The sequence below is a fragment of the Nocardia acididurans genome, assembly GCF_016741815.1.
Taxonomy (GTDB): Bacteria; Actinomycetota; Actinomycetes; order Mycobacteriales; family Mycobacteriaceae; genus Nocardia; species Nocardia acididurans.
On record NZ_JAERRJ010000012.1, the window covers coordinates 1 to 358,192 of the forward strand.

Annotated in this window: 333 protein-coding genes and 8 tRNA genes; 161 read left to right on the forward strand and 180 right to left on the reverse strand. The window is 68.2% G+C overall.

All coding sequences use genetic code 11. The features are described 5' to 3' along the window. The coding region (locus JK358_RS28610) for a cbb3-type cytochrome c oxidase subunit I (RefSeq protein ID WP_201953654.1) at window positions 1–960 on the reverse strand (960 nt) is incomplete at its 3' end. Window positions 961–1,147: 187 nt separating this feature from the next. Here JK358_RS28610 and JK358_RS28615 point away from each other — a divergent pair. Further along, window positions 1,148–2,245 (forward strand): ABC transporter substrate-binding protein, encoded by a 1,098-nt coding sequence (locus JK358_RS28615; RefSeq protein ID WP_201953657.1) that lies wholly within the window; start codon window positions 1,148–1,150, stop codon window positions 2,243–2,245. A 78-nt stretch (window positions 2,246–2,323) separates the two neighbouring features. Here JK358_RS28615 and nrdF read toward each other — a convergent pair whose 3' ends face one another. Continuing rightward, the gene (nrdF, locus tag JK358_RS28620) at window positions 2,324–3,295 is read right to left on the reverse strand and encodes a class 1b ribonucleoside-diphosphate reductase subunit beta (RefSeq protein ID WP_201953660.1); all 972 of its coding nucleotides are present in this window, start codon (window positions 3,293–3,295) and stop codon (window positions 2,324–2,326) included. A gap of 238 nt (window positions 3,296–3,533) precedes the next feature. Further along, window positions 3,534–4,970, reverse strand: a complete 1,437-nt coding sequence (gene mgtE, locus JK358_RS28625) for a magnesium transporter (RefSeq protein ID WP_201953662.1) — start codon at window positions 4,968–4,970, stop codon at window positions 3,534–3,536. 467 nt (window positions 4,971–5,437) lie between these two features. Between mgtE and JK358_RS28630 the strand changes: the two genes are divergently transcribed. The 4 genes from JK358_RS28630 (at window position 5,438) to JK358_RS28645 (ending at window position 8,578) form a co-directional block, all read left to right on the forward strand. Next, complete coding sequence (locus JK358_RS28630) at window positions 5,438–6,103, forward strand: response regulator transcription factor (protein WP_201953665.1); 666 nt, start codon at window positions 5,438–5,440, stop codon at window positions 6,101–6,103. Beyond that, window positions 6,100–7,404: a sensor histidine kinase gene (locus JK358_RS40460; RefSeq protein WP_201953669.1), complete on the forward strand. Its 1,305-nt coding sequence runs from the start codon at window positions 6,100–6,102 to the stop codon at window positions 7,402–7,404. Before JK358_RS28630 ends, JK358_RS40460 begins: the two co-directional genes overlap by 4 nt. Before the next feature lie 104 nt (window positions 7,405–7,508). Next, window positions 7,509–8,213: a histidine phosphatase family protein gene (locus JK358_RS28640; RefSeq protein WP_201953671.1), complete on the forward strand. Its 705-nt coding sequence runs from the start codon at window positions 7,509–7,511 to the stop codon at window positions 8,211–8,213. A 131-nt stretch (window positions 8,214–8,344) separates the two neighbouring features. Next, window positions 8,345–8,578, forward strand: a complete 234-nt coding sequence (locus JK358_RS28645) for a hypothetical protein (protein WP_201953672.1) — start codon at window positions 8,345–8,347, stop codon at window positions 8,576–8,578. 122 nt (window positions 8,579–8,700) lie between these two features. On the opposite strand, the gene JK358_RS28650 is transcribed toward JK358_RS28645, so the two are convergent. The 7 genes from JK358_RS28650 to JK358_RS28680 all read right to left on the reverse strand — a co-directional run bounded on the left by JK358_RS28650 (window position 8,701) and on the right by JK358_RS28680 (window position 16,131). Continuing rightward, window positions 8,701–9,339: a DJ-1/PfpI family protein gene (locus JK358_RS28650; protein ID WP_201953674.1), complete on the reverse strand. Its 639-nt coding sequence runs from the start codon at window positions 9,337–9,339 to the stop codon at window positions 8,701–8,703. A gap of 53 nt (window positions 9,340–9,392) precedes the next feature. Further along, on the reverse strand, window positions 9,393–10,934 hold the full coding sequence (locus tag JK358_RS28655) for a serine hydrolase domain-containing protein (RefSeq protein ID WP_201953676.1): 1,542 nt from the start codon (window positions 10,932–10,934) through the stop codon (window positions 9,393–9,395). 247 nt (window positions 10,935–11,181) lie between these two features. Further along, window positions 11,182–13,263 (reverse strand): class 1b ribonucleoside-diphosphate reductase subunit alpha, encoded by a 2,082-nt coding sequence (gene nrdE, locus JK358_RS28660; protein WP_232852122.1) that lies wholly within the window; start codon window positions 13,261–13,263, stop codon window positions 11,182–11,184. Window positions 13,264–13,322: 59 nt separating this feature from the next. Then, on the reverse strand, window positions 13,323–13,784 hold the full coding sequence (gene nrdI, locus JK358_RS28665; RefSeq protein WP_372440754.1) for a class Ib ribonucleoside-diphosphate reductase assembly flavoprotein NrdI: 462 nt from the start codon (window positions 13,782–13,784) through the stop codon (window positions 13,323–13,325). A 42-nt stretch (window positions 13,785–13,826) separates the two neighbouring features. Next, the gene (locus JK358_RS28670; protein ID WP_201953684.1) at window positions 13,827–14,066 is read right to left on the reverse strand and encodes a redoxin NrdH; all 240 of its coding nucleotides are present in this window, start codon (window positions 14,064–14,066) and stop codon (window positions 13,827–13,829) included. A gap of 491 nt (window positions 14,067–14,557) precedes the next feature. Continuing rightward, the gene (locus tag JK358_RS28675) at window positions 14,558–15,454 is read right to left on the reverse strand and encodes a G1 family glutamic endopeptidase (protein WP_201953686.1); all 897 of its coding nucleotides are present in this window, start codon (window positions 15,452–15,454) and stop codon (window positions 14,558–14,560) included. Between the two features lie 110 nt (window positions 15,455–15,564). Next, window positions 15,565–16,131, reverse strand: coding sequence for an NAD(P)H-dependent oxidoreductase (locus JK358_RS28680; protein ID WP_201953690.1), 567 nt, complete (start codon window positions 16,129–16,131; stop codon window positions 15,565–15,567). Between the two features lie 156 nt (window positions 16,132–16,287). Here JK358_RS28680 and JK358_RS28685 point away from each other — a divergent pair, with 156 nt between their 5' ends. From JK358_RS28685 to JK358_RS28695, 3 genes are all read left to right on the forward strand, one after another. Beyond that, entirely contained in the window at window positions 16,288–16,893 is a 606-nt protein-coding gene (locus tag JK358_RS28685; protein ID WP_201954377.1) for a TetR/AcrR family transcriptional regulator, read from the forward strand. A 10-nt stretch (window positions 16,894–16,903) separates the two neighbouring features. Further along, window positions 16,904–17,743, forward strand: coding sequence for an NAD(+) synthase (nadE, locus tag JK358_RS28690; protein WP_201953701.1), 840 nt, complete (start codon window positions 16,904–16,906; stop codon window positions 17,741–17,743). A gap of 273 nt (window positions 17,744–18,016) precedes the next feature. Beyond that, on the forward strand, window positions 18,017–18,310 hold the full coding sequence (locus tag JK358_RS28695; RefSeq protein WP_201953704.1) for a DUF732 domain-containing protein: 294 nt from the start codon (window positions 18,017–18,019) through the stop codon (window positions 18,308–18,310). 1 nt (window position 18,311) lies between these two features. Here JK358_RS28695 and JK358_RS28700 read toward each other — a convergent pair whose 3' ends face one another. The 3 genes from JK358_RS28700 to moaA are packed head-to-tail and all read right to left on the reverse strand — an operon-like array spanning window position 18,312 to window position 19,971. Continuing rightward, a complete protein-coding gene (locus JK358_RS28700; protein ID WP_201953708.1) occupies window positions 18,312–18,674 on the reverse strand; it encodes an iron chaperone in 363 nt (120 codons plus the stop codon). Between the two features lie 3 nt (window positions 18,675–18,677). Beyond that, the gene (locus JK358_RS28705) at window positions 18,678–18,920 is read right to left on the reverse strand and encodes a MoaD/ThiS family protein (RefSeq protein ID WP_201953711.1); all 243 of its coding nucleotides are present in this window, start codon (window positions 18,918–18,920) and stop codon (window positions 18,678–18,680) included. Continuing rightward, a complete protein-coding gene (gene moaA / locus JK358_RS28710) occupies window positions 18,913–19,971 on the reverse strand; it encodes a GTP 3',8-cyclase MoaA (RefSeq protein ID WP_201953713.1) in 1,059 nt (352 codons plus the stop codon). The genes JK358_RS28705 and moaA overlap by 8 nt, the downstream gene beginning before the upstream one ends. A gap of 86 nt (window positions 19,972–20,057) precedes the next feature. Between moaA and JK358_RS28715 the strand changes: the two genes are divergently transcribed. The 3 genes from JK358_RS28715 (at window position 20,058) to JK358_RS28725 (ending at window position 22,915) form a co-directional block, all read left to right on the forward strand. After that, window positions 20,058–21,263, forward strand: a complete 1,206-nt coding sequence (locus JK358_RS28715) for a molybdopterin molybdotransferase MoeA (RefSeq protein WP_201953715.1) — start codon at window positions 20,058–20,060, stop codon at window positions 21,261–21,263. A gap of 175 nt (window positions 21,264–21,438) precedes the next feature. Continuing rightward, window positions 21,439–22,497: a bifunctional molybdenum cofactor biosynthesis protein MoaC/MoaB gene (gene moaCB, locus JK358_RS28720; RefSeq protein ID WP_201953717.1), complete on the forward strand. Its 1,059-nt coding sequence runs from the start codon at window positions 21,439–21,441 to the stop codon at window positions 22,495–22,497. After that, complete coding sequence (locus JK358_RS28725) at window positions 22,490–22,915, forward strand: molybdenum cofactor biosynthesis protein MoaE (protein ID WP_201953720.1); 426 nt, start codon at window positions 22,490–22,492, stop codon at window positions 22,913–22,915. The genes moaCB and JK358_RS28725 overlap by 8 nt, the downstream gene beginning before the upstream one ends. Before the next feature lie 16 nt (window positions 22,916–22,931). Here the strand turns inward: JK358_RS28725 and JK358_RS28730 are convergent, their stop codons facing one another. Further along, window positions 22,932–24,296: a uracil-xanthine permease family protein gene (locus JK358_RS28730; RefSeq protein WP_201953723.1), complete on the reverse strand. Its 1,365-nt coding sequence runs from the start codon at window positions 24,294–24,296 to the stop codon at window positions 22,932–22,934. Between the two features lie 182 nt (window positions 24,297–24,478). Between JK358_RS28730 and pucL the strand changes: the two genes are divergently transcribed. Further along, window positions 24,479–25,399 carry a factor-independent urate hydroxylase gene (gene pucL, locus JK358_RS28735; RefSeq protein ID WP_201953726.1) on the forward strand — a complete coding sequence of 307 codons (921 nt, stop codon included), beginning with the start codon at window positions 24,479–24,481 and terminating at the stop codon, window positions 25,397–25,399. Here pucL and JK358_RS40465 read toward each other — a convergent pair. Continuing rightward, window positions 25,381–27,213 (reverse strand): PucR family transcriptional regulator, encoded by a 1,833-nt coding sequence (locus JK358_RS40465; protein WP_201953729.1) that lies wholly within the window; start codon window positions 27,211–27,213, stop codon window positions 25,381–25,383. The genes pucL and JK358_RS40465 overlap by 19 nt on opposite strands. A gap of 128 nt (window positions 27,214–27,341) precedes the next feature. Between JK358_RS40465 and JK358_RS28745 the strand changes: the two genes are divergently transcribed. Beyond that, the gene (locus JK358_RS28745) at window positions 27,342–28,478 is read left to right on the forward strand and encodes a CobW family GTP-binding protein (protein ID WP_201953732.1); all 1,137 of its coding nucleotides are present in this window, start codon (window positions 27,342–27,344) and stop codon (window positions 28,476–28,478) included. Between the two features lie 66 nt (window positions 28,479–28,544). Here the strand turns inward: JK358_RS28745 and JK358_RS28750 are convergent, their stop codons facing one another. After that, entirely contained in the window at window positions 28,545–29,135 is a 591-nt protein-coding gene (locus JK358_RS28750) for a TetR/AcrR family transcriptional regulator (RefSeq protein WP_201953736.1), read from the reverse strand. Window positions 29,136–29,782: 647 nt separating this feature from the next. Between JK358_RS28750 and JK358_RS28755 the strand changes: the two genes are divergently transcribed. After that, window positions 29,783–30,595, forward strand: a complete 813-nt coding sequence (locus JK358_RS28755) for a class I SAM-dependent methyltransferase (RefSeq protein WP_201953739.1) — start codon at window positions 29,783–29,785, stop codon at window positions 30,593–30,595. 76 nt (window positions 30,596–30,671) lie between these two features. Here the strand turns inward: JK358_RS28755 and JK358_RS28760 are convergent, their stop codons facing one another. From JK358_RS28760 to JK358_RS40690, 5 genes are all read right to left on the reverse strand, one after another. Then, window positions 30,672–31,667 carry a sulfate/molybdate ABC transporter ATP-binding protein gene (locus tag JK358_RS28760; protein ID WP_201953742.1) on the reverse strand — a complete coding sequence of 332 codons (996 nt, stop codon included), beginning with the start codon at window positions 31,665–31,667 and terminating at the stop codon, window positions 30,672–30,674. Next, a complete protein-coding gene (cysW, locus tag JK358_RS28765; protein WP_201953745.1) occupies window positions 31,664–32,473 on the reverse strand; it encodes a sulfate ABC transporter permease subunit CysW in 810 nt (269 codons plus the stop codon). The genes JK358_RS28760 and cysW overlap by 4 nt, the downstream gene beginning before the upstream one ends. Further along, entirely contained in the window at window positions 32,470–33,285 is an 816-nt protein-coding gene (gene cysT / locus JK358_RS28770) for a sulfate ABC transporter permease subunit CysT (RefSeq protein WP_201954379.1), read from the reverse strand. The genes cysW and cysT overlap by 4 nt, the downstream gene beginning before the upstream one ends. Before the next feature lie 109 nt (window positions 33,286–33,394). Beyond that, on the reverse strand, window positions 33,395–34,438 hold the full coding sequence (locus tag JK358_RS28775) for a sulfate ABC transporter substrate-binding protein (RefSeq protein WP_201953748.1): 1,044 nt from the start codon (window positions 34,436–34,438) through the stop codon (window positions 33,395–33,397). A 206-nt stretch (window positions 34,439–34,644) separates the two neighbouring features. Then, on the reverse strand, window positions 34,645–34,734 hold the full coding sequence (locus JK358_RS40690) for an Ms4533A family Cys-rich leader peptide (protein WP_328601465.1): 90 nt from the start codon (window positions 34,732–34,734) through the stop codon (window positions 34,645–34,647). An 81-nt stretch (window positions 34,735–34,815) separates the two neighbouring features. Here JK358_RS40690 and JK358_RS28780 point away from each other — a divergent pair, with 81 nt between their 5' ends. After that, complete coding sequence (locus JK358_RS28780; RefSeq protein ID WP_201953751.1) at window positions 34,816–35,871, forward strand: M48 family metallopeptidase; 1,056 nt, start codon at window positions 34,816–34,818, stop codon at window positions 35,869–35,871. 72 nt (window positions 35,872–35,943) lie between these two features. On the opposite strand, the gene JK358_RS28785 is transcribed toward JK358_RS28780, so the two are convergent. Together JK358_RS28785 and JK358_RS28790 are read right to left on the reverse strand one after the other, a co-directional pair. Beyond that, window positions 35,944–36,192 carry a hypothetical protein gene (locus JK358_RS28785; protein ID WP_201953754.1) on the reverse strand — a complete coding sequence of 83 codons (249 nt, stop codon included), beginning with the start codon at window positions 36,190–36,192 and terminating at the stop codon, window positions 35,944–35,946. A gap of 126 nt (window positions 36,193–36,318) precedes the next feature. Continuing rightward, window positions 36,319–36,555 (reverse strand): hypothetical protein, encoded by a 237-nt coding sequence (locus tag JK358_RS28790; RefSeq protein WP_307817785.1) that lies wholly within the window; start codon window positions 36,553–36,555, stop codon window positions 36,319–36,321. Window positions 36,556–36,620: 65 nt separating this feature from the next. On the opposite strand from JK358_RS28790, the gene JK358_RS28795 reads away from it, so the two are divergent. Beyond that, on the forward strand, window positions 36,621–38,669 hold the full coding sequence (locus JK358_RS28795) for a glycoside hydrolase family 15 protein (RefSeq protein WP_201953757.1): 2,049 nt from the start codon (window positions 36,621–36,623) through the stop codon (window positions 38,667–38,669). Between the two features lie 78 nt (window positions 38,670–38,747). On the opposite strand, the gene JK358_RS28800 is transcribed toward JK358_RS28795, so the two are convergent. From JK358_RS28800 to lepA, 3 genes are all read right to left on the reverse strand, one after another. Further along, window positions 38,748–40,562: a dynamin family protein gene (locus tag JK358_RS28800; RefSeq protein WP_307817786.1), complete on the reverse strand. Its 1,815-nt coding sequence runs from the start codon at window positions 40,560–40,562 to the stop codon at window positions 38,748–38,750. Then, on the reverse strand, window positions 40,559–42,916 hold the full coding sequence (locus JK358_RS28805; protein WP_201953760.1) for a hypothetical protein: 2,358 nt from the start codon (window positions 42,914–42,916) through the stop codon (window positions 40,559–40,561). Before JK358_RS28805 ends, JK358_RS28800 begins: the two co-directional genes overlap by 4 nt. A 260-nt stretch (window positions 42,917–43,176) precedes the next feature. Further along, a complete protein-coding gene (gene lepA / locus JK358_RS28810) occupies window positions 43,177–45,027 on the reverse strand; it encodes a translation elongation factor 4 (protein ID WP_307817787.1) in 1,851 nt (616 codons plus the stop codon). A 157-nt stretch (window positions 45,028–45,184) separates the two neighbouring features. On the opposite strand from lepA, the gene JK358_RS28815 reads away from it, so the two are divergent. After that, on the forward strand, window positions 45,185–45,766 hold the full coding sequence (locus JK358_RS28815) for a type II toxin-antitoxin system PemK/MazF family toxin (protein WP_201953763.1): 582 nt from the start codon (window positions 45,185–45,187) through the stop codon (window positions 45,764–45,766). Window positions 45,767–45,903: 137 nt separating this feature from the next. On the opposite strand, the gene JK358_RS28820 is transcribed toward JK358_RS28815, so the two are convergent. From JK358_RS28820 to JK358_RS28835, 4 genes are all read right to left on the reverse strand, one after another. After that, window positions 45,904–46,683 carry an aquaporin gene (locus JK358_RS28820; RefSeq protein WP_201953766.1) on the reverse strand — a complete coding sequence of 260 codons (780 nt, stop codon included), beginning with the start codon at window positions 46,681–46,683 and terminating at the stop codon, window positions 45,904–45,906. Between the two features lie 57 nt (window positions 46,684–46,740). After that, complete coding sequence (locus tag JK358_RS28825; RefSeq protein ID WP_201953770.1) at window positions 46,741–47,583, reverse strand: transglutaminase family protein; 843 nt, start codon at window positions 47,581–47,583, stop codon at window positions 46,741–46,743. After that, a complete protein-coding gene (locus tag JK358_RS28830) occupies window positions 47,580–48,548 on the reverse strand; it encodes an alpha-E domain-containing protein (RefSeq protein WP_201953773.1) in 969 nt (322 codons plus the stop codon). The genes JK358_RS28825 and JK358_RS28830 overlap by 4 nt, the downstream gene beginning before the upstream one ends. A gap of 67 nt (window positions 48,549–48,615) precedes the next feature. After that, window positions 48,616–50,295 (reverse strand): circularly permuted type 2 ATP-grasp protein, encoded by a 1,680-nt coding sequence (locus JK358_RS28835; RefSeq protein WP_201953776.1) that lies wholly within the window; start codon window positions 50,293–50,295, stop codon window positions 48,616–48,618. Between the two features lie 215 nt (window positions 50,296–50,510). On the opposite strand from JK358_RS28835, the gene rpsT reads away from it, so the two are divergent. Beyond that, window positions 50,511–50,774 (forward strand): 30S ribosomal protein S20, encoded by a 264-nt coding sequence (gene rpsT, locus JK358_RS28840; RefSeq protein ID WP_201953779.1) that lies wholly within the window; start codon window positions 50,511–50,513, stop codon window positions 50,772–50,774. A gap of 354 nt (window positions 50,775–51,128) precedes the next feature. Continuing rightward, window positions 51,129–51,827 (forward strand): LGFP repeat-containing protein, encoded by a 699-nt coding sequence (locus tag JK358_RS28845; protein WP_201953782.1) that lies wholly within the window; start codon window positions 51,129–51,131, stop codon window positions 51,825–51,827. 84 nt (window positions 51,828–51,911) lie between these two features. Here JK358_RS28845 and holA read toward each other — a convergent pair whose 3' ends face one another. The 9 genes from holA to JK358_RS28890 all read right to left on the reverse strand — a co-directional run bounded on the left by holA (window position 51,912) and on the right by JK358_RS28890 (window position 60,609). Further along, window positions 51,912–52,883, reverse strand: coding sequence for a DNA polymerase III subunit delta (gene holA / locus JK358_RS28850; RefSeq protein ID WP_201953786.1), 972 nt, complete (start codon window positions 52,881–52,883; stop codon window positions 51,912–51,914). Between the two features lie 123 nt (window positions 52,884–53,006). Continuing rightward, complete coding sequence (locus JK358_RS40470) at window positions 53,007–54,725, reverse strand: ComEC/Rec2 family competence protein (protein WP_201953789.1); 1,719 nt, start codon at window positions 54,723–54,725, stop codon at window positions 53,007–53,009. Between the two features lie 408 nt (window positions 54,726–55,133). Further along, the gene (locus tag JK358_RS40145; protein WP_201953792.1) at window positions 55,134–56,063 is read right to left on the reverse strand and encodes a ComEA family DNA-binding protein; all 930 of its coding nucleotides are present in this window, start codon (window positions 56,061–56,063) and stop codon (window positions 55,134–55,136) included. A gap of 117 nt (window positions 56,064–56,180) precedes the next feature. After that, window positions 56,181–57,023, reverse strand: a complete 843-nt coding sequence (locus JK358_RS28865) for a DegV family protein (RefSeq protein WP_201953796.1) — start codon at window positions 57,021–57,023, stop codon at window positions 56,181–56,183. Between the two features lie 17 nt (window positions 57,024–57,040). Continuing rightward, window positions 57,041–57,757 carry a diglucosylglycerate octanoyltransferase gene (octT, locus tag JK358_RS28870; RefSeq protein WP_201954392.1) on the reverse strand — a complete coding sequence of 239 codons (717 nt, stop codon included), beginning with the start codon at window positions 57,755–57,757 and terminating at the stop codon, window positions 57,041–57,043. A gap of 370 nt (window positions 57,758–58,127) precedes the next feature. Beyond that, on the reverse strand, window positions 58,128–58,778 hold the full coding sequence (locus tag JK358_RS28875; protein ID WP_201954391.1) for a histidine phosphatase family protein: 651 nt from the start codon (window positions 58,776–58,778) through the stop codon (window positions 58,128–58,130). A gap of 11 nt (window positions 58,779–58,789) precedes the next feature. Continuing rightward, window positions 58,790–59,197: a ribosome silencing factor gene (gene rsfS, locus JK358_RS28880; RefSeq protein ID WP_201953799.1), complete on the reverse strand. Its 408-nt coding sequence runs from the start codon at window positions 59,195–59,197 to the stop codon at window positions 58,790–58,792. A 4-nt stretch (window positions 59,198–59,201) separates the two neighbouring features. Continuing rightward, window positions 59,202–59,852 (reverse strand): nicotinate-nucleotide adenylyltransferase, encoded by a 651-nt coding sequence (gene nadD, locus JK358_RS28885; protein WP_201953802.1) that lies wholly within the window; start codon window positions 59,850–59,852, stop codon window positions 59,202–59,204. Between the two features lie 52 nt (window positions 59,853–59,904). Continuing rightward, window positions 59,905–60,609, reverse strand: a complete 705-nt coding sequence (locus JK358_RS28890; RefSeq protein ID WP_201953805.1) for an RsiV family protein — start codon at window positions 60,607–60,609, stop codon at window positions 59,905–59,907. A gap of 195 nt (window positions 60,610–60,804) precedes the next feature. On the opposite strand from JK358_RS28890, the gene JK358_RS28895 reads away from it, so the two are divergent. The 4 genes from JK358_RS28895 to JK358_RS28910 all read left to right on the forward strand — a co-directional run bounded on the left by JK358_RS28895 (window position 60,805) and on the right by JK358_RS28910 (window position 64,626). Further along, entirely contained in the window at window positions 60,805–61,773 is a 969-nt protein-coding gene (locus JK358_RS28895; RefSeq protein ID WP_201953808.1) for a hypothetical protein, read from the forward strand. Continuing rightward, window positions 61,770–62,807, forward strand: a complete 1,038-nt coding sequence (locus JK358_RS28900; RefSeq protein ID WP_201953810.1) for a hypothetical protein — start codon at window positions 61,770–61,772, stop codon at window positions 62,805–62,807. The genes JK358_RS28895 and JK358_RS28900 overlap by 4 nt, the downstream gene beginning before the upstream one ends. Next, on the forward strand, window positions 62,804–63,640 hold the full coding sequence (locus JK358_RS28905) for a hypothetical protein (protein ID WP_201953812.1): 837 nt from the start codon (window positions 62,804–62,806) through the stop codon (window positions 63,638–63,640). Before JK358_RS28900 ends, JK358_RS28905 begins: the two co-directional genes overlap by 4 nt. Before the next feature lie 86 nt (window positions 63,641–63,726). Further along, the gene (locus JK358_RS28910; RefSeq protein ID WP_201953814.1) at window positions 63,727–64,626 is read left to right on the forward strand and encodes a hypothetical protein; all 900 of its coding nucleotides are present in this window, start codon (window positions 63,727–63,729) and stop codon (window positions 64,624–64,626) included. Between the two features lie 3 nt (window positions 64,627–64,629). Here the strand turns inward: JK358_RS28910 and JK358_RS28915 are convergent, their stop codons facing one another. From JK358_RS28915 to JK358_RS28930, 4 genes are all read right to left on the reverse strand, one after another. Beyond that, the gene (locus tag JK358_RS28915; RefSeq protein WP_232852092.1) at window positions 64,630–64,971 is read right to left on the reverse strand and encodes an MmcQ/YjbR family DNA-binding protein; all 342 of its coding nucleotides are present in this window, start codon (window positions 64,969–64,971) and stop codon (window positions 64,630–64,632) included. Window positions 64,972–64,982: 11 nt separating this feature from the next. Beyond that, complete coding sequence (locus JK358_RS28920) at window positions 64,983–66,431, reverse strand: vWA domain-containing protein (RefSeq protein WP_201954394.1); 1,449 nt, start codon at window positions 66,429–66,431, stop codon at window positions 64,983–64,985. Window positions 66,432–66,480: 49 nt separating this feature from the next. Next, window positions 66,481–67,365, reverse strand: a complete 885-nt coding sequence (locus tag JK358_RS28925) for an AAA family ATPase (protein ID WP_201953816.1) — start codon at window positions 67,363–67,365, stop codon at window positions 66,481–66,483. A 66-nt stretch (window positions 67,366–67,431) separates the two neighbouring features. Beyond that, window positions 67,432–68,700 (reverse strand): glutamate-5-semialdehyde dehydrogenase, encoded by a 1,269-nt coding sequence (locus tag JK358_RS28930; RefSeq protein WP_201953818.1) that lies wholly within the window; start codon window positions 68,698–68,700, stop codon window positions 67,432–67,434. Window positions 68,701–68,772: 72 nt separating this feature from the next. Here JK358_RS28930 and JK358_RS28935 point away from each other — a divergent pair, with 72 nt between their 5' ends. The 6 genes from JK358_RS28935 to JK358_RS28960 all read left to right on the forward strand — a co-directional run bounded on the left by JK358_RS28935 (window position 68,773) and on the right by JK358_RS28960 (window position 73,221). After that, entirely contained in the window at window positions 68,773–69,081 is a 309-nt protein-coding gene (locus JK358_RS28935; RefSeq protein ID WP_201953821.1) for a DUF6191 domain-containing protein, read from the forward strand. Between the two features lie 75 nt (window positions 69,082–69,156). Further along, entirely contained in the window at window positions 69,157–70,671 is a 1,515-nt protein-coding gene (locus tag JK358_RS28940) for an MFS transporter (RefSeq protein ID WP_201953824.1), read from the forward strand. 85 nt (window positions 70,672–70,756) lie between these two features. Then, complete coding sequence (locus JK358_RS28945; protein ID WP_307817788.1) at window positions 70,757–71,215, forward strand: MarR family winged helix-turn-helix transcriptional regulator; 459 nt, start codon at window positions 70,757–70,759, stop codon at window positions 71,213–71,215. A 105-nt stretch (window positions 71,216–71,320) separates the two neighbouring features. Then, window positions 71,321–71,872 carry a YceI family protein gene (locus JK358_RS28950; RefSeq protein WP_201953830.1) on the forward strand — a complete coding sequence of 184 codons (552 nt, stop codon included), beginning with the start codon at window positions 71,321–71,323 and terminating at the stop codon, window positions 71,870–71,872. 40 nt (window positions 71,873–71,912) lie between these two features. Next, window positions 71,913–72,263 (forward strand): GNAT family N-acetyltransferase, encoded by a 351-nt coding sequence (locus tag JK358_RS28955; protein WP_201953833.1) that lies wholly within the window; start codon window positions 71,913–71,915, stop codon window positions 72,261–72,263. A 97-nt stretch (window positions 72,264–72,360) separates the two neighbouring features. Continuing rightward, window positions 72,361–73,221 (forward strand): ribokinase, encoded by an 861-nt coding sequence (locus JK358_RS28960; RefSeq protein WP_201953837.1) that lies wholly within the window; start codon window positions 72,361–72,363, stop codon window positions 73,219–73,221. A 1-nt stretch (window position 73,222) separates the two neighbouring features. Here JK358_RS28960 and JK358_RS28965 read toward each other — a convergent pair whose 3' ends face one another. Beyond that, on the reverse strand, window positions 73,223–73,804 hold the full coding sequence (locus JK358_RS28965; protein WP_201953840.1) for a TetR/AcrR family transcriptional regulator: 582 nt from the start codon (window positions 73,802–73,804) through the stop codon (window positions 73,223–73,225). A 118-nt stretch (window positions 73,805–73,922) separates the two neighbouring features. Between JK358_RS28965 and JK358_RS28970 the strand changes: the two genes are divergently transcribed. Beyond that, window positions 73,923–75,629, forward strand: coding sequence for a nitroreductase family deazaflavin-dependent oxidoreductase (locus JK358_RS28970; RefSeq protein ID WP_201953843.1), 1,707 nt, complete (start codon window positions 73,923–73,925; stop codon window positions 75,627–75,629). A gap of 223 nt (window positions 75,630–75,852) precedes the next feature. On the opposite strand, the gene JK358_RS28975 is transcribed toward JK358_RS28970, so the two are convergent. The 7 genes from JK358_RS28975 to JK358_RS29005 all read right to left on the reverse strand — a co-directional run bounded on the left by JK358_RS28975 (window position 75,853) and on the right by JK358_RS29005 (window position 82,200). Then, window positions 75,853–76,884 carry a zinc-binding dehydrogenase gene (locus JK358_RS28975; RefSeq protein ID WP_201953846.1) on the reverse strand — a complete coding sequence of 344 codons (1,032 nt, stop codon included), beginning with the start codon at window positions 76,882–76,884 and terminating at the stop codon, window positions 75,853–75,855. Between the two features lies 1 nt (window position 76,885). Continuing rightward, window positions 76,886–78,088 (reverse strand): LLM class flavin-dependent oxidoreductase, encoded by a 1,203-nt coding sequence (locus JK358_RS28980; RefSeq protein WP_201953850.1) that lies wholly within the window; start codon window positions 78,086–78,088, stop codon window positions 76,886–76,888. Window positions 78,089–78,216: 128 nt separating this feature from the next. Beyond that, the gene (locus JK358_RS28985; RefSeq protein WP_201953852.1) at window positions 78,217–79,095 is read right to left on the reverse strand and encodes a VOC family protein; all 879 of its coding nucleotides are present in this window, start codon (window positions 79,093–79,095) and stop codon (window positions 78,217–78,219) included. Between the two features lie 18 nt (window positions 79,096–79,113). Further along, window positions 79,114–80,184, reverse strand: coding sequence for a ferredoxin--NADP reductase (locus tag JK358_RS28990; RefSeq protein ID WP_201953856.1), 1,071 nt, complete (start codon window positions 80,182–80,184; stop codon window positions 79,114–79,116). An 18-nt stretch (window positions 80,185–80,202) separates the two neighbouring features. Beyond that, on the reverse strand, window positions 80,203–80,448 hold the full coding sequence (locus JK358_RS28995) for a hypothetical protein (protein WP_201953860.1): 246 nt from the start codon (window positions 80,446–80,448) through the stop codon (window positions 80,203–80,205). A gap of 11 nt (window positions 80,449–80,459) precedes the next feature. Then, on the reverse strand, window positions 80,460–81,611 hold the full coding sequence (locus JK358_RS29000) for a 3-ketosteroid-9-alpha-monooxygenase, oxygenase component (protein ID WP_201953863.1): 1,152 nt from the start codon (window positions 81,609–81,611) through the stop codon (window positions 80,460–80,462). Between the two features lie 85 nt (window positions 81,612–81,696). Beyond that, entirely contained in the window at window positions 81,697–82,200 is a 504-nt protein-coding gene (locus tag JK358_RS29005) for a flavin reductase family protein (RefSeq protein ID WP_307817790.1), read from the reverse strand. A 243-nt stretch (window positions 82,201–82,443) separates the two neighbouring features. Here JK358_RS29005 and JK358_RS29010 point away from each other — a divergent pair, with 243 nt between their 5' ends. From JK358_RS29010 to JK358_RS29025, 4 genes are all read left to right on the forward strand, one after another. Next, window positions 82,444–83,283 carry an IclR family transcriptional regulator gene (locus JK358_RS29010; protein WP_307817791.1) on the forward strand — a complete coding sequence of 280 codons (840 nt, stop codon included), beginning with the start codon at window positions 82,444–82,446 and terminating at the stop codon, window positions 83,281–83,283. A gap of 37 nt (window positions 83,284–83,320) precedes the next feature. Further along, window positions 83,321–83,956 carry a PadR family transcriptional regulator gene (locus JK358_RS29015; protein WP_201953867.1) on the forward strand — a complete coding sequence of 212 codons (636 nt, stop codon included), beginning with the start codon at window positions 83,321–83,323 and terminating at the stop codon, window positions 83,954–83,956. Between the two features lie 81 nt (window positions 83,957–84,037). Then, complete coding sequence (locus tag JK358_RS29020; protein WP_201953870.1) at window positions 84,038–85,756, forward strand: MFS transporter; 1,719 nt, start codon at window positions 84,038–84,040, stop codon at window positions 85,754–85,756. A gap of 161 nt (window positions 85,757–85,917) precedes the next feature. Further along, window positions 85,918–87,144 carry a bifunctional 3,4-dihydroxy-2-butanone-4-phosphate synthase/GTP cyclohydrolase II gene (locus JK358_RS29025; RefSeq protein ID WP_201953873.1) on the forward strand — a complete coding sequence of 409 codons (1,227 nt, stop codon included), beginning with the start codon at window positions 85,918–85,920 and terminating at the stop codon, window positions 87,142–87,144. 67 nt (window positions 87,145–87,211) lie between these two features. Here the strand turns inward: JK358_RS29025 and JK358_RS29030 are convergent, their stop codons facing one another. Then, entirely contained in the window at window positions 87,212–87,829 is a 618-nt protein-coding gene (locus JK358_RS29030) for a TetR/AcrR family transcriptional regulator (protein ID WP_201953875.1), read from the reverse strand. A 52-nt stretch (window positions 87,830–87,881) separates the two neighbouring features. Here JK358_RS29030 and JK358_RS29035 point away from each other — a divergent pair, with 52 nt between their 5' ends. Beyond that, a complete protein-coding gene (locus JK358_RS29035) occupies window positions 87,882–88,736 on the forward strand; it encodes an alpha/beta fold hydrolase (protein WP_201953878.1) in 855 nt (284 codons plus the stop codon). Window positions 88,737–88,824: 88 nt separating this feature from the next. After that, window positions 88,825–89,739 carry an alpha/beta hydrolase fold domain-containing protein gene (locus JK358_RS29040; protein WP_307817792.1) on the forward strand — a complete coding sequence of 305 codons (915 nt, stop codon included), beginning with the start codon at window positions 88,825–88,827 and terminating at the stop codon, window positions 89,737–89,739. Between the two features lie 6 nt (window positions 89,740–89,745). On the opposite strand, the gene JK358_RS29045 is transcribed toward JK358_RS29040, so the two are convergent. Then, entirely contained in the window at window positions 89,746–90,108 is a 363-nt protein-coding gene (locus JK358_RS29045) for an MmcQ/YjbR family DNA-binding protein (protein ID WP_201954400.1), read from the reverse strand. Window positions 90,109–90,389: 281 nt separating this feature from the next. On the opposite strand from JK358_RS29045, the gene JK358_RS29050 reads away from it, so the two are divergent. Beyond that, window positions 90,390–92,687, forward strand: a complete 2,298-nt coding sequence (locus tag JK358_RS29050; protein WP_201953881.1) for a LuxR C-terminal-related transcriptional regulator — start codon at window positions 90,390–90,392, stop codon at window positions 92,685–92,687. On the opposite strand, the gene JK358_RS29055 is transcribed toward JK358_RS29050, so the two are convergent. From JK358_RS29055 to mraY (JK358_RS29080), 6 genes are all read right to left on the reverse strand, one after another. Continuing rightward, window positions 92,688–93,338 (reverse strand): putative DNA-mimic protein, encoded by a 651-nt coding sequence (locus tag JK358_RS29055; protein WP_201953884.1) that lies wholly within the window; start codon window positions 93,336–93,338, stop codon window positions 92,688–92,690. Between the two features lie 57 nt (window positions 93,339–93,395). Continuing rightward, window positions 93,396–94,640, reverse strand: coding sequence for an RNA polymerase sigma factor (locus JK358_RS29060; protein WP_201953887.1), 1,245 nt, complete (start codon window positions 94,638–94,640; stop codon window positions 93,396–93,398). Next, window positions 94,637–95,029 carry a YciI family protein gene (locus JK358_RS29065; RefSeq protein WP_201953890.1) on the reverse strand — a complete coding sequence of 131 codons (393 nt, stop codon included), beginning with the start codon at window positions 95,027–95,029 and terminating at the stop codon, window positions 94,637–94,639. The genes JK358_RS29060 and JK358_RS29065 overlap by 4 nt, the downstream gene beginning before the upstream one ends. Window positions 95,030–95,197: 168 nt before the next feature. After that, window positions 95,198–96,730 carry a carboxylesterase/lipase family protein gene (locus JK358_RS29070; RefSeq protein ID WP_201953892.1) on the reverse strand — a complete coding sequence of 511 codons (1,533 nt, stop codon included), beginning with the start codon at window positions 96,728–96,730 and terminating at the stop codon, window positions 95,198–95,200. A 185-nt stretch (window positions 96,731–96,915) separates the two neighbouring features. Then, on the reverse strand, window positions 96,916–97,464 hold the full coding sequence (locus tag JK358_RS29075; RefSeq protein ID WP_201953895.1) for a dihydrofolate reductase family protein: 549 nt from the start codon (window positions 97,462–97,464) through the stop codon (window positions 96,916–96,918). A 115-nt stretch (window positions 97,465–97,579) separates the two neighbouring features. Further along, window positions 97,580–98,659 carry a phospho-N-acetylmuramoyl-pentapeptide-transferase gene (gene mraY / locus JK358_RS29080; RefSeq protein ID WP_201953898.1) on the reverse strand — a complete coding sequence of 360 codons (1,080 nt, stop codon included), beginning with the start codon at window positions 98,657–98,659 and terminating at the stop codon, window positions 97,580–97,582. Window positions 98,660–98,984: 325 nt separating this feature from the next. On the opposite strand from mraY (JK358_RS29080), the gene JK358_RS29085 reads away from it, so the two are divergent. The 5 genes from JK358_RS29085 (at window position 98,985) to JK358_RS29105 (ending at window position 103,040) form a co-directional block, all read left to right on the forward strand. After that, window positions 98,985–99,485 carry a GNAT family N-acetyltransferase gene (locus JK358_RS29085; RefSeq protein ID WP_201953901.1) on the forward strand — a complete coding sequence of 167 codons (501 nt, stop codon included), beginning with the start codon at window positions 98,985–98,987 and terminating at the stop codon, window positions 99,483–99,485. A 33-nt stretch (window positions 99,486–99,518) separates the two neighbouring features. Next, window positions 99,519–100,676, forward strand: a complete 1,158-nt coding sequence (locus tag JK358_RS40475) for a cytochrome P450 (protein ID WP_201953904.1) — start codon at window positions 99,519–99,521, stop codon at window positions 100,674–100,676. 176 nt (window positions 100,677–100,852) lie between these two features. Beyond that, window positions 100,853–101,308 (forward strand): hypothetical protein, encoded by a 456-nt coding sequence (locus JK358_RS29095; protein WP_201953907.1) that lies wholly within the window; start codon window positions 100,853–100,855, stop codon window positions 101,306–101,308. A gap of 44 nt (window positions 101,309–101,352) precedes the next feature. Then, the gene (locus tag JK358_RS29100; RefSeq protein ID WP_201953910.1) at window positions 101,353–101,865 is read left to right on the forward strand and encodes a hypothetical protein; all 513 of its coding nucleotides are present in this window, start codon (window positions 101,353–101,355) and stop codon (window positions 101,863–101,865) included. 5 nt (window positions 101,866–101,870) lie between these two features. Then, window positions 101,871–103,040 (forward strand): MAB_1171c family putative transporter, encoded by a 1,170-nt coding sequence (locus JK358_RS29105; protein WP_201953913.1) that lies wholly within the window; start codon window positions 101,871–101,873, stop codon window positions 103,038–103,040. A 148-nt stretch (window positions 103,041–103,188) separates the two neighbouring features. Here JK358_RS29105 and JK358_RS29110 read toward each other — a convergent pair whose 3' ends face one another. From JK358_RS29110 to JK358_RS29125, 4 genes are all read right to left on the reverse strand, one after another. Further along, window positions 103,189–103,737, reverse strand: a complete 549-nt coding sequence (locus tag JK358_RS29110; protein ID WP_201953916.1) for a DinB family protein — start codon at window positions 103,735–103,737, stop codon at window positions 103,189–103,191. A gap of 25 nt (window positions 103,738–103,762) precedes the next feature. Continuing rightward, the gene (locus tag JK358_RS29115; protein ID WP_201953918.1) at window positions 103,763–104,617 is read right to left on the reverse strand and encodes an alpha/beta fold hydrolase; all 855 of its coding nucleotides are present in this window, start codon (window positions 104,615–104,617) and stop codon (window positions 103,763–103,765) included. Beyond that, window positions 104,618–105,778 carry a 3-hydroxy-9,10-secoandrosta-1,3,5(10)-triene-9,17-dione monooxygenase oxygenase subunit gene (gene hsaA, locus JK358_RS29120; protein ID WP_201953920.1) on the reverse strand — a complete coding sequence of 387 codons (1,161 nt, stop codon included), beginning with the start codon at window positions 105,776–105,778 and terminating at the stop codon, window positions 104,618–104,620. A gap of 100 nt (window positions 105,779–105,878) precedes the next feature. Further along, window positions 105,879–107,387 carry an FAD-dependent oxidoreductase gene (locus JK358_RS29125; RefSeq protein WP_201953922.1) on the reverse strand — a complete coding sequence of 503 codons (1,509 nt, stop codon included), beginning with the start codon at window positions 107,385–107,387 and terminating at the stop codon, window positions 105,879–105,881. A 168-nt stretch (window positions 107,388–107,555) separates the two neighbouring features. Here JK358_RS29125 and JK358_RS29130 point away from each other — a divergent pair, with 168 nt between their 5' ends. The 3 genes from JK358_RS29130 to JK358_RS29140 all read left to right on the forward strand — a co-directional run bounded on the left by JK358_RS29130 (window position 107,556) and on the right by JK358_RS29140 (window position 112,223). Further along, the gene (locus JK358_RS29130; RefSeq protein WP_201953924.1) at window positions 107,556–109,949 is read left to right on the forward strand and encodes a PEP-utilizing enzyme; all 2,394 of its coding nucleotides are present in this window, start codon (window positions 107,556–107,558) and stop codon (window positions 109,947–109,949) included. A gap of 127 nt (window positions 109,950–110,076) precedes the next feature. Next, window positions 110,077–111,051 (forward strand): tyrosine-protein phosphatase, encoded by a 975-nt coding sequence (locus JK358_RS29135; protein ID WP_201953926.1) that lies wholly within the window; start codon window positions 110,077–110,079, stop codon window positions 111,049–111,051. A gap of 164 nt (window positions 111,052–111,215) precedes the next feature. Next, a complete protein-coding gene (locus tag JK358_RS29140) occupies window positions 111,216–112,223 on the forward strand; it encodes a glycoside hydrolase family 172 protein (RefSeq protein WP_232852094.1) in 1,008 nt (335 codons plus the stop codon). A 76-nt stretch (window positions 112,224–112,299) separates the two neighbouring features. Here JK358_RS29140 and JK358_RS29145 read toward each other — a convergent pair whose 3' ends face one another. Further along, window positions 112,300–113,016 (reverse strand): DUF8020 domain-containing protein, encoded by a 717-nt coding sequence (locus JK358_RS29145; RefSeq protein WP_201953928.1) that lies wholly within the window; start codon window positions 113,014–113,016, stop codon window positions 112,300–112,302. Between the two features lie 334 nt (window positions 113,017–113,350). Here JK358_RS29145 and JK358_RS29150 point away from each other — a divergent pair, with 334 nt between their 5' ends. Together JK358_RS29150 and xylB are read left to right on the forward strand one after the other, a co-directional pair. Continuing rightward, a complete protein-coding gene (locus JK358_RS29150; RefSeq protein WP_201953931.1) occupies window positions 113,351–114,343 on the forward strand; it encodes a zinc-dependent alcohol dehydrogenase family protein in 993 nt (330 codons plus the stop codon). A 30-nt stretch (window positions 114,344–114,373) separates the two neighbouring features. Further along, complete coding sequence (gene xylB / locus JK358_RS29155; RefSeq protein ID WP_201953934.1) at window positions 114,374–115,762, forward strand: xylulokinase; 1,389 nt, start codon at window positions 114,374–114,376, stop codon at window positions 115,760–115,762. A 245-nt stretch (window positions 115,763–116,007) separates the two neighbouring features. Here xylB and JK358_RS29160 read toward each other — a convergent pair whose 3' ends face one another. The 5 genes from JK358_RS29160 to JK358_RS29180 all read right to left on the reverse strand — a co-directional run bounded on the left by JK358_RS29160 (window position 116,008) and on the right by JK358_RS29180 (window position 120,927). Continuing rightward, window positions 116,008–116,211 (reverse strand): YlcI/YnfO family protein, encoded by a 204-nt coding sequence (locus JK358_RS29160; protein WP_201953938.1) that lies wholly within the window; start codon window positions 116,209–116,211, stop codon window positions 116,008–116,010. 256 nt (window positions 116,212–116,467) lie between these two features. Further along, complete coding sequence (locus JK358_RS29165) at window positions 116,468–117,946, reverse strand: FGGY-family carbohydrate kinase (RefSeq protein WP_201953941.1); 1,479 nt, start codon at window positions 117,944–117,946, stop codon at window positions 116,468–116,470. Window position 117,947: 1 nt separating this feature from the next. Next, entirely contained in the window at window positions 117,948–119,366 is a 1,419-nt protein-coding gene (locus tag JK358_RS29170; protein WP_201953945.1) for an L-fucose/L-arabinose isomerase family protein, read from the reverse strand. Window positions 119,367–119,460: 94 nt separating this feature from the next. Further along, window positions 119,461–120,312 carry a glycoside hydrolase family 32 protein gene (locus JK358_RS29175; RefSeq protein ID WP_201953948.1) on the reverse strand — a complete coding sequence of 284 codons (852 nt, stop codon included), beginning with the start codon at window positions 120,310–120,312 and terminating at the stop codon, window positions 119,461–119,463. Window positions 120,313–120,345: 33 nt separating this feature from the next. Beyond that, complete coding sequence (locus JK358_RS29180; protein WP_201953952.1) at window positions 120,346–120,927, reverse strand: hypothetical protein; 582 nt, start codon at window positions 120,925–120,927, stop codon at window positions 120,346–120,348. A gap of 181 nt (window positions 120,928–121,108) precedes the next feature. On the opposite strand from JK358_RS29180, the gene JK358_RS29185 reads away from it, so the two are divergent. Beyond that, window positions 121,109–122,200: a winged helix DNA-binding domain-containing protein gene (locus tag JK358_RS29185; RefSeq protein ID WP_201953953.1), complete on the forward strand. Its 1,092-nt coding sequence runs from the start codon at window positions 121,109–121,111 to the stop codon at window positions 122,198–122,200. A 40-nt stretch (window positions 122,201–122,240) separates the two neighbouring features. Here the strand turns inward: JK358_RS29185 and JK358_RS29190 are convergent, their stop codons facing one another. Together JK358_RS29190 and JK358_RS29195 are read right to left on the reverse strand one after the other, a co-directional pair. Beyond that, the gene (locus tag JK358_RS29190) at window positions 122,241–122,975 is read right to left on the reverse strand and encodes a tyrosine-protein phosphatase (protein WP_201953956.1); all 735 of its coding nucleotides are present in this window, start codon (window positions 122,973–122,975) and stop codon (window positions 122,241–122,243) included. Between the two features lie 70 nt (window positions 122,976–123,045). Further along, a complete protein-coding gene (locus JK358_RS29195) occupies window positions 123,046–125,190 on the reverse strand; it encodes a pyruvate, phosphate dikinase (RefSeq protein ID WP_201953959.1) in 2,145 nt (714 codons plus the stop codon). A gap of 224 nt (window positions 125,191–125,414) precedes the next feature. Between JK358_RS29195 and JK358_RS29200 the strand changes: the two genes are divergently transcribed. From JK358_RS29200 to JK358_RS29215, 4 genes are all read left to right on the forward strand, one after another. Beyond that, the gene (locus JK358_RS29200) at window positions 125,415–127,034 is read left to right on the forward strand and encodes a FadD3 family acyl-CoA ligase (protein ID WP_201953962.1); all 1,620 of its coding nucleotides are present in this window, start codon (window positions 125,415–125,417) and stop codon (window positions 127,032–127,034) included. 178 nt (window positions 127,035–127,212) lie between these two features. After that, window positions 127,213–127,286, forward strand: a tRNA-Val gene (locus JK358_RS29205). Window positions 127,287–127,293: 7 nt separating this feature from the next. Beyond that, window positions 127,294–127,370: transfer RNA gene (locus tag JK358_RS29210), tRNA-His, on the forward strand. Between the two features lies 1 nt (window position 127,371). Next, window positions 127,372–127,454 (forward strand) — tRNA-Tyr (locus tag JK358_RS29215). Here JK358_RS29215 and JK358_RS29220 read toward each other — a convergent pair. Continuing rightward, a complete protein-coding gene (locus JK358_RS29220; RefSeq protein ID WP_201953965.1) occupies window positions 127,417–127,893 on the reverse strand; it encodes a DUF488 domain-containing protein in 477 nt (158 codons plus the stop codon). The two genes, JK358_RS29215 and JK358_RS29220, sit on opposite strands and share 38 nt — an antisense overlap. 46 nt (window positions 127,894–127,939) lie before the next feature. Continuing rightward, on the reverse strand, window positions 127,940–128,293 hold the full coding sequence (locus JK358_RS29225) for a YybH family protein (RefSeq protein WP_201953970.1): 354 nt from the start codon (window positions 128,291–128,293) through the stop codon (window positions 127,940–127,942). Window positions 128,294–128,355: 62 nt separating this feature from the next. On the opposite strand from JK358_RS29225, the gene JK358_RS29230 reads away from it, so the two are divergent. Then, window positions 128,356–129,330 (forward strand): helix-turn-helix transcriptional regulator, encoded by a 975-nt coding sequence (locus JK358_RS29230; protein WP_201953974.1) that lies wholly within the window; start codon window positions 128,356–128,358, stop codon window positions 129,328–129,330. Window positions 129,331–129,374: 44 nt separating this feature from the next. Then, on the forward strand, window positions 129,375–129,758 hold the full coding sequence (locus JK358_RS29235) for a DUF4870 domain-containing protein (protein WP_201953976.1): 384 nt from the start codon (window positions 129,375–129,377) through the stop codon (window positions 129,756–129,758). Between the two features lie 209 nt (window positions 129,759–129,967). On the opposite strand, the gene JK358_RS29240 is transcribed toward JK358_RS29235, so the two are convergent. Then, window positions 129,968–130,201, reverse strand: a complete 234-nt coding sequence (locus tag JK358_RS29240; RefSeq protein WP_201953978.1) for a hypothetical protein — start codon at window positions 130,199–130,201, stop codon at window positions 129,968–129,970. A gap of 273 nt (window positions 130,202–130,474) precedes the next feature. Here JK358_RS29240 and mraY (JK358_RS29245) point away from each other — a divergent pair, with 273 nt between their 5' ends. Continuing rightward, entirely contained in the window at window positions 130,475–131,548 is a 1,074-nt protein-coding gene (gene mraY / locus JK358_RS29245; protein ID WP_201953980.1) for a phospho-N-acetylmuramoyl-pentapeptide-transferase, read from the forward strand. 204 nt (window positions 131,549–131,752) lie between these two features. On the opposite strand, the gene JK358_RS29250 is transcribed toward mraY (JK358_RS29245), so the two are convergent. Together JK358_RS29250 and JK358_RS29255 are read right to left on the reverse strand one after the other, a co-directional pair. Beyond that, window positions 131,753–132,190: a hypothetical protein gene (locus JK358_RS29250; RefSeq protein WP_201953981.1), complete on the reverse strand. Its 438-nt coding sequence runs from the start codon at window positions 132,188–132,190 to the stop codon at window positions 131,753–131,755. A gap of 21 nt (window positions 132,191–132,211) precedes the next feature. Further along, complete coding sequence (locus tag JK358_RS29255) at window positions 132,212–133,345, reverse strand: FAD-dependent monooxygenase (protein WP_201953985.1); 1,134 nt, start codon at window positions 133,343–133,345, stop codon at window positions 132,212–132,214. Between the two features lie 113 nt (window positions 133,346–133,458). Between JK358_RS29255 and JK358_RS29260 the strand changes: the two genes are divergently transcribed. Continuing rightward, entirely contained in the window at window positions 133,459–134,043 is a 585-nt protein-coding gene (locus tag JK358_RS29260) for a hypothetical protein (protein WP_232852095.1), read from the forward strand. Window positions 134,044–134,046: 3 nt separating this feature from the next. On the opposite strand, the gene JK358_RS29265 is transcribed toward JK358_RS29260, so the two are convergent. From JK358_RS29265 to JK358_RS29275, 3 genes are all read right to left on the reverse strand, one after another. After that, the gene (locus JK358_RS29265) at window positions 134,047–134,205 is read right to left on the reverse strand and encodes a hypothetical protein (RefSeq protein WP_201953988.1); all 159 of its coding nucleotides are present in this window, start codon (window positions 134,203–134,205) and stop codon (window positions 134,047–134,049) included. A gap of 126 nt (window positions 134,206–134,331) precedes the next feature. Next, window positions 134,332–134,721 carry a hypothetical protein gene (locus JK358_RS29270; RefSeq protein ID WP_201953991.1) on the reverse strand — a complete coding sequence of 130 codons (390 nt, stop codon included), beginning with the start codon at window positions 134,719–134,721 and terminating at the stop codon, window positions 134,332–134,334. 141 nt (window positions 134,722–134,862) lie between these two features. Continuing rightward, the gene (locus JK358_RS29275; protein ID WP_201953994.1) at window positions 134,863–135,708 is read right to left on the reverse strand and encodes a patatin-like phospholipase family protein; all 846 of its coding nucleotides are present in this window, start codon (window positions 135,706–135,708) and stop codon (window positions 134,863–134,865) included. A 187-nt stretch (window positions 135,709–135,895) separates the two neighbouring features. On the opposite strand from JK358_RS29275, the gene JK358_RS29280 reads away from it, so the two are divergent. Beyond that, entirely contained in the window at window positions 135,896–137,113 is a 1,218-nt protein-coding gene (locus JK358_RS29280; protein WP_201953997.1) for an MFS transporter, read from the forward strand. On the opposite strand, the gene JK358_RS39520 is transcribed toward JK358_RS29280, so the two are convergent. The 7 genes from JK358_RS39520 to JK358_RS29315 all read right to left on the reverse strand — a co-directional run bounded on the left by JK358_RS39520 (window position 137,110) and on the right by JK358_RS29315 (window position 143,259). Beyond that, window positions 137,110–137,787, reverse strand: coding sequence for a Dabb family protein (locus tag JK358_RS39520; RefSeq protein ID WP_232852097.1), 678 nt, complete (start codon window positions 137,785–137,787; stop codon window positions 137,110–137,112). The two genes, JK358_RS29280 and JK358_RS39520, sit on opposite strands and share 4 nt — an antisense overlap. Beyond that, window positions 137,784–138,113, reverse strand: coding sequence for a hypothetical protein (locus JK358_RS29290; protein WP_201954000.1), 330 nt, complete (start codon window positions 138,111–138,113; stop codon window positions 137,784–137,786). The genes JK358_RS39520 and JK358_RS29290 overlap by 4 nt, the downstream gene beginning before the upstream one ends. Then, window positions 138,110–139,012, reverse strand: coding sequence for an LLM class F420-dependent oxidoreductase (locus JK358_RS29295; RefSeq protein WP_201954003.1), 903 nt, complete (start codon window positions 139,010–139,012; stop codon window positions 138,110–138,112). The genes JK358_RS29290 and JK358_RS29295 overlap by 4 nt, the downstream gene beginning before the upstream one ends. Window positions 139,013–139,208: 196 nt before the next feature. Next, complete coding sequence (locus tag JK358_RS29300) at window positions 139,209–140,024, reverse strand: SDR family NAD(P)-dependent oxidoreductase (RefSeq protein ID WP_201954007.1); 816 nt, start codon at window positions 140,022–140,024, stop codon at window positions 139,209–139,211. A 72-nt stretch (window positions 140,025–140,096) separates the two neighbouring features. Next, on the reverse strand, window positions 140,097–140,828 hold the full coding sequence (locus JK358_RS29305; protein ID WP_201954010.1) for an SDR family NAD(P)-dependent oxidoreductase: 732 nt from the start codon (window positions 140,826–140,828) through the stop codon (window positions 140,097–140,099). A 1-nt stretch (window position 140,829) separates the two neighbouring features. After that, the gene (gene kstD, locus JK358_RS29310; protein ID WP_201954013.1) at window positions 140,830–142,494 is read right to left on the reverse strand and encodes a 3-oxosteroid 1-dehydrogenase; all 1,665 of its coding nucleotides are present in this window, start codon (window positions 142,492–142,494) and stop codon (window positions 140,830–140,832) included. A gap of 9 nt (window positions 142,495–142,503) precedes the next feature. Then, on the reverse strand, window positions 142,504–143,259 hold the full coding sequence (locus JK358_RS29315) for a glucose 1-dehydrogenase (protein ID WP_201954014.1): 756 nt from the start codon (window positions 143,257–143,259) through the stop codon (window positions 142,504–142,506). Window positions 143,260–143,472: 213 nt separating this feature from the next. On the opposite strand from JK358_RS29315, the gene JK358_RS29320 reads away from it, so the two are divergent. From JK358_RS29320 to JK358_RS29340, 5 genes are all read left to right on the forward strand, one after another. Continuing rightward, window positions 143,473–144,600 (forward strand): LLM class flavin-dependent oxidoreductase, encoded by a 1,128-nt coding sequence (locus JK358_RS29320; protein WP_201954016.1) that lies wholly within the window; start codon window positions 143,473–143,475, stop codon window positions 144,598–144,600. A 12-nt stretch (window positions 144,601–144,612) separates the two neighbouring features. Further along, complete coding sequence (locus tag JK358_RS29325) at window positions 144,613–145,368, forward strand: SDR family NAD(P)-dependent oxidoreductase (protein ID WP_201954018.1); 756 nt, start codon at window positions 144,613–144,615, stop codon at window positions 145,366–145,368. 63 nt (window positions 145,369–145,431) lie between these two features. Further along, window positions 145,432–146,391, forward strand: a complete 960-nt coding sequence (lipP1, locus tag JK358_RS29330; RefSeq protein WP_201954020.1) for a LipP1 family hormone-sensitive lipase — start codon at window positions 145,432–145,434, stop codon at window positions 146,389–146,391. Window positions 146,392–146,504: 113 nt separating this feature from the next. Next, the gene (locus JK358_RS29335; protein WP_201954022.1) at window positions 146,505–147,383 is read left to right on the forward strand and encodes a DUF5995 family protein; all 879 of its coding nucleotides are present in this window, start codon (window positions 146,505–146,507) and stop codon (window positions 147,381–147,383) included. A 75-nt stretch (window positions 147,384–147,458) separates the two neighbouring features. Beyond that, entirely contained in the window at window positions 147,459–147,875 is a 417-nt protein-coding gene (locus JK358_RS29340) for a DUF4189 domain-containing protein (protein ID WP_232852098.1), read from the forward strand. Here the strand turns inward: JK358_RS29340 and JK358_RS29345 are convergent. The 4 genes from JK358_RS29345 to JK358_RS29360 form a co-directional block, all read right to left on the reverse strand. Continuing rightward, complete coding sequence (locus JK358_RS29345) at window positions 147,872–148,240, reverse strand: DUF5313 family protein (RefSeq protein WP_201954028.1); 369 nt, start codon at window positions 148,238–148,240, stop codon at window positions 147,872–147,874. The two genes, JK358_RS29340 and JK358_RS29345, sit on opposite strands and share 4 nt — an antisense overlap. Then, complete coding sequence (locus tag JK358_RS29350) at window positions 148,237–148,707, reverse strand: MarR family winged helix-turn-helix transcriptional regulator (protein ID WP_201954031.1); 471 nt, start codon at window positions 148,705–148,707, stop codon at window positions 148,237–148,239. Before JK358_RS29350 ends, JK358_RS29345 begins: the two co-directional genes overlap by 4 nt. A 127-nt stretch (window positions 148,708–148,834) precedes the next feature. After that, window positions 148,835–149,227: a roadblock/LC7 domain-containing protein gene (locus JK358_RS29355; RefSeq protein ID WP_201954034.1), complete on the reverse strand. Its 393-nt coding sequence runs from the start codon at window positions 149,225–149,227 to the stop codon at window positions 148,835–148,837. A 39-nt stretch (window positions 149,228–149,266) separates the two neighbouring features. After that, a complete protein-coding gene (locus JK358_RS29360; RefSeq protein WP_201954037.1) occupies window positions 149,267–151,657 on the reverse strand; it encodes a sensor histidine kinase in 2,391 nt (796 codons plus the stop codon). A 340-nt stretch (window positions 151,658–151,997) separates the two neighbouring features. Between JK358_RS29360 and JK358_RS29365 the strand changes: the two genes are divergently transcribed. The 9 genes from JK358_RS29365 (at window position 151,998) to JK358_RS29405 (ending at window position 164,700) form a co-directional block, all read left to right on the forward strand. Beyond that, on the forward strand, window positions 151,998–153,221 hold the full coding sequence (locus JK358_RS29365) for a glutamate ABC transporter substrate-binding protein (protein WP_201954041.1): 1,224 nt from the start codon (window positions 151,998–152,000) through the stop codon (window positions 153,219–153,221). A gap of 44 nt (window positions 153,222–153,265) precedes the next feature. Beyond that, the gene (locus JK358_RS40150; RefSeq protein ID WP_201954047.1) at window positions 153,266–154,489 is read left to right on the forward strand and encodes a glutamate ABC transporter substrate-binding protein; all 1,224 of its coding nucleotides are present in this window, start codon (window positions 153,266–153,268) and stop codon (window positions 154,487–154,489) included. Between the two features lie 77 nt (window positions 154,490–154,566). After that, window positions 154,567–155,358, forward strand: coding sequence for a hypothetical protein (locus JK358_RS29375; protein ID WP_201954050.1), 792 nt, complete (start codon window positions 154,567–154,569; stop codon window positions 155,356–155,358). 45 nt (window positions 155,359–155,403) lie between these two features. Next, window positions 155,404–156,627 (forward strand): RtcB family protein, encoded by a 1,224-nt coding sequence (locus JK358_RS29380; RefSeq protein WP_201954053.1) that lies wholly within the window; start codon window positions 155,404–155,406, stop codon window positions 156,625–156,627. Between the two features lie 98 nt (window positions 156,628–156,725). Continuing rightward, window positions 156,726–158,846, forward strand: a complete 2,121-nt coding sequence (locus tag JK358_RS29385; RefSeq protein WP_201954056.1) for a RecQ family ATP-dependent DNA helicase — start codon at window positions 156,726–156,728, stop codon at window positions 158,844–158,846. 84 nt (window positions 158,847–158,930) lie between these two features. Beyond that, window positions 158,931–159,224, forward strand: coding sequence for a hypothetical protein (locus JK358_RS29390; protein ID WP_201954059.1), 294 nt, complete (start codon window positions 158,931–158,933; stop codon window positions 159,222–159,224). After that, window positions 159,221–159,394, forward strand: coding sequence for a hypothetical protein (locus JK358_RS29395; protein WP_201954062.1), 174 nt, complete (start codon window positions 159,221–159,223; stop codon window positions 159,392–159,394). Before JK358_RS29390 ends, JK358_RS29395 begins: the two co-directional genes overlap by 4 nt. Window positions 159,395–159,477: 83 nt before the next feature. After that, complete coding sequence (locus tag JK358_RS29400; protein WP_201954065.1) at window positions 159,478–160,575, forward strand: methyltransferase; 1,098 nt, start codon at window positions 159,478–159,480, stop codon at window positions 160,573–160,575. A 48-nt stretch (window positions 160,576–160,623) separates the two neighbouring features. Then, on the forward strand, window positions 160,624–164,700 hold the full coding sequence (locus JK358_RS29405) for an nSTAND1 domain-containing NTPase (protein ID WP_201954068.1): 4,077 nt from the start codon (window positions 160,624–160,626) through the stop codon (window positions 164,698–164,700). A 73-nt stretch (window positions 164,701–164,773) separates the two neighbouring features. Here JK358_RS29405 and JK358_RS29410 read toward each other — a convergent pair whose 3' ends face one another. The 5 genes from JK358_RS29410 to rplU all read right to left on the reverse strand — a co-directional run bounded on the left by JK358_RS29410 (window position 164,774) and on the right by rplU (window position 169,060). After that, window positions 164,774–165,301: a DUF4254 domain-containing protein gene (locus tag JK358_RS29410; RefSeq protein WP_201954071.1), complete on the reverse strand. Its 528-nt coding sequence runs from the start codon at window positions 165,299–165,301 to the stop codon at window positions 164,774–164,776. Window positions 165,302–165,648: 347 nt separating this feature from the next. Further along, window positions 165,649–166,770: a glutamate 5-kinase gene (gene proB, locus JK358_RS29415; RefSeq protein WP_307817805.1), complete on the reverse strand. Its 1,122-nt coding sequence runs from the start codon at window positions 166,768–166,770 to the stop codon at window positions 165,649–165,651. 73 nt (window positions 166,771–166,843) lie between these two features. After that, window positions 166,844–168,298: a GTPase ObgE gene (obgE, locus tag JK358_RS29420; protein ID WP_201954075.1), complete on the reverse strand. Its 1,455-nt coding sequence runs from the start codon at window positions 168,296–168,298 to the stop codon at window positions 166,844–166,846. Between the two features lie 137 nt (window positions 168,299–168,435). After that, a complete protein-coding gene (rpmA, locus tag JK358_RS29425) occupies window positions 168,436–168,702 on the reverse strand; it encodes a 50S ribosomal protein L27 (RefSeq protein WP_201954078.1) in 267 nt (88 codons plus the stop codon). Window positions 168,703–168,748: 46 nt separating this feature from the next. After that, window positions 168,749–169,060, reverse strand: coding sequence for a 50S ribosomal protein L21 (rplU, locus tag JK358_RS29430; protein WP_181581435.1), 312 nt, complete (start codon window positions 169,058–169,060; stop codon window positions 168,749–168,751). 336 nt (window positions 169,061–169,396) lie between these two features. Between rplU and JK358_RS29435 the strand changes: the two genes are divergently transcribed. Then, on the forward strand, window positions 169,397–169,801 hold the full coding sequence (locus tag JK358_RS29435; RefSeq protein WP_201954079.1) for a DUF3224 domain-containing protein: 405 nt from the start codon (window positions 169,397–169,399) through the stop codon (window positions 169,799–169,801). 53 nt (window positions 169,802–169,854) lie between these two features. Here the strand turns inward: JK358_RS29435 and JK358_RS29440 are convergent, their stop codons facing one another. From JK358_RS29440 to JK358_RS29460, 5 genes are all read right to left on the reverse strand, one after another. Continuing rightward, window positions 169,855–173,274, reverse strand: a complete 3,420-nt coding sequence (locus JK358_RS29440; RefSeq protein ID WP_372440746.1) for a translation initiation factor IF-2 N-terminal domain-containing protein — start codon at window positions 173,272–173,274, stop codon at window positions 169,855–169,857. Window positions 173,275–173,734: 460 nt separating this feature from the next. Beyond that, entirely contained in the window at window positions 173,735–174,151 is a 417-nt protein-coding gene (ndk, locus tag JK358_RS29445; protein ID WP_201954082.1) for a nucleoside-diphosphate kinase, read from the reverse strand. Window positions 174,152–174,239: 88 nt separating this feature from the next. Beyond that, window positions 174,240–174,578, reverse strand: coding sequence for a DUF4233 domain-containing protein (locus JK358_RS29450; protein WP_201954412.1), 339 nt, complete (start codon window positions 174,576–174,578; stop codon window positions 174,240–174,242). A 95-nt stretch (window positions 174,579–174,673) separates the two neighbouring features. Continuing rightward, complete coding sequence (gene folC / locus JK358_RS29455) at window positions 174,674–176,119, reverse strand: bifunctional tetrahydrofolate synthase/dihydrofolate synthase (RefSeq protein WP_443677913.1); 1,446 nt, start codon at window positions 176,117–176,119, stop codon at window positions 174,674–174,676. Continuing rightward, entirely contained in the window at window positions 176,116–178,818 is a 2,703-nt protein-coding gene (locus JK358_RS29460; RefSeq protein ID WP_201954090.1) for a valine--tRNA ligase, read from the reverse strand. The genes folC and JK358_RS29460 overlap by 4 nt, the downstream gene beginning before the upstream one ends. A gap of 474 nt (window positions 178,819–179,292) precedes the next feature. On the opposite strand from JK358_RS29460, the gene JK358_RS29465 reads away from it, so the two are divergent. Further along, the gene (locus JK358_RS29465; protein ID WP_307817793.1) at window positions 179,293–179,961 is read left to right on the forward strand and encodes an AAA family ATPase; all 669 of its coding nucleotides are present in this window, start codon (window positions 179,293–179,295) and stop codon (window positions 179,959–179,961) included. Window positions 179,962–180,102: 141 nt separating this feature from the next. After that, complete coding sequence (locus JK358_RS29470; RefSeq protein WP_201954093.1) at window positions 180,103–180,468, forward strand: hypothetical protein; 366 nt, start codon at window positions 180,103–180,105, stop codon at window positions 180,466–180,468. Between the two features lie 105 nt (window positions 180,469–180,573). Here the strand turns inward: JK358_RS29470 and JK358_RS29475 are convergent, their stop codons facing one another. Continuing rightward, entirely contained in the window at window positions 180,574–181,509 is a 936-nt protein-coding gene (locus JK358_RS29475) for a diacylglycerol/lipid kinase family protein (RefSeq protein WP_201954095.1), read from the reverse strand. After that, window positions 181,506–183,149 carry an FAD-binding oxidoreductase gene (locus JK358_RS29480; RefSeq protein WP_372440747.1) on the reverse strand — a complete coding sequence of 548 codons (1,644 nt, stop codon included), beginning with the start codon at window positions 183,147–183,149 and terminating at the stop codon, window positions 181,506–181,508. Before JK358_RS29480 ends, JK358_RS29475 begins: the two co-directional genes overlap by 4 nt. 62 nt (window positions 183,150–183,211) lie before the next feature. Here JK358_RS29480 and JK358_RS29485 point away from each other — a divergent pair, with 62 nt between their 5' ends. Together JK358_RS29485 and JK358_RS29490 are read left to right on the forward strand one after the other, a co-directional pair. Further along, window positions 183,212–183,844, forward strand: coding sequence for a TetR/AcrR family transcriptional regulator (locus tag JK358_RS29485; protein ID WP_232852099.1), 633 nt, complete (start codon window positions 183,212–183,214; stop codon window positions 183,842–183,844). Next, window positions 183,841–185,385, forward strand: a complete 1,545-nt coding sequence (locus JK358_RS29490; RefSeq protein WP_201954099.1) for a glycerol-3-phosphate dehydrogenase/oxidase — start codon at window positions 183,841–183,843, stop codon at window positions 185,383–185,385. The genes JK358_RS29485 and JK358_RS29490 overlap by 4 nt, the downstream gene beginning before the upstream one ends. Window positions 185,386–185,387: 2 nt before the next feature. On the opposite strand, the gene JK358_RS29495 is transcribed toward JK358_RS29490, so the two are convergent. Next, a complete protein-coding gene (locus tag JK358_RS29495) occupies window positions 185,388–185,888 on the reverse strand; it encodes a hypothetical protein (protein WP_201954101.1) in 501 nt (166 codons plus the stop codon). 199 nt (window positions 185,889–186,087) lie between these two features. Here JK358_RS29495 and JK358_RS29500 point away from each other — a divergent pair, with 199 nt between their 5' ends. Further along, complete coding sequence (locus JK358_RS29500; RefSeq protein WP_201954103.1) at window positions 186,088–187,926, forward strand: FHA domain-containing protein; 1,839 nt, start codon at window positions 186,088–186,090, stop codon at window positions 187,924–187,926. A gap of 32 nt (window positions 187,927–187,958) precedes the next feature. Here JK358_RS29500 and JK358_RS29505 read toward each other — a convergent pair whose 3' ends face one another. The 4 genes from JK358_RS29505 to JK358_RS29520 form a co-directional block, all read right to left on the reverse strand. Further along, entirely contained in the window at window positions 187,959–191,159 is a 3,201-nt protein-coding gene (locus JK358_RS29505; protein WP_201954105.1) for an FAD-dependent oxidoreductase, read from the reverse strand. Window positions 191,160–191,278: 119 nt separating this feature from the next. Beyond that, window positions 191,279–193,651, reverse strand: coding sequence for a serine/threonine-protein kinase (locus JK358_RS29510; protein ID WP_201954107.1), 2,373 nt, complete (start codon window positions 193,649–193,651; stop codon window positions 191,279–191,281). Beyond that, the gene (locus JK358_RS29515) at window positions 193,648–194,733 is read right to left on the reverse strand and encodes a hypothetical protein (RefSeq protein WP_201954110.1); all 1,086 of its coding nucleotides are present in this window, start codon (window positions 194,731–194,733) and stop codon (window positions 193,648–193,650) included. Before JK358_RS29515 ends, JK358_RS29510 begins: the two co-directional genes overlap by 4 nt. Then, a complete protein-coding gene (locus tag JK358_RS29520) occupies window positions 194,730–195,161 on the reverse strand; it encodes a hypothetical protein (protein WP_201954112.1) in 432 nt (143 codons plus the stop codon). The genes JK358_RS29515 and JK358_RS29520 overlap by 4 nt, the downstream gene beginning before the upstream one ends. 154 nt (window positions 195,162–195,315) lie before the next feature. Between JK358_RS29520 and JK358_RS29525 the strand changes: the two genes are divergently transcribed. The 6 genes from JK358_RS29525 to JK358_RS29550 all read left to right on the forward strand — a co-directional run bounded on the left by JK358_RS29525 (window position 195,316) and on the right by JK358_RS29550 (window position 201,571). Beyond that, entirely contained in the window at window positions 195,316–195,873 is a 558-nt protein-coding gene (locus JK358_RS29525) for a hypothetical protein (protein WP_201954114.1), read from the forward strand. Between the two features lie 652 nt (window positions 195,874–196,525). Further along, window positions 196,526–198,826: an FdhF/YdeP family oxidoreductase gene (locus JK358_RS29530; protein ID WP_201954121.1), complete on the forward strand. Its 2,301-nt coding sequence runs from the start codon at window positions 196,526–196,528 to the stop codon at window positions 198,824–198,826. Further along, entirely contained in the window at window positions 198,823–199,668 is an 846-nt protein-coding gene (gene fdhD / locus JK358_RS29535; RefSeq protein WP_201954123.1) for a formate dehydrogenase accessory sulfurtransferase FdhD, read from the forward strand. The genes JK358_RS29530 and fdhD overlap by 4 nt, the downstream gene beginning before the upstream one ends. A 62-nt stretch (window positions 199,669–199,730) precedes the next feature. Further along, window positions 199,731–200,105: a nuclear transport factor 2 family protein gene (locus JK358_RS29540; protein WP_201954126.1), complete on the forward strand. Its 375-nt coding sequence runs from the start codon at window positions 199,731–199,733 to the stop codon at window positions 200,103–200,105. 70 nt (window positions 200,106–200,175) lie between these two features. After that, the gene (locus JK358_RS29545) at window positions 200,176–200,718 is read left to right on the forward strand and encodes a hypothetical protein (RefSeq protein WP_307817794.1); all 543 of its coding nucleotides are present in this window, start codon (window positions 200,176–200,178) and stop codon (window positions 200,716–200,718) included. A gap of 280 nt (window positions 200,719–200,998) precedes the next feature. Next, the gene (locus JK358_RS29550; RefSeq protein WP_201954128.1) at window positions 200,999–201,571 is read left to right on the forward strand and encodes a carboxymuconolactone decarboxylase family protein; all 573 of its coding nucleotides are present in this window, start codon (window positions 200,999–201,001) and stop codon (window positions 201,569–201,571) included. A 106-nt stretch (window positions 201,572–201,677) separates the two neighbouring features. Here the strand turns inward: JK358_RS29550 and clpX are convergent, their stop codons facing one another. The 5 genes from clpX to JK358_RS29575 form a co-directional block, all read right to left on the reverse strand. Beyond that, window positions 201,678–202,961, reverse strand: coding sequence for an ATP-dependent Clp protease ATP-binding subunit ClpX (clpX, locus tag JK358_RS29555; RefSeq protein WP_201954130.1), 1,284 nt, complete (start codon window positions 202,959–202,961; stop codon window positions 201,678–201,680). Between the two features lie 319 nt (window positions 202,962–203,280). Beyond that, window positions 203,281–203,946, reverse strand: coding sequence for an ATP-dependent Clp protease proteolytic subunit (locus JK358_RS29560; RefSeq protein WP_201954133.1), 666 nt, complete (start codon window positions 203,944–203,946; stop codon window positions 203,281–203,283). A 49-nt stretch (window positions 203,947–203,995) separates the two neighbouring features. Beyond that, window positions 203,996–204,580, reverse strand: a complete 585-nt coding sequence (locus JK358_RS29565) for an ATP-dependent Clp protease proteolytic subunit (RefSeq protein WP_201954135.1) — start codon at window positions 204,578–204,580, stop codon at window positions 203,996–203,998. A gap of 232 nt (window positions 204,581–204,812) precedes the next feature. After that, window positions 204,813–206,207 (reverse strand): trigger factor, encoded by a 1,395-nt coding sequence (gene tig, locus JK358_RS29570; RefSeq protein ID WP_201954137.1) that lies wholly within the window; start codon window positions 206,205–206,207, stop codon window positions 204,813–204,815. Between the two features lie 112 nt (window positions 206,208–206,319). Beyond that, the gene (locus tag JK358_RS29575) at window positions 206,320–206,880 is read right to left on the reverse strand and encodes an FKBP-type peptidyl-prolyl cis-trans isomerase (protein ID WP_201954139.1); all 561 of its coding nucleotides are present in this window, start codon (window positions 206,878–206,880) and stop codon (window positions 206,320–206,322) included. 190 nt (window positions 206,881–207,070) lie between these two features. On the opposite strand from JK358_RS29575, the gene JK358_RS29580 reads away from it, so the two are divergent. Together JK358_RS29580 and JK358_RS29585 are read left to right on the forward strand one after the other, a co-directional pair. Beyond that, entirely contained in the window at window positions 207,071–208,570 is a 1,500-nt protein-coding gene (locus tag JK358_RS29580; RefSeq protein WP_201954140.1) for a 3' terminal RNA ribose 2'-O-methyltransferase Hen1, read from the forward strand. Further along, window positions 208,570–211,146 carry a polynucleotide kinase-phosphatase gene (locus JK358_RS29585; RefSeq protein WP_201954141.1) on the forward strand — a complete coding sequence of 859 codons (2,577 nt, stop codon included), beginning with the start codon at window positions 208,570–208,572 and terminating at the stop codon, window positions 211,144–211,146. Before JK358_RS29580 ends, JK358_RS29585 begins: the two co-directional genes overlap by 1 nt. A gap of 27 nt (window positions 211,147–211,173) precedes the next feature. Here JK358_RS29585 and JK358_RS29590 read toward each other — a convergent pair whose 3' ends face one another. Next, window positions 211,174–211,890, reverse strand: a complete 717-nt coding sequence (locus JK358_RS29590) for a TetR/AcrR family transcriptional regulator (RefSeq protein ID WP_307817795.1) — start codon at window positions 211,888–211,890, stop codon at window positions 211,174–211,176. 99 nt (window positions 211,891–211,989) lie between these two features. Here JK358_RS29590 and JK358_RS29595 point away from each other — a divergent pair, with 99 nt between their 5' ends. Then, complete coding sequence (locus tag JK358_RS29595; protein WP_201954142.1) at window positions 211,990–212,688, forward strand: NAD(P)-dependent oxidoreductase; 699 nt, start codon at window positions 211,990–211,992, stop codon at window positions 212,686–212,688. Window positions 212,689–212,703: 15 nt separating this feature from the next. On the opposite strand, the gene JK358_RS29600 is transcribed toward JK358_RS29595, so the two are convergent. After that, the gene (locus JK358_RS29600; protein ID WP_201954143.1) at window positions 212,704–213,183 is read right to left on the reverse strand and encodes an NUDIX hydrolase; all 480 of its coding nucleotides are present in this window, start codon (window positions 213,181–213,183) and stop codon (window positions 212,704–212,706) included. A gap of 214 nt (window positions 213,184–213,397) precedes the next feature. Between JK358_RS29600 and JK358_RS29605 the strand changes: the two genes are divergently transcribed. Continuing rightward, window positions 213,398–214,108, forward strand: a complete 711-nt coding sequence (locus JK358_RS29605; RefSeq protein ID WP_232852101.1) for a DUF8020 domain-containing protein — start codon at window positions 213,398–213,400, stop codon at window positions 214,106–214,108. On the opposite strand, the gene JK358_RS29610 is transcribed toward JK358_RS29605, so the two are convergent. Then, window positions 214,105–215,331 (reverse strand): GAF domain-containing sensor histidine kinase, encoded by a 1,227-nt coding sequence (locus JK358_RS29610; protein WP_201954145.1) that lies wholly within the window; start codon window positions 215,329–215,331, stop codon window positions 214,105–214,107. The genes JK358_RS29605 and JK358_RS29610 overlap by 4 nt on opposite strands. A gap of 111 nt (window positions 215,332–215,442) precedes the next feature. Here JK358_RS29610 and pflB point away from each other — a divergent pair, with 111 nt between their 5' ends. The 4 genes from pflB (at window position 215,443) to JK358_RS29630 (ending at window position 220,589) form a co-directional block, all read left to right on the forward strand. Further along, complete coding sequence (gene pflB, locus JK358_RS29615) at window positions 215,443–217,692, forward strand: formate C-acetyltransferase (RefSeq protein ID WP_201954146.1); 2,250 nt, start codon at window positions 215,443–215,445, stop codon at window positions 217,690–217,692. Continuing rightward, entirely contained in the window at window positions 217,692–218,441 is a 750-nt protein-coding gene (gene pflA / locus JK358_RS29620) for a pyruvate formate-lyase-activating protein (RefSeq protein ID WP_201954149.1), read from the forward strand. The genes pflB and pflA overlap by 1 nt, the downstream gene beginning before the upstream one ends. Before the next feature lie 112 nt (window positions 218,442–218,553). Continuing rightward, window positions 218,554–219,216: a response regulator gene (locus JK358_RS29625; RefSeq protein WP_307817796.1), complete on the forward strand. Its 663-nt coding sequence runs from the start codon at window positions 218,554–218,556 to the stop codon at window positions 219,214–219,216. A 122-nt stretch (window positions 219,217–219,338) separates the two neighbouring features. After that, window positions 219,339–220,589, forward strand: coding sequence for a serine hydrolase domain-containing protein (locus tag JK358_RS29630; protein ID WP_232852102.1), 1,251 nt, complete (start codon window positions 219,339–219,341; stop codon window positions 220,587–220,589). Between the two features lie 89 nt (window positions 220,590–220,678). Here JK358_RS29630 and JK358_RS29635 read toward each other — a convergent pair. Beyond that, a tRNA-Pro gene (locus tag JK358_RS29635) sits at window positions 220,679–220,755 on the reverse strand. Between the two features lie 47 nt (window positions 220,756–220,802). Continuing rightward, a tRNA-Gly gene (locus JK358_RS29640) sits at window positions 220,803–220,873 on the reverse strand. A 421-nt stretch (window positions 220,874–221,294) separates the two neighbouring features. On the opposite strand from JK358_RS29640, the gene JK358_RS29645 reads away from it, so the two are divergent. Next, the gene (locus JK358_RS29645; RefSeq protein WP_201954151.1) at window positions 221,295–222,302 is read left to right on the forward strand and encodes a GGDEF domain-containing protein; all 1,008 of its coding nucleotides are present in this window, start codon (window positions 221,295–221,297) and stop codon (window positions 222,300–222,302) included. Between the two features lie 183 nt (window positions 222,303–222,485). Next, window positions 222,486–223,286, forward strand: coding sequence for a DUF1542 domain-containing protein (locus JK358_RS29650; RefSeq protein ID WP_201954429.1), 801 nt, complete (start codon window positions 222,486–222,488; stop codon window positions 223,284–223,286). Between the two features lie 24 nt (window positions 223,287–223,310). Here JK358_RS29650 and JK358_RS29655 read toward each other — a convergent pair whose 3' ends face one another. The 7 genes from JK358_RS29655 to JK358_RS29685 all read right to left on the reverse strand — a co-directional run bounded on the left by JK358_RS29655 (window position 223,311) and on the right by JK358_RS29685 (window position 229,953). Beyond that, the gene (locus JK358_RS29655) at window positions 223,311–223,889 is read right to left on the reverse strand and encodes a GrpB family protein (protein ID WP_232852153.1); all 579 of its coding nucleotides are present in this window, start codon (window positions 223,887–223,889) and stop codon (window positions 223,311–223,313) included. A 66-nt stretch (window positions 223,890–223,955) separates the two neighbouring features. Next, window positions 223,956–224,834: a MerR family transcriptional regulator gene (locus tag JK358_RS29660; protein ID WP_232852103.1), complete on the reverse strand. Its 879-nt coding sequence runs from the start codon at window positions 224,832–224,834 to the stop codon at window positions 223,956–223,958. Beyond that, window positions 224,834–226,357 (reverse strand): flavin-containing monooxygenase, encoded by a 1,524-nt coding sequence (locus JK358_RS29665; RefSeq protein WP_201954157.1) that lies wholly within the window; start codon window positions 226,355–226,357, stop codon window positions 224,834–224,836. Before JK358_RS29665 ends, JK358_RS29660 begins: the two co-directional genes overlap by 1 nt. Beyond that, a complete protein-coding gene (locus JK358_RS29670; protein ID WP_201954159.1) occupies window positions 226,354–227,274 on the reverse strand; it encodes a ferritin family protein in 921 nt (306 codons plus the stop codon). The genes JK358_RS29665 and JK358_RS29670 overlap by 4 nt, the downstream gene beginning before the upstream one ends. Before the next feature lies 1 nt (window position 227,275). Continuing rightward, window positions 227,276–228,157 carry an SDR family NAD(P)-dependent oxidoreductase gene (locus JK358_RS29675; RefSeq protein WP_372440749.1) on the reverse strand — a complete coding sequence of 294 codons (882 nt, stop codon included), beginning with the start codon at window positions 228,155–228,157 and terminating at the stop codon, window positions 227,276–227,278. Between the two features lie 11 nt (window positions 228,158–228,168). Beyond that, complete coding sequence (locus tag JK358_RS29680) at window positions 228,169–229,326, reverse strand: alpha/beta hydrolase (RefSeq protein ID WP_201954161.1); 1,158 nt, start codon at window positions 229,324–229,326, stop codon at window positions 228,169–228,171. A 48-nt stretch (window positions 229,327–229,374) separates the two neighbouring features. Beyond that, the gene (locus tag JK358_RS29685) at window positions 229,375–229,953 is read right to left on the reverse strand and encodes a TetR/AcrR family transcriptional regulator (RefSeq protein ID WP_201954162.1); all 579 of its coding nucleotides are present in this window, start codon (window positions 229,951–229,953) and stop codon (window positions 229,375–229,377) included. A gap of 149 nt (window positions 229,954–230,102) precedes the next feature. Here JK358_RS29685 and JK358_RS29690 point away from each other — a divergent pair, with 149 nt between their 5' ends. Then, a complete protein-coding gene (locus JK358_RS29690) occupies window positions 230,103–230,711 on the forward strand; it encodes an SRPBCC family protein (RefSeq protein WP_201954164.1) in 609 nt (202 codons plus the stop codon). 20 nt (window positions 230,712–230,731) lie between these two features. Here the strand turns inward: JK358_RS29690 and JK358_RS29695 are convergent, their stop codons facing one another. Continuing rightward, window positions 230,732–232,141: a flavin monoamine oxidase family protein gene (locus JK358_RS29695; protein ID WP_232852104.1), complete on the reverse strand. Its 1,410-nt coding sequence runs from the start codon at window positions 232,139–232,141 to the stop codon at window positions 230,732–230,734. Window positions 232,142–232,247: 106 nt separating this feature from the next. On the opposite strand from JK358_RS29695, the gene JK358_RS29700 reads away from it, so the two are divergent. Next, the gene (locus JK358_RS29700) at window positions 232,248–232,859 is read left to right on the forward strand and encodes a TetR/AcrR family transcriptional regulator (RefSeq protein WP_201954168.1); all 612 of its coding nucleotides are present in this window, start codon (window positions 232,248–232,250) and stop codon (window positions 232,857–232,859) included. A 7-nt stretch (window positions 232,860–232,866) separates the two neighbouring features. Here the strand turns inward: JK358_RS29700 and JK358_RS29705 are convergent, their stop codons facing one another. Further along, window positions 232,867–233,490, reverse strand: a complete 624-nt coding sequence (locus JK358_RS29705; RefSeq protein ID WP_201954170.1) for a TetR/AcrR family transcriptional regulator — start codon at window positions 233,488–233,490, stop codon at window positions 232,867–232,869. A 73-nt stretch (window positions 233,491–233,563) separates the two neighbouring features. Here JK358_RS29705 and JK358_RS29710 point away from each other — a divergent pair, with 73 nt between their 5' ends. Further along, window positions 233,564–234,649 (forward strand): alpha/beta hydrolase family protein, encoded by a 1,086-nt coding sequence (locus tag JK358_RS29710; protein ID WP_201954172.1) that lies wholly within the window; start codon window positions 233,564–233,566, stop codon window positions 234,647–234,649. A 76-nt stretch (window positions 234,650–234,725) separates the two neighbouring features. Continuing rightward, entirely contained in the window at window positions 234,726–235,586 is an 861-nt protein-coding gene (locus tag JK358_RS29715) for a hypothetical protein (RefSeq protein ID WP_201954174.1), read from the forward strand. Here JK358_RS29715 and JK358_RS29720 read toward each other — a convergent pair. Both JK358_RS29720 and JK358_RS29725 read right to left on the reverse strand, forming a co-directional pair. Beyond that, on the reverse strand, window positions 235,574–236,386 hold the full coding sequence (locus JK358_RS29720) for an Fpg/Nei family DNA glycosylase (protein ID WP_201954175.1): 813 nt from the start codon (window positions 236,384–236,386) through the stop codon (window positions 235,574–235,576). The genes JK358_RS29715 and JK358_RS29720 overlap by 13 nt on opposite strands. A 3-nt stretch (window positions 236,387–236,389) precedes the next feature. After that, window positions 236,390–236,863 carry a ribose-5-phosphate isomerase gene (locus JK358_RS29725; RefSeq protein WP_201954178.1) on the reverse strand — a complete coding sequence of 158 codons (474 nt, stop codon included), beginning with the start codon at window positions 236,861–236,863 and terminating at the stop codon, window positions 236,390–236,392. Between the two features lie 462 nt (window positions 236,864–237,325). Here JK358_RS29725 and JK358_RS29730 point away from each other — a divergent pair, with 462 nt between their 5' ends. Further along, window positions 237,326–238,264: a M48 family metallopeptidase gene (locus tag JK358_RS29730; RefSeq protein WP_504739727.1), complete on the forward strand. Its 939-nt coding sequence runs from the start codon at window positions 237,326–237,328 to the stop codon at window positions 238,262–238,264. 51 nt (window positions 238,265–238,315) lie between these two features. On the opposite strand, the gene JK358_RS29735 is transcribed toward JK358_RS29730, so the two are convergent. Continuing rightward, window positions 238,316–238,957 carry a mycothiol-dependent nitroreductase Rv2466c family protein gene (locus JK358_RS29735; RefSeq protein ID WP_307817807.1) on the reverse strand — a complete coding sequence of 214 codons (642 nt, stop codon included), beginning with the start codon at window positions 238,955–238,957 and terminating at the stop codon, window positions 238,316–238,318. A 250-nt stretch (window positions 238,958–239,207) separates the two neighbouring features. On the opposite strand from JK358_RS29735, the gene JK358_RS29740 reads away from it, so the two are divergent. From JK358_RS29740 to JK358_RS29750, 3 genes are all read left to right on the forward strand, one after another. Further along, complete coding sequence (locus JK358_RS29740; protein ID WP_201954182.1) at window positions 239,208–240,428, forward strand: NAD(P)/FAD-dependent oxidoreductase; 1,221 nt, start codon at window positions 239,208–239,210, stop codon at window positions 240,426–240,428. A gap of 105 nt (window positions 240,429–240,533) precedes the next feature. Beyond that, window positions 240,534–240,935: a YciI family protein gene (locus JK358_RS29745; protein ID WP_201954184.1), complete on the forward strand. Its 402-nt coding sequence runs from the start codon at window positions 240,534–240,536 to the stop codon at window positions 240,933–240,935. A 53-nt stretch (window positions 240,936–240,988) separates the two neighbouring features. Continuing rightward, window positions 240,989–242,398, forward strand: coding sequence for an RNA polymerase sigma factor (locus JK358_RS29750; protein ID WP_201954186.1), 1,410 nt, complete (start codon window positions 240,989–240,991; stop codon window positions 242,396–242,398). A gap of 141 nt (window positions 242,399–242,539) precedes the next feature. On the opposite strand, the gene JK358_RS29755 is transcribed toward JK358_RS29750, so the two are convergent. After that, window positions 242,540–243,466: an AraC family transcriptional regulator gene (locus tag JK358_RS29755; RefSeq protein WP_201954188.1), complete on the reverse strand. Its 927-nt coding sequence runs from the start codon at window positions 243,464–243,466 to the stop codon at window positions 242,540–242,542. A 119-nt stretch (window positions 243,467–243,585) separates the two neighbouring features. Here JK358_RS29755 and JK358_RS29760 point away from each other — a divergent pair, with 119 nt between their 5' ends. Beyond that, complete coding sequence (locus tag JK358_RS29760; RefSeq protein WP_201954190.1) at window positions 243,586–244,275, forward strand: NAD(P)H oxidoreductase; 690 nt, start codon at window positions 243,586–243,588, stop codon at window positions 244,273–244,275. On the opposite strand, the gene JK358_RS29765 is transcribed toward JK358_RS29760, so the two are convergent. After that, entirely contained in the window at window positions 244,272–245,096 is an 825-nt protein-coding gene (locus JK358_RS29765) for a phosphoribosylaminoimidazolesuccinocarboxamide synthase (protein ID WP_232852106.1), read from the reverse strand. The genes JK358_RS29760 and JK358_RS29765 overlap by 4 nt on opposite strands. Before the next feature lie 141 nt (window positions 245,097–245,237). Between JK358_RS29765 and pepN the strand changes: the two genes are divergently transcribed. The 3 genes from pepN (at window position 245,238) to JK358_RS29780 (ending at window position 249,169) form a co-directional block, all read left to right on the forward strand. Then, complete coding sequence (gene pepN / locus JK358_RS29770) at window positions 245,238–247,826, forward strand: aminopeptidase N (RefSeq protein ID WP_201954194.1); 2,589 nt, start codon at window positions 245,238–245,240, stop codon at window positions 247,824–247,826. 147 nt (window positions 247,827–247,973) lie between these two features. Next, window positions 247,974–248,579 carry a ClpP family protease gene (locus JK358_RS29775; protein WP_201954196.1) on the forward strand — a complete coding sequence of 202 codons (606 nt, stop codon included), beginning with the start codon at window positions 247,974–247,976 and terminating at the stop codon, window positions 248,577–248,579. Further along, complete coding sequence (locus JK358_RS29780; protein ID WP_201954198.1) at window positions 248,576–249,169, forward strand: ClpP family protease; 594 nt, start codon at window positions 248,576–248,578, stop codon at window positions 249,167–249,169. Before JK358_RS29775 ends, JK358_RS29780 begins: the two co-directional genes overlap by 4 nt. A 90-nt stretch (window positions 249,170–249,259) precedes the next feature. Here the strand turns inward: JK358_RS29780 and JK358_RS29785 are convergent, their stop codons facing one another. The 5 genes from JK358_RS29785 to JK358_RS29805 form a co-directional block, all read right to left on the reverse strand. Further along, window positions 249,260–249,646, reverse strand: a complete 387-nt coding sequence (locus JK358_RS29785) for a helix-turn-helix domain-containing protein (protein WP_201954200.1) — start codon at window positions 249,644–249,646, stop codon at window positions 249,260–249,262. Between the two features lie 329 nt (window positions 249,647–249,975). Next, complete coding sequence (locus tag JK358_RS29790; RefSeq protein ID WP_307817797.1) at window positions 249,976–250,443, reverse strand: DUF5130 domain-containing protein; 468 nt, start codon at window positions 250,441–250,443, stop codon at window positions 249,976–249,978. Beyond that, the gene (gene ctaJ / locus JK358_RS29795; protein WP_201954202.1) at window positions 250,430–250,711 is read right to left on the reverse strand and encodes an aa3-type cytochrome oxidase subunit CtaJ; all 282 of its coding nucleotides are present in this window, start codon (window positions 250,709–250,711) and stop codon (window positions 250,430–250,432) included. Before ctaJ ends, JK358_RS29790 begins: the two co-directional genes overlap by 14 nt. A gap of 77 nt (window positions 250,712–250,788) precedes the next feature. Beyond that, complete coding sequence (locus JK358_RS29800) at window positions 250,789–252,390, reverse strand: glycoside hydrolase family 13 protein (RefSeq protein WP_201954204.1); 1,602 nt, start codon at window positions 252,388–252,390, stop codon at window positions 250,789–250,791. 133 nt (window positions 252,391–252,523) lie between these two features. Beyond that, entirely contained in the window at window positions 252,524–252,940 is a 417-nt protein-coding gene (locus JK358_RS29805; protein ID WP_201954206.1) for a globin, read from the reverse strand. Window positions 252,941–253,145: 205 nt separating this feature from the next. On the opposite strand from JK358_RS29805, the gene JK358_RS29810 reads away from it, so the two are divergent. Then, window positions 253,146–253,859 (forward strand): HNH endonuclease, encoded by a 714-nt coding sequence (locus JK358_RS29810; protein WP_201954439.1) that lies wholly within the window; start codon window positions 253,146–253,148, stop codon window positions 253,857–253,859. A 69-nt stretch (window positions 253,860–253,928) separates the two neighbouring features. Here JK358_RS29810 and JK358_RS29815 read toward each other — a convergent pair whose 3' ends face one another. Continuing rightward, entirely contained in the window at window positions 253,929–254,507 is a 579-nt protein-coding gene (locus JK358_RS29815) for a helix-turn-helix domain-containing protein (protein WP_201954208.1), read from the reverse strand. Between the two features lie 455 nt (window positions 254,508–254,962). Here JK358_RS29815 and JK358_RS29820 point away from each other — a divergent pair, with 455 nt between their 5' ends. Together JK358_RS29820 and JK358_RS29825 are read left to right on the forward strand one after the other, a co-directional pair. After that, window positions 254,963–255,700 (forward strand): AzlC family ABC transporter permease, encoded by a 738-nt coding sequence (locus JK358_RS29820; protein WP_201954210.1) that lies wholly within the window; start codon window positions 254,963–254,965, stop codon window positions 255,698–255,700. After that, window positions 255,697–256,014, forward strand: a complete 318-nt coding sequence (locus JK358_RS29825) for an AzlD domain-containing protein (protein WP_201954213.1) — start codon at window positions 255,697–255,699, stop codon at window positions 256,012–256,014. The genes JK358_RS29820 and JK358_RS29825 overlap by 4 nt, the downstream gene beginning before the upstream one ends. A 12-nt stretch (window positions 256,015–256,026) precedes the next feature. Here the strand turns inward: JK358_RS29825 and JK358_RS29830 are convergent, their stop codons facing one another. From JK358_RS29830 to JK358_RS29865, 8 genes are all read right to left on the reverse strand, one after another. Then, entirely contained in the window at window positions 256,027–256,407 is a 381-nt protein-coding gene (locus tag JK358_RS29830) for a DUF1304 domain-containing protein (RefSeq protein ID WP_201954216.1), read from the reverse strand. Window positions 256,408–256,525: 118 nt separating this feature from the next. Then, a complete protein-coding gene (locus JK358_RS29835) occupies window positions 256,526–257,203 on the reverse strand; it encodes a DUF8185 domain-containing protein (RefSeq protein ID WP_201954218.1) in 678 nt (225 codons plus the stop codon). Window positions 257,204–257,219: 16 nt separating this feature from the next. Further along, window positions 257,220–257,663, reverse strand: coding sequence for an acyl-CoA thioesterase (locus JK358_RS29840; protein ID WP_269811938.1), 444 nt, complete (start codon window positions 257,661–257,663; stop codon window positions 257,220–257,222). Between the two features lie 41 nt (window positions 257,664–257,704). Next, entirely contained in the window at window positions 257,705–262,606 is a 4,902-nt protein-coding gene (locus tag JK358_RS29845; RefSeq protein WP_201954219.1) for an NAD-glutamate dehydrogenase, read from the reverse strand. Between the two features lie 403 nt (window positions 262,607–263,009). Then, entirely contained in the window at window positions 263,010–264,686 is a 1,677-nt protein-coding gene (gene ettA / locus JK358_RS29850) for an energy-dependent translational throttle protein EttA (RefSeq protein WP_201954221.1), read from the reverse strand. Between the two features lie 10 nt (window positions 264,687–264,696). Further along, window positions 264,697–265,143 carry a single-stranded DNA-binding protein gene (ssb, locus tag JK358_RS29855; protein ID WP_201954224.1) on the reverse strand — a complete coding sequence of 149 codons (447 nt, stop codon included), beginning with the start codon at window positions 265,141–265,143 and terminating at the stop codon, window positions 264,697–264,699. A gap of 112 nt (window positions 265,144–265,255) precedes the next feature. Next, window positions 265,256–266,215 (reverse strand): threonine/serine dehydratase, encoded by a 960-nt coding sequence (locus JK358_RS29860; RefSeq protein ID WP_307817798.1) that lies wholly within the window; start codon window positions 266,213–266,215, stop codon window positions 265,256–265,258. Then, window positions 266,212–268,251: a bifunctional copper resistance protein CopD/cytochrome c oxidase assembly protein gene (locus JK358_RS29865; RefSeq protein WP_201954226.1), complete on the reverse strand. Its 2,040-nt coding sequence runs from the start codon at window positions 268,249–268,251 to the stop codon at window positions 266,212–266,214. Before JK358_RS29865 ends, JK358_RS29860 begins: the two co-directional genes overlap by 4 nt. Before the next feature lie 201 nt (window positions 268,252–268,452). On the opposite strand from JK358_RS29865, the gene JK358_RS29870 reads away from it, so the two are divergent. The 3 genes from JK358_RS29870 to JK358_RS29880 all read left to right on the forward strand — a co-directional run bounded on the left by JK358_RS29870 (window position 268,453) and on the right by JK358_RS29880 (window position 269,930). Beyond that, window positions 268,453–268,526 (forward strand) — tRNA-Arg (locus JK358_RS29870). 293 nt (window positions 268,527–268,819) lie between these two features. Further along, the gene (locus JK358_RS40695; protein ID WP_372440756.1) at window positions 268,820–269,290 is read left to right on the forward strand and encodes an ATP-binding protein; all 471 of its coding nucleotides are present in this window, start codon (window positions 268,820–268,822) and stop codon (window positions 269,288–269,290) included. After that, window positions 269,223–269,930: an ATP-binding protein gene (locus JK358_RS29880; RefSeq protein ID WP_201954230.1), complete on the forward strand. Its 708-nt coding sequence runs from the start codon at window positions 269,223–269,225 to the stop codon at window positions 269,928–269,930. Before JK358_RS40695 ends, JK358_RS29880 begins: the two co-directional genes overlap by 68 nt. A gap of 297 nt (window positions 269,931–270,227) precedes the next feature. Here the strand turns inward: JK358_RS29880 and JK358_RS29885 are convergent, their stop codons facing one another. Next, window positions 270,228–271,343, reverse strand: a complete 1,116-nt coding sequence (locus JK358_RS29885) for a sensor histidine kinase (RefSeq protein WP_232852109.1) — start codon at window positions 271,341–271,343, stop codon at window positions 270,228–270,230. Continuing rightward, window positions 271,340–271,987, reverse strand: coding sequence for a response regulator (locus tag JK358_RS29890; RefSeq protein ID WP_201954232.1), 648 nt, complete (start codon window positions 271,985–271,987; stop codon window positions 271,340–271,342). The genes JK358_RS29885 and JK358_RS29890 overlap by 4 nt, the downstream gene beginning before the upstream one ends. A 260-nt stretch (window positions 271,988–272,247) precedes the next feature. Here JK358_RS29890 and JK358_RS29895 point away from each other — a divergent pair, with 260 nt between their 5' ends. Continuing rightward, window positions 272,248–273,435, forward strand: a complete 1,188-nt coding sequence (locus tag JK358_RS29895; protein WP_232852110.1) for a DUF418 domain-containing protein — start codon at window positions 272,248–272,250, stop codon at window positions 273,433–273,435. 24 nt (window positions 273,436–273,459) lie between these two features. Here the strand turns inward: JK358_RS29895 and JK358_RS29900 are convergent, their stop codons facing one another. Further along, entirely contained in the window at window positions 273,460–273,795 is a 336-nt protein-coding gene (locus tag JK358_RS29900; protein ID WP_201954236.1) for a winged helix-turn-helix transcriptional regulator, read from the reverse strand. Between the two features lie 88 nt (window positions 273,796–273,883). Here JK358_RS29900 and JK358_RS29905 point away from each other — a divergent pair, with 88 nt between their 5' ends. After that, a complete protein-coding gene (locus JK358_RS29905) occupies window positions 273,884–274,471 on the forward strand; it encodes a carboxymuconolactone decarboxylase family protein (RefSeq protein WP_201954238.1) in 588 nt (195 codons plus the stop codon). Between the two features lie 59 nt (window positions 274,472–274,530). Next, window positions 274,531–274,881 (forward strand): hypothetical protein, encoded by a 351-nt coding sequence (locus tag JK358_RS29910; RefSeq protein WP_201954240.1) that lies wholly within the window; start codon window positions 274,531–274,533, stop codon window positions 274,879–274,881. 7 nt (window positions 274,882–274,888) lie between these two features. Here the strand turns inward: JK358_RS29910 and JK358_RS29915 are convergent, their stop codons facing one another. After that, a complete protein-coding gene (locus JK358_RS29915) occupies window positions 274,889–275,431 on the reverse strand; it encodes a hypothetical protein (protein WP_201954242.1) in 543 nt (180 codons plus the stop codon). A 98-nt stretch (window positions 275,432–275,529) separates the two neighbouring features. Between JK358_RS29915 and JK358_RS29920 the strand changes: the two genes are divergently transcribed. From JK358_RS29920 to JK358_RS29930, 3 genes are all read left to right on the forward strand, one after another. Beyond that, a complete protein-coding gene (locus tag JK358_RS29920; RefSeq protein ID WP_307817799.1) occupies window positions 275,530–276,507 on the forward strand; it encodes a GlxA family transcriptional regulator in 978 nt (325 codons plus the stop codon). A 108-nt stretch (window positions 276,508–276,615) separates the two neighbouring features. Further along, window positions 276,616–277,719, forward strand: coding sequence for a terpene synthase family protein (locus JK358_RS29925; protein WP_201954246.1), 1,104 nt, complete (start codon window positions 276,616–276,618; stop codon window positions 277,717–277,719). Between the two features lie 118 nt (window positions 277,720–277,837). After that, on the forward strand, window positions 277,838–279,163 hold the full coding sequence (locus JK358_RS29930) for a sensor domain-containing diguanylate cyclase (RefSeq protein ID WP_201954248.1): 1,326 nt from the start codon (window positions 277,838–277,840) through the stop codon (window positions 279,161–279,163). 49 nt (window positions 279,164–279,212) lie between these two features. Here JK358_RS29930 and JK358_RS29935 read toward each other — a convergent pair whose 3' ends face one another. From JK358_RS29935 to JK358_RS29960, 6 genes are all read right to left on the reverse strand, one after another. After that, window positions 279,213–282,056, reverse strand: coding sequence for an ATP-dependent RNA helicase (locus tag JK358_RS29935; RefSeq protein ID WP_201954250.1), 2,844 nt, complete (start codon window positions 282,054–282,056; stop codon window positions 279,213–279,215). Window positions 282,057–282,207: 151 nt separating this feature from the next. Further along, a complete protein-coding gene (locus JK358_RS29940) occupies window positions 282,208–283,086 on the reverse strand; it encodes an STM4011 family radical SAM protein (RefSeq protein ID WP_201954252.1) in 879 nt (292 codons plus the stop codon). A gap of 6 nt (window positions 283,087–283,092) precedes the next feature. Beyond that, window positions 283,093–284,433 carry an STM4012 family radical SAM protein gene (locus JK358_RS29945; RefSeq protein ID WP_201954254.1) on the reverse strand — a complete coding sequence of 447 codons (1,341 nt, stop codon included), beginning with the start codon at window positions 284,431–284,433 and terminating at the stop codon, window positions 283,093–283,095. Beyond that, a complete protein-coding gene (locus JK358_RS29950; RefSeq protein ID WP_232852111.1) occupies window positions 284,430–285,290 on the reverse strand; it encodes an STM4013/SEN3800 family hydrolase in 861 nt (286 codons plus the stop codon). Before JK358_RS29950 ends, JK358_RS29945 begins: the two co-directional genes overlap by 4 nt. Beyond that, window positions 285,277–286,404, reverse strand: coding sequence for an STM4014 family protein (locus JK358_RS29955; protein WP_201954256.1), 1,128 nt, complete (start codon window positions 286,402–286,404; stop codon window positions 285,277–285,279). Before JK358_RS29955 ends, JK358_RS29950 begins: the two co-directional genes overlap by 14 nt. After that, window positions 286,401–287,363 (reverse strand): STM4015 family protein, encoded by a 963-nt coding sequence (locus JK358_RS29960; protein WP_201954258.1) that lies wholly within the window; start codon window positions 287,361–287,363, stop codon window positions 286,401–286,403. The genes JK358_RS29955 and JK358_RS29960 overlap by 4 nt, the downstream gene beginning before the upstream one ends. A 229-nt stretch (window positions 287,364–287,592) precedes the next feature. Between JK358_RS29960 and JK358_RS29965 the strand changes: the two genes are divergently transcribed. The 4 genes from JK358_RS29965 to JK358_RS29980 all read left to right on the forward strand — a co-directional run bounded on the left by JK358_RS29965 (window position 287,593) and on the right by JK358_RS29980 (window position 290,739). Then, window positions 287,593–287,910, forward strand: a complete 318-nt coding sequence (locus JK358_RS29965) for a DUF8820 family protein (RefSeq protein WP_201954261.1) — start codon at window positions 287,593–287,595, stop codon at window positions 287,908–287,910. Window positions 287,911–287,958: 48 nt separating this feature from the next. Further along, window positions 287,959–289,035 (forward strand): DUF6745 domain-containing protein, encoded by a 1,077-nt coding sequence (locus JK358_RS29970; protein WP_201954262.1) that lies wholly within the window; start codon window positions 287,959–287,961, stop codon window positions 289,033–289,035. Between the two features lie 40 nt (window positions 289,036–289,075). After that, the gene (locus JK358_RS29975; RefSeq protein ID WP_201954264.1) at window positions 289,076–289,420 is read left to right on the forward strand and encodes a hypothetical protein; all 345 of its coding nucleotides are present in this window, start codon (window positions 289,076–289,078) and stop codon (window positions 289,418–289,420) included. Between the two features lie 62 nt (window positions 289,421–289,482). Continuing rightward, a complete protein-coding gene (locus JK358_RS29980) occupies window positions 289,483–290,739 on the forward strand; it encodes an erythromycin esterase family protein (RefSeq protein ID WP_201954266.1) in 1,257 nt (418 codons plus the stop codon). An 11-nt stretch (window positions 290,740–290,750) separates the two neighbouring features. Here JK358_RS29980 and JK358_RS29985 read toward each other — a convergent pair whose 3' ends face one another. Next, window positions 290,751–291,293, reverse strand: a complete 543-nt coding sequence (locus JK358_RS29985) for an HD domain-containing protein (RefSeq protein WP_201954268.1) — start codon at window positions 291,291–291,293, stop codon at window positions 290,751–290,753. Window positions 291,294–291,452: 159 nt separating this feature from the next. Between JK358_RS29985 and JK358_RS29990 the strand changes: the two genes are divergently transcribed. After that, on the forward strand, window positions 291,453–292,331 hold the full coding sequence (locus JK358_RS29990) for an oxygenase MpaB family protein (protein WP_232852112.1): 879 nt from the start codon (window positions 291,453–291,455) through the stop codon (window positions 292,329–292,331). A 99-nt stretch (window positions 292,332–292,430) separates the two neighbouring features. Beyond that, window positions 292,431–293,111 (forward strand): GAP family protein, encoded by a 681-nt coding sequence (locus JK358_RS29995; RefSeq protein WP_232852113.1) that lies wholly within the window; start codon window positions 292,431–292,433, stop codon window positions 293,109–293,111. Window positions 293,112–293,177: 66 nt separating this feature from the next. Here the strand turns inward: JK358_RS29995 and JK358_RS30000 are convergent, their stop codons facing one another. From JK358_RS30000 to JK358_RS30015, 4 genes are all read right to left on the reverse strand, one after another. Beyond that, complete coding sequence (locus tag JK358_RS30000) at window positions 293,178–295,079, reverse strand: alkyl/aryl-sulfatase (RefSeq protein WP_201954274.1); 1,902 nt, start codon at window positions 295,077–295,079, stop codon at window positions 293,178–293,180. A gap of 150 nt (window positions 295,080–295,229) precedes the next feature. Further along, window positions 295,230–295,502, reverse strand: a complete 273-nt coding sequence (locus JK358_RS30005; RefSeq protein WP_201954279.1) for a hypothetical protein — start codon at window positions 295,500–295,502, stop codon at window positions 295,230–295,232. Window positions 295,503–295,616: 114 nt separating this feature from the next. Then, the gene (locus JK358_RS30010) at window positions 295,617–296,525 is read right to left on the reverse strand and encodes a LysR family transcriptional regulator (protein ID WP_201954281.1); all 909 of its coding nucleotides are present in this window, start codon (window positions 296,523–296,525) and stop codon (window positions 295,617–295,619) included. A 19-nt stretch (window positions 296,526–296,544) separates the two neighbouring features. Next, the gene (locus tag JK358_RS30015) at window positions 296,545–297,822 is read right to left on the reverse strand and encodes an oxygenase MpaB family protein (protein WP_201954283.1); all 1,278 of its coding nucleotides are present in this window, start codon (window positions 297,820–297,822) and stop codon (window positions 296,545–296,547) included. Window positions 297,823–297,934: 112 nt separating this feature from the next. Here JK358_RS30015 and JK358_RS30020 point away from each other — a divergent pair, with 112 nt between their 5' ends. Genes JK358_RS30020 through JK358_RS30040 form a run of 5 tightly spaced genes read left to right on the forward strand, consistent with a single transcriptional unit; the run spans window position 297,935 to window position 301,701 of the window. Next, on the forward strand, window positions 297,935–298,936 hold the full coding sequence (locus tag JK358_RS30020; protein ID WP_307817800.1) for an ATP-binding cassette domain-containing protein: 1,002 nt from the start codon (window positions 297,935–297,937) through the stop codon (window positions 298,934–298,936). Window positions 298,937–298,966: 30 nt separating this feature from the next. Continuing rightward, complete coding sequence (locus JK358_RS30025) at window positions 298,967–299,668, forward strand: ABC transporter permease (RefSeq protein WP_201954285.1); 702 nt, start codon at window positions 298,967–298,969, stop codon at window positions 299,666–299,668. Between the two features lie 28 nt (window positions 299,669–299,696). Then, window positions 299,697–300,800 carry a sensor histidine kinase gene (locus JK358_RS40480; protein WP_201954288.1) on the forward strand — a complete coding sequence of 368 codons (1,104 nt, stop codon included), beginning with the start codon at window positions 299,697–299,699 and terminating at the stop codon, window positions 300,798–300,800. Window positions 300,801–300,820: 20 nt separating this feature from the next. Continuing rightward, the gene (locus JK358_RS30035) at window positions 300,821–301,063 is read left to right on the forward strand and encodes a hypothetical protein (RefSeq protein ID WP_201954291.1); all 243 of its coding nucleotides are present in this window, start codon (window positions 300,821–300,823) and stop codon (window positions 301,061–301,063) included. Next, on the forward strand, window positions 301,060–301,701 hold the full coding sequence (locus tag JK358_RS30040; RefSeq protein WP_201954293.1) for a response regulator: 642 nt from the start codon (window positions 301,060–301,062) through the stop codon (window positions 301,699–301,701). Before JK358_RS30035 ends, JK358_RS30040 begins: the two co-directional genes overlap by 4 nt. 58 nt (window positions 301,702–301,759) lie before the next feature. Here JK358_RS30040 and JK358_RS30045 read toward each other — a convergent pair whose 3' ends face one another. Next, window positions 301,760–302,908, reverse strand: coding sequence for an LLM class flavin-dependent oxidoreductase (locus JK358_RS30045; protein ID WP_201954451.1), 1,149 nt, complete (start codon window positions 302,906–302,908; stop codon window positions 301,760–301,762). A gap of 116 nt (window positions 302,909–303,024) precedes the next feature. Here JK358_RS30045 and JK358_RS30050 point away from each other — a divergent pair, with 116 nt between their 5' ends. After that, window positions 303,025–305,094 (forward strand): serine/threonine-protein kinase, encoded by a 2,070-nt coding sequence (locus JK358_RS30050; protein ID WP_201954295.1) that lies wholly within the window; start codon window positions 303,025–303,027, stop codon window positions 305,092–305,094. A 99-nt stretch (window positions 305,095–305,193) separates the two neighbouring features. Then, window positions 305,194–307,212 (forward strand): serine/threonine-protein kinase, encoded by a 2,019-nt coding sequence (locus tag JK358_RS40155; protein ID WP_201954297.1) that lies wholly within the window; start codon window positions 305,194–305,196, stop codon window positions 307,210–307,212. Window positions 307,213–307,298: 86 nt separating this feature from the next. Here the strand turns inward: JK358_RS40155 and ectB are convergent, their stop codons facing one another. Then, a complete protein-coding gene (ectB, locus tag JK358_RS30060) occupies window positions 307,299–308,576 on the reverse strand; it encodes a diaminobutyrate--2-oxoglutarate transaminase (RefSeq protein WP_201954299.1) in 1,278 nt (425 codons plus the stop codon). 248 nt (window positions 308,577–308,824) lie between these two features. On the opposite strand from ectB, the gene JK358_RS30065 reads away from it, so the two are divergent. From JK358_RS30065 to JK358_RS30095, 7 genes are all read left to right on the forward strand, one after another. After that, entirely contained in the window at window positions 308,825–309,628 is an 804-nt protein-coding gene (locus tag JK358_RS30065; protein ID WP_307817801.1) for an ABC transporter permease, read from the forward strand. After that, window positions 309,621–310,436 (forward strand): ABC transporter permease, encoded by an 816-nt coding sequence (locus tag JK358_RS30070; protein WP_201954301.1) that lies wholly within the window; start codon window positions 309,621–309,623, stop codon window positions 310,434–310,436. The genes JK358_RS30065 and JK358_RS30070 overlap by 8 nt, the downstream gene beginning before the upstream one ends. Next, window positions 310,433–311,422, forward strand: a complete 990-nt coding sequence (locus tag JK358_RS30075) for an ABC transporter ATP-binding protein (RefSeq protein WP_201954303.1) — start codon at window positions 310,433–310,435, stop codon at window positions 311,420–311,422. The genes JK358_RS30070 and JK358_RS30075 overlap by 4 nt, the downstream gene beginning before the upstream one ends. Window positions 311,423–311,664: 242 nt before the next feature. After that, on the forward strand, window positions 311,665–314,253 hold the full coding sequence (locus JK358_RS30080; protein WP_307817802.1) for a sensor histidine kinase: 2,589 nt from the start codon (window positions 311,665–311,667) through the stop codon (window positions 314,251–314,253). 11 nt (window positions 314,254–314,264) lie between these two features. Further along, complete coding sequence (locus JK358_RS30085; protein ID WP_201954307.1) at window positions 314,265–314,693, forward strand: roadblock/LC7 domain-containing protein; 429 nt, start codon at window positions 314,265–314,267, stop codon at window positions 314,691–314,693. A 29-nt stretch (window positions 314,694–314,722) separates the two neighbouring features. Continuing rightward, window positions 314,723–315,163 (forward strand): DUF742 domain-containing protein, encoded by a 441-nt coding sequence (locus JK358_RS30090; protein ID WP_232852114.1) that lies wholly within the window; start codon window positions 314,723–314,725, stop codon window positions 315,161–315,163. After that, window positions 315,147–315,746 (forward strand): GTP-binding protein, encoded by a 600-nt coding sequence (locus tag JK358_RS30095; RefSeq protein ID WP_232852115.1) that lies wholly within the window; start codon window positions 315,147–315,149, stop codon window positions 315,744–315,746. The genes JK358_RS30090 and JK358_RS30095 overlap by 17 nt, the downstream gene beginning before the upstream one ends. A 70-nt stretch (window positions 315,747–315,816) precedes the next feature. On the opposite strand, the gene JK358_RS40160 is transcribed toward JK358_RS30095, so the two are convergent. Both JK358_RS40160 and JK358_RS30100 read right to left on the reverse strand, forming a co-directional pair. After that, the gene (locus JK358_RS40160; protein WP_269811930.1) at window positions 315,817–315,951 is read right to left on the reverse strand and encodes a hypothetical protein; all 135 of its coding nucleotides are present in this window, start codon (window positions 315,949–315,951) and stop codon (window positions 315,817–315,819) included. Window positions 315,952–316,107: 156 nt separating this feature from the next. Further along, window positions 316,108–316,401: a hypothetical protein gene (locus JK358_RS30100; protein ID WP_232852116.1), complete on the reverse strand. Its 294-nt coding sequence runs from the start codon at window positions 316,399–316,401 to the stop codon at window positions 316,108–316,110. A gap of 479 nt (window positions 316,402–316,880) precedes the next feature. Here JK358_RS30100 and JK358_RS30105 point away from each other — a divergent pair, with 479 nt between their 5' ends. After that, a complete protein-coding gene (locus tag JK358_RS30105) occupies window positions 316,881–317,468 on the forward strand; it encodes a DUF4254 domain-containing protein (RefSeq protein WP_201954315.1) in 588 nt (195 codons plus the stop codon). A 1-nt stretch (window position 317,469) separates the two neighbouring features. Here JK358_RS30105 and JK358_RS30110 read toward each other — a convergent pair whose 3' ends face one another. From JK358_RS30110 to JK358_RS30120, 3 genes are read right to left on the reverse strand one after another with little or no spacing between them, the layout of a single operon-like run. Next, on the reverse strand, window positions 317,470–317,811 hold the full coding sequence (locus JK358_RS30110) for a hypothetical protein (protein ID WP_201954317.1): 342 nt from the start codon (window positions 317,809–317,811) through the stop codon (window positions 317,470–317,472). Next, entirely contained in the window at window positions 317,812–318,960 is a 1,149-nt protein-coding gene (locus tag JK358_RS30115; RefSeq protein ID WP_201954319.1) for a fatty acid desaturase family protein, read from the reverse strand. A 35-nt stretch (window positions 318,961–318,995) separates the two neighbouring features. Continuing rightward, entirely contained in the window at window positions 318,996–320,063 is a 1,068-nt protein-coding gene (locus JK358_RS30120) for a ferredoxin reductase (RefSeq protein WP_201954321.1), read from the reverse strand. 212 nt (window positions 320,064–320,275) lie between these two features. Between JK358_RS30120 and JK358_RS30125 the strand changes: the two genes are divergently transcribed. Continuing rightward, on the forward strand, window positions 320,276–320,884 hold the full coding sequence (locus JK358_RS30125; RefSeq protein WP_201954323.1) for a TetR family transcriptional regulator: 609 nt from the start codon (window positions 320,276–320,278) through the stop codon (window positions 320,882–320,884). Window positions 320,885–321,353: 469 nt separating this feature from the next. On the opposite strand, the gene JK358_RS30130 is transcribed toward JK358_RS30125, so the two are convergent. Together JK358_RS30130 and JK358_RS30135 are read right to left on the reverse strand one after the other, a co-directional pair. Beyond that, the gene (locus tag JK358_RS30130) at window positions 321,354–321,611 is read right to left on the reverse strand and encodes an Rpn family recombination-promoting nuclease/putative transposase (protein WP_269811931.1); all 258 of its coding nucleotides are present in this window, start codon (window positions 321,609–321,611) and stop codon (window positions 321,354–321,356) included. A 6-nt stretch (window positions 321,612–321,617) separates the two neighbouring features. Next, window positions 321,618–322,988 carry an MFS transporter gene (locus JK358_RS30135; RefSeq protein ID WP_201954325.1) on the reverse strand — a complete coding sequence of 457 codons (1,371 nt, stop codon included), beginning with the start codon at window positions 322,986–322,988 and terminating at the stop codon, window positions 321,618–321,620. Window positions 322,989–323,304: 316 nt separating this feature from the next. On the opposite strand from JK358_RS30135, the gene JK358_RS30140 reads away from it, so the two are divergent. The 7 genes from JK358_RS30140 to lysA all read left to right on the forward strand — a co-directional run bounded on the left by JK358_RS30140 (window position 323,305) and on the right by lysA (window position 331,100). Continuing rightward, complete coding sequence (locus JK358_RS30140) at window positions 323,305–324,633, forward strand: MFS transporter (RefSeq protein WP_307817803.1); 1,329 nt, start codon at window positions 323,305–323,307, stop codon at window positions 324,631–324,633. Between the two features lie 54 nt (window positions 324,634–324,687). Continuing rightward, window positions 324,688–325,266, forward strand: a complete 579-nt coding sequence (locus JK358_RS30145) for a PadR family transcriptional regulator (protein ID WP_201954326.1) — start codon at window positions 324,688–324,690, stop codon at window positions 325,264–325,266. Next, window positions 325,263–327,290 (forward strand): NADPH-dependent 2,4-dienoyl-CoA reductase, encoded by a 2,028-nt coding sequence (locus JK358_RS30150; protein ID WP_201954327.1) that lies wholly within the window; start codon window positions 325,263–325,265, stop codon window positions 327,288–327,290. The genes JK358_RS30145 and JK358_RS30150 overlap by 4 nt, the downstream gene beginning before the upstream one ends. Then, on the forward strand, window positions 327,290–327,946 hold the full coding sequence (locus JK358_RS30155; RefSeq protein ID WP_201954328.1) for a VOC family protein: 657 nt from the start codon (window positions 327,290–327,292) through the stop codon (window positions 327,944–327,946). The genes JK358_RS30150 and JK358_RS30155 overlap by 1 nt, the downstream gene beginning before the upstream one ends. Window positions 327,947–328,068: 122 nt before the next feature. Then, the gene (locus JK358_RS30160; protein ID WP_201954329.1) at window positions 328,069–328,491 is read left to right on the forward strand and encodes a DUF4189 domain-containing protein; all 423 of its coding nucleotides are present in this window, start codon (window positions 328,069–328,071) and stop codon (window positions 328,489–328,491) included. Between the two features lie 330 nt (window positions 328,492–328,821). Next, complete coding sequence (gene cmrA / locus JK358_RS30165) at window positions 328,822–329,619, forward strand: mycolate reductase (protein WP_201954330.1); 798 nt, start codon at window positions 328,822–328,824, stop codon at window positions 329,617–329,619. A 137-nt stretch (window positions 329,620–329,756) separates the two neighbouring features. After that, window positions 329,757–331,100, forward strand: a complete 1,344-nt coding sequence (gene lysA / locus JK358_RS30170; protein WP_201954332.1) for a diaminopimelate decarboxylase — start codon at window positions 329,757–329,759, stop codon at window positions 331,098–331,100. A gap of 131 nt (window positions 331,101–331,231) precedes the next feature. On the opposite strand, the gene JK358_RS30175 is transcribed toward lysA, so the two are convergent. Continuing rightward, window positions 331,232–332,965: a helicase HerA-like domain-containing protein gene (locus JK358_RS30175; RefSeq protein ID WP_201954334.1), complete on the reverse strand. Its 1,734-nt coding sequence runs from the start codon at window positions 332,963–332,965 to the stop codon at window positions 331,232–331,234. A 213-nt stretch (window positions 332,966–333,178) separates the two neighbouring features. Between JK358_RS30175 and orn the strand changes: the two genes are divergently transcribed. Then, window positions 333,179–333,829, forward strand: coding sequence for an oligoribonuclease (gene orn / locus JK358_RS30180; RefSeq protein WP_201954336.1), 651 nt, complete (start codon window positions 333,179–333,181; stop codon window positions 333,827–333,829). Between the two features lie 54 nt (window positions 333,830–333,883). Continuing rightward, a tRNA-His gene (locus JK358_RS30185) sits at window positions 333,884–333,956 on the forward strand. Window positions 333,957–334,006: 50 nt separating this feature from the next. On the opposite strand, the gene JK358_RS30190 is transcribed toward JK358_RS30185, so the two are convergent. Then, window positions 334,007–334,594, reverse strand: a complete 588-nt coding sequence (locus JK358_RS30190; protein WP_201954338.1) for a TetR/AcrR family transcriptional regulator — start codon at window positions 334,592–334,594, stop codon at window positions 334,007–334,009. A gap of 116 nt (window positions 334,595–334,710) precedes the next feature. Between JK358_RS30190 and JK358_RS30195 the strand changes: the two genes are divergently transcribed. Next, on the forward strand, window positions 334,711–335,556 hold the full coding sequence (locus JK358_RS30195; RefSeq protein WP_201954340.1) for an SDR family NAD(P)-dependent oxidoreductase: 846 nt from the start codon (window positions 334,711–334,713) through the stop codon (window positions 335,554–335,556). 51 nt (window positions 335,557–335,607) lie between these two features. On the opposite strand, the gene fdxA is transcribed toward JK358_RS30195, so the two are convergent. Beyond that, complete coding sequence (gene fdxA, locus JK358_RS30200) at window positions 335,608–335,943, reverse strand: ferredoxin (RefSeq protein WP_201954342.1); 336 nt, start codon at window positions 335,941–335,943, stop codon at window positions 335,608–335,610. A 345-nt stretch (window positions 335,944–336,288) separates the two neighbouring features. On the opposite strand from fdxA, the gene JK358_RS30205 reads away from it, so the two are divergent. Further along, window positions 336,289–337,197 (forward strand): LysR family transcriptional regulator, encoded by a 909-nt coding sequence (locus tag JK358_RS30205; RefSeq protein ID WP_201954344.1) that lies wholly within the window; start codon window positions 336,289–336,291, stop codon window positions 337,195–337,197. Between the two features lie 23 nt (window positions 337,198–337,220). On the opposite strand, the gene JK358_RS30210 is transcribed toward JK358_RS30205, so the two are convergent. Then, entirely contained in the window at window positions 337,221–337,931 is a 711-nt protein-coding gene (locus JK358_RS30210; RefSeq protein WP_201954346.1) for a GNAT family N-acetyltransferase, read from the reverse strand. 255 nt (window positions 337,932–338,186) lie between these two features. Between JK358_RS30210 and JK358_RS30215 the strand changes: the two genes are divergently transcribed. The 4 genes from JK358_RS30215 to JK358_RS30230 all read left to right on the forward strand — a co-directional run bounded on the left by JK358_RS30215 (window position 338,187) and on the right by JK358_RS30230 (window position 345,167). Beyond that, window positions 338,187–338,672: an Lrp/AsnC family transcriptional regulator gene (locus tag JK358_RS30215; protein WP_201954348.1), complete on the forward strand. Its 486-nt coding sequence runs from the start codon at window positions 338,187–338,189 to the stop codon at window positions 338,670–338,672. 196 nt (window positions 338,673–338,868) lie between these two features. Continuing rightward, window positions 338,869–342,345 (forward strand): indolepyruvate ferredoxin oxidoreductase family protein, encoded by a 3,477-nt coding sequence (locus JK358_RS30220; RefSeq protein WP_201954350.1) that lies wholly within the window; start codon window positions 338,869–338,871, stop codon window positions 342,343–342,345. A 228-nt stretch (window positions 342,346–342,573) separates the two neighbouring features. After that, window positions 342,574–343,644, forward strand: coding sequence for a Glu/Leu/Phe/Val dehydrogenase dimerization domain-containing protein (locus tag JK358_RS30225; protein WP_201954458.1), 1,071 nt, complete (start codon window positions 342,574–342,576; stop codon window positions 343,642–343,644). A 53-nt stretch (window positions 343,645–343,697) separates the two neighbouring features. After that, entirely contained in the window at window positions 343,698–345,167 is a 1,470-nt protein-coding gene (locus tag JK358_RS30230) for an APC family permease (protein ID WP_201954460.1), read from the forward strand. Window positions 345,168–345,223: 56 nt separating this feature from the next. On the opposite strand, the gene JK358_RS30235 is transcribed toward JK358_RS30230, so the two are convergent. The 4 genes from JK358_RS30235 to JK358_RS30250 form a co-directional block, all read right to left on the reverse strand. After that, window positions 345,224–346,168 (reverse strand): alpha/beta hydrolase, encoded by a 945-nt coding sequence (locus JK358_RS30235; RefSeq protein WP_372440753.1) that lies wholly within the window; start codon window positions 346,166–346,168, stop codon window positions 345,224–345,226. Window positions 346,169–346,254: 86 nt separating this feature from the next. Continuing rightward, on the reverse strand, window positions 346,255–346,956 hold the full coding sequence (locus JK358_RS30240) for a hypothetical protein (protein ID WP_201954353.1): 702 nt from the start codon (window positions 346,954–346,956) through the stop codon (window positions 346,255–346,257). Window positions 346,957–347,160: 204 nt separating this feature from the next. Beyond that, complete coding sequence (locus JK358_RS30245) at window positions 347,161–348,588, reverse strand: DUF1254 domain-containing protein (protein ID WP_201954355.1); 1,428 nt, start codon at window positions 348,586–348,588, stop codon at window positions 347,161–347,163. Between the two features lie 25 nt (window positions 348,589–348,613). Then, window positions 348,614–350,020, reverse strand: a complete 1,407-nt coding sequence (locus tag JK358_RS30250) for a DUF1254 domain-containing protein (protein ID WP_201954357.1) — start codon at window positions 350,018–350,020, stop codon at window positions 348,614–348,616. A 140-nt stretch (window positions 350,021–350,160) separates the two neighbouring features. Here JK358_RS30250 and JK358_RS30255 point away from each other — a divergent pair, with 140 nt between their 5' ends. After that, a complete protein-coding gene (locus JK358_RS30255; RefSeq protein WP_201954359.1) occupies window positions 350,161–350,808 on the forward strand; it encodes a cyclase family protein in 648 nt (215 codons plus the stop codon). A 113-nt stretch (window positions 350,809–350,921) separates the two neighbouring features. Further along, window positions 350,922–351,212 (forward strand): hypothetical protein, encoded by a 291-nt coding sequence (locus JK358_RS30260; RefSeq protein WP_201954361.1) that lies wholly within the window; start codon window positions 350,922–350,924, stop codon window positions 351,210–351,212. Window positions 351,213–351,299: 87 nt separating this feature from the next. On the opposite strand, the gene JK358_RS30265 is transcribed toward JK358_RS30260, so the two are convergent. Beyond that, entirely contained in the window at window positions 351,300–352,514 is a 1,215-nt protein-coding gene (locus JK358_RS30265) for a L,D-transpeptidase (protein WP_201954363.1), read from the reverse strand. 342 nt (window positions 352,515–352,856) lie between these two features. Here JK358_RS30265 and JK358_RS30270 point away from each other — a divergent pair. The 4 genes from JK358_RS30270 (at window position 352,857) to JK358_RS30285 (ending at window position 355,424) form a co-directional block, all read left to right on the forward strand. After that, a tRNA-Lys gene (locus tag JK358_RS30270) sits at window positions 352,857–352,929 on the forward strand. A 112-nt stretch (window positions 352,930–353,041) separates the two neighbouring features. Next, window positions 353,042–353,458: a hypothetical protein gene (locus JK358_RS30275; RefSeq protein WP_201954365.1), complete on the forward strand. Its 417-nt coding sequence runs from the start codon at window positions 353,042–353,044 to the stop codon at window positions 353,456–353,458. A 24-nt stretch (window positions 353,459–353,482) separates the two neighbouring features. Further along, window positions 353,483–354,505: a tyrosine-type recombinase/integrase gene (locus JK358_RS30280; protein ID WP_201954367.1), complete on the forward strand. Its 1,023-nt coding sequence runs from the start codon at window positions 353,483–353,485 to the stop codon at window positions 354,503–354,505. Window positions 354,506–354,728: 223 nt separating this feature from the next. Beyond that, on the forward strand, window positions 354,729–355,424 hold the full coding sequence (locus JK358_RS30285; protein WP_307817804.1) for a DUF2637 domain-containing protein: 696 nt from the start codon (window positions 354,729–354,731) through the stop codon (window positions 355,422–355,424). Window positions 355,425–355,615: 191 nt separating this feature from the next. Here JK358_RS30285 and JK358_RS30290 read toward each other — a convergent pair whose 3' ends face one another. Next, window positions 355,616–356,008 carry a hypothetical protein gene (locus tag JK358_RS30290; protein WP_201954371.1) on the reverse strand — a complete coding sequence of 131 codons (393 nt, stop codon included), beginning with the start codon at window positions 356,006–356,008 and terminating at the stop codon, window positions 355,616–355,618. A 142-nt stretch (window positions 356,009–356,150) separates the two neighbouring features. Then, the gene (locus JK358_RS30295; RefSeq protein ID WP_372440757.1) at window positions 356,151–357,392 is read right to left on the reverse strand and encodes an AlbA family DNA-binding domain-containing protein; all 1,242 of its coding nucleotides are present in this window, start codon (window positions 357,390–357,392) and stop codon (window positions 356,151–356,153) included. Between the two features lie 130 nt (window positions 357,393–357,522). Here JK358_RS30295 and JK358_RS30300 point away from each other — a divergent pair, with 130 nt between their 5' ends. Then, window positions 357,523–358,092: a hypothetical protein gene (locus JK358_RS30300; protein ID WP_201954375.1), complete on the forward strand. Its 570-nt coding sequence runs from the start codon at window positions 357,523–357,525 to the stop codon at window positions 358,090–358,092. Window positions 358,093–358,192 lie beyond the last annotated feature (100 nt).

Here is a 358,192-nt window from a genome sequence, read left to right on the forward strand (position 1 = left end):
GCCGGTCGCGTACATGTGGTGCGCCCACACGGCGATCGAGAGGGCCGCGATACCGAGCGTCGCGTAGACCAGGGTGGTGTAGCCGAAGATCGGCTTGCGCGAGAACACCGGGTAGATCTCGGAGACGATGCCGAAGAACGGCAGCGCGATGATGTACACCTCGGGATGCCCGAAGAACCAGAACAAATGCTGGTAGAGCATCACACCACCGGATGCCGGGTCATAGATGTGACCACCGAGATGCCGGTCGTACGCGAGAGCCATCAACGCGGCGGTGAGCAGCGGGAAGGCAAGCAGCACAAGCACGCTCGTCACCAGGATGTTCCAGGTGAAGATCGGCATGCGGAACAGCGTCATACCCGGGCAGCGCAGGCAGACCACGGTGGTGATCATGTTGACGCCACCGAGGATGGTGCCCAGACCCGAAACCGCGAGGCCCAGGATCCACAGGTCCGCGCCGACGCCCGGCGAGTGCACGATGTCGGACAGCGGGGTGTAGGCGGTCCAGCCGAAGTCGGCCGCGCCGCCGGGGGTGATGAAGCCCGCGGTCGCCATGGTGCCGCCGAACAGGTACAGCCAGTAGCTGAACGCGTTCAGACGCGGGAACGCTACGTCGGGCGCGCCGATCTGCAGCGGCAGAATGATATTCGCGAAGCCGAACACGATGGCCGTCGCGTAGAAGAGCAGCATGATCGTGCCGTGCATGGTGAACAGCTGGTTGAACTGTTCGGGCGACAGGAACTGCATGCCCGGGCGCGCCAGCTCGGCACGCATGAGCAGGGCCATCAGGCCGCCGACCATGAAGAAGGACATGGCCGTCACCAGGTACATGACGCCGAGAACCTTCGGGTCCGTCGTCGTGACCATCTTGTAGATAAACGAACCCTTGGGACCCACGCGCTGTGGGTAAGGCCGAGCCGCCTCCACTTGACGGACTGGCTGTGGCTCTACGGCAGTCACAAATCCTCCTGATCAGGCCTTCTGGTCGTTCGTACGCGGGGCTTCCGGCGTCCGGTTCGGCAGGCGCACGAACGACGGCGGGCTTAGCGCTTCATGGATCGTAAACCGTGCGCCCGACCGGGTCGCGGGCTGGTCCTACTCTGTGTCGTAATTGGGCGGTGGGACAGACGGCTGTACGCTGCCAGCCATGCCGGTGCGCGAGTCCGCTTCTACCCGAATCACGTTCGCCTCCACCCGCACCCCCGCGCGACGTTTGCGCACCTGGGGGGTGGTCCTGGCGGCGCTACCGGCGCTGCTGGTGACCGCCTGCGGCGGCGGTGATGACGCCGAGAGCTCGATTGTGAAGACCACCACCAATATCGCCGGTGCGGGCGTGGTGGGGCTGGAACGTGATACGCGCCAGGCGTGCGCGCTGCCGAGCACGGCCGATCCGGGCTCCGGTGCGACACGGTCGATCACACATGCGGCGGGTACCTCGGAGGTGCCGAGCGATCCGAAACGGATTGTGGTGCTGTCCACTCCGGCGCTGGACGCCGCCTGCACGCTGGGCCTGTGGGAGCGAGTCGTCGGCGCGGCGACCATCTCCGGGCCGACCGCGCAGCCGTCCTATCTGGGCTTCGGCATCTCGGAAATTCCGGGCGTCGGCGCGGTCGCCGCACCCGATCCCGCCAAGATCGCCGAACTGAAGCCGGACGTGATCATCGGCTCCGGCGCGGACGGCAACCTCTACGACCAGTTGCGCGGCATCGCCCCCACCGTGCTGGTGGGCAGCGAGAACGGCTGGCAGGCCGAATTCACCGCCATCGCAACGGCGCTGGGCCGCAAGAACGCCGCCACCCAGGCCCTCGAGGACTACCGCACCCTGGCCCGCGATATCGGCAACCAGGTCGCCGCCAACCTCACCCAGGCCTCGGTCCTGCGCTTCGACGCCGACGCCATCCAGGTGCAGGGCGGCAACACCTTCGCCGGACTGGTCCTCGGCGACGCCGGCGTCCAGCGCCCGCAGCCGCAGCGCGCCGACTCCTACGACGTGACGAGCCTGAGCACCCAGGCCGACCGCGACAAGGTCGACGGCGACATCATCTTCGTCATGTTCAACGGCCCCGACGGCCGGGAGTACGGCGAATCCACCCTGCGCGGAGACGATTTCAAGGAACTCGGCGCCTCCGTGGACAAGCGCGTGTTCGCCGTCGAGGACACCATCTGGCACGGCTCCGGCGTCACCGCCGCCCGCGCCCTGCTCACCGACATCCGCGGCACCCTCAACGGCTATGTGACGGACTAGTTTTCACTGGCCTGCCTGTAGAACACCAACGGCCCGCTCCGGATTCGGAGCGGGCCGTTCGCATGTCGTTCCAGGAACTCAGAACTCCCAGTCCTCGTCCTCGGTGTTGACGGCCTTGCCGATGACGTAGCTCGAGCCCGAGCCGGAGAAGAAGTCGTGGTTCTCGTCGGCGTTCGGGGACAGGGCCGACAGGATCGCCGGGTTCACGTCGCACTCGTCCTTGGGGAACAGACCCTCGTAGCCGAGGTTCATCAGCGCCTTGTTGGCGTTGTAGCGCAGGAACTTCTTGACGTCCTCGGTGAGGCCGACCTCGTCGTAGAGGTCCTGGGTGTACTCGACCTCGTTCTCGTACAGCTCGAACAGCAGCTCGAAGGTGTAGGACTTGAGCTCTTCGCGCTCGGCCTCGGAGACGAGCTCGAGGCCCTTCTGGTACTTGTAGCCGATGTAGTAGCCGTGCACGGCCTCGTCGCGGATGATCAGGCGGATCATGTCGGCGGTGTTGGTGAGCTTGGCCCGCGAGGACCAGTGCATCGGCAGGTAGAAGCCGGAGTAGAAGAGGAACGACTCCAGCAGGGTGGAGGCCACCTTGCGCTTGAGCGGGTCCTCGCCGTTGTAGTACTCGAGCACGATCTCGGCCTTGCGCTGCAGGTTCCGGTTCTCCTCGGACCAGCGGAAGGCTTCGTCGATCTCACGGCTGGAGCACAGCGTGGAGAAGATCTGGCTGTAGCTCTTGGCGTGCACCGACTCCATGAACGCGATATTGGTGAGCACCGCTTCCTCGTGCGGAGTCAGCGCGTCGGGGATGAGGCTGACCGCGCCGACCGTGCCCTGGATGGTGTCGAGCAGCGTGAGGCCGGTGAACACCCGCATGGTCAGCTGCTTCTCATTGGGAGTCAGCGTGCCCCAGGACGGGATGTCGTTGGAGACCGGGACCTTTTCCGGCAACCAGAAGTTGCCGGTGAGCCGATCCCAGACCTCGGCATCCTTGTCGTCCTGCACGCGGTTCCAGTTGATCGCTGAAACGCGGTCGATCACCTTCGTTACACGCATGGTCGTGTGGTCCACGGTCATCCTCTCGGCTCACCCCATCCTCGTGCCCAGAACACTACTACTGGTAGGTGACATCCTCGTGCAGGACAACATGTTGTGTCCTCGCGCTGTGCAGGGAGAATGCCGGAAATCGTGCCGACGGGCACGCCGCACGCAGGAAAACTACAGCGGTGGAATTTGTCACAGCAGAGCGGGGCGGTGGATCACACCGCCCCGCGCAGGGTTTGCCAATTGGATGCTAGATGCCGAGCACCAGCTTCGCCGTCATGAAGTAGATGATCAGGCCGGTCGCGTCGACCAGCGTGGTGACCATGGGCGCGGAGATGACCGCCGGATCGATGCGCAGCTTCTTGGCCAGCAGCGGCATGGTGCCGCCGATGGTGGCCGCCCAGCCGCAGATGAGCACCAGCGTGATCGCCACCACCACAGCGATTTTCATGCCCACGAAGACCGCGCCGATCACCATGCCGACCGCCGCCAGCATGGTGCCCAGCAGCAGGCCCACCCGGCATTCGCGCCAGACCACCTTGAACAGATCCGAGACCCGGACCTCGCCGACGGCCAGGGCGCGCACACACGAAGTCGCCGCCTGCGCACCGGCATTGCCGCCCGCGCCGATCAGCAGCGGGATGAACAGGGCCAGGTGCGCGGCCTGCTCGAGCGTCGGCTCGAAGAAGTCGGTGACCGTCACCGTCAGCGTCGCCGCGACCAGCAGCAGGGTCAGCCACATGGCCCGGTAGCGCGCCAGCTGGAACACCCCGGCCGCCATGTAGTGGCCCGCCCATGGCGTCGTACCCGCCTGGCGCGCAACGTCTTCCGAGTCGGCGGCCTCGATGACCTCCACCGCGTCGTCGATGGTGAGCAGGCCGACGAGGCGGTCCTCGCTGTCCACCACGGGCAGGTTGATCAGGTTGGCGCCCTGCATGAGTCGCGCCGCCTTCTCCGCGGAATCGGTGGCGCGCACGAACATCGGCTCGGATTCGACCAGATCGGCGATCATGGCGTCCGGGGAGCTGAGCACGATATCGCGCAGTTCGACCACGCCGATGAGACGACGGCCCGCATCGACAACCGGCAGGGTGTAGACGGTTTCGGCGTTGGCGCCCTTGGTGCGCACCATCTGCAGCGCCTGCGCGACCGGCAGATTACGCGGCAGCGCAACGACTTCCGGCGTCATGTAGAGGCCGACCGAACCCTCCGGGTAGCCCAGCAGGGCGGCGGTCATCTTCCGTTCACGCGGACTCAGCCCGGCCAGCACCTTCTTGGCAACCTTGGCGGGAGCTTCGCGCAGCATGCGGGCGCGATCGTCGGGATCCATCTCCTCGACGAGCTCGCGGAAGCTCTGATCACGCAGACCGTGCAGGATCTGCTGCTGATCGACGGGCTCCAGCTCCTCGAAGACGTCGAGGGCGCGGTCCTTGTCCAGCAGGCGGAAGGCCATGCCCGCCGAGACGGCGTCCATCCGCGCGAGCTGATCGGCGATGACATGCGGCGGATGGTTGTCCAGCCACTCCAGGGTGGCGGCCACATGATGGCAGTCGGCGATGTCGCGCAGCGAATCCGCCTGTGCGCGAAGGGAATCGCGCACAGGATCGGTGAGCACGGTGGTGTCGTTCGCGGGCAGGGCCGGGCGAACAGGCAACGTCGAAACGACGGGCAGATCGGTCTGCGTCATGGCGGAACCTCAGCCGGAACGGCGAGTCAGGGGTGAACGGATGGAAGCACCAGGTCACACCGCGAGGCACCGACCCCGCTGCCGCACAGAAATACTCAGCAGAACGAGAGGACGGCGCCGCGCGGCCTTCGACTGGGGGGTTCGCTACGCATGCAACCCACCTCCTCGAAGCCGTCGTGCACCGATAACGTTCACCCGCCACGCGGCGGGCACAAACACAAAAAGTGTCCTCGTGCAGGATACATGCCACTGTAGAAACACGCCCATCGGCCCCGGCGTGTGCCCCGCGCCACGCCGTCGCAACGAACTTCCGGCAACCTCTCGACCCGCCCACCCCTCACATGAGAAGGTCGACCGGACGGCGAATGAACGTCGAGCCTCCGGCCCATCATTTTCCGATAATTTCGGGGTCACGGCCCGGTCGCAGGCATTGGGCACATGACCGGGATGCCTTACGCTCTGCCTCCGTGCGTGTATTGGTTCTCGAGGATGACCAGCAACTTTGCCGTGAGGTCACCGATGGTTTGCGTTCGGCCGGGTTCGCGGTGGACCTTGCGCACGACATCGCCGACGCCGACTTCAAAATCGCCATCAACAAGTACGACTGCCTGGTCGTGGACCGCGGACTGCCCGACGGCGACGGGCTCGACCTGGTAGCGGGCGCCCGGCGCGCCGGGCACACCGTGCCCGCGCTGATTCTCACCGGCCGCGACGGGCTCCACGATCGGCTCGACGGATTCGAGCAGGGCGCCGACGACTACCTGACCAAACCGTTCGCGCTACCCGAACTCGTGATGCGGGTACGGGCGCTGTGCCGCCGGCAGCAGCAGCCCACCGCGTCGCGAATGGCGTTGGGCGACATCGACATCGATCTCATGCGGCGGCGCGTCTCGCGCGGCGGCATCATGTTGACGCTCACGCCCAAGGAATTCGCGGTGCTCGAACTCATCGCCACCCGGCGCGGACAGGTGGTGTCGCGCACCGACCTCATCGAATGCTGCTGGGACGAAATGGCCGAGCCCGCATCGAATGTCGTGGACGCCGTGGTCGCCAAGCTGCGGCGCAAACTCGGTGAACCCTGTGTGATCGAGACCGTGCGCGGCACGGGATTCGTCATCGCGGAGGCCGTGTGAGTTCACATCGCGCCCCCACCGTCGCCCGGCTGCGGCACGCCCGCTGGCTGATGACCGGCATGGTCACCGTGATCACCGCGACCGTCGTGGTGGCGCTCGGATACGTCACCGCGTCACTCGACGAGAAGACGCGGACCCAGACCGTGGACCTGCGGGTCGAGAAGGTCGCGGGCGGGCTGGCGCGGGCCGTCCAGCACGACGGCAACGGGGTCCTCGACCTCACCACCATTACCGAGGACTCCCTGGCCCTCGGCAGCACCGCCGTGGTGGTCGCCGTGCGCCTGCCCGGAGAACCCTGGAAGCAGGTGCACACCTTCGAACGTTCGCTCATGCCGAGCGACACCGAAATAGCCACGCTCGCAACACAAGCCGAAGACGATTCGGACGGCTTCCTCTACGTGCCGCTGCTGCGCGACGCCACCGACATCACCGGCCGGGAGGTGCGCGTGGCGGGCGTCCCGGTGTACTGGACGGATTGGGACGCCGTCGTCATGATCCTGGCCGCCGACGAGCGCATGGAGGATCCGCAGGATCACACGAAACTGCTGTGGGCCTTGGGAATCGGGGGCGCGCTACTGGTCGCGCTGGCCACCGCCGCCGCCTACCTGATCTCCGGTCGCAGTCTCGCGCAGGCGCTGCGCATGCTCGACGAACACGAACAGTTCCTCGGCGACGCCGCCCACGAATTGCGCACTCCCCTCACGACTTTGAAGCTGCTCACCGAATCGCGGCCGAAACCCGAAGAGGTGGAACACACCCTGGCCGAGGCCCGCCGCCTCGCCGATCGGATGGCCCGCCTGGTCACCGGCCTGCTCGCCCGCGCCCGCCTGCAAGCCGGCATCGCCGAGCCCGAACGCATCATGCTGCGCCTGGACCAGCTCGCCGAAGCGGTCGCCGAGGAGTCCGACGACCCGCGCATCGTGGTGACCGCCCACCCCTCCGTCGTGGTCGGCGACCCCAGCCTGCTCAGCCTCGCCATCCGAAACATGTTGGAGAACGGCCTGACTCACGGCGCGGTCAACCGTTCCGCACCGGTGGAGGTGCACGTCGCCGAGGGCCGCGTCAGCGTCCGCGACCACGGCCCCGGCGTCGACCCGGTCATGTCCGCCAGCCCGTTCAACCGCGGTGCGGCGGGCCGGACCGGCCGCAACGGCATCGGTCTGGCGCTCGTCGCCTGGGTGGCGCAGGCCCACGGCGGGAACGCCTCCATCGAACCGGCCGCGGGCGGCGGCACCATCGCCACCCTGTGGCTGCCACCGGCCGATATCACCATCGGCATGAACACACCCGCTCGCGTCTAGGGTCGCAAAGGTATTCGTAGTCGAACGCCGGCACCCCCTATCCTTTCGGCCGTGAAACGGCGGTTCGGCCCGCGTGATCCCGGCCCCTGTGCTGAGCTGGGATCGTGCAGCTGAAATCGCTGACCATGGTGCGCCACGGGGAAAGCACCGCCAACGCCGCGCTGGCCGTCGCGCAGCACGCCGGTGAGGCGGAATTCGACAGGAACACAAGGGATCCCGACACGCCCCTCTCCGAACTCGGCCGCGAACAGGCCGCAGCGGTGGGAGCCTGGCTGGCCGGGCAGCCCGTGCCCGACACCATCCTGACCTCCCCCTACGTCCGCGCCAGGCAGACCGCCGACATCGCCCTGCGATCCGCCGCGCACACCCCCCTCCCCGTCCCCACCCCGCCCTTCCCGCCGATCCGCCAGGACGAACGCCTGCGAGACCGCGAGAACGGACTCCTGCGCGGACTCACCGCCTCCGGCATCCAACAGCGATTCCCGATCGAGCACCGCGAACGAAATCGCCTGGGCCGCTTCTACTACCGCCCACCCGGCGGCGAATCCTGGACCGACGTAGCCCTGCGCCTGCGCACCCTGCTCCCCGAACTCGAAGGCCACGTCCTGGTCTTCGCCCACGACATCATCGTCGTCCTCACCCACTACATCCTCGCCAACCTCGACGAACCCACCATCCTCACCCTGGAATCCGCCAACCGAGTCGCCAACGCCTCCGTAACCCGCTGGGATCGAACAGATTCCGGCCTACAACTGACCTCCTACAACAACACCTCCCACCTGACGAGTTCACCGACACCAGACATCTGAAAACAATCAGCGAGAGGACCGCTATCCGAGGGTTCGTTCACCGCGGCGCGAGCCCTGCGCAATGCCCTCGCTCACCTGCCCCACGACATCGCGGTCCGCGCCCTGCCCGACGAATTCCGTGGGTGGATGTCATGCCCGCTGACGCACAAGCGGAGTTCGTGCGAGACTTCGCCAGCGCATTCCAGGCTTGGGCAGAGCTCGGCGAATGGTCCGTCCTCTCCCAAACAATCATCGAATGGCGCAGCACTGCAGCCATTTTCGCCGACACTGGGCTCGCCGACCGACTCAGCGGACCACTGGATGGCGACTTCGGCGCGGTACCCGAACCCATAGAGGAAGGCTCGGATGTCGGCGAGGATAGGTGACCGATCGCCTGGGTCTCGCAGGCCGGGTGCGGGCATCCCAAATCGACTGAGTGACAGTGTGGGAGCTATCCATCTCCGGCCGCCGCAATCATTTTCTCGGGCGGCTGCTTTCGTGGAACCGCCTAGTCGAGGGTCCATTCTCGTCCGGCGGGCCAGTCGGTGCCCGCCGGCGGGGCGGGGTCGTATTGGATGCCACGGCGGACCCAGCGGGCCCGGTTGTCGCCGGCCAAGCGCTGGAGGAGGTGGAGGGACATGTCTATGCCTGCGGAGACGCCTGCGGAGGTGATGATGTCGCCGTCGTCTACGAAGCGGTCGTCGGGGCGGACCTGGATGGACGGGTCGATCTGGGTCAGGACGTCGAGGGACATCCAGTGGGTGGTGGCTGGGCGGTTGGCGAGCAGGCCCGCCGCCGCCAGGACGAGCGCGCCGGTGCAGACGCTGGTGATCAAGGGGATGCGGGGGCGCTCGGCTTGGAGCCAGGCGAGCATGGAGTCGTCGTGGACCAGGGGCCTGGTGCCCAGGCCGCCGGGGAAGATGAGGACGTCCATGTCGGGGACCGTGTTGAAGGAGTAGTCGGGGGTTACTCGCAGGCCCTTCGCGCACTGGAGGGGGAGGCCGTCGCGGGAGACTGTGAAGATCTCCCAGCCGTCCTGCGGGCAGGTCAGGGTCCAGAAGGCCAGGACTTCCCAGGGGCCGGTGAAATCCAGTTCCTCGACGCCGGGGAAGAGGAGTACGCCGATCTTGCGTGTGCCGTCAGCCATGGTGTCGATCGTGCCATCGGAGGGCGCGATCGGCGCGGAGGCGGTGTGGTCCGTCAGGCGCAGGCGGGTGAACTGCCGCCGGTCCCGGTGACCTGCATGCAGACCCAGTCCTTGGTGAAGCGCCACGCGCCGTCCTGCGGCACGAAGGCGATGAGCATGGGCACCGCGCCGCTCGGTAAGGTCATGGTGGTTGTGGCGAACAGGCTGCCGGAGCCGCGGTCGGTGACCTTGTCGACGGTGACGGTGGTCGACGCGTCCGCGTAGATGCGCGCCAGCTTGGTGATCAGTTCCGGGTCCGCGTCGTCGCCCTCGACCCGAAGGCCCTTGTCGGAAGCCGGGATCGCCGGATCCAGTGCGGTGCCGATGAGGCCGGTCAGCTCGGCCGGGGTCGGGATTGCCGGGGCGGTCGGCGGCACGGGGTTGACGATGTCCGGCACGGTGTCGGGGTACAGCGCTACCGCGAGGTTCATCCACAGCGACGGCGCTCCGAGGAACAGCAGGGTCTGGAGTGCGGGCGTGTACTGATTCACCGTCACCGCGACGCTGATCTTCCGGTCCGGGTGGTACATGGTGATCGCCGTATAGCCGAGCACGCCGCCGGTGTGACCGATCCAGGTCGCCGCGCGCATCAGGCCGAGCCCGTACTCGAGTGGCGCGCCGTCGGCCATTCCGGTGGTGAAAGTTGTTCGCGCCCGCTGAGTTTCAGGACGCAGCAGGCGGCCCTCGCCCAGCTGGGACGCGTAATCCGCGAGGTCGGTCACAGTGGAGGTCAGCATCCCCGCCGCGCCCCAGACTCCGGGTGACGTGCGCTGGGTGACGTCGCGCCGCACGGTGCCGTCGTATGCGTAACCATGGCTCTCGGGAGCGGGTACGTTCGCGTCGCCGGGATACACGGTGCCGGTCAGGCCGTAATCGCCTGCGAGACCGTTGATCACGTCACGAACTGGGCGGCCGGTGACCTTCTCCAGTACGACGCCGAGGAGCACGTACTCCGAATTCGAGTACTCGGTGGCGGTATCGGGTGGCGTCGCCTTGTCCGGGTGGGTGCGCAGGATCCGCAGGGAGTCCTCCACCGTCCACTGCGCGGCCGCTTCGCCGGCCAGCACCTGGGGCGCGAACTCCGGATTCCGGTTGTACGGGTATACGCCGCCGCGCATGCCCAGCAGGTCGCGCAGAGTTATGGTGTCCCCGTTGGGGATTCCGTCGACGTACCTGCTCAGATGATCGTCGAGGGACAGCTTGCCCTCGTCGGCGAGCCGGAGCACGGCGGCTGCGGTGAAGGTCTTGGTGATGCTGCCGACGCGATACCGATCCCGGACATCGGCACGGCGGCCGGTTTCGACATCAGCGAAACCGTATGCGCGGCTGAAGGTTCCGCGTTCCGGGTCGATGATGGAGACCGCCGCACCGGGAATCAGGCCCGCGTCGATGCCGGTCTGCATGATGCGGTCGATGGTGGCGATCACATCCGGCGGGAAAGCCTTGGGCGGCAATCGATCAGTGGAACCGCATCCGGTGACCAACAGTAGTGCGGCCGTCGCGACAGCCGCCCACAGTCGTAGTGCGCGCATGCCGATGCCGTTGTTTCCGGACACGACTCCCCCTTCACCCCCGCAAGGCACAACCGCCCCGATGTTTCTCCGGCTCTGCCCTAGCCATGATCATCTCCGACTCTACCGGCGGAAGCCGATCGGCTCAGCCCCGTGCTGCCGCAGCGGCGAATCAACCGGCCTACCGTGGCGGATGCCGAACCGGCCCGCCCGCGAAATAGCGAAGGGCCGACGACCCCGCGACGCAGAAGGGCGCTCCCGGAAACCGGGAGCGCCCTTCACGACGAAACCGTCAGAGCATGCAGCTCACGCAGCCCTCGACTTCGGTTCCCTCCAAAGCCATCTGGCGGATGCGGATGTAGTACAGCGTCTTGATGCCCTTGCGCCAGGCGTAGATCTGGGCCCGGTTGACATCGCGGGTGGTGGCGCTGTCCTTGAAGAACAGGGTCAGCGACAGGCCCTGGTCGACGTGCTGGGTGGCCGCCGCGTAGGTGTCGATGACCTTCTCGTAGCCGATGTCGTAGGCGTCCTCGAAGTATTCGAGATTCTCGTTGGTGAGGTAGGGGGCCGGGTAGTAGACGCGGCCGATCTTGCCTTCCTTACGGATCTCGATCTTGGAGGCGATCGGGTGGATCGAACTGGTCGAGTGGTTGATGTAGGAGATCGACCCGGTCGGGGGCACGGCCTGCAGGTTCTGGTTGTAGATGCCGTGCGCCATGACCGACGCCTTCAGTTCCCGCCAGTCGTCCTGGGTAGGGATGTGTACGCCCGCGTCGGCGAAGATCTCGCGCACCCGGTCGGTCTTGGGCTCCCACGCCTGCTCGGTGTACTTGTCGAAGTACTCACCCGAGGCGTACTTGGACTCGGGGAAGCCGCCGAAGTACGAACCGCGTTCCTTGGCAATGAGATTCGACGCCCGCACCGCGTGGTAGGCCACGGTGTAGAAGTAGATGTTGGTGAAGTCGACGCCTTCTTCGGAACCGTAGAAGACGTGCTCACGCGCCAGGTAGCCGTGCAGGTTCATCTGCCCCAGGCCGATGGCGTGGGATTCGTTGTTGCCCTGCTCGATCGACGGCACCGAGTAGATGTGCGTCTGATCCGACACCGCGGTCAGCGCGCGGATGGCGGTCTCCACGGTCTTGCCGAGGTCCGGCGAGTCCATGGTCTTGGCGATGTTCAAAGAACCGAGGTTGCAGGAGATGTCCTTGCCCACCTTGGAGTAGGACAGATCGTCGTTGAATTCCGACGGCGTGGACACCTGCAGGATCTCCGAGCACAGGTTGGAGTGCGTGATCTTGCCGGCGATCGGGTTGGCGCGGTTCACGGTGTCCTCGTACATGATGTACGGGTAGCCGGATTCGAACTGCAGCTCGGCGATGGTCTGGAAGAACTCGCGCGCCTTGATCTTCGACTTGCGGATGCGCTTGTCGTCGACCATCTCGTAGTACTTCTCGGTGACATTGATGTCGGCGAACGGCACGCCGTAGATGCGCTCCACGTCGTACGGCGAGAACAGGTACATGTCCTCGTTCTTCTTCGCCAGCTCGAAGGTGATGTCCGGGATCACCACGCCCAGCGACAGCGTCTTGATGCGGATCTTCTCGTCCGCGTTCTCGCGCTTGGTGTCGAGGAAGCGGTAGATGTCGGGGTGGTGGGCGTGCAGGTAGACCGCGCCCGCACCCTGACGGGCACCCAGCTGGTTGGCGTAGGAGAACGAATCCTCCAGCAGCTTCATGATCGGGATGACGCCCGAGGACTGGTTCTCGATCTTCTTGATCGGTGCGCCGTGCTCACGAATATTGCTGAGCAGCAAGGCCACACCGCCGCCGCGCTTGGACAGCTGCAGGGCGGAGTTGATGGAGCGCCCGATGGACTCCATATTGTCCTCGATGCGCAGCAGGAAGCAGGACACCGGCTCGCCGCGCTGCTTCTTGCCCGAGTTGAGGAAGGTCGGGGTGGCGGGCTGGAAACGCCCGTCCATGATCTCCTCGACGAGTTCGCGCGCCAGCTTCTCGTCACCGGCGGCCAGGGTCAGCGAGACCAGGCAGACGCGGTCCTCGAAGCGCTCCAGGTAGCGCTTGCCGTCGAAGGTCTTGAGCGTGTAGCTCGTGTAGTACTTGAACGCGCCGAGGAAGGTCGGGAACCGGAACTTCTTGGCGTAGGCCTGCTTGAACAGCGACTTGATGAACTCGAACGAGTACTGGTCGAGGACCTCGGACTCGTAGTAGTTCTCCCGCACCAGGTAGTCGAGCTTCTCCTGGAGGTTGTGGAAGAAGACCGTGTTCTGGTTGACGTGCTGCAGAAAGTACTGGTGCGCGGCCTCGCGGTCCTTGTCGAACTGGATCTCGCCATTGGGGCCGTACAGGTTCAGCATCGCGTTGAGCGCGTGGTAGTCCAGCCCCGCGGTGCTGGAGTCGCCGCTCACGGGGCGCTCTACGCGGGCAGTCTTTCCGACCGGTGCGGTAGTCGTTGCCAAAACAATCCCAATCCCTCTCGGACGCGCTCGACGTCCTCGGCAGTTCCCATGAGTTCGAAGCGATATAGGTACGGAACCCCTGCTTTGCGCGAGATGACTTCTCCCGCATAGCAGTACGTATCGCCGAAGTTCGTATTGCCGGCCGCGATCACGCCCCGCAGCAGTGCGCGGTTGTGTGGATCGTTGAGGAACTTGGCCACCTGACGGGGCACGAATTCCTTGTCGGATCGCTGACCACCCAGAACGTGCTTACCGCCGCCGTAGGTGGGGACGATAAGCACGTAGGGTTCGTCGACGCGAAGTGAGTCGGCAGTATGTAGCGGTATGCGGACGGCGGGTAGTCCCAGCCGTTCCACGAAGCGGTGCGTGTTCTCCGAAGCGCTGGAGAAGTAGACCAGATTCGGTGTCCCAGAGGACATCTCGGTCATCTTCCCTCCTTTCGACGGAGGCTCCCGCGTGCGTCAGGCGACGGCGACAGCGCTGGCGAGCGCCTTGATGCGGTCCGGGCGGAAGCCGGACCAGTGATCGTCACCGGCGACGACGACGGGGGCCTGCAGGTAGCCCAGGGCCATCACGTAGTCGCGGGCTTCGGGGTTCTCGGAGATGTCGATGACGTCGTACTCGACACCGGCCTTGTCGAGGGCGCGGTAGGTGGCATTGCACTGAACACAAGCGGGCTTGGTGTAAACGGTGATGGTCATTGGTATCCCCTTCTCCTGGCCTTCTGTCCGTATGCAGTGCACGGCTGAAAACAGAACCACGTTCTTGATGCGCAAACCCCTGGAAGCGAAGCCGAAGCCCCTGGTCGCGCGGTCCGGTTCGAGGCGGGTCCGGCGCGGCTTTCCAGCTCCCAAGACACTACACCTAGTGGCCGACAGAATCATCCAACACGACATGTTGCGACTCACAAAGATGGAATTCGGTTGGCGTAAGTACCTGGACAGTCGATTCGCAACTCGACACGACTGAGGTGTAGATCACAATTTGGGCATTCAGCACATTCCCAGCAAACTCACCATTCCCGCTGATCAACACCGATCACACGAGTCACAGGGGCGACCCGAATCCTGGGGTTCCCGGGGTTCCGCGGGCTCGGAATCGCGCTGCCCCCAATATCCGGGGCAGCCGACGCGTCGGCGTGTCGCGGGGTTCCGGCACAACATCTCGAGGCAGCCGGAGGACGACAGCGGATTCAGCCGATCGTGTAGCTCGCGCCATCGACCGGGCCGGGCATCAGGAAGCGATTGGTCGCCGCTATGCCGTAGGCCAGCGGGCCGTAGTCGGCCAGCGGGCGGCCGTCGATCCGGATATCGGTGAAGGTGATGGGGGTGAAGCCGGGCAGGGCGGCATTGAGGTGACCCTCGACCACGACCTCCGCGGTCCGCGCCGGAGCGGTGGACGGCTCCACGGTGGTGCGGGTCCAGCCGCGGCTGCGGTTCTCCAGCGTCATGGTGTACGCGCCGCCGTCCCAGGAGACCTCGGCGTGCATGGTGTCGCCGGGGCGGACCTCGGCATCCGCATAGGTGACCGGCGGCGCCGGGTAGCCCTCCCACCACGCGTCGTGGATCTGCTCGGTTTCGCAGGCGTCCGGGAAAACGCCGGTGGCGCACAGGGAGTCGGCCGCCGCGCCGAAGCCATTGGAGACCCGATCCCCCGCCTGCATGACCAGGCCCGCCACCCGTGGGTCGGCGTAGGCGAGGTCGGCGGCGAGATTCTCGATATGCAGTCCGGGCAGCGCGGCGTAGACGGCCGCCTCGCTGACGCACAGGGATTCCGCGCCGGTCTGCATGAGCGGCAGGGCGGTGCGGCCGTCGAGTCCGGCCGCGCCGTTGAGGCCCACCCACGGCACCACGCGCTGGAAGGTGCCGGGATTGAGGCAGGTGATGGCGGGCTGCACCCAGGTGGCCGACACCTGACGGAAGTCGCCCTTCACCACGTATCCGGCCCAATTGCCCACGTGCACGGGGACATTCGATTGGGCTGCGGCCGGGGCCGCCTGCAGGGTGGCCGCGACGGCCAGCACTGCGCAGCCCGGTGCGATCGCACGGGCCGCATGGCGCCAGAGTGAGTTGCCTGAAGATAGCTTCATGCGCAGAAGCTACCTCGCAGCCTCACACAACAGCGTGAGGCCACGGTTGAAAAACCGTGGCCTCGTGCTGGATTCAGCTATCTACGACTTCGATGCCAAATATTCGCCCGTCAGGCTTGCACCTTCACGGCGGCAGCCTCGGCGAGCAGCCGGACCGTGGCGGCCAACTGGGTCAGGGCCTCGGCGTCATCGGCCGGATGCGTCTCGACGAAGCGCTGGCCGATGGTGCCGAAGTGCTGCGAGGCCTCGTCGATCACCGCCGCGCCCGCGACGCCCAGCGCCTTCACGGCGTCCCCGTGCGACCACTTGGCGGCGTTCTGGCTGATCGACGCGCTGATCACGGCGGTCGGGCGGCCCTTGAGCGCACCCTCGCCGTACGGCCGCGAAGCCCAGTCGATGGCGTTCTTCAGCACGGCCGGCAGGGTGCCGTTGTATTCGGGGGTGACCAGGAGCAGGCCGTCGGAGGCGGCGACGGCGTCACGCAGCGCCCGAGCGGATGCGGGCACCTTGCCCTCGGCATCGAGATCCTCGTTGTAGAAAGGAATATCGGCGAGGCCCTCGTAGATGACTACGTCCACACCCTCCGGGGCGGTGGAGGCCGCGGCCTCGGCGAGGCGGCGGTTGATGGACGCGGCGCGGAGGCTGCCGACGAGAACGAGAAGGCGGGTCTGCGACATGATGATCACTCCTGGGGTGCTGATCCAGCGGCGGAACTTTCATGACACACTAACCGGACTACGGTCCGTTTACATTCCCAGGGGTTGGAGTAGCGCACTGTGAACCGCGACACACCACTCGACCGGCCGCAGCCCGAACCGCTGTCGATCGGACCCATCGGCGTCACCCGCGGGAGTTCGCTGCTCAGCGAAGGGCAGGAACGCAGCGACGCCGCCCGCAACCGGCAGCTGCTGCTCGACGCCGCCGAAGCGCTCGTGCGCGAACAGGGCGCGGAGGCGGTGACCATGGACGCCGTCGCCAAACGCGCGGGCGTCGGCAAGGGCACCGTGTTCCGGCGCTTCGGCAATCGATCCGGGCTCATGCACGCCCTGCTGGATCAGTCCGAGAAGAAGCTACAGGCTGCCTACATGTTCGGCCCGCCGCCCCTCGGGCCCGGCGCACCCGCCATCGAACGGCTCGTCGCCTTCGGCCGGGCGCGGCTGGCCGGCATCGAGGTCGAGGGCGATGTGCTGCGCGAGGCCTCCAGCAATGCCGAGCGATACTCCGGCGCGCCCTACAACGTGACGAAATCCCATGTGGCGCTGCTGCTCCGGCAGGCGAACACCCCCGGCAACACCAACCTGCTGGCCGACACCCTGCTGGCGGCGCTGGACGCCGGGCTGGTGCTGCATCAGCATCGCGTCCAGGGGTACACGCTGGAACAGATCGGCGACTTCTTCGAGAGCCTCGTCCGCCGGGTCGTGCCCGTGGACGCGCAGTAGAGTGAGCCGCATGGGGAACCTGCGCGAACAGATCATCGCCGAGTTGGGCGTGCTGCCGTCCATCGAGCCGAAAACCGAAGTGCGACGGCGCATCGACTTCCTCAAGGAGTATCTGCGCGCCACGCCCGCCAAGGGATTCGTGCTCGGCATCAGCGGCGGACAGGACTCCACCCTCACCGGACGGCTCTGCCAGCTGGCCGCCGAGGAACTGCGCGCCGAAGGGCACGACGCCACCTTCGTGGCGGTGCGGCTGCCCTACGGCGTGCAGGCCGATGAGCACGACGCGCAGATCGCGCTGCGGTTCATCCAGCCGGATCGGTCCCTCGTGGTGAACGTCAAACCCAGCGCCGACGCCGCCGGTGCGGAAGCCGCCCTCGGCATCAAGGAACTCCTCGGCGAGGACACCCGCCTGCGCGACTTCGTGCGCGGCAATATCAAAGCCCGCGAACGCATGGTGCTGCAGTACGCGGTGGCGGGCCAGCTCAACCTGCTGGTGGTCGGCACCGACCATGCCGCCGAAGCCGTCACCGGCTTCTTCACCAAGTTCGGCGACGGCGGCGTGGACATCACCCCGCTCACCGGACTCACCAAACGCCAGGGCGCGGCCCTGCTCCAGGAACTCGGCGCACCGCCCAGCGTCTGGCAGAAGGTCCCCACCGCCGACCTCGAGGACGACCGCCCGGCCCTGCCCGACGAGGAAGCCCTCGGCATGAAATACACCGAGATCGACGACTACCTCGAGGGCAAGGACGTCACCCCCGAGATCGCCGCCAAGGTGGAGAAGATCTTCCTCAACACCCGCCACAAGCGCGCGGTGCCGGTGACGCCGCTCGACGACTGGTGGCGCTGACCCCACTCCAGACCTCGTGCCCGCTCCGCTGTCGCGGAGCGGGCACACCTGTGAGATGACGGGGCCACACTGCTCAGCCGAGGGCACACCTCTGAGATGACGGGGCCACACTGCTCAGCCGAGGGCACACCTGTGAGATGACAGGGGCCACACTGCTCAGCCGAGGGCACGCCGGCCCGGTTGTGCCTTCAGGGGTTCTTGAAGCGGGACAAATGCCACTGCTCTGTGGGGCTTGCGGGCGGCAGTATCGACGGAATGAGAGGTTCCACGATCTTGGCTGTTGCCATTGCCGTGATGACCGCGGCGCATGCGGGGATCGGGGCTACCGGGTCGCACGATGCCGAATTTCTGGCGGGGGTCGGGGTCGAGCCGACATCGCCGTGGCCGCATCGGGATTCGGGGAATGGGCAGCGGTTGATCGCCGATGGGAAGCGGGTGTGCTCACGGCTGCGGGAGGGGGTTCCGGTGGTGGCGACCGACCGGTGCGGGTTCGAACGGCGGCTGATCGCCGCCGCCATCGCGGCCTACTGTCCGGAATTCGCTGGGCGGCAGCCGAACTCGCGGTGAGTCAGCAGATCGAGCCGGGGGTCGCGGCGGTGGCGGCGAGCAGATCGCGGATCAGGTCGTAGTCGATGGTGTCGGGATTGCGGAAGCGCAGGCAGGATTTGCCCATGTCGTGACCGGCCAGGCGGTCGGCGAAGGCCGCTCGGAGGTCGTCGCGCAGCACATAGACGGAGATGTACTGCTTCTGACTGGCGATGGCGACCCCGGCGCCGTCACGTTCGTAGGTGGGCATGCCGTAGGACATGAACTCGGTGAAGCCGGGGAGCTCCGTGCGGCACAGGTCGCGCAGGCGGGACAGGGCCGCGCGGCGGGCGTCCGGGAGTTCGGCCAGATAGTCGTCGACGGTGGCCGCGGCGCTGCTGACCATGGCCTAGCCGCCCGCGAACGGCGGGAGGACGTCCACGCGGGGCGTCAGTGGGGTTGTCGCGTCCCTGGTGAGTTCGTCACCGATGAGGTAGGCGCAGACGCCGAGCATCTTGTCGAGATCGCCGCCGTAGGCGGAGACCAGGGTGGTGCGCAGGTCGGCGACCGTGGAACCGGTGGGGAGATCGAACTGCTCCCGGTCCTTGCCCACGGCGTCGGCGATAGCGGCGAAATAGCGGACCTCAACCACCAATGGCTCCCATCGATCGTTCGGGCGGGACGAAATCTGCGGCGTTGATACCGTGCCCCGCCCACTTGTGCCACATCGCGCCGCGCCAGAGGGCGGCGATCTCGGCATCGGATGCGTTGGCGCGCAAGGCTCCTCGAATGTCGTACTCCTGATCGGAGAACAGGCAGGAGCGGATGCGGCCGTCGGCGGTGAGGCGGGTGCGATCACAGTCGGAACAGAAGCTGCGGGTCACCGAAGCGATAATGCCGACCGTAGCCGGACCACCGTTGACCAGCCATTGTTCCGCCGGAGCCGACGGGTCGTCGCGGCCCACCTCGGTGAGTTCGAAACGCTCGCCGAGGACCCCGAGGAGCTCCTCCGCGGTGATCATGTTCGCCCGCGCCCACTCCTGATCGGCATCCAGCGGCATCTCTTCGATGAAGCGCAGTTCGACGCCCTCGTCCAGGCACCAGGCGAGCAGATCCGCTGCGCCGGTGAGGGTTTCACGCATGAGCACGGCGTTCACCTTGACCGGGGCCAGGCCCTCGCGATGCGCGGCGCGGATGCCCTCCAGCACCGAGTCCAGCCGGTCGCGGCGGGTGAGGCGGGCGAAGCCTTCGCGGTCGACGGTATCCAGGGAGATATTGATGCGGTTCAACCCCGCCGCCGCTAGTTTGCGGGCACGATGCTGGAGGCCCACGCCATTGCTCGTCATGGCCAGCGGCGTATCCGGAAGCTCGGACCGGCAGCCGGCGATGATCTGCTCGAGGTCGCGGCGCATGAGGGGTTCACCGCCGGTGAAGCGGACCTCCTCGATGCCGAGTTCCCGCACGGCCAGCACCACCAGCCGCACGATCTCCGCGGTGGTGAGCAGTTCCTCGGCGGGAATCGCGGGCAAACCCTCTTCCGGCATGCAGTAGGTGCATCGCAGCGAGCATTTCTCGGTAATGGAAACGCGCAGGTCACGAGCGGTTCTTCCGAAACGATCCACCAGGAACGGAGTATCGGGGCGGCCGTCCATCGAAGGTCGCCCGGCTCGCACGGCAGGCATGCCCATCACGACCACGGTCACGCGACCATTATGTCCGCCTTGGCAAGACCCCGTATGCAGGGCGGACCCGGAATGTCTCTCCTCACACCCCGTATACGCTCACCCGCATGAGTTCCCGGCATGCTCTGGCCCCGGCCCGCTCCGTCGACGACCACCGGCAACGCATCGAGAATCTGCTGCGGCCGCTGACCGAACGCGGCAGTGAACGCGTGCCCGTCACCGCGGCCCTCGGGCGGCGGCTCGCCGAGGACGTGTACTCCCCCCTGGACCTGCCGGTGTTCCGCAACTCCTCCATGGACGGCTACGCGGTGCGCGCCGACTCCGTGGCGGCCGTGCCGGTGACACTGCCGCTGGCCGGCGTGGTCGCGGCCGGAAACCGCGGCGAAACCCCGCTGCCCGAGGGTGCGGCCCTGAAGGTCATGACCGGCGCGCCGATTCCCCCGGGCGCGGACTGCGTGGTCCCGGTCGAGGACACCACCTCGGACGGCAGCACCGTCACCATCGAAAAATCCCGCACCGCAGGCAATTTCGTGCGCGAACCCGGCACCGACGTGCGCACGGGCGAACTCCTCGCCGCCGCCGGAACCCTGCTGCACCCCCGCCATATCGCCGCCCTCGCCGCCGTCGGCCTGCCCGACCTCCCGGTCACCCGCCGCGTCCGCGCCGCCGTCCTCACCACCGGCGACGAGCTCATGCCCGCCGGAACCCCCCTGCTTCCCGGCCAGATCTACAACTCCAACGGCATCGCCCTCGCCGCCGCCCTCACCGACAACGGCGTCGACGTGGTCTCCCTGGCCCACTCCACCGACGACCACGACGAATTCCGCGCTCGCATCGCCGAAGCCACCGCCGCCGCCGATCTCGTGTTCACCTCCGGCGGTGTCTCCAAGGGCGACTTCGAGGTGGTCAAGGATGTGCTCACCCCTCTCGGCGGCGAATTCGGTTCGGTCGCAATCCAACCCGGCGGTCCCCAAGGGCTGACCGTGGTGCACGGCATCCCGATCCTGAGCTTCCCGGGCAACCCCGTGAGCACCATGGTCTCCTTCGAGGTCTTCGCCCGCCCCATCCTGCGGGCGCTGGGCGGACTGCCGCCGATCGCCTCGGTCGACGTGCCGCTGCTGGAACCCGTCCGCTCGCCCGCCGGGAAGAACCAGTTCCTGCGCGGGAAGCTGACCTCCGACGGAGTCCGCCTGATCGCCGGGCCGGGCTCGCATCTGATCGCCACCATGGCGCAGGCCGACGTGCTGATCGATATCCCGGTCGGGATCACCGAATTGGCCGCCGGGGACACCGTCCGCGTCCATCCGCTCTGAACCGGCGGATGTACTGATCGACAGCGCGATCCCGGCAACCCGGCCCGAAGTTGGTGCGATCGTCCGAACCTCACCGTGGAGAGGGTTCTCACCAGGGGAATCGGGTTAGCGTGAGGCGCGTCGTGGAGGTGACCCCGGGCTCGAGGTGAGGGTGCGTTGTGTAAGGCTGGTGGGTATGAGTGAGTTGTCGCATGTCGACCGGGAAGGGCGCGCCCGCATGGTGGATGTGAGCGCCAAGGCCGACACGGCGCGCATCGCTGTCGCCGCCGGGGAGCTGCACACCACCGCCGAGGTCGTGAAGCTGGTGCGGGCGGACGATATGCCCAAGGCCGATGTGCTGACCACGGCGCGACTGGCCGGAATCAACGGGGCCAAGAAGACCTCGGAGTTGATTCCGCTGTGTCATCAGCTGGCGCTGTCCACGGTGAAGATCGCGTTCGACTTCACCGAGACCAGTATCGGCATCGAGGCGACCGCGAAGACCAAGGGGCCCACCGGCGTCGAGATGGAGGCGCTCACCGCTGTCGCGGTCGCGGGGCTCACGCTGCACGACATGGTGAAGGCCGTGGATCCGGCGGCCACGCTGAACAATGTCCGGCTGCTCACCAAAGATGGTGGTAAGCGCGGACATTGGGAGCGGTCCGCTGCCGTGGAGGCGAATGCGGGTGTGCCGCACGGCGGCTCGGCCCATGCGACGAGCCAGGAACATGCGGCGGTGCGCGCCGATCAGGCAGCCGACGCGCCACTCGCCTACGGGGCCGGGCGTCCGGCGGTGGTGCTCGTGGCCTCCACCGGTGCGGCGGCGGGCAGTCGCGTCGACACGACCGGGCCGAAGCTCGCGGAATGGCTGGGCGGGCTGGGGTTTTCGGTGCGCGGGCCGCTGGTGTACGCGGACGCGGATATCGCGTACGGGCTAGCCGAGGCGCTGGCGGGGGAACCCGCGCTGGTGATCAGCACCGGCGGCACCGGGGCCTCCCCCACCGACGCGACCCCGGAAGCCACTCTCGCGGTGCTGGATCGGGAGCTGCCGGGTGTGGCCGAGGCCATTCGGCAGCGTGGGACGGCGAAGTTCCCGCTCGCCTCGCTCAGCCGCGGCGTGGCCGGGCTCGCCGGGCGCAGCGTGATCGTGAACCTGCCCGGGTCTCCGGGCGGGGTGAAGGACGGAATCGCCGTGCTGGAACCACTTCTCGAACATCTGCTGGCCCAGGTGGCCGGAGGAGGCAGCCATGAGTGAGCCGTTGCTGGCCCGGATCAGCGATCAGCCGCTGAACCCCGACGAGGTCGAGAAGGCCGTCACCGGGCCCGAGCACGGCGCGGTGGTCGTCTTCACCGGCAAGGTGCGCGATCATGATGGCGGGCAGGCGGTTTCGTCACTGGAGTATTCGGCGCACCCGCAGGCCGAGACCTTCCTGCGCACCGTGTGCGCCGAGGTCTCCGCGGCCTCGGGACTTCCGGTCGCGGCCATCCATCGCATCGGCCCCCTCACCATCGGCGATATCGCCATCGCCGTGGCGGTCGCCGCACCGCATCGCGCCGAGGCCTTCACGGTCTGCGCGGATCTGGTGGATCGCATCAAACACGAAGTGCCCATCTGGAAACGACAGATGTTCGCCGACGGCCTGTCCGAATGGGTCAACGCCTGCGCGCACTAGACCGTACGAGACCGGTCTAGGCGGCGATCGGATCCTGTGGCTCCGGGTCCGAGGCTGTGGATTGCCTTGCGCCACGGGCGATCTCGCCGAGCTTGGAATGATTGAACAGCAGGTTCAGAGCAAAGGCGGTGAAGGCCGCCAACGTTATGCCGCTGTTGAGGAGAATCTCGGCGGAGGATGGGAACTTGTCGAACATGCCCTTGGTGAGGACCGGGATCAGGCCCACGCCGATGGCGACGGCGACGATGGTCAGGTTCACCCGGTCGTCGAGGTCGGCACGGCGGAGGGTATCGATCCCGATGACCGCGATGGTGGCGAACAGAACCAGACCGACGCCTCCCACAACGGGTTTCGGGACGGCGGCGACTATCGCGCCGAAGCGGGGGACCGCGCCGAGGACGATGAGCATCGCGCCGCTGACGGCTGTGACGTAGCGGCTGTACACGCGAGTGTTGGCCACCGCACCGACGTTCTGGTTGAAGACGGTATCGACGAACGAGTTGAAGATGCCGCCCAGGACCGCCGAGAGGCCGTCGCCGACCAGGCCGCGGGCGATATCGGCGCGTTCGACCTTCTTGCCGGTGATCTGGCCGATGGCCAGCATGCTCGCGGTGGATTCGGCGAAGACCACGGCCATCACGATGCTCATGGCGACCACGGCGGTGATCGGGAACTGGGGTGCGCCGAAGTGGAAGGGGTCGGGCAGGCCGAGCCACTTCGCGTCCGAAACACCGTCCAGCTGCACCAAACCCATGGGAACGGCGATCAGGACGCCGACCACCAGCGCGATGAGAATGCCCAGCTGCGACCACACTCCGCGGCCCAGCACCGTGCAGACGAGCGCGATGATCAGGACCGCCACCGCCAGCGCGATATAGGACGGTGACGCGAAGGTGGCGGCCTTCGGGTCGCTGCCCACGATCAGACCGCCCGCCACGCCGATCAGCGAAACACCGACCACGGTCAGCACGGTGCCGGTGACCAGGGGCGGGAAGAACCGGACCACCATGGCGAACGGCCATGCCAGCGCCACGCCGATAATGCCGCCGATCAGCATGGAACCCCACACCGCGGGCAGCCCGTACTCCTTGGCGATCAGGATCATCGGACTCATGGCCACGAAGGTCGCGCCGGTGACGATGGGCAGTCGCGCACCCGCGAATTTGCCGAGGCCGAGGCTCTGCACCATGGTGATCACGCCCGCCACCAGCAGATCCGCGCTGATCAGCATGGCGATCGTGGAGTTGTCGAGCTTGGCGGCGGCGCCGAACACCAGCGGCACCGTGACACAGCCGGTGTACATGATCAGCACATGCTGCAGGCCGAACAGCAGCAGCCGCGACCACGGCAGGCGGATGTCGACGGGATGGGGCGAGGTCATGAGGGCTCCTTGCGGCGCGATACTTGTGCACAGGCTAGACAGCGCGATTCGCCTCGGCGTTTGTCCGATCAGCCCAATCATCGCCCATGCCGGGCGCGCGGTTTTGTGTCCGGAACCAGCGTGTGCGGCGGCGCGGGTGCGCCACAGTGGGGCACAGTGTTCCTCGACCACGGGAGGCGACCATGACCGAAACCAGCGGCAAGATCGTGCTCGGCCCGAACCAGTACGGCAAGGCCGAGAACCGGGTGGTGCGCGTCTACCGCGACACCGACCGGCACGAGATCCGGGATCTGAACGTATCGTCGTGTCTGCGTGGAGCTTTCGACGACGCGCACACCATCGGCGACCAGCACGCGGTGCTGCCCACCGATACGCAGAAGCAGACCGCCTACGCGTACGCCACACTGCACGGCGACGGCAGTATCGAGGATTACGGGCTGGCGCTGGCCCGGCATTTCGTCGACGACATCGCACCGGTGGACTCGGCGCGCATCGAGATCGAAGAGTATGCGTGGCAACGGGTTCCGGTCGACGGGGTGGGCCATGACCACTCCTGGACGCGGGTCGGCCCGGAGGTGCGGACCGCCGCGATCACCGTGCGGGGCACCGGTTCCGGCCGCCGGGAGTGGGTGATCGGCGGCGTCAAGGATCTGGTGATCCTCAAATCCACCGGCTCCGAATTCGCCGGCTTCCTGACCGACGAATACACCGTCCTCGAACCCGCCCAGGATCGCATCCTCGCCACCAGTCTGGTCGCCCGCTGGCGCTTCGCCACCCCGCCCGCCGACTGGGATGCCGCCTACACCGGCATCCGCGCGACCATGATCGCCACCTTCGCCACCCTGCACTCGAAAGCCTTGCAGCAGACCCTCTTCGAGATGGGCCGCGCCGCGTTGGAGGCCTACCCCTGCCTCGCCGAAATCCGCCTCTCCGCCCCCAACAAACACCACTTCGCCTACGACCTGGGCCGTTTCGGCATCGAGAACAACAATGAGGTCTTCCACGCCGCCGACCGCCCCTACGGGCTCATCCAGGCGACCGTGCAGCGCGAGGACGCCCCCGACGCGGGAATCGCCTGGGACCCCTACACCGGCGCGGTCTGACCCGCCAGGGTGTGCACTGCCAGGTACAGGTCGAGCCGGTCGTCGAGCCGCCCGAGATCCCGGCCGGTGAGTTCCTCGACCCGTCCGATCCGATAGCGAACAGTATTGAGATGCAGGTGCATTCGCTCCGCCGCCTGCCGCCAGGACCCCTCACACCCGAGGAACACCTCCAGCGTCTCCAACAGCCCGCCACCCGTGCGCAGGTCGTAGTCCAGCACCGGCCCGAGCACTCGCTCCGCGAACCGCCGCTGCAACCCGCCCGGCACCGCCGTGAAAAGCCCCACGGCCGAATCGATTTCGGCCACTCGCATACTGACGGTGTCCTCCGCGTCCCGCGCCGCGACGGCGGCCGCCCGCGCGGCAGCCACCGCTCCCGACAGGTGCTCACCACGCCGTCGCTCACCGACCCCGATCGCTAGTCGAGTCCCGTTGAGCGCGGGCGCAAGTCGCTCGAGCCGACGGCGAATCTGCTCGGCGATCCTCTGATGGGTCCCCCGGGCAAGAGCGACGATGCGGCCTTCGACGTCCAGGAGGGTGGACACCGAAGCGACGACCGCAGCCCCGGCACCTGAGGAATCGCCTGCGGTGGGCGTCGCGCCGCCTGTCGCAGCGGATGAGAAGCCAAGCGCCGCAAGCGCTGTGGTGTCCGGCCCAGCAGACTTGACGCTGCCCGCCGCAACCGAGGTCGCTATACCGGGAGCAGGCGAAACAGCGGTGGCCGGCGTGTGCGGAACGACCGTGGCAGACTCGGCCAAGGCTGCGGCCCAGGTGATTTCGTGGCCGCTCTGCCCGGTCGGAGAAGCATCGTCCGGGACGATTGCGGTAATCCCATGGAGTGCGTCGGACAAAGCTGCGCGGATCGCCGCGAGCGGGGCGGCGCTGTGCCGGGTGGGCGAATCGACGCCTTCGTACCGCGCAGCGGGCTCGCCCTCGAGCCACGGGGTCGGCCCGCTGTCGCGCCGGACCTCGCAGACGATCGCGACCACTGGTTCACCGGCGGCCCACTCGTCGGTGACGGCCGGAAAACGGTCGGCGAGTTCCCAATCCAGCCGCAGGCGGTCCGCCGCGCGCTGCCGGTACAGCTCGGCCACCGCGGCGAGGTCCGCGCCGAAGGGTTCCGGTTCGGCGGCGACCGGGCGGATCGCCAGATACCAGGCGGTGATTCGGTCGCCGGTGCCGATCTGCAGGATGCGGATCGCGCCGTCGGTGACCGTGGGCAGGCGCGGTGCGGTCACGGCGGCGGTGACGAGGCGGTCGATCTCGGCCTCCGAGAGCGGCTGCGTGCCCGCGAGGACGCGACCCGTCGAGGTCAGGATCCAGGCCGAGATCTCCTGTTCCACAGCGATATCCGCGAGCAGGCCGGGCAGGTCGGCCCCCGCCGCGAAGGCGGCCAGCAGGCGGCGCTGGCGCTCCAGGCCGGAGCGCACCCGCTGCCAGCGTTCGTCGGCGGAACGCTCGGCCAGGTATTCGATGAGGCGGCTGAAGGGCACACTCTGCGGGGCGGACAGCAGCGGGAGATCGTGGCGCGCACAGGCCGCGACCACATCGTCGGGGACATGGCCGTGCAGGGCCTGCCCCGCGACGACACCGGCCACCCCGGCTCCGGCGAGCAGGCCGATGTAGCGGTCGGAGTCGGCGGACGCGCGCCGCCACACCAGGCCGGTGCAGACCAGCGCGCCGGCGGTGACGAAGGGACGTGGGTCGGGCATATCGGTGGCGCAGACGCGCGCCACCGGGCGGTCCAGTGCCGCCGTGTCCCCGTGCAGCAGTCGCATGCGCAACCGGGGCGCCTCGAGAATGTCGCGCACGCGCACGGCACGCCTCCCATCGGTTCTACTGCCGGAAACCGTAGGAGGCGGGTATTTCCGGGGCGTTTCGGTGATGCTGCGGGCAGCTCACACCGACTGCGATGGCAGGCGAGCGGATCGGTAGGGTGGGTCCAATGGGTCGGCGGATTCCTGTTCTGGTGGTCGCGGGGTTTCTGGGTGCGGGGAAGACGACGCTGCTCAATCACCTGCTGCGGAACAATCGCGGGATCCGGATCGGGGTGGTGGTCAACGACTTCGGGGCCGTGAACATCGACGCCATGCTGGTGGCCGGGCAGGTGGATGCCATGGTGTCGCTGGGCAACGGATGCGTGTGCTGCGCGGTCGATGTGGACGAGCTCGACGCGCTGTTCGATCAACTCGCGCAGCCCAAGGCCAAGATCGATGTGATCGTGGTGGAGTCCAGCGGGCTGGCGGAGCCGCGCAATCTGATCCGGATGATCGTGAACAGCGAGAACCGGCGGATCACCTACGGCGGGCTGATCGAACTCGTCGACGCCGAACACTTCGCGCAGAGCCGGGCCCAGCATCCGGAACTCGTCGCGCATCTGCGGATGGCCGATCTGGTGGTGGTGAACAAGGCCGACCGGGTCACGCCCGAGGCGCTGCGGGCCCTGCGCGACGAGATCGGCGCGATCGCCGACCCCGCACCGGTGTACGCGACCACGCAGGGACGGATCGATCCGGGACTGCTGTTCGACGCCCCGCATCGCAAAGCACGCAAACCCGGTGTGGGAGAACAGCTCAGCTTCGACGAACTGCTGTACGCCGAGCTCGATGCGGATGAGCACGGCAGCCACGCCGACTGCGACGGGCACGACGACTCGGACGCGCACGGCCACCACGACGCGCACTGCGGCCACCGGCATCTGCACGACGACTACGAGAGCCTGTCCTTCACCAGCGATACCGACCTCGACCCGCGTGCCCTCATCGCCGTCTTCGAGGATCCCCCGCCCGGCCTGTTCCGCGCCAAGGGCACGCTCGCCTTCGCCACCCCCGACGATCAGCGAAAGTTCGTGCTGCACCTGGTCGGCCGCCACATTGTGGTGGAACCGGTGCCGTGGCCGCGCCACGAACCCCGCGCCAGCAACCTGGTGCTCATCGGCGCGGGCCTGGACACCGAGATCGCCCTGGAACGCCTGCGCGCCACCGTGCACACCGACCCCGAACCGCTGGACGACCAGGAGCTCCTGCCGGTCTGGCGCTACGTCGAAGCAGCCGCGCAGCCCCTGGACGACGTGCGCGGTTGACCGGATCGGCGGCCGCCGCGAACCTGGTCGCCACACACCGCGGGCAGGCCGCTCACGCCGATCGGCTCACTGCGACAGGGAATTCCCGACCACGGTGACCACCACACCGCGCACGGCCGCCTTGTCCGGGGCGGGCGCGCCGCGGTCCGCGAACAACAGGTGTGCCGCACCGATCAGCGTCGGCGCGAGCACCTCCACCTCGGCATCGGCGGCGACCCGGCCGACCGCGCGCTCGGCCTCCAGATAACCGGCGATCATGGCCGCCATCTCGGTCATGAGCGGAATACCGGTGGGCCGGTCCACCCGCAGCCGCGTGCGCAGCTCGTCCCGGAAGATGACGAGCCCGACCACCGCCACCGCGACACCGTCGAACACCGAGTTGAGCGCCGCGGTGAGATTGCCGAGAACCGTTCCCGCCCCGGCGGATTCCTTCAGTGTGGCCGCGAGGTCGTCGACCTGCGCAATGCGGTCGCGCACCAGCTCCGCCAGAAAGTCGTCGAAATCGGTGAAATGCCGATGCAGCACGCCTTTCGCGCACCCCGCCTCGGTGGTCACCGCCCGGCTGGTGAGCGCACTCGGCCCATCCCGCAGCAGAATTCGCTCAGCCGCGTCGAACAGCTGCTGCCGCGGATCCCGGATCGCCACACCTGTCGGCACTCCGCACTCCCGATCTCTCGTAGTTCCTCGCACGCCGACAGCGACGTGCCGGGTATCAGCATCGCGCAACACCACTCCCCCCGCCCACTCACCCCGACCCGCACGCTCGCACAGACATCCACCCGGGCGACCACACGCCCACAACGCGTGATCAGCCACCCGCCGCCAACCCCCACCCCACCGATGATCTCCACCCGGCCGCGCGACCGGCCGAGCACGCACCGGATCGGCCAGCACGAACCCACCCGCCATCGGCCCGGAATGAGTAAGCGCCCACCCATCGCCACGTCCACCCCACCCCGGTACGTGTGAGTATCCGATCACTTCGCGCACGCGCCCCTTCATCATGGGTGAGCGCCCACCTACCTCCTGCGCGAGTTCGCCCGGCGCAAGCGAGCGCGCCACCTCCCGCACACGCGCCCGTTCGTCATGGGTGAGCGCCCACCCACCGCCCCCACCGGGGGACGCATGCGCGCCGGCCACCCCCGCACCCGTGCCCGTTTGATCGCGGGTGCGCGACTCACGCCCATCCGTTGGGGATGAGCGCCCACCTACCTCCCGCGTGAGGTCGTCTGGTGCGAGCGGGCGCCCACCTTCGGAAATGTCCGTCCATTGCAGAGTGGGCATATGCCCATTATGGTGGGCGCATGCCCATTTCAGCTTCGGGTGGTCGGCCCGGCAACCCTGATGATCCGCACGCGGCCAGGCGGATGGCCGAATCCTTCGGGGTGGACGCCGGACGCTACGACCGGACTCGGCCGCGGTATCCGGAGGCCATGGTGGAGCGGATCATCGCGGCGAGCCCCGGCCGCGAGATCCTCGATGTCGGGTGTGGAACCGGGATCGCCGCGCGGCAGTTCCAGCGGGCCGGGTGTGCGGTTCTCGGCGTCGAACCCGATTCGCGCATGGCGGAATTCGCCCGCAGGCGGGGCGTGGCGGTGGAGGTTTGTGCCTTCGAGACCTGGGAGCCGGGTGAGCGGCGGTTCGACGTTGTCACGGCCGGGCAGGCGTGGCATTGGATCGAGCCCGTCGCGGGCACGCGGAAGGCCGCGCACTCGCTGCGCCTCGGTGGACGGCTGGCGCTGTTCTGGAATTCGGATCAGCCGCCGGCAGCGGTGACCGAGCCGCTGCGCGAGATCTATCGCCGACTGCTGCCCGATGCGCCCGTCAACCGGCTGCACTCCACCGAGGACGCCTATTCGACGCTGGGCGACAAGGCTTCCGAGGGGATCCGGCGGGGTGGCGGATTCAGTGAACCGGAGGTGTGGAGCATTCCCTACGAGCGCCGCTACAGCCGCGACGAGTACGTGGACCTGCTGCCCACGCAGGGTCTGCACACCCGGCTGCCCGCGCCCGCGCTGAACGAGATACTCACCACTGCCGCGACGGCCATCGATGAGATGGGTGGCGAGTTCCTCATGCGAGGCCGCACCGTGGTGGTGACCGCCGTCCGCGCATAGACGAAAGCGGCGGAACCCGAACCCTTTCCAGGGTGGGTTCCGCCGCTCTGTGCCGATGTCGCGGCCGGACAGCCGATTACGCGGTCGGCAGATCCGGGATGCGGGTGGCGCGCACGAAAACCGTTTCGCCGGAGGCCAAGTGGAGGGCTTCGGCGTCGCCACGGGTGACCTGGGCGGTGAAGAGGTCGCCGGTGGCGGCGTTCTTCAGTTCGACGCGCACCTCGAAGCCGAGGTGGACGACGCGCTCGACGGTGGCGCGGGTGACGCCCGCCGAGGCGGCCGTGCCCTCATGCTTGGCGAGGGCCATGCTGGGATCGCGGCCGACGCGAATGTCGTGCGGGCGCACCAGATGTCCGTTGAGCTTGGCGACATCGCCGAGGAAGGACATGACGAATTCGTTGGCGGGCTTGTCGTAGACATCCGCCGGGGTGCCGACCTGCTCGATGCGGCCCTTGTTCATGACGGCGATCTTGTCGGCCACGTCCAGGGCCTCCTCCTGATCGTGGGTGACCAGGACGGTGGTGACGTGCACCTCGTCGTGCAGGCGGCGCAGCCACTTGCGCAGATCGGTGCGCACCTTGGCGTCGAGCGCGCCGAACGGCTCGTCGAGCAGCAGCACCTGCGGGTCCACGGCCAGCGCGCGAGCCAGCGCCATGCGCTGCCGCTGACCGCCCGACAGCTGCGCCGGGTACCGGTGCTGGAAACCGTCCAGGCCGACGATCTCGAGCAGCTCGTCCACCCGCTTCTTGATCTCGGGCTTGGGCCGCTTGCGGATCTGCAGGCCGAACGCCACGTTGTCGCGCACGGTCATGTGCTTGAACGCCGCGTAGTGCTGGAACACGAAGCCGATATCGCGCTTCTGCGGCGGCACCCTGGTGACGTCACGGTCGGCGATGGTCACGATGCCGGAGTCCAGCGACTCCAGGCCCGCGATCGAGCGCAGCAGTGTGGACTTGCCCGAACCGGACGGCCCCAGCAGCGCGGTCAGCTCGCCCGACGGAATGTCGATGCTGACGTTGTCGAGAGCGGCGAACGAACCGTAGTTCTTGTTCGCATTGGTCACGGTGATCATTTGGCAGTGCCCCGCTTGCGTTCGAGGAGGGTCATCAGGAGGAGGACGACGAGGGCGATGCCCATGAGCAGCGTCGCCGCGCAGTACGCGCCGAAAGTGTTGTGGTCGTTGATGTACCGGCCGTGCACCAGCAGGGTCAGCGTCTGCGACTTGCCGGGCAGGGCGGTGGACACCATGATCACCGCACCGAATTCACCGAGGGCGCGCGCCACGGTGAGCACGATGCCGTAGGTGAGACCCCACCGGATGGCGGGAAGCGTGATGCGCCAGAACGTCTGCCAGCGCGAGGCGCCGAGCGTGGCGGCGGCCTGTTCCTGATCGTCGCCGATCTCGTGCAGCACCGGTTCCACCTCACGCACCACGAACGGCAGCGTCACGAAGATGGTCGCGATGATCATGCCCGGCAACGCGAAGATGACCTTGAAGCCGGAGGACTCCAGCCCGCCGAACCAGCCGCCCGCACCCCACAGCAGGATGAGCGAAACACCCACCACCACAGGCGAAACCGCGAACGGCAGATCCACGAAACCCTGAACCAGGTTGCGGCCCGGGAACTTTCCGCGCACCAGCGCCAGCGCGGTGAGAATGCCGAAGATGACGTTCACCGGCACCACGATCGCCACGATGAGCAGCGACAGCTGGAACGCCGACTGCGCCGCGGGCGTGGTGATGGAGTCGATGAACGCCCCGATCCCGCGTTCGAAAGTGCGCCACAGAATGATGACCAGCGGCAGCACCAGCAGCACACCCAGATAGGCGAGGGCGACGGTGCGCAGCGAAAGCCGGGTCCACGGAGCGAGTTTCATCGCGACTCCTGCTCCTTCCGGGACAAACGATCCGCGAACAGCCGCAGCACCAGCAGCGACAGGAACGAGATCGCCAGCAGCGCAACCGAAACCGCCGCCGCGTTCACCGGGCGATCCACCTCGATCTGCTGCTGGATGTACTGCGACGCCATCTGCGTCTCTTTGGGGATGTTGCCGCCGATGAGCACCACCGAGCCGTATTCGCCGATGGCGCGCGCGAAGGCGAGCCCGCCGCCGGAGATGATGGCCGGGGCCAGCGTCGGCAGGATGATGCGCCGGAAGGTGGTCCAGTTGTCCGCGCCCAGCGACGCGGCCGCCTGCTCCACCTCCTTGTCCACCTCGATGAGCACCGGCTGCACCGAACGCACCACGAACGGCAGCGTCACGAAGGCCAGCGCCACCACCAGACCGGGCTGGGTGGCATTGAGATGGATGTCGATCGGCGACTGCGGACCGTACAGCGACAGCAGCACGATGCTGGCCACGATGGTCGGCAGGGCGAACGGAAGATCGATGAGCGCGTTGACGATTCCCTTGCCGGGGAACTCGTCGCGCACCAGCACCCAGGCGATCAGCGTGCCCATGAACACGTTGATCACGGCGACGACGACCGACACGAAGACGGTCACGCGCAGTGAATCCAGGGCGGCGGGGGCGGTGACCGCGTCCCAGAAGCCGGACCAGCCGTCTTCGAAGGAGTTGTAGGTCAGCGCCGCCAGCGGCAGCAGCACCATGATGCTGAGCCAGAGCACCACCGTCGCGAGGCCGAGCGGGCCCACCGACCCGGTCACCCGCAGCCAGGACCAGTCCAGGCCCCGCTTCCCGGGTTTCTTGTCTACCGAAACGCCGGGATCTGTGACGATCCCGGCGTTGCTGCTGTCACTCACGGTATCGAGTATCGCTTGTGTCCCAGGTCACCGATTACTTGGTCGCCTTGTCGTAGATCTGTGCGACCGAGCCGGTGCCCTGCGCGAACAGTTCCTTGTCGACGGTCTTCCAGCCGCCCAGATCGGCGATCGTGTACAGCGTGACCGGGGTCGGGAAGTCCTTGGCGAACTGCGCCGCGACGGCCGGATCGACCGGGCGGAAGCCGGCCTGCGCCCACGCCTGCTGGCCCTCGGGGGTGAACAGGAAGTCGCGGAAGGCCTGCGCCTTCGGCGCGTTCTTGGCGTTCTTCAGCACCGCGACCGGGTTCTCGATCTTGAAGGTGACCGGCGGGTTGATGTGCTCGATCGGGTCGCCGTTGCGCTCGGAGAAGATGGCCTCGTTCTCGTAGCTCAGCAGCACGTCACCGGTGCCCTGCAGGAAGGTCTCGGTGGCCTCGCGACCGGACTTCGGCTGCACCTTCACGTGCTCGGGCGAGATGAGCTGGCTCAGGTAGTCCAGACCGGCCTGCGGGTTCTTGCCGCCCTCGGACTTGGCGGCGTACGGGGCCAGCAGGTTCCACTTGGCCGAACCCGAGGAGAACGGGTTCGGGGTGACGACCTCGATACCCGGCTTCAGCAGGTCGTCCCAGTCCTTGATGCCCTTCGGGTTGCCCTTGCGGACCACGATGGTCACCACCGAGCCGAAGGGAATTCCCTTGTCCGGACCGGCATTCCAGCTCGCGTCCACCAGACCGGCGTCGACCAGGCGGGTGATGTCGGGCTCGACGGAGAAGTTGACGATGTCGGCCTCCGCGCCGTCCTTCACCTTGCGGGACTGATCTCCCGAGGCGCCGTAGGACTGCTGGACCGCCACCCCTTTGCCGGCTTCGGTCTTGTTGAACTCGGGGACCACCTTGTCGAAGCCCGGCTTCGGGACCGCGTAGGCGTAGAGGTTGATGGTGCCGCCGGAGCCGTCGGCGCCGTGCTCGCCGTCGGTGGAGTCGCTGGCGCCGCCGCTGCACGCGGTCAGCACGGTGGCCGCGACAGCGGTCAGGGCGACAGCGAGAGATCGGCGGGAGAGCCGGGTACTACGCGACATGGGAGTGGACCTTTCCTGCTGCCCGCCGGGTGAGTCGTGTACCGGACCGGCGGAAAATCGGGGGACTGCCGTAGAACCCGCCGCGTGGCGATCACGTGGCGGTGGCGCTCGCGACCCGGAGGCCGGCCTGGGGAACGGGCAAAACTGCGAAAAGGTGCGCGCGCCAGTCTACTGAGAGAGGGACGTGCAGCAGTGCCCGGTTCGAATCAACGACAGTGAATGTCCGCGACCGCGAGGCAGCCCACAGCGATCAACGCCAATTCATGGCGGACCTGGGGTACAACACTCGACGACACGCGGCAGACTGTAGCAGAGCGGAGAGAGACGCCGCGAATCATCGTGAACCGAAACACCGTATCGAGACCCGGGGGAAATCAATGACAAGTCCCGCCAGAATCCGCCGTGAGTTTCCGGGCATCTCCACCCGCGCCTGGGAGCATCCGGCCGACCGCACCGCCCTGGTGACGCTGCGGTCGCTGAGCGGATTCGACACGCTGCTGCGGGTGCTGTCCGGCCTGCTCGCCGAACGCCAGCACCGGCTGCTCTATCTCGCCACCGCGGTGCGCGTGGACGAACGCCAGTTCGCCACCGTGCACCACCTGCGCCAGGACGCGGTCAAGATCCTGGACGCGCGCACCACGCCCGAGATGTTCGTCATCCAGGATCCGAAGGCCAACGCCTTCACCATCGGCATGGATCAGCCGTTCATCGTGCTCACCACCGGGCTGCTGGACCTGCTCGACCACGAGGAACTGCGCTTCGTCGTCGGCCATGAGGTCGGGCACGCGCTCTCCGGGCACGCCGTCTACCGCACCATGCTCATGCATCTGCTGCGGCTGGCCGCCGGCATCGGGTGGATGCCGGTGGGCGGCTGGGCGGTTCGCGCCATCGTCGCCGCGCTCATGGAGTGGAGCCGCAAGTCCGAGCTCTCCGCGGATCGCGCCGGACTGCTGGCCGGGCAGGACGTGGACGCCTCGGTGCGCGTGCACATGAAGCTGGCGGGCGGTTCCCGGGTGGACGAGATGTCGCACGCCGCGTTCCTGCAGCAGGCCGACGACTACGACAAGTCCGGCGACCTGCGCGACGGCGTGCTCAAACTGCTCAATCTGGAACTGCAGACCCACCCGTTCTCGGTGCTGCGCGCCGCCGAACTGCGCCGCTGGATCGCGAGCGGCGAGTACGACCGCATCCTCAACGGCCAATACCCGCACCGGGATTCGGATAAGGACGCGCGAATCAGCGATCAGGTCAAGGAGGCCGCGCGCGCCTACCGCGAAACCTTCGACCAGTCCGAGGATCCGCTGATCCGCACCGTCCGCAACCTCGGCCGCGATGTCGGCTCCGCGGTGAACACCGTCGGCCAGGAGGTCACCGAGACGGTCTCCAAGATCGGCAAACGATTCGACGAATGGCGCAAGGGCGAGACCAACTGACTCCGCTGCGGTAGCAGGAAACGCCGAGGGTTCCGGAGGCGAACCTCCGGAACCCTCGGCGTGAGTTGCGTCTCAGTCCTCTTCGACGACCGGGGGGCTCTCGAGGAGGTCGAGGACCCACTCCTCGGTGGCGGATTCGGCGTCCTCGTCATCGGGGCGAATACGGTTGGTGAGGCGGACGCCGAGGCCGAGCAGCTGGGCTGCCTTGACCATGTCGACGGCTTCCTCGGGACCGCACAGGTGGGTGGCGATCAGGCGGGGCTCTTCGTCGAACTCCTCTTCGGCGAGCAGCTCGAGATCCAGACCTTCATCGGTAGTCATGGGGCAGCAGCGTACGCGGAGAGTTCGCCGTCGGGGTACCGAAACCCGGTCAGCGCGTGAACAACCAGGCGACGATCACGAGAACAAGCAAGGCAATCAGGGCAAGCTGGACACGTGAGCGGGGCATCAGGCGGCTTCCTTCCGGATACGGGGTGATTGCGCGACGGGGGCGGCCACTTCGCGAGCGACCGCGCGATCCCTGCCCAGCAGGTGCAGGGCGATACGCAGAACCCGATCCAGCACGTAGGCGAGACCGAAGCACACCGGCACCATGGCGGCCAGCACCACGGCGAACTGGGGGACGAAGGGCAGGCCGGCAACCCACAGTTCGACGCCGTCCCACCATCCAGCAATTCGTTGCACGACACCAGCCTAGGCCGCCGGACCGATGGTGGACGATTCGGGCCGACTGGACACATCATGAATGGATGCAGTCTTTCGACGAACCGGAGTCCAATGTAAGACCGCTGGATGGTGACGGCGACAGCCTCGACCCCATCACCATCGACACACCACGCGATCCGGACGACCGGCCGGACGCCCAGCTCTCCGACGGCTATCTGCCGACCACCGCGGGCAGCACCCGGCATTCGCCGTTCCCGCCCATCGACGACTACGCCTTCCTCTCCGACTGCGAGACCAACTGCCTCATCGCCCGCAACGGCTCGGTGGAATGGCTGTGCCTGCCCCGGCCCGATTCCCCCAGCGTCTTCGGGGCCATGCTGGATCGCAGCGCCGGGCACTTCCGCATCGGTCCCGTGGGCCGCAATGTGCCCGCCGCGCGGCGCTATCTGCCCGGCGGCCTCATCGTGGAAACCACCTGGCAGACCGAAACCGGCTGGATCATCGTCCGGGACGCCCTGGTCATGGGGCCCTGGCACAACAACGACCGCCGCAGCAACAGCCACCGCCGCACCCCCATGGACTGGGACGCCGAGCACATGCTGCTGCGCACCGTGCGCTGTGTGAACGGCGTGGTCAATCTGGAGATGAGCTGCGAACCGGCCTTCGACTACCACCGCGAACCCGCCAACTGGGAGTACACCGGCGAGGTGTACGAGCAGGCCGTGGCACGCGGTAGCGACGACTCCCCCACCCTGACCCTCACCACGGACCTGCGCCTGGGCCTGGAGGGCCGCGAGGCCCGTGCGCGCACCCGTATGGAGGAGGGCGAGGTCTGCTTCGTGGCGCTGTCCTGGTCGGAACTGCCGCCGCCGCGCACCTTCGAGGAGGCCGCGCAGAAGATGTGGTCCACCACCGAATGCTGGCGGCAGTGGATCACGCTGGGGCGCTTCCCCGATCATCCGTGGCGCGGATATCTGCAGCGCAGTGCGCTCACGCTGAAGGGGCTCACCTACGCGCCCACCGGAGCACTCCTCGCCGCGGCCACCACCTCGCTGCCGGAAACCCCTGGCGGAGAACGCAACTGGGACTACCGCTACACGTGGGTACGGGACTCCACGTTCGCGCTGTGGGGGCTGTACACGCTCGGCCTGGATCAGGAGGCCGACGACTTCTTCGCCTTCCTGCACGACGTCTGCAAGGGCGACGACGGGAAACCCGTTCCGCTGCAGGTGCTCTACGGCATCGACGGCGAACGCGAACTCACCGAGAGCGAACTGCCGCACCTGTCCGGCTACGACGGGGCGCGACCGGTGCGCATCGGCAACGGCGCGTACGAGCAACAGCAGCACGATATCTGGGGCACGCTGCTGGATTCGGTGTACCTGCACGTGAAATCGCGACGGCAGGTCCCGGAAACGTTGTGGCCCATGCTCGAACGACAGGTGCAGGCGGCGATCGAGAACTGGCGCAAGCCCGATCGCGGCATCTGGGAGGTGCGCGGCGAGCCCAAGCACTTCACCTCCTCCAAGGTGATGTGCTGGGTGGCGCTGGATCGCGGCGCGAAACTGGCCGAGCTGCACGGGGAATACGACTACGCCAAGAAATGGCACGACATCGCCGACGAGATCCGCGCCGACATCCTCGACAACGGCGTGGACTCGCGCGGCGTGTTCACCCAGTCCTACGGCAGCGATTCGCTGGACGCCTCCCTACTGCTGGTGGTGCTGAACCGCTTCCTGCCGCCCACCGACCACCGGGTGCGCGCCACCGTGCTCGCCATCGCCGACGAGCTCACCGAGAACGGGCTGGTGCTGCGCTACCGCACCGACGAGACCGACGACGGCCTCAGCGGCGAGGAGGGCTCGTTCACCATCTGCTCGTTCTGGCTGGTGTCGGCACTCGTCGAGATCGGGGAACTCCCGCGCGCCCGCCAACTCTGCGAACGCCTGCTCGGCTACGCCAGCCCGCTCAAGCTCTACGCCGAGGAGATCGACACCTCGACCGGACGCCACCTGGGCAACTTCCCCCAGGCCTTCACCCACCTGGCGCTCATCAATGCCGTCATGCACGTCATCCGCGCCGAGGAGACCCACAACGCCGGTCAGTTCGCCCCGGCCCACCCCGAACGCTGAATCGCCTCGGCGACAAGGGATTTACGCACTCCGCCCGCGCAGGTAGGCGCGGGCGGAGTGCGTTTGTCCTGAGTCGCTTCAGTACGAACGGTTCTCGCCGTAGGTGTCGGCCCGTTCGCGGAGCTCGCGAATGCGGACGAGGGTGCGTTCGATCTCGGTCAGGCGTTGTTCGCGCCCCTGACCGGAGTGCACCACGGCGGCTTCCTCGGCCGCCCGCAGCGAGGCGTCGACCGAACGCAGCGTGTGATTGGCGATCTCGGTGAAGTGATCGCGCAGATCACGCTGCACGGCCCGCAACCGGAACCGGGATTCCTTGCTGACCTGGAAGATCACATCGTCCATGAGCCGCGCGACGGCCACCTTGGCCTCGGCCTGCCGCCGCTGCTTGCGCGAGCGGCGGTCCTCCCACAGCGCGTGCACGCCGAGCAGGATGCCGGCCGCGCCGGAATACCAGTTCACCAGCGACATCCCCGCGGCGCTGGTGGCCAGGCCGACCATCAGAATGCCGCCGTAGGATCCGCGCACCGTGGTGAGCGCCTGATCGGTGACCCGGGTCTCGGCGCTGATCAGCGAATCCAGTGAGGCGACCGGCTCCAGCACCTCCCCCACATCACCCGGATTGGCAAGGCGCAGTTCCGGAGTCGGCACGCCGCTGTCCGGGAACTTGGCCGCCACCTGCTCGGCCAGCTCCACCGACCGGTAGTGCGCGATGACGAAGTTCTCCTCCACCGCCTCGCAGATCTTGGCATCCAGATCGGCGCCGAAATCCGCCCAGCCCTTGGCCGGATCCTTCTTCATGATGTCGGCTTCGGCATCGCGGATGAGGCTGCGCAGCCGGTGCCGCAGATCGTGTTCGGTATCGGCCATCAGTTCGCCGGAACCGTCGGCCAGCGCGACCTGCCAGTTGGAGGTGCGGGCGCGCAGCTGCTCGGCTTCCTCGCGGGTGCGGCGCAACTGCTCGGTGATGACCATATAGCGGCGCGGGTCCCGCAGCGTCTCGGCCTCGGTGCGCAGGGCGAGCGCCAGATGATCGGTGATGAGCTGGATATCGCGGACGGCGGCCTCGGCGGCGACGGTGTCGGCCTGGCCCAGCACATGGCCGCGCAGATGGTCCAGCAGTTGCGGCACACCGGATTCCAGATCCTGCTGCCGGTCACCGGTGGTGAGCGCGGCCTCGTGTAGTCGCGCCGAGGCCGGGGCGACGGCGAAGGCCAGCCCGGCTTCGTCGAGCAGCTGCCGGTCGCGCTGCTGCACATGCGGCCACTGCGGATACTGGTCGATCTTGTTGAGCACGCAGATGACCGTCGGGCACACCTGCTGGATCCGCTGCAGCGTCTCGATCTGCGCGTTCGAGAACGGCGACCGGGCATCCGCGACGTACAGCACGGCATCCGCGGCGGCCAGCAGCGACCAGGTCGCCGGATTCTCCGTGGGGGAACCGGGGGCGTCCAGCAGCACGAAGCCCTCCGCCAGCAGCGGGCTGGGCTGGCTGAATTCGGCCCGGACCACGGTGCTGCCGTCGAGTTCGGTGAGCACCTTGCCCGGATCCACCGGCTGGCGCTCCACCTGACCGCCGACGGCCGTGCGCACCAGGGTGGCCGTGGGCAGCGGCCCGTGTTCGACGATCACGGGCACGCTCACAGTACTGTCGGTGGCGCTGACCCGCGCGCCCACCAGACTGTTCACCAGCGTGCTCTTACCGTTGCGGGAGTCGCCCAGCACGACCAGCCGCACCCGTGGGTCGGCGACGCGCGCCCGCGAAATCTGCAGGCGCTGAGCCAGATCGGTGCGTCCGGCGGTGTGGGTGAGCGCGAGCAGCTCGTCGAGCAGCTCGACCAGCGGACCCAGCGCGTCCGGATTCTTCACCACGACACGGCGTTCCGTATCGCTCACAGCAGCAGCGTGTGGTCGTACGAACCGGGCACCGGATGGTGGGAGTCGCCGAACGCGGCGTCCGGCAGGAGGCCCGTGGTGAGACCGATGTGCTGCGCCGGGTACAGGCCGGAATCGACCAGCGGCGCGTGCACGCTCGAATCGGTCACGTCCGCAACGGGTTTCACCGGCTTGGGCACGATCTCGATCGGCTTCTGCGTGGGCGGCACCTGCAGGGTGGGCACGGGTTGCTGCACCGACGGCAGGGTCGGCGGTACGACCACGGTCGGCACGTCCACCTCATTGCTGGGCACGGTGACCGGCGGCTGCACGGGGTGGCTCACCGTCGGCGGAGTGGTCAGGCCGCCATCGGTATGGGGCACGGTGACCGTCGGTCCGCCGGTGTGCGTGTTGTCGCCGGTCTGCGGCCGGGTGCTCGGGCCCGGATCCACGGTCACAGGGCCGCTGCCGGGTGTGGTCGTCCCGCCGATTCCGGTATTGCCGCCGCCGGTCGTATTGCCCGGCGGCGTGGTGAGCGCGGGCAGCGTGATATTCGGCTGCCCGGTATCGCCGAGCCCCGGAATCTTGGTGACCGGCGGTATGGACGGCGCGGTGGTCAGGCCGACGCCACCTCCGGTCGAGGGCACGCTGACGCTCGGCACGGTGCCGCCCGGCGCGATGCTCAGCGGCACCGGCTGCGAGATCAGCGAGGCCGGATTATCGCCCGTCCCAGGCTGATTCGCGGCGAGCGCGGGCTGGCGGCCACTGTCGAACAGTGCCGGGGCGGCCGCGGCGGGCGCGGTCAACGGCGAGGGACCGTACGCGGTCAGGACGTTCGCGACCGGATGCAGGGCCGCATCGGGCTGAATGGTCGTCTGCAGCGGAGTGGTCACCACCGGCTGCGCGACGGCGACGGGCGCGACCGGCGCGACCACGGCCGGAGCCACCGGCGCGACGACAACGGGCGCGATGGATGCCGCGGGAGCGGCCGGGGCCGCGGGAGCGACGGCCACGGGAGCCGCGGGAGCGACCACCGGCGCGGCAGGCCCGACCGCGGGCGCGGCGACACCGGCGGGAGCACCCACACCGATCGACGGGCCGCTGCCGACACCACCGGCCGGTGCGCCGACGCCACCGGCAGGAGCACCAGCACCACCGGCAGAAGCACCAGCACCACCGGTGGAGGCACCTACCCCACCGACGGAGGCACCGGGGGCACCCGTCCCGGGACCCGAGGCACCGATCGATGACGGACCAGCGGTCCCGCCCGCCGAAGGCGCACCCGAACCACCCTGTGCACCAGGGGAATCAGCGTGTCCGGCCGAGTTATGAGACGCACCACCGGAATTCGCGTGCCCGCCCGAGGCGTTCCGCGCGTCGAAGGGCTCGTCGGCGGCGCGCTGGTTGCCCGACGTATCACGTACCGCCGCAACGGAGCTCACGGCGTTCCCGCTGTCGGTGGCCTGGTCCGCACCGGCCTTGTCCGCGAGGGGTGCGCGACCGTCGTCGCCGAGGAGCCCGTCATGGCCGAACAGCCCGTCGTCCTCGAACAGTCCGTCGTCGCCGAACAGTCCGTCGTCGCCGAAGAGGTCGAACGAGTCGCCCCAGTTCGGGTCCGGGTCGTGTTCCACATTCGGTGGCCGGTCGATGCCGATATCGGCTGCCGCACGCGAGGACACCCAGATTCCGTCGAGACCGACGTGCAGCTTCACCTCGACATCGGCCGCGAAGAAGAAACCGCTGCCGGGCGAGCCCGCCTCCGGCGCGGGACCGCCTCCGTGCGAAGGCATTTCGGTGCGATCGCTTTCGCCGGGCGGCCGGAGGAAGTCCGGGTTCATGAGCGTGAGATCGAGGATGTCCGGGATCCCGAGCCCGACCGCCGGGGCGGCGTCGAACAGCGACAGGTGCGAATCATCCGGCGCGCTCTCGACGGGCGAGGGCTCGTAGCCGCTGTCGGTCTCGGGCAGCCCGAGTCCGTGGAATCCGTACGCGCTCGACGGGGAGCTGGAGGCGGCGAGGGTGAATCCGGCGTCGGTGCCGTACTCGTGGTTGTCGTCCGAGCTCTGCGGCGCGCCGACGGGCGAGATGCCGCTGTGGCCGGGCGCGGTGGCGCCGGGCGCGAGGTCGGGGAAGTCCAGGGTGGGGCTGGGCAGGTCGGGTTCCGGATCGTTCACCTGTGACCAGCCGACATTGCGGCTGTCGTGATCGAGGGCCGGAGTGGCGCCCTTGTTCCCGCTGGCGGCGATGAGCGCACCGCCGGTGACATACGCGCCTGCCCTCGCGACGCGCGCGACACCGCTCGCGATGCGGTATGCGGTGTCCTCCGCGTATTCGCCCGCCTCGGCCTCGTCGTCGAAGGGCAGATCACGCGTCATGCACAGGCTCCGCTCTCGGGTGAGCGGCGGCTCGCCGAGGCGGGCCGCCGTTATCAAGTCTGTTTCACACCTTATTTCCGGATATCCCGGCTGTCACATCCGCCAGGTCAGTAGCGGTGTGCACAGTGGTGCGACACATAGCTTGTCACCCTGCATATCAAGACGGAAGACCCTGTTTTCCGCTGCATACGGGAACCACGGTTTCTTTGCGCCACGATGCCCCGCTGCCGTGCACAGCGGGACATCGAGATCGACCGGCGCTACTTCTTGGGCTTGTCCGTGCTCGAATCCGTGGACAGCGCGGCCACGAAGGCTTCCTGCGGCACGTCGACCCGTCCGATGGTCTTCATGCGCTTCTTGCCCTCCTTCTGCTTCTCGAGCAGCTTGCGCTTACGGCTGATGTCACCGCCGTAGCACTTGGCGAGCACGTCCTTGCGAATGGCACGAATGTTCTCGCGCGCAATCACTTTGGACCCGATGGCAGCCTGGATCGGCACCTCGAACTGCTGCCGGGGGATGAGCTCGCGCAGCTTGGTGGTCATCTTGTGCCCGTACGCCTGCGCGGCGTCCTTGTGCACGATGGCCGAGAACGCGTCGACAGCCTCGCCCTGCAGCAGGATGTCGACCTTCACCAGCTGGGCTTCCTGCTCGCCCGCCTCCTCGTAATCGAGTGAGGCGTAGCCGCGGGTGCGCGACTTCAGCGAGTCGAAGAAGTCGAAGATGATCTCCGCCATGGGCAGCGTGTACCGCATCTCGACGCGGGTCTCGGACAGATAGTCCATGCCGAGCAGTTCACCGCGCTTGGACTGGCACAGCTCCATGATGGTGCCGATGAACTCACTGGGCGCGATGATGGTGCACTTGGTGATCGGCTCGAAGATCTGCTTCAGCTTGCCCGCCGGCCAGTCCGACGGGTTGGTGACGATCTTCTCGGTGTTGTCCTCCTGGATCACCCGGTACACCACGTTGGGCGCGGTCGAGATGAGGTCCAGGTCGAATTCGCGCTGCAACCGCTCGCGGGTGATCTCCATGTGCAGCAGACCCAGGAAGCCGCAGCGGAAACCGAAGCCCAGAGCCACGGAGGTTTCCGGCACGTAGGTCAGCGCGGCGTCGTTGAGCTGCAGCTTGTCCAGGGCGTCGCGCAGGTCCGGGTAGTCGGAGCCGTCGACCGGGTACAGGCCGGAGTAGACCATGGGCCGCGGATCCTGGTATCCCGCAAGCGCTTCGGTGGCGCCCTCACGCGCGGTGGTGACGGTGTCACCGACCTTGGACTGGCGCACGTCCTTCACACCGGTGATGAGGTAGCCCACCTCGCCGACGCCGAGGCCCCGGGTGGGCTTGGGCTCGGGCGAGACGATGCCGATCTCGAGCAGTTCGTGCTGCGCGCCGGTGGACATCATCTTGATCCGGGTGCGCGGGGTGAGCTTGCCGTCCACCACACGCACGTAGGTGACGACGCCGCGGTAGGTGTCGTACACCGAGTCGAAGATCATGGCGCGGGCCGGGGCGTCCGACTCGCCGACCGGTGCCGGCACCTCGGCGACGACCTTGTTCAGCAGTTCGGCGACACCGACGCCGGTCTTGCCGGACACCCGCAGCACCTCGTCGGGCTCGCAGCCGATGATGTGGGCGATCTCGGCGGCGTAGCGGTCCGGGTCCGCGGCCGGGAGGTCGATCTTGTTCAGGACCGGGATGATGGTCAGGTCCTTGTCCAGGGCCAGGTAGAGGTTGGCGAGCGTCTGCGCCTCGATGCCCTGTGCGGCGTCGACCAGCAGGATCGCGCCCTCACAGGCCTCCAGCGCACGCGACACCTCGTAGGTGAAGTCCACGTGACCGGGCGTGTCGATCATGTGCAGGACATAGTCCTCACCGTCGATCTGCCACGGCAGGCGCACGTTCTGCGCCTTGATGGTGATGCCGCGCTCACGTTCGATATCCATGCGGTCGAGGTACTGCGCGCGCATCTGGCGCTCCTCCACCACTCCGGTGAGTTGCAGCATGCGGTCGGCCAGGGTCGATTTCCCGTGGTCGATGTGCGCGATGATGCAGAAGTTCCTGATCCTCGACGGATCGGTGAACGTCGTATCGGCGAAGCTGCTAATCGGAGTCACTCCTCGGCATGGCGAAACAGCGGCATGTCAACCGGCAAGTCTACGGGGCGCGGCGCGGGCACCTGCCGCCCGGAGCACCTCACGGCTGAACTGGGCTTTGCCACAGGGTGATCCGGCCCGGATGAGAACCCAGGAATTGGTCGCTAGGCTGCCGAACATGGCCGGCAGGTGGAACGCTCTGGGGAAGCAGTTGGGGATTGTCGCTAAGGAACAGGGCCAGCAGCTCGTCCGGCAGCAGGCGCCCAAACTGATCGGGAAAGTACAGCAGTCCTCGATGTGGGATCGCGCGATGAAGGCGGTGGGGACGCCGCGCAAGAAGCCGGGACCGACGGTGCGGCCGACCTCCTCGGCGGGCGTGCCGAGCCGGGAACGGGCACGTCAGATCGTGTACAGCCCGCAGCTGGACGGCCGCGCCGATCCGGGTGAGGTGGTGTGGACCTGGGTGCCCTACGAGGAGGACCCCAGCAACGGCAAGGACCGCCCCGTGCTCGTGGTCGGGCGCGACGGCAAGACGCTGCTCGGGCTGATGCTGTCCTCCAACGAGGAGCACGCGCACCATTCCAACTGGGTCGGCATCGGCCCGGGACCGTGGGATCACGCGGGCCGGTCGAGCTGGGTACGACTGGACCGCGTCCTGGACGTCCCCGAGGCGGGCATCCGCCGCGAGGGCGCGATCCTGGCCCGCAAGACCTTCGACCTGGTGGCACACCGGCTCTGCGCCGAATACCACTGGCACTGATCCGCCTCCCCGCGACTTCAGCGCCCAGGCTGAGAGCCGTCGACCGCAGGCAACGCGTGCCTGCGGTCGAGAGACGATCCGATTCTGGACGTACCCGGCGAGTTACCCGGACCGTACGAAATCAGTTGTCACCTTGGTCAACTCGCGAGGTTTCGGGAGCGGCCGAAGAGGACGCCGTACACCAGGGATCCGAGCACACCGCCGATCAGCGGGAACACGATGAACACCCACAGCTGTGCGGGTGCGCCGTTCTGATAGAAGGCCACCGCGATGCTGCGCGCCGGATTCACCGAGGTGTTGTCGACCGGGATCGAGATCAGGTGGATCACCGCCAGGGTGATGCCGATGGACAGCCCCGCCAGCGGGACGTCCGAGAGCTGATCGGTCGAGGCCAGCACCACGAACACCAGCACCGCCGTCAGGATGATCTCGACCGTGATGGTCGCGGCCAGCCCGTACCCGTTGAGGGTGATTCCGGCGATCTCGGTCTTGGAGGGGCTGTGCGCACCCCAGCCGTTCGCGCCGAGCCCGTCCTGGGCGCGGTTGTAGGAAGGCAGATTCTTGGCGACGGCGTAGATCACCGTGCCGGCCAGCAGACCGCCGATGATCTGGGCCACCCAGTACAGCCCCGCCGTCATGGCCGATACGCGGCCCAGCAGGAACTGCCCGACCGTGACGGCCGGATTCACATGGCATCCCGAGATCGGCCCGATCGCGTACACCAGGAACAACAGGGTGAACCCGAAGGCCAGCGCCACGCCGAGCGCGCCGACCCGATCACCCGCCAGCACCGCGGTGCCGACACCGCCGAGCACCAGCAGGAAGGTGCCGAGGGCTTCCGCGAACAGTTTCCTGCCCAAGGGAATCGGCTCGAGTTCCGATAGTTCTTCGACGACTTCCTGCGCTGTGGGAGACATCAGCCACCTTCCGATAAGCCCGCCGGAGCGGCGCTACCTGTACTGCTGAATCACGCGTCACGCGAGCCGAGTGATCTCCACCACTACTTCGAGATCGGTCGAGCCGCTTCCGCTGAAGATACCTTTCAAAGGGGGCACATCGGCGTAATCACGTCCGACGCCGACGGATACGTGTTGCTCGGTGACGGGGATGTTGTTGGTCGGGTCGTAGCCCCACCACTGGCCGGTCCAGGCTTCGATCCAGGCGTGCATCTGCCCGGCGACCGTGTGCCCGACCTCGGCGGCGGGATCGGGGTGCAGATAGCCGGAAACGTAGCGGCTGGGAATTCCCATACCGCGCAACAGCAGCAGGGTCAGGTGCGCGTAGTCCTGGCAGACGCCGCGTCTTTCGGCGAAGGCCTGCACGGCGGAGGTGTGCACCGAGGTGGTGCCGGCGAGGTAGTTCATCTCCCGGTGCACCCATTCCGCCCCGCGCACAACGGCTTTCGCGGGTGGCACGCCGCGGGCCAGTTGCCGGGCCACCGGGGCGAGGCGGCGTTCGCGGGGCACATAGTCGGTGGGGTTGAGCAGTTCGTCGAAACGGTCGGCGATGGCCTCGTGACGCAGTTGCTCCCAGGACAGTTCCTCGGCGGGCCCAGCGAAGGGTTCGGTTTCCACCACCGACGCGCTGGTGACCTCCAATTCCGTGTGCGGGGCGTGCAGATCGAAGGCCGTCACGGTGGTGCCCCAGTAGTCGAGGTAGCGATAGGACCGGGTGGAAGGCACGGTCTCCACGCGGTTGAGGATGACGTTCTGCCTGCTGTCGGCGCGCGGGGTGAGCCGCGCCTCGTTGAAGGACCGGGTGACCGGACCGTCGTACACATATCCGGTGGTGTGCACCACGCGCATGCGCCAGCTCATACCGCCTCCTCCAGCTGCGTGCCGTTGCGCCCGTGCAGGCCGGTCCAGGCCACCCAGGATTCGGCGTGGAAATACTGCAGCGCCACCGCTTCTCCCACTTCACGACAGGTTTCCTGGAGCCACAGCAGGCGGCTGGGCAGATCCTCCAGCAGACCCTTGGACGGCAGGAACTCGAGTTCGCTGCGGGCTCGTCCGAGCAGCCGGTGCGCCTCGTGGCGGGCGGCGAATCTGCTGTTGGGGCGTTGATCCAGTTCCTGCAGGCAGGTCTCGGCGACCCGCAGCGAATGGAACACCGAGCGCGGGAAAAGCCGGTCCAGCAGGATGAATTCGGCGATCTGATGGGCGTCCAGCACACCGCGATGGGTGCGCAGGTACGGGTCGTGGGCTCCGGCGGATCGCAGCACCGTCACCCACGCCGGGGAGGACGTGCGATCACCCGCTCGCGAATGCAGCAGGCGCACAGTCATGTCCACGCGTTCGATGGAGCGGCCCAGCAGCAGGAAGCGGTAGCCGTCGTCCCGGCTCAGGGTGGAATCGGAGAGTCCGGCGAACATGGCGGCGCGGTCGGTGATGTAGTGGCAGAACTGATGCGGGCCGAGCGCGCGAGCGGCCCGTTCGGCGTTGGCGAGCCCGTTGTAGGTGGCATTGAGGCACTCCCACATCTCGGTGGAGGTGACTTCCCGTGCGCCCCGGGCATTCTCACGAGCCCGTTCGATGGAGTCGACTATGGACCCGCCGCTGTCGTGCCCGAAGGCCACCAGTTCGGTCACCGACCACACGTCGAGTTCGTGCTCGGGCGGCTCGATTCCGAGGACCCGCAACAGGACTCGGGAGGTGCGGTCGGGATCCACCGTCGCGTCCTCGAGCAGTTGATGGACCGCCACATCGAGGATGCGCGCCGTGTACTCGGCGCGTTCGACATAGCGGCCGATCCAGAATAGGGATTCGGCATTGCGCGCCAACATGATTGGACCCACCTAACGCTGTATTCACCTGCCGAGCATTCGCGCCGTTGCTACTGCCGTATGTGTGTTATTGCTGTTGCTGATTCGCCCGGGTGGGCGAGGGTTCCCGGGATTGATCCCGGTCGCGGGTGAGGTGGAGTTCGCTCACCAGCTGCGATCCCGCGAGTTCGCGCTGCGCGACGGAGGTGCGGGGGGCGAGCACCCAGGTGTCCTTGCTGCCGCCGCCCTGACTGGAGTTCACCACCAGCGAGCCGTCCGGCAGCGCCACCCGGGTCAAACCGCCTGGGAGAACGAAGATGTCGTCGCCGTCGTTGACCGCGAAGGGGCGCAGGTCCACATGCCGGGGCCGCAGGCCGCCGCCGATCTTCGCGGGAACCGTGGACAACTGCACCACCGGCTGCGCGATCCAGCCGCGCGGATGGGCGCGCACCTTGCGCCGAACCGCTTCCAGCTCTTTGGGACTCGCGTCGGGACCGATGACGATGCCGTATCCGCCGGAGCCCTCCACGGGTTTCACCACCAGTTCGGCGACGCGGTCGAGAACCTCCTCGCATTCGCCGGGTTCCCAGCAGCGGTAGGAGTCCACATTCGGCAGGATCGGCTTCTCACCCAGGTAGTACTCGATGAACGCGGGCACATAGGTGTAGATGAGTTTGTCGTCGCCGACGCCGTTGCCGACCGCGTTGGCCAGCACCACGGTTCCGGCGCGCGCGGCATTGAGGATGCCGGCGATGCCGAGCATGGAGTCCGGGCGGAACTGCATGGGGTCGAGGAAGGTGTCGTCGATGCGGCGGTAGATGACGTCCACCTGCCGCTCCCCCGCCGTGGTGCGCATGTAGACAACATTGTCGCGGCAGAACAGGTCGCGGCCCTCGACCAGTTCCACGCCCATCTGCCGGGCCAGCAGCGAATGCTCGAAGTAGGCGGAGTTGTAGACGCCGGGCGTGAGCACCACCACGGTCGGATCGGCCTCGTTGGGGGCGGCGGCCGAGCGCAGGGCGCGCAGCAGGTAGCTCGGATAGTCGCCGACGGCGCGCACCCGATGCGAGGCGAACAGATCCGGGAAGACGCGGGCCATGGTGCGGCGGTTCTCCATCACATAGGAGACGCCCGAGGGCGAGCGCAGATTGTCCTCGAGCACCCGGAAGTCGCCGTGCTCGTCGCGGATCAGGTCGATGCCCGCCACATGGATGCGCACTCCGTTGGGCGGCACCAGTCCCGCGGCCTCGCGATGGAAATGCTGACAGGAGGTGACGAGCCGTTTCGGGATGATCTGGTCGCGCAGGATGGTCTGCTCGCCGTACACGTCGGCGAGGAAGGCCTCGAGGGCGCGCACCCGCTGTTTGATGCCGCGCTCGAGTTTGGACCATTCGGTGGCGGTTATCACCCTCGGCACCAGGTCGAGCGGGAAGGGCCGCTCCTGGCCGGACAGTGAGAAGGTGATGCCCTGATCCACGAAGGCGCGGGCCAGCGCCTCGGCCCTGGCCGCCAGATCGTCGGCGTCGATCGCGGCGAGGGCGGCGAAGATGCCCCGATAGGCGACACGCACCCGGCCGGAGGGGTCGAACATCTCATCGAAAGCCTGTGCGTATTTACCGGGAGCGTAGCCCTCGAACACTCCGCCGGACGCACCCTCGATGGCGAATTCCACATCTCGGGTCGTCGGGGCGCGGCCGAGTGCGGCGGGAACGGTCGCGGCGTTTCTGAGTGCCCTTGCAGGACCCGGCGCGCTGGCGGCGGGAGTCATGAAAAAATAGTCCGTCACGCAGGGGCAACACGCAGGGGGACGGCGATAAATTTCTGGTTTCGGGGATGTCGCGGGACGGGCCGATTTCATACCCCGGCGTGTTGCCTGGTAGCCTCGATTGCTGGCGCTGCCCTATAGCCCTCTACCTGTAGTGCGCGGCCCGATGACTTTGCACACCGCATACCCACCACACGAAGGAACACGAGGAAACAGGCGTGGCCAACATCAAGTCCCAGATGAAGCGGATCCGCACCAACGAGCTTGCGCGTCAGCGTAACCAGTCGGTGAAGTCCGCGCTGCGCACCTCGATCCGCAAGTTCCGCGAGGCCGCTGCGGCGGGCGAGAAGGACAAGGCGCTCGAGCTGCTGCAGACCGCGAGCAAGAGCCTGGACAAGGCCGCCTCGAAGGGTGTCATCCACTCCAACCAGGCCGCCAACAAGAAGTCGGCGCTGTCGCTGGCTTTCAACAAGCTCGGCTGATTTTCTCCGGTAGCTCTACCGGCACAATGCTTTTCACAGCCGCCGTGGCCACGACGACCACGGCGGTTTTTGGCTTGCCCGCCCCTCCGCGTCTTCAGCGCCCGGCTCGGGTGCCGTCAACCGTTCCATTCGCGTGCTGGCGGTCGGACGCCGAATCCATGTCGGTCGTACCCGGCGAGTTACCCGGACCTCACGAAATCAGTTGTCGCGTAGGCCATAGCGGGTACTTGCTCAGCCGCTGTGTTCGCAGCAAGATGGCAACGGGCCTCGGGGGTCTTCAGATAGCCATCTGCGTTGGGAGTTCTCTTGTCGCCGCATAGTCGTAATGTCCGTCCCGCCTGGCTTCGAGCAGTGGTGGCGGCCGGTTCGGCCGCTGTCGCCCTCGCCGCCGCGATCGGCGTCGCCGAAGCGCGGCCGATCGGGCCGTTCGAGGTGGGCGGGGCCATCGAGGCGGAATACGACCGCGCGGGTGGTGAGGCGTTCTTCGGCGAGCCGCTCGGGCCCGAGACGGATGCCGCGGGTGGCGGCAAGAAGCAGGACTTCGCCAACAATGTGTCCATCTACTGGACTCCGGCGACCGACGCGCATTACGTCGGCGGGGCGATCCGCGACAAGTGGAACAATCTGGCCTCGGTGAACGGAATCCTGAAGTACCCGACCGCGGATGAGGGGGCTACCGGAAAACCCGGGCGCTACCAGCCGTTCCAGGGCGGCATCATCTACTGGTCGATCGGCACGGCCACCCATTCGGTGACCGGGAACATGCTGGCGAAGTACGGCACCGTCGGGTGGGAGAACAGCCCGCTCGGATTCCCGCTCACCGACGAGACCGCCGCGGGCAAGGGGCGCGGGCAGCTCTTCGAGGGTGGGGCCATGTACTCCACGCAGGGCACGGGCACCCATATCGTGTGGGGCGCGATCCGCGACGACTGGGTTCGCAACGGCGCCGAGAACGGCCGCTACGGCCTGCCCAAGGGCGACGAGTACGACTACGAGGGCGGCAAGGCGCAGGACTTCCAGGGCGGGCGCATCGTCTGGCAGCCTTCGTCGTAGGTGGTGCCCGCAGTCGGCAGGTGGTGCCCGACTATGACTCGACCCGCACCGTGCTCGGTGCAGGTCGTCGTGTTTCCGCGTGGGTCAGGCGTTTTCGCGCAGGTCGAGGATGCGGGCGAGGGCGTGCTCGAGCGCGTAGTTCGCATCCGCCGCACCGCCTTTGACGTCGCCGTTCAATCCGGCGACGACCTGGAGTGCCGCGCCGATGGACGCGCCGTTCCAGCCGCGCGCCTGCCCCTGCGCCTTCTTGACCTTCCACGGCGGCATGCCGAGATCACCGGCGAGTTTGAACGGGTCGCCGCGCCCGGCCGAGCCGACGCGGGCGATGGTGTGCACGGAGTCCGCGAGCGCGTCCGCCAGCAGGACGGCCGGGACACCGCGATCCATGGCCCAGCGCAGCGCCTCCATGGCGGCCGCCCGATCTCCCGACACGGCGAGGTCGGCCACATCGAACCCCGACACCTCGGCCTTGCCCGAGTAGTACTGCCGCACCGCCGCCACATCGATCTTGCCGCCGGTGTCGGCCGCCAACTGTGAACTGGCCGCGGCCAATTCCCGCAGATCCGATCCGACCGCCTCGATCAGCGCCTGCACCACATCCGCCGACACCCGCACATTCGCGGCCCGGAACTCGTTGCGCACGAACTCCACCCGCTCCCCCGCCTTGGTCAGCTTCGCGCAGTTGTGCACCTGGGCCCCCAGCTTCTGCAGCGCGGGAGCCAGCGCCTTGGCCCGCCCGCCCCCGGAGTGCAGCACCACCAGCACCACGCCCTCGGGCGGAGCTTGTGCCGCATCCTGGATGACGGCGACCGCGTCCTTGCCCGCCTCGGCCGCCGACTCGAGCACGATCACCCGATCCTCGGCGAACAGCGAAGGACTCAACAGCTCGGCCAGCTCCGCGGTACTCGCATCCCCCGCCCGCAGCCGATCCACCGGCAACGCCTCCGGACTCGCACTGGCAGCCCGAGCCTGTGCGGTAATCCCCGCCACAGCCCGATCGATCAACAGTTCCTCGTCACCGAGCACGAGATGCAGGGGCGCGGGTCGTTGGCTCACGCCCCGATCCTACGAGCCCGCCCCGACAACCCCACCACCCGTCACCCGCCTGCCCCGCAAAGACCTGCCATCACCGGCAATCACGCCGACCGCAGCGCACGCGCCGCTCTGTCCTTGCCCCGGCTATCCGCCTGCGGGAAGGCCGCGAACCACCGCACCGGAACGCCGCGCGCGCGGCACCAGGATCACAGCCGCACAGACCACGGCCGCCACCAGTCCCGACCGCACCCCGCTCGGCAGCATGACCGAAGCCCCCAGCGCGGCGGCACGGTCGGACACGGTCAACAGCCACCACAGTGGCGGCCCGGCCGCGTACAACACCAGCTCCGCCGGCGGCGACCAGGCACAGGCCAGGAGCGCGCCCGCCGCACCCAGCACCGTGATCGGCGCGATCACCGGCCCCACCAGTACGTTCACCGCGATGCCGACAAGGCTGAGATGCCCGGTCAGCGCGACGATGACCGGAGTGGTGACGACGAAGGCAGCGGCGGCCACCGCGACGGCTGCGGCGAGCGGCCGCCAACACCCATGCGCCACAAGCCGATCCGCCCACCCCGGCGCGAGTACCACCAACCCGGCGGTAGCCAGCACGGACAACGCGAACCCGGCATCCACCGCCAATCCCGGCGACCAGGCGAGCAACCCGAGTACAGCGGCACACAGCGCCGGTAGCGCCTGCTTCCGATACCCCGTGCACAAGCCCAGCAGCCCAACGCCTCCCATCACCGCCGCCCGCAGCACGCTGGGCGAGGGCCGCGCCAGAATCACGAACATCACCAGCGCCACCCCGGCGACGACTACGGCCACCCGTAGGTCCACGGTGAGCGCCCGCAACGAAAGCAGCACGGCCCCCAGCAAAATCGTCACATTGGCACCGCTGACAGCGGTCAGGTGAGCGAGATCAACTTTCTTGAAGTCCTCCCGCACCTCCTCCGGCAGCCGCGACGTATCCCCGATGACCAACCCCGGCAGCAGCCCCGCCGCCTCCTCCGACAGCGACTCCTGCGCCGCCGCAGCGAATTTCGCCCGCACCACCCCCGCTGCCCGCTGCCACCACGCCGCCTCCCCCACCACCGCGGGCGCATCCTGCGCCCGCAGCACGCCCACCGTGAGATCAGCCCGCCACGCCCGATCCACGCGAGCGCGAAACACCACCCGCTGCCCCGGCAGCAGCCCCCGCCACCCGCCTTCCCCGGAGATCACGATCACCCGCCCGCCCACCCGGGTCGACATCACCCCATCCCGGAACTCGACGAGCTCGGCCGGCATCATCCACTGCCGCTTTCCGAACCGCTTGGCAGGCAGCGCCTTCGGATCATCCGAGGCCACCACTGTCGCCCACACGTCCCCACCCCGGACCACCGCCCGCAGCGGATGCGTCTCCACCCGATACTCACGCCACGCCGCGGCCGCCGCGAACCCCGCCCCCACCAACAACGCCCCGACCAGCACCGAACCAACCCCCGCCCGGCACCCGTTCGCCCGGACCCGCCACACACGCCACGCAACGGCCGACACTCCACCCACCATCGCGACCGCCAACCCGACGCGCGGCCCCCCAATGGTCGCGGCGACCACCCCACCCAGCGATACCCCGATCACCAGCAGCCCCACCCGGCCGCGTGGCTCCCGCCGCATACGAACGCCGACCGTCCCGGATGCCCGAAACATCAACCCCCACAGCACAACCCCGGCGACCCCGCACCCGATTGCCACCATCGCGCCAACTCGCCACCCCGCCACGATCGCGGTAATCGTCGTACCCCAGCAACACAGCGCCGCCGGAACCAGGCGCACATCCAGCGCCGCATCGACCTCGTTCTCCCCCTGACCACCTGCCACGGCACCGGGCCGTGACGTCTGCCGGAACGCGCTACCCGATGCTGAAACTCCGCGGTTTCCGTTGTTACGCATCCAGACTCCACGCACGAGCAGGTCGATGCTTCCCTCGCCTCCCCATCGCACCAGGATCCGATCCGCCTCGCGTACCCGAAGGGCCGCGCGTGTCCGAGGGGCCACGCGTGTCCGAGGGGCCGCGCGTGTCCGAGGGGCCACGCGTGTCCGAGGGGCCTCGCGTGTCCGAAGGGCCGCGCGTGTCCGAAGGCCGATGTGGCCGCCGATCCGGTCGCGCCGGCTCGCTACAGCGGTGCGCGCATCGGTCGCCGCGCTCCGCGCGAAACTGCACCCCGCTCAGAGCGGCCGAGCAGGTTCCGGTTACCGGCTGCTCGGGGAACTCGTGCGGTGCGGTGGTCATACCGTCACCGCGTTGCGGAGGCGGGCGAGGCGGGAGGGGCCGATGCCGTCTACCTCGGCGAGCTGGTCGACCGAGGTGAAGCGGCCGTGCTGGGTGCGCCAGGCGAGGATGGCGCGGGCGGTGACGGGGCCTACCCCGGGGAGGGCGTCGAGTTCGGCTTCGGTGGCGGTGTTGAGGTCGACTTTGGCGGGAGTGCCTGTGGGGCGGGGGGATTCGCCGGTGGCGGCGATGCCCGTGGCTTGGGCGGCGTTGGTGAGGGTGCTGCCGAGTTGGGGAGTGCCGGGGGTGGGGTCGGTGCGGCCGATGACTATCTGGTCGCCGTCGCGGAGGGGTTGGGCGAGGTTGAGGCCGGAGAGGTCGGCTTCCGGATGGGGCGATGCGGCTTTGACGGCGTCGGCGATGCGGGCCCCGGGCGGGAAGCGGCGCAGGCCGCCGTGCTCGACCAGGCCGACGACGCTCACCACCACTTCGGCGGCCGGGGACGGTTTGCCGGAGGTCGTGGTCGAGGGTGGGGTGGGCCCGTCCGGGGGAAGCCGGTGCTCGCGGTTGGTGTCGGTTGCGGCGGCGGGCGTGATCGGCGGGACCGGGCGGGTTACCGGTTTCTGCTGGAAGGACGCCGTTGCGGCGAGCAGGACCGCGATGACGCCGAGGGCGGCGAGGATGAGGACGCCGCGTGGCCCGGGATCCCAGCGGGTGCCGTGGAAGCGGGCCGGAACCAGGCGTTCATGCCAGCGTTCGGTGAAATCGGGTGGATCGGACTGCCATGTGGGGGAAGGGGATTCGGCTCGCCGAGGGCGGCCGGGGCTGTCGGTCCAGTCGTCGGCGTGGCAGTCGCGATGGGAGCGGGCATCGGGTTCGTCGTCGACGGATTCCTCGTGCCAGCGGGCGGAGTGGGCGCGAGTCGGAGTGAAGTCGGTTCGTGGCATGGGGCCACGGTAGGGCTGCGGCAGCACCGGCCCACGACGGCGACCTGGGGTTTCCGCCGGGCCTGTGGATGACGAAAAGTGTTGTGAACAGCCCGATTCCGGACCCGAAAGCGCAGGTCAGCCGCAGCCGCCGGGGACAACCAGAGCACCGACGGCACCGACACCGAGATGGATTCCCAGGGTCGGTCCGAACTCGGCGATGATCAGCTCCCGGATGCCGGGGATCAGCTCGCGCAACTGGGCGGCGATGGTGTTGGCCGCCTCCTCCGCGCCGAGGTGCTGGACGGCCACGGTCGCGCCGTCGTCCCCGGCCGCGTCCACCGCTGCCGCGATGAGTTTCGTGAACGCCTTCGACCGGGTGCGGGCCTTCTCCCGCAGTTCCAGACGCCCGTCCACCATCTGCAGGATGGGTTTGGTGACCAGTTCGGTGCCGAAGAAGGCGGCGGCGCTGCTCAATCGGCCGGAGCGGCGCAGTTGTTCGGTGCGGTTGACCACGATGAAGGCGCGGCTGCGCACGGAGGCCGCCACCGCCGTGTCGTAGATGACGTCCAGCGGCGCACCGGTGCGGGCGCGGCGGGCGGCGGCCAGCACACAGAGGCCGGTGCCGATACCGGCGCTCAGCGAATCCACCAGGCGGACGCGATCGGCGGCGTCCATATCGCGGACGGCCTGGCGGCCCGCCTCCCAGGTGCCCGAGAGCTGACGCGAAAGATGGACGGCCACAACGCCGTCGCCGTCGCTGAGCTCCAGGGCGCGTTCGTAGACGGCGCGCAGGTCACCCGGCGAGGCGGCCGAGGTGGTGACCGTGGCGGAGCCGTAGTCGATCTCGCATTCGTCGACGCCCTCACGGATTTCGCGATCGTCGACGAGGACGTGCAGGGGGACGGTGAGGATGCCGAGTTCGGCGGTCAGGTCGGCGGGCAGGCTGGCCGACGAGTCGGTGACAACGACCACGGCCATCGGCTAGCGGTCCTCCCTCATGCAGTCCGGCCCTCGCGGGCGGACGCCTCCGACAGCACCTTGACCATGGCGCGGGCGACGGCGCTGTGCCCCTCCCAGCCCCAGTGGATGCCGTCCGGATTGGCTTCCCCGTGGAAGACGTTGTCGCGCACGGCTTCTCCGAGGTCGACCAGCGGCACCGAGTGCTCGGCGGCCCACTTCTCGACCGCGGCGACCATGGGCTCGCGCCCGGTGTGCACGCAGGCGTACGCCTCGCACTTGTGCACGGACGGAAGCACTCCCACGACCGGCAGTTCGGGCCGCAACTGCGCCAGCGAGTTTCGCGACTGCTCCAGGTAGTCGACGCTCACCGACGGCGGCAGCGCCACCGGCCACCCCAGCGGAGAAAGCTTGGGCTGCAACCAGTTGTAGGCATCCCGCACCCGCCGCCGCAATCCGGCCGGTCGCACATACCGGATCAGCTCCCGCAGCGCGGTCGGCAGCGGTGAGGGCAGCGAATCCATTCCACCAGTGGCGAATACGACCGCACCGGCGCGCGGCACGGCAGCCCACACCCGGGGATCCCCGATCAACGCCCAGTAGGCATCCCGGCACGTCCACCCGATCCGAGCCACCAACTCGACATCCCAGTCGAGCTCGGCCGCAACCAGATTCGGCCAGATTCGCGGATGATCGGCAGCCAGGCCGCCTTTGGGTCCGAAGTACGCCAGCGAATCCGCGATGACCACCAGCACTTTGCGCTCGGCGGCCTCCCCGTCGCCCGCGGCCGAAACCTCCCCGGCGGCCGATGCCGAACCTGCCTGCGCCCCATCGGATGCGGCGTGCCCGGCTGCCGACACGACCTGGTCCGCACCGGCACCGCCGGAGGACGCGGCCGCATCCGAGCCCGCTGCGGCGCGATCGACATGCGCCGCGGTGGATGCGCCGGTACCGGCGGGTTCCGCGGCCGAGTCGTCCGCGCTATCGCCTTCGGCCGCAACCGTTTCCGGCGAGTCCTGCGGCGCGGTGCCGCCGAAGAGTGCGTCCGGGAGTGCCCGGACCTTCTTCACCTCGCTGGCCCGCCGGAGCAGTTCGTCGGAGACCTGCCGTTCGCCGGAGCTCTCATCAGAGGACATCTGGTGCTACCTTCGCCGCCGCGTTCCACACATCGAGGCGCCAGCCGGGCCGTTCGATGCTCGGACCGTGGCTGCTCAGTTGCACCCAGCTGGTGTTGGCGAGGCCACCGAGGGCCGGCCAGTTCGCGGGCGGGAGTTCGAGCACTGCCGCGGTCAGCGCCGCGATCAGCCCGCCGTGCGCAACCAGAAGGATCGTACGACCGGGCCAGTCCTCCCGCTCGTTGAACAGTTCGTGCACGACGGGCAGGGCGCGCGCGCCGACCTCGAGTTTGGATTCGCCGCCGGGCGGGGTGAAGGTGGGGTCCATGCGCCACTCTTTGCGCGCGCCCGGATGCTGGGTGTCGACCTCGATGTGGTCGAGCCCCTCCCATTCGCCCAGGTGGGTTTCACGCAGGCGCGGGTCGGTGACGACCGGCAGTCCGGCGTAGTCGGCCACGGCCAGCGCGGTGTCGTGCGCGCGCTTGAGGTCCGAGGACACGATGTGGATCAGTTCCCGGCACGCCATATCGGGTGCGCAGTCCTTGGCCTGACGGCGGCCGAGCTCGCTGAGTTCGGTGTCGATCTGGCCCTGCATGCGGTCGCTGGCGTTCCATTCGGTCTGCCCGTGCCGCAACAGGATCAGCCGGCGCACACCGGCCATCTTGTCTCTGCTCACTCGTCGTCCCCGGCCTCGTCGTCCGTCGTGGCGGCCTTGGGCGCGCCGAGTCCTTCGACCGGCACCTGCGGGCAGTCCTTCCACAGCCGCTCCAGGCCGTAGAAGTCGCGCTCGTCGTTGTGCTGGATGTGGATGACGATCTCGATGTAGTCGAGCAGCGCCCAGCGTCCCTCACGCGTGCCTTCGCGGCGCACCGGCTTGTACCCGGCCTCGCGCAGCTTCTCCTCGACATTGTCGACGATGGCGTTGACCTGACGCTCGTTGGGCGCGGACGCGATCACGAAGCAGTCGGTGATCACCAGCTGCTCGGACACGTCGAGCACGACCACGTCGGAGGCGAGTTTCTCGTCCGCCGCCAGTGCCGCCACCGTGGCCATCTTGACCGCTTCGACCGATGCGCTCACCCTGCTACCTTCCCTCTGCTCTTCCCAGAGCACCGTCTTGCGGCGCGTAGAGCTGCCGCTTCGATATGTATTGCACGACCCCGTCCGGTACGAGGTACCACACCGGCCGTCCCTCCCCCGCACGCCGCCGACAGTCACTCGAGGAGATGGCCAGGGCCGGAATCTCGATCATCGTGACGGTGTCGGCGGGGTAATCCTTCAGGTGGTCGGCCAGGTGGTCGATATTCAATTCGTACCCCGGACGGCTCACTCCGACGAATTTCGCCAGCTCGAACAGTTCGGACCAATCCTGCCATGTGAGGATGCTGGCCAGTGCGTCCGCTCCGGTGATGAAGTAGAGATCCGCGTCGGGATGCTGTTCGGCCAGGTCACGCAGGGTGTCGACGGTGTAGGTCTCCTTGCCCCGGTCGACGTCGGTGCGGCTGACCGAGAAGCGCGGGTTGGAGGCGGTGGCGATGACCGTCATGAGATAGCGGTCCTCCGCCGGGGAAACCATCCGGTCGGCCTTCTGCCAGGGCTGGCCCGTGGGCACGAACACCACTTCATCCAGATCGAACCGATTGGCCACCTCGGAGGCGGCGACCAGGTGACCGTGGTGGATGGGATCGAAAGTGCCGCCCATCACCCCCAGCTTGCGGCGACCGTTCGTATGCACGAATCGCGAGCTTACCGGGGGCGATGGGCGGCACTGTGGAGCGGCGGGGCGATCAGGCGCCGACCACGTCCTTCATCGCGGGGTTGAACACGCCGTGGAAGACACCCCAGGGCAGCGTGATCATGACATTGCCCGCGGCGTGCGAGGCGATCTCACCGAAGTAGATGCGCATGCCGTCCTCGGCGACTGCCCAGTTGTGGAAGTTGCGGTAGACCGGCTCGACAGCGGTCGCGTCATAGCCGTCGGCCCCGTACTTCGTGGTCAGGAAGCTCTTGGAGTAGTAGGACAGCGACTCCAGCCCGCTCTCCAGGTCGGTGAACAGGTCGGTCAGCGAAATCGGTTCACCGGTCAGGGTATTGGTGTTGTGGGTGGCGTAGTCGTCGAAACCGTGCGCCGCGCCCTCGGCGAACACCTCCACGCCGATCTTGCCGCTCAGCACGTTCTTGCCGAGGTAGAGGTAGTTGGTGGCGGGCATGACCGAGGTGTGCTCGTCCACATAGTTGCGGATGAACTGCGCGGCGAACCCGTCCATATTGTTGTTGAAGTCCTGGCGGGCGTTGTAGAGCGGGCCGTCGACACCGTCGATGCCGACATTGGGCACCACGATCTTGTAGTTGAAACCCTCGGTCGTGTACGAGGTGTCGTAGAACTTGCCGGGCTCGACGGGCGGGGTGGCGTTGGCGACGACCCGCCCGGCGCTCACGGCGAGCACGGCCAGCAGGGCGGCAATCAGATAGTGGGCGGCTTTTCGCGTCATGCCACCACGGTGCGCGGACCGGCCAATACTTCACTAATGGCCCGCTAACGGCGCTTCCTCGAGAACCGCATTTTCGAGCATTGCATTCAGCGTGAGGACAACCCGCGACTTTCCCGCGGACTCGAGTTGCCATGTGTGTGCTGCCCGACCGCATGGAGTCACTCAGCCTCGAAAATCAATCCAAGGGAACCCGTCATGGGACGTCATTCGCATCGTTTCGCCGCGGCCACCGCCGCCCTGGCCGTCACCGCGCTCGTCACGCCTGCCGCACAGGCCGAACCAGCGCCGCTCAACGGGCTGTTCGCGCTCGCGCCCGGTGTATGTGCCGATGGCGCGGTCACCGGGAGCTTCTTCCGGATGATCCTGCCCACCGGCGACGCGAACGGCCCCTACCTGCAGAACAGCGATTCGCAGTGCAGTGACCAGACGGTGACGCCGCTGTCGGCCGGCAGCGACGGCGGATTGGTGAGCGGCGGGTATCAACCGCAGCCGGCGGCGGCCTTCGACGGTGCGGGCAATGCGCTGTCGGGCCGGGTGACCACGCCCGTGCGGTTCTACGGCGTGGATTTCGCGACGGCCACCAATGCCACCGACCCGCAAACAGGGGCCGGAACCGGGCAGCCGCAAGTGTTCAGCGACGGCGGTGTGCTGTCGGGTGACCTGAGTGCGCTCGGGGTCACCTGGAACAATCAGGTCTTCAATCAGGGTTCCCCGAAGCCGGGCGGCGGTCTGCCGGGCAAAACCAGTCCGGTGCGCGGAAGTATCGACGCCGCGGGCAATTTCGTCCTCGAATGGACGAGCCAGATCGTGGGCGGACCGTTCAACAACTTCACCGGACTGTGGCACCTCGCGGGGCAGTACCGGGGTGCGCAGCCTGCCGCCCCCGCCGCCGCGCCGATCGCTCCCGGGGCTCCGGCGGCAGCCACGGGCCAGCCCGGTGCGTCGACGGCCGGAGGCCCGCAGCCGGGGACCGCGCAGCCGATCAACACCGCCACCGGTGTGCAAGCGGTTGCCGCGCAGGGTGATCCATCCTCGACGGCCGTCTCGGCGAGCGCCCCGGCCGAGCAGCGGAACAGGTGGCTGATTCCGGCGCTGTTCGTCGTGGCGGTGGTGGCGGCAGGTGTGTTCACCAACGCCGATCGGCTCGTTCGGTTCCGGAGATGACCACCGTGCCGGTGTCCGCCGAACTGCCCGCGTACGGCGATTTCGTCTCGCATATCGAACGCGCGCCGGTGCGGATCGCCGCGCGGTGGCCGTTCGCGGTGCTGACGGTGATCGGGGTGCTGCTGCTGCTCGCGCCGGTGGTGACCGGGATGTTCCCGCGAGCGGTCAAGGGCGAGGCCATGATCGGCGCTTTCGAGCCGTACGTGACCGAGCAGAGTATCGCCGGATATCGCGATGATCTGCGGGTGCTCGACGGGGCGCGGGCGAATGTGCTGGCCTTACAGGCGAATTCGCAACAGCCGGGCAGCTTCGAACGGGTCGAGACGTTCGTACGGGACTATCCGGGGATCCGGGCGGATCTGTCCGGGATGCTGGACTCGATCGACGGTAACCGGGAGAACTTCCGGAAGCTTTCGGGCACAACTCCTTTCGGCACACTGCCCTGGCTGCTGGCGCTGGCGGGCCTGGTCCTGATCGCCGCCGGGATCCTCGGATTCCGCTCCGTCTCGAACGGCGGGCGCGGCGCGGGCTGGTACGCGGCGGCCGCGCTCACGGCGCTGGGTCTGCTGGCGGTGCCGGTCACCGGCGGCCTGTTCCAGGCCGCGCCCGCCGCGCAACCGGTGATCGACAGTTTCCGGCCGATCCTCACCGGCGAGGAGGTCCGTGAGATCCAGGGCTATTTCGTCACCCTGGTGGCCGCCGACGGCGAGTTGAACAGCCGGTACGTGGGCGCGGTGCGCGCGGCGCATCCCGGGGCCGACCTCACCGGCATCACCGAACTGGAAGCCCGCTGGCAGCCCATGACCGCCCGCTTCGCCGCCCTGGTGGGTGTGCTCAACGACAATATCCGCAATTTCGATGCCGTTGTGGCACTCAACAATTCGACCGCCCCGCTGGGATTCACGGGTTTCCGGGGCCTCGGCTGGGCCTTCGTGATTCCGGGGGCGGCCGCGCTCGCACTGTCCGGTCTCGGCCTGCGGTCGAGCCGCGGGCGGCCCGCACCTGACCATTCCACCGCAGGAGGTCCGGCGTGAACATCCTTCGACATACCCGTGCCACGCTGGCGGTCGTGGCCGCCGCGGTGCTGCTGACGGCCGGGTGCGGCGGCGCTTCCGAACCGGCGTCGAGCGCGCCGGAACAGTTGACCGGTCTGCTGCGGCTCACCCCGGGCGCGGTCAGCGGAAATGCGGTGACCGGCACCTGGTTCCGCATGGTACAGCCCGGCGGGACACCGGAGAACGGCCCGTACATGCCCAATGGCGATTCCGACGCGCAGGGCGGCTCCACCACCCTGCTGGAGCCGGGCACGGCGGGCGGGCTGCGGATCGGCGGATATCAGAGCGAACCGAATCCCGGCTTCGCGCAGGGCAATTCCCTGTCCGCCTCGATCACCAAGCCGACCAGGTTCTTCGCCGTCGAATTCGGCATCTCCACCAACCCGACCGATCCGCAGACCCAGCGGGCCGTACCGCCACCTACGGTGGTGAACGACAACGGCAACCTGACAGCCGACCTGTCGGCCTGGGCCGCCTCCTGGAACGACCAGGAGTTCAACCAGGGCGCGCCCAAACCCCCGGAGAAGGCGGGCGCGCAGGTAGCCGGAGCGGAACAAATCCAGCGCGTCTACGACTGGGTCGCCAACAAATGGTTCGACCAGCCGAAATCCGGTGCCGCCCAAGGCCCCTCCGCCACCGGCATCTACAACCCGAAAACCCGAGCCTTCATCCTCCAATGGACGAGCTCGATCGTCGGCGGCCCGTTCAACGGTTTCACCGGCGTCTGGCACCTCGAGGGCGTCCTCGAACCCGACACCACCACACCGGCAGCCCCGCAGCCTGCTACCTCCGCACCGGCGGCCGGACGATGACTCGGCATCGAATCGCGCACCGCCACCGTTGAAAACACCCGTCCCGCAGTCCGATCGCGGTCTGCGACACTTCCGCAGGAGCTCGTATGACCACCGCCGACAAGACCAGGCGACCGGCCATGGTCTTCGCCCTTCGCGCGATAGCCGCCCTTACCGTGATCGGCAGCGCGGCCGCTGTCACCATTCTTTCGGTGCGCGCCGACGATCAGGTGGAGGCGGTGACGACGGCGCAATCCGTCTCTGCCGCAGCGCCGTCCAGTGCGGGTGGGATCACGGTCGCACCGGGTCCGGTGCCGGGCGGAGCGGGCGGCGAGGCCGGTGCGCCGCTCGCTGGAGCCCCCGCCGCCGGGGTGCCTGCCGGGGGCGGACAGGGAGCGGCGGCACCGAATGGCGCTGTGCCGCTGGGAGGAGCGGCCGGACCGCGCGCGTCTGTGCCCTCGGGCGGCGGTGCGGTGCCCGGAGATTCGGTGCAGTTGGGTGCGGCGAGCCCGTTCGCGGCTGTCACCGTGAATACGCAGCCTGCGTGCCCGCTGGGGTGGCCCGCGCCGAAGCAGCAGGGCGGGTTGGCGTCGCTGATCGGGCTTGCGCCGCTGGCGGGTCCGTTCTCGTCGGAGGCGTTCGCGCTGGGGTCGGTGTATCAGCCGATTCTGCAGCTCGTGGGGCCGGTGCTGGCGGAGATCGCGCCGGTGATCACCGCGAATCAGCCGTGGATCGATCCGCTCATCACCCGGGTGCAGGCGGTGGAAGCCGTTGTGCTGGAGGCGATTCTGCCGTACTACGGCCCGTATCGGGATCAGCTGATCGCGGCCGAGGGCGAGTTCGCCAAGCAGCTGACGCCGATTCTGACCACTGTCTACAACAGCGAGGCCGCGTCCTGCTTCGTAGCGTGGCAGGGTCAGATCATCGATCAGGCCAAGGGCGGCCGGATCACAGTGGCGTCGCTGGCGCATCCGGGCACCGTGGTGGAACTCGGCCCGGAGGGGTGAATCTCAGGCGGGCCGTTTGGATTTCGGGAGTTTGGCGACGATCGCGTCGTAGGAGATGTCGATGAGTTCCCGGAGTTCGTCGGCGGGCACCTTGCCGTCGATCCTCACCGAGTTCCAGCCGTAGCGACCGATGTAGTGCGATTGCGCGACGTCGTCGGGGTAGACGCGGACGAGTTCGTCGGCTTCCTCGCGGTTGCGCCCGCATTTGAGGCCGATGGCGTCCCCGCCGCCGAGGAAGGCGAAGATCTTGTCGCCGACCTTGGCGACGGTATCGCCCTCCCACGGCTCGTCCTGCCACGCACCGGGTTTGGCGAGGCAGTAGGCCAGCACCTCGTCCATGTCCATGACGTTCCTCCTCAGATGGGCAGCAGGCGGCCGACCACGGCGGTCAGCTGGCGGGCGGACCGGCATTCGTGCATCTCGATGATCTCGGCGTACCGCTTGGCAGCGGAATCGCCCGTGCCCCACATCTTCTCGGCTTCGGGGTTGAGCCAGTAGGCGTGCTTGGACACGCCGACGAGTTCCCGCAGCGTGTCCAGGGCGGGGTCGCGATAGTTGGTGCGGCCGTCGCCGAGGATGAGCAGGGAGGTCCGCGAGGTCACGGCGTCGGGGAAGTTCTCGGCGAATCCTTCGATGGCCGAACCGTAGTCGGAGTGCCCCTCGATGCCCACGACCTTGGTCTCGGTGAAGATCCGCTTGGTGACCTGATCGAGCGGGGTGGTCGCGTCGAACAGGTGGGTGACCTCGTCCACGCGGTCGACGAACGCGAAAATCCGCACCCGGGAGAACTGTTCGCGCAGCGCGTTCACCAGCACCATGGTGAAGCTGGAGAATCCGGCCACCGAGCCCGAGATATCGCACACCAGAACGAGATCCGGGCGGCCGGGGCGCGGCTTGCGGGTCTCCAGATGGATGGGCACGCCACCGGTGGACATGGATTTGCGCAGTGTCTTGCGCAGGTCGATCTCACCGCGCCGCCCGCGCCGGCGGCGAGCGGCCAAGCGGGAGGCCAGAACTCGCGCCAGGCGCTGGCTGCTGCGGCGCAGCTCGTCGAGCTCGGTCTGTGAGATGCGCAGGAAGTCGGCGTCCTCGGCCTGCCGGGCCACCCCGTAGGTGGCGACGCGTTCGCGGCCGATGCGTTCGGCGACGCGGCGGCGGGTTTCGGCGTCGACGGTGCCGCGGAACTCCCGGATGCGGTCGCGGGCGGCCCGGCGGGCGACCTCGGTGTCGAAGTCGGAGTTGTCCATGCCCTGGGCGAGTCCGGCGAGGATCTTGCTCACCAGTATGTCGGGCTGCACATCCTTGAGCGTCTGATACGCGGAGAAGGACGGCCCACCCGCCGCCTGGTACTGCCCCATCTGATCGACCATCTGCGCGGCCAATGCCTGCAACTGCTGGGCCTGCTCCGGCGACGGATCCTGCATGAGCAGTTCGGCCAGCATCTGCCGGAGCGCGATGATGTCGACGGAACCATCGGGCTTACGCGGGATTTCGACGTCGTCCGCACCGAGGCGTTCCCCGAGCGCCGCCGGGAACCACAGATCGAACATGCCGTCGAAGGTGGCACGCTGGGTGGTGCGGCGCAGCAGCGCGCACGCCAGGCCCTCGCGGACGGCTTCGCGATCCATCAGGTCGAGGACGGTGAGAACCTGTCCGGCGTCCACGGTTTCGGACGGCCCGACCGGAATTCCCCTGGCGCGCAACGCTTCCACGAATCCGACGAGATGTCCGGACAGCCCGTGCTCGGCGGTCGGCCCGGGGACCGGCGGTTTGACCGCCGGTGTCCCGCCCGACACCGCCCGCATGGCGGCCGACACCAGCCCGCGGGGTGTATTCGGTACCCCGGCCATGACGTCAGGCCAGCTTCAGCTCGGTGAGCGCGCGCTGATGGTCGGCCTGGTGTTTGAGCACCACGCCGAGCGTCGCCCGCACGGTCTTGTCGTCGACATCCTTCGCGCCGAGCGCGATGAGGGTGCGCGCCCAGTCGATGGTCTCGGCCACCGACGGCAGTTTCTTGAGCTGCATGCCGCGCAGCACGTGCACGATCCGCACCAGCTGTGCCGCCACGGCGGGTTTGAGCTCGGGCACCCGGCTGGCCAGGATGCGCCGCTCGAGCTCCTCGTCCGGGAAGTCGATGTGCAGGTAGAGGCAGCGTCGCTTGAGCGCCTCGGACAGTTCGCGGGTGGCGTTGGAGGTGAGCACCACGAACGGCTTCCGCGTGGCGGTGATGGTGCCCAGTTCCGGCACGGTCACCGAGAAGTCGCTGAGCACCTCGAGCAGCAGGCCCTCGATCTCGACGTCGGCCTTGTCGGTCTCGTCGATGAGCAGCACGGTCGGCTCGGTGCGCCGGATGGCCGTCAGCAGCGGCCGCGACAGCAGGAACTCCTCGGTGAACACGTCGGATTTGGTTTCGGCCCAATCATTTTCGGAGGAGGCCTGAATCCGCAGGATCTGCTTGGCGTGATTCCACTCGTAGAGCGCCCGCGCCTCGTCCACGCCCTCGTAGCACTGCAGCCGCACCAGCTCGGCGCCGGCGACCTCGGCCACGGCCTTGGACAGCTCGGTCTTGCCGACGCCGGCCGGACCTTCGATGAGCAGCGGCTTGCCCAGCCGGTCGGCGAGGAAAACCGAGGTGGCGGTGGCCTTGTCGGCCAGATACCCCGTCCTGGCGAGGCGCTCGATCACATCGTCGACCGACGAGAAGATCGGCTCCTGCTGCGGTGCGGTTGTCGGAGCCACGTGGCTGTCCTTCCTGAAACTGCTACTGCCCTTGTTGGCATTGTGCCGGTAGGGGCAGCAGCGGTGCTACACGGGCCGGATCTGGCCGTCGCCCCACACGATCCACTTGGTGGAGGTCAGTTCCGGCAGGCCCATGGGTCCGCGCGCGTGCAGCTTCTGGGTGGAGATGCCGATCTCCGCGCCGAAGCCGAACTGCTCGCCGTCGGTGAAGGCGGTGGAGGCGTTGACCATGACGGCGGCGGCGTCCACCCGGCTGGTGAATTCGCGCGCGGCCTTCAGGTCGGCGGTGACGATGGCCTCGGTGTGGCCGGTGCCCCAGTGGTTGATGTGCTCGACGGCGGCGTCGAGGTCGTCGACGACCTTCAGAGCGATGTCCAGCGACAGATATTCGTCGGCCCAGTCGGTGTCGGTGGCGGGCACCAGCCCCGGCAGATCGCCGTGGATGGTGACGCCATTGCTCTCGAGGGCCTTGATCAGTTGCGGCACAGCCGTTTCGGCGATAGCCCTGTCGATCAGCACCGTCTCGGCGGTATTGCATACGCTCGGCCGACGCGTCTTGGCATTGATCAGAATGCTCTCCGCCATCGCCAGATCCGCGTCCCGGTGCACGAACACATGGCAGTTGCCGGTGCCGGTCTCGATGGTCGGCACCAGCGCGTCGCGCACGACGGCGTTGATGAGCCCGGCCCCGCCGCGCGGAATGACCACGTCGACGAGCCCGCGCGCCTGAATCAGATGCGTGACGCTGGACCGATCCTCGGCGGGCAGCAACTGCACCGCGTCGGCCGGAATCCCTTGCCCGTCAAGCGCTTCCCGCAGCACCCGCACCAGCGCCGCATTGGACCGGGCGGCCGACGACGACCCGCGCAGCAGCGCCGCGTTCCCCGACTTCAACGCCAGCCCGAAGGCGTCCACGGTGACATTCGGCCGCGCCTCGTACACCATCCCGAGCACGCCGAGCGGCACCCGCACCTGCCGGATCTCCAGCCCGTTCGGCAGCGTCGACCCGCGCACCACATCGCCCACCGGATCCGGCAGCCCGGCGACCTGCCGCAGCCCCGAGGCGATCCCGTCGATCCGTGCCTCGGTCAGCCGCAGCCGATCCAGCTGCGCCTCGGCGGTTCCGCCCGTCTCGGCGATCTCGATGTCCTCGCCGTTCGCGGCCAGAATCGCGTCCTTGGCCCCGAGCAGCGCATCCGCGGCGGCATGCAGCGCCGCGTTCTTCTCCGCGGTGGTCAACTGGGCGAGCGCCCGCGACGCCACCCGCGCCCGCCGCGCCGCCTCATGTACAACCTCGCGAACGTTGTCCACGTCAGCGGCAGTTCCTGCTGTCATGGCTACAGCCTACTGACCGCCCCGCCCGCCTCCGCCCCCCATCCGGCCTACCCTGGTTCCCGGAGGTACCCCATGTCCTTCCTCTACTGGCTCCTACTCCTCCTGGCCGTCGCCATCTTCATAAACCGCCTGATCGCCTGGGCCGAGTCCCGAGGCTGGATCCCCGCCCGCCCGGAGACCCCGCCGACCGGTGGCGGTGGCGTGGCCGGTCTCCTGCTGGATCTGCAGGCCCTCACCGCCCCTTCCGCGCAGCACACCGCCGAGGAGCGACGCAGCAAAGACATGCAGGGCGAACAACTCTCGACGGGCGCGGACCCGTTCGGCGTGGATATCGACGCCGGTGTGGTGCATCTGCGCAAACCTCCGCCCTCCGACGAGTGAATTCGCGTCGCTGATTCTGCGGCTCGCCGCATGCGGACGGGGTGGGGTGTCGGCGGGGCGGATTACCGTGGGTGGATGACCACGGGTATCCGGTTGTCGTCCGCCACTGGCCGTTGGGTACTGCTGGCCACCGTTCTGGGGTCGGGGATGGCGATGCTCGACGCGACCGTCGTGAATGTGGCGCTGCCGCGGATCGGGGACGAGTTCGGGGCGTCCATGGCGGGGTTGCAGTGGACGGTGAACGCGTACACCTTGACGCTCGCGGGGTTGATTCTGCTGGGCGGTTCGCTCGGGGATCGGTTCGGGCGGCGGCGGGTGTTCGTGATCGGGGTGGTGTGGTTCGCGGTGGCGTCCGCGCTGTGTGGTGCGGCGCAGGATATTTCGATGCTGATCGCGGCGCGGGCCCTGCAGGGGGTGGGCGGGGCGCTGTTGACGCCGGGGTCGCTGGCGATCATTCAGGCGTCGTTCGTGCCGGAGGATCGGGCGCGGGCGGTGGGGGCCTGGTCGGGGCTGGGTGGTGTGGCGGGGGCGATCGGACCGTTTCTGGGTGGGTGGCTGGTGGATTTCGCGGGGTGGCGGTGGGTGTTCCTGTTGAATCTGCCGTTGGCGGCGGTGGTGCTGGCGGTGACGGTGCGGCATGTGCCGGAGACCGCTGATCCGGAGGCCACGGGCAAGTTCGATGTGCTGGGGGCGGTGCTGGCGGCGGTGTGCCTGGCCGGGGTCACCTACGCGTTGACCGAGGCACCGGAACGGAGCGCGAGCACCGCGCTGGTGGTGACGAGCGCGGTCGCCGGGGTCGCGGCGGCGGTGGCCTTCGTGGTGGTGGAGCGGCGGCGCACCGGGCGCGCGAAGGAGCCGCGCGCCATGCTGCCGGTGGATGTGTTCGCGTCCAAGCAGTTCACGGCCATCAACGCGGTGACATTCGTGATGTACGGGGCGATGAGCGTGGTGTTCTTCCTGCTGGTGCTGACGCTGCAGGTGGTGGCCGGGTTCAGCCCGATCGCGGCGGGTACGGCGATGCTGCCGGTGACGGTGCTCATGCTGTTGTTCTCGGCACGGTCGGGCGCGCTGGCGCAGCGCATCGGGCCGCGTCGGCCGATCGCGGCCGGGGTGCTGCTGGCCGCGGCCGGCATGCTGCTGATGACCCGCATCAGCGAGCACACCTCCTATATCGGCGTGGTACTCCCCGCCGCCATCGTTTTCGGACTGGGTTTGACGCTGGCCGTCGCACCGCTCACGGCGACCGTGCTGGCCACCGCCGACGAGCGGCACGCGGGCGTGGCGAGCGGGGTGAACAATGCGGTGGCGCGGGCGGCGGGTTTGCTTGCGGTGGCGGCGATTCCACCGCTGGCCGGTCTCACCGGCGCGGCCTACACCAACCCCGCCGATTTCGCGCACGGCTTCCGCGTCGCGGTGCTCAGCTGTGTCGTCCTCATGGTGGCGGCCGCGGTTCTCACCGTCTTCACCGTGCGCGACGACGCCCTGCGCACGGCTCCCCCGGCGGCCGAACCGCAGTGCCGGGTGAACTGCCCGGTCGCCGCTCCGCCGCTGGAGCCCACCCGGACGGCATCCGCCGACCAGCACCCCTGATTCATCGGCATTCCCCGCCTCGAGGATGTTTCTTCTTGAAAGATCTCTCTGTGTTGCGGAATCGACTATGCGGAAAGGGCGAGCCGTGTCAGCACCCGATGCCGGACCCCACCCCAGTGAGATCTATCGGCGATACCTGAGTTCCGTTGTGCTGCATGCCCAGGCGGGCGCGCGAGCGGTCGGGCTGGGCGCGACGGACTTCTACGCGCTGAACATCCTGGAGTTGAACGGGTCCATGACACCGGGCGAGCTGGGCGCGAAGACCGGGCTCACCACCGGCCCCACCACCCGGCTCATCGATCGGCTCGAGCAGGCCGGATATGTAAGGCGCGCAGCCGATCCCGGCGATCGGCGCAAGGTGATCGTGGAGCCTGTCAACCAGCCTTCCGACATCGACAGGGTGCTCGCGCCCGCCCGGAAGCGCCTCGGCGAGATCATCGTGGGCTACGCCCCCGAGCAGCGCGACGTGCTCTTCGACTACTTCGCGCGGGCGGCCGAGGCCTTCGCGCTGGCCGCCGAGGAGGCGAACTCCGGCGCGGATTGATTCGGAAATGCCGGGAATACTCGAGATGCAGGCCGTGTTGGTTGCCGTGTCCACAAAAAATGGTAATTTGGTTTCCGCATCCACTACACCCCTGAGGAGCACCCCATGACCGCGAGCACCGCCACCGCCCTGACCCCCGGCACCTGGGCCATCGACACCGTGCACTCCACCCTCGGCTTCTCCGTGCGGCACATGATGGTCAGCAAGATCCGCGGCCGCTTCACCGATTTCTCCGGCAGCCTGGTCATCGGCGAGGACGGCTCGGCCAGCGCCACCGCCGAGATCCGCGTGGACTCGGTCAATACCGACAACCCGCAGCGCGATGCCCACCTGCGCACCAAGGACTTCTTCAGCGCCGAGGACTTCCCGCTGGCCACCTTCAAGTCCACCGGCTTCCGCGTCGAGGGCGAGGACTTCAAGGTCGACGGCGAATTCTCCATCGCGGGCGTCACCAAGCCGGTCACCCTGGACGTCGAATTCCTGGGCGTGAACCCCGGCATGGGCCAGGGCCCCGTCGCCGGCTTCGAGGCCAGCACCGTCATCAACCGCCGCGACTTCGGCATCACCATCGACATGCCCCTCGCCGACGGCGGAGCCGTCATCGGCGACAAGATCACCCTGAACCTCGGCATCGAGGTCGTTCAGCAGCAGGGCTGATCACCCACAATCCGGATTCGGCGAGCGAAGGCGAGAAGTCATGAGCGACAACGGCACCCAGGCCGAGGTAGCGGTCACCCGGGTCACCGACGCCCGGCCCGAGCACTACGCGATCAGCTACGGCGGCGAACGCGGTGGGCTCACCGCCTACGTGGACGCCGGCCAGCAGCGGATCTTCTTCCACACCGAGATCGACGACCGCTTCGGCGGGCACGGACTCGGTACGGCCCTGATCCGCGCCGCGCTCGACGACACCCGCGCCGCGGGTCTGCGCATCGTGCCGATCTGCCCGTTCGTCAAGGCCTTCGTCGAGAAGCACCACGACTTCGACGATCTGGTCGACCCGGTGACCCCGCAGGCCGTGGCAGCGGTCGAGGCCGTGGCCGGCTGACACCACCGCATACCGACACTTCACGCCGCGGCGGAGCCCAGTGCTCGCCGCGGCGAGTCGTATGCCGGGGCGGCGGCGGGCGGCTAGCGTTGCCGGAATGGCGCGAATCGTCGTGGTGGGCAGTATCAATATGGATCTGGTGACGACGGTCGGCCGCCGACCCGAACCCGGCGAGACCGTGGCCGGAGACGATTTCGCACTGGTGCCCGGCGGTAAGGGCTCGAATCAGGCGATCGCCGCGCGGAAAGCGGGCGCGGAGGTCGAATTCGCCGGAGCCGTAGGCGATGACGTGTTCGCCGGGGAGCTGCGCCGGGTACTGCACGATGCGGGGGTGGGGGTTTCGCGACTGCGTGCGGCGCCCGGCCCGAGCGGGATCGCCGCCATCGTGGTGGACGCCGCCGGAGAGAACACCATCATCGTTGTGGGCGGCGCGAATTCGCGGATGACGGAGCTGACGGCGGCCGATCTCGACCTCGTGGCCGGGGCCGACGTACTGCTGTGCCAGTTGGAGATCCCCCTGCCGACCGTGCTGGACGCCATGCGGCACGCGCGGGCGAACGGGACCACGGTGGTGCTGAATCCTTCTCCGGTACAGGAACTTCCGGCGGAGTTCTGGGCAGCCGTCGATATCGTGATCGTCAACGAGGGCGAGGCCGCGCGCATCGGTTCCGCGCTGGACCCGATCCCGCATGTGGTCACCACCCTGGGCGCGGCGGGTGCGGCCTATCGCGGTCCCGAGGGAATCACCCTCTCCCACCCGGGGGTTCGCGTCGAGGTCGTCGACACCACCGGCGCGGGAGACACATTCACTGGAGCGCTCGCCGCCCATTGGCACGAGGGCCCCGAGGCCGCACTGGCCTGGGCCTGCACGGCGGGGGCGCTCGCGACCACGAAACTCGGGGCCAGCGCGTCGATTCCGACGCTGACGGAGATCGAAGCCGCGCTGGGGCGGCGGTGAATCAGGCGGCGGGCGTGGACTTCTTGCCGGTGTAGAGGGCCACCAGCTCCGACATCTGCTTACCCGCCCGCTCCAGCGGCGTGGTGGTACGCGACGCCAGCGACATGACGACCGCGCCCTCCACCGTGGCGATGATCGTGGTGGCCAGGATTTTCGCGGTGTCGAGATCGACGTTCTCGGCGAGCAGGCGATCGGTGAGGATCTCCTCCCACTCGGTGAAGATCTCCCCCGCCGCGTCGGCGGCCTCCCGGGATTCGGAGCGCCCGAGCGCGGCGGCGACGATCGGGCATCCGGCGGTGAAATCGCTGGTGACGAGGGTGTCGCGCCACATGACGGGGAAGGCCGCGATGACGGTGGCCAGATCCTGGTCCGCAGTGACCGCGCGCATGAGGGCACTGGACGCGCTCCCCGCGGTGCGGGTGGCCTCGGCGACGAGTTCGGATTTACCGCCGGGGAAGTTCAGGTAGACCGAGCGGCGGGAGATGCCACTGTGCTCGAGCAACTGGGCGATGCCGGTGCCGGCGATGCCCTTGCAGCGCATGAGTGCGATCGCGCTGTCGATGAGCCGGTCTCTGGCTCCCATGAACTCCCCTTCCTTGCAGTACACCGATCGGTGTACTACCGTTCCGGATATACCGATTGGTCTACCTCCGAGTGTAGACTGCCGCCAGACCTCTTCGCCGACGAATCGAGGCCCAGCCATGCCGACCCTCCACGATCCCCTCCCACTGGCCAGCGGCCAGGTACTACCCAATCGGATTATGAAGTCGGCCCTGAGCGAGGGTCTCGCCACCGACGCCAACGCCCCCGACGAACGCCTGGTGCGGCTCTACTCACGCTGGAGCGAGGGCGGCTACGGCCTCATCGTCACCGGCAACGTGATGGTGGATCGACGGCACTGCGGCGAGCCCGGCAATGTCGCCATGGAGGACGAGCGCGACCTGCCGGTGCTGACCCGCTGGGCCAAGGCCGCCAAGGACGGCGGGGCCAAGGTATGGGTGCAGCTGAATCATCCCGGGCGGCAGGCGAATCCGATCGTCACCCGCAATCGTGCGGTAGGCCCGTCGGCCATCGCCGTCGGCATTCCGGGCATCCCCGCACCGCGCGAACTCACCGAGGACGAAATCCTCGACATCATCCGGCGTTTCGGCACGGCCGCCCGGGTGGCCGAGGCAGCCGGATTCGACGGCGTGCAGATTCACGGCGCGCACGGCTATCTGGTGTCGCAGTTCCTGTCCCCGCTGTCGAATCAGCGCACCGACGCCTGGGGCGGAGATGCCGTGCGGCGCAGGCAGTTCGTGGTCGAGGTGGCCCGCAGCATCCGCGCGTCGGTGAGCGCCGGTTTCGGGGTGGGCATCAAGCTGAATTCGGCGGACTTCCAGCGCGGCGGATTCACCGAGGACGAATCGCGCGACGTCATCGCGGAATTGTCGGCCGAGGGCCTGGACCTCATCGAAATCAGCGGCGGCAGTTACGAATCCCCGGCCATGATGGGCCGCCCGCAGCAGAAATCGGCGAGCACGAAGGCCCGCGAGGCGTACTTCCTCGACTACGCCGAGCAGGCGCGGCAGGCCGCCGGCGCGGTGCCGATCGCGGTCACGGGCGGATTCCGTTCGCATTCGGCCATGTCCGAGGCGGTGTCGACCGCGACCTGTGACATCGTGGGCCTGGGCCGTCCGGCCGCCGTATTCCCCACCGCCGCATCCGATCTGCTCGGTGCGCGCACGGATGTGCTGCGCCCGCCCGCTATTTCGCTGAACCTGCCGCAGCAGCTGGCCGGCAATCGCGGCCTCAAGGCATTCGACGGCGCGCTCGACCTCCAGTGGCATACCGATCAGCTGCATCTGCTGGGCGCGGGCAAGGATCCGGATCCGGCCCGCTCCCCCTGGCGCACCGCGGCGACCATGCTGCGCCACCACGGTGTCGACGCCTTCCGGAGCAAGCGCGGCAGCTCGTCGGGTGCCGCCGCAGACAACGACAAAACGGCCACCAAGTTCCGCCGCGAGCGCGCCGTCGGCCGCTACTTCGCGAATCCCACCGTGCGCGCGCTGAGCGCGATCGGCATCCGCACCACCCTCGCCACCGAGATCGAAACCATCGGCCGCAAAACGGGTCAGCCCCGCCGCGTGCCGGTCTCGGTGCTCTTCGAAAAGGATGCCGCCTGGGTGATCTGCCAGCACGGCACCCGCTCCGGCTGGGGTTCCAACCTGTCCGCGAACCCGGAAATCCGTGTCCGCCAGGGTGATCGCTGGCGCACCGGCACCGCCACCTTCCTCCCCGACGACGACGTGGACGCCCGCGCCCGCACCTTCGCCCCCACCCCCCTGCTCGCCCCGTTCATGCCCCGCGCCTTCGCCGCCCTGGGCACCGCACCCGTCACCGTCCGAATCGTCTTCGACGGCAAGTAGATCCGCACAGGGGTGGGCGGTCGGCGGGATCGGCGGGAAGAGTGGCCCGCCGGTTCCGCCGCACGACCGCGGCGCACCGGACCCTGCCTGCTCCGGCCGCCCCTTGCCCGCGTCCCCACCGGCGTGGTCGCCAGTCGACATCCGCACCACGCCGGCCCGGGGGCGGCACGCGGTCGGCGGCCGGTGAGCGCCCACTCTCCGGCCGCCGGTCGTGCTGCGGCGCCTACAGGTTGGGGCGGACGATGATCTGGATGTGATCGTCCGGGTTGCGCAGGGAGTCGATGGCCCCCGCGACGCCGTCCAGGCCGACCTGGTCGGTGATGAGCGAGGCCGCGTCGATGGTGCCGTCGGCGATGCGCTGCAGCGTCTTCGCGTATTCCTCGTGCGGGTACACCATGCACATCTGCAGCGAGATGTCCTTGTAGATGCCGACGATGGGGCGGATGACGTCGTCGGTCATGACCGCGCCGATCTGCAGGATGGCGGTTTCCCGGGGGACCTTGTACATGAGGTCGTTGAGCAGGCCGGGGACCGAGGCGCACACCCACACGTGCAGTTTCTGGCCCGGTGCGGCCAGTTCCTGCCAAACCTCCACCGGGTCTTCGGCATTCGGGTCCACCACGCGGTGTGCGCCCAGGCGCAGGGCGGCTTCCCGGCGCAGCTTGGACGGATCCGAGGCGACGATGGGAGCGACGCCGCGTTCCACCAGAGCGGCGACCGCACCCAATCCGACCGGGCCGCAGCCGATCACGATGCCGGTGCCCTCCGGGCCGATGCCGGTGCGCGCTACGTTGCCGAAGCCGACGGCGAGGGGCTCGGTCATGGCGGCGACATGCGGGGGCACGTGGTCCGGGATGGGTTCGAGGGCCATGGCCTGCAACACCATTCGCTCGCCGTAGCCACCCGGGAACTCGTTGGAGTAGCCGACGCCGTGGATGCCGCCCGCCGAATCCAGCGCCCAGGGCAGGGCTACGACGTTCTGCCCCTCGGTGAACGGGGTGTCGGGGCCCGCGCCGATGACACGGGCGGACAGTTCGTGCCCCATCACCATGTCGCGGTGCGGGTCGAACAGGAAGGTCGGGATGCCGGAATCCCGTGACGCCTGCAGGAATTCGTCGGTGTAGTCCAGGGCCTGCTTATCCGAGCCGCAGATGCCGCAGGCGATGGTTTCGACCAGGACCTGGCCCGGCCCGGGTACGGGTTCGGGAACCTCGTCGACGACGAGCTTCCGGTTGCGCATGACTACCGCGCGCATATCAGTTCCCTTCCACGGTTAGTGCGGCCTGCAGGGCCTGGGCGTGCCGTTCGAAGGCGGCCTCGACGCCCGCGCGCATCCCGGACATGAGACGTTCGCTGTTGGCGTTGGCCCAGTCCAGGGAGGCGACGCGATTCCGGTTCGCGCCCGTGAAGTGCGGGATCACGTGTTCGGCGAACAGTTTCACCGAACGCCGAGTGGCCTCCGGGTCGGCGACATTGAGCGCGAGCACCAGGAAGGTGCCGAAGCCACCGGACTGCTCGGCGAGGGCCTCGATGGTGGCGATGGCGTCGTCGGGGGTGCCGATGGTGGCGCGGCCGAAGGCGGGGAAGCCGGGGCCGACCCACTGGTCGACGGCCTCGGCGGCGGTGTCGCCCCACGGCACGTCCATGCCGCTGAGGCGCTTGATGTAGTCGACGAGATGACCGATGCCCCATTCGGCTTCGCGGCGGGCCTGCTCGCGGGTCTCGGCGATGTGCATGGGCGCGACCAGCCGCCATGTGGCGCGATCGACGGTGAACCCGTTGTCGCCCATGGTCTTCTCGTAGATCTTCCAGTTGGGCAGAAGCGCGTCGTAGCCGCTGGGGTCGGAGGCAGCCAGCGACAGCAGGCCCGCACCGTGGCGCCCAGCCAGCACCGCGCCCGACGGCGAAATCGTCGAGGCGACAGCCATTTCCAGGTTCCGCTGGTACGGCAGCAGTTGCAGCCGGGCTTCGTTGAGCTCGAACCAATCCGTCTTGGCGGTGACCTGCTCGCCGCGGAACAGCCGGGTGAGCACGTCCATGGACTCGTGCATCATGTCGCGTTGCCGGGGCTGCGGCACGCCCATCATGGAGGCGTCGGAGGCCAGCTGACCGGGGCCGATGCCCATCATGACGCGGCCCTTGGTGAGGTGGTCGAGCAGGCAGATGCGGTCGGCCAGCATCATCGGCTGATGGTAGGGCAGCGAATTCACGCCGGTGCCCAGGCGGATCTGCCGGGTGCGCTCGGCCGCGGCGGCCAGGAAAACCTCGGGCGAGGCGATGATTTCCATTCCGGCGGAATGATGTTCGCCGACCCAGGCTTCGGCGTAGCCGAGTTCATCGGCCAGTTCCACGAGTTGCAGATCGCGCTGGATCTGCAGGGTGGGGTTGCCGGTGAGCGGGTGATACGGCGCGATGAAGAATCCGAACCGGGTGGGACCGGAGACGGTGGGCTGATTCAATTTTCGACGCTCCTTTGCGGATTATTCAGTTGTGCTCCGAACGGCGCGACGCGGACCGGCCGGGGGCTGCGACCGGAGAGCGCCGAAGACCCGCCGCCGCGTGACGCGGACGGCGGGCCGGGTTCAGATCAGCCGCGGGCCCACTCGTGGCCCCAGTAGCTGTCGGCGGTCATCTCCTCGGCGACGTAGTCGTCGCCGACGAGCATTCCCTCGCAACCGAATTCGAGATCCCAGCCGCCCGGCGTGCGGACGTAGAAGGAGATCATCTTGTCGTTGGTGTGGCGGCCCAGGGTCGAGGACAGGTGGTAGCCCGCCTTGTTGACGCGGTCCAGGGCGCGGCCGACATCATCGAGCGCGTCCACCTCGACCATGATGTGCACGATGCCGGGGCCGTCGGGGCGGCTGCCGGGGATGAGCGCCAGGCTGTGATGGCGGGGGTTCACGCCCATGAAGCGGATCCAGATCGGATGCTCGGGCGGGCCGACCCGGAAGGAGCCGCGGGAGGCGAAACCCAGGACCTCGGTGTAGAACCGGCGCGCCTCTTCGATGTCGCGGACCGGCAGCACCACATGGCCGAGGCCGAGATCGCCGGTCACGAACCGGTTTCCGAACTTGCCGACCACCGGGGTGTGGTCGAGCAGCGGGCCGTGGAACACCTCGATGGTGAAACCGGAGGGGTCGACGAAGCTGATCGCCTCCTCCACGTGCCGGTTGGCGGCCTCGGCGAGAGACAGTGTGCTGACGCCGATTCCGGCCTTCTCCAGGGTTTCGCGCACCAGCTCCAGCGAGCGCCGGTCGGCGACCTGCCAGCCGACGGCGATGACCTCGTCGCGCTCGCCGGGGACCAATTCGAGACGGTAGGTGTGCTCGTCGACGCGCAGGTAGATCGACTCGGCGTTCGGGCCGGAGCCTTCGGCGAAACCGATGGTGTCGAAGGCGAATGTGCGCCAGGCGTCGACGTCGGCGATCCGGGCGCGGACATAGCCGAGGGAGGCGAAGGAAGCCATGGTCTAACTCCTCAGATCTCAGTCGTAGGTGACGGCGACGTCGTCGGTCACCGGAATCGCCTGGCAGGCCAGCACATAGCCGTCGGCCAGGTCTTCGTCTTCGAGCACTTCATTGCGCCGCATGGACACCTCGCCGGAGACCACGCGGCAGACGCAGGCGCTGCACGCGCCCTCCCGGCAGGAGTAGGGCGCTTGGATGCCCTTGGCCAGCAGCACATCCAGCAGCACCTGCTGTGTGGGCCAGGTGAGTTCGTGGTCCTCGCCGTCGATGGCGACCCGCACCGTGGCGTTGTCCCCCGACTCGTCATCGACCACAACGGTCTCGGTCTCGAACGGATTGCCGGACAGGGAGACGAACTTCTCCATATGCACGCGCTTGCGATCCGCGCCCAGTGCGGTCATGGCGGCCCCGACGGCGTCCATGAACAGCCCCGGCCCGCACACGAACACCTCGCGGGTTGCCCACGGCTTCGCCAGCGCCGCGAGCTGTTCCACGGTGGGCAGCCCCTGCACCGACTGCAACCAGTGCAGCACCACCAGCCGATCCGGATGCGCCGCAGCGAGTTCCGCAAGCTCCCCGGCGAAGATCACCGAATTCTCGTGCTGATTGGCATAGATCAGCGTCACGTGCCCACTGCCCTCGGCCAGCACGGCCTTCAGGATCGACAGCACCGGCGTGATCCCGCTGCCACCGCCGAACAGCAGCAGATCGGTATCCAGCGACCCCGGTGTGAAGATCCCCGACGGCGGCAGCACATCCATCGCCATTCCTTCGACGGCGTTGTCGCACAACCAGTTCGACCCGTACCCGTCGACGGTCCGTTTGACGGTGACCTTCAACGGCCCGTCCTCGTGCGGTGCGCTCGACAGCGAGTAGCACCGGCTCACCGACCCGGTCAGCTCGCTCGGAATCCGCAACGTGAGGAACTGCCCCGGCTTGTACCCGAACCGATCCGCGTGGGCGGCGTCCGGTGCGAGCTCGAGCGACACCGCGTCCTCGGTCTCGCGCACGACACGCACGATTCGCACCGACGCGATTGCGCCGGTGGTCAACTCCGCGACATCCGGTTCGATGTCTGTCACCGTCATCCGTTCTTCACCAATCTTCTAGACCACGGTCCGGCCGCGGGTGCGCACATCGACATCGCGGGTGCTGACCGGCAATTCGCCCGAGGCCACCGCTGCTTCGATGCTGGCGCGGAGGGCGGCGCAGGTGTGGGCGCGCAGGCCGTGGGCGGAGAGCTCCGTGCAGGCCGCGAGGGCGGTGGGGTTCCACTGCACGCTGGTGTGCTGGGGGCTGAATTTCTCGGCCAGCACGCAGGTCCCGCAGGACCGGCACGAAACCTTTTCCATGGCAGCTGCTTTCAGTGGGCGGCGGCCGCGCCGGCTTCGGCGCGCTTGGCGAGGTTGTCGGCCACTTCCTGTTCCCAGGCCTGGACGGCACGGGTGGTGTCCACCTCGAATTCGAAGCGGGTGGTCATCTCCTCGGTCACCTGCGCAGCATCCGTGTAGAACTGCTCGTACCAGCGGCGCAGCTGGTAGACCGGGCCGTCCTCCTCGCAGAGCAGCGGATTGTTGATGCGGGACTTGCGCTTCCAGATGGCGGCGTCCTGCTCGAAACCCTTGCCGAGGCCGTTGACGAACGCGTTGGCGATCTCGGCGGCCCGCTCGGCGGTCTGGCCTTCGGGTTTGCGGGCGATCGCGCCGTACTGGAGGACGAACTGGTGCTCGTTGATCGGGTAGTGGCAGTTGATGAGGTAGCCCTCCACCGTCAGCCCCGGGGACTCCGACTTCAGGTAGTCGATCATGTAGGAGGGGCCGTAGTAGGACGCCTCGGAGGTGAGAACGTTCTTGCCGCCCAAGGCTTTCGCGGTCTCGCCCATCATGTCCTCGCGGGATACCGAGGTCATGTACTGGCTGGCGGTGTGCCCCTCGAAGACGTTCTTGAAGAAGGTCGGGAAGCCGTAGTGCACGTAGAAGAAGTGCGCCATGTCCACCACGTTGTCGACCACCTCGCGGCAGTTGGCGTCGACGATCATGGTGTTCCAGGTCCAGTCGGTCCACTCGTCGTCGAAGGCGGCGTCGATGCGCGGGATGGCGACCTCGGCGGGCGGCTGCTTGCCCTCGGGGTCGTTCCACACGAACAGCTGCTTGTTCTCCACCATGGTCGGCCACGCCTTGGTGCGCGCCAGCGGAGGCACGCGCCGCGCGTACGGGATGCCCGTGCACTTGCCCTTGCCGTTCCAGCGCCAGTCGTGGAACGGGCAGGCGATGGAGTCGCCCTTGACGGTGCCGTCGGCGAGGTTGCCGCCCATATGCGGGCAGAAGCCGTTGAGCACGTTGAGGGTGCCGTCCTCGGCGGCGAACACCACGAGTTCGGTGCCGAAAGCCTTGACGCTGTGCGGTTTTCCGTCCCGGAAGGAGTCGGCCAGGCCGAGGCAGTGCCAGCCGCGCGCGAATCGTGTGGGCGGTGCGCCCGCATCGATGACTCGCACCTCACCGTCCGTGGTGGTCATGTGAATTCCTCTCCCTTGCCTTGCTTCGATGGTTGCGGCCGATGTGACGCCGATGACAATTGCTGTCCCACTGGCCGGGAGGTTGCTACTGGTGTGCGAGACGTCCGAAGGCCGCGCGGTAGAACAGCAGCGGATTCGCCTCGGAGTGCTCGTTCAGGCCGGTGACGCGGCCGATGACGATGGTGTGGTCGCCGCCGTCGACCTCGTCGTGGAGTTCGCAGTCGATCGAGGCCACGGCCCCCGCGAGCAGCGGCGAGCCATTGGCCGACGGCGTCCATTCGACGCCGGAGAACTTGTCCGCGCCGGGCCGTCCGAGCTGACGGCAGATCTCGGTCTGATGGTCGGCCAGAATGTTCACGCAGAACTTGCCGGCCGCGCGGATCCGCGGCCAGGTGCTCGAGGTCCGGGCGGGGAAGAAGCTCACCAGCGGCGGTTCGATGGACAGCGACGCGAAGGACTGGCACGCGAACCCGACGGGCTCGCCCCCGTCCAGTGCGGTGATCACCGTGACCCCCGAGGCGAAGCGCCCGAGCACGGTCTTGAATGCGGTCGCGTCGATCGCCGGGGCCTGCACCAGCACCGGTTCCACAGCGCCTCCTTATTTCGGTTCGAAATATAGCTGCCAGTCATGACAGCAGGTCAGCGCCAGGAAGCGTCAACACCGTGGTTCGGTCACCGAGACAGGAATCCGTACAGCGGGCGAAAATCTACGTAGTTCTCCCGATTTCCCCGTATGTGGTCCAGGGCACTGTGATGGGTAGCACAAGGTCCGAAACCGGCACATGCCTAATCGGAATACTCCTAGACTGGATATCTGCCAATGGAGGTACATATGTCCGTCACCCTGATGCCCCCGGCAGAAGCACGAAGCATCGCTCACAACCCCATGCGCGCCAACCAATCTCGTAACCCCAGCGCCGAAGTCCCGGTCTCGATGATCGAGCGCATGACGCTCATCCTGGACGCCTTCGACGCCTCCACCCCCACCCTCACGCTGCTCGGTCTGGTCGAGCGCACCGGGCTGCCGCGGTCCACCGTGCACCGGATCCTCGATCAGATGATCAAGCTGCGCTGGCTGGCGCACACCTCCGGCGGCTACCGCCTGGGCATGCGGGCCCTCGAATTGGGCGGACTCACCGCCGACCACAACGAGATTCGCGATGCCGTGAGCCCGCTGCTGCACGAGTTGAGCCAGCGCACCGGCATGGTCGGTCACCTGGCGGTGCTGGACGGCCGCGATGTGGTCTACCTGGACAAGGCCGGCGGTCGCTTCGCCGCGAGCCTGCCGACCCGCCTGGGCGGCCGGATGCCCGCGCACGCAACGGGTGTCGGCAAGGCGATGCTCGCCTGTCTGGAGCCCAATATCGCCGAGGCCGCGCTGCGCACCCGGCTGCCGCGCCTGACCCCGCGCACCATCTGCGAGCCCGAGGCGCTGAGCCGCGAACTCCAGCAGATCCGCCTGCGCCAGGGCGTGGCCATCGACCGCGAGGAGGCCGTGGCCGGAATCGCCTGTGTCGCAGCGCCGCTCCGTGGTCGCGGCACCGCTCCGGCTGCCCTGTCGCTGTCGGGTCGTGCCGACGGCATGAGCTTCGACCGGCTGGCCCGCGTCGTGCTCGAGGTGGCGCACGAGGCCGGCCGCACCCTGTTCCCGCGCCGCGCGCACTGGCGTTGAGCGGAGAGCACAGGTGCGGGGGCGATACAGTTCAAGCATGATCGATGCTCACGCCGATGAGCACGAGAGCATTCCGGAGCTGCCCACCACGGCGTGGGCGGTACTCGGAATGCTCTCGCACGCAGAGGAACTCTCCGGTTACGACCTGAAGAAATGGGCCGACTGGAGTCTGCAGTTCTTCTATTGGAGTCCGTCGTTCTCCCAGATCTACGCCGAACTCAAACGACTGGAGAAACACGGCTTCGCGACCTCGCGCACCGTGGTGTCCGAGGACGGCATGCGTGGAAAACGTATGTACGCCATCACCGAGTCCGGGCGCGAGGCCGCGTCCTACTGGGTGAACCATTCCCCGGTCGAAGCGCCGGTCCTGAAACACAGTGTGATGCTGCGGGCTTGGCTCGGCCACCTGGCCCAACCCGACCGCATGCGCGAAATCCTCACCCAGCACATCGATTACGCGGAAACCATGCGCCGCCGTGCGCAGGCCGACGCCGACGGCGCGGACGCGAACCCGGACTGGGCGTATCCGAGTGCCGTATTGCGCTGGTGCGTCAAGCATTACGAGGCGGAAAAGGAATTCGCCGAGGACTTGCTGACCGACCTGGACAAATTGGCGAGAAAGCGTAGCCGCCGAAAAGGTGCGGGAAAGCAGATTTCCGAAGATTCCCGCTGAACGGGCACGGTTATTCTCGGCGGCCCTCGGGCGTGACACGGTTCACACCATCGTGTTACCTACCCACCAGAAGGACGCCACATGTCCACCTCCGTCGAAACCGCGGTGCCGGAAGGCCCCGTAGACGACACCGGCCGCCTCGATGGTGCATCGAAACTGCGGATCTTCTCTGTGCTCGCGGTGATCGTGTTGTTCACCGAGGTCGCACCCATGCAGTACGTCATGGTGTCGGCGGCCCTGCGGCAGATCGCACCCAGCTTCCCCACGGTCGCGGGCGCGAATCTGAACTGGGCCATCATCGTCTTCGGCGTCGTAGGTGCCGCCACCTCGCCGCTCATCGGCAAGCTGAGCGACATCTGGGGCAAGAAGAAGATGTTCCTCACCTGCGGCGTGCTGTTCCTGATCGGCTGCGCCATCTGTGCGGTCACGAGCAGCTGGATGCTGTTCCTGGTCGGCCGCGGCCTGCAGGCGACAGCCATTGCCACCGCGGTGATTTCGTACGGTCTGATCCGGGATCTCATGCCGCGCAGGCTGGTTCCGGTGGGTCTGGGTATCGCCTCCACCGGTCTGGGCGTCTCCGCGATGGCGGGTCCGCTGATCGGCGGCTTCATCGTGGAGCACTACAGCTGGCGGGCCATCTTCTGGTTCCTGTTCATCTTCACCGTGGCCATGATTCCGCTGGTGGTCCTCGTGGTGCCCGAGTCGAAGCTGCGCACGCCGCAGCGACTGGATCTGGTGGGCGCGGCGCTGCTGGGCACCGGTCTGGTGCTGACGCTGATCTACCTCGACAACGGACAGCACTGGGGTTGGACCGAACCGTCCACGCTGGCCTATCTCATCGGCGGCCTGGCGCTGCTGGCGTTGTTCCCGATCGTGGAGAAGCGGGTCAAGCAGCCGATCATGGATATGAAGCTGCTGTTCACCCCGCGCGTCAGCGTGGTGCTGTTCATCGCGCTGCTGGCCTCGTTCATGATCGGCTACCAGTCCTACGCGGTCGGCTACATGACCCAGTCGCCGCCGGCCGCCGAGGTGGTCGAGCAGGTGAAGGCCGCCACCTGGGAACAGGTGAAAACCGGTGCGCTGCAACAGGCTCAGGCGCAGGCCGAGGCCCAGGCCAAGGCGCAGCTGCCGCCGGGCGTCGAGTTGCCGCCGGGTGCGGTGCAGGTGCCCGAGGAGATGGTGCTCTCGCAGTTGCCGCCGGATATGGTCAAGGTGGAACTGGATCCGGGGTACACCTACGGTTCCGGCTTCTCGCTGCTGAAGTTCGCGACGCACATCGCCTTGGCGCAGGCCCTCATCGGCATGGTGTTCGGTTTCCTCGGCGGTCTGTGGATTCGCCGCTCGGGTGCGCGGAATCCGCTGGTGTTCACCCTGTTGATCTTTGTCGGCACGGCCGTCGCGTACGCGGTCACCGGGCACGGCTGGGTGATGCTGGCCGGTATCAGCGCGGTGTTCGGCATCGCGTTCGGCCTCTACTACGCGGCCACACCCAACCTCATCGTGGAGGCCGTCCCCGCCGAACAGCAGGGCGTCAGCGCGGGCATGCTGGGCGTCATGCAGGCCATGGGCGTGGCTATCGGGCTCGCGGTGGCGACGGCGTTCCTGAATGCCAATCCGGTGAAGGCGGTGGTGTCGGTGACGGGCGCACCCCCTGTCACCCAGGAGATTAAATTGATCTACGCGGACAAGGGCTATGAGATCAGCTTCTGGTTCGTCGTCGGCTCCTCGGTGATCGCGCTCATCGGCGCGATCCTCATGAAGCACGGCCGGACCCCGGCCACCGGCGGCACCGCGCACTGAGCGCCCACAACCGAACAACAACCGAATACCCAACGGCCCGGACTCATCTCCGGGCCGTTGTGCGTCCGGTGAGCGGGACCCCACCTCGTTGTTCTTCGCCGCGCATATTTCGATTAGGAATATGGCCGACAACCCCGTGCGGCCGGAGGAGGTGGTCGACGATGACCGGTGAACTCGACACGATCGCGGCCGCGGTGGCCGAGATCGCGCGCGGCGGCATGGTGCTCGTGGTGGACGACGAGGACCGCGAGAACGAGGGCGATCTGATTCTGGCGGCCGAGAAGGCCACGGCTCAGAACATCGCGTTCCTGGTGCGGCACACCAGCGGCGTGCTCTGCGTGCCGATGACGGGCGAGGATCTCGACCGACTGCGGCTGCCGCCCATGACCGCCGTCAACGAGGACCCCAAGGGCACCGCCTACACCGTCTCCGTGGACGCGATCGACGGTGTGAGCACCGGCATTTCGGCCGCCGACCGCGCGCACACCATGCGCCTGCTGGCCGACCCGCGCACCACCCCCGGCGAACTGTCCCGCCCCGGCCACGTCTTCCCGCTGCGCGCGAATTCCCGTGGCGTACTGGGCCGTCCGGGTCACACCGAGGCCGCCGTCGACCTGATGCGCCTGGCCGGGCTGCGGCCCGCCGGTGTGATCGCCGAGGTCGTGAACGACGACGGCTCGATGGCGCGCCTGCCCGAACTGCTGGTGCTGGCGCAGGAGTGGGATATCCCCATCATCTCCATCGCCGACCTGATCGAGTACCGGAAGTCCTTGGAACAGGGCCTGACTCGCGTGGTGGAAACCCGGCTTCCCACCCGCTTCGGCGATTTCCGGGTGCTGGGTTACGCCGACGAACACTCCGGCGCGGAGCATCTGGCCCTGGTCTTCGGCAACCCCGTCGGCCGAAATGTGCTGGCGCGCATCCACTCCGAATGCCTGACCGGCGACGCGTTCGGCTCGCTGCGCTGCGACTGCGGCGAACAGCTCGACACCGCCCTGGCAGCCGTCGCCGCCGAAGGCAGCGGTGTCGTCGTCTATTTACGCGGCCAGGAGGGCCGCGGCATCGGCCTGCTGAACAAGTTGCGCGCCTACGAACTCCAGGACGACGGCGCCGACACCGTGGACGCCAATGTCAAACTCGGGCTGCCCATCGACGCCCGCGACTACCGTGCCGCCGCCGGAATGCTGGCCGACCTCGGCGTCGATTCCGTCCGGCTGCTCAGCAACAATCCCGCCAAGCAGTCCGGGCTGGAAACGCACGGCATCACCGTCGAATCGCGAATCCCGTTGCAGACCAACCCCACCGAGCACAACGTCCACTACCTGCGCACCAAGCGCGATCGCATGCGCCACGCGCTGACCGAGATCGACGCGGCGGTCGGCTCCTGATCCGGCTATGAGGCCGCGCGCCGCTTGCGCAGTTTCGCGGGCGCGGCCGGCCACCAGGCGGCGTCGATCAGCTCCCGTAGCTGATCGGGCGCTGGGAACCCGCCGCGGTGATCGCGTCGATGCGGGCGGCCAGGGCCCGGCCCGCGGCCTGCAGGGGTTCGGGTGAGCGCAGGGTGCGGCTGAGCACGAACGCGCCCTCGAGGGCGGCGAGGACCGCGTAGATCAGATCGCGGGCGTCGGCTTCGGCGAGGCCGCGGTTCACGAAATACGTTGTGCCCTGGTCGATCCAGGAGTTGATGACCTCGGCGGCGACCTCGCGCAGGACGGGCTCGCTGTCGGCGACCTCACCGGCCACGGTGCCGACCGGGCACATATTGATCCAGCCGCTCTGCTCGATGGTTTCCGCGGCGGCGTCGAAGGCCGCGGGGATGGCCGTGCGCAGATCGTCGTACGGGTCCATCAGCAACGGCAGCAGCTGGATGTAGGCCGCGCCCGAGGTGCGCAGGGCCGCCGCGGCGATCTGCGCCTTGCCGCCGGGAAAGTGGTGGTAGAGCGAACCCATGGGGGCGTTGGCGGCGGCGGTGATCTGTTTGACGGTGATGGCGCTGTAGCCCTGGGTGCGCATGAGTTCGGCGACGGCGGTGACGAGGCGGTCGCGGGTGGTGGTTGACAGCGGCTCGGACATGACATCAGACTAGAGCAAACGCGCTAGAGTAAATGCTCTACTGGAGGAAGTCATGCCGACAGTCGATGTTTCCGCAGGTCGAATCCACTATCTCGAGCGAGGCGAGGGTCCGCCCGTAGTGTTCCTGCACGGACTGCTGATGAACCACACGGTGTGGGACGAGGTTGTCGGCCTGCTGCCGGAGGGGTTCCGGTACGTGCTGCCGGATCTGCCGCTGGGCGCGCATCCCGAGCCGATGCGGGCGGGCGCGGATCTGAGCATGCGCGGGCTCAATCAGCTCATCGCGGAGTTCCTCGCGGCGCTCGACCTCACCGATGTCACGCTGGTGCACAACGATTGGGGCGGCGGCCTGTTCCTCACCGCCTACGGGCTCGATGAGCGCGTAGGCCGGTTGATCATCACGCCGTGTGAGGCGTTCGCGAACTTCCCGCCCGGATTGCCCGGCAAGACCTCGATGGCGGCCAGTTACCTGCCCGGCGGGGTGCTGCTGGCGCTGCGCGAACTGCGGGTGTCCTGGCTGCGGCGTTCACCGCTCATGTTCGGCTGGATGGCACGCAGGCCGATCACCGACGAGATGGTGCGCGGCTGGACCGAACCCGGCCTGCGGGACAAACGGATCCGGCGAGATCTGCTGGCGTACACGCGATCCGGCTTCCCCAAGGCCGAACTGATCGCGAATACCGAAGCCCTGCGCGACTTCCCGGGCGCGGCGCTGGTGCTGTGGTCCTCGGCGGGCAAGGTGATGCCGCGCGAGCACGGGCGCGCACTGGCCGAGCTGATCCCGAACGCCCGGCTGACCGAGATCGACGACGCCTACGTGCTGTCCATGCTCGACCAGCCCGCGGCGGTCGCGGCGGCCATCTCGGCGTTTCTGACCTCGACGACCGCGCAGCCCACGGCACGGTGATCCGGCGGCGGCGCGAAACGCGGCCGCTCCGCCTGCCACGCACAGTAGGGTCGATGGCGTATCGCTGTGGATACGCCAGACTCTGGAGGTGGCCGTGCCGAGCTTCATGAGCAGCCGGGTGGTGCCGGGTTATCTACGGGTGGTCCGGGCCAATCGGGCGTTCACCGATGCCGAGCGGGCACGGGCACATGTGCGGGAGCGCAGTATCCGCCCGCAACCGTACGGGCCGCCACGACGGCTGCGCCGGGATGTGGCCCTCGAGGTGAGCCGGGAGGCCGGGTTCCCGGTCTACACGCTGACGCCCCGGTCGGGGCGGGCGCGCGGCAGCGTCGTGTACGTGCACGGCGGCGGCTGGGTCAATGAAATCGCCCCGCAGCATTGGGCTTTGGCGGCCGAGATCGCCGCGCGGGCGGGCACCACGGTCACCGTGCCCATCTATCCGCTGATTCCGTTCGGCACCGCCGGGCAGGTGGTTCCGGCCATCGCGACACTGGTGTCGGAGAACATGTCTCGCTACGGCGGGGCCTGCCTCGCGGGTGATTCCGCGGGCGGGCAGATCGCGCTGTCGGCGGCGCTGCTGCTGCGCGACGAGCAGCAGGTGAAAATGCCTCGGACCGTGCTGATTTCGCCCGCGCTGGATCAGTCGCTGCGCAATCCGGAGATCGATGTGGTGCAGCCGAGCGATCCGTGGCTGGGCAAGGCCGGGGCGCGGGTGTTCATCGAGTTCTGGCGCGGGGAGCTGTCGGTGGACGATCCGCTGGTGAGCCCGCTGGCCGCCGATCTGCCCGGTCTGGGTCCGCTCAGCGTCTTCTGCGGCACCAGGGACATCGTGCATCCCGATACCAAGCTGCTGGTGGCGAAGGCGGGCGCGGCGGGCGTGGAGGTCGACTACCACGAGGGGCAGGATCTGGTACACGTCTTCCCGCTGACCCCGACACCGGAGGGCCGGGCCGCGCGGGCGGTCATCGTCGATCGGCTGCGGGCCGCGCTCGCGACCGTCTGATCGAGGTCAGGCCGGATGCTCCGCGAGCCACTTGCGGGCGCGGGTCGCCGAGGCCCGGCACAGCCAGGCGTCCTGCACGACCTCGGCGAGCTCCGAAACGCTCAGCTCCCCCAGCTGTGCGGCTCTGACCAGCACCGACAGATGCCCGTCGAAATGCGGCGTGGTGAAGAACGGCGAGTCCGGATCCTGGGTGAGCGCGAGTTTGTCGCCCTCGGACGGCACCCAGAAGATGATGACGTCGTCGTAGCGTTCCCCGGTGACGGGATCGGCGGCGTCCTTGCTCGGCGTGCGGAAGTAGATGAACGATTTCCGCCCGACCTGATAGATCGGATTGGCCATCGAGCCGTGTTCGACCGTCACGTGCGGCATTCCCAGGGCCAGCTCGTGCACGTCGGCGAGCCGGGCCCGGCGCGTTCTCGGCACGCTGCCGAGTGTAGGCCGCGGGCGCCCCGAGCCGGGACATTCGGACACGTCAACCAATGCGAGTTCGACATGAGAGTTCCGGACATATCGGACACAAGCGCGCTTGCTGCCCAGTTCGCCGCGCATATCGATGTCGGCTGCGGCACACCCGCTTACCACACGCGCGCGAGCTGGTTTTATGCCCGGTAACTGGCCCGGACAGTGGCTCATCCCCTAGGTTGGGAGCCATGGCGCGGCGTGTCACCGGAAACCTTCCTGCGGAGGTCACCAGTTTCGTCGGCCGCCGCGACGAACTGGCCACCGCGAAGCGACTGCTCCCCACCACCCGCGTCCTGACGCTGCTCGGCCCCGGCGGCATGGGCAAGACCCGGCTGTCCCGGCAGATCGGGCAGGTGGTGGCCCGCGCCTTCCCGGACGGCGTCTGGCTGGTCGAACTCGCCGATGTGCTGGACCCCAACCTGGTGACCCTCAGCGTCGCCGAAACCCTCAATCTGCGCGACGAATCCACCGCGCCGCTGCCCCGGCTCACCGAATTCCTGGCCGACAAGCGGCTGCTGCTGATCCTCGACAACTGTGAGCATCTCATCGAGGCGTGCGCGGCGCTGGTGGGCCGGATCATCGCCACCACACCGGATGTGCGGGTGCTGGCCACCAGCCGCGAGGTGCTCGGCATCCCGGGCGAGCAGGTGATGCCGGTGCCGCCGCTCACCGTGCCGGACGCGCACGTAGGCACGGAAAGCGATGCGCTGCAACTGCTTACCGAGCGCGCCACCGCCGCCAACCCGGCCTTCCAGACCACGCCCGCCAACCGCGCCGCACTGGCCGAGATCTGCCGCAGGCTCGAAGGTATGCCGCTCGCACTGGAATTGGCGGCGCTGCGGCTGCGCATGTTCACGCCGGAGCAGATTCTCGACCGGCTCGACGACACCATGGGCCTGCTCAGCGCGGGCCCGCGCACCGCGCCGCAGCGGCAGCAGACCATCGAGGGCGCGATCCGATGGAGCTACGACCTCTGCACTCCGGCCGAACAGCTGCTGTGGGAACAGCTTTCGGTGTTCGCCGGCGGTTTCGACATCGAGGCCGCGGAGACCATCTGCGAACTCGGCGGGGGCTCGCTCATCGACGCGCTCACCGGGCTGGTGGACAAGTCGGTGGTGATGCTGCGCTTCGACGGCGACACCGCCCGCTACTCCATGCTCGAACCCATCCGCCAGTTCGCCGCCGACCGGCTCACCGAACGTGGTGACGAATACGCCGTGCGCTCCCGGCACCGCGAGTACTACCGGCAGCTGGCCCTGCGCGGGCAGACCGCCTACTGGACCTCCGACGACGTCGCCTGGTTCCGCGATCTGAGCCGGGAACACGCGAATCTCCGTGCGGCCCTTCGCTCCGGGCTCGACGACGACCCGCTCGCCACCATGGAGACGGTGTCGGTGCTGCGGCCGTTCTGGGAGCACCACCGCTTCCTGTCCGAGGGTTATCGCTGGCTGTCCGACTCGCTGGACCGCAATCCCGAACCGACGCTGGCGCGGGCGCGGGCGCTGTCCTCGGCCGCCTCGCTGGCCGCGCTGCTCGGTGATCGCGAGCTGGCCGCCCAGCGCGTCACCGCCTGCCTCGAATTGATCGACGCCCTCGGCGAAACCGACATCATGCCGGAGGTGGCGCTCGACCGCGCCCTGCTGGCCTTCACCGAGGACGATCGCGCGAGCGCCCTGGAGCTGGCTCGCATCGGCATCGAGCTGGCCCGCGAGCACGGCCAGAACGCCATCGAAATGGACAGTCACGCATTCGCTTTCATGTGCGCGCATCTCATGGAGGCCCCGGACCGCACCCAGCTGGCCCAGGAGTTCCTGGCGCTCACCACCGCCAGCGGCTCGCATCTGCTGGGCGGGCTGGCGCTGTGGACCATGGGCCTGGACCATTGGCGGCTGGGCGATCTGGACGCCGCCACCGACTACCACTCCCACGCCATCGAGAAGCTGGCGCTGTTCGAGCGCTGCGTGTGGCTGTCCTCCGCGTTCGAGGGCCTGGCCTGGACGGTCTCCGCACGCGGTGATTTCGACCGTGCGGCGCGGCTGCTCGGGGCGGCGGAGTCCCTGCAGCGCAGCACCATTCGGCTGGCGCACACCATCACCGTCGCGGTCGGCGACAAGGAGCGCACCAAGGTCCGGGATGCGCTGGGCGAGGAAGCTTTCCGCACGGCCTTCGGCGCGGGGGCGAACCTGCCCCTCGAGGAGGCCATCGACTACGCGCTGGGCCGCAGCACCGCCCCGCCCGCCCCGGCCCCGGCTCCGGCGGCTCCGAAACCGCTTCCCCGCAAGGCATCCGGGGAACTCAGCGTGCTGACCCGGCGGGAGAAGGATGTCGCCCGGCTGGTGGCCGCCGGGCACAGCAACAAGCGCATCGCGGCCGATCTGGTCATCTCGGTCCGCACCGCCGAAACCCATGTCGAGCACATTCTCACCAAACTGGGTTTCACCTCGCGCACCCAGGTGGCGGCCTGGGCGCACGAGAACAACCTCTGATCAGCCGAAGCTGATGACGGTCCGGTTCGCCACCGAGACCCGGGCCGCCTCGTAGAACAGCAGCCAGGTCTCCCGCTCCCGGTACAGCGGATGCTCATCGTCCCCGTTCTCGGCGTCGACCCGGGCGATCTCCGCGTCGCTCAACTCGCCCTCCACCAGGGTGATCCCGAGATACGGTGCGACATAAACCAATTCGCGCAGCAGCGCCTGACTGGAACCCACCATGCAGCCGGGGATCTCCAACTCCGGCGCGGAGAACACCACATCCGCGAAATCCACGGGCACGTAATACCCCTCGCAATCCGAGTGACACAGCAGGTGCGATTCGAACATCTCCCCCACCTGCTCGAGCACCGAATCCTCCGACGCCCGTTCCCCTTCCGCCACCGGCGGCACCGCCCGGCCGGGATACTCCGTCGCCCAGGCATAGGCCCGGCGCAGGTGGTGCACGAAGCTGTAGGGCACGCTCCCCACCGTGGCCCGCCCGGTCACCCCACCGTTGACCTCGGGTTCGGTATGCGCGGCAATCCCTTCGGCCGCGAGCGCGACATTGATCGCCCGCAGATCGTTACGCAGCATCTCGAGATACTCCGGGTCGTCATCGTGTGCCACCGCGTACGCGAGCGAGTGCGTCCCTACAGCCAGTCCCATGGGGCCGAGGCTAACGGGACCGGACGACAACCCGCGGTCATGCCGGTCCGGGCCCCTTCAGGATCCGGCGGCGAGGCGACGCACGCGATCGTTGAGGTATCGCTGTTCGGGGACGCTGGTCGCGAGTTGCGCTGCCCTGCGGTAGCTTTCGACGGCGGCGGTCCGGTCGCCCAGCATTTCCAGCAGGTGTGCGCGGACCGCGTGGGTGCGGTGATGCCGGAGCATCGACGGATTGTCGAGCAGGGGCGCGATCAGGTCCAGGCCCTGCTGGGGGCCGCACGCCACACCAACCGCGACAGCGCGGTTGAGCGTCACGATGGGGCCGGGTGCTACTCGGTCGAGCATGCCGTAGAGGATGCTGATCTGGGGCCAGTCCGTGTCTTCCCAGGTGGGCGACTCGGCGTGCACCGCGGCGATCGCCGCCTGCAACTGGAACCGGCCGACGTGGCCGCGCGGCAGGACCCGCTCCAGAATGCCGACACCCTCCGCGATCAGGTCGCGGTCCCAGCGCGAGCGGTCCTGGTCGGCCAGCGGTATGAGCTCGCCGTTCTCGGTGCGGGTCGCCGCGCGGGCGTGCGTGAGCAGCATGAGGGCCAGCGCTCCCGCGACTTCGTCGTGATCGGGTATCGCGCAATGCAATTGGCGGGTGAGCCGGATGGCCTCCGCGGTCAGGTTCCCATCCACCAGTGCGCTACCGGTGGAGCGGGTGTGGCCCTGCGTGAACAGCAGATGGCACACGTCGAGAACGGCCGCGATGCGCGCGGGCAGCTCCGATCGGTTCGGGAACTCGAACGCCGCCCCCGCCGATCGCAGGGTGGCGCGGGCCCGGGTCAGACGCTGGGTCATGGTGCGCGGCGGAACCAGGTAGGCCGCGGCGATTTCGGCGGTGCCCACACCGCATACGGCGTGCAGGGTCAGGGCCACCTGTGAGGGGCGGCTCAAACTCGGGTGGCAGCAGAGCACGAGCATCCGCAGCATGTCGTCACCGTCGCCGCCGGTCGCCTGATCCGCCGCCGGTGCCGTGTGCGCGTCACCCGGCCGGGCGACGGCCACCGCCTCCTCCCGGCCCGCCCGTGCGCGGTCGGCGCGCACCCGATCGATCAGGCGGCGCGACGCCACGGTGACGAGCCAGCCCCGCGGATCCGCCGGAACGCCCTCGCGAACCCACTGCACCGTCGCCGCCTCCGCCGCTTCCTGGGCGGCATCCTCGCAGTCACCGAGGTCACCGTGCCTGCGCAGCAGGGCGGCCAGGACGTGCGGCGACTCCCGCCGCCACACCTCCTGCACCACCCGGTTGCTCACTGGTCGTCGCCGCCCGGCCACATCGCGGGCCGCAACTCGACCGTTTCGCCGGGCCCGGCGAACTGCGCGGCGATCTCCTCTGCGCGAGCGTGGTTTTCGACATCGATCAGAAAGAGCCCCGCCAAATGCTCCTTCGATTCCGAATACGGTCCATCGGTCACCAGCGGCTTGCCGTCGCCCCACCGATACAGCCGCGACGATTCCGGAGCCCCGAGCGCCTCCCCCGTCAGCAACTCACCCCGCTCCTGCATCTCCCCCAGCAACTTCTCGAAGTCCGAGTTCACCCGATCCCGATCCGCCTGCGACATCTCCCGATACTCCGGCAGAAAATCACTCGTCGGATGACCCCACGGTCGCGGATTGGAGTGAATCAGGATCACGTACTTCATCACGGCTCCTTCACGATCACGGATGCGCCCCACTGACCCATCCTCACCTGAAACGTCGGAGCCGCCACCCCGATGTCGACATCCCCCCGCCCTCGAATCCCCGAGACAGGTCCGCTCGGAACACTCCCGGACCGTGTGTCGCAGCCGTGCCAACAGCTGGTGGGCCGGCTAGCCGCGGGTGGCGGGCGTGGTTGAGGTTCGGACGGCGGCTAGTTCTTCGGGGCGTGGGGTGGGTAGGACGGGGTTGGTGGCGGCGTCGAAGATCTTGACCGGGGTCGGGTGGGCGGTGGTGACGGGGGCCCAGCCGGGATCGCCGTGGGTGGCGAAGGAGATCCAGGCTCGTTGCATGTCCTCGGTCAGCTGGGTCGGGATGTCGTCGCCGAGCAAGCCCATGGTTTGGAAGACGTCGTAGGTTTCGAAGAGGAACGGTAGTTCGGCGCTGTGTCCGGCGACACCCAATGTTGGCGAGGCCCAGGCGAACTCGTTGAGGAACACCGTCCCGCCGGCGGCGGCGTAGTTCTCGGCCAGCGCGATATAGGGAGTGCGCGCCAGGTATTCGGCGGCGATCGCGTAGAACAGTCGTTGGGCGTCGGCGGTGGGCCGGTTGCGGGCGAACACCTCGATCACCGCCGGGTCGTTCGCGCCGATCAGGGTGAGAGCCCTTGCCAGGGTTGGGTTTTCGACAGGCGTGGTGGCCGGGGGTGCGATGGTCGCGGCGATGGGTTCGACCTCGCTGGTCGACTGGCCCAGCAGCAGCGTCACGCCGTGCGCGGCGCGGGAGGCGGCGGCGTCGACCGGTCGCTGCGGCAGGATCTGCTCATCGAGCACGGGAATGAAGGGCACGACGCCGAAGCCCGCGCGGATGGTCGCCGCACCCCACCGCTGCGGGTCGGGGTGCTGCATGAATTCCAGAATGGCGGCCAGCTGGGAACCGATGATGTCCTTGCGCGACACCGCCGCCAGCGCGGCCGCCTGTGGCTCGGCGCCCACACGGGTGGCCCAGGTGCGGGCGGCGAGCCGGGCTTCGTCGGGGTCGGCGACCACGACCGGCCCGGGGCTCTGCGGGATCGCCCGGTGAAACAGCCCGGTCGCCGCCGGGGAGGCGAACAGCAGGGCGCAGCTCAGGCCGCCGGCGGAACTGCCGAAGAGGGTGACGTTGTCGGGGTCGCCGCCGAACGCGCGGATGTTGTCCTGTACCCAGCGCAGGGCGGCGATCTGATCGCGTAGTCCTCGATTGCTCGGCGCCCCAGCGATTTCGGCGAATCCGGGTGCGCCCAGGCGGTAGTTGACGGCCACGACCACCACGCCGCGCCGGGCCAGGGCCGCGGTGGTGGCGAACCGCGGCTCGGAGTTGCTGCCCGCCTGGAACGCCGAGGGATGAATCCACACCATGACCGGCAGTCCGGAGCCGCCGACATCGGGGGTCGTGACGTTCAGGTTCAGGCACTCGTTGTCCTCGGCCAGTGACGATTCCAGCGGATCCGGACTGGCGATCGACACGCCCTGCGGCACCCACGGGCCCGGTTTCGTGCAGTCACGCACCCCGTCCCACGCCGGAGCCGGTCGCGGCGCTTCGAACAACAGTTCCCCGACCGGAGCGGCCGCGTACGGGATTCCCTCGAAGACGGTCACCGGACCGTCGTGGCGGCCCAGGACTCGGCCCGAGCCGATCCTCACCACCGGATTCGCGGTGCTGCTCATCGTTGACCCCTTCCCTTGCCGACCGGGCCGCGAATGCGGCGCCGAACTGTTCGAGAGCCACGCTAGAACCGAGCTAGGACGATCAACGCCCTAGCTCAGCCGATCGAGAACGTCACCTGCACCGCACATCCAACCAGCCCCGAACCATCGGGCGAGCTCGGGAACACCCCGCAGGGCGGTCGGGGTCAGTGGGGAGCGAGGCGGTGGACGACGATGCCGGATTTGAAGGTGGTGGTGCCGAGGAGGGTGAGGTGGGTGATGGCGGGGTAGGTGTCGAAGAGGCGGTCGCCGCGGCCGGCGAGGGCGGGGAAGACCCAGAAGTGGTATTCGTCCACGAGTTTGGCGTCGAGGAGGGTGTGGGACAGCGGGCCGGTGCCGAATTTGAGGATGTTGCCGCCCTCTTGGGATTTCAGGGTGCGGACGGCTTCGGTGGTGTCGCCTTCGAGGAGGGTGGCGTTCCAGGTGAGGTCGGCTTGGGTGAGGGTGCGCGAGGCCACGTATTTGGGCATGGCGTTGATGCGGGCGGTGTAGGGGTCGTCGTCCTCGGGGCGGGTGGGCCAGACCTGGGCGAAGCCCTCGTAGGTTTCGCGGCCGAGCAGCAGGGCGTCGGCGTCGAAGAGGAGGTCGGAGGCGTAGCCGCTGTGCTCGGAATCCCAGTAGGGGCCGCCCCAGAGGTGGGGTTCGCCGATCACGCCGTCGATGGTGACGAAGGTGGATTCGATGATCTTGCGCATGGATGCTGTCCTTCGAGGAGAGGGGATTTCCAACGGGTTCCAGCATCGCCGCTCGAAAGACCCGGCAACAACGGGCAATTCGGGCATGCACCGTTGAGCCGGGCTCAACATCGGATCAGAGCGGGTCGGTGATGGCCAGGTGTTCACCGTAGAAGAGGAGGAGCCCGGCGGCGGCCGAGATACCCGCCAGCAACCAGAAGCGGATGGTGACCGTGGTTTCGGGCCAGCTGCTCAGTTCGAAATGGTGGTGGAACGGAGCCATTTTGAAGAGGCGGGTCTTGTTGGTCTTGAAGACGAGGATCTGCAGGAAAACGGAGATGATCTCGGCGCAGAAGAGAGCGCCGATCACCGCCATGAGAACCTCGGTGCGGGTGGTGATGGACAGACCGGCCAGCAGCCCACCCAGGGCCAGCGAACCGGTGTCGCCCATGAAGATCTTGGCGGGAGCGGCATTCCACCAGAGGAAGCCGATGCAGGCCGCGGCGGCCGAGGCGCAGACGAGCGCCAGATCGAGCGGATCGCGGACGGTGTAGCAGCCGGGCCCGGGGCGGGTGGCGCAGGCGTTGGTGTACTGCCAGAAGGTGATCAGGACGTAGGCCCCGAGGGTGAGGGCGATGGAGCCCGCGGCCAGTCCGTCGAGGCCGTCGGTGATATTGACGGCATTGGACCAGGCGACGACCAGGAAGACCACCAGCAGCAGGAAGATCACGGGGATGAACGACAGCCAGGTGTCGCGCACGATCGACAGGTGCAGGCTGCCGGGAGTCAGCCCGGTGCTGTCGGGAAAGCGCAGCGCGAGAATGCCGAAAACCACTGCGGCGCCGATCTGCCCGATGTATTTACCGGTGGCGGTCAGGCCCAGGTTGCGGCGTTTGTTCAGTTTGATGAAGTCGTCGAGGAACCCGACCACACCCAGTGCGGTGGCCAGCCCCAGCACCAGCAGACCCGAGACCGTGATGCCGGGCGCGTCGTAGCGTAGGCCGATCAGATGCGACCCCAGGTACCCCGCCCACATACCGGCGAGGATGGCGATGCCGCCCATGGTGGGCGTGCCGCGCTTGGTCTGATGGCTGCCGGGCCCCTCCGCACGAATCTCCTGACCGAGCCTTTTCCGGGTGAAGACACGGATCAGGAACGGCGTCAGTGTGATCGACACCGCCAGCGCGATCATCACCGCGAAGAGAATCTGCCTCAATCCGCTCACCTCCGAACCGCAGACCGGGTACCCGGCCCGACGCATAGTGCAAACCGGTCAGATGTTAGCCAAACGCACGAGAAACGCAGCTGCTGCGCGTATTGCCGCAGGCGAAACCCCTGACGGGGGTCACCTCCACTTCGGTGCGAAGTTCCCTCGTGTTACGGACCGATCTCGCGTGTACGGTCGAGGTGCTTCGAGGGAGGAGCAGCGTGGCTATCCGAATCCCGGCCGCACCGCCACCTGTCTCGGCGCCGACGACACCGCCGGGCCCGGCTACACCGGACAGCCCGGGATTCCCTCCTACTACCGTTGGTGAGCCTCGATGCCCGAACTGATCGCGCCCACGGCCCATCTGCACATCGCGTGGCTGGAGGCGCGGAAGGAGTGGGGGCCGGGACTGCACGAGGACGGATTCGGACTGCGGCCCACCGATGAGGTGGAGACGGCGGCCGGATTCGCCCTGTGGGTGGCGCGGCTGCGCTGGGAGGAGGACCGGTCGGAGAACGGCGGGGGCCGGTGCACCTATCGGTGGATTGTCGAGCAGGGACGCGTGCTCGGCGGAATCGCGCTGCGGCACAAGGGGAATCGGTTCGGGCACATCGGCTACGGGGTGCGGCCGTCGGCGCGCGGGAACGGGGCCGCGACCTGGGCGCTGGGCCGCATGCTGGAGGAGGCCCGCAAGATCGGGCTGGCGCGGGTGCTGCTGGTGTGCGAGGTCGGCAATGTGGGATCGGCGCTCACCATCGAGCGCAATGGCGGGGTGTTCGAGGCCGAGCGGGAGATGGAACACGGTGTGGTGCGCCGGTATTGGATCGCGCTCTGAACCGAACGCACGGCTCGAGGGATGATGGCGGGCGTGACGCTATTCGATCAGGAGTTCGCGCGGGATCCCTGGGCGGCGCTGGCGGAGTTGCGCGCCGACGGCGGTGTGCACCGCGTGCCGACGCCGGACGGCCCGCCCGCCTGGCTGGTGACCCGGTACCGGGATGTGCGGGCGGGACTCGGCGACGATCGGCTGTCCACGAACCTGAAGTACGCACGGGGCGAGGACTATCGGGGGTTCGCCGTACCCGCGCCCCTGGACGTGTTCCAGAGCAGCGAGGCCGATGTCCTGGGCAGGCTGCGCGGCGCGGTCGCGGGTGAACTACAGCCCCGGCGCATGCGGGAGTGGTCGGCGCAGGCGCTGGCGGCGATCACCGCGCCCTGGGACGGTCTCGACGGCGAGCTGGATTTCGTCGAGCGGGTGGCGGTGCCGATTCCCGCCGTCGTCCTGGGGGAACTGCTCGGACTGCCGGAGGAATCTCGAAAGCTGTTGTCGGAGTGGGCCGACACCACCCTGCGGGCGGGCGCGGCGCCGCGCGCCCGCGACACCCTGACGATGATGGGGCAGATCCTGCACGGCGCGATCGCGCACGCCCGCCGCGAACCGGGCGACACCATGCTGGGCCGGCTCGCCGACAGCGGGCTCACGGACGGCGAACTGACCGGCCTGCTGTTCTACCTGCTGTTCGTCTGGTACGAGGTGCTGGTGGACCTGATTTCCGGTGCGGTACTGGAATTCTCGGTGGACCCGGGCCACCGCGAGGTTTTCGCGGCGCTGCCCGACCAGCGCGTAGCGGTCGACGAACTGCTGCGCTATCTGTCGCCCCAGGTGCTGGCCGGTCCGCGATTCGCGGTGTGCGACATGGACATCGGCGGCCACCGCGTCGCGGCGGGCGAAACGGTGCTGCTCTGCCTGGCGTCGGCCAACCACGATGCCGAGGTCTTCGATCGTCCCGACAGTCTCGACCTGCGCCGAATCACCAACCCGCATATCGCCCTGGGCCACGGCGCGCACGCCTGCGTCGGCACCGGACTCCTGCACCCGATCGTCGCGGCCGTGCTCACCGAGCTGACGAAACGCTGGCCCGGACTGACGGTGCGTGCCGAAAAACAGGCGCTGCCTTGGCGATCCGGCTTCCGCCATCGCGGTCCCCTGACCCTGCCTGTAATGATGGGATGCTCAGACGTCTGAAAGAAACTCGAATGGGGCGAACGACTTTGGTCGCCCCATCCCGCTTCGCAACCACTCGCCGGATGCGCCGCCGCCCTCCCCTTCGGGAGCGACGACGCCCGGCGGATGGTCGTGAAGTCCGGTCGAGTATATGATCGCGCTCACAGAGCCTGTCAACTGCAGGAGACAAGATCGGAATGGTTGCCGCACAACAGCATCCGTTCACGCGTGCGTTGAACACCCTGATCGACGCCATGCACCCGCCGGTGGAGCGCGACGACCAGCGGGTGGAGATCACGCATCGGGCGCTGGCCGAGAACATCCAGACCTCGACGGGCACCACCCTGTCCGCGAACTATCTGTGGAAGCTGCGCACCGGGCAGACCACCAACCCCTCCTTCGAGACCCTCGACGCCCTGCGCCGCTACTTCGGCCTGGACAGCCTCGACCCGCTCACCAATCCGCAGCTGGCCGCCGCACGCGGCCGAGAACTCTCACTTGTGAACGCGCTCAAGGGAAAAGGCGACGAGGCCGCTCTGGAACTCGTCCTCCGCGACGGCCTGGCAGAGGGTATCGTGCGGGCGGAGGCGATCGTGGCGATGTTCGATGTGCTGCAGCGGATCGAGGCCGAGCAACGCGCCGAGAAGACGTGAGCATGCGTATCGCGCGCTGGGAAGGCCCTGGGGGTAGGACGGTGATGGACCATCGGCGCCTGCGCCGCGAGCTGCGCGGGCTGGGGCTGCCGGGACGTTTCCCGGTGGCGCGGCTGGCGGAGGCGCTGGCGCATCGGCGGGGCCGGCCGTTGCGCCTGCGCGCCGAACCGCTCCCGGTGACGGGGCTGTCCGGCGGCCTGCTGGTCACCCGGGATATCGATTTCATTGCCTACCAACGCAATACGTCGTCGCTGCATCAGGATCACATCGTCTGTCACGAGTTCGGGCACCTGCTGGCCGGGCACGAGACCGTGGTCATGACCGGACAGGACGCGCTGCGCCTGCTCGCCCCGAACATCGATCCGGCGGTGGTGCGGCGCATGCTGGGCCGGTCCTGCTCGTCCGAACGCGACGAGCAGGAGGCCGAGCACATCGCGGATCTGCTCATGGCGCACCACATCACCAGTGCCGCACCGCATGCCGAATGGGTGCTGCCCGATACCGCGCCCGCCGATGTGCGCAATCTCCTCGACACCCTCGGACCAGGACTCGACTGATCACCGTGCCGTTCGCCATTCTCTACGGAAGTATCGGGGCCCTGGCCGTTTTCGCGTTCGCGTGGCGGCTGGTACTGGCCGCCAAGCCACCGCACAGCGCCGCCAAGTGGGCGGTGGCCGTGGCGATCCTCTGTGCCGCCCTCGGTTTCGAGGCGGCCGTGCCGCAGATCTACACCTGGATCGGGGAGACCAGCGGCATCCCGAACCTGGCGTCGCTGATCGTTTACAGCGCGATTGCCACGGCGGTGCTGGCCCAGCTGGTGTGGACGGCGTATCTGCTCGAACCCGCCGATCCCCGGCTCAGCGGCCGGGCGGTGATGGGCGTGAATCTCGCTGTCCTGGTGGTGATGACGGCGCTGTTCTGGGCCGCACCCGTGGACGACGCCGTGCACGCCACCGACTTCGACCACCACTATGCGACCGAACCGCTGGTGGACGCCTTCCTCGGCATCTACCTGCTGGCGTACACGGTGGGCCTGCTGCGCATCGTGGTGCTGTGCCGCCGCTGGATTCCGCAACTGCACGACCAACTCTGGCTGCGGCGCGGCCTGCGCCTGCTGGTGATCGGGTCGATCATCGCGATCGGCTACAGCGTCGGCAAGACCGTCGCCATCACGTGCAGCTGGCTGGGTATCGACGCGTACCGCCTCAATGCCGAGATCGCCCCGGCCTTCGCCAGTCTGGGCGCGGCCATCATGCTGATCGGTTATCTGTGCCCGGCCGCCATTCCGAGCACGCTGCGCGCCTACCGGAACGCCCGCGCCCTCCCCCGCCTGCGCCCCCTGCTCGAGGATCTGCGCGAGGCCATCCCGGAGATCGCCAAGACCACCCCGGGCACCGCGAAGAGCGGCCGGGATCGCCTGTATCGCAGTGTTATCGAGATTCGTGATGCCCTGCTCATCCTGCAGCCGCAGCTGAGCCCGCTGGTGACCGCCCAGGCGGAGCAGCTGGCCGTCGAACTCGGCGTCTCGCCCGAGGATCGTCCGGCGACCGTGGAGGCCGCCCGCATCGCCGCGGCCCTGCGCGCCCATCGCGACGGCGTCGTCCCGGCCGATTCCGGGGACCGTTTCCGCGAGCCGGAGCACCCGTCGTTCGGCGGCGAACTGACCTGGCTGGTGGCGGTGGCCTCGGCCTATCGAACCGTTCCGACGGCGAATCTCGGTGCCCCCAAGTAAATTTCAGTGACGCCTACGAATAACTTCCGGTGAATCAGGACCTGACGATCTTGGAACTTGGCGCTATCCTCTTCGTTGCGGGTGCGGTGTTCGACATCCCCTTCGTCGAACACCGCAGCCGTCCAAACGATCTCGGGCAGTAGCGGTTTCAGGACCTGTTGTCGCCCGGCGCCTGATATCCGGTCGCACCGTCGATGCGCTCCCGCAGCAGATCGGCGTGGCCTGCGTGGCGGCCGTACTCCTCGATCATGTGCAGGTAGATCCAGCGCACCGACTGCGTCCGGTCCGCGGCCCGTGGATGCGGCACCACGCGGTCGAGCGGGATGTCGGCAACAGCCTTGTCGCACAGCGTGAGTTCGGTCAGGTAGCGCGCGTAGTCGGCTTCGGCGTCCTCGGCGCGCCCGTCGTCGAAGTCGCCGCTCCAGTTGGTTTCGGAGCAGTAGACGTAGTCCAGCGGCTCCCCGGCTGCGCACATCCGGAACCAGCCGCGCTCGACCTCGGTCATATGCCGCAGCAGGCCGAGCAGCGACAGCGACGACGGTGCGACGCTGCCCGTCGCGAGCTGGGTTCCATTGAGCCCCGCGCACTTCCAGAGCAGAATGCTGCGACCGCGCCCGAGCATCGAGGACAACACCTCCCGCTCGTCACCGAGGTGGAGTTGGGGCGTCAGTTCGATCTCGGGCGCGGTCCAGGTCATACCTGCACTGTAACCACGTCGGTCGCTACAACCCGTGATGCAGGAAGTCGATGACCGAGCGTTCGAAGGCGTCCTTGCGCTCCACCATCACCCAGTGCCCGCAGCGGGAGAAGATCCGCAGATCCACATTCGGGATCTGCCGGGCGGGCAGCAGCGCACCCTCCACCGGGGTGACGCGGTCGTCGCGTCCCCACAGCAGCAGCGTCTCCTGCCGCAGCGAACGCAGCCGGGCCCACAGTGGCAGGGGCTCGGCCATTTTCGGGTTGTAGAAGGTCGCGTAGGCGTCGCGCAGGGCCGCCTGGGCGGCCGGGTCGGCCGCCAATGTCAGCCGCTGCTCCACCAATTCGTCGGTGAGGGTGGCCGGGTTGAACACCATCGACTTCAGGAACGCCAGCCCGCGTTCGGGACTCGGCGCGGCATTGAATTCCATGAGCCGGCCGATGCCCTCGGACGGTTCCGGCCCCAGCACGTTCACCCCGACCCCGCCGGGGGCCATGAGCACCAGCTTGTCCACGCGGCCGGGATGCTCGAGCGCGGTCAGGGTGGCGACCCCGCCGCCCATGGAATTGCCCAGCAGCGCGGCCTTTTCGATGCCGAGCTCATCGAGCAGCCCGATCACCGCGTCCATGGCGATGCGCAGGTAGTTGCGCTCGTACACCTCCGGCCGCTCACTCGCGCCGAATCCGGGCTGATCGAGGATCAGGCACCGGAAGTGCTGGGCCAGCACCGGCAGATTGTCGCCGAAGTTGGCCCAGCCGGAGACGCCGACGCCGGATCCGTGCAGCAGCACCAGCGGATCACCCTCGCCCGCTTCGTGATACCGCAGTTTGTGCCCGTCGACGGTGATCCAGCGGGCGGTGCCCGCCGCGGTGTAGGTCATCTACAGCATCCGATCCGTGACTTCGAGACCCATGGCGCCCTTGCCGAACATGGCCAGCGCACGTTCGACATCGTTGATGGCGTGCACGCTACCGGCGTGCGCGTCGCGCCAGTGCCGTTCGATCGGGTTCGGCTTGCGGATGGAGTGGCCGCCGGAGTTCTTGAACAGCAGATCGATGGCCTCCAGGGCGCGTTCGGTGCCGCGCACCTGATCGCGACGGGCGCGCAGGCGGGATTCGAACGGGATCTCCTCGCCCGCTTCGGCATAGCGCAGCTGCTCGGAGATATTGCGCTCCATCTGCAGGATGGCGGCGTCGATTTCCGATGCGGCACGGGCGATCCGGACGTGCGCGAAGGGATCCTCGGACACCTTCTGGCCGCCGTAGGACAGCCGCACCCGCTCCTGCTGACGCGCGATGTGCGAGTCGTAGGCGCCCTGCGCCGCGCCGATGATGGGCGCGGTGATGGTGTTGGAGAAGACGCTGCCGAACGAGATCTTGTACAGCGGAGCGGTATTCAGCTCCTGCCCGGGACCGATGAGGTTGGCCTGATCGGTGGCGCTGTAGGTGCGGTAGGCGGGCACGAACGCCTTCTCGATGACGATGTCGTTGGAACCGGTGCCGGACAGGCCGGACACGTTCCACACGTCCTCGATGACGTAGTCGGTGCGCGGCACCAGCACGGTGTAGTAGTCCATACCGGCCTCGGTGGGCACCAGCGCGCCCAGGAACACCCACTGCGCGTGATCGCAGCCGGAGGAGAAGCTCCACCGCCCGGAGATCTCGTACCCGCCCTCGACCGGCTTCAGCTTCCCGGTCGGCGCGTACGACGAGGACACCAGCGTGTCCGGATTCTCCGCCCACACGTCCTGCTGCGCCTGGTCGGCGAACAGCGCCAGCTGCCACGGGTGCGCGCCCAGCACCGAGGCCACCCACGCGGTGGACGGGCACGCGGTGGCGATCGCGCGGATCACCTCGTAGAAGGCGACCGGCGACTCCTCCACGCCGCCGAACCGCACCGGCTGCAGCATCTTGAACACACCCGCCTCGGTGAGCTCGGCAATGCTGGCGTCGGGCACCCGCCGCTGCTCCTCGGCCTCCACCGCCCGTTCGGCAATCGCGGGGAGCAGATCCCGAACCCGATCGAGCACCTTGTTAGTCATGCGGGTGATTCCTCCTCGTGCAGTGGTTCTTGTCTTCGACGCTATGGGCGGCCCGCGTCACCGGTCCGGAAAAGTCCCGATCAACGGAATCCGGGTTCCGCTAGGCGTTGCGGGCGGCGGCGGTGCCGGCGCGGCGGCCGAAGAAGGTGCCGTCGCCGAGGGAGGTTCCGGAGATGTAGCCGAAGCCGTGCAGGCCGTTGGCTGCGCGGCCCGCGGCGAACAGACCGGGGATCGGGCCGCCGTCGTGGTCGAGGACGTGGCCGTCGAGATCGGTGTGCAGGCCGCCGAGGGTGAACACCGAGGCCCCGGTGCCGCGCCGGTCCCCCGCCTCCGACGGCGGGCGAACTCCGGCCTTCACGTCGATGGCGGCGAACGGCGCGGTGAGGGGACGCAGCCAGCGCGGGGCCTTGTGGTGGTCGAGATCCGCTCCCGCCGTGGCGAATTCGTTGTAGCGGGTGAGGGTGGCGGTCAGGGAGCCGGCGGGCAGGCCGGTCAGCTCCTCCAGTTCGGCGGCCGTTTCCGCGACGTGGGTGGGCCGCACGCCCCAGCGTTGTGGTTCGGGGACCTCCTCGAAACCCTCCTCGTCCACGATCACCCAGACGGCGGTGTCGTCACCGGCCCAGCTGCCGCCCATATTGTTTCGGTAGAGCGCGGACTGGCCGATGCGGCCGGGGTAGGTGTCCTCGTTGATGAAGCGGTGGCCCAGCGCGTTCACCACCATGCCGCGTGCGGCGAGTCCCGGAATCAGCGATATGCCGACCTGGCCCGCGGACATGTGCCGCACGGCCGCGCCCAGGGCCTGCGCCATGCGGATGCCGCTGCCGTCGTCGGTGCCCGCGCTGACCTTGGTGTGGCCCAGCAGTTCCGGCGCGTACGCCTCGAGCATGGCGTCGTTGTCGACGAATCCGCCGGTGGTGAGGATGACGCCGCGACGCGCGCGGATGGTCAATTCCCTGCCGTACTGCCGCGCCACCGCGCCGACCACCGTATTGTCGTCGCCGACCACGAGTGTCGTCACGTAGGTATCGAAAAGTGTTTCCGCCCCGGCGGATTCGGCGGCCTCGGTCAGGCACTCCATCAGCAGTTTGCCGCCGAAGTCGTTGGCGGTGGGCCGGTGCCCGCGCGGCGCGGGTTTCGCCAATTCGACGAAGGGCCAGCTGTTCTCGCCCAGCCACATGAGCCCGTCGTCGGTGGGCGGCACCCAGGTGGGCGCGTCCCACATGCTCGGCTTGAACGGCACGCCGCGATCGACCAGCCAGTGGAAGTGGTCGACGCTGCCCGCGCTGTACTCCTCGATCTTGGCCACATCCGCCCCGGAGCCCAGCGCGGCGCTCAGGAACGCCGCCATGGCCTCGGGGGTGTCGTCGTATCCGCAGGCCTGCTGGATGGGCGTGCCGCCGCCGAGGTAGATCTCCCCGCCCGACATGGCCGACGCCCCGCCCGGCCCGCCGGACCGGTCCACGATCAGCACCCGCGCGCCCGCGTGCGCGGCCTCGTACGCGGCCGACGCGCCCGCGGCCCCGTATCCCACGATCAGGACATCGGTCTCGATGTCGAAGTGGCTCACCTCGCCGGCCGCCCGCGGCGTCACCGAATTCCGCACTGTCATGTCTCGACGGTGCCCGCTGCACCGTGCTGGACTTAGCGTCCCATCTTGCTGAGCGACTCCGATATCCCGTTGACCGGGACTGCGGTCCATCGCGCGGGGGCGGCTTGGCGATGGTGTGTGAACGGCGTCACGTTGGTTGGGGACGCCGCAGGAGCTGGAGGAGAGTCGATGCGGATTCTGGTCACCGGAGTCACCGAGCCGAGCGGACAGTCGGTGGCGCGCATGCTGCTGGCGGCCGGTCACGAGGTCACCGGGCTGGACCGGCAGCGGCACCGCTACGTGGACCCGCGGGTCGCGGTGACCGTCGCGGACCTGTCCGACGCGCAGGTGTGCGCGCGGGCTGTCGCCGGGGCCGATGCCGTGGTGCATCTGGCCGGGCGCGCGGTGGGCGCGATCGCGAAGGCCGCGCACGAGGCCGGGGTGCGGCTGGTGGTTCCCGTTGCGGCGGGCCAGGATTCGAGTGTCGAGCAGGCGGTGACGGCGAGCGGCGCGGACGCGCTGATCGTGCGCACGGCGCTGGTCACCGGCCGCCGCGTCGACCGGAACAGCTGGCGCGCACTGGAATCGCTGACCGCCTCCCGCGGCGGCGAGGGCATCCAGGTGCTGCACTACGACGATCTGGAACGCTTCCTGGTGCTGGCGGCCGTCTCCCAGCGCAGCGGCACAGTGGGCCTGGCCGCGCCCGGCGAGGTGTCGGCCGACGAGGTGAAGCGCATCCTGCGCGACGCGGGCGTCAAATACGGTGCGTGGCTGCCGAAATCGTCGAGCACGCGGGCGCGCGTGGAGGCCGCCGGCGCACGCGACGAGTGGGGTTTCCGCTACGGCTGGACCGCACAGGAGACGGTCGCCGATGTGGCGCGCGGCCTGCACGGGCGCAAGGCCACCGGTTCCGGCGTGGCGACCCGGCGCGGCGCGATCCCGCTGCCCAGCCACGTGGTGCCGCAGAACGCGCCCACCTCCGACGGCTACGCGCTGAAAAAGGCCGCGCCGGAAGGGCTTCAGGGCGAGTTCGACGATCTGATGGACGATCGGATCCCGGTGTTCACCGCCACCAACACCTCCGAGGCGCTGCCCGGCCCGCTCACCCCGCTCACCATCGACCTGCAGGCGGGTGCGATCCGGCTGGGCAACGAGGCCATGGGCCATATGATCGCCATCGAGGGAATCGCGTTGGAGCACTGGGTGTCCCGGGTCACCGGCGTGCTCGGGCACCACATGTACATCAATGCCTCCATCGGCGTCTTCTCCGCCGAGAACATGCCCGGCTGGGATGAGGAGAGCGTGCGCCGCGACGTGTACGGCGCGATCGGCGATGTGGAGCTGCATCCCAAGGGCCGCCCGGCCATGCCGACCGGAATGGCCGCTCGCGCCGGTACTTTCAAAGCGCTGGGCCGGGTGGCGAGCACCGCCATGAGCTACAGCAAGACCGCCGAGCTGATCAATGCCGCCTCGCACGCCGAAGCCCTGGACCGGGACCGGATCTCGGAGCTCACCGACGAGCAGCTGCACGCGCGCGCCCTGCTGTGGCGCGACCGCCTGAACCAGGCGTGGCAGGCGGCCTCCATCGGCGTCATGATGACCGGCGCGGCCACCGCGGCCCACAAGGGCGAGGTGAAGATCAACCTGGACCGGCTGGAGTCGGCCAAGACCATGCTGGCCGTGGAACGGCTGGCGGCGCTGTGCCGCAAGGACGCCGGGTTGCAGACCATCGCCAAGAACGGCGACGTGGCCGCGGCGCGGGAGAAGTCGCCGGAGTTCGCCAAGGCGCTCGGCGAGGAGCTGGCCCGGATCGGTCACCGCGGCCCGGGTGAGTGCGAGCTGATCAACGCCACCTTCGGCGACCGCCCCGAACTGCTGGTGACCGCCGCCGGGCGGGCGGCGGAAATGCCTGCCCCGCACCGTGATCCGGTGCCGGATCCGACCAGCCGCACCGCCAAGATGGCCGTCGGCGCGACCGTCTACCGCGAGCGCGCCCGCGATGCCGTCGTGCGCGTCACCAACTGCCTGCGCCTGGCCACCCAGGAGCGCGCGGCGCGGCTGGTCAAGGCGGGCAGGCTCACCGAGATCGAGGATTCGGTGTTCCTGACCCTCGACGAAATCCTGTGGGCCCCCGTTGATCTGAAGGAGCGCGTGGCCCGCCGCCGGGAGGAGCGCACCCGCTTCCAGGCCGTCCGCATGCCCGATGTGGTGAACGGGGCCTGGGAGCCGGAGGAGATCTCCGGCGCGCTCGAGATCGGCGGCACCCTCACCGGCCTCGGCGTCTCCCCCGGCGTGGTGGAGGGCACCGTCAAACGCGTGCTGTCGCTGGACGACGACATCGAGCCCGGCGACATCCTGGTCGCCTCGGTCACCGACACCGGCCACACCGCCATGTTCGGCTACGCGGGCGCGGTCGTGACCGATATCGGCGGCGCTGCCTCGCACGCCGCCATCGTGGCCCGCGAATTCGGCGTCCCCTGCGTCGTCGACACCAAGACCGCCAGCACCTCGCTGTCCGACGGCCAGCGCGTCCGCGTGGACGGCGCCGCCGGAACCATCACCCTGCTGGCCGACGCCGACTGACCACGACCGGATCACGCCATGCGGTAGCGCCGCTTCGGTAGCCGAGCGGGCAGCCGCGAGGTCGCCCGCCCATGAACCCCGGCCGGGCACCCACTTCCCGGCCGGTTATGGAAAGGAAACACCCATCGTGACGACCTCACGCGCTGTGCCGGGAGCCCGGCGAAAGGCGGTGCGCGGCACACTCATCGGTGCCGCCGCCGCGCTCATCACCCTGGTTCCCGTCGTGGCCACCCCGGCCCTGGCGGCGCCGGACACCCATGTGCTGCACCAGGCTCCGGCCACCGGGCTGGTGCTCACCGCGGCGCCCAACGCCCGCGACATCGGCGGGACCGCCGCCACCGGCGGCTCCATCAAGAACGGTCTGGTGTACCGCTCGGACGCGCTGAACCGGCTCACCGACGCCGATCAGGCTTCGCTGGCGGCCAATGTCACCACCGTGATCGACTTCCGCAGCCCGACCGAACGCCAGGTGAATCCGAACAAGATCCCGGCGGGTGTCACGGTCAAGGAACTGCCGGTCTACGACCCGGGCAATGACTTCTACCTGTTCTTCGCCCAGACCGTGCAGGGCGGACCCGCGGTGCAGCAGCAGGTGCTGGGCGACGGCAAGAACATCCAGCTCATGCAGGACTACAACCGCTGGTTCGTCACCGACGCGTCCTCGCGGGCGCAGTTCGGCACGGCGCTGCACGAGATCGCGAACGCCTCGGGCGCGGTGCTGTTCCACTGCACCCAGGGCAAGGATCGCACCGGTCTGATGACCGCGATCCTGATGGGCATCCTGGGCACCCCGGAGACCCAGATCTACAACAACTACCTGCTCTCCAACGACAAGCTGGCGGCCGGTAACAAGGCCATGCTGGACGCGCTGGTGGCGCAGGGCCTGATCCAGGACCGCACGCTGTTCGAGCCGGTGCTCGGCGTGCAGCGCGAGTTCCTGGCGGCGGCGCTGGACCAGATCAAGCAGTCCTACGGGTCGATGGACGCCTTCGTCACCAACGGCCTGGGCGTGGACGCCGCGACACAGACCAAGCTGCGCGACAAGCTGATCCAGAAGGGCGGCATCGGCACCGGCTCCTTCGACACCGGCACCTTCAAGTGAATTACGCAGGGCGGTAATCCGACCCGCGAATGCCGGCGCTGTGTGTGGGACAGCGTCGGCATTCGTGCGTCCGGGCGCGGAACATCCGCATGTCCGGTGTGGCGGCATCAGCGTGTCCGGGGTTGTCCCCGGGACACACGCGTGGTTCACATGCGAAAATTCGCATGGTGCAGGAGATCTGGCAGCTCGACGGGCGGCGCACCCGCTCGGTCAGCGCGGAGAACCCGACGGGCGAGCCCGGCGCGGGCGGCCGCGCCATCTCCGGCACCGGCGCGTTCGCCGCCGCCGGATTGGGCCGCGGCTGGAAGGTTTCGCCGTCCATTGATCTCGCGCCGGGGGAAACCGCCACCCTCGCAGACCTTTCCGGGCCGGGTGTCATCCGGCACCTCTGGCTCACCACCGACCGCACCGTGCTGCGCGATTTCACGCTCCAGATGTATTGGGACGGCGCGGCCGAACCCGCGATCGCGGTGCCGCTCGGCGACTTCTTCTGCAGTGGCTGGCCGGAACCCGCGCTGGTGAACTCGCAGATGGTGGTGGTCGCCCCGGCCGGCGGGCTGAACAGCTACTGGCCCATGCCTTTCGGTTCGCACGCGCTGATCACGCTGCACAACGGTGCGAGCCACACCGCGCCCGTCTACTACCAGATCACCTATCTGGAAGAGGATGTCCCCGCCGACGCCGGGCGGCTACACGCGCGCTGGCGGTGCAGTGATCCGCTGGGCGCGCCCGCCGTCCATCCGATCGTCGAAATCGGCGGTGGCCCCGGACGTTACGTGGGCACCTACCTGGCCATCGAGCCGCGCGCGCCGGGGTGGTGGGGTGAGGGCGAGCTCAAGTTCTACCTCGACGACGACACCGATTTCCCGACCATCTGCGGCACCGGCACCGAGGACTACTTCGGCGGCGCGTGGAATTTCGATCTGGGCGGATCCTATGTGCGGTACTCCACGCCGTATCTCGGGCTGCCCCAGGTGGAGCCGCCGAATCGGATCTACGAACCGCAGCAGCGATTCGGCATGTACCGCTGGCACATTCCCGATCCGGTGTGCTTCGAGCATTCGCTGCGGGCGACCGTGCAAGCGCTGGGCTGGCGCGACGACGGCCACTATCGGCCGCTGGAGCACGCGCATGTCGCGACCACCGCGCTGTGGTATCAGCTGGTGCCCTGACGCACGGAAACGGCCTCGGAGGTGGTCTCCGAGGCCGAGTGTCCCGTAAGCAGAGGTTCTACCCGATGCTCTCCTCTTACTTCTTGCCCGGGGTCTGGCCCGAGTTCACGGTGGTGAAGTACTGCACGGCGGCCAGGATGGCGACCGGGGCGGTGATGAAGATCTGACCGATCAAGGTGCCCAGGAAGCCGATCACGCTCATGCCCGCGATGCAGCCGACGAGACCGCCGCCGAGCACGGCGACCGGGAACATCGCCGACAGCGCGCCGGAGAGGCCGGCGCCGGTGACGCCACCGATGATGCAGCCGAGGCCGGCGCCGGCGAGGCCGCCGACCAGAGTGCCGACGGTGGCGCCCATGGAGATGGTGGAGGTCAGACGGCTCCAGGCGGCCTGCTCACGCTCGTAGTCGTTCTTCCAGGGAGCCTGGTCCTCGTAAGGCAGGGCGACCGGCTTGTAAACCGCCTTCTCGGTGACGAACTCGGGGGTCAGAGTGGCGGTGTTTCCGGCGATCTCGGCGGCGATCGGGAACTCGAACTCGTCCACGCGGAACTTCAGTTCGGTGCCCGCGACGGTGGTCCCGTTGGCGGCCTTGATCTTGAAGACGCCATCCTCGACGACCAGCGAACCAGCGTCGGTGCGGATGGTCATGTTCTTCTCGGTGGTGGTGGCGGCGTAGTTGATCGCGTCGTTGGCGGCCGGCGCGGCGACCGGCTGCGCGTTGACGGTGCCGGTGGTGACGCCCAGGGCAGCGATCACCAGCGCCGACGTCGCGGCGAATTTCCTCATCAGCATTTTTCTGGGGGTTCCTCTGTAGAGCAAACTGATCAGTCTTGATCAGGCGACCAGAGACTCTCGGGCCAAAGCGAACGGATGGTGACCGCGGGCCGAACACCCCAGTAGGGGTTGGCGAACGGACAGCTATCACAGGGCATTCAACTTCGCTATGACCGAGAGCCGCCGATCCGGCGACATTACGGACCGGTACCCCTATTTCCGCCCGGGGTAACCCCATTCGCTCGCACCCGCCCCTATGGCTACCCGTAATGCAGACGAAATCCGAGATGCGTTGCGATTGCTATTGGGTAAAACGCACCGGCACAGGCTCGTTCGGGTGCATGGTATTTGTATGCGCGCGTTGCTCGTCGAGAAGCCAGGACAGTTCTCGGTCGAATCGGTTCCGGATCCGACACCGGGCAGCGGTGAGGCGGTGATCAGGGTCGACGCGGTCGGGATATGCGGAACGGATATCCATATCGTCGAAGGCGAATTTCCGCCCACGCCCTATCCGATCGTGCCGGGGCACGAATTCGCCGGGGAAGTAGTGGCTCTCGGCGCGGATGCCGCGGGTGTGCGGGTGGGCGATCGAGTAGCGGTGGATCCCTCACTGTTCTGCGGCAGATGTCATTACTGTGCTATAGGTCGCGGAAATCTTTGTGCCGATTGGGGAGCCATCGGCGATACGATGGACGGCGCGATGGCGGAATATGTGAAAGTTCCTGCCGCCAACTGCTATCGGCTGCCCGGTCACATGCCGTCCTCGCACGGCGCGCTGGTGGAACCGCTGTCCTGCGCGGTGCACGGATTCGACGTACTGCCAAGGCAACTCGGCTCGCACTACCTGATCTACGGCGCGGGCACCATGGGTCTGCTCATGCTGCAATTGGCGATCGCGGCCGGTGCGGCGTCGGTCTCCGTGGTCGACACCAATCCGGATCGGCTCGCGGTGGCGCGCACCCTCGGCGCGGACGCCGCCACCGTTTCCGCCGACGATCTCGACGAATCCCAGGGCTGGGAAGTCGTGATCGAATGCAGCGGAACGGTTGCCGCCATGCAGGACGGGCTCGCCCGGGTCCGGCGCGGCGGCACCTATCAGCAATTCGGGGTCGCCCCGGCGGCGGCGCGCGCGGAGATCTCCCCCTTCCGCCTCTACAACGACGAGATCACCATCGTCGGTTCGATGGCCATCCTGCACAGTTTCGGGCGGGCCGTCGATCTCATGGGCGAAGGCGTCATCGACGCGGAAACCATGATCACGCACGATTTCTCGCTGCACGAGTTCGCCGACGCACTGCGGACCTTCCGCTCCGGCGCCGGACGCAAAATCCAACTGCATCCCTGACAGGGCGGCACAACAGACGGGTAGGGACCAATGACGGTCGTTGCCGGAGTTGACTCTTCGACACAGTCCTGCAAGATCGTGGTGTGCGACGCCGACACCGGAACGGTGTTACGGCAGCGGCAGATACCGCACATCGACGGGACCGAAGTGCCGCCGTCGGTGTGGTGGGAGGCGCTACGCGCGGCCACCGACCGCATGATGCGCGATGTCGAGGCGATCGCCGTGGCCGGACAACAGCACGGGCTCGTGGTGCTCGACGCCGCCGGGCATCCGGTGCGGGATGCGCTGCTGTGGAACGACACTCGCTCGGCCGAGGCCGCCGCACAGCTGGTGTCGGAACTGGGCGGGCCGCAGGCGTGGGCGGACGCGGTGGGCAGCGTGCCGCTGGCCGCGCACACCGTCGCCAAACTACGCTGGTTCGCCGACCACGAACCCGAACTCGCCGACCGCACCGCGCGGGTGCTGCTGCCGCACGACTACCTCACCTGGCTGCTGTGCGGCGGCGACCCGGAGACCGAGCCCACCACCGATCGCGGGGACGCCTCCGGCACCGGCTACTGGTCCCCCGCCGCCGGGCACTATCGAACCGACCTGCTGTCCCTGGCATTTCGCGGTCGCACGCCCGAGGTGCCGAAGGTGCTCGGCCCGGCCGAGGTGGCCGGGCGCACCCCCGGCGGGCGCGTGGTCGCGGCGGGCACCGGCGACAATGCCGCCGCCGCACTGGGTTTGGGCATCGAGGACGGCGATGTGGTGGTGTCCATGGGCACCAGCGGCACGGTGTTCACGCGGGCCGCCGAACCGAGCGCGGACCCCTCCGGCGCGGTCAACGGCTTCGCCGACGCGACGGGGGCGTTCCTGCCGCTGGTGTGCACGCTCAATGCCGCGCGCGTGCTGGATTCCACCGCCACCCTGCTGGGCACCGACCTCTCGGGGCTGGAAGTGCTTGCGGCGCAATCGCCCGCGGGTGCGGACGGTCTGACCCTGCTGCCCTATCTGGCCGGGGAGCGCACCCCGAATCTGCCGCATGCCACCGGCAGCCTGCACGGGTTGCGGGCGCACACCATGCGGCCGCATCATCTGGCGCGGGCAGCCATCGAGGGCATGCTCTGCAATATCGCCGAAGCGCTGGACCGGCTGCCCGCTACTCCCCGGCGCATCCTGCTCATCGGCGGGGCGTCGCGCTCCCGGCTCATCTCCCATGCCGCCGCCACCATCTTCGGCATGACGGTGACCGTGCCGAATCCCAGTGAATACGTGGCCTTGGGCGCGGCCCGCCAGGCGGCCTGGGCGCTGCGCGGCGGACCCCGCCCGCCCCGCTGGCCCACCCCGCACGCCACCGAATTCCATTCCCTCGCAGCGGGAATCGGATCCGCCATCCGGCAACGCTATGCGGATATCCGCGATACGTATTACCCCTAGCGGCACACGGGGTCGGGCACGCGGAACCCGGGGTCGGGCACGCGGCACACGGAGTCGGGCACGCGGCACACGGAGTCGGGCACGCGGCACACGGAGTCGGGCATGCAGCACACGGAGTCGGGCATGCAGCACACGGAGTCGGGCATGCAGCACACGGAGTCGGGCATGCAGCACACGGAGTCGGGCATGCAGCACACGGAGTCGGGCATGCAGCACACGGAGTCGGGCACGCGGAACCCGGCGGGCTACGCGGTGCGGAGGATCTCGCCGGTGGCGGGGCTGCGGTAGACGACCGGCTCGTCGGTGACGAATTCGTCCCAGGCGCGCTGCCGGATCATGTAGGTGCGGAGGGCATCACGGACGATCTCCTGTTTGGATCGTCCCTCGACCACCGCCTGCGCGCTCAGCGCAGCCTCTTCACTCTCGCTGAGCCGCAAAGTCCATGCCACCGGCAAGTCATACCACCCCGGCGGCCCGCTGTCCCGCCCATCGAATCGAAATCCCAGCATTTCACATACTGGTCGGCCGCCCTACACTTTGGCGGGGCGCGCATCCCGACGCCCTGTACTGCCGCAAACTCACCTGAGCCGGCTGCGCGGACGGCGACGGTGCGAGAGTCGGCCCGCATCCGGGATTCCGGGGGCGGGCCGACTCGACGGCGTGGCGGTCCGCCCGCAACCTCCGCCGCGGGCGGCTCCGGCGGGATCAGCCGCGGGCGGCGCGGTGCTGCTCGGTGGCGAGGAAATGGGCTGTGTTGCGGGTGGATTCGTACAGGTCCCGGTAGTGGCGGTAGTACGGCTCGTAGGTGGCGGCGCGCGCTGGATCGGGTTCGATGGTGGCGATGATCGGATTCCAGGCGGCGGTGTCGATGCCGACGGCCTCGGCGGCCAGCAGCGCGTTGCCCAGGGCCGCGCCCACGGTGTCGGCGGGGAGTTGCTGTGGGAGGCCGGTGATATCGGAGACGATGCGCGTCCACAGGCCGCCCTTGGTGCCGCCGCCCACGGCCACCAGGCGTTGCGCCCGGCCGCCCGCGGTGGCCATGGCCTCGAGGTTGTGGCGGACGCCGTAACCGATGCCCTCCAGAACGGCGCGGTAGAGGTCGGCGCGCTGATGGGTGAGGGTGAGACCGGCGATGATGCCGCGCGCGTCCGGGTCGAACAGCGGGGTGCGTTCGCCCGCGAAGTACGGCAGCACCAGCAGGCCCCGGCTGCCCGCCGGAACATGCGCGGCCTCGTCCACGAGGTCGGCGAAATCGCCGCCGGTGAGGGTGCGCAGCCAGTCGGTGACCGCGCCGGAGGTCGCCATTCCGGCCGCGAGAGTGTATGTGCCGGGCCGGGTTCCGCAGGTGGTCCACAGTCCCGGATGCGGGCGCGGCGCGGTGAGCACCTGGGTGAGGAACATGGTGGTGCCGTACATGAGCATGATGTCGCCGGGATTCCGCGCCCCGACCCCGGCGGCCTCGGCCCAGGCGTCGATGGTGCCGGTGGTGACCGGCAGGCCCTCCGGAAGACCGGTCGCGGCAGCGGCTTCCCGAGTGACGCGCCCGACGATCTCGGTGGGCCAGGACAATTCGGGGAGCCGGAGGCCGGGCGCGACGGAATCCGCCCAGTCCGTGGCCCACTCGCGGGCCATCAGGTCGTACATCGGCACGCACTGGCTCGCGGATTGATGGTCGAGCACATACCGCCCGGTGAGCCGGTAGACCAGAAAGGAACTGGCCATCAACAGCATTCGGGTGGCCTTCCACACCTGCGGCTCGTGCCGGATGAGCCAGCGCACCTTCGGTCCGACCGCCTGACTGGTGAGCGGCGACCCCGACCGCTCCAGCACGGTCTGCGCGCCCAATTCGTCTTCCAGCTCGGCGATCTCGATGCCCGCGCGGGTATCGACCCCGTAGAGGATGGCGGGCCGCAGCGGCCGCCCGAACCCGTCGGCGGGCAGCAGGCACGGCCCGATCCCGCTCACCGCGAGCGCGTCGATGGTTTCCCCGTCGGCCGCCGCCACCAGATCCCGCGCGATGGTGACGAAGTCCGCCCACCACACCGACTCGGCATCGTGTTCCACCCAGCCGGGTCGCGGCGTCGAAACCCGGTGCGGTCGTTCGGCTCTCATCGCCACCATGCCGTCCCGGTCGACGAGCACGCCTTTGGATCCGGAGGTTCCGATATCGATGCCGAGCAGCATGTCAACCCGCCCTGGTGAATTCGTCCACGGTGACCCCGAGTAGTTCGCACGCCGCGCGCACGGTGGCTCGATGGTCTCCGGGCACGGCGTGAATGTGGTTGGCGCCGAAGCGGGACAGGAAGTCCCCGGCGTGCGCGTCCAGTCTGGCGAAGGCGTGCGGCCATTCCCAGGTGGACTGCTTCATGAGCGCCTCGTTGGTGGCCTGGTCGTAGTTCTCGAACGCGCCCAGCATCAACTGCATTCGGTACGCGCCGTCCTTGCGGGTGAGCCGGCCCAGGGTCATCTCGCCGGGTGCGGCCAGGTGGTGCACCGACGCGCCGCCCGCCGGGAAGAAGAACACCTCCGGGTACAGGTGCACCCGCGCCAGGTTCTCCGCAGGGTCGTCGCTGCGCGCGGCGTACCAGGTGGCGTGCTGCCCGGAGTTGCACAGATCCCAGATGTCCCGGTCGGCATGGTAGTGCCGGACGTCCGCGAAAAGCACTGGCGTGCCGGTAATCTGGGTGAACAGCTGCATGGTGAGCGCACCGTCCATATCGGCCTCGGTGGCGCACACGTGCGGGCGTTTGGGACCGTTCCAGTCGTACGGGTCGTTCAGGAACGCCTCGGTGACGTCCATGGTGGCGAAGTATTGCGTGAGCTCCGGCTGGCCCTTGATGCCGGTGAAGTCCAGATGCCATTCGGCGATGAGATCGCGCATGGCCAGATACGAGCGGATCTGCCGTTCCAGGAGTTCGGGCGTGAGCTTGTGCCCGTCGTAGTGCACTCCGGCGGCATTGCGCTCCAACCACTCTCGCGCGCCTCTGGCCTCCCCGGCGTCGGCCTGTTCGGCGCGGCGCACGATCTCCCACTGGTCGATCTCCTCCACATCGACCCCGAATATCCGCTGCCACTGGTCGGTATTGGCGACGGCGGTGTTCATGCCCATGGGCCGTCCGCCGATCCGCCCGAAGGTGGTGCCGCGCAATCCGGCGACGGCCGCCGCGGCCCGCGCCCGCACACCGATGGCCGCGATCAACTCCGGATCGGCGGGATCTCCCCACAGCCGTGCATGTTCGCGCCCGATCTGGTCGAGTGCGCCACCGGCCGCCAGCATGCCCACCATGCCCGGCTGCACCGGATCGATATTCGACAGCAACAGCAGCGGCCCGCGCAGCGCGCCCGCGGCGAGCATGGTGAAGTGCGGGAAGGCCCACACCGCGTAGTGCAGCACGGTCAGGTCCACACCTGCGGCCTCGACCCGCCGCGCCACCGCGACGGCCTGCTCGTTACTGCCCACCGGCTCCACCCCGCGCACCACGTGGTGTCCGGCGGCGGTCAATTCCGCGACGAGCCGATCCTCTACGGTCCGAATGAATCCGACGATTCCGCCGTGCACGTAGTCGCGTCCGTCGGACATGCTGATAACGCCGATACGGGCCATTTGCCTTGCCTCCCCGCACTGGGTGGACTCACGACTCCTCACCAAGAATTCCAGTTCAGAGGGTTCGACGCGCCCGAATCCGGAAGATTGGCGGTTACCCGGCAACCGGGAACCACAAGGGCGCGAGGTGAACTCCGCCCTGCCCCCAGCCCGCGCCGGTCACCCAGAAACGGCCGCCGTCGGCCACCACCTCGGCCGCGTGCGCCGCGATTCGGCCGACAAGATCCCGGGGCCGGAAGTGAAACGGGTCGTCACTCCGAAACACCTCGGTACCCACGTAATCCGGGCGCGGGCCGATGAACAGATACCAGTTGCCCGCGTGCCGCAGGACATGCGGTGACTCGGTATTGCCCGCCTCGGTGCCCGAAGTCGGGTCGGTGTAGGCGATCCGGCGCTCACCCCAGTGCAGGAGATCGGTACTCGTGCGGTAGGCCACCACGTGGTTACCGCCCCGTGCGGTGCTCGTGGCGCAGTAGTACATGACCCAACTGTCCCCGATCCGCAGGACCATGGGATCGCGTGCGTCGTAGCCGTCGCGGAACAGTGGGCCGTCCGGATGCCGCGTCCACTCGAACAGGTCCGGCGATGTAGCGAGGTTGATCGCGGCCGACGTCCGATCGACTCCGCCACCCGCGTAGAACATGAAATAGGTTCCCGCGCAGGACATCACATAGGGCGCCCAGAGGTGTGTGTCACCGTATCCGGGGTCGGCGGTCAGCGCGGAGGGGTGCGTCCGCCACGGCCCGTGCAGTTCCTCGGCTGTGGCATGCGCGAATTCGATCTCGCCGAAGGGATCCGCAGGTTCCCGATGGGTGATCCCGAACAGATGCCAGCGCCCCCGCGCATCCCGGATCAGGGTGTGGTCGTTGATGTACCAGGTCTCACCCCTGGCGGCGCTGGGATCGTAGATCGGCGTGAACCTGCCCGCTCGCACCCTGCCGTCCATGCTTCCTCCGATCCAGCAGCACCGCAACAGGTTTCAGGGTGCCGAGCCCGAGAGCCTCACCTCGACCTCGTCCTCGTACGGTGAGACGCTCACACAGACACGCTGCCGATCGAGACGCCAGCCATGGACACGACATCCGCCCCACCAGCCGCCGTTGTGGTACTCGAGCACCCAATCGTGCGCCTCGGTGAGATGCTCGGTCAGGCGTTCGGCGACTCGAGTCTCCGAGCCGGCCGCGCCGGCGATGCTGAAGAAGCGCACACAGTAGGTCGTCGAACCGCCCCCGCACGTGCTCGATTGTGCGAGCAGCACCAACTCGCCCGGCAGCGGCAGGACAAGCCCGCTGTCCGGCATGACCGCGCCCTCCTCTACGGCGATTGCCACGCCGGTGCCGCCGCAGAACACGGTCACCACGCAATAGCCGATCACCAGCGCCCGGCCGGCCTTGACCCGGACGTCGACATCGGCATCGGGCGCCCTGTCCAGCTTCAGGCCGACGATCAGCACCGCGACAGCGAGCAACGTCAGCGACACCATGAGGGTGCGCTGGGCGAGCGGCAGCAGCCAACCCATCCCCACCACGAACTGCGCGAGCCCGATGACCGCCAGCAGCACCGCGATCCTGACTCGAATCTCCGGATTCCGTGCCGCCAACAGCCAGAGCGCCGGAGCCACGAGTAAGAGCAGGAAAACCACGGCGTCCAGCTTAGGAACCGTTTGCGGGGATTCTGTGAAGGTTTCGGGCCGATTCCGAGATAGGACACAATCTGTCCTATCTCTCGGAAACCATGAGCGTATGACGGAACTGACGGTGCGCACCCTGAACCGGACCCTACTGCTGCGCCAGCACCTGACCGAGCGGGTGTCGATGCCCGCGGCAGACCTCATCCGGCATCTGGTGGCAGTGCAGGGGCAGGAACCCAACTGGCCCTACATCGGGTTGTGGGCGCGATTGCAGGAGTTCCGGCACGAGGACCTCCAGACACTGCTGGACGATCGAAGCGTGGTGCGCTCCACCATGATTCGCAAGACCGTTCACCTGGCGGCGGCCGAGGACTTCCGCTGGCTGCACCCCACCGTGAAGCCGTTCGTCGCGGCAGATCTCAAGGCCGCCTACTTCAAGGAAGCCCTCGGCATGGTGGATCTGGACAAGCTGGCCGCCATCGGCCGCGAACTCCTCGCCGGGCAGACGGTGAGCCGCCGAGAGCTGGGACGCCAACTCGGACAACGGTTCACGACGCCGTACCCGGGCCGACTGGCGCAAGGGCTGACGGCTCTGGTGCCGCTCGTCCACGATGCGAAGGCCGGTGCGTGGGGCGGGTGGCGCGGCCGCCAGGTCGGCGTCGCGCTGGCGGAGGATTGGATGGGCGCCCCGGTGGAGCCGAAGCCACAGCCGGAGACCATGATCCTGCGCTACCTGGCCGCCTTCGGACCGGCGAGCGTGCCGGATATGCAGAACTGGTCGGGCGTCACCCGGCTGGCCGAGGTGGTCGAACGCCTGCGGCCGGGCCTGCGCGTCTTCCGCGACGACACCGGACGCGAACTGTTCGACCTGCCGGATGCACCGATAGCCGACGCGGATCTCCCTGTGCCCGTGCGGTTCCTGCCCGCCTTCGACAATGTCGCCCTCGGCCACAACGACCGCCGCCGCGTGATCTCCGACGCCGACCGCGCCCGCATCACCAAGATCGCCTCAGCGGGCGTTCCCATGTACCTGGTGGACGGATTCGTCCACGGCAGATGGGATCTGGCGGGTTCCACGATCCACATCACCCCGTGGCACCCGCTGTCCGCCGCCGACGAAACAGCCGTCCTCGCCGAGGCCGAGCAGATGCTGCCCGCGATCCTTCCCGGCGAAGACGGCAAGGTCGTCATCGATCGAGTGTGATCGTTCGGTGCGTCGCGTGCGGGCGGCGTGGCCGAACCGTTCAGACCACCAGGGCGGTTCGCAGAGCTTCCAGCTCGTCCTCGGAAAGACCGTGGGCGAGCAGGAATTTCGCCGCGCCCCCGTGGTCGGCGTGCAGGTTCTCCAAGAAGCCGAGCATGACCTCACCGGTGATGGCGAGTACGCCGGTGTTCGCCGGAGGCAGACCCGCGTAGGAGGGCAGGGCGTCGAGCCGGTCCCGGACCCGCTGCATGCGCAGGTTGGTGAGCACGTAGTCGTCGGCGATATCCGCTGCCGGGACGCCCACCGCGTCCAGCAGGACCGCCGCGAGTACGCCGGTGCGGTCTTTGCCCGCGGCGCAATGGAACAGGACCGACCGGCGGGCCGGGTCGATGATCAGGCGGACCGCCTCGACGATGTGCTCGGAACTGCCCGCGAGCAACTGGCCGTACAGCTCGGTCAGGTCGACCCGGGTCTTGTCCGGCACCAGATCCCTTGCCGCCAAAGAGGATTGCGGCGACTTGCGGATCGGCAGGTTCGCGATGTGCACATCGGTGTCGGTGGTGACCCGGCCGTAGCCCTCGCGCTCGACCTCGTCGGGGAGCCGGAGATCGATGACCGTGCGCAGGCCGTGGGTCTCGACCAGCTTCGTGAGGTCCTCGCAGGTGGCCTGCTGAAGGGTGCTGGAGCGGTACACCACACCGAAACGCGTGAGGCCGCCGCCGTGGACGGGGAGTCCGCCCAGATCGCGGACGTTGTCGATCTGGGCGAACTCCACCCACCGCTCTCCCGCGACGGAGGGTGTTCGCAGGGGGGCGCGGGAGGCGGAATCTGTGGGGGCCACGGGGTCAGTGGGCACGGCCGGCCGCCGCCTCTTCGGCGCGGGTGAGGCCGCACAGTCCGATGAGGTCTTCGTGCAGTTCGAACCAGACCGTGTGATAGCTGTCCATGATGGGACGCGCCACGTAGGTGAGATCGCCGTCGCCGATGCGTTCCACCGCGCGGTCCAGGCGGCCCAAATAGCGGGCCAGCCGGGGGGCGATACCGCCGAGGCGGCCGATCAGCGGGCGCAGATTCTGGTGGGTGCCGGTGAGACGGGCCAGGACCGCGGCGTCGTATTCGGCGTCGGCGTGATCGTTGACGGTGGCCGGATCCTTCATCTGCCAATCGGTGATGATCACTTTGAGATCGGCGTTGTAGACACAGAATTCGTCATAGGCGGCCGTGATGGCGGCGTGATCCACGGTGTCGCGTTCGGCGGCCAGCAGCTGTTCCAGGCGCGGACGGCCCTCGGGGGTCAGGCGGAATCCGGCGGGGGTGGTGGCGCACAGGCCCGCGGTCACCAGATCCGCACAGCGGGAGGCGATTTCACTCACCTCGACGCTCAGGCTGGCGGCCAGGTTGTCGGCGTTCACCCGGCCCTTGATGCCGACCAGACGCAGCACCTCCAGTTCGGTGATCGGCGCGTTCACGGTGATCCCTTCCTGCGCGGCGCTTTCCGTCGCCGCACCGCGTTCCTCGAGGCGCACGGGCAGCTGATCGGCGTCGACCCCGGCCCAGTGCGCCAGGCGGCGGATATCGTCGAGCACGGCCACCTCGACCGGTTTGGCGGTGACCTCACCCGCCAGCACCAGGCCCGCACCGCCGTCGACGGTCACGGTCCGGCCGGTCAGGGCGTCGACGACACCCGGACCGCAGCCGACCACGCACGGGCGGCCGAGTTCGCGGCTCACCAGCGCGGCATGCGAGGTGGTGCCACCCAGTTCGGTGACGATGGCGCGGGCGGCGATCATGCCGTGCAGATCGTCGGGACTCGTGGTGGGGCGCACCAGGATCACGTCCTCCCCCGCCTCCGCACGGGCCTCCGCCTCGTCCGGATCGGTGACGACGACACCGGAAGCCAGTCCGGGACAGGCGGATTCGCCGCGGGTGAGTGGTTCCTGCCCGCCGGTGTCACCCGAGGCCGGACGCAATACCTCGCGGACCTGCTCGGCGGTGACCCGATCCAGCGCCTCGTCCGCGCCGATCAGTCCCTCGTCGACCATGGCGACGGCGGCCCGCACCGCGGCCCGCGCCGACCGCTTGGCGGCTCGGGACTGCAGCAGCCACAGGGTGCCGGATTCGACGGTGAACTCGACATCCTGGATATCGCGCCCATCGCGTTCCAGCAGCTGTGCGGCGGCGATGAGCCGCTCGTGCACGCCGGGCTGGGTGGCGGCCAGCTCGTCGAGCGGGCGCGGGGTCAGCCGGCCCGACACCACATCCTCGCCCTGACCGCCGACCAGCCACTCACCGTAGACGGGGCCGTCGCCGGTATTCGGGTTGCGACTGAAAAGCACACCCGTGCCGGACAATTCGTCGAGATTGCCGAACACCATGGCCTGCACGGTGACCGCGGTGCCGAGCGTATCGGGCACCCCGCGATTACGGCGATAGGTCTTGGCGCGTGCCGAATCCCAGGAGCGGAACACCGCTTCGATCGCGCCGCGCAGCTGATCCCACGGGTCCGCGGGCACCGGGCCGGTCGGGTCGCCGAGCACCGTCTCGCGGTACTGGTGTACGAAACGCTCACGAGTGTCGTTGGCGTACACCGGGTTCCGGGTCTCCTCGGCGAGCGCCCGCTGCACCGCCTCGGTCATGCCGAGATTGAGGACGGTGTCCATCATGCCCGGCATGCTGATGGCCGCGCCCGAGCGCACCGACACCAGCAGCGGCCGCCGCTCCGCGCCGAAGCCGCGCCCGGTGCCGCGCTCGATCATGGCGATCCCGGTGCGCACCTGCGCCCAGATCTCCTCGGCGATCGCGCCGCGCCGGGTGAAGTCGGCCCACGCGTCGGTGGTGATCACGAAGGCGGGCGGCACCGGCAGCCCGAGCGCCCGCATATGGTCGATGCTCCACGCCTTGCCGCCGATTCTGTCCCGCGACAGCCCGCAGGTGCCGTCGAGTTCGACGACGGTATCGGTTCGCAGCGCTTGCTCCGCTCCCGCGGTCATGTCACTCCTTCGATGTCGTGGAATTCGTCCGCCCGCACCCCTCGGGACCTGATATCGAGCGTGCCGGGTGACGGGGCACACGCCCAAGCGCCATCCCGATCAGCGGAACTGCCTAGTCGGCATATGACGGCGTGACACACCGGCGGCGGCGTGGCACGCCCGGTCAGCGGGATGGCACCGTAAAAACGGGCATCCCACACCGGGTCGTGCGGCAGGATGACGACATGGATCGGCGGCACGCGGCATCCATCGGCGGCATCTCCGGATCGGCTCCGATCTCGACGATTCCGGCCCTGGTGGCAGACCGGGCGCGGCGGTACCCCGACGCCGTCGCCGTCACCGGCCCCGAGGGGCGGCTCAGCTATGCCGAACTCGCCGAGCAGGTCGACGCCGTGACCCGCGCGGCCATCGCCTCCGGCCTCGAACCCGGCGACCGGGTCGGCATGTGGGCGCCCAACAGTCTGCGCTGGATCACCGCCGCCCTCGGCATGCTCGGCGCGGGCGCGACCCTGGTGCCGGTCAGCACCCGCTGGCGCGGACCCGAGACCGCGGAAGTGCTGGCGCGCGCCAAGGTTCGCTGCCTGTGCACCGTGCAGGAGTTCCTGGGCAACGACTATCCGGGCATGCTCGCCGAATCCGGCCGCCGGCTACCGGATCTCGAACATCTCGTACTGCTGGACGAAGCGCCCGGGGAAGCCACGCCGGAGTGGGACACCAGCTCCTGGGCCGGATTCCTGGCCCCCGGAACCACGGTGCCGGATGCCCAGGCGGCACAGCGGTTCGCCGCGGTCGAACCCGACGCCGTCTCCGACATCCTGTTCACCTCGGGCACCACGGGAGCGCCGAAAGGCGTACTGGCGACCCATCGTCAGACGCTGGAGGTGTTCGAGCGGTGGGCCGACGCGGTCACGCTGCGGCCTCGTGATCGGTATCTGCTGGTCAACCCGTTCTCGCACACCTTCGGATACAAGGCGGGCATCATCGCGTGCCTGCTGCGCACGGCCACCATGGTGCCGATCGAACGCTTCGACGTCGCATTGGCGCTGAAACTCATCGAGAACGAGCGCATCACCGTATTGGCTGGGCCACCAACTCTTTTCACTGATCTGCTGCGGGCCGACCACTCCGGATATCTGCTCGGCTCACTGCGGCTGGCGGGCACCGGCGGCACCACCATCCCCGCGGAGCTGGTGGACCGCATCCGCGAGGAGCTCGGCGTGCCCTACGTTTTCACCGCCTACGGTCTCACCGAGTCGGTCGGCGTGGTGTCCGTGTGCCCGCCCGAAGCGCCCGCCGAGCTGATCGCCGGAACGGTGGGAAAAGCGCTGCCGGACACCGAGATCCGCATCATCGACCGGGACGGGAACGCCGTCGCGGCCGGGGAACCCGGGGAGATCACCGTCAAAGGGCCCAATGTCATGCAGGGGTACCTGGACGATCCGGCGGCCACCGCCGCCGCCATCGACACCCGCGGATACCTGCACACCGGTGATATCGGCACCCTCGGGGCCGATGGCTACCTGCGCATCACCGATCGCCTCAAGGACATGTACATAGTCGGCGGCTTCAACGCCTACCCCGCCGAAATCGAACAGATCCTGTTGCAGCACCCCGATATTCACGAGGTGGCCGTGGTCGGCATCCCCGATCCCCGGCTGGGAGAGGTGGGCCGCGCGGTCGTCGTCCTCGCCGATCACGCCGCGCCCGACGCCACCGCCCTCATCGACTGGGCGCGCCCCCGCATGGCGGGCTACAAACTCCCCCGCGAGATCGTCTTCGCCGACGCGCTGCCCCGTAACCCGGGCGGCAAAGTCCTCAAAGACCAACTGCGCCGGGGCAACTGAATAATCGGTTTCCCTTCCCGCGCAGGGCTGTTAGCGTCATAGCCAGCATCGACGGCAACGACATGAAAGGGACGGCAATGCATCACTATTCGGCTTCAGCGCCATACGCGTCCCATCATCGAGTCGTCGAGGAATCCTAGCCCTGCGGGCAATTCCTCTCCCTCACACTGTTTTCCATGGACAGGTAGCTCCAATTGGCAGAGCGGCTGTCTTACACACAGTAGGTTGCGGGTTCGAATCCCTCCCGGTCCATCCCATGCTGGACGATGCCGAAGTGGTCGAGGCATCAGTTTGTGACACTGATCCAAGCGGGTTCGAGTCCCGTCGTTCAGCCCACGGGGGCGATGAGCCTGGTGGCTCACCCTGACTGTAAATCAGGCGCCTACGCGCAGGTGGGTTCGATCCCCACCGCCCCCACCAGACGCGCGGCCACCAGTGAGCGATGACAGGCCTGCGGATCGCGTTCTACGCAGAACAGGGCCGTCACCGTGTCGCTCGGTAGGTCGGCCAGCAGTGCGCCCGGGTCGAACGGGTCGAGGATCTCGCGGGTGTAGCGCTCGCGGTATTCCGGTGCCAGTGCGATGCGGTTGCGCTTGCCCACGCCCTGGCGGTCGTCCTCGCGGTATTGGAGTTGGCGTAATTCGGTGGTCGGGGCGAGTGCCTTGACGTGCCGGTAGGCGATGCCCGCCTCGGCGAGAGCCCGTTGCAGCCGTTGGGAATTCGCCCAGGAGTAGTCGGGTCCGCGGACGCCGCGGCGCTGGCGCAGGTCGAGCAGCAGTCCCACGCGGGCGGTGGCGAGCTGCTCGAGGAAGGTCTCGGCGGTGAAGCCGTAGACGCCGACTGTCGTGATTCGCTTCATCGCAGGTCGCGGTGGACGCGGGCGAACCGCGCCCACCGCTACTCCACTACGCCTGGAAAACCGGCTGGTCCAGGACCCACAGCCAGGAGCCGTCCGGCTGGCGGCGGGCGATCTCGACGGTCACGTCGCCGTTGGTCAGCGTGGCCGCTGTCAGGGCGAGATCCCCGCTCACCAGCGCCGGATGCAGACGGCCCGGCTCGAGTACCGGCGCGGCCGCGACGAACTGCTCGTACACCTTGCGGATCTCCGCGTGCCCGGTCGCCAGGTTGCCGGGCGGGAACGCCAGCACGGCGTCCGGCTCGTACAACGCCACCAGCCCGTCCACGTCACCCGCATTGGCGAGTTCGACGAAGTACTTGCCCAGGTCGTTCGGCTCGGTGGCCACTTTCTTGTTGGTCATACTGTAAGCCTGTCAATGAATCACGACATCCTGTGTCATGTATTCCGGAGAAAGATTTTCTTATGCGAGCTGACCGTCTGGTCTCGATGGTGCTGCTGCTGCGACAGCACGGTCAGCTGTCCGCGGCCGCCCTCGCCCGCGAGCTCGAGGTGTCCACGCGCACCGTCCTGCGCGATATCGAGGCGCTGTCCGCGGCCGGGGTGCCGGTGTACGCCGAACGCGGCCGGCACGGCGGATTCGCCCTGCTCCCCGGCTTCCGCACCGAACTCACCGGACTGAACCACGATGAGGCGCTGGCCCTGCTGGTCGCCGGATCACGGCGTGGCGCACAGACTTTCGGCCTCGCCCCGGCCCTGGCCTCGGCCATGCGCAAGGTGGTCGACGCACTCCCCGAAAGCTATCGGGCCACCGCCGCCGACGCGGCCGAGCGCCTGCTCATCGACCCGGAAACAGATCTGCTCGCCCGCCGCCTGACCCCCGAGGAGGTCCCCGACGCCGTCGCCGCGGAAGTCCGCCGGGCGGTCTTCGCCGGGCACAAACTCCGCATCCACTACGCCGCCGCCGACCAGCCCGCCCAGTGGCGCACGATCGACCCCATCGGCCTGGTCACCGCCCGCGGCCAGGCCTACCTGCTGGCCACGCGCTCCGGCGCCGACCGCACCTACCGGCTCTCCCGCATCCTCGCCGCCCAGGAACTCGACGAACCCGCCCAACGCCCCGACCGCGTCGACCTCGGCCGCGCCTGGCAGGAACGCAGCACCCGCTTCCGCACCGGCGGCGACCAGGTCACCGTCCGGCTGCGGCTGCACCCCAGCCGCCGCGGCGAGTTGGCCGGCACCGCCCTGGCCATCCTCACCGAGGAGCCCGACGCCGACGACTGGCTCATGCTGGAAGCCACCTTCCAGGATTCCCGCCACGCCGAATGGGCGCTGTGGCAATTGGCCACCCAGGCCGAAGCCCTTGCCCCCCAATGGCTCCGCACCGCCCTGCACGACCGTGCCACCGCCATGGCCGCCCGCTACCGCGCCGACGAGTGAAAGTTGGGATCGGTAGAGCGCCCTTCGCACCATCTACTTACCGCATGACATCTTCTCAACCGCACTCCACCGGCCTGGACAAGAAGACCAGCGCGATCCTGTCCTACGCCCTCGGCTGGCTCACCGGCATCGTCTTCCTCTTCCTGGGAAAACACGACCCCGACGTGAAATTCCATGCCGCACAATCGATCATCTTCTTCGGAGCGGTCTCCATCACCAATATCGCCCTGACCATCATCGGCTCACTCCTCGGCGCACTGGGCATCCTCTTCACCCTCGCCGGCCTGGCCCTGACCGTCTTCACCCTCGTCATCTGGATCATGGCCATGATCCAGGCGAACAACGCCGCCGGCGCCCGCACCGAACTCCCCGTAGTCGGAAAACTCACCGCCCCCTACGCCGACCGACTGGCCACCTCGGTCGCATAACCCGCACACCCATCCCAAAAACCAACGGCCCGAGCCCATCTCGGGCCGTTGCCGTTCACACGAATCAGCGAAACTATAGGTTTGTTCTATGCGTACGCAGATCTGAACCATGAAGACTGGCCATCGCAGGCGAGGCTCGGGGCCGTCGCAGTATCCGCACATGCCGAGGACAGCCCCGAAGGTCCCGCTGGACAGCGGGACCTCGCTGGTCAGCCCGCGTGAACCTTGATGGCGCAGAGCCGGTTTTCGACCTTCTGAACGACGATGGTGAGCCTCTGTAGGTTGAGCTCCGGGTCGTCATTCCCATAGAGAATGACTCTGGATGACACATCCGGGATGGGCAGTTGGAGAGTGCTTCCATCTGCACGGGTGACCGAGTTGGTCTCGAGATCGAAAGTCCCTCCGACGAGGTCCTGGTAGGTTGCGACATCCAGATTTGGCATACACAGATGTACACACGGTCTGTTGTGATTCGCGGCGAGATTCATTCCCGTACAACTCGAACGAGATCACTCCCACCGTGCGCTCATGCCGCTGATCGCACAAGAGGCGGGCGCCCGCCGTTGTCGGCAGGCGATGGTTCCGACTCAGCACCTCTGCGCCGGCGACGTCGCCGATGTCGGGTTATCTGATGTCTTTGGCTAACGTCTTGAGCGACGCGGCCGAACGGTCGGTGGCGGCCGGAGTGATTCGGCGGGGTTGGAGGGGTGGGGCGGATGGGGCAGATCCTGTTGTCGGCGTTGGTCGCGTTGACGGTGTCGATCACGTTGACACCGATGCTGATCAAACTGTTCGCTCGCCGAGGGCTCGGTCAGGAAATCCGGGCCGAGGTACCACAACACCAAAGGAAACGCGGCACCCCGACGATGGGCGGTATCGCGATCCTGATCGGTATCTGGGCCGGATATCTGGGCTCGCACCTGGTCGGGATCCGTTACGACGCACCGGGTGTAACGGCCTCCGGATTGCTGGTGCTGGGGTTGACCACCGCACTGGGCGTGGTCGGATTCCTCGATGACTTCATCAAGCTGTACAAGCGCCGCAATCTCGGATTGACCGCTGCCGGAAAGTATCTCGGCCAATTCGCCGCCGCTGTCGTATTCGGCGTGCTGGCGTTGCGGTTTCCCGACAGCACCGGGGTGACACCGGGCAGCCGGTATGTGTCCTTCGTTCGCGACTACACCACCGTCTCTGTCGGGGTCGTCGGATTCCTGCTGATCGTGTTGTTCCTGATCGCGGCCTGGTCCAACGCGGTGAACATCACCGACGGACTCGATGGGCTGGTGGCCGGATCTATGAGCTTCGCGCTGGGCGCTTACGTCATCATCACGTTCTGGCAATACACCAACGCCTGCGCCACCACCCCCGAGACCGGTTGCTACGACGTGCGCGACCCGCTCGACCTCGCGGTAGTCTGCGCTGCCGGAGTGGGGGCCTGCCTCGGATTCCTGTGGTGGAACGCAGCACCCGCCAAAATCATCATGGGCGACACCGGATCGCTGGCCTTGGGTGGATTGCTCGCCGGTCTGTCGATCACCACCCGAACCGAGTTGCTGATGGTCGTAGTCGGCGCCTTGTACTGCGCCGAGATCCTTTCGGTACTACTGCAAATCGTCGTGTTCCGCACCACTCGTAACCGGCTGTTCAAAATGGCACCGTTCCACCACCACTTCGAGCTCAGCGATTGGGCCGAAACCACCATTACCATCCGCTTCTGGCTACTCGGCGGAAGTTCCGCGGCGGTCGGGTTGATGCTGTTCTACGGCGAATACCTCGCCGCAGTCGGATGACCGACCCGCGCCGGATGGTACTTGGGTGCTGGTGAAGTTCGATTGAATGCCGCGGCGAGTGGGGGTGGCACGAATCAGCAGCGGGCCGGAATCGGAGTGTGCGGCGGAGGGCGGCCACGCCGAGGGACATGATGAGGATGGCCACCCACCAGCCGGGAGCGAACAGGCGCAGGAGCAGCGCCAGCAGGATTACCCCGGAACCGGTCAGACGTGGAGGGGTACCTCGCCGGAGTCGACCTTCCAGTATTTGCGGTTCAGCTGGGCTTTGCCGGTGCCCTCGGTGTAGGGGACGAGGACGGGCATGCCGTTGGTCGGCTTCAGCAGGACTGTCCAGGGTTCGCGCTGGCCGGTGCACTGGAGGGTGACGCCGGGCGGGGAGCTGGTGAGCTGGATGGTGCCACTGCCGCTGGTGCCGATCGATGCGGAGACGTCGAGGTAGCCGATGCCGCCGTCGCAGAAGTAGATGCCGGAGGCCCGCAGGCCCTCGGAGGTGGAGGTGAGCACCGCGTCGAGGGTGATGAACTCCGAATCGGGGTCGGCGCTCGCCGGGGGTGAACACAGTGTCAGGGCCGCGGCCCCGGCTACCGCGAACAGGGCGCATTTTTTCGCGAACACGGCCGCCTCCTGCACTATGCCGATCACGGAAATCGACCTTGATGGTAGTCAGGCGGAACCGTCGGCCGCATGGGTTTCGGGGGCTGTGATCGATTGTGGTGGCTGCCAGCCGCGCAGGGCGCGGCGGTTGGCGGCGCGGAACATCCTGATCAGAAGGGCGTTGGGGGTGGCGAGCATGATCGCGTCGCGGAGGGCTGCGGCGGTGGCCGAACCCGGGGAGGTCATGCGCGTTCCGTGGTGGGACAGCGCGCTCATGGTCGCCACGCGGCGGCGACGGGTGGCCGAGTAGCGGGCCGGATCGGGGGCGCAGGCGGCGAGGGTGACGGCGTCCTCGAGCGCCATGCCCGCGCCCTGGCCGAGGGTGGGGCGCATGGCGTGTGCGGCATCGCCGACGAGGACCACGCGGTCCTTCCAGAGTTGCTGCGGGACAGCGATTTCGAGTATCTCGTCGGTGACGATGCGGGCGGGGTCGGTGGCGGCGATGAGTTGCGGGAGCGGGTCCGGCCAGTCGGCGAAATGGTCCAGGGTCGCGAATCCGGGATGGGCGGCGGCGAAGACGTAGGTGCGGCCGCCGGACATCGGGATCACCCCGGCCTCGGCGTACCTGCCCATGATGACGCCCACCGGCGCGGGCGCGGGGGTGTCGAGGACCCATCGCCAGGCGGTGATGCCCGTGCGTCGCACCGGGCTCTCGCCGGGCCACAATTGCTCGCGAACCACGCTGTGGACCCCGTCGGCTCCGACGACGAGATCGAATCGTTCGGTGCCGGAGTCGGTTTCGATGACGCCGTCGGCGTGCACGGCGGTCACCCGGGTACCGGAGCGGACGCACTGCTCGGGTACCGCGGCGGCGAGGATTTCGATCAGGTCCGCGCGATGCAGCGTCACCAGACCGCCGACGAAATCGCTGACCTGGCCATCGATCAGCACGCGCCCACGGTGATTCCGGGCGAAGCCGGGCCGATCCGGGATGGCCGCCGCCCGCACGGTATCGCCGAGGCCCAGGACATCCAGTGCGGTCAAGGCATTGGCCGCGAGCGTGATTCCCGCGCCGACCTCGGTGAACACCGGAGACCGCTCGTATACGGTGACGTCCCACCCCGCGGCGCGCAGTGCGATCGTGGTCGCGAGACCGCCGATACCGCCCCCGACGACACCGGCCCGGCCTACAGGTTCACCCATGATTCCCCCTCGATGTGCTCCTTCCTCGGATCGTAAGCACCGATCCCCCGCGCGGTCCATAAGGTCCACATCACTCCGGTCGCATGAGATCTCCACTCCCGCCGGAAGACTCGATGCGGCAGAATCCCGCCGTGACCCTCACCCTCGCCGACCTCGTCGGCTACACCGATCGTGACCTGGACGCCGACCTGGCGCGCTGGTTCTCCGATGCCGCACCGATCGAGGTGCCCGCTGAAACTCGTCCCGTGGCACCGTTCCTCGCCCGCCTCGCGCCCGAGCACGCGGACGCGCTGGCGGCTCTCGACCGCCGGGTGCGATCCGACCGGATGCCGCAGTTCCTGGATGTCTTCGACTGGTCCTACGCCTTCGACTTCGCCGGAAACGACTGCGGTATACGCGATTCCGACTACGAGACCGAACTCACCGACGACGACGTGTACTCGATCGGCGCGGACGGCGGCGGGAATCTGTACGTGGTGCTCACCAATGGTCAAGTGGCCGTGTGGTTCCACGAGGAGGAGGTCGTCGAGGAGGGCACCCGGTTCGACAACCTCGACGTGTTCCTGTGGTCGTTCGTCCGCTACCGGGCGGTCCGCGCCGGCAGGCTGGCACTCGCCGAGGTCGAGGCGGATTTTCTGGCGCTGGGGCAGGACGGCGCACTGGAGCCGGACCTCGGCCTGCTGCGCTACATGAAGTAGCGGTTATTCGATCGCCTTGACGGTCAACAGCAATGCCGCGATGACGCCGACGACGACTATCAGGCCGTAGTGCCCATCGGACTTGGCGTAGTCATAGGTCGAGGCAGCGATGAGGATCGCAGCCAGGAGAACAAAAAGGCGCTTCACCACCGGCTCCCGCACAGTCGCTCTCACCGTAGGAGATACGACTTCCCGTGGACCACAGCCGGATCGGTCAGGGACAGTGCAACGGCGACGCGGTGGCAGCGGAATCCCGGGGCCGGTACGACCCCGGGACGAACCGCTGCCTCACGCCGCGTCGAGGGCCGCGCCGATTTTGCGCGCCATCTCCGAGACCGCGGGGGTGGGCTGCCCCTGCACGGCGGCATCCACCGCGACGCGCACCGTGTTGCGGAAATTCTCCGCCTCCGCCGGATCCTGCTCCGCCAGCACGGCCACCGCGGCGGTCAGACTCGGCAGCACCTGATCGGCGAGCTCCGCGACGGTCTTGCCCTCCAGGTGGATGTCCTTGGACTTGGCCGCCAGCACATGGCCGACCGCACCGGTCGCCGACATCAGCGCCCGCGAGCCGTTCGTGATGCCCTTGTGCGATGCGCCGGCCGCGGCCAGCAGCGATACCGCGCCGTAGGCGGCGGTGCGGACGGTGGACTTGGCCTGGTCGGTCAGCGTGCTGGTCATGGTGTGTACTCCTTTGAACCCGTGCGGATTTCGATCGGCCCCGCTGCTCGGGGCCGCTCGATCTGTTCGATGTACACACTGTCGCCGCCGCGACTGACACCGCCCTGACGCGCGGCTGACACGTTCGCTGACACGGCTGGGTCAGCGGGCAGGCCAGAACTCCTTCAGCCGGGCAGCGGCTTCGGCGGATTGCCGGACGCCGGCCTCGTAGGCGGGGAGCAGGGCCGCGGCGCCGAAGAGGTCGGGGCCGAAGGCGGTGATGGCGGCGGGGTCGGGGACAACCGATATCTCGGTGGCGGAACCCAGGTCACGGTCGGTGCGGGCGCGCGGGAACATATGCGCCAACGGTTCGAGAATGAGGACGAGGTCGGCGGGCAGAGCCAGGTCGGCGTTGATGGACGACCGGATGCCGCCGTCGATATAGGGGACGCCGTTGATGGGGATGGGCGGGAAGACACCGGGGACGCACGTGCTGGAGGCCAGGGCATCGGCCAGGGATACGCCGGAATCCTTTGTCCAGGGCTGGAATTCACCGGTGGTGGCATTGACGGCGGTGACGACGAGATCGCCGGCGGGCCAGTCGGAGACGCCCGCCAGGGCGGACATCCGGGCCACATGCACTGCGGGAGCACCGGTTTCGGCCTTCAGGGCGAGTTCGCCGATCTTGCGGCGCACCTCGGCCGGATCCTGGCCCCGGTTCTGCACCATGACCGTGAAGATATTGCCGAGCACGGCGGGATCGGCATGTACGGGCGGCGCGTCCGGAGCGGGCGGGCGCAGCAGCGACGCCGGGTCGCCACCCGCCGCGAGAACCGTGCCGACGATCGCGCCCGCCGAGGTGCCGACAATGCGGTCGGCGAGAGCCAGGTCGATGCCCGCATCGCGGAACCCGACGGCCAGACCGGTCAACCAGGCGATACCCACCGGACCACCTCCGCCCAGGACTAGCGCGATACGGGTTCCGTTGGGCGACACCGGGTCAGACATGACTGCCAGGGTAATCGGGCGCGACTGACGAGCGGGCGAGAACACCGACGGCCAGAGCGGCAGTCACTTCCGACGCCGCCGACAGCCCGCGGTGATGTCCGGAAGCCGCCGGACATGGCGAAACCCGGCCGGTCTACTGGGAACTCGGCGCCGATCATCGAAATCCCGATCCTGGAAGGGGATATACGTGTCCACCACCGTGGAACAACTGCCGCCACCTACCGATTCGGCATCCGCCGAGCGGTGGGGTGCGGTCTGGTGTCTGTCGCTGGGGATCTTCGTGATCGTCACCGCCGAGATCCTGCCGATCGGGCTGCTGCCGGAGATCGGCGCTGAATTCGGGGTGTCCCACGGCACCACCGGATTGCTGATGACGCTGCCCGGCATCCTCGCGGCGGTCAGCGCGCCGCTGGTCACGATCGCCACGAGCCGGGTCGATCGGCGAATCATGCTGGTGGCCTTGCTGATCACGCTGGTAGTGGCCAATCTGATGTGTGCGTCGGCGCCCGCGTTCTGGGTGCTGCTGGGTGGGCGGGCCCTGCTGGGTGTGGTCATCGGCGGGTTCTGGTCGATCGGGGCGGGATTGTCGCCGCGGCTGGTGCGCAGCGCGGCAACGGCGAAGGCGACCGCGGTGATCTTCGCGGCCGTGCCCGCCGGATCCGTGATCGGGGTGCCCGCGGGCACCGAACTCGGACGCCTCGCCGGATGGCGGTGGTCGTTCGTGGTGCTCGGTGTGGGGACGGCGCTCGTGGCGGGCGCGCTCGCGTACACGCTGCCCCGGCTGCCCGCGATCCGGATCACCAGTGGCGCAGTACTTCTCACGCTGCTGCGGAAACGCGGGACCGGTGTACACGCTGGGCTGCTGGTGACGGCGATGATCGTCATCGCGCATTTCGGCGCGTACACCTACGTGACACCGTTCCTGCGAGAGACCACCGGGGTCGGCGAGCAGACCGTCAGCGTCTACCTGCTGCTCTACGGCGTGGCAGGGATCGCGGGCACCGCGGTCGCGGGCCGGACTCTCGCCCGTGGACCGCGCGCCACCTTCACCGCGGCCGCCGCACTGATCGCCACCACGACGCTGCTGCTCCCCGTCCTCGGGCAGCAGGCGTTCGCCGTGGTGGCGGCGCTCCTGGTGTGGGGCCTGGCCTACGGGATGGTCCCGGCCTGCTCGCAGACCTGGTTCGCGCGCTCCGCACCGCAGCATCCTGAGGCCGCCACGGTGCTGTTCACCAGTTCGTTCCAGTTCACGCTGGCGGCGGGGGCGCTCCTGGGCGGACTGGTGGTGGACGCAAGCTCCACCGCAACGGTCATGGCGTGCGCGGGGGCGCTCGCGATACTGACCGCGGGTGCGGCGTGGGCACTGGGCAGTCCCGCGCGGTGGCGGAGTTCCGGAACGGACTAACCCGTCAGCACCGGCCCGTCCGCCCACCGGTACAGGTGGGCGATGGCGGGTTCGACGATCGAGCCGGGGATCTCGGGGTCGAACCAGCGGTCCACGTGGGTCCAGTGGTAGGGGTGCAGCAGGTAGTCGCCGTTCAAACCGTCCGGGCTCTCGAACTCCTGCTCCCACACATGAGTCCAACGACTGTCACCCGAAACGCGGCTCAGTGACCAGGATTTGATGGCGGGGATGTGGGAGGCCATGGCCATGAGGTCGGATTCGAAGCGTTCCAGGACATCGGCCGCGGTGCCGGGGCGGACGGTCAGGAGCAGGGTGCGCTTGATCCGCCGGTCGGCCGCACACGGGGCGACGTGTGCGGCGACCGGCGTCAGCGGGATCGCCTCGGCACCCGCACCCGCACCCGCACCCGCACCCGCACCCGCACCCGCACCGAAGAGTGCCGGAAGCGCTTGCGCCGGGCTTATTTCGGCCCTCAGGTCCCACACCGCGCCCAGCCCGCCCTGACTACCGGGTAGGTCGGCTCCGCCCGAGCAGTGCTCGACGCCGGGCCGGGTAGCAGCGGCCCGCGAAAGCTCGGCCATGGCGGCATCGAGGGCAGCCGCCTCGGTATCCCCCGGATCTACTGTTGGAGAATGGGCTTCGAGTGGTGCGCTCAGGATCACCCAGCGGCTCATCGGTCCTCCTCCAGCGCCAGGACGTCGCGCTGCCGGTGCAGGGCGATGGCGTCGGTATCAGCCCAGAAGCGGGCGACGGCGGGGTCGGCGGCCGCCGCGCCGCGCATGCCGTAGAACTCGTAGATTCCGGCGAGTTCCCAGGTGATGTGCAGCTCAACGGAATCCGGGTCGTGATGGCTGCGCCAGACGTGCGGGTCGCGCAGGCCGCGGGCGGTCGCGCCGGGAACGTAGTCGGTGCGCCAGCTTTCGAGCCAGGTGTCGACGCGGTGGACGGGCAGGACCACGCGGTCGACCACGCGGACGGGGTGCACGGTCGGGGTGCTCACAGTTTCGCCACCACCTCGTTGCGGTAGCGGTCCACATAGCCCGCCAGGGATTCGACGCCGTGGAGGAGGGATTCCGGGCCGAACATGGGTGGGGTCAGCACGATTCGCGATGCTCCGGCCTCGGTGTAGCCGCGCACGAAGTCGGGTTCGAACTCGCGGGTGAAGTCGCAGGAGCCGGGCCAGATCGTCATCTCCACGGCGTCCTCGGAACGGCCTGCGGCAGTGGCGTATTCGCGGATCCGGTCCGCGCCCCGGGCGAAATCCTCCGGGGTGATCGTGTACGGGAACCAGCCGTCACCCACGCGCCCGGCGCGCCGCACCGCCGGAGCACTGTTGCCGCCCAGCACAATCGGGATCGATCGCGGCGGTTGCGGCAGGCAGAACTGTCTTTCGAAGGCCACATGCCTGCCCGAATAGCTCGCGGGCGATTCCGTCCACAGCGCCCGCATCGCGCCGATGCAGTCGTCCAGCCGTCCGCCACGATCCTCGAACGGCACGCCGACGGCCGCGTATTCCTCCTTCTGCCAGCCGATTCCGAGTCCGAGCAGCAGCCGGCCACCGGATTGGATGTCGAGGGTGGCCGCCCGCTTGGCCAGCACCACGGGGCTGTGCAGCGGGGCCACCACCATCGCCGTGCCGAGTGTCAGCGAGGTCGACGCCCCCGCCAGGAAGGCCAGCGTCTCCAGGGGATCGGTCATCGGCACCCCGAGGTCCCCGCCCGGCATCTTCCCGTCCGGCGAGTACGGGTACAGCGGTTCGTAATCCTGGGCCACCACAACGTGTTCCACGGTCCAGATCGATTCCAGGCCGCAGTCCTCCGCGGCCGCCGCGAATTCGCGCAGGAACGCACCCGAGGTCACCAGACCGTCGAGATATGGCATCAGCATGCCGAGGCGCATCGCGCCACCTCCAACCTATTTCGATTAGAAACACCCGGTTCGAGGGTCGCGTGTAATCGGCGTCACAACGGCGGGCGGTCCCGTTCAGTGAGATGACAAAACACCAGGTCGGATGCCACAACGACCGGTAGCCCCGCACCGGGTGGTGCGGGGCTGCGGCCGGAGTCGCGCCGCCGGTTCGCGGCAGCGGCGCGGCTCAGATCTCCTTGCGCATCTGCGCCGTCAGCGGCTTCATGTAGCCGGAGCCGAGCAGGCGCTGCATCCAGTTCATGGCCTTGGCGTCGGTGCCGATCAGGATGAGCGGCTTGTTCTTCCGGATGCCGTTGAGGATGGTCCGGGCGCACTGCTCCGGACTGGTCTTGGCCAGCCGGTCGAAGTTCGAGGCCAGCTCGTCGCGGTTGCGGTTGGCGGAAGCGCGTGCCTTCCAGGCGATTTCGGTCTTGATCATGCCCGGGTGCACCGAGGAGACGCCGACATTGTTGCCCGCGATGATCATCTCCTGGCGCAGCGCGTCGGTGAAGGCGCGCATGGCGAACTTCGAGGAGCTGTAACCACTCTGGCTCGGGCAGGCCACCAGACCGAACATCGACGACACATTGGCGATGTGCCCTTCACCGGAGGCGACGACATGCGGCAGGAACGCCTTGGTGCCGTGTGCGGTGCCCCAGAAATTGATGTTGAAGATCCACTCGAAGTCTTCCCAGGTGACGTCTTCGATATTGGCGGTCAACGAGACACCGGCATTGTTGATGACGATATTGACCTTGCCGAAATCGGAGACGACCTCCTCGGCGTGCGCGTAGACGGCGGCGCGGTCGGTCACGTCGAGCTTGTAGGCGCGAGCCTGCACGCCCTCCTTCTCGCACAGCGCCGCGGTCTCGGCGACACTGTCCAGGTTGCGGCCGGACAGCGCGAGATGTGCTCCGTTGCGGGCCAATTCGATCGCCAGCGCGCGACCGATACCGGCGCCCGCACCGGTGATGACGGCGACCTTGCCGTGGAAGTCCTTCATGGGCTTATTCCTTGTCTCGCAACAGGTTGCGGGGTGGGGGGAAGGGGGCTGCGCCCCCTGGAACCCCCGCTCTTACTGGGTGGTGAAGCCGCCGTCGGCGATGAATTCCGACCCGGTGCTGTAGGAGGAGTCGTCGGAGAGGAGGAACAGCACCAGGTTGGCGAGCTCCTCCGGCGTGCCCGGCCGCGAAATCGGCTGATTCGCGGCGATATTCGCCGAGCGCGCGGACGCCGCGACCATCTCGGTGGCCACGATGCCCGGATGCACCGAGTTGACGCGGATGTTGTCGGCGGCGAACTCCTGCGCGGCGGTCTTGGTCATCCCGCGCACGGCCCACTTGGAGGCCACATAGCCGAGGATGTTGGAGTAGCCGATCAGCCCGCCCGTGGACGAGATGTTGACGATCGACCCGACGCCCGCGCGCCGCATGGACGCCACCACGGACTTCATGCCGAGGAAGACGCCGAGCTGGTTGACGTCGATCACCTTGCGGTAGTCGGCTTCCGACAGCTTCTCGATCGGATCCACGTGCACGATGCCCGCATTGTTGACCAGGCCGGTGACCGGGCCGAAATGATTCTCGGCGGTGGCCACGACGTCGAGCCACGCCGCCTCGGAGGTCACGTCGAGTGGCAGAAACAGTGCGCTGGAACCGATTTCGGCGGCCAGCGCCGCACCCTCCTCGGCGAGCACATCGGTGATGGTCACCTGCGCACCCTCGGCGGCGAGTTTGCGCGCGAAGGCCGCGCCCATCCCCCGCGCGCCGCCGGTGACGATCACATGTTTGGCGTCGACCCGTCCCATATCAGTTCTCCTCGAGATCGGCGAGGTGGTTGGCGGCGATATAGCCGAACACCATGGCGGGGCCGATGGTCGCGCCCGCGCCGGCGTAGTCGTTGCCCATGACGGCGGCCGAGTTGTTGCCCGCCGCGTACAGGCCCGCGATGACATCGCCCTGGTCGTTCAGCACGCGGGCGTGCTCGTCGGTGACCAGGCCGCCCTTGGTGCCGAGATCGCCGGGCACCATCTCGACCGCGTAGAACGGGCCGCGCTCGAGCGGGGCCAGCGTCGGATTCGGCTTGACGGTCGGGTCGCCGTAGTAGCGGTCGTAGGCCGAGTCGCCGCGCAGGAAGTCCTCGTCGCGGCCCTTGCGCGCGAAGCCGTTGAACCGCTCCACGGTGGCGGCCAGCTTGTCGGCGGGAAGGCCCACCTCGGCGGCCAGTTCGGCGAGGGTGTCGGCCTGCTTGATGATGCCCGCGTCGAAATACTTCTGCGGCAGCGGTCGCTTGGGGAAATTGCCCAGGAACAGATACCGGTCGCGGAAGTTCTGGTCGAAGATGAAATGCGCCGGAATGCTGCCGGGCACCTTCTGTTCCTCGGCGTACATGGTGTGCACGACGTTCACGTACGGCGCGGATTCGTTGACGAAGCGTTCGCCATTGGCGTTCACCACGATCGCGCCCGGCTGCGAGCGCTCGGCCAGCATGAAGAACGGCGGCCCGTCGGGGTTGCGCACCGAGGGGCCCCACCACGCGTCGTCCATGAGATCGACCGCGGCACCGGCCTTCTGGCCCGCGACAATGCCCTCGCCGACATTCTCCGTCGCGCCGACGGTCCACGCGGTGTTCTGCGGGCCGTCGATGTACTGCTTGCGCATCTCCAGGTTGTGCTCGAAGCCGCCCGCGGCCAGCACCACACCACGGCGCGCCTTGATCACCACGGACCGGCCCTCGTGCTCGGCGCGCACGCCGACCACGGTGTCGCCCTCGGTGATCAGTTCGGTGAGCGGGGTGTTCAGCCACACCGGCACACCGGCGTCACGCAGCGACAGCCACAGCCGCGCCGCGAGGGCCTTGCCGAGGCTCAGCGGCTTCGCGCCCTTGAGCAGGTTGAGCGCGGTCTTCGCACCCACCTTCATGGCGGTCTTCTTACCCGCCCAGGTGCGCGCGATCATGTTCAGATCGTGGAAATCGCTGACGGTGATGGCGATTCCCTTGGGTGCGGACATGGTCGGCTGGTTGATCTTGTGCAGATCGCCGCCCAGCAGGCGGCCGTCGATCGGCCTCGGTTCGATACTGCGGCCCTGCGCCAACCCGCCCGGGTACTCCGGGTGGTAGTCGGAATAGCCGCGGTCGTACACGAAATCCCAGTGCGCGGACCGCGCGCCGAGGTAGTCGAACATGGCCGGGCCGTTGTCCAGGAAAGCGCGCTGCTTGGCCTCCGGAACCCGGCCTCCCACAACGGCTTTCAGATAGGTGCGGGCCAGCTCCGGACTGTCCGGCACCCCGGCCGCGCGCAGCACGGGATTGTTCGGCACCCAGATGCCGCCGCCCGAGCGCGCGGTGGAGCCGCCGAACAGGCGGCTCTTCTCGATGAGCGTGACCGACAGGCCACGGTAGGCGGCCGTCAGCGCGGCGGTCATACCCGCCGCACCGGAGCCCACGACGACGACGTCGAATTCGAATTCCATTGCGTTTCCTCAGTATCCGCAGCTGGTGAGCATGCCGCCGTCGACGACGAATTCGCCGCCGGTGCAGTAGCTGGAGGCATCGGAGGCCAGGAACAACGCCACCTCGGACACCTCCACCGGCTGACCCCAGCGCGGGATGGGCAGTTCGGAGAAGAAGCTGTTGCCGTCCACCCCGGAGGCGCCCGCCACGGCGGCGGTCATCGGGGTGGCGATACCGCCGGGATGCACGGAATTCACCCGGATACCCGAGTGCCCGAGCTCCCGCGCGGCCGACTTGGTGAGCCCGCGCAGCGCGAATTTGCTCGCGCTGTACGCGGATAGCCCGGCAGCGCCGACGAAGCCCTCGACCGAGGAAACGTTGACGATGGAACCCCCACCGGACTCGGTCATGGCGGGCGCGGCGGCCCGGATACCGAGGAAAGCACCGGTGACGTTGATGTTCTGGATGAGATTCCACTCGTCCAGGCTCATGTCCAGAATGCGCTTGAAGCGCAGGATACCTGCATTGTTGACCAGCACATCGAGCCGGCCGAACGCCTCGGTGGTCGCGGAAACCGCTGCGGTCCAGTCGGATTCGCTGGTCACATCGTGGTGCACGTAGCGCGCGGTGTCGCCGAGCTCGGCGGCGAGCGCCTTGCCCTCGTCGTCGAGCACATCACCGAACACCACCCGCGCGCCCTCGGCCACGAAGCGGCGCACATGCTCCGCACCCATGCCGCGAGCGCCACCCGTAACCAGCGCGACCTTCCCGTCCAGCTGTCCCACTCTGTGAGTCCTTCCGAAGCGTCGTCCCCACTTCTGGAACAGACCCTGCGCCGCGCCCGTCGCGCGGCGCAGGAGAGAGAAGTGGGGTGTTCCACCGACGCTAAGGCGATCGATTCAGGGGGGCACGGTGTGGTCCCGGCCACTGAGACATCCGAATGACCTCAGGTTATGGGTCCTGAACTATTCCAACTAGGCATAGCGGCAGGAGCCCTGATGAAGTTCTCGATGATCTTCGAAGCGCAGATGACCGATCCCACCGCCGAGCACGAGGCGCAGGTGCTGCGCGACTGCGTCGAACAGGCGGTGCTCGCCGATCAGGTCGGGTTCGACACGGTGTGGGCGGTCGAGCATCACGGGCTCAAGTGGTACGCGCACATGAGCGCGCCGGAGATCTTCCTGACCTGGGTGGCGGCCAGGACCGAACGGATCCGGATCGGGCACGGCGTGGTGTGCATGCCGTTCAACTTCAACCACCCGGTGCGGGCGGCCGAACGCGCGGCCATGCTGGACGTGCTCTCCGGCGGACGACTGAACCTGGGCGCGGGGCGCGGAGCGACCGCCGTGGAGACCTCCATGTGCGGGGTGGATCCCGACCGCACCTATCAGGAGGTCGAGGAATCACTGCGCATGATCGCCGCCGCCTGGCAGGATCCGGACGGCGAATTCGAGTACCACGGTGAGCTTCTGGATATCTCGCCGCACCACCTGCTGCCCCGGCCGGTGCAGCGACCGCATCCGCCGCTGTTCATGGCGTGCACCAAGAAGGACACGCTGAAACTGGCCGCCGACTACGGAATCGGCGCGCTGGTACTGGGTTTCGCGGGGGTCGAGGAGATCGCCGAACTGCGGCGGATCTACGACACCGCGATTGCCGAGCGCACCGGGGAGCGGTTGGTATCCACCGTGGTCAACGATCATTTCGCGGCGCTGTGCCCGACCATCGTGCTCGACGATCGCGAGCAGGCCCGGCAGATCGGGGCGCGCGGGCAGCGCTTCTTCGCGCAATCCATCAAGTACTACTACGGCGCGGGACCGGTGCCCGACGAAGCCGTGGACCCGACCGCCGACGCCGTCGCCGAGATGCGGGCCGCCGCCGAGGAGCACGTGGCCTATCTGCACGAGGCCAGGATCCCCGTGAAGACCGGGGCCACAGCGATTTTCAACACCGAACACGCCTACGGCAACGCCGACGACGCCATCGCGTACGTGGAACGGCTCCAGGAGGCGGGCGCGGACGAGATCCTGTGCCTGATCCAGATGGGCACCGTGCCGCAGGAGGCGTGCCTCGAAACCATCCGTCAGTGGGGCGAAAAGGTCATCCCACATTTCCGCGCGAAGTAGAAGGAACTCCGAATGACTGATCTGACAGGCAAAGTCGCCCTGATCACCGGCGCGGCCCGCGGGCAGGGCGCGGCCGAGGCGCGGCTGTTCGCCGAGCGCGGCGCGCAGGTGGTCATCACCGACGTGCTGGAGACCGAGGGCAAGGAACTGGCCGAATCCATCGGCGCGGCAGCACGATTCGTGCGCCACGACGTCACCGACGCGGACAGCTGGAATGCCGCTGTGGCCGAAGCGGTCTCGTCCTTCGGCAAGCTCGACGTGCTGGTCAACAATGCCGCCATCTACACCATGAAGCCGCTGGTGGAGACGAGTGCCGAAGAGCTGGAACGGATTCTGAAGGTGAATCTGGTCGGCGCGTTCCACGGCATCAAGGCCGTCATCCCCGCCATGACCGAGGCCGGCGGCGGGTCCATCGTCAATATCTCCTCGCAGGCCGGGCTCGAGGGGCTGATGAACCACTCCGCCTACGGCTCCTCCAAGTGGGGTCTGCGCGGCCTCACCAAGATCGCTTCGCTGGAGCTGGGCCCGCAGCAGATCCGGGTCAATTCGGTGCATCCCGGCCCCATCGCCACCCCGATGGTGCCCTACCTGACCACCGGTCCCGGCAGCTTCCCCACCCTGCCGCTGGAGCGCACCGGCCTGCCCGAGGAGGTCGCCGAACTCGTCGCCTTCCTCGCCTCCGACGCCGCCGCCTACATCACCGGCGCGGAGGTCACCGTCGACGGCGGCCTCGCCGCGGGCAAATTCATCCCCCGGAACATGCAGTAGCACAGCAGGATTCACGGCCCGCCGCGAATCCGGCGGGCCGACGAGGGCCGGAAGGAATTCGCAATGCCCCTCTCCCCCGAATGGCGGGCCTTCACCGACGCCGCCACCGCCGCCTTCCCCGAACTCGGCACCAAGGTGGTCGACGCCACCGAGGCGCGGGCCTTCCTGGCAGCCCGGCCCGTCGCCGCCGTCGAACCGATTCCCGTTGCGGGCGTGGAGGAATGGCTGGTTCCCGGCCCGGTCGACGCACCCGAGGTGCCGGTGCGGCTGTACCGGCCGCTGGACGCCGAGAAGACACCCGGCGTCGTGGTCTTCTATCACGGCGGCGGCTTCGTGCTGTGCAATCTCGACAGCCACGACCGGTTCTGCCGCACCATGGCCAATGCGGCGGGCGTCATCGTCGTCTCCGTGGACTACCGCCGCGCTCCCGACGCCCGCTTCCCCGCCGCGGCCGCCGACGCGTACGCGGTACTGCGCTGGGTCGCCGACCATGCCGAATCCCTGGGCGGCGATCCGGAACGCCTCGCCGTGGCCGGAGACAGCGCGGGCGGCAACCTGGCCACCGTGGCCGCCATCCAGGCCCGCGACAACGGCGGACCCGATATCGCCTTCCAGATGCTGCTGTACCCGATGCTGGACCCGGCCTGCGACAGCGGCTCCTACACCGAGAACGCCGACGGCTACTTCACCACCGCCGCCCAATTGCGTTGGTACTGGCGGCAATACCTCACCGCCGAGACCGACGCCGCCGATCCGCTCGCCAACCCGATGATCGCCGACCTGACCGGACTGCCGCCCGCCTACATCGCCACCGCGGAATTCGATCCCCTGCGCGACGAGGGCGAGACCTACGGCCGGCTGCTGCGCGACGCGGGCGTGGAGGCCGAGATCCACCGGTGGAACGGCACCATTCACGGCTTCATGTCGATGGCCTGGCATCTGCGCGAAACTCAGCGCGCGAATAACGCGGCATTCGGCGCATTGCGCCGGTCATTGGCCAGATCCCATTCCGAAATGGGCTGACCTGCAGAAAGTCACATTATTCTGAATTTGTGGCAACCCTCACCAACTGCTAACGCTTTTTTGTGACAGCCGAAGTCCTTTTGGTACTCATAGCTGTCCGTTATCAAGTGTGCTTGGAGAGTGTTTTGCGCAAGTTCTCGCGTTTCGTCTCGATTGTGTCGCTGTCGATCATCGCGGCGGCGCCGGTGAGCTTGGTGAATACCGCGGCGCACGCCGAACCGAATTCCACTGTGAATGCAGTGAATTCACCGCTCACCGAATCGGAGAAGGCCGAGCTGATTCAGCTCTCGAATCCGGCGACACTGCATGATCTGCACGACGGACAGGACCGCATCGAGCGGATCGCGCGGATCCTGGTGGACCGCCACGACCGGCGCGGCATCTTCGCCGTCTTCTATCGCAATATCCTGCGCGACGCGAACCCGCTGCTGGACGCGGGCGACTTCGACGATCCGGCGTGGGCGCGCCGGGTCAGCTTCGCGTTCTTCCACTCCTACCTGGAGAACCTGCACGGGCACCTGACCGGCGGCGCGGTGACGCCGAGCTGGCAGCGGTACTACAGCTTCGCGGCCGATCCGAGCCGCAGCGCGGGCCGGGTGGCCGCGGCGGGCCTGGACGCGCACCTGCTCATCGACTTCCCGCAGGCCGTCGCCGACACCGGCACCCAGCTGCGCAACACCCGCGACTTCTTCGCCATCGGTGATTCGCTGATCGGCACCACCACCGCGATCACCGACGAGCTCGCCGCGGTGTACGGGGCGAAGCTCGGCGACTTCTTCCACCTGTATTTCGTCGGCAGGGTCGGCGACCGGGTCCTGGGTGACGGCAGCACCAGCTACGTCATGTTCCAGGGCGTGCGCAGCACCTCGCTCACCTCCGGTATCGCCATGCAGAATCCGGTCACCGATATGCCGGCCGTCGCCGGGATGCATTCGCTCTACGACACCGCCGAAACCGTCTTCGACGGACTGGAATTCACCGGATTGATCTGAGCCGACTACTGCCGCCGGGCCGCCGGACCGTCTAGCATCACCCTGGTTCATCTGTTTGAAACAATGGGGATTCTCTTGTCGGTCACACGCTTTGGCGGTATCGCCGCCGTATCCATTGCCTGCACCCTGGGCGCAACCGGAATCGCGGAGGCCGCACCGCAGTATTACGGGGCCATCGCACTCTCGCGCCTGCAGAACCGGGCGATCACCGTCACCGATCAGCAGAGCAAGGTATCGGCCGATGCCGCCGCCATTCGCGACTGCGACTTCTACGACTGCGAAATCGTGCTGCGCTTCAGCAACGGCTGCGCCGCGATAGTCCAAGGCGCGGACGGGAAGTGGGGGTGGGCCACCGGCGGCACCCGCGAGGAGGCCGAGCAGATCGCGGTGGCGAGCCTCGGGGAATCCAACCCGCCCTTCCCCGATCTCGGCAGCGCCACCGCGCGGGCGGCGAGCGTCGTCGCCTCCACCTGCACCAAGAACGCGGGCTAACGCTGGTAGCGGGCCTCGTAGGCGGCGCGTTCGGCGGCGCGGCGCGAGGCCCGCGCCGGATTCTCCAGATCCTGCGGGAAGCCGTGCTTGGCCAGGCGGTAGCCACGGTTCATCGGCATGTAGGCGACGATGTAGAACACGGCCAGCAGCACTGCCAGCAGGATCATCGAACCGCGCAGCCACAGTTCCCCGGGGAACAGCAGGAACAGCGCGAAGATCGGGGTCAGCGGGACCAGCCCGCGCACGATATGCCTTGGCACAGCCCAGTTTCCGGTGAGGTCGTTGCGGACCCACTCGCGCATGGAGTCCGGCAGGCGGCCGCCGCAGGCGTAGCCGAGCCACTGAAGCGGGTTGGGGCGCTTCATTGTCCGGCTCCCGTCTGCGGCAGCACCGAGCGGCGGGCCGCGTCGTTCACGCGGGTGAGCACCTCGCGCAATTCCTCCAGATCGGCCAGGCTCACGCCCAGGCGCTGTACCACGGCGGGCGGGATCTGCTCGGCCTCCGTGCGCAGGGCGCGGCCCGCCTCGGTCAGATCGACCACCAGATTGCGTTCGTCGTGGCTGTCCCGGTGGCGGGTGATGAGACCGGCGGCCTCGAGCCGCTTCAGCAGCGGGGACAGGGTGGGCGAATCGAGCTGGATGGCCTCGCCGATGGCCCGCACCGACATCGGGGCCTCACCCCACAGGGCCAGCATGACCAGGTACTGCGGATGGGTCAGGCCCATCGGTTCCAGCAGCGGGCGGTAGACGGCCAGCACCGCGCGATTGGCCACCGCCAGCGCGAAGCAGACCTGCCGGTCCAGCCGCAGCGGGTCGTCGATATCCGGTTCCACGGGCCACCCTCCTCGATCATCGTTAGCCCGATAATAGTTAACGCACTAACGATTAGCCCGCAAAGGGGTGCGTATTTCCGGTCACATCCGACCGCTCGACACCGTGGGATGTGACCGGATCAGCAGGTCAGACCGGAGAACGCAGTGAGACCGACAGATGCGTGCCGACCTTCTGCACGGTCTGGTTCACCTCGTAGGCCACCATGCCCAGATCGGCCGCCTCCCCCGCGAGCAGCGCCACACAGGCATTCGGACCGGCCGCCGTGATGAACAGAACCGCCTGATCGAGCTCGATCATGGTCTGGCAGACGCCGCCCACCTCGAAATGCCGGCCCGCCGTCCGCGCCAGACTGTGCATGGTCGAGGCCATCGCACAGAACCGCTCGGCATCGGCGCGGGTCAGACCCGCCGAACGACCCAGCAGCAGACCGTCGGCGGACAGAACCACCGCCGAGCGGACATCGGGCAGGCGGCCCAGCATCTCGTCCAATAGCCAATCGAGACTGTTCGCTGCAGTCATCTGTCACCCTTCGTGAATCGAATTCGGCTGAGCGGCAACTCAGGACGGACGATGACGTCCCCTGCGACTGCCGTACACGACCGCGGAGACGCGGTCACGGGCTTGCGCGGCACTGCGCTGCTTCGCGGACGGCTCCGGCTCGATCTCCGGAATCGGCTGCACCACAGCGGAATTGCGGGATCGGCGGGGCAGCGCGGGCCGTTCTCCGGGCGGCGGCAAGGCGCGATCGCCCCCGGCGGGCGGCGGGAACGGCGCGCGCAGGGCGGCGGCGGTGCGATGCCAGGTCTCCGGCACCGGCTCCGGATCCGGGGAAATCGGCTGCGGGCCGGTCGGATCCGATGCGGCGGCAGCCGCTGTGGAGCCGAGGGCGAGCGGCACCTGCGGCGCCGCGATCGGGTTGTCGCGCTGCGCCGCCAGGCGACCGCGCAGGGATTCGCGGCGCAGGAGAGCCGGTTCGCGGCGGAGCTCGGCGTCACGGTCGGGGTGGTCCGCCTCCGGCTCGGCCACCAGCGCGGAAGGAATGATCATGACCGCGCGGATGCCACCGTACACGGATTCGGTCAGCCGGACCGAGATACCGTGGCGGGCAGCCAGTTTGGCCACCACGAACAGGCCGAGACGGATATCGGCGGTCAAAGCCGCCACACTGAAATCCGGTGGGTGGGACAGCATCTCGTTGCGCTCGGCGATCTCCTCCGCCGACATGCCGAGGCCCTGATCCTCGATCTCCACGGCCACGCCCCGGCCGACGGCCGCGCCGAACACCTCCACCACCGAATTCGGCGGGGAGAAGGCCGTGGCATTGTCCATCAGCTCGGCCATGGCGTGGATGAGGTCGGCCACCGCCTTGCCCTCGATACTCACCTCGGGCAGGCGGCCGGTGCGAATCCTGCTGTAGTCCAGGCTTTCCGCGACCGCGCCGCGCACCAGATCCACCAGCGGCACCGGTTTGCGCCACCGGCGGCCGGGCTGCTCACCACCCAGAATGATCAGGTTCTCGGCATTGCGGCGCGCCCGGGTGGCCAGATGGTCGAGCTGGAACAGCAGGTCCAGCTGATGCGGGTTCTCCTCACCGCGCTCGGCCTCGTCCAGCAGAGCCAGCTGCCGGTGCACCACCACCTGGCTGCGATGCGCGATATTGAGGAACACCGCGTTCACACCCGCCCGGGTCTTGGACTCGGCCACCGCCGCGGAGACCGCCGCCAGATGCGCGCGGTCGAAAGCGGCTGCCACATGGCCGATCTCGTCCCTGCCGAAGGCCGGACCGGCCACCTCCTCGGCGGGATCCACCGGTTCACCCGCCCGCAGGCGGCGCATCAGCTCCGGCAGCCGGTTGTCGGCCAGCTCCAGGGTGTGCCGGTGCAGCAGACGGGTGCGCGCCACGAAACGATTGGCCAGCACCAGCGCGATCAGGAAGGCCAGCACCGCGATGGCGAGCACCGCCGCGCCACCGTAGAGCGAACCCAGCGCGGTATCCGAACCTCGTTCGCGCGCAATGGCATGCGCGGCATTGGTCTGCTGCTGCCACACCCGCATGAGGGTGTCGCGGGTGCGGACACCGGCGTCACGCCACTCGGCCACGGTGACCGGCAGCACGGTCTCGCCGCGCACCAGGGCCTCCTCGGCCGAGGTCAGCGTCTGCCAGTCCCGGCTCGCGGTGAGCGTCTGCAGGGCGGTCAGGCGCTCACCCTGCAGCAGGGTCATGGCGAAGGCGACCTCGCCGCGGTAATCGCCTATAGCACGGCCGATTTCGACCAGGGTGCGGGCGTCCGGGCCGCCGGTGGCCAGGGCGAAGGAACCCAGGGCGATGGTCAGCGACAGGCCCTCGGCGGCGCGCATGGCGGGGACCGAATAGGTGAGCTGGGCGCCGATGGCCGCGTCGGGGGCGACGCCGGCGGAATACATGGTCGCGGCCGGGCCGGTGCCGATGATGCCGCCGTACAGCGCGAACACCTGCTCCACCGGAATCTGCCGGGCGTCGATGCCGGAGCGGAAGAGCGGGAACTTCTCGTACAGTTCGCCGTAGCTCATCATCTGCTCGGCGTTGTTGCTCGTCAGACCGGCGGCATTGGCCTCGAGCAGGGTTCTGGCCGCGGCGGCCGCGGCATCGGTGCGGGCGCGGGTGCCCGCCAGGTCGACGGCCGTCGCCGGCTCACCGGCGAGATAGCGCAGTGAGGCCAGGCGCTCGTCCTGATACGCCTCGACCATCTCACGGCCAGGTTCGGTGGTCCGGGCGGCCAATTCCGCCCAATCCGCGGCTTCCTGACCGGTTCGCACCAGATATCCGGCGGCGCCGACGCCGATCACCAGCAGGGTGATGCTGGAAACGAGCACGATGGCCAGCAGCCGGGCGCGGACGCCCAGTCGTGAATAAGTCTTCCCGCGCAGCGTGCGCGTCCCTCCGGTAGGCCGTCGCAACGACTCGAACACGGACCCCCGCCCCCTTTTCCCGGCGGTGAAACGCTCCCGCCGGACTGGAGCGTAGCGGAAAAGGATGGTGCCGCAAATGAATACGCGATTGTTCCGAACGAAAACAGCTGCTCACGATGACGATCGCTGAATTGTTGCGGATTTCCGGATCCGAAACGCCCATACGGTCCCGAAGGCGCTATATGCACGAATCGCACGCGAAATAATGCGATGTCCGCACATTTTGCCCGTCTTGATGCTTGGATGCACGATGTGCTGAAGGGTAGCCGCCTCTTCCGGGCGGCACTTCGGAGCTGTGCCCTCCTTCTCTAATCCGCGTAGCAGACAGGAGATCAGTTCGATGACGCGCGCGATCCTCGCCGCCACCCTGGCGGCCGGTCTGGCCATGACGGCCGCCTGCGGCAGCGACGACGAGCGGGTGCCCAATGTGGCGACCGGGGACCGCTCGCTCACCATCGGCATCAAATTCGATCAACCCGGGCTGTCCGTCATGCAGGACAGCGGACTGCCCAAGGGCTTCGACGCCGACACCGCGCGCTACATCGCCGACAAACTGCACGTGAAACCCGAGAAGATCACCTGGAAGCAGACGCCCACCGACCAGCGCGAGAAGATGCTCACCGCGGGAGCGGTCGACTTCATCGTGGCCTCGTACTCCATCACCGCCGACCGGATGCGGCAGGTGTCCTTCGCCGGGCCGTATCTCGTTGCCGGACAGGACCTCCTGGTGCGCACCGACGAGAACGGGATCACCCGGGCCGAAGACCTCGACGGGCGCACCGTCTGCAGCGCGGAAGGATCCACCTCCGCCGACACCATCCGCAAGGACTTCTCCCCCGGCGCGAATCTCACCACGCGCGAGAACTATTCGGCCTGCGTGGACGATCTGCTCGCCGGACGGGTGGACGCCGTCAGCACCGACGACGTCATCCTCGCCGGATACGCCGCCCAGCATCCGGACCGGCTGCGGGTGGTCGGGCGGCCGTTCACCCGGGAGCGGTACGGGGTCGGGGTCAAGAAGGGGAACACCGAACTCCAGGGCCAGATCACCTCGGCCCTGCAGGAGATGATCGCCGACGGGTCCTGGCAGCGCTCCATGACCGTCAACCTGACACCGTCCGGATATCGGCCCATGCCCGCGCCGGCCGTCTTCAACGCACCGGACAAGCAGGTCGCCGCCGGAAACATCACCGAACTCGACCCCGAACTCGTGCGGGCCGTCGACCAGGTCGCCGACCTGGCCAACAAGCAGGACTGGGAAGCCTTCAGCCGGCTCACCTGCGCGGAGACCACCGACGCCATCGACCGGTTCCTCATGCAGTACACCCCGCAGTACGACGAGAACCTCGGCGCCGAGGCCAAGGACACCACCTTCACCTTCACCATCAACGGCATCAGCCAGGTCGGGCCCGATACCGCTACTTTCCTTGCCCGCGAAACCTTTTCGAAGGTGCCCGACAAGTACAAGCAGTACTTCAAGGACATCGACTACACCGGCACCATGAACCGGCGCGACGGCGAGTGGAAACTGTGCGCCCTCGCCGCCGACTTCGTCGAACCCTGAATTCCCTTGTCACCCAATCTGTTCACAGTGAGGAGATCGGATCGATGAAACGTGTCTTCCGCACGGCCGCGGTCACGGCCGGTCTGGTACTCGCCTCCTGCGGACAGGAGCCCAGGCCCGACACCGCCGCTCCCGAACCGCCGCCGCGCACCCTCACCGTCGGCATCAAATTCGACCAGCCCGGACTGTCCACCCGCGCCGCGGACGGCAAACCCGAGGGCTTCGACGTCGACACCGCCGTCTACATCGCGGGCAAACTCGGCGTGCGACCCGAACACATCACCTGGCGCGAAGCCCGCTCCGACCAGCGCGAGAACCTGTTGAGCTCCGGCGCGGTCGATTTCGTGGTGGCCTCCTACTCCATCACCGCCGGACGCCAGCAGCTGGTCTCCTTCGCCGGACCGTATCTGCTTGCCGGACAAGACCTCCTGGTGCGCCAGAGCGAACGCTCCATCACCCGCCCAGAAGACCTCAACGGCCGAACCGTCTGCACCGCAGAGGGATCCACCTCCGCCGAGAAGATCCGCCGCAGCTTCGCCAAGAGCGTCCAGCTCACCACCCGCGACACCTACGCCCAATGCGTCGCCGACCTCATCACCGGCACCGTCGACGCCGTCACCACCGACGACGTCATCCTCGCCGGCTTCGCCGCCGAACACGTCGGCACCCTCAAGGTGGTCGGCCACCGCTTCACCCGCGAACGCTACGGCGTGGGAATCCGCAAGGGCGACACCGACTTACAGGCCCGCATCACCTCCGCAATCCGCATGATGATCGCCGACGGCACCTGGCGGAAATCCATGGAGACCAACCTCTCCGCCACCGGCTACAAACCCTTCGCCGCCCCCCTGGTCTTCAACGCCCCCGACAAAGCCCTCACCCCCACCGACCCCACCACCCTCGACCCCGCCCTGCTCAGCGCCACCCGCGCCATAGCCGCCACCTCCAACGCCCGCGACTGGGAAGGCTTCCGCACCCTCGTCTGCCCCGAAACCGCCGACGCCATAGACGAAATAGTCACCCACTACACCCCCCAATACGACAAAACCCTCGCCACCGAAGTAAAGAACGCCGGCTTCACCAACACCGTCACCGGCGTAACCCAATCCGACCCCAACTCCGCCACCTTCATCTTCCACGAAGCCTTCACCAACGTCCCCGAGAAATACCGCCACTACTTCAAAGACATCGACTACACCGGCACCATGGTCCGCCGCAACGGCGAATGGAAACTCTGCTCCCTCGACGCCGACTTCGTCGAACCCTAACGGGGACAAAAGGGTTCAATCGGACAGCGTTGGCCGTATCGCCTCGAACACGAGTTCGAGACGATACGGTTCCGGCCATGTTCGAACTCACATCTCCCGAGGTCTCGTACATGGTCGGGCTGTTCCAGACCGATGGAACGCACTCCGGCAGCACTGCCGGTAAGGGTCGGTTGACGCTCGAGATCTCGATTCGCGATGCCGACCTGCTGCCACGACTTCAGCGTCATCTACCATGCTGTTCATCCATCGGAAGCCGAGTTCGCGACACCAACTTCAAGACTGCGTATGTCTCGCAACGGCTTAACGTCTATGACCAGGATGTACGTGCATTCTTTGAGCAGTGCGGAGTACCGACTGGAAAGAAGTCCGCTGAGATCCGTCCTCCTGCTGCCATCTACTCCAGACCCGACTACCTTCGCGGAATAATCGATGGAGACGGATCAATCGGATTCACCGCCCAGGGGTATCCGTTCATCAGCCTCGTCACCGCGAGCCCCTATATCGCGCAGCACTTCTGCGCCGAAGTGCGTGCGGTCTGCGGCGTCACACGCACCGCACGACGAAACAAGCGTGACAGCGCGTTCAACATCATGGTGACCAACACGTCAGCCGTTGCACTCGCCCGATGGTGCTATCCATCAGGCTGTCTGGCCATGCGACGGAAGCGGATCGCCGCACGCGCAGTTCTCGAATGGCAACCGCCACACTCCGGCTTCGGGCGGCAGCAAACAGCATGGACACCCGAAGAGGACGCCATGCTGGCAGGTCGATCGATCAAGGAATCGGCACAGTTGCTGGGGCGAACCGAGCAGAGCGTGAATCTGAGACGGTGGCGGCTCCGAAATTCGGGTGCGCTCAATGGGCCGTGATCCCTACGGTTGAGGTGATCAGAGAGAAAGAGGAAGGACCGGACGATGTTTCCCGTCGAGCTGCGCGGAGCGAAGGCGCAGACACTCATGTGGGCCCACGAGCACGAGATCGAAGCGGTTGCGCTGCAGCAACTTCGGAATATCTCACGGCTGGAATGGGTGCATGGTGTCCGAGTCATGCCCGACGTGCACCTCGGAAAGGGTGCCACGGTCGGGTCTGTCATCGCCATGAAGGATGCGGTCGCGCCTGCCGCGGTGGGTGTCGATATCGGATGCGGTATGGAGGCGGTCCGTACTTCAATGACCGCTTCGCAGTTGCCCGACGATCTCCGCTCGCTGCGATCTCGAATTGAAGCGGCCGTGCCCGTGGGGTTCTCGGTACACAAGGAACCGGTGGACACCCTTCGGCTGGAGGCCGAGATGTACGGTCAGCGAGCAGCGGGGACGACACGGCGAGCCGGATGGGATCGGTTCTGGAAGTCGTTCGGTTCGCTGCATCCCGGCGTTCAGCCGCTGGAATCCAAGGCGCACAGGCAGATCGGCACTCTTGGAAGCGGAAATCATTTCCAAGAATTGTGCATTGATACCGAACAGCGTGTGTGGATCCTGCTGCACTCCGGGAGCCGGAATATCGGGAAGGAGCTCGCGGAGCGGCATATGGCTATCGCGCGGGCGCTGCCGCACAACCAGAATCTGGTGGATCGGGATCTGGCTGTGTTCCTGGCCAAGACTTCGGAGATGGACGCTTATCGGCGGGATTTGATGTGGGCGCAGGAGTATGCGGCTCGGAATCGGGCTGTGATGCTGGCGCTCGTGTGCAAGGCCGTGCGGGAGGAGTTCGCGGGGGTGGAGGTCGGGTTCGATGAACCCATCAGCTGCCACCACAACTATGTCGCCGAAGAGGTCATCGATGGGATTCCCATGCTGGTGACGCGCAAGGGCGCGGTGCGGGCAGGTGAAGGGGATCTGGCGTTGATTCCGGGGTCCATGGGGACACGGTCGTATGTGGTTCGCGGGAAGGGGAATCCGGCGTCGTATCAGTCGGCTTCGCATGGGGCGGGGCGGCGGATGAGCCGGAACGCGGCCAAGCGGCAGTTCACGGTGGCCGATCTCGTGGCGCAGACCGAAGGGGTCGAGTCGCGGAAGGACATCGGCGTGCTGGATGAGATTCCGGCGGCGTACAAGGACATCGACGCGGTGATCGAGGCGCAGGGGGATCTGGTGGATGTCGTGGCTACGCTGCGGCAGGTGCTGTGCGTCAAGGGGTGAGGCGCAGGGGTCGGCGGTGGCGAAGGCTGCCGCCGGCTTTTGCGTTGGGGGGTGCGAAGGTGCCGCCGCGGGGTCGGGTGTCGGTGGCGTGAGGCACGATGGAGCGCGTGACCTCGACCGATTCCGACACCATGACCTCTGGCCCCGGTGACCTGCGGGAGGATGCCGAACGGCTACTGCGGGAGCTGGCCGGGCCGGAGGCCCGGCTGCGGGAGGATCAGTGGGTTGCCATCGAGGCGCTGGTCGTGCAGGGGCGGCGGGCGCTGGTGGTGCAGCGCACGGGGTGGGGCAAGTCGGCGGTGTACTTCATCTCGGCGAAGCTGCTGCGGGCGCAGGGGCGGGGTGCGACGGTGATCGTTTCGCCGTTGCTGGCGTTGATGCGGAATCAGGTGGCCTCGGCGGAGCGGGCGGGAGTTGTTGCGGCGACCATCAATTCGGGGAATGTGACCGAGTGGGACGAGATTCACGCGCAGGTCGCGGCGGGGGATGTGGATGTACTGCTGGTCAGTCCGGAGCGGTTGAACAATCCGGATTTCCGGGATGCGGTGCTGCCGAAGCTGGCTGCGGATGCGGGGCTGGTGGTGATCGACGAGGCGCACTGCGTCTCCGATTGGGGGCATGACTTCCGGCCCGATTACCGGCGGATTCGGACGCTCATCGCGGATCTGGGGTCCGATGTTCCGGTGCTGGCCACGACGGCGACGGCCAATGATCGTGTGGTGAGCGATGTCGCGACGCAGATCGGGACGGACACGCTCGTGCTGCGCGGAAGTCTGGATCGGGAGTCGCTGCATCTGGCGGTCGTGCGGATACCGGACGCTGTCGAGCGGACGGCGTGGCTGAGCAATCATCTGCGGGAGCTGCCGGGGTCCGGAATCGTGTACGCGCTCACCGTCGCGGCCGCGCAGGATCTGGCCGACGTGCTGAACTCGCACGGGCACAAGGTCGCCGCGTATACGGGGCAGACCGATCCGGCCGAGCGGGAAGCGCTCGAGGCCGCGCTGCTGAACAACGATGTGAAGGCGTTGATCGCGACATCCGCACTGGGGATGGGGTTCGACAAACCCGACCTCGGATTCGTGGTGCATGTGGGAGCGCCGTCGTCGCCCATCTCCTATTACCAGCAGGTGGGGCGTGCGGGGCGTGGCACCGAGCGCGCCGAGGTGGTGTTGCTGCCGGGGCCGGAGGATCGGCAGATCTGGAGTTATTTCGCCTCGGTCGCGTTCCCGCGTGAGCATGTGGTGCGGTTGGTGCTGGAGAACCTGGATTTCGATCGCGCCATGTCGACGGCCGCGCTGGAACCGCTGGTGGAACTCAATCGCTCCCGGCTCGAGATGGTGCTCAAGGTCCTCGACGTGGACGGGGCGGTCAAGCGTGTGCGCGGCGGGTGGATCGCCACCGGGGAACCGTGGGTGTACGACACCGAGCGGTACGAGCGGCTGAACGCGGCGCGAAATGCCGAGCAGCACGCCATGATCGACTATCAGGCCACCGGCGAGTGCCGGATGAACTTCCTGCGGCGGCAGCTGGACGATCCGGGGCTGACGGCCGACTCCCCCGGCTGCGGGCGATGCGACAACTGCACGGGCACCCGGTTGGACACCGCGGTCGACGCCGAAGCACTCAGTGCCATCCGCACCCGGCTGGATCGGCCGGGCATCGATCTCGCACCGCGCAAACAGTGGCCGACCGGCATGGCGAAGCTGGGAATCTCGCTGTCCGGCAAGATATCCGACGGTCCGGAGACCGGGCGGGTGCTCGGGCGGCTCAGCGATCTCGGGTGGGGGCAGCGGCTGCGGGCCCTGCTGGACGCACCCGATGGGCCGGTGCCGGAGGAAGTGTTCCGCGCCTGCACAGTCGTACTGCGGGAATGGGATTGGACGCAGCGACCCACCGCCGTCATGGCCATGGACGCCGCGACGCATCCGATCCTCGCCGCCTCACTGGCCGCGCGGCTGGCACAGGTCGGACGGCTGCGGGATCTCGGCGTGCTGCGACTGCGGCCCGAGTTGCCGCCCGTCTCGGCGGCCAACTCCGCGCACCGGGTGGCGGCGCTGCACAATGCCTGGGAGACACCGCATCTCACCGATCTCGACGGACCGATCCTGCTGGTCGACTCGCTCACCGACAGCGGCTGGACCCTGACCATGGCGGCACGGACACTACGGGCGGCGGGTGCACTGGCGGTGCTGCCGTTCGCGCTGGCCACACCCTCCTGACCACGGTCACAGAGTTGGCGGTCGCTTCGCCGGGCCACGGTCCTTCAGACCCGCCGCATCACGCCCGACGAGGCCCGCGCGCAGATGGCCGAGTACATGCCGGCTCCGCTGATTCGATCCCTGCCCGACTTCTGGGCCACCGCCTCCGAACGTCCCGCCGTCATCGCCGACACCACCGCCACCCTGCTGGCACCCGCGCCCGCAGCTTCCACCAGTGGGTTCGTGAGAATTCCGCGGCCTTCTCCCCCAACTGATTCCGGCCGCCCGCACCGGGACGCGGCCACCGGTGTCACCTTCCGCGCGGCGCACCCGGCAACCGGCCCGCGTCACCGGCGTTCCGGTCGTACGCTGTGGGGCGTGGAAGGAGACCGATCATGAGTGAGCCGACATCCGTCCGTACCCGCTTCGACCCGCGAGCCCGCTGGCGTGAGCTACCGCCCGAACCGGACCGCTGGATCGAAACCGTGGCGACCGAGCCCGGGGCCTCCGGGTACGGCGCGGCCGGGGTCGACCCGGGCGAGGATGTGGTCCGGTTCTACGGCGGATAGGAAACCGCTGGTTAACGGCGTGTCATCAGGGCAGGCGACGTAATCTCGGGACACCGCAGTCGCCGCACAACCCTGGAGGCGTCATGGCGTCCACACTTCCGAAAGTCCCGCCGCTGCCGGTGATTCACGCGGTCGACCGCATCCGCCACCGGCTGGCCGCGCTCCAGCGCCGGCTCGTACCCGGGCATGTGGCGCTGCGAGAGATCCAGATGGGCGGGTTCCTGGCCCAGGCGGTGCACGCCGCCGCCGCACTCGGCATCGCCGACGCCCTGGCCGCCGGACCTCGACAGCCCGGCGACCTCGCGCGCACGATCGGCGCGGACGAGGACGGGCTGCGCCGGCTCATGCGGGTACTGATCAGCTTCGAGGTGTTCGCCCAGCGCACCGACGGCGCGTACGCGCTCACCCGTGTCTCGCGGGCGCTGCGTGGCGACGCGCCGGTATCGCTGCGAGATCTGTTCCTGTTCTTCGGTTCCGAATATCACCGCGGACACTGGAGTCACCTGCACGATGCCGTGCGCACCGGGCACGCCGTGGGGCCGGTGCTGGACGGGATGAGCTTCTTCGACTACACCGCCGAGCACCGGGAACTCGGCGAACTGTTCGATCGCGCCATGACCAGCGTCAGCAATCTGGCCATCGCTCCGCTGCTGGCCGCCTACGATTTCGGGCGCTTCGGCACCATCGTGGATGTCGGGGCCGGGCACGGCAGCCTGCTGATCGAGATCCTGCGCCATACCGAGGCCCGCCGCGGCGTCATCTTCGACCTGCCCGAAGTCGTTGCGGGACTTCAGGATCAGATCAATCGGCACGAGCTCACCGACTGCCTCACGGTGGAAACCGGGTCGTTCTTCGACACCGTCCCCAAGGGCGGGGACGCCTATATCCTCAAGCACATCGTCCACGACTGGTCCGACACCGAGGCCGAACACCTCCTGCGCACCGCGCGCGCCGCCATGGATCCCGAGGCCACCCTGCTGCTCATCGAGATGGTGCTGCCCGCACACAAGCGCCCGCACGCTTCGAAATTCATCGACCTGGAGATGCTGGTCAACGCCCCCGGTCGTGAACGCACCCGCGACGAGTACGGAAACCTCTTGGCCCGCAGCGGATTCGCGCTCACACGCGTGGTGCCCACCGCCTCGGCCGACAGCGTCGTGGAGGCCCGCCCGATGCGGTAAGCGAACATATCAGACGGCTCCGCGCCAGCGTGTCGCTACATTGTCCCCATGACCGAGGGGGATACATCGAGCGCGGAACCGGCCGGAAGCGCCGGGTCCGAGGATCGAACGGCGTCTCCGCGCAAGCTTTTCGCCCAGCGCTTCGCCGAACTCTATGCCGCGGCGGGAAACCCGACCCTGCGGCGCGTCGCAACCGGGGCCGAAGCGCGTATGCGCGCCGCGCAGGGCAACCGGCCCGGCGGTGCGTCCCCGCAGCGCATCAGCGACTGGCGAACCGGCCGAAATGTCCCGGCCCGCTTCGAATCCCTGGTGCCGGTGGTCCTCACCCTCGCCGACCTGGCCCGGGCATCGGGCCGATCGCTTCCTCGGGAACTGGGCGAGATCCGGGAATGGAAGAAGCTCTGGCATGCGGCCACCACCTGGAACCCCGAGGCCGACACCGAGGCGCCCTGCCCGTACCCGGGCCTCACCTCGTACGGGCCGGAGAATCGCGAACTGTTCTTCGGCCGGAGCCGGTGCACGGCGGAACTCGCCGCCCTGGTGCGCGAAACAGCCGGCGGCGCAGTGGGAATCATCGCGGTGGTGGGTGCTTCGGGGGCCGGGAAGTCCTCACTGCTCGCGGCGGGCCTGCCCTCGGCACTCGCCGAGTGGACGATCACCTCCTGCACTCCGGGCGCGCATCCGGTCACCGCCCTGCGCGTCGCCCTCGGCGAGCCCGAAGCCGAGCCCGAATCCGACGCCGAGCCCGGATCCGAATCCGACGCTGAGGCCGAGCCCGAAGCCGAGGCCCAGACCGAAACCGTTCCGGCACAGGACGACACCGAGCGACGCCTGCTCATCGTCGATCAGTTCGAGGAACTCTTCACCGTCTGCGCCGACGACGGTGAACGCGCCGAATTCCTGCACCTGCTCAACGATCACGCCACCCGTGCCGACAGCAGGATCACCGTGGTGATCGCCGTACGCGCCGACTTCTACGGCCACTGCCTGACCTATCCGGTCCTGCAGGACGCCCTCGAGCTCCGCAGCTACCTGCTCGGGCCGATGCGGATGGACGAACTCGCCCAGGCCATCTCCGGCCCGGCCCGCGCCGTCGGCCTGGAATTGGAGCCCGGCCTCGAAGAGCTGGTCATCACCGAATTGTGCGGCGCCGGAGCGCATCCCGAGCAGCGCGGTTACGATCCCGGCGCACTGCCCCTGCTCTCCCACGTCATGGCCGCCACCTGGCAGCGCCGCGAAGGCCGCCGCCTCACCGTCGCCGGGTACCGAAAGGCAGGCGGCGTCACCGGCTCGGTCGCCGACACCGCCGAGAACTCCTGGAACGAGCTGACTCCCGGCCAGCAGCTCGCCGCGCGCGAGATCCTGCTGGCCCTGGTCACGGTGAGCGAGGATGCGCGGGATACCCGCCGCATCGGCCACCGCGCCGAACTGCTGCGGCGCGCCGACGACTCCGACGATGCCACGGCCGCAGTGGAATTGCTCTCCAGCGCACGGCTCATCGCGCTGGACGCCGACGCGGTGGCCCTGACCCACGAGATCGTCCTCACCGCCTGGCCGCGACTGCGCGGCTGGATCGACGCCGATCGAGTCGGATACCTGGTCCGGCAACGCCTGGAAGCCGATGCGGCGGACTGGGATTCGAACGACCGCGAACCCTCGCTGCTCTACAGCGGCGTCCGATTGCAGCAGGTCCTGGATTCCGTCGATCCGCCCGCACCCGGCCCGCTCGCCCGCGAGTTCCTCACCGCGAGCACCACGGCCCGGACACGCGCACGCCGCCGATCATCCAGGGGCAAAGCGATACTCGCACTGCTGGGCGTCATCCTGCTGATCCTCGGCTTCGCCACCTACACCCAAACCCGAGCCGTCCGGCAGCAGCACGACAACCAGACTTTCGCCGCCGTAGTCGCCGAAGCCAACCGTCTCTGGTCGTCGAATCCGGCCCTGTCCGCGCAGCTGTATCTGGTGGCGCGGCAGCTGCGGGCCGACGACCCGGACGTCGAATCCAAACTGCTTCAGACACAACATATTCCACTGGCCAAATCCCTGCCCGGCCACGATGACATGGGCGATTGGGTGGGTTACCTGCCGGGCGGCCGCACCTTGGCGTCCATCGGCGGCAACACCCTGCAACTGTGGGACGTCCGCGATCCGCTGCACGCCCGGAAGCTGCCGAACCCCATTCCCGGGGTCTACAGCGCCACCTTCAGCCAGGACGGCACGAAAATGTGCACCGAGGAGGTGGATTGGGGCACCAACGTGTGGACCTCGAGACTCTGGGATGTGAGCAACCCCGAAAGCCCCCGCGAACTCGCGACACTGCGCGAACCCGAGGACACGACGGCGGGACCGGCGGTTTTCCTCGCAGACGGCCGGACGATGCTGTCGCTGACCGGATCCCGCCTGCGGCTGTGGGATATCAGCACACCCACGACACCGATTCCCGGTGCGTCCTGGCCGCTTTCGAACAACTCGGAGTTCCGGTACTACTCCCGGATGGAGTTGAGCCCCAACCGCGAAGTCGTGGCGTTGATCGGGCCCGGCGCCACCGAATCCATGGAGACCGTGCAGCTGTGGAACACCGCCAACCCGGCCGCTCCGGCGAGGATCCCCGGTGAACTGCGCGGCCCCACCGAGGACATCAACGAGATCGCCTTCGATCAGGACAGTCGATTGCTGGCCATCGGCAGCGGCAACTCCTCGATGCAACCCCTGGGCAGAGACAGCGGAAAAGTACAGCTCTGGGATATCAGCGACCCCGTCCGCGCGCGGGCGACCGGACCGGTCCTGGACACCGGCGCCTCCGCGCTCGACGGGCTGACCTTCGGGCGCGGCGGGCGAGTCCTGGCCACCGGCAGCGGTGACAGCGCGACGCTGTGGAACATCGCCGAACCGGACGCACCCGTCCGCATCGGTGCGAACCTGACGCTCGGAGCATCCACCTGCATGTGGCGCGGGACGGAACGCCCGTGTACCGCCGGACCGAACAGCCTCGCCTTCGGTCCGGACGGGAACACCCTGACCGGCATCAGCACCGGCGGCGAACTGCTCGTCTGGTCGCTGCCCGCCACCGTGCTCGACGGGCATGCGGGCTGGCCCAGCCGCCCGCTGTTCGACAGCACCGGGGAGCGGATGGTCACCGCGTCCACCGACGGGCGAATCGCCGTCTGGGATGCGCGGAACCCCTTGGCGCCGAACCGAATCGGCGAGTACCGGCTGCAGCCCGGGTTGCACGGCTTCGCCTTGTCGCCCGACGGTCGCACCCTGCTGGTCAGCACGAGCGAATCCACCCCGACCACCTTGCTCGACCTGTCCGATCCAGCGCGCATCCGGCCACGGGGCACCTGGGAACGACCGTCGACGCAGCACCAGTTCATGCCCAGCCCCGACTGGACGATGATGGCCACCAGCGAGGACGGGAAGATCCGGCTCTGGGATCTGTCCGATCTCACCCGGCCGGTCCCGATAGACGCCACGATTCCGACCGCGTGGGGCAATGGAACCGCCGTCTTCGGTCCCGGGAACAAGACCCTCGCCGTCTACTCCGGCGGGTCGTTCTCGCTCGCGGACTCGGACGGTTACGACGTATCCATCTGGGATATCGCCGACCCCGCGCACCCGCGCCGCCTCGGGGAGGTACTGAACGCACCCGCGGGGCCGACCCTGTATTTCCACTTCACCCCGGATCTGCGGACCATGCTCGTCAGCGACGGAGCGACCGTGCAGAGCTGGGATATCAGCGACCCCGCGCACCCGGCCCGCCTCGGCCCGGCGGTCACCGTGAACCCGATCTCGTCCGGCCTCATCGGATTCAGCGCCGACAACCGGACGCTGGTCATCGGCGGCGGGGACGGCACGGTGCAACTGTGGGACTACTCCGATCCCGCCCGGCCCCGCCGGATCGGTGGGCCGATCGTCGACCCGGGCACGGTCTCCTGGAGCATCGACTTCGGACCGGGCGATCGAATCCTCGCCGGAGCGCGGGAGGGCGGCGAGATCCGCCTGTGGGACCTGGATGTTCAGCACGCCATCGACCGGATCTGCGCGATCACCGGCGAGATGTGGACACCGGAACTGTGGGAGCAGTACCTTCCGCGACTGTCCTACGATCCGCCGTGCGACTGAGCCGTCCGATACGGGAGATACCCCGCACCGGACAGCGCGACGGCGCGCCGTGGCACCCGGATCGGCGCTGCCGTCACGCCGTCCGGCGCTCCTCCGTCTCCCCGTGGTTCCCGTGCGGGCGGCGCGCCGCCTCACCACGTTGCGCGCGCGGCGCGACCACGCCGGCGGCCAGATCGGTCCAGCCGTCGGCCATCTGGGCCAGCAGGAACCAGGCGGCGTGCACCTGTTCGTCGGATACCTTCTCGGCCGTGCGCAGCAGATGGACGGCGCGCACCTGCGCGGCGGCCATCGCATCCACCATCGAGCCCAGGGATTCCGTCCGTGTCACACCCCGCCGACGCGCACGGGCAGTCACCCATTCATCGATATGCGAAACCAGTTGTGCGCGTCGCTCATCGATACCACCGGCGTCGCCCCGGCGGTGCCGGCGTTCCAGGTGGAGTTCGGCGAGGCCGCGGGCCCAGCGGGTCACCGGGTGGTCGTCGGGCTGGTCGCCGATGTGACCGCAGAAGGCGGCCAGCAGTTCGTGCCAGTCGGGCAGGAGGGCCACGTCGGTACGGCCGCTCGCCCGCCAGATGGGTGTGCTGTCCGGAACGTACATGCGTTTCCTCCACGGCAAAGCGGGCGCACCCGGCGCCGTGGACGGTTGCCGGACCGCGAGCCCGGCGCGGCAAGGGCGGACCGCGCCGGATCCTGGCAACCGCTATCGGCGAAGGGCACATCTCGATGCGGCGCCGGGTGCAGTTACAGAATGACCCGGAGCCGCGGACTTCCCACCGCCCTTACAGTGGCCTTCCACTGCCCATTCACCCGCCGCGCCGAACGACACGCCATGTTCCAAGGAGGATGACCGGTATCCGATGGGCGAAATGCCCTGTGCGAGAAGATCATCCGGCCGGAAAGAGCAATAACAAACCGACACATCGGAATTGTTAGCGCGGTGCCGAATCAGACCTTCACGAGATCATCGGCGTGCACGACGGGACGCTGCATCGCATCTGGAAGTTCGCTGGTGGAACGACCTTTCATGGCGGTCAGCTCGACGCTGTCGTACGCGACCACGCCGCGGGCGACGATACGGCCGTCCGGAGCGACGAGATCGACGACGTCGCCACCGTAGAAACGGCCTCGGACATCGGTGATACCGGCGGCGAGCAGGGAGTGGCGACGGTCGGCTACGGCACGGACGGCACCGTCGTCCAAGTGGATCGCGCCATGACTGTCGGCGGCGTGGCGGACCCAGAACTTGCGGGCCGACAGGCGAACCGGGCGCGCGGCGAAAGCCGTGCCGACCGTCGCGCCCGCGAGCGCCGCGGCCGCATCCGAGGCGGCGGCCAGCAGGACCGGGACACCCGCGTCCGCGGCCAGCCGCGCGGCGGAGAGCTTGGAGGCCATCCCGCCGGTACCCAGCGCGCCACCGCTGCCGGCGATCACGCCGTCCAGATCGGCGCTGCTGCGCACCTCCGGAATGAAGTTCGCGTCACCCTTGCGCGGGTCGCCGTCGTAGAGGCCGTCCACATCCGAGAGCAGCACCAGGGCGTCCGCGCCGACCAGGTGCGCCACCAGCGCGGCCAGCCGGTCGTTGTCGCCGAAGCGGATCTCTTCCGTTGCGACAGTGTCGTTTTCGTTCACCACCGCGATGGCGTGCAGCGACCGCAGGCGATCCAGGGTGCGCTGGGCATTGCGATGGTGTTCGCGACGGCCGAAGTCGCCCGCCGACAGCAGCACCTGCCCGACCACCCGGTCGTAGCGGGAGAACGAGGTACCCCAGGCGTGCGCCAGCGCCAGCTGACCGACACTCGCCGCCGCCTGCTTGGTCGCCAGATCCTTCGGTCGCTTGGACAATCCGAGCGGGGCGATACCCGCGCCGATGGCGCCGGAGGACACCACCACCACATCCGACCCGGCCCGCATGCGCGCCTCCACCGCATCGGCCAGGCGATCCAGCCGGTCGATGTCCAGGCCGCCCTCGAGACTGGTCAGCGCCGACGACCCGATCTTCACGACCACGCTGCGCGCGGACGCGACGGCCTGCCGCGCCTCACTGAGTTCGGTCACCTTCGTACCAATCGAACTCACTTGCACCACACCTCAATTCGCCCGCGCCGCGCGTCCCACGCGGCGCCGCACCCGAAAGATGTTCCTACTCTTCGTCTTCAGTCACCAGACCGCGGCGCACACGCGAGGCGTGCTTGCGCTCGGCAGCACTGATGCGGTCGGTCTGATCCAGCCGCGGGTCCACGCCGCGGCGGGTCATCAGCGTCTCGACACCCGCCGAGATGGACGGCTCCCAGTCGAAGACGTAATCGCCGATGGTCACCGACGCGCCCGGCTCGGCACCCAGCTTGACCAGCTCCTCCTCGACGCCCAGCCGGGCCAGACGGTCCGCCAGGTAGCCCACGGCCTCGTCGTTGTCGAACTGGGTCTGATGCACCCAGCGCTCCGGCCGCTCACCGGAGACGATGAAGCCGCCCTCCACCTCCGGATCCCGGATGACACGGAAACCGCTGTCGCCCTTGGCAACCGGGCGGATGATCTGCCGCTTGGCCTCGGCCTTCGGATGCGCCGCACGGTACGCGGCGACCATCTCGGCCAGCGCGAAGGTCAACGGGCGCAAGCCTTCCCGGCTCACCGCCGAAATCTTGAACACCGGCCAGCCACGCTTGGCCAGCTCCGGCTCCACGAAATCCGCCAGCTCGTCGGCATCGGGGATATCGGCCTTGTTCAGGATGACCACGCGCGGGCGATCCGCCAGATCACCCAGACCGGCGTCACCCTTCAGCGCGGGCTGATAGGCGGCCAATTCGGCTTCCAGCGCATCGATATCGGAGATCGGGTCGCGGCCCGGCTCCAGCGTCGCGCAGTCCACGACATGCGCGAGCACCGCGCAGCGCTCCAGATGCCGCAGAAAATCCAGGCCCAGACCACGGCCCTCGCTCGCACCCGGGATCAGACCCGGCACATCGGCGACGGTGAACGTGGTGTCACCCGACTGCACCACACCGAGATTCGGCACCAGCGTGGTGAACGGGTAGTCCGCGATCTTCGGCTTGGCCGCCGACAGCACCGACACCAGCGACGACTTACCGGCCGACGGGAAACCCACCAGGCCCACATCCGCCACCGACTTCAGCTCGAGCACCAGCTCGCGCTCCTGGCCCTCCTCGCCGAGCAGTGCGAAACCGGGAGCCTTGCGCGCCTTCGACACCAGCGCCGCATTGCCCAGACCGCCGCGCCCGCCCTGGGCCGCCACATAGGTCGCGCCCGCACCGATCAGATCCGCGAGGATCTCACCGTCGGTGCTCATGACGACCGTGCCGTCCGGCACCTTCAGCAGCAAGCCCTCACCCTGCTTGCCATTGCGGTTACCGCCCTCACCGGGCTTGCCGTTGCCGCCCTTGGCATGCGGATGGAAGTGAAAGTCCAACAGGGTGTGCACATTCGGGTCGACCTCGAGGATCACATCCCCGCCGTTGCCGCCGTTACCGCCGTCCGGACCGCCGAGCGGCATGAACTTCTCACGGCGCACCGAAGCACACCCGTGCCCACCCTTGCCCGCGCGCACGTGCAGAACGACACGGTCGATGAATTTGGACATGGCTTTGATCATCCTCCTTCAGGACATGTCGGCTGGAATCCAGCTACTGCTCGTGTGTCGGAAACAACAAAGCGGGCCAGGGTGTTTCTGCACCCTGACCCGCTTCGGAAAGTTTGTGGAGAAGCTCCGGGACGGCGTCAGGCCGACACCGGCTCCGGAACCACGATGTTGACCGTCTTGCGGCCACGCTTGGTGCCGAACTTCACCGCGCCCGCCTCGAGGGCGAACAGGGTGTCGTCACCGCCACGGCCGACGTTCACGCCGGGGTGGAAGTGGGTGCCGCGCTGACGAACGAGAATCTCGCCCGCCTTGACGGTCTGACCGCCGAAGCGCTTCACACCGAGCCGCTGGGCATTCGAGTCGCGACCGTTGCGCGAGCTGGATGCACCCTTCTTATGTGCCATGTCTCAGTACTCCTCGTGCCGGGGTGCGAACCCCTGGTCGGAACTCTTACTTGATGCCGGTGACCTTCAGGACCGTCAGCTTCTGACGGTGGCCCTGACGCTTGTGGTAGCCGGTCTTGTTCTTGAACTTGTGGATGCGGATCTTCGGGCCCTTGGTCTGCTCGACGACCTCGGCGGACACGGAGACCTTCGCCAGCTTGTCAGCATCGGTGGTCAGCTCGGCGCCGTTCACAACCAGCACCGGCGCCAGGGACACGGACGTGCCCGGCTCACCCTCGATCTTCTCGACCTTCACCAGGTCACCGACCGCGACCTTGTACTGCTTTCCGCCGGTCTTGACGATCGCGTACGTTGCCATCGGTCGGCTGCCCTTCTCTCTGTCTTCGAGTGCTTACGCACTCTGCTCACACGGCTGGCTGATCGGTTCGCACCGAAAACCGCCGCAGACTGGTCTGGTAATCCTGCCGCTCAGCGCCTGGTAGCTCTCGAGGTGATCGGGCACCTTCAGCGCGATGGTCACAGCAGATTGCTGTCACCTGGCAGCGACTGACCAAGACTACAGGACCGGAACCACCCCCTCCAAACTGGGGGCCGCCACTCTCGTGGGGGCTCTCAGGGGCTTCGCCCCCGAACCCCCGAATACCGTGTCGTCTTCTTACAAGACCGGCGCAGCGGTGCGTGACAGGATTTTCCCATGCGAGCAACCGGCACCTTCAGCGTCAAGTCATTCACTCCCACCGATATCGTCCCTGATCCGGCCATCCCGACCGCGCTCGCGACGGGGGTATCGCATATGGAGAAGGTGTTCGAGGGTGAGATCAGCGGGCGGGCTGCGACCTTGTTCACATCCACGTTCGATCAGGCTTCCGGCGTCGGCACCTATCTGGCGATGGAATCCTTCGAGGGCACGGTCGACGGGAAGGCCGGGGCGTTCAACTTCGCGCATTCGGCCTCGACCACCGGGTCCGACCGTCTCGACGAATTCTTCGTCATCGTCCGAGGCAGCGGCACCGGCGAGCTGGCGGGGATCAGCGGGGGCGGCGGCATCGCCGTCGACGCGGACGGGACGCACCGGATCTGGTTCGAGTACGAGCTCTGACGCGACAGCGAAGGCCCCGCTGGATTTCCAGCGGGGCCTTCGTCATTCGAACCTCAGTTGCCGCCCTCCGGGGCACCGGCCGGACGGCCGGCGGTGCGGCGGCGCGGGCGCGCACGCGGTGCGACCTCGGCCGGGGCGATGTCCTCCAGCGAGAAGGCCGGGGTCTGCGGCTGATCCGCGCTGGACAGCACGAAGACCGCGCCCTTGCTCTCGGTGGTCGGAGCAGCCGCCGTGCGGGCCACCCGGCGACGACGGCGCGCGGGGGCCGCGACATCCGATTCCGCCACGGCCGGCTTCGGTTCGGCCGCTTCGGTTTCCGCGGGCTTCGCGGCCTGCGCCTCGGTCACCAGGATCGACGCTTCGGCGGCGGCCTCGATCGCCTCGGCGGACACCACCTCGTCGGCGGCCTCCTGCTGAGCGGGCGTTACCTGCTCCGCGGCGAGCGCGGCGCGGGCGGTGCCATTGGTCGCGGCCTTGGCGACGACCTCGTCCTGGGCGCGCGCGGCCTCCACGGCCCCGGCCTCGGCGGTCTCGTTCGCCTGCGCGACCTCGGCGACAGCGTCGACGCCCGCGACCTCGGCGATGGCCACGGCGGCTTCGGCGGCGGCCACCTCGTCGGCGATTCCGGCGGCCTCCGCCGCGGCGTCGTCGGCGATCACGGCGGCCGCGTCCACGGCCTCCAGATCGGTGTGGTCGACGTCCTCGTCCTCGGCGTGGTGGTGCGCGGCCATGGCCAGGGCGACCGGATGGGCGCGCTTGGCGGCGGCCTTCTCGCTGCCCTTGCCCTCGTCCTTGACCGGCTCGGCCTTCTCCTCGACCTGCGGCTCGACGGCCGGGGTCTCGGCGGCCGCGCCACCGCGGTCCTTGCGACGACGACGCGAACCCTCGCGACGGCCCACACCCTCCTCGGCCGGAGCCGACTCCACCGGGTAGTTGTGCACCAGGATGCCGCGGCCGTGGCAGTGCTCACACGTGGTGGAGAACGCCTCGACCAGGCCGGTGCCCAGCTTCTTGCGGGTCATCTGGACCAGGCCCAGCGAGGTGACCTCGGAGACCTGATGGCGGGTGCGATCGCGGCCCAGCGCCTCGGTGAGCCTGCGCAGCACCAGATCCCGGTTGGACTCGAGCACCATGTCGATGAAGTCGACGACGATCATGCCGCCGATATCGCGCAGGCGCATCTGCCGCACGATCTCCTCGGCGGCCTCGAGGTTGTTGCGGGTGACCGTCTCCTCGAGGTTCGACCCGCCGCTACCGGTGAACTTGCCGGTATTGACGTCGATGACCGTCATGGCCTCGGTGCGGTCGATCACCAGGGTGCCGCCCGAGGGCAGCCACACCTTGCGGTCGAGCGCCTTGGCCAGCTGCTCGTCGATGCGGAACGCGCCGAACACGTCGACACCGCTCTGATCGTGACGCGCGACGCGGGCCAGCATGTCGGGAGCGACCGTGCGGACATAGTTCTCCACCGTGGTCCAGGCGCGGTCGCCCTCGATGACCAGCTTGGAGAAGTCCTCGTTGAACAGGTCGCGGACGACCTTGACCAGCAGGTCGGGCTCCTCGTACAGCGTCTTGGGCGCACCCGAGCTGTTCTTGGCCTGCTCCTCGATGGTGCGCCAGGTCTGCTGCAGGCGCTCCACATCGCGGGCCAGCTCGTTCTCGTGCACACCCTCGGACGCGGTGCGGATGATGACGCCAGCGTCCTGCGGGACGATATCGCGCAGAATCTCCTTGAGCCGCTTGCGTTCGGTATCGGGCAGCTTGCGCGAGATACCGGTGGAGGTGCCGCCCGGCACGTACACCAGGAAGCGACCGGCCAGGCTGATCTGCGTGGTCAGGCGAGCGCCCTTGTGGCCCACCGGATCCTTCGAGACCTGCACCAGCACGGTGTCACCGGGCTTGAGCGCCTGCTCGATCTTGCGCTCCTTGCCGCCCAGACCGGCGGCCTCCCAGTTCACCTCGCCCGCGTACAGCACGCCGTTGCGGCCGCGGCCGATATCGACGAACGCCGCCTCCATCGAGGGCAGCACGTTCTGCACCTTGCCCAGGTACACATTGCCGACCATCGAGGCCGACCCGGTGCTGGTGACGAAGTGCTCGACCAGGATGTTGTCCTCGAGCACCGCGACCTGGATGGTGGCCGCCGGATGTTCGGGGAAGGTCTTCTCGCGCACCACCATCACGCGGTCCACCGATTCGCGGCGAGCCAGGAACTCCGACTCGGTCAGGATCGGCGGGCGGCGGCGACCGGCCTCACGCCCGTCGCGGCGGCGCTGACGCTTGGCCTCGAGGCGCGTGGAACCGCTGATGCCCTGCACCTCGTCCACCTCTTTGGCGGCGCGGCGCTTGGAACGCGGTTCGCGCTCGTGCACGACCGTATTCGGCGGATCGTCCTCGGCGGCCTCGACCTCGGTGTCGTCCCCGCCCTTGCGGCGGCGACGGCGACGGCGGCGACGGCTGCTCGAGCCCTCCGGCACGGCGGCCGAATCCTCGTCGTCGTCGGCGTCGTCGGCCTGGTCGTCGGCCTCGGAGGTGTCGGCCGACTCGTCGGTCTCGTCCTCGGACTCGTCGCCGTCGGAATCGCTGTTCTGCTCGCCGCGACCACGGCCACGACCACGGCGGCCGCGGCGGCGACGCCGCGAGGTGCCCTCGCCGCGCTCCTCACGGTTCGACTCGTCGGTCCACTCGGCGTCGTCCTCGGACGCGGTGTCCTCGGCCTTCTCCTCGGCGGCCTTGGTCTCGGTCGCGCGGACCTCGGCGGTCTTGTCCTCGGCGGCGCGCTCCTCGGCGCGGGCCTTGCGGTCGGCGCGGCGCTTGCGCCGGGCCTCCTCGGCGGCCGCCACATCCGGGGCCTGGAACAGCGGCGCGGCCACCGAGGCCGGCTGGAACTGCACCGGCTCCTCGACCTGCGCGGGCTCCTGCTGCTGGAACGGGCTGGTCTGGAAGGGGTTGGTGAACAGCGCCTGCTGCGGGGCGAAACCGGCGGCGGGCGCGGGCTCGGCGGCGGGGACGTTCGTGAACAGGGATCCGATGCGGGCGCCGGGCGCGGATTCGGCAGCGGCGAGCGCGGCTTCCGAGGCGGTGACGGCGTCGGCGACGGCCTGCGCCGTCTCGGCCTCCTCGACCTCTTCGGCGGCGAGTTCGTCGGCCGCGCGGTCGTCGCCCTTGGCGATGGCCTCGTCGACCGTCGTCTCGGTGATGGCCCGCGGGGCCTCGGAGCCCTCGACCGTGCGCGGGCCGAAGGCGTCTCTGACGGTTTCGGCGACCGTGCGGTCCAGGCTCGATTGCGGGCTGCGCGCTTGCGCGCCCATCTCGGTCAGGTGGGCAAGGATGCGTTTGCTGGTGACACCCAGCAGCTTGGCCAGTGCGTGCACGCGGATCCGTTCCGGCAACTGTTCGGCAGCCGGGTTGTTCCCCGCGGCCTCCCCCACACTGTTCGTCTGCGATGTTTCCAGCGGCTCTTGATCGGCCACGAATTCTCCTCGGGCCCCCGGGCGCGTCCCTCCGAGGAGTGACGCGGCCGACGCGGGGGCGCTGTCGTTTCGTACCCGCTACCCTCCCGGGCACGGGTCGATAAGTCTTCGCTCCGTGTGGCCCGTTACCACCTGTGTTGTCGTCGTTCGGGCTAACTGGTCACGCGGAGCCTGGCTGTTGGCTCAACTCCGCGGTTCGAGCGTTCATCCAGCGTGCCGCCGTCCAGCCGAGTCTTGGGAGCTGTCGGTGGCAGCGATGATCGTCCGTCGTGCCGCGGTGTCAATCGGTAGTGGCTCCGGCCTGCCGCAAACGGTGGGCGTCGGCTACTTCCAGAGCCAGTATCCCACACCCGGTGGAACCGTCGCGCCGATGAACCCAGGACGGGCCGTCGCGAGTCGCACGGGGGCGAGATATGCGAGCGACCCCGCACCTGCGGGTGCGGGGTCCTCAGCTCGGGATTCAGAGAGCGAACTCAGGGAACCAGAGGCCGATTTCACGCTTGGCCGACTCGGGCGAGTCGGAGCCGTGCACGAGGTTGTACTGGGTCTCGAGGGCGTAGTCGCCGCGGATGCTGCCGGGGACGGCCTTCTCGACGGGGTCGGTGCCGCCGGCGATCTGGCGGAACGCGGCGATGGCGCGGGGGCCTTCGAGGACGGCCGCGACGACCGGACCCGAGGTGATGAATTCGATCAGCGAGCCGAAGAACGGCTTCTCGGCGTGCTCGGCGTAGTGCTCGCCGGCCAGCTCCTCGGAGACGTCCAACTGCTTGAGGGCGGCGAACTTCAAGCCCTTGCGCTCGATGCGGGTGATGATCTCGCCGATCAGGCCGCGGGCAACGCCGTCGGGCTTGATCAGTACCAACGTCTGCTCAGTCACGCGGTCAGCCTAACGGGCAGGTAGACATAACAAAGAATCGCGCCCGCGAGCAAAAGGCTCGCGGACGCGACAACTGATCTCGCGAGACTCAGGCTCCGGAGATGCGCTGGCTGGGGAGTTGGCCGGCGTCCATGCGCTTCTGGACGTCGGACTTCAGGATCAGGATGAAGGCCCAGACGGCGATGAAGACCACGCCGATCACCAGGATCGACAGGTGGATGATGCCGCCGAGCAGCAGCAACACCTGCAGACCGAGGTTGAAGGGGATGGCCCAGGGCTTGCGCTGCATGCCCGCGCCCAGAAACATCACCACGGCCAGGCCCACCACGTAGAGGATGGACCACCACTTCAGGCCGCCGCCCACCGCGCTGATGACCGGCAGGGCCAGCAGCACGGTGATGGCCTCGAGGACCAGGGTTCCGGCCATGACGCCGCGCAGGCCCTTCCACGGATCGGTGGCGGGCGGCGGGACGTCGGGCTTGGATTCCTGGGCTGCGTCTTCGGGCCGCTCGCTGCGCTCGCTCACGCTGGGTCCTTTCCGAACAGGGAGCGGGCCGCCCCCGCGGTGACGACCGATCCGGTGATGACGATGCCCGCACCCGAGACCAGTTCGCCGTCCTCGCCGCCTTCGGCGAGGGCGATGGCGGTCTCGATGGCGTCGGCCAGGTCGGCCGCGACAGCCACCCGTTCGTCACCGAAGCGCTGCACGGCGAGGTTGGCCAGATCGTCCACGGGCAGGGCGCGCGGTGAGCCGTTCTCGGTGACGACGATCTCGTCGAAGACCGGTTCCAGAGCGTCGAGGATGCCACCGACATCCTTGTCACCCAGCACGGCTACCACACCTACCAGTTTGCGGAAATCGAATTCGCTTGTCAGCGTAGCCGCCAGCGCCTGCGCGCCCGCGGGGTTGTGCGCGGCGTCGAGGAAGATGGTCGGCGCGCTGCGCATGCGCTCCATGCGGCCGGGGCTGACGGCATTGGCGAATCCCGCTCGCACAGCGTCGATATCGAGCTGCCGGGACGCGCCCGCGCCGAAGAACGCCTCCACGGCGGCGAGCGCCAGCACCGCGTTGCGGGCCTGATGCTCACCGTGCATGGGTAGGAAGATGTCGTCGTAGACACCGCCGAGGCCCTGGAGTTCGAGCACCTGCCCGCCGACGGCGACGCGGCGCGAGAGCACCTGGAACTCCGAACCCTCGCGCGCCACCGCCGCGTCCACCTCGACGGCACGGCGCAGCAGCACCTCCATGGCCTCGGGTTCCTGCTGGGCGATGACGGCGACGGTGTCGCGCGGCACCAGGCCGTCGTCGACGGCCTTCTTGATGATCCCGGCCTTCTCCCCCGCGATGGATTCCAGATCCGGGCCGAGATAGTCGGTGTGGTCCAGGCCGATCGGCGTGATCACGGCGACCTGGCCGTCGATCACGTTGGTGGCGTCCCACTTTCCGCCCATGCCGGTCTCGACGACCGCGACATCGACCGGCGCTTCGGCGAAGGCGGCGTAGGCCATGCCGGTGAGCACCTCGAACTTGCTCATGGCCGGGCCGCCCGCCGCCGCGGACTGTTTGTCGATCATCTCGACGAAAGGCTGGATCTCGCGCCAGGTTTCGACGTACTTGCCGGGCGTGATGGGCGCGTTGTCGATGGCGATGCGCTCGGTGGCCAGCTGCAGGTGCGGGCTGGTGATGCGGCCGGTGCGCCGGTGCAGGGCGGTGAGCAGGGAGTCGATCATGCGGGTGACCGAGGTCTTGCCGTTGGTTCCGGCGATGTGGATCGCCGGGTAGCCCTGCTGCGGCGAACCGAGCAGATCCATGAGCGTCGCGATGCGGGTGAGCGACGGCTCGATCTTGGTTTCCGGCCAGCGCTGATCGAGTTCGGCTTCGACCAGCGCCATTTCGGCCAGATCCACCGGCGAGGTGCCGCTGGTCAGCGGTCCCTCGTCGGCGTATCGACGCTCGTCGCCGCTCACTTGCGGGCCGCCAGTGCGGCGATCTCGGTGAGACGGACGCCGATGCGGGCCACCTCGGATTCGGCGATCTCCTTGCGCGCGGTGATCTTGGCGACCACATCCTCGGGCGCCTTGGCCAGGAAGCCCTGGTTGCCGAGTTTGGCGGTGGTACCGGCCAATTCCTTCTGCGCGGCGGCCAGATCCTTCTCCAGGCGGCGCGCCTCGGCCTCCAGGTCGACGGTGCCGGAGGTGTCGATCTCGACGGTCACGGTGCCGTTGGTGAGGCGCACCTCGAGCGAGGCCGTGGCGGCGAAATCGTCGGCGGCGTCGGTGAGTTTGGCCAGGGTCGCGACATCGGCGAGCTGCCCGGTGAGGTCGGCGGCCTCGATGCCGATCAGCTTGGCGGCCACCTTCTGCTTGTCGGCCAGGCCCTGATCGCTGCGGAAGCGGCGGATCTCGGTGACCAGCTTCTGCAGGTCGGCGATGCGGCGATCGGCGACCTTGTCGGCGGCCACGCCGGAATCCTGTGGCCAGGAGGCGATCACGAGGGAGTCGCCCGCGGTGCCGGCGGTCAGCGCCTGCCACAGCGATTCGGTGACGAACGGCATAGCCGGATGCAGCAGGCGGAGAACCGAATCCAGCACATTGCCGAGCACGATGCGGGTGCTCGCCGCGCGTTCGGAGGATTCCGCGAACTGCACCTTGGCCAATTCCAGGTACCAGTCGCACAGTTCGTCCCACGCGAAGTGGTAGAGCGCCTCACAGCCCTTGCCGAATTCGTAGCGGTCGAAGGCGGCGTCGACCTCGGCGCGGACCTCGTCGAGCCGGTCCAGGATCCAGCGGTCGGTGTCGGTGAGCGTGTCGCGGGCCGGAAGTTCGCCCGGCTGCGCGCCGTTCATGAGCGCGAACTTGGTGGCGTTGAACAGCTTGGTGACGAAGCTGCGCGAGGCGGTGACATGCGAGGTGCCGATGGACAGGTCGCTGCCCGGCTGCGCGCCGCGCGCCAGGGTGAATCGCGTTGCGTCCGCGCCGTATTCGTTGATCCAGTCCAACGGGTCGATGCCGTTGCCGCGCGACTTGGACATCTTCTTGCCGTGCTCGTCGCGAATCAGGCCGTGCAGGAACACATCCTGGAACGGAACCTGCCTCTGGTCCGCGGCCTTGCCCGCGGTGAGCACGCCGTCCTCGGACACGTACATGCCGAACATCATCATGCGCGCCACCCAGAAGAACAGGATGTCGTAGCCGGTGACGAGAACGCTTGTGGGATAAAACTTCTCGAGGTCGGCGGTGGCGTCCGGCCAGCCCATGGTGGAGAACGGCCACAGGCCCGAGGAGAACCAGGTGTCGAGCACGTCCGGGTCCTGCACCCAGCCCTCGGGGGCCTGCTCGTCCGGGCCGACGCAGACGATCTCGCCCTCGGGGCCGTACCAGATCGGGATGCGGTGACCCCACCACAGCTGGCGGGAGATGGTCCAGTCGTGCATGTTGTCGACCCAGTCGAACCAGCGCGGTTCCTGGCTGGCGGGGTGAATCTTCACGTCCCCGTTGCGAACCGCGTCACCGGCGGCCTTGGCGAGCGCCTCCACCTTCACCCACCACTGCATGGACAGGCGGGGTTCGATCGGCTCGCCGGAGCGCTCCGAGTGACCGACCTGATGCTTGTAGGGGTGGATGCGCTTGACGATGCGGCCCTCGGCCTCCAGGCGCTCGCGGATCTTCAGCCGCGCCTCGAAGCGGTCCATGCCGTCGAATTCGGTTCCGCTGTCGGCGATCTTGCCGGTCTTGTCCATGATGGTGGGCATGGGCAGGCCGTGGCGCAGGCCGAGCTCGAAGTCGTTGGGGTCGTGCGCGGGGGTGATCTTCACTGCGCCGGAACCGAATTCGGGGTCGACGTAGTCGTCGGCCACGATCGGGATCTGGCGACCGGTGATGGGGTGGTAGACGGTGGTGCCGATGAGCGCCTGGTAGCGCTCGTCGTCGGGATGCACCGCGACGGCGGTGTCGCCGAGCATGGTCTCCACGCGGGTGGTGGCGACGATCACGTGCGGTTCGTCGTCGTTCAGCGACCCGAAGCGCATGGACACGAGCTCGCCGTCGACCTCCTTGTGGTCCACCTCGAGGTCGGAGATGCCGGTCTGCAGCACCGGCGACCAGTTCACCAGGCGCTCGGCGCGGTAGATGAGGCCGGCGTCGTAGAGGCGCTTGAAGATGGTGTTCACGGCGCGGGAGAGGCCGTCGTCCATGGTGAAGCGGTCGCGGCTCCAGTCGACGCCGTCGCCGAGGCGGCGCATCTGACCCTGGATCTGGCCGCCGGATTCGCGCTTCCAGTCCCAGACCTTGTCGATGAACAGTTCGCGGCCGAAGTCTTCCTTGGTCTTGCCGTCGACGGCGAGCTGCTTCTCCACCACGGTCTGGGTGGCGATGCCCGCGTGGTCCATGCCGGGCAGCCACAGCACCTCGTAGCCCTGCATGCGCTTGCGGCGGGTGAGCAGGTCCATCAGGGTGTGGTCGAGGGCGTGGCCCATGTGCAGGGAGCCGGTGACGTTCGGCGGGGGCAGCACGATCGAGTACGGCGGCTTGTCGCTGGTGGCGTCGGCGGTGAAGTAGCCCGCGGATACCCAGCGCTCGTAGGTGTCGGCCTCGACGTCACCGGGATTCCAGGACTTGGGGAGGGCATCGGCACGATTACGTGGGTTCTCAGAGGCTGCGCTGGTCACCTGGCGATTCTAAGGGCCGGGATTTTGCCACTTCCACCGGGTTTTGGATAGCCGAAGGGCGGGGCTTCCGGTGGATGAGGGACACCGCAAGCCCCGCCCTCACCGACCAGCCTACCGTCGTTTCCGGGGCGTTCTCCGAATCCACAATCAATTCTCAGGATCGCGCGTAATCACCCGTGCGGAGCCATGATTCGCGTTCGCGGAGGTTGTGTGTGATCACAGTCGGCGCAGTGCGGCCACGGTGCGGGCAGCCCGGACGCGAGCCTCGCGGGGCACAGTGCGGATGTGCCCGTGACCGTGGGATCTCTCACCGATACCGGTGTTAACGCGGGTGCCGCGACCGGTTCCGGGGTGGCCCGACCAGCGCAAGCCCGTCCGCACCGGGCGACCGGCGGGGGCGGTGTGGCGGCATATCAGCGAAATCTCAGGGAATTCCCGGTTGTGAGAACCCTTTTCGCTGCCGATCCTGAAGGGGTGAACCCCCCGCTCGACTCCGGCTCGCTACCTTCCACTCCGGCTCGGATCGTCATTCCCGATCGAGTCCACGATCTACGCGGCAATCCGATCGACGAATTGCGGTATCCGGCAAGCGCGGCCGTGATCATCACGGGGGTTCCGGGCGCGGGCAAGAGCACCGCCCTGCGCAAACTGTTCGGTCTTTCCTCGGAGGGGGTGGAACCGGCGGTGAGCGCCGCGGGCGCGATCCTGCTCGATTCCCAGCACGCCCGCAACTCCTGGCAGCGCAGGCTGGGCGCGCTCCCCTACCCGCTGTGGCTGCCCATCGTGCACGTCACCCACTACGCCCGCATCCGCCGCGCCCTGCAGGATTCGGCGGGCCCGGTGATCATCCACGACTGCGGCACCCGGCAGTGGGTGCGCCGCCTCGTCGCGGTCTGGGCGCGTGCGGCGGGCCGTCAGGTGCACCTGATCATGATCGACGCCCCGGCCGAGCTCGCCTGGGCCGGACAGATCGCGCGCGGCCGCAAGGTCCGCAAGGTCAGCTTCGCCCTGCACTGCATGAAATGGCGACGCCTGGTCGACGTCGTGGCGACGGGCGCCAAACCCCGCCCCGAACCCACGTCCGTGGTGATCCTGGACCGCGCGGCGGTGACCGGTCTGCACGAGGTGTCCTTCGCGGCGTGACGCACGCCTCCGCACCCCACCGGTATGTCGTGCATCGCAGAACCATTGCCACGACCACCTGCGGTGATGTTTTCTGACTATCACGGTTGGCGCCAGCCGCTTCCACAGCTCGAGATCGACCGAGATCGAAAGCGAGTAGTCATGCGCACTCGAACCATTCTCGCCGTCACGGCCTTCGCGGGCCTGCCCGCCGCCGCTGTGGTCGCAGCCGGAACCGCTTCCGCCGCAACGCCTGTCGTTGTCCCGCAATACGGGGTGTACGGAGTTGCGCTGTCCCCCGGCGAAACTCGGGCCCTGGCCGACGGTCCGCTGCCCGCACTGGTCGAGCACTACGCTCCCCGGAACATCATCTCGGTCAGCATCCAGCCCGATTCGGCACTCCGTCAGGAGAATTCGCGCATCTACGCGGATATGCCGCAGATCATCCGTGAGGCGGCCGACCACCCCGGCGGTTCGGTGGACGTGGTCGCGACCCCGAACGGCGTGGTGATCCTGCAGGACTGGTAGCGCATCTCGCAGGGGCGGTGCCTCGACCCCTGAGCCTCCCCGATCCTGCAACCTCTCGGGGACGAACCGCGGCCCTCGCCCACCAGGCGAGGGCCGTGGATCGCGTCAGGGGACCAGTACCTCCAGAGCGCCGGGCAGGGCGCGGAAGGTGGCGGGCAGGGCGCCGGCCGGATCGCCGTCGGCGGTGGCGGGGGCTCCCGGCGCGGTGAGTTTGATTCGGGCGGCACGGTATTGGGTGGTGGCGGGGTGGTCGATGCGCTTGCCTGAGGAGAGCGCGGGCAGCAGGCGGAGCATGTCCAGGCGGGACATGGCTCCGACGACGGTGAGATCCAGCAGGCCGTCGTCGATGAGCGCGTCGGGGCAGATGAGCATGCCGCCGCCGTAGGTGCGAGTGTTGCCCACCGCGACCATGACCGCGGGCAGTTCGATCACCGTGCCGTCGGGGTGGTCCGGGGAGCCGAACAGTTCGATGCGGTAGGGCACCGCCAGTTTGCCCGCGAGTTCGATGAGGGCCGCGGCGGTGTAGCGGAGGGGTCCCTTGGGCCAGCTCATGTGGTTGGCGCGCAGGGTGACTCGCGCGTCGAGGCCGGTGCCGGTGACCGTGGCGAACCAGGTCGGCGACTTCCCGGATTCGGTTTCCACCGCGCCGAGGTCGATGGTGCGGGTGCGGCCTGCCAGGATCACATCGATGGCGGCGGGGGTGTCATCGGGCACGCCGACCTCGCGGGCGAGATCGTTGCCGGTGCCCCCGGGGATGAGGCCCAGCGGGATGCCGGTGCCGACGAGGGCCTGCAGGACCACGCCGACCAGTCCGTCACCGCCCGCCGCGACCACGGCGTCGGGCCGGGTGCCGGGGTCGGCGAGGGTTTCACGGACCAGCCGCTCGGTGTCGGCGGCGGAGGTACCGAGGATTTCGGTGACCTTGATGCCCCGGTCGGCGAAGCCGTTGGCGGCGGCTACGGCGACCAGGGCGCCCTTGCCCGCGCCGGAGAGCGGGTTGGTCACCAGGGCGATGGATCGGATGGCACGGGGGGACGTCACGGGATCAGCTTCCCAGGGTTGAGGATTCCGGCCGGGTCGATTGCCTGTTTCACCGCGCGCAGCACCTGAACGCCGAGGTCGCCGATCTCGTCGGTCATCCACGGGCGGTGGTCCGCGCCGATGGCGTGATGGTGGGTGATGGTGCCCGACGCGGCGACGATGGCGTCACCGGCGGCGCGTTTGGCCTGGGCCCACTGGGCGATCGGGTCGTCGGCCTGCTTGGCGACGACGGTGAAGTACAGCGAGGCGCCGGTCGGGTAGGTGTGCGAGATGTGGCACATGACCAGGGCCGGTGCGCCGCCCTGGGTGAGCGTATCCACCAGGGCCGCGGTCACTTTCGCCTTGAGGTTGGCGAGATTGGACCAGCTGGTGGCGGTTTCGAGGGTTTCGCAGAGAATTCCCACGTCCAGCAGGGCATCTCGCAGGTAGGGCGCGGAGAAGCGGCCGTGTTCCCATTCCTGGGCGGGGGTTTCGCCGAGGGCGGTGCCGCCGGCGGCGGCCAGCAGGGCGCTCGCCTCCGCGCTGCGGGCCGCGACGTGCGCGGCGGTGCCCTCGAAGGTGGTGACGGCCAGGCAGCCGCCGACGCTGCCGCCGCCGATGTTCCCGGCGCGGGCCAGATTCAGGCCGGTTTCGGCCTCGTCGGACAGGCGCATGACGGTGGGGGCCGCGCCCGCCTGGATGACGGTGCGCAGGGCGTTCGCGCCGGTCGCGAAGTCGGGGAACGACCACGCCTGGTACGCCGTGGTTTCCGAGACCGGGTGCACGCGCAGGGTGACCTCGGTGATGATGCCGAGGGTGCCTTCGGAGCCGGAGAAGAGTTCGCGCAGATCGGGTCCGGCGGCCGAGGCGGGGGCGCGGCCCAGGTCGAGAGTGCCGGCGGGCGTGGCGATGCGGAGGCGTTCGATCATGTCGTCGAAGCGGCCGTAGCCCGCCGACGCCTGACCCGAGGAGCGGGTGGCGGCGAAGCCGCCGATGGTGGCGTATTCGAAGCTCTGCGGGAAGTGACCGAGCGAAAGGCCGTGCGCGGCAAGCAGTTCCTCGGCGCGCGGGCCCTGCAGGCCCGCGCCCAGGGTGGCGGTGCCGCTGATCGGGTCGACCTCGGTGAGGGTGTCGAGGCGGCGCAGGTCCACGGCGATGACGGCGGCGAAACCGGTTCGCACCGGGTCGAGGCCGCCGACGACGCTGGTGCCGCCACCGAAAGGCACGACGGCGATGGCGTTTTCGGCGCAGTAGGCGAGGAGTGCGAGCACGTCGTCGTGCGAGGCGGGGAAGACGACGGCGTCGGGGGCGTCCTGTGCACCGGAGGCCCTGCGGCGCAGTAGATCCGGGGTGCTCTTGCCGCCCGCGTGGCGGAGCCGATCGCGGTGGCCGAGCGAGACGTTGTCGGCGCCGGCCACCGCGACGAGCCCGGCACGATGTTCGGGGGTGAGTGCCGATGCGCGCAGCGGCACGTCGCCCTCATCGCGACGGGCTACCGGCTCACCGGACACCCCGAATACCTGCGCGAGCAGTCCCCGAATCTGATCCGGCAACGGCTTGTGTCCGGATGGGGAGCCCCAGGCGTCCCACACCATACTCGGGCGGGCTTGCGGCTCGCCCGGGTTTTCCGTCGATGCGGAGGCTGCTCGTGTGTCGACCATGCGTTACAGTGTGACATAGAATGTCAAGCAGTAACGAACACTACGCTCCGGTGGTGCAACCTATGGCTTCGACCGAACCATCCTCCGCCGTCGATCAGGCGATTCTCGACGCGGCGCGCGCCTGCGTCGCGGAATTCGGTGTCCGGCGCACCACCCTCACCGAGGTCGCGCGCCGCGCGGGCGTCAGCAGGCCCACCGTGTACCGCCGCTGGTCCGACACCGGATCGCTGGTGGCGGATCTGCTCGTGCGGGAACTGCGCGAGATCATCGCCGAGGCGGTGCCCGCCGACGGCACCGGCCGCGCCCGGCTGACCGCCGCCATCGTCGGCGGCGGGGCCGCCATCCGCCGGAACCCGCTGTTCGCCAAGATCTTCCGCGCCGACGCCGACGTCATGCTCACCTACGTCTTCGAACGCCTGGGCCGCAACCAGCGCGCCCTCATCGACCTGTTCGCCGAGGGCATCCGCGGCGGCCAACTCGACGGCTCCATCCGCCCCGGCGACCCGCGGCGGCTGGCCACCATGCTGCTGCTCATCGCCCAGTCCGCCGTCCAATCCGCGGGCACCGTCGCCGACCTGCTCGACTCCGACGGCCTCGACACCGAACTCACCCACGCCATCGACAGCTACCTGGCTCCAGCACTGCGCACGACGCGCCATCCGCGCGGCAATCCTCTCGAAAGGCCCGAACCATGACCGAGAACTCCACCAACTCGCGCGGCGCGCTGAACGCCGCCCAGCGGCGACGGGACCTGCAGGCGCTCGGCGACGGCGGGCGGATCGACGTGCTGGTGATCGGTGGCGGCATCACCGGTGCGGGCGTGGCCTTGGACGCGGCCGCGCGCGGGCTGCGCACCGTCCTGGTGGAGAAGCACGATCTGGCGTTCGGGACCAGCCGGTGGAGTTCGAAACTCGTGCACGGCGGGCTGCGGTACCTGGCCGGCGGCGGCGTGGGGATCGCACACGAGAGCGCGGTGGAACGCGACATCCTGCTGACGCGCACGGCGCCGCATCTCACCCGGGCACTGCCACAGGTGGTGCCGCTGCTGCCGAATATCGGTGTGGCGCAGAAACTTCTGGTGCGGGCCGGATTCGCGGCGGGCGACGTGCTGCGGCTGACCGCGGGCACCCCGGCGGCGGTGCTGCCGCGCTCCCGGCGGGTGGCGGCGGCCGAGACGACACGGTTCGCGCCCACCGTCCGCCGGGCCGGACTGCGCGGCGGGCTGGTGGCCTGGGACGGGCAGCTGGTCGATGACGCGCGGCTGGTCGTGGCCATCGCGCGGACGGCCGCGCGCCACGGGGCGTCGGTGCTCACGCGGGTCGAGGCCACCGGCGTGACCGGCACCGGCGCCACGCTGCAGGATGGTCTGACGGGTGAAACGTTCACTGTCACAGCGCGTTCGGTCGTCAACGCCACCGGCGTATGGGCCGATCAGGTGGATCCGAGCATCGAACTGCGGCCCTCACGGGGTACGCATCTGGTGTTCGACGCGGCCGCCTTCGGTGGCCTGTCGGCGTCGCTGACCGTGCCGATTCCGGGCAGCACCAGCCGTTTCGTCTTCGCGTTCCCGGCCGCGCACAACCGCGTCTACCTGGGCCTGACCGATGAGGAGGCCCCCGGGCCGGTGCCGGACGTGCCGCACGCCACCGATTCCGAGATCGACTTCCTGCTCGACACCGTCAATACGGTGTTGCGGGAACCCCTCACCCGCAACGATATTCGCGGCACCTTCGCGGGCCTGCGGCCACTGCTGCGCACGGGCGCGAACAGCACGGCGGACATCTCCCGCGAGCACGCCATCCTCACCTCCCCCACCGGGGTGATCACCGTGGTCGGCGGCAAGCTCACCACCTACCGCAAGATGGCCGAGGACGCCGTGGACGCAACCCTCGCGCACGCGGGCCTGTCCGCGTCGCCCTGCCGGACCCGCGATCTCCCGCTGATCGGCGCGGTCTCCGGCGCGGCACGTGATCGAATCCAGGCCCCTACCCGCCTGGTCGAGCGCTACGGCAGTGACGCCGCCGCGATTCTCGAACTGGTGCGGGCCAATCCGGCGCTCGGCGCACCCGTCGCCCCCGGAATGGATGTCATCGCCGCCGAATTCGTGTACGCCATCACGCACGAGGGCGCGCTGGAGGCCGACGACATGCTCGACCGGCGCACCCGCATCGGGCTGGTCGAGGAGGATCGCAAGGCCGCGACCCCCGCGGCGGAAGCGGCCTTCGACCAGGTCTGAGCTCAGAAGACGTTGCAGCCCGAACCGGCGTTGACGCCCATGCCCACGGTGACGTCCACGTAGGGGATGACGTCGTCGCCGGGGACGGATTGCTGGAGGATTTCGAGACGGTGCGGGCCCTGGGTGACCGGGGTCCACTTCGCCTGGGCCAGCGCGCCCGAGGGTTTCGCCACCGCGAACAGGATTCCGTTGTCGTAGAAGCCGACCGGCGTGACGGGGTCGTCGACGTAACCGTCGATCGTGTAGGTGCAACTGGTGCCGTATTTGGTTGCCGAGCCGACGCTGATGCCGGGATCCACGCCCACCCGGGTGCCGGTGGCGGCGGCCGGAGTGGCGAATGCGGTGACCGCGGCGGCCAGGATGGCGGTGGCGGCCGCCGCGGCGCGGGGGCGGTTCGTGGCGGCCGCGCTGTCGGGCGCGCCGGCGGCAGGCGGGTGCGCGGCGGCCGTCTCGACGGCGGGGCCTGCGGGGACGGCGTTCTGGTTCGCGATGATCGTGCCCATGTCTGTGCGTTCCTCATCGGTGCTGCCGGGGCCGGATGCGTCCGGCGCGATCCCTCGATCCTCGCGCTCCGTCGGCCGCAATGGGTGGTATTGCCGCGATTGCGCTGACTGTGTCGCGTTTTCACACTGCCTGCGCCGAGTGCCGGAATCGACCTATGCTTGGCTGCGACATTGTGAGCGCCGGACGAGGGAGGCGCGCATGGGCCGCATTCCGACCACAGTAGGACTGGCTCGCGGGGAGGGCCTGGTGGCCCGGTTCGGGGACGTCGTCATCTACCTGGGCAGTGACACCGCGTCCACCGAACGCCTGCTCGGCGCCGCCGAGACAGCGGCCGCCGCCGACGACCCGGGCGTGGCCATCGCGCAACGCCTCGCCGCCACCGTATTCACCAGCGGATCGGCGCAACCGCCCAATTTCGGCGTGATCGCACCCACCGCCGGCGGCATCCTGATCCTGCTGCGCGGCCCCGTCCGCGCCCTGGCCGAAGGCCCGGAGGGTGCGCACCGCCTCTCCGGCGAACGCGCCATGACCTGGACGGACGAAATCCTGCGCGACCCCATCCGCCGCCTCACCATCACCGCCGACGGCGACAAGCCCATCCCGCACACCGACCTCCGCTCCGGCGTCGTCCCCGCGGGCGGCTTCATCGTGCGGGCCCCGGTCAGCGGCCTTGCGGCGCAATCGAAATCGGGCAGCGGCGCGGCTTCGACGCCCAGCCCCGGCGCGACCCCGAAATCCGGTTCGGGCGCGATCTCGCGGACCGACAGCGGCGCGCTCCCGAAACCCGTGGCCGCGGAAGACCATCCCGCCCCCGACACCACGCGCCGCGCCCCGATCCCCACCCCGTCGCGCAGCCGCTTCAACGTCCCGAGCAGCACATCGGAACCGATCCCCCGCGCGACCGACACCGGGCCTGCTCGCACGGCCGAGCCCACCGCGTATCAGCCGGAGCGCGGCCGGAACACCGCGGAGCGCGCGGTCGAGACACCGACCGGCACCCCCGCGGGATCGCAGCACACGACAGCCGACCTGTCCGATGTCGCACCGGCTTTCGCGCAGACCGTGGGCGTGTTCCCCGATTTCCCCAGCGGCGCTACGCCTTCCGGCCCCATCCCACCGCCGGGCAGTTCACGAACCGACGCCACCACACCCGCCCCGCAGAACGGCACCACCGGCGAACGCAACACGGGAGAGAACGCCACCACACAGCGCCGCACCCCGGCCGAGCCCGCCGCACCGAAGTCTCGTCCCGCCACCGACGACGTGGAACCGGCTGTGACACAACGTGACAACCGTCCCGCCCCGGAGGAACAGCCGCCCACCGCCGCCTTCGACGCCCTGCGCGAAGCAGCGGAACCCGATGCCCCGGAGGCGAAACCGACCCGCGGCTCCACCCCGCTGCGAAAGTCACCCGATTCACCCTCTCCCGGCAAGGCCCACGACCCAGCCCACCCCGGTCGATCCCAGGACCCGGCCCCGCTCGGCCGCTCCCAGGACCCGGCCCCGCTCGGCCGCTCCCAGGACCCGGCCCCGCTCGGCCGCTCCGAGAATCCAGGCCAGCTCGGCCGCTCCCGGGATTCGGGTCCGCTCGGCCACGCCCGCGATTCAGCGCCGATCGGTGCGCCCGGCGCCCGTCCGGGCAGCAGCGACCGGAACCCCGTGGTCGCTCCCCCGGAAACCAGCGCGCTCGCCGCGATCGGCGCGCTCACCAGCTCGGACGGCGCGGTCTACCCCCTGGATCGCCCCTACGTGATCGGCCGCGACCCGATGATCGACGAGTCGGTCCGCCGTGCCGCCGCCTCGCCCATAGTCATTCCGCGCGACCGCCACGTCTCCCGAGTCCACGCCCACATCACCATCGAGAACAACACCATCTACGTCCGTGACGCGGGCACCCCCGGCGGCACCTTCGTAGCCGCCCCCGGCGCCCAGGACTGGATCCGGGTCGGCCAGCGCCCGGTCGAACTGAAGCCCGGCTGGAGCCTCCGCATCGGCGGCCGCGTCCTCACCTACCGCACGGAGCAACCGCAGCACTGAGCCGGCGGTCTTCGCCGAATTCGACCGCCTGCCTACTGCCCACTGGGAATTGTCGGCACGCCGGTGAATTCGAGGTCGGCGGCCAGGGCCGACCAGTCGCCCGCTCGAATGGCGGCGCGGGCGGATGCGGAGAGTGGGATGCGGTTGCGAACCGCTTGTTGGGCGGCGGCCACGTCGGCGGGGTGGTGGCCGAGGATCGTCGCGCCGACGGCGCGGCCGTGGGAGATGATCAGGCGGCGGTAGGACGGGAGGGCCGAGACTTCGAGAACGATCACCTCGTCGCCGGGACGCGGGTCGATCCGGCCGACGCTGAAGAGTTCCAGGCCGACGCCCTTGAGGAGGGTGGCCGGGGTTTCCACCGGGAGGGTTCGGTTGCCGCCGAGGGCGTTGATCGCGGCTGTTTCGGCCTGTTCGGCGGCGATGGGCCAGAGGCCGAGGACACGGTCGCGGTGCTCCGCGACATCGCCTGCCGCGTAGACGCCGGGGGCCGCGGTGCGCATGTGGTCGTCGACGAGAATGCCGCGGTTCACCGGGAGCCCGGCGCGGCGGGCCAGGTCGGCTGCGGGGCGGATGCCGGTGGCGGTGAGGAACAGGTCGCAGGGCAGCACGGTGCCGTCGGCCAGGACCGCGGAGCGGACGGCGGAAGATGCTGGGAGCCGGGAGGTTTGGTCGTGCCCGGCGCGGGGACGGGGTCGGCCGTACGGTTCGGCAGGCCCGCTGTCGAGCCGACCCTCGGGGCGAATCGCCGACCCGCCGGTGAGACGGACGGTTTCGGCGCGGTGCCGAATTCGGATTCCGGCGCGGGTGAAATGCTGGAGAACCAGGGCCGAGCAGCGCGGGTCGAGTTGTATGCGGAGCAGGCGGTCACCGCGCTCCAGGACGGTGACCTGTAATCCCAGCTGTCGCAACGCATATGCCGCCTCCAGGCCGAGCAGGCCGCCGCCCGCCACCACGGCGCGGGAGCAGCTGTGCTGCTGGGCGTAGGCGCGGATGCGCAGCGCGTCCTCGGCCTCCCGGAGCACGAAACTGCCCGGCCGGTCCAGGTCTTCGATATTCGGCAGGGCGGCGGTGGAACCCATGGCGAGGACGAGCCGGTCGTAGGGCAGCACATCGCCGGTGCCGAGGTGCACGCGCTGTGCGCGCAGGTCCAGTCCGGTGGCGAGGGTGTTGAGCCAGGCGGTGATCTGGTGGTCGTCGTACCACTGGTCGGGCAGCAGGTGCAGGCCCTGCATGGCGGAGCGCCCGTAGACCAGACGGGAGATGCCCATGCGGTTGTAGAGGCCGTGCGATTCCCTTCCGATGAGGTGGATTTCGCAGTCCGGATGCCCGCGCCGCAGGAAATCGGCGGCGGTGACACCGGCGATACCGTTGCCGATGACCACCGCGCTCACAATGGATCGGTCGAAATAGGCCGGGACAGCACCGTTTCCGGTACCGGGCTCGGGTGTGAGCGCGACCCGCACGTTCCCGCCGTTGATCCGGGCGCAGCACGCCATCCGGGTATTGTCGGCGAATCCCAAGCGGCGCAGTGTCTTCCGCTCATCGGCGGTGGGTTCACACAGCTGGTCCGCGCCGTCGAGCACCGCCACCGGATCGGCCCCGCACACCCCCATCCGGCAGCCCGCCTCCAACGGCAGTCCGCCCTTCTCGGCGAGATCGAGCAGGCTCATGCCGAGATCGGCGGCGACGCGGGTACCGCCCGGTTCGAAGGTCACCGAAGCCGCTGTGGTGGCGGTCTTTTCGGCTCCGTTCGGTCGCACACGCGGCAGCGGCAGCAGCACCGGTTCGGTGCGCACGCCCGTGTGCAGCGCGTACTGCAGTTCGCTCACCCGGGTTCGTCCCAGCCACACCACCGTGGCCGCCAGCACCGCGAGACTGATCGGCCAGTGCAGCCACGTCAGCGGCAGTCCCGTGATCGTGCCCGCGGATGCCGCGAGGATCGGCCCGGCGAACCAGTAGAAGATGTTCAAAGCCACCGCCGCATAACCCGCCGTGAGCACGGCCGGGCTCAGCGAGGTCGTCGATTCCAGTGCGAAGAACACGCCGATCGCGGCGAGCAGGAAGACCGCGAGCACCGCGTACCGCTGTCCGACCGGCACGTCGCGATGCCCGTTGAGCAGGAAGAAGCCGAGTACGAGACCGGGCAGTGCGGCGGCGAACAATTTCCGGGGCGCGATCCAGCCGCGGTCCCCGCTGTTCAGATCGGCGTGATAGGCCCCGCGCGGCGCGAAGTCGTAGCAGTTCTTGGCGCAGCCCACGCAGGGTTCGCAGTGGTTGTTGGCGACGGTGACGAACGGCGTCTGCCCGTAGGCGCGTTGCAGCGGGAACAGCGGGCAGATGCTGCTGCACCAGCCGCTCTTGCCCTTGAAGACGAGTCCGCCCAGGAAGGCCGAGGCGATGGCGGCGAGCAGGACCAGGCCGGTGCCCACGCCGCTGCGGTCGAGTCCGGCCAGGCGGGCGGCGACGAAGCCCGCGAAGAGGGTGACGGCGAGGAGATATCCGCGCTCCCGCAGCCATTCCGGTGGCGTGAGCGCCCGCGTGAACCCGAACAGGCGGGGTGCCTGGTTGGTGGCGGCCAACGGACAGGTGTTGCGCCACAGCCCCGGTGCGATCAGGAACAGTCCCGGCAGGATCAGCACGATCACCTGGAAGAACCAGAACAGTCCGGCGGCGGGGCGGGTGAACAGCAGCACGATCAGCGCGAGATAGCCGACGACGGTGGTGAACCGGATCGCCTGCCACACCCGCAGCGGCACGCTCGAGGTCAGTTCGGTGAAGGCGGGGAACAGATTTCGTTCCCCGCTCGGATCGATGCCGAGTACTCGGTTCGCGAATTCGAGTGCCCTGGACGGCAGTTGCCGGCCCGGCGGTGGTGGCGGCGTATCCGCCCCGGTCGACCCGCGATGCGTCTGCGACAGGTCCGGCGCGGATTCCGCCGTGGGCGTGTGCAATACGATGATCTCGGTCTTGCCGAGCCGCACCACGTCCCCGGTCGCCAGCACATGCCGTCCCGACAGCGGCACTCCGTTCACGGTGGTGCCGTTGCGACTGCCGAGGTCCACCACCGACAGCGCGGTGGGTGTGGGCACGAGCCGCAGGTGCCGCCGCGACACCCCGTTGTCGGCGAGCACTTCACCCGACCCGTCCCGTCCGAAGATCACCGGTCCGTCGAGTACGCGGCGACGTACCGGTCGCCCCCATTCGCGAATCTCGATCAGTGGCTGCCCCACCATCGCGCGCTCTCCGTCCCCCGGTCTCCGACTGTGGTGTCCCCCTCTGCCTATCGGCCTGAACACCGCTTACCGCAACACTGTGCACACCGGTTTCCGCGCGCGGCACGAGTGCGGGCGGCTCAGACGGATTCGCGCTGCCGGTGCAGTCGGACATACCGGTAGCGCTTGCCGACGCGACGGCATCCCGCGGCGAGTGCGAACCCGGCCGCCGCACCGCCCACCGCGCCGACGATCAGTGCCGTGATGGTGGGTTCGCGCCCGAGCAGAATCCAGGCCACGCCGAAGGCGGCCACGCCCAGCAGTCCCGCCGAGACGGTGAGACCGACGGTGGCGGCGAACCGCGCACTGCCGTGCCGCAGGCTGCGCGCATTGGATTCGGCGTACGCGAGCGCGAACAGCGCCAGCAACAGCACCCCGGCCGCCGTGGCCGTGGTGACCGGCCGCTGCGTGGTCCGCGCATCGAATCGATACGAGCCGACCTCGGCCCCATTGCGCGACAGCGTGAGTTCTCCGGTCAGATCGCCCGCGATCACATACGGGCTCAACGGCGCGGGCACTTCGGTGTCCGCACCGGCACGCACCGGCGTCTCCGTGCCACCCACCCGCTGTCCCAGCACATTCCACGACAGCCTCGCCGCATCGGCATCGATCCCACTGACCGTGATCGCCACCGGCTTCGCCACATCCAACTCCACCGCCCCACCCGCCGCCGGGTCCACGCCCGCGATCCGAACCGTCCCCGGCGCAGGCAGATTCCGCTCCGGCGCACCGATCCCGAGCACCGCCGCCCCACCGACCAACGCCGCCAGCACGGCCGCCGCCAAGAACGGCACCTGCGGCGGCGGCAACGTCACCACCTGCTGCACTGGAACCAGATCCCCGCGCTCCACATCGACCAACCGAACCCCTTGCCGCTGCAGCGGTTCCGTAGGCCGCACCCGCACCATCGGCCCGGTAGCCCAACCCCCCTGCGACCCCGGCTGCGCGAACCGATGCGTGGCGGCCTGCGGCGCTCCCGGCCCCCGCCCCGTGGCCGCTCCGGCACTGCGGGGGTACTCCCCGGCCGAACCCTCGAGTTCCGCACGCTCCCAAGCGTTTCCCGGCCCTGGCCTACGGCCGGGCTCGCGCATCCCGTCGCGCGTCCCACTTCTTGGCGGCATTCCCGATCCAGGTGCGCCTCCGCGCGCCCCCGTACCGCCTGCTGGCGGCGGCAGCCCGGGTCCCTGTGCGCCGTGACTGCTTCGCATGTTCCGGAAGGCCACCGTCTCGGGTTCCCCCGCTGCTCTCTCAGGTCCCGAACGCCCGCCCGGCGCGAGACGCTGCGGCCCACGGGTTTCCGCGCCGGGGTGCTGCGGCGTTTCGCGCGGGGGCGTGCCTGGAGGCGCGAAGGTGCCATTGTGTGGGGGCGGGGTGTTGCCGCCGGTGAAATCTCCGGTGCGGCCTTGGGTTTCGCGGGAGTGGGGGCCGACTAGGGGGGAATCGGCGGTGTCGCCCATGGGGTCGGGGAGGCGGCGTGGGGGTGGGGTGAAGGGGGTGGGGCGGGCGAGGCCGCGGGAGCCGCCCGTGGCGGCGGCGACGATGGTGTCGGCGCCGACCACGGGGATGCCGACGGGGTTGAGCCAGCCTGTGCCCCAGCAGAATGCGGCGGGCTCGGCGAGGGCGACGCCGAAGGATTCGGCGGTGTCGAAGCGTTCGCCGGGTTCGGGGGCGAGACCGCGCATGACGACTTCGGCGATGGGTTGGGGGATGGCGGGGGCCACGGTGTCGAGGGGGATGGGGTCGCCGTAGGCGTGCGCGAAGAGCATGGCGAGGGTGTCTTCGGCGGGCGGGAACGGGAGGGTGCCGGACAGCAGCTGGTAGAGCATGGTGGCCAGGGCGTAGACGTCGGTGGCGGGTGAGAGCTGTTGGCCGCGTACCTGTTCGGGGGCGATGTAGGAGGGTGTGCCGAGGATTTCACCCGCCCGGGTGACCAGCGTCTCGTCGCCGCCGACGATCTTGGCGATGCCGAAGTCGGTGAGTTTGAGGGTGCCGTTGCCGGAGAACATGAGGTTGGACGGCTTCACGTCGCGATGCAGGATCCCCTGCCGGTGCGCCACATCCAGCCCGGCCGCGCACGACAGCGCCACCGCCACGGCCGCCGTCGCCTCGAAACCCGCTGTGACGAACCGCTGTTCGACGGTCCCGCCGGGCAGGTACTCCAGCACCAGCAGGCACATGTCGTCGTGCTCGATGTAGTCGTAGACGGGCACCACGTGCGGATGATCCAGTGCCGCCATCATTCTCGCCTCGGCGACGAATCGCCGCCGCACCGACATGTCATCGGCGAACTGCGGCGGAATCTGTTTGATGGCCACTCGCCGGTTCAGCCCACGGTGCACCCCAGCCAGCACCACCCCGCACCCGCCGCGCCCGATCTGCCCGCCGACCTCGTATCCGGGCAGTGCGGCGCGAACCCGTTCGATATCAGTGCTTTTCAGGTCCTGCACACTCATTGATCAGCTCCCCCGGGCCGGTAGCGGTGCGCGCCGGGCTGCGCGCCCGGCGTCGAATCATCCATGCCGACATGCCGATACCGCGGCCCGCTGTCCGCACCCCCGGCCTCGGTGGGCACGGTCGGTGAGGCATGCCCGCCGGTGCGGATGGTGGGCTCGTCCTCCCCGCTGCCGAAAACCCGAGTGGGCCCGAAATCGGGTGCGGCGGGACCGTAGCCTGGGAACGGCCCGCCGACCGGGGCGAGGTCCGGGCGGGTGCCGCGGGGTCCCTGCTGGGAGTCGAGAGCGAGGGCGGCGGCGAGTTCGTCCTTGTCCAGGCCGAGGTCGTCGGGGTCCTGCGGGGTGGGTGAGAGGTATCCGGCCAGGAAGAAGATCGTCGCGAAAACGCCTGCCAGGGATAGCCACAGCCCCGTGCCGGGCACCCACCAGCGGGCTACGGAGGCGGTGAATCCGATCATCAGTCCGAGGCCGATGCCGGGGGCGAGCAGGCGCAGTCCGCGCTGCCAGCGGTTGACCGAAAGCCGGTGCCGCGCAACGGTCAAGGCCGAATCGGCGATGGCCAGGCCGGTGAGGCCGGCCAGGATGATGCCGAACAGCCCGTACACCGACGCGAGCGAGCCGCGCACGTCGACCACGGTGTGCACGCTGGTCACCGGATCTCCAGCGGCGTTGATCAGCGTGAGGTCGGAGCCGATCAGCCCGGTGGCCTGCCCGTCCAGTCCGGCCGGATCGAGGCGGTAGGTGAGTTTCTCGGTTTTCCCTGCGGCGATGGTCAATTCGACCGAGGTCGAGTAGGAGAAGAAGTTCAGGCCCAGCACGTGACCGGTGAAATCCACACGCCGCAGCGTGACCGCTTCTGCGGACTCGTTCTTCACCTCGATCACCACCGGCGTCACCTTGTTCGGATCCAGCCGCACCGGGTTGGCGGCGGTGGCTCCGGCGATGGGTTTGCCGTCGATGGTGGCGGTGGCGCTGATCCCGCCCGCGGCCCCGGCCGTACCGGAGCCGAACAGGGCCGCGCCCCACAGGAATACGGCGACGACCGCCAGGACCGGAGTGATTCGGGTGCGCGCGCCGTTCATCGGGACCTCCGAGCCGGAATATGGGATACCAGCCGATGGCCGTAGAACCAGCCACCGATGAGCAGGAAGAACAGCAGGACGGTCGCGGTGGTGGTGGCCCCGCCGACCCGGCTCACCAGCACGATGTCCAGCGGCGCCGCGAGCGTGCGCCCGCAGGCCGCGGTCACCTGGTGGTGTCCGATCGCGGTGTCCCCGGTGGCGAGCCGCGCGTCGAATCCGCCATCGGCGCGGGCCGTGGTGTTCCCCACCGTGGTGCCGCCGATCGAGATCTGCACCGCCGCATGGGGATCGCAGCCGGTGCCGCTCGCGGTGACCGCGCCGCCGGGTGCGGTCGCGACCGGATCCAACTGCAATCCTGCGCCGCTGACGGGCGTGCCGCCGGTATTCGGCTGCGGTGTGGTGACATTCGGCCGCGGCGTGTCGGGCACGGTCGTATCCGGTGCCTGCGGCGTATCGGGCTGCGGATTCGGTTGCGGCTGACCGGGATTCGGCTGCGGGTCGGGTTGCGGGTTGGGCTGCGGATTCCCACCCTGATTACCACCGGGATTCCCGGTATCCGGATTCCCGCCACCTGGGTTCCCCGTGCCGGGGCAGTTCCCGTCGGCCGGTTCGGGACTGCCGTCCGGGCACTTCTCCGTCTCCGGCGTCGCGCACTTCCCGTCCGACGGCATCGCACTGCCGTCCGGGCACTTACATGTACTCCCGCTCGGCACAGTGCTGCCGTCGGGACACGTCACGTCCTCGGCGCATGTGCCGTTCGAGGGCATCGCGCTGCCATCGGGACATTTGCATGTGCTCCCGCTCGGCACCGTGGTTCCGTCCGGGCACCGTACGTCCGGCTTGGTGCACTTGCCGTCCGAGGGCATCGTGCTGCCGTCCGGGCATCGACAGGTGCTTCCGCTGGGCACCGTGGTCCCGTCCGGGCAGTACACGGGCTCCGGCCTGGAGCAGTTACCGTCGGACGGCATGGCACTGCCGTCCGGGCACCAGCAGCCGTCGCTGGTCTTCACGCTGCCGTCGGGGCAGTATTCGATCACCTTGCACACGCCGCTCGGCGGCATCACGGTGCCGTCGTCGCAATATTTCACCGGGTCCGGGCATACGCCGCTCGGTGGTACGAGAGTGCCGTCGTCGCAGTAGAACTCGCAGGATGCTCCGCATCCGGTGGTGCCGGGCTGCTGGGTGCCGCCGTCCTGGGTGCCGCCGTCGCCCGGAACCTGTTGGGAGGTGATCACTTCCTGCGTGTAGACCGATCCCGGCGGCTCGACGGGAGCGGCGGGTGCGGTGGTAATCACCGGCGGCGCAGTGGTTTCCGGTGCGGCGGCTCCGATTCCGGTGGGCACCGTGAGGGTGAGCACGACCGCCAGCGCGGCGACCGATGCCAGGAAGGCACCGACCGCGCGGCACGAATATCTAAGGCCGCGTAGTAGTTTCGCATGCCGGTCATGCACGCCGGCACGCCGACTTTTCTGTGCACGTGTCATCATCCGGCGTGACCTCGCTCGCTCGATGGTAAGTCCCGAGTCCCCCGACGCGGACATTTCTCACCCAGGCGTTACACAGTTGGACGGTATCGACGGTGGATTCCGTTGACATGGGTAGCGGGCCACTCGAGTGGCCCGCTCTGTTATCGCGTCGCGTCGGCGACACGTTCATGGGCTCCGAGCCCCCGATCCCGGGGGCGCGCCCGCCATGCCCCGATCCGGCCCCCGATCCGGAGACCCGTTCGCGAGGCATACGATCCAGAGGACCGGCCCAGACACCCGCCACTCCGGAGAGGACAATGGTCCCCATGCATCGTGCGGCGCCGAAGGATGATTTCGACGAGTCAGCGCTCTCCGTCACCGAGCCGAAAACACAGGCGGCGGGGGTCGAAGCGGTCACCGTGGCCTTGGAGCGCGCGGTCGAGGAGATGGGTGTGGTGCGCACCGCCCGCACCCTCGCCCGGGTGAATCAACGGCACGGCTTCGACTGCCCCGGCTGTGCCTGGCCCGAGCCGACCGGCACCCGCCGCCCGGCCGAATTCTGTGAGAACGGCGCGAAGGCCGTGGCCGAGGAGGCCACGCTGCGCACGGTCACTCCCGAGTTCTTCGCCGCACACTCGATCGAGGAGCTGAACGAGAAGTCCGGCTACTGGCTCGGTCAACAGGGCCGTCTCACGCACCCGATGGTGTTGCGCCCCGGCGATACTCACTACTCCCCCATCGAATGGGATGCGGCGTACGCCCTCATCGCCGATCACCTGCGCGGCCTGAGCTCCCCGCACGAGGCGGTGTTCTACACCTCCGGCCGCACCGCCAACGAGACGGCGTTCCTCTACCAACTGCTGGTCCGCAGCTTCGGCACCAACAATCTGCCGGACTGTTCCAACATGTGCCACGAGTCCTCCGGCGCCGCACTGACCTCCTCGATCGGCATCGGCAAGGGTTCGGTGACCATCGACGATTTCAAGCGGGCCGATCTGATCATCGTGGCCGGGCAGAATCCGGGCACCAATCACCCGCGCATGCTGTCCGCGTTGGGCGAGGCGAAGCAGCACGGCGCCAAGGTGATCGCGGTCAATCCGCTGCCGGAGACCGGGCTGCTCAATTTCAAGGATCCGCAGACGGTGAAGGGTTTCACCGGCGGCATCAGTATTGCCGACGATTTCCTGCAGATCCGCCTCGGCGGCGATATGGCCCTGTTCCAGGGCCTGGGCAAACTGCTGTTCGAGGCCGAGGACCGCGCGCCCGGCACGGTGGTGGACCGCGCCTTCGTGGACGCGCACACCGCGGGTTTCGCCGAATACGAGAAGCAGATGCGCGCCGTGGATCTGGGCGTGGTGGAGCAGGCCACCGGCCTCACCCGCGCGGATCTGGACCGCACGGCCGCGCTGCTGGCCGAGTCCAAGGCCGTGATCATCTGCTGGGCAATGGGTTTGACCCAGCAGGTGCACGGTGTCGCCACCATCGAGGAGGCCACCAACCTGCTGTTGCTGCGCGGCATGATCGGCAAGCCGGGCGCTGGGGTGTGTCCGGTGCGCGGACATTCGAATGTGCAGGGCGACCGCACCATGGGCATCTGGGAGAAGATGCCCGAGCCTTTCCTCGCGGCGCTGGACAGCCGCTTCGGCATCTCCAGCCCGCGGGAACACGGCTGGGACACGGTGGATTCCATTCGCGCCATGCGGGACGGCCGGGGCCGGGTGTTCTTCGGGATGGGCGGTAATTTCGTCTCCGCCACCCCCGACACCGAGGTGACCGAGGCGGCGCTGCGCAACTGCGATCTGACCGTGCAGGTTTCGACCAAGCTGAACCGCAGTCATGTGGTGCACGGTCGCACCGCGCTCATCCTGCCGACGCTGGGCCGCACCGACGAGGATCTGCAGGCCGGTGCGCGCCAACAGGTTTCGGTCGAGGATTCGATGTCGATGGTGCACCTGTCCACCGGCCGCCTGAAGCCGGTGAGCGCGCATCTGCGCAGTGAGGTGGCCATCGTCTGCGAGCTGGCCCAGGCCCTGTTCGGCCCCGGGCATTCGGTGCCGTGGGCCGAGTTCCAGCGCGACTACGACCGGATCCGGGACGCCATCGCGAATGTCGTCCCCGGCTGCGCCGACTACAACGCGAAGGTCCGGCAGCGCAACGGCTTCCAGTTGCCGCATCCGCCGCGTGACTCGCGTGAGTTCCGGACCACCACGGGCAAGGCCAATTTCGGCGTCAACGATCTGCGCTGGCTGCCGGTGCCCGAGGGCCGTCTCATCCTGCAGACGCTGCGCAGTCACGACCAGTACAACACCACCATCTACGGCCTGGACGACCGTTACCGCGGTATCCACAACGGCCGCCGCGTGGTCCTGGTGCACCCCGACGACATCGCCGCGCTCGGTTTCGCCGAAGATGATCTGGTGGATCTGATCTCGGAGTGGACCGACGGCGTCGAACGCCGGGTGGAGGCCTTCCGCGTGGTCGGCTATTCCACCCCGCGCGGCAATGCCGCCGCCTACTACCCGGAAACCAACCCCCTGGTTCCGTTGGATCACGTAGCCGAACGCTCGAACACCCCCGTCTCGAAGGCCGTCACCATCCGCCTGGAACGGCACGTGCACCGCCGATGAGCCGAGTCACCGCCCGCCGCCGGACGCTGCGCATCTCCCCCGCCGGAGTCGTGCAGCGCCCGGACACCCTCGTGGTCGAGGAACCTCTGGAGATCCGCACCGGCGGCCAGTCCCTCACTGTCACCATGCGCACCCCCGGCGCCGATATCGACCTCATCCACGGCTTCCTGTTCACCGAGGGCATCATCACCTCCGCCGAGGACATCGTGACGGCCCGCTACTGCGCGGGCACCGACGAGAACGGCCAGAACACCTACAACGTCCTCGACGTCCAACTCCGCGCTCCGGTCCCCGTCCAACCCCGCAGCTTCCTCACCAACAGCGCCTGCGGCCTGTGCGGCAAGACCGCCCTCGACGAGGTCCGCATCCGGACCAACCACCCCATCCCCGCCGCGGGCCCGGACCTCGACCCCCGGATCCTGGCCGCCCTCCCCGGCGAACTCCGTTCCCGCCAATCGGTTTTCGACGCCACCGGCGGCCTGCACGCGGCGGGGCTGTTCACCCCCGACGGCGAAGCCCTGGCCGTCCGCGAGGACGTGGGCCGCCACAACGCCGTCGACAAACTCCTCGGCTGGGCCCTGCGCGAGCACCGCATCCCCGCCCACGACCTCATCCTGATGGTCTCCGGCCGCGCCTCCTTCGAACTGGTCCAGAAGGCCGTCATGGCCGGCATCCCCGCCCTCGGCGCGGTCTCGGCCCCCAGTTCCCTGGCCGTCGACCTGGCCGTCGAATCCGGCATGACCCTCATCGGTTTCCTGCGCGGCGAGTCCATGAACGTCTACTCCGGCTTCGACCGTGTGCGTCTCGAAGCCGCCGACCGCTCAGCGAGCCATCCCCTGTAAACCGGACACTTCGGACTGCTACGCTCCGCCTGAAACACGTTTCATTTTCTTGGGAGTATTTCATGGCAGCGCAGCCCCGCGATGTGGTCGAACAGTATGTGAAGTTGGTGGCCACCGGGCCTACCGAGGAGATCGTGCAGCTGTACGCCGAGGACGCCGTGGTGGAGGATCCGATCGGGAGTGAGCCGCGGCGGGGGCACGAGAAGATCCGGGAGCTGTACGCGGCGCTCGAGGCCATGGAGCGGGAGACCGAGCTGCATACGGTGAAGGTGGCGGGGAATCACGCGGCGGTGTCGTTCACCATGGTCGGCACGTTCAGCGGGCAGCGGATGACGCTGGACCCGATCGATGTCATGGAGTTCGACGACGAGGGAAAGATCATCAGCATGCGGGCCTACTGGGGGCCGGAGAACCTGAAGATGGAACCCATCCAGTAGCGGTGCTTGTTACCTCCCGTCCGCCGAATTACGGTGATTGCGAACCGATTCGGGATGGACGGGAGGAACCGTGCGAATCTCGTTGCGCGGCACCGGTGACGGTGTGCAGGTGCGGATGCGGCTGGAGGTCAATCGCCGCCGCTGGCTCACCCTGCTGATCATCCTGGGGGTCTTGACCTTTCAGGCGTTCTTCGTCGGATTGTGGGCGACCTTCGCGCCGGAGTCCTGGTACAACAGCTTCCCGGGGCTCGGCATGCGCTGGGTGCGCGGCGACGGACCGTACAACCATCATCTCGCCGCCGACGTGGGGGCGTTCTTCCTGGCGCTGGGCGCGATCACGGCCGTCGCGCTCTGGTATCGCGACAGTGTCCTGGCCCGCGCCGCCGGTCTCGGCTGGCTCGTTTTCGGCGTCCCGCATTTCATCTACCACCTGCTGCACCCCGCCGACGGGGTCACCGGCTTCGGTCTGGTGCTCAATGTGCTGGCGACCCTGGCCATCCCGCTGCTCGGCCTGGCCTGCATTCTGGTCGCCCCGCGGGAGCGCTACCCGGTTCCGGAACCGGCCCCGCTGCACGTCAAATTTCCGCGCCGCAGACCGCCCGCAAGCCGATGAATTCCGTGGCGCCGCACCGTCGTAACAGGTGTAGCACCCAGGCCGATTTCGGATTATCGGAGTAAAGGTTCAACGGCGAACCACGGGGGATCACCGGCGATCCCCGGGCAGGGCGCGATCGGTATCCACCGGTCGTCACCGACTCCGCGGTAGTTCGCACAGCGGCAGTTCGACTCAGCGAGGAGTCCGTGACGCAGCACACACCTCCGCACCCGTCACGGGTGGCGGCGGTATCTCGTCCAAGGGGTGAGACATACCGCTCGGATCGGAGGAATCCGCCATGGTCGCCACCCGCATTCCCGCTGTGAACCCCAAGCAGGCCGGCCTGCTCACCCGCCTCACCTACTGGTACGCCAGACGCCGCTTCGGCGAGGTTCCCGAACCGTTCGCGGTGCTGGCCAACAGCCCGAAGCTCATGATGGCGGCGGGCGTGCACGAGTCCCTGGTGGAACGGGCCTCGAACGTCCTGCCCGCCAATATCCGCGAAATCGCGGTCTACCGCGTGGCCCGCACCGTCGGCTGCTCCTGGTGCGTCGATTTCGGCACCATGCTCATGCGCCTGGACGACCTGAACATCGACAAGCTGAAGTTCATCGACGACTACGCCACCTCGCCGCACTACGACGAGGACGAACGAGCCGCCATCGCCTACGCAGACGCCGTCACCGCCACGCCACCCACCGTCACCGACGAGCAGGTCACCGACCTGAAGAAACGCTTCGGCACCCAGGGCGTCATGGAACTCACCTACCAGGTAGCTCTCGAAAACTCCCGAGCCCGCAGCTACGCCGCACTGGGCATCACCGACCAGGGCTTCAGCCAGGGCGACGCCTGCCGCGTCCCCTGGGCCTGACCCGAAAAGAGAAGCGGCCCCGCGAGTTTCCTCGCGGGGCCGCTTCTTTCGTTCTTGGGGGTTCGGGGGCGAAGCCCCCGAGAGCCCACCCGAGAGTGGGGCCGAGCTACGCCGACTTCTCGCGGCGCTCCGGGCCGGACTGACGCTTGCGGGGGACGATCGTCGGGAGGACGTTGTCGTTCACCGTGTCGGCGTTGACGACCACCTTGGCGACGTCGTCGCGGGAGGGGATGTCGTACATGACCGGGAGGAGCACCTCCTCCATGATCGCGCGCAGGCCGCGGGCGCCGGTGCCGCGCAGGATCGCCTGATCCGCAACGGCTTCCAGCGCGTCCTGGGTGAATTCCAGGTCGACGCCGTCCATTTCGAAGAGGCGCACGTACTGCTTGACGAGCGCGTTCTTCGGCTCGGCCAGGATGCGGACGAGGGATTCCTTGTCCAGGTTGGTGACCGAGGCGACGATCGGCAGACGGCCGATGAACTCGGGGATCAGACCGAACTTGATCAGATCCTCGGGCATGACGTCGGCGAAGTGGTCCATGGTGTCGACCTCGGTCTTGGAGCGGACCTCCGCGCCGAAACCGATGCCGCGCTTGCCGACTCGATCCTGGACGATCTTCTCCAGACCCGCGAACGCACCGGCCACGATGAACAGCACGTTCGTCGTGTCGATCTGGATGAACTCCTGATGCGGGTGCTTGCGGCCGCCCTGCGGGGGCACCGAGGCCTGCGTGCCCTCGAGGATCTTCAGCAGCGCCTGCTGCACGCCCTCACCGGAGACGTCGCGGGTGATGGACGGGTTTTCCGACTTGCGGGCGATCTTGTCGACCTCGTCGATGTAGATGATGCCCGTCTCGGCGCGCTTCACGTCGTAGTCGGCGGCCTGGATCAGCTTGAGCAGGATGTTCTCGACATCCTCACCGACGTAGCCGGCTTCGGTGAGCGCGGTGGCGTCGGCGATGGCGAACGGGACGTTGAGCATCTTGGCCAGCGTCTGCGCCAGGTAGGTCTTGCCACAGCCGGTGGGGCCCAGCATGAGGATGTTGGACTTCATCAACTCGACCGCTTCACCGCGGGAGTCGCGGCCCTTGTCCCCGGCCTGAATGCGCTTGTAGTGGTTGTACACCGCCACCGCGAGGGTGCGCTTGGCCGGATCCTGGCCGATCACGTACTGCTCGAGGAAGTCACGGATCTCCGCGGGCTTCGGCAGCTCGTCCAGCTTGACCTCACTGGACTCGGCGAGCTCCTCCTCGATGATTTCGTTGCACAGATCGATGCACTCGTCGCAGATGTACACCCCTGGTCCCGCAATGAGTTTCTTGACCTGCTTCTGGCTCTTTCCGCAGAAAGAGCACTTGAGCAGATCGCCGCCATCACCGATGCGCGCCATCTCTTGGGTCCCTACTTCCTTGTCCGCGTGCAACCGTCTGTCCTGGCTGCCGGCGAGCTGCCACCTATAAAGCGTATGCCGTCTCCCCGTGGCTGTAACTCCCACAATCGGGATCAGGCGACTCGGCTTTGTCTAACGAGAGGAGAGCCGTCAACCACGAGCAAAGGTCCCTAGAGTGACCGTACCCGCTGAGCGCGACCGAGGTCGACAACTTGGGCACGTTTCTCGGCGAACATGTGCGTGGACTCACCCCTGCCCGGGTGTGCGGGACCGGAACCAATCCCGCCACCCGGTACATCTCCTACGCGCCGGGAAGCGTTTACTTCTGGGCGCTGAGCTTGCGGTATCCGAAGACCTGATCGACGATTCCGTACTCCTTGGCCTCGTCGGCCGACAGGATCTTGTCGCGGTCGGTGTCCTTACGGATTTCTTCCGGGGACTTGTTGGTGTGCCGCGACAGAGTGTTCTCCATGAGCGAGCGCATCCGCTCGATCTCCTTGGCCACGATCTCCATATCGGAGAACTGACCGTAGGCGCCCTCCATGGCGGGCTGGTGGATCAGCACGCGCGCGTTGGGCAGGCAAGCCCGCTTGCCGGGGGTGCCGGCGGCCAGCAGGATGGCCGCCGCGGAGGCCGCCTCACCGAGGCAGACGGTGGCGACGTCGGCGCGCACGTACTGCATGGTGTCGTAGATGGCCATGAGCGCGGTGAACGAGCCACCGGGCGAGTTGATGTACATGGTGATGTCGCGGTCCGGATCCTGCGACTCCAGCACCAGCAGCTGCGCCATGATGTCGTTGGCCGACAGCTCGTCCACCTGGCTGCCGAGGAAGATGATGCGCTCCTCGAACAGCTTGTTGTACGGGTCGGTGGTCTTGACACCGAAGGTGGTCTGCTCGGTGTACTGCGGCAGGTAGCGGGCGCGCGACTCGGGTGCGCCGCCGTACGGGTAGGCGGTGCCGCCGGGACGGATCAGATTTTCCATGTCGTCTCCAAAGTCGATGGGGGCTCGAGGATTTCGCAGCCGGAGGGGATCAGGCGACGCCGACGGACTGCGGGGCGCGGTTGACCACGTGGTCGATGAAGCCGTACTCCTTGGCCTGCTCCGCGGTGAACCAGCGGTCACGGTCGGAATCCTCGGTGATCTGCTCGATCGACTTGCCGGTGTGCTGGGACTGCAGCTGGGTGAGCGTCTTCTTCATGACGACGTGCTGCTCGGCCAGGATGGCGATCTCGGCGGCGGTACCGCGCAGGCCGCCCAGCGGCTGGTGCATCATGATGCGGGTGTGCGGCAGCGCGAAGCGCTTGCCCTTGGCGCCCGCGGCAAGCAGGAACTGACCCATGGAGGCGCACAGGCCCATGCCGTAGGTGGCGATGTCGCAGGGGGCGTACTGCATGGTGTCGTAGAGGGCCATGCCCGCGTCGACCGAACCACCCGGGGAGTTGATGTAGAGGTGGATGTCGCGCTCGGGGTCTTCGGCCGAGAGCAGCAGGATCTGCGCGCACAGCTTGTTGGTGATGTCGTCGTCCACCTGCGTGCCCAGGAAGATGATGCGCGACCGCAGCAGGCGCTCGTACACCGAATCACTGAGGTTCAGTCCAGCAGTCGCGGATGTCATCTGCACCCCTGCCTGATTGATTGTCACGGATACCTGCCCTCTCTCAACGGCTCGGTTAACAAGCCCCTACTGATTCGCTGACACAAACCCTAACGAAGCAGGGCGGCACCGAACTCCCGGTACCGCCCTGCTTCGCTCACAGCGCAAAACTACAGCGCGCTGCCGTGACCCGTCGCCCGGGGCTCTCCGGCATGTTGTCGCAGAGCCCTCGGACGCAGGTCATGTGTAGTTCTTACTTGGCCTCGGTCTCGGCGGCGTCGGCGACCTCGGCGAGCTCCTGGGCGGAGACCTCTTCAACCTCTTCGGCCGGAGTGCCGAACATCTCGGCGGTGTCCACGGTGTTGCCGGCGGTGTCGGTGACGGTCGCCTTGATGACCACACCGGCCAGCGCCTTGCCGCGACGGACGTCGGCGAAGACCGCGCCGAGCTGACCGGCCTGCTGGATCTGCTGGATGAACTGATCGGGCGACATGCCGTAGCGCTGCGCCTGGAAGATGATCCGCTCGTACAGCTCGTCCTGGCCGACCTGGGTGTTCTCGGCCTCGGCGACGGTGTCCAGCAGCAGCTGGGTCTTGACCGACTTCTCGGCGGCCTGCTTGGTGTCGGCCTTGAACTCGTCGAGCGAGGAGCCCTGCGCCTCGAGCGCCTCGGCCAGCTTGGCCTCATCGTGGTCGAAGCCGTGCACGGCGTCGTGCTCGACGGCGTCGATCTCGGCCTGGACGACCTTCTCGGGCAGCGGGATCTCGGTGGCCTCGAGCAGGGCCTCGAGCACCTTGTCGCGGATGTCGCCGGCCTGCTGCACCTTCTTGACGCGCTCGACGCGGCCCTTGAGGTCGCTCTTCAGCTCGTCGATGGTGTCGAATTCGCTTGCCAGCTGGGCGAAGTCGTCATCGGCCTCGGGCAGCTCGCGCTCCTTGACCGACTGCACGGTCACGGTGATGACGGCTTCCTTGCCCGCGTGCTCGCCGGCGACCAGCTTGGAGGTGAAGTCCTTGGACTCGCCCTCCTTCAGGCCGATCAGGGTCTCGTCGAGGCCCTCGATGAGCTGGCCGGAGCCGACCTCGTGGGACAGGCCGGTGGTGCTGGCCTCCTCGACGGCCTCGCCGTCGACGGTGGCGGTCAGGTCGATGGAGACGAAGTCGCCGTTCTCGATGGCCCGCTCGACGCCCTTGAGGGTGCCGAAGCGCTGGCGCAGCGAGGTCAGCTGCTCCTCGATGTCGGCGTCGGTGATCTCGATCGGATCGACGGTGACGGCGATCTTGTCGTACTCGGGGAGGGTGATCTCCGGGCGAACGTCGACCTCGGCCTTGAACGCCAGCTCCTGGCCGTCCTCGATCTTGGTGATCTCGATCTCCGGCTGGCCGATGACCTTCAGCTCCTCGGCCATGACGGCCTCGCTGTAGCGCTTGGGCAGCACGTCGTTGACGACCTGCTCCAGGACCGCGCCGCGGCCCAGACGGGCCTCGAGGAGCTTGGCCGGGGCCTTGCCCGGACGGAAGCCCGGAATCCGGACCTGCGAGGCCAGCGCCTTGTAGGCCTTGTCGAAGTCCGGCTTCAGCTCCTCGAAGGGCACCTCGACATTGATGCGGACCCGGGTCGGGCTCAGCTGCTCGACGGTGCTCTTCACGGACATGCTCCTTGTTCGTAGTTCATGGTTGACGTCTAGGTTCCCCCCGAACGCATCCCGACCAGGTTAGTCGAGGGCGTCCGGGGCGATGAAACCCGGTCGTGACTTGCGGTCAGCCGACCTTGACGGCGTCGGTGACGAAGACCAGCGTCTCGTTGGGCTGTATACCGCGCCCGCCCGCACCGTAACCCAGGTCCGGCGGGATGATCAGCAGTCGCCGGCTGCCCTGCTGCACGCCGACCAACCCCTGGTCCCAGCCCTGAATGACCTGGCCACCCCCGAGGGTGAGAGTGAACGGCTTGCCCCGATCGAAGGAGCTGTCCAGCTTCTTCTTGTCCGACCAGGTGATCAGCGTGTAGTTCATCTCGAGCGGCTGCCCCACGGCCGCCGCCGGGCCACTGCCCACCTCGAGATCCTTCACGATCAGCTGCGTCGGCGGATCACACGAATCCGGAATCGTGATGGTCGGCGCAACCCCGAACCCACCCTCGACCCCGATGTCCTCGGCCGTGCACTCCTTGCCGATCTTCTGCTTCGCGACGGTCGGCCCCGCGGTCTGCGCATTGGCCTTCGTGGTCGACGTAGCCGACGCCGTATTGTCGTCGCCCCCACCGCAGCCCGCCAGCACCAACGCCGCAGCCGCCACCACGCAAACCTTGCCCATCAACCGCATTCCCGCTCCTCCATCGCCGAGTCCGGGGCTGCCGCAAGGCTTTGCGGCGCCGCCGCGAACCTACCCGACGAGTGCGGGGTCCTGCCGGGGACCGCCGGGTACGGTGACTGTCACTGATACGGGGAGGTCGGTTCATGACACAGGCCGAAATTGGTTTGCCGAGGTGGGGGACGTACGGGAGCATCTCAGAGTGCTGCTGACAATTACCTGTACTCGTCCTGACGGCGCCGCGTGGGCGGCCTCGGATCTTGGGTACCTGCTGCACAAAAACCCTTCGCGCATACAGGCTTTCGAGCAGTCGTACGGGGTGGCGCAGGTGCTGTATCCGGAGGCTTCCGAGGAGAGATGTACGGCGGCGCTGCTGTTGGAGATCGATCCGGTGCGGCTGGTGCGCGGGAAGGCGAAGGGAACACCGGAATTCAGTCTGGCGCAGTATGTGAACGACCGGCCGTATGCGGCGTCGTCGTTGCTGGCGGTGGCGATTTCCACGGTGTTCGGGTCCGCGCTGCACGGGCGGTGCAAGCAGCGGCCGGAACTGGCCGAGACCGCGCTGCCGTTGCGGATCGAGCTGCCGGCGGTGCCGTGCCGGGGCGGGGTCGAGACGGTGGAGCGGGTGTTCGCGCCGCTCGGGTGGGAGGTGCGAGCCACTCCCCTGCCCTTGGATCCGGCGTTTCCGGAGTGGGGTGACTCGCACTATGTGCGGCTGGAGCTCACCGGCACGCTGCGGCTGGCGGATGCGCTGTCGCATCTGTATGTGCTGCTGCCGGTGCTGGACGGGGGTAAGCACTACTGGCTGGACTCCACCGAGATCGACAAGCTGCTGCGGGTCGGTGAGGGCTGGCTGGTCGGGCATCCGGAGCGGGAGTGGATCACGCGGCGGTATCTGAACCGGCGGCATGCGCTGGTGCAGGACGCGCTGGCCCGGCTGGCCGAACTCGACGACCTCGAACCCGAGCAGCTCGGCGCGGTGGATGACACCGACGACGAGACCACCGATGCCGACGCTTCCGCGGCGGCCGACGAGCCTGTCACAGGTGGCGAGCAGGAGGTGCGGCCGCCGTCGCTGGCCGTGCTGCGGCGGGCAACCGTGCTGAACGCCCTGCGCGAGGCCGGGGCGAACCGGGTGCTCGATCTCGGGTGCGGGCAGGGTGCGCTGCTGCGGGAAATGGTGGCGGACAAGGCGTTCACGGAGATCGTGGGCATCGACGTGTCGGTGCTGGCGCTGCGGATCGCACAGCGGCGGATGCGACGGCTGCCGGAGTGGCAGTCGAAGCGGGTCACGCTGCGGCAGGGCGCGCTGACGTATACCGATGCCTCGCTGCGCGGATATGACGCCGCGGTACTCATGGAGGTGATCGAGCATGTGGACGCGCCTCGGCTCGGGGCGCTCGAACATGCGGTATTCGGTTCCGCCGCACCGGGATCCGTGGTCGTGACCACCCCGAACGGTGAGTACAACGTGCGCTACGAAGGCATGACGCCGGGCGCGTTCCGGCATTCGGATCATCGATTCGAGTGGAGCCGTGCGGAATTCGCCGCCTGGGCGCATCGGGTCGGTGAAACCTACGGGTACACGGTGCGATTCGAGCCGGTCGGCCCCGTCGACGCCGAACTGGGCGCGTCCACACAGATGGCGGTGTTCACCAAGGGCATCGCCGCCACCGACAGCGATACGAAAGGAGCCGCGTAATGGCTGAGCTGTCCGTACCGGTCCTGTCGCTGGTCGTCCTGATCGGCAGTACCGGATCCGGGAAATCCACGTTCGCGCACAAGCACTTCCGGTCGACGGCGGTGCTGTCCTCGGACGCCTATCGCGGGCTGGTGAGCGATGATGAGAGCGATCAGTCCGCCACCGACGACGCCTTCGCCCTGCTGCACCATGTGGCGGGCGTGCGACTGCGGCGCGGGCTGCGCACCGTCATCGACGCCACCAATGTGCAGCCGAAGGCCCGGCAGGAGCTGATCGCGCTGGCCCGCGCCCACGATGTGCTGCCGGTGGCGATCGTGCTCGACGTGCCCGAAAAGGTGTGCGTGGAACGCAATGCCGCCCGGGTGGAGCGCGCCGATCTCGGCCCGCACGTGGTGGCCCGCCATCAGCGCGATATGCGTCGCAGCCTGAAATTCCTGGAGCGCGAAGGCTTCCGGCGCGTGCACGTGCTGCGCGGCGTCGAGGAGATCGACGCGGCCACCATCGTGGACGAACGGCTGTGGAACGATCGCCGCGACCTCACCGGCCCGTTCGACGTGATCGGCGACGTGCACGGCTGCCGCAGCGAACTGGAGTCGCTGCTGGGTGAACTCGGTTACGAGCTGGAGCGCGACGCTTCGGACCGCCCGGTGAACGCCCGCCACCCGCAGGGCCGCACCGCCGTGTTCGTCGGCGACCTGGTGGACCGCGGCCCGGACACCCCGGGCGTGCTGCGCCTGGTCATGGGCATGGTGCAGGCCGGAAACGCGCTGTGCGTCACCGGCAATCACGAGTTCAAGCTGATCCGCGCCCTGGACGGCCGCAAGGTGAAGACCACGCACGGCCTGGCCGAGTCGCTGGCGCAGCTGGAGCGCGAGGACGACGAGTTCCGCAAGGCCGCACACGAATTCATGCGCGGCCTGATCAGCCACTACGCGCTGGACGACGGCAGGCTGGTGGTCGCGCACGCGGGCCTGAAGGAGGAGTACCACGGCCGCGCCTCGGGCCGGGTGCGCGAGTTCGCCATGTACGGCGAATCCACCGGTGAGACCGACGAATACGGTCTGCCGGTGCGTTATCCGTGGGCCAACGACTACCGCGGCAAGGCGCTGGTGCTCTACGGCCACACGCCGATGGCGGAACTGGTGTGGGTGAACAACACCCTCTGCCTGGATACCGGCGCGGTGTTCGGCGGCCGCCTGACGGCCCTGCGCTACCCGGAGCGGGAGCCGGTTTCGGTTCCGGCCGAACAGGTTTGGTACGAGCCGGTGCGCCCGCTGGAAACGCCCACTGTCATCCCCGGCGAGGGGGTCGTCTACCGCGACCCGGGTGTCCTCGACCTGGACGACGTTCTCGGCCGCCGCGTGGTGCAGACGCGTCACCTCGGCCGGGTCGGCGTGCAGGAGGACGCGGCGGCCGCGGCGCTCGAGGTGATGAGCCGCTTCGCGGTCGACCCGCGCTGGCTGGTGTACCTGCCGCCCACCATGTCGCCCTGTGCGACATCGGAATTGGACGGCTACCTGGAGCATCCCGCGCAGGCGTTCGAGTACTACCGCTCCGAGGGCGTGCCGACCGTGGTGTGCGAGGAGAAGCACATGGGTTCGCGCGCCGTCGTCCTGGTGACCCGTTCGGCGGAGGCGGCCCGGCACCGCTTCGGCGTCGACGACGGCAGTACCGGCGCGGTCTACACCCGCACCGGCCGCCCGTTCTTCGACGATCCGGCGCAGACCGAGGCCCTGCTGGCCAAGGTCCGCGCCGCCGCCGAAACCTCCGGTCTCTTCGACGAATTCGGCTCGGACTGGCTGCTGCTGGACACCGAACTGATGCCGTGGTCGGCCAAGGCCGTCGGCCTGCTGCGCAATCAGTACGCGGCGGTGGGCGCGGCGGCCCGCTCCTCGCTCGGCGCGGCGGAGCAGGTCCTGGCCGCGACCGCCGAACGGGGTTTGGACGTAGCCGAACTCGCCGCCCGCACGCGCTCCCGCGCCGCTGACGCGGACGCCTTCACCGCCGCCTACGGCCGCTACTGCTGGCCCGTGGACGGCCTCGACGGCATCCGCCTGGCCCCGTTCCAGATCCTCGCTGCGCACGACGCGAACTTCGCTGTGCGCGAACACGACTGGCACCTGGAGCGGATCGACCGCCTGGTCGCCGCCGACCCGGGTACGTTCACGCCCACCCGCCGCATGGTGGTCGATCTGGACGCGCCCGACGGCGAGGCCGTGGCCACCGCGTGGTGGACCGAGCTCACCGCGGCGGGCGGCGAGGGCATGGTCGTCAAGCCCCTCGCGTCCCTGGTATCGGGTGCCACCCGCAGCGGCCGCCCGGTCCAGCCGGGCGTGAAATGCCGTGGCCCGGAATACCTCCGGATCATCTACGGCCCGGAGTACCTGGAGCCCGCCAACCTCGGCCGGCTGCGCCGGCGCGGCCTGGGCGGCAAACGCTCCCTGGCGCTGCGTGAATACGCCCTGGGTCTGGAGGCCCTGGACCGCTTCACCACCGGCGAGCCGCTGTGGCGCGTCCACGAAGCCGTCTTCGCGGTCCTGGCTCTGGAGACGGAACCGGTGGACCCGCGCCTGTGAGGACGAACGAGCCCGCCGCTGGAAACGCTATGCGGCGGGCGGGGTCAGACCGAAGGAGCGGATGAGCGCGTTGACCTCGTTGCGGTAGAGCTTTTCGGGGTTGGTGGTCTGCGCGCCGAGGTTGCCGCGGATCTCGAGGTGGACGAGCCCGTGCAGGTGGCCCCAGATGCGCAGGGCCACCGCGATCACCGCGGGCGGCAGGTCGGGGAATTCGGCGCGGAATTCGTCGGCGAGGGTGGTGTCGAAGTCGGACCAGTCGAAACCGTATGTCTCGTAGAGGGGTTCGGCGGTCGGCCAGGCGGCGGCGGCCAGTTCGGTGAGCCCGGCGCAGACGCGGTGTTCGGCTTCGGGGGCGGCGCCACCGGCGGGGGGCTGGTAGCCGGGGACGGGGTCACCGTAGATGAGCCGGAAGCCTTCCGGGTTGGTCCGTGACCAGTCGCGGAAGGCGCAGGCCCAGGCCATGATTCGGCCGGAGGCGTCGGCGATGGGCCGAGCGTCGCGGGCGGTGATCACGCGATCGGCGAGTTCGCCGTAGACATCGGCGATGAGCGCCGTGACCAGATCGTCGCGGGTGGCGAAGTAGCTGTAGACCGCATTGGCCGTCATACCCATCTCGCGGGCGATGGCCCGCAGGGTGATGGCTCCCGGCCCGCTCACGGCCATGAGCCGCAGGGCCGTGTCTTTGATCTCGGCCGTCGTCTCGGTGCGACGGCGTTCGCGTCGGGTCGGTGTCGCTGTTGCCACCCCCTCACCCTACAACGCCGTGCGAAAACCATACGTTGCGCAAAAACTGCACGGCGTATAGTTTTCTCACGTCGTTCCCGCACAGTGTCAGGAGTAACCATGTTCATCGGAGTCATCGGCGCGACGGGCAGCATCGGGCAGCGCGTGGTCGCCGAGGCGCTGGCGCGCGACCATCACGTACGGGCCTTCACTCGCGATATCGCCCAGGCGAACGCGACGCACCCGAATCTGACGTGGGCGAGCCTGGACATCTTCGACAGCGCGGCCGTCGCCGCACATCTCCCCGGCCTCGACGTGCTCGTCAGCTGCTACCAACCCGGCAATGCCGCAAAGGATTTCGCGGATACGGTGGCGCGGTCGGTGGCGGATCCCACCGTGTACGCCACCGCCGCGCGTTCACTGCTCACGGCCCTGGACACCTATCCGCGCACCCGGCTCCTCGTGGTCGGCGGTGCGGGCAGCCTCGAACACGCGCCCGGCCGGGTGCCCGCCGACGACGAAGACCTCGCCGAAAGCCTCGCCGAACTGGGCATTCCCGGTGAATACGCGGTCGCGGTGCGCGGTCATCGGGAGGCCCTGAACGTGCTGCGCACCTCGAACCGCCGCTGGACCTATTTCAGCCCCGCCGCCCTGATCGCCCCCGGCGAGCGCACCGGCCGCTTCCGGCTCGGCACCGATCAGCAGATCGCCGATGCGGACGGCCACAGCCGAATCTCCATGGAGGACGCCGCGATCGCACTGCTCGACGAGGCCGAACTCCCGCGATTCGTGCAGCGCCGCTTCACGATCGGTTATTGATCGCGGCGAGCCGATTCAGCGCTGGAGCGCGAGCTCGACAAGCCGGTCCAGGAACGGCCGCTGACCCGCGCCGAGCTTCTCCCGAGCGGTTTCGGGGTCGAACCAGTCGGCGCGGTCGATCTCCGGGAATTCGGCGGTGCGCCCGGAGCGGGGCGGCCATTCCATTTCGAAGGTGCCGGGCACGATGAGTTCGGGATCCAGATCGCCTTCGACGGCCCATACGGTGACCTGTTTCTTGCCGCGCCCACTGCCGTAGACGACCTGCCCGAGGTCGAGCCATTCGCCTTCGGGGACGGGCAGCCCGAGTTCCTCGGTGAATTCCCGCGCGGCCGCGAGTCGCGGATCCTCTTGCCCGAGTTCGTATTCCCCCTTGGGGATGGACCAGGCGGATGCGTCCTTCTTGGCCCACAGCGGCCCGCCCATATGACCGATCAACACCTGTAGTTCGGGGGATCGGCGGAACAGGAGGACGCCCGCGCTGTACCTGAGACTCATTCCCGCAGTCTGCCGGGTGCGGCCTCCCGCGCCGCAGCCGGGCCGCACCCGCCGCGACATTCCGGCAAATCAGTCGAACGGTGTTAACCATCGACATTTCCGGCATATCGGCCGCCTTGCTCCGGATGGCCGAAAAGTCCCCCTCTCCTGCGGTTTCCCCTTTAGGCTCCACTGGTTGGATCTGCCCCACACCTGATGACGAATTGGATACCGTATGGAGTTCCGCAGCATCACCGCGGCAGCCACCCTGGTGATCGGCGCACTGACCCTGGCAACCGCCCCCGCGAGCGCCGAGCCCGCCCCGCAGCCGGACCTCGTCTACTCGACGAAGCTCGTGGACAAAGCGGTGGTGACCACCCTCAAAGGCGGCACCTTCGACCTGTCCGAAGCCCCCGCCGCCGACGCCGCCGACATCGTCCACGTGAAGGACGCCCTGGGCAACGTACTGCTCACCCTCCCACTGAAATTCACCATCGGAACGGTCGCGGTCCCGGTGCAACCCACGCTGGACAAGGACGCCACCGTCCTCACCCTCACGCCCCAGCGCCCGGACAACCTGCCCACCGAGCCCTTGCGGGTGCAACCCGTCGCCTCCAAGTCGGAGAACCAGCAGGCCCTCACCTACTTCTCCACCCAGTTCGGCCTGGCCACCACCATCGGCACCTTCATCGGCACCGCCATCGGCGCCACGGTCGGCTGCCTGGCCACCCTCGTGGCGGGCTGCATCGCCGGCTTCACCGCCGGTGCGGCCATCGGCGGCATCCTCGGCAGCATCGCCGTCGGCGGCCCCACCCTCATAGTCGCCGGCATCGACCTGCTCACCACCATGAACGCCGCCGACGGCACCAGCAAGTGGGCCGAGCAGCCGACGCAGGCAACCCAGACCACCCCGGCGCAACCCACCGCACCCCAGCCCGCCAACTAGTCGGCCGTTCCGGGCGCCGCGACGATCGCGGCGGGTTCCGGAAGCAGAACCCGCCAGCGGAGCCCGGTGCCGCGGCCGTCCAGGCCCTGACCGAGATCCAGTGAGCCGCCGAGGTTCTCGGCGCGTTCGGCGAGGTTGCGGAGGCCGCTGCGACGGGGGGCCGCGCCGAGGCCGATGCCGTTGTCGGCGACGGTGATCCGGAGTTCGTCGGCGGCGGCGGTGACCTGGACGTCGATGCGGGTGGCGTGGGCGTGCCGGACCGCGTTGGACAGGGATTCGCGCAGGACGGCGAGGGCCTGGCGGGCGGTCTCGGCGGGGACGGCGTCGAGCGGGCCGTCCTGACGCAGGGTGGGGGTGAAGCCCAGATGGCTGGCCGCGGAGGTCACCAATTCGGTGATGTCGCTGTGCAATCCGTTGCTGACGGCGGGTGACTGAATGGAGAAGATGGTGGCGCGGATGTCCTGGATGGTTTCGTCGAGGGCGGTCACCACGCGGTCGAGGCGGTCGGTGAGATCCGGGGAGGGGTCGGCGCGCAGGGCGCCCTGAACGGTGAGGCCGGCCGCGTAGATGCGCTGGATTACCGTGTCGTGCAGGTCGCGGGCGATGCGTTCGCGGTCCTCCATGACGGCGATCTTCACGTTGGCGCGGTACTTCTCCTCGAGCATGCGCACATTGGCGATCTTGACCCCGGCCATGACGGCGAGCGCTTCGATGATGCGCTCGTCCTCGGGGGTGAAGGGACCGCCGCGTTTGTCGGCGAGGTAGAGGTTGCCGTACAGCTCGCCCTGCACGCGCACCGGGACGCCGAGGAAACTGCGCATGAGCGGATGCCCGGCGGGCCAGCCCGCGAAGGCCGGATGCGTGGTCAGATCGTCGACGCGGATGGGCACCTCACTGGCGAGCACCGCGCCGAGTACGCCACCGCCGTGCGGCCACACCCCGATCCGACGTTCGGTCGCCTCGTCCAGCCCGTACTGGATGAATTCGGCGAGACGCCGGTGACCGTCCCGGGTTTCGGGATCCAGCAATCCCATGGCACCGAATCGGGCGTCCACGACCCGCGCCGCCGACACCGTGAGCTGCCGCAGAATCGTGGGCAGTTCGCGGTCGGTCGACACCGCGTACACCGCTTCCAGCAGCTCGTGCAGTCGTTCGGCCGGCGCCGCCAGATGCCGCAGTTCACCGGGCACCGCGTCGTGAGCCATCGCGTCGGGACGGTTCATGTGACCAAGGCTACCCATCAGTTATCCGCACGGTGACGTTTGTCCCTGCCGCCCCACCGGCCGGAAACCGAGGATGGAAGGGCAGATTCCTGTCGACGAGGAGAGGAAGCCATGACCACCGCAACCCGCAGCCACACCCCGGCTTGGGAGGGTTTCGAGGGTGACCTGTGGCGCGACACCATCGATGTGCGCGACTTCATCCAACGGAACTACACGCCCTACGAGGGCGATGGCTCCTTCCTGGCCGGCCCCACCGCCCGCACCCTGGGCGTCTGGGCGAAGCTGTCGGCCATGTTCCCGGCCGAACGGGAGCGCGGCATCTACGACGTGGATCCGCATACCCCGTCCACCATCACCTCGCACGCGCCCGGCTATATCGACCGCGACGCCGAGCTGATCGTCGGCCTGCAGACCGATGCCCCGCTCAAGCGCGCCATCATGCCCAACGGTGGTTTCCGCATGGTGGAGGCCGGCCTGAAAGCCTATGGCGTGGAACCGGATCCGAAGGTCCACGAGATCTTCACCAGGTACCGCAAGACGCACAACGACGGCGTGTTCGACGCCTACACCGAGGATGTTCGCGCGGCCCGCAGCGCAGGCATCGTCACCGGCCTTCCCGATGCCTACGGCCGTGGCCGCATCATCGGCGACTACCGCCGCGTCGCGCTGTACGGCGTGGACGCGCTGATCGATGCCAAGAAGGCCGATCACATTGCGCTGGAACATGAATGGGCGACCGTGTCGGTCATCCAGCAGCGCGAGGAGGTGGCCGAGCAGATTCGCGCCCTCGGCGAGTTGAAGGAGATGGCGGCCTCCTACGGCGTCGACATCTCGCGCCCGGCCACAACCGCGCGCGAGGCCATCCAGTGGCTGTACTTCGCGTACCTGGCGGCGGTGAAGGAGCAGAACGGTGCGGCCATGTCGCTGGGCCGCACCGCCAACTTCGTCGACATCTATATCGAAAGAGATATCGCCGCAGGGCTTCTCACCGAGGAGCGCGCGCAGGAGCTGATCGACGACTTCGTGATCAAGCTGCGGATCGTGCGCTTCCTGCGCACCCCCGAATACGACGAGCTGTTCTCCGGCGACCCCACCTGGGTGACCGAATCCATCGGCGGCATCGGCGAGGACGGCCGGCCACTGGTGACCCGCAGCAGCTTCCGCTATCTGCAAACCCTCTACAACCTCGGCCCGGCCCCGGAACCGAATCTCACCGTGTTCTGGTCGCCGCGACTTCCCGAGGGGTTCAAGCGATTCGCCGCGCAGGTGTCCATCGACACCAGCTCCATCCAGTACGAGTCCGACGAACTCATGCGCCCGCGCTTCGGCGACGACACCGCCATCGCCTGCTGCGTCTCGGCCATGCAGGTGGGCAAGAAGATGCAATTCTTCGGTGCGCGAGTCAATCTGGCCAAGACGCTGCTGTACGCCATCAACGGCGGGCGGGACGAGAAGAGCGGCAAGGTGGTGGCGCACGGCTTCGAGCCGATCACCGCCGAGGTGCTCGACTACGCGGAGGTGCTGGACCGGCTCGACGACATGATGGACTGGCTGGCGAAGACCTATGTCGAAGCGCTCAATGTCATCCACTACATGCACGACAAGTACGCCTACGAGCGTATCGAAATGGCTTTGCACGATACGGCTGTGGCGCGCACGATGGCCTGCGGCATCGCCGGTCTGGCCGTGGCCGCGGACTCGCTGGCGGCCATCAAGTACGCGACGGTCACCCCGATCCGCGACGAGACCGGTCTTGCCACCGATTTCGCCATCGACGGCGATTTCCCCATGTTCGGCAACAATGACGACCGCGTCGACGCCATCGCCGCCCGGCTGGTGGAGGCGTTCATGGACAAGATCCGCAAGCACCCCACCTACCGCGATGCCGAGCACACCCAGTCGGTGCTGACCATCACCTCGAATGTGGTGTACGGCAAGAAGACCGGCAACACCCCCGACGGCCGCCGGGCGGGTGAACCGTTCTCGCCGGGCGCGAATCCGATGAACGGCCGCGACACGCACGGCATCATCGCCTCGGCCCTGTCGGTGGCGAAACTGCCGTACGAGCATGCGCAGGACGGGATTTCGCTGACCACCACGGTCACCCCGCAGGGGCTGGGCCGGACCACGCGGGATCGTGTCACCAATCTGGTGGGCGTGCTGGACGGTTACGTGGCGACCAACGGCTTCCACATGAACGTCAACGTCCTGAACAAAGACACCCTCGAGGACGCCATGGCGCATCCGGAGAACTACCCGCAGTTGACGATTCGTGTCTCCGGCTACGCCGTCAACTTCGTGCGGCTGACCCGCGAACAGCAGCTCGACGTCATCAACCGCACCTTCCACGCGAGTCTGTGATGACCGCGGCGACGCTCGCTCCGGTCACCGGCACCGTCCACTCCTGGGATCTCTCCATCGGCGTGGACGGGCCGGGCACCCGGTTCGTCACCTTTCTCAGCGGCTGTCCGCTGCGCTGCCTGTACTGCCAGAATCCGGACACCTGGCTGCGGGCCAACGGCACCCGGCAGACCAGCGACGAGATGCTGACCGAGGCGGCCAAGTATGTGCCGTTCATCACAGCCGCGGGCGGCGGAGCGACGCTCAGCGGCGGCGAACCACTCCAGCAGCCGGAGTTCGCGAGCGCGCTGCTGCACGGGTTCAAGGAGCTCGGCCTGCACACGGCCCTCGACACCTCGGGCTATCTGGGACCGCTGGCCTCCGAGGAGCTGCTCGCGGCCACCGATCTGGTGCTGCTCGACATCAAGGCTGGACGGCCGGAGACCTACCGGCGGCTGACCGCCCGGGAGCTGGAACCGACCCTGCGTTTCGCGGAACGCCTGGCCGCGCTCGGCACGCCGATCTGGCTGCGGTACGTGCTGGTGCCCGGCCGCACCGACGCGCCCGAGGAGATCGGCCCGGTGGCCCGCTTCGCCACCGGACTGGGCAATGTCGAACGCGTCGATGTCCTGCCCTTCCACACCCTCGGACAGTCGAAGTGGGAGGCCCTGAACCGCCGCTTCGTGCTGGCCGGCACGCCGACCCCCACCCCCGAGCAGGTCGAGCTGGCGCGGCACGAATTCCAGTCGTACGGCCTGGTGGCCTACTAGACCCCCTGTTCTCGCGCGGAGGAACAGGGACAGCGGCGGGCGTGGCAGTTTCGGGCCACGCCCGCCGCACAGCTTCGCCGAGCCCGCGGCGGCCGCCTGGAAAGATGGGTGTGTGAACAGTTCAGGAAAGATCCGGGTCTTCCTGCTGGACGATCACGAGATCGTGCGCCGTGGGCTGCAGGATCTGCTCGAGGCCGAGGGCGATATCGATGTGGTCGGCGAAGCCGGGACGGCCGCCGAGGCGCTGCGGCGTATCCCCGCGGTGCGACCGGATGTGGCCGTGCTCGACGTCCGCCTCGAGGACGGCGACGGTGTGAGCGTCTGCCGTGAGCTCGTCTCCGACATCCCGGCCCTGAACGTCCTCATGCTCACCTCCTTCTCCGATGACGAGGCCCTGCTGGGTGCGGTGCTGGCGGGGGCCAAAGGCTATGTGCTGAAACAGCTTCGCGGCGCGCAGCTGGTCGATGCCGTCCGGCGGGTGGCGGCGGGCGAATCGCTCATCGACGCGCGCACGGCGGCCGAGGTCACCGAGCGGGCGCGGCGGCGCGGCCCGGTCGCCGATCCGCTGGCCGCCGCCGAATTGACCGAGCGCGAACGGCAGATCCTGGCTCTGATCGGAAAAGCCATGTCGAACAAGGAGATCGCGGCGGAGCTGTATCTGTCCGACAAGACCGTGCGCAACTATGTGTCGTCGCTGCTGAGCAAGCTCGGGCTGGTGCGGCGGTCGCAGGCCGCGGTGCTGGCCGAGCAGCTGAAGCATCAGGGCGGGATGTAGTAGGGCTTCGGGGTCTCGGATGCCCATTGCACATCCGGAGTGACGCCGGTTACAGTCGATTTGCAAGTCGCTTGCAATTGCTAGCACCGACTTGGCGACGACGCAGACAAAGGAGTCTGACCATGCCGGCTGCGCACAGGGGCGAATCCGCTTCGGCGGAACGAACTTCCGCCGATCCCACGATGCTCATCGACGACCGCTTCACCGCCGTCGCCGCCCGCTTCTTCACCATGTTCCGCCGCAAATCCCAGGGCGGCGGCGCGCTTTCGGTGTACCTGCACGGTGAGCCGGTACTCGACATCTGGTCCGGCTGGGCCGCCCCGGACCGGCGCTGGCAGGCCGACACCCTCGCCCTGTCCTACTCCACCAGCAAGGGTGTGGCCGCCACCGTGGCCAACCGGCTGATCGAATCCGGCGTGCTGGAACTCGATGCGCCGGTGGCGACCTACTGGCCGGAGTTCGCCGCGAACGGCAAGGCCGACATCACCGTTCGCGACATCCTCACCCACCGCGCGGGTCTGCAGCGGGTGCGCGGCCTCGTCCCCACCATCGACGATCAGCTCGACCACGACACGGTGGCCGCCGCGCTCGCCGCCGCCGCACCGGATCCCATGCGGTTGCGCGCCTCGGGCTACCACGCCATCAACTTCGGCACCCTGGTCGCCGAGGTCGCACAGCGCGCCACCGGCCGCGACTTCCGCGACATCCTGCGCACGGAGCTGGCAGAACCGCTGGGCGACAACGACTTCTGGTTCGGCGTCCCCCGTGAGCACCGCCATCGCATCGCGCAGCTCTCCCCGCGGCTGGGTATCGCCCGCATCGGCATGGACCGCCTCATCGCGCCCTTCGCTCCCGTCCCCCAGCTGCGTTCGGCCCGCAGCGCGGTTTTCGACGGCTGGGCCGATCTGTCGGTGGGCCGGCGCCCCTACGACGCCATGATGCCCGGCTGGAACGGCACCTTCACCGCGCGCTCGCTGGCCAAGATGTACGGCGCACTCGCCAATGACGGCCTGGCCGGACACCGCCGCCTCTTCCACGCCGAAACCACCGCGGATATCGCGCGGATGCCGCTCAATTCCCGTTACGACTACGTCCTGGGCGCGGCCCCGCAATTCGCCCGTGGCTACCACCGCGCAATCGTAGGAACACGTCTCACCCGCCGCGCCTTCGGGCACTTCGGAATCGGCGGTTCCGGCGGTATCGCCATCCCCGGCGACGGCCTCTCCATCGCCTTCGTCACCAACCATCTCGGCTACCCCGTGATGACCCTCGGCGACCATCGCCTCCCCCTGCTGGCCGCCCTCGCCCAGCGCGCGGCCCGCACGGCCGCCGCCTCGCCCGCGACCGCACCCCGCTTCGAGCAAGCGGGGTGAACAACGACGACAGGCGCTCCCGCGTACGCGAGAGCGCCTGTGCGCCGTGTGAAGATCTGAGCCCTGACAGGGCCGGAAGCCGCGAAAACTGGTCGGGGTGACAGGATTTGAACCTGCGACCCTCCGCTCCCAAAGCGGATGCGCTACCAAGCTGCGCTACACCCCGTTGCACGCCGGCCGGTGGGCCGACGCTCCCCGATGAACGGGAACCAGAGCGGGTGACGGGAATCGAACCCGCACCATCAGCTTGGAAGGCTGAGGTTCTACCATTGAACTACACCCGCGTAGCCGCATCGCCGAGACGATGCCGCTTGCGTTGAGCACTGTACCGAACCTCACTGCCGGAATGCCAATCCGCCCCCGTTCACGCACGTCGGGGCAGGTCGCGGCGCGGGGTCGGCGCGTCGGCGGGGACACGCGAAAATTGGGTGTAACGCACGCGTGATCGCAGCGATCAATCATCCGATCGCCATTCGCGAGACAGCGGGAACCTGTTCTTAATCATAGGTTTTCGATGTCGGGTGGCTTGCTAGGATCCTTTTTGTCCGGACGGGGGTATCTGGAAAGGGGGCGGTGAGCATGCACCAGACAAGGTGTGGCCGACCGCGAGGTAGTGAGCTCCAAACGAAGGGTGTGCCCGGCGCGCTGAGCGGCAATGGCGACGCGGCAGCCGGCACCGACAACTCCTATACCGGGTGAGCGGCCATGCCCATCCGAATCGATACCCGAACCACCGCGATCGTCGCGGCCACCATCAAGGAATGGGTGCGCTCGGTGCACCCGGGCGGGATCGGCGCCGTCGGCGCGGGGCCCGCGATTCCCGCCGAGGAAGTGGAGCAGGTCTTCGGCCGCGTCATCGGTGAACTGCTGGATCTGGCTGGGTCCGAACCGTTTCCGGTGCCCGCCGCCCGCGCGGTCGGGCGCAGGCTGGCCGAAGCGCCGTTCGACCGCACCCGCATGCTGGCGCCCGCCAGCCGGGCGCTGCTGGGGCTCACCCCGGGCGAGCCCGGGTCGCTGATCGCCACCCGCTGGCCGTTCATCGCCAGCCAGGCCATCGACGCGTACGCCGAGGCGCTGCAGCAGCGGGCGCTGGCCCAGCAGGAGCGCAGCCTGTCCGAGGCGGTGTCGGTGCGCGTGCAGGAGATCGCCGCACTGCAGTCCCGGCTGCGGCACGAGGCCACGCACGACGCGCTCACCGATCTGGCCAACCGCTCACTGCTGCAGGAGCGGGTGCGCGTGATGGCCGCCGATCCGGCGCGCGGCGTGGGCCTGATGCTCATCGACCTCGACGATTTCAAGCAGATCAACGACACGTACGGCCATTCGGTGGGCGACGAGGTGCTGGTCACCATCGCCCAGCGGCTGCGGGCGGTGTGCCCGGCCGAGACGGTGATCGGCCGCTACGGCGGTGACGAGTTCGTGCTGGCCCTGCCCACCCGCCGCAACAGCCTCAGTGAACTGGCCATGCGGGTGCTCGCGGCGCTGTGCGAGCCGGTGCCGTCGGCGGCGGGCGCGGTCCCGGCGTCGGCCAGTGTCGGCACGGCGTTCTGTCCGCCCGGCCGCGACTGCGACTTCTCCGATCTGCTGCGCAGCGCCGACCGGGCCATGTACTCGGCCAAGACGGCGGGCAAGCGGCAGTTCGCGGTGTCGGAGCTCGACGCCGAGGAGGTTCATCCACGCGCGCGAGGGTTTGCGGCGGCGGTAGCGGGTTGAGCGGCGCGCGGCCGCGATGAGGGGGCCGCGCACCCGAGGACGGCATCGCGCCGCGTACGCACGCGGCGAGCACACCCCGGCCCGGCAGTGTTCCAGGCGACAGCCATAGCCTTTGGCAATCGCCCGGCAAACCCTGCCGCGTAGGCTGGTGGCGTGACAACGGTTGTCGTACTGCTCATCGTCATGGTGATCGTGCTGGCCGCGGTGCTCGCGGTCAGCAGAAGCCAGCGCTCGAAAGCCGACACACAGCTCGCCGACGCGAAAGCCGACGCACGCCGGGTCATCGAGCGTCTCGGCGGTCAGGTCTACAACCTGACCGGCACCGACGATCCGTCCACACAGGCCCTCGCCGACGCCGCGGAACGCTTCACCGCCGCGGGCTCGCAGATCGAACAGGCCACCTCCCCGGCCCAGGCGCGCCTGGCCAAGGAAACAGCCCTGGAGGGCCTGTACTACGTGCGCGCCGCCCGCACCGCCATGCACATGGACCCCGGCCCCGCCGTCCCCGAACTCGACGGCCAGCGCACCGCCGGCCACGTAACCGAGCACCGCTCAATAGATTTCGACGGCCGTCGGATCGAAGCCTCCCCAACCCCGTCCGACCGCACCCCCAACTACTACCCCGGCGGCCGGGTGGCGGGCCGCCCCGTCCCCGCCGGCTGGTACTCCGAACCATGGTGGCGCACAGCCCTCGTCGCGGGCGCTTGGGGCGTGGGCTCGGTCCTCCTCTTCGACGCCCTCTTCACCGGCATGTCCGGCGTCGGCTACGACTCCGCCGCCTTCGAGAACGGCTACGGCGACGGCTTCCAAGCCGGACTGGACGCGGGCGCCGACCCCGGCTTCGACAGCGGAGACCCGAGCGGCTACGCCCCCGACCCGGGCTACGACCCCGGATACGCGGACCCGGGCACCGATCAGAGCTGGGACACCAGCGGATTCGACGGCGGATTCGACGGCGGCGGATTCGACGGCGGCAGCTTCTGAACGAGGTATTCGGGCCGGTGCGGACTAGCGCTCGGGGTGGAGGGCACGGGTGAGGATTTCCTCGATGACCGGGCTCTTGGCGTTGGCGTAGTCCTGAACGTAGCGCCAGTCCTGTTGGGCCAGTTCACGTTTGACGCGTTCGTAGCGGTCGCGGTCGTCGGGGTGGGTGCGCAGCCAGTCACGGAAGGTGAGGATTCGGGTGATCTCCGGGTCGGCGGCGCCCGGCGGGAAGATGTGCAGGTTGACGCTTCGGGGAGCACCGGTTTCGGTGCGGCGGATGAGGCAGCGGTGCTGGTACCAGTCGGGTTCGCGGACGCGGAGGGTGTAGCCGAGCTGTTCGAGGGCGGGGAGGTAGGTGGATTCGGTTGCGGCGTCGGGGATTACGAGGAGCATGTCGATGATGGGTTTGGCGGCCAGGCCGGGGACCGAGGTGGAGCCGGTGTGTTCGAGCAGGAGGATCCGGCCGGGCAGAGCCGCGCGGATCGCGGTCGCTTCCTCAGTGAACCAGTGCGGCCAGTCGGGGTTGTAGTCCTCGACAACGACCCGCACGCCGTACGGCTTCAGTTCACCGACGGTCGCGGCCTCGATCTCGTTGGAATCCATTGTCGCCACCGGTCCACAGTAGGCCGGTCCCCCGCCGGGGTGGCGTGCTGCCGGGCGGGCACTACCTCAGGAAGCGCCGCTCTGCCGCTTGCGCGCGGCATCGGACAGATAGTCGCTCAGCTCGCTCTGCAGGACCCGGTCGAGGGCCTGGTCCAGGCTGCTGTGCACGGCCCGGGTGCCCAGATCTCGCCAATTGTTGAGCATGGCGGTGGTTTCGGCGATCTCGGCATCGGATTCGGGCAGCCAGCCGACACCGTGCTGGGCGACGATGTGGTCCTTGGCGGCGACGACCATGAGGCGGGCGATGTCCTCCAGCCGGGCCACGACTCCGGCGTAGAGGTCGATGAGCCCAGGAAGTTCGATGCCGTAGGCGTGCAGCTGAGCGAACGTCTCGAGCAGCTCGGGGCGAGTGAATTCGACCGTCTCACCGTGCAGGCGAGCGAGGCCGAGCTGCACCAGCCGCTCGAGCTGATCCTCGTCGACGGGCGCGCGTTCCGGATCACCGAGGAAGGTGTCGACCAGTTCGCGTGGCACCTCGAGCGATTCGCCGCTGCGATCCCCGGTCGCGGTGACCGCCTGCTGCAGGCCGAGGATTTCGGTGAGGTCCTTGCCGGTCTCCCAGCTGGTGATGAAGTCGGCGATATGCGCGGTGGTGAAGCCGCGCTGCAGCAGCGCGTCGATGATCTTCAGGCGCGCGAGATGCGACTCGTCGTAGATGTGCGCGCGCCCGCTGCGCCGCGTCGGGGCGGGCAGCAGCCCACGCTCCTGGTAGGCGCGCACATTGCGGGTGGTGGTGCCGGCGGCGCGAGCCAGATCGTCGATGCGGTATTCCGCCACCTGAGTCGCACCCGCCCTTTCCGCCAGTAGCTCGCCCACCTCGCGCAGAGCCCGCGCCCCGATGCCGGAGGGCATCGGGGACGCGGGCGGCGCACCCGGTGACGACATTAGCCGAGTCGCGCGGGCTGACGGCTGTCGGCGCTCACCGGACGCGCGGCGTCGCGGGGCGTGCGGAGGTAGTCGGCCGGATCCAGTGCGGCCAGCTGCCGCACGTACTGGGTGCCGAAACCGGGATACATGGTGGCGTTGAACCCGTCCTCGGTGAGATACCAGCTGCGGCAACCGGAATTCCACGTGGTCGAGGCGAGCCGGCGCTGGATTCCGGCGTTGTACCGGTCCTGGCGGTCACGACGCACCTCGAGCATCCGCAGATCCTGGTTCAGCAGCAGACCGATGGCGTCGGTGAGGTATTCGATCTGCGCCTCCATGTAGACCAGCGCCGAATTGTGCCCTGGACCGGAGTTGGGGCCGAAGGTGAGGAACAGATTCGGGTAGCCCGCCACCGCCACGCTCTTGAAAGCGTAAGCGCCCCCGCGCCATTCCTCGTCCAGCCGCCGCCCGTCGCGTCCGGTGACCGGAATCGGCGTGCCCTGCTTGGACACTTCGAATCCGGTCGCGAACACGATGGCGTCGAACCGGTGCTCGATCCCCTCCGCGGTGCGGATGCCGTGCGGTGACATGCGCGCGATAGGCCAGGTCACCAGCGTGCAGTTGGCGCGCTGCAGAGCCGGGTAGTAGTCGCTGCTCATCAGCAGCCGCTTGCAGCCCGCCCGGAAATCGGGGGTGAGCTGACGCCGCAGCCACGGATCATCGACCTGGGATCGCAAGTGCAGCAGGGCAACCCGCTCCACCACCCGGGTCAGCGGGGTGTTCCACACCACCCCGAGGGCCACCGATTCGTGCCCCCAGAACCAGGCATCCCGCGCCAGCGACTGACTGATCGGGAACTGCCGGTACAGCTTCTTGGTGAGCCCGTGCGTATTCCGGTTCAGCCGCGGCAGCACCCAGCCGGGCGTGCGCTGGAAGACCTTGACGCTCTCGGCCTTCCGCACCAGTTCCGGAATGATCTGCACCGCACTGGCTCCCGTGCCGACCACGGCCACCTTCTTGCCGGTGAAGTCGTAGTCGTGATCCCAGCGGGCACTGTGGATCTTGTGTCCCTCGTAGGTCTCGATACCGGGGATATCGGGGAACCCGGCATTGGACAGTGGCCCGGAGGCGAGCACCACCGACCGCGCCGTGATCCGGGTCGCCGTGCCCGCCACCGTGATCGACCACAGTCCGCTGGTCTCATCGAACTCCATGCCGGTGACGTCCTGCCCGAAGCGGATATAGGGCCGGATACCGAACTGCGCCACCATCGAATCGATGTAGCCGAGAATCTCCGCGCTGCCCGAATAGGTCTGGGACCATTCGGGATTCGGCGCGAAACTGTAGGAGTAGAGCCGAGACGGAATATCGCAGGCCGCACCCGGATAGGTGTTGTCGCGCCAGGTGCCGCCCACCCGGCTGCCCCGCTCCAGGATGGCGAAGTTGCCGATTCCCTTCTGCCGCAGTCGGATAGCCGCGCCGATACCCGCGAACCCCGCACCGATGATCGCCACGTCCAGTGGCTGTGCCGCCGCGCTCATGCGACCGGCTCGTAGGTGAGTTCCTTGGACCAGCTCGGCTGTTCTTTGAGGAAGCGCTCCGGAATCCGCCCGGTCAGCTTGACCATGGCGTCCGCGAACAGGTGGTAGGGGTGATCGCGGTTGATCACCCAGTTGCTGTGCATCTTCACGATCCGGTACATGGGCACCCGGTTCACGATGGGGGCGCGCTCGCCGACGGCCTTGAAGCGCCGCATCGCGCCGTACAGTTTCTCCTCGTCGACGCCCATCTCGACGATGTTGTCGCGCATCTTGTTCAGCAGCGGCACGTAGCTGAGCACACCCACGATGAACGACGGTTTGGCCCAGCCGCCCACCAGGTCGATGGCCAGCTTGCGCACGGTGGCGTGCCCGAGCAGTTCCATCACCGCGTAATCGGTTGCCAGGTGCCGGGATTCGTCGGCGTTGATCTTCTTGAACACCTCCTGCGCGATCGGATCCTCGATCTCGTCGGTGATGAACTTGATGAGCGCGCCGTCGAGGGCCACCTCCAGCATGGGGATGACCGTGCCCAGGAAGGAGAGCGACATCTCGTCGGAGTGCTTGTCCAGGAAGTCGATCACCAGCTTCACATTGATGTTCGGCTCCGGGATCTCGTCACCGTCGAGCATGCCCCAGCGCCGCATGAGCGCCAGTTCGGCATTGGCGTGCCGCTGCTCCTCGGCGTGGAAGTAGCGGTAGATCTCGCGCAGTGTCTCGGTGGGCGCCTTCTTGGCCATGGCGGCGAAACCGCGGGCGCCGACATTCTCGATCCACATGAGATCGGCCATGAACGGCTTGAGTTTGGCGTGCAGTTCGGGGGCGACGAGGTCGGCTCCCGGTGCGTCCCACTCGATATCGGCGAGCGCCCACTGGCGGGCCTTGATCTTGCCGAGCATGTTGTCGAAGTCGAAGGACATGTCAGGCTCCTGTCTTCTGCAAGCTGTTCGCCGAATCCGATTGCGGGAGAAATCGGTTCAGCAGGCCGAGGGCCTGGGTGTAGGTGGCGGGGAATGTACGTTTGAGCTGCCAGACCAGACGTGCGTCGAGCTGTGGCAGCACGTAGAGGCGGCCGTGATCGTGGGCATCGAGGGCACCGCGCACGACCCGCTCGGGTGAGAAGCCGGTCCAGCGCATCAGGCTGTCCGCCAGTTGTGAAGGACCAGAGGTGATCCGGCCGTCGGCGACCACATTGGTCTTCACGAAGGTGGGGCACAGCACCGTCACCGCGACTCCGCTGCCCGCGAGTTCGGCGGCCATGGTCTCTGACAGCGACAGCACCGCCGCCTTGGAGGTGTTGTAGACGGCCATCCCCGGCGCGGCCGCGAATCCCGCCGGCGACGCGACGTTCACGATGCCGCCCCGCCCGGCGGCCCGCAGGCGCGGCGCGAAGATCTCACACCCGTGCACCACACCCCACAGGTTGATGCCGAGCGCCCACTCCCAGTCGCCGAAGCCGATCTCCCCCACCGGTTTTCCACCGATGCCCACGCCCGCGTTATTCACCACGAGGCTCGGCGGCCCGCCGAAGACCTCGTCGGCGTAGGCGGCGAGCCGCTCCACATCGGCGCGCTCGGCGACATCGCAGAAGAACGCGTACGCGGCCCCGCCGTGCGTGCGCTCGATCAACCGCACCGTCTCATCGGCCCGATCCTTGTCGATATCCGCACACACCACTTCCCCACCGCGCGCGGCCAATTCGAGCGCGAAGGCGCGGCCGATACCGCTGCCCGCCCCGGTCACCACCGCCCGCGCACCATGGCTGCGCCTACTGCCGCCGAGTGCGATCCGCACCGTGTCCATCGGCCACATCGTCATACCGCCTTGTCACGTGCGGGGAGGGCCGACGATCGCGCCCGCTCGGGGACGCTCGCCGAAAGCTGTGCTCGTCCAGCGGGATTCGCCGCGGTCACAGCCCGGGCGGAAGGACCCGTGGCGGATGTGAACGGCTGCGCGTGACTCACGGCGGCCACGCCCCGCACGGAACCATGCTCTTCGGACAGCACGGCGGAGACGAACGCCGCCACTCGGCGCAGCGCGGCCCCGGCCTCGGGCACCAGTAGGGGCAGCGCCTGAAATACGTGGATTCGGCCGGGCCACAGCTCCAGTTCGCAGTGTGCTCCGGCGACTTCAGCCATATCCCGCAGGTGGTGAGCGTCTCCCGCGAGCATCTCCTCCGCGGCGGCTTGTACGAACAGCGGTGGCAGCACCGCGCCCGCCGGGATGTGCAGGCGCAGGCGCGGTGAGTCCGTGGGTTCGTCGCCGGTGTAGTGCCGAATCAGCCTGCGCCCCACCCACGCCGGGGCCATCGGGTCCGCCCGTAGGCGGTCCTGTCGTTCGGCGAGCGTCATGGTCAGATCCATGAGCGGCGAGAACATGAACGCACCGGCCGGTTGCGATGCACCCGCGAGGTCGTTGCGCAGCAGCAGATCCAGCGCGAGATGCCCGCCCGCGGAGTCGCCGCCGAAGACCAGATCCTCGGCGCGGTAACCGTTCTCCAGCAGCCAGCGGTAACCCGCCGCGACATCGTCTGCCGCCGTGGGGAATCGGTGTTCGGGCGCGAGCCGGTAGTCGACAACGAACACCGCCAGGCCGGTGACTTTCGACAGCCGCGCCGCCAGTGCCCGGTGCGTCCGCGCCGAGCAGACGACGTAGCCGCTGCCGTGGATGTAGTAGATCGCGCGGTCACCCTGTGTAACCCCGGCGGCACGGACCCATTCGCCGCGCACGCCGCCGGACCGAACCGGCGTCACGTGGGTGCCGGGCGGCACGGGACCGCCCGCCGCCATGATCGACGCGATGAGCGCCCGCCCGGCCGCGATGCCGGCTCGATTGTCGGGAAGTAGCCCGTTGAGCTGCCGCAAACCCAGCGCCGACGCCGTGGCCGCGAGCCGGGACCGCGCGGATGCGGTCGCGGGTATCGCGGGTGCGAGCGTCGGCGGGAAGGTCGCCGTTGACCCTGTTTTCGCCATGCCTCAAAGAATCATCCCCGAATGCGCCATTTGTCAATGGCGCATTCGTTACGCACCTTTGAAGGTGCCCTCGACCGGGGGGCAATCCTGGAGCGAACTCAACTCCTTCGCGAACAGCGCCACCGGGTCGAGATCCATCCCAGTGAAATGCCCGGCGAGCTCGAGGGAGAGCACACCGTGCAGGCGCGTCCAGAAGGACAGGGCTCGGTCGGCCGTGGTGGCCTCGAGCAGCACCCGCATGATCTCGTCGGAGATCTCGGTGGTGTCGGCGGGCGCGTGATAGCCGGGCACGGGAGTGCCGTAGACGAGGAAGTAGCGCTGCGGGTCGGACAGGGCCCAATCTCGTAGCGCGGCAGCCAATTCCGCGAGATCCGCACCGGAGTCCCGAGCCCGGCGGAAGGTGTCGGCAAGGCTCCGGTAGGCGTCGCGGATGAGTTCGGTGATCAACTCGTCCCGGCTCGCGTAGTACCGGTACAGCGCGGGTCCACTCACCCCCACCTGCTTGGCGATGGCGTTGAGCGACAGCGCGGACGCCCCCGCCGCGGCGATCTGCTCCCACGCGCACTGTTTGATCTCGGCGCGCATCTGCGCCCGATAGCGCTCACGCGGGCTCGCCACCTCCGGCATCAACCACTCCTTTCACACCGCCCAAGCCGTTCAGTTAGAGGTTATCACCTTTGTTCTTGACTCTCACCGAAGACTGGTTATACCTTCTAACTCAAGCGAGAGTCATTAACCATCCACGCTGGCCAGACTCGCCGACAAGGAGCAGAATCATGATCAACACCCGCCTGACCGCCCTGTTCGGAGCCGCACTCACCGCCGGAATCCTCAGCGCCACAACAGGTCCGGCCGTCGCCGACGGCCCCACCACCGACTCGGCTCCCCTGACCTGCGCGGGCCGGACCATCGACCCCGCGGCCCCGATCCACTACCGCACCGAAGCCCTGATCAAAGCCCCCCTCGACACCATCTGGAACCTCCAGACCGACGTCGAACGCTGGCCCTCCTGGCAGCCCGGGGTCGCCACCAACGAGCGCCTCGACGCCGGCCCCTTCCAGCCCGGCTCCCGATTCCGCTGGACCATGCCCGTTCCCGCCACCACCTCCACCCCCGCGACCACCCTCACCATCACCTCGACCGTCCAGCAGCTGGAGCCCGGGCGCTGCCTCCGCTGGACCGGCCCCGCGACCGGCAACGGCCTGAATATCGAAGGCGGAGTCCACATCTGGACCTTCACCCCCGTCGACGGCGGCGTCCTCGTCCGCACCGAGGAGAACTGGAACGGAGCCCAGGTCGAAGCCGACGTCCCCACCTCCACCCGATTCCTCGGCATGGGCCTCGAAGCCTGGATGTCCGACCTGCGCAAGGCCGCCGAACGCTAGTCTCGAGCGGAGCCCGAAGGTCATTCGGCGAGTGTTTCCTCGGCCGCGCGTTCCCCGGCCTGGATGGCGCCGCTGAGGAAGCCCATCCAGGCGTCGGCGGTTTCGACGCCCGCGAAATGCACTCGCCCGACGGATGTTTTCGGCAGTCGCCGCGCGGAGGTGAGCGCCCCGACCGCGAGCCCGCCCTCGCACCCGAAGGCGTACGGCTCATCCTGCCAGCTCTTTTCGAGATAGTGGCGGGGAAATCCGGCGCGTGAACCGAACAGGTCGGTGCACACGCTGAGGACGGTGCGCCGGCGCTCGTCCGGATCGGCGGGGCCGCGGTCACCGGGGAGATATCCGGCCAGCACACCGACGCGTCCGTCCGGTGGCGAGGCGTCGAGCAGGCCCGGCACGGCGTCGATATCCGTCAGCGCCGAACCCGACAGACCCTCTTGCCGCCAGAACGGTTCGGCGTAGACGATATTGATCTTGCGGCCGTGCACCGGGCGCCAATCCTGCAGTAGCGCTGCGCTATCCGCGGGTAGCGCGGGATCGAAGGACAGCTCACGAAGGCCGGCGGGACCGATCGCGAGGATCGCCCGGTCCGCCTCGAATTCCGTCTCGGCGCACCGCACCGTGACACCGTCCGGGTGTTGGACGATCTCCCGGACCGGGCTGGCGACCACGACGCGATCCCCCAGTGCGACGGCCATGGCCTGCGCCAATTCCTGTGCGCCGCCGTGGAATCGGAAGACTCGCGCGGGCCCCGCCAAGAGCGTGCCGAGGCCGCCCCAGGTTCGCAGGAAATGCAGGGCGTACAGCAGCGAGGTCGATTCGGGCAGGTATCCGGCGAAATTGGCCTCGAACAGCAGGCGCGCGCGGGAGTCCGGCACCTGCTCGCGCAGCCAGGATCCGAAGGTGCGCTGGTCGAGGAGCTCGGCATCGGCAGCGCTCCAGGGCGCCTCCGCCGGGATGTCCGCGGCCATCCTGTCGAGTGCCGTGAGCGCGCCGAGCACCTGCAAGATCACCTCGGGTGGCAGGGGCAGTGTGGTCCATCGGGCGGCGAGGCGCATCGATGCCCGCAGTATGGGACGCAGGGCCGGGCGCGTGACCAGCCCCATCCCCCGCGGTGTGCCGAACCGGAAGGCTCGGGTGACGCCGCCGGTGTGCAGCAGGAACCGTCCCCCGGCGTTGCTCTCGAACAGCTCGACGCCATGCGCACGGGCCAGCCGGAAGACATTGTCGTGGACCGGGTAGACCAGCGTCGCCCCCTCGTCCACCACGGCCGCACCCACCCGGCCGGTCAGGGTGCGACCACCGACCCGCGGGAGCGCCTCGAGCACGATGACCGAGCGCCCCCGATCGGCCAATCGGCGTGCGGCGGCCAGTCCGGACAGTCCCGCGCCGACCACCACGGCGTCGACCTTGTCTCTGCGATCTGTGGGCATCGTGGCACCCTCTGCTTTCCCGTAGCGGATCATCGGACCGTACGTTGCACGGTTTCCGTACAACGTACGAGTTTCGTTCATCGTACGAGATTTGTATGATCGGTCAATGCCCGACAGGACCTCGATATGGCTGCGCGCCGAGAAACCCGCCCGCGGCCGGCCCGCCCTGGACCGCGACCGAATCGTGGCGGCCGCGGTGACCCTGCTGGACGAGGAGTCCATCTCCGGGCTGACCATGCGCAAACTGGCGGATCGACTCGGCGTTCCGGCCATGACGCTGTACGGCTATGTCGCCAACAAGGAGGACGTGCTCGAGTACGCCGTGGACGCGGTATTCGCCGAAACACTGCACGAGGCCGACTCCGGCGACTGGCGCGGCGAGTTGACCAGTATCGGGATCCGCACTTTCGAGGCGCTGCTACGGCACCACTGGGCCGCGCCGCTGGTCGGCGGCACGCCCCCGCTGGGTCCGGCGGCGGTCGCACAGTTCGCAACGATCGTCCGGGTTCTCACGGCGGCGGGATTCCACGACGAGCAGCTGGACGCGGTGACAACCGCCTTCTACTACTACGTGCTGGGCGCCGCCCTGGCGGAATCCGCCTGGGCGCGGGCCGGTCATCCGGCCGTGGAGGTGCTGTCCGGTTACGCGAACACCGATGCGGGAGAACGCTTCCGACGCGGCCTGAACGCCGTGCTCGAGGGGCTGCGACCGCACTGACCACGGGTCATCGCGCGGCCGCCGTGAGTGCGGCGACAGCGGCGTCGGCTAGTTCGTCCATTGGCTGCCAAGGGAATTGGGGTTTGCCGGCGCGCAGGCCGACGAGGCCGTGCAGGGTCGACCAGAGCAGAACCGTTGTGGCACGGACGGTTTCCTCCGAGGTCGCCGCGGGGAGTGCGCGGCGGACCGCTGATTCGAATCCCCCGAAGACGGGGCCACCGGGGAGTTCCGGAAGGGCGCGAGGGGTTTTGGGCGTGGGGACCAATGCGAACAGCACGCGGTAGCGGCCCGGATGTGCGAGGCCGTAACGGCAGTAGGCGCGGGCTCGAGCGCGCAGTTCCTCGGCGGGAGTGCCGGTTTCCCCGGCCGCGGCGTCCATGGTGTCGGCGAGTTCGGCGAACAGGGTTTCCGAGACGGCCCACAGCAGCTCTTCACGATCCGCGAAGTGCAGGTAGACGGTGGTGGCGGCGACCCCCGCCCGGCGCGCGACCGCACGCATCGACAGGTTCGCGTCGGTGACGCCGTCCTCCAGCAATTCGATCGTGGCCCGGATCAGATCCGCGCGCAGCTGATGCCCCTCGCCTCGGGGGCTGCGTCGCCGCCTGACGGCCGCGGTCCGGTCCTCACTCATGGTTGCGGAGATTACCCTACAGCTGTAACACTACAATCGTAGCTTTACAGTTGTAGTGTTAGAGAGGTCGGCCATGAGCACTCACTTACACCCCGCCCCCAACATCGACGACATTCCCGCCGAGATCGGCGGCCGCATTCGCAAATGGGCCGATCTCGGCTCCGAATTCGGAATCGACGGCAATCGCATCGCGACCGCCGTGCGCACCGCCGGAAGCCCCGGCCGGCCCGCCTGGGTCGCCACCATGACGACGCTCGGCGACGAGACGTACGCCCGCGACAGACCCATGGAGGCGTCGTACTGGTATTTCATGGCCCGTTTTCCCCATGTGCTGAGCCCGGCCGCTGCCAGGGCCTACGACCGGCACGTCAGCGCCTACCTGGCCGCGGCAAGGGACTTCGAGCACCCGCTGGAGGAGGTGCGAATTCCGTTCGAGGACAGCACATTCCCCGCCTACCTGCGGCTACCCCGGCACCACAGCGGCAACCTGGCAGCGGTGGTGATGTGGGGTGGCATGGACGTCTGGAAGAGCGACCTGGAAATCCATCTCCAAGCCGAACAGCTACTGCGCCTCGGCATCTCGGTACTGCAGATCGACCTCCCGGGCACCGGCGAGAGCCCCGTCCCCATGTCACCGACCGCCGAACGCGTCCCCCTCGCCGCCATCGACTTCCTGCGCAACCACCCCGCCATCAACGAAACCCGCATCGCCGTATGGGGTTTGAGCTTCGGCGGCTACCTGGCCGTCAAACTGGCGGCGCTGCTCCCGGACCTCGCGGGCGCGGTCAACAACGGCGGCCCCGTCCACCACGCCCTCACCCACGAGCGCTTCCACCGCCTCCCCCAGGGCGCCCGAATCACCCTCACCCGCCTCCTCGCCCTGGACCCCTCGACCGCCCCCGCCACCGTGGCCGACCGCGTCGCCGACCTGTCCCTGATCACCCTGAACCTCCTCCCCACCCACCACCACGCCCCCCTGCTCAGCATCAACGGCGAACTCGACGACCTCATCCCCATCGAGGACCTGTACGTCATCAGCGAACAGGGCATCCGCCAGGACCGCATGATCTACGGCACGGACATCCATGTCGCAGGCCGCAATTGGCGCCACCACCACCCCCTGACCGCAGCCTGGCTGGCCGCGAAGACGAACGCCTGACCCGGCTCAGTACAGTCGACACAGACTCGGGGCCCAGGCCCCGACGACGCCCCAGGGTTCTCACCGAAAGCTCTTGATGACAGAAGAATTCGTCACCGCACATTTTCCCCGCAACCACCTCATCGAGTTCGGTGGATTGCCGGTCGTGGAATTCACGCAGACCGCGGCGACAACGGATCTCCGCGCGGAGCTGGCCGACGCCGTCGGCGCTGGTCATCAGCTGCTGCAACCAAGCCAGGAGTCGGCTCGGCTTTCCGCAGCACTCGCTGATCCAGGCTCGGTGGCCTGGTGGCTAGAGTTCAACCCCGAAAACACCTGTGCGAGTGATGCGTTCGCTGTCTATCTGGACCGATTTCTCGCGACCGCGCGGACCGAACCGGTTACCGCACTGGTGGTCGGCGGTCATATCGAAATGGGCACCGAACCGCAGGCGGTTGTCGACGCGCTGGTAGAACGACGGGACCGTTTTCCGAATCTGCGTGCGCTCTTCCTGAGTGAGATCGACGACGATCAGATCTCGGATGTCGACGACACTGCGGTCGGTGCGCTGGCGATGGCTTTCCCGAATCTCCGCGAACTCACCGTATGCCTCACCGGGGGAACCAATTTCGATCCCATCGAGCACAGCGGCCTGCGACGGCTGGTGTGGTACTCCGATTGCCTCTACCCCGAGGTCATAGCGAGCATCGCGGGATCCGAGCTCCCCGCACTCGAATACCTGGAGTTGTGGAACGGCGAAACGTTTGCCGAGTCACGGGAGGAGTCGGAGCACGCTGCCTTCGAAGCGTTGTGCCACACGACAACGCTGCCAAGGCTGCATCACCTCGGGCTCCGCGGCTTCACCTTCGCCGAGGAGATCGCCGCCCAGTTGGCAGGCACACCCCTGAGGCGGCAGCTCACCGCCTTGCGGCTCGATACGGTGGATCAGCGAGGCTGACAGGTGGGGCACCAGAACAGGTTTCGGCCCTCCATGATGGAGTGCTGGACCGTGGTGCCGCACAGCCGGCAGGGTTCGCCCACACGACGGTAGACGTAGGTGCGCGGGCGGTCGGCGGCGTAGGAGGGGGCGCCGTGGTCGTGTTCGGGGCGGACCACGACCATGACGCCGCGCTGGACGCCTACCTTCATGAGGTCGACGAGGTCGTCCCAGATGGCTTGCCACTCTTCGTGACTCAGCTGCTTGCCGGGGCGGTCGGGTGAGATGTTGTGGCGGAACAGGACTTCGGCGCGGTAGACGTTGCCGACTCCGGCGAGGACCTTCTGGTCCATGAGGAGTGCGCCGATCGGGCGGGCGGAGCGGGAGATGCGGTGCCAGGCGCGGTCGGGGTCGGCGTCGCGGCGCAGCGGGTCGGGGCCCAAACGGGCTGTGAGAGCGTCTACTTCGGGTTCGAGGAGGACCTCGCAGGCGGTGGGGCCGCGCAGGTCGGCGCCGAAGGGGTCGCCGGAGCGGCCCGCGCCGATGAGGCGCATGCGGACCTCGCCGACCGGGGCGGCAAGGGGTGCGGGGGATTCGGTGAATTTGCCGTACAGGCCGAGGTGGACGTGCACGACCAGGCCCGAATCGTAGTGGTGCAGTAGGTGTTTGCCCCAGGCGTCGGCTTTGAGCAGGGTCTGGCCGTCGATCAGGGCGGCGCCTTCGGCGAAGCGGCCCTGCGGGCTGGAGACTCGGACCTGACCGCCGGCGAAGCGCTTGTGGTGCAGCTTCGCCAGGCGGTGCAGCGTATGGCCCTCGGGCACAGGTCAGTACGCGGGGACGGCGGGGGCGACGCCGGACTTCTCGTACTCGGCGAGGATGTCGATGCGGCGCTGGTGGCGCTCCTCCTCGGACCAGGGGGTGGCGAGGAAGGCGTCGACGATGGCGAGGGCTTCCTCGGTGGAGTGCATGCGGCCGCCGATGCCGATCAGCTGGGCATTGTTGTGCTGGCGGGCCAGCTGGGCGGTTTCGACGCTCCAGGCCAGGGCGCAGCGGGCGCCGGGGACCTTGTTGGCGGCGATCTGCTCACCGTTGCCGGAGCCACCGAAGACCAGGCCCAGCGAGCCCGGGTCGGCGACGGTGCGGCGGGCGGCCTCGATGCAGAAGGCCGGGTAGTCGTCGAGGGCGTCGTATTCGAGGGCGCCGCAATCGGTGACCTCGTGGCCCTGGCCCTCCAGGTGAGCCTTGACGATGTTCTTCAGTTCGAAGCCGGCGTGGTCGGCACCCAGGTATACGCGCATGCCGCAGATTGTGTCAGGAGCCCAACTCGCGGAAGCGTTCAGGGGCGGGGGCCATTAACGGCAACTGATCGGCGCGACGAATAACAAGGTGCTCGGGTCGTCGGCGTCACAGCCGCACGACAGCCCCTCACCCTGCTACCGAAACGTAGAGTTCACGCCATGACGTCGGACGATCAGTCACAACCGCCGAACGCCAATTCGGGGGAAACACCTGCCGGGCATCAGCCCCAGCAACCGAACACCGGGGGATGGCCGGCCGCGGCGAGCCCGCCGCCGCACGGGGGCCACACCCCGCCGCCCGCGCCCATCGCCGGAGGCCCGGGCGCCTATCCCCCGCCCGCCGGCGACTGGAATCCCGTCACCGGCATGGCCGGCTGGAATCCGCAGGTCGGCCCGCCCGGCTGGACGGCACAGCAGGCGTACACGCCGCCGGTGATCCCGCCGCACGATCACACCCGCGGCCTGTCCCCGTTCGGGATGCCCGCGCGGCACAGCTGGGAGATCCCCCTGCTGGTGGTGGTCGTCGTGATCACCTTCTTCGCGTACCTGTACGCGTTGATCGAGCTGATCTTCGGCGATTCCATCAACGACTACCTGCTGCTGCTTCTGCTGGCCCCGCTCATCCTCTGGTTCGGCCGAGGCACGAACTACGCGACCATGCGGATCAACGGCGTGAAGATGTCGCCCACCCAGTTCCCCGAGGGATACCGGATGGTGCAGGAGGCCGCCGCCCGGCTCGGCATGAAACAGGCGCCCGACGCCTTCGTGATCACCGGCAACGGCCAGATCAACGCGTTCGCGTCCGGGCACGGCTTCCGGCGGTTCGTGGTCGTCTACAGCGATCTGTTCGAAATCAGCGGCGCGGCACGGCAACCCGACGCGCTGGCATTCATCATCGGCCACGAGGTCGGGCATATCGCGGCCGGCCATGTGTCGTACTGGCGGCAGCTGGGCATGTTCGCCGTGCCGTTCCTGCCGATTCTGGGCAGTTCGCTGATCCGCTCGCAGGAGTACACGGCCGACAATCACGGCTACTGCAACCGGCATGTGGGCGCGCCCGGCGCCATGCAGACCTTGGCCGCGGGCAAGTACCTCAACACGCTGGTCGGATTCGACGAAATGGCCGATCGCGCACCGCAGGAGAAGGGCTTCTTCGTCTGGATCGTGAACGCGCTGTCCAGCCATCCGGTGCTGACCTGGCGCATGTGGGCGCTGCGCGACCGCAGCCGGCACGGAAAGCTGTTCCTGCGCCCGGATATGCCGATGCGCCCGCCGCAGCCGCCGGCCGGCTTCCCACCGTACGGCGGTCACCCGCAGTACCCGACCGGAGGCCATCCGCAGCAGCAGCCGTTCCCGCCCGGCGGCTACGGCGACACCACGCAGTTCCAGCGGCCCAGCTGAAGGCCACCTGTTGTCCCGCTGGAAGCTCGGCGGGACAACAGGATTCGCGGATCAGCCGAACTCGGGGTCCTCGGTGCGGGTGCGCTTGAGCTCGAAGAAGTGCGGGTAGGAGGCCAGCGCGACGACGCCGTCCCACACCGTGCCCGCGACCTCGCCACGCGGAATCCGCGACAGCACCGGCCCGAAGAACGCGACGCCGTTGACATGGATGGTCGGGGTGCCGACATCCTTGCCGACCTTGTCCATGCCCTCGTGATGCGACCGCCGCAGCGCCTCGTCGAAGTCGGTGCTCTGCGCGGCCTCGGCCAGTTCGGCGGGCAGCCCCACTTCCGCCAGCGCCTCGGCGACCGCGACCGTCAGCAGCTGATCGCCGTGCGCGGCCTCCAACTCCGCGCGCCGGTTGTGCAGCCGGGTGCCGAGCGCGGTGTAGAACGGCGCGAGCACCTTGTCGCCGTTGGCCTCGGCGGCGGCGATGGCCACGCGCACCGGCCCCCATGCGGTCTTCATGAGCTCCTGGTACTGCTCGGGCAGGTTGTCGCGGCCTTCGTTCAGCACGGCGAGGCTCATGACATGGAAGTTGACGTCGATATCGCGTACCTGCTCGACCTCGAGAATCCAGCGGGAGGTGATCCAGCACCACGGGCACAGCGGATCGAACCAGAAATCGACCCGATCCTTCTTGGCATCGCTCACGCCTACGCCTCGCTGGCGCTCGGCTTCGGCGTGCGCGGGGCGCGCTGTGTTGATGGTTCCCTCGCTTCGCTCAGTCACGGCAGCTTCCTTTCGCGTGTGGGGGTTGCGGGCGCGCGCGGGGCACGACCCTCCGCCAGGGGTAACAACGGACATTTATGCCGGTATTTCCTCCAGCTCAGGACCACCGCGAGCTAGGGTCGGACTATCGGCCTCAACGTCGGCAGCAATCGCGGTGCAGGGAGGTTTCGGCATGACCACGGCATCCAGGTTTGTCATCGCAGGAGGCGGGCTGGCAGCGGCCAAGCTCGCGGAAGCCTTGCGCGGCAATGATTTCGACGGCCACATCAGTCTCATCTGCGGAGAGGAGCGGCTGCCCTACGAGCGACCGCCCCTGTCCAAGGACTGCCTGCTCGGCAAGAAGACCCCCGACGACTGCATCGTGGACCCGGCGCAGTGGTATCGCGACCACAATGTGGAGGTCCTGCTCGGCACCCTGGTCACCGGCGTCGACCGCAGCACCAAAACCGTTGCGCTGCCAGACGGTACGACACTGCCCTACGACAAACTGGCCCTGGCCACCGGATCTCGCCCGCGCAAACTGCCGGTGCCGGGCGCGGACGCCGTCGGCGTGCACACCATGCGCAATGCCGAGGACACCGAGGCGCTCCTCGAAATCTTCCGCACCGCACGGAAATTGGTGATCGTGGGCGGCGGCTGGATCGGCATGGAGGTGGCCGCGGCCGCCCGCACCGCCGGACTCGAGGTCACCATTCTGGAGGCGCTGCCCGTGCCGTTGCAGACGGCGCTGGGCGCACAGATGGGGCAGGTGTTCGCTGATCTGCACCGCGAGCACGGGGTCGATCTGCGCTGCGAGGCGAAGGTCGCCGAAATCACCACCGCCGACGGCCGGGCCACCGGCGTCCGCCTCTCCGACGACACCCGCATCGAGGCCGATGCCGTGCTGGTCGCGGTGGGTGCGCGCCCCAATATCGAGTTGGGTGTGGACGCGGGCCTGGCCACCGCGGGCGGCATCCTGGTGGACGAGAGCCTGGCCACCAGCGACCCGGATATCGTCGCCGTCGGCGATATCGCCGATCAGCAGCATCCGGTACTCGGGCAGCGTATCCGCGTGGAGCACTGGGCGAACGCGCTCAACCAGCCCGCGGTCGCCGCCGCCACCATGCTCGGCCGGTCCGCCGTCTACGACCGGCTGCCCTACTTCTTCACCGATCAGTACGACCTCGGCATGGAGTACACGGGCTATGTCACGCCCAAGCAGGATGCCCGGGTCGTGGTGCGCGGGGATGTGGGCAAGCGCGAATTCGTCGCCTTCTGGCTGGACTCCGGCAACCGGGTGCTGGCCGGGATGAACGTCAACGTCTGGGATGTGACCGACCGGATCAAGGAGCTCATCCTGAGCGGTGAACCGGTGGATCCGGACCGTCTCGCCGACCCCGGCACCCCACTGTGACCACCGTCACATAATCGTGCGCGAAACTACGTCGAAACCGCCGGTGACGCTCCGACCTGTTGGCGAGAGCGCGACACGAGCGCTACCGAAACAAGGAGCTCAATCATGAAGTACATGCTGATCAAGACCTACAGCCCGGCCGCCTACTGTGACACCCCGATCGACCAGTGGGCGCCCGAGGACATCATGGCGCACATCGACTTCCAGCGTCTGCTCGGCGAGGAACTCGCCAAGTCCGGCGAACTGGTCGACGCCCAGGGACTGGCCGGACCGGACGAAGCCCGCATCGTCAGCTCCGACGGCCGCTCGGCCCCGGTGATCACCGACGGCCCCTTCCCCGAAACCAAGGAACTCCTCGCCGGGTACTGGATCGTCGACGTCGACTCTCCCGAGCGCGCTGTCGAGATCGCCGCCAAGGCTTCGGCCGCGCCCGGACCGGGCGGTAAGCCCATCGGCGAACGCATCGAGGTCCGCCAGATCATGAGCGCGCCCGCCCCGGATCAGTAAGGGTCCGTTCCGAGCGCTGCCGCGAGCGCATGCGGGTCGGTAGCATCTGCCGGATGAGCGAGCCGAAACCGGCGGTGCCGCAACCCGCTTCCCGCGGCCCTCGGCTCACCGCCGACTCCGAGAACCTGCTACGCACGCTGGCGCCGCAGGTTCTCGGAGTGCTGACGCGACGCTACGGCGACTTCGACACCGCCGAGGACGCGGTCCAGGAGGCCCTGCTCGCCGCCGCCGCGCAGTGGCCCGGCGAAGGGCAGCCGGACAACCCCCGCGCCTGGCTCATCGAAGTCGCCAAACGCCGCTACATCGACACCGTCCGATCCGAATCGGCCCGCCGGAATCGGGAGAGCGCCACGGTGATCGGCGCCGCCGGTCCAGCAACAGCTCGCCCCAGCGGCAGCGAGGCCACGCTGGGTGATGGGCCCGCCCTGCGCGGCAGGTCAACCGGCGGACAGGAAGCCTCCGACGGGTACGGCGTCCCAGGCACACCCGACGACAATCGGGACGACACCCTCACCCTGTTCTTTCTGTGCTGCCATCCGGCGCTCTCGCCCGCGAGCGCCATCGCCCTGACGCTGCGCGCGGTGGGCGGACTCACCACCGAGGAGATCGCCCGCGCGTTCCTGCTACCGGAATCGACCATGGCACAGCGGATTTCGCGCGCCAAGAAGCGGCTCGCGGGTGTCGAGCGGCCGTTCGCGACTCCGGCCGAGGCGGACGACAGCGGCTACGCGGCCGAATGGCGGGAACGGGTCGCGGCCGTCCTGCATGTGCTGTACCTGATCTTCACCGAGGGGCATACGACCTCCGGCGCGCAGCTGCGGCGGGCGGATCTGTCCGTCGAGGCGATTCGGCTGGCCCGCGCACTCCATCAGCTGCTGCCCGACGATCCGGAGGTCACCGGACTACTGGCACTGTTGCTGCTCAACGATTCTCGCCGCGCCGCCCGCACCGGCCCGCGCGGCGAGCTGATCCCGCTGGCCGAGCAGGACCGGCGGCTGTGGGATCGCAAAGCCATCACCGAAGGTCTTCAGCTCGTCACCGCCACGCTCCCCGGCGGGCTCAACGGCCCGTACCAGATCCAGGCCGCAATCGCCGCGCTCCACGCCCATGCCGTGAAACCCGAAGACACCCAGTGGAATCGAATCCTGGAGCTCTACACCAGACTGGAACGCCTCGCTCCCAACCCCATGGTCACCCTCAACCGCGCGGTCGCACTCGCCATGGTCGAGGGCCCACAGGCGGGTCTGGCCGTCACCGCCGATCTGGCCGAAACCCTCACGGGCACACACCGACTCGACGCCGTTCGCGGCCATCTCTTCGAAATGGCCGGTGACACACCCGCCGCCATCGCCGCCTACACGGCCGCCGCCCGCCGCACCACCAGCACCCCCGAACGCGACTACCTGACCCTGCGCGCCGCCCGCCTCCGCGAAGATCATGCCGCTGTCACCGAGGCGCGCTAGGTTCACTCCAGAACCATTGGGAGGGAACACCGTCGTGCCTCGCACCTATCTGATCAAGACAGATTTCTACGCCTATCGGCCCGGACAGCGAAACTCGATCACTGCCACCCGGCCGCGGCGTGGCCGGTGTGCCAGAACTGATCAGGCGGCGGCGCGAAAAGCCGTGGGGCTCATGCCTCGATGGCGTTTGAAGGCGGCGCTGAAACCGAAGGGGTCGGCATAGCCGACCGATTTGGCGATCTGGGCGATGGTGTAGTCGGTTTGGGTCAGCAGTTCCTGCGCCTCCTCCATGCGGAATTCGGTGAGGTAGGTGAGCGGGGGCTGCTGCATGACGGCGGCGAAGCGCTTGGCGAACAGGGCGCGGGAGACGCCTGACTCCGCCGCCAGGGAGGCGACGGTCCAGCTCGAACCGGGGCGGTTGTGGATGGCTTCCAGGGCGGGGGCGACCACCGGGTCGGCCAGGCCGCGGAACCAGCCGGGAGCGGCGTTTCCGGCCTGATCGAACCAGGTGCGCAGGTGGCATACCAGCGCCCAGTCCAGGAGCCGGTCGACCATGGCCTGGGAGCCCGCGGTCTGGGTGGCGGCTTCGAGGGCCACGGATTCCATCCAGGCGCAGGCGTCTTCGTCTTCGCGCACCATGACGACGGGCGGCAGAGCGCGCAGCAGGCGTTCGTGGCGACGGCCGGTGGTCTGGTAGGCGCCGACGAGCAGGGCGGTGGCGCCGTCGGCGTCGTTGCCCCAGGAGATGCCGCCGAGGTTCTCGGCGTAGCACTCGGGATCCTCTGTGAAGCAGGCGATCTCGTATTCGGCGTGCGGTGTGCCCAGCGACTCGGGTTCATCCGCGAGATGGAAGGGTTCGGGCCCGCGCACGATGACGGTGTCGCCGCGGGTGAGGCGAATGCCGTTGTGCCCCGGCAGTATCAGCGTTCCGCCGCCGTGCAGCACGGTCACCATGGTCATGGGGGCGCGGTCGGCGAAGCGGATGCTCCAGGGCGCGGTGAGGACGGCGTTGCTGACCACCGAACCTTCGGCGCGGATTCCGCTCAGGAGTGAGCTCAGGGGATCCATGCCGTCCACTGTAGACGAATTCCTATCCATCGGAGCTTCTCTCCCATGGATCGTCCACAGGATCACGGGTGTACTGGAGACACACCGCTTGCACCGCACCACCCCGAAGGAGAAACCCCATGTCGCACAACGGAGTTCAGACCGAAAGCCAGCGCACCGCCCTGGTCGTGGTCGCGCACCACCGCACCGATTCGCTCACCGCGCACATCGGCCGCCGCACCGTGGCGCAACTCGAGGCCGCCGGCTACCGCATCGACTTCCTCGACCTGCACGCCGAGGGCTTCGACCCGCGCATGAACATCGAGGATCAGCCCGACTGGGGCAATCGCGAGAAGCCCTACTCCGACGAGGCGCAGGCCCATATGCAGCGCGTTCTCGCCGCCGACATCGTCGTGGCGGTATTCCCCGTCTACTGGATGAGCGTGCCCGCCGTCCTCAAGGGCTGGATCGACCGCGTCTGGAACTACGGCTTCGCCTACGGTCGCAGCAAGCCGCGACTGGCCGGTAAGCGCATGTTGTGGCTGGGCCTGGGCGGCATCGCCGGGGACGACGCCGCACTCCCCGCCATGCAGGAGGCCCTGGACGGTCAGCTCAATGCCGGGATCGCCTACTACTGCGGCTTCTCGCACTCGATGGTCGGCCTGCTCCCCGATGCCGAGGAGCGCCCACAGCGTCTGGACGCCGCCGGCAATCTGAACATCGGCGACGCCATCAGCGGCATCGAGCGCGACGACCACTACGTCGAATTCGACCGCAAGGCAGCCGGTTTCGTCGAGGAGTTCCTCGCCGCCGACCGCGTCCCGGCCTAGGCCCAGGCCTTGCCGGTGACGAGTTCGTAAGCCTGCATGTACTTCTGACGCGTGACCTCGACGACCTCGGCCGGGATCTCCGGGCCCGGGTACTCCTTGTTCCAGCCGGTGGAGGTGGACCAGTCGCGGACGTACTGCTTGTCGAAGGACGGCTGTACGCGCCCCGGCTGGTACTCCGCGGCGGGCCAGAAGCGCGAGGAGTCGGAGGTCAGCACCTCGTCGGCGAGGGTGAGAACGTCACCGTCCCAACCCCATTCGAGTTTGGTGTCGGCGATGATCACCCCGCGCGCGGCCGCGTGCTCGGCGCCGCGCGAGTACACCTCGAGGGTCAGGTCGCGCAGCTTCTCGGCGACCTCCTTGCCCTCCTGGTTCACCACCTCGTCGAAGGTGATGAATTCGTCGTGGCCCTCATCGGCCTTGGTGGTGGGCGTGAAGATGGGCTCGGGCAGCTTGTCGCCCTCGACCAGTCCGGGCGGCAGCGCGATACCGGAGACCGCGCCGGTGCGCTGGTACTCCTTGAGCCCCGAGCCGGTGAGGTAGCCGCGGGCAATGCACTCCACCTTCACCATGCTCAGCTTCTTGGCCCGCACCGCGCGCCCCGCGAATTCGGCGGGCACATCGGTGGTGGAGATCAGGTGGTTGGGCACATCGGCGAAGAAGTCGAACCACCAGTTGGACAGCTGGGTGAGCATCGCGCCCTTGTCCGGGATCGGAGTGGGCAGCACCACGTCGTACACCGACACCCGGTCGGACGCGACCAGGATCAGCTCGTCGCCGTCCTCGTACAGGTCGCGCACCTTACCGGCGTGGATGTGCTTCAACTGTCCTCCTCGATCGGGGCGAGACTCTCGCGGGACAACCTTACCGAGACGCCCGGCACGGCCACGCCGGGGCCGGGACCGTGGCATTGTTGGGAACGGCGTTACCGCACGGCACTGCACTCCGAGAGCGAAGGAGCCCCCTTGTCCGCACCGAATCTCACCCGCGAGCAGGCGATCGAACGCGCCGCGACGGTTCAGGTGGAGAACTATCGCGTCGAATTGGATCTGACGGGGCAGCCCACCAATGCCGAGGCCGCGCGGAGTGAGCATTTCCATTCGAAGTCGACGGTGACGTTCACGGCGACACCGGGCGCGGAGACCTTCATCGACATCGTCGGCGCGGGCGTGCGCTCGGCGGTGCTCAACGGCAGCCCGATCGATGTGAGCGGCTACGACGAGTCCGAGGGCATCACGCTCACCGGGCTGGCCGAGCACAACACGCTCGTGGTCGAGGCCGACTGCGAGTACTCGCACACCGGTGAGGGTCTGCACCGCTTCGTGGACCCGACCGACAACAAGGTCTACCTGTACTCGCAGTTCGAAACCGCCGATGCCAAGCGGATGTTCGCCTGCTTCGATCAGCCCGACCTCAAGGCAACCTACGACGTGATCGTGACCGCCCCGGAGGACTGGGAGGTCATCTCCAACGGCGCGGTGACCGGTTCGCGCAAGATCGGCACGGTGGTCGAGCACACCTTCGCCACCACGCCGCGCATGAGCACCTACCTGGTGGCGCTCATCGCCGGACCGTACGCGAAATGGACCGACTCCTACCGGGATTCGCACGGTGAGATCCCGCTCGGCATCTACTGCCGCGCCTCGCTGGCCGAATTCATGGACAGCGAACGGCTTTTCACCGAAACCAAGCAGGGTTTCGACTTCTACCACACCAATTTCGGTGTGCCGTACGCCTTCGGCAAATACGACCAGCTGTTCGTGCCCGAATTCAACGCGGGGGCCATGGAGAACGCGGGCGCGGTCACCTTCCTCGAGGACTATGTCTTCCGCTCCAAGGTGACTCGGGCGTCCTACGAGCGCCGCTGCGAAACCGTGCTGCACGAGATGGCGCACATGTGGTTCGGCGACCTCGTCACCATGAAGTGGTGGGACGACCTGTGGCTGAACGAATCCTTCGCCACCTTCGCCTCGGTGCTGTGCCAGGTCGGCGCGACCGAATACACCAATGCCTGGACCACGTTCGCGAACGTGGAGAAATCCTGGGCCTACCGGCAGGACCAGCTGCCCTCCACGCACCCGATCGCCGCGGACATCCCCGACCTGCACGCCGTCGAGGTGAACTTCGACGGAATCACCTACGCCAAGGGCGCTTCCGTGTTGAAGCAGCTGGTGGCGTATGTCGGCCTGGAACCGTTCCTGGCGGGCCTGCGCGACTACTTCACCGAACACGCCTACGGCAACGCCACTTTCGATGATCTGGTGGGCGCGCTGGAGAAGGCGTCGGGCCGCGACCTGTCCGACTGGGGAGCCCAGTGGCTCAAGACCACGGGCCTGAACATCCTGCGCCCCGACTTCCAGGTCGAGGACGGCAAGTTCACGTTGTTCACCGTCGTCCAGGAGGGCGCGGAGCCCGGTGCCGGTGAACGCCGCGTGCACCGCGTCGCCATCGGCGTCTACGACGATCAGGACGGAAAGCTGGTGCGCACCAAGCGCGTCGAGCTCGACGTCAACCCCGCCGAGCGCACCGAGGTGCCGGAACTCGCAGGCGTCGACGCGGGCAAGCTGGTCCTCGTCAACGACGACGACCTCACCTACTGCTCGCTGCGCCTGGACCCGGAATCCCTTGCCACCGTGGTGGATCGCATCGCCGATATCGCCGAACCGCTCCCCCGCACCCTGTGCTGGTCCGCGGCCTGGGAGATGACCCGCCAGGCCGAACTGAAGGCCCGCGACTTCGTGGCCCTCGTCCAGCGCGGCGTCGGCGCGGAAACGGAAATCGGTGTGGTGCAACGCCTCCTGATGCAGGCCCACACCGCGATCTCCGCCTACGCCGACCCCGCCTGGGCCGACCGGACCGGCTGGCCGGAGTTCGCCGACCGCCTCCTGGAACTGGCCCGCGCCGCCGAACCCGGCTCGGACCACCAGCTGGCCTTCGTCAACGCCCTGACCGGTGCCCGCCTGTCCTCGACCCACACCGAGGTCCTGCGCCAACTGCTGGACGCCGACCCGTCCACCGTGGGCCTGCCCGGCCTGACCGTCGACACCGACCTGCGCTGGCGTCTGGTCCAGGCCCTGGCGGCGGCCGGTGAAATCGACGCCGACGGCCCCGAAACCCCGGTCATCGACAGCGAATTGGAGCGCGACCCCACCGCCGCCGGCCGCCGCCAGGCCGCCGCCGCCGGCGCGGCCCGCCCCCAGCCCGCCGTCAAGGAAATCGCCTGGGCCACCACCATGGGCGACGACTCGGTCCCCAACATCACCGCCCGAGCCATCGTCACCGGCTTCGCCCCCGCAGGCCAATCAGACCTGCTCGCCCCCTATGTCGAACGCTACTTCTCCGAGGTAGCGGGCGTCTGGGACCGCCGCTCCAGCGAGGTAGCCCAAACCGTCGTCGTCGGCCTCTACCCCCACTGGGCCATCACCGACGAAGCGGTAGCGGTAGCGGACAAGTTCCTCTCCGAAGACCACCCGCCCGCCCTCCGCCGCCTCGTCGTCGAAGGCAAGGCGGGCATCGAGCGCTCGCTGCGCGCCCGCGCCTTCGACCAGCAGTAAAACCGTTCTGACACAGCCCCTTTCGCACGGCGCGAGAGGGGCTGTGTGCTGTGCGAACCCGACGGTTCCCGGGCACGCTGCTGTGGGCGGATCTGCTCACAGCAGCGTGGCGCGCAATCCGGGGTGCCGCTGGGGCACGGTGGATTCATGGCACAGGACAGCAAGACGCCGATGTTCAATTGGCGCACAAGGGAACAGCTTTTCGGGCGGCGGGTCCTGGTTCTGGACGGGCCGCTGGACGATGACAACGGGACGTTGCTGATGACGCAGATCCTGTCGTTGGCTGCCGAGAATCCGGAGGCGGGGATCTCACTGTGGATTCATTCGCCGGGCGGGTCGGTACCGTCGATGCTGGCCATTCGGGATGTGATGCGGTTGGTGCCGTGTGAGGTGTCGACGCTGGCGCTCGGATTGGCTTGCAGCGCCGGGCAGTTCCTGTTGTCGGCCGGGGAGCCGGGGAAGCGGTTCGCGCTGCCGCATGCCCGGATTCTGATGCATCAGGGGTCGGCGGGGATCGGCGGCAGTGCGGGCGAGGTCGAGGTGCAGGCCGATGATCTGCGGCACACCGTGCAGACGGTGCTGGGGCTGATCGCGTCGGACACCGGGCAGCCCTACGACCAGATCTATGAGGACTCGCTGCACGATCGCTGGTTCACGGCGACGCAGGCGCGCGAGTACGGGTTCATCGACGGGATCGTGGACTCGTTCTGGCAGGTCGTCCCGCAGAAGCAGAAGATGGGAATCTCGGCATGAGCAGCTACACCATCCCCAATGTGATCGCGCAGAATCCGCGCGGCGAGCGGATCATGGACGTCTACTCGCATCTGCTGAGCGAGCGGATCGTGTACCTGGGCACCCCCATCGATTCGGGTGTGGCGAATGCGTTGATCGCGCAGATGCTGCACCTGGAAGCGGACAGCCCGGGGCAGGAGATCAACCTCTACATCAACTGCGAGGGCGGGGAGCTGCCCGGCATGCTGGCCATCTACGACACCATGCAGCACATCCAGTCGCCGGTGGCGACCACATGCGTGGGTCAGGCGATGGCGGTGGGCGCGGTGCTGCTGGCCGGTGGGGAGAAGGGGCGGCGCTCCATGCTCCCCCATGCCCGAATTGTCCTGCACCAGCCCGCGACCCGGGGTCAGGGCACCATCCCCGATCTGCTGCTGGAGGCCGACGAACTGGTCCGTATGCGCGGCGAAATCGAGAGCATCCTGTCCTCGCACACGGGCCAGTCGCAGGAGACACTGCATCGCGACACCGACCGCGACCGGGTCTTCACCGCGCAGACCGCACTGGAATACGGCCTGATCGACCAGGTCCTCGGACCACGGTCGGCATGATGGCGGCGGTCCCGCGCCCAGTGAACGCTCACCGGCCGCGGGACCGCGCATTCATGTCAGCGGCCGAGCGCGGCATGTGCGTGTCTCCGCTCAAGCAGCGAGCAGCACCACGTTTCCGGTGCTGTGACGCGGCGCTGCGGGCCGGACGAGCGTCGCGGCGAGGCGACGGCGATGCAGATCATCCACGACCTGCTGGGTGAGCCCGCCGAGCGTGGTGCCGAGCGCACCCGCCAACGCGGCGATCATCTCGCTGGACGGCTCCTTGCGCCCGCGCTCGACCTCGGACAGGTACTGCGGCGAAATCCCGGCCCGCCCAGCCGTTTCGGTGAGCTTCTCCCCCTGCTCCTGCCGCATGGCGCGCAGCCGCTCGCCGAGCACCTCGCGCCACAGCGGCTCGCGGACCGCCTCCCGCTGCGGGGTGTGCGGCCGATCGTCGCGTCCACCGGGAATCGAACGAAAGCGCGGCTGCTCGGACATATCCCGAGCCTAGAGTGGCCCGCCCGCGATCCGCGTGCTCTTACGCTCAGGGCGAACCCCGCTGGAGTCGGCAGAGGCTGCCGTCGGGATCGCAAGGATCACGCCGCAGCTGGCGAACACCCGTTGGGGTTCGGGAGGGCTGCCGTCGGGATCGCACGGATCACGCCGCAGCTGGCGAACACCCGTTGGGGTTCGGGAGGGCTGCCGTCGGGATCGCACGGATCACGCCGCAGCTGGCGAACCGCCGCTGGGGGTTTGGGGGCATCGCCCCCAAGCCTCCCTTGGGGTTCAGGGGCAACGCCCCTGAGAGTCTTCCCGAGAGTTCCGGGTTACACGCGCCCGATGGCCGCGGCCATGACGCGGACGGCGGAGACGAGTCCGTCGATCAGGTCGCCCTGGCGGAAGGAGCTGAGGGCGGCGGTGGCGCCGAGCTGGCAAACGCGGTCGTTGGCGCGTTCGGCGACGTCACGCCCGGAGCGGACCTCGACGGCCTTGGCGTTGGGGTCGACGGCGATGAGCACGGAACGCGCGGCCTCCGGGGTGGAGGGGAAGATCGCGTCCACGCCGTGCGACGGGTCCCCGCCGAGGTCGCCGATGAAGATGTTGAAGCGCACCTTGGTGGCGCGGGTGGCATCGGTGAGGGCGTTGTCCATGAGCAGGCGCTCGTGATCGGTGAACGGCACCTCGGCGAAGTAGTCGCCGGCCTCGTGCACGCCGGAGACGCGTCCGCTGGTGGTGATGGCGTAGCCGTGCGGTAGGTCGGCTTCGTTCACCGCGGGCCAATTAGAACTTGCCACTTGCCCGGCCTCCGATCAGGTCCGCCTCGGCGGAGTCAATAGCTGCATGATTGCCATGCGACGCGCCATGGGCGTCGTGGTGCCCGGCACCGGTCACCTCGTCGGTCGCGCTCCACAGCACCGGCGGCTGCGTCCACTGTGCGCCGAGTTCGAAGTGTTCCGGCTTCTTGCCGGGAAGAGGCTTGCCGAGGAACGACAATCCGGCGATCACCAGATAGATCGCAAGCGGGATGCCGACGTAGATCAGCACTGTCTGGAGAATGCTCACGGCTCAACGGTAATGGATGCGCGAACCGTCCACGCCGACTGGTAACCGCACCCGTGCACGTGTCGTTACAAACCGCTTCACACCAGCCATGCTGTTGAGTTTGCCGGAAGTTTTCTAGCAGTAATGGGAGCGCTGGAGAGCAGAACCTCTCCGGCGGGCAGCACAATTGGCGAATCGGTGGCATTCAGCACACAGAGCAATCCCCCCGCCCGGCGGAAGGCCAGGCAGCCCGGCGGCGAGCCGTACCATTCCAGCCCCGGACCTGCGAATTCAGGCCGCACCGCACGCAATTCGATGGCCATCCGGTACAGCGACAGCATGGAGTCCAGGCGCTCGAGCTGCCTCTCCACCGTCAACTGCGCCCACTGCGCCGGAATCGGCAGCCACGGCCGCCCGGTGGTGAACCCGAACGGCGACCGCTCGCCCTCCCACGGCAGCGGCACCCGGCAGCCGTCGCGCCCGCGCTCGACGTGCCCGGAGCGCGCCCACGCCGGATCCTGCAGCACCTCGTCGGGTAGATCGTCCACATTCGGCAGCCCCAATTCCGCGCCGTTGTAGACGAATACGGCCCCGGGCAGCGCCATCTCCAGCATCATCATGGCCCGCGCCCGCGCCTGCCCGACCGCGCCGCCGCCGTAACGGGTGACCTCGCGCGCGATATCGTGATTCGACAGCGTCCAGGTGGGGCTGGCCCCGACCATGGTGACCGCGCGCAGCGAATTGTCGACGGCCGCGCGGATGCTGTCCGGAGCGAAGGGCGTCTCGGCTAATCGGAAATTGAACGCCAGATGTAGCTCATCTGGCCGCACATACTCACCGAACCGATTGTTGTCGTTGACCCACACCTCGCCGATGGCCACCGCGTGCGGGTACTCGTCCATGATCCTGCGGATGCCGCGATGAATCCGGTGCACACCGGGATTGTTGAACCGCGGATCGCTGTCCTCGTGCGCGAGCATGCGGGTGTCGACGGTTTCCATATCGGGCAGCCCCGGCGGCTTGGCCATGCCGTGCGCGACATCGATACGGAAACCGTCCACGCCACGCTGCAACCAGAACCGCATGGTCTGCTCGAAATCGGCGGCGACCTCCGGGTTCTCCCAGTTCAGATCGGGTTGCTCGGGCGCGAAGAGATGCAGGTACCACTGCCCCGGCCGCCCGTCGGCCTCGCGGATCCGCGTCCAGGCCGGTCCGCCGAAAATGCTGGGCCAATTGTTCGGCGGCGCACCGCCATCCGGCCCGCGGCCGTCGCGGAAGAGGTAGCGGGCACGTTCCGGACTGCCCGGCCCGGCCGCCAGCGCCGCCTGAAACCACGGGTGCTGGTCACTGCTGTGATTGGGCACCAGATCCATGGTGACCCGCATGCGCCGGTCGTGCGCCTCGGCGATCAGCTCGTCCATGAGCTCGAGCGACCCGAACAGCGGATCGATATCGCGCGGGTCGGAGACGTCGTAGCCGCCATCGGCCATGGGCGAGCGCATGATCGGGCAGATCCACAGCGCGTCCACGCCCAGCAGTTCCAGGTAGCCCAGTTTGTCGCGCAGTCCGCCCAGGTCGCCGACGCCGTCACCGTTCGAGTCGGCGAACGAGCGCGGATAGACCTGGTAGAACACCGCGGATCGCCACCATGGCGCAACCTGTTCGGGTGCGGCCCCGCCCCCGGCGAATGTGTCTGTCACAGCGGTAACGGTGCCACAGCCGACCGGTTCGTGCGGGCCCGTCGGCGACACTTGTCCAGTTTCAGCAAATGATCAGTTGACGGTTCGTTGAACCGGAAACGCTGTGGGGGCTAACAACTTCAGCGCGGGAAACTCAGAACGGCGAGTTCATGAGCGAATTCGCCGCCATCTCGAAGTAGTCGAGCAGCTGCTTGCGGTGCTGGTCGTCGAGCACCTCGGGTTCGATCTCGGCGACCGCTATCCGCATGGCGCGCATCCAGGCGTCGCGCTCGATCGGGCCGACCTTGAACGGATGGTGGCGCATGCGCAGCCGCGGATGGCCGCGCTCGTCGGAGTAGGTGCGCGGGCCGCCCCAGTACTGCTCGAGGAACATGCGTAGCCGGCGCTCGGCCGGGCCGAGATCCTCCTCGGGGTAGAGCGGGCGCAGCACCTCGTCATCCTTCACCTCGCGGTAGAACGCGGCCACCAGCCGGTCGAAGGTATCGGCCCCGCCGACGGCCTCGTAGAAGGAAGTCGCAGTCTGCTGCTCACCCGAAGTCACAGCTCCCATTGTGCCCACTGCCGGGATTTCCGGCCCGTTCCGGGGTCGTTCGCACCCCCGAATCGGGCACGAATCAAACCGTCATGTCCCGTTCATACGAATGTGCCCGACAATGTGTGAAATCACCTCGCAAAGTGGCGCGTTCCATGGTCAACTGGGTGGCAGTCTGCCGAGATACCACACCATCGGACCGATACGAAACCGGGGTATGCGCATGAAGCAACGGCACGGCGGCCGCCATGGTCACCCGATAGCGCAACACGAGGCGCGCACGCATCGACAACTCCAGCCCGCCGACGTCCACAATCGTGGGTCGGGGGCTACTCCGCTGCATGTCTTGACCGACCATTCCTACCCGGGTGCGCATCACGACCACGCGCACCGACCGCCCGAACCTCCCCCCGGCTCCACCTGGTCCAAACGTCGCGTCCTGCTGCTCAACGCCACGTACGAGCCTCTCACCGCCCTGTCCGCGCGCCGCGCCATCGTGCTGCTGATCTGCGACAAGGCCGATACCGTTCACGACAATCCCGAAGGCCCGGTCGTCCATTCCGCGGGCACCTCGGTGGCGCTTCCCTCGGTCATCCGGCTGCGCAACTATGTGCGTGTCCCCTACCGCGCTCGCGTGCCCATGACCCGCGCCGCCCTCATGCATCGTGATCGTTTCCGGTGCGCCTACTGCGGCGGTAAGGCCGAAACCATCGACCATGTGATTCCGCGTAGTCGCGGCGGCGCGCACTCCTGGGAGAACTGCGTCGCGTCCTGTGCGCCGTGCAATCACCGCAAGGCCGACAAACTGCTCAGCGAGCTGGGCTGGATCCTGCATCACCCGCTCGAATCCCCCAAAGGTCCGCACTGGCGGCTGCTCTCGGCCAGCTCCGAATTGGATCCGATGTGGTTGCAGTATCTCGGTGAGGGCGCGGCCTGACGCTCCCGCCCGGCGACCTCGGATCGGCAGCCGAGGTCGCCCTGTGTGTTGTTCGAAAACAGGTGTGGCTCAGGAGGATTCGAGCACCATGGTGGCCCAGGTTCCCGGTTCCAGGGCCTCGAACACATGCGGCAGATCCCCCGGATACGAGACGTAGTCGCCCGGCCCGAGCTCCTCGGGAGCCTCGATGAGCCCGACGCGCGCCCGCCCCGCGCCGAGCACCACATGCTCCATCACACCGGACATGTGCGGCTCCGATCGCCGCGGCTCCCCCGGCTCGGCCGTGATCCGATAGAAGTCCCGCCGCACATTCGGCGGCGCGGCCGACAGCAGAATCGACCGGTAATCCGCGTGCTCCGAGAACACCACCGTCCCCTCCCCCGCCCGAATCACCTGCACCCGAGGCCGCGGCAACTCGAAGAGCTGCGCGAACTGGATCCCGAGCGCCACGCACAACGCCCACAGCGTCTCGACGCTCGGATTCCCCGTCCCCGACTCCAATTGCGACAGGGTGGATTTCGCGATCCCCGCCCGCTTGGCCACTTCACTGAGCGATAGCCCGGCACGCGCCCGCTCCCGCCGCAGCGCGGCGGCGATGTGCTCCTGCGGCGTCGGAGCCACGCTCTGGGTGTTGTCGTCAGCAGTCATAATCGCCACAGACGCTACCGCGCCCACGCCCGGAACGCCGCCGACGTCCACGGTCAGTCGCGGCGACTTCCCAGTTCTGCCCACAGGCCGACCCGAATTCACTCCAACGACCACCGCCATGCCCGCCGAAGTCACCGCGACGCGCAACGATGTCGACAGGCTTCGGCGGAGGCGATCCGCCGGGCCGCCGAACGGGCGAGCGCCGCACCGCCGAGAAAGGTTCGCCGCACCCGAGGACGGTGGCTGCGAGCTCGGGCAGCCGTCATCGCCGTCGGCGAACGGGTTGTGTCTCTGGGCGACTGCGCTGCGAAACGCGGCTCGCAGGGTCTGCTGGAAGTTCGCTCGTGCGTTCGCGCGGGCCGCGTGGATGGCATCGGCCAGCGCCGCGGGTGTGTGCGGCACGCGGTGCGGAAGACCCTTTGACGGGCGAGCTCCTATCGTTCAATATAGACGACATGCGTTCGATATGGCGAACACTGGATCGGGGTGTGCTGACCGGTATCGGGGCGATCTGCCTGGCAGTCGCCATGATCGGCGTGTCCTACGGCGCTACGGCGGTGACGGCCGGTCTGCCCGCCTGGCTGCCCGTGCTGCTGAGTGTGGCCGTGCTCGCGGGCGGGTCCGAGTTCGTGTTCATCGGCATCGTCACCGCGGGTGGCGGCTTGATCGCGGCTGTCATGGCCGGGTTGCTGGTCAATGCGCGGCACCTCCCCTATGGGCTCTCGGTCCCCGATGTGATCGGGTCCGGCTGGCGTCGCCTGCTCGGAACCCACGTCATGAACGACGAATCGGTGGCCCTGGCCATGTCCCAGCCCGACCGCGAACGCCGCCGCGCGGCCTACTGGCTGTGCGGACTCGGCGTCATGGCGGCCTGGCCGCTCGGCGCGGTCATCGGCGCGGCGCTGGGCTCGGTCGTGCCCGATCCCAATGCCTTCGGCCTGGACGCGGTCTTCCCCGCCGTCCTGCTCACCCTGGTCCTGCCCGCGCTGCGCGACCCCGTCACCCGCACGGCCGCCCTGGCCGGGGCGGCCGTCGCCGCGATCTCGGCCCCGTTCGTCGGTCCGGGAGTCCCGGTGCTGCTGGCGCTGACCGCCGTCCTGCTGGTCGTCCGCCGCGCGGACACCGGCGAGAGCTCTCGCGCCGACGAACACGACGCCGCCGCAACGGAAACCGTAGTCAAGGCCGCCGGATGACCAAGGCCCTGCTGTACGGCACTCTCGCACTGGCGTTGGGCACCTTCGCATTCCGTTTCGCGGGACCGGTGCTGCGCAGCCGCGTCACCGTGTCGCCGCGCGCGATCAAACTGCTGGAGATCTCGTCGGTCGTGCTGCTGACGGCGCTGGTGGTCACCACGCTGGTGCCGTCGGGCGGCTCGGACTTCGGATTCGCGCTTCCCGCAGGCGTTCTCGTCGCGGCCGTGCTGGCCTGGCGGCGCGCGCCGATCCTCGTGGTCCTGCTCGCGGCCGCCGTTACCACGGCGGGGCTCCGGCTACTCGGCGTCCACTGACAGGCTTCGGGATCAGAGCTGGGTCAGGGCCGCGAGTAGGGCGAGGGCGGGGAGGCTGCCCTGTTTGAGGGCCGCTGCCGCGTAACTGCGGTCGCCGAGGACGAGAACCAGGGCGGCGGCGAGCATGGATCCGCAGCTCATGATGATCAGGGCCCAGCCGGCGGGCGGTTCACACCGAACCAGGGCCGCGCCGGCGAAGGCGCCGATTGCCAGGAAGAGGTTGTAGAACCCCTGGTTGAGCGCCCAGGGGCGGGCGGCTTCGAGATCTTCGGCGGGGACCCGGAAGACGCCCTGGTGGACTTTGGGGTCCCGGAATCGGATTGCCTCCATGACGAAGATCAGGCAGTGCACCAGACCTGCCAGGACCACCAAGATCTGCACGACCGCGAGCATGCCGACTCCGTTCGCCGAGGACACCCTGGCTTGACGGTAGCGCCGGTGAGGGCGACAACCGGGGATGCCGGGCGTGTTCCGCGTGGTCAGGCGTGGCGGGCGGGTAGGGACGCGATAGTCAGAGCGACAGTAGCGGGAGCGCGGGGCCGCGGCGGCGAGCCACCGAGCCGTACCGGGCGTCGAGACGCAGCCAGGTGCGAGCCGCCCGCACCCGGACGATCTCGTCGACCGAGATGCGCCGCGAATCGGTCTTCTCACCGCCGTGCGGGATGAAATCCATTGCGGCGAGCGCGAAGACCACGCGCATGGGGACCTCGACCTCTTCGGCACCGCCGGAGACGGTGAGGACGGTCTGATCCAGCAGCGAGGCGGGCGGACCGTGGCTGCTGCCGTGCGCCTGCGCCAATTCCGCTCCCCGCTCGGCCAATTCGACCAGCATGCGAGCGGGGACGTCGTCGATGTGCACGAACCCCGACTCCGGTGGCAGCGCCCCGCGCCAGGCCGAATCCATGGCGTAGCCCAGCTCGAACGGCGCACCCGAGGCGGGCCCGTGCAAGCCGGACAGCACCGCGTCGGCGGCCACCGTCACATCGTCGGTGCCGAGTCCGGCCACCACGGTGCGGACCGCGAGCGCCTCGAAACCGGTTGTGGCCCAGGCGGACACATACCGTTCCCCGCGGCGGCGGAGCCGGATGACGGCGGCGGGATCCAGGCGGATCGCATGGTTGACGAAGGTCGCCAGGTTCTCCCGTTCCGCCGGGTCCGGGACGTGCAGGGTGAGTTCTCCTGATGTCACAGGTGCGGAACTCGCCTCAGTCCTGCCACAGCGACAGGTAGTCGCGTTCCTCGGTGGTGAGGCGGCGCAGACGCTGGGTGTCGATGTCGAAGGCGGCGAGCTGGGTGGAGGCGATCACCGCGGGCGGCGAATCCGGGGCAGCCCCGGCGCCGCGTACCTCGTAGCCCACGGTGAAGTCGACCGCGCGCAGTCGCTCCACCCACATGGACACGTCCAGCGGCGAATCCTCGTGCCGCAGCTGGCCCTTGTACTGCACCCGCAGATCGGCGAGCACGCAGCCGGTCTTCAAGCCCACGGTGGGCCGGTCGTCGAGGAACAGCCACGGAATGCGGGCCTCCTCCAGCAGGGTCACCATGCGGGCATGGTTGATGTGCTGGAAGGCGTCCATATCCGACCAGCGCACCTCGACCTTGGTGTGGAAGCGCTTGGGGGCGACCGGATGGTCTTCCTCCAGGCTCAGCGCCTGTGCCTTTCCATGGCCGTTCAGCGAACCGACACTCGTCAACGCGGTACCTCCGATTGCGCACCCACCCCGCTCACCATGCTGCGCACCTGCCGCGCCGCAACCGACAGCGTGGCCAGGTCGTGGGTTCCGGATTCGAACAGTTCCGAGAGGGCGGCGCGGGCGCGACCCAGGCGGGACTGATTTTTCGACTCCCAGTATGCAATTTTTTCCTCGGCTGTCTCCTCCGGGTCGCCGGCGGAGAGCACGTCGAGGGTGAGGGAGCGCAGCGACCCGTACATGTCGTCGCGCAGGGCGAGCCGGGCCAGCGCGTGCCACCGATCACCGCGTTCCAGGTGGCTGACCGCCTGCAACAGCCAATCGATCTTCAGGTGGTCGTTGAGCGCGTAGTACAGCGCGCCCACCTCGTCGCCGCTGCGGTCGGTGATATCGGCGATATCAATCACATCCAGCAGGGGGAAGAGATTGAGCAAACCGAAAACTTCGGTCGCCAATTCGGACGGCGTGCCCTGCTCGATGACGGCCTCGGACTGCACATTGAGCGTGTCGATGTGATGCCCGCGCAGCCAGCCCGGCACCTTGGGCGCGAGCTGATGCACCTCCTGGGCGTAGCGGTGGATCTCCGCGCCGACCGCGATGGGCTGCGGGCGGTTGTTGAGCAGCCAGCGCGAGGCACGGTCGAGGGTGCGTTTGGTCTCGAGTTCGAGGACGTCCTTCACACCGGTGGAGATGTCCGCGCCGCGGATGCGGGTCCAGATGCCGTGCAGGCCGAAGATCTGGGTGGCGGCGGTGAAGGCGCGCACCGCGTCGGAGGCGGTGGCGCCGATCTCCTCGTTGAGCCGGTGCGCGTAGCTGATGCCGCCGAGGTCGACCACCTCGTTCACGAGCATGGTGGTGGTGATCTCGCGACGCAGCCGGTGCTTCTTGATGGCGGGGGCGAAGCGGGTGCGCAGCGCTGTCGGGAAGTACTGCGGCAGCCGCGCCGAGAAGTAGGCGCTGTCGGGCAGATCCCCGGCGAGCAGATCGGCCTTGAGCGAAAGCTTCACGTGTGCCATGAGATTCGACAGTTCCGGCGAGGTGAGGCCGACGCCCTGTTCGTTCCGCTGCTTGATCTCGGCGTCGCTGGGCAGCGCCTCGAGCTCGCGGTCGACGCCGCGGCGCTCCTCCAGATCCTCGATGACGCGCTTGTGCACGTTGAGCATGCGCGGGGCCTCGGCCCGGGACATGCCCATGAGGAAGTTCTGGGAGATGTTGTCCTGCAGCACGAGTGCGGCGACCTCGTCGGTCATCGAGGCCAGCAGCGGGTTGCGCTCGGCCTCGGGCAGCTGACCGCTGGAGACCACGCCGTCGAGCAGGACCTTGATATTGACCTCGTGGTCGGAGCAGTCCACGCCGGCGGAGTTGTCGAGCGCGTCGGTGTTCATCTTGCCGCCGTTGCGGCAGAACTCGATCCGGCCCAGGGCGGTCGCGCCCAGGTTGCCGCCCTCACCGATCACCTTGACGCGCAGGTCTTTTCCGTTCACCCGCACCGCGTCGTTGGACTTGTCGCCGACATCGGGGTTGGTTTCGCCGCTCGCCTTGATGTAGGTGCCGATACCGCCGTTCCACAGCAGCTGGACCGGGGATTTCAGGATGGCCTTGATCAGCTCCGGCGGGGACATGGCCGTGACATCGGCGGCCAAACCCAGTGCCAGCCGGGCCTGTTCGCTGATCGGCACCGATTTCACGGTGCGATCCCAGACGCCCCCGCCCTCGCTGATGAGCGAGCGGTCGTAGTCGGCCCACGACGAGCGCGGCAACGCGAACATGCGCTCCCGCTCGGCGAACGAGGACTCGGCGTCCGGATCCGGGTCCAGGAAGATGTGCCGGTGGTCGAACGCGGCGACCAGGCGGATGTGGCGGGAGAGCAGCATGCCGTTGCCGAACACGTCACCGCTCATATCGCCGACGCCGACCACGGTGAAATCCTGTGTCTGCGTGTCGATATCCATCTCGGCGAAGTGCCGCTTCACCGACTCCCACGCGCCGCGCGCGGTGATGCCCATGGCCTTGTGGTCGTAGCCCGCCGAGCCGCCGGAGGCGAAGGCGTCACCGAGCCAGAAACCGTACTGGTTGGCGACATCATTGGCGATATCGGAGAAGGTGGCCGTGCCCTTGTCGGCGGCGACCACCAGGTAGGTGTCGTCACCGTCACGACGCACCACTCGCGCGGGCGGGACCACCTCACCGGTGGCGCGGTCCACATTGTCGGTGACATCGAGCAGACCGGAGATGAAGGTCCGGTAGCAGGCGATGCCCTCGGCCTGCAGGGTTTGGCGATCGGCGACCGGGTCGGCGGTGGCGGCGGGCGGCTGCTTCACCACGAAACCGCCCTTCGCGCCGACCGGCACGATGACGGCGTTCTTCACCGCCTGCGCCTTCACCAGGCCCAGGATCTCGGTGCGGAAATCCTCGAGCCGGTCCGACCAGCGCAGCCCGCCACGCGCCACCGGACCGAAGCGCAGGTGCACGCCCTCGACCCGCGGCGAATACACGAAGATCTCGAATTGCGGCCTGGGCTTGGGGAGTTCGGTGATCTCCTGCGGTTCCACCTTGAACGACAGGTAGTCCCGGACCGCGCCCTCGGCGTCGGTGACGTAGTAGTTGGTGCGCAGGGTGGCCTTGATGAGGCCGAGGATGGCGCGCAGGATGCGGTCGGCGTCCAGGCTCACCACCTCGTCGATGCGGTGGCGCAGTGCGCCTTCCAGATCGCGGGCATGGTCCGGGTCTGCGGAGTCGGGGTCGAAGACGGCGGCGAACAGGTCCACGAACATCTGCGACGCCTCGGGATAGGCGAGCAGGACGCGGGTGATGGCGGCCTGGGAGTACGGAAACCCGGCCTGCTGCAGGTACTTCGAGTACGCGCGCAGGATGGACACCGCACGCCAGTTCAGGCCCGCGCGCAGGACGAGTTCATTGAGGCCGTCGGCTTCGGCGCGGCCGAACCACAGGTTCTCGAACGCCTCGGTGAAGCGTTCGCGCAGGCCGCGCACCTGGGCGTCGAGGACGCCCAGCCGCACGGAGGACTCCACCAGTTCGGCGTCCATGTTCCGGTCGAGTGAGCTGCGCAGCAGTTCGGGCCGGGCGAGCAGGCCGAAGTCGTAGATCCATTGCTCCGGACCGTGATCCAACTCGACCTGGTGCGGGCGCTCGTCGATGACCTCGACACCGAGGCTCTGCAGCACCGGCAGCACCTGGCTCAGTGAGATGCCGCTGCCGCCGATGTAGAGGGTGAAGCGCCAGGAGCCGGGCTCGGAGTCGGGGCGGCGGTACAGGTGCTGGTCGATGCCGCCGTCCGGAATGCGTTGCAGGCGGACGATATCGGCGAGCGCGCGGGTGGATTCGAAGTCTTCCTTGTAGCTCTCCGGGAAGGCGTCGGCGTAGCGCTGCACGACGGCCGGATCGAGCACGGTGGAGGTGGCGGCCTCGTCGCGCACGTGGTCGTCCCAGGTGCGGCTGGCCTCGGCGAGCAGGTGCTGGATGCGCTGCCGATTGGGTTCGGAGGTGTCGGCCGCGCCACCCTGATCGGGCAGGCGGACGGTGAAATACACACTGGCGAGGTCGCTTTCGGACACTCGCGCGGAGTAGTCGATGGATTCGGCGGCGAGTTCGCGCACCAGGATGTCCTGCATTTCCAGGCGGACCCGGGTGGTGTAGCGGTCGCGCGGCAGGTAGACCATGCAGGCGACGAAGCGGCCGTAGCCGTCCATGCGCATGAACAGCCGAACCTGGCGGCGCATACCGACATTCAGGACGGCGCTGGCGGTGCGGCGCAGCGTCTCGGCGTCGGAGGAGAACAGCTCGGTGCGCGGGAAGGACTGGATGACCTCGAGCATCTCCTGACCGGAGAAGGAGTCGAGGTCGAAGCCGCTGGACTCGATGATGGAGCGCACCCGGCGTTCGATGACGGGGATGTCGAGGACGTTCTCGTGCATGGCGGTGACGGTGAAGACGCCGATGAACAGGTGTTCGCCTGTGACAGCGCCGGATTCGTCCATTTCGGCGACGCCGACGAAGTACGGGTAGACCGCGCGGTGCACGGTGGCGGGGACCAGGCCCTGGGTGAGCATGAGCAGCGGTTGGTCACCGTCGTTGTGGGGCACGCGGAAGTCGGTGCCGACGTTCGGGCGCAGTACGCCCAGGCTGCTCTCGGGCAGGATGACCGACTGCGGTACGCCGTCGAGGGTCCGGCGCTCGTAGCGGGCGTAGCCGAGCACGGTGAAGTGGCCGTTGGCCAGCCAGCGCAGCAGTTCCGCGCAGTCGGTGAGATCCGTTGCGGTGAACGGGGATGTGCCCGCTTTGGCCACGGCGTCCAGCCCGTCGGCGACGCGCTTCTGCACCTCGCCCATGGCGCCGGTGTCCTCGATGACGCGGCGCACGTCGGTGAGGACGTCGGGGAGGGCGGATTCGACCAGCTGCAGCTGTTCGCGGCTGGTGGAGGGGTGCAGCTGGACGTGCATCCAGGATTCGCGTAATCCGGTGGCGCCGTTACCGTCCACCTCGTGCGGCACAGCCGTTTCCAGGTTCCCGTCGGCGTCGCGGGTGACCTCGAAGATCGGGTGCACGACCTCGGTGACGCTGATGCCCATGCGGCTCAGCGAGGAGGTGACCGACTCCACCAGCATCGGCATATCGTCGGTGACCATCTGGACGGCGGCGCCGAGATCGGTTTCGTCGTCGGGGTGGTAGACGCGCACGTTCGCGGTGGCGGGTGCGCGGCGGATGCCGAGCTCCATGTGCCGGCGGAAGATCTCGGTCGACGTCGCGGGGATCGCGCAGTCCGCATCGCCCGCGTCCACGTGTCGGAAGTACGCCCCTTCGAGACTGACAAGGTTGCCGCGCAATGACGCCGGCAAACTCGCAGCCCAGGCCGCACTAGACAATTCGGACGAGACGGTCATTTCGCCAACTCCCTCGGATTCGGTTCCGTAACAAAGTGACGCCGGAACCGAGAGTAGCTGGGCGCTGGAGACGCCGGGCTGAATTCCTCTCAATGCCGCGCCGCGTCGCACACTTCGGACAAAGCGGACGGTACGGCGCGTGCCGAACCTGACCGGAATGACCAGGTGACGTACGACAAACCTTGCACCAAAACAGATTTCACGCAGGAGTACCCGCGAGAAACTTTCGAGTTCGCTCAGCGATCGCTGTTCACTCAGCGGCTACCCACAGCCGTCCAGCAAACGTTGAGCTGCCAGCAAACGTCCGATTGGCTGGGTGGGGACGACACGTCCCCACCCACGACCGATCGGCCGATAGGCCCAGGGGCGGAAAGCCCCTGAGAGTCCCCGAGAATTCCGGGATCTACCCGCGGGTGAGCTTGCGGTGGGTCACCCGGTGCGGGCGCGCGGCTTCGGGGCCGAGGCGCTCGATCTTGTTGGCCTCGTACGCCTCGAAGTTGCCCTCGAACCAGAACCACGCGGCCGGATTGTCCTCGGTGCCCTCCCACGCCAGGATGTGCGTGCAGGTGCGGTCGAGGAACCAGCGGTCGTGGGAGATGACCACCGAGCAGCCCGCGAAGTTCTCCAGAGCGTTCTCCAGCGAGCTGAGGGTTTCGACGTCGAGGTCGTTGGTCGGCTCGTCGAGCAGGATCAGGTTGCCGCCCTGCTTGAGGGTCAGCGCCAGGTTCAGGCGGTTGCGCTCACCACCGGAGAGCACCCCGGCCGGCTTCTGCTGATCCGGACCCTTGAACCCGAACGCGGAAACGTAAGCGCGCGAAGGCATTTCCTGGTTACCGACCTGGATGAAGTCGAGCCCGTCGGACACCACCTGCCACACCGACTTGTTCGGGTCGATGCCCGCGCGGTTCTGGTCGACGTAGCTCAGCTTGACCGTCTCGCCGACCTTCACGTCGCCGCTGTCCGGCGACTCCAGTCCGACGATGGTCTTGAACAGCGTCGACTTACCGACGCCGTTCGGGCCGATCACGCCGACAATACCGTTGCGCGGCAAGGTGAACGACAGATCCTTGATGAGCTGGCGATCGCCGAAGCCCTTGTCCAGGTTGTTGACCTCGACGACCACATTGCCCAGGCGCGGACCGGCCGGGATCTGGATCTCCTCGAAGTCCAACTTGCGCATCTTCTCGGCTTCGGCGGCCATCTCCTCGTAGCGGCCGAGGCGGGCCTTGTTCTTGGCCTGCCGCGCCTTCGCACCGGAGCGCACCCACGCCAATTCTTCCTTGAGGCGCTTCTGCAGCTTCTGGTCCTTCTTGCCCTGGACCTCGAGCCGCTCGGCCTTCTTCTCCAGGTAGGTGGAGTAGTTGCCCTCGTACGGGAAGGTCTTGCCGCGGTCGAGCTCGAGGATCCAGCCGGCCACATTGTCGAGGAAGTACCGGTCGTGGGTGACGGCCAGCACAGCGCCCGCATACTGCGCGAGGAACTGCTCGAGCCACAGCACCGATTCGGCGTCGAGGTGGTTGGTGGGCTCGTCGAGCAGCAGCAGGTCGGGCTTGCTCAGCAGCAGCTTGCACAGCGCGACACGGCGGCGCTCACCACCGGAGAGGTTGGTGACCGGCTCGTCCGGCGGCGGGCAGCGCAGCGCGTCCATGGCCTGCTCGAGCTGGGAGTCGATATCCCAGGCATCGGCGTGGTCGAGATACTCCTGCAGCTTGCCCATCTCTTCCATGAGCTCGTCGGAGTAGTCGGTGGCCATGAGCTCGGCGATCTCGTTGAAGCGGTCCAGCTTCACCTTGACCTCGCCGAGGCCCTCCTCGACGTTCCCGCGAACCGTCTTCTCCTCATTGAGCTCCGGCTCCTGCATGAGGATGCCCACGGTCGCACCCGGCGCCAGCCAGGCATCACCGTTGTTCGGCTGGTCCAGTCCCGCCATGATCTTCAGCACGCTCGACTTACCGGCGCCGTTCGGACCGACGACACCGATCTTCGCGCCCGGAAGGAAGTTCAAGGTCACATTGTCGAGCACGACCTTGTCGCCATGCGCCTTTCGAACCTTCGTCATCTGGTAAATGAACTCAGCCATATCGGCAAGCCTATCTGTGTGTGGTCGCCGGTTCTCCGGCAGTGTCTGTGTCTGTCGACGGCGGTGTGGGAGGGTCCGCAGACTCACTGCGACCGAAGCTTTTGCGCTGGACCGAAGCGGTACAACGCCCCAGGTCCGGCCCCAGGGCGAGGGCACGCATCTCGAGGTCGGAACGCTCCGCGCCGTCACGGGTCGTGTACTCGTTGGAACGCAGTTGCCCGTACGCGATGATCGGATCTCCGCGCTGCAGCGATGCCTCCACTCCGTCGACGAGCCGCCGCCAGCAACTGACCGTCAGATACAACGTGCCGGAATCGACCCACTCCCCGCTGGCCTGATCATACCGACGCGAGTTGCTGGCCATTCGGAAGCTGAGCACCTGCTCACCGCTGGGCAGCACCCGCCGCGTCGGGTGGGTGACCACGCGGCCGATCACCGCGGTATTCGCCTCGTACATCGCACTCCCCCTTGCTGTTTCGCCATCCGATACATCCAGCTTGACGATGTGGTCAGGCGCGCGACAGCCCCGGTTCCGCGATTGTGGACAACTCGGCGGATGTGAATAGGCGCTACAACGTGGCGAGATCGGTGTTGGCGCCGCAGAGGACGACCACCGGCCGCTCCCCCGGCTCCGGCGCGTAGACCCCGCTCTGGATCGCCGCGACCGCCGTCGCCCCCGCAGGCTCCACCACGATCCGGAACTCCCGCCACAGATACTCGCGCGCCATCACGATCGCATCATCGCTGACCAGCAGTGATCGCACGCTGTACCGCTGCGCGACCTCCATGGCGATCTCACCGATCCGGCTGGCGCCCAGCGCATCCGAGGCCACGCTGGAAACCTCGACATCCACCGGCCGCCCAGCGTCCAGCGCCGCGTGCAGGGTCGGCGCGCCGTGCGGCTCCACGCCGATGACCCGCCCGCGCAGCCCGAGCGCCACCGAAACTCCGGCGACGAGACCCCCGCCACCGACCGCCACCAGCACCGGCGGCCGCCCGCGCACCTGCTCCTCGATCTCCAGCCCCACGACCCCCGCCCCGGTCACGATCGCCGGCTGGTCGTAGGCGTGCAGCTGCATGGCCCCGCGCTCCTTGGCCAGCTGACTGGCGTACCGGTGCGCCTCCGCGTAAGTCGTTCCGTGCCACAGCACTTCGGCCCCGTGCGACCACATGGCCGCGACCTTGGTGTGCGACGCCGACTCCGGCACCACGACCGTGCAGGTCAATCCCCGCAGCGCACTGGCCAGCGCCGCCGCGATCCCCGCGTTCCCGCTGGAGGCCACCACGACACTGCGATTGCCCTCCCGCGCCTGCAGCAGCGCGTTCAAGCACCCGCGCACCTTGAACGTCCCGCCGTGCTGCAGATGCTCGAGCTTCAGCGTCACCGGCACCAGGCCGCGCGGCCCGAGGATCTCGGTGTGGAAAACCGGTGTCTTCCGAATGTGCCCGCGCAGTAGCCTTCTCGCCTGCCGGACATCGGATCGATACAAGCGTTTGGGTTTGCGGGTCGCCGGGGCGACGTCAATCACTTGCGTACCTCTCGATCGCGCCGGGCCAGCTCGGCGTACATGTTGTTGTACGCGGCCAGCTCCGCGTCGTCGTCGCGGTCGGCGGCGCGGTCGAGCCGGGTGGCCAGCCGGTTGTCGCTCCTGGACCATTGGATGAGCAGTGCGAGCATCACCACCACGAGCGGGATTTCACCGCTCGCCCAGGCCAGGCTGCCGCCGGTGTGCTGATCGTCGAGCAGGTTGCCGTTCCAGCCCAGGCCCAGCGACCGGTAGAACCATCCGCCCAGCACCGTGTTCATGCTCATCAGCGCGATGCCGAAGAACGCGTGGAAGGGCAGTGATCCGAACACCATGCCCACCTTGGTGAGCGGTTCCACCTGCCGCGGTTTCGGGTCGATGCCGATGACCACCCAGTAGAAGAGGTATCCGCTGAGCAGGAAGTGCGCGTTCATGATCAGGTGCGCGCCGTGTGAGCCGACGTACTTGTCGAAGATGCCGCCCAGGTACAGCGCGTAGAACCCGGCGACGAAGAACACCGAGGCCACCACGGGCTGAGTCATGAAGCGCGACACCGGATTGTGCACGGCCGCCAGAATCCATTCGCGCGGTCCGGGCGGCTGCTGTTTGCCAGCGGGCGCGATGGCCCGCAGCGCCAGCAGCACCGGCCCGCCCAGTGCGAACAGGATGGGCGCGAGCATGGACAGCATCATGTGCTGCACCATGTGCATGCTGAACATGGCGGGCGCGTATCGCCCGATTCCGGAGCTGGTGGCGACGAGCAGCACCAGGCAGCCCGACATCCAGGCGATGGTGCGCCCCACCGGCCAGGCGTCACCACGGCGGCGCAGTCGCACTACGCCCCGCAGATACAGAACGGCCAGCACGATAGCGAGGGTGCCGAAGATGAGGTCGAAGCGCCAGTCGAACGCGATGCGCGCGACGGTGGGCGGCCCGGCCAGGTTGTAGCCGATCTCGACTTCGGCAGGTGTCGGGACGGTGCGCAGTTCCGGCGGCGGCGTACGGCCCAGACCGACGGCGAGGCCGATGGTCGCCGCGAAGATCAGCGCCTCGACTCCGGCGAATCGGATGAGCGCGCCGCGATCCTTCGGATCCTTCTCCAATGCCGGAATTGCCCGCTGCCGCTGCAGGAATCCGATGACGCCGAGCATCGCCAGCGCGACCGCCTTGGCTACGACGAGCCGTCCATAGGTGGTGGCGAACAGTTCATCCGCGGGCACCCGAACCCAGGCGTTGATCACACCACTGATCGCGATCACCGCGAATGAGATGGTCGCCACCTTCGAGAACCGCCGCGTCGCGAGGCCCGTGTACTTCCCGTCGCGCAGCGCGTAGGCGAGCACCGCGAACAGCCCGCCCACCCAGAAACAGGCCGCGAGCAGATGCAGGATCAGGCTGTTGGTCGCGACATCATGCGACCCGCCGGCGGCGGAATGCCCGGTCAGCGCCACCGGTAGCAGGCAGATCACCGAGCCCCACAGCAGCACCGGCGTCCACCCCCACCGCAGCGCCACCCGGCACCCGATGGCCAGCACCGCCACGAAAAGGATTGTCAGCCGCCAGGATCCGGCCACATCGACCTGATCGGCGGCGCGCCACACCGCTTCGGGACGCAGCGAGTCGAGGAAAGGTTGCCCGGTGGTGTCCGACAGCGTGAGCGGCACCAGCAGCGCCGACGCCCCCGCCCACACCAGCGCGAAATTCCCGGCGCGCCGCAGCGCCCGGAACCCGCCCACATCCAGCAGCCCGTTCTCCTGCGGCGGCACGAAGAACGCCGCGAACATCAGCGACCCGACCGTCAACGCCGCAGCAAGATCAGCCACAGCCCGCACCGCGGGCAACCCGTACGTCGTGAGCGGCCCCGGATCCGGAATCCCCAGCAGCGTCAACGCCTGCGACGCCGACAACCCCACCACCAGCGCCGCAACCACCGCAGAAACCGCAACCCCCATGGCGGCAACCACCGCGAACGTCCCACCGGACCCCGCTCGATTCACCTCAACGCCACTACTTGCGGACGGGTCCTGCGACGACGACATCCCCCCAGGGTAGTTCGGAGCACCGGTCCGTACTCCCCGGGGGTTTCCGGTCCCCCGGTCTGTCCAGCCGCTCCGACGCGCCGAACAGTTGCTGGACGACGCCCCATTGCCTATCTGGACGCTCGCTATACTCAAGTCGCTGGACACCACGATCGGAATCGGTCATGGTGGTTGGTGGTCATCGCCCGCGATGCCCACCATGCCTCCGTAGCTCAGTTGGATAGAGCAAGGGCCTTCTAATCCCTAGGTCGCAGGTTCGATTCCTGCCGGGGGCGCTTTTCATGGGTGACCTGCGCGAATATCGCCAGGTTCACTCATACCCGTACCAAGCGGCGCTCAAACAGCCAGGAACTTTCAAGGTTGGACTCATGAGTCGGGAACGATCTCGACGCCATCCCAGAGCTGTTGGGGCACTTCAGAACCGAGCTTCGGCGAGCGCACCGAGCCAAGTCGACCATCGAGACCCCCAACGCCTCCAGCCACCCTGCAGCGCGTCGTCGGCGGTCAGTAGACACCGCCCGAACAAGAGCTCGAGTAGCGGCTAGATGTGCAGCGACATACCGGCCATGTGCGCAGCAGGTTTGCGTCCAGATGTTCAGTAGCCGAAGCGTTGGATGACACGCGGGTTGTCACGATCAATGGCGCACGACAGTCGGGCAAGAGCACTCTCGCGCAACTAGTGGCCTCTACTCGAGGTCCCGTTCGCTCACTGACCCTGGATGATCCTGTCGCGTTGCGGGCCGCGGAAGAGGATCCGGTCGGGTTCATCGAGCACGACGGGCTCCTGGTCATCGACGAAGTACAGCGAGCGACCGGGCTCTTTCTGCCGATCAAGGCTGATGTGGACGCTGATCCACGCCCAGGGCGTTTCCTGCTCACCGGCTCGGCGCAGGTTCTCGCGCTGAAGTCACTGCCGGATGCGTTGCCAGGGCGCATGGAGACGATCGAACTGTGGCCCTTCTCCCAGGGCGGTGCGGCGCACCGACCGACGCCGGGCCGCGTTCTTCGAGAGCTACCTGGACACTCTCATCAAACGTGACGTTCAGGAAATCTCCGCGATCGAACGAACGCCTCAGCGTCGGAAGCTGTTGCAGTTGCTTGCTGTTCGAAGCGCTAACCTACTGGTCCCTGCGACTCTTTCCGGCGAACTCGACCTGCATCGCTCCTCCGTAACCCGCTATCTGGCACTACTCGAAACCGTATTCCTCATCAAGACCATCCCCGCGTGGTCCGGCGGCTCAACCTATCGCGCAATCGGCACCCCCAAACTCGCCTTCGTCGACACGGGTCTGCTGTGCCATCTGCTGGGCCAGGGGCCCGCTCGACTCGCCGACCTCGGCGGCGCAGCCGGCGCCGTTCTCGAGAACTTCGTCCTGATGGAACTCGCGCGCCAACTCACCTGGAACGAAGAGCGCGCGACACTGTGGCACTACCGCACGAAAGACAAGGTCGAGGTGGACGCCGTGCTCGAAGCAGCCGACGGCCGTGTAATCGGCATCGAGGTCAAATCCGCCGCGACCCTCCACAAATCCGATTTCGCCGGACTCCGCCATCTCCAGGAACGACTCGGCAATCGCTTCACCGCTGGATACGTCCTCTACTCCGGGCAGCACTCCCTGTCCTTCGGCGATCGCCTCCGCGCACTTCCCATCGAAACACTCTGGCAGGCCACACCATAGGCAATCGGGCGGTGACCACCACGCGGCCAACGACTTTCGCAGTGCAACGGAAGAACCTCAGCCCTGATCTCCAGTAGGCAACCGGAGCACCAGGCCTGGCTGCGAACAAGCACGAGACCGAGCCTGATCCGCCACAAAGCACTTTCAAGATCGTCCAACGCGACGCGGTTCACCTAGGGGGACTGATCGACCGGAAAGCCCAGGCCATGGTGGCCGATACCAGATGCGTTGCCAGGGCGCATGGGGACGATCGAGCTGTGGTAACGCGGACGGCGGCTGGGGGCCGACTGTGCTGGTTCAGCGGGGGAGGCGGAGGTCTGCGCGGTAGCCGTGGGTGGGGGTGGGGGCGGAAGTGAATGTGCCGCCTAGTAGTTCGGCTCGTTCGGCGAGGCCTACGAGGCCGTGGTGGGAGCTGGGGAGGGGGACGGCTGGGCGGGTGGGGCGGGTGTTGGTGATGGTGACGGAGAGGTGGTCGGCGGTGTGGGCGAGGTGGACTGTGGCGGTGGCGCCGGGGGCGTGTTTGCGGACGTTGGTGAGGGCTTCCTGGACTGTTCGGTAGATGGTGCGTTGGGTGGGGGCGGGGAGGTCGGCGGGGAGGTCGCCGGTCAGGTGGACTTCTATTCCGCTGGAGGCGAGGAGTTTTCGGAGGTCGGCGAGGGTGGGTTGGGGGGTCAGGTCGGTGGTTTGGCCGCCTGCTGCTCGGAGAAGGGTGACCATGTGGCGCAATTCTTCGAGGGTGTCGACGCTGAGGCCGCGGATGGTGCGTGCGGCTTCGGCTACTTCGGGGTCGGGTGCGGCGACCTGTAGGGCGCCTGCGCGGACGGCTATGAGGCTGACCTGGTGGGCTACTACGTCGTGCATTTCGCGGCCGATTTGCGCGCGTTCGCGGGCGAGGGCGGCTTGGGCGTGGAGGTGGCGTTCGTGGTCGCGGGCCTGTTCGATTTCGGTCAGGCGGGCCGACAGCTCGCGGCGGGTTTGCATGAGCTGGCCGAGGAGGACGGGTGCGCCCGCCCAGGCGAGCGAGTAGGCGAAGCTGACCAGGGTTTCGGGGCGGCTGTCGACCGGGGTGCCCGGGGGCCAGGGCGCGGAGGCGGCGATCGATGTGGCCAGGACCGCGGCTGCCAGCAGTGCGCGGTTCTTGGTGCGGTCGGCCAGGGTGTAGAGGGCGATGGCGGGTGCCGCGAGGTAGGCCAGCATCCAGCTCGCGGGCAGGGTGAGGAGGTAGGCGAGCAGGGGCCGGCGGCGGCGCAGCAGCAGGCCGGCGCAACCGATTCCGGCCATGATGTAGTGCTCGCGGGAGGTGATGTCGCCGTCGACGATCACGTCGGCGATCGCTATGGCGACGAGCAGGATGTCGATGAGCCGGGGCGGTAGGCGGGTCAGGGCAGTGAGGCCACGCGCTGGGCGGGTCATGACAGCAGGCCCGCGCGCTGGGCGAGCAGGGCGGCCTGGACTCGGCTGGTCACCCTCAGTTTGGTGAAGATGGCACTGACGTGGTCTTTCACGGTGCCGACGCTCAGGTGCAGGCGCTGGCCGATCTCGGCGTTGGGCAGACCTTCGGCGAGTAGGACCAGTACTGCCCGCTCGCGGTCGGAGAGCCGGCGCACGTGAGCGACTTCGGCGTCGATCGCGGCGGCGGCGCTCGGTTCCACGGTGCGCAGTAGTGCGGCCGAGACCTTGGGGGACAGCACCACTCCCCCGGCCGCGAGGGTGCGGGTGAGTTGGGCGAGTTGTTCGGGCTCGGTGTCCTTGAGGACGAAACCCGCTGCGCCGGAACGTAATGCGGACAGGATGTAGTCGTCGGTGTCGAAGGTGGTGAGCATGGCCACGACCGGGGGATCGGCCATTTCGCGGATGTGGCGCAGGATTGTCAGGCCGTCGATATCGGGCATGCGGATGTCGAGCAGGACGACGTCGGGCCGGGTGCGTTCGACCGCGTCCAGTGCCGCCGATCCGGTCGCCGTCGCGACGACCTCGATATCGGCGGCCGCGTTGAGGATCAGCTCGAAACCGGACCGCACCAGCGCCTCGTCGTCCACGACCAGCACCCGAATCACCCGCTACACCCACTCCCACGCCACGGCCAACTGTTTTTCTGCCCTGTCAGCCTAGATCCGCCCTGCTCACAGCGGTGCTTGCGACCTGAACTGCAGCCGGGTGGCGGGGTGGATCCAGCCGGTCGGCGGTGTGACGGCAGCCCGGCGGCGAAGCCTTCCGGACGCTTGCCGGATACCTGCGGAGCTGGGCGTTCTCAACGCTGAATGCCATGACACACAACGCTTCCGCGACTTCTGTCGGTGGCGGGCCCGGTGCCGCGATGTCGACGACCGACCGGCCGGGGACGGTCACGGGAACGGCGCAGACGGGCGTACGGTTGCTCGGAGTCGATCTCGCGCGCGGGCTCGCGGTGCTCGGCATGTACGCCGCGCATGTGGGCCCGGATCCGGCCTCGGGCGGTGTCCTCGGGTTCACGATGGAGCTGACGCACGGCCGATCCTCGGCGCTGTTCGCGTTCCTGGCGGGCTTCTCGATCATCTTGATCGTCGGGCGGCGGACCCCGAAGACCGGACGGTCCGGCCGGCAGGCTGTCGTGAAGGTGCTGGTGCGGGCGGCAATTCTGCTCGCACTCGGCACCGCGCTGACCGCCCTCGGGACCGACGTGGAGGTGATCCTCGCCTACTACGGGCTCTTCTTCCTGCTGGCCCTCCCCCTGTACCGACTGCGGGCCACCACTTTGGCGGCGATTGCGGCGATCAGCGCAATCGTCCTGCCGCAGTTGTGGTTTCGGGTGATCAACGCCGACCCGAGATGGTTCGACACGATCAATCGATTCGATCCGCTGGCGTGGGCGAGCGGTCGAGGTGAACCCCTCGACGCACCCGGCGGCCTCGTCGGACTCCTGTTCACCGGAAGCTATCCGGCACTGAGTTGGCTGCCGTTCGTCGTCGCGGGCATGGCGGTCGCACGCCTCGATCTGTCCGCCCGGCTGATCCGCCGACGCGTCCTGACAACCGGAATCGCGCTGGCCGTCCTCGGCTACGCCGGATCGGCACTGGCGCTGCGTCTGGTGCCCGGCACGGTCCCCTCGACCGGAATCCTGGATGCCCCGTGGTGGTCGGACCTGGCCCCGGAACAACCCGGCTGGCGGCATCAACTGGTAGCGGTCCCGCACAGCGAGACCACCCTGTCGGTCCTCGCGAACACCGGCGTGGCGATGGTGGTCTCGATCGCCTGCCTCATCGCGTGCGACCGATTCCACACCTTCCGGCGGATCACCGCACCACTGATCGCAGCGGGCAGTATGTCGTTGACGGCCTACGTATTCCACATCGCCGTGATCGCCGTGATCGGCTTCCACACCCTGCCCGCCGATTCGCTACCCGCACTTCTCGGGTTGAGCGCGTTCGTCCTCTTGTTCGCCTTCTGCTGGTCACGGCTGTTCCGCCGCGGCCCGCTGGAATGGCTGCTGCACCGAGCGACCCTGGTGGCCGAGCGAGTCCGCTGACCCGGATTGCGCCGCAGACGGGAATCAGGCTGGGTCGGAGCAGATTTCGGCCCACTCGGCAGACCAGGCATCCAACGGCGCCAGCGCCTCGCGCAGGCGGGCACCCAGCGGTGTGAGTTCGTAACCTGCTGGGCTGGAGGCGATTACGGCCGCTCGGGTCAGTTCGGTCAGGCGTTGGTAGAGGACGCTGGAGGAGAGACCTTCGCAGCGAGCCAGTAGCGGGCGGGGGCCCACCGGGCCGTCTCGGAGTTCCCAGATGATGCGGAGGGTCCAGCGCCGGCCGAGGAGATCGAGCGCCGCCATGAGGGGGCGGCCGGTGGTCGAGCCTCGTACCGGACGGCCCGGTTGGGGGGTTGGCATCGGACTCCTGTGATCGATCAGGGTTGTGTTTCTATTTTCGAAACACTAGCATTCGAGGTGTTTCTATTTTCGAAACGTTGGAGTCGAGATGGCCAGGATCGCGCCGCTGGAACCGCCCTACGATGACGAGACGGGGGCGCTGCTGGCGCGGATGATGCCTGGGGCGGAACCTATTTCGCTGTTCCGGATGTTCGCGCGCAAGCCGCCGATGGCCGGCGCCATGCATGTGTGGGGGCGGTACGAGCTCGGGCGGGAACTGTCGCTCAGCCGGCGGGAGCGGGAACTGGTGATCGATCGGACGTGCGCCCGATGCGGGTGCGAGTACGAGTGGGGCGTGCATATCGCGATCTTCGCCGAGCGCGCGGGAATCACCGCGGAGCAGCAGACGTCCCTGACGCACGGAAGTCACGAAGATCCCTGTTGGACAAGACAATCCGAGCGACTGCTGCTGGAGGCCGTGGACGCGCTCCACGATCACAGCGATATCGGTGACGAGTTGTGGGCGCGGCTGGCCCAGGTCTTCGATGAACAGCAGCTGATGGATCTGCTGCTGTTGTGTGGGTGGTACCACGCCATCAGCTTCACCGCGCGGGCCACACGGTTGGAGTCCGAACCGGGGACGCCCCGTTTCCGCGATGTACTTCCGGAGTCCGCGCTGCGCCGCGAGCAGGGATGAGCGAGCTCGGGCCGATGGTGCGCTGTGATCGACCGGATCGGCGCGGTTAGGCTGAACCGATGCCCCTGGTCGAAGTGGTTCACGCGCCCGATGTCCCCGAGTCCGTGCTGCGGAAGCTGAGTGAGGCACTGCCGCATCTGATCTCGCTGGCGGTGGAATGCCCGGAGGAGCCCTATGACGGCGATCTGCAGCCGGGGGATGTGGAGATCCGGTTTCGTGCCCTCGGGCCGCTGGATCGTTGTGGGCTGCCGGTGGTCATCGAGATCCGGTCCAAGTATTTCGAGAGCCGGGCGGGCAATCGGCAGGAGCGGGTGGATCTGCTGCACGAGCGGATCGAATCCGCTACCGGGCTGGCGGATTTCGGCATCTACCTGTCGCTGCCCGTCGCGGCGTGGGCGCAGACCGAATAGGGCGGGGTCAGAAGGTCACCGCGAGGACCGCGAGGGCGAGCACGGTGTCGAGCACCATGCAGAACTCCGACATGGATCGGACGACCACTCGGTTCTCCCGGAAATGCTTGATATCCCAGGCGGTGTGCGCGAGCAGGCCGGCGGCGACCAGGCAGCCGCCCACCGTCTCGTCGACGAGCAGGGCGAGCACGGCGACGGCTCCGAAGGCCAGCATCGCCGCGCCCTGCACGGTGATGTCGTGGCGGCGCGCCAGACCGTAGAGGGCGAACGGGACGGCCAGGGCGAGCAGTACCCAGGTGCCGTCCGCGCCCGCCGCCTTCGCCGCGCCGATGACCACGAAGGTGGCCAGGAAGACCGGCCAGGCGGCACGGCTGTTCCCGATCGCGGCGCTGCCGAGGTACACCAGGGCGGAGGCGGCGACGATCTGGGCGAGGTCGACGCCGGCGGTCAGGTCGTAGGCGGTGGCCACGGCGAGGACCAGGGCGGCGAGGGTAGGCCAGCGGAGGATGCGGCGGAAGGCGGGACGCGGGCGGGTCGGTGATTCCTGCATGGGCCCACCGTCTCGCCGGGGCGCGCACGATGGCCAGACGGCTGGGCGGCCATGGCGGAAACACTTGGATTCCTGGCGCTTTCACTAGGATCGACGGTGTGAACGAACGGCTGGTGGTCGTGGTCGGCTATCACGGGGTGGAGTTGCTCGACATCGCCTCGGTGACCTCGACGCTGGACATGGCCAATCGCATGGGGGCCGCGCCCGCCTACCGCATGGTGTTCGTGACGCCGGGCGGCGCTGCGGTGGAATGCAATTCGGGGCTGACCCTGTCCGGGCAGCAGGCGCTGGAGCAGGTCAACGATGCCATCGACACGGTGATCGTGTCGGGCGGGCTGGGGCACGCCGATGCCGCAGCGGACGAACGGTTCGTGGGGCATGTGCGGCGGCTGGCGCGCCACGCCCGGCGAGTCGCCTCGGTGTGCACGGGTGCGAGCGTGCTGGCCGCCGGTGGTCTGCTGGATGGGAAGCGCGCCACCACGCACTGGTTCTACGCGTCCGAGATCGCGGCGGCGTATCCGAAGGTGGAGTTCGATCCGGAACCGATCTTCGTGCGGCACGGCAATGTGGCCACCTCCGGCGGGGTGACCAGCGCGCTGGATCTGACGCTGGCCTTCATCGAGGAGGATCACGGAGCCGAACTGGCGCGGCGGATTTCAATGGGGCTGGTCACCTATCTGCGGCGGCCCGGGGATCAGGCGCAGGTGAGCGTGTTCGTGGGGAATCCGGAGCCGGCGCATCGGCTGGTGCACCGGCTGGTCGAGTACATCACCGCGCATCTGGCCGGGGATCTGGGCATCGAGGCGCTGGGCGCTGTGGTCGGCGTGAGCGAGCGTCATCTGACCCGGCTGTTCGTGGCCGAGCTCGGCGAGACGCCGGCCCGCTATGTGCGGCGCACCCGGGTCGAGGCTGCGGCGCGATTGCTGACCTCGTCGGGATTGCGGCTCGACGATATCGCGGGGCAATGTGGATTCGCGTCGGCGGAAACATTGCGGCAGGCGTTCTCGGCGCAATTCGGGGTGGCGCCTTCGGTTTATCGGACACGCCAACGGGTGCGCGCCGATTCCGCGCCGTAAGTGCCGGTCCGGCAATGGATTAGGGGGTTGTGCGAACTTTCTTTTGAAACGCGTGGAACTATCATTCGCTGAACCGTTGCGGGCAGAGATGAACGGGAGGTTCCGCGCATGGTCAGTGAGCACACCTCCACGGTGGAGGCCGGTATCGAACGGATGCGCGCCGAGTACAGCGCCCTGATCCGCGCAGGAAGGCGGTGGTCACTGCGCGAACTCTTCAGCGCACCGAACGCCGACATCGCGGCCTACTGCCGTGAATTCCAGCCCAGTAAATTCGGCGACGAGGCGTGTGCGGCGGTGGAGCGATTCTGCCGCCGCCATTCCATCTGGCTGGAGAACGGCGGCGAACACTACAACAGCATGACGCCGTATCTGCACCCCGGCGCGATCGACGCCGAACGCATGACGGCGATCGGCATCTACAACGCAATTCTGTTCTGGCTCAACGACACCGTGGGGCGCGAGAAGTTCGGGCATCTGAATGCCGAACGGCGGCGCGAGGCCGGTGTCGCGGTGGAGCGCATGGTGCGATTGCTGGAAACCCGTGCAGTTCCGGCAAATCCGACACCGCTGGAAGCGGCGACCGGCGAATACCTCGCCATGATGGTCGAACTGGCGCAGCCGCGCTGGCTGCAGCGGTTCCTCGCGCAGACCGTCGAGCATCTGCGGCCCGCCATCCGCGACCAGAACGCCCGCGCCCGCGGCACCCTGCTCGCCGTGGACGAGTACATCGCGCTGCGCGCGCACGTCTCGGGCATGTACCCGGCCATCGCGCTGTGCGAGTTCGGACAGGACAGCTATCTGGACTGGCCGCATATCGACCGCGCGGGGCTCGGGGCAGACCTGCGCCGACTACGGGGGTTGACGGTCGATATCGGCGCGCTCATGAACGACGTGTTCTCCTTCGAGAAGGAGTGCATCGTCGACCTGGCCGATTTCAACCTGATTCCACTGTGGCAGTTGAACAATCCGGGCGCGGACCTGACCCGGGCGGTGCACGCCGCGGCCGCCATCGTGCGTGGACGACTGACCGAATTCCGGGCCCTGCACGAACGGATTCGTGCGCGGGTGCGGACCATGGAAGCGGAGGTGGAACTCCCGGTTTCGCGACACGCCGCCGATCTCGCCGACTGTGTCCGGGCGACATGGGTGTGGCAGGTCACGACACACCGTTACAAGGGTGTGTCGATCTTCGCGGAGAATTGCCCGGTCTGAGCCCGGTCTGCGAATTTCCTTCCCAGCGGTCGCATTTCGATGTCCCTGCCGGTTGGTAGCATCCGTCGGGCGGGATGCCGCAGAGTGGGGACCCCGGAGCAGATCGTGAGGGGGATTCGTGGACGAAGACGGACAGCTCGAACTGGCGCGGGACTGGTGGCTGGCACTCTCGCGAACCTGCCCGACGCCGCTACCGGTGTGCGATGCGCACCGGTTGCTGGCGGGGCTCATCGGTGACCTCTCGGCGAGTCTGGACCGCGAGGTCTTCGACGCCTCGGCCGGTGCGGCCGCGGGCGCGGCACTGGTCGAGGCAGAGTTGACCGACCCCGCGGTGCTGCCGGTTTCGGCGGGCGCACTCGCGCGGCTGGGCACACACACCAGACACGCGGAGGCGGCGCAACGGCTGCCGATCATGCTCGCCAGCTTCGGTCAGGGCTACGGCACCGCGCTCGACGCCGCGCGGCGCCAGCGCCGGATCACCGTGGAGCAGGCGCTCACCGAGGCGCAGCGGGCCGCCGACGAGCGCTTCCGGGTGGTGTTCGATCACGCGGCGGTGGCCATCGCCATCGGCGACACCGACGGGTGCCTGATGGACGCCAATCAGTGCCTGGCCGACATGATCGGGGTGTCCGTGGAGCATCTGCGCGGCATCTCGGTGTACGACTTCGCCCACCCCGACGATCGGGACGGGATCCGGGCGATGGTGTATGACCGGCTGGTGCCGACCGGAGAGGGCACGGTCAAACTCGAGCAGCGGATCCAGCGCGCGGACGGGACCTACGGGTGGGCGTCGTTCGCCATCACCTTCGTGAAAGGCGCTGCCGGACAGGACGATTACCTGCTGGCCGTGGGCGAGGACGTCACCGAGCGGCACCGCATGGAGGACGAACTGCACTGGCAGGCCCGCCACGATCCGCTCACCGGGCTGCCCAATCGGCGGCAACTGGTGGAACGGCTCGAGGGGGCGATCGGGCTCGCGGGCGCGGATGCGCAGGTCGGCCTGTGCTTCCTGGATCTCGACGGCTTCAAGCATGTCAACGACCACTACGGGCACGGCGCCGGCGACCGGCTGCTCACCGCGGTGGCGGCGCAACTGCGCGACAGCGTGCCCGGACAGGGCGTCATGGTCTCGCGGATCGGCGGCGACGAATTCGTCGCCCTGATCCCGCCACCCGCCGATCACGACCGGGTGGCGGCGGTGGCGGATCGGCTGCTGGCGGCACTGGAACAGCCGATCACCGTGGGCCACAACAGATTGCGCCTGTCGGCCAGTATCGGGGCCGTGGTGGCTCCGGCCACCGGCACGGATGCGGAAGCGCTGCTCGACGCCGCCGACACCGCGCTGTTCCGCGCCAAAGCCGACGGTAAGGGACGCTGGGTGCTGCGCGCCCACACCTCCCGCCCCGGCGCGCTCGCCATCTACTCCGAGGAGGTGCGGAGCTGACGCTCCGGCGATCTGCCGCGCGGCTCCCTGATCCGCCGCCTATCCCGAATCACTGTCCGCGGGCCGCGTTTCGGGCTGTGCCGCGGTGGGGTTGGACGGTGGTGGGATCCTCCGGCCAGGAGTGCTTCGGGTAGCGGCCGCGGAGTTCCGCGCGGGCCTGCGGCCAGCCGGTGCGCCAGAAGGACGGCAGGTCCGCGGTGACCGCGATGGGTCGCCGGGCGGGCGAGAGCAGATGCAGCAGGATCGTGGTGCGACCGTCGGCCAGGCGCGGCGGGTCGGTCCAGCCGAAGATCTCCTGCACCTTGACGGCCAGGATCGGCGGATCGGCCGAATAGTCCAGGCGCACTTGGCTTCCGGAAGGAACCGTCAGCCGCTCCGGGGCCAGTTCGTCGAGCCGGACGGCCTCCGGCCACGGGAGCAGTCGGCGCAGCGCCTGCCCGGCGTCGATCCGCTCGAGATCGGCGCGGCGGCGCGCACCGCCGAGATCCGGGGCCAGCCAGGAATCCATTGCGGCCAGCAGAGATTCGTCGTCCACGGCTGGCCACGGGTCACCGAGCGTGCGATGCAGGAAGTCCAGACGCTGCCGCAGCGACTCGGCATCGGCACTCCAGCGCAGCAGCGACAAACCCGACTCGCCCAGCCCACGCCGCAGGGCGGCCTCGACCTGCGCGGGTTCCGGATCACGAATCGGCTTCTCCGACAGGACGATCGCCCCCAGCCGCTCGACCCGACGCGCGACAACGTCACCGCCGATCCAATCCACCTCCTCCGCCATCCGGAGCAAAGTCGGCGCGGCACGCCGGGCCAACTGCTCGTCCGCCACAGCGGCCAGCCGAATACGGCCCTCGGACCGCCCGGGATCGCGCGTCGCCACGGCCACCGCCAGCCACTCGGCATCCCCGAGCCCGGAGCCCGGCGGCAGCGACACCGCCGTACCACCCGCCATCAGATAACTCGCCGACCCCGGCGCGCGCCGCCGCGCCAACCGCTCCGGATACGCCAGTGCCACAACAAGAGCGGGGTCATCCGCGCCCGCCGCCGAACGAGCCGCACCGGACATCGCCCCCGATCGCGCCACCGCCTGCCCCGCCTCACGCGCCGCCACCGACCGCCCCACGTCGGACACCGCCGCTGGGCTCACCGCGTCGGACGCAGCCGCCGAACTCCCCCCGTCGGACGCTGCCGCTGGATTCTCCGCGTCGGATCGGGGAGGCGGTGCAGCCCTGGTGTCGGGCGCTGTACCCGGTTGCCGTGGGGCGTCGCTCCGTTCCTGCGCTGCTTGCCCCGGACGCGCTTGCCCGGTGCCCGCCTGCTCGACCAGCCGGGCCAGCCGCTGCACTTCGCGCAGCCAGCGGGCCGGTTTCTCCCGGCGCAGGGTGCGCAGGCTGTGAATCAGATCCGTTCCGGGGGAGAGAGATTCGTCATCCAAGAGGGTGACCACTTCGGCCGCCGCGCGGGCGCCGACCTCGGCAGCGCCGTCCAGCAGCGCCCGGGACAGGCGTGGGTGCAGGCCGATGACGGCCATCCGGCGGCCGCGGTCGGTGACGCCGTTATCGTCTTCGGCAGCGAGGGCGCGCAGCACGTCACGACCTGCCGCGAGACCACCGGGCGGCGGCGCGTCCCACCAGTCGAGCGCGGATCCGTCCGGGGTGCCCCAGCACGCCAATTCCAGTGCGAGCCTGGTCAAGTCGGCGGTGCGGATCTCCGGCTCGGGATACGCGGGGAGGGTCGCGTGCTCGTATTCCGGCCAGCATCGCCACACCCGGCCGGGCGCCTCACGCCCGGCCCGCCCGGCGCGCTGTTCCGCAACCGCGGCCGAAACCCGTACCGTCGCAAGGCCGGACAGCCCGCGCCCCCGGTCGATGCGGGGTACCCGGGCCAGCCCGGAATCCACCACCGCACGCACTCCGGGGACCGTGAGGCTGGATTCCGCCACCGCCGTGGACAATACGACCCGCCGCCGTGCCCCCGGCCGCAGCGCCGTGTCCTGCGCGGCCGTGGAAAGCCTGCCGTGCAGGGGAATCACGTCCACGCCGTCGAGTCCCGACAGCTGCTCGGCCGTCCGCCGGATCTCGGCCGCGCCGGGCAGGAAGACCAGCACGTCGCCGTCGGATTCGGCCAGCGCCGCCCGCGTGGCCCGTGCCACCTGCGCCTCGATCCGCTCCTTCGGCAGGGCCGGAACATAGTTCATTGCCACGGGGTACGTACGCCCGCGCACTTCCAGCACCGGCGCACCGGTCGTACCCGAGCCGGTAAGCGAGGCAGGCTCCGGCGCACCGGCAAGCGAGGCGGGTTCGGCATCGCCTGTGCCTGCACTGGTCGCGGCGTCACTCTTCGGTTCGGGCACCGAGCGTTCCGCTCCGTCGGCAACCTTGTCGCCGAGCAGCGCCGATAGTCGTTCGGCCGCAACAGTTGCCGAGGTGGCGAGCAGCCGCAGATCGGGCCGCAGGCCCGCGCGGGCGTCGAGGAGCAGCGCCAGCAGCAGATCCGCGTCCAGATGCCGCTCGTGGCATTCGTCGAGTACCACCACATCGACGCCCGCGAGTTCGGGATCGTTCTGCAAACGCCGCACCAGCAGCCCGGAGGTCACCACCTCGACGCGGGTATCGCGACCCACTTTCCGATCACCTCGTACGGCGTATCCGACCGTCGCGCCGACCGGTTCGCCGAGGAGCGCCGCCATCCGCGCCGCAGCCGCCCGCGCCGCCAAGCGCCGGGGCTCGGCCACCAGCACCCGCCCATCGGTACCGGCGGCCAGTGCCAGCGGAACCAGGGTCGTCTTGCCGGTACCGGGTGGCGCGACCAGCACAGCTGTCCCCCGCTTCGCGAGCGTCCCGACTATACGGTCGAGCTCGGCACGGACGGGCAGATCGGGAAGCTCAGGCAGTTTCATTGCCGTCCAGTCTGGCAACACCGCCCCTGCTCACCCGGACCGACTTCGTGAAACGCGTCCGATCGGCTGTGCCACCTGCGGCGATGACTTCGCCGCACGATGATGCTCGAGTACCGCCTCGTGCCCGATCGCGTAGCGCCCCCGAGACCGGTCAAGCCGGCGACACGGCCGTCGGGGGTGTGGGTGGGATGGTGGCGGGGATGCGTTCCAGGACGCCGCCCGCGAAGACGTCGTAGAGGGGGAGGGATTCCAGGTGGACGTAGCCGATGTGGCAGTCGCAGCTGGTGGCCGGGCAGGGGCGGGGGCGGAGGGCTGCGCGGTAGGAACCGTCGTAGAGGTTGCCCAGTTCGGCGGGGATGAAGTGGCAGCGGCGGACTGTTCCGGAGCCGTCCACCGAGATAACGGATTCGCCTGTACGGCAGGGTATTCCGGAGGAGGAGTGGGGGTTGCGGCTGTAGGCGAACAGGGGATCCACGGCGGTCCAGGCCGCGGCCTGGGCGTCGGTGAGGGGGTGGTTCTCGGGAGCGTTCACCCAGAGGTAGATGTGGGCCGGCAGGTCGGCGCGGAGCCGGTGCGCCGCGGGGAGGTGGTCGGGGAAGCCGACGATGCCGACGCTGAAGCGGATGCCGCGACGGGTCAGGTCGGCGCATTTGGCGCGGAAGCGGTCGTAGGGGGTTTGGCCGGGATGGTAGGTGCACCACAGGGCCAAGGTGTCGGGATCGGCGTCGGACAGCCAGTCGGTGCGGCAGCTGAGGTTGGTCTGGATGGCCACCCGGCGGACATTGGGGAGGTGCGAGAGCTCGACGAGAGCGCGGCGGTACCAGGAGCGGACCAGGCCCTCACCCCAGGGCGTGCACAGAATCGACAGGCGATCGTCGGATTGTGCCGCCGCCCAGGCGGTGAAGCGTTCCAGGGCCGCGCGGTCGGCGCGCAGTTGCTCCCGGGAGTCGCGACGCTTGGCGAAGGGGCAGTACGGGCAGTCGTAATCGCAGGAGGCCAGCGGGCCGCGGTACAGGATTGTGAGATCCATTGTGGCTCACTTGAGTTCGTAGGCAGCCATGGCAGCGCTGACGGCGGGTGAGAACAATCGGGGACCGATCGCGTCGGAGTAGGACAGGCCGGTGGGGGTGAGCCGGAGCAGACCGTCGCCGGAATCCGGTTCCAGCCAGCCCAGTTCGGCGAACTCGGCCAATTCCTCGGGGTAGTGCGCGTGCGGGTCCGCGCCGAATCGGGCGCGGTAGGCGGCGATTTCCATTCCGCCCGCCTGCAACAGCGATTGCAGCAGGAAGCGCCGCCCGGACTCGCTGGAGTCGATGCGGCGGCCCACCTCCGCGCGACTGAAATCCGTTGTGCTCGTGTAAGTGTCGATGATGCCGCGCACCTCTCGCAGGTCGACGGCGTAGTCGAACGAGTAGTGCAGGCCCGCCGTGTAGGAGCGCGCGCCACAGCCCAGTCCGACCATGCCGTCGGTCTGGCAGGCATAGTCGTCGGGTCCCAGCGCGGGCGCGTCTATGCGGCGGAACATCCGCATGGACACCTGTTCGTAGCCGTGCGCGAGCAGATGGTCGCGCCCGGATGCGTAGAGCCGCAGCCGTTGTTCGTCCCACTCGGCGTCGGAGTCGATACCGCGCCGCCCCAGACCGGTGAGCGGGCGCACATACAGCGGATACAGGTAGAGTTCCTCGGGCCGCCAGGCCAGGGCGGCTTCCAGGGACGTGTGCCAGGTCCGTTCGGTTTGGCCGTCGATGCCGTAGATGAGGTCGATGTTCAGCACCGGAATGCGTGCCGCGCGAACCCTTTCCAGGGCCGTCTCGACCTCGGCACGGCGTTGTGGCCGCACCGCCGCGCGGGCCTCGCTGTCGATGAAGCTCTGCACACCGATGCTGATGCGGGTGGTCCCGCGTTCGGCCAGTACGGCGAGCCGGTCGGCGGTGGCGGTGGGCGGGGAGGTTTCCACGGAGAGCGGAATCGCCCGCAGATCCGCGCCCATCCGCTGTTCGGCGATATCGCAGAGCCGTTCGAGTTCGCGAGCGGTCAGATAGGTGGGGGTTCCGCCGCCGAAGGCCGCTGCCGCGAAGCGCACCGGGCCGTCGCCGAGGGCCGCGCGCACGGTGCGCGCCTGCCGCTCCAGCGCGTCCAGGTAGCGTCCGGTCAGATTGTCGGGCGCACCCACGCGGGTGAAGAGATTGCAGAAGCCGCAACGGTATTCGCAGAAGGGGATGTGCGCGTACAGCGACAGCGCGTGCTTGGGTTCGTCCGCCCACAGCGCACCGAGCAGCGGGCTGTCCGCACCGAGGGGACGGTAGGCCGTCTTGTGTGGATAGCCGTACACATAGCTCTGATAGGGCCGCGGCGGGGTGCTGATACCGATACTCATACGGAAGCCTCGAGGAAGAACTGGGCGTAGGGAACGGTCCACACGGCTTCGTGCCCGAGCCGGTGGCCGGTGAAACCGCCGTCACCGTAGGCGGTTCCGTGATCCGAGCAGACGATGGTGAAGCAGCGCCGTCTGCCGCTCATTGCGGCGAACAGCCGGCCGATGTGCGCGTCCACGTATTCCATTGCGGCGGCGTGTGTTTCGCGACTGTCCCCCGCATCCCTGGTCGCCCCGGGCAGGTGGAACCAGTTGGGCTGATGCAGTGCGGACACGTTGACGAACAGGAAAAGCCTGCGCTGCACGGGAAGTGCGGCGATCACCGCCTCGGCGCGGGCCACCTGTGATTCGAAGGAGATGGGCGAGGCCACCGAGAACTCCTGCTCCCAGTGGCTGTCCTGGAACAGCCCCGGCAGCACCGACCCGAGCGGCCCGCGCTTGTTGAAGAAGCCCACTCCCCCGATGCAGACGGTGCGATAGCCCTCGGCGGCGAGTGCGGTGACGAAATCCGGCGTGTCGTAGACGAAGGTGCGGCCCGCGGTGGTCTCGCTGCCTTCGAATCGGGCTGCGAAGAGCCGTGGGTGCGGGCCGGGCGTGGCGGGTGTCGGCAGGAAGCCCGCGAAGATCGCCTGATGCGACGCATAGGTGAAACTGCCCGGGGCATGGCGCTTCTCCCATTCGCCGCCGGGGAGGTGCCGGGCCAGATTCGGCAGCCGCCCCGCCGCCAGCAGTTCGGCGGCCACATCGAAGCGCAGGGTGTCGAGGGTGATCAGCAGCAGATCGTCCCGGCCGATCACCTCGTTCATATCCGGATCGGGTCCGGGCTCCGGCTCATGCGGCTCCGGTTCAGGCGATGGCATCGTGCTGGTTCCCTGTCCTGCGTAGTAGTACGGCGACCTGGGCATCGTAGGTGTCGCCGGATTCGGCCCCGCTGCCGTCCAGACCGTTCAGTCCGGGAAGCAGGTCGCCGAAGGCATTGACCTCGCCGACCGCGAACCGTCGCCATCCGGCCACCGGCAGCAGATCCACACCCACCCGGGAGAATCCCGGGAAGCAGGCCGCGGCCCGCTCACAGATTCCCAGCACCTCGCCCCACTCCCCGCCCGCATTCGCGATGGCCGCCCGCACCGCCGCGAGATCGCCGCGCGCCCCGCCGAGGTGCAGATTCGTCATGGGCGATCGGCTGGTGCGCACCACCGCGTGCGTGGCCCGGCCCCGCACCACGACCACGCGCAGATCCGCGCTGCGCCCGTGCTGGGCGGCCTTGGGCAGCCACCGTTCCACATGCAGCCCGTCGGGTGCGAGCGCGTCCACAATGGCCGCGACCTCCGCCTCGGTGCTGTACTTCCGCACCCGCAGCGAATTGAACAACCGCCCCCGCGCGTCCCGCTCGACCGAGGTGATCGCCTGTACCCGCCCGGCATTCGAGGTCGCCAGTGCCAGCACGCCGGACGCGGAGGAACCGTGCGCGAGTTTCACGAAGACACGCTCGAGCCCGGCGCGCGTCATGCGCTCGCGCAGATCCGCCCAGCCGCGCACCGGCTCGGTCACCCCGGAGGTCAGCGCGAAGGGCACGGGGACACCGGCATTCGTCAGGACTTCGTGGCAACGACGTTTGTCGAACAGCACGGCCAGGTCGGCCGGATCGTCGAGAAGTGTTGCGCCGCAGCCTGTCACCTGCTCGCCGAGAGACCGCGCGAGCGCGGTGAACCGCGCATACCAGCGCCCTGTCCCCTCGACGCGGGTCGCGTCCGTCACGCCGCGCAGTTCGCGGTCCAACACCGGGTCCTCGCCCGGGGATTCGAGGCGGACCAGATCACCGGGAGCGAATGCGGCGCTGCCGGAGTGGACATCGCGCCAGGACAAGACGCGGGCATCGGAGTGTCCGGCCCGGCGCAGGGCGTCCTGGAAGAGGCCGACGCGGCGGTTCCCGGGAATACCGACGATCGTGATGGCGCCGGGGCGAGAGGTCACTCGGCGACCGCGGTATAGCGCCAGCCGTTGTCCTCCTCGGCGTCGCGCTTGTCCGCGTCGACGGTCACGCCCGCGGGTTCCAGTGCGGCGAGCAGGCGTTCGCGCATGGTCGCGGAGAGGAAATTGTGGTGCAGGTCCAGCCTTTCCAGGTGGGTGAGGGGCTGGCCCGCGAGCAGGGCCTCCGCGCCCTCGTCGCCCAGGGTGCCCATCGCCAGGCCGAGGGTGGTCAGGCGCGCCACCACGGGAGCGCTCGCCACGGCGACGGCGATCTCATCCTGAATCTCACTGTTGCACAGCGCCAGATGACGGAGTCGAGGCAGGCGCACGCCGGTGAAAACGAGTTCCAGATCGTCGACGGTGGTGTTGCCGCCGTAGTTGTCGACGCCGAGCCAGAGCTCGAGGCTCTCCAGCGCGGGCAGGTCGCTGGCGGCGATACCGCGGACGACCTCACCGTCCAGCCCACCGGTCTGGACGGTGAGCGCGCGCAGGCCCTTGTGTGTGAGCGGCGGGAAGGACAGCATCTCGCTGCCGCGCACGACGATCTCCTCGAGGTCGGGGAAGGCTTTCAACAGAACGGTGACATCGCTCTGGTGGATCCAGGAGATCTCGTTCTCCTCGTAGACGATGTCGCCGAGGAAGACCGCGCGCAGCGCGGGCAGCCGATCCCGCGCCTCGACGATCGCGTCGATGACAGTGGCGGAAGTGTCGTCGCTCTCGCCCCACGGACCGACGACCAGGGCACTCACGGTGGTGGTGTCCGTCGCGGCCAGGAACCGTGCGAAAGCCTCCGGCCAGGTCTCCTTGGAGTCGTACGGCTCGATGGCGACTCGCCACGCCACGCCCGCGGGGGACCGGAACGCGGCCTTGGCGAGCGGCTTCGAGGCGTCCTTCGCGCCGGGGTCCGGCAGGTTGAACACGGGCAGGCCGTGGAACTCCGTGATGTGGTCACTGATGGTCATAGCTGCGACTCCGTGCGCCGGTGACTGTTGTCGGTTCGAGGTTTCCGCCAGTTCTACCAAGCCGCGGTGACATCGAACCCGGGTGGGCGGCGGCGACGCGCGGCGCGCACACGACGACGGTGGTCCGCGCCCGCGAACCACGGGTTCCGCGCCGCGAATTGTCGTACCCGCGCGCTAGTTTCGAATCGAGCCCGTGAAGGGGCCGGATTCGTCGAGGGATGGGTTTCTCATGTTCCGTCAGGGAGATGTGCTGATCGTGCCGGTGGCCGAGGCGTCGGTTCCGGCGTATGCGCAGGACGCGCCCGGCCTGCAACGTGATTCGCGCGGCCGGATGGTGCTGGCGCTGGGCGAGGTCACCGGCCACGCGCACGCGCTGTCGGCCCCCGGCCGGCTGGTGCGCACGAGCGGGCAGACCCTGCTGCATCTCCCCGAGGGCGGACGGCTCGTCCACGAGGAGCACGCCGCCATCGCCCTGCCTCAGGGCTGGTATCGCATTGTGCGGCAACGGGAGTACACGCCCGGTGCGGTGCGCATCGTCGCCGACTGAGCTACCCGCGTCGAATCGTTCGAACTCCAGCTACCCAGGGGATTTCCTATGCAGCAAACCGACGACTGGCGCGCGGTCGCGGCGTGTACCGAACCTGCCGACCGGGCTGCCGCCGAGGCGGCGGTCCGAATCGCCTACCGCAGCGCGGGGCTGGCCGAACCGGCTCTGATCTGCTGGGCGGATTCTCCGCTCGCCGGCCTGAACACCGTTCGGGCGCTGGAGAATCCGGGGGCCTCGGTACGGGAGCAGGTGCGCACGCTGCCGTGGGCGCGGGAGCGGCGGCGGGTGCACGAGGCGCTGGGGGCGGACAGCTGGAACGAGCTGTGGCAGGCCACCGGCGCACAGCTCTGGGAGGTCACCCGCACGCTCACCGATCGTATTCGGTCCGGCGTCGTCGAGGCGGTACTCGGCCCGGAACCGATCGAAACCGATTCCGGGCGAAGGAATTTCGGCCGGGGTACGAGGGGGAACGAGGAGCGCCGGGAGCGGGCGGCCGCTGAGGCGGAGATTCGCGGGGTGCTGCTCGACGCGGTGCACGGACAGCATGACGCGCCCTGGCTGGCGGCCTTCGACGGCACCGGTGACAGGCTGGCCGGATTGGCGGGGGTCGCGCGGCATGCCGGATGGTGGTGGCCGTTCGAGAACGCGGTCGTGCTGACCGAGCGGCCGCTGCGGTTGGCACGGGACGAGGCCGGTCGGCTGCACAGCGGCGACGGGCCTGCGCTGGTGTATCCGGACGGGTTCGCGCTGTACGCCTGGGGCGGGATGCCGGTGCCCGCCGATTTCCTCGACGGCCTGAACACGCTGACGCCGGAGCGTATTCGCGCCGAGGAGAACGCCGAGCTGCGCCGCGTCATGCTCGAGCACTTCGGGTACGACCGGTACCTGGCGGAGTCGAACGCACAGCCGGTGCATCGCGACGAAACCGGAATCCTCTGGCGCATAGCGCTTCCCGACGACGAGGACGTCGCCATGGTCGAGGTGGTGAACTCGACGGCGGAACCGGACGGCACCTATCGCACCTACTGGCTGCGGGTGCCGCCCCGAACCCGGACCGCCCGGGAGGGTGTGGCCTGGACCTTCGGGCTGACCGCCGACGAATACGACCCCCTGCGGCAGACCTAGCCGCCCCCGGTGGCGGCGTGGTGCTTCTACACTGGGCAGCGTGCAATTTCGACGGCTGATCGCCCTGTCCACATTCGCGCTTCTGGTCCCGGCCGGGGTTACCGCGTGCACGGCCGAGGGGCCGGGTAGCAAGTCCGAGTGCGATGTCACCGGGTGCACCATCACCTTCGATCGCGGGGTGAACGCGCAGGCCAGCGTGCTGGGGATCCAGGCGGAACTGGTTGCGGTGAACGGGAACAATGTCACCTTGAAGGTGGGCGGGCAGGAGATCGTCGTGCCGGTGGGCGAGACCCAGCCGACCGATGGGCTCAGTGTCGGGGTGCAGCAGGTGACTCAGGACAATGTCGTGGTGCGGATCGCTACGGGGATTCAGACGAACAACTAGGCCGGGAAACCCGGTCATTCGGCAGAGGCGAGGGTGCGGGGTCGGTTCGTAGCGTCGATGCCATGAACGCGACGACATACTCAGCTGCGGTGATCGAATGGCTGCGGGGTTCCGCGCAGCCGCTGTCGGGGACTCGGGCCGGTGCCGTGGGGGACCTCACGCCGCCGGACCTCACGCCGCCGGACCTCACGCCACCGGACCTCGCGCCGCTGGGTCGTGCGCTCGGGGCGGCGAGCGTGGTGGGCCTCGGGGAGTCCACCCGGTTCTCCGCGGAGACCTTCGGGGTGCGGGAGCGGATCTTCCGGATACTGGTGTCGGAGTACGGGTTCCGGGCGCTGGCGCTGCAGGACGGGGCACGGTCCGGTGAACGCATGGATCGGTATGTCCTGGGTGGTCCGGGGACGGCCGAGGAGGCGCTCGGGCAGGCGTGGCGGCCCTGGCGGACGGCGGAGCTGGCCGGGGCGTTGGAGTGGATCCGGGCATTCAATCGGGAGCATCCGGGGGATCCGGTGCGGGTGTTCGGAATTCAGCCGCCGCATGCCGAACCCTCCGATTACGATGCGGTTCTCGAGTACGTGCGGCAGGTCGCCCCGGACCGGGTGGCCGACCTGGACGCTCATCTCGCGCCGATCCGCACGGCGCATCGCATGGACGAGCATGTGCAGCGGCATCAGGGCATCCATCCGGGGCGTCCGTTCGCCGCGCACGCTCGTGACGCCGTGGCGCTGATCCAGTCCCTGCCCGAGTCACCGGAACGCGCGGCCGCGCTGGACCGTGCCCGGCTGATCCTGGCCTTCCACGAGCAGAGCGTGGCCGGGCGTGGCAGCTTCGCGATGGATGAGAGTGCGCAAGCGCGCCGGATCATCGACCGGTACGAGCGCACGGGGGCGCGCATCGCCTACTGGGACGGCATCGCGCATACGGCGGCGCTCGGCAGCGATGTGCACGGTGTCCGCGCCCTGGGTCTGGGCGGCTATCTGCGGGAGCGGTTCGGAGCGGACTACGTCTCCGTCGCGATCGGTTTCCACCACGGCGATCTGGGTCTGGCCGTGGCTCCGGACCCGGCTCCGGAGCTGCTCGACGCCCTGCTGGGTGCGGTGGACCTGCCCGCCTACACGGTGGATCTGCGTGCTCCGGCGGCCGAATCCGTACGGGCCTGGCTGGACGCGCCGGCGGAGCTGCGCGTGATCAGCGGCGTCTACGATCCGGCGCAGGACGAGGCGGCGCGCATGACGGTCCCCGCCCTCGCGGCCGCGTTCGATGTGCTCGTCCACATCCGCGAGGCCACGCCCGTCGACTGGTTGCCGGTCGAACAGTGACGGCCGAATGCTCAGCGGGCGGCCGCGACGCGCCGCACGACGGGCCGCCAGGATTCGAGGGACCGCACGCTGAGGCCGACGACCTTGCCCGCGTCGTCCGCCCGGCGCAGTTCGAGGGCGGCCTGGAAATCCGGGTCGGATTCGAAGGCGGCGACTTCGCCGGGTGTCATGGGGCCGCCCTGGGCGAGCAGGGTGCGCCGACTCGACGGCGACAGCGCGTGACCCGAATCCACGGCGGCCAGATAGCGTTTCGCCGTCACATGCAGTTCGATCAGGCGGGCCACACGGGGACCGAGCAGCGTGCGGACCGCCGCCGCGCCATGGCGGCCGTGGCCGGCGTCGTCGCCGGGGACGAGATGGTGGCCGATATCGTGCACCAGACCCGCGACCTGGAGTTCCTCATCGTCGGGAAAGCGCTGCCGCAGCAGTTCGGCGCATTGGCGATCGTGGTCGAGGATGTCGACGGGGTCGCCGCTGCGGTCGGGCATATCCCAGACGTCCGCGGTGTCGGCCAGCAGTGCCATGAGTTCGTCGACTGTCGAGACCACCTTCATGAGCAACACCCTGGCGAATCCGCGTGAACTCGGCGTGACGGCGACGGAAACACTGTCCCGCTCCCCAGCCGTGAAAGACTGAGCCGCAATCGCTCTCATCCTCCGCTCTTTCCGGTTATGGTCGAACGCGATCTTCACAGCGGGAGGGAGCCCGGCAGCATGGGCAGATTCATCAAGAGTTTCGGCTGGGACGTGTCCGCGCCACTGGGCCCGGAATCGTTGACCTGGAAGCATTTCGGCGATATCCGCTCCATGCTGATCCTCGGCCGCGCCGGAACCCTGCAGAACATGCACCCGGTGCTGGATCAGGCGCTGCGCGAGCATTCCAATTTCTTCACCGATCCGATGGACCGCTTCGACCGCTCCATCAAACCCATCCACGCCATGATCTACGAGCCCCGGCCCGCCGAGAACGCCGCCACCGTGCGCGATTTCCACAAGCCCATCAAGGGCGTCGACGAGCACGGCGAGCGCTATCACGCCCTGGACCCGGACGTGTTCTGGTGGACGCACGTCACCTTCTACGAGTCGATCATCGCCACCCAGGAGTTCTTCGGCACCCCGCTCACCGAGACCGAGAAACGGCAACTGGTGGCCGAGGGCCTGACCTGGTGGCGGCTCTACGGCATGAGCGAGCGCCCGGCCTTCGGCGACCATGACAGCTATGAGCGCTACTGGCGGCACATGTGGGACGAGGTGCTGGGCGGCAATCACACCACCGACTTCGCCGCGAACATCCATCGCGCGAAAGTGCCCGCGCCGCCGGGTGTTCCGGAGGCGGTGTGGCGCGCCGCGCGCTTCCCGGTGATGAGCATCGGAGTATGGATCTCCAATGCCACCATGCCGCCCGAGGCCCGGAAACTGCTGGGCTGGAAGTGGACTCGCGCCGATCAGCTGGCCTTCGAGGTCTTCCGGCGCGCGGTGCGCGCGACCTGGGAGCTGGCGCCGCGCCGCCTGCGGTACCTGCCCGATTCATGGGCGGGCATGCAGCGCCACCGCATCGACCCCACGGCCTATCGGGAATCCGTCGCCGGCTGAATCCAGGGTGCGCGGCTGACCGCCGATCCACCTCCGATCACTACAATGGCAAACCATTAGCAATCTGAGTGAACGGCGTCCTCGACGCGCACCGGAGGCATGGTGAACCACGGAGTGGGCCAGATACTCAGCCATGCCGTCGGCGTGGCCATCAGTCCGGTCGCGGTCATCGCGGTGGTGCTGATCCTGGCCGCACCGCGGGGGCGCGCCAATGCGCTGGCCTTCGCCCTCGGCTGGATCCTGGCCGTCAGCGGTGCGCTGGCCCTGCTGGTGCTGCTGGGCGACGAGGCCGGAGCGCACCGCGACGGGCACACCGCCGGCTGGGTGCCGTGGTTCCGGGTGGTGCTGGGAATTCTGCTGCTACTCCTGGCATTTCGGCAGCTGCGCCTGCACAACACCCTGGAGACGGGCAGCTATCCGCTGCCCGAGCGGCTGCGGCAGCTCGACGAGTTCACCCCCGGGCGCTGTATCGCGCTGGGCGTGCTGCTGGCCCTGAGCAATCCCAAGAACGTCACCCAGCTCGCGACGGGCGCGATCAACGTGGCCGTGGACAGTCCCGGCGCCACGGCGCGCGTGGTGACGGCCCTCGTCTTCATCGTGATCGCGTCGCTGTGCGTGCTGGTACCGCTGGGTGTGCATGTCTTCGGCGGGAAGACCGCCAACGCCCGGCTGGAACACTGGCGGGAATGGACCGTCCGCAATCATGCGGCGATCATGGCAGTGCTGTTCCTGCTGCTCGGCACGAAGACGCTCGGCGACGGCATCAGCGGACTGGTGTGAGCGCCGGACAGCGCCGAGGCCCGAAACAGGCATCGGCACTGTCGTTTTCCGCTCAGTGCACGCGAATCACGGTGTGACGACGGCGAAATCGGGATCGGGCTCGTCGAGTACGCCGACCAGCCGCGTGAGACGGCTGGCATCACCCGCGATGGCGATCGCACCCGACTGCACCGCCGCCGTGAAGTCCCCGCCCGCGAGCAGCGTCGAGATGAGCACGGGCCGGGTCAGGGTGAAAGTGACATCGGCGGGCGGCAGCTTGTCGCCCTCGATCCGGTCGTAGTGCACCAGGAGGCCGTTGCGCAGTTCCAGCCGATGCAGGCGGCCCTCATCGGTGAAACGCCAATCGGATACGCCCTTCTCGCTCCACGCCTTCGGGCCGTCGATGCGCAGCGCGATGGCGTCGAACACCTGCTCCACCGTCAGCGCCGCCAGCATGCTCGGCGAGCTCGCCTTGGTGGGCGTGCCCACACTGCCGTTGCGCAGCTCGTAGGCGCCCATCAGGAAGACATTGCGCCACGGCCCGTTCTCCGCTCCGTAGCCCAGCTGTTCGTAGGTGCTGGCCAGCAGGGTTTTCGCGGCCTCGTTCGAGGGGTCGGCGAAGATCACGTAGTTCAGCACCTGCGCGACCCAGCGGTAGTCGGCGTTGTCGTAGGAGACCCGGGCCTTGCGCAGCACCTCGTCCGCGCCGCCCATGAATTCCACGTGCCGCCTGGCGGATTCGACCGGCGGGTGCTCCCACAGGTGCGCGGGGTTGCCGTCGTACCAGCCCATATAGCGCTGGTAGATGGCCTTCACATTGTGCGAGACCGAGCCGTAGTAGCCGCGCGCGTGCCAGGCGTTCTCGATGGCCGGGGGCAGTTCGAATTCCTCCGCGATCTCCGCGCCCACCAGGCCCTGGTTCAGTTTGCGCAGGGTCTGATCGTGCAGGTAGCCGTACAGGTCGCGCTGGATCGACAGGTATTCGATGAGCCTGGCCTGCTCCCAGGTCGGCCAGTGGTGCGAGGCGAACACGACATCGGAGTCGTAGCAGAACAGGTTGATGGCCTCGGTGATGTACTTGGCCCACACATGCGGGTCGCGCACCAGCGCGCCGCGCAGGGTCAGCAGGTTGTGCAGGGTGTGGGTGGCGTTCTCGGCCATGCAGAGCGCGCGGAGATCGGGGAAGTGGAAGTTCATCTCCGCGGGCGCTTCGGTGCCGGGGGTGATCTGGAAGACGATGCGGACACCGTCGATCGTCTCCTCCTGCCCGGTGTGGGCGATGTCCAGAGTGGGGGCGATGAGGGTGACGGTGCCGGTGGAGGTGGTCTGGCCGAGGCCGGAGCCGACGCCGCCCTGGGGTCCGCGCGGCAGGGCGGCGCCGTACATGTAGGCGCCGCGGCGGGCCATGGCCGTTCCGGCGTAGATGTTCTCGGCGACGGCGTGCTCGAGGAATCCCGCGGGCGCGAGGACGGGGCAGCGACCGGATTCGGCGTCCTCGACGGTGGTGACGCCCATGGCGCCGCCGAAGTGGTCGACGTGGGAATGCGTGTAGATCAGGCCGGTGACCGGGCGGTCGCCGCGGTGCGCGCGGTAGAGGGCCAGGCCCGCGGCGGCGGTTTCGGCGGAGATGAGCGGGTCGATGACGATGACGCCGGATGTGCCTTCGACCAGGGTCATATTCGACAGGTCCAGGCCGCGGATCTGATAGATGCCCTCGGTGACCTGGTAGAGGCCCTGGCGGATGTTCAGCCCGGACATGCGCCACAGGCTCGGGTTGACGGTGGAGGGGCAGGTGCCCTGCAGGAAATCGTAGGAGTCGTTGTCCCACACGATATTTCCGTCGGCGTCATGGACGACGCCCGGTGTCAGCGCCGCGATGAATCCACGGTCGGCGTCCTCCTGGTCGGTGATGTCGTCGAACGGCAGTTCGGACGCCACCCGCAGCTGTGCCTCGACTATGGCTGCACTCGGTTCTGCCACCTGGCTCATCGTTCCTCCTGTCCGGACGGATCAACTCAGCTACTCACCGGCAACAAACATGCTTGCACGGTTCAGCCGACGATTCACGAACTGAAACGCAGGAGAAACGGCCGCAGCGCCCGAGCGCGCTGCGTACGACTGTCACGACCAGTCGGTCGGCTACAGCTCTTCGGTGGGTGGAAGTACAGGCAGGACAGGGTCTTCCAGATCTTCCAGCGCCGCCAGCTGGAGGTGGACGAAAGCGGCTACACGATGCCGGGTCGAAGCCGGGAAACCTTCGAGATCCGCTGCGGTGAGAACTTTTTCAGCGGACGGATAGCTTTGGAGCTCGTCGGGATCGGGTACCTCACCGACGAGTTCGAGATGGGGCCGCGGGCTGGTCGGACCGTCGGGCTCGTCCGGGTCTGCCGCGGCGACAGCGGTTCGCGCCATGGTGTGACCATAACCCGTCACCGGGCCGCCCGGGAGCCGTTGGCGCACTTGGGCCTTCATTACACCATGCGTATTTTGCGGCGAAGTCGGGTGGGTCACATCCCACGGCGCTCGTCAGGCGGGGCGGCGGGCGATGGTGTAGAGGTCACGCGCCGGGCCGGTGGGCCGCTGCCCCTTGGGCCAGACCGCGCGCAGGGAACGATCGAGGTCGAGGCCGGTGACAGCGGGCGAGACCAGCGTGCCGTCGGACAATTCCCCAGCTACGGCCAGTGAACTCAGCACCGCCGGAGCAATTCCGTCGGCCACCGCGGTCTTGATGGCGGTGGTCGAGGACAGCTCCAGGACGACCGCGGGTTTCCAGTCCGGAATCCCCCGAACCATGGCTTTCTCGAACGAAATTCGCGTGCCGGAGCCCGCCTCGCGAGAGATGAGCGGCGTATCGGCGAGTTCGGCCGCGGCGATTTCCGACCGTCTGGCCCACTTATGCCCCGGCCCGACGACCACCAGCAAACGGTCCCGCGCCACCACATGGCTCTCCAGGTCGCGTGGCACCTCCGGGCTCTCCACGAACCCGATCCCGGCCCTGCCCTCCAGCACGGCCCGCCCCACCTCCGCGGAATTGCCGGACACCAGCGCGATCGAGGTGTCGGGCATACGGGCGCGCAGGGCCATCAGCCACTTCGGGAACAGATATTCGGCGATGGTCTGGCTGGCCGCCACCCGCAGCCGGGAGTCCCGCTGCGCACGCAGGGTGTCGATCCCCGCGTCCAGCCGAGCCGCCGCCTCCACCACGTCCCGCGCCCACTCCGCGATCAGCGACCCCGCCGCGGTGGGCCGCGATCCCAGCGTCGTCCGCTCCAGCACCGGCACACCGACCAGTTGCTCCAGATACCGGATCCGCGAGCTGGCCGACGGCTGACTGATGCCGTGCGCCTGGGCCGCCCGCCCCAGACTGCCCAGTTCGATCACCGACAGCAGCAGGTCGAGCGCACCCAGATCCGGAACCCGCGGTGACAGTGGCATAGGCCGAGTCTATGTGGGGTCAGCGGCGGAACTCCTCCACGGGCTGGAATTCGGCTTCGCGGTCGCCCACCTCGTTGCGATACCAGTGCTCGCGGCGGTAGCGCTGGACCCGGTCCGCGACCTGGTCGAGGCCGGGGACCACCCGGCGCAGGGTTTCCGCGCCGAAGACCACGGGGGCCTGCGCCAGGGGGTGCAGGATCCAGGGGAAGCGGTTCGGCATGCGGTGCCGGGCATAGGTCTTCGGGGGGAGCCAGAAGCCGGTGTAGCCGATCTGGATGCGGTAGTTGAATTCGTCGCGAATTCGCTTGGGCCAGGCGGAATCCGGCTTGGGAGCGAAGGCCGGGAGGTAGGACTCCACGAGCTCCTCGCCGTCGGCGCCCGCGGTGTTCGCGCGTTTGACGAAGGCGGCGAACATGAGCTGGACGGCTTCCCGGAAATCACGCGGGTACCAGGCGGGCTGGACGCCGAGCAGGTGACCTACGTAGCGCCAGAAGTGCAGCGTCGCTTCGATTTCCCGCGTGGTGGTCTGGTGGCCGACGCTCCAGAGCGCGAGGCCGGGGACGACGCTGCCGCCCATGAGGGTCAGGGTGGCGTCGCCGACGCTGATGGGCACGCCCCAGGCGTCGTGATCCCATTCGGGGCGCTGCATGAGCTTGCGGCGGATGAAGACGTGCATGATGCGCACCCGCATGGCGGTCTGCCGGCCGCGCGCGCCCGGGTCCAGGCCGCCGGGATCGGAGACGTCGATCCAGAAGCGCACGGTTTCCAGCTGCCGCTTGTGCGCCTTGTCCCCGGCGTAGCCGCCCGCGTAGGACAGCGGCTTGGCGATCGAACTCTCGGAATACATTTCCAGGGTGCTGGTGGTGGCGAAGCTGAAAACCGAGGTGCCCCAGCGTCGGAACACCTTCGCGCCCTGGGCCACGAGGTCGGTGTCCAGCCACTCCGGCGCGGTCTCGAATTCCTCGAACAGCCGCAGCAGCGACGGCGGCGCGTCGGGCACCGAGTCCACCCCGTGGGCGAGGGCACGATCCAGCATGGCCCGCCCGGCTTTCGGGCCGATCTCGCCGAGGTACACCTCGTCGACGAAGGCCTCGGCCACCGGATCGGCCTGGTAGTAGGCGGCTGCGAAGGATTCCACCAGTTCCGGTGCGGGCTGCGGATCGAAGCCGAAGACCAGCCGGGCCGCCCGGCGCGCGCGCTGCACGCCCGGATTCCGGATCCTGTCCCAGTAGCGGAACTCGGTCGGAATCTTGCCTGCCGCGGCCGTTTCCAGCGTCGCGGGCGCCTTGCCACTCATATCTGCGCAGCCTAGGCGAACTCCGGCAATTTTGGCAGTGCTTCTTGCCAGATTCTCCGAGCGGCCATTAGCGCTAGTCCGAAAGTGGTAGCCGGGCATGTGCCGACGGCAGATGGATCGCGCGCGCGGAACCGGCATCGTCGAATGCGATATGAGCGATCCGAGCGCCGGACCGAAGGCGCGCAAGCAGAACGAGGTGATCGGAATGATCCAGGCGCGCGGCCTCACCAAGCGCTACGGCGACGTCTCCGCCGTCGACAACCTGTCCTTCGATGTGTCGCCGGGCCTGGTCACCGGCTTCCTCGGCCCCAATGGTTCGGGCAAGTCCACCACCATGCGGCTGATGCTCGGCCTCGACCACGGCGGCGGCCGGACGGTGTTCGACGGCCACACCTACGGCGAACTCACCGATCCGCTGCGCTCGGTCGGGGTCATGCTGGACGCCCGCGCCGTGCACCCCCAGCGCACCGCGCGCGGTCACCTGCGCATGGTGGCCTCCGGCGCGGGCATCGCCCACCGCCGCGTGGACGAGGTCCTCGACATCGTCGGCCTGACCTCCGCGGCCGGTAAGCGCGCGGGCGGTTTCAGTCTCGGCATGCAGCAGCGACTGGGCCTGGCCACCGCGCTGCTGGGCGATCCGGCCACCATCATCCTCGACGAGCCCGCCAACGGCCTCGATCCCGAAGGCGTGCGCTGGCTGCGCGACACCCTCAAACTGCTGGCGCAGCAGGGTCGCACCATCCTGGTCTCCTCGCACCTGCTCAATGAGATGGCGCACCTGGCCGATTCGCTCATCGTCATCGGGGCGGGGCGGCTGATCGCCGCCGAATCGGTGCGCGAGTTCGTGAACCGCAATACCGCGCCGCGCATCGTGGCCCGGGTGGACCGGCCGCGTGACCTCGCGGACGCGCTGGCCCGCAATGGCTTCCGGGTGCGGATCGCCGACGACGGCGCGGTGCTGGTGGAGGGCCGCGACCGGCAGGCGGTGGCCGCCGTCGCTCTCCACGCGGGCCTACTGATCACCGAACTCGCCCAGGAGCAGCACAGCCTGGAGGACGCGTTCTTCCACGCCACCGCCGACGCCGCGCAGTATCGCGGCCACGTCGCCGCGTGACCCGGCCCCGACACGGAAGGAATTCGACTCATGGGCAACGCCATTCGCTACGAACTCACCCGGCTGCGCACGGTGCGCTCCACCTGGGTGCTGCTGGGCTGCGGACTCCTGATGCAGGCGCTGATCGCCTGGATCGCCGCGAGCAAAACCGATCTCACGCCGCGCGAGCAGTTCGTGATGGCCTTCAGCGGGCTGCCGCTGATCCTGGTGTCGCTGTTCAGCACGGCGGTCGCGGTGAACGCGTTCGGGCACGAATACCGTTACGGCACCATCACCACCACCATGCTCACACTTCGCAAACCGGGCAGGGTGTTGGCCGCCAAGGCGATCACGTGCGGACTGCTGGCCGCACTCACCGGAGCCGCGACGGTGGGCGTCACGCTGGCCGTGCAGGCCGCCGTCTCCTCGGTGCCCACCGAAACGTGGCGCATCGCACAGATTCTCGGCGCGGTGACGCTGTACTCCACGCTGGCCGCCCTGGTCGGTCTCGGCATCGCGGCGATCACCCGCAATGCCACCCTCGCCATGGTCGCCGCGGTGGGATTGCCCACGGTGGTGGAGATGTCGGGCCTGCTGGCGGGTGTCAGCGCGAAGGTGATGCCGTTCACGGCGGCGGCCACGCTGGTGCGCCCGTACGAGGGTGATCCGGCGCTGATGGCGCTGCCACTGCTCGCACTTGCCATCGGGTTGCTAACAATTGGGGGCGCAATGCTTGTACGCCGTGACGTGTGACGATGCTCGCGCGACTAAAGTAGCCAGGGTGAGCAGGCAACGAGTACGCGGGGCGTTACTCGATGCTGTGCTGGCCCTGGCCTTCGGCGCGCTGGCCCTGGAACAGGTGACCACCTCCCCCATCGGAATCCTGCCCGCCGCAGCGGGTCCGCCGATCGCGGTGCTGTCCGGGCTGGCGCTGCTGGCCCGGCGCCGCGCGCCGATCCCGGTGCTCGCCGTCTGCCTGCTCTCCGATATCGCCGTCGGCACGAATATGCCGACGGCGCTGGCGCTCTACACCGTGACCGCCGCCTACGGGAACACCCGGCGCACCTGGGTCTGGGTGGTCGTGGCGATGGCCGTGGGCGCGGTTCCGTGGGGCGTGTGGTCGCTGTTCCAGTTCTCCAGCACGCTGCCGATCGCCCTGCTGTTCTACGCGGTTCCGGCGCTGCTGGGCCTGTGGGTCGGGCAACGCCGCCTGGTCCTGGAGGGGTTGCGCGAGCGCGCCGAGGCGGCCGAGCGGGAACGCGATCTGCGGGCCGCCGCCGCCGTGGAGGCCGAACGCATGCGCATCGCCCGGGAGATGCACGATATTGTGGCGCACCGCATCTCACAGGTGACCGTGCTGGCGGGCGCGCTGGAGGTGTCCTCGGAGGGCAAACCCGCCGAGATCGCGGGCACCATCCGCGACACCGGCACCCTCGCCCTCACCGAGATGCGGGAGCTGCTGGGCGTGCTGCGCACCGACGCGCCGCTGCGGCCCGCCCCCGATCTGCGGGCCGTCGGCGAGCTCGTCGAGGAGGCGGTCGCCGCCGGACAGCGAGTGGAACTCGTTGCGCCCGAACAGCTTCCGGAGGTGCCGGGTCAGGTCGGGCGGGCCGCCTACCGGCTGATCCAGGAGGCGCTCACCAATGCCGCCAAACATGCCGCGGGAGCCGTGGTGCGGGTGGCCATCACGGTGAGCGACGGGCTGCGGATCGATGTGCGCAACGGCGCGGGGGAACCCACGGCGCTGGCCGCGCAGGGCTCCGGATTCGGTTTGATCGGGATGCGTGATCGCGTCGAACTGGCGGGTGGCACACTCCATTCCGGTCCCCTGGCCGCGGGCGGGTTCACCGTCCACGCGAACTTTCCCCTGGAACATCACGAATAATCCCTACGAGAGGAGTGCACATGACATCAGGAGATTCCGCACGGTCGGCGACCGGGGGTCTCAACGCCGGTGCGGCACACCGCGCCTGCGATCTCACCTCGCGGCGCTCCGGGGGTCTGGTTGTGCGCGCACGGATTCCGGCCGGGCAGGGTGACCTGCCCGCCGGAAATCAGGCCCCGGTCCCCGGTTTCGTTGTTCACGTACGTATTCCGGCCGAGCGTCGGCGGGCTCTGGAAAGCGCTGCCACGCGGGCTGTTTCGTGATCCGGGTGGTGCTGCTCGACGACGAGGAACTGGTCCGGTCGGGCATCGCCATGATCCTGGAGGCGGGCGGCGGCATCGAGGTCGTCGCCCAGGACGGTGACGGCCGCGGCATCGTGGAGCTGGTGCAGCGGCACCGGCCCGATGTGGTGGTCACCGATATCCGCATGCCGCAGGTGGACGGACTGGAGGTGACGCGGCGGGTGCGCGCACTGCCCGATCCGCCCGCGGTCGTCGTGCTGACCACCTTCGGGCTGGACGAATACGTCTACGCCGCATTGGAAGCCGGGGCCGCCGGATTCCTGCTCAAGGACACGCCGCCGCGCGAACTCGCGCACGGCGTGCAGGTGGTCGCGCGCGGGGACGCCATTCTCGCGCCCGAGGTCACCAAACGCATGCTCACCGCCTTCGCGACCGGCTCCCAGCAGCCCGAGGCCAAAGCGCAACTCGCGCAGCTCACCGACCGCGAGCACGAGGTCGCTCTCACGGTCGCCACCGGCGCGGGCAACGCCGAGATCGCCCGCACCCTGCACATGAGCGAATCCACGGTGAAGGTGCACATCAGCCGCATCATCGCCAAACTCGGCCTGGAGAACCGCACGCAGATCGCGATTCTCGTGCACCGCGCCGGACTGGCCTGAGCTCACCCCGGCTGGAATCCGCGCCCGTCATCCCAGGGTGCGGCTCCGCGAGGGGCGATCAGCTGCTGGAGGTGCGACCGGCGAAGGGGATGGCGGCCGGGTGTTCCAGGCGGCGGTGCGGGTGCTGCCACAGGCCCTTTCGCGCCAGGATCGGCAGGACGCCCTCGCCGAACCAGTACGCCTCCTCGAGGTGCGGGTAGCCGGAGAGCACGAAGTGCGAGATACCGACGCGGGAGTATTCGATGAGGCGCTCGGCCACCTCCGCGTGCGAGCCGACCAGGGCGGTGCCCGCGCCGCCGCGCACCAGGCCGACACCCGCCCACAGGTTGGGGGCGATTTCCAGGCGGTCGGTACTGCCGTTGTGCAGTTCGCTCATCCGGCGCTGGCCCTCGGATTCGCTGTGCGCGAGGGCGGATTGGACGCGCTCGATATCGGCGGGGTCGATGCCCGCCAGGAGTTTGTCGGCGACCGCCCACGCCTCCTCGGAGGTGTCGCGGGAGATCACATGGATGCGCAGGCCGTAGCTGAGCCTGCGACCGTTGTCGACGGCGAGACCGCGGATCCACTCCAGTTTGCGGCTCACCGCGAGCACCGGTTCGCCCCAGGTCAGGTAGGTGTCGGCATACTTCGCGGCGACCGGGCCGGCCGGGCCGGAGGAACCGCCGAAGAACACCGGCGGAATCGGATCCGGATGATTGGACAGCAGCGCGTTCTCCACGCGAATGTGCTCACCCGCGAAGCTGATCGGCTCGTGCGAACCCCACAGCGACTTGACCACGTGCAGGAACTCACCGGTGCGGGCATAGCGCTGCTCCTTGTCGGCGAAATCGCCGAAGGCGCGCTGTTCGATGGGCTCGCCGCCGGTCACCACATTGATGAGCAGCCGGCCCTTCGAATGCCGCTGGAAGGTGCCCGCCATCTGCGCGGCCAGGGTCGGGCTCAGCAGACCGGGGCGCAGGGCCACCAGGTATTTCAGCGTCTCGGTGGTCTCCACCAGCATGGCGGTGGTGAGCCAGGCGTCCTCGCACCAGGAACCGGTCGGCGTGAGCACGGCCTCGAAACCATTGGTCTCGGCCGCGTCCGCGATCTGGTTCAAATAGTGCAGGGTCGCGGGCCGGTCGCCGCGCATGGGCGTACCGTGGCCGCCCGCGACCAGGCCGCGGGAGTCTCCGGAGGTGGGCAGGAACCAGTGGAAGGACAGACTCACCCGGCCGAGAATGCCCCGCGCGGCGCGGTGCGTCACCGGTTGCAATCCCCGTGATTCTGGGTGCGGCGAATCCGTGAACTGCCACAATGGATCCGCGACGAGGAGCCGAGGAAGCGATGACGAGTCCGCATCACCCGCTCACCGTCGGATCGACCTTCGGGCCGTACCGGCTGGATCGGTTGATCGGACGCGGGGGCATGGGCGAGGTGTATCAGGCCTACGACACGGTGAAGGACCGGACCGTGGCCATCAAGGTGCTGCCAGAACGACTCGCCCAGGACCCCGTGTACCGGCAACGCTTTCAACGCGAATCCCGCACGGCCGCACGACTGCGCGAAGCCCACGTGATCCCCATCCACGACTACGGCGAGATCGACGGACGCCTGTTCATCGATATGCGACTCGTCGACGGGGAGAGTCTGCGGGAACTGCTCGACAGCCGGGGGCCGGGAGCGCCGGACCGCACGGTCACGCTGATCGAGCAGGTGGCCGCGGCCCTGGACGCCGCACACGCCGACGGGCTGCTGCACCGGGATGTCAAGCCCGACAACATCCTGCTCTCCCGCGACGGGTTCGCCTATCTGGTGGATTTCGGTATCGCGCAATCGAGTACGGACACCAGTCTCACCAGCGACGGTTCGGCGGTCGGCTCCTACCGGTACATGGCCCCGGAACGGTTCTCCTCCCGCGACTTCGGCCCCGCCTCCGACGTGTACGGACTGGCCTGCGTGCTGTACGAATCCCTCACGGGCAGCCGGCCTTTCACCGCCGACACCGACGGCCAGATCATGCGGGCGCACCTGTTCGACCCGCCACCCCGGCCCAGCCTGGTGCGCACCATGCTGCCCGCGGCCTTCGACGCCGTCATCGCGCGCGGCATGGCCAAGAATCCGAACGAGCGCTACCGCAGCGCCGGTGAACTGGCCGCCGCCGCCCGCGCGGCGCTCACCGGCAGGCAGGACGACGCCACCGTGGCGACATCAGCCACGAACAGTGCACGGGCACAGCCGAATCCGGACTCCGACACCACCGTGTCCACGGTCGTCCCGACGCACTCCACCGGCGGTCCGGCGGGGCCGCCCACAGGTCCGACGGGACCGGCCGGGTCCGCCGCGCCACCCCGGCGCGGTCGGCTGCGCCGGGTCGCCGCACTGCTCACAGCGCTCGTGATGGTCGCCGCCGCAGTGGCTTTCGCCGGATGGGCGAAATTCGTGGGCAGCCGCACCGACGGTGTCGCCGTGGCCGGGGCGGACGCGCTCGGACCGGCCGAGGTCGAACTGCTGTCGGTCGTCGGCGCGCTCGGGTACGGGCGGTCGAACTGCTATCGCGACACCGGTGATCCCTCCGTCGTGGCGCTGTTCGCGTGCACACCGAATCCGGCGGCGTCCGCGCCCACCGCGCGGTTCTTCCGCTTCCGCAGCGCGGACGCGCTGAGCACCTATTACAAGGCGGTGGTGCTCGAGGGCCTGGACGGCGCGGCCTGCACCGGCGACCCCGCGGGCAGTGACGGGCCCTCGATCGTCGACGGAAAGACCGTGGGCCGCAAGAGTTGCGTCGAGAACAAGGTGGAGACGCCCGCCGCCCCCAAACCCACCCTGGTCCTGACCAATGACGCCGCCTTGGCCATGGTGCTCTACATCTGGGCCGATCCCAGTGAGAAGCCGCTGCGCGACTACCGCGCGAAGATCAACGGCGGCCAGTTCCGCACCGCGGAGAACGCCCAGGATCCCGACGAGAAGACCGTCGCCGACCGAGAACTGCTGGCGCACACCGGCGATGACTTCCGCCAGGGCAACTGCCGCCATGTCGACCCGCCCGGCAGCTCCGTCACCGCCGCCCTGGACTGCGCGACCGCGCTGGGCAAACCCGCGGTCAGCTGGATGAGTTTCGCCGAACGACGCCTCGCGAACACCCTCTACCAGGGAAATCTCTCGCAGTTCAACGGCCGTGGCTGTGGCGGCGGCGCGGGTTCGGACGCGGTGTGGCGCAAGACCAGCGGGGTGGCGGGCCGCTACTTCTGCTTCGACAGCACCGTGTCCGGCAGTACCGCGGTGGTCTGCCTGATGGCGGTGCACGACGAATTCATGCTGGTGCTCATCACCTGCACCGCACCGTCCGACAGTCCGGAGGGCGGGCCGAAAACCGAAGCGGAGCTGAACACGTACTTCCTGAAGGACTTCGGCTAGAGGGTCGTTAACGGTGGCCGCGCGCGCCGCAATGGAAGCAATGTGGCGCACCGTTGACCTCGCCACGATGGGATCCGTGCCGAGGAGCCGAGGGGCCACATGATCAGTCCGCAACACCCGCTGACCGTCGGGACGCTGTTCGGGCCGTACCGCCTCGACCGGTTGATCGGTCGCGGGGGCATGGGTGAGGTGTATCAGGCCTACGACACGGTGAAGGACCGGACCGTGGCCATCAAGGTGCTGCCAGAACGACTCGCCCAGGACCCCGTGTACCGGCAGCGATTCCAGCGCGAATCCCGCACGGCCGCACGACTGCGTGAAGCCCACGTGATCCCCATCCACGACTACGGCGAGATCGACGGACGCCTGTTCATCGATATGCGACTCGTCGACGGCGACAGCCTGCGCGCCCTGCTGCGGCGCTTCGGCCCCGGTGCACCGGACCGGGCCGTGCTGCTCATCGAGCAGGTGGCGGCGGCGCTCGACGCCGCACACGCGGACGGGCTGCTGCACCGGGATGTCAAGCCCGACAATATTCTGCTGACCCAGGACGGCTTCGCCTACCTGGTGGATTTCGGCATCGCCCAGTCGGCGACCGACGAATCCCTCACCAGCGACGGCTCGGCCGTCGGGTCGTTCGTCTACATGGCTCCGGAGCGCTTCTCCTCCCGCGATTTCGGCCCCGCCTCCGATGTCTACGCGCTGGCCTGCGTGCTCTACGAATCCCTGACCGGCACACGACCTTTCACCGGCGAGACGGACGCCCAGATGATGCGCGCCCACCTCTTCGATCCCCCGCCCAGCCCCAGCCGGGTCCGGCCCGGCGTCTCGGCGGCCTTCGATCAGGTGGTGGCCCGGGGTCTGGCCAAGAACCCGAACGAGCGCTACCGCACCGCGGGTGAGCTGGCCGCCGCCGCCCGTGCGGCGCTGACCCGCCTGCACACCGATCCCACTGTCGCGGAATCACACTCCATGCCCACCGAACCGGTGCGCACACCCGCCCCACGGGAACCGTCGCGCCCGGACATCCCGCTCGCGGACACCGGGCAGCGCGGCAGGCCGGGCCGGCTGCGGGGCGCGCTCGCCGTCCTGCTGACCCTCGGCATGGTCGCCGCCGCAACCGGTTTCGCGGCCTGGGCGTGGGGGCAGCGGGTGACCGCAGGCACGGCCGTCGGCGACGCGGAGGCCCTGCGCGGCGCGGATATCGACCTGCTGTCCCTGCTCCCGTCCTTCGGCTACAAGCGCAACAACTGCCTGCACGTCGACCCCGACGCCACCACCGTCGCGGTGATCAACTGCGCCGAGAACCCCGCCACCGACGAGCCGCTGGCCAGCTTCCGCAAGTTCAAGACCGCCGAGGACCTGAAGGATTTCTACGACGTCTTCGTACTCGGCTCCTTCAAGACCGACGGCTGCGGCGTCGACGCCACCGCTCGCGACATCCCCTCCAGGCTCGACGGCGTCGAGGTCGGGCGTATGGCCTGCTACGACGACGCCACCATCGACCCGTCCGCGCCGATGCCCACCCTGGTGGTCACCAACAACGAACTCGCCACCATCGGCATGTACTTCTTCGACTCCCCCGGCCGGAAAGCCGTGCGCGACTATGTCGCCAAGGTCGACGGCGCGCAGTTCCGGGCGCAGAAGGTGGCCCAGGATCCCGACGTCTTCACCGACGCGGACCGCGCCGTCCTGGCCCAGCTGAACGGAAACTACAACTCCCGCAACTGCATTCACGTGAGTCCGGTGGCGGGCACCTTCGTCAGCTCCTCACTGGCCTGCGGCAACAGCATGGGCAATCCGATCGTGTCGTTCCTCGGCTACGCCGACCAGAGCGACGCCTCGAGCGCCTACCAGGCCCAGGTCGCCCAGGCTCCCGGCCGGGTCTGCGGCGGCGGCACCGGCTCGGACACGGTGTGGCGTCGCGGCGGAGAGACGGTGGGCCGCTTCACCTGCTACACCAACAATGCCGTCACCCCGGCGCGCACCTGCGTCATGGCCGTGCACGACGAACACCACCTGGCGGTCCTGGTCTGCACCATGCCCGCCGAATACCCCGAACCCGGCCCGAAGTCGGAGTCCGAACTGCTCAGCTGGTTCCAGCAGAACTTCGGGTGAGATGGGTAGCGCCGGGTTCCCTCCGCAGCTGGGAACCCGGCGCCGGTCGGCCCCCGGTGTGGGCGGTGGCCGACAATCGTGGGAGGTCAGTGCGTATCGCGCACGACCTCGACGGCCTGGGTGAGAATGGCCAGGCCGTGGGTGATCTCCTCGTCGGTGACGGTGAGCGGGGGCATGAGTTTCACGACTTCGTCTCGGGTTCCGGAGGTTTCGACCAGCAGGCCCAGTTCGAAGGCGGTGCGGCAGACCTTGGCGGCCTGCGAGGCGTCGTCGAAGACCAGACCCTGGACCAGGCCCCGGCCCCGGGTGGTGATGCCGGGCAGGGTGGCGGTGAAGTCGGCCAGGTGGCGGGCGATGCGATCGCCCTTGGCGAGGGTGGCGGCCTCGAGGCGGCCGTCGGACCAGTAGTGGCGCAGCGCCACCTCGGCGGTGACGAAGGCGGCGTTGTTGCCGCGGAAGGTGCCGTTGTGCTCGCCGGGCGCCCACAGGTCGAGTTCGCGGCGCATGAGCACCAGGGCCATCGGGAGGCCGTAGCCGCCAATGGATTTCGAGAGGGTGACGATATCGGGGGTGATGCCGGCGACCTCGAAGGAGAAGAACGGGCCGGTGCGGCCGCAGCCCATCTGGACATCGTCGACGATGAGCAGGATGCCGCGATCGGCGCACAGCGTGGACAGTTCGCGCAGCCATTCGGGGCGGGCGACGTTCACACCGCCCTCACCCTGCACGGTTTCGACGATGACGGCGGCGGGGCGGTCCAGGCCCGAGGAGCTGTCGTCCAGGGCCCGGCGCATCCACGAAAGGTCGTCGGCGGCGGAGACTTCGGGGCCGCCGAGGTAGCCGTCGTAGGGCATGGGGGTGGCGTGCACGAGCGGGACGCCGGCGCCGGCGCGCTTCGCGGCATTGCCGGTGACCGAGAGCGCGCCGAGGGTCATGCCGTGGAAGGCGTTGGTGAAGTTCAGGACGGCGGTGCGGCCGGTGACCTTGCGGGCCAGCTTGAGCGCGGCCTCCACGGCGTTCGCACCGGTCGGTCCGGGGAACTGCACCTTGTAGTCGAGTCCGCGCGGCGTCAGCACCACATCGCGGACGGTTTCCAGCAGGCGGCGTTTGGCCACGGTGGACATGTCCAGGCCGTGGGTGATGCCGTCGCCGGTGAGGTAGTCGAGCAGGGCCTGTTTGAGTACGGGGTTGTTGTGCCCGTAGTTGAGCGCGCCCGCGCCCGCGAAGAAGTCGAGGTAATCCTTGCCGGTTTCGTCGGTCAGCCACGCGCCGCGGGCGGTGTCGAAGACGGTGGGCCAGGACCGGCAGTAGCCGCGCACATTGGATTCGAAAGCTTCGAATACCGTGGTCTCGGCGATGGTCATGCGGTGTTCCTAGCGTAGCGGGCAAGTGAAACGAGACCGTTTCTATCATTGCCGAGTCTGCTCCGGGGTCGTTTTCGCGATTTTCGCGATATCGGAGCAGCCCTGCTCCCCCCGGCCGGAAGAGAAGGCCCTCATCGCACAAGAGCCCAAGAGAGCGTAACGCCGAAACCGCGCTGGGAAAACGCTTTTCACCGCATCGCGAGTATTCGTTTGCCGCACCCGCGCCGCGCACGTAGGGTCAATCTCTTGTGCGCGCCGACATGGGGGTTTATTGGCAGCTGGCCAAGGCGGGGTTCCGGAGACAGTCCACCTACCGCTTGGCCATGGTCGCGGGCCTGATCACCAATCTGGTCTTCGGCTTCGTGCGCGCCGCCGTCCTCACCTCCGCGGTCGAGGCCAACCCCGGCTTCGGCGGCTACGACCGCGGCACCATCGGCGCCTACACCTGGCTCTCCCAGGGACTGCTCGGCGCCATCGCCTTCTGGGCACTGCCCGAGATCGTCGAACGCATCCGCACCGGCGACGTGGCCGTGGACTTCCTACGGCCCATCGACCCCCAGTTCGCCCATCTGGCCGAATATCTCGGCCGCGCCACCTGCACACTGATTCCGCGCGGCCTGCCCAGCGTCGCCGTCGGGGCGCTCACCTTCGGGCTCGTCATCCCGAACACGCCCTGGCCCTATCTGCTCGGCGCGTTCAGCCTCATGCTGGCCATCGCCATCTCGTTCCTGTCCATGTTCACCGTCTGCCTCGCGGGCTTCTGGCTCATCGAGACCCGCGGACTGCGCGCACTGCACATGATCCTCGGCACCTTCCTGGCCGGACTGTTCGCGCCGGTGCACCTGTTCCCGGACTGGCTGAAGGCCATCGCCTACGCCACCCCGTTCCCGTCCATGCTGCAGTGGCCGATCGATGTGCTCTCCGGCCGCACCGTCGGGACAGCGGCGGTGCAAGTCGTTGCGGTGCAATGCTTCTGGCTGATCGCACTCACCGTCATCGGCCAGCTGGTACTGCGCGCGGGCCGTCGCAAACTGGAGGTGCAGGGTGGCTGACGCACGACCCTCCGCACTCGCGCCCTACCGCGCGGTACTCGCCTCCCGGCTGCGCGCCCAGCGCGCCTACCCGCTGTCCTTCGCCACCGATGTACTCAGCGCCTTCCTCATCGGACTGCTGGAATTCGCCGAGATGTGGGTGATCTTCAGCAATGTGCCGCAACTCGGCGGCCTCGACCTGGACGGCATGCTGCTGCTCTACGGGCTGAGCAATACGTCCTTCGCCATCGCCGACATGCTCGTCGGGCACGCCGACACCCTGCCGACCTACATCCGGATGGGCAAGCTGGATGCCTTCTACCTGCGCCCCCAACCCCTGCTGCTGCAGCTCATGACCAGCGATATCGCGCTACGCCGGGTGGCCCGCATCGCCGTGGCGGCCACCGTGCTGGGGCTCGGCATGGCACGCAACGACATCGACTGGAGCGCGGGCAATCTCGCGCTGTTCGCCCTCACGCTGCTGTCCGGGATCGCCATCTTCGCCGGTCTGTTCATCTGCGCGGCGGGGGTGCAGTTCTTCCTCATCGACGGATCCGAGATGACCAATGCCTTCACCTACGGCGGGTCCTACGCGTCCATGCAACCCACCTCGGTCTTCCCCACCCCGATGAAGCTCATCTTCGGATTCCTGATTCCGGTCGCCTTCACCTCCTATCTGCCCAGCATCGAATTACTCGGCATACCCGGGCCGGCACTGCTGCCGGGCTGGCTGGCCTGGGCCTCGCCGCTGGCGGCGCTGTGGGTGTGGGTGGCGGCGCTGTGCGCATGGCGGATCGGCACCAGGCACTATCAAGGAGGCGGCGGATGATCGGTAGGGACGCGGTTGTCGATATCCAGGGGCTGACACGGACATTCGTGCTCAACCGCAAGGACGGACGATGGCGGCGGCGACGCGAGCTGCTGACCGCGGTGGACGATATGACCTTCCGCATCGAGCGCGGCGCGGCCGTCGGATATATCGGAGCCAACGGCGCGGGCAAGTCCACCACCATCAAGATGATCACCGGAATCCTGGTGCCCAGCGCGGGATCCCTGCGCACCTGCGGCCTGGACCCGGTGCGGCAGCGACGTGACCTGGCCGGGCGGATCGGCGTGGTGTTCGGGCAGCGGTCGCAGCTGTGGTGGGATCTGCCGCTACGCGAATCGTTTTCGATTCTGGCCGCCATTCACCGGCTGCCCCCGGACGCGGCGACCCGGCGCACGGACGAACTGGTCGAACAGCTGGAAATGGGCGGCACCCTGGACACCCCGGTGCGGCAGCTCTCGCTCGGGCAGCGCATGCGCGCGGAAGTGGCCGCGGCCCTGCTGCATTCACCCGAGCTGGTGATCCTGGACGAGCCGACAATCGGGCTGGACGTGCTGTCCAAACAGCGATTGCGGGAATTCCTGCGACACGAGCGCACCGAACGCGGCACCACCCTGCTGCTCACCACCCACGATATGGGCGATATCGAGCGGCTGTGCGAACGCGTACTGGTGGTGGACCACGGGCGGCTGGTGTACGACGGTTCGCTCACCGGCCTGGCCGCCACCGTGGGCGAATATCGGGTGCTGACCGTCGATCTCGCCGAACCCACCCCCGACCTCACCGACCTGCCGGGGGCGAAACTGCTCGGCAGCGAAGGCGCGGGCATGCGGCAGCGCCTCGCCTTCGATACCGAGATCACCACGGCCGCACAGCTTCTCGCCGCCGTGTCGGCGCGCGCGGAGGTGCGGGACCTGTCCATCGAGGAACCCGATATCGAAGACGTGGTGCGACGCATCTACGAGACCGCCGCCAATCCACTGCGCTGACCCGGCGGCGAATTGGCGGTCCGCGCCGTTTGTTCATCGCATTGTTTCCAATATGTCCCGATGATCACATCCAGAACTCACCCGGCGTGAGCACATTTGTAATAGCGCATGCGGCAAGGAGTTCCACGGACCACAACATTCGGCTTCGAATTGCGGACCACCCCAACCTGTGCAACGTTTGCTGACAGTAATTTTCGTGCCCGGCGGGGACCGGGTGCGACGGCATTTCTCGGGAGTGAGTGGTGGATTTGCGTCCGGCGTATTTGTTGCCACGCGGTAACAAGAAGCTCACCCCCGCAGTGGGATTCATCCGGCCGCGCACTATTCGCGCGCGACTGCGGCGAATTCTGATCGTCTCGGTGGCATTGGTACTGGGACTACTCGCGATCATCGTCTTTCAGGAATCGCAGCGGTACCGAGAAACCGGATCCACCGCGCACGCCGTCGAACTCGCCTTGGCCGCACAGGATCTCGTGCACGAAATGCAGCGCGAGCGCGGACTCACCAACGGCCTGCTCGGCGGGGACAGCGCGCTGCGCCAAGCCGTCGCCGATCAGCGCCTCGCCACCGACTTCGCGCTGCAGGCGCTCAACAGCACGCTCTCCGGCAATCCGCCCGGAGCCGAACAGGTGCGCGGCGCACTGGGCCAGTTCTCCGGCGTCACCGCCAATCGCAGCGACGTCGACAACCGGCACGTGGACCGCGGCACCTCGTTCCAGTTCTATTCCAACGCCATCGGCGCGCTGAACCAGGCACGCCCCGGTCTGGACAGCGCACAGGACACCGTGCTGTGGCGCGGACTGCAGGCGCTGCACGCACTCGGCGATGTCAAGGAGTACACCGCACAGGAACGCGGATTCCTCAACGGCGTCTTCGCCGCGGGCGGATTCGGCAGCGGAGAATATGTGCAGTTCCTCGATATCCGGGCCGCCAAACAAGCCGCCATCACCGCCTTCGAACGCGATGCCACCTCGGGGCAGCGGTCCCAGCTGTACGCCGTCATGCGCACGGACGACTCGCTGCGCGCGGCCGAGGCCGAGGCCGTGGCCATCGGGTCGGTGCAGGGACCGCTGCTGGAACCGGTGAACGCGGCCGAATGGTGGCGGCAGATGACCTCCGTCATCGACTCCGAACGCGGCGTCCAGCGCGCCATCGGCGACCAGATCCGCGACCGCGCCGGGGAACTGCGCTCCGACGCGGCCCTCAGCCTGGGCCGCTACGTGCTGGCGGCACTGCTCGCGGTGGGCGCGATGGTGGCGCTGCTGCGGTCGGCGGCGCGCGCCATCGTGCGACCGCTGGCCCGGCTCGCCGAAGAGGCCGACGAGGTCGCCTCGCACCGGCTGCCACGGCTCATCGCCACCTGGAACGACAGCTCCACCAGCGATCCCGAACCGCCGGAACCGGTCCGCGCCGACGAGACCGCGGGCGAGGAGATCATCTCCGTGGCGCACGCGCTGGACCGGGTGCAGACCACCGCCTTCGAACTCGCCTCCGCGCAGGCGCGGCTGCGGCGCAACACCAGCGAGTCCATGGCCAACCTGGCGCGGCGCAATCAGAACCTGGTGCGCCGCCAGCTCGGGCTCATCAGCGATTTCGAGCGCGAGGAGCTCGACCCGAACGCGCTGTCCAACCTGTTCGAACTCGACCACCTGGCCACGCGCATGCGCCGCAATGCCGAAAGCCTGCTGGTGCTCGTCGGGGAATCCAGCCCGCGGCGGTGGTCCACGCCGATCCCGTTGAACGACGTGATCCGCGCGGGCCTGTCCGAGGTCGACGACTACCGGCGCGTGGTCATGCGACGGGTCGACGAGGTCGCCATCGCCGGAGCACACGTCAGCGAGATCGCGCATATGCTCGCCGAACTCATCGAGAACGGATTGTCGTTCTCCCCACCGGATCTGGAAGTCGAGATCTACGGCCGCCGGCTCGGCTCGCGCTACATGCTCGCCGTCGTCGACCACGGTGTCGGCATGCCGCCCGACCAGCTCGCCGTCGCCAACGCCCGGCTGCGCGGTGAAGCCGACTTCCTGGTCGCACCCACCCGATTCCTCGGCCACTACGTGGTCGGCCGGCTCGCCCAGCGGCTGAAAATCGAAGTGGAACTGACGGTCTCCCCCACCAGCGGCGTCGTAGCCCGCCTGCTGCTGCCCGCGACGCTGCTCGGCGACCAGCAGCAGCCACCCGCGTCCACCGCCACCGAGTCGAAACACGCTGCGGCGAAACCTGTTCCGGACCCGGTACCGGTCACGGCCGAGGAACCCCCGGCCGGGCGGCACCGCCCCGCCCACGCCGCTCCGCCGCCCGGCCCGGCGGTCGCCGCAAACCGTCCCGGTCACGGCAATGACACCAGCTCATGGCTTTTCGGCCCCGGCGCGGGCGCGTCCGTGGGCAGCGGCCTGGTCGACGGCCTGTACAGCGAACCGCCCGCGGCGAGCCCCGCCACCGTGAACGGGAACCACCGGGCCGTCCCGGCCGCACCCGACGGCCCCGCCGTGAAGCTCGTGCCGCTCGGCGATACGCCCCGCCCCGCCGGCGGCGCACCGCTTCCGGTGGGCGCGAACGCATCTCACAGCGGTGCGAACAGCGCTGTTTCGGGAGGCGTCCCAGGCGTGCAACGCACACGAAACGGTCTCGTCAAGCGGACCCGCAAGACTGGCGGCACTGCGGGCGCCGGTCCGGGCGGCGCCCAGCCCGCCGCGGCGGTCAACCGGCCGGTAGCGCCACTCGCCGATCGGTCTCCGGAGGAAGTGCGCAGCATGCTGGCCGGATTCCGGGCCGGACATCAGCGCGGTGAGAACGGCGAGCCCACCAAGCCCGGATCGAAGGCATAGGAGAACCACTGGTGACCACCCACTACACCGATACCGACCCGCACACCTTCAACTGGCTGGTGGCCGACTTCGTCCGCAGCACCGACGGCGTGCGCGATGCCGTGGCCGTCTCCTCCGACGGGCTGCTCATGGCCATGTCCGAGGGCCTGGACCGCACCGCCGCCGATCGGCTCGCCGCCATCGTGTCCGGGCTGACCAGCCTGGGCCGGAGCGCTTCGCGCAGTTACGCTTTCGACGGCCTCAAGCTCATCATGATCGAGATGGGGCGCGGATTCCTGCTCGTCTCGTCCATGACCAACGGCAGCTGTATCGGCGTCATCGCCGACAGTCACGCCGATGTCGGCCTGGTCGGATACCAGATGGCCGTGCTCGCCGAGCGCGCCGGCGCGCTGCTCACCCCGGCGCTGATCTCCGAATTGCGAGAGTCCTTGAGCCGATGAGTGATTCGCCACGTCTACCGGATCCCCGCATGATCGCTCCACCGCGGACCGAGAACTGGGGACCCGCACCGCAATCTCCGGATCGACATCGGCCCTACCTCGCACCGGCTCGCCAGGCCGCCGAATCCCAGTTCGGCCCAGCGGAATTCGATGAGCAGGTGGTCCGCCCCTTCATGGTGACCGCGGGCCGCACCACGCCGCTCATCGACGGGCTGCGCATCGAAACTCTGGTCCGCGCCACCCCCGCCGCCCTCTCTGCGCCACTTCGTTTCGAACTGGAACGCGTGGTACGACTGTGTCAGCAACCGCATTCCATCGCTGAAATCGGTGCGGCCCTGCGCATTCCGGTCGGCGTGGCGCGGGTGCTGGTGAGCGATCTGGTGACCGCGAGCCATGCCTCGGTCAGCCGGGCCGACGAACTGTCGACCGCCGCACTCGAAAGGATCCGGGACCTTGTTCGGGCACTCTGAGAACCCCGCCCCCGCCGCCCCCCTCGCCTCCTCGGTCAAAGTGGTGGTCAGCGGCGGATTCGGCGTCGGCAAGACCACCTTCATCGGCGCCATCTCCGAAATCGAACCGCTCGCCACCGAGGCCGCCATGACCGAGATCTCGGTCGGCGTCGACAATCCGGGGCTGGCCAGTGGAAAGACCACCACCACCGTGGCCCTCGACTTCGGCCGCATCACCCTCGACGCGAGCCTGGTGCTCTACCTGTTCGGCACGCCCGGCCAGGAACGCTTCGAATTCCTGTGGGAGGACCTGCTCGACGGCGCGCTCGGCGGCGTGATCATGGTCGACACCAGCCGCGTCGAGGACTGCTATCCCGTACTCGACTACTTCGAACAGCGGCGCACGCCATTCGTGGTGGCGGTCAACCGATTCGACACCGCGCCCGGCTTCGACCTCGAGGAGGTCCGCGAAGCCCTGGATATCGGCCCCGGCATCCATCTCATGGATTGCGATGCGCGCGACCGGGAATCGGTCAAGCTCGTACTCGTCGCGCTCTTGGAACAGATTCTGATCGCCCGCCGCTCCCCCGCGCTGGTGGGCTGAATCGAGACCAGAACACCCCGGGTGCGCCGCACCCGGGGTGTTGCCCGAAAACCCTTCGTATGAGGGAGATTTAGCCGAACGAGCCGGTCCACAGGGTGTTGAGAAGACCACCCAGCGCCGCGCTGCCGGTGTTCACCACACCGCCGAGGGCCGCACTACCGGTATCGAAGGCAACCTGCGCAGAACCGAAAATAAGCGGGATCATTTTTCAACCTCTCTGTTGGGAGCCGCCGTGGCCGGGATCTCCGATCGGCGACGAGACCCACACTGCAGGGGCTGCCTGAAGAAGCCCTTGCCAGTAGCTGAGAGGTTGCTTAGACACGATGTGGTCCCGCACACCACCATTCGGTCTTGCTATGACCTAGCGGGGCGCGTGTCCTTCGGCCGAATACAGGCTCACTTCGCCGTCCTCGCCGAGAAAGGCGTTGACCAGCATCGTTCCGCTGGAACGTAATTCGTCGGGGCTCGGAGCCTCGGTCGTGATGGAAATCTGGGGCACCGCGGCCCAGTTGACGACATACCGTTCGGGCGGACCGCTGTCGGTCGAGAGGTGCGCCAACCTGAACACCGACACGCTCCGGCGAACAATCAGGTTTCGCACGACTTCCGCGATTCGCTCCGGGTCTTCCAGAGCGAACATGAAACCGAAGCGCAACTCCGGCGAGGATGCGTATGCGGGCACGAATACCGAGGCTAACGGACCGCAGCGCGTGTCGGCCCCGGCGCGCCGGACCGATTGCTATTCATAAGCCTCAGTAATCGGATTCATGACCGATCCGGCACAGCCGGGCGGCGTACCCGTCTGCGACAGCCCCTCACAGGTGTCGATCCGCCTCGAACCGCACCCCCCACGTGACCGTACTGTAATGGTGTATAACGATTTTCCGGCAGCTTCCCCGATCACGCGCCGGATGGTTGCGCCCGTTCGACTATCGCGCTTTCCTGAATATGTCCCGTATTTCGGACAGTCTCCCATCGCATCGTCGCGAAAATTTCCCGGTTTTTCACCGTGCCGTTCGTGGTGGGCTGTGTCGTTCCGACAGGCGGGACTGCGCCGAGGCCGAGGGGAGCCCCTCCCCGAAACCCCCTCGGCCCTGGCGCATCCAAAACTGTGGACCGCACAAGGGTGGGAATATGGCAACCGACTACACCGGAGCGGGATTCGGGGCCGAACTCCCATCGCCGTCAACGTTGCTGCGCGCCTTCCGGGATCCCGTCACCATCGAACGTCGCGATCGCGACGTCCTCGACTCCGCACACGAACTGGCCGGCTGCCACGAGCGCCGGCGCAACGCACTGGCCGCGGCGCACGCCGCCGACGCCACCCCGCAGGCGGTGGTGGAGTGCGGGCACACCGTGGAGGCCATCGACGAGCGACGAACGGAACTTATTGCGCGCATTGACGATTGGGTGGCGGGGAACATTCCGCATCACCGCAATGGGGCATCCCTGCACACCGAGACACTCGGGGCGGTCATCGACCGGATGGCGGCGAAATGGGTTGCCGCGCAGGAGGCACTGGGTGGTCCCACACCTCCCGCGCGGACTGCTTCGAAAAGCACCGACGGGCGGGCCTGGCGGCGCGGAGTCTCCGCGGCGCAGCGGCACATCGTGGACAGCGAGGCGCACCTGCAGTGGTATCGCCTCGCCGAACTCGCTGACGGCTATCGGGATCTGATCACCGAGGTGGCGCAGCACCGACGGCGACTGCCCACCTGGTAGCTCAGGACTCGCGAGGGTAGACGACCTCGGCGTCGATGACGTCGCCATCTGTCGTCGCCTTCGGGGCCGGATCCGGTTGCGGGGCAACGGGTTCCGGAGCCTCGTCGAAGTCGTCGTCAGCGAAGTCACCGGCCGGGTCGTCGGCGCGCTGGGCGGCGGCGTCCTTGGCGGCGGCCGCGGCGGCCTCACGCATTTCGATGGCGTCGGTGATCCAGTCGCCGATCTCACGGGTCACCTCGGCCACCGTGCCGGTGATGATGGTCGCGATATTTCCGACGTGCCGGGCGCCCGACGACGTCAATTCCTGAATCAGATCCTTGTTGCTTTCGAATTTCCCGATCATTCACACGCCCACTTCACTCGGCTGCCCCCGGCGCATCACGATAACACCGGCCTGGGGGCCATTCTTCACGAGGAACGGGGGCAGGGCCAGTTTGAACAGCTTTGCCCACACCGAGGCGATCTGCTTGGAGAAACGTCCCGTGTTGTACGGCAGTCCGTGCTTTTCACACAGCGCCTTCACCTCGGGCGCGATTTCCGGGTACCGGTTCGCCGGCAGATCCGGGAACAGGTGGTGCTCGATCTGATGCGACAGGTTGCCGGACATGACGTGGAAGAGCTTGCCGCCGGTGATGTTCGCCGACCCCAGCATCTGGCGGACGTACCACTCGCCCTGGGTCTCCTCGGCCGTCTCATCCTTGGTGAACGTCTGTACGCCGGTCGGGAAGTGACCACAGAAGATGATCGAGTACGCCCAGATGTTCCGCACCACGTTGGCGGTGAAGTTGGCGGCCAGGGTGGACAGGAACAGCGGGCCCGTCAGCGCCGGGAACACCACGTAATCCTTGAGCACCTGCCGGCCCGACTTGCGGATCTGCCCCTTGAGCAGCGCTTTCACCTCGGACCACTTGCGCTTGCCCTGGATGATGTTGTCGACCTCGAGGTCGTGCAGCATCACGCCCCACTCGAACAGCAGCATCAGCAGGGTCGCGTACACCGGGTTGCCCAGGTAGTACGGATTCCACTTCTGGCCCTCGTCGATGCGCAGCACGCCGTAACCGATGTCGCGGTCCATGTCGTGGATGTTGGTGTAGGTGTGGTGCATGTAGTTGTGCGAGTGCTTCCACTGATCACCCGGGCAGACGTTGTCCCACTCGAACGCCCGCGAGTTCAGGCCCGGCTCCCGCATCCAGTCCCACTGGCCGTGCATGACATTGTGGCCGATCTCCATATTGTCGAGGATCTTGGAGACGCTCAGCGCGGCCACGCCGGCCAGCCAGAACGGCGGCAGGAAGCCGAGATACAGCAGGCCGCGGCCCGCGATCTCGAAGCCGCGCTGCGCCTTGATCACCGAGTAGATGTATTCGCGGTCGCGGTCGCCGAGGTCGGCGGTGATGCGGGCGCGCAGGGCGTCGAGTTCGCGGCCGATCTCCTCGACCTGCTCGACGGACAGGACCAAGGGGCCCTCGGTGGTTTCGGTCAGAATCGCCATGATGATTCCCTCCTGAGTTCAGCTTGGCGAGTGGTTCAGATCGCGATGTCGACGTCGCCGACGGCCGCGTTGATGCAGAGCTGGATGGGCTGATCCGGATCGCTGTCCAGCTCGCCGGTGCGCAGGTTGCGGGTGCAGCCGCTGCGCTTGACGGCCGTGCAGGAGAAGCAGATCCCCATGCGGCAGCCGTATTCGGGTGTGAGACCGGCGGATTCGGCCTGCTCGAGCAGGGTCGCGCCGGTGTTGTCGGTGGTGACGGCACTGTCGGAGAAGGTGATCTCGCCTTCGGCGCTCGCCGGGTCGACGGGCGCGACGGCGAGGGTGAACTCCTCCATGTGCAGCCGGTCGGACAGGTTCTCGGCCTCGTAGACGGTGCGGACGGCCTTCATCAGCCCGCCCGGACCGCACAGGAAGGTCTGCGCCTGCGCGAACCAGGGCGCGAGGCTCTCCAGCTCGTCGTACCCGAAGTTCGGATCGCGCTGCAGCTCCGGGTAGCGGAACTCCACCCGGAAGTTGCTGTGCTGCATGGCGATCGCCTCCAGTTCGGTGCGATGCGGCACCCATTCCGGAGAACGGTTGTAATGCAGGAACAGCACCTGCCCCCGGTAGCCCTCGTTGGCGAGCGTGCGCAGCATGGACAGCACCGGCGTGATGCCGGAGCCGCCGCTGATCAGCACGATGCGGTCGGGCCGATGCTCGGGCAGGTGGAAGACCCCGGCGGCAGGAGTCAGGTCCACCACCATGCCCGGCACCGCCTCCTCGTTGAGGTACTGGGATACCAGACCGCCGGGATGCGCCTTGATCGTGAGTTCGATGTGGCGATCCCGGCGGCCCTGCGCGTGCACCGGTGAATAGCAGCGGGTGTGGCGCACGCCGTCGATGACCACGCCGATCTGCACGTATTGGCCGGCCAGGTGCTCGGCCGCGCCCTTGCGGTTCGGGCGCAGCGTCAGTGTCACCGAGCCGACGGCGCTGCGGCGCACGTGCGTGATCTCGGCGCGCAGCGCGCGCACGGTCAGGGTGGGGCTGATCAGCTCCAGGTAGCGGTCGAGCGGATGCGGGGTGGTCAGGGTCTTGGACACCAGATCTGCGAGTCCAGCCATGGGGGCCTCCTGTCACGTCGCCGGGCTGTCGGCGACGCCCTCTCTGCGGTGCTCCGTTCCGATTCCGCCACTGTGCGAAATCTCATTTCGGTGCACATCTGTACACTGAGATAGTCTGCCGGGAGTAACCCCTCCAGTTCAACCAGCAGGTCGTGTGACCCACACGACATCTCACGAAGGGCCGGAATGTGAACGGATGTATGCTCATCGAGATGAGCGAGCAGGCAGCAACCCGAGTTGAACGCAAGGAGCGCACCCGCGCCGCCCTGCTCGAAGGCACCCTCACCCTGGCCGCCGACCGCGGCTTCGCCGCCCTCTCGCTGCGCGAGATCGCCCGCTCCGCGGGCATCGTCCCCACCGCCTTCTACCGGCACTTCACCTCGCTCGACGAACTCGGCACCACCCTGGTGGAAGAGGGCGTACGCCAATTACGCGTCGCTCTAAGGGAATTGCGCCGCACCCCCGACGCCCGCCTCGCCGCAACCGTCCGCTTCGTCTTCGATCAGGTGGACGAGCGCCGCGACCTGTGGGGCTTCCTCATCCGCGAACGCCACGGCGGCTCCGCACCCCTGCGCGGCGCGATCTCCGTCGAAATGCAGCTCATAGTCCGGGAACTCGTGGTCGACCTGTCCCGAATCCGAGCCCTCGACTCTTGGTCCCCCGACGACCTCGAACTGGCCGCCGACCTCATCGTCTCCACCGTCGCCGACCGCATCGCCGACTACGTCGAAGCCCTCCCCCGCGACCGCCCCCGCATCATCGACCGCGCCGTACTCCAGGTCCGGCTGGTAGCCCTGGGCATGGAGAGCTGGCGCCCCTAACCGCGCTCCGCGCTATCCGGCGCGCCCGCGTCGGCGGCCGTCGGCCGGACCGAACTTCAACGGAAGCTGTAGAAGAAGAATCTCGATACGGCCTTCGATACGGCCTTCAGCTCGCAGCCTATCGGCTGTCGTCATCATGGCTTTCCTTGACTACGACGCGAATACGTCATCGAGGCAGTCAGCGCTGAGCGTTCTAGCTGTCCACAACCGAAGTCGCGCCGAGTCCGCGGAGCGCACAAAATCAACGATGTCGGCGCTCAACGTCCCGAACTTCAAAGAGAGCAACTCGAGGAGAGTCTCAGCACGTCCCTCGGCGCGAAGTTTGTCCGCGGTTGTCACGATGACCTCCTTGGCTCGGGGACCGAGTTGTTCGAGGACCGGTCCCAGATCGGCCACGCTGGTATTTCCGACAACAAGAATGTACGTCACCAGGCACTGGAAATCTGAGGTGCCGATCATCGCGCGCAGGTCAGCGGCCCTGGCGAGGAGCTGTTCGACCCAGCGCCGACTTGGCGGCACGGTCGAGGTCGATCAGATCCGCCAGCTCGGTCGAGTACGTCCACCGACGGCCTTTCGGGCTCGCGTGCACGACCAGCGGAATGATCGCGGGCAGCACTTTGGCGTGCGGATGCCGTTCCAGGGAGCGGTTCCAGATCGCGACCATGTACTCCACCATCCGGAACGGCATCAGCCGATCCGGCCGGCGCGTTCGAGTACTGAGCCACAAGGGCTTTCAGCGCGCCCGCAACTCGGGGCTGCGCACCGGGATCAGTGCGGCCAAGCCGAGAGCCAGTACCAGCAGGATGCCGAGGATGCCCGCCCGGTCGGCGTCGAACGCCCAGGCGAAGAACCCGAACAGGCTGGGGGCCAAGAAGGATACGGCGCGTCCGGTGGTGGTGTAGAGCCCGAACATCTGGCCCTCGCGGCCGGGGGGTGCGAGCCGGGCGAGGAACGAGCGCGCGGAAGCCTGTGCGGGGCCGACGAATACGGTCAGGGCCAGGCCGAAGATCCAGAACATGAGCGGGCCGGAGACCAGCAGCAGCGCGATACCGCAGCAGATCATGGCGACCAGCGAGAACACGATCACCGGTTTCGGGCCGATTCGGTCGTCGAACCGGCCCGCGATCACCGCGCCCAGCGCGGCGACGACATTCGCGGCCACGCCGAACAGCAGCACATCGGAGTCCGCGATCCCGTACACCCCCACCGCCAGCACGGCCCCGAAGGTGAACACGCCCGCCAGACCGTCCCGGAAAACCGCACTGGCCACCAGAAATCCGACGGTACGCCGGTCGACCCGCCACAACTCGCGCAGATCCCGCCACAGCACCCGATACGAATCAGCCAGCGCCCGCGCCCATCCGGTGAGCGCACCACCCTGGCGATCCCGAACCCCCACCGCCGCACCGGGATCGGCGGACGTGCGCGGCACCTCGGGTACGAGGAACAGCACCGGCAGCGCGAACGCCGCGAACCACACCGCCGCCAGCACCGCCACCAGCCGGATGTTCACTCCCTCATCGGTGGGCACCCCCAACAGCCCGCGATAGTCCCCGTCTCCGCTGATGAAGCCGAAGTAGCAGATCAGCAGCAGGAAGATTCCGCCGAAATACCCCATGGCCCAACCGAACCCGGAAACCCGCCCGACCGTCCCCAGCGTCGACACCTGCCGCAGCATGGCGTTGTAGGGCACATTCGCCAGCTCGAACAGCGTCGCCCCCACCGCCAGCAGCACCAACCCCAGCCACAGATAGTGATAGTCGTCGCGCACGAAGAACATGCCCGCCATCGCCAGCACCGTCGCCCCGGTCAAAATCCCCAGCGACAGTTTGCGTTTCGCCGTCGCATCGAACCACTGCCCGCTCACCGGCGCGGTCAACGCCACCACCAGCCCCGCGATCCCCAACGCCCACCCCAGCCAGGCACTAGCCGAGATCCCGCCCGGCAACCCCTCCCCCACCTTGTCCGTCAGATACACCGAGAACACGAACGTGAGAATCACGGCATTGAACGCCGCCGACCCCCAATCCCACAGCCCCCACGCCACCACCTGCCGACGACCAGCGGCCTGCCCGATCGTCGCCTGCCCCGGAACCTCGGTCATGCAGCGCAGAGTATGCGAAACCCGCTGGTCTGCACAGTCGAAACGCTCAGGCCATCGGATCGCCGGCCACGACCGGTAGGGAACTTTGGACTACCGCAGTTCAAGGCCGGAATCACTACTGCCGCGCTGCTGGTACCGCGGACTGAATGGGCAAAACCCCGCCCCCGGTAGGTGGCTTGGCGCAGGCTCGATTCATGGCTTACAGGTCGACCCGAATCTCATCGGTGGCGGTGCTTCCAGCAGGTGAAGCCGCTTTGCCTGCTCTCGGCAGGCGAAGCTCATAGGGCGCGGCGCGCCGGCGGTCGCCGTTCTCGCCGTGGTTTTGCTCGGGCAGTTCATGGCGGTGCTGGACGCGTCCATCGTGAACGTCGCCATTCCCGCCATCCGGGCGTCGCTGGACGCGACGGGGTCGGCGCTGCAGCTGATCGTGTCGGGGTATGTGATCGCCTATGCGGTGTTGCTGGTCACCGGGGCGCGGCTGGGTGACAGGTTCGGGCAGCGGGCCATGTTCCTGACCGGGCTGGCCGTGTTCACCGCCGCTTCGCTGGCCTGTGGGCTCGCGTGGAATGCGGTGGCGCTCATCGTGTTCCGGTTCCTGCAGGGGGTGGGGGCGGCGGCCATGGTGCCGCAGGTGTTGTCGCTCATTCAGCGGACCTTCACCGGAACCACACGGGCGCGGGCGCTTTCGGCGTTCGCGGTGGTGATCTCCGGGGCCATGGTGATCGGGCAGATCGTGGGCGGGATCATCGTGGATCTCGACCTGGGCGGGAGTGGTTGGCGGGGAGTGTTTCTGGTGAACGTGCCGATCGGGCTGGCGCTGCTGGCGGTCGCGCCCGGCGTGCTGCCCGCACCGGTCACTCGCGTGGATCGCGCGCTCGATCTTGCCGGGCTGGCCGCACTCACCCTCGCCGTCCTGCTGCTGGTGGTGCCGCTGGTGCTGGGGCACGAGATGGAGTGGCCGGTGTGGACCTGGATCGCCCTGACCGGTGCCGCAATCGGTTTCGCGGGATTCGCAGCGGTGGAGCGGTGGGTGCACCGGCGCGGTGGCGAACCGCTGTTCGCCGACCGGGTGTTGCGCGCGCCGGGGCTGGTGCTCACCGCCGCCACGCTCAATGTGGTCATGTGCACCTTCGGCGGGTGGCTGTTCGTGACGGCCATACACCTGCAGAGCACCCTCGGTTACAGCGCGCTGCACGCCGGGCTGCTGTTCCTGCCCAACGGGCTGGCCTTCGCCGTGGCGAGCCTGAACTGGGAGCGCGTTCCGGCCCGCTTCCACGCCGCCATGATTCCCACGGGATTGATCCTCGCCTCGGCGACCATGGTGACGCTGGGGCTGCTGCTCCTCGACGGCCGCGGCATGGGACCGCTGGAAATGGTCGTCTTCACCATCATGGGTGCCGGGTTCGGGCTGTCGTTCAGCCCGCTCATGACGCGCACGCTGGCCAGGGTTCCGGTGACCGTGGCCGCGGATGCCAGCGGCATCATCACCACGAGCACGCAGCTGGGGATCGTCGTCGGGATCGCGACCTTCGGCACACTGTTCCTGAGCCTGGATTCGGGGGCGGGCGCGCTCGGCGTCACCGCTGTCGCCGAGGGGGTGACGTTGCTGATCGCGGCGGTGCTGGCCGGACGCGCCGCCCGATGAGCGGCTCTATGCACTAAGTTGCATAGTACGTGGCGTCTCATTTACCCTGGGCGCATGGCCCTCGAACATGCGCTGCTGGTATCGCTGACCGAACGTGCCAGTTCGGGGTACGACCTGGCGCAGCGGTTCGACAAGTCGATCGGGTTCTTCTGGAACGCCACCCATCAGCAGATCTATCGCGTACTCAAGCGGATGGAGGAGCAGGGGTGGGTGACGGCGGAGGCCGTCGCGCAGGAGGGCCGGCCGGACAAGAAGGTGTACACGGTCAGCGACGCCGGGCGAGACGAGCTCGTGCGGTGGATCGAGGAACCGATCGAGATCGCGCCGATGCGCAATGAACTCGGAGTCAAGTTGCGCGCCGCCTCGCTGGCCGACGTGCCCAAGCTGGCCGCCGAGGTGCGGCGGCATCGGGATCAGCATGCGCATCGACTGGATCTGTACCGGACCTTCGAGAAGAAAGACTTTTCCAATCCGGAGCAGTACACGGGATGGAAGCTGCACCAGTACCTCGTGCTGCGCGGAGGCATCCGCGTGGAGGAGGGATTCGTCGACTGGTGCGACGAAGTACTCGACGCCCTGCAGCGCGACTCAGCCCGGTCGCGCGCGTCCGAACCGAAAGGCACTCAGGGATGAGCGCATACCCGCACCTCTTCGAACCCCTGGACCTGGGATTCACCACGCTGCGCAATCGCGTGGTCATGGGTTCCATGCACACCGGTCTGGAGGATCGGGCCTGGAACACCAACAAGCTCGCCGCCTACTTCGCCGAGCGCGCGAAAGGCGGTGTCGGCCTGATCATCACGGGCGGCTACTCGCCCAACCGCACCGGCTGGCTCACACCCTTCGGCGGCAAACTGACCAACAAGACCGAGGCGTACCGGCACCGGGTGATCACCAAGGCGGTGCACGCCGAGGGCGGCAAGATCGCCCTGCAGATCCTGCACGGCGGCCGCTATTCCTATATGCCCAACAGTGTTTCGGCCTCGGCCATCAAGGCCCCGATCAACCCGTTCAAGCCGCGCGCGCTGTCGTCCAAGGGCGTCGAGCAGACCATCGACGACTACGCCCGCTGCGCCGCGCTGGCCAAGTTCGCCGGGTACGACGGCGTCGAGATCATGGGTGGTGAAGGCTATTTCATCAACCAGTTCCTGACGCCGCGGGTCAACAAGCGCAAGGACAAGTGGGGCGGCAGCTCGGAGAACCGCCGCCGCATCGCCGGAGAGATCGTGCGCCGGGTGCGCAAGGCGGTCGGCCCGGACTTCATCATCGTATTCCGGCTCTCCATGGCCGATTTCGTGGAGGACGGCCAGACCTGGGCCGAAATCGTCGAGGTCGCCAAGGATGTCGAGGCCGCGGGCGCGACCATCATCAACACCGATATCGGCTGGCACGAGGCGCGGGTACCCACCATCGTGACCTCGGTGCCGCGCGCGGCGTTCGTGGAGTGGACCGCGAAAGTCAAAGACGTGGTGAGCATTCCGGTGTGCGCGTCGAACCGCATCAATATGCCGGAGACCGCCGAGGAGATCCTCACCCGCGGTGACTCGCACCTGGTGTCGCTGGCCCGCCCGCTGCTCGCCGACCCGGAGTGGGCGCGCAAGGCGCAGGAGGCCCGCGCCGACGAGATCAACACCTGCATCGCCTGCAACCAGGCCTGCCTGGACCACGCCTTCCAGTACAAGACGGTGTCCTGCCTGCTGAATCCCCGTGCGGGACACGAGACCGAGCTGAAACTGCTGCCCACCCGCCGCACCCGCAAGTTCGCGGTCGTCGGCGCGGGCCCGGCCGGGCTGTCGGCGGCGGTCAGCCTGGCGCAGCGCGGGCATGTGGTCGATCTGTTCGAGGCCGACGACAAGATCGGCGGCCAGTTCGACATCGCCCGCCGCATCCCCGGCAAGGAAGAGTTCAACGAGACCATCCGCTACTACACGCGGCAGCTCGAAATCACCGGCGTCCGTGTGCATCTCAATACCAAGGCCACCGCGCAGCAGCTCATCGACGGGCGCTACGACGAGGTGATCCTGGCGACCGGCGTGAAGCCGCGCATCCCGAACATCCCGGGCATCGATCATCCGAAGGTGCTCACCTACGCCGAACTCGTGCGCGAGGGCAAGCCGGTCGGCAAGAAGGTGGCGGTCATCGGCGCGGGCGGCATCGGCTTCGATGTGAGCGAATTCCTCACTGTCGAAGGACATCCCAGCCTGAAGCTCGACGAGTGGAAGGAGGAGTGGGGCGTCACCGACGATCCCGAGGTGCGCGGCTTCGTCACCACCCCCAAGCCCTCCCCCGCCGCCCGCGCGGTCGTCCTGCTGCAGCGCAAGTCGTCCTCGTTCGGCAAGGATCTGGGCAAGACGTCGGGCTGGGTGCACCGGGCCGCCGTCAAGGCCAAGGGCGTCGAGCAGATCGGCGGCGTCAACTACGAGCGCATCGACGACAAGGGCCTGCACATCAGCTTCGGCGAGAAGCGGCAGCGGCCGCGCGTCATCGAATGCGACAACGTGATCCTGTGCGCCGGACAGGAATCCGTGCGCGATCTGCACGAGCCGCTGCAGACCGCGGGCGTGAAGGTGCATCTCATCGGCGGCGCGGATCTCGCCTCCGAGCTGGATGCCAAGCGCGCCATCAATCAGGGCACCCGGCTGGCGGCCGAACTCTGATGCCACTGCTCACCCGCCTCGGCCTGCCCGGAGACGAGCGGGCCTGGGCCGCACTGGGTTTCACCGTCGGTGACGGTGGCTTCCGGATCGGCCAGGTCGCCTGCACCATCGGCGAACCCGCCTGGGGTTTCGACGAGGTGCGGGCCGACCCGGCTGTACTGGGCGTCGCGGCACTGCCTGATCCGAACACGCCCGGAGTGGGCGCGGCGGGGGCCGGAGCGGGCGCGGCTGGGACCGGATCCCTTGGGGGCACGGCCGAGTCCGGTGCGGGTGCGCACGCCAATGGCGTCACCTTCATCGACCACGTCGTGTACTGGGTGCCCGACCTCGATGAGGCTGTCACCAATCTCGGTGCGGTCCTGGGTATTCCGCCGCGCCGCCGGTTCTTCCCGCGCGGCCCGGAGGGGCCGGAGATGGCCTTCCACCGGGTCGGTGAACCCTTCATCGAAACCGTCGGCGCCGGATTGGCGGACCCCGCGCTCGTGGGCGTCGCCTTCATGACCGCCGATCTCGATGCCGCGGTCGACACCATCCGCGCCGCGGGCGGCCCCATCGGCGATCCCAAACCCGCCGTGCAGGGTGGCCGGATCGCCGGTGTGTGGCGCGGCCACCTGAATTGGGGCATCGCATTCATGGAGCCCGAGCCGGGCCGCTGAATTCCGTCTTTCCCGAGCGGAATTCGGCGCATCCACCCCCTCGCTTTGCCCGCTGGTTTTTGTCGGACCCTTCTGCGATGATCGCTGCGCATTTGTCGTTCGAACTGGGGGAGGAATTCTCTATGTCATTGTCTCGCAAGGCCGCCTTCGGCGTGCTGGCCGCCACCGCCACCGCTCTGATCTCCGGCGGCGCCGGAACCGCGAACGCGGCCTGGGACTACTACGGCGCGATCGCGGTCGCCGATCGCGGCGACAGCTGGGCCATCGGCGTCACCTGGAACTACGAGGACCAGGGCCGTGCCGACGCGGACGCGCTGGACGAGTGCGGCTACCGCAATTGCGTTGTGCAGGTTCGCTTCATGAACGGCTGCGGCGCGGTGGCCGATCGCGACGGCCGCCTGTTCTGGGGCACCGGCCGCAATCTCGCCGAGGCCGAGCGCAACGCGCTCGCCGCCTCCGGCCCGGACCCGAACCCCTTCCTGGTGAGCGTGGGCAGCGCGCAGAAGAGCTTCAAGGGCATCGTCGCCTCGCAGTGCACCGACTGATCGACACCCGGTTCTGATCGAATGGAATGTCCGTGCGGGGACGGACACTCCATTCGCGGAGCGAATTCATTTGTCGTGTGAGGTATCTCCCAATCCCCCCTCGTGCACTTCGAGGTTGGTGATCCGGTCCGAAAGTTTCGGGGGGATCAAGTTTCCTGGCAGGGAGGGAATTGCTCGATGCCTTGTCACGCAAACTCGCGGCGTCGCACGGGTGATGCACTCCCATTGCAACCCCAACGCGGGCTGACGACTCGCGCGGGCGCGGGCACCCGTACCCCCGCACGCGGTCTCCCCGAATGCGCGCCCCCCGGAATGGGTAGGCTCCCCGACGTGAGTCTTCCTCTCCCCACCGCCGACAATCGTGCCGTCGTCACCGGAGCCTCCTCCGGGATCGGAACCGCCCTGGCCGAGGAGCTCGCCTCGCGCGGCTACTCGCTCATCCTCGTCGCCCGCCGCGAGGATCTGCTGAACCAGCTGGCGCAGCGACTGACCGACCGCTACGGGATCACCGCCGAGGTGCGGGCGGTGGATCTGTCCGACCGCGAGGCGCGGCAGCCACTCGCCAAGGAACTGGCCACCCGCGAGATCGCGATCCTGGCCAACAACGCGGGTGTGGCCACCTTCGGCCCGCTCGCCAAGCTCGACCTCGGGTTCGAGCGCGACATCATGGAATTGAACGCCGTCGCCGTGCACGACCTCACCCTCGCGGTGCTGCCGGGCATGCTGGAGCGGCGCGCGGGCGGCATCCTCATCACCGGATCCGCGGCCGGCAACATGCCGATTCCGAACAACACCACCTATGCCGCGAGCAAGGCGTTCACCAATACCTTCTCCGAGTCGCTGCGCGGGGAGCTCAAGGGCACCGGCATCCACGTCACGCTGCTGGCCCCCGGCCCGGTGCGCACCGACAATCCGGATCAGGACGAGGTCGGCAACAAGATCCCGGAGTTCATCTGGGTCACCGCCGCGCACACCGCCAAGATCACCATCGACGCGCTCGCCCGCAACAAGATGCGCGTGGTTCCGGGCCTGATCAGCAAGGGCATGAGTCTGGCGGGACAGTTCGGCCCCCGCTCCATCACCTCCGTGGTGGCGGGCGCGGCCTACAAGAAGCTGGGCGAGAGTTAGCTCGTCAGTAACCCGTCAAGAAAGCCTGCTCCCACGTCAAAGCCCCGTAGCCGGAAGCCCCGGCCGCGGGGTTTCGGCGTAGTCCTGAGAGTGGCCCCGCATAAGAGAAAGCGGGGACGCCCATCAGGAGAGCTTCTGTGACGCTGGCTGACATATTCCCGTCGCTGCTGTCGGGAACCCCGCCCCGCTTGGATTCGGCCGTCTGGCCTCGGGAAACCCATTACGACAGCGAAGGGCGGATCACCGTCGGCGGGGTCGCGCTGGCGGATATCGCCGATCAGTACGGGACGCCCACCTACGTCTTGGACGAGGAAGAGGTGCGCTCGCGGTGCCGGGCCTACCGGAAGTACTTCCCGGACGCGGAGACCATCTACGCGGGCAAGGCCCTGCTCACCCGCGGCGTCGCGGAATGGGTGACCGAAGAAGGGCTCTCGATCGACGTGTGCTCGGCCGGGGAGCTGGCCGTGGCCCTGTCGGCATGGGTCGATCCGCAACGAATCATGTTGCACGGCAACGGGAAGCCCTTCGCGGAACTGGAGACCGCGATCGGCTGCGGCGTGGGGCGGATCGTCATCGACTCGCTCAGCGAGATCACACTGGTCGCCGCACTGGCCACCACACCGCAGCGGGTGCTGCTGCGCGTCACGCCCGATATCGACGTGCACGGGCATCCGGCGGTGCGGACCGGGGTGGCCGATCAGAAGTTCGGGTTCCCCATCGGCAGCCACATGCTCGACGAAGCGGTGGAACGCATTGTGCGGCACCCGAATCTGGAACTGGTGGGGTTGCACTGCCATATCGGATCGATGATCCACGACACCTTCCCCTACGGCGAGGCGGTACGGCGGATGGTGTCGGCCATGGCGCGCATCCGCGACGACCACGGGGTCACCCTCACCGATCTCGACCTCGGCGGCGGACACGCGGTGGCCTACCGCAGCGGCGACGCGGAACTGAATCTGCCGGAACTCGCCGACATCATCGAGGATTCGCTGGACGCCGCCTGCGCCCGGCACGGATACCCGCGTCCGCGCATCGCGCTGGAGCCGGGGCGGGCCATCGTGGCGCGCGCCGGGGTGACGCTGTACCGGGTGCTGTCGGTCAAGCACATCGACAACGGGCAGACCTATGTCACCGTCGACGGCGGCATGTGCGACAACCCGCGCGTGGCGCTGTACGGGGCGCGCTACGACGCGGTCGTGGCGAACCGGCATCCCACCGGGCCGCATATGACCGCCACCATCGCCGGACGCTACTGCGAGGCGGGTGACATCCTCGCCCGCGATGTCCGGTTGCCGGTCGACCTGCGCGCGGGCGAGGTGCTGGCCATGCCGTGCACCGGCGCGTACCACCACAGCCTCGCCTCGACCTTCAACGGCGTGGGCCGCCCGCCGATTGTCGCTGTGCGCGAAGGACATACGCGGGAACTGGTACGCCGCGAGACGATCGAGGATCTGATGCGGCGCGATATCGGGCACTGACGCCGCCGGCCCGGCCGGGATCCACCGCAGGGAGGTGGATCACGGCCGGGTGGCGGATTCGGGGTTCAGGGGTGAAACCCCTGAGAGCCCACGAGAGTTCCGGTGACCTCGCCCACGAGAGTTCCGGTGATCTAGCGCTTGCGGGTGCCGAAGATGCTGCGTCCGATCTCCCGCCCGGCCACGGTGGCTGCCGAGCGCAGGAAGTTCTTGAAGGCCGTGTTGTTGACGATCTTCTCGGCCATGGACTCCTCCTCCGGAGCCGGTTTGGACGAGCGGGACCGGGTCGGCGCGGGCGCGTCCTCCTGCGCCTGCGCGGCCGCGGCCAGTTTCTCGGCGAGGATCTCGTAGGCCGAATCCCGGTCGATGGTCTGGCCGTACTTCGCCTGCAGCGTGGACTGCTGTGCGCGGGAACGGATTCCGTCGTCACCGATGGTGTCCATGAGCGAGCGCGGCGGCTGCATGCGCGCCCAGGCCACGGGGGTGGGCGCGCCCTTCTCCGACAGCACCGTCACGACGGCCTCACCGATACCCAGTGAGGTGAGCGCCTTTTCGAGATCGTAGGTCTTGGTCTTCGGGTAGGTGCGCACCGTCTTCGACAGCGCCGCTTGATCTTCCGGCGTGAAGGCGCGCAGTGCGTGCTGGATGCGCGCGCCCAGCTGGGAGAGCACGGCGTTCGGGATGTCGGTGGGCAGCTGCGTGCAGAAGAACACGCCGACGCCCTTGGAGCGGATGAGCTTCACCGTCTGCTCCACCTGCTGCAGGAACGCCTTCGACGCCCCGTTGAACAGCAGATGCGCCTCGTCGAAGATGAACACCAGCTTCGGCTTGTCCATATCGCCGATCTCGGGCAGCGTCTGGAACAGATCCGCCAGCACCCACATGAGGAAGGTGGAGAACATCTGCGGGCGTGAAGCCTGCGCGCCCAGTTCGAACAGCGTGATCACGCCCTGTCCGCCCGCGGTGCGCATGAGGTCGGCCGGATCCAGTTCCGGCTCACCGAAGAAGGTGTCGCCGCCCTCGGCCTCCAGGTTCACCAGGGCGCGCAGGATGACACCGGCCGTCGTGGCGGAGACACCGCCGATGCCCTTGAGATCCTCCTTGCCCTCCGGGCTGGTGAGGAAGGCGATGACCGAGCGCAGGTCCTTCAGATCCAGCAGCGGGAAGCCGTTCTGATCCGACCAGTGGAAGATCAGGCCCAGGGTGGATTCCTGAGTTTCGTTGAGCCCCAGCACCTTCGACAGCAGGATCGGCCCGAACGAGGTGATGGTGGCACGGATCGGGACGCCGATGCCCTCGGTGCCCAGCGAGACGAATTCGCAGGGGAATCCGGTGGGTTTCCAGTCCGGGTCACCGGTTTCCTGTGCGCGCGTGAGGATCTTGTCATTGGACTGCCCCGGCTGCGAGAGTCCGGACAGGTCGCCCTTGATATCGGCCACCACGACCGGCACCCCGGCCGCCGACAGCTGCTCGGCGATGCCCTGCACCGTCTTGGTCTTACCGGTACCGGTGGCTCCGGCGATGAGGCCGTGCCGGTTCATGGTCTTCATCGGAATCCGCACGCGCGCATCGGGATGCACCGCGCCGTCCACGATCACCGTGCCGAGTTCGAGGGCGAGGCCCTCCATGGCGTATCCGGCCGCGATCTCCGTCGCCGCGCCGTCCGCCGAATCCGCGCTCGCGGCAGCGGTTTTCGCGGGGGCCTTGGCGGCGGGAGCAGCCGCTTCGGCGGCGGCCTGCTGGGCGGCTTCCTGTTCCGCCGCTTCCTTCTCGGCGGCTTCCGCGGCGGCCGCCGCCTCCGCCGCGATCCGCGCGGCGTCCTCCGCGGCCTTCCGTGCCGCCGCTGCCTTCTCCTGCGGGCTGGTCATCGCGCTGTCCTCCGTTTGCTGAACGCTGTGCCGAATGCGGGTTACTGCGACTGCTCGGGTACTGCGACTGCTCGGATTCACCCCCACACACCGTGCCGACCGGCCGGTTATGCGGATTGTGCAGTGAACGATACTGCCCGGTCGGCCCCCAACCCAGGCCCGACGCGGCCGGGTGACCCGGACGACAGCGCCGAAAGGGCTAACCTTTGCCGGGTGAGTGACAAATACGTGGTGTGGATGGATTGCGAGATGACCGGCCTACGCCTCGACAGCGACAAGCTGATCGAGGTCGCCGCCCTCGTGACCGACAGTGACCTCAATATCCTCGGCGACGGCGTGGACATCGTCATTCACGCCGACGACGCCGCGCTCGCGGCCATGCCGCCGGTGGTCACCGACATGCACGCGCGCTCCGGGCTCACCGAAGAGGTGCGCCGCTCCACGGTCACCCTCGCCGAGGCCGAACAGCAGATCCTCGACTACATCAAGCAGTACGTACCCACCCCGCGCACGGTCCCGCTGGCCGGCAACTCCATCGCCACCGACCGCGGCTTCATCGCCCGCGACATGCCCGCACTGGACGCGCACCTGCACTACCGCATGATCGACGTCAGCTCCATCAAGGAACTGGCCCGGCGCTGGTACCCGCGCATCTACTTCGGCCAGCCCGAGAAGGGCCTGGCGCACCGCGCCCTCGCCGACATCCGCGAATCCATCCGCGAACTCGAGTACTACCGCCGCACCGCCTTCGTCGCCCCGCCCGGCCCCTCCACCGCCGAGATCGCGGCCGTGGCAGCCGAACTCGGCAGCACCCGCGCGGCAACCGAAAATGACGGCGTAAACCCGGCCTCACCAGCCGATTAGGATCTCGGCGCGGACTCACGCTACGATCTATCGCGCCGGAAGTTACGGCAAATGGTGGCTGTAGTTCAGCTGGTAGAGCACCAGGTTGTGATCCTGGGTGTCGCGGGTTCGAGTCCCGTCAGCCACCCCGAAGAGAGGCCCTGATCCATTGGATCGGGGCCTCTTCCGTTGTCGGCACTAGGGCGCGAGATGCGCCAGCGCGGCATCCAGGACGGCGTCGGCGTAGGCCTCGGTGAGACCGTCCAGGCCCAGGGACCAGCGCGATTGGATGGGGCCGAGCAGCAGGTCGAGGGCCACCTCGGTGTCCAGGTCGGCGCGGACCTGTCCGGCTTCGACGCCTGCGGCCAAGCGGGCGGCGAGGGCGGCGCGCTGTGGGAGGAGCAGGCGTTCGCGGTAGTAGCGGCCGATCTCGGGGTCCTGCTGGATCTCGATGTACATGGCGCGCAGGAAAGCTTCGGAATCGGGGTCGGTGAGTTCGGCTACCGCGCCGCGCAGGAGCAGGCGCAGGTCGGCGCGGATGTCGCCGGTGTCGGGCAGGACCAAACCCTCGGGGCTGGAATACCTTTCCAGCATGGCGTCCAGGACGACCGCGCCCTTGGAGGGCCACCAGCGGTAGATGGTCTGCTTGCCCACGCCCGCGCGGGAGGCGATGGACTCGATGCTGAGCTTGGCGTAGGGCAGTTCGCGGATGAGGTCGGCGGTGGCGGTCAGGATCGCCGCCCGTGCTCGTTCGCTGCGCCGCGCGGCACTCGGGGTTTCGGGCATGCCGTCACAGTAGCACTGAGCGAGACGAACCGTCTCGTCTTGACGAGCGCAATTTTCTGGGATACCTTCTTCACCAAGACGAGACGGAGCGTCTCGCGACGAAAGGATTACCCCACATGACCCGCACATGGTTCATCACCGGCGCGAACCGCGGCCTCGGCCGGGCGTTCACCCTCGCCGCACTGGAACAGGGTGATCGAGTTGTCGCGACCGTGCGCAACCCCGACACCATGGCCGACATCGCCCAGGAACGGCTCACCGTGCTGCCGTTGGACGTTCGCGACCGGGAGCGCGTGATCGCCACCGTGGACCGGGCTTTCGAACTCACCGGATCCATCGACGTGATCGTGAACAATGCCGGCTACGGCCTGGTCGGCGCGATCGAGGAGCTCGACGAGCAACTCGTCCGCGACCAGATGGACACCAACTTCTATGGCGCGCTGTGGGTTTCGCAGGCCGCCGTACCGCATCTGCGCAAGCAGGGGTCGGGGCACATCATCCAGATCTCCACCGTCGGGGCGGTCGGCTCGCTGCCGCTGTTCGGCCTCTACAACGCCAGCAAGTGGGCGCTCGAAGGTTTCAGCGGGTCCCTCGCGGATGAACTGCGCCCCTTCGGCATTCACGTCACCATCGCACAGATGGGCGGCTTCGACACCGACTGGGCCAAGTCCAGCATGAAGTTCGGCAACGCCCTGCCCGCCTACGACGAGACCCGCTCGGCCATCCTCGGCATGCCCGGCTACCCGGACCCGTCCGCCCCGCCGCCGCCGAACGACTACGAGTCCGAATGGGTCGAGGCGTCCCCCGAAGTGGCTGCCGCCGAACTGATCTCGCTGGTGAACACCTCGAACCCGCCGGTCCGCAAGATCATCGGCCCGGGTGCGCAGCAGATGGTGGCCATGGCCCTGGACCAGCGCCGCCAGGACTACGCCTCCGACCCGGAGTTCACCTGGCCGGCCTGACCGGTACCGACGGCGGTTCCCCGGCCGGACCTGGGAACCGCCGGGCAAGGGCTAGCGCTGGAATTCGGCGACGAACGGCGTATCCACGCCCACCACACCGGCTTTGATCCCGCCGCGCGGCTCACCGAGGGGTTCGTCGCGGCCGGGCAGCGGCTCGTCGAAGAAGCGGGCGTTCTCGGTCGCGAAAACCTCCTGCCCGGCAGGCATGTCGTCCTCGAAGTAGATCGCCTCCACCGGGCAGGCCGGTTCGCACGCGCCGCAGTCCACGCACTCCACCGGCTGGATGTAGGCCATCCGCTCACCGATGTAGATGCAGTTGACCGGGCATTCCTCGATGCAGGCCCGATCGAGGACGTCGACGCAGTCTGCTCCGATGACGTAGGTCACGGTAACTCCTCGGGATTCGAACCCGCCCGGCCCGCGGTGACTGCGGTGCGGTCGGCGGGTCGATCCGGGCGGTGCGTCCACGATCGCCTGTCGGAGCACGGCCCGGTAGCCGGGAAAGCCGGACCACCCCATAAGCCGCGCTGATGACCTCACGCGGGCAAAGCCGCGGCACACACGCGCACGGCCGCGAGGCGGGCTCCTCCGGGAGACGGGCTCCTCCGCGAGGCGGGCTCCTCCGGGAGACGGGTTCGGCCGAGACGCGGGTTCAGCCGGGACGCGGGTTCAGCCGCGAGGCGGGTCCGGCTGGGAGGCCACCTCTGCCGAGGTCGCGCATAATCGACCCTTATGCCCCTGCCGCCCGGAACGCCCGATCTGGAGGTCCTCGACCTGCTGACCTCGGTCGCCGAGCTGGGCAGCCTCGGCGCGGCCGCCCGACGGCACGGCATCACCCAGCCGGCCGCGAGTATGCGCATCACCGCGCTGGAGCGGCGGCTACGACTGCGGCTGCTGGATCGAGGCCCCACCGGTTCGGTACTCACCGAATCCGGTCGCGCCGTAGTCGCCCACGCGGCACCCATCCTCGCCGCGGCACAGGCGTTCTCCGACGGCATCGCCACACTGCGGGCCGCCGACCGCCCGCGCCTGCGCATCGCCGCCTCCAAAACCATTGCCGACCATCGCATGTCCCAGTGGCTGGCGGCACTGCGGGCGGATCGTCCCGAGGTGATCGTGACCCTGGAGGTCGGCAACTCCCGCCAGGTCGAGACCTGGGTGCGACAGTCCGAGGCGGACCTCGGATTCGTCGAAGGCCCCCATCCCCCAACGGAACTCGCCAGCCGAGTCCTCGGAGCCGACGATCTGGTCGTCGTGGTCGGCGCGAGCCACCGGTGGGCGCGCCGCCGCCGGCCGATCACGGTCGCCGAGCTCGCGGGCACCCCGCTGCTGTGGCGCGAATCCGGGTCCGGCACCCGCGACACCGTGTGGGAAATCCTCGGCGCGGAGGCCGAACCGGCCCAGCCCGCCGCCGAATTGGGCTCGGCCGCAGCGATTCTCGCCACCGCCCGCACCGGCATCGCGCCCGCCGTCCTCAGCCGCTTGATCGCCGCCCCCGACCTCGACGCGGGCACCCTCCTCGAAATCCCCCTCGCCGATGCCGTACTCACCCGCAAATTCCGCGCCGTCTGGCGCAGGCAGTCACCACCCGCCGACCCCGGCGAACTCCTGGTCCGCTATGCCGAACGATTCGAAACCTGAACCACGACAGCGACTCTGCGCGCTCAGGCAGGAGCCTGGACGAGGGTGAGATGACCTCGTTTGCGCAGGGTGAAGCCCAGGGTTTCGTAGAGGCTGATGGCGGTCGTGTTGTGGGCGACGGCATGCAGGAAGGGGATTTCGCCGCGCGCTCGGATGCCCGCGCCGACCGCGCGGATCAGGCGGGTGGCGAGGCCGCGGCCGCGGAATTCGGCGTCGGTGCAGACGGCGCTGATCTCGGTCCAGCCGGGCGGATGCAGACGTTCACCGGCCATGGCCACCAGGCGGCCGTCGACGCGCAGGCCGAGGTAGGTGCCCATTTCGATGGTTCGGGGGGCGTAGGGGCCGGGTTCGGTGCGGGCGATGAGGTCGAGGATCTCGGGGACGTCGGCGGCGGTGAGGATCTCGAGGTCCGGGTCGTGGGCCACCTCCAGGGCGGTGCCGTCCATCTGGACCGAGCCGAATTCGTCGAGGACCGTCCAGCCCGCGGGCGGTTCGTGACCGTGGCCGCGCAGCCCGGTGCTGCCGCCGGGCCCGATGAGGGCGGCGAGATCGGTCCAGTCCCGCTCCTCGAAGACCAGGGGGTGCCCGACGAACCGCGCGACCTCGGGGTCGTAGCGCCCGACCCGGCCCGACCAGGTGGCGAACCGCGCGTGCTCACCGCGCAGCGACGACCGCACCGGGTCGTCCAGCGGGTGCACTGGGCTGTCGATGGCGATGGTCGACTCGGTCGTCAAGGTGCGCTCCTCCGCGTCAGGATCCGACCACAAGACGTTAGCGAGACATACGACCCCGGGAACCGGTTGCGCTCAGCAGGATTCCGATCCGGGACGGGACCACCGCGCGCGGAATCGAATACGGCCGAGGCCGAACGACATGTCGGCTGCCACACCCGCGCGTTGTCGTGGAGTCCCGCCGCCGATGCCGGGCACGGGGTGCCCCTCCGCCTCGGACTGACCGGGACGGGCGCGGGCGCCGTGCCAGAATGCGGCATGGCCTTGAAAATCGACGCGCTCGATTCCGCGCTGCTGGCGGAGTTGGCGCGCGACCCGCGCACGCCGATCCTGGAACTGGCACAGCGGCTGGGGATCGCCCGCAATACGGTGCAGGCGCGGATGAAGCGACTCGAGGAGTCCGGCGCGGTGCGCGGGTATCCGCCGAATGTGGATCTGCAGGCGATCGGGTTCGCGGTCAACGCGCTGCTGGGCATCGAGCTCGACCAGAACAAGATGGATTCCATCGTGGAGGCGCTGCGGGAGTTCCCGCATGTGCTCGAGGTGCATGCCACCACCGGCCGGTCCGATCTGCTCGTGCGGATCGCGGCGCAGACCCAGCAGGATCTGCTCGGAATCATTCAGCGGGTGCATTCCATCGAGGGCGTGAAGCACACCGAGACCATGCTGGCCTTGGCGACGCCGATCGAATACCGGTGCCTGCCGCTCGTCGAGCATCTGACGCGGGCGCAGGGACGCGCATGATGTGACGCCGGTCTCTCCCGGCTCGAGCAGAATGACGCACAGGTCACAGTGCGGTAGATCACTTTTGATCAGAATGATCAGTGTGTCGCGCTTCTGTTGACACAGATCACACACTTCGGCAGATTTCGCTGCACCGATTGCAAGTTCCATCGTTTGCAGCTCACGATCTGGGTTGTGGAAAGTGTGGTGACTGTTCATGACCAGCGTCGCCTGGCCGCCGGCACTACAGGCCGAGAACACCCCCTATGACCTCGCCGACCGGTACCGATCCGGGGCGGGACCGGTCCTGCTGACCGGGGTGCAGGCCATTGCCAGACTGCTGGTGGAACAGCACGTCCGCGATATTCGCGCCGGTCGTCGCGTCGCGCATTTCGTCTCCGGCTACCAGGGCAGCCCACTCGGCGGCGTCGACAAGATGCTGCTCGGCATGCCGACCGTGCTGACCGAACACGACATCACCTTCGTGCCGGGCTTCAACGAGGAACTCGCCGCCACCGCGGTCTGGGGCAGTCAGGCCGATCTGCCCGCCGGGACGGCGACCCACGATGGCGTCGTGGGTGTTTGGTACGGCAAGGGGCCGGGCGTGGACCGCGCCACCGACGCGCTGCGGCACGCCAATATGTACGGGGTCAATCCGCGCGGCGGCGTGCTGCTGCTGGTCGGGGACGATCCGGCGTCGAAATCCTCCACCGTGCCCGCGGTGAGCGAACGATCGCTGGCCGCCATGGGGATTCCGGTGCTGTTCCCGCGCAATGCCGAAGAGATCATCACCATGGGCATGCAGGGGGTGGCGTTGTCGCGCGCCTCCGGCTGCGTGGTGGCGTTGAAGATCGTCGCGGATGTGGCGGACGGGGCGTGGACGGTGGACGGCTCGGTCTCCGAGCTGGCGCTCACCGTTCCCGAGGTGCAGTGGGAGGGAAAGCCTTTCGTGTACCGGCAGCGGCCGATGGCAGCGCCGACCGACAGCGTGATCGCCGAGGCGGACCTGTACGGGCCGCGCTGGGAGATCGTCCGGAGCTTCGGCGCTGCCAATGATCTCGACGTCATCGAGGTGAACCCGGTCGACGCGAAGCTCGGAATCGCGGCCACCGGAACCACTTTCGACTCGGTCCGCCAGGCCCTGCTGGATCTGGGCGTGGACGACGGCGCGCTGCATCGCGCGGGCATCCGGCTACTACGCATCGGAATGCCCTATCCGGTTGGCGCACAGCAGGTCACCGAGTTCGCCCGCGGGCTCGACCAGATCCTCGTGGTCGAGGACAAGACCGCGTTCATCGAGACCCAGATCCGCGAGATCCTCTACGGCACCGCCGACGCCCCGCGCATCCTCGGCAAGCACGACGAACGCGGCGCACTGCTCATGCCCTTCGACGGCGAACTGACGCCCGGCCGACTACTCGGACCGCTGCGCCGGGTCCTGCGGGAGCGGGTCGAGCTGAAAAGGGCCGCGCCGCCGCCGCTTTCACTGGAGGTGCTGTCGGCCAAGCGGACGCCGTACTTCTGCTCGGGCTGCCCGCACAATCGTTCCACCGCCATCCCCGAGGGCTCCATCGGCGGCGGCGGCATCGGCTGCCACACCCTGGTCACCATGTCCGGCCGCGACGACAGCGCGGTCACCGGGCTGACGCAGATGGGCGGCGAGGGCAGCCAGTGGATCGGGCAGGCGCCGTTCACCGATGTGCCGCACCTGTTCCAGAACATCGGGGACGGAACGTTCTTCCACTCCGGGCAGCTGGCGATCCAGGCGTGTGTGGCGGCCGGGGTGAACATCACCTACAAGCTGCTGTGGAACGAAGTCGTCGCCATGACGGGCGCGCAGGATGTGGAGGGGCAACTCTCCGTCGCGCAGCTGACCCACAAGCTGCGCGTCGAAGGCGTCGAGCAGATCATCATCTGCGCCGATGATCCCAAGCGGCACAAGAAGAGTGCGCTGGCCAAGGGCACCCTGCTGTGGCATCGCGACCGCCTCGACGAAGCCCAGCGGCTGCTGCGCGAGATCAAGGGCGTCACGGTGCTGATCTACGACCAGCACTGCGCCGCCGACGCCCGGCGGCAGCGCAAGCGCGGCAATCTGCCCGTGCGCAATACCCGGGTCGTCATCAACGAGGCCGTGTGCGAGGGCTGCGGCGACTGCGGCGTGAAATCGAATTGCCTGTCCGTGCAACCGGTCGAGACCGAGTTCGGGCGCAAGACGCGCATCGATCAGACCTCCTGCAATACCGACTACAGCTGCCTGGACGGTGACTGCCCGTCCTTCGTGACGGTGGAGCTGACGCCGGATGCCAAGGGGCGCAAGGCAACCAAGCGCACCGAGACAGCCGAGCCGCCCGTGGTCGCCGATCCCGGCCTGGGTGCGCCGATCGGAACGCAGAACGTGCTCATCGCCGGAATCGGCGGCACCGGCATCGTGACCGTGAACCAGGTGCTCGCCACCGCCGCGCTGCGCGCCGGATACCAGGTCGAGAGCCTCGACCAGATCGGGCTGAGCCAGAAGGCCGGACCGGTGGTCTCGCATCTGCGCTTCTCCACCACGGCGCTGGAGCCGTCCAACCGGCTCACCCCGGGCGCGGCGAGCTGCATCATGGCCATCGACCTGCTCACCGCCACCGATCCCAAGAACCTCCAGTACGGCAGCGCGGCGGGCACCATCGCCGTGGCCTCCACCAGCCGGACCCCGACCGGTGACATGGTCTACGACAAGTCGGTGGCCTACCCGGCCACCGCGTCACTGCTGGATCGGCTTGCGTCGGTGTCGAATTCGCTGCACCACTTCGACATGCTGGCCGCCGCCGAGAAGCTGTTCGGCAACACCGCCGCCGCCAACTTCCTCATGGTCGGCGCGGCCTATCAGACCGGCGGGCTGCGCCTGCCCGCCGCGGCGATCGAGGAGGCCATCGGCATCAACGGTGTCGCCGTCTCCGCGAATATCGCCGCCTTCCGCTGGGGGCGTGTGGCGATCGGCGATCCGGTCGCGTTCGTCGCGGCTGTCGATGAGGGGCAGCCGCGGCGCACCACCCCCGTGGTCCCCGCGAACATGCTGGCGCACACCAGCTTCGACGGCGAGGTGCGGCGACTGGTCGAGCGGCGGGCCGCCGAGCTCATCGGATACCAGAACGCCAGGATCGCACAGCGCTACATCGACACCGTCGAATTCGTCTGGGGCGCTGAGCGGACCGTCACCGAGCGGACCGAGTTCAGCGAGGCGGTGGCGCGCGGGCTGCACAAGTTCACCGCGTACAAGGACGAGTACGAGGTGGCCCGCCTGCTGGTGGATCCCGCCTTCCTGGCCGAGGTGCGAGCGCAGGTGCCGGGCGGCGAGAACCTCACCTACAAGCTGCACCCGCCCGTGCTGCGCGCCCTCGGCCGCAAGAAGAAGATCGGCCTCGGACCCAAATCCCATGTGGCGCTGAAGCTGTTGGCCAAGGGCAAGGCCCTGCGCGGCACCAGGCTCGACCCCTTCGGCTACGCCCACGTCCGCAAGGTGGAGCGCGAACTGCTGTCGCACTACACCGAGATGGTGCGCCGCCTCGCCGTCACCCTGACCACCGACTCCTACGACACGGCCGCCGCGGCCGCCGCGCTGCCCGATGTGGTGCGCGGCTACGAGGACGTCAAGCTCGGCAATGTCGAGCAGTACTGGAAGGGCCTGCGCGAGCTCGGCATCGAGCACTGACCTCGAGTGACGGGTCACCCGACCACCGTTATCCGACGACCCCAACCCTCGTCATCCCGGCGCGCTTTGGCCGGGATCCACACTCCCCGCAGTGGATTCCGGCCGAAAGCATGCCGGAATGACGGGGGGACTATGCCGCCACCCGCGGCAACCAACCGGCCGCCATCACACGGCCACCACGGAAGCCGCTCACCCGCGGCGTACAGGAAGGAATCGATCGTGTCCGTAATGCACCACGAGGCAGGGGTTTTCGGCCGCTCGCACGAGTTGAGCGCCCGGCGTCACGAGCAGGTCGTGTTCTGCGAGGACGACAAGACCGGGCTGCGGGCCATTATCGCGATCCATTCGACCACGCTCGGACCCGCGCTCGGCGGGACCCGGATGTACCCGTACGCCGATGAATCCGCCGCGCTGCAGGATGTGCTGCGACTGTCCTGGGGCATGACCTACAAGGCCGCGGCATCCGGTGTCGACCTCGGTGGCGGCAAGGCCGTCATCATCGGCGATCCGGCCGTGCACAAGTCCGAGGAGCTGCTCGCCGCCTACGGCCGCTTCGTGGAAACCCTCGGCGGGCGCTACATCACCGCCGGTGACGTGGGCACCAATACCGACGATCTGGATGTGATCGGCCGCCACACCCGCTGGGTGATGGGGCGCAGCAGGCAGGCGGGCGGATCCGGTGACAGTGCCCGGCTGACCGCGCTCGGCGTCTTCCATTCCATGCGCGCCGGTGCCGAATCCATCTGGGGCGCACCGACTCTGGCCGGTCGCACAGTCGGCGTCGAGGGCGTCGGCAAGGTGGGCCGCGAGCTCATCGAGCTGCTCGTCGCCGATGGCGCGGAGGTATGCGTCACCGATGTGAACGAGATGGCGCTGCAGCGGGTTTCGGCCGACCACCCGTCGGTGCGCCTGCTCGGCTCGGTGGCCACCGCCCCGGTCGACGTGTATGCCCCCTGCGCCCTCGGCGGCACCCTGACCGCGTCCAGCGCCGAGGCCATCGAGGCCAAGCTGATCTGCGGCGCGGCCAACAACCAGCTCGCCACCCCCGAGGTGGAGCGGGCGCTGAACGAACGCGGCATCACCTGGGTGCCCGACTTCGTCGCCAATGCGGGCGGGCTCATCCAGGTGGCCGGCGAACTGCGGGCCGCCGCACAGACCGATGTCGAATCCGACGTGGCGGGCATTTTCGACCGCTGCCGCGACATCATCACGGCCGCCGAGGCCGCAGGAATCGGTACCGGCGAGGCGGCCAATCGGTTCGCCGAGCGGCGTCTCGACGCCATCCCGCGAGCGATCTGACGCGGGCGCGCCGGAGTTTCAGAGAGGAGACACAAGTGGCGATCGCGAGCGGAATGTTCCGCACGAAATCGGTGGAACAGTCCATCAGGGATACCGACGACCCGGATTCCAAGCTACGCAAGGATCTGACGGCCAGGGACCTCACCATCTTCGGTGTGGCCGTGGTGATCGGAGCGGGCATCTTCACCCTCACCGCGCGCACGGCGGGCACGGTGGCCGGGCCCTCGGTATCGCTCGCGTTCGTCTTCGCGGCGATCGCCTGCGGATTGACGGCGCTGTGCTACGCGGAATTCGCGTCGACGGTGCCGGTGGCGGGCAGCGCGTACACCTACGCCTACGCCACCTTCGGTGAGGTGATCGCCTGGATCATCGGCTGGGACCTGATCCTGGAATTCGCGTTGGCCGTCTCCGTGGTCGCCAAGGGCTGGTCGCAGTACCTGGGCGAAGTGCTCGGCTCCGGCGCACCGGTGCTGACCCTCGGGTCGATCCATTTCGATTGGGGCGCGGTCCTGATCATCGCGGTGGTCGGCACGCTGCTGGCCACCGGCACCAAACTGTCGTCGAAGGTGTCGGCCGTCGCGGTCGCCATCAAGCTGGGTGTGATCGCGCTGGTGCTGGTGGTCGGCGCGACCTACTTCAAGCCGTCCAACCTCACCCCCTACATTCCGCCGTCCGAGCCGTCCGAGCACGCCGAGGGCCTGCGGCAGTCGCTGTTCGCCTGGCTCACCGGTTCCGGCGGCACCAGCTTCGGCTGGTACGGCCTGCTGGCCGCGGCCTCGCTGGTGTTCTTCGCCTTCGTCGGCTTCGATGTGGTCGCCACCACCGCCGAGGAGACCCGCAACCCGCAGCGTGACGTTCCGCGCGGCCTGTTCGGCTCGCTGGCCATCGTGACCGTGCTGTACGTGGCGGTGTCGCTGGTGCTCACCGGCATGGTCTCCTACAAGGAGCTGCAGGGCGGAGACGCCACGCTGGCAACGGCTTTCGCGCTGCACGGCGCGACCTGGACCAAGAACATCATCTCCATCGGCGCGCTGGCCGGCCTGTCCACCGTGGTCATGGTCATGTACCTGGGCCAGACCCGGGTGCTGTTCGCCATGGCCCGCGACGGGCTGCTCCCCCGCGGTCTCGCGCACACCGGCAGCAAGGGCACGCCCGTGCGGCTGACCGTCATCGTCGGCGTGGTCTGCGCCGTGCTGGCCGGATTCGTCGACTTCGGCACGCTCGAGGAGATGGTGAACATCGGCACGCTGGTCGCCTTCGTCATGGTGTCCATCGGCGTCCCGATCCTGCGCCGCACCCGGCCGGATCTGAAGCGCGGCTTCCGGGTTCCGTGGGTGCCGGTGGTGCCGATCCTGGGCGCGCTGGCCTGTCTGTGGCTGATGCTCAACCTGTCGATCGAGACGTGGCTGCGGTTCGTCATCTGGATGGCGCTCGGCATGATCGTCTACTTCGCGTACGGCCGTAGGCATTCGGTGCTGCGCAAGCAGCAGGAGGCCGCGGCGCACGAACCCGCGCAGGTCTGACGACAACGCGACAGAGCCCCGATCCCTGGCGGATCGGGGCTCTGTGCGGTTTCGGCTCAGTTCATGGCCGCTTCCAGGATCGGCCAGGAGCGGTGCAGCGCGTCCTCCCAGTAGCGCCAGGAATGCGTTCCGGCGGGCTGGAATTCGACGGTGGCGGGGATGCCCAGTTCACTCAGCCGGTCGGACAGGCGGTGCGTGCACAGGTTGGTGGCGGCTTCGATCATGCCGCCGAGAATGATCTGGTTGGCCAGCGTGTAGTTGTTCCCGTTGACCGCCGGATTGGCCAGATTGTCCGCGTACCCGGGCAATCCGGTCGCGCTCGAGATGTAGAGCGCCTTGCCGCGCAGTCCTTCGGCATTGAGTACGGCGTCATTGCGCGCCCAGTCCGGGTCGCCGTCCTCGCCCCACATATTGCGGGCGTCGGCGTCGGCGCGATCCAGCACCAGGTCGATGAAGGTGCGGCTCAATTGGTCTGTGGTGGAGGCGCATCCGCTGTAGGAGGCGACGCCGCGGTACAGCTCGGGGGCGGCGATGGCCAGGTTCAGGGCCGCGCTGGCCGCCATGGACACGCCCGCGATGGCGTTCACGCCCGAGGTGTGCAGCGCCGAATCGATGACCGGCGGAAGCTCTTTCGTCAGAAAGGTCGCCCATTTGTTGCGGCCGAGCTCGGGATCGTCGCGCTGCCAGTCGGTGTAGTAGGAGAACTTGCCGCCCACCGGCACCACCACGTTGACGTTCTTCTCCGCGAAGAACTGCACGATATCGGTCTGCCGGAACCAGGTGGCGGCATCCTCGCCGCCGCCCGCGCCGTTGAGCAGGTAGAGGGTGGGCCGGGGCGCGCTGGTGTCGAACGGTGTCAGCACCTGCAGTGTGATGGTGCGTTCCATCGACGGCGAGTACACGTGGAATATCTGCTGCCGCTGACCGGGCCGGTCGACGAGAACAAGTTCACCACCGGCCGGCTGCGCCGCGGCCACACCCGCGGAAAAGGCCGGCGACAAAAGGAGACAGGAAATCATCGCCAATCGCGACAGTTTTCTCTTGAACAGCAATTCTTTCCTCATCGAAGTCGCCGGCCTTACTGCAATCAGCTGCCGAGGTACTTCCGGAGCGCGTCGGCGATGATGTCGCTGAACGACCCGGTGGAGCTGAGCTGACCGTCATTGGAGCCGAGGCCGTTGTCGCCCAGGCTGCCGATCACGGTCTCGCCCGCATTCGCGCCGCGAGTGGTGAAACAGGCGGTCAGGTTCGGCATTTCGTTGCCGACGCCGACGGTGCCCGCGACGCCCACGCCGCCGCTGGTGACCTGCTTTCCGCTGCCCAGGTTGTCCGGCACCGGATAGGTGATGGTCATGGTCACCGGGTTACCGGAGTTCACGAACCAGCCGGTGCTGGTGACCTTCCAGCCGCCCGCGTTGGGGGTGGGGGTCACATCCTCGGTGCGCTGGCCGCCGCCCAGGTGGTAGGCGGTGATGGTGGTCTTCACCGGGGCGCCGAGGCCGGTCGGCGGGAAGTCGGTGATGGTGTTGACATACGGGTTGCCGATGCCGGTGGTGCCGACCACGATCTTGTAGGTCACCGTGGTGCCGAGACCGATGGTGTCACTCGTGGCGATCTTTTCGTAGGTATGCGTGACACCTACGGTGCTCCAGTCCTTCTTGGTTTCGTAACTACGCACCGAGCACGTCGAATCAGCGGTCGCCACACCCGCATTCAAACCCACGCTCAATCCCGCGAGGATCAGCGAAGCCGACGCCGCGAGCGCAGTCGTCCGAGGATTTCGGAACATACATTCTCCTAAAGCATCCCGAACCATTTCGGGACAGACAATGAATACCGAGCTCTGCGGTCAACTCGGGAGGGTGCGGATGTCACCCGGGGACCAAGTAAACATGCGTAACTGGTCCTCTGTCCAGAAGTTCGGAGAAGTTTTCGAGACTGCCTCACGGATCGCGTTCAGCTGCTAACGTAGCACAACTGACTAGAACACGTTTCAGAGCTTGGTCAGGGCTGGGACCTGCCAATCTCCCTTCAGGACACTGTCTTTCGGGGCGTACAGGCGCATGGTCAGGGAGAACGGACCGGACGCCGGAATCGGCAGCCAGTTGCCCACCGGGACACTCGCACCCGGATCGGCGCTCTGGACGGCCAGATCCAGGGAACCGTCCGGATTCGGCGTGACCGGAATCTGATGGCCGATGGCGTAGACGTTCGCCGGATTCGGAATCAGATAGCTCTCCGCGTCATAGGCGGTCAACGACCAGAACGCGGCCACCGGCGGCAGCTGCCCGGCCGGGAAGTGCAGGCGGTAGCGGTTCGGCGTGCCATCGGTGTCGGCGGTGCCGAACAGGCTCGGATACACCGCGTCCTCGGCGAGATTCGCGCCCAGACCCTTCAGCGCGACCATCGCCCGCAGCTGATAGTCGGTGCCGTAGGCGCCCAGATCGGTGGCGAACTGCCAGCCGTTCTCGTTCTTCTGCGCCGGATCCTGATAGTCGGCGAACTGCTTCTTCGAGGTCTGCACGGCGGCCGCCAGATCGTCATCGGAAATGCCGGTGACACTGCCGCCCGGCTTGATGCCGAGCTTCGCGAAACGCTCCATCGCGGGCGCGTCGGCCGCGGCGGGCGGGTCGATCGCCAGCAGAGCGCACAGCTTCGCGAAGAACGAGCGCGGATCCATGGCGTCGACCTGCTTGGCCGACGGCACCGAGAGATCGACCGGAACGACAGGGGCCACGGGCGCGGGCTGCCCGGCGTTCCAGGCGCTCAGCGGCACCAGCTTCATCCGCTGCTGGATCGCCCGCACATTCGGGATGTCGGCGTCACCGTTCACCTGGACGCGGCCCAGGACCCACACGGTCGGAGTCGGCATCGGCAGCGGGGTCACGCCCTCGGGCAGCCGACCGGACCAGCCGGGGCCGGTCAGCGCGTAGGTGAACGGCGGCGAGGCCGCACCCGAGTTCGGTTGCGGGTGCGCGCTTCCCGGATTGTGGGCGGTGTTGGTCCACGCGTCCATGATCTGCATCAGCCAATAGCGGTCCGACTCCATACCCGGGACCTGCAGCACGATCGGCTCGGCCGTGAGATCCAGCCAGGCAATGGAATACAGCGTATCCAGGTTGAGCCGCACCACATCCCGGCGTTCGGGCGTGGGCAGCGTGCTCGCGTGCTGGAACTGATTCACCGGGGTGAGGGCCTCGGCCTGCGCGCGGGTGGCGTCCATGAGAACCAGCGGGTAGCCGAAGGTATAGGCATCGGCCGCAATGGCTTTCGGGTCGTCCGAGGGCGCGGTGCCGCCGTCGTCGGAGGACTTGCCGCAGGCGGCCAGGCCGAGCGCCGCGGTGGTGGTGAGGGCCAGACCCAGCCAGGCCCGACGGGAGAACGCCCTGGACGGGCTCGCGGGCTCGGTCGCGTCGTTCATGAATCTCCTTGCGAGGGGGCGGGTTTCAGTCGACCGGAGTGAGAGCCGGTGGCTGCCAGTCGCCGTCGAGCGCATCACCCTGCGGGGCGTACATGCGCAGGGTCAGCCCGAACTTCCCGGATTCCGGGATCGGCAGCCAATTGCCCTGCGGCACAGCGCTGCCCGGATCAGCGGCCTGAATCGCCAGCTCCACCGTGCCGTCCGGACCGGGCGTCACCGGGACCTGATGGCCCACCGAATAGACGGCCGCCGGGTTCGGCACCAGATAGCCGTCACCGGTGTAGGCGGTCAGCGACCAGAAGGCCTGGGCGGGTGGGGTTTTCCCCTGCGGGAAGGTCAACCGGTAGCGCTTGGGCGCGTCCGGCGTACCGGCGTCGCCGGTGAGCTGCGGATACACCGCGTCTTTCGGCAGATTCGCGCCGAGGGCGGTCCAGGCCGTATGGGCGCGCAGATCGTAGTTCGTGCCGTAGGCGCCCAGATCGGTGGCGAACGCCCAGCCGTTCTCGTTCTTCGCCGCCGGATTCCGATACGCGGGGATGCGATCGCGTGCGGTCATCATGCCCGCGTTCAGAGCCTCGACGGAGACGGAATCGGTTGTGCCGCCCGGTTTCACGCCGATCCGCTCGAACCGCTGCAGCGCCGGGGCATCGGCCGCCGCGGGCGGGTTGGCGAGCATCAGCCGGTCCAGCCGGTCGAAGAAGGTGCGCCCGTCCAGCTGTGCCACCGCCTGCGGCGGGGAGACCGCCTGCGCGGTCGCGGGGCTGTCCATCGGGGCGGGACGCTCGCCGCGCTCCCAGGCACTCAGCGGCGTCATGATCAGCTCACGCTGCCGGGCCTGCGCGGCGGGCAGGTCCGCGGCGTCGCGGTACTCGATGCGGCCGATCAGCCAGGCCATCTCGGTGGGCATCGACAGCCGCGTGACATCCGCGGGCAGAGTGCCCGACCAGTTCGGGCCGGTGATCGCGTAGGCGTAGGGCGCGGACTTGCCGGCATCGGTGTGCGGGTTCACGCTGCTCGGATCGTGGACGGTATTGGTCCAGGCATCCATGACCTGCATGAGCCAGTACCGGTCCGACATGACCGGAACCTGCAGGATGATCGGTTCGGCGGCGAGATCCAGCCAGGCCGAGGCATAGACGGTGTCCACATTGGGCATGACCACGGTGTTCTGCGCCGGGTCGATCGGCCCCACGGCGGCGATCCGATTGGCGGGCACGCCTGCCGTACCGGCCTCGCGGGTGACATCCATCAGGACCAGCGGGAATCCGTACACGTAGGCGTCGGCCGCGATGTCCTTCGGATCGGTGGAGGTGCTGGTGGTGGTCGCACTGCCGGTGTCCTCGGATTTGCCGCAGGCCGCGACCATCCCGGTTGCCACCAGGGTCAGCGCGACCCCCGTGACCAGCAGAGCTCGCCGTTTCCGCACTGGCATACCACTTCTCCCTACTGCAGAGGCCCGGATCGGGCAGTTCGAGAGCCGCTTTCGGAGTGTAGCCAGACATTTGCCATCAATCAGAAGTTTCAGGACATCGAGCCCTTGCGAAGCCCTCCCGCATTCGCGAGGCTGATGCCGTGCGCCTCGTCGACCTGTCCGTACCCCTCGGGACGGGCATGCCCGTCTACCCCGGCGACCCGGAGGTGACCATCCGCCCGGCGCTCACTGTCGCCGCCGACGGCGTCAACGTGCTGCACCTGGACCTCGGATCACAGACCGGCACACATGTCGACGCACCCGTGCACATCGACGACCGGCTCCCGGCGCTGGACGAACTACCGCTGGACCGCTTCCTCGGCCCCGCCGTCGTGGTGGACGCGCGCGGGCTCGCACCGCGCGGCCCGATCGGGCGCGAATACTTCGAGGGACAGGTGGCGGCCGGGCGGATCGTGCTCATCGCCACCGGATGGTCACAACACTGGGGTACGCCCGACTATCTCGCGCATCCCGCGCCGACGCCGGAGGCCGCCGAGTACCTGATCGCATCAGGCGTGCGGACGGTCGGAATCGACGCGCTGAGCGTGGATCCGACACCCGCCGAGGACATTGCGGTGCATCGGATCCTGTGCGGCGCGCACGCGGTGATCGCGGAGAACCTCACCGCACTCGACGAGCTGCTGGCGGCGCAGGCGGCCGGGCAGCGCATCGAGGTCTCACTGCTGCCGCTGCGGCTGCCGGGCGCGGACGGATCACCCGTGCGCGCCATCGCCCGGATCGGACTGTGACCGGTACGGCACTGTATTGGAAATTGTGGCGCGCCCCACTCGATCTTCGTAGACTGCATCCGACACAGGGGGAGTCGGGGCCCCCGACCTGCTCGACCAAGGAAGACCCTCACGTGAGACGTAGCTCCGTAACAACATTGCTGGCCACCGCCGCCATTCTCAGCGCAACTCCCGCTGTCGCCACCGCGGATATCGTGCTCACCGATGCGGCCACCACCGGCGCCGACGATCCGCTCCAGGCCTGGTCCGGATCCTCGGGAGGCTCGGTCAACGCCGGCAGCGCGGGCGGGATGGCCATCCTGTTCGGCGGCACCAAGCAGATGTGCCTGACCGTCGGCAGCGCCATGGCGATTCTGGGCAAGTCGACCTTCGGCTGCGACGCCATCCGCGACATCCGCGACTAGCCGGACGGGTTCGCCCGGGGCGGCACGCTCGAATACGACGAAGGGGCACCAGCTTTCGGCTGGTGCCCCTTCCGTTGTTCGTGCGGGTCAGCGGTTGTCGTCGGCGTTGCCGGCCTTCCACTGCGCCCACGGCATGTTCCAGTCGCCCAGGCCGTCGACCGGCGAGAGCGTGCCACCGACCGTGTTCTTGATGATGGTGATGTCACCGCGCTTGGCGTTCTCGTACACCCAGCGGGCATCCGACGGGCTCAGGTTCAGGCAGCCGTGGCTGGTGTTGTAGGAACCCTGCGCGCCCAGCGACCACGGGGCCGAGTGGAAGAAGATGCCGGAGTAGGAGATTCGCGTCGCGTAGTCGACCGGGGTCTTGTAGCCGTCGGGCGAGTTCACCGCCACACCGTAGGTGGACGAATCCATGATGATCTTCTCGTGCCGGTCGGACACGATGTAGATGCCGTTGTCGGTGGGGGTGCTGTTCTTGCCCATGGAGGTCGGCATGGTCTTGATCACCTCGCCGTTGCGCTCCACCACCACCTGATGGGTGTTGTCGTCGGCGGTGAAGACCAAGGCGTCGCCCACGGTGAAGCTCGAGGTGATGTCGCTGTCGCCGACCAGGCCGTTGCCCAGATCCTTGCCGTAGACGTTCACCGCGATGTCGACCTTGGTGCCCGGGGCCCAGAAATGCTCCGGCCGCCAGCGCACCTCACGATTGTTGACCCAATAGAACGCGCCCTCGACCGCGGGCGTGGTCGTGATCTTGATCGCATTCTGGGCGGCCTTGCGGTCCGGAATGTTCTCGTCGAACTGGATCGCCACCGGCTGACCGATACCGACGACCTCGTTCTCCCCCGGCAGCAGATACGGATGCGTCCGGTTGTTGGGCGAGATCGTGGTGAAGCTCATGGTCGTACTGCTCTTACCGCCGAGACCGATGGCCTCCACGTCGAGCTTGTAGGTGCGCCCGAATCCCAACTGCTCGACCGGCTTCCACGACAGCCCGTCGGCGGCCACCTCACCCGGAACCGCGCGGCCCTCGGGATTGGTCAGCGTCACCTTCGTGAACTTGCCGTCTTCCACCTCGAGCAGCAACGGTTCTCCGGGCGAGACGCCCTTCTCCCCGTCCTTCACCGGCGAAACCAGCTTGGGCTTCATGAGTTCGGTGATCGGGTTGGAATCGATTGCCACGGAAGAGGAATCAGTCGATCCCCCGGACGAACACCCGGTCAGCGTCAGCGCCACCGCCGATGCCACCGCCACGAAACCAAGCCATGCGCGCGACCGATGCCGGCCCCGACTCTCGCTCATTGCAACCCCACTTCACGTCTCGGTGCGTGGCCGGCCCCGAGTTCCTCCGACCCCGACCACGCCTGCTCGACCACCACGCCCACGGGGATTCGGCCGAGACCACGCCTCGCCCATTCTGCCAGGAACATGCCCCGACCAACGACAAGACGCCAGCCCCCGCAGGGCTCGCCCAGTTCATCGCACCCACCCCCACTTCGTTAACACCACTGAGCAAGCCGGACAGTCCCGGCAAACCACCAGCTCAGCCAGGCGATTTCACTTTCCCGGCCAACTCCTGTTAATGTTCTTTCCGCACCGCAGACGGCCCGAAGCCAGTGCTTCGAAGGTCTATCTCGCCGGCACGCGCCATTAGCTCAATTGGCAGAGCAGCTGACTCTTAATCAGCGGGTTCGGGGTTCGAGTCCCTGATGGCGCACAATTTGTCTGTCTACAAGCCGAACAACCGTGTTACGTGCTCTAGTGCACTGGAACACGGTTCGGGTAGATCTTCTACCAGCGGTTTTATTCCATCGGAACAGGTTGGCGCTATGCCGCCGGTCGTTCCTCTTCCCTCTTCCAATTCGGTTGTTGTTCCGCTTGCACGCGGGCGGCTTGAGGCGATGCCACCCACCTCCTACAGCGTGGTCAAGGTCGCCTATGGCTCGGTGTTGGTCAACTACGCCGGTCGAGTCGCCGAGCGATCGGTGTTGTCGTCGTTGGGCTGGGAGCCGGGTACGCCGATTCACCTCGAAGCCGCGTTGCCTGATGTCATCGTCGTCACATCCCCGCCGGATGGCGCCTACGCCATCGCGCGCAATGGCCAGTTGCCGATTCCCGCTCCGATCCGGCGAGCCGTGCGGCTGCGTATCGGCCATCGGGTGCTGCTGGCCGCGCACCCCGGACCAGAGCCGCCTGATCATCGTCTGCCAGAACGCATTCGACACCCTCGTTGGGGAGATCCGTGATCGGATTGATGGGGGTGCACAGCGATGACGACCTCGACACCGGTCAATCAAGTCGAACTCGATGCCGCGCGCACTCTGCTGGCGCGGATGGGTATCACCCCCGCCGATCTGCTCGATATCCGCCCGACGGCACCGACTTTCGCCCAGTACATCCCCGTAGTGCGAGCCAGGGTCGTCTCCCCTGGCACGTTCAAGACCTACAACACTCACTGGAAGTACCTCGAAAAGCACTGGGCCGCACGCCCGATCGATGAGCCGACTGTTGCCGACATCACCGACATGCGAGATACCGCGCGGCGCAACGCCAAACAGGATCGCAATGCCCGCGACGGCCGCGGTGCTGCCGAGGCCATGATCGGTGCGTTGCGGTTCCTGTACCGGCAAGCCGAGGCCGACGGGTTGATCCGCACCGGCGACAACCCTGCCCGCCGGGTGCCCAAACCTCGCCGTATCCCGTCCACCCGCCGCGGGCTGCCGCTGAACCAGATCGCCGAGATCGCCCATGTCGCCGCGACCACCGGCAACGACCCAGACCTGGACACTCTGCTGCTGCGTCTGCATTCGGAAACCGGATGCCGCCGAGGTGGAGCGCTGGAACTGCGTCCCGACGATCTGGATCCCCAGCAATGCCTGATCTTCCTGCGGGAGAAGGGCAAAGTCTCACGCTGGCAGCCGGTTTCCCCGACCCTCATGGCCAACCTGCTCCACCATGCCCACACACGCGGCGCGCATCCCGGCGAACAGTTGCTGCGCTATCGCAGTGGCAAACCGATCACTCGCCGCCGTTACGACGGCCTGTGGACCCGTATCGGACTCGAACTGCCATGGGTCGAGAAACAACAGATCAGCACGCACTGGATTCGGCACTCCACCCTCACCTGGGTCGAGCGGACCTTCGGATACGCCATCGCCCGCGCCTACGCCGGCCACGCCGAGAGCAAATCCGACGGATCCACCGCCACCTATGTGCGCGCGTCCTTGGAGGAAGTCGCGCTCGCTCTGGCCACATTGACCGGCGAACCGCATCCCCTCACCACCGCTGCCTGATTCGACATCCGACGTCCGGCCGCCTCATCTCGTGCCGCACCGACGGCACCATGGGAATCGGCGGCCGGACGTCCGACGCTGATGGAGTTCCCTTATGACCGCTATCCGGTCTTTCGTGCGCACGGACGCAGTCGAGTGTGCACAGCCATCCCGCGATGGCTCCCCGTTTGACGCTGCTGCGTCCGTCCGCTTCTTCTGGTCTGTGTTGATCCTGTCGGTCGCTGTGAGCATCTCTGGCAATGCAGCGCACGCTGTCCTGCACGCTCGATCGCTGGCGATCGTGGCGGCCGCGGTCGCCGTGGTGCCTCCGATCGCGCTGATGACAGCGGTGCACGGGGTCACGATGCTGCTGCGTGCACACGGCCGATCCAGCCTCATCCACTTGCTCACCACACTTCTGACCACGCTGATCGCCGCTGGAGCGTTCCGGCTGTCGTTCACAGCACTGCGTGATCTCGCGGTTCTGGCCGGAATCGCTGAGCACGACGCCTGGATCTGGCCCGTGATCATCGAAGGCTCGATGGCCCAGGCAACCCTCGCCCTGCTCGCCATCGCGCACACGCCGACCATCGCCCGTGCGCACACGACGCCCCCGATACCGCCAACAGAGGCCGCCGCTGCGCCGCAGCGGAACTCGTCCGATCGTTGGAGCGCCACCCCTGCGACCGCGCCGCTGAAAGGCACTTGCGACGTGGGCACGCCGGCTCAGCCCTCACCCAACGATGAATCCTGGACACAGGTCGCGAAACTCATCTGTGCCAGCGACCCTGCGCGCCGCCGCGACCCGGCTGTCGTGGCTCGAGTCCTCACCCGACATCACGAGGATGGGTGGAACCCATCACAAATCGCCCGCGAGATGAACCGGAGCCGTTCGAGCGTCAGCCGGATTCTCAGCCAAGCCCGTAACGTGATTGGCTGACACAGCTAGATCACGGCGAGAAGCTCCAGGTCCCTCGGAGCCAGCCGTCCGTGTCGAACCCATCAGGGCGATGGGATCGCACGAACTGCTGTTTGCCACTCGGCGGGTCACTGGTGGTGACCCGATCCAAGCTCGGATGGAAACACTTACGCCCGGTCGGAGGAAACCCGAATGTGTCAACTCGGACCGTGTCAGCTACGGACAGTGCGCACCAGGTTGATGGGCTTGCCCTTGGCTTTGGCCCGATCATCCAGTTCGGCCTGACGCTTCGCGGTTGCTTCCAGCTGCGGCAGGTACACCGCGTCGAACCACTCGTTCGCCCCGTCGATCCCCAGGTCGACGGCGTCGATGGAGGTTTCGAACTCCGCCTGCGGGATCTCGTACGCCACAACGAACTTCGATGTCGATGCCTTCACACCGGAGTCGCGGGTCACGTCGTAAGGGATGCTGTCGCTGAGCTGTTCGACCCACGAATCGGGGACATTGCCCTGCAGAGTCACCCGCACGCGAATCACGTCCGAATCGTGGGATAGATACTTGGCCTTCGGGTTTCCCACCCGGATGGGCTTCTGCCAGTTCGCCATATGAAGTTGTCCTTAATGTTCGTGGAGAGGACGAATTCCCCTCATCGATCAAGATTACTGGCAGGGACCGACACGTCCAGATGATCATCAGGCAGGAGCCACAGCCGGACAGCACCCTGTGACCACCGCAGATCAGCGACCACTAACGGCTTGCGAGATCGGCCAGAGTTTGGTATGGCAGATACCTGTCCTTGATCCCGAAGCCGCGCAACAAGTTCCCGGTCAAGCGTTCCACCACTGCCGCGGGATGGTGCCCCAATTCTTGGGTGGTGGACGAAACCACATTGATGTAGCTGGGTTTCGGGTACGGGCGGCCACCGGAGTAGCGATCGGAATGGTTCTCGACGGGCTCGACGTTGAGTAGGCGATCGATATGGAGTCCGATTGTCCAGTCGCTGTTGATCGGACACAGCTCGGTCGAGAGGTAGGCGGCGGCCATGAGTACCGAGTGGATCTTTTCGAGCATCGAGCCGGCCCGGAGGACTGTCCTACCCGAGTCCGGATCGTCCATGCTGCCGACCGGACTGATCGCTCTGCCGGTGGCGAATTTCCATGTGCCGGAGTTCTCGATCAAGACGATCGTGCTGCGTTCGTCGACTGACGCCTCGGAGTGCGGGTTCCAGGTTCGGGCGATGTGCCCGTCGGGATGCGGGGCCACGTTCAGCAGCGACTGCAAGCCATAGTCCCAGTGCAGGCGGTGCGGGAGGGCTTTCTGGAAGAACTCGAAAAGTCCCATGCGGTCGAGGGATTCGGAAATCGATGACTGCGTTTGAGCGGTGGGTTCGAGCAGTAGGCGCACCCAGCCGACCTTGGGGTTGGTTGGTCGAACATCGAGGTCGGTGTCGATAGCAGCAAGTCTGTCCTGAAAGCCTGCCGCTCGGGCTTGGCGCTCGGCGAGAAGCCGGCGAACATCGCCGTCGCCGAGCTTGCATTTGCCGTTCTCGCTACGGCCCCAGTAGGAACTGTCAACCATGTGCGGAGCGCCTGCCGAGGCGGGCACGGTGACAACGAGCACCGCCCGCGTCGCATCGGTCGGGTGCGGGAATGAGTCGATCATGACCGGTAGCGGCGGAGACACTCGGCCCTGAGCGATTTGGGCGATACGGTCCGCAAGCCCGTTGACGATCGCACCGGTCGCCTTGCCGGGCACGCCCTTGGCACTGTCTTCGATCCCGATCAGGAGCACGCCACCGTCGACGCTCAGCGAAGCAAGGTCGCGAGCCAGTTCCAGATTCGCTGGACCGCTCGTCGGCGGAATGTCCTTCTTTCGTTCAACCCACTGTGTTTCCTCGAACAACCCGCTATTGGAGGCCGCTTCCACATCTGCCCAGCTCGACGGTGTGAACCGAGGCCGACGCGGGCCGAGGTAATACGAAGTCTGCATGGTGCTCAATCATGCTTCCACACACCGACATTCGAGAGCATGATCTCGCCGATGGCCTCGACAGTGGGTGGGTGCCCCCTCCTGCTCGTACGCGCAGACCACCCGCCATGTTTGATAGATTGATCGGCCTATGGGATCGACAGTGCCTTGGTGGGGAGCCGGCGTTTTCACGCTTGCTGGAGCGGCCCTGGCCTTTCTCGGTGCACAATGGCAGTCCTGGCGGACCGAACGTTCACAGCGTCGCCGACTCTCCAGGGAGGACAAGGTTGCCGCCTACCTGCAATTGATCGAGATCGGGAGGAAGCTCGCCGCGACACCGGTCTGGCCGAACAACACCTCCGCGGACCTCGAAACCCCAGAAGACCAATACGACAGTCTCATCGGCCTCGCAGAGCAGGTCGCCTTCTACGGCCCACCGCGAGTCAACGCAGCCGTCGAAGCGCTGCTGACGGTGGCCGAACAGCATCGAGACGCCATCATCACCATCCGTACCGACAGCAGACCTGCCCACGGCAGCGGTATCGACCTCCGTCTTCGACCCGTGTACCAGCAATCCGTGGCCACCCTGCACGGCGCGATCGATGACTTCGTACGAACCTGCCGGAAAGACCTGGAAATTGAAGGCCGCTACCACGCTCTCTCGAATCACCAGCACCGAGGAACCAGCCCGAACGATCGCGACAGGTCGACCGATACCTGAACAAACCGCGCCTAAATATATTGCGGCGCAGTATAATTCATCCAGCAGCGGGCAGCGGGCAGCGGGCAGCGGGCAGCGGGCAGCGGGCAGCGGGCAGCGG

Coding starts and splice junctions, on each gene's coding strand:
- JK358_RS28615 (WP_201953657.1), top strand. CDS start 1,148: ATGCCGGTGCGCGAGTCCGCTTCTACCCGAATCACGTTCGCCTCCACC.
- nrdF (WP_201953660.1), bottom strand. CDS start 3,295: ATGCGTGTAACGAAGGTGATCGACCGCGTTTCAGCGATCAACTGGAAC.
- mgtE (WP_201953662.1), bottom strand. CDS start 4,970: ATGACGCAGACCGATCTGCCCGTCGTTTCGACGTTGCCTGTTCGCCCG.
- JK358_RS28645 (WP_201953672.1), top strand. CDS start 8,345: ATGCCCGCTGACGCACAAGCGGAGTTCGTGCGAGACTTCGCCAGCGCA.
- JK358_RS28650 (WP_201953674.1), bottom strand. CDS start 9,339: ATGGCTGACGGCACACGCAAGATCGGCGTACTCCTCTTCCCCGGCGTC.
- nrdE (WP_232852122.1), bottom strand. CDS start 13,263: ATGCTGAACCTGTACGGCCCCAATGGCGAGATCCAGTTCGACAAGGAC.
- nrdI (WP_372440754.1), bottom strand. CDS start 13,784: ATGTCCTCTGGGACACCGAATCTGGTCTACTTCTCCAGCGCTTCGGAG.
- JK358_RS28670 (WP_201953684.1), bottom strand. CDS start 14,066: ATGACCATCACCGTTTACACCAAGCCCGCTTGTGTTCAGTGCAATGCC.
- JK358_RS28675 (WP_201953686.1), bottom strand. CDS start 15,454: ATGAAGCTATCTTCAGGCAACTCACTCTGGCGCCATGCGGCCCGTGCG.
- JK358_RS28680 (WP_201953690.1), bottom strand. CDS start 16,131: ATGTCGCAGACCCGCCTTCTCGTTCTCGTCGGCAGCCTCCGCGCCGCG.
- nadE (WP_201953701.1), top strand. CDS start 16,904: ATGGGGAACCTGCGCGAACAGATCATCGCCGAGTTGGGCGTGCTGCCG.
- JK358_RS28700 (WP_201953708.1), bottom strand. CDS start 18,674: ATGGTCAGCAGCGCCGCGGCCACCGTCGACGACTATCTGGCCGAACTC.
- JK358_RS28715 (WP_201953715.1), top strand. CDS start 20,058: ATGAGTTCCCGGCATGCTCTGGCCCCGGCCCGCTCCGTCGACGACCAC.
- moaCB (WP_201953717.1), top strand. CDS start 21,439: ATGAGTGAGTTGTCGCATGTCGACCGGGAAGGGCGCGCCCGCATGGTG.
- JK358_RS28725 (WP_201953720.1), top strand. CDS start 22,490: ATGAGTGAGCCGTTGCTGGCCCGGATCAGCGATCAGCCGCTGAACCCC.
- JK358_RS28730 (WP_201953723.1), bottom strand. CDS start 24,296: ATGACCTCGCCCCATCCCGTCGACATCCGCCTGCCGTGGTCGCGGCTG.
- pucL (WP_201953726.1), top strand. CDS start 24,479: ATGACCGAAACCAGCGGCAAGATCGTGCTCGGCCCGAACCAGTACGGC.
- JK358_RS28745 (WP_201953732.1), top strand. CDS start 27,342: ATGGGTCGGCGGATTCCTGTTCTGGTGGTCGCGGGGTTTCTGGGTGCG.
- JK358_RS28755 (WP_201953739.1), top strand. CDS start 29,783: ATGCCCATTTCAGCTTCGGGTGGTCGGCCCGGCAACCCTGATGATCCG.
- JK358_RS28760 (WP_201953742.1), bottom strand. CDS start 31,667: ATGATCACCGTGACCAATGCGAACAAGAACTACGGTTCGTTCGCCGCT.
- cysW (WP_201953745.1), bottom strand. CDS start 32,473: ATGAAACTCGCTCCGTGGACCCGGCTTTCGCTGCGCACCGTCGCCCTC.
- JK358_RS28775 (WP_201953748.1), bottom strand. CDS start 34,438: ATGTCGCGTAGTACCCGGCTCTCCCGCCGATCTCTCGCTGTCGCCCTG.
- JK358_RS28780 (WP_201953751.1), top strand. CDS start 34,816: ATGACAAGTCCCGCCAGAATCCGCCGTGAGTTTCCGGGCATCTCCACC.
- JK358_RS28785 (WP_201953754.1), bottom strand. CDS start 36,192: ATGACTACCGATGAAGGTCTGGATCTCGAGCTGCTCGCCGAAGAGGAG.
- JK358_RS28795 (WP_201953757.1), top strand. CDS start 36,621: ATGCAGTCTTTCGACGAACCGGAGTCCAATGTAAGACCGCTGGATGGT.
- JK358_RS28805 (WP_201953760.1), bottom strand. CDS start 42,916: ATGACGCGTGATCTGCCCTTCGACGACGAGGCCGAGGCGGGCGAATAC.
- JK358_RS28815 (WP_201953763.1), top strand. CDS start 45,185: ATGGCCGGCAGGTGGAACGCTCTGGGGAAGCAGTTGGGGATTGTCGCT.
- JK358_RS28820 (WP_201953766.1), bottom strand. CDS start 46,683: ATGTCTCCCACAGCGCAGGAAGTCGTCGAAGAACTATCGGAACTCGAG.
- JK358_RS28825 (WP_201953770.1), bottom strand. CDS start 47,583: ATGAGCTGGCGCATGCGCGTGGTGCACACCACCGGATATGTGTACGAC.
- JK358_RS28830 (WP_201953773.1), bottom strand. CDS start 48,548: ATGTTGGCGCGCAATGCCGAATCCCTATTCTGGATCGGCCGCTATGTC.
- JK358_RS28835 (WP_201953776.1), bottom strand. CDS start 50,295: ATGACTCCCGCCGCCAGCGCGCCGGGTCCTGCAAGGGCACTCAGAAAC.
- JK358_RS40145 (WP_201953792.1), bottom strand. CDS start 56,063: ATGCCACGAACCGACTTCACTCCGACTCGCGCCCACTCCGCCCGCTGG.
- JK358_RS28865 (WP_201953796.1), bottom strand. CDS start 57,023: ATGGCCGTGGTCGTTGTCACCGACTCGTCGGCCAGCCTGCCCGCCGAC.
- JK358_RS28875 (WP_201954391.1), bottom strand. CDS start 58,778: ATGGCCGGTGTGCGCCGGCTGATCCTGTTGCGGCACGGGCAGACCGAA.
- JK358_RS28890 (WP_201953805.1), bottom strand. CDS start 60,609: ATGACGCGAAAAGCCGCCCACTATCTGATTGCCGCCCTGCTGGCCGTG.
- JK358_RS28895 (WP_201953808.1), top strand. CDS start 60,805: ATGGGACGTCATTCGCATCGTTTCGCCGCGGCCACCGCCGCCCTGGCC.
- JK358_RS28900 (WP_201953810.1), top strand. CDS start 61,770: ATGACCACCGTGCCGGTGTCCGCCGAACTGCCCGCGTACGGCGATTTC.
- JK358_RS28910 (WP_201953814.1), top strand. CDS start 63,727: ATGACCACCGCCGACAAGACCAGGCGACCGGCCATGGTCTTCGCCCTT.
- JK358_RS28915 (WP_232852092.1), bottom strand. CDS start 64,971: ATGGACATGGACGAGGTGCTGGCCTACTGCCTCGCCAAACCCGGTGCG.
- JK358_RS28920 (WP_201954394.1), bottom strand. CDS start 66,431: ATGCGGGCGGTGTCGGGCGGGACACCGGCGGTCAAACCGCCGGTCCCC.
- JK358_RS28930 (WP_201953818.1), bottom strand. CDS start 68,700: ATGACAGCAGGAACTGCCGCTGACGTGGACAACGTTCGCGAGGTTGTA.
- JK358_RS28935 (WP_201953821.1), top strand. CDS start 68,773: ATGTCCTTCCTCTACTGGCTCCTACTCCTCCTGGCCGTCGCCATCTTC.
- JK358_RS28940 (WP_201953824.1), top strand. CDS start 69,157: ATGACCACGGGTATCCGGTTGTCGTCCGCCACTGGCCGTTGGGTACTG.
- JK358_RS28950 (WP_201953830.1), top strand. CDS start 71,321: ATGACCGCGAGCACCGCCACCGCCCTGACCCCCGGCACCTGGGCCATC.
- JK358_RS28955 (WP_201953833.1), top strand. CDS start 71,913: ATGAGCGACAACGGCACCCAGGCCGAGGTAGCGGTCACCCGGGTCACC.
- JK358_RS28960 (WP_201953837.1), top strand. CDS start 72,361: ATGGCGCGAATCGTCGTGGTGGGCAGTATCAATATGGATCTGGTGACG.
- JK358_RS28965 (WP_201953840.1), bottom strand. CDS start 73,804: ATGGGAGCCAGAGACCGGCTCATCGACAGCGCGATCGCACTCATGCGC.
- JK358_RS28970 (WP_201953843.1), top strand. CDS start 73,923: ATGCCGACCCTCCACGATCCCCTCCCACTGGCCAGCGGCCAGGTACTA.
- JK358_RS28975 (WP_201953846.1), bottom strand. CDS start 76,884: ATGCGCGCGGTAGTCATGCGCAACCGGAAGCTCGTCGTCGACGAGGTT.
- JK358_RS28985 (WP_201953852.1), bottom strand. CDS start 79,095: ATGGCTTCCTTCGCCTCCCTCGGCTATGTCCGCGCCCGGATCGCCGAC.
- JK358_RS28990 (WP_201953856.1), bottom strand. CDS start 80,184: ATGACGGTGACAGACATCGAACCGGATGTCGCGGAGTTGACCACCGGC.
- JK358_RS28995 (WP_201953860.1), bottom strand. CDS start 80,448: ATGGAAAAGGTTTCGTGCCGGTCCTGCGGGACCTGCGTGCTGGCCGAG.
- JK358_RS29000 (WP_201953863.1), bottom strand. CDS start 81,611: ATGACCACCACGGACGGTGAGGTGCGAGTCATCGATGCGGGCGCACCG.
- JK358_RS29010 (WP_307817791.1), top strand. CDS start 82,444: ATGTCCGTCACCCTGATGCCCCCGGCAGAAGCACGAAGCATCGCTCAC.
- JK358_RS29015 (WP_201953867.1), top strand. CDS start 83,321: ATGATCGATGCTCACGCCGATGAGCACGAGAGCATTCCGGAGCTGCCC.
- JK358_RS29020 (WP_201953870.1), top strand. CDS start 84,038: ATGTCCACCTCCGTCGAAACCGCGGTGCCGGAAGGCCCCGTAGACGAC.
- JK358_RS29025 (WP_201953873.1), top strand. CDS start 85,918: ATGACCGGTGAACTCGACACGATCGCGGCCGCGGTGGCCGAGATCGCG.
- JK358_RS29030 (WP_201953875.1), bottom strand. CDS start 87,829: ATGTCCGAGCCGCTGTCAACCACCACCCGCGACCGCCTCGTCACCGCC.
- JK358_RS29035 (WP_201953878.1), top strand. CDS start 87,882: ATGCCGACAGTCGATGTTTCCGCAGGTCGAATCCACTATCTCGAGCGA.
- JK358_RS29045 (WP_201954400.1), bottom strand. CDS start 90,108: ATGCCGCACGTGACGGTCGAACACGGCTCGATGGCCAATCCGATCTAT.
- JK358_RS29050 (WP_201953881.1), top strand. CDS start 90,390: ATGGCGCGGCGTGTCACCGGAAACCTTCCTGCGGAGGTCACCAGTTTC.
- JK358_RS29055 (WP_201953884.1), bottom strand. CDS start 93,338: ATGGGACTGGCTGTAGGGACGCACTCGCTCGCGTACGCGGTGGCACAC.
- JK358_RS29065 (WP_201953890.1), bottom strand. CDS start 95,029: ATGAAGTACGTGATCCTGATTCACTCCAATCCGCGACCGTGGGGTCAT.
- JK358_RS29070 (WP_201953892.1), bottom strand. CDS start 96,730: ATGAGCAGCACCGCGAATCCGGTGGTGAGGATCGGCTCGGGCCGAGTC.
- JK358_RS29075 (WP_201953895.1), bottom strand. CDS start 97,464: ATGCGCAAGATCATCGAATCCACCTTCGTCACCATCGACGGCGTGATC.
- JK358_RS29085 (WP_201953901.1), top strand. CDS start 98,985: ATGCCCGAACTGATCGCGCCCACGGCCCATCTGCACATCGCGTGGCTG.
- JK358_RS29095 (WP_201953907.1), top strand. CDS start 100,853: ATGGTTGCCGCACAACAGCATCCGTTCACGCGTGCGTTGAACACCCTG.
- JK358_RS29100 (WP_201953910.1), top strand. CDS start 101,353: ATGGACCATCGGCGCCTGCGCCGCGAGCTGCGCGGGCTGGGGCTGCCG.
- JK358_RS29110 (WP_201953916.1), bottom strand. CDS start 103,737: ATGACCTGGACCGCGCCCGAGATCGAACTGACGCCCCAACTCCACCTC.
- JK358_RS29115 (WP_201953918.1), bottom strand. CDS start 104,617: ATGACCTACACCGCGGCGGGCACCGCCCGCTGGATCACCGTCGACGGG.
- hsaA (WP_201953920.1), bottom strand. CDS start 105,778: ATGACTAACAAGGTGCTCGATCGGGTTCGGGATCTGCTCCCCGCGATT.
- JK358_RS29125 (WP_201953922.1), bottom strand. CDS start 107,387: ATGACAGTGCGGAATTCGGTGACGCCGCGGGCGGCCGGCGAGGTGAGC.
- JK358_RS29130 (WP_201953924.1), top strand. CDS start 107,556: ATGCGGATTCTGGTCACCGGAGTCACCGAGCCGAGCGGACAGTCGGTG.
- JK358_RS29140 (WP_232852094.1), top strand. CDS start 111,216: ATGGTGCAGGAGATCTGGCAGCTCGACGGGCGGCGCACCCGCTCGGTC.
- JK358_RS29145 (WP_201953928.1), bottom strand. CDS start 113,016: ATGCTGATGAGGAAATTCGCCGCGACGTCGGCGCTGGTGATCGCTGCC.
- JK358_RS29150 (WP_201953931.1), top strand. CDS start 113,351: ATGCGCGCGTTGCTCGTCGAGAAGCCAGGACAGTTCTCGGTCGAATCG.
- xylB (WP_201953934.1), top strand. CDS start 114,374: ATGACGGTCGTTGCCGGAGTTGACTCTTCGACACAGTCCTGCAAGATC.
- JK358_RS29165 (WP_201953941.1), bottom strand. CDS start 117,946: ATGCTGCTCGGCATCGATATCGGAACCTCCGGATCCAAAGGCGTGCTC.
- JK358_RS29170 (WP_201953945.1), bottom strand. CDS start 119,366: ATGGCCCGTATCGGCGTTATCAGCATGTCCGACGGACGCGACTACGTG.
- JK358_RS29175 (WP_201953948.1), bottom strand. CDS start 120,312: ATGGACGGCAGGGTGCGAGCGGGCAGGTTCACGCCGATCTACGATCCC.
- JK358_RS29185 (WP_201953953.1), top strand. CDS start 121,109: ATGACGGAACTGACGGTGCGCACCCTGAACCGGACCCTACTGCTGCGC.
- JK358_RS29195 (WP_201953959.1), bottom strand. CDS start 125,190: ATGACCGCGGGAGCGGAGCAAGCGCTGCGAACCGATACCGTCGTCGAA.
- JK358_RS29200 (WP_201953962.1), top strand. CDS start 125,415: ATGGATCGGCGGCACGCGGCATCCATCGGCGGCATCTCCGGATCGGCT.
- JK358_RS29220 (WP_201953965.1), bottom strand. CDS start 127,893: ATGAAGCGAATCACGACAGTCGGCGTCTACGGCTTCACCGCCGAGACC.
- JK358_RS29225 (WP_201953970.1), bottom strand. CDS start 128,293: ATGACCAACAAGAAAGTGGCCACCGAGCCGAACGACCTGGGCAAGTAC.
- JK358_RS29230 (WP_201953974.1), top strand. CDS start 128,356: ATGCGAGCTGACCGTCTGGTCTCGATGGTGCTGCTGCTGCGACAGCAC.
- JK358_RS29235 (WP_201953976.1), top strand. CDS start 129,375: ATGACATCTTCTCAACCGCACTCCACCGGCCTGGACAAGAAGACCAGC.
- JK358_RS29240 (WP_201953978.1), bottom strand. CDS start 130,201: ATGCCAAATCTGGATGTCGCAACCTACCAGGACCTCGTCGGAGGGACT.
- mraY (WP_201953980.1), top strand. CDS start 130,475: ATGGGGCAGATCCTGTTGTCGGCGTTGGTCGCGTTGACGGTGTCGATC.
- JK358_RS29255 (WP_201953985.1), bottom strand. CDS start 133,345: ATGGGTGAACCTGTAGGCCGGGCCGGTGTCGTCGGGGGCGGTATCGGC.
- JK358_RS29260 (WP_232852095.1), top strand. CDS start 133,459: ATGCGGCAGAATCCCGCCGTGACCCTCACCCTCGCCGACCTCGTCGGC.
- JK358_RS29270 (WP_201953991.1), bottom strand. CDS start 134,721: ATGACCAGCACGCTGACCGACCAGGCCAAGTCCACCGTCCGCACCGCC.
- JK358_RS29275 (WP_201953994.1), bottom strand. CDS start 135,708: ATGTCTGACCCGGTGTCGCCCAACGGAACCCGTATCGCGCTAGTCCTG.
- JK358_RS39520 (WP_232852097.1), bottom strand. CDS start 137,787: ATGAGCCGCTGGGTGATCCTGAGCGCACCACTCGAAGCCCATTCTCCA.
- JK358_RS29295 (WP_201954003.1), bottom strand. CDS start 139,012: ATGCGCCTCGGCATGCTGATGCCATATCTCGACGGTCTGGTGACCTCG.
- JK358_RS29300 (WP_201954007.1), bottom strand. CDS start 140,024: ATGAAGGACTTCCACGGCAAGGTCGCCGTCATCACCGGTGCGGGCGCC.
- JK358_RS29305 (WP_201954010.1), bottom strand. CDS start 140,828: ATGGGACGGGTCGACGCCAAACATGTGATCGTCACCGGCGGCGCGCGG.
- kstD (WP_201954013.1), bottom strand. CDS start 142,494: ATGGAATTCGAATTCGACGTCGTCGTCGTGGGCTCCGGTGCGGCGGGT.
- JK358_RS29320 (WP_201954016.1), top strand. CDS start 143,473: ATGAAGTTCTCGATGATCTTCGAAGCGCAGATGACCGATCCCACCGCC.
- JK358_RS29325 (WP_201954018.1), top strand. CDS start 144,613: ATGACTGATCTGACAGGCAAAGTCGCCCTGATCACCGGCGCGGCCCGC.
- lipP1 (WP_201954020.1), top strand. CDS start 145,432: ATGCCCCTCTCCCCCGAATGGCGGGCCTTCACCGACGCCGCCACCGCC.
- JK358_RS29345 (WP_201954028.1), bottom strand. CDS start 148,240: ATGAAGCGCCCCAACCCGCTTCAGTGGCTCGGCTACGCCTGCGGCGGC.
- JK358_RS29355 (WP_201954034.1), bottom strand. CDS start 149,227: ATGACTGCAGCGAACAGTCTCGATTGGCTATTGGACGAGATGCTGGGC.
- JK358_RS29365 (WP_201954041.1), top strand. CDS start 151,998: ATGACGCGCGCGATCCTCGCCGCCACCCTGGCGGCCGGTCTGGCCATG.
- JK358_RS40150 (WP_201954047.1), top strand. CDS start 153,266: ATGAAACGTGTCTTCCGCACGGCCGCGGTCACGGCCGGTCTGGTACTC.
- JK358_RS29375 (WP_201954050.1), top strand. CDS start 154,567: ATGTTCGAACTCACATCTCCCGAGGTCTCGTACATGGTCGGGCTGTTC.
- JK358_RS29380 (WP_201954053.1), top strand. CDS start 155,404: ATGTTTCCCGTCGAGCTGCGCGGAGCGAAGGCGCAGACACTCATGTGG.
- JK358_RS29385 (WP_201954056.1), top strand. CDS start 156,726: ATGGAGCGCGTGACCTCGACCGATTCCGACACCATGACCTCTGGCCCC.
- JK358_RS29390 (WP_201954059.1), top strand. CDS start 158,931: ATGGCCGAGTACATGCCGGCTCCGCTGATTCGATCCCTGCCCGACTTC.
- JK358_RS29395 (WP_201954062.1), top strand. CDS start 159,221: ATGAGTGAGCCGACATCCGTCCGTACCCGCTTCGACCCGCGAGCCCGC.
- JK358_RS29400 (WP_201954065.1), top strand. CDS start 159,478: ATGGCGTCCACACTTCCGAAAGTCCCGCCGCTGCCGGTGATTCACGCG.
- JK358_RS29405 (WP_201954068.1), top strand. CDS start 160,624: ATGACCGAGGGGGATACATCGAGCGCGGAACCGGCCGGAAGCGCCGGG.
- JK358_RS29410 (WP_201954071.1), bottom strand. CDS start 165,301: ATGTACGTTCCGGACAGCACACCCATCTGGCGGGCGAGCGGCCGTACC.
- obgE (WP_201954075.1), bottom strand. CDS start 168,298: ATGTCCAAATTCATCGACCGTGTCGTTCTGCACGTGCGCGCGGGCAAG.
- rpmA (WP_201954078.1), bottom strand. CDS start 168,702: ATGGCACATAAGAAGGGTGCATCCAGCTCGCGCAACGGTCGCGACTCG.
- rplU (WP_181581435.1), bottom strand. CDS start 169,060: ATGGCAACGTACGCGATCGTCAAGACCGGCGGAAAGCAGTACAAGGTC.
- JK358_RS29435 (WP_201954079.1), top strand. CDS start 169,397: ATGCGAGCAACCGGCACCTTCAGCGTCAAGTCATTCACTCCCACCGAT.
- JK358_RS29450 (WP_201954412.1), bottom strand. CDS start 174,578: ATGGCCGGAACCCTGGTCCTCGAGGCCATCACCGTGCTGCTGGCCCTG.
- JK358_RS29470 (WP_201954093.1), top strand. CDS start 180,103: ATGCGCACTCGAACCATTCTCGCCGTCACGGCCTTCGCGGGCCTGCCC.
- JK358_RS29480 (WP_372440747.1), bottom strand. CDS start 183,149: ATGGTCGACACACGAGCAGCCTCCGCATCGACGGAAAACCCGGGCGAG.
- JK358_RS29485 (WP_232852099.1), top strand. CDS start 183,212: ATGGCTTCGACCGAACCATCCTCCGCCGTCGATCAGGCGATTCTCGAC.
- JK358_RS29490 (WP_201954099.1), top strand. CDS start 183,841: ATGACCGAGAACTCCACCAACTCGCGCGGCGCGCTGAACGCCGCCCAG.
- JK358_RS29495 (WP_201954101.1), bottom strand. CDS start 185,888: ATGGGCACGATCATCGCGAACCAGAACGCCGTCCCCGCAGGCCCCGCC.
- JK358_RS29500 (WP_201954103.1), top strand. CDS start 186,088: ATGGGCCGCATTCCGACCACAGTAGGACTGGCTCGCGGGGAGGGCCTG.
- JK358_RS29505 (WP_201954105.1), bottom strand. CDS start 191,159: ATGGTGGGGCAGCCACTGATCGAGATTCGCGAATGGGGGCGACCGGTA.
- JK358_RS29510 (WP_201954107.1), bottom strand. CDS start 193,651: ATGAGTGTGCAGGACCTGAAAAGCACTGATATCGAACGGGTTCGCGCC.
- JK358_RS29515 (WP_201954110.1), bottom strand. CDS start 194,733: ATGAACGGCGCGCGCACCCGAATCACTCCGGTCCTGGCGGTCGTCGCC.
- JK358_RS29530 (WP_201954121.1), top strand. CDS start 196,526: ATGCATCGTGCGGCGCCGAAGGATGATTTCGACGAGTCAGCGCTCTCC.
- fdhD (WP_201954123.1), top strand. CDS start 198,823: ATGAGCCGAGTCACCGCCCGCCGCCGGACGCTGCGCATCTCCCCCGCC.
- JK358_RS29540 (WP_201954126.1), top strand. CDS start 199,731: ATGGCAGCGCAGCCCCGCGATGTGGTCGAACAGTATGTGAAGTTGGTG.
- JK358_RS29550 (WP_201954128.1), top strand. CDS start 200,999: ATGGTCGCCACCCGCATTCCCGCTGTGAACCCCAAGCAGGCCGGCCTG.
- clpX (WP_201954130.1), bottom strand. CDS start 202,961: ATGGCGCGCATCGGTGATGGCGGCGATCTGCTCAAGTGCTCTTTCTGC.
- JK358_RS29560 (WP_201954133.1), bottom strand. CDS start 203,946: ATGGAAAATCTGATCCGTCCCGGCGGCACCGCCTACCCGTACGGCGGC.
- JK358_RS29565 (WP_201954135.1), bottom strand. CDS start 204,580: ATGACATCCGCGACTGCTGGACTGAACCTCAGTGATTCGGTGTACGAG.
- JK358_RS29575 (WP_201954139.1), bottom strand. CDS start 206,880: ATGCGGTTGATGGGCAAGGTTTGCGTGGTGGCGGCTGCGGCGTTGGTG.
- JK358_RS29585 (WP_201954141.1), top strand. CDS start 208,570: ATGGCTGAGCTGTCCGTACCGGTCCTGTCGCTGGTCGTCCTGATCGGC.
- JK358_RS29595 (WP_201954142.1), top strand. CDS start 211,990: ATGTTCATCGGAGTCATCGGCGCGACGGGCAGCATCGGGCAGCGCGTG.
- JK358_RS29600 (WP_201954143.1), bottom strand. CDS start 213,183: ATGAGTCTCAGGTACAGCGCGGGCGTCCTCCTGTTCCGCCGATCCCCC.
- JK358_RS29605 (WP_232852101.1), top strand. CDS start 213,398: ATGGAGTTCCGCAGCATCACCGCGGCAGCCACCCTGGTGATCGGCGCA.
- JK358_RS29610 (WP_201954145.1), bottom strand. CDS start 215,331: ATGAACCGTCCCGACGCGATGGCTCACGACGCGGTGCCCGGTGAACTG.
- pflB (WP_201954146.1), top strand. CDS start 215,443: ATGACCACCGCAACCCGCAGCCACACCCCGGCTTGGGAGGGTTTCGAG.
- pflA (WP_201954149.1), top strand. CDS start 217,692: ATGACCGCGGCGACGCTCGCTCCGGTCACCGGCACCGTCCACTCCTGG.
- JK358_RS29630 (WP_232852102.1), top strand. CDS start 219,339: ATGCCGGCTGCGCACAGGGGCGAATCCGCTTCGGCGGAACGAACTTCC.
- JK358_RS29645 (WP_201954151.1), top strand. CDS start 221,295: ATGCCCATCCGAATCGATACCCGAACCACCGCGATCGTCGCGGCCACC.
- JK358_RS29650 (WP_201954429.1), top strand. CDS start 222,486: ATGGTGATCGTGCTGGCCGCGGTGCTCGCGGTCAGCAGAAGCCAGCGC.
- JK358_RS29655 (WP_232852153.1), bottom strand. CDS start 223,889: ATGGATTCCAACGAGATCGAGGCCGCGACCGTCGGTGAACTGAAGCCG.
- JK358_RS29660 (WP_232852103.1), bottom strand. CDS start 224,834: ATGTCGTCACCGGGTGCGCCGCCCGCGTCCCCGATGCCCTCCGGCATC.
- JK358_RS29665 (WP_201954157.1), bottom strand. CDS start 226,357: ATGAGCGCGGCGGCACAGCCACTGGACGTGGCGATCATCGGTGCGGGG.
- JK358_RS29670 (WP_201954159.1), bottom strand. CDS start 227,274: ATGTCCTTCGACTTCGACAACATGCTCGGCAAGATCAAGGCCCGCCAG.
- JK358_RS29675 (WP_372440749.1), bottom strand. CDS start 228,157: ATGGACACGGTGCGGATCGCACTCGGCGGCAGTAGGCGCAGCCATGGT.
- JK358_RS29680 (WP_201954161.1), bottom strand. CDS start 229,326: ATGGCGAAAACAGGGTCAACGGCGACCTTCCCGCCGACGCTCGCACCC.
- JK358_RS29685 (WP_201954162.1), bottom strand. CDS start 229,953: ATGCCGGAGGTGGCGAGCCCGCGTGAGCGCTATCGGGCGCAGATGCGC.
- JK358_RS29690 (WP_201954164.1), top strand. CDS start 230,103: ATGATCAACACCCGCCTGACCGCCCTGTTCGGAGCCGCACTCACCGCC.
- JK358_RS29695 (WP_232852104.1), bottom strand. CDS start 232,141: ATGCCCACAGATCGCAGAGACAAGGTCGACGCCGTGGTGGTCGGCGCG.
- JK358_RS29700 (WP_201954168.1), top strand. CDS start 232,248: ATGCCCGACAGGACCTCGATATGGCTGCGCGCCGAGAAACCCGCCCGC.
- JK358_RS29705 (WP_201954170.1), bottom strand. CDS start 233,490: ATGAGTGAGGACCGGACCGCGGCCGTCAGGCGGCGACGCAGCCCCCGA.
- JK358_RS29710 (WP_201954172.1), top strand. CDS start 233,564: ATGAGCACTCACTTACACCCCGCCCCCAACATCGACGACATTCCCGCC.
- JK358_RS29715 (WP_201954174.1), top strand. CDS start 234,726: ATGACAGAAGAATTCGTCACCGCACATTTTCCCCGCAACCACCTCATC.
- JK358_RS29725 (WP_201954178.1), bottom strand. CDS start 236,863: ATGCGCGTATACCTGGGTGCCGACCACGCCGGCTTCGAACTGAAGAAC.
- JK358_RS29740 (WP_201954182.1), top strand. CDS start 239,208: ATGACCACGGCATCCAGGTTTGTCATCGCAGGAGGCGGGCTGGCAGCG.
- JK358_RS29745 (WP_201954184.1), top strand. CDS start 240,534: ATGAAGTACATGCTGATCAAGACCTACAGCCCGGCCGCCTACTGTGAC.
- JK358_RS29750 (WP_201954186.1), top strand. CDS start 240,989: ATGAGCGAGCCGAAACCGGCGGTGCCGCAACCCGCTTCCCGCGGCCCT.
- JK358_RS29755 (WP_201954188.1), bottom strand. CDS start 243,466: ATGGATCCCCTGAGCTCACTCCTGAGCGGAATCCGCGCCGAAGGTTCG.
- JK358_RS29760 (WP_201954190.1), top strand. CDS start 243,586: ATGTCGCACAACGGAGTTCAGACCGAAAGCCAGCGCACCGCCCTGGTC.
- JK358_RS29775 (WP_201954196.1), top strand. CDS start 247,974: ATGGCACAGGACAGCAAGACGCCGATGTTCAATTGGCGCACAAGGGAA.
- JK358_RS29780 (WP_201954198.1), top strand. CDS start 248,576: ATGAGCAGCTACACCATCCCCAATGTGATCGCGCAGAATCCGCGCGGC.
- JK358_RS29785 (WP_201954200.1), bottom strand. CDS start 249,646: ATGTCCGAGCAGCCGCGCTTTCGTTCGATTCCCGGTGGACGCGACGAT.
- JK358_RS29805 (WP_201954206.1), bottom strand. CDS start 252,940: ATGGGAGCTGTGACTTCGGGTGAGCAGCAGACTGCGACTTCCTTCTAC.
- JK358_RS29810 (WP_201954439.1), top strand. CDS start 253,146: ATGAAGCAACGGCACGGCGGCCGCCATGGTCACCCGATAGCGCAACAC.
- JK358_RS29815 (WP_201954208.1), bottom strand. CDS start 254,507: ATGACTGCTGACGACAACACCCAGAGCGTGGCTCCGACGCCGCAGGAG.
- JK358_RS29820 (WP_201954210.1), top strand. CDS start 254,963: ATGCGTTCGATATGGCGAACACTGGATCGGGGTGTGCTGACCGGTATC.
- JK358_RS29825 (WP_201954213.1), top strand. CDS start 255,697: ATGACCAAGGCCCTGCTGTACGGCACTCTCGCACTGGCGTTGGGCACC.
- JK358_RS29830 (WP_201954216.1), bottom strand. CDS start 256,407: ATGCTCGCGGTCGTGCAGATCTTGGTGGTCCTGGCAGGTCTGGTGCAC.
- JK358_RS29845 (WP_201954219.1), bottom strand. CDS start 262,606: ATGACCGTCTCGTCCGAATTGTCTAGTGCGGCCTGGGCTGCGAGTTTG.
- ettA (WP_201954221.1), bottom strand. CDS start 264,686: ATGGCTGAGTTCATTTACCAGATGACGAAGGTTCGAAAGGCGCATGGC.
- ssb (WP_201954224.1), bottom strand. CDS start 265,143: ATGTACGAGGCGAATACCGCGGTGATCGGCCGCGTGGTCACCCACCCG.
- JK358_RS29865 (WP_201954226.1), bottom strand. CDS start 268,251: ATGTCGTCGTCGCAGGACCCGTCCGCAAGTAGTGGCGTTGAGGTGAAT.
- JK358_RS29885 (WP_232852109.1), bottom strand. CDS start 271,343: ATGACCCGCCCAGCGCGTGGCCTCACTGCCCTGACCCGCCTACCGCCC.
- JK358_RS29895 (WP_232852110.1), top strand. CDS start 272,248: ATGTCGACGACCGACCGGCCGGGGACGGTCACGGGAACGGCGCAGACG.
- JK358_RS29900 (WP_201954236.1), bottom strand. CDS start 273,795: ATGCCAACCCCCCAACCGGGCCGTCCGGTACGAGGCTCGACCACCGGC.
- JK358_RS29905 (WP_201954238.1), top strand. CDS start 273,884: ATGGCCAGGATCGCGCCGCTGGAACCGCCCTACGATGACGAGACGGGG.
- JK358_RS29910 (WP_201954240.1), top strand. CDS start 274,531: ATGCCCCTGGTCGAAGTGGTTCACGCGCCCGATGTCCCCGAGTCCGTG.
- JK358_RS29915 (WP_201954242.1), bottom strand. CDS start 275,431: ATGCAGGAATCACCGACCCGCCCGCGTCCCGCCTTCCGCCGCATCCTC.
- JK358_RS29925 (WP_201954246.1), top strand. CDS start 276,616: ATGGTCAGTGAGCACACCTCCACGGTGGAGGCCGGTATCGAACGGATG.
- JK358_RS29935 (WP_201954250.1), bottom strand. CDS start 282,056: ATGAAACTGCCTGAGCTTCCCGATCTGCCCGTCCGTGCCGAGCTCGAC.
- JK358_RS29940 (WP_201954252.1), bottom strand. CDS start 283,086: ATGGATCTCACAATCCTGTACCGCGGCCCGCTGGCCTCCTGCGATTAC.
- JK358_RS29945 (WP_201954254.1), bottom strand. CDS start 284,433: ATGAGTATCGGTATCAGCACCCCGCCGCGGCCCTATCAGAGCTATGTG.
- JK358_RS29950 (WP_232852111.1), bottom strand. CDS start 285,290: ATGCCATCGCCTGAACCGGAGCCGCATGAGCCGGAGCCCGGACCCGAT.
- JK358_RS29960 (WP_201954258.1), bottom strand. CDS start 287,363: ATGACCATCAGTGACCACATCACGGAGTTCCACGGCCTGCCCGTGTTC.
- JK358_RS29965 (WP_201954261.1), top strand. CDS start 287,593: ATGTTCCGTCAGGGAGATGTGCTGATCGTGCCGGTGGCCGAGGCGTCG.
- JK358_RS29970 (WP_201954262.1), top strand. CDS start 287,959: ATGCAGCAAACCGACGACTGGCGCGCGGTCGCGGCGTGTACCGAACCT.
- JK358_RS29980 (WP_201954266.1), top strand. CDS start 289,483: ATGAACGCGACGACATACTCAGCTGCGGTGATCGAATGGCTGCGGGGT.
- JK358_RS29985 (WP_201954268.1), bottom strand. CDS start 291,293: ATGAAGGTGGTCTCGACAGTCGACGAACTCATGGCACTGCTGGCCGAC.
- JK358_RS29990 (WP_232852112.1), top strand. CDS start 291,453: ATGGGCAGATTCATCAAGAGTTTCGGCTGGGACGTGTCCGCGCCACTG.
- JK358_RS29995 (WP_232852113.1), top strand. CDS start 292,431: ATGGTGAACCACGGAGTGGGCCAGATACTCAGCCATGCCGTCGGCGTG.
- JK358_RS30000 (WP_201954274.1), bottom strand. CDS start 295,079: ATGAGCCAGGTGGCAGAACCGAGTGCAGCCATAGTCGAGGCACAGCTG.
- JK358_RS30005 (WP_201954279.1), bottom strand. CDS start 295,502: ATGGCGCGAACCGCTGTCGCCGCGGCAGACCCGGACGAGCCCGACGGT.
- JK358_RS30010 (WP_201954281.1), bottom strand. CDS start 296,525: ATGCCACTGTCACCGCGGGTTCCGGATCTGGGTGCGCTCGACCTGCTG.
- JK358_RS30015 (WP_201954283.1), bottom strand. CDS start 297,822: ATGAGTGGCAAGGCGCCCGCGACGCTGGAAACGGCCGCGGCAGGCAAG.
- JK358_RS30020 (WP_307817800.1), top strand. CDS start 297,935: ATGGATCGCGCGCGCGGAACCGGCATCGTCGAATGCGATATGAGCGAT.
- JK358_RS30025 (WP_201954285.1), top strand. CDS start 298,967: ATGGGCAACGCCATTCGCTACGAACTCACCCGGCTGCGCACGGTGCGC.
- JK358_RS30035 (WP_201954291.1), top strand. CDS start 300,821: ATGACATCAGGAGATTCCGCACGGTCGGCGACCGGGGGTCTCAACGCC.
- JK358_RS30050 (WP_201954295.1), top strand. CDS start 303,025: ATGACGAGTCCGCATCACCCGCTCACCGTCGGATCGACCTTCGGGCCG.
- JK358_RS40155 (WP_201954297.1), top strand. CDS start 305,194: ATGATCAGTCCGCAACACCCGCTGACCGTCGGGACGCTGTTCGGGCCG.
- ectB (WP_201954299.1), bottom strand. CDS start 308,576: ATGACCATCGCCGAGACCACGGTATTCGAAGCTTTCGAATCCAATGTG.
- JK358_RS30075 (WP_201954303.1), top strand. CDS start 310,433: ATGATCGGTAGGGACGCGGTTGTCGATATCCAGGGGCTGACACGGACA.
- JK358_RS30090 (WP_232852114.1), top strand. CDS start 314,723: ATGATCGCTCCACCGCGGACCGAGAACTGGGGACCCGCACCGCAATCT.
- JK358_RS40160 (WP_269811930.1), bottom strand. CDS start 315,951: ATGATCCCGCTTATTTTCGGTTCTGCGCAGGTTGCCTTCGATACCGGT.
- JK358_RS30105 (WP_201954315.1), top strand. CDS start 316,881: ATGGCAACCGACTACACCGGAGCGGGATTCGGGGCCGAACTCCCATCG.
- JK358_RS30110 (WP_201954317.1), bottom strand. CDS start 317,811: ATGATCGGGAAATTCGAAAGCAACAAGGATCTGATTCAGGAATTGACG.
- JK358_RS30115 (WP_201954319.1), bottom strand. CDS start 318,960: ATGGCGATTCTGACCGAAACCACCGAGGGCCCCTTGGTCCTGTCCGTC.
- JK358_RS30120 (WP_201954321.1), bottom strand. CDS start 320,063: ATGGCTGGACTCGCAGATCTGGTGTCCAAGACCCTGACCACCCCGCAT.
- JK358_RS30125 (WP_201954323.1), top strand. CDS start 320,276: ATGAGCGAGCAGGCAGCAACCCGAGTTGAACGCAAGGAGCGCACCCGC.
- JK358_RS30135 (WP_201954325.1), bottom strand. CDS start 322,988: ATGACCGAGGTTCCGGGGCAGGCGACGATCGGGCAGGCCGCTGGTCGT.
- JK358_RS30145 (WP_201954326.1), top strand. CDS start 324,688: ATGGCCCTCGAACATGCGCTGCTGGTATCGCTGACCGAACGTGCCAGT.
- JK358_RS30150 (WP_201954327.1), top strand. CDS start 325,263: ATGAGCGCATACCCGCACCTCTTCGAACCCCTGGACCTGGGATTCACC.
- JK358_RS30155 (WP_201954328.1), top strand. CDS start 327,290: ATGCCACTGCTCACCCGCCTCGGCCTGCCCGGAGACGAGCGGGCCTGG.
- JK358_RS30160 (WP_201954329.1), top strand. CDS start 328,069: ATGTCATTGTCTCGCAAGGCCGCCTTCGGCGTGCTGGCCGCCACCGCC.
- JK358_RS30175 (WP_201954334.1), bottom strand. CDS start 332,965: ATGACCAGCCCGCAGGAGAAGGCAGCGGCGGCACGGAAGGCCGCGGAG.
- JK358_RS30190 (WP_201954338.1), bottom strand. CDS start 334,594: ATGCCCGAAACCCCGAGTGCCGCGCGGCGCAGCGAACGAGCACGGGCG.
- JK358_RS30195 (WP_201954340.1), top strand. CDS start 334,711: ATGACCCGCACATGGTTCATCACCGGCGCGAACCGCGGCCTCGGCCGG.
- JK358_RS30205 (WP_201954344.1), top strand. CDS start 336,289: ATGCCCCTGCCGCCCGGAACGCCCGATCTGGAGGTCCTCGACCTGCTG.
- JK358_RS30215 (WP_201954348.1), top strand. CDS start 338,187: ATGGCCTTGAAAATCGACGCGCTCGATTCCGCGCTGCTGGCGGAGTTG.
- JK358_RS30220 (WP_201954350.1), top strand. CDS start 338,869: ATGACCAGCGTCGCCTGGCCGCCGGCACTACAGGCCGAGAACACCCCC.
- JK358_RS30225 (WP_201954458.1), top strand. CDS start 342,574: ATGCACCACGAGGCAGGGGTTTTCGGCCGCTCGCACGAGTTGAGCGCC.
- JK358_RS30230 (WP_201954460.1), top strand. CDS start 343,698: ATGTTCCGCACGAAATCGGTGGAACAGTCCATCAGGGATACCGACGAC.
- JK358_RS30240 (WP_201954353.1), bottom strand. CDS start 346,956: ATGTTCCGAAATCCTCGGACGACTGCGCTCGCGGCGTCGGCTTCGCTG.
- JK358_RS30245 (WP_201954355.1), bottom strand. CDS start 348,588: ATGAACGACGCGACCGAGCCCGCGAGCCCGTCCAGGGCGTTCTCCCGT.
- JK358_RS30250 (WP_201954357.1), bottom strand. CDS start 350,020: ATGCCAGTGCGGAAACGGCGAGCTCTGCTGGTCACGGGGGTCGCGCTG.
- JK358_RS30265 (WP_201954363.1), bottom strand. CDS start 352,514: ATGAGCGAGAGTCGGGGCCGGCATCGGTCGCGCGCATGGCTTGGTTTC.
- JK358_RS30275 (WP_201954365.1), top strand. CDS start 353,042: ATGCCGCCGGTCGTTCCTCTTCCCTCTTCCAATTCGGTTGTTGTTCCG.
- JK358_RS30280 (WP_201954367.1), top strand. CDS start 353,483: ATGACGACCTCGACACCGGTCAATCAAGTCGAACTCGATGCCGCGCGC.
- JK358_RS30290 (WP_201954371.1), bottom strand. CDS start 356,008: ATGGCGAACTGGCAGAAGCCCATCCGGGTGGGAAACCCGAAGGCCAAG.
- JK358_RS30295 (WP_372440757.1), bottom strand. CDS start 357,392: ATGCAGACTTCGTATTACCTCGGCCCGCGTCGGCCTCGGTTCACACCG.
- JK358_RS30300 (WP_201954375.1), top strand. CDS start 357,523: ATGGGATCGACAGTGCCTTGGTGGGGAGCCGGCGTTTTCACGCTTGCT.